Below are 461,373 nucleotides of genomic sequence, written 5' to 3' on the forward strand. Positions count from 1 at the left end.
ACGCATTAGCGCGCTCACCACCGTGTGAGTTGATTTCTAATAGCTTATCTCGACCTTGTTCCATTGATTTTTTCAGTTGTTGGTATTGCTGCTTAGTGTGATTCAGTAGCAGTGTAAGTGCCTCTTCGTCGTCATTGGCCAACACTTGAATTAACTCTTCAGCAAACTGATTAAATAATACATGTCCACTTGGGCAGGTGAGTTCAAATGAATTTAATCCATCGTGATACCAACGCATCAAGCGTTCCTGAGCTGTTCCCGCTAAGTAAGGCAAATGAATTTGAATGTCATTCTTCTGCCCAATACGATCTAAACGGCCAATGCGTTGCTCGAGTAAATCTGGGTTAAGCGGTAAATCAAATAACACTAAATGACTGGCAAATTGGAAGTTGCGTCCTTCAGATCCGATTTCAGAACAAATAAGCGCCTGAGCACCACCGTCTTCCTGGGCAAAGTAAGCACCGGCTTTATCGCGCTCAATAATAGACATACCTTCATGGAATACTGTTGCCTGAATGCCTTCACGGGTACGTAGGGCTTCTTCAAGGCTTAATGCCGTTTCAGCTAAGCTGGCAATAATCAGTACTTTTTTACTGCGGTGACTTTTGAGGAACTCAATTAACCAGTCAACACGTGGGTCAAACTTCCACCATGAACTGTCGTTTTCAAAGGCTTGGTAGAGCTTTTCAGGGCTTAACGCCTGTAATGCCTTGGCTTCAGGTGTTTTAGCGCCGCCCATCATGTCATTCACGCGCTGAGCAGTAACATATTGTTCCGGCATCGTTTGCGGATAAGGATTAAAATGACGCTGTGGGAAGCCTTTTACTGAGGCGCGGCTGTTACGGTACAGTACGCGGCCAGTGCCATGACGGTCTAATAATTCTTGTAACAACTCGTCGCGGGCTTCTTGTTGTTGTGTTTCATCAACATCAGTTGCTTGAATTAATCGAATGTTAGGCTCGATGTCTTTCTCTGACAATAACTCAGTTAAGCTGTTGATTGCATCTTGGCTTAAATTATCATTAGACGCCAAAGCTTGGGCTGCATCGGCAACATCTTTATAGCTGTTTTCTTCGCTTAAGAAAGCGTCGTAATCATAAAAACGATCGGGATCGAGCAGACGTAAACGAGCAAAGTGACTTTGGTGACCCAGTTGATCCGGTGTTGCTGTGAGTAATAAAACCCCAGGTACAACTTCACTGAGTGCTTCAACTATTTTATATGCACGGCTTGGTGCATCTTCTGACCATTCTAAATGGTGAGCTTCATCGACCACCAATAAATCCCAATCGGCATCTAATGCCTGATCAAGACGTTTCTTTTTACGCAATAACTCAAGCGAACAAATCACTAATTGCTCGGTATAAAAAGGGTTATCGTTATCGGCATAGGCTTCAACGCAGCGGTCTTCATCAAATACTGAAAACCTGAGGTTAAAGCGGCGCAACATTTCCACTAACCATTGGTGACGCAAGGTATCTGGTACTATCACCAAAATGCGTTCAGCACGACCGGTTAGTAATTGTTGGTGGATGATTAACCCTGCTTCAATGGTTTTACCTAAGCCGACTTCATCAGCAAGCAATACTCTTGGCGCATAACGGCGACCCACTTCATGGGCAATCCATTGTTGATGTGCAATTAAGCCTACACGTGGACCTTGTAAACCTAATAAATCAGAGGTGGCTAATTTGTGACGTAACAATTGACATTGGTATCGCACGCCAAAACGTTCTAAGCGATCAATTTGACCGGCAAACAAGCGGTCTTGTGGCTTATTAAAACGAATATTATGGCTCAGTAATGTTTCTCTTAAACTGACCTTCTCTTGGGTGTCGCTGTGGATCCCGTGATAAACAATAATTTGATCTTTTTGTTCAATTTCTTCAACGGTTAGTTTCCAGCCGTCACCGCTTTCAATGCAATCGCCAGGATTAAAAATGACCCTTGTTAATGGTGCTTCAGCACGGGAGAACATCCGGTTCTCTCCAGTGGCAGGAAATAATAATGTGACCATCCGGCCTTCAACTTGCACAACTGTGCCTAATCCTAGTTCTGACTCGGTATCACTGATCCAGCGTTGACCTAAAGCAAACGGCATCTTCAACTCTCATGTTTAAAGCGGGAAACAAAAAGGGGGCGTATATTATCTCAAACCCATCCAAATTTAAAATTTTAGCACTTAATTAGACAGATATTTTTAAATTATCCTAAGTTAGCGCTGAAACGAGCATTTTGAAGTGGCTTGGTTATATTGTGCTAGAGTGTAAAACACTGTAATTAAATACCTCATATAAAGGTCTATTCATTTAGATTCCAATGATAGGGTTAGGTTTTTGATGTTAAGCCACTATATTTCAACGCTAGATCAAAGTGTTTCATTTTTAACGCAATTGCAGCAAAGAGACTATTGTAAGTTGGCTGACGGTATGTCGAGCAGTATAGGTGTTCATGCTAGACATATTTTAGATCATTTTATGTCGTTACAGACTTGTCTTGAAACGGGTCTAGTTGATTATGAAAATCGTCGAAGAGGCTCACTGGTTGAAACCTCATTACCCGAGGCATTGAATCAATTTAATAATATAAAGCAGTGGATGCTAGCGCTGACTGAAGCGGATATTAGCCAAGTGGTGCTGGTTCATTCTGATGTTGGTATCAATTAAACTCATATCATTGAAGTAGAGAGTACTTTAGGCAGAGAACTTATGTTTGCCTGTAGTCATGCCATTCATCACTATTCAACCTTAAAACTGATATTCCAGTTAATCGGTGGTAAAACCCATGCTGAATTTGGATTGGCTCCTTCAACTACGAGTTTTAATCGAAAACAATGCGCACATTAAGCTGGTTTATCACTAAAAGCGGGTATGAAGTCTTTTTTAATCCTCAGTTTAAGAATTGGCTAGACGATGGCTGTTTGCTTAGGTGTTTACTTGGCTAAGTTCGAGGTCATTATGCCTGAGATGTATGAACATTATGTTGTAGATAAGCCTCAGCCCCTTGCCCAAGATACAGTTTTAGTAAGCGTTCTGGTGCGTGAGGCAAGTCTACACTAAGCAATAACCCCGGTGTTTCGGCAAAGTTGGGGTCGATGCCCACACAGTAAAACTTAGCACCCAATTGGTGATATAGCTTTACCAATACCGGCAACCCTTTACCGTCAGGTTCAATTTGCTTGACCAATAACTCTAAAATTTCGATATCGGCAGGGTAGCTGGCTAAATACTGCTTAATATCATTTGGCACATCAACATCGAACTGTTTTTTGGGCTTAACATCAGAAGATGAGGTCACCAGAAATTGTTCAATTAACCGCACACTGATAGGCGTATATTGCTTACTTAAAGACACTGTGCCGTATAAGGTGCGATATTGTGGGAACTTGCACACAAACGCGCCAATGCCCTTAAACAATAATAGTAAACCATGAAAGCTACGCTGATGACTGGCAACTACAAATGATCGACCCATTTCAAGACAGGGCTGTTGTTGATTGATAAATTCAGCGCTAAAGTCAAACATACGGTTTAAATACAGTTGAGATACACCGCCCTGTGCGAGTAAATTATCGGTTTGCCCCATGCGATATGCACCCGTAATTGCCTGATTTTGAGTGTCGTAGACAAATAAATGAGTATAAGTGTCATCGAATGCGTCACCGTCCTGGGGTAAGCCACTGCCTTCATCAAACTGTCTGAAGTTTTCCTCCCGTAAGCGACGAATGTCTTCAATGACAGCTGGGCATTGGGCGCGAGATGCGTAGTACACTTTAAAATACTTATACTGGAGTAAGCACTGATCTTGCGGAAGTTGGCTTATTTCGTTGTCTAGATTGTGCGGTAATTGCGAGGCTGCAAGAGGCAACATTTCAGGTGCCTTGCATACCGGCCATTGGTGTTGGTACTCAGGGGCATGCAAGTATGTCATTAAACGGGCAATATCAGTCGTCATTTGTGTTTTCTCTGGTAAAGATGGCAATAATGTGGCTTGGCCAAAAGTGACCTCAACGGTTCTCCCTTTGCTGTTTAGCATTTCTCTGATCAGTAATAACATTCTAAAACGAAAGTATATTTTTCCCATAAAATAGAAAAAGTCGCTGTTTTTTCCTGAAATAAAACAGGGTATTAAAGGTGCTTGGGTGAAAGAGGTCAGTGCGCCCACTATTCGATGCCATTGGTGATCTGTCACCTGACCATCACGACCGGGATAACTGACCCGTCCTGCAGGAAACAGCACTAATAAGCCGCCCTGGGCCAAGTGGTCTTTGCAGGCTCTTAGCGATTTAGCATTGCCTTTCGCACCAGGAACAAGTGGGTTGGTAAAAATAAAGAAGTCGGCTAATTCTGGAATGATTTTCAATGCTTGATTAGCGAGTATTTTGACATCACCCCGCACTGAAGATAATAAAAAAGCCAAAATAACGCCTTCAATTCCGCCATAGGGGTGATTCGCCACCACGATAGCAGCTCCCTTTGGTGGGATAAGCTGAGGTAAATTGGTTTGGCTTTTTACTGTCAACTCAAATACATCAACAAAGCGCGTTGCAAAGGCTTTTTTCTCTAGTCCTTTTAACCCCGAATCTTGATAGACACGATTTAATTGGCTAATGCCTAAAAGGTAATCGACTAGGGTTATCAATAATTTTGAAAAAAAACTACGAGGCTTTTTCGGTAACAGATTGTTAAGACTCAACTGCGGCATATTATTGTTAAACCCTGTAACAAGATTAATTGAGCATCAAGCAGTGTTTTATACTGCTGTAGTTGGCGGGTACCTCTTCCGCAACTAAGTCCGTATTTAAGCTGACGGAATGCAACACTGGGCTGATTTAAGTTATTTACTATAAAGATATGTTTGAATAACATCGAGTTATTGTTTAAAAAATTGAGCAATCGTTTGAAATAGAGACATTTCTTTGACAACCCTCTTTTCTGAGGGCTTCACTTTTAGGTGTAAACCAATATGCAGCTTTCTCATGTATTTACCTTCATCAACATGATTAACACCGCTGCAAACGTCTGTCTTTATTCTGGGCTCATACTGGCCATAAAACTGCACAATGGCAGCTTAAAGTAAATGGTGGTTGGCAATGTCCTTGGTGTAACACATTAGTTTATCTCTAATGTTATTAAGCAAATCACCAATAAGACCTGTGAAAGTAGCCAATAATTTCAATAACTATTCATAAAGGTGAATATCGGGCACGTTATTGACAGTCATCGGATGCCATACTTTATAGATTTACCCAGTTCACAGGCTTGAACGATATAAATATTATCAGCGAGTTAACTTAACAAGGCTAGAGGACCCACAGGGTCAGCTTTATTATGTAGCTATAAATCAATTACTTATGGTTTTTTATTCGTTTTTTGACTTCGCTTGGCACTGTGGGGTAATACCCTGATGAGCCAGTAATGAGTGCCGCTAACAGATGTCATAAAAAACCGATTTAGATTTATTCATGTGATTGAGATTATGTTCCTGATAATATGGCCTTTGTCTTATTTATTGCGCGTATTAACCTAATGTTATGATGCGCCGACACTTGTGCTACCGCAAAGGGTGCGCTGTCACCAAAGGTACGGAATGAAACCAACAGAGCCTGATTTACAGCTAAAATCTCCTATTCAACGTAATTATAATCGCGCGGTTTTTTACACTTATATTGGTGTGATTGTCATGTCACTTATTTCTGCGGCTATTTTTTATGAACGCCAAAAAGAGGTGCAAATTGAACAGCGTGAAGATCAAGTTGCACGGCATGTGTTGCAAATAGATTTATTATTAGAGTCCAGTATTCGTGCGGTAAAAAGCTTACGAGATGTGGCGGTTGATCATCTTCGCCTAGGCGAGCAAGTGCGCAAAGATCGTCTACCTCAATATGAAAAATTCAATGCCGATGGACAGTTTTTTAGTTTAGAACCTAACTATGTTAAAAGTGGTGAACCCTTTACCAATATGGGGCGCATTACCGGCATGGGCTCGCTTGATGGTCGCAGTGAGAAGTTTTATCAAGAACTAGAAATGCTGTTTGAGCTATCGCTATCATTTCCCGTCGCTAAAGAAGCCGCACCAAAAGCTTCGTCTATTTATTATGTATCTAAGCGAAAAATGATGTCGTACTTTCCTTGGAGCAATTCCGATCAACGCTTCAGGGAAGAGCAGCTCAATAAGCAGCAATTTCAATTAGCCACACCAGAATTAAATCCACAACGAAATGCTTTTTGGAGTCCGGCATATGTTGATGGTGTCCAAGAAGGCTTATTAACCACCTTAGGGTTACCGGTTTATCTTGAAGATGAGTTTATCGGCACGATTAACCTCGACATGACCTTAGCTTCATTGGCTAAACAAATACGTACTTATTTCAAAATGCCTGGTACGGTCATTTTATTAGATCAACAAAATAATATTTTGTCCCATAGCGATTTTGACTCCAATGAAATGAATCGTGTGTACCATATCAGCCAACGTATTCCGGCAGAATTACATTCGTTATCTGAATCTGAATTGTTTGACGCTCATGAAGGCATATTACGTAATAATCATTATATTCATTCTGTTGCATTGCATAATGCGCCGTGGCGATTATTGTATATTCAAGAGGAAGGCGCGCTTTTTCAAGATTCATGGGAAAAGTTACAACTGACTTTTATCCTGGTTGTGTTAGCGCTTTCGGTGCTAGTGACCATTGTGCATTGGCAAACCCGCCGTGCGTTCGTTAGCCCTGCATCAAAGTTACTGACCCATTTAGAGGCGTGTTCCCAGTCACCGATACAGCCTCCAGAAGTCATCAGTCCTGGGTGGGAGCCGTGGTTTTTACTGGTCAGTCGTATTTTTGAAGAAAACAAACAATACACGCGCCATCTTGCTGAGCAAAATAAACGTCTTGATAACTTAGTCGCCAGCCGTACTCAGCGTTTACGTGATACCACAGAGCGCCGTGAACGGGAATTTGCCTTATTAAGGTCGCTTATTGATTCATTACCAGAAGCCATTGTCTTTAAAGATAAAGAAGGTAAGTATCTTGGCTGTAACAAGTCAGCCGAGCGTATGTTAGGTGTGAATGAAAGTGATATTATTGGCTTAACTACCTGTGATTTTACTAGCCCTGAACAAGGTAAGCGCATTTTAGCCGAAGATAAAAAAATCTTAGACGACAAAAAACCACTGCAATATAAAGAGCGAATTGAAATAGCCGGAAAACCGGTACTATTGAATGCCTTTAAACTGCCATTTTATAATCGCCGCAATGAATTACTGGGTCTGATTTCTATTTGGCGAGATATTACCCGCGAGTATGAATCAGCAGAGCAATTACGCTTATCAGAAGAGCGTTATCACATGGCGATGGATGCGGTTGAAGATGGTTTGTGGGATTGGTATATCGACTCAGAACAAATTATTTGTAACCCAGCATTTTATTCTATGTTGGGCTATGAACCCAATGAGTTCCCTGCTTTATTATCATCCATTGACGGATTGACTCATCCAGATGACCGTGACCGAGTGCAGGAATATCGTAGCCAATACTTACTTGACCCTACAGATGCCTATGAAATTGAATTTAGGATGAAAGGTAAGCTGGGTGAATACCATTGGTTGTTATCACGTGGTCGTGCGGTAGAGTTTTTGGAGTCAGGCCAAACTAAACGTATGCTTGGTACTCATAAAGATATCACCCGTCAAAAAAGTAATGAAGTGGCCTTGCTGGAAGCTAAGCAAGACGCTGAATTAGCTAACATGTATAAAAGTGAATTTTTGGCTAACATGAGCCATGAAATTCGCACCCCAATGAACGCAATTATCGGTATGTTACAGCTAGCACAACGTACTAGCCTGACCATTCAGCAAGAAGATTATCTCAGTAAAGCGGGCTTCTCGGCCCAATCTTTGTTACGAATTATCAATGATATTCTCGATTTTTCTAAAATCGAAGCCGGTAAGTTAGAGCTAGAGCGAGTCGCGTTTCCGTTAGACAAGGTACTGGATCATGTGCTGGATATGAATGCCATTAAAGCACAAGAAAAAGGCGTTGAATTATTACTCTATGCACCTGTTACCGCTGGACTTATTCTAAATGGAGATCCACTGCGTCTGGGGCAGATATTAGTTAACTTATTATCAAATGCGGTTAAATTTACCCAAAATGGTGAAATTGAGCTGGGCTGTGAAGATGTTGGCGAGCGTGATCATCGCATTACCTTGAAGTTCTGGGTTCGAGATACTGGTATAGGCATTAGTAAAGAACAGCAATCAAAACTATTTGATGCATTTGCCCAGGCCGATGGTTCAACTACCCGAAAATACGGTGGCACCGGATTAGGGTTGTCGATCAGCAAACACCTGGTTTCTATGATGGGCGGTACTATGCAGGTATCGTCAGAAGTGGATCAAGGCAGTATTTTTAGCTTTACCATTAGTTTTGAAATTGCTGAAGAAAACATCGTCGAGCCGTTAATAGTACCTGAACAGTTGAATAATTTAACCACATTAGTGGTCGATGATAACCCAAGTGCATTGCAAATTTATTCAGCATTAATGAAAGACTTCAGCTTTGGTGTTCGCACGGCTTCAAGTGGACAGCAAGCATTAGATTGTTTGGCTAGACAACCTGTGGATCTGATTTTATTGGATTGGATGATGCCTGAAATGGGCGGGTTGGAAGTACTAACTAAAGTTGATGAAATGGTGGCAGATGGGCGCTTAGCAAAACGTCCGGTGATCATATTGATGACAGCGTACAGCGCAGAACCTCTAGCCAAGGATGTTGCCGATAGAAATGTACATGCCATTTTACAAAAGCCCTTTAAGGCATCAGTCTTGTTTGATGAAATTATTGGGGCGTTTGCCAAAGAGCCAAAACTCAATGTACAGTCTGTTCCCAAAGAAGATATTCAAGAACAACAATCAGGATTAGTGTTGTTAGTTGAGGATAACTTTATTAACCAGCAAGTGGCATCAGAATTATTAAAAAGTGCGGGTTATGAAGTGGTGATGGCGGACAATGGCCAAATTGCATTAGATTTAATTGATACCCGAGCATTTGACGCGGTATTAATGGATATTCAAATGCCCGTTATGGATGGTTTAACCGCTTCAAAAGAGCTGCGTAAACGTTATAGTCCGGAACAATTACCGATTATTGCAATGACGGCACATGCGATGTCGGGTGACCGTGAAAAAAGCTTAGCGGCTGGCATGAATGCCCATATTACCAAACCAATCGTATTGAATGAGCTATTCGATACCTTATCTCACTGGATTGAATATAAGAATAATAACAATAAGATGTGATCTGGCGTGTATTGAGTAGCAACGGATTGCATTTATTTTTTAAGGGACTTTTACAAGGAATTTGACATGAATCGACGCCATCTCTCATTGGCGATAATGCTTGCCATCAGCCCTGCAGCATTATCGCTAACAACTTTATCTAGCACAGCATTGGCTGCGACGGCCGAAAAAGTCATTAAGCAAAGCCAAGTGGCTGAAGGTTTTGTTAACTTTTATTACGATAGCACCGACGGTCAATTGTATTTACAAGCCAATAAGTTAAATCAGCCTTTTTTACTGTTAACCAGTTTGCCCCATGGGGTTGGTTCAAACGACATTGGTTTGGATAGAGGCCAGCTAGGGCGCACTCGTATGGTGCAATTTGAGCAGCATGGTCCCTATATTTTATTAAAACAATTGAATACTTACTTTCGAGCCAGTAGTGATAATGTCGCCGAGCAGCAGTCTGTCAAACAGGCCTTTGCTGAATCTATTTTGTGGCGTGGAAAATTACTGCCAGGCAAAAAAGCGTTAGTGTCGATTAATGATCTCGTCATTAACGACTTACACGGCGTATCGGATGTATTGGCCGACACAGAACAAGGTGCTTATACCCTTGATAGCCAGTTGTCGGTGATCATGCCTGATAATATAAAATCCTTTGCACAAAATGCCGATGTTGACGTTAACCTGACTTTTAAAGCTCAACAAGCTGGCGAGCAAGTTGCCGAGGTTACCCCTGATGGTAAGTTTATGTCGGTGCGGATGCGTTACTCATTTATTCAGCTGCCCGAAGCGGGTTACCAAGCCCGCGCATATCATCCTATGAGTGGTTATTTATCTGACGAGTATGCAGATTACTCCGTTAAGGTAGATGAGCCGTTGGTGCAGCGTTATTTATTACGTCACCGCCTTGAAAAAGTGACGCCAGGCGATGCCCCCAGTGAAGTCATTAAACCCATTACTTATTACCTTGACCCAGGTGTGCCTGAACCGATTAGAACTGCATTGTTAGAGGGTGCGCGCTGGTGGGAAGAAGCCTTTAATGAAGCTGGTTTTATTAATGGTTTTAAAGTGGCGATGCTACCAGAGGGCGCGGATCCTCAAGATGTGCGTTATAACATGATCCAATGGGTGCATCGCGCCACGCGTGGTTGGTCATATGGGGCAGCTGTCACCGATCCGCGTACTGGTGAAATTATTAAGGGTCATGTCACTTTAGGTAGTTTAAGGGTTAAGCAAGATCACCTTATTGCCAGAGGGTTAACCGCCGACTGGCCAGATAGACAAGCTGCTGCAGATGCTGCTATGGCACTTTCTTTAGCGCGAATTCGTCAATTGTCGGCCCATGAAATAGGCCACACATTAGGCTTTGATCATAACTTTGCCGCATCAACTAATGATAATGCGTCGGTAATGGATTATCCCCACCCATATGTGCGTTTAGAAAATAACGCCATCGCGATTGAGAACCCGTATTCAGAAGGCATAGGCGAGTGGGATAAATATACCGTCGCGTTTGGCTATGGTGCTGCGGATAATCAAGATAAACTGCTTAATCAAGCGTTAACTAAAGGCTATCGGTATATTGGCGAAGCAGACTCTCGTGGAAACGGTGCAAGCCATATTTATGCAAGTCTATGGGATAACGGCAATGATGCTATTGCTGAATTGTCTCGCTTAGAAGCCGTGCGTCGCCATGCTATTACCCAATTTAATGGCGAGGCGTTACTTAAAGATGAGCCTAAAGGTGAGTTGGCAGATGTTTTTGTGCCTATGTATTTATTAACCCGTTATCAGATAGAAGCGGCGGCTAAATGGATTGGCGGCACTGATTATAACTACCAGCAATTAGGCTCAGGGCTGCGCTGGTTTTTTGCGGCGCCAGCAAAGCAACATGCGGCACTGGATGCATTAGTAGCAGGCTTATCGCCCCAGAGTTTAGCGATACCTGATAATGTACTGCACGCTTTAGTACCCAAAGCTGGAAATTATCGTAAAACCCGTGAAAGCTTTAATGGCAATATGGGTGTTGTGAGCGATCCATTAGGGATGGCAGAAGTCATGAGTCGGCATATTGTGGCGCAGTTATTGTCACCAGAGCGCTTAAATCGTGTTAACCAAGCTTATATGCAAGATACTGAACAGCTCTCTGTGGTAGATCTATTAGATAAGCTGATAGGGGCGACCTTATATCAAGAATTATCAAGGGAAACACAGCTAGGCATTAATATGCGGGTCAATGCCGTTGTGGTTGAAGGCATGTTAGCTGCATATCATCACCAAGATACTGCCAGTGAAGTTAAAGCCCAGTTATTCGCTAAACTTGGCTTTACCGTGAAGCAATTAAAGCGCCGTAGTACGCGTGCAAGTGAGTATCAAGCAGCGCATTACGATTGGCTATATCAAGGTATTGAGAAAAGCCTGCAAACACCGGAATACAAATTAATTGCTAAGCCACTTATTATGCCACCTGGCTCACCTATTTAAGCTTCCTGTTAGCTAAGTTGCTTAACGTAAAAGCCCTGAAGATATCTTCAGGGCTTTTTTATGTGGTCAGTTCCTTGGGGTTTTTAGGGTAAAACAGGTCAGGTTTCTTATCTAAATGTGAAAACTGACGGGTATTCTTATAAGGTAATTTCATAAAACCACTGATCCCATGACCTTGAATCTTATCCGCATTTGCAATAATTCTATCAAGACTGGCTCTGAAGGCGGCCTGTTTGCGCGGATTAAGTAGTCGTAAATAGCTATGGATTTTTAAGTGAGTCGGAAGGGCTTCAAAAATAATACAGCCAGTGTGATGAATTTGGTTGAGCCAGCCTAATTCTGTCATTATTTCTGCGGGAAGTTCGAGGTTTTCTTCTGGATCTTTACCATCTTCAAAATAGGAATGCAGGCGAGATTTATCCTCCAGTAAGGGCACATCACCAACTTCAAAAGGTAATTGCATTTCACCTGTTATTTCAAAGGGCATATCAGGATTACTACGTTCGATATGCAGTGTGTCTTTGGCATTAAAAAAGCAGGCTTTAAATACCCCAATACGTTTAATGCCCCGCGCCATAGTGACCATGTTATTCACCGCAAGTGTTAACGCAGTTTTATGACTAGGGTCATAGGTTGCTAAGTTTGAATCAATGTAAACCCCCGTTGGCTGCCAGTGTATTGCCAGTCCACCGACGATTGAGTATTGAGCCAAACGCCCGACAGCCGCAATAAATCCTTTTTCAGTATCTGCCATGCCAACCATAAAATTTCGATAGTATTTATCGACCTGCACATCGTCAATATCTGCAATGTGTTCATGGCTATTATGTTCTTTTAAAAATGATTTACGCGAGCTATAGCTGACGGTTTCAATAACTCTTGGGCGTGGTTGAACCCAAACCGGAATTTCAGATTTAGTTGGCAGGTAGGGAATGTCAGGTAAGTGCATACGATGGTTGTGACGCATACTTTTTAAAAAATAATCGCCAGCAAGGGCTCTCATTACGGGATCGCTACTTAACATGCCGTCTAAGGTTTTCGCTAGCTCAATCGGCAGACCTATACTTGTGGCGGGGATAACTTTAGTACCAAAGCGACTGCTTTGCCCTGAAGCAAGTGCATATAAGGTGCCTGCCACACCTTGTTCATCAAATCGTGCTGAAGAAAGCGCGCCACTGAGCTGGTCTTCGCCGATAAAGTAGACATCACCCATGCGGGCATTTGTCTGGTGTTGATCGCTAGACATTAATGACATCACATTATCATCCACAGGACGATTGCGCTCGTCGCGCTGTGCAAATACAGCCGAGCCCCAATCAATTAGCGACAGGTTATCACTTTCAATGTCATACACTAAATTCGATGGTTTAATATCACCGTGGACAAAGGGTTTGCCTTTACGTAGATAATACAAAATATTGGCAAGCTGGCGGGCTATACTGACTATCATTGATGCAGGCAATGCCCCCATGCGCAGGCAGATTTTATCTAAATCTTCTCCTTTAGCGCGTTCCATCACTAAAATCCCTTGTTTGCCGACACGTTCAAATTTGATTGCGGCGGGCACATTCGGATGTTTCACTAGGCTAAGCATATAGGCTTCTTCTTCGAGCCTGTCTTGAATATTTTGCGGTAACGTCAGACGGGAAAATTTAAACACGTGTGAATCACCCACACTGTTTATTCCTGCAAATACAAAGCCATAAGCACCTTTACCAATAAATTCTATTGTTGAGTAGCCAAGCTTGATCAGCTGCTGCTTACATAATCTGACCCAGGCTTTATGTTTGCGGGCATCATTCGCCTTAAGCAAATAAATAGATTGCTCTTCATTAATATAAAAGTGTTGTAGTTGTGGCGTTTGCAAATGATATCCCCTTAAAACTGCTTAGGTTATTTAAGCCTTATCTCAGCCTGACTTCAAGCGCTTCCTAACTAATTTTATCGGTTAAGTAAACCTTGACCTGTATCAACTTACTTTTGCCCTTGAGTCGGTAAGATTAACAGAGATTTAGCAATCGCTTTTATAGGGAACACGTTATGCCAAATATAAAAAAAGCGGATTTAATTCAACTCTTTGACTTTCCTCGACTACGTATACTGCAATCTATGGAAGTAACACATTGTCCCCATGCGGTATTTTTCAATGCAGCGGACGAGCAATGTATTACCTGCCATCAAGGGGAAGAGTGTGTGTGGATTAATCATAATGATGAGATGGTTGCGATGGAGCAAAAATCTGTTGATGATTTAAAGCAACAATTACTGGTCGCAGTTGATTTTGTCGATTCAAGTTTGTCCCCACACCATTTATCTCGCCGTAACTGTCAATGTGAGAATTGTGTTTGGTTGCGTAAAGTTCAATTGGTTCTTAAGGGGGATTTATCTAACGAATAGTGGCTGGATTGCAGTTGCTTCTGTTGATTCAAGCTTATACAGTGGGCTGCAATTAAATTCGTTGGAGAGATTTAAAATGGAACCTCAATTTTGGCATGAAAAATGGCAGATGCAACAGATAGGTTTTCACCAACCACAAGTGAATCCATTATTGATTCGTTTTTGGTCTGAGTTGAATTTAGTGCCCATGAGTAAAATTTTTGTGCCGCTATGTGGTAAATCTTTAGACATGTGCTATTTAGCTGAATTGGGTCATCAAGTGCAGGGGTGTGAGTTAAGTCAAACGGCTATTGAACAATTTTTTAATGACAACCAACTCCCCTTTCAAGTTCAGCAGCATACCCAACATCAATTTTATGCAGCCGATCAAATTCAGTTAATTCAAGGTGATATTTTTGCTTTAGCCCCAAGTGTCACGGCAGATATTGGCGGCTTTTATGATCGAGCGGCGTTAATTGCTTGGCCTGAAGATATGCGTCAGCAGTATGCACAAACACTTGCTAAGCTGATTCCCGCAGATATATCCGGGTTATTAATTACACTCGACTATCCTCAAGACACGCTTAAAGGTCCGCCATTTGCAGTGAGTCCTGACTGGATTGAACAATATTTATCGCCGTATTTTGAGGTGACCTTACTTGCTTGTGAAGATGTGCTTGCTGATAATCCAAGGTTTGTAAATAAGCAGGTACCTTGGTTAAACGAAGCCGCGTATAAGCTGACTCGCAAAAAGTAACTGTAAGGTTTACAACTATCTTGAAAAACACCGACTAGCTCAAATAAAAAGGCGACCAGAAGGTCGCCTTAATGTTAACGCCTAATTAGATTAGAAGTCGTAACGTACGCCTACAGTGAATACGTTATCATCTTTTAGATCAGTTTTAACGTTAGTTTCAGTGTAGTCACCTTCATACATAGCATAATGTGCGAATAATAACGTCGATTTGGCTACACGATAATCAGCACCCACTGTGATATTTTGTACATTGATATCATCAGCACCTGCTTGACCTAAGGCTTTGTAGTACTTACCAAAACCAGCCTCATCTTGACCATATTCTACTTTTAAGTTAACACCATTTAAGTTGTAAACCGCGTTGACAAAATATGTGTTACCGTCAATATTGCTGTCAGTTACGCTTTCAGAGTTTTGGAATAAACCGCCCACTTTGAAATCGCCAAACTTAACTTGACCTACAGCACGGTAAGCATCAACGCCACCAATAGCTTTGTTATAAGCACCAGCGACATAGTAATTTTGCTTAGACAAGCCTTTATCACCTAAGGTGACACTTAATGCATACTGAGCGTCATCAGAAGCTTGGTTATCTTCCATTAAATAGGTTGCATTAAGGGTGATGAGGTCTGCAATAACTGGAGAGTAGTACCATATACCATCAGCGCTACGAGTTTGGCCGCTGACGATACGGTCAATATCAGCGTTGGAGTTGCCAAATAAATCAACACCACCTTCAGATTGTTTAAATACTGTGTCGTTACGACCCACTAAAACAGAACCCGCTGAAGTTTTGATACCTAAAAATGTATTACGGGCTTTGAACGTGTCGCCTGAATTGGAAGTATTTTCAACTTGAAATTCCATTTGGTATAGCACTTCTACGCCGTCAGAAATTTTCTCGTTACCTTTCACGCCAACATTAGAAAAGTTATTCTCTAAATAAGTGCCGCTTTCACCTAAAGTTACGCCATTAGTACCACTTTGTAAGGTTGAGCCTGCATCTGAGTTAGTAAGCGATAAATCTAAACGACCGTAAAAATCAGGGCCATCAGCAAGTGCACTAAATGATGTAATAGCTAAAATAGACGCAACTGATGCAGATAGTAAGGTTTTTTTCATCTTTCATACTCCCAGAACTTAACGTTCTATGATTCCATTTTAAGAATGGTTTTAATAGTAATTAATGCCAAAAAGTGGCATGTAACAATCTGATTTGAGATTTTACAGTTTTGCTAAGCTTAGTTTGTGGTAGAGATCAAACTTTTAGACCTTAAGTTATTTTTTTATATCTAAAATTGAACTGAAAAAGTGTTTTATTGTTGTTTTTATATTGTATTAAGTATTTTCATTGTCTCGCTGTTCTTTAAAAAAGATTATCAGCACATCTTCTGAGCGCTTAAGTTGCCTTTGTCGCGATCTATTACTGATAGCAAATTCAATGAGTAACAATGTAGTTTAGCAGTTGTTAAATTAAGTGATGTATTTTTTTAAAGGCAAAAAATGAGTTTGAACTCTTATTTAGCGATTCATGACCGACATTAATGGCATAGCTAAAACTAAAGCATTGAGCTGTAAATATGGACTCGTATCTTAATTTTTTAGGCTATTGTTATTTAAAGTTTTTTATATTTAATTTTTGACTTTTGCAACATCTATGAAGCGACGATATTTAAGCTTGTTCAAATAGTGATTATATAAACCTAGGTCATTTAGCTTTGACGGCGACTAGGCTAAAATAGGCAACTCATTAAGTCAGTCAGAATAAAGGCATGTGATGTTGTCAGAAGCATATATGAATCGATTTGCAGGTATAGGGCGTTTATATGGTCAAGCAGCATTAAATGCTTTTGCTCAAACTCACGTGGTAGTGGTTGGTATTGGCGGTGTGGGAACTTGGGTGGCAGAAGCCTTTGCCAGAAGCGGTATTGGTCAAATTAGCTTAATTGATTTAGATGATATATGCGTGACTAATACTAATCGTCAAATCCATGCTTTAGCTCAAACTGTGGGACAATCGAAAGTAGAAGTGATGGCAAAACGTATTCGAGACATTAATCCAGAATGCCAAGTTAATGAAATTGAAGACTTTATTACCTTAGACAACCTGAGCGAATATTTCCCCCGTGAAAATAATACCTCTAATAGTCAGCAAATTGATTATGTTGTCGATTGTATTGATGCGGTAAAACAAAAAGCGGGATTAATTGCCCACTGTAAACGCAATAAAATTCCAATTGTAACTATTGGTGGTGCGGGTGGACAGACCGATCCTAGTCAAATTCAAGTAACTGATTTAGCAAAAACAGTGCAAGATCCATTATTAGCTAAAGTGCGAGGGATTTTACGTAAAGAATATGGGTTTAGTAAAAATACTGAGCGACGCTTTGCTATTGATGCGGTATTTTCTACTCAGCACCTAGTTTATCCCCAAGCTGATGGCAGTGTATGCGTGACTAAAGCGACTGCCGATGGGAGTATGAGAATGGATTGCGCTTCAGGCTTTGGTGCCGTGACTATGGTTACAGGTACGTTCGGTTTTATGGCTGCCAGTCGTGTGTTAGCTAAAATCTCCGCTAAGGCTTGTGCGAAATAATAGCTGCCAGTCCGCTGATTTTTTATTTTATATCAATAGGTTATTCGCTATGGTGTTACTGGTTTGTGTGATTTTACAGTGACTCACTTACTCAATAATTAACGTATTGTCGGCGAACTTTGGCACATTTTCATAAGGGAAGCTGACAATAAACATTGGACCGCCTAATGGTGAAATTGGCTCATATTTGACGTTGCCATGCAGCAAGGTCGCGGCGTTAAATGCTGCGGCTAACCCCAAACCTATCCCTCCTCTGTTTCTGGCAGTAGTAAAGAATGGCTCAAACATGCGTTCGGCTACATCCGCAGGAATACTCAAGCCATTGTTTTGAATTTCAATATTCACTTTGTCATACTCTATTGCCACATTTATCGTAATTTGGCTGTGTTCGACGCCTTTAAATGCGTGTGTATAAGCGTTAGAAATAATATTACTAATAATTTGGTTGAGTAAGTTAATGTTACTAACGATTTCTAACCTTTCATCTATATTTATAGTTATATCAACATGTTGTGGTGAAAACATGATTTGAGTTGAGTCTATAATGTCTTCTAGCTGTTTTTTCAAATTAAACTGAGTATTTTTCTCATAACGTTGCTCTGCTGCTACCGTTTTGAATTTTTGGATTAATGTGCTGGCTCGAGTAATATTATTAACTATTAGTTCGCAACTTTGCTGGTACTCTTCAAGAATACGGTTTATCTCCTCTAAGGTGGCATGCTCGCTATGGATGAGCTTAATTAAATCTTCTACATGAGAGAGTTGAGAGCTTGCCGCAGTTAAACATATACCAATAGGGGTATTTATCTCATGTGCCAATCCGGAAACTAGCCCTCCTAATGCCGCCATTTTTTCCTGTTCGACAAGCACTTGCTGAGCACGTTTTAATATTAGTAATGACTGCTCTAGTTCTTTGGTTTGTTCTTTTACTTGACGAGCCAGTTCATCTTTATAGCTTCGCTCAAGTTTAAGTAATCGTTCTCGATCTTCTAGTGCACTTTGCAATGCGGCTTTCGATTCTTGTACATCGGCAAATGATGCCCGTACTTGCTGTTGCATACTATTAATCGCTTTTGCCACCATAGCAAATTCGTCGCGTTTACTTTTATGGTCAAAAACTAAAGGATTAAAAGGTTTATCCAGGCTTATTTGCTCGCAATATTGACTGAGTTTTAGTAGGTGTTGGGTAATGTTTAACCAAACTAAAAATAAAATAAACCCTGCAACTAAAAAGGTTTTTATCGCATTTGATAGTAATATAAGAATGGCTTTATCATAAAGTCTATCGTAAATAATGTTCAAGTCAGCTTGGACGAGTAAAGTGCCTACCTTTATCTGATTTGAATTGGTGTAAATAAGATCAAATTGTTTCTCAATCGTCGATTTCTGCTGATACTTACCCGCCTGCCACTCTTGACCGCTATCATCTTTTATTGAGATATAGGTAATGTCAGGTAATTGGCTTAAACCGTCTAGCTGAGTACTAATTAAGCGCTCATCTATTACCCAAATACTGGCAGCTAATACTTCTAAGTTTACTTTTTCGATACTAGAAAATGCTCTATCTATACGGTTTACATCACTGTTGTAATCGTTAAATAACTGATAGATAGTCGTAAGAAGGGTGATAAGCGAACTAAAAAGCACAATCGATAGCATAAGCTTTCGACCGATAGGGCTAGTGAATAATTGATTGGAAAATTTCAGCATGGTATTTATTTAATTATTTAATTAATCTAAGTGCTTATATAACAAGTTAGTTCAAAATTTACATTATAGCTATATTTAATTCAGTACTTTTCTATTGATTTTTCAAGTGCAACACTATCCCAATTATATTGATGTTTATTAATTTATTGGCTAAAGGTGGCATTAAACTTGCTTTTAAGCATTAGATGTTCAAATTTCTGACACTGAGGCTGTGATGAAAAAAGCGATGATTAAAGCAATTAGCTTGAGTAATGCAAAGCGTACTTTCATGAGTGCGATGTTATGGTTGGTAGTGTTATGCTTGGGGTTATTATTTGCCCCGAAAGAGCTGTTGTCTCAGTTAGCCCTTGCTGAAATTGTGGCACAGTATAATTATCTTATTGGTTTAGCTTTGATCGTGGGGGCGGCATACTTTCTAAGTCAATTGGTGAGCTTTGTTGCCGATGAGTCTATTCAACATTTACGCCAAAAGCGAACTGTTGAAACAATTGAAGCTAAAGTGAAATTACTGGATCCTGCCGAAAGGGCATTATTAAGAGAATTCTTTTTACAAGGTGCCACCATACTAGCATTGCCCCAAAATGAGTTGGCAGTTAAAAGTTTATTGCATACCAATATTCTGGAAGAGCTGGGTAACGAGCGCCATTATGCGATTCAAGGTCCTACAGCAGAGTATAAAATTTCAATGTCTGCTCGAATTTATTTAAACCGTGACGTTCTTCGTTTACCTGCGGGAGAGCCTACACAAGAAGAGTTGACTTATTTATTGAAGACCAGACCTCACTTTATCAGTGGCCTAGTTCAACCCCGTAAACATGCAGCTTAATAGCCTTCATATTTAGAGACAAGGGTATCAGAAACTCTGTTTTTATAGAAATTTGCGTAATAAGAAAGTGGGGCTGAATTAGCCCCTAAAATGGATCAGAATTTATAATTATCGTAAATGACTAAGAATAACGAACAGATATAATATTATAGCAATGATGTTATTCATCATTGCCTGGTGCAGACTTCACAATAAACATCCACATTAAGTAAGATACAATTCCCAAAGTACTAAAAATGACAATCATAGACATTAATCCAATTGGGTTTCCAAACATTAAATCTAACCAAAATGCCATGATAGCTATCCTTTTATTTGTGAAGTCCTAGTTATCATAATGCTGAAATAAGATTACAAAGCTGATCTTGATCAATGTTAGATCCTATTATTAGATATACCAGTGTGTAAATGTGATCTTTATTGTGTTTATTTGCTCTAGCCTGTACGAATTAGACTCTGCTCATGCAGCGAACTTCTTAAATTAGCGGTGTTTTCTACAGTTTATTTTGAGGATGCGCTGAGAATTTAGGCAATTGTTTAGTTTTGTTAGTAAAGTCTACCCAAAGGACTTGCCATTGTCATAAGCATGGGTATAATTCTGTTCACTTAATTGATACTCATTAAGTGAAGTGATTATCGATTTTTGTATTATTGCTTAGAAAAGTTTTGCTCTAATAAACTCTTGGTTGTTAAATTTTGCAAAGATATTTAGGTGTTTTAGATTTCTTTGCAAAGCTAAATGTAGCTTAAAGAGCACTGCCCGAGTGGTGAAATCGGTAGACACGTCGGATTCAAAATCCGATTTCGAAAGAAGTGACGGTTCAAGTCCGTCCTCGGGTACCATTATTTAAAGCCCTGTTCTTAATTGAACGGGGCTTTTTTTATGCTTATTTAGTGATACTTGATGCAAGTACGTACCTTCCTTTAATTTTATCTCTGCTATTACTGTACTCAAAGATTATTAATCTAATTTTTAGAAAAGGGTTGAGAGCCGTAAAAGTTGTTTAACTGAGATCTCTACTGTCCATATTTTACCTTCAATACTAACTTTAGAAGCTTTACTAAGCAGATCAAATAGCGGGCTATTAATTTCCTGAATCAAAACGCATTTTGTTGCTGTTACAACAAACTGCAGCACAGTGGCTGACTCGTCAGTTTAAAATGGTTGGGTCAAGTTTCTGGTTTAACAGGTTTGCTGAAATTGAACCGTTTGATGAGACATCTCATACAGGTGTTTCAGATTAAGATGAATAAATCGAGTTATGCTTAACTAATAAAAAAACCAGTTGCCGGAGCAACTGGTTTTTTGTTTTTACACGCTAACTTTGTTGATTAGTGCTTACGACGACGGAACGCCGCTAAAGGTAGTAATAACGTTGTTAACCAACCTAAAGAACCACCATCATCATCTCTTGGTAAAGATTGAACAGTTACTTCTCCAGTATTACTTTGTAATGCACCATCACTAGCAACAACACTGAATGAATATGTTCCCACTTCAGAAGGCGCAAAACTAATGTTCGCCTTAGTTGGGTCAAATGCAAGAGAAGGACCTCCTGTTTGAGTCCAGCTATATGTTAACTCTGAGCTATCTATATCAGCAGCATTTGAGTTAACTGTAACAGTTTGTCTTACAAGGCGGTCAACAGCAGATGGTGCAACTGTTGGCGCATCGTTAACATTACTAACGTTGAACATTACTTTAGTTGGAGTGATCTTATTACCCGCATTATCTTCAGCAGTATAAGTCAGTGTATCTGTTCCAAAGAAATCATTCTTAGGTGTATAAGTTATCTCACCCGTTGAGGTTACAACAGCTGTACCATTTGTAGGATTAACAGTAATAGCAGCATTAGATAAACCGCCTGATGCTGAGATATCCATTACACTTTGTGCTTTTGCTGTCATGCCATCGCCAGACACTTGAACGCGAGCGACTTTTTGATCTGCTTTAGTATCATTTATAAGCACATTCATTGATGCTGAACTATCTTCAACAACGTCAAGCATATCTGCTTGACCAAGATTAAACTCAGTAGTTTTTACCTTATAAGCTAACTCGACACTGCCAGCGGCAGCAGCAGAAATTTCTACATAATCATTTGCAGCAACAGTTCCACCAGTACCATTGAAGTGGTAAGTTGTGCCTATCGCGCCACCAATGTTTTCCGCGCCGATTGTTAATGCAGCAGGAATAGTAGGTACGTTGAAGTAATTAAATGTCACTTCTTCAGTATCACCTGCTTTAAACCATACGCTGAAGCTATATTGATCACCTGAAGTGTCACCATATAACTGTGCGTCGTTCCACTCAACAACAACCCATTGAGAAGTGCCACTAGTTACGACACCGATAGACATTGCTCCGCCGCCAGTATCACCTACAGATCCATCGCTTAAATCGAAATCAGACCAGAAAGGTGCAACGATGTTGTTAGGGTTACCAGAGTCTGGTAATTCTTTATTCGCATAAGTACCAGCAGTAGTGCTGCTACCAGGGATAACAATACCATTGTCTGACATAGTTATCTGAGTGTAAGTTTGACCATTGTACTTATAAGCTGGAACGGTAAATACAAAGTTAGCTTCATCACAGCCATCAGCACATACTGGGGTGAATGATAAACCTAAAGCGGTAATGTTAGGATAAGAACCAGTACCTTTAGCTGAAACCATCTTAGGTTGTTTCATAGTACCAACCCAGGTAATTACACCTGTTTCTTCATTAACACTCATACCATTCTGAGTCGCATCTGCTATGTTGACCATAACATCATCTTTGCTTGTTAGCTTGGTACCTTTAGGAGCTGTAGCGGTAACAGTAATAGCTGAAGTGCTTTTAAACATAGTGTTATTGACAACGGCCTTCACTTCAAATTCGTCAGCAGTGGTAATATCAGCATCAGTAGTAAAGGTGTTGATTAAAGATGAGTCACTTGTTGCTCTAGCCAATACAGCTAAAGGTAAGTGTGCATCTTGCTTGCCATCATTGCTAGTTAGCATGATGTTACCAAATATCCACTCACCATAAGTACTGTAAGAGGAATCAACGGTCACTGTGAAGGTTGCAGAAGCGCCTGCAGCCAATTCCAATGTCGTTGGTGAAATCATGATGCCAGCAGAATCAGCTTTGGCAGTTAAAGCCCATGATGTTGCTTCTGCACTTTTGTTGTTAACTGTACGTGTGAAGGTACATACACCAACACATGAGTCCGCAGCAATAGAAGGCTTGTCAAAGGTTAACACTGCTTTAGCCGCAGCGTCTAAATCCATTCGGCCAGCGCCCATAGCAAATGGAGATGCTGGCGTAACACCGTCATCATCTAAAATGCCAGCCATTGTAGCTGTAGAGGTCAATGCGGTTTTAATATCAACTGCAGACCAGTCAGGGTGTAATTGCGCCATTAAGGCTGCAGCACCAGCAACATGAGGACTAGCCATACTTGTACCAGTAATGGCATTAAAAGGTTCTCCGCCATCATCTGGAGAGAATGCAGATAAAATATTTGTTCCAGGAGCGGCTAAATCTGGTTTTAGTATATTTTCATTACCGTTCGGTCCGCGAGAGCTCGACTGGTTGATCATATCAGCAAGGCCCTGCGATACAATACGCTTAATCTCTGCAGAAATTGTACCAGAGGTAGCAGCGTCACCTAATGAGTCAACAATAGCAATACCGTCAGCTTTTGAAATCATAACAGATGGAAAAGTTTGACCTGGCATTGACATAGTAAATGGTGCGCCTGGAACGCTATTATATACTACAAGAGCTTTAGCTCCTGCATTTATAGCGTTTTGTGCTTTTATGCTAAAGCTACAGGTACCACGAGAAATCAGTGCTATGCCGTCTTTGAAAGAATCAGCGGCAAAAGGATCACAACCATTGACATTTTCTGCATTGATATTTTTAGCCGCAATAATTGGTGCGGTAATATCTAGTTCAAAAATAGTATCCGAACCCGGGATAGCTAATAAGTCTTCGCCACCAGCATTAAATGCGTTAGCAAAAAAACGACCAGTAGTGCTGTTTGCTACAGTAATACCTGATTCGATACAAGCAGGACAACCAATAGTTTTAGCGCCATTACCGTCATTACCAGCTGCACTAACAACAACAATGCCAGCAGCTTCGGCAGCTTCGAACATTACTTTGTATGGACTGTTAGCAGGATCACCACCAGCACCGCCGCCCCATGAGTTGTTAATTACATCAGCGCCATCATTTACAGCGTGTTCTAATGCTTCCATAAGCATAATGTTAGAACCACTACCGCCAGAACAATCCTCTTTGTTGTAAAGCGCTTTATAGGCCATTAAGTAAGCCGCTGGAGCAACACCTGAAAGTGTGACATCAACGCCTTCATAAGTTACATCAACTTTATTACCTACTGCAGTACCAGCAACGTGAGTACCATGACCACCATAACCTAGTGGGCTCATATATTCGTCAGCACAAACTGGGAATGTAGGAGCAGACCAGCGAGCTACAATAAGTTTGTTGTTACAAAAGCTGGTATCAACTGTTGAACAGTAATCATCTGTTGGAAGTGCACCTTGTGGCGCTTCAAAACCGTCATCTGCAAACATTGGGTTTTCTGGGCGAATACCACCATCAATAATAGCAACCTTAACGCCTTTACCAGCATTTTCCATGCCGTTAACTGCATTCCACATTGCTTGACTGTTGATTATTTCATGAGAAGCATCCATTTGTGCTTCATACATTGTTTCAGGGTAAACAGACTTAACACCAGGAATTGCCATTAATGCTTCAATGGTTAGGCCCTGTCCGGCAATAGATACACCGTTAAATAGTGTCTTAAACTTACGCTCTACTTTTGCATTACCGGCGACTTTAGTTAACGCGCTAGCAAAGTTGTTTTGCTCAGTAGCTAGATATGAGGCGTAGTCTTTGACTGGAGCTGATTGAATATCAATCTTACCGTCTTTAGACTTTATTGCTGTTGCTGCTAAGTTTTTAATACCACCTTGATAAAGGGCCACAGCAGGAGAAGACAGCTCAACAATAAAGCGTTGAGGAGCTGTTATACTATTTGCTTTAACAGTAGATTTTTTATAGTTGTCAGTGGAGTGTAATTCTGGAGAGTACTGTAAACCAGTGTAATCAGTGTTCGCATAAGTAACACTTGAAATTAATGCCGCTGAAATAGCGAGTGATAGTTTAGTCTTCACAACGTCTTCCTTGTTTCAAGTCACCCTCAATGTGTTCTTAAGAATTTCGTATCAATTCATTAGATAGGTTATGGGGTGTAATTGTAATATTTTTATAATGATTATGTTGCACTACCTAGTGCACCATAATCATTTTTATCACAACCGAGCAACAAATGTAATGCGGTTGGGGAAAAAACTATTGTTTTTATTATACGGAATAGTATGTTGCTTATATTAGCTTATAGCTAATTGTTCTAAGGCTTAACCGCCCTTACTATAGGGTTTTGAAGGCTAATTAAGGTTTCTGTGGACTGAATTTCGTCTATTGACTGTATACGATTAATCAATACATGTTGTAATCCATCTATAGATTGGCACATTACCTTTACAAAAATGGAGTAATTACCCGTAGTATAATATGCCTCAACCACTTCATCTAATGCATTTAATTTTGCTATCGCGGCGGGATAATCACCGGCACTTTTCAAATTAATGCCAATAAAGCAGCAAACATCGTAACCCAATGCTTTAGGGTTAACGGTAATTTGTGCCCCTGTGATGATGCCTGCTTGTTTCATTTTTTCAACGCGGACATGAATGGTGCCAGCGCTCACTGAAAATCGTTTAGCCAGTTCGGCAAATGGTGTGCGAGCATCTCCCATTAATGCGGATAAAATTTGGTTGTCAAGTTGGTCACGTTGAAATGAGCTATCCACAGTAAAATGCCTATTTTCTATTTGAATAGACATTAATTTACGTCTTTTGTTATGTAATTACTATCAAAATTACTGTTCGGTCATTGGCTCTATAAAATTGGGTAACAAGCTAAAGTGCATTGGCTGTGCCGAGTAAGGATGCTTTATAGATAATTCGGTGGCGTGCAGTAGTAAACGTGGTGCCAAACTTTTTGCTAATGGGTCTGCGTAGAAACCATCACCAAGAATAGGATGGCCTAATGCCATCATATGCACGCGGAGTTGGTGTGAACGGCCAGTAATAGGGGTCAATTTTACCAGGGTTGAACGCTTAGCGTAGCTGATAATGTCAATCAGTGTTTCAGAGGGTTTTCCCACCAAATGATTGACCTTTTGCTTGGGGCGATTAGGCCAGTCACAAATTAATGGCAGTGACACACGTGTTATCGACGTCTTCATATGACCTGCAACACGGGCAAAGTACACTTTGTGGGTTTCTCGATCTCTAAACTGACGTTTTAATTCTCGCTCCGCATTTTTTCGTAAGGCTAATACGATAATTCCTGATGTTGCCATATCTAAGCGGTGAACGATTTGTGCATTAGGATAGTCACGTAATACGCGATAATAAACGCTGTCATAGTATTGCGCTTCTCTGCCAGGAACCGATAGCAACCCAGAGGGTTTATTGATCACAATAATATCTTTATCTTGGTGAATAATATCCAGCCAAGGTTCAGTTGCTGGTTGGTAGATGAAGTCAGCCATGATAGATCTCTATAACAGAAGATAGAAAAGGATGGCAAAGATACTGATCCACCTTATAAGATGCAAGTGGATCATAAAAAAGCTAACTTAAGAAAAAGCTTCGCCATTGACCAGCATAATGGTAAATGTCCACACCACAAATGCCAATGGGATATGTACTAGCGCATAAAAACATTGATCTAATCGACTCATTCCCTTTGCTAGCCAAATTAAATAACCATGACATAAAATAACAAATGGAAACAATATTATTAGTGGGTAAAGTGCAAATGGACTCGCATCGGCAAAAACACTGTGACTCAGTAAAGCCCAAAACACCATAAAAGTGGTTGTCAGTGGGGGCGTCGCAGTGCGATATTGTTCTGGATAGGGGAACATCCTGTGTCCTTTGATGAGAGACTAACCTTTAATCTCTTTTTTACCATGGATAACCTTGCGATGCACTATCGAATAATGACGCAGACCTGCAGGACCATGTGACACTATTACCGAAAGTAATACTAAAAGAGTAATAATTTCCACCTGCCAATCAGTTAGTGGCACCAACAAAAATAATAATCCAACCTTGGTAAGCGTGAGTAGGCCTTTTAATTGAATCAGCCAGTGCCAATCTCTGATAATTTCCCATGTCATCAGTAAAATGCCTGTTGTCAGGGTGATAATCCAGTAAGGCAACCATAGACTTTTATCAACGTGCAGTAATATGCCCCCACCAGCCCCGACAACACCAATAATATGTAACGCCCTAAGGCCCGTTTTGGTTAATCTTTCAAACCAAAAGCGTGTTTCGGAAAGCCGTTGCTGTTTTGCATGTTTGCTCATTAAAGCTTCTTATCATCGGTTTATTCTAATCATATTAACAACCCCAAAGTTAATTAGCAGAAACCAGCTTAGTTTTTGAGAGGTAAATCAATATCTGACTATGTTAAATAATGCGCTGACACGCAAATATACCCATAAATTAAATAAGGTTAATGATGTGTGACCTTGCTACCAGCGTACCTCTTTAGAGGGTGATATGTTAGTTGTAAGATTAATGCCGCAAGGCAGGGGGATATAATGTTAACACACACAACAAAATCACTATTAGCGTTACTGGTTTCGGGTGCGTTAAGTTCAGCTACATATGCAGCACCAGAAAACTTAGCCGATTTTCATGGTGAAATGGGTAGTTGTGATACTTGTCACGTTAATAAAAAAGGGCCAACTGACGACAACTTAACCTATGAAAATGCCCAATGTACCAGTTGTCATGGCACCCTAAAGGAAGTTGCCGAAACAGAGCGAGAAGGTATTGTTTCACCACATCAATCTCATTTAATTGGCGATGTTAGCTGTACCAGCTGTCACTCAGGGCATGAAAAGTCAGTCACTTACTGTGATTCTTGCCATAGCTTTGAATATCAAATGCCATTTTCTGGGAAATGGCAGCGTGAGTTTGTGCCAGTTAATGCCGACAAAACGGCACAAGATCAAGCGATTGCTAAAGGCGCAAAAGAAACTACCGATGTGGTTATTATTGGTTCAGGCGGTGCAGGTTTAGCGGCAGCCGTTTCTGCACGTAATAATGGTGCTAAAGTCATTTTGTTAGAAAAAGAACCTGTACCTGGTGGCAATACAAAACTTGCCGCAGGGGGTATGAATGCCGCAGAAACTAAAGCCCAAGCAGCATTGAAAATCGAAGATAAAAAACAAATTATGATCGATGACACCATGGCGGGAGGCGGTAATCTGAATGATCCAGCATTGGTAAAAGTACTGGCAAATAATTCATCTAATTCCGTTGACTGGTTAACTGCACTAGGCGCCGATTTAACCGATGTTGGCCGCATGGGGGGCGCGAGTGTGAACCGCAGTCATCGTCCTACTGGCGGCGCAGGTGTTGGTGCACATGTAGCACAAGTACTTTGGGATGCTGCAATAAGTCGTGATGCTGATATCAGGCTTAATAGTCGTGTGGTGCGTATTATTGAAGATGCATCTGGAAAAGTCACTGGCGTGTTAGTCAAAGGAGCACACACAGGTTATTACGTGATAAATGCAGACTCGGTTGTTATTGCAACAGGTGGTTTTGCTAAAAATAATGAACGTGTAGCTAAATATGACCCTAGTTTAAAAGGTTTTAAAGCTACTAACCATGCGGGTGCTACTGGCGATGGATTAGATGTTGCTGAGTTAGCTGGCGCTGCAACCAAAGATCTTCAATACGTACAAGCGCATCCAACTTACTCACCTGTGGGTGGCGTTATGGTAACTGAAGCTGTTCGTGGTAATGGTGCTATTTTAGTTAACCGAGATGGTAAGCGTTTCGTTAATGAGCTAACCACACGCGATAAAGCATCGGCAGCGATTTTAAATCAAAAAGGCGAAAGTGCTTACTTAGTATTTGATGATTCAGTGCGTAAAAGTTTGAGTAAAATAGAAGGTTATATTCACTTACATATAGTTAATGAAGGCAAAGATTTAAACGAACTTGCTAAAAAGCTCAGCATGCCTGGCGCAGAGTTAACCAAAACATTAGCGGATTATAATGGAACAGTTAAAGCGGGCAAAGATACCCAATTTGAACGTCAAGACTTACCTCGAGAGTTAGCATCTGCTCCTTATTATGCTATTGAAGTGGCGCCAGCTGTACACCACACTATGGGTGGGGTGGTTATTGATACTCAAACCGAAGTAAAAGGCATCAGTGGTAAAAATATTCCTGGGATGTTTGCCGCGGGAGAAATTACTGGTGGGGTGCATGGTACCAACAGACTCGGCGGTAATGCGATTTCAGATATTGTGACTTTTGGTCGTATTGCCGGGGAGCAAGCAGCAAAATACGCTAAAGAGCATTAAGATAAGCCGTTCTTTATTTTGCAATTGGCGATTTACATTCTCAGCGAGCCCTTCATCAGGCTCGCTTTTTTGTTGTTATGACCCGCCATAAATAGGGCGAGCCTACTCACATTTTCGTTTTTTTGTAGCGACTTATTAACGACAAAAATGCGTCATTCACATACACTGGATGCAAAATTGAGTTTGCTGACAAACTGGCTGGTAGACGTAACGCGCTTTTAACTAAGAGTGAGTCTAGAAATATAGCGGTATTGTTAAGCCTTTAGTTGTAGGACATATTATGAGAATTGGTTTTTTTAGTGCTAAAACATATGATATTCATCACTTTAATCGCACAAATAAAGAGTTTGGTGCGCAAATCGAATATTTTGATTATCGACTTTGCATGCAAAACGCCAAACTGGCAGAAGGCTTTCAAGTTGTTTGTGCTTTCGTTAATGATTCATTGTGTGAAGAAGTATTAGTTGAGTTAGCCAAAGGCGGCACAAAAGTCATTGCGATGCGCTGTGCGGGCTTTAACAATGTTGATTTGGTTGCGGCAAAACGTTTGGGGATGCAAGTGGTCAACGTCCCTGCTTACTCGCCTGAATCTGTGGCTGAGCATAGCGTTGCGTTAATGCTAACCCTTAATCGTAAAATTCATAAAGCGTATCAACGCACACGTGATGCTAATTTTGCTCTAACAGGATTAGTCGGTTTTAACATGTTTGGTAAAACTGTTGGGATTATTGGTACCGGTAAAATTGGTCTAGCGACCATTAAAATACTCCAAGGCTTTGGCTGTAAAGTGCTGGCATATGACCCCTATCCTAACCCAGTGGTTACTGAGTTAGGGGTTGAATATGTCAGTTTGGATGAGATTTATCCGCTCTGTGACATCATAAGTCTACATTGCCCTTTAACTGCGGATAATCACCATTTATTGTGCCAAAGTAGTTTTCATAAAATGAAAAAAGGGGTGATGGTAATTAATACCAGCCGTGGCGGGTTACTCAATGCTATAGATGCCATGGAAGCCTTAAAAGAAGGTCAGCTTGGATCATTAGGGCTAGATGTTTATGAAAATGAGAAAGGATTATTTTTTGAAGATAAATCCAGTGAAATAATCCAAGACGATGTTTTTCGCCGCTTATCGGCGTGTCACAATGTTATTTTCACTGGGCATCAAGCCTTTTTAACCGAAGAAGCCTTAAATGCAATAGCCTTAACCACTTTGAATAATGTTAAAGCGCTGCTAGCAGGTGACAAATCTGGCAACGAGCTGTGTTAACTGGGACTTATTATTGATAAATTGGCGCCTTATGGCGCCAATTTCTTGCAAGAGGCATTATGATTATTTCAACTCAAGTACATGATATTGCTACGCCTACAGGCACAATGCGCACCACGGTATTTCGCCCAGATCAAGCAGGGCAGTTTGCTAGCGTGATTTTTTATTCTGAAATTTTTCAGTTAACAGCGCCAATAGCTCGTGCTGCAGCCATTATTGCGGGGCATGGCTTTGTAGTATTGGTGCCTGAAGTATTTCATGAACTTAATCCGATAGGCACAGTATTGGCTTATGATGATGCTGGCAAAGATAAAGGCAACCAAGATAAGTTTACAAAACCGCTTGAGCACCATGATAGTGATACCCAGTCATTAATTGATTTTGCACGTTCGCAAACCTATTGCAGTGATAAAGTTGGCGCAATGGGCGTATGTATTGGCGGTCACTTAGCGTTTCGTGCTGCCTTGAATCCTGATATTAGAGGTGCATTTTGTTTATATGCAACCGATATTCATTCTAATACGTTACCGTGCAAGCCTGATAATGATTCGCTTACCCGTGCGAGTGATATTAAAGGTGAGTTGGTGATGGTGTTTGGCAAGCAAGACCCGCACGTTTCAAGTGAAGGGCGCAAAGCAATTTATCATCAGTTAGAAAAAGTAAACGCTAATTTTAGTTGGTTAGAAGTGAATGCTCAACATGCCTTTATGCGCGATGAAGGCGAGCGTTACGATCCCGCTTTAGCCATTCAAATGTACTTACAAGCGGTGGCATTTTTTCAACGAACCTTGAATTAAATGTATGATTTTTGATGACGTTATTATCAAAAATCACTCGAAAGCGTGGAATTGACACTATGGTAGACAACAAAAAGGTACTCATGGCGCCTTTTTGTTTTGCTGTTGCTATTTAATCATTATAACCGTTTAGGGATAACTCGTTTAGGAATGACTTTTTTCTTGATAGGGGTGTCATTAGATAGTTTAATCACTCCTTTTTGGAGCATCAAACTATTTGGGTAAGTCATTACATCACCGGACTCGCGTTTAAGCAGGATATGGAATAAAGATATTTCGACGATTACTCCAGACATATCTTCATCTTTTTCAACAATTCTGATCCGATCGCCAATGCGGTACGGAAACACAAAAAAGATCAATACGCCTGCGGTAATGTTACTCAAAATAGACCATTGAGCAAACAGGGCTACACCTAGTACTGCGAATGCTGATGAGACGAATAATGACACTTCTTGATAGCCTAAACCCAATGAAATGGCAATAACGGACAAGGTAACAAAAAACATAAAATATGAAATCAGTCTCGTCACCAATCGGCTACGCACTTCACTAACCTGTTTTTTAATGGCTTGAATTTTAATCCACTTCTTTAGCTGATTTTGGGCAATGATAAACACCCCTAAATACAGCAACACCATCATAGTTTGATTCAACATAAAACGTCCTAAAGAATACAATCTCAATATGCAGTTATGATCGGTTATAATACGATTTTTTAAGTAACTTGGCTCGTTGATTAATCTAAAGTTAATTTATTTTAAATTTAAATATGGAATGATATGTCTGATTATAAAGTGTTACACACAAGTGCCGATGAGTTTGGTGACATATTTGTGCTTGATGATGGCCACTTTAGGGTTTTGTCATTTGGCGACAATGATGAACAAAGTAAAATGGATAAAACAGAGCCTTTTGTCCCTCAGCATACTTATGTGCAAGCAATGTTATGCGTGTTAATGGCAAAACAGCCTAAAAGTGTGGTGATTTTAGGATTAGGTGGCGGCGCATTAGTGCATGCTTTACGTCATTACGATGCGGCGATTAAAATTACCGCCGTAGAGTTAAGGGAACAGGTTATTCATGCCGCTAAACGATTTTTTCAATTACCAGTAGGTAAAAAACTGAATGTCGTTCATCAAAACGCTAATCATTTTCTAAAGGCTGGCGACTTTAAGAAATGCGATATGTTGTTTGTCGATATTTACAGCGAAAAGGGGGTTGACCCAACACTACTATCCGCTGAGTTTACCGAGCATTGTTACTTAGGGCTTAAAGCCGACGGAATATTGGTACTTAACTGCTGGAAAGAACATCGTAACAATACCGCATTACTCAGCCACTTACAGATGCACTTTAGTCATATTCATGCATGCTTAACGGGTGGTGGCAACTGGGTGGTTTTTGCTACAAATCAAAGCCAAGGGCTTGCTGCAATGAGTAATAAAGCCAACCAGCAAACTTTATCCCAAGCGTTAGATATTAATATACCTAGGGTGCTCACCCGTTTTGAGCCTTGGCAGTAATCGCTATTTTTAAACATTCTGCTATTCAATATAATAAATCGATAACGGATTACGGTTCGGTTGTAAAACCGATTAGGATGATAGATTTTATCCGTTATACATAATTAACCTGTCAGCGTATTCTAACTCCATCGAAACAGGGCGCAGTTTTAAAGCAAGATTAAATTAAAACTAAGTCCACATTAAAAAACCTTACTAAGTTAATTAATACAATGGAGTTAATCATGACACAATCAATTATCAACAGCACTATCAAGCCATTCAAAGCCACAGCATTTCACAACGGTGCATTCGTTGAAGTGACAGAGCAAGACTTATTAGGCAAGTGGTCTGTAGTGTTTTTCTACCCAGCTGATTTTACCTTCGTTTGTCCTACAGAGTTAGGCGACATGGCTGACCATTATGAAAAGCTTCAATCAATGGGCGTAGAAGTTTACTCAGTATCAACTGATACTCACTTTACTCACAAAGCATGGCACTCAAGTTCAGACACCATAGGTAAAATCACTTATCCAATGATTGGTGACCCAACGGGTACTATCACTCGCAACTTTGGTGTGATGATTGAAGAAGATGGTTTAGCACTGCGTGGTACTTTTGTTATTAACCCAGAAGGTGAAGTGAAGGTAGCTGAAATTCACGACCTAGGTATTGGCCGCAGCGCATCTGAATTACTGCGTAAAATTCAAGCTGCTCAGTATGTAGCAAGTCATGATGGTGAAGTATGTCCAGCTAAATGGCAACCAGGTGAAGAAACGTTAGCGCCATCAATCGACCTAGTCGGTAAGATCTAAGGCTAACTGCTAACGCGAAATAGATGACTCGTTAGATAGTATATCCAGCCAGTTAATGCCCCTGCATTAACTGGCAATCTCCAGCTTTATGATCTTTTTTCCAATCTTTGTTTCCCTTAGACAAATATCATTCTTAGGAGTTGTTATGTTAGATACCAACGTAAAAAATCAACTGAAAACGTACCTTCAGAACCTTAAACATCCAGTTGAGTTAGTGGTATCAACTGATGACTCAAAAAAATCAGCTGAGCTTAAAAGCTTAGTACAAGACATAGTTGACAGCTCTGCACTGGTTAGCAGTATTGAAGCTACAGGGCTACGCAGCCCAAGCATGACAGTGATTAACCCTGATTTAGCCACTAGTATTACCTTTGCAGGCTTGCCAATGGGTCATGAATTCACTTCTCTGGTATTAGCTTTATTACACAGCGGCGGTCACCCAATTAAGCTAGACGCTGACACTATTGAGCAAATTCGTTCTTTGCCAGGTGAATACCATTTTGAGACTTATGTGTCATTAAGCTGCCAGACATGTCCTGAAGTTATTCAAGCACTGAATATGATGGCGGCAATTAACCCAAATATTACCAATGTGATGATTGATGGCGCGTTATTTCAACAAGAAGTTGAGCAGCGCAATATCATGTCGGTGCCATCAGTTTACTTAAATGGTGAGTCATTTTCAGTAGGCGCTATCAGCGTTGTAGAAGTATTAAATAAGCTAGATAAAAATGCGGGTAGTCGCAAAGCTGAGCAATTAAACCAAAAGTCAGCATTTGATATGTTAGTTGTCGGCGGCGGTCCAGCAGGTGCTTCTGCAGCAATATATTCAGCCCGTAAAGGCTTGGTTACTGGAATAGTGGCTGAAAAATTTGGTGGTCAAGTTGCGGAAACTGTCGGTATTGAGAACTTTATTTCAGTTTCTAAAACAGAAGGACCAAAACTGGTCGCAAACCTTGAAAATCACGTTAAGGATTATGATGTCGATGTGATGGAAAACCAGAAGGTAGTTAAGTTGGCATCAAACGGTTTATTCGATGTTGAACTGGCTAATGGCGCTATATTGCAAAGCAAGACAGTGTTACTGGCAACTGGCGCAAGATGGCGCGAAATGAATGTACCAGGTGAGAAAGAGTATCGTGGTAAAGGTGTTGCTTATTGTCCACATTGTGACGGGCCATTATTTAAAGGCAAACGTGTAGCTGTAATTGGTGGTGGTAACTCAGGTATTGAAGCGGCCATTGACTTAGCGAACATTGTTGAGCATGTCACTGTGCTTGAGTTTGACAGTATTTTACGTGCAGATGAAGTGTTGCAACGTAAAGCCAAATCTATGGGTAATATTACTATTATTACCCAAGCACAAACTACCAAGGTGAATGGTGATGGCAGTCGTGTTACTGGACTAACCTATACAAACCGTCAAACAGGTGACAGCCATGAGGTGACTTTAGCGGGTATTTTTGTACAGATTGGTTTGGTGCCTAATACGGAGTGGTTAAAAGGCATTGTAGATTTAACACCACGCGGTGAAATTATCGTTGATGCACGTGGTCAAACATCGATACCGGGTGTGTTTGCAGCAGGTGATGTGACTAATATCCCCTATAAGCAAATTATTATTGCCATGGGCAGTGGTGCAACCGCCTCGTTAGGTGCATTTGATTATTTGATCCGTCACTCTGATACTGATACTGCTGCAGAGCAAGCTGCATAATTAACTCGACCTGATTATTGGATTAGACTTGAACAGAATGTTTTTGAGTTTTCTAATTTAGTATCTTATTCAAGCCAGCATTTTTGCTGGCTTTTTATTTTGAGGACTCACTTTGTTTATTTGAGTTTGAGCAATTACAATTACCTTAACCAAATAATAAGAGCATGCATCAAAATGACCTTTGAGCAGCAACTGCAAAACGAAACACAGCTTTATTTAAAGAAAAGCTTTATTGGCCTAAAACTACTTTCGCTCGGTTTATTGCTGTTAGTGTTAATAAATCGTCCCTGGTATCTTTATGGTGAAATACCGCTAACTAACATGCTGTTATCTATGCTGCCCTTAATGATGCTATTGTGAGTAAATTACTGCCTGAAAAAATTAACTCTTCATATTTTTCATTTATATTTTTGTTTTTCAGTTGGCTTATTTTTACCACTTCACTGTTAATTTATTCTGCCACCTTTATTGGCGCCGCTATCACGATTACTGATATGTTGGTGCTGGCATTTGGCATATCACTTTTTCCTAATCGAGCAATGTTCTTTAGCACAATTGCTATTTTATCAGTTTATCATCTCAGTATTAATGTGTTGTATTTGACCTCAGAACTGTGGTTTTCAGGTATCCGCTTATTGTGCTTTGTGGTGATTATTTTTGCCGGACATAGTGTCACAGAAACATGGTTTAAACGGGCGATACAAAAAGATATTGATAACCAAAGATTAATCAAAGAGCTAGAAGATTTGGCTATTAAGGATGGACTGACCCAAATCGCTAATCGACGTCATTTTGATGATGTCATTAACAAAGAAATTGCCAACAGTGAACGAACTAAGCAGCCACTGGCAATAATCTTAATTGACATCGATTATTTTAAAAAACTTAATGATAGTTTGGGGCATCAACAAGGTGACAAATGTTTAATTAGCTTTGCCAATATGCTTAAAAATATTGTTAATCGTCCACGGGATCTTTGTGCAAGATATGGTGGGGAAGAATTTATATTATTGCTTGCTGAAACTGATCTTGCTGGCGCGATTATCGTGGCGGAAAAAGTCAAACAGCAACTTGAGCAATTAGCTATTTTACACCCTGACTCCAGTGTGAGTGATAAGGTAACCGTGTCACAGGGTGTTGCTGTTTTACTGCCTGGTATGTCTGCAGATGAATTATGCCATTTAGCGGATGAAAAACTTTACCAAGTAAAACGCACTTCTCGAAATAATTTTGTCTATTAAATTAGCTCCTTTAAGATAATGAAAGCTTTCAATTATTTAGTTTAGTTTAGTTTATGCTTACACAGCCGATAAACCAAGATGATGATAATCAACAGGACTAAAGATCGATTTGTTATGATTTTTTACACCAATAAGGCGTCTGTTGACTATGATTACAGATATCGATCTTTTTTAGGTTAAGTAAAAAGAAAAATAAGCGTCACAGCCTCTCACGGACCGAGATATGTTAAAAATTTTAGCTCTGTGAAATCTTTAATAAGATTCACTATATGTTGATAATCGCTTGGGGGCGAAGTATGAATTGGTTTAATAACATGTCCATTTTCAAAAAAGTGGGAATAATATTCGTATTGTCTGTGGTTATATTTACCGTGAACTTAGCGATTAGTATTGTTGCGATAAATAAAAATCGTAGCACCATGGATTTTATGCAGAGCAAGGTCAGCGAACGAGTTGAGCTGGCTAATCAAAATGTGATTTATGTGCAGCGCTTAGATGAGTTATACACACAATCGGTTTCTTTTGCTGACGAAGATTTACTGGCTAATGCCACTAAGGTGTTCAAATCCTTAGATTCAAATCTAAACAAACTCAATGCAATAGATGGTAATCAGTCACAAGCGTTATCATCCTTATCTCGCTCACTTGAACAATATAATGAAATGACCTCTAAGCTGGCTCGTGGCATGCTCGATGGCACCATAGACATGAGTCAAGTGGGTCAAATTAGTCACAAAAAATCGGAGATTTTTGACACACTGACTCGGGGTATTAACCAATATAAAACCGATAAAGTAGACGAATTTTCATCAACGCTTGCTGAAGCTAGTAACCGTTCAGAACAAAGCTTATACCTCACATTAAGTATCGGTATTACTTTGTTAATTATTATGGCTATTGCCACGATATCGATTGCTCGTTCAATCAGCAGCTCTGCCAGTGACGTGGCAAGCTCGTTAGGTGAGTTAGCAGATGGTAAAGGCAACTTACGTCATCAATTAAAAGTGATTGGTACCGATGAGCTTGGTCAGGTATCCAGTAACTTTAACCGTTTCTTACGCTTGTTAGCTGACTCAATTCAAGGCGTTGTGAGTGTAACCAATCCATTATTGGACAGCGCTAAATCTTTGAAAGAAAGAATGTCCTTAGCGACCAAAGCGACTCAGCAGCAAAGCCAGGATGCGCGTAATGTACAAGTTTCGATGGAAGAGATGCGTCATTCTGTCAATAATATTTCACTTAGCGCGCAACAAGCTGCAGAAGCTGCGCAAGAAGCAGAGCGTGAAGCGACATCCGGGTTGGCTGTGGTTCAACGTACAATTAATATTTCACAAGAGTTAAATAAAGGTATAGAGCTAGCCTCTAACTCTATTAATGAATTAGCCAAGGATACTGAAAGTGTCGGTTCTATTTTAAACGTGATCACCTCGATTGCGGAGCAAACTAACTTGTTAGCACTGAATGCCGCAATTGAAGCAGCACGAGCGGGTGAACAGGGTAGAGGCTTTGCGGTTGTGGCTGATGAAGTGCGCGCGTTAGCGTCTAAAACTGCCGATGCTACCAAAGAAATTCGTGAAGTCTTAGACAGATTAAAAGGTGCTGCAGTATCGTCTGTGAACACTATGGATGCTGCGATTACTAAAGCGTCAGATAATGAGCGTTATGCTAAAGATACTGGTGATGTGCTTAAATCTATTCAATCAAAAATTGTTAGCATTAACAGTATGAATACCCATATTGCATCAGCAACTGAACAACAATCAGTTGTGGCTGAACAAGTGGGTGGAAATGTCATTGAAATGAATGAATCATTTGAGAACACCTTAAATATTTTAGCTGAAGTGCATAATATTTCTCAAGGGCTAGATGATTTTGCAGTACAACTTAAAAGTGCAACTTCACAATTTAAGTTATAAATATTGACCTTATTAAATGATAGCTGAGTTGATATAGTAAAAAATGGCGCCTACTTGAGCGCCATTTTTGTTTATTGTCGTTAGCTATCTCTACTCTTCAATTTTATTTTGTTGAGCTTCATCTAGTCGAGCTTCATTTTGTTTTCTTCAGCTTGTTCAACTTCAGCTTGTTTTTCTTCAGCTTGTTTTTCTTCAGCTTGTTTTTCTTCAGCTTGTTCAACTTCAGCTTGTTCAACTTCAGCTTGTTCAACTTCAGCTGGTTTCACTTCAGCTGGTTTTACTTCAGCTGGTTTTACTTCAGCTGGTTTTACTTCAGCTGGTTTTACTTCAGTTGGTTTTACTTCAGCTGGTTTTACTTCAGCTGGTTTTACTTCACTTTGTTCAACTTCAGCTTGTTTCACTTCAGCTTGTTTCACTTCAGCTTGTTTCACTTCAGCTTGTTTCACTTCAGCTTGTTTCACTTCAGCTTGTTTCACTTCAGCTTGTTCCACTTCAGCTTGTTTCACTTCAGCTTGTTCCACTTCAGCTTGTTCCACTTCAGCTTGTTTTACTTCAGCTGGTTTTACTTCAGCTTGTTTTACTTCAGCTTGTTTCACTTCAGCTGTTTTTACTTCAGTTTGTTCAACTTCAGCTGGTTTTACTTCACTTTGTTCAACTTCAGCTTGTTCCACTTCAGCTTGTTTCACTTCAGCTTGTTCCACTTCAGCTTGTTTCACTTCAGCTTGTTCAACTTCAGCTTGTTTGGCTTCTTCTAGTTGAGCTTCATCTAGTTGAGCTTCATCTAGTTTGGCTTCTTCTAGTTTGGCTTCTTCTAGTTTGGCTTCTTCTAGTTGAGCTTCATCTAGTTTGGCTTCTTCTAGTTGAGCTTCATCTAGTTGAGCTTCATCTAGTTGAGCTTCATCTAGTTGAGCTTCATCTAGTTTGGCTTCTTCTAGTTTGGCTTCTTCTAGTTGAGTTTCTTCTAGTTGAGTTTCTTCTAGTTGAGTTTCTTCTAGTTGAGTTTCTTCTAGTTGAGCTTCTTCTCGTTGAGCTTCTTCGAGTTGAGCTTTATCGAGTTGCGATTTACCGAGTTGAGCTTCTTCTAGTTTGGCTTCATCTAGTTTGGCTTCATCTAGTTTGGCTTCTTCTAGTTTGGCTTCTTCTAGTTGAGTTTCTTCTAGTTGAGCTTCTTCTCGTTGAGCTTCTTCGAGTTGAGCTTTATCGAGTTGCGATTTACCGAGTTGAGCTTCTTCTAGTTTGGCTTCATCTAGTTTGGCTTCTTCTAGTTGAGCTTCATCTAGTTGAGTTTCATCTAGTTGAGTTTCATCTAGTTGAGTTTCATCTAGTTGAGTTTCATCTAGTTGAGTTTCATCTAGTTGAGTTTCATCTGGTTGAGCTTCATCTAGTTGAACCTCTTCTAGTTGAATGAAAGGTTGAAACTCGGGGTTACGTACTAGGGTTAATTCTTTAATCAAATTATCCGCATGATCAATTTGATCCATCATCCACAATATATAGCGAATATCGACATGAACTGCGCGGGTGATCGTTGGGTTAAAGAACCAGTCTTTGGTAATAGCTTCGTAAGTAGAGTCGAAGTTTAACCCTACAAGTTCACCTCTACCATTGAATATCGGTGAGCCTGAGTTGCCGCCTGTGGTATCGACACTCGATAAAAAGTTAACCGGAACCGAGTTAAAATCATTTTTAGGTTCAATGCACGATATAAGTCTACACAGCCAAGAGCGTGGATCGTTATATATCGACTGAACAGTATGTTTACCATAATCGTTAGTCGCGATAGCGGCTAATAGCTTGGTCGGGACATTATATGGCTCAGCTCCTGTATGTTTAGCAGCAATACCTTGCAAACGGGTGAATGGCTGCTTGTATAAAGCATCTTTAGATTGATAACCATCAACCATGCCATACGTTATCCGTAAAGTACGGTTTGCATCAGGGTAAACCGGCCAGTTATTGGCTTTATAGTAAGCTATAATCGCGGCCATATATTCTGGACGAGCTTTAGATAATTTACCCTCAATGACCTTACTTTCTTGTTCCAGTGCCATATTAGTATCATGTAACTCCACCGCTAAGCGGATGAATGGATCAGTGCTGGTTTGAAATTCTTCAACCGTTTTATTCATCCAAGCCAAGCGGGTAGCCTGATTTGTTAGTTCAGTTGACGCATATATGCCATGAATTTTAGCGACAAACCCTTGGTGGCTAGAGCTATTTTTTAATGCGTTATCAAAGACTTCAACTTTTAAGGGTTGTGCAATATAGGCGTTTAAATCCTGTAACCATAAGGTTTTATCCACTTCAATATCAAAGCTGCTATCAATACGCTTCAAGCCTGCACGGAACATTTTTATGTCACGTTTTTGGTAGCCAGATTCGCGCATAGCATCAGGCTTTTGTTTTTCTTGGGCTAAACGATACAAACTTTTAGCTGCAAGCAGTAAGGCACTTGATTGCGCGTTTTCAAAATAATAGTTAATTTGATCATATTTTTGTTGCTCAGCAAGTAAGACTTCAAGCTCCTGAATTAATAGTGGGTTAGCAGATTCATCCTTCTTTAACCATGCTAAAAAGCCGTCTTCTCTACTTTGCTTTATGCCGACAATATCGGTCGCTTTAAAGCCGTCTAATAAACCATTAAGCTTCTTCATCCTATTTGACATCGAAGCCATCGTGCCGGCATATTTAATCGCGATGTTTTTATCTATATTTCCCATTTGGGTAATAGTGTCAATTTGCAACAGATAACGGGTAGCAAGGGTTGGATATAACCAATCACTGGCAAATTTAAGTTCACTAGTGAGGTTGTAACGACTAGTCGATCCCGGGTAACCGGCGGCAAATACACCATCGCCAGCCTTAACACCGTCACTATTCACTTTTAAATAGCTTTTAGGTTGAAAAGGGACATTGTCTGCCGAATAAGTTGCTGGTTTACCATTTTTGCCAACATAAGCGCGCAAAAAGGTGAAATCACCCGAGTGGCGAGGATATTCGTAATTATCAATATCACCGCCGTAGCCACCAATACTTTCAGGTGGTGCATAGACTAAGCGGACATCGCGAATGATCAGCTGTTTTATCAGGAAATATTCTAGACCGTTATGATAACTATTTACTGAACAATGGTAGTTATTATCGGCTTCACATATTTTAATTAAACTTTTGCTGTTAGTTTGAATTTGTTCATATCGCATTAACGGCTCATCACTTAAATCAGCAGTAACAAGCTGGGTAACATCTGATACATTTTCAGTAATGTATAAACGTTCATTAGGACCTGTAGAAGGCTCATCGGCCATTGTTTTAGCTAAGAAGCCATCAGCAAGGTAATTATGCTCTTTTTTACTGTTATATTGGATGCCGCGATAGGCGCAATGATGATTTGTGACAACTAGGCCTTGGGGAGACACGAAACTGGCGGTACAATAGCCCAAACTGACAACCGCATTCATTGGATATTGACCTAGGTCTGCAAGTTGTGTTGCGGGAATTTCAATACCGCGCTCAATCAGTTTATCGGCAATAGAAGGCATCTGATAGGGTTGCCATTGGCCTTCATCGGCATAGGCTAAACCCGATGACAACACTAAAGCGGCTATCAATGTAATACGCATGTCTTTTCCTTATGCTGTTTATTTTTCCGTATGTTTGCAATCGCCGCTGGGTTAACATCATTCAGCTAAATTCGACCACGGTGTTATACCATATTTTTTGAAAGTCGTTAGAATTTTGGAGTGTTAATGTCGCAACAATCAACCGCATTTAGAGCAAGAAACAGGCAGAAAGACGCCGAAGTTAATGCCTTAAAGTTACCCCCTCATTCAATAGAGGCTGAGCAGTCTGTGTTGGGCGGACTTATGCTTGATGCCGAAGCATGGGATCGCGTAGCCGAAGCGGTTGTAGCAGAAGACTTTTATTCTCGATCGCATCGAATGATTTTCAATGCAATGCAACGTTTAATGGAGCGAGCTCAACCTATAGATCTAATCACTGTATCTGAACAGTTAGAAATAGAAGATCAACTCGATGATGCTGGTGGTTTTTCTTATTTAGGTGAAATTGCTAAAAACACCCCTAGTGCTGGCAACATCTTATCCTATGCGCAGATTGTACGTGAGCGCGCAGTGGTGAGAGACATGATTAGTGTTGCCCACGAAATAGCCGACGCTGGCTATAATCCTGAAGGAAGAAATTCAAGTGATTTATTAGACTTGGCTGAAAGCAAAGTATTTAAGATTGCTGAGTCTCGGGCTAATTCAAGTGAAGGCCCTGAAGGAATAAAATCCATTCTTGAAAAAACCGTCGATAAAATTGAGCAGCTTTATAATAATCCCCATAACGGTGTAACCGGTGTTTCCAGTGGTTTTGCTGATCTTGACAAAATGACCGCAGGTTTTCAGTCTGGAGACCTGGTCATTGTTGCAGCGCGTCCATCTATGGGTAAAACCACGTTTGCGATGAATTTGTGTGAGCAAGCCGCTATGAACGAAGATAAGCCAGTGCTTATTTTTAGTCTAGAGATGCCCTCAGAACAAATTATGATGCGTATGTTGGCCTCATTAGGCCGCGTTGACCAAACCAAAATTCGTACCGGTCAGTTAGATGATGAAGATTGGGCTCGTGTGTCATCAACCATGGGTATTATGCTTGAGCAAGGCAAAATGTATATTGATGATAGCTCTGGCTTAACCCCAACAGATGTGCGCAGTCGTGCAAGACGTATTGCACGTGAGTACGGTGGTTTATCGATGATCATGATCGATTACTTGCAGCTAATGCAGGTGCCAGCGCTAAAAGATAATCGTACCTTAGAGATTTCTGAAATCTCTCGTTCATTAAAAGCCTTAGCTAAAGAGCTTGAAATTCCAGTGGTTGCCTTGTCTCAGCTCAACCGTTCTTTGGAGCAACGTGCCGATAAACGCCCTATTAACTCTGACTTACGTGAATCAGGGGCAATTGAGCAGGATGCTGATCTTATTATGTTTATCTATCGTGATGAAGTTTATAATGACGATACAGAAGACAGGGGCACAGCCGAAATTATTATTGGTAAGCAACGTAACGGTCCAATTGGGCGTGTTAGGTTAACTTTCCAAGGGCATTTCTCACGATTTGATAATTATTCAGGGCCGCAATTCGAAGAAGATTAATATCATCGATTACCTGTTTAATTTAACAACATAATTAACGATGGTTTAGCTTTGCGGCCATCATTTGTTTTATAAGGCCATTTTTTGAAACCTTTTCCCCGCGCTGAAATTAGTCGTCACGCATTGAAACATAATCTTGCCAGATTACGTGAGATAGCTCCCCACAGCCAAATTATGGCGGTAGTTAAAGCCAATGGTTATGGTCATGGGTTATTAAATGTCGCCCAATGTGTCAGCAATTATGACGGTGGAGCCGATGGGTTTGGATTAGCAAGATTAGAAGAGGCACTTGAGCTGCGTAATGGCGGAGTACAAGGGCGCTTATTATTACTTGAGGGCTTTTTTAGGGCTTCAGATTTGCCATTAATTGTTGAAAATGATATTGAAACCGCCGTTCATCATGAATCACAGCTGCTGATGTTAGAACAAACGAGTTTGTCCAAACCGGTTAAAGTGTGGCTTAAAATTGATTCTGGCATGCATAGGTTAGGATTCAGTCTGGAGCAATTTTCTTCTATTTATCAGCGCTTAATCGCTTGCGATTCGGTGGCTAAACCGATTAACTTAATGACCCACTTTGCCTGTGCCGATGAGCCTGATAACCCACTGACATTAAAGCAAATGAAAGCATTTGAAGACCTGATTGCTGGGCTTGATGGTGAACGAACGTTAGCGAACTCTGCCGCCACTATTTTTTGGCCACAAAGCCAAGCTGATTGGGTGCGCCCCGGTATCGCATTGTATGGTGTATCACCAGTAATGGGTGATAAAGGCATTAATCATCAATTAATCCCTGCTATGGAATTAGTGTCTAATTTAATTGCAGTACGAGAACATAAAGCCGGTGACTGTGTGGGTTACGGCGCAACTTGGCAAGCAAAAGAAGATACTTTACTCGGTGTTGTCGCCATAGGGTATGGAGATGGCTATCCCCGTAATGCACCTGAAGGAACGCCGGTGTTGGTTAATGGACGCAGAGTGCCGATAGTGGGCCGAGTCTCAATGGACATGCTGACAGTCGATTTAGGCTTACATGCAACTGACTGTGTCGGCGATAGCGTACAATTATGGGGAAAAGAGCTTGCGGTAGAAGAGGTTGCGGAACACATAGGTACAATAGCTTATGAACTTGTGACCAAATTGACTCCCAGAGTCGTGGTCGAATTGTTGCCATAAGGTAACTCGACCGCTTCAACTTTCGATTACAGATTATAGATTAGCGAGCGAGCCATTAAGTGATGGCATGCTCGCTTAAGTCTATCTAGCCTTCAAGTCTTGCACTAGGAGTCTTATTCTTCTTCAAAGCATATTTCAATAAAAGCCATACCGTATTCATGAGAGAATGGCATCATAATTTTTTTGCCTTTGGCTTGATGTGAAATAGTGTGATTCTTTCCTGATACTACCGCAGGGGTCGCCATATCAAAATCATAACCTTTACTGCTGAGTAAATTTTTAGCTCCGCCAGTAACCATATTGGTAATTTCACCCACTAAATCTGTAATATCTGCGTTAATGCCGCTCGGCTTTTCACCTAACATCTTATTCATAATCTCTAGAATAAGTGGCTCTTCGAAAGTAATCGACAGAGACCCTTTAGTTTTAGGCCCCACCATACCAATTAAGCCTGAGACATCTCCTTTAGCAAGATCATGATTCTTCAATTGTGGTTTGCCTGGCTTAAGATCCATCGTAGCCATTGTCGATATCACATTTACTAACGACACAAGAAAAGGGTTAATAAATTCAACGTTCATATTAAATTTGATCCTTATAGGTAAATGCAGTTAAGGGGAAAGGTAATTAGGCAATAAATTACTCTAGCATTAACCTACAGTCTAGAACAGCCTTCATTATTTGGGTACCTGAACCTGAGATATACATGATATAATTATCCCATATCGCCAGCTTATAGCAGGCTCGTCTCTATCTGAGTTATATCTTCTTTAATGATGCAGTGGTTATCACTATAGATTAACTCGGGTGACCGCTTCAGATACAAATATTGGTTTTTATGACTGCTAATGTAAAAATAGATCGCACTTTTTCAATTGCTCCAATGTTAGATTGGACGTACTTGTGTTTAATGCGTTGATTTTAAATGTCATTATATCTTTTGGATTCCTATTGGGTACCTCGCGTTATTTGTAATTGCATTTGGATACCTGAAAAGATAGACTGAATCCAACAGTAAATGAGGTGTTCTATGGATGGAAAATCAATAATTATCGCGGTAATGGTGATGTCTTTTTCTGCATCAGCTGAAGTGTATAGGTGTGATGATGGTAAATATCAGGCCGAACCTTGTGATAATGAAAGTGTACCTCTAGACCTTAGCAATATTGGTAGCGTTATAGCCTCACCAACTCATTCAAATAATATCCTTTCTTCGGGTTCTTCTATTTCTGATAAAAAATCAGAAGTCAGTTCTTACATCCGCAATCAACAAATTAAACGTGAAATTACTGATCTTGAACAAGACAGAAAAAAAGTGTTTAAAGCCCGAGATTCTAAAGTCAATGAACTGCGTGATCGTGGCCGCTATGCGAATAATAATTTAGCCGGTGCAACCTGGCAACAAAGCTTAGCCCAAGAGATGACAGCAGTTATGCAGCAGGCTGATACGGTTGTTGGTACTATTGACCGCCAGATTGAGTCGCTTCGTTCAGAGTTGAATCAGTAATGGTATTTCGCCCAGTGAGAGTGGCCATAGGGGTAGTTGTACTGTTTTCATTAGTCAGCTTTTTGAGACTGGCCTTTTTTGAACCCGCGATAACCTGTGAAGTTGATTTAACTGATCTTGATTTTACCCCGCTTGTTGATGAGGGTACGGTTCCTGTTAATGTTGATGTCTGGTTTGATAAAGAAAAAAACCAGTGGTGTATGTACGAGTAAAATATAGATGAAATTAATTTTGCAGATTGCTGCGGGTGTATTGTTAGCATTAGCTATTATTGTTGTGCGTTTATATTAAAGTTTGATAATTCTTAATAGTGTTTGATCATTTATAATATAGTTTGATATTTTTTGGCGCTTTTTGTGAGGAAGCGGATTAAGGGCTAACACATTTCTGCCCCAAAATCATCTTCGCGGATCCAAAGGTGGATAGGACAAGTAAAGCTTTGGCTATAGAAAAGCTAATATGAAAGGTTTCTATAGTCTATAAGTTATGCCTACCTTTTTCAGCTTTCAGCTCAAGTATTCAGATATTACTTTCCTAGAACGAACCAAAATAGCTGTTATCCGATACAGGTATAATGACCCTGACGAATCAGACAGATTTATCGATGCAAAAAAGTGAAATATTTGCACCGATAAATGTTTTGCTGGGTTGGTAAATTCAAATTTCGTTAACACTATCAATATTAACTGCTTTACATCAATGGGTTACGTTGTTAACTTTGACGCAAATTAATAAAGTGCAGGGATTTATCCGATACACTGGATAATAAGCTGATATATTTCTTAAGGATGCATCGGTGGCAAACTATATAAAGCAAAACAGAAATGATGTAGATGGTTGGTTTGATGCTGTAGTCAATAATGGTATTCTTTTTCTTAACTCTTCAGTTAGTAACCTGTCTACATCTCCCAAGAGTTCTCTTATTGATCTGTACACTGCAATAGAGCTGTTTTTTAAAGCTAGATTAATGAAAGAGCACTGGTCACTTATCATTTCAAAACCTGAATCGGCAGTTAAACAAAAGTTCGAAAGTGGTGACTTCCATTCAGTTTACCTAGAGCAAGCTCACACTCGTTTGAAAAATATCTGTGGTGATAAAATTAAAAAAGAAGCTATGGATAATTTTAAAGCCTTGGGTGAGCACCGAAATCAAATCGTTCACTTTGCTCATACTGGGTTTGCAGGTAAAGAAACCGAAGTGGTAATAGAACATTGGGTATCATGGTTTCATTTACACGAACTGCTGACTGATAATTGGTTAGAAATATTTGAAAGTTATCAAGACTCGATAGATAAAATACATGTAAAAGTTAAATTAAACCATAATTTCCTCAAGGCCAAGTTTGACTTGATTAAAGGTGAAATTGAGATAGAAAAGAAAAATGGTAATCGTATCGTCGATTGTACATCATGCGGATTAGAGTCAGCTAAAGTACTTAAATCACATAACTGGGGTGGAGAAGATATCGAGTGTCTAGTCTGTGATGTGAAAGATTTAAAGTTAAAGGCAATCGAAACTTCAATACCGTGCTCAAACTGCAATAAAGAAGTTAAGTACTTTATGGTTAAAGATCATAAGTGTACTGAGTGCCAGACAGAGTTAACTTCTGAATATGCTCTGGAGAAATATACTGAAATATATCGAGAGCAAGACCCTGAAGCTCGCTATGATGATGAAGCTGAACCATTAGCTTATTGCCATAACTGTCAGCTTGAAGATCCAACAGTATTAAATCTGGAAGGGATGTGGATTTGTGTTGAATGTGAGGACCGTGGCTGGACTGCACTAGACTGTGAAAATTGTGAGAGTTTCGTTACAGGAGATGTTCGGACTATTCAATATTTTGCTTGTCATCGCTGCGAAGACGATGTTAGAAAACTTCATGAAGAAGAAATGAAAAAATATAGAGCTGAAATAGAAGGCGAAATATAACAAATAAGGATAGGCCACTAACTGCGGTTCTAGCGTCTATCTTTCGGCCTAAGCAGCCGCATATGTTTTTTTTAATAATGCAAACAACAGCTACCAAATGGAATTTAAATGTATATTCGAAACGTGCTGATAGAAAATTACCGAGCCTTCAAAAAATTCGAAATTACGCTTTCACGCCTCAGCCTCATCATCGGTGAAAACGAGGCGGGAAAGACTAATCTATTTGATGCACTATCCCTGCCGCTGAATAGCAGTGACATTAACTTCAATAAGAAACGACTTTCGGTATCGGATATTAACCGTGAGGCGGTCGCTGACTTTTACCAAGCAGTTCTTGATAAAAAATCAGACGATGATATTAAAAAGTTAATACCTAAGGTTCGTGTAGAAATTGAATTCACTGACCCAAAGAATCCTTTTGAAGAGCATATAATAGCTAATTGGATTTCCGCTGAAGGAAAAGATGACAGCTACAAAATAAGATATGATTTCAGACCAAGAAATGAAGATGATTTTATAGAAGCCGTTCATGAGGCTCTGAAAGATACAAAAAGTATTGATGAAACGCATTGGTTTAATCTGCCAACCGAGTATTACGAATACGAGATAATTCAATCAAACAATGGAAAAAAACTAGGATTCTCAGATCTAAAGTATATATCGGTAAATTCCATTGATGCGGAGCGTGACGACTTTTCTGAAAATAGCACTCAGAAATCAAACGGAATTTTGACAAAGATGCTCGTGAGCTCATTGACTGCAAAAGACAAAGCTAAGATAAATAGCTCGTATACTACATTCTTTGATGCGATTGAAAGTACGGAAACATTTGGAAAAATCGTTCAGCCAGAGCCAGAGTTTAAAAACTTCTTTGATCGTTTGGATAAGCTTGAGTGTATTCCTAATCTACCTAATTTGAAGAGCATTCTATCCAATATCACGCTGAAGTCTGGAGAAAGTTATCTTTACCAACGTGGACTAGGCTATCGAAACCTTGTTTATATTTTTCTACTATTTGAATACTTTAAGTTGGACAAAAAAGTATTTAATCTTTGCTGCATAGAAGAGCCCGAAGCACACCTTAGCGTGAATAATTTACGATTTGCTACAGATTTCATCTATAAAAGCACAAAAAAAGATGACTCTGGCCTACAGACTATTGTCAGTTCTCACAACCCCCAAGTGATTAATAAATTGAAACTTTCAAATGTGATAGTTTTGTCGGGTGCTAAAGCTATCCATCTAAGTGATACGAAAAGTAAGCTAACAAACTACCTTCGAAAGCGGCCGAACTTCGATGTTTTAAAACTGCTTTTCAGTGGCCGGACTATATTGGTAGAGGGAACCACTGAAGAAATGCTTATTAATTCAATCCTTAATAGCGATGACCAAAACGTATATCAAGTAGAAGTTATTTCGATTGGACAGAAAGGCTTTAAAACATTTATGGATATATGGCTACAAGTCAATAAAAGCAATGAAGATAAGAAGCTTGGAGTGATCCGAGATCGTGATGACCTTATAAAGGATGCTAAGGCAAAAATCGATCATGAAAAGTACGATACTGACAACGCTAATATAATAGTTAGGACGACCGAAGAATACACGCTTGAAAATGACCTTGTAGATGCCGGTGACAACTTAAAAAGTCTAAGATCTATATTTGGTCGAGAAGGTGATGATGTAGAACAGATGGCCAACTATTTGATTAGTAATAAAGCCGAGTCAATGTTGAAAATATGCGATGCAATCTTTGAGAAAGACAAAGAAAAAAACATTATTCTCCCAGCTCATATTCAAGAAGTCGTGGATTTTATAACTCATGATTGAGATTCAAATAGCTGGAGCTGGCGGAGGAAAAACCCACGGAATGGCCGAGAAAATCATTAAGCACCATGATCCTGAATCTCACAAAACTATTTATGCAATTACTTACACAAACGCAGCAGCAAAAAACATATCTAACACAATAATAAAGCAGTTTGGGTTTCTTCCCGAGAACATTAAAGTTTGTACAGTCCATACATTCTTACTTAATGAGATCATCTACCCATACTCTCCATTTGTATTGGGAGAGGTGTACACAACTTCTTCACGCTGCCGTTTATATTCAAGTTTCCCCGCAGGAAAGAGTGCTGATAAAATTCGAAATGAGTCAAAAAGAACCATTAGCAGACTTAAAGGTATGGGTATAATTCATGTTGATGAGGTATATAACGCTGCATGGAGGGTTGTTGATGAGTCGTACTCAGCTCATAGCAGTCAGCGCAAAAAGCTTAAAGTTAGAAAAGTACTTAAGCTTCTAAGTAGCTCAATCGAAAAGATATTTCTAGATGAAGTACAAGATCTTGATACAAAAGCGCTCAGAGCTTTTAAAGAAATAGGGGATAAATCAGTAGATATCTACATGGTTGGTGACCCTAAACAAGCAATAAAGTATCCGAAAGTATTCAAAGATTGGATAAAAGATAACCATCACTTAACTCTACTTCCAAATATTAATACTTCACGCAGGGTTCCACAAAATATACTGAACCTGTCGAATAAGTTCTGCCCTAGAGGGCAAGAGCAAACAAGCCTATCAGGTATTGAAGGGCGTCTAAGCTATATCACATCTAATGATAAACACTATGACGTAGTAATTAATCACCACATTCAGCATGGTAATTTGGTGAGTATTTACCAAAAGACTGGAAAGTATTCAACCAATAGCGTCGATTCGAAGCCAGAATTCGATCCTGAAATTGAGAAAATACTCATTGACCAATATAAAGACTTTGATGAGAAACTAATTGTTGGGGCTGCCCAACGTTGGTTCGCAAAAGTGCTTGCAGACCACGACTCAAAAAAGGCAATCAGAATGTTTTTGAATAACTTTGACATTCAATATGACATAGAAATATTCAAAAAGCTTTGCCGTACAGTCGAGTCTTATGAGTCATATAAAGAAAACTCATCAAAATATTGCGTTAGCAGTATCACAAAGACAAAAGGGCTTGAGTCTGAAGTTTGTATATTGGTCTTAACACCGGGAATATATAAATGCTTAATACAGAAAAAAGGTGTTATTAAGTATAACAAAACATGGAATATGGTTTATGTAGCTTTAACAAGAGCTTTGTCAGAATTGGTTGTTGCTGTAGATATGGAACTGCTCGATAAAGAATTTAGCTTAGAAGAGGTTATGAATGACCTTGAGGCCTTAAATGTTGAACCTTATCAATGGGGTGCAGGTGTATTATGATAAGCATATTCTCTTGTGATAATTTGGTGTGGTTAGAGAGTTCAGCTGCACTTAGTATATGAATTAGGCGCATATTACAAGTTGCTGCACGCGAATAAATTACTCGCTACGTTCCCCATTTACAGGTGATCGCGGCGTTACCGTTTATCCGCTTGCCATACTTTCCCTAATAAGAGCCATCACTTTAAGAGCTTTAACTCTAACCAATTCCTGTCCAGAAATTAGCTAGAGCCTGTAACTAAGTGGCTAAATTAACTTGACCACTACAAGATGATTGCAACCAGTATTTAAATGATGATCATATGGTTGAGTGTGTCGAATATAGAGGGAAAAGCGCCGCAAGTTTGAAAGTCAGTATGCGGCGGGAAGTCATTAGAAACAGTTAAACTTTGTAATTTTTATGAATGATGTTTAATGCATTTTTGTAAGGTCGAGATTCATGGTTTTCCTGAATGTCGTAACGGCTCAGGGCGGTGTTTGCCGCTTTTTGTCTTAATGTATGCGCTGCTTTCGATGTAGCCTCTTTTCTGCTTCTCGCTAAGCCGTTTTCACGCAGATATTTTTTTACCTGGTATTGGCTTAAACCGAGTTTTGCTGCAACCTGAACACCACTCATGTGTTCATTTATGTAGTAGTCTTCAATTAGGTCGCTGAGTATTAATGCCATTGCTGCACTCATTACTTGCCTTCCTTAGCTAGATTTTCAGCTAGCGTTTTCATGAACTGTTGGCATGAACCGACTTGATCACGTGGCAGGGCATACCATTGTTTTAATGCTTCTTTGATAACGTCTGACTTTTTCATATAACCCCTTATGCGACTTTAGCTAATTGAGTGCATTGTTCTGGCAGGTTTGCTTTTACCAAAGCCTCTGAAAGTTGTGGTGGTACGCTATTACCCACCCGTGCGACTTGCTGTTTCTTGGTTGATTTACCGTTGTAATCGCTAATGATGTAATCTGAATTAAAGCCCTGACAGGCAAACAGCTCGTGTGGTTCCAGCATACGTAAGCCAATATCAACAATTTGGTAAGGCTCACCTTTGATGGTCACTAATCCAAAGCGGTCATTAGTGGTGATGGTGTGCAGCGGTTCGTCACACGCAACGCCGTCTTGCTCGTTACCGTAGTATTTGATAAAGAACGCTCGCACTTCGCCTAGGTGTAAACCGCCTGCGGTGATGGTGTGAGCAGGTTCAGTCATTTCAAAACCGATGTTAGTGCCGCGCATTTTGACCATGTGACTTGTTACCAGTGCAAAGTGACCGCCTTTAACTTCTGCGCAAATAGTTCTTAATGGTTCATCTGCAGGCATGTTGCGTTGGGCACTGGCGTTAGCGCATTCAGTGACGAATGGCGTAATCGTTACTTGTGCCGGTGCAGTAAACGGATTAGCTGAGTCAATAACAAACTTTTGAATACCTTTGGCTATTCGCTTCATTGTGTTTTCGGCTAATGGGCGTTTGCGGCCAAATATTGATTTACAGGGTATTGACCAATCAATGCATTCTGCTGCCGTTCGCCAAGGTTTTAATGTACCTAGTTTTACCGCTTCACTATTTGGTGCGCCGTGTGTTGGTTGTGGCCATACGATTGGTTGATTATCGCAACGTGCAATCATAAAGAAGCGTTTGCGAATGGTTGGCGAACCAAAATCACATGCACGCATTTCACGCCATTCAACTTTATAGCCAAGGCCTTTAATTAGTTTGGCGGAATTAACAAGCCCAAGGGTGTCAACGCATTCATTGAGTGCAGGGTGATCAGCATCAATACCCGTGCTTAACATGTTTACAAATGCTTCGAACGTTTCACCTTTAAGTTCAGGATTTGGTCGCATGTCACCAGTATTTTGGCATTCAATTAATGGTCCCCATGTTTTAAATTCTTCAACGTTTTCTAACATGATGACTTTTGGTCGCACTTTCATTGCCCAGCGAATAGTTACCCATGCAAGACCCCGTATTTCTTTATTAACCGGCTTGCTGCCTTTGGCTTTTGAAAAGTGCTTACAGTCTGGTGAGAACCACGCTAAATCAACCGGCTTACCTGCAGTGGCTTGCACTGGGTCAATATCAAATACAGACTCGCAATAATGCAATGTGTCTGGGTGGTTGACGGCATGCATGGCAATAGCATCTGGGTCATGATTGATTGCAATGTCAACACTGCGACCAATTGCCCATGCAATGCCTGTACTCGCTCCACCACCTCCAGCGAAGTTATCAACGATTAATCCACTCATGCTGCATACCCTTGTAGTCGTAGTTTTGAATCGGCGGTGCTGGCAAATAGCTCTGCATCGGCTTGGGTGAAATCACTAACTTCAATCACGTTGAACGTTTTACACATTCCCCAGCCGTTGTAGTTGTTTGGTTTGTATGTCACTTCAATCTGCTGATGGTCATGCATAAGAGTAAAAAACGGTGCTGATAGCGTCACCACGCCTTGTTTAGTGCTGAATGTTTTGGTTACTTTATTCATGCAGCACCGCCTAATAACACTGTTAAGTCCATTTTTGGGTAACCGTTAACTTGGTAGCCCGTGATAGGGTGACCAGGTAGTCTGATTTGGTGATACTTGTAAGAATGAATAATCGTGCGACCAATTCCTTTAGCTAAGTTTGTTAGCCCATTCCCAAGCGCTTGCCAATAAAGGCAATCAAGTGCGCCAAGTTTTATGGCGATTCCAATTTTGTCATCACTATGCATTTTTATTGGCAATCCCACTTTTTGGGCGCGGTAGTGACCTAAAAGATGATTAAAAGCTGCTTTCGATTTCATTTGTGCCACCTTGCTTGGTTTGAACTGATAGCCAAATTTTACCCAATCATGCTCTTTGAGCATTTCTGCGTTGCGCGCCACTTCTTCAAGGGTATTTATGGCTCGTGATAAGTTACTTTTCTTCACGTCGTTTTTGATTGCTGCAACAGTATCTTGATGGCCCACGACAAAATGGTCTGTTAATGCCGAAATAATGGCGGGTGATTCAATTTTGGTGAATCGAAGCAGCAGCTGCAGGCGTTCGGCACTTTCGCCGCCTTGGATTAGGTATTTCATACAAAATCCTCTACGTTAATACCCAGTTCATCAGCTAGCTTGATATCTTCGGCCTTGCGGCGTGCAGTTGTGTTTATTTTGCCTTGTGCACTAATGGCTTTGTTGATTGCTTTGCGGTTTCTATATTCGCTGTCTTCGTTGATGACGGAATTGAACCCATTGCGGACTTTGGCTTGGCCATCCCATTCAATATCTGCTTTGGTCACTGTTGGTTGTTGCGCTACTGGTTTTGAGCGAGTGACTTTTAATACAGCAGGCTTTTTGCGTTTTGACTCATGCTTGCTGCGTTTATCGGCTAGGATGCGTTCACGGTTTTCTTGATAGTAAGCACGGGCTTTGATTTGCTTTTGGGTGAGTTGGCTCATGCTGCGACTATCCCGCTAGGTACAGCATCCTCAAACTTCACTAACCATCGCTGATTTTCGAAAATCTCGTCATTTTGGCAGTAAGGTTTGATTAGGTAACATGCAGGGCTGTATTGGCATATTCCATCAATAACGCCTATGGTGGTCATGGTGCCGACTGGGTGAGGTGGTTTAATATCGAAATCTATTACCCACTGCTTTTCTGCTTCACGTAAAGCATATGAGGCATAAAGGCTCATTTGGTTTAGCACTTCTGTATCTTTAAAGTCTAATCTGCATTCCCAAACGTTCTCCAACAGCTTGGCGATTGCGAAGCCATCCATGTCTTCATAAAGACAAGCTGCTATTTCTTCGGTTGTAACATTACTGATTTGTTCGCCCAATCTTTTAGCTGCTGTCACTTTCATTGCATGGTTTAACGTCGGTCTTTTCATCATCGCTACTCTCTTCGATAGTATAATTAAGCCGCTTTTGGGCTGTGAATGTGGTCTTTTTTAGCTTGGTCACGTAGGTTGTCTAGGTGCTCTGCCAGGTCTGTTACGTTGACCATCCAAATGGCTTTGTTGCTACTTCCGGTTTTAAACGCGGGTACGGGCAACTTGCCTGCTTTTGCGTAGTTTTTGGCGGTTGCTGCTGACAGCCCAAAATACTCGTCACAGATGTCTGTGATGGGGATCACCGCTTTGTTGAACTGGGCCATGAGTAAAAATGCTGTGTTCATGCTTTGTCCTTTACATCTTGATTGTTGCGGCGTTGTAGCTGCACTTTGGTGCGTTGCCAGCCTTTGATTAAGCGCTTTAGGCATGGTGCTTCGTGAGGCCAAGTGCGGATCATGTCTTTGCACTTGGCTATTTCACGGTCGCAATATTCAGTTGCAGCGCTCATATGCTTGCTCTTAACTGAAATACTTTGCCGGTTTGGTGAAGTGGCGTGTTACGCCATAAGGTAATGCGACCTGTGTTGTAGTTGTATCGCAGGGCTAACTCGTTACCCAGTTCACCGGCTTGGTTTTCAAACTGCTTACTGAAAAGCTGGCTTGGGTTGCAGGTCATTAATTGACGTTCAAGTTTGGCGATGCGCTGTTGTACTCGTTCGCATTCCATTGGGTCTTGTTTGGTGGTGAGTAAACAGGCAAAACGAATGCTGACAAGGATGAAGTGTTCAACGCGTTCTTTGTCTGTGTTAGGTGTGTTAGTCAGTATCATTTTGCCGTCCTCGGTTAATTGGCTACGGCCCAATAATCACAAATCGTGTTTAAATTGTCAACACAATTTGTGTTTATTTGTTTTGGTTTATTGTTCTAATGATTTTGCATGGGTGAGGTGGTATAAATAGGTTTGAAGCTAAAGGATTATTTTTTGGAGACTTATATGGATGTTGTTTGCCCATCATGTCAGTACGTACGCAAAGAAAACTCACACCCTGAAACACCTGAATGGCGATGCCCTGCTTGTGAAATTGTTTATGAAAAGTATGAAAAAAACATAAGTAAGATGAATGAACTATCTGATGTCATTGCAGAGCGACAAGCAACAGAAGAAGCTGTATCACCAACTGAAAACCACACGACTAAACCTAGTCATGATACTAAGCCAAGTAAGCTCGCTATTTTAGTCAGTGATTACCTTGGTAAATTCAAGGTTATGTTTAGGGATTTTTTAACCGCAAAAGGTGGGTTGATTATTTTGGTGGTGTTTATTATCGGTTTTTTTTCAGGCCGAGAATATTTTAGATATGAGGTTAGAGCGGCAATCCAAGATACTTTTCAAAATGTAGGTCAAATCTTAGGTGGAGAGAGTAAAGGAAAGCCCTTGGCGCATGATCTGGAGCCTAGCAAAAAAAGTAAACTACAAGATAATTTACCTGTTGAAATTACGAATAAAGGATATGAGCTTAATAGTGATTCAGATTACGATGATAAAATCACATTTACTCTGTATATAAAAAATCCTTATAAAAAAGACATTCGCGCTTTCAACGGCTTAGTTGTTTTTACTGATATTCTTGATAACAAAGTTAAAAATTTAAATTTAGCTTTTAAAGATGGGATAATAGCTGGTGATACCATTTCGTGGAATGGTGAAATGGAGTACAACCCTTTTATTGATTCAGATAAAAGTTTACATAGAACTTTACTTAAAGATATAAAAGTGAAGATACTCCTTAAGAAGGTAGTATTTACTGATGGAAGTATTGAAGACTTTTGATTTTTCTAAATTTTTTATATTAAAAACCCAGATGCAAACACTAAAAATCAAATTATATAGATGAGGTTTAATGAAATACTTACAACAAAACTGAATACCAAAACACTTTACCGATGATCTTAATCTGTTTAAGGTCATCGCCTTCGTAGCGTTCGTCTGGCCATTCGTCGGTATTAAAACTGCGCAGACGCAATCCGCCACCTGGTAATTTGTATAGTGTTTTAATTCGCATCATACCGTCATGATTAATAGCGTACATTTTTCCATCTATTACGTTAGTTTGTGATGTATCTACCCCAACTGTTGATCCATTGGGTAATACCGGTTCCATACTGTTACCGTTTACTCTAACGCATGCTGCGCGAGTTGATTCAACACTTGATTTCCTAAGTGTTGACTTTGCAAAACGTAATTTAGGACCGCGATACTCTCTAACATCAGAAATTCCATGTCCTGCCGCTAATTCTACTTCCATATAAAACGGTATCTCTACTTCATCATCACTAAGAGGGGTGTCGCTATCCCAAAATTCAAAACCTGAAATGTTTAAAACTGCTTCATCTTCAGATATATCGCTGCGCTTATTACTTTGAGGGTAACCAAATATAATTTCAGCCGGATCAACTCCTAAAACTTTAGCTAAAATTTCTGCATCAGATGGACTCACAGTCCTACTTCCCGCTTCGTAATTGCCAACTCTTGATTGTGACTTCCAACCACAAAGCTCAGCAAGCATAGCTTGGCTTTTTATTCCAGCCTTCATTCTTAAGTGCTTAATGTGTTGCCCAACACGTTGGTTAAGACTCATTTTTTCAACCTATTACAATAAAGCCATAACTGATAATCAATTTTACCACAAATTGTGATTATTAATTTTTCAATTTGTGTTTACAATTAAACACGATTCGTGTTTAATTGGGTGGTTGTTTTTTCCGAGGAATATCATGAATCAAATAGCTAGATATAGAAAAGCGGCAAAGCTGACACAAAAAGCCCTTGGGGAATGCATTGGTGTATCGCAAGGCGCAGTTGGTAATTATGAGTTAGGGCAAAGAAACGTTGATTTAGAAACAGGTTGGAAAATAGTTAATGTTTTAAATTTTCACAAAGTTAAATGCAAATTTTGTGATGTTTTCCCTAACCCACAGTAGCCATTAATCAACAATATAAAATTTTTGGGAGAAAAGCATGAAACAGAAATCACGTTTAGAGTTGTTGATGAAAGCCATTAATACTTGGCTTGAGTTACCAAAAGTGAGCCGTTCGGTAATGGCTGCTGCTGTTGCACAGGCGGTTGATGATTTAAAGCTGGTAACGGTATTGGCTAAAGAGGGGATTACGTTTACCCACTCGGATGATATTTACAACGATGCCCGGGTGAATGCGCAAAAGATTTTCCGCTGGCTTGGGCAATACGCTGACCAAAACGCGGTACCTGAGCGGTTATTTTTTGTTGAACAGGCGTTATTGGCGGCTATGCCGGTTGATTTACGCATTAGTTATTTAAACGATGTTTATAACATGGTGGGTGTGACGGTAGTGGTTGATCACGTGAGTGATGGATTGTCGTTAAGCACTAATGATTTGGCTGCTACGTTAACAAAGGAAAATTGTGAGGCACAAATAGCGGTAATTCGTTTGGGTGTGGAGCCTACACGCTATGAGGTTGAGCAAGCTTACCGTGAATTACGTGAGTCGCGTGGTACTACGCAGGCGGCTATGGATGTTTTTGAGCGTAGTTACCCTTATTTGTCGAACAAATCACTTAAGTCGGTTGGTTAGTTATGGATAACGTTGATGATGCTAATGATATGGCTGCACTGCATTTAGCCGCTGAATTGGCTAAGCCTAAAGTAAGTTTGCCACCTTTAACGGGCAGTTGCTTTTATTGCCATGAGCCATCACCAGAGCGTTTTTGTGATGCTGATTGCCGTGATGATTATGAACGCGAACAACGCAAAATATTAATGCGTAAGCGGGGATGATATGACTCAGTTAAGTGATAACAGCATTGCATTACTTGGAAGGAATTTGAGTGATTTAAACTCGACTGTTCAAAGTGATATTCGGATAAAAATGTATAAAGCGGCCTGTTTAAAGTCACAGGCCGAGGCTACGGATTGTGAGTCTACGCGCGTGCTTCTTTTGGCAAAGTCCAACCTTGCATTTCTTGCGTCAGTAAGAATCGAAGATCTTGCTCGGCCATCGCTCGAACATCGCTTGGCTGCCAACAAAATTTTAAGCAGATATAAAGGTGTACGGCTTCTATGCCTTGAACTCCTTTATATTTTTCGCGTTCGGCCAGCTCGTCACCAAATACGTCTAGTGAATAGGCTTGTGCGCCAAGCTCTGTATAAAACCTTTTGGTTTGTTCGTAGTTTTCTTTGGGTCGGTGGGCGTTAGTCATGGCAACTCCTTTGCTATGTGTTTTTTGGAAATAAGAAACCCCGCTTAAGTTTGGCGACCTGAGCACGGGGTTAATACCTACGAAGAGAGGCAATTACATGTTACGCAAGCATTTGTGTTACGTCAATTTAGCAATAGCTGAGTTGGTTTTATGGGGATTGCGCCCATGAGTATGGAATTAATGGTTAAGGCCATGAAGGCGAAGGTGGGTAATCCGCTGCGCAAGTTGGTGTTATTGAAATTAGCTGATAATGCTAATGACCAAGGCGAGTGTTGGCCTAGTTATCAATACATTGCTGACCAGTGTGAGATTGGTCATAGCACTGTGAGAAAGCATATTGGCGAGCTCGTAAAAGCGGGTTTTGTTTCAGTTCAACATCGAAAAGGCCCTAAAGGTAGTTCAACGAATGTTTACACAATTTCGATATGCCACGATATAGCACCCTCAACGCTACCAGATAGCACCCATAAAATGCTACCAGATAGCAGAGGGGTGCCACCAGATAGCAGGCCCCCTATGTCACCAGATAGCACCGGAATCAGTCACTCTTTAGAACCAGTCAATGAATCTTTAAAAGATTTAGTCACCACATCAAAAAAATTAGCTTTGGATTTTTCAAAATGGCCAGCTTTGCCAAGTGATCAAGTTTTTAAAGACTGGTTAGCCGTTCGTCGGCAGAAAAAAGCCAAATTGACCCAAACTACGGTTAATCGCCTGGCACGGCATTTGGTGAAAGCGGTTGATGCGGGTTGTTCGGTTGATGCGGTTTTTGAGTTGTGTGTGTCACGTTGCTGGATTGGTTTTGAATTTGATTGGTTGGTTAACGCTGGCTTGGTTGCTAGGCAAGCGGTTAAGGCTGATTGGTCACACGCTGTTTTTAACCCTGAGGATCCTTTGATATGAAGTCTATTCAGTCAGTGATTAATTCAGTGCAAGTTGGTTTACCTGGCAATGGTCGTGTAAGTAATCAACCGTCGGCTATGGATATGGCGATTGTTGACAGTGTGTTTAATAAGCTTCGGGTGTTGTTTCCTGTTGGTGCGCCTAAGGTTGAGGATGAATCTGTGCATAAGGCCGAGTGGTTAAAAACGTTGGCTTTGCAGGGTGTTAGAAGCAAAGAACAAGTGCAAATGGGTTTGAATCGCGCACGTCGTGAGCAGGGTGATAGGCAGTTTTGGCCGACTCCGCGCCAGTTTGCGTTGTGGTGTATGCCTACGGCTTGTGATTTTGGTTTGCCTGATTTGGATTCGGCGTTTCGTGAGGCTAAAAAACATTATCACAGCCCGATGAAGCACAAGTGGAGCCACGATGTTGTTAGGTTGGCGGTGCGTGAATGTGGCTCTTGGTTGTTTGCGACGGGCATTGAGAAAGATGTGCTAACCATGTTCACACGCCAGTATGAAATTTTGTGTCGTAAGTTTGCCAAAGGTGAATTGGTTGATGTTGAGTTACCTAAGGCTTTACCGACTCGTGCTACCCGCCGCATTGAACCTGCTGAAGGTAAGGCTTTTGTTGCAACGTTTAGACGTCAACTTGGTTTAAGGAGTGCTAACGATGAATAACCCAGTTAAGAAACCATTTACCCAAAAAGAGCGTTTGTGTCGTGTGTTGAGTGCAGGGCGTTTTTTAACGCTGTATGAGATTCAGCAACAATGTTTTGACCAGTTTGGTGTGCATGATAGCGAGACTGCATTGAGTGCAAGATGGCGTGAGTTACCTGGTGCGGTTAAGCAAAAGCGCCGTCGTGATAAGTGTGCAGCTTGGGAATACAGGATGGTTGCCTAGATATGGTGAAGGCTGCGAAAGGTGTTGAGGTGGGTAAGTTAAACGATGCGGCGTTAAAACGTTGGTTACGTGATGGTGTGAGTCGTGATTTTCGTGATCCTCAGTTTCCGGCTATTCGTTTACGTGCTACAGGCCGAACGCGGGCGAGTGTTCATTTGGTGTTGAATGAAAATGGTAGGACGGTTTGGCAGAAGTTGGGCAATTGGCCAAGTATGTGTATTAAGACCTTGTGTGCTGATTTACCTGTGATGTTGGCTAAGCGAAATATTGGCGGCATGGTAACTGGCCAGTTTGATTCTATTGGGTGTTTGCTTGAGTGGTACCAGGAGCATATTGCTAATAACACGACTTTTAGCAAAAGTTGGCGCAGTAATGTTAAGTCGATGATCAAGTGTCAGTTGTTACCGAGGTTGGCTGATGTTCGGTTGGTTGAGGTGAGTTTTATTGCGGTTGATGGTTTTTTGGTTAAGCCGATGTTGGTTGAGGGGTTTTCGCCTAAGTATATTCGCGAGGCGGTGAATAAGCTTAAGTCGGTGTTTGCTGCGGCGTCAAAGCTGCGTTTGATTAACGTTAATCCGTTAGCCGGTTATCGAGTGACATATTCAATTAAGGTGGGTGATGTGGTTGATACTCGGTTGTTTGAGTCTGATTTAGCTAAGTTGTTTACTCGCTTAAGTGAGGTGGTTATGCCGGTGCAGATGTTGTTTGTGTTGATGATGATGTTTGGTACTCGCATTAACGAGACTCGATTAGCGCGATGGGAACATTTTGCGGGTGATTATTGGGTGATACCTGCGAGTAATGCCAAGAATAATCAGGAGCATCGTGTGCCTATGACTGAGTCGGCTAAGGCGTTAATTCAGCACTATCGCAAGTGGCAGTTGAAGCATGTTGGCAAAAGGGCGTATTTGTTCCCTGGCAGTGTTGGCGCTATTTCTATTCGTTCTGCTCATGATTGGCATACTCAGATTAGGTTTAAGCATTTCACTAGTCATGATTTACGCCGTTTGTTTAGGACCATTGTTGCTGACTTAGGTGTCGATACGATGATTGGTGAGCGTTTACTGAATCATACTTTGCCTGTGTTGTTGCGTAAGTACGTTAAGTCAACGCTGGATAAGGGCATGAGCCAAGCGTTAGACCAATATCATCAATATTTAATTTATCGTGGATTTTTTTCTGTTGCGCCCGAGATATTGCCTAGATCGTCTGTGGAAGTTGGGAGTGGTCAAACCCTGACTGCCAGTGGGTGGCTGTGATGATCACTGCATCATTGTTAGTAGAATATGCAGTTAAGGTATTTTGGGGGCGAAATGGCATTACGCGGGTTTGATTTTTTACGGACAGGCAGAGAATTACGCGGCCTAACCCAGACCGAGGTTGCTGAGATTTACGGGGTAAGTGAACGGACTTATCGACGTTGGGAACTGGGTGATGTGAGAGTGCCGTTTGATGATGTTTCGGCTATTTGCGACCAGGTGTTTCGACTAGGGATTGATGAGATTAGGGCGACGATTGAAGGTGAACAGTAATGGTGAAGGTTAATGTGCAGCAGCTGGAGCATCAACAAGTGACGTTAAACATGAAGGCATTACGTCATGGTTTGAAGCGTTGGGGTAATTATTGGGCCCATCAAGAACGTGGTAAGGGCTTTGCCAATCGTAGCCAGTGCGACAAGTTAGGTGAGGTGATTGTTTACGGTAGTACAGGTGTTGGTGAGGTTACGCCCCCGCGTGAGGTTAGGCAGTTTGACCAGATGATTGAGCGGTTAACACCGCAATGTATACGGGCCATTAGAGCGCACTACATCTGCAAAGGTCGGTGGGCATTGATGGGGTTTGATAGTCAGAAGTCTTATGTGTATTGGTTAAGACGCGCAGAAATTGAAATAGTGGAGTGAGATATGAGTGACGTATTAAAAACTGGCGTAAATATAGGCTCTATAGGTCACGTAGATAATGGCAAAACAACGATTTCAAAGGCAGTAGCCGAAGAGCTGACTAAACGGTCTCAAGCAAAAGATATGAGTGAATTAAAACCTTGTCCGTTTTGCGAAAGTACCGACATTGAGATTGTAACTGAATGCGGTGTTTTAAAGTGTCGTAGCTGCAATGCAAGTGCTCAGTCTTCTTTTTGGAACGCCTGCGCTAAAGAGCTAGTTAGTATTGAAATAGTGGAGTGAGATATGAGTAATACGTATTGGTTTGATAAACCGCAATTAGCTAAGCTTGAAGGCGTAATGCTAACTGGCGTTCGTGTTATTAGGAAGTCAGAGGCCGTTGATATTATGAATAAACAGCAAGAACAGATAAATCGATTTGCGGATAAAGTCATTAGTCAGCAAGAGAATATTGATGCATTAACTCAAGATAAACACACAATCATTACTAATCACCTTAATGTTCTTGCTGAGTGCATCATGGCGGTACCAGTACCTGAGTATGGTCGTGAGCATAATATTAAGATGCGTGATTCAATACTGAACGTCATGGCAAGTAGTGTAGCTGCTTACCAAGTTGATCTAACTCACTTTGATAGAATGCGTATCGAGTCTAAAGAGCTAGATAAAAAGGTTGAATCCCTTGATAAGTTCATCAAAGACAACCCTATATTTGGCACATTAGAATGGGCTGAGCAATCAAATATGAAGCGACAACTAGTCTCAATGATTAGTTATGCATCAATACTAAAAGACCGAATTAATCTTGTAGCAGCTAATCGCGAAGTTGAGCCAAGTGAATCAAAGAATATAGCTGTTGAATCATTACGACAGTCAATTCAAGACTGTGAAGAGTTTGGTCGAGTGTATGTTGAGTTGAATGGTCAGTGGGCTAAAGGGCATCAACAGGTTACTGGTGTAGTAGTTGATGACGTTGGCGATATTGTCATTTGTTAACGTTCGTATCTAAAACATAGCCGCAGGCCTGCGGCTTTTAATTGAATCGTTGAGGTGAGATATGAGTCCTTATTTTATATTTGGTGATATCGAAACAGGTGGCCTGAATGGCCGCTTAGATAATGGCGAGTTGGGTATGGAGTATTACCCAATCCTTGAGCTGGCATTTATCCTGACAGATAAAGACCTGAATCAAATAGGTGAGCCGTTACGTGTGGTTGTTCATCACAGTGATGAGGTGATCGCAACATGCAATGAATGGGCATTGGATACGCACACTGCAAGCGGCTTGATTGATGACGTTCGTGCATCAACCGTATCACTCGAGCAGGCAGAGCTAATGGTGATTGATTGGCTTAAAGGCTGTGGTGTGACTAAGTATGACTTTAAGAGCAAGCAAGGTGTTGTGTTTGCTGGTAATTCAATCATGTTCGACCGTTCATACATCATGTGTCAGATGCCAATACTTCACGAGTACATGCACTATCGTCAGTTAGATGTGTCTGCTATTGCATTAGCAGCTCGGGCGTTCAATCCAGAGTTAGAGCGCAAGGCTACATCAGCAAAGCTATACAAGCATGAGGCGTTGGCTGATATACGTGAATCAATCGAAGAGTTGCGAGTGTATAAGCAAGTGTTAGGTGGCGATAGTCAAAGCGCTTACGAACGGTTCAGTGATGCGTGTCGTGTGTTCGCTAAGTCATTGATTAAAGGTCTAATGCCTTGAGTGAAGTGGTGATGTATCAATACGTTGGCCTGAGCCTATCTAAATGCGAGCTATTATCATTTAGGGTTAAAAAATAAATGGGTCCTTCTGGCTCGGTGCACTGCGGGGGCAGAGAGGCGCAGTGCTTCACTACATATGACTTTTTTAGGGGGTTGTGTTGTTGTTTTATCAGCACTAACTAATCGAATCAATTCAACTGCAGTGTAATGTGTAGCTAAGTTAATGAATTTGTTTTTGTTTTATTTGTATTTACACCGTTGGTTTTCTGCAAGTATTTTGATCACCTTAAACCACAACTTTTGATCGTCTAGATCTTTTACATTTTATTCGAAGAATAATTTTTAGTTACCGTGATTCTTTTTATGGTTACTTCTGTGTTTTATAAATTCTTATTTTATAAACGCAACTCACTTAAGCGATAACTTTCTATTAAATTGTCTAGAGATTTAGCGCCACATATCACGAATACATAAAAACCTAAAGGCCACATATGGCCTGTTTGCGACCCTAAAAAAGGGGTATATTTAGATATGCTTGATACAGCTACGTAACAGGCTTTGCAAACTCTCTCGTTAGATCTCCGCCATTGGGCTTCTTTATTGAAGCCCATTTTTTTTGCTCGCTATTTGGTGAACACATGATCCGTACAAAGGTTTATATCGCAGGGCCAATGTCTGGTTTGCCTGATTGTAATCGGCACGCCTTTAACTTGGCCGCGCAAGTGCAAAAGTCGTTAACGCATATTGTGCTAAACCCTGCCACTTTGCCTGCGGGTTTAACTGAACCTGAATACATGCAGATTGGTTTAGCCATGTTGATGTGTGCTGACATGATTTATCTGTTGGATGGTTGGGAACAATCACACGGAGCACGGGCAGAGCATGCATTAGCGCAAAAGCTTGGCTTACATATTGTTTACCAGGATGGCATTGATCATGAAATAGCATTAATTGGTTTGGTGGGTGAAGAACACTTTTAACCGCCAGCGTGAATGCTCGCACGTTTAATCGCATTGAGCAGTTCGCCTTGCAACATAGTCAGCGAAAAGTAGCCGCGCTTTCATGTAAGTGATAACGGCATGACGTAGTTCGGGTTCGCGCCCCGTTAATGCATCAATAGCGATTAATAGAATTTTATTTAAGGGTAACTATGGCTAACAGAATGACAGTTGCAGGGCTTAGCTTGTCGGCCGCCGCCTTTATTGGTTTGGTTATTTCCGAAGGTTTTGTGCCTACTGCGACAATCCCAGTAAAAGGTGATCGGCCTACCGTGGGCTTTGGGTCCACTTACCATATTGATGAACGCCCCGTTAAGTTGGGTGATTCAGTTACCCCAGTTAATGCGCTGCAAATAGCCAAAGTGCATATATCTAAAGACGAAAACCGATTTCGACAAAGCTTAATAAGCGCTGAACTTAACCAAGCTGAATATGATTTATATATCGACTGGGTTTACCAGTACGGCATTGGCCGTTGGCTAAAGTCACCCATGCGGGTGCATGTGTTAAATGGCGAATACCGCAAGGCGTGTGATGCGTTATTACTTCCCCAATACAGAACAGTTGCGGGTTATGACTGCTCAACACCTGGTAACAAACGTTGTTATGGCGTTTGGGTTAGGGCGCAAAGCCGACACAGGCAATGCGTAAACTCACTTGAATCACCGCAATAGCCAAGGCGTTATTGTTTGAGGGACTTGTAATGTTTAACGATTTTAAAACCACAGTGCTGTTCATTGTTGTATTACTTTTATCGGCTTTACTGGGCATTAGCGCATTGGGTATGAACTCACTTAAAGCCACTAATAAAACCTTAAGCCATGACTTAATGTTATCGCAAGTCAGTGTTGAAGCGTTGATAAGCAGTAACGACAACCAAGCAGAACGCATCAAAACGCTTGAGCGTGATTACCGCGTGATGACCGAACTTAATGCTACGCATCGAAAACAAGTTATCGATTTACAAGCCACACATGAAAGCCGAATTACTCAAGCCAATCTCATTAAGGACTCACCAGATGAACCGACAAAAGATTGGGCTAATGCTTTGTTGCCTGCTGATGCTTTGCAGCTGCTCAAGCCAGCCGATTGTAAAAGTGGTGACCCAAACCAAAACGGTTTATGTGTTGCCGCCGCCCGATTGGATAGTGCTGTGCAGCAACCCTGATTTTGTCGGCAGTACCAATATTGATTTACTTAAACACTCACTTACTCAAACTAATGCGCTAGCAATGTGTAATGCAAATATGCTGCGCCTACAACAATGGCGGTTACAGCATGAGCATAACGACTGAGTTAAGTGCAAAAGTCACGTCGGTTGTCTCGTACCTTGCCTCACTTTTCACCGCACTTGGCAGCTATGTGAACAATATGGATATTGGCGTTTTAGTGGGTGTGGTCTGTGCCATTTTTACTGCATTTGTTAACTGGTTTTATCAAGCCGGAAAAAGAGAACGCGCAGCACGCAAAAGTGAACGTGATGAAAAGATAGCAAAAATACTAGAAGAAAATGCCAAGTTAAATCAGCAGTTGTTGCTTAAGCAGTTACAGAATATTGAAGAAGAGCGCTGTAGCCATGTGTTAGACGATATTCACAAGGACTAGCTAATGGCACGTATTCAAACACCCGAAGCCGAGCCAGTGCTGCTGAATAAAACCGACCTGTGCAAAAGTTTGGGTATTAGTACCCAAGCGTTCGACAAGTGGGACGTGCCTATACACAGCAAAAGTGGTCGAGAGTGTTTATACACCATGAGCGATGTGGTGGGTAATCGGGTAGCTAATGAGCGTAAAAAACACCTGCTCGGGAAATCGGGCAAACCGCAAGATGATGAAGACGAAAAACCTAATATTGATTATGAGCGTTGGCGCTTAACCAAAGGGCAAGCCGACGGCCAAGAGTTGAAGAACCAAAAAGACCGCAAAGAAGTGGTTGAAGTCGCTTTTTGCTCGTTTGTGCTTAGCCGTATAGCAGCGCAAATATCTCCGGTGTTGGACCAAATACACATACGCGTAAAACGTAAATTCCCCGACATGCCAGAACGCACCATTGACGCTATTCGCGCTGAAGTGATTAAAAGCCAAAACACCGCCGCTGAACTGGCCAACGTCATTGAGGATTTATTAGATGAGTATATCAGCAGCACAGATTAACAATCTGAAAGCCGCTGTATCTGCTGGTCTTAAATCGTTTTATCGTCCACCTGTTTTAACCTGTAGTGAATACGCCGACACGCATTTTTATATGTCGTCGGAATCGTCTTACACCGAAGGTAAATGGGAAAGCCTACCGTTTCAAATCGGCATATTGAATGCCATGGGTAACGACCAAATCACCACGCTGAACATCATGAAGTCAGCGCGTGTGGGTTACACCAAAATGTTAATGGCCAATGCTGGCTACAAGATAGAACACAAAAAACGTAACGTGCTGATATACCAGCCGCGTGACGGTGCCGCCAAAACGTTTATGAAAAAGCACGTTGAAACCGCAATACGCGACATGCCGATTTGGAAGGCGCTAGCACCTTGGATTGGCCGCAAACATAAAGACAGCACCTTAGAAGATAAGGTGTTCACCAACGGTAAAACCTTAATGGTGCGTGGTGGTACCGCTGCTGCTAATTACCGTGAAATTTCAACCGATGACGTAATTTACGATGAACTTGCAGGTTTTGACGAGTCAATCGAACACGAAGGTAATGCCACATCGTTAGGGGATACCCGTGTTGAACTGTCGATGTTTCCTAAATCGATTCGCGGATCTACACCCAAAATTCTCGGTACCTGCCAAATTGAAAAGGCCTGTAGTGAAAGTGGCTACCAATTTAGATTTAACTTGCCCTGCCCACACTGCGACGAACTGCAGCATTTAAAGTGGGGCGGAAAAACCGAACCCTTTGGTATTAAGTGGCAAGGCAATGACCCAAAAACAGCGTATTACGTGTGCGAACACTGCGGTTGCTGCATTGAAAACAATCAACTGCATGATATGGAAGAACACCCCCGCGCAGTATGGATATGCGACAAAACGGGCGTGACAACCCCCGACTTTATTTCGTTTTTTGATAAAGACGGCAACGACTTTTTAACGCCTGAAAATATCTCTATTTACATCTGGTCGGCGTACAACACCCTTAACAGCTGGGCCAAGTTAGTCACCGAGTTTTACAAAGCCAAAGGCGACAAAGAAAAGCTACAAACCTTTGTTAACACCAAACTTGGCCAACCGTGGGACAACGACAACGGCGAACGTATTGAATGGGAAGATTTAGGCCGCAGGCGTGAAATGTACCCCAACGGCAACATGCCAGATTGGGTAGTGTACTTAACCGCGGGTGTGGATACCCAAGACGACCGATACGAAGGCCGTGTTTGGGGCTGGGGCGCAGGTAAAGAATGTGCCCTAATCGATAGGTTTATTTTGTACGGTGATCCAGCAAACCAAGTGCTGCTTGATAAAGTTGCCCTGCGCTTAAACCAAAGTTACCCCCGTAACGACGGCATAGTGCTCAGCATTGGCACAACGTGTTGGGATTCTGGCGGTCACTACTCCGATACGGTTTACTCAATGAGTAAAAAGCTCGGTTTGTTCCGTGTGGTACCTATTAGGGGCGCCAACATGTACGGCAAGCCGATTGCTAATTTCCCCCGCAAGCGGAGCAACAAAGGCGTGTACCTAACAGAAGTGGGTACCGACAACGCCAAAGAGTTGATCATGGCCATGATGCGCACTCAACCCAGTGTTGATACCCGCACACCTGGTGCCATTCATTTGCCACTGAACGACAGCATTTGTGATGACACCGAACTGCAACAGTTAACCTCTGAACGAAAATTGCCGACACGCCGTGATGGTCGCATTGTGTATCGCTGGGAAGCAGGCGGCAGGCGTAACGAAGCGCTCGACTGTTTTGTGTATGCCATGGCTGCACTGTATATCGCCATTGATAGGTTTGGCATCAATCTCGAATCGCTCAGTAAAGTGATAACAAATAAACACGACAATCCATCATCAACCGATGAATCCCCACAACCCAAAAAACCGAAAAAAGCCCCAGCTAATAACTGGTTAAATGGTGGTTCGGCTAAATCAGGAGGCTGGCTGTAATGTCAAAGCAAACCGCGACAGAGATGGTCGCGCTGTATATCGACGCTGAAAAAGAGGTGTTGGCGGGTAAAACCGTTAGCGTTAACGGCAAGTTGATGACCAGTGAAGACCTAGAGCAAATTCGTAAGGGCCGCATTGAATGGCAACGCACCCTAAACATGTTTACCCGCCCACGGGGCACCACACTGGCTCGATTTAACTAGGAAACAATATGAGCATTATTAACGATGCACTATCGTATTTATCCCCTGGCTGGGCGCTAAAACGACAAGCGGCCGCAATGAGTTATCGCAACCTTAAAGGTTATGAAGCTGCCAGCCCAAGCCGAACCCACAAAGCCAACAAAGAAGGACGCGGTGCCAACCAAGCGGTGTTTGCCGCAGGTAAAAGCTTGCGTGAACAGGCAAGGTGGTTAGACGAAAACCACGACCTGAGTATTGGTATTTTAGACCGTATGGAAGAGCGGGTAATTGGTGCGCAAGGCATTGTGGTTGAGCCACAGCCGCGCAGTATGAGTGGTGAAATACTGGATGAGTTAGCCAATGATATTCAGCGCCGTTTTGCTGCATGGTCATTAAAACCTGACGTAACAGGGCGCTACACTCGCCCCGAACTTGAGCGTTTAGTGTTACGTACTGCATTACGTGACGGTGAAGCATTCGGCCAGCAAGTGCGTGGCAAAGTGCCAAAGTTTGGTCACCCAAACCCGCAAGGCACGCAATACAGCATTGAAGCGTTAGAGCCTGATTACATTCCGTTTGAACTAAACGATGTGTCGCAACGGGTGCGTCAAGGGTTTGAGGTTAACGGATGGGGGCAGGTGGTTAATTACCATGTGTTGCTTGATCACCCGTCTGACCAAATCGGTTTTCGTTATAAAACCAAAACGGTACCAGCAAGCAACATGCTGCACTTGGGCTTATTTAAACGCCTACACCAGCTGCGCGGTATCAGTATTTTTCACGGTATTTTAACCCGTCTTGGCGACATTAAAGACTATGAAGAATCTGAACGTGTTGCCGCCCGTATTGCTGCCGCCTTAGCGTTTTACATTAAGCGCGGTGACGCCAGCATGTTTACCCCAGACCAAGGCGCAAGCCTAAACCGTGAAATTAACATTGCACCAGGTATGACGTTTGACGACCTCGCGCCCGGTGAAGATGTGGGCATGATTGAGTCAAATCGCCCTAATGTGCATTTGGTGGATTTTCGTAATGGCCAGTTAAAGGCCTGTGCTGCGGGTACCCGTGGCAGCTATTCAAGCATTGCCCGTGATTATCAAGGCAGTTATTCAAGCCAGCGCCAAGAGCTGGTTGAGCAAGACGAATCAAACCGCATTATGCAGCAATGGTTTTGTGCAGGTTGGGCGCGACCCGCGTTTAGAAACTGGTTGCAAATGGAGTTAATGAACAAGCAAGACCCTTTAACCCTGCCGCCAGACTTAGACATGCGAACGTTGATGGATGCCGTTTATTACGGTCCCACCATGCCATGGATTGACCCCCGTAAAGAGTCCCAAGGTTGGGAAATGATGATAGCCGGTAATGCCGCTACCGAGGCTGACTGGGCAAGGGCCCGTGGCCGTAATCCAAGCGAAGTTAAACGCCAGCGTCAACGTGAGCTGAAGTTTAACCGCGACAACGACATGGTTACGGGTAACGACCCTGAGCCACAAAACGGAGAAACCCCAAGTGAAAAAGACCCAAATAAGTCTAGCCGTGGCCGCCATGATGCTAATGCCAAGCGCATCAGCGAGCTTGACCGAGAGTAAAGAAAAACGCGGTATCTACAGCATGAAAGGTGCTGCCAATGGCGTGGTCGAATTGATTTTATATGGCGATGTTGGCTGGGATTTTACCGCCAAACAAATCGCCACTGACCTACGCGCTATGGGCAAAGTGTCGCAGATTAACGCTTACATTCAATCGGGTGGCGGCGATGTGATGGATGGCATGGCTATTTATAACATCCTCGCGCGTTGGCCTTGCCAAAAGTCGATTTGTATTGAGTCGGTAGCCGCATCAATGGCCAGTGTGATTTGTATGGCATTCGATACCGTGATTATGCCGTCTAATGCCTTTTTGATGATCCACAGTAATTGGGGCGGTGCAGTTGGTACCGCTGATGATTTACGTGAATACGCAGACTTGCTTGATAAGTGGCGCTCAAGTATGGGCAAGGCTTATAAAGATAAAGCCGGTGGCAAGTTAAGTGATGAACAGCTAGGACAGTTTTTCAAAGAAGATACTTGGTTGTCAGCACAAGAGGCTGTTGCTCTTGGGTTAGCAGATGAAGTGATAGAACCGATGCAAATGGCTGCATCAATTAATTTTAAACGACTGAAGGACTTTAATAATATGCCTAAAGCATTACAAACCCTGCTAGCACAACAGGGCAATATCGGTGCTACCACCTTAAACACACCTGCGCCAGCAGCCACTATTACCCCAGCCCCAGCCGCTTTAGTACCAGCACCCGCAGCACCGTCACAAGCGGATATTCAAGCGGCGGCAATTACCTTTAACGCTGAACGTATTAGCGGTATTAACACCGCGTTTGCGACGTTTCCGCAATTGGCTGAACTTAAAAACAGCTGTATTGCTGATGCGAATATCAATGCTGACAAAGCCAAAGATATGATTTTGGCAAAGCTTGGCGAAGGTATTACGCCATGTGCCGTGCAGCCTAAAAGTGTCATTATTCATGCCAGCAACGGTAACATTGTGGGTGATTCAATTCGCGCGCAACTAATGGCACGCGCTGGCCATGAAGCGGCACAAAAAGACAATGGCTATGGCAGTTACAATTTACGTGAACTTGCCCGTGCATCATTAGCCGATCGCGGTATTGGTTGTGCGGGTATGAACGTGATGCAAATGGTGGGTTTAGCGTTTACTCATACCTCATCTGATTTCGGTAACATCATGTTAGATGTGGCCAATAAGTCAGTGTTAAAAGGGTGGGCTGAAGCGGCTGAAACCTTTGAACGTATCGCCAAAAAAGGCCAGTTAAGTGACTTTAAAGTGGCGCATCGTGTTGGCATGGGTGAGTTTAAAAGCTTACCAGAAGTGAAAGACGGTGCTGAATACAAGTACATCACTGTGGGCGACCACGCTGAAAAAATTGCCTTAGCAACTTACGGCGGTATTTTTACGTTAACACGCCAAACGGTTATTAACGATGACATGGATATGTTAATGGGCGTACCGATGAAAATGGGTAAAGCCGCTAAGCGCACTATTGGTGACTTGTTTTGGGCTGTGTTAACCAAAAACGCCAAAATGAATGACGGTAAAGCCTTATTCCATGCTGAGCATGGCAATTTATCATCGGGCGCGCCAAGCGTTGAAGCGTTCAGCATTGCCGCTGAGTTAATGGAATCGCAGATGATTGGCGAGTCACCGTTAAACATCATGCCTGCATTTGCGTTGGTACCACCAAATCTTAAGCGTGCGGTGTTGCAAATTATTCAGTCAACGTCGGTTAAAGGTACTGATGCAAACTCCGGTATTGCTAACCCAATTCGCGACTTTGTTGAGGTGTTGTCTGAACCTCGCCTTAAAGCGAAAAGTGACAAAGAGTGGTACTTAACCGCAGCGCAGGGTGAAGACACGATTGAAGTGGCTTACCTTGACGGTATCGACACGCCATACATTGAGCAGCAACAAGGTTTTACCGTTGATGGTGTTGCTACCAAAGTGCGTATTGATGCCGGTGTGTCACCACTTGATCACCGTGGTTTGGTTAAATCAACGGGTGTGTAACCTAGCTGAAAACCTCGTACATTCCACAATATAAAAGGCCGTGACTTAATAAGAGTAGCGGCCTTTTTAATGGCTAATTTTTAACGTAATTGGGACAAACCTTTATGAAAAATTGTGTAGCAGATGGTAATACCATCGAATTTATCGCCACGGCCTTAGTTGCCAGTGGTGGACCAGTGTTATTAGGTAAAGTGGTTGCCGTGTCACTTGGCAATGTTGCTATTGATGAAGTGGGTGTGGGTGCAACTGCAGGTGTGTTCGAGTTACCAAAAGTGACCGCTGATGACATTGGCCAAGGTGCGCAGGTGTATATCAAGGCTGATGGCATGATCACTAGTGTTGCATCTGGTAATACCTTAGCCGGTAAAGCGTGGGCTGCGGCAGGTAACCCAAGCGATACAGTTTGGGTAAAAATTAATGCTTAGCGTTAACGAACGCATAGCAAGCAAGCTTGCCCGTGCGTTCACTAAACTGGCACAACCGTGCCAGTTTATCCCTAGCGCTGGCCAAGCTGCTTATAGTCGTAGTGTAAATCTGCCGCCAACCGAAAAAGACCGCAGTAACGAATACGTGCTAGAGCCAGTGAACATAGCCGAGTTTCTACTCAGTGAAGGCAAGGTGCAATGTGATGATCTGTTTGAGCTGAACGGTAATCAATATCGACTCACTCAACACAATGGCTCAGACAATATCAGCGTTAGCTTTGTGTATGTGAGTTATTAGGAATAACAGCAATGGCATTAGTGACAACAGGGTTTGATGCGGTAACGGCTGAACTAAAACGCATGCGTGCAGCTCAAGCCCCAACTATTGCTAAAGCCATTGATGATGCTGCTAAGTTTGGTAGCCAGCTTGCTGTAGATGAAATATTCAATAAGTACGGCTTTAAGTCTAAGTCGTATGTTGATCAACATTTCAGTGTCAGCATTAATCCTAAAACCCTAACCGCATCGATAAGCGCAAGAATGCGCGCCAGTACATTAACCCGCTTTTCTAGCCCTCGCTATAAAGTGGGCAGGCGTTCTGCAAGGGTGGCAGCGGGGTTTAGCGTTAACGTTATTCGCCATCAGCCTGTGTGGTTTAGTGGTGCGTTTACGGTTATTGGCCGCAATGGCAATCAATTAATGTTCAGCCGTAAAACGGGTGATAACGCCTGGCGTGACCTTAAAGGACAAAAAGCGTTATACGGCCCTTCAGTGGCAGGCAGTTTTGGCTTTATGCGTGAGGCGTTAGAGCCTCCGATTATTGCCCATCTGCGTAAAAAATATGGCCAATACGCTAAGTAGTTCAATTCTGTTTTTGAGGTACCCATGATTCAAAACATTTTAAACCGCTTACAGCTGGTTGGCGGTGCAGAGGTGCGCGAAGGCTTTTATGCGCAAGGGATAGCTAAAGAGCAAAAGTTTATTTTTTTGCAACCCTACACCGAATTGTTCAGCGCCAAAAACGGCATAGATAAATACCGTGACGACCTGACATTGCAAGTGATAGCGGGTATCAATGTCACCAAAACCACTAGCCCCACCACCGATTTAATTAACCTGGTGCGAGACATTCGCAGCGCCTTTTTTAAAGATGAACGCAATTTGGAAAAACCATCATGGTTGCCAATGTGCATCAGCTTTAAAGAGGCCGAACCCTGTAAATACATTATGCCCGAAAGCCATGAAAAACATGCGCTAGCGGTCATTACCTTAACCCTAGTTCATACCGTTCAATTTGGAGAAAGATTATGAGCGAAACCGTAACCGAAAGTTACATCGGCTCAGGCATTGTGTATGTCAATGGCCGCGATGTGGGCAACGCCAGTGGCGTTAAAATCGACATCGAGCAAGAAAGTAAAGCCCAACCTAACTACCGTGGTGGTGGCGGTAACGCTGCTGAAATTACCAAGGTGAAATCGGTTAAATTGTCGATGACATTAAATGATTTTAGCAACGCCAATTTAGCGTTAGCCCTACGCGGTAAAGTGGAGGTATTAACCTCTGCGTCAGTCACTGATGAAGCTATTACTGCTGTGTTAGATGGCCTAGCCGACACCACTAAAATGATTGATACCACTGTTGCCCCAGTTGTTACCCATGACACTGGCACTCCCACTTATGATGTTGATGTTGACTACGTGGTCAGTGCTGGCGGTATTCGTGCATTAAGCACAGGTTCAATTACCGCAGGCCAAGCTTTAAAAGTCACATACACAAGTAAAGCCGGTAATGCCCTGCAAGCACTGGTTGAATCTGGCGAAGAAGTCAAAGTGGTCATTGACGGTGTTAACGATGCCACTGGTAAGGCGAACGTGCTTAAGTTTTATCGCTGGAAGCCAAGCCCAACATCAGGTTTAGACTTAATTGGTGATGACTTTGGTTCGTTCGACATTGAAGGCGGCGTACTGGCCGATAGCAGCATTGTTGCTACTGGTAAGTCTAAGTTCTTTGTGCGTAGCGCCGCGTAAACCGTATCAACATTTAAACAAGCCCACAGTTAACCGCTGTGGGTTTTTCTTTTGTTTTCTATTGCTAATTTGGTGATGTATGAGCTTTAAAGACCAAGTCATTAACCTGATCATTCAGGGCAAAGATTTATTTTCAAGTGAAGCTAAAAAGTCTGAAAAGGCTTTAGCTGAATTAGCATCAGAAAGCGAAATACTTAATGCCCGTTTAAAAGAGTTAGAAGATTTACAGGCCGCGGCTAATTCTATTGATGGCTTAACGTCTTCGATTATTAAAGGCGAAAAAGCCTATAAAGATAATTCAGTCGCGCTTGATAAGTTGGTTGTTCAACAAAAAGTGGCTGCAAAAGAGTTAAAGCAATTTGAAGCGGCGCAAAAGGCGGCAGAAGGTTCAACTAATCAACTTGAGCAAGAATACAACCAGGCACAAGCGGCATTAGTTAAATATGAAACCGAGTTACAGCAAGCCCGGGTTGAAGTTGAAAAACTCAGCAGCGAACAGCAACAAAGTGCCACTGCCAGCAAAGAGCAAGCCGCAGCATTAACCAAAGCCAAAACCGATTTACAACAATTAACGACTGAACAAACCAGTGCAAAAAATGCCGCCACTGAGCTGGCAACCGCATTAGATACACAGCGCCGCGAACTGCTTGAGGTGAGCACCGCAACAGATGAAGCCAGCCGAAATAAAGCCGAATATACCTTACAAGTAAAAACCGCTAGAACTGAGCTAAACCAGCTTGAACGTAGCCTTAATAAAAACAAATCAGAATTAGATCAAAACACCGCCAGCATAAACAAAGCTGGCATAAGCATGGATAAACTGGCCGATGCCAGTGCTGATTTAAAGCAGCAGCAAATAGCCGGTGAAGCAGCGTTAAAAGGGGTTAACACTAAGCTTGAACGCCACAATAAGTTATTAAACGAGTCACAAAAGCAAGCGGGTGACTTTGGTGGCAGCGTTAAAAGTGCGACTGCTTCGCTGGTTGCAATGGCGGGTGCTTATATTGGCGTTGATAGGCTTTGGGAAAGTTTAAAGTCAATACTGACTGCAGGGGATGAAGCCAAAGCCTTTGGGGTGCAAATGAGCGCCATGATGGGCAGTATTGCCGGTGGTGAGCAGGCCACTGCTTGGATAAAAGACTTTGCTAATAATACCGCTACCCGTTTAGATACCGCTAAAAAAGCCTTTGCCTCATTAAAAACCTTTGGCATTGATCCCATGAATGGATCACTGCAGTCAATGGTGGATTACAACGCGCGCTTAGGTGGTAGCCAAGAAAAATTAGAGGGAATTATTTTAGCGGTTGGCCAAGCGTGGGCTAAACAGAAATTACAAGGCGAGGAAATATTACAGTTAGTTGAGCGCGGTGTGCCCGTGTGGGATTTGCTTGAAAAAGTCACCGGTAAAAACGTGACTCAGTTGCAAAAAATGAGCGCGGCAGGTGAGTTGGGCCGCGATGTTATCAAGCAGCTGTTTGACGAAATGGGCAAGCAGGCTAATGGCCAAGCGTCTAAAAGCTTAGAGTTATTAGGCGGTCAGATTAATTTAATCTCTAATAAGTGGACTGAGTTTAAAGAGATTATTGCCGACTCTGGCGCGTACCAGGTGGCGGTTGATTTACTTAAAGACATTAACGCCACATTTAACGAGTTAAACCAAAGCGGCAAAATCAAGCAGGCTGCACAGGATATTAGCGACTTTTTTACTACCATTCTTAAGGATGGCGGTGAAAGTATCAAAACCACCCTTGCCAATATCACTGCATTTACAACCTCGTTAAACGTTATTGCAGGCAGCATTCGCCTAGTATTTAACGTGCTTACAGGGATTATTGCTACGTTTGGTGCTGCGGTTGCTGGTGCGTTTGCCATGTTTCCACTTGGCATGGCAAAAGCATTAAGCGTATTTGGTAGCAATGCGCTATCCAATGCGTTTCAAAAGCAAGCCGATTTGCTGCTGACAATATCTAAGGCATATGTTGATCAAGTTAAGCAAGATGCTACTGATGCTGCAGCGGCTTTGGGGCAGCTTGGCATTGATGTTCAGAGTGATTCTAATGAAACGACAAAAACACAGGTCGAGAACGCTGAAAAAGTTAAAGCAGCAATGCAATCGCAAGCTGAGGCGCGTTTAAACGCTTACCAAAAGGATGTTGCAACCAGCGAGAAGTTATCAAACTTAGCGCAAAAAGAAGTTGATGATTGGAAGGCTCGACAAAAGGCAGCAGAAGAACATTACACGAAATTAAAAAGTAGCGGTACAGCTACGTTAGAAGAAATCGAAGCCGCTGAAACAAGGTATGGCAACGCCACCTTAAAAGTGACTGATTTATTGGTTGCTCAATCTTCTGCCCAACGTGATTTAACCGATTCGCAATTAAAGCTAAATGACGCGACTGTCGTTTTTCTATCTGCTCAAAGCGAACTGGCTGACAGAGAGCTAAGCAAAGTTCGCGATGCTTACATTGATGGAAAAGCATCAATTGAGGATTATGAGAAAGCCCAAGTTAAAGCGAAAACTGCGACAGAGTCATTAGCTAAAGCCCAAGGTGAATTGGTTAACTCAACTGATGCGCAAACAAAGGCTGTTAATGCTTATGAAGCTGCGATGGAGCAGGCCAATGTCACAACATTAAAGTCACTACAGGAGTTAGCGACTAAAGCAAAAAAGGCTTATGAGCAGACCAATGAAGCCATTAAAAATGGCGTAGGCTCAACTTATGATGCCCAACAAGCATTTTTAAAATACGCTGAGGCAGCCATTAAAGCTGCTGCAGCTGGTGACCAACAAGTTGATGCCAGTATTCGTCAGCAAGCCGCAAATTTAGGGCTAGTTGATAATATTGACCAGCTTATTGGTCAGTACCAACGTTTAAAGGAGGTGCAAGGTAACGTCGGCAATGATGCTGAAGAAAATGAAGTGAGAGTGGCTAATGCTAACAAAGGCATTGGTACCACCATGGAAAACACCATGGGGGTTGTGGTTAAAAGTGCCGAGCAAGCAGGGACTTCATTGGCCGGTGTTGCTGAGTTTTTTACTGACTTTTTACGAGGTGTTACCGCCGAAGTAGCCGAGCTAAGTAAAGGTGCTGTTGCTTACTTTAAGTCGATTCTTTACGGTCAAACCCTGTTAATTGACTCAAGTAGTGAGTTAGATAAAACCATTGAAACTTACCGAAGCTTAACGGGTGAGATTAATGAGCTACAAAACCAGCTAGCCATTGCTATCGACTTCACTGGCATTAGCACTTTTGCCCGTAAAGCTGAAATAGCCGGTAAGCAAGCGCAAGCGGCCTATTATGGCCAGCGCATCGAACTGCTTAAAATGGTTGATGCACTTAATGCGGCCGAAGGCGGCAATATTGGCTTAATTAGAAGCGCAGAACGTGCGGCTAACTCAATGAACTTGATGAATGATCAAGACTTGGGTGCGCTGAAATCGGCCATTGATTCCGCTAAATCTAGCATGGATTCACTGCGTGATAGTGCTCAGTCAACTCTTGATACCTTGCAAGATGAGTTAGACGGTTACCTTGGCCGCCAAGACGAAATTGAAAAACGTCGTTATCAGCAAGAGCTAACAGAAATTAAGGCGCAACTTACTAAAGCTGAGCGAACGGGTGATCAAACATTAATTAATCAGCTGCGTGAAGCCGAAAAAACCTTAGGCAAGGTTTATGCGTTTCGTACCGCTGAAATTAAAGCTCAGCAAGAATCTGATAAACAACGCGCTATTACTGATACGCAAAACCTTAAACAACAAACCACACCCCAAAAAACGATACACACCCCAGCTCCCCAAACATCACCTAGCCAAACCACTGTTGCCGCAAGTAGCAGTGACAAGGTTGTGCTGCAGCTGCAAGTGGGTAACCGCACCTTTGATGCGCAAACTAAGCGCAGCATTGTGAATGAGTTGGTGGCTGAGATTAAGCGTTTGCAGTCGGTTGGCGGTTAGCCGCTAGGTTGCTGTATCACTTCAAAAAGAGGTCCTATGTTTAGCACCATTATTGACAGTATTGATTTGGAAGAGCCATTGCATTGGCTTAACCGCAATAACACCCAACGCGTGGCGGCAAATATGAAACGGGCACTTAACGGTGCGCCGCATATTCAGCAAACCGTTATACCTGCAGGTATTGCATTAGAGCTGGGTACCAAAAGTGGCTGGATGCATCGCCTAGATTTTAATGCGCTGCAAGCCCACGCTGCATCAACACTCACGGCTTTTACTATTAATCACGATGGCAACGTTATTTATGTGGTGTGGGATAACACCCAAGCTAACGTGATCACCGGTGATGATTTGGACGATGAGTTTGGCGAATACCCGTTACTCACCAATGTGGTTTTACGATTTTTAACGCTTTAGCATGATTAACACAGGTGGCACATGACCATTACCCGAGCAGATTTAAAAATATTCAAGCCTGAGTCACTGGGTTCTAGTGATGACGCGGGCGGCCAGCGTACTAAATTAGTGGTGAAGTCTGGTGAGCTTAATGAGCTATTTAGAGCGATTTCAGATATCGACCATTCGCAATCTGCGGTTGATATTGTCAAATGTTACCCCGCGCTGGATACCACAGGCACTGAGCTGTTGCTTAATGGTCATGTTTTTTTCAGTCAAAAACCAACAGACCCTTTGGTGAGCATGTTGTTAGCTGAGTCAAATGAGTTTGAAGATGCTGACCGCATGACAGACATGGTAGAGATTTTAGAGTCATCCGTTAAAGCTGGACAGCTGGTACGCAATCGCTTAATTGGTTTGTTGGCGGGGCAAGACTCGTTTCCTCGCTCGTATTTGCAGTCTATTTATCAGTTTAACGGTAGAGACTACTATGAAACGGTTCGGTTAAGCCAAGGCCAAGTGATTGTTATTTCTGTTGAGTATGAGGGTAATGAAAATGCGCTGTATCCACGCTTTGAACATTTTTGTGAAGTTCAAGAAACCGTAACGGGTGGCCAAGGTGGGCAAGTGTATTTTAAGCCGGCTATTCCGTTTAATACGCCAAACTTTGACGTCACTATCAATGGTGAATCTGGTTGTACTAAATTGCGTTATGTTAGTGCGAACGATGGCATTAAATACCATGGCGTGAGTGAGCTGACCGCTGCTGCAACGAGTGAAATACTTGATGTTGGCGCAACGGTAACAGAGATGTTACCCAAGGTGCGTACCATTTCATTAAGCGCAGGTAATGCATTAGCGGGAGTGTCGGATTCGCAAGGCGGTAGTGTTACTGTTGATAATGCTGGGGTGTATGCTCCAGCCCGCAAAACCTTAGTTTTACCCAGTGTGAAAAATCAAAACACCTATATTTTTGAGATACCTGATTTGGTTAATTCCCCTTGGTTTGCTGAAAACAACAAACAGGCGGTGAGTTACAGCGGCGCGTTTGGTCAGTATGCCAACATCTTCATTACTGGTACCACGGTTACTGTTATTTTTACGGGCATCAACATGACGGGAAATAACAGCATTGCGGTGTCGTATTATCAAGCCAGTAAGTACCAGATTTATGCCAGCAGCAATACGTTTCCTGTTAATAGCATTTTGACGAAGGATTTTTTTGCGGGTGAAGTGGATTTTATTAATTCGAGCTACAGCAACAGTAGTGTGAGCTTAGGTAATTTTAGTGCCGATGACATTAGTGCAATCCCTATCATTGAATTAAATCAGACCGTAATTGGTTGGATTAATGCCCGTACTGGTGTGGTGACGAAGGATGTGGATTTTCGGGGTGATTTCACCTTAACCTATGGCTGTTTGTTAGCTAAAACTGAACCCGCTAGCGGTGGCGATGTGCCACCTGGTGATTTAAGTGTGACGTTTGTTCTTACCAGTCCTGAGCCTGTACTGGATAGCTTTTATGTCACTGTTTCGACCACTTCTGAAACCTTGCTGAGTGCTAGCGCCGATTCCAACGGCATTATTACCGGCACGGGAGTGACTGGCAGCATTGTTAATGGCGCGGTATCGCTTGAGTTTTCGCAACGAGTGATATTAAGCACCCTACGTTATGACGTAACCGAAACGGTGACACTTTCACCCCCTCCTGAGCTTTATGGCCTAAACCCACTGCGGATTAAAAACGGTGGCGTAGTGGCGTGTTTTACAGCCTGGACCAACATCAATGTGCAACATAGCCAAACCCAAGTAATCGTTAGCCCTGCGGTTGACCAAACTTTATCTGTACGAGTAAATGCGCGATTTGTCGATATTACTGACGCCAATGGGGCCAGTTTATGGACACTAAATAACACGCATTACAGCGTGGTTAAAGAAACGGGTGTTGTGACACTGCACAGTAATTTTAGTGGTTTTGAAGCGCCATTTTTACTGACAGATAGCATCGGTGAATTAGCTTTGGTTGTAGAGGTGCAGCCCAATACTTTGGTATTAGCCGCGCCATTAAGTCAGTCGTATCCCATTGGTTCTGTAGTGTCTAGCGTTCAAGATTTAGGTGATTTACAAGCGCGAGTCGGTGCGGTTCGTGACATGACTGCATGGTCGAATAATTGGGACCAAGATGGCACCAATACCACAGCTAGCTTGAACGTGGTTGATTACCCGATTGAGGTGCGTAACGACACCGCGATTAACGAAGATTGGGTGTTGATTATGACTAGCCCAACATCATTTCGCTGTGTGGGTAAACGTTTAGGTCAAATTGCCACTGGCGATATCGTCAATGATTTCGCTCCAATAAACCCACTTACACTTGCCCCTTATTTTATTATTCGCCAGGGCGCATTTGGTGGCGGCTGGCAAGCTGGTGAGGCTATTCGTTTTAGAAGCTACGCCAGTTCAAAACCCGCCATGTTGTTGCGAACGGTACAAAGTGGTCATACACAAATTACAGAAGACCGTGCGGTGTTGTCATTCCGTGGTAATGAATCGTAACGCTCGATATTAATAAATTATAAGAAGGGGTATTAAAATGGGATTACCAGTAACGGTTTATCGCTGGGATGATGCGGGTGCACCGCAACTTGTTGAAAGACGACCATCTGAACTTATAACGATTTTAAAAAAATGCTTGGTTGAGGGTTATGGAACTAAATCACCATTAGGGTGGACTGCACCATTTGAAGATGTTCAGAATAGAAAGATTGTTTTTAGAAACTCACCCACTGACGGTAGTGGTGGTGTATTGCGATTTGCGGATTTCAATACGGATGATAGGGTGGGTGGTACGGTAATTTACACTCATGGTAAAATTGCAAATAGTGTAGATGAAGTGCTACCGCTTCACGTTTATAATTCCATCTTTGCACAAACTGTAAATAACACACAGTGGGTGATAATCGGTACGTCGAGATCGTTTTATTTAATAGTTAATAACACCTCTAAACCTATGGCGTCAGGTACGTCTGGGTCTGGTACTTGGTGGTTTGGTGATTTAGACCCATCGCTACCTTATGACCAATCAACAATGATGGCATTTTATGCATCAACAAATAATACAGGTGGTACTGGTTGGAATTTATCACTAGATTATTTGGGTAACGGTTCAGGGCAAGTCGTACTTGGTGACGCCAACAACGACATATATTCAGCGGAGTACCAATTGTATTTACCGATGGATGGTGCAAAACTTTATTCTCAAACGTCAGCTTCTAACTCGCAAGGTGTACCCGTTACAAACCTATTTCTTGCCCCTGTATTGGTGAAATTAAAAACGCTTAACTCAGGCGCCAAGGACGCTTTTGATACACTCATACGGTTCAGCGAGAGTAGACCTGTGATTCGTGGCGCTATAGCTGGGCTGTATGAATTTGCACAAGGTGGATATAGTGACCAACCGTGGCCGCAAATTCATACTCAACAGGGTCGTAGTTATTGGATTATCAGGCAAGGTCACGTTGGTTCATGTAACGTATGTATTGATTTGGACACTTGGTATGAATAGTTTAATACTCAAACTAACAAAGGGTGCTGACCATTTAAACGTTGGGTTACTGACCGTTGATATTGATGTTGCAGCGAGTCGTTTGATGATAATTGACCGAACTACTGGCTTGGTTATGAGATACATGGAAGTACCACCGTCAAAGACTTTTCAAACTGTGTTTAATTACGAGTACGCATTAACTAATAAAATTATTGTCGGCATTATTGATATGAATGGTGTTTATGCGCTTCAAACAATTGACGCAATTAAACTAGAACCTGCGGTACTCGGTGAGTTAGACATATGGTAATTATAAGGTTCAGCAGACCTTACGCGTCTAGATTGTCACCCATTGTAATTAGGTTTGGTGGTGATATTGAACCACCATTACCTATCGATAATAGCATTGGTATTGAATGCGGTATGGTGTGGCGCAAACCTATCGCTATTGAAAAACAAACGGTATTAACTGAGGTGGCAAGTCATTTAGGTATCGAGTTAGACGTATCTTGGACGTTAAACAATGGTACCGAACAAACGATTATGTCAGCTTGGGCATCTAAAGCATCAGAAGGTATAAGCTATGGTTTAAGCTGGAAAGTTTTACCACTAACCCGCAAAGACTTTGCGATTAGTTGGGCGCTACCAACGAGCCATCAAACCTCTATTGATATTTTATGGAAAACAACAATAATTCATCAAACTGATACCGTAATGCGTTGGTTAGATGTTGCAGCTGAACGCTTATCAGTAAGTTTGATATGGCATGATGGCGCAGCACAACATATTCAGCATACATTACGTTATAAAGGAATACGTAGCGGCACTGAACACCTTTTAAAATGGGGCCCGCATGCAGCACGCTGGATATGTTCGACTAAATATCGCCCACCAGTGGGTGTAGTGAGTATTCGTTTTAATGATCCATTTACCCCTTTAACCAGCGCGGCAGTCAATCCGATTATTATCCGGTTCACACCCTCACCAGAGTATTGTTACTTTGACGACGGTGGCGGGTTAATTGACTCAAACCCAGTGTTACCCAATCTTGATTTTAAAACCCCCATTGAACCCCAATTGCGCAGGTATTATTTAATGCAGCCAACCATTACGTGTATACGCTTGTCTGACAACGTGCCGATTGTGATCAGCAATATCAGTATTAGCCGCAGCCGTGGCCAGTGGGCCAGCTCGGTGAGTATCGATTTTTCAAGCCGTATCGATGCCTGCCGCGCTGAAAACCAACTGCTTAAAGTCGGCATTAACGGCTATGAGTTTTATGTTTTACTTGAGCAAACCAGCGTAAACAAAGTGTTTGGTAACGCGACTTATCGCGGAACAGGCCGCAGCCGCAGCGCCGAACTGACTACGCCATATGTATTGCCGATCAGTTATACCAATTCAACATCACGCAGTTATGCCGGTTTACTTTCTGACATGCTGCAGTTTACCGGTTGGACTATTGAGCTTAACGGCATTGTTGATTTTAACGTACCTGCAGGCGCATTTAGCGTTGGTAATAAATCGCCTATCGATGCAGTGCAAGAAGCGGTGACACAATTGGGTTGTATGCTGTTATCCGATGATGAAACCAAAGCATTAACCGTGGTACCACGTTGGCCAACAGTGCCGTGGTTAATGGATACTGCGACACCTGATTTAACCTTGCACGATGCGGTGATCACCAGTTACAGCGAGTCAAAAGAAATCGGTACCGAGTGTAATGTGGTTTGGCTTCGTGGTGAGCAGCAGGGCATAAGTGCAAAAGTAAAACGTGCTGGCACGGCAGGCAATATCGCAACTGATGACATTAGCGCTCAACTGATTGTTGATAATCAGGCCGCTAGAACAGCCGGTACTAACGCACTGGCCGACACAGGCAGTAAGCTTAATATCAATATGAGTTTACCGATTCTGGCCGACTTACCACCCGCAACACCTGGTATGTTGATTGGCGTTCGTGAAGGTGTGAATGTGTTCAAAGGCACTTGTGATTCCGTCACTATTAGCGCATCGGTTAGCGACACTGGCGACATTGATGTAGAGCAAACCATCACCGTCGTTCGTCACGTTGCCTAGGCTGTTGTATCAGAAATAGTATAAGGAATCGTAATGTTAAAGCAGTTACAACAAAGCCTAAGCTCCCCGCGTTTAATTATGACGATTAATGTGGCGAATACCGATGGAACGGTTACCGCCACCACTGCCAGCGGCCACACCCAACGGGTTATTGGCTCTGGCAGTATTGGTGATCATATCTATGTTCAAGACGGCAGGGTGCTAGGGACAGCACCTGATTTGGTGTTTGTAGAGATAGAGGTATAGGTACTAAATATCACAGTTTAAATCAGTTAATAGTCTGTTTAATTTTTTGCTTAAAATCACATCGTTTTTATGAGTAGAGTCTACAACCTTTCTTGTATTATCAATGAATTTCAAGTTATATGAATAATCTTTGAATTGCTCAATATCAAGCAAACATGTAATTTGCATTAAAAATAGCTCTGGAATTGTATGTTGTTAGTTTTTTTATGTTAACTCAGTAATTTTTCAAAAATTGGCTACATCAATGATGAAATGGTAGTAGGTATTTCAGTTATAAAAAAAGCCACCTGAGGTGGCTTTTTTTATTTGAGAAACTTAATTACTTCTAAGCATTTAAGTTTTCGTTTGCTATTGCTTGAAAATTTACGCTTGGTAGCATAATGGGTTCGAAGCCAGCATTCAGTAAAGTATTGCTAAGAAAACTGCGCATAAATGGATACGCAATTGCTGGAGCATTAACTTTAGGGAAAAGTCCGTTGCGGAACTCTTCTGTCATTTCTTCATCTAAATCGAATGTAGCAACATACTTTAATTCCAACGTATGGGTTGATTCGCTTGTTACAGAGCCTGCTGCGCATATATCAATGCTGAGCTCAAAAAACACCTGAAACGTATCATTGCTTTGCTCACTAAAAGCGCACCCAAAGTTCAGACCGAATCCATCTTTCGGCTCAAATGTACTTTCTACTTTTGAGATACTAAGCGAATCTACGAATGTTGTTTTAAGTTGTAAATTCATACGTTTATGCTGCCATAGCTAGGCTTTCAGTGTAAGCATCATTATGGAATTCGATATTAATCGAAATACCGTTACTAACCTTAATTTTTACAGGTTGGAGAACAATAACCAAAGGCTTGCATTTGATGTTGAATTCAAATTCTTCAAGGTACCGATAAGCGAGTGGGCCTTTAGCTTTATACGAATTAAGTTCTTGTAGTAAAGCTTCAGGTGCTGTAGTCGCAAGTTCTTTTTCAAGCAACTCTAGACGTTCTTCAAAACTAAGCATGTTTAGCCCCCTTAAATTAACTAGTGAATCGTACTTGAAACTCTGTTGGTTCTTCAAAACCGACGAGCTGTATACGATCTCTGGCTTTTTCAAAAACGCACATCTGTTGACGAGTTACTAGGTCTATTTTTTCGCTTCTTTGAAACTTTGAATCTATAAATCTCATAGTTTCAAGTTTTTTTCCATCTTCTGCTTTAATTGCAGAGTAAGGGAACATGTTCTCTCTTCGGCGAAAATAGCTAATTACTTGATGTACGGTAATTTTTTTTCTTTCAGCTAGCTCAATACTTTCTAACAATGTATTTTTTAATTTAACGAATTCTAGCTGGTGTTCTACGTTACCGACTAAGTCTAGAAGCTCTGTGCTTCTGCAGAGTTCTATCTTAAACTCTCCGATAACTCTTGGTTGTTTACTAAGCCATTCTTTAGCCCAGTATGGTGAATCCGTCCAGAAGTAGAAGCCTTCAGTTAACCATTGATTCTCTCCATGCCCACTTCTAAAAGGGATATTACTTACTACATGTTCGTAGCCACCTTTATTTTTACAAGTGTGAAATCCTTTATAAATTTGCTGAGTCATATGTGAGAATAGTTCGCTATTAATCTGAATTGTCTTCAGGAAGGCTGTAGTATTAAAATATACCCTATCTGAGGACCCGCACTATACATTATCTAGATTACTTAAACAATTCTCAAGGTGTCTATATTTTCTTCGTTTTAATCAATAAATACATAGATTTTCATGTTAGGTACACTTCAACTATAACATGTCAAAAATATTAAAATAGCCAAATTAATTATTAGTCGATGCAGTAAGTAGTAAAAAGATTTTTCATTAATTTATTTTTGATTACTGAAAACATCCCTTTTATATCCTATATGGCCTTATTTTTAAACATCCTTATCATGCAAACGCTTGGGGTATAGCTCGGTATAAACCTGCCAAAGAGTATTAATGTTCCTATGCCCAGTTACTTGCGCTACTTCATCGATGGTGTAACCTTTTTCAAATAGCCGGCTAGCCCCTTCACGCCGTAAGTCATGATAACGTAAATCCTCTATACCCAATTCATTTCTAACCCGCTGAAAACCTGCAGCAACAGACCTTTCGTTATACGGGAATACCCGCGCATCATTGCGTGGTTGCTTTTGTAGTATTTCCCACGCCCCACCTAATAACGGCACTAGCATGTGATTACCTGCTTTTTTACGCGGGTCTTTACGATTTCTAACGGTTACTGCTTTTTGCTGTTCATCAACATCATCCCACGTAATTCGACAAACCTCGCCAATCCGCATACAGCTTAAAATAGAGAAGTCCAGTAGGTCTACATATGGAATGTGCGCCATCCTCTGGTTTGAGCGTTCCTGCAAACCCACCTTTAGCTTATCTATTTCGTTTTCAGTTGGACGCCTAGAACGTCTTGCTGATTTGCCAATCAAGTTTTGGCTGTGCAGCAAATCATACGCTTCAATTATCGGTAACTCTGACAGCGCGTAACCATAACTCGCCTTAGCCATTTTTAAGCACCACTTCAAATAGCTAACATCGTGCGACACCGTAGACGGCCCAGTCCCTGAGTTGATTCTATTTTTACAGTGTTCAACAATATGATGCGACTTAATATCGAACGCGTTCATTTTACCAATGTCGCTATCGGCCAACATATTCAGCACATAAAGTTTGGTGCGTCCAATCTGCACGTTGGGGTCTTCAATATACTTACCAATCAGCTCATGCAACAAAACTGATTTTAAAGGATCAGGTATGCCATTCGACTCGAGATTAAAGGTTTCTTTTTTTCCCCAGGCTTCCGCTTGCGCTTGCTTTGTAAAAGTACGGTGATCACTGTAAACTATCTTGCCTTTTTTTTTCACTCTGACAGAGCACTTGTATCGAATAGTGCCATCAGCACGAGTTCTCGGGTCTATTACATAAAAAGCCATTTTGGGGTACCCAGTCCTATTTATTTGGATACCTCACAGGATACCCGACCACTTTAAAATGTGCAAAAATGTATTAAAATAACTCAAAATGTGAGAAGTATGAATTTACAGAATACTGATGCAAAGCCATATGCACCAAGGGTTACGCTAGATAGGACGTTCAGCATAGCGCCTATGTTAGATTGGACAGATCGCCACTATCGTTATTTTGCTCGCTTAATGTCTGCTAATACTTTGTTGTACACAGAGATGGTTACTACGGGTGCCATTATATACGGTAAAGGTGACTACTTAGCTTACAACGAAGAAGAGCATCCGCTGGCGTTGCAATTGGGTGGTTCAAACCCCAAAGACCTGGCTCATTGTGCCAAGCTTGCTGCTGAGCGCGGTTATGATGAGGTGAACATCAATGTAGGTTGCCCGTCTGATCGTGTTCAAAACGGCCGTTTTGGTGCCTGCTTAATGGGCGAACCTGAATTAGTCGCTGAATGTGTTGATGCTATGAAGCAAGTAGCGGATATTCCTGTTACCGTTAAAACCCGTATTGGCATTGATGATCAAGACAGTTATGAGTTTTTAACGCGATTTGTTGAAACTGTCAGTGCGAAAGGCTGTACCGATTTTACGATTCATGCACGAAAAGCTTGGCTACAAGGTTTAAGCCCAAAAGAGAATCGTGAGATCCCACCACTGGATTATGCTCGTGTGTATCAATTGAAGCGTGATTTCCCTGCACTTAATATCAGTATTAATGGCGGCATTACCAGTTTGGAACAAGCTAAAATACATCTTCAGCATGTTGATGGCGTGATGGTTGGCCGTGAGGCGTATCAAAACCCGTATATCTTAGCCCAAGTTGAACAACAGCTTTTTAACAGTAATGCGGCGCAATTAAGTCGTGAAGAAGTGGTTGAGTTAATGTTGCCGTATATTGAGCGTCATATTCAGCAAGGTGGACGATTAAATCATATTACTCGCCACATGATTGGTTTGTTCCAAGGGTTGCCTGGCTCAAGAAGCTGGCGCCGTTATTTAAGTGAAAATGCTCATATAGCGGGCGCTGGAATTGAAGTGGTGCGAGGGGCGATAGCCTTGATGGATGAAAATGCCCCTGAAGTTGAACAGTAAAAGTAATAAGTAGCCCCTTAATTAAGCGCTCATAAGAGCGCTTTTTTGTTGCTAAAAATTCTATTAACGTCAGCTCAAATAACGATATTACACCGAGTTGCAGTCACGCGCTGAAGCAACTTGCTAGCCAGAAATATCACAATCTTCATAGGTAATAAGCCAAATGTGTATCTTACATATTTCAGCTTATTCATCCTATTACGAAACCCAAATTGAAGTGACTTAGTAAAATTGACCAACCATGTGGTTAATTTTACTAATTGTTTGTTTTTTATTCTCAAGCATAGTTTGAAATAGACGGGATATTAACTTTTATATTTATTTACCCTTTATTTTTCAGTCGATTAGTATCTTTTTAAAAAGTTGGCACGGTGTTTGTAATACTAAGTCTGTCAGCAGCGAAAAACAGATTTCACTGTAAACTAAACAGAAAAGGAAGACATCATGTTTATTTCAAATTCAACAAGTCGTTTAAGTCGTATCGTTGGTGCAACAGCAGTCGCATTAGTTATATCAGTAAGTAGTTTTACTGCGCAAGCAGATGACCTTATGGTTCAAGATACCTTCACAATGCTAGAGCAAAATATTTCAAAAGCTAGCCAAGATTTAATTTTATCAGCCAAGCAAGAGTTTGTGTTGTCATTAAAAACTCAAATAGCTGAACAAATATTTAACAGCAGTTTTTATCCAGAAGATAAAGCCATCGCGAGTGAAGTAACGGAGCGCTCAGTCACTACTGTTGCGAATAAGAAGTAATGATGTTTGCTGAGCAACTAGGCTTGGTTATGCCCTTATTAGCCATAGTGTTACTGCCCTTTGTGAGTTTTATTTGTTGTGCAGTTATCGCTCACTTGCTGACCAAGTTGCAAAATCAAGCTTAGTTTAAGTGGCTGTTAGTTAATGCCGTTTGGCTAGAATCATTAAGATGTTAAGGAGTATTATGGATAGAATAATTGCAAAACTAGCTGATAAATCAAAGATTATTTGTGGAGTGTGTCATTACCTGGCAAAACAATTTGGTTGGTCGGTTATGTGGACAAGAGTCGTGAGTGTATTGGTATTGTTTGCTAATCCAATAGTGTGTCTATTAGCCTATATTGTGTTAGCTATAATGGTGGATAAAAAATCAACTCACTATTAAAGACTCTCTAGTTCAGTGCTTCTTTTAAAAAGCTCTGCCGAACAAGCAACAGAGCGACCGGTTATTGAGGCATCATAACCACTGAATTAGAGAGTGCATCTATAAAATGACGGTTTCAAATAAGCCATATTTTACAGCTTTATCCCTCTTGTTATGATTATCTATTTAGAAATGCTTGAAACATTTTCTTAGCTTCATCACTTTTTAATCGTTGTCCAAAGTGAGTTAATTCAAGCTGCATTTGTTGTTTCACCTGTTGCTGGTTATATCGCAACAATTGTCGTGATGCTTGTAAGGACTCAGGCGGCTGACTCGCCAACTTTTTAGCCTTAGTTAATGCAAAATCAATCACATCTGTTTCAATTACTTGATTGATAATATTTAATTCAGCAGCGGTTGTCGCATTAAATGCATCGCCAATTAAAATAAGTTCAGCAGCTTTTTGCTGACCGACGATTAATGGTAATAATAGGCTTGATGCAGCTTCTGGCACTAATGCTAGACTTACAAAAGGCATTTGAAATTTTGCGCTATTGTCGGCATACACTAAATCACAATGCAGTAATAATGTTGTGCCAATGCCAACCGCCGCGCCTGATACTGCCGCTACTAGCGGTTTTTTTAATTCCAGTAAGCACATTAAAAATTTTACGGTTGGGTGATCACTATTGAGGTCGCCACTTTGCAAAAAATCAGCAATATCATTGCCAGCGGTAAAGCAGTTTCCTTCGCCATGTAACAGAAAGGCACGAATCTCATTGTTGCTATCGCCCTCGATAAGGTATTCTGTGAGTTGTTGATACATTGCTAGATTAAATGCATTACGTTTTTCTGGGCGATTGAAGCTGATGATACGTACACCTTGTTCATCACGCATTTTTATAAGACTCATTCGTTGTTTCCTTTGTAAACACGAGCAGGGATTACATGGAGTTTAAGACATTGAAACCAATATTCAAACAGCTGTTTAATTTTTTAGCGCTAACGTCTTTATCATTTACTGCAGCAGCAAATGTGATTCTAGTAGATGGGCACGTGCGCGCAATGCCAGCATCTGTGCCAAATACAGCCGCATATTTAACATTAGAAAACCATGGTGATAAAGCGGTTAATTTAGTAGCAGTAAAAACAGCTATTGCCAAAGAAGCACAACTGCACACTATTATTGAAGAAAATGGCATGGTCAAAATGCGTCAAGTCGAGGGCTTAGCTATTGCTTCTCATGGGGCGCTCAGTTTAAAACCGTCTGGCGATCACATTATGATATTAGGCTTGAATAAGCCATTAGCGGAAAATGATAAGGTAGTATTAACATTGATATTTGATACTGAACAGCAATTGCAGGTTGAATTGCCTGTATTAAAACAAGCTGGTTCTGAACATCAAGATAATAGCGAACATCATCACCATCATTAAGGAGTCATATTGATGCTATTTACAAGGAATAAAGTTTTTGCCGCCGGCGCTTTAGTCGGTTTAATAGGCTATTTTGTTAGCGTTTGGTGGAGTATAGAGCCAGACCCTATTGAACCCGTTTCTATGCAAACAGATCAAGGAAAGTTGATTACAGGATATGCGACAACAAACTCCTTGATTGCCACAATGGAAACCTTACTGGATAAACCTGGTGGCTGGTTAGCCAACGATATGATGCCGCCGTCGATATTTATGGATAATATGCCGGCATTTGAGTTTGGTGCACTGGAACAGTCACGTGACTTAGCATTGGTTATGCGTAAAGAGTTTAGTCGCTCGCAATCCCAGTCTACCGCCGATACGGATTTATCATCAGCACATTCCAAACTAAATATTGAGCACACGAGTTGGTTGGTACCCAGTGCTGAAAGTGAATACCGTGATGCGATTAAATTACTTAAGCTATACCAAGCCAGAATAAGTGATTCAGGCAATACTAACGCGCAATTTTATGCCCGAGCAGATAACTTAAACGAATGGCTTAAAGAAGTACAAAAGCGTTTAGGCAGTATTTCTCAGCGCTTATCAGCGAGTGTTGGTCAAGATAGATTGAATACCGATTTAGCCGGTGATACCGCAGCTCGTCAATCGACTCCTTCAGCAATGAGTGCAGAGATTAAAACCAGCTGGTGGAAAATTGATGATGTGTTTTATGAAAGCCGCGGTTCGGCATGGGCATTATTAAACTTTATGCGCGCTATTGAAGTTGATTTTGCCGATGTATTAGAAAAGAAAAATGCCGAAGTCAGCTTACGTCAAATAATTCGCGAGTTGGAAGCCACTCAGCTAACTGTGTGGAGCCCGATGGTGTTAAATGGTAATGGCTTTGGTTTGGTCGCTAACCATTCATTAGTGATGGCAAACTATATATCGCGTGCCAATGCAGCGGTAATTGATTTAACTAATTTACTTTCTCAGGGATAACAATGAACAAGACTCTTGTAGCAACAGCCATTTTCGGTTTGTTAAGTGTTTTTTCTGCACAAGCAGCAACCGTAGTCGGCTTTAAAGTCGGTGGCGATTTATGGCAAACTGACGCAGCAGGTACGTTTAATGCCGACAGTAATGTTGGTAATGCAACAGGTCCAGCCCAAACCTACGACTATGATTCAGAAACCCAGGGCAGTGTGTGGTTAGCGATTGAACATCCAATTCCAATCGTGCCAAATCTTAAAATTCGTGAAAATCGTCTAGAAGGCTCAGCTTCAAAAAATAGCAGTGGTTTTTATTATAACGGAATAAACTTTGATGGTGCATCACAGGTTTATAACGATCTGAGTAACACTGATTTTGTCTTGTATTATGAGATTTTAGATAACGATATTGTGTCTCTAGACTTAGGGGCCGCTTATAAAAAAATGAACGGTTCACTTCGTGTTGACGGTTTCGCTGGTGAAGAGTTAACACCCATAGCCACACAACGCGATATCGACAGTGGCGTTGTTATGGGGTACGGCAATGCACACGTTGGTGTACCAGGGTTAGGGCTTTTTGCTTTTGCTGACATCATGATAGGTCTTAATGAAACAGGTGTACACGATTACAGTGCAGGTTTGGGGTGGCAGTTTGATAGCATTGCCTTAGATACGCTTTTGCGTGTTGGGTACCGTGATTTCAGTTTTGATGTAAATGGTTTTTCTGGTAGTAGCCAGGATATGCAATTTACCGGTGTATTTGCGGGTGTTGAGCTAGCATTTTAGTCCGCAGTGGCCACATTACTGCACGATAAGTATTGGTCACTTTTAAATAGGCTATTTGCATAACATATTGAGTAAGCCGGATGTCGTTTAACGATGTCCGGCTTTTTTTAGCATCAAATAAGGTTAACTATTTGTAATTGCAAAGTCAGCGTTCAAATTCCGCATCTATTAAGCAAAGCGGTTTTCAGGCACAATAGCGGCAAAATTTGGCTCGCATCTTTCACGCTCATTTAATTAGCCCGCTTTTATGGCTTGACGTAAATGGGGTGGCACAACCTAGGACTCATTATGACGCAAATTACTCTCACAACCCCTGATGACTGGCATTTACATTTTCGTGATGGCGACATTTTACAAGAAACCGTGCCAGCCACAGCACGCCTATTCCAACGTGCGATTGTCATGCCAAACCTTATGCCACCAGTCACTACAGCCCAGATGGCCGTTGATTACCGTGAGCGTATCCTTGCTGCACGTCCTCAGGGAAGCAGCTTTGAGCCCCTAATGACTTTATTTTTAACCAACAGCACTACAGCGCAAGACATCATTGATGCAAAAGCCGTTGGTGTTGTGGCCGCAAAATTATATCCAGCAGGTGCCACAACGAACTCTGATGCCGCGGTGAAAGCATTAGATGCATTGTTTCCAATTTTTGAAGTGATGGCTGAGCAAGGAATGTTGTTGCTTATTCATGGTGAAGTGACTGAATCACACATTGATATTTTTGATCGCGAGAAAGTCTTTATTGATCGCTACCTTGCTCGTATTGTCGAAACCTTGCCACAACTTAAAGTGGTGTTTGAACATATCACCACCAAAGAAGCCGCTGAGTTTGTTGCTGCTGCTTCATCTAATGTCGCAGCCACCATTACCCCACAGCATTTATTATTAAACCGTAACGATTTATTAGTCGGTGGTGTTCGTCCGCATAACTTTTGCTTACCGGTCTTAAAACGCAATATACATCAGCAAGCGTTGCAAGCTGCTGTGGCAACGGGCTCAAGTAAGTTTTTCTTAGGGACAGACTCCGCGCCGCATGAAAAGCACCGTAAAGAATCGGCTTGTGGTTGTGCTGGCTGTTACAGCGCCTGGAGCGCATTAGAGTTATATGCCCAAGTATTTGATAACTTAGGCGCATTAGATAAGTTAGAAGGCTTTGCTAGCTTACACGGTGCTGATTTTTATGGCTTACCGCGTAATACTGGCACCGTAACCTTGGTAAAAGAAACCTGGACCGTGCCAGAAGAAATTATTTTGCCTAACGGTAACCCTATTGTGCCGTTTTTTGCCGGCCAACAAGTGAATTGGAAAGTGAAATAATATGATGTACTAAAAATATTGCCACCTCATTTGTAGGCAGCTTTTAAAGCCGCCTGCAAATGAGTAAGTTGTTTTTTTTAAATATAAAAATCATTCTTCTGTCATAACTCGTTTACCATTACCATCTACTACGAGTAAGTAAGAACTGCTAATGTTACCCGTACATAAATCAATGGTATTACCTGCCACTTTCAAACTGTTAGCGCAGTTACTAACTGCTAGATAATCAGTCACAATACCTTTTTCCGTAGTCAATATGGCTGTGTCGTCAACAGAGACATCGTAATTACCATTTGCAAATAAACGTACGTTGAATACATCAGGAGTATTGTGTTGCTTTTTGTTTATCGCTGACAATGTGCTGCTACCTGACGATTCCCATGCGATGACCCAAAGATGATTACCATTACTTAAATTGGTCGTTATACGTTTTTCTTGATTAGCATTGATACTGTCTTTAACGCCTAAATTAACCATATTATTAATGGCATCGTAACTATAGTTGTAGACACTACTTATATCATTGGCTTTAACATCGCTTGAAGCGATATTCTTGCTATCAAATAGGCCAGTATATCCTGTGCTTATATTTCTTTTACTAACATGAAAATCAGCCATATAAGCCAGTGAATTTATGAAAGACATCTTTACAGTATGAGTTAATTTTTCATCCAACTCATCAGAGTTTCCACTGCAGCCACTCAGTACTGCGGAAACACTTACTATTAATGCAACAATAATCCCTTTATTACCTCTGTTCATAGAATCTCCATAGTGTCTCAATATTGTTGTGGTTAAAATTCAGTTAGTCATTGCTTTGCGTTTTAATACTTTTGACTATTTAGTCATTAAGCACGGCATTGCAGACGGGCTAAATTTATAAACAAAATGCTAACACACGCCGACAAGAACAACTCTCAGCGGTTGTCAGCTGCTGTCAGATATTGTCACGAATTGTCTTTAGGTTCAGAGGGGAGGGCAATTTTAATTTCAATTTATAAAGTCGTATTTGTTTTATATTAATAGTTTAGATTTTTTGAATGATGGTGTTTACTATGATGGCAGGCTTAATTTCACCAGCCGCTAGAAACAAACAAATAACCTTTTGTGCGAATCGTTTTAATTTTAAATGGATTACGGGCGTTATCCCCCAGTTTTTTTCTAAGTTGGCTGATATGATTATCGACGCCACGCTCAATACCATCGTAGTAATGACCTTTTACTTGTTCTACTAGGTCATTGCGGGACAATATATTGTCTGCATGTCTAGCTAAAGTGACTAACAGATCATATTCACCATCTGTGAGTGGGATAGGCTCATCACTTAAGATGACACTTCGCTTTTGGGTATCAATCGTTAGTTGCCCGAAATTCATACACACATTGGGCTGCTGATGCTCATTGGGTGCTTCAGTTGATAACTCCCGCCTTAGAAAGGCTTTTATTTTAGCCAATAATAAACGAGGCTTGACGGGTTTTAGTAAATAATCATCTGCGCCGATTTCAAGCCCTACAATTTGATCTATTTCTTCTTCTCTGGCAGTAAACATTAAAATATAGCCGTTATATTTTGGCCTAACCTCACGGCATACGGTCAAACCATCTTTTCCTGGTAGCATGATATCGAGCATAACTAGTGCAGGTTGCCATTCCAGTATGTGTGATACGGCTTGCACTCCGTTAGAGACGATCTCTACCTGATAACCTTCATATGTGAGGTATTCCTGAATAGATTCCGCTAAGGGTAAGTCATCTTCTACCACTAAAATTTTTGTCTTCATCACTTGTTCCATATTCAACTCGCAATGAGTCATGATGTTTTTTCTGGCCAATCGAGGACAAAGCGTGCACCTCCTAAAGCGGAAGTGCTAACGCTAGCGGTTCCTCCATGCCAATTTAAAATTTGCTTTACAATTGCCAGACCTAATCCTGTGCCACCCTTTTGTAGATTACGGCTTTCATCTTCGCGATAAAATGGCTCAAACACTTTATCTCTTGAAGCCAAGGGGATACCAGTGCCATCATCTTCGATGAATAGCATCCACCCAACACGCGACTTTTGGTAGCTTATTTGGATTTGATTTTGTCCGTATGCTATTGCATTCCTAATTAAATTGCAGATAGCGCGGCTCATATAATACCGGTCAATCATGGCATTACAGTTACCCTTTTCAAGTAAAATAATTGTCATGTTTGGATTAGCTTCTTGCCAGGTGATGAGCTCTTGTTTCAACCAGTGCTTAAGTTCAACAGACTCAAATGTCAGTACGGGCATTTCTCTATCAAATCGTGCATGTGCAAGCATTTCTGAAACCAATGAATTTAACTCATTTAATGAAAACTCAATACGGTCTAATTGCTTCAGTTGATAGTCATTTTTAGTGCTGTTTCTGAGTAGCTCGAGATTAAATTCAATCCGTGCAATAGGCGTACGCAGCTCATGGGAAACCGCATTAATAAGGTTTTTATGTGAAGAAATTAAACGCTGTATTTTCTCCGCCATATGATTAAATGTTTTTGATAAATGATTCAAATGACTAAAGCGGATCAGTTTGGCACGAGTGTCGAATTTACCTTGGCCGAGTAATATCGCAACTTTATCAAGACTGAGCATAGAGCGCCACGCAGGTATTAGCCACACAACAATAGGCACCAGCAGCGATAAGCTAAATATCAAATAAAAGATACTTAACATGTACTGTACTTTACTTTTTAGTTCGGGACTGAATGGTCCTAATACAATGACCTTGTCACTGTTAGCAATACGCTGAATAACAATATCCGCTGGATAGCCAATGAAATCAGAGTCGGCAGTGGATATAGCAATAATACGTCCTTCATTTAAGTCACTCATTTGTGCTTTGCTATAATTTAATTCACTCATGGTTTGCAGTGAAACGGGATGTTCAAAATTATCGCTAATAGAACCCATAAGGGATGGCCAGTTCTTTTCTGGCTGTCCTGCTAACCTTTTATGAATAAGATAGAATGAGCCCATACTCCAACGCTGTGCATCATTAATTAAATATTTAGGTACAGTATTCGGATTAATCACGACTAACATCTGTTCACTGTCTATTTTTCGGTATACCAGATCAGTTAAAGGATCCCCCAACACTTTATCCTGCTCAAGCCATTGTTGTTGTTCGATGGAAAAGTCATTTTTTTTGAATTCTTGTAAAGAAAGTTCAACGCCAAAATTAGCCTGTATGGTTTGTAAGTAGAGCGCTCTTTCTTGTTTGGGTAACGGCTGTAATTGCTGTGCAAGTATGTTGGTAAAACCTGAAGTTAAAAACTCTAAAGCCCATTTTTCTGTTGGATGTCTGATATGACTTTCAAACAGCGGAATGATGAAAAGTTGAATGCCCACCACTGAAAAAATAACAATCATGGCTAAAGATAATAATGATTTTTTCATGAGTAACCTGTGATCGAAAATAGATATCTATAACTGATTGTTTTGTATAGGTAATTTGATAAGGAAGGAGCGTTGCAGATATTTTCTGAATCGATTCATCTTCCTGATTGATATGCGCTTCATTTAACACGCAATAATGTGCGCGCCATCCTTTTAACGCTGCATAAATACATTGTTACCTTGGCTTTACTTTAGCTAAGATAGCTTGGGACTTTAAGCCTGTCTACTAATTTGACCTTGTTAAATCATATTTATTAGTAGGTTACAAATGTTGTATTTTTTTCTATTGAAAAATGTAGTTTATATTTTACTTTCAATTATTCTTTTTAATATTGATGGGAAGTTCGGCGAAGGCCCAATATATACGGAAAATATCTATAATCTACTGATGATTAAACGGGTTAACTAAACTGGTTTATATTGTTCGCAGACCTAAGTAATGCAGGATGTCTTTATTATATGGAGTAATTAAAAGCCATCTTCTTCAGTAGATGGCTTGATTTCTATTTATGATCTAGTTGATTAATAAGCTTGGAAAAGGTTATCACCATAATAACATGGCCACCCAAAATTATTGCTTGATATTACGTTTGGGGATAACGGTAATTTTAACGACGATATCTTTAAATTAGTCGTCGATGATAAAGTTATTACAGACGGTTCAAGTCCTCAAAGAAAAGTCGGCCCAATATCTGTGCCTCTCGCAGCAGGTACTCATACGTTCAAATTAGTTGGTATACGTGCTGAAGATGAAATTGGAACCTATTATATCGAATTTGCTGGGAATGTAGTGTCAGTAAATGGCGATGCATTAGAAGGTAGAGATTTACTCAAAGACAGTGTGAAGACCTTTACCGTTGTAATCGGTAACACCACTCAAAAAATCTTTCAAAACAGTGAACCACTGCTTTATTTACAACAAGAGTAGACCCTCGTATTATTAACAAACTAACCTAGGTGCATCACCGTCGATGCCCTTGGTTTTATTATATTAAAAAGGATGTCCCATGCTCTTAAGGAATAAGATTGTTTTTCTTCTCGCCATATTACTTGGCTCCCATAATGCTTTGGCAAACAGTGATAAAAGCCTTGATAATGAATTAGGCCAACGCTGCTTAGGCACGCTTGATTTTATTAAGAGCCAAAATTTGTCAGCTTTTATGGCAGAAATGCCACCAGAGTCAACAAAGGGCGAAGAAAAACGATTAGCAAAAATATTAGAACGTGCGCATAAGCGTAGGTTTGGTAAAGGTGAGCCTCACACAGTAAAGATTACAGGGGTTAGCTACGAAGATGCACCAAAAGCAAAGCAGGAAAGATTTGCTGCAATTGAGTTAGCAAAAATAAATCTCTACATTGAAAGTGACTCATTAACATCTTATGTTAGATGTAAATACATGAGAACCGCTGATGGCTGGTTTTTATCTTCACTGCCCTAATCAATAAATAATTGTTGTTAGCAATGAGTGACAGCTCCATTTACAACAAGAATAGATCCTCTTACCATAAACGAGCTTACCAAGGTGCATTATCATCAATGCCCTTGGTTTTATTATATCAAAAGAGTGCCCCATGCTCTTAAGGAATAAGATTGTTTTTCTTCAAGGGATATTACTTGACTTCAATAGTGCTTTGAAAAACAGTGATAATTAACAACAACTAAATGCGTAACCAATAAGCTAACCGTAATACAAGGACGTCGTACATGGAGTATTCGCAGCTACCCAAACAAGCGCAACGATTTATAAAGCCTGCGGGTTTGCCAGATAAGGTACGCTTGCCTACCAAATATCATTATATTTTTCGCGGCTTCGCAATATTAGGTTTATTGCCATTATCTGCTTCTGTATTAATGGCGCTAACACTGAGCGGAGCAGAACAAACTTTCTATCAGGTTGTCACGTGTTTACTGTGTCCTCCTCTATTGCTGCTTGTCTTTCTTAAGCATCATTTGATACTGGATAATCAGACCCAGCAACGCTTTGTACAATTAACCATCTTAGGCTACCACGGCAAAAAGTCACATCTGGCACCGCTGCAATCGACAGAGTTGCTATTACGCCATAATAGTCATAACAGAAGTCAGTTTGAGCTTAAATTGCATGATATTGTCTATCCCATCGGTGACTTAGCAGACACCAAGCTTTTAGCGATGTTTTTTGCAAATTTATTTAAGCTCACAGCCAAAGAGCAAATTAGCGATTTTCCTCATATACATCAACTCACTTTCGACTCGGCAACTGGCAGTGTTAGTCGTGAAAAAATACCAAATACTTCGAACAAACAAGCCCAAGTCGAAAGCAAACCTTGTGCTGAAGTAACACTGTCACAGGCACGACACTCGCTGGATAACAACCAAAAAAATCAATCAGCAGTTCCAATTAACAGTGCGCCATTTATCGAACCACTTTTGCAGCCTAAATTGGTAATACGGATTTTTTATCCTTTGCCATTTTTAATGGTATTTGGCTTTATCATGAAATATGTGGGGAGTTTATAAACATGCCTTTTAAACAACTTTCTGCAAGCAAAGCAGTCATAGCCAACACTCACACGCATATTATCACTCGACGGATTTTTGCAGGTCTATTGGCCTTTTTGGTTCTGTTTGCGACTGCAGGTTTTGAACGCTGGTCAAACGATGAAGTTTTTATTTGGTCACTTGTCGCTTTGCTCAGTTGGCACTTTCTCTTTTTCCGTAGTTATGTTGAGTTTGATCTAGATAAACAATTAATCACCAACCACGTCAGCTCTCTTTATCCTCTGAGTCAACAGCTGATCCCAATACAAAATATTAGTGCATTTCAAATCCGTCGACGCCTTGGTGATTCAAAAGGCTATGAGTTATGTATTGTATTGGATAGTCAAATTGAGCCGCTGAAGTTTGACTATGGCAACCTGTCACACATAAAGAAAACTGGCCAGCAACTCTCACAGTTTTGTATGGTTCCCTTACTATCGGACGTATCTTAATGGTATTTACAATATGAATGAACCTTGGATGATAATAACATGGCCACCCATGATTACTGGCTAAATATCAAGCAATAACTTACGCTTTATTTACCCTTCCTAAATGGTATTTGAAGATTGCCAGACCAAGACAAACTATCGTTAGCTTAGAAGATACACCTTACTATCACTGCTGTTCGCGTGTGGTGCGTAATAGAAATAACATGGCCACCCAAGATTGTTGTTCGTTTGATTGCTTAAGAACTTACTGCCCTAAAACAGCATGGCTATCCATAGTTTCTAAATAACATTTTCACCCTAAATTATTGCCATCATAGACTAAGTTTATGTTGCTATGGATGCTAGAATTCATATTAAACTGCTGATAGTAATGGAAAAGTAAGTGCCACTATTGTTTTTCTGACAATGCTATGGTGTGCTCACTTACATTGGAAGTGACACTTATTACTACCACACATATTCCCGAGGTCGTTAAGTCTGAACCAGTCGATATTTATTAATAATAGAGGGGGATTTTTAGTCTATATTATAGGTGTTATTGGGTTATTCATTGCACTCAGCTTCTCTGCGGTAAACGCTATCGATATTTAAATGAAAAAGCATTATGTTGTTTTATCAAGCCATGAGTTGCTTAATCATGATAATTAATCGTAGTAAAAATGCTGTTGGTTGAAATTAAATATGGATAAATGGGGTCAGTTACTGATGTATTGAAAATGTCTCACAATTAAGGGTTTAAAAATGGTTCTGAAGTTAACGAATGTCGTCAAACATGTTGTATTGAGCTGCACCTTAGCCGGTTTGTTTACGGTATCAGTATTTGCGCAAGAGATTAATGTGCTTGATCAAAACGGTAAAGGGCTCGAAAACATGGTGGTGTATTTATTACCCAAGCATTCTGTTAGCGCTGAAGGCGTTGATAACAAAAAAAAAGCTGAAGTCCATCAAGTTGATAAACAGTTCTCACCTTATATTACCGTGGTGCAAAAAGGTAAAGATGTTGTGTTTGTGAATGAAGATGATATCACTCACCACATATATTCTGCACTTGGGCCTAAACGATTTTCATTTAAACTACGCACGGAACAACAGCAACAAATTATCAATTTTGAACAAACCGGTCATGTGTCAATGGGGTGTAATGTTCATGATTGGATGTCTGGGCACTTGTTGGTGGTAGATACTCCTTTCTATGGGATAACTGATAAGCAAGGTCGAGTGAGTTTTGACCACATTGCAGATGATGAATATCAAGTTATTGTTTGGCACCCACAACTTAACATGCCGAATAATCAAATATCTGAAACCAGGCAGTTAGTCGCCTCTCAAGCGCAAGTTGTGCCGATAAATGTTGTTGCTGATTTTGATGATATTCCAGAACAACGTAGTCTAGATGAATTTGAATTTTTAGAAGGATACTAACATTGCGTTTTTTAAACCGCCTTCAAACCCGAATTTTCGCCTTTTTTGTACTGTTACTGCTTGCTGTGCAGTTAATGTCTTTTTGGTTAACTTATCAGTCAAACCAGCAGCTTGAAGATCAACATGTATCTAATCAATTAGCTGTTGCGGGGTTAGTATTTGAATCGCAGTTTAATAACCGAAATAACTATCTAGCGGCGTTTGCAGAAACGGCCGCGAAGGATTTTGGGCTTAAAGAAATCTTTATCGATGGAGACAACCGCAGTTTTCTGGTGGCATTAAATAATCATCGTAAACGTATCGACGCCTCGTTAGCCATTGCGGTGTCTGGCGAAGGTAAAGTGATTGGTCAGTTAGTGGCTAAAAAAAATGACCTAGGTAAAGAGCAAGTTGAATTAGGATCTGAGCAAGGTAAGGATTTTAGATATCAACTCGATTCAGAATTTCAGCAACTGAGCCCATTTTATCTACTAGATGGTAAGCTATATCAAATCAAGTTTTCTGTGCTGACTAGTGGTGGTAGTAGCGTTATTGGTTGGGTCGGTTTTGGCTTTATTATCGATGATGTATTGGCGAATTCATTACGCCAACTTACCGGATTAGACAGCGGCTTTATGCTGAATGCTGACAGTAAAATGAAAGACATTGGTCATTCTGGTTCGGCATTAACATTGACAGAACAATCGGTATTAGCGCAATTTATTGAAAAAGATCAACGTAACAGCGATTACATATTGTGGCAGCAGTCTTTAGGCGATGTGCAAGGTGCTTCATTGCACGCTTATATGTATAAATCGCGTTCCGATCTACTCGCGGCTTTGCAATCGCAATGGTTACAACAAATTGGCTTATTGCTACTCATGGTGCCATTTTCACTTTTATTGGCATTTGTTATTTCGGGCAGTATTACTCGCCCCATTAAGCAGCTGATTGAACAAGCCAAGTTTATTGCGAAAGGGAATTATGACTCACAGGTGACGGTAGATTCCAGTGTAGAACTGACTCAACTTGCTAGTGAGTTTACCGTGATGCAGCAAGCAATTTTAAAGCGTGAAGGGGAAATTGCCCATCAAGCGTTTCATGATCCACTGACTAATTTACCCAATTTAAATGAACTAAAACGGGTCAGTGCCACCTGGTTTATGAGCCACTCTACCATGGCAATTTGCTTAATTAATATTAGGCGTTTAACTGATGTGAATGTCACGTTAGGCCATGCAGTGGGTGATGATGTTATTAAAGAAGTGGCTAGGCGATTGTGTGTAATGAGTCCAAAAGCACTAGTGTGCAGGCTATCAGGCGATGAGTTTGTATTGGCTTTTGAGTCATGTGAGCAACATTCATTTGAGATGTTTTTAAATCAACTTCAACAACAAATTGGTCAACCGTATCAATTCCAAGATGTGATATTGAGCCTACAATTTACTGCGGGGGTGAGCTTTTATAAGCAAGATGCCAGCTTAGTCACATTATTACGTCATGCCGATACTGCACTGCAATATGCGAAAAAGAACAAGCTTGATTATCAAATTTATGATGCCAATATTGATAAGAACACCCTCGAACGATTTCAGCTTATTAATGAGTTAAAGTTAGCCATTGAGCAAAATGAACTGGTGCTTTTTTATCAACCAAAGTTACATTTAGCCAGTCAAAAAGTGACTCATGTAGAAGCGCTTGTGCGTTGGATGCATCCCCAAAAAGGACTTATCCCACCGGATACGTTTATTCCTATTGCTGAAAAAACCATGCAAATGAATTCACTCACTCGCTGGGTTATAAATGAAGCGATTGCGCAATATTTGCGTTGGCAGCAAATGGACATTGAAATATGTATAGCAGTGAATATTTCAGCTGAAAATTTAAAAGACGAGCAGTTTTGTCATTGGGTGATTAATGTATTGGCAAAAAATAATGTGCCCGTATCAGCTATGACGCTAGAAATAACCGAAGATGCGGTAGTGTCAGACCCTGAACAAGCGGTGAAACAGTTGAATATGCTGCGTGAAAATGGCTTAAAGTTATCTATTGATGATTATGGCACCGGTTACTCGTCTTTAGCGCAATTAAAGCAGTTGCCTGTGGATGAGCTTAAAATAGATAAATCATTTGTGTTAAAACTCATGCAAGATGAATCAGATCAAATTATTGTGCGCTCGACACTGCAATTGGCACATAGTTTAGGTTTAACTGTCGTTGCCGAAGGAATAGAAGACAAACTGACACTCGATTGGCTGACTGAGCTAAAATGTGAAATGGGCCAAGGTTTTTATCTTTCTCGGCCTTTACCAGCAGAACAATTTAATCAATGGCTTATGGCGTCACCGTATCAAAAGGAGACATCCGATCATTAACAGATTCTTAGCCACCATCATGCTTTGCCTTTTATTACCCATAGCCGGCAAGGCAAACGAGATAGAACATGACATATCTGGCATTGTTGATGTGCGCTTAAGCTATGGCGACACAATCCAGTCTTATGTTGATGGTGGCCTGGGTAAGTTTCGGTTTAGTCCAAATGAAACTCTATCATTAGGCCAGCTAGGCGGTAGCCTTAACAGCCAATGGAGTGAAAATTGGTCGAGTCATATTGTTGTAAATGCATATGCAGACGGGCTGGAAAATAATATTGGCTTTACCGAGTCTAGATTGCAGTATCGTGATATTCCGAATGAACATGGGATTAGATTGAGCGCCGCATTTGGCTTAATATATCCACAAATTTCAATGGAAAATATTGCCACAGCATGGTCATCACCCTATACCTTAAGTTATTCAACCATGAACAGTTGGATAGGCGAAGAAGTCAGGCATTTAGGTGCAAGCTTTACCGTTGAAACATTAGGGAAGTATCGACAATCAAAGCATGATTTTTCACTGACCAGTGAGTTAATTAGTTCAAATGACACAACAGGTGCCATGCTTGCGTGGCATGGTTGGACTCAAAGCTCTAGGCAATCACTTCATCAGCAACGTTTACCTATTACCGCTATTCCTGCTATGGCCGAAGGGGGCAAACTCGCGGCACAAGCACCAGAATCTAATCCCTTTATCGAACTGGATAACCAAGTCGGCGGCCATGTAGTCGCTAAATGGACATGGCTTGAACAGGGTCAAGCTCAGGTGGGGTATTACGATAATAATGCCAATACCCTTATTGTCAAAAAAGGTCAGTATGTTTGGCATACTCGTTTTAGTCACATAGGTACTAAATGGCGTTTACCCTATAATATTGATTTTATAAGTCAATTTATGACAGGTAGCACCTTGATGACATCAACACTTGGTGAGCCAGTTGTCGATAATGATTTTGCATCATTTTATAGTTTATTCAGTAAAAAGTGGCAAAGGCACCGATTAACTGCACGGTTTGAAGACTTCAGTGTTACCGACAAAGATAGCACCCCTTATGATGATAATAACGAACAAGGGCATAGCATTACGCTAGGGTATCAATATCAAATCGAGCGGCCCTGGTTTTTGCATCTTGAGTATAATTATCTGGATACAACCCGATCAGCACGTGTTTATTTAGGTGAGTCAGTAGACTTGCAGGAACAACAGGTTCAGCTGGCAACGCGGTATTTTTTTTGAGGTATTTAAAAATATACTTGATTGAGTTTTTATTAATTATTTAATTGAGAGTAAAGGTTTTTATATCGCATACTCGAGATACATAATTTTATACGTAGTAACTGACACAGTTGCTATCAGAATTTAGGAATTAAAGGATTAATATAAATGGAATTTGCAAGAAACACTCTCATGGTGGCTGCACTCGCCACAATCAGTTTTGCATCATCGGCAGGAAACCAAGCGGCTATTAAATCGTTTGATGCTAAAACGTTACCGATAACAGAACGCAGCCAAGTAATAACCAATAAACAGTTAGCACTAATGGAAGAGTTTAATGAACTGGCGCAAGCGCGCACTAGTGCTGTAGGTGTGTTTAAAAGCGGTAAAGTACAGCAGTTGCAGCAGCTCGGTGAGCAGACTCTGGTCGAGGCCAATAAGTTTGTTGAAGAGTATCAGGTTTTTTTAAGCCAACTGCCAGAAACATCTACCTGTTACGCGCCTGAAAATGTTAACGAATACCAACGTATGATTGCTGAGCTTACCGAGGCCAATTCAGCATTAAGTCAAACCGCTTTATCGGTAGGTGATGATGAGGTGGGCGCGACTATGGCGCTGCTAAACATACAAATGCATGCAGGAAGGGTTAGTGCATTAGTACAAATGTTTCAGTTAGTAAAAGTGTGCTACATGACAGATGCTATGGGGCTAACTAAAGCGGATGTAGAACGCCAAAGGGCTGAGCAAAATAATTAGTCTATTTCAATATCAAGTCATTAAGCGATGATAAAAGCCCAATAAATAAACATATATTTATGTCTATTTATTGGGACTGCTTAAGTCGGTTTAGTTTATGGATGTTAGATTTAGATGTTAGCCGTAAGAGTGTGAATTCAGCTTATTATCCCGCACTGAGGTTATTTGACATCTGAACGTAAGACGAGTTCAACTCGACGATTTTTATGTCTTCCGGCTTCATTTAGGTTATTTGCAACTGGGGCATATTCTCCAATACCTTTGGCTTCTAGCTGTGATACAGGGATAGAAAATTGTTGCTGCAAAATGCTTTTAACCGCCGCGGCGCGTTTTTCTGATAAAGTGTAATTGTATGCCTGGCTGCCTTGGTCATCTGTATGACCAATAACATAGAACTGTTGTTTTGGATGACTTTGTAGATATTGGGCAACCACTTTAATCACATCTATGGTTTCAGCTTCTAGTTCATCACTATCAAATTTGAAGATAAGTCCTTCTAGCGCCACATGACCGGTTTCTGCAAGCTTATTGGTTAACCCTTCCAAATCAATTGCGACCCTTTTGTCGTTAAGGTCTGTTTGTTCAATAATGCGGATTTCAGCTGATAAACCGTTGTTATATCCAATCACAAACGTCATGACCTGAACATTACCCTGGGGTCTTTGCAATTGATATAAACGGTAGAGCTGGCTGTCATCCATGCCATTTGATTTTAATAATTTCATATGGTGATAAAGCTGGCTTGTTTTACCACATACTTTAGATAAGCAACTAAATTGCTCTATAAAGCCGAGTTGTTTTAATGCATTTTGATAGTTTGCATCAACCTCAAATTCAGAATAACCACGTGGTAGGGTGTAACCAATGTCGGTGATTCTACCTTGGTAGGTTTTAACTTGATGTTGATTCTTTAGAATGCCTGTCACCAGCGATGTTTCACCAAATTCCACCTGTTGATATTCATCAATATATGCACCAGGAATACGGGTTAGCATAGGATGGTCTTTAGTATTTTTTTGGTCTTTATGGCTTAAGTCGGCAAACGTTTTCTGAATAATATCCGTGCCTAGGTAAGCTTGATTAATGTTAAGTAGGTCTAAAGGCTCTTCAATCACTTCAATAATGTCTAATTGAACGTGAGCCGCGCGCTTCCAGTTCATGGCATACACAGAAACATAAAGCTGTTTTTGAGCCAATTGTATCTTAGCGGTTATCAATGACGGTTCATCTTTTGGAGTGGTATCTAACGGCGAAATGAATCGTGCCAAATCATCCTGATCAAAACAGCTAGGTGTATGACATTCAAAAATAACTTGCCCATTGAGTGCGTTAATTTGTTGTTTATAGTTATTAATGAGGTTTTCTGGTGACAATGAAACGGGTAATTGATAATTAATTCTGCTCAGTTGCCCCTGTACCACTTTGCTATCAATGTTAGCCTTGCTAATTTGGGTGATAATGTCATAGGCGATGAAGTTTCTGGTTTCCGTTTTAGTTTTGCTCACTTCTTTGGGGGGACTAAATAAGGTGTCATTTTGTGTCGCTGCCGCGATTGATGGTGAAATAGCGATTAATGCAAATATGAATAGTAACTTTATAGACATTTTGTCCCCTGTAGACGATTAAAGTGAGAGATAATTGTCGGGTTAGATAAAAATATGTAGTTCAAGTTTTTATATCTTTATCCAGCCAATGCAAATAATTGACCACGACTTTTAATTTTGGTTTTTTTATATATATTCTGCACATGCATTTTGACCGTGTTTATCGAAATGCCTAGCCTGTGAGCGATTTCTTCATTTGAATGTCCATCCCAAATAAACCCTAGTATTTGTTGCTCTTTTTTGGTTGTCAGCGCCAAAATTTTGGTGCGATTAGTGAACGAAGGTAAGCGCTTTTTTTGTAATACATAACGTGAAATAGCTTTATGGCTAAAACTTATCTCTTTCGCTTGTACTTGTTTAATAGAATTTATTTTATCTACAACAGAATCATCAGCTTGCATGTTGCAATGAAATCCCGATGAGATAAAGGTGACTTCCAGTTCTGTCGTTAATTTAGGGCAGATTGCGATATGTAGGTGTGTATTGAGTAAGTCGCTGTCTATTTGTTGAAGTGATGTTAATGGGGACTCGAAATAATGCACGATTATATGCATATCTTTAGGGTTAGGCTCAAGGGTGTTTAATGTATTTTTAACATCATCTGAGTGAGACTGAATTAAATTTAATGCCAGTAAATTTGAAATATGAAAAAATTGATTGGTTTGCTGTAGCGGTAAATCAATTGTAATAATATTCTGTAAAGACATTGAACAATCCTTGTAAAAATATAATTTGCAGTCATTGCAAAAGAAATCTTTTGTAAGGGTAACATATTTTTAAGCGAGTTAAATAGTGTTTTAAACCCAAAAATTATTGAGTTTTTGCTTTGAATATTCAAGTCGATGTAAATAAAAATGACAGAGCCACCGCATGAGTACTCAATTTTAACCTTAACCTTAACCTTAACCTTAACCTTAACCTTAAAGCCAGCCTTTAACAATTCCTCAAGCATAGGTGTATTATCATGGCTTATTTTTGTTTTCCAATAATGCTTGCCCTGGCGGGCTCGGCTGGTATTTAGTTGGTCAGGAAGTGAATTATAAGGTGAAGTAAGACTATGCAGTTGGGCGTATAAAATAACCCCATTTTTTGCGGTTTATTGTTATGAATTGGGGTCAGTTTTTGCTAATCATTGAGCAGCGAATTGTTGTATATCTGGCACCTTCATGTTGCGGGGTGGTTGCGTTTTTGTTGGCGATCTTGGTTTGAATGAGTGAATTGGTTAAATATCCGCTCAAAAGTAGTCGAATTAAGCAACATGATATATTATCGCAAGGTTGTATCGGTGTTGTATACATACCTTCCTTTATCGGCATATATTTTTCATATGTTCGTCGTATAAAATCACCACCATAATATGATTTTATTAAACAATTATCATCCAAAAACCATTTAAGGATAAGAGTGGAACGATGAAAGAATGGTACTTCTCAAATAATGGCGAACTTAATGGACCATTAGGCTTAGCTGAATCAATCAAGTATGTAAAAACCAATCCAAACACTTATGCATGGCATCCTTCCTATGCTTATTGGATGCCAGTGAGCGATATTGCCGATTTTGAAATGACAATAACACCGCCACCATCTCCGATTGAAATTCCGCTTGATCTTATTGAGAGTTTTTTAGTAAAAGAGAAAGAACTTAATACAGCTTTGGGTCGGATTGAAACTACTTTGCAAGTTATTGGTGTTTCAATGAGTGATTTAGATCGCGACACGATTAGCTGTAAGAATAAGACCCAAAACTTAAATGAGCAGGTTAAGGCGACTATTAGAGCGGTTAATGAGCAGTATGAAGCCTTGCAGAAAGCCCTGGCTGGCGTCTCTAGTTCACATACTTAATAACTAATAAAAGAATAATAAATATGAATACGTGGTTTTTTTCAAAAAAAGGCGATGTTACAGGCCCTTTAACAACGACTGAAGCAATAGCATTTGTTAAAAATGATGCAAACTGTTACGGATGGAACCCACATTTTACTCAGTGGAAGCCAGTTGGTATGATTGCTGAGTTTGACGAATATGTCTCTGCTATTACACCTCCAGCACAAATACCTCAATCACTAGTTGATGATTTTGTTAGTAAAAAGAACAAACTCGAGTTAGACATTGTATCGATGGACGACAATATCAAGTTTACTAAAACTTATTTGTACGAACTTGAGCAAGAAATCAATATTTACAAACGCTTAACCAATAACTTAAGCGACGATATGAAGGGGAATATTACTCCTTATGCGCAAAACTATAATAATTTTAATCGGATATTTGATGAATTAGTGGCAGCTTTAGCTATTGCAAAAAGTGAAATTAATGAAGTTGTTTTAGAATTTGATCAACGTGTGGCACAAAGAAAAGCTGAAACGTTGGCAAGTCTTTCAATATCCGACAAAATCGTTGCAGATTCTCAAAGTGATGTTGTTGATGTGATTACACAACCACTTAATGCGACAACAAGTTTAGATCCGGTTGCTCAATCGCCTAAGAAATCTGGCGTAACTAATATGCTTAAATCAGTGTTCAAAGGTGATTCAAAAAAATTGAATCCCTTAGCTGAAATCAGCATCAAAACAACTGATACTCCACTCGTAAAAAGCGCTATCACCGACGATAATTCTGAAGCTAAAGATGAAGTCGTTAAAGATGAAAAGCAAGCTGCTCCCCATTATTGGAACATGCTGAACGCGCCCCGCACAATCTATTAACTTGAGCAATGCTGCCGTTATTATGAGTGTTAAGATTGCCGTAAAATAAATTATCGGCAATCTTAATTTTGCTTAACTCATATTAACTTTTACAAAAAGAATTGTAGCATTGAGTTACTGACACGGTTTGATACTATAACTTAGTCATTAACATAGCTCATTTGTTAATAACTAAGCTTTTAATTATTAAAGAATAAAATAAATATAACGATCAATTATATTGATGAGCTATTTTTTATGGTTTGATTCTTTAGTTAATTTGCCTTGGCTTTGTTCCACATTTGCTTATAGGTATTACGTGTTCTTGAGCTCAGTGGACGCCATAAATACTGCTCTGAAAAAAATGTTTCATCACCTACTCTGGCATCCTTAACCAACTGAGGGTCAAGTAACTTGGCCGTTTCACCGTTAACTATGATAGAACCGTACATTTCTAATATGCGCTTTTGCACTGGCTCGCTGATCATAAAGTCTAATAATAGATAGGCGGCATCTAGTTTTTCGCCATTGAGGTGTTTACCTATGGCTAAGGTATCTAACCACACAGTTTGGCCTTCTTTTGGGGTAGCCAATTTCCAATTCTGTCCGCTTTGATTGGCTGCAGCAACGCCAAACCAATAGGTTGTAACCAGCTCTAGATCTTTCATGCGTTCTACATCAGCCATCCCGCCCCAAAATGAGTCTGCATTTTGTACTAGGCTATCTAATTTTGCTTGTACTTTAGACTTGTCTAATGTTGTGGCGTCTATGTCATAAAAAGATTCAGGTGGATAACCTAATACCAATAGAGTGGTATAAATATTGGCTTCAAATTGATCACCTGTGATGGCGAATTTACCTTTGTTTTCTGGTTGCCATAGGACTTCCCAGGATTTAGGTTCATCCCGCTTCGCCGCATTGTAAGCCAGGCCATATGAGCCTCCTAACAAAGGTACTGAATATTTTTCGCCTTTAAATTCATCGTATTGGCTAGTCCTTAATGAACCAAGTACTTTAGAATAGTTGGTCAGTCTACTGAAATCTATCGGCTGAAGAACCTGAAGTAACCTGTCTTGATTCATCTTGTAGTAATTGTGGGTAGGGGTAGTAACATCAGCAGCACTGGCTCGCATCTTGTTAAAAATAAGCTCAGGGTCTGTGATGTAGGGGTCCATAATATTTAACTCCACCTCCATTCCTTTTGTTTTGGCATAGGCCTTAAAATCCTCTTTAAACGGACTTATGTAGCCCTCCCATTCTAGTACGTTCAGAGTTACAGCTAGGGTATTTGTCGACATCAACAGACCTACCATCAACAGGATGTGTACTTTTAAGTATTTACCTACTTGCATAATGTGTGTCCTTATCTAGCTTCGTGTTTTGAGAGTAGCGAATGTTAATAAGTGCTAGTACGTCTAAAGACGTACATCATGTGCTTTAAGGATTGCTCATAAAAGGGACTTTAGCCAGTTTGGGATTGGTTTTATATTCCATATATAGCCGTAATCGTTGCTAAGTGATTGTAGTGATAACGAGAAATTATTTTAGCCTTGTGGTATTTGTATACGGTACTTGTATGAGGTGGAGATTAGTAGGGTTATTGCGGGTTAGCTTGCAGACAATAATAGTTTCATTTCTGGTTTTAATGCGTCTTACTCTGTACTGCAATCGAGTTTTATTTAGAACAAAAAATCTAATTGGTCAGATTTGTTGTCACTGTGTTGGCGCAAATTTATTTCAGCGAGCTCATTTGGTTTAACGGCTTCTTTTAAGGTGTTGTAAAGTGCAACTGCGAGCTCAGGTGCTTGAAGATTATCAGGAGTATGAATAAATATATAAGGCTGCTTTCCTTCTCTTATCCATTGTGCAAGCTTAATTCGCCAGCGTTGAAAAAAGGCCAGGTTGATTTGTGAGTCACATTGACCAATAAAGCGCACCACAGGTTGATGAGCGGTCGCAATAGGATGAACAGGGACTTGAGGCTTTTTACGTTGGGCATCAATTAGCGCTGGATTATCTGCTTTTGCGGCAAATAGCGGCCGACTATCCATAATAATACGATTGCATTGATGCGCTATTAATAGTCGGTTTAAAGCTCTTTCATGCTCGCCTTTGTTGAAAAATGCCCCGTGACGAACTTCTACACCGTAGGTAAAACCCTTAGGTAATTGTTGTAAAAATCTCTCAAGAGCTGGCAACGAGCTAGGACCAAACTGCGCTGGTAGCTGAATTTTCCACATAGCGGTTTTGTCAGTTAACGGCTCCATCACATTAAAGAAGTGGGTTAACTCTGCTTGAGCATGTTGTAACTGTAAGTCATGGGTGATTGTTTTTGGCAGTTTAAAAGTAAACCTAAAATCCTCTGGTACAGCATCTCGCCAGTTCATTACTGTCGGGGATGTTGGTAGGGCATAAAAAGTGGTATTGCCTTCGACAGTATTAAATACTTGCGCATATTTTTCTAAACGAGCAGATGCAGGCACATCACCATAAATACTTTGTTTCCATTGGGGTTGAGACCACATGGCAAGGCCTATTCTCAGTATAGGTTGGTGGTTATTCATTGGTCCCCCTTTTTACATTTCTAGTAAAAATAGCGGCTTTTAAGGTTATTTTGTCGCTAGGCCAGAATTCAGCTAGCAAAAAGACACTTTTTAGTCTCAATCCATCTATCTCTATTTATACCAGATCTGATAATATGCAGCGGCTTTTGCTTTGCTATGTTGTATCCATTTAGCGCTATGTCTATTTAACACTTGGTTTATTAAGTGTTAGGCTTATTTAGCCGCAAAAAATTGCTGATATGTTTTTAGTTTCGATGGAGTGATTGTGTCAGATCCAACCCCAGATATGAAGTTTGATAATTATCGAGATCGATCTTTTCAAGAAAAACAGCAGCCAACGACTAACCGTCGATCAAAGTTGGTATTTTTTTTCATCCTCTTGCTGATAGTTATAGGTGTTTTTACTGCATTTGAAATTAAAACGTCTCACTACCAGGCGATGTTATTCAACCAATATGGAACCAAATTAACATATCAGGTCGTACCTTTTGCTACAGACAAGGTTATTTATCCCCAGTATGGCCCATTTGATATTCGCCATGGCTATACTAAGTTACCCCAATATATTGATAAGCTAGTTAAAAATGGCTTTACTATTGAGCAGCAAGCTAGCTTTTCGCCTATGTTAATGGACTATACCGAATATGGTTTTTTTCCGCCTTACCATGAAAAAGCCCAGTCGGGTTTAATTATTCAAGATTGTCGTAATCAAGATGTATTTGATGCGCTGTACCCAAGTCGTGCTTATCAAGACACCGACATGATCCCCAGTGAAGTGGTCAATACATTACTTTTTATTGAAAACCGTGAACTTTGGAACCCAGAGCCTAACCACAACCCTGTGATTGATTGGCCACGTTTCGTGGTTGCTGGTATTACCCAAATTGCCGACAAAGCTGGCTTGAATATGTCAAATGCTGGTGGCAGTACTTTAGCGACCCAAATTGAAAAGTTTCGCCACTCTGAGTTTGGTTTAACCTCTAGCATTGAGGATAAGTTGCTGCAAATTGGTTCGGCGATGATCCGCGTTTATCAGCAAGGTGAAAATACCCTTGCGGCCAGGCAGCGTATTGTTCAAGATTACTTAAATACTGTGCCCCTGTCATCTGCGCCAGGCTTTGGTGAGGTTCACGGCATTGGCGATGGTTTGTGGGCCTGGTTTAAAACCGATTTTAATCGAGCCAATCGTTTACTGCTGTCAGGACATGATCCTGCTACTGCAGCTGAGCGTGGACAAGTGTTTCGACAAATTGTCGCCTTAATGATTGCACAGCGTCGTCCATCATATTACTTACTACAAGGTCATGATGACTTAGAAGAGCTGGTAGACAGTCATTTGCGCTTGCTGGTTAGCTATGCATTGATTGACCCCAAGCTGATGAACTCGGCTATGCAACAACAGCTGCAGTTTGATAGACGCAGAGGCCATCCTGGCAATCCTAACAATAAGGGCGTTAATGCGGTTCGTATTAGAACCGCTAGCATGTTGTCGAGCAGTTTATTTGACTTAGACCGCTTAGACTTAACGGTTAACAGTACCTTTCATGGTGATTTACAGCAGCAAGTGGGTGATTACTTACGTAGCCTTGGTCAGCAAGAATACGCTCAAAAGGTGGGGTTGTTAGGTGAGCGATTACTGACCCCGGAACAGCTTCCTAATGTGCTTTATAGCTTTACCCTATTTGAAAAGCATCAAGGTGCTAATCGAGTTCGAGTACAAACAGACAGTACAGACCAACCTTTTGATATTAATGAGGGCAGTAAGCTAGAGTTAGGTTCTACTGCTAAATTAAGAGTATTAGCGACGTATCTGGAAATTATTGCAGAATTACAGCATCGCTTTGAAGATAAAACTGTCGCCGATTTATATCAAATCGATGTTGAGCCCAAAGATAAAATCACCCGTTGGGTGGTCGATTATTTAATTGAAACTCGTGACCGTAATTTAACGCGTATGTTAAATGCGGCGCTTGAAAGACGCTATTCAGCATCGGCTGATGAGCGTTTTTTTACCGGCGGCGGCTTACATGTTTTCAGTAACTTCCAAAAGAAAGAAAATAGCCGTAACCCGACTTTATATGAAGCCTTGCAAGACTCAGTTAACTTGCCGTTTGTGCGTTTGATGCAAGATATTGTGAATTACAGTAGTAGTTATAATAGCGAAGGTAGCATGGCACAATTGCTGCGCAATGATAAAGACCCTCGCCGTGAAGAATACTTAAAAGCTTTTGCAAAGCGAGAAGGCAGCACCTTTGTGCGACGCTTTTATCGCAAGTATCAATCGTTATCCCCTGAAGCTAGATTAGCGATATTTTTTAATGGTGTGCAGGCAAGCGAACATCGACTTAGCGCGACATATCGTTTCCTACAACCTTACAAAAGTGATCAGGACTTAAAGCTATTTTTGGCTGAAAAAATACCGGATAAAATTTTTAGTGATAAACAAATTAGCAGCTTATATAACAAGTATGGCTCAGATAAGTTTAATCTTGCTGATCAAGGTTATATTGCCCGGGTACATCCACTAGAGCTGTGGGTGCTGAGTTATCTGAATGATTACCCAGACGCCAATATGACGCAAGTGTTAGAAGACAGCCAAGCCACTTTGATTGAGGTCTATCGATGGTTATTCCGTACCCGTCATCAAAATGCTCGCGACAGTCGCATTAAAGTGATGTTGGAAGTTGAGGCTTTTTTAAGTATTCATCAACGCTGGCAGAGAATGGGATATCCATTTGATTTTATCGTGCCATCACTAGGCTCGGCCCTTGGCAGTTCTGGCGATCGTCCAGCTGCCTTAGCTGAACTAATGGGTATTATTCAAAATAACGGTGTGCGAGCGCCAACATTACGGATAGAAAAATTATTGTTTGCTAAAGATACGCCTTATGAAGTTAATTTAGCGAACAGCACTCAGCAGCCTATTCAAGTATTCAAGCCTGAAGTGGCAATAGCATTGAAAAATGCGCTCGCCAATGTGGTAGAAAAGGGCACGGCAAGGCGACTCAATGGTAGCATTATGAATGTTGATGGCACTTTGGTTCGCTTAGGTGGCAAAACGGGCACCGGGGATAACCGCATCGCGACTGAAATTCGTAATGGACGCAAGGTGTCTTCTACTGCAATGAACCGCACAGCAACTTTTGTATTTTACTTGGGTGACAGTTACTTTGGTACCTTAACCGCCTTTGTGCCTGGGGCTAAAGCAGATGACTTTAGTTTTACCTCAGCACTGCCGTTACAAGTATTGAAGGGTATGCTGCCAATACTGACGCCGCAATTGTTTAATCAGCAACCTTTATGTTTAGCTGAGTCGGCTGACGTTGAGTAGGGGAATCATTGACAGACTCGATATAACTTAAGTTTGTATTATCCCTTTACCAGACTATAAAAAAAGTCAGCGATAATCGCTGACTTTTTTTATAGGTTAACCATGTTATTACAACGGCATAGTTAACTGGCTAGTCTTAACAAAGCTTATGCCATACTAAACAAGGTTAGGCAAAAGCATCTTGTAATGACGGCACAACTTGTTTTTTACGGCTCAACACGCCGTCTAACCACACTTTGCCATCGACTGTTGGTTTGCCATAAGCACGTTCAGTTAAATCTTCACTGTCTGAAATCACTAACATTTCAGAGCCTTCTTTCATAATGTCTGTTAATAATAACAACACACTATGACGATTGCCTTCTTGCTTTAATAAGGCGATATCAGCCACTAGATCAGCTTTAATGGCATCAAAAACGGCTAAATCAATCACTTCTAGCTGACCAATGCCCACTAGGTTACCGTTCATGTTGAAATCTTTAAAGTCACGCATCACTAAGTCGCGTGCCGGAGTACCTTCAACCGCAGACTTAACCTTAAACATATCCATGCCTAGGTCTTTAAAGTCCTCAATACCGGCAATAACCGCTAATGCTTCAACACAGCGAATATCCGCTGTAGTACAGGTAGGTGATTTAAAGATTACCGTGTCGCTTAAAATAGCGCACATCATAATGCCAGCGATATTAGCTGGAATTTCTACCTGGTAGAAATCAAACATCATTTTAATAATAGTGTTGCTGCAACCTACTGGGCGGATCCAACACTCTAGTGGTGTTGAAGTGGTTAAGTCGCCGAGTTTATGGTGATCAACAATACCGACAATCGTCGCTTGAGCAATATCGTCCGGTGCTTGTGTCACTTCAGAATGGTCAACAATATACACATCTTCGCCAGCATAGCTGGTTTTATACTCAGGAGCGTCAAAGCCAAATTTGTCTAAAATAAAAGCCGTTTCAGGTGATAATTCACCTAAACGTGCTGCAATAGCAGGCTCACCAATTTGATTTTTTAAATAAGCTAACGCTATCGCACCACAAATTGAATCTGAATCAGGGATCTTGTGACCCACTACATACATTGACATTATAAAGGCTCCTGTAAATTTGCTGCTGATTTTAGCAAGATTTAAATGCTTGACCAATCGTTATCCGAAAAAAAGCTATCATGCGGCGTTAAAAAGCTTAAGCTGGCTGAGTCACAACCTAGCCCTTGGCCTAACTGTACTATAAAATCAGGGCTATTATATGTTGAAAGAGGATTTTACTATGTTACTTGGTATTCATCATGTGGCCATTATTTGTGGCGACTATGCACGCTCAAAGACCTTTTATCATCATATATTAGGCTTACGAATAATAGCTGAGAATTACCGCGCAGAACGTGACTCCTACAAGCTGGATTTAGCCTTACTCGATGGCAGCCAAATTGAACTCTTCTCTTTTAATAATGCACCACTTAGACCTAGTTATCCCGAGGCTCAAGGGTTACGCCATTTAGCCTTTCGGGTCGATGATATTGATCAAGTGGTTGCACATTTGGTTTCCCATAACATTGATGTTGAACCTATTCGTGTCGATGAATACACTCAAAAACGATTTACTTTTTTTAATGACCCCGACGGTTTACCGTTAGAGCTTTATGCTGATCATTTTTAATGCAAAATTAAGCCAAACTCTGTAGTCTCCTGCAACATTTTATCTGTTGTACGTATATTTTCAGGAGCGCTCATTTTTATGTCTATTACCGCCATACAAAATAAACTAAAAATCATTGATCGCAGTAAGACCTTCCAGGGGTTTGTGATTTTTGTCATTGTGGTGTCGGCATTATCGATTGGCGCTCACACCTATCATTTACCCCAATGGTTAGAAAGTAGCTTATGGGTGTTAGACATCGGCATTACGGTGTTTTTTCTTTTCGAATTAATTATTCGCTACCTTGCCAGTGATGGCGTTAAAAGCTTTTTTTCTAAAGGATGGAATATTTTCGACACCATTATTGTGATTGGCAGCTTAATTCCACTCGGCGGCTCAACCGTTTTACTGGCTCGATTATTAAGAATATTTCGCGTACTGCGTTTAGTGTCTATGGTGCCTGAGCTGCGCATGCTGATTAATGCTTTATTTAAAGCCATTCCTCGCATGGGCTACATAGTGTTATTGATGTTTGTCATTTTTTATATTTATGGCGCAGTAGGCAGCATGTTCTTTGCTCACATCAATGAGTTTTTATGGGGCGATGTGTCTATTGCCATGTTGACCCTGTTTCGTATTTCCACGTTCGAGTCGTGGACATCAATTATGTATGAAACCATGGCAGTTTATCCGTTAAGTTGGATGTTTTATTTAAGCTTTATCTTTTTAACCACCTTCACCTTTTTAAATATGATGGTGGGCACGGTATTAGATGTAATGAGTGAAGAAAGCCGTCTGATGAGTGAGGCAAAGGCGAAGCAAGCACTGGACGCACAGCTTGATGAAAAAACTACTGAAGTGACTGAAGTATCGACGGAGCCAACATCGACTACATCCCAAGTCGCGGCATACGCCAGCGTGGAAGATATGCAAAAGTTGCATGATAAAATTGATCAACTCACCGCCTTGGTTATTCAGCAGCAAGCATCTGTTTTAGCAAGTCAGGCAGCTGCTACAAAAGTGAAGTAAGTTCTGGTTGATGTACTCACCCTATACATTGGCAGCATCAAGCTGAATTGAACCTGTTGATATTAAAAACAAAGCCCTTAAAAATTTTCAAGGGCTTTTTTTATGGGTTCAGGTTAATCTAAATAGCTCATGTATAAGCACAAGGAATTCGAGTGTCGACGCCGAATGTATTATCTTCTAAAAGCGCATCACCTAGCCGGGCTAGATCGTATTGGTTAGGCGCTTTGGCGGTGATGCCATTAACCATAGCGGTTATTCCATGGGGCATATTAGCGGGATCATTTGCGCTTGAGGTCGGGTTAACCGGCTTACAAAGCCAAGCCATGTCTGCAATTATTTTTGCCGGTAGCGCCCAGCTAGTGGCGTTAGGGATGATAAAAGCCGGCGTTGGTTTAAGCGGTATTCTTATCACCACCTTGTTGATCACTTCACGTCACGTGTTATATGCAATGGCAATGCGTAATCGAATTAGTCCATTACCATTGAAGTGGCGACTGTCGTTAGGTTTTCTATTAACCGATGAATTATTTGCGATAGCCAATCATGGCCAGCAACATAAGTTTGACCCCTGGTATGCCCTTGGTGGCGGCTTTACCTTTTATCTTGGGTGGAACATCGCGACCTTCATTGGCATTATTGCAGGACAAAATATTGATAATCTTGGTGAACTCGGGTTAGATTTTGCCATTGCTGCCACCTTTATTGCCATTGTAGTGCCTACAGTGACTAAACCTTCGGTGTTAATTTGTGTGTTGGTGTCATTAGTATTAGCAGTAGTCTGTGCGGTATTAGGGTTACAATCTGGGCTATTAATTGCCTCATTGTCAGGCATGATAGCGGGTTACAGTTACGCTAAATTAACCGGCGAATTACAGTCGGAAAGTCAGCATTCAGAGCCTAATCATTCTCAGCCCGACGATGCCAGTAAGCAGGCTGCAAACAAGGATGTGCAATAATGATTTGGTTAACAATTATTTTAATGGCGATTATTGTTTTTGCCAGTCGCCATATTTTATTAGAACCTAAAGTGCCAATACGCTTAAACCAAAAAACACTGACTTTTTTAAGTTATTCCGCCCCTGCAGTGTTAACGGCTATTTTTGCTCCTATCGTGTTTGCGCCTGAAAGTCAGCTCGATATTTCATTGTCTAATCCTTACCTTATCTGCGCCGTCGTTGCGACATTGCTGGCATGGCTGACTAAAAATACCCTATTAACCACTATTGTGAGTATGGGACTATTTTTTATTATTTATTAAACCGAACAGTAACTTTGGACGTAATAACTGTCATCTATTTGTATTTAGAGTCGGTTAGAATAATCAATGCAACTTTATTCAATCGGATAAACTAAGCATGTAAACCTGCATTAAATAAACGTTAAATACTTAACGATATGAGACGTTAAATCTATTAGGCTTTTGATGATCCAAAATGCTGTGGTAGTTAATAAAGAGGATGTTATGAATAAAACGGTATTAATTACAGGCGTGGGTAAACGGATAGGTTATGCACTAGCAAAGCACTTTTTAGCCCGTGGAGATAATGTGATTGGCACTTATCGCAGCCACTATGACAGCATAGAGCAGTTACGTAAGTTAGGTGCAACCCTTATTCAATGCGATTTAACTGATGCTGCATCGATAGCGCACTTGATTGAGCAAGTTAACGCATCTACTCGTTTAGACTGCATCATTCATAATGCCTCCGATTGGTTACCCGATAACAGCGGCTTAAGCGCCAGTGCAACCATTAACCGTATGATGCAAGTGCATGTAAATGCCCCTTATGAAATCAACTTAGCGCTAGCTGACTTACTGATCTCAACAGCGCAGTTAAATCATCAGACTATTGGTGCCAGCAATATTATTCATATTACTGACTATGTCGCCGAAAAGGGCAGCAAAAAACACATTGCCTATGCTGCTAGTAAAGCCGCGCTGCACAACTTAACGTTATCGTTTGCCGCAAAATTAGCGCCACACGTTAAAGTAAATTCTATTGCACCGGCAATGATTTTATTTAACGAACACGACGATGAAGCTTACAAAGTCAAAGCGCTAGCTAAAGCGGTTTTACCTAAAGAAGCCGGTAATAGCGAAATTATTGCGCTAGTGGAATACCTACAATCAAGTCATTACGTTACCGGCCGCAGTTATGCGGTTGATGGTGGCAGGCATTTGGTGTAGTCAACACAGTTTTAAATGAAGACAAAAAATATTTAGACTTCTAGATGGCTATTTGTTAGTGTGGATATTAATCAAGTATCCACACTAACAATCAATCCAAAGGAAGGCGCTATGTCAGCAGATACTCAGTTCACGGCAAATTTAAAGCTTGAATCGCTTGCGTTACACCATGGCTATAAGTCAGAAGCGACCACCAAGGCTGCTGCGGTGCCGATATACCAAACCACGTCATACACCTTCGATGATACCCAGCATGGTGCCGATTTATTTGATTTAAAAGTGCCTGGCAATATCTATACTCGCATAATGAACCCAACAACGGATGTGCTTGAACAGCGCATGGCGGCTATCGAAGGCGGCATTGCAGCTTTGGCCGTTGCATCAGGTATGGCAGCAATTACGTATGCGATTCAGGCGTTAACCCAGGTCGGCGATAACATTGTCAGTACTAGCCAGTTATACGGTGGCACCTATAATTTATTTGCCCACACATTACCGCGCCAAGGCGTTGAAGTGCGCATGGCGGCATATGATGATTATGCGGGACTTGATGCGTTAATTGATGATAAAACCAAAGCACTATTTTGTGAGTCAATAGGTAACCCAGCCGGTAATGTGGTCGACTTACAGCGTTTAGCTGAGATTGCCCACAAACATGGTGTGCCGTTAATTGTTGATAATACCGTAGCAACACCAGTGTTATGTCGTGCATTCGACCACGGTGCTGACATTGTTATTCACTCACTGACCAAATACATAGGCGGTCACGGTACTACTATTGGTGGAGTGATTATTGATTCAGGTAAATTTGATTGGGTGGCGAATAAAGAACGTTTTGGATTACTAAATGAGCCAGATCCGTCTTATCACGGAGTGGTTTATACCCAGGCCTTTGGCCCAGCTGCATTTATTGGCCGTTGTCGCGTGGTGCCGCTGCGCAACACAGGTGCGGCATTATCACCACAAAGCGCATTTTTGTTACTGCAAGGCCTAGAAACATTAAGCTTACGCATGGAGCGCCATTGCAGTAACGCATTAACTTTAGCTCAGTTTTTAGATAATCATCCTAACGTCAGCTGGGTGAATTATGCCGCGCTACCGAATAGCCCGCAATTTGAACGTTGCCAGAAAATTACTGGCGGTAAAGCCTCAGGTATTGTTAGCTTTGGTATTAAAGCGGCAGATGCACAGGCTGGTAAAGTCGCGGGCGGTAAGTTTATTGATGCACTGCAAATGGTGTTACGTCTAGTGAATATTGGTGATGCCAAGTCACTTGCGTGTCACCCAGCCAGTACTACTCACAGACAACTGGATGCCGCTGAGCTTGCTAAGGCGGGTGTATCAGAGGACCTAGTCAGAATCTCTGTGGGTATTGAACATATCGACGATATTATTGCCGATGTGAGTCAGGCACTGGATAAAGCTTCAAGCTAATGCGCTGTTAACTGCAGTACAATTAAGCGCTAAAAGTAAACGTTAGCTTAAACAAAAAATCCCCATCACATATCAATGTAATGGGGATTTTTGTTATCAAGCATCTTATGAAAGCTAAGCTGGCTAAATGACTAGGGTCTGTTGATCTTTGCTGCAAAAACAATCTTGAAAGTTCAACAGACCCTAGACGCCTGCTTTGGCTAAACGTCGTGTCGGTGTGATCACTAATGGCAGTGGAATATCCCAGCGCTCAATTGGTAAATGGCTCACCTGTTGGCAGTCATGGGCAAATCCAACCGCCAGAGGCTTATTATTTACGCTGTTTTTTAAGGTTCTATCGTAGTATCCACCGCCCATACCCATGCGATTACAATTGCCATCAAATGCCACTAATGGGGTGATAATCATGTCTAGCTTGGGCGTGGGAATAATGTCTTGTACGTTAAGCTTGGGCTCTGAAATGCCAAACTTATTCTTAATCAATACCGAGTCGCGATGGTAGTGACAAAACAATAAATGACCTGGACTGAATGGATGTATTAAGGGTAAATAGGTTTTCACCCCAATATGCCATAGCGCTTCAATCAGCTTCTCTGTTGCTAACTCACCGTCATAACTAAAATACAATGCAACGTGCTGCGCGTTACGTTGCTGAATTTCAGCTAACATATGACGGCTAGCAATTAAGGCTAATTGGTGTTGTTCCGCAACGGTAAAGCTTTTACGCTCTTGGCGAATGTGGCGACGAATAAAGTCACGGCTCATGCCCTGACTATCAAACAGTGCATAACGCTCTTGGTTGCTTAATTCAAAACCTGAATCTTGATGGGTTAGATTATCAATATGTAAGTGTTGATTATTGGGATCAACAGCAGATAGGGCTTGATTAGCGCTGTCTAAATGCTTGTTTGCTGATGAAAAGTAAGTGGTGTTAGCGGGCTCTGACTCTGCAGGTAATTCAGCAGTGTTCATGTAGCGAGTAATAGCCATAAATTAGGATGCTCCCCAAGATACCGTAGTAGGTGTAAGCCCTTGAACCGTAGGTTCAAGGCGGGTAAATGTTCATATCCTAAGGCTTCTCGATACGAGCCGAGCATGCACAATGTCAATGAAAGCATTCACCCTGGGTTTGTAAATATCGGCACAGGGACATTACCCACACACGCGTATCCCAGGGAGCAAAACAGGTTGATAGTTGCTAAAGCAAGTATCTAAAACTTATTCTAGTCGTCCTTGCGGCTTCTTTCAATCAACGAATGTTCAAGTGTTGATTGTAACAAAGAAATACGCTCGTCCATTTGCGCCATATAGTGTCTATTTTTTTGCTTTTCTTCATACAGCTCGTTACCAATATTAAGCGCGGCCATAATGGCTAATTCTTCACGACTTAAATTATTGGTACGGGTTTTAAGGTTGGTCAGTTGTTTTTCGACCTCGCTAGCCACCGAGCGTAAGGTATCCTCGCGTCCTTTTGGACATGCGATAGAGTAGGTGCGCCCTAGAAGGGTTATTTCAACTGCGCTGGTACTCATAATGTCGCGGCAAGATCCTTTAATAAAAGCTTATTTTGTTAAAGCCGAACTATATAGGTGTGCCTATCAAAGCGCAAGGCAAGCGCACGCCTTTTTAACTATTTGCTGGATGTCTGAGCAAATCTGTCTTTTATCTCACATCATGGCTGCAAGTATTTGGCGCAAATAGCGAACTCTGCTAGCATTGGGAAAGTTATCGCCCATTAGGAAATCACCATGGCAACCCCACCTTCATTATGTATCGACAACCTTAAAAAAGCGCTCGACGACGCCGAAATTGGCCAGCATCCTGTTGAAGTACATGGCGCATTAGTCGGATTAATTTGTGGTGGTGTGGATCAAGAAAACCATGCATGGGTAGGGCCATTAATTGATTTAATGAATGACGGCCAGCCGCTAGAAACCAGTTTACTGCAGTTAATAAATGAGCTTTACCAGGACACAGTCGCCCGTTTGGTAGATTTTGATTTTGGTTTTACCTTACTACTGCCAGAAGAAGAAGTGTCGTTATCACATCGTGTTGAAGCCCTGTCGTTATGGACCCAAAGCTTTTTAACCGGTATTGCCATTATTCAGCCTAAATTGAACCAGGCATCGGCCGACGTCAAAGAAGTGATAAAAGATTTAGCCGAAATTGCCCAGGTTGAATTTGATGTTGGCGAAGATGAAGAATCAGAAACCGCTTACGTAGAGTTACAAGAGTTTGTGCGTATGGCCGCGATTTTATGTTACGCCGAGTTTGGTCCTGAGCCATCAATGGATAACGCAGATGACACTCAAAAAGTGCATTAATATTTGATCGCCCGTTTCGGTTTTGATCGTATGTTTAGCTAGTGTGCTTTGACCAATAGACGGTGTGCTTTAACCAGTAGGCAATGAGTTGATATATGAGTTCAGCATCCACAGCAGTATTACAACCCTTTGATATCGTCATTGTTGGCGGCGCCATGGCGGGTGCCTCATTAGCCTTAGGCTTAGCTAAGCTAAATCAAGGCCGAACACAGACGTTATCTATTGCCCTTATTGAAGCACATCAAGCCGACGACAGTCACCCAGGGTTTGATGCCCGCTCAATAGCCATTGCCCACGGCTCTATTTTTGAACTTGAACGTTTAGGTATCTGGCCCAAACTGAGCCATTTAGGTACCGCCATTGCCGACATTCATATCTCTGATCGTGGTCATTTTGGTATGACTGAACTCAATGCCAAACCATTAGGTTTACCGGCATTAGGTCAGGTGGTTGAACTAGCCCAAGTGGGTAAAGTGTTATTTGAACAACTGCAACAAGCCAATATCAGTTTGTTTTGTCCGGCTAAACTCAGCCAGTTAACCACCGACACCGACGGCCATTATTTAACTCTGGACGATGGCAGCAGGCTAAGTGCTAAATTGCTGGTGGCCGCAGACGGTGCCAACTCAGTGGTTCGTCAGCAACTTAATCAAGGTGCTGACAGTATCGACTTTAACCAAAGTGCCATAGTCGCCAATATTCAAACCGACCAACCGCATCAAAACTGTGCCTATGAACGCTTTACCGAAACAGGCCCGCTAGCTCTGCTGCCTATGGGCAATGTAAAGGGGATGCAAGCCAAAAATAGTGCTAGATTATCGCTTGTGTGGGCCGTATCGCCAGCGCAAGCACAGCAATTAGCACACACAGATGAAGCCGATTTTTTACAGCAATTGCAGCAAGCTTTTGGTCATAGAGTAGGGCGTTTTACTCAAGTGGGTAAACGAGTGACCTATCCGTTAACATTAACCACTATGGCGCGACCGATATTTCATCGCTGCGTGTTTATTGGTAATGCGGCGCAAACACTGCACCCAATTGCAGGGCAAGGGTTTAACTTAGGCTTACGTGACGTGGTGGGTTTGATCAAAGTGATTGAGTCTGAGCTTAATCGTCAACCTACCACTGATAAAAATTTAGATGCCGAGACTAAAACGGATGCAGCAATTGATGTTGGTACAAGCGCTATTTTGCATCAATATTTAGCCTCTCGCCAAAGTGATCGTGACAGCACGCTACGTAACATTGAGTTTTTAGTACGTGGTTTTTCTAATCAACACTGGCCACTTGTGGCAGGACGTTCAATAGGATTACGATTGCTGTCTTGGCTGCCGCCGTTAAAACGTCCCGTTGCCCAAATTGCGATGGGCTGGCGTTAGCGGCTTAGTGCTGATGATTATAGATTAAACGACTTAAATTTTGACTGACGCTTTAAAAGGACACTGCTATGTACACCACCCAAACTTTTGATGTCGCCATAGTGGGCGGCGGTATGGTCGGCCTAGCTACCGCAATTGGTTTAGCTGAAGCCAATTTAAATGTGGTGGTTATTGATGCTGGCAGTACACAAGCTCCCAGTGGTGAACCTAAGCTACGAGTCAGTGCGATTAATAAAGCCAGTCAACAATTGTTAACCAATTTAGGCGCATGGCAATACCTTGACCATAGCCGAGTCAGCCCTTATCAAAAAATGCAGGTGTGGGACAAAGACGGCATGGGCAAAATTGAATTCGACGCCCACTCAATCAGCGAAAATCATCTCGGCGCGATAATTGAAAACGATGCCATAAGCTTTGCCCTAGCCAAACGCGTCAGTGAACTCAGCAACATTACCTATATTGAACAACAAAAACTGCAACGCATTGCCTTTGGCGAACGTGAAGCCTGGTTAACCCTTGAAAACGGCGACAATATCTCAGCAGCACTGGTGATTGGTGCAGACGGCGCCAATTCCTGGGTGCGTCAGCAATGCCAAATACCGCTAACATTCTGGGACTACGGCCACCATGCTATTGTCGCCACCGTTCGCACCGAACTTAGTCACGATGCAACCGCTAGACAAGCTTTTTTACCCGACGGCCCATTAGCTATGTTGCCGTTATATGATGACAATTTATGCTCAATTGTGTGGTCTACATCACCGCAACACGCAGAGCAGTTACTCGCAGCTGATGATAAAACCTTTGGCAAAGCCCTTACCGCCGCATTAGACAGTCGTTTAGGCGTGTGTGAAGTGGTAAGCGAGCGCCATGCGTTTCCGTTAAGAATGCGCTATGCCCGTCATTTTGCCCGCCATCGTTTAGTATTAGCCGGAGATGCCGCCCACACGATTCATCCATTGGCGGGACAAGGGGTTAACCTAGGCTTTTTAGATGCTGCCAGTATTATTCAAACTGTGGCTGAACTGCATGAACAAGGTAAAGATATTGGTGATTATCGCCATTTACGTGCATTAGAACGCTGGCGCAAAGCGGACGCTATGGAGATGATAGCCACTATGGAAGGCTTTAAAAGACTCTTTGCTGGACGCAATCCGCTTAAAAAAGTCATTCGCGACATCGGATTATCGCTGGTGGATAATGTTGCTGGGCTAAAAACAGTGTTCATCAGACAAGCCATGGGTAACAAGATGACATTACCTAAACTGTGTCGTGAATCGATTTCTTCCTGATAATCCTTAAAATCGCTTATATATCAGGCCATCCAGCGCGATTGATGTTTTTAATCTAAACCAACTGTAAATTTATTACAGCTTTCGCATTAGCCAAACTAATGCGAAGTAAGTCGGATTAGAAAATTTTCTGGTATACAATTTCACTCTGCCGAGTATAATTTTGTCCAAATTTTAGCAAATACCTAGGTCGTGTTTCTAACATGGCACTACCCACAATAAGGGATAATAATGGCTAGCAAAACGGTACTCTTCAATAAGCATTTAGCATCAAAAGCCAAGATGGTCGATTTTTATGGCTGGGAAATGCCAATTAACTATGGTTCACAAATAGAAGAGCATCACGCTGTTCGTCAAGATGCGGGCATGTTCGACGTGTCACACATGACAGTTGTAGATGTAACAGGCACAGACGCTTGTGCATTTTTACGAAAACTATTAGCTAACGATGTTGCTAAACTTCAAGTCGCGGGCAAAGCCTTATACGGCGGTATGCTAGACGAAAACGCCGGTATCATTGATGATTTAATCACTTACTACCTGACCGATACCCATTACCGCGTGGTGGTTAACTCAGCCACACGTGTCAAAGATTTAGCCTGGATCAACAAGCAAGCCGCCGCATTTGATGTGACCATTACCGAGCGCCCAGAGCTAGCAATGATCGCTGTTCAAGGTCCTAACGCTAAAGCGAAAGCCGCTAAAGTATTCAATGCTGAGCAAAATGCCGCAGTTGAAGGCATGAAGCCATTCTTTGGCGTGCAGTCTGGCAGCTTATTCATTGCTACCACAGGTTATACCGGTGAAACAGGTTACGAGATTATTGTGCCTGAAGACGAAGCTGAAGCCCTATGGCAAGCCTTGTTAGACGTTGAAGTGCGTCCATGTGGTTTAGGCGCACGTGACACTTTGCGTTTAGAAGCCGGCATGAACCTATACGGTTTAGACATGGACGAAAGCATTAATCCATTAGCCGCTAACATGGGCTGGACTATCGCGTGGGAACCAACTGACCGTGACTTTATTGGCCGCGCCGCATTAACGGCATTAAAAGCCGCTGGTACTGACAAATTAGTCGGACTGGTTATGGAAGAAAAAGGCGTTTTACGCCATGATATGGCAGTGTTTTTTACCGACGAAAACGGTGTAGAGCATCAAGGTGCGATCACCAGCGGGACTTTCTCGCCAACTTTAGGCTATTCTATTGCCATGGCACGTGTACCTAATGGTATTGGTGCTACAGCTGAAGTTGAAATGCGTAAAAAACGCGTTGCGGTAAAAGTAATAGCACCAAACTTTGTACGTAATGGTAAACAAGCATTCTAAGTGTATAGTTTTGTACCAAGAAAAAATTATTGATTAAGCACTAAAATATCAGATAAAGGATAACGACAATGAGCAACATTCCAGCAGATTTGAAATACGCCTCTTCACACGAGTGGATCCGTCTTGAAACCGATGGTAACTACACAGTAGGTATTACTGAACATGCTCAAGAGCTTTTAGGTGACATGGTATTCGTTGAATTACCAGAAGTGGGCGACACAGTTACTGCAGGTGAAGATTGTGCAGTAGCAGAATCTGTTAAAGCCGCATCAGATATCTATGCACCTATTTCAGGTGAAGTGATTGCTGTGAATGAATCATTAGAAGATTCACCAGAAAACGTTAACAGCGATGCATACGGCGAAGGTTGGTTTTTCCGCGTAATGCCATCTGATGCGTCAGAAGTTGACGGTTTATTAGATGCTGACGGCTATCAAGAGGTTATCGACGAAGAGTAAATCTTGTCGACACTGAGAAGCTCCCTCGGGAGCTTCTTTGTTTTGTGTTACTTAATAGGCCTGGTAAATAATATCAGCAAAATGAGCCTTTTTTGATGATAACGGCGTATTAGACTGTTGTTACACATACCACTATTTTACACATACCCAGTTACTGTGCCCTACAGCTCACAACTGGCATTTTTGGAACAAGGTTAACCATGACCAAGCAAACTCTTACACAATTAGAACAGCACGAATTATTTCTAACTCGTCACATTGGTCCTAGTGCAGCTCAACAACAAGAAATGTTGAACTTTGTGGGCGCGGAGTCTTTAGAAGACTTAACCGCACAAACTGTGCCGGGAAAAATTCGTTTACCCCAAGATCTCACCATAGGTGATTCTTGTGGCGAAGCTGAAGGTATTAGCTACATCCGTGACATTGCCGATCAAAATAAAGTATTCAAAAGCTATATCGGTATGGGTTACTACGGCGTACAAGTGCCTAATGTTATTTTGCGTAACGTGTTTGAAAATCCAGGTTGGTACACAGCTTACACCCCTTACCAGCCAGAAATCGCCCAGGGTCGTTTAGAAGCTATTCTTAACTTCCAACAAGTGTCGATGGACTTAACCGGTCTTGATTTAGCCTCCGCATCATTATTAGATGAAGCCACCGCAGCGGCAGAGGCTATGGCATTAGCCAAGCGTGTGTCTAAAGCGAAAAAAGCTAACATATTCTTCGTTGCCGATGACGTATTCCCACAAACATTAGACGTAGTCAAAACCCGTGCTGAATGTTTTGGTTTTGAAGTGGTAGTTGGCCCAGCATCAGAGGCCGTTAATTACGAGCTATTTGGCGCCTTATTCCAATACACCAACCGTCATGGTCAAATTAGCGATTATTCTGAGTTATTTGCCACATTACGTGACAATAAAGTTATCGTTACCGTCGCGACTGACATCATGTCATTAGTGTTATTAAAGTCACCAGGTTCAATGGGTGCAGACGTCGTATTTGGTAGTGCACAACGTTTTGGCGTACCAATGGGATACGGCGGACCACACGCAGCCTTCTTCGTTGCCCGTGACGAGCACAAACGCTCAATGCCAGGTCGTATCATTGGTGTATCTAAAGACGCCCGTGGTAACCAGGCACTGCGCATGGCAATGCAAACGCGCGAGCAACATATTCGCCGTGAAAAAGCCAACTCAAACATTTGTACTGCGCAAATCTTGCTAGCCAACATGGCATCGTTTTATGCAGTATTCCATGGCCCACAAGGCTTAAAAACTATTGCGTCACGCATTCACCGTTTTGCTGACATTCTAGCCGCAGGCTTACAAGCTAAAGGTTTAAGCCTAGTCAATAACACCTGGTTTGACACCATCAGTGTTAAAGGCGCCGATGTTGCTGCCATTAATGCCCGTGCTATAGCAGCAGAAATCAACCTACGTATCGACGCTGATGGCGTGTTTGGTGTCAGCTTCGATGAAACCACCATACGTAAAGACGTTGCAGCACTGTTTGATGTGATTTTAGGCGCAGGCCATGGCTTAGATGTTGCGGCATTAGATGCGCAAATCGTCGCAAATGGTAGCCAATCAATTCCTGACGCATTAGTGCGTCAAGACGCTATTTTGACCCACCCAACGTTTAATCGCTACCAAAGCGAAACCGATATGATGCGTTATATCAAGCGTTTGGAAAACAAAGACTTAGCTCTAAATCACTCAATGATCTCGTTAGGTTCATGCACCATGAAGCTAAACGCGGCAGTAGAAATGCTACCGGTAAGCTGGCCAGAATTTGCTAACATGCACCCATTCTGCCCACTAGACCAAGCAAAGGGTTACACTAAGTTAATCAACGAATTATCTGAGTATTTAGTTAAAATCACCGGCTACGATGAAGTGTGTATTCAACCAAACTCAGGTGCACAGGGCGAATACGCTGGTCTGTTAGCGATTAAGAAATACCACGAATCTCGCGGCGACGCGCATCGTAACATTTGCTTAATTCCACAATCTGCTCACGGTACTAACCCAGCATCGGCGCAATTGGCTGGTATGCAAGTGGTGGTGACTGCTTGTGACAAACAAGGCAACATCGACTTAGAAGATTTACGTGCTAAAGCATCTGAGTTAGCAGGCAGCTTATCGTGCATCATGATCACTTACCCATCTACCCACGGTGTGTATGAAGAAGCCATCCGCGAAGTCTGTGACATAGTGCACGAGTTTGGTGGTCAGGTTTACTTAGATGGCGCTAACATGAACGCCCAGGTTGGTTTAACATCTCCAGGCTTTATCGGTGCTGACGTATCCCATTTAAACCTACACAAAACCTTTGCTATCCCGCACGGCGGCGGTGGTCCAGGTATGGGCCCAATTGGTGTTAAAGCCCATCTTGCGCCATTTGTAGCGGGTCACGTAGTCGTTAAGCCAGGTCGTGTAAGCGACCATAACGGTGCAGTATCAGCAGCGCCATACGGCAGTGCTAGCATTTTACCTATCAGCTGGATGTACATTAAGCTGTTAGGCACTAAGGGTATTAAGCAATCAACCCAAACAGCATTATTGAACGCTAACTACATCATGAAAAAGCTACTACCACATTACCCAGTATTATTTACTGGCCGTAATGACCGCGTAGCGCACGAATGTATTATTGATTTACGTCCGCTAAAAGAAACCTCAGGCGTAACTGAAATGGACATCGCTAAGCGACTAAATGACTACGGCTTCCACGCGCCAACTATGAGCTTCCCAGTAGCGGGAACCTTAATGATTGAGCCAACGGAATCTGAATCTAAAGTTGAATTAGATCGTTTCATCGAAGCTATGATCTCTATTCGTGGCGAGATTGCCAAGGTAGAAGCAGGCGAGTGGCCAGCAGACAACAACCCATTACATAACGCACCGCACACACTAGCTGACATTATGGACAGCGAGTTTGACTCACGTCCATACAGCCGTGAAGTAGCCGTGTTCCCAACAGCATCAGCTAAAGCCAACAAGTTCTGGCCAACGGTAAACCGTATTGATGATGTTTATGGTGATAGAAACTTGATGTGTTCTTGCGCACCAATGGAAGATTATCAGTAAATGATAATGGCTACTTGGCCTCGATAATACGGCTTCAGTTTAAGGTTTTTACTGCTCATTGACACCAGTCAACTCCGCGGCGAAAACCTCAAACTTCATTGTCTTATCATCGCCAGCGACGCAATTATGGTCGTAGTAGGCCAAACGTCATTCCGGTAATGCTTCTGAGCCGGAACCTAAAGCATTAAAAAAGCGACCTTCGGGTCGCTTTTTTGTTTGTGTCACACCAGAAAAGTTCTAAACACACCTCATGGCGGTAATGTTTATTTACGTCATTCCGGTAATGCTTTTGAGCCGGAATCCAGCTTTATTCATTTACATTGACACCAGTCAACTTGACGGTAAAAACCAGCGGCTTTTTTGTCTTGTTTGCGGCAGTTACGCAATTATGGTGGCAGTGGGCTTCGTTCAATGATCCGAATAAAAGCAATAAAAAAGCGAATAGTGCGGTTCGCTTTTTTATTGGATGAAATAAAGGTAGATGCAAAATGCTTTAATCTAACCTGCTAATATAAATAAGTTATTTAAATTTATATTGAACTTTGTTAATGTGATGCCGTTTTTTTAGATAATAATTCAAGGGTTAGGATGGAATCTACATTTAAAAGTTCAGAACATGATCATCAAGGGATCTCTGAAGCACTCGATATTGAAAATAATACAGCTACTGTCATTTCAGATGGCAGCTTACATCCTAAATCTGAATTATCGAATTTAGAATTGATGGAGTTATGGAGGCGTAATCTACACCACCTACTTCAACAATTGGGTTTAAAATCTAGTGATGACATGCTGGTTAGCGAACTTAAAGATATCAATTCCGAGATAATCGAAAAGCTACATTATCTTAAGAAAACAGATGAACAGCTCAAGCTTGACAGCGATTTTACTTTATCGAACTTGGGATTTGAAAAATATAAGTCCGCTCATTTATTAGTTGTAAATTTTTTTACAGAACTTTATAAACAAAAAAAAGCTGAAGAAGAGAGGGCTTCGGCAAAATTTTATTTCTTCTCTCGTGCTAAGCATGTCTCGCAACAAAAAAAAACGATCCCTTGGTTCTATGCGCTTTCCCACTCGATATTACTAATTGTTAGCTGTTTAATATTAGCTGTTGTAGCGTTAAGTTTATTTATATTAACTCAACAAAATTTAATCGTAATGTTTTTAGTTTTGGTTTCTGTTATTCATATTTTTTGTATCGCTATAAAAAAAATAAAAAAATATAAGATATCGGCTAGAACTCCATTGAGATTCTTGGTTAGTTTTCTCAGTATTTGCTCCCAAAATGTTGTTTTATACGCAATGTTTTTTATAGTGGTCCCTTCTGTAGTTATATTTGACGTTAAGCCTCATTGGCGCGATGATTTTATAATCATAGGATTGGCAATTTTTTCATTTGTCATTTGGGAGCACTCTCGTGAGACGAGTAAACCTAAAGTTGGTTCTGATAACAAAAAAGTAGTGCTGAATGATGCTGCAAATTGTGCAGATGCAAAGGTGAAAAAATAATGCACCGAATAATAATTTTACTATCACTTTTACTTTTTTGCCGTTCAGTTTCGGCATTAGATATCGATATAACTGAAGCATGTAAAGAAAACAAAGAGCAACAAAATGCTATGTTTGGCAAAATGTCGACATCTTACTCTGAAGCTTTTTTGTCAGGTCAATGTATTGGTTTTGAAAAAATCAACGTTCGCTATAGTCGCTACGAGATAATCTACCTTGATAGCTTTGAAGATTTACCTAATGCTTGCTCTGAGTTTGTGGAAAAAAAAGAAGCTTTAGTTCCCTTTTTGAGTACCTCATTATCTGAAGCCACACTAGCAGGAATGTGTGTTGGGGCCATCTATAAAGTCTCGACAATATGCAATAAGGCCCATGGAATCAGGTATCTAGATATTGCTAAAGGGATTATTGGCCTCAGTGCTGAGGATGCGGTAAATCGTATTGGTTACCATTTTGGTTGTAACGAGTATCAATATGGCCAGTAAAGGTAACAGTATCGCAGCGGTAGCATCACGTGCGCTTGGAGTTGAACGAAAACTTCTTCCTGAGCGTTTGCGTGATCGCCTTAATTATTATGTTAAAAATGAAAGTCTTAAAAATAGGCTATTAAGTGAGCCAGATGTTAACTCTGAGGCTAATAAATATACCCCACGTCCAATTCGTACTGGGAGTTGTAAATTTGTTAGAAATCTAGTCGTACTAGATACTTTGTTTAATGATTATGGAATTGTGACCAAGTGTCTCAATGATGATGTACCTAGTAAAGAAGCACTAGGGCAATTTTTTGCTGAGTGGCGGGCTAAGAAAATGCTCTATCAAGCATTAGAGTCAAACTTACCTGAGTTAGAGGCGTTTTTTGCCAGAGAGAATATCGACTGGGAAGCGGATGAAGTACCTTATCCATTTAGTGATGGTGATTACAGCTCGGTAGATTTAATTGTTAAAGTGATTATGGCTGACAATAATCCCTCTCCATATGATTGTGCAATTAAAGCGGTATTAACAAATCAGTTTGAACAACTAGGCCAGATTTTAGAACAGTCATCAGAGCATTTTGTTAGTGTTGAAGGGCAATGGTTAGTGCAACTTTATCAAGCTAAATGCAAAGAGTATGAGGATTTTTACGAATTACTAAATAAATATAATTAAATTCAATTTAGGTCTTTTTTGTGAAACTCACAGTTTGATACTTGTTTCTGAAGTCAGCACAGAGCGTGCTGGTTAACAGGAGAAGATTATGTATCAACTAATTTTGTTTTATCTGCTTAATACAAAAAATTTAAGTCCCACTGATAAGACCTTAAAGCACCAATTAACGTCTAAGTTCAACTCAGCTACTAAACCAGCGAGAGGAACGAATGATGCTTAAGTCTTTAAAAAAGAATCTTACAAATGTTCCCACTGCTTATGAAACTAATCCTAAATATTCGTTAAGTAACCTTTCTAGTTCATTACTTAAAAGACATGGAGCTCTCATCACACAACTAACTGTTGGCGAGCATCCACAAGCGCTTGGGGCAAAAAAAATTCGTTGTCTACCCAATCTATATCGTATGCGTATTGGAAGACGTTACCGCATGCTCATAGGTTTTAATGGGAAGGAATGGATTTCATTAGGGCTGTATCCCCGTCAGTATTTTACCACCTTAATCAATAGACGAAGGCGCTAATCATTCTGGTTGCGTAACTCAATTAAGTTAATGAAAAAGGAAATTGAAATGTCTAAAAAAATTAAGCCTAAAGATAATGCTACTAATCAAAAAAATGCTAACAAAGGTACTGATGGTACTAACCGTCAATACGATCAAGCACAAGGTAATCGTGGTAAGTAAAAGCAGCAGAATAACAAGTAAATCTAAATATTCGTAAATAGGAGAAGTGCTCATCTCAGCAGTGAGCACTTCAATGTTAAAGATGGAATTTTACAGAAATGAATAAAATTAAACGTGCATTATTAGTTACTTTTGACTTTACCCAGCGTGGAAAAAGTGGAACAGGCTTTGCCGCAGGTAGTTTACTATCAGCGTGTCGAAGTCATGCTGATTATAACAATAAGTTTACAATTGGTCATTTAGCTATACCTATGACAGATGTCGCTAAAGAGCAATTATCCATAATTGAAATAGTTGATTCGATTAATAAAGTAATCCCTTTAGTGCAACTAGATCGTTTAGCGTTAGCTTGCTATGTATGGAGTTCTGATCTTATTGAACCCATCATTAAACTTTGTAGAGAAAAAGGGTTTAAAGGAAAAATCATTCTTGGTGGTTATCAAATAAATAAGAAAACCTGCCGTCAATTATACCCAAGTGGTGACTTTTATATTCCAGGTTATGGTGAAGCTGCGTTGCCGGAATCTATATTGAATGATGTCGCAATAACAAGTCAGATCATTGAGAAAACCGTAAACTTTGAAACTTTAGCATCACCTTATTTAGATGGAACAATATCGCTTAAATTTGGGCAGAAAATGATCCATTGGGAAACTCGACGAGGCTGTGTTTATAAATGTAATTTCTGCGCTCATCGGGACTTAAAAGATAAAGGCGTTCACTTACTTGGAATAGAGAAAATAAAAGCTGAGTTAGATTTATTTAAAATAAAAGCGGTAAAAAAAATCAACATTCTTGATCCTATTTTTAATAATGAACCTAATCATATTGAAATTCTTAACTATGCAATAAAAATAAAATTAACGGCTTTATTGTCATTACAGGTTCGTTTTGAGCGGATAACTAATGAGTTTCTAGCACTTTGCGCTCAACTAAATGTTCATTTGGAGTTTGGCTTACAAACCACGGATAAAGAAGAATCCCAGATTATTGAAAGGGCAAACAATATGAATAGAGTTGATAAAAATATTAAGTTACTTCAGCAATGGAAGCAGTCTTTTGAGGTAAGTCTTATTTATGGGTTGCCCGGTCAAACTCTCGAAAGTTTTAAGCAAAGTATTGCATATTTACAGCAGAGAAATATCAGTAACATTAAGGCTTTTCCTTTGATGTTGCTCGAAGGTACAAAACTCGCTGAAAATAAGAACCGTCATAGTATTGTTGAAGAGATCATCGATGATAGCGGCATTCCTCATGTGGTTGAGTGCGATAGCTTTACCCGCGCAGAGTGGATGTTGATGCGTTCTTACGCCAACGACCTAATGATATCTAAGGTGGCATCATAATGTTTATTGTAATAGAGGGACTTGACGGTGTAGGTAAATCAACAATAGCTAAAGCATTGGCTGTAGAAATGGGTGCTGTGTTTCTTACTACGCCAGGCGATAAGTTTAGTAACATACGTAATGAGTTAGAGTTGATATATAAAGACAACGTTCAAGCTCGGCAGTTATTTTATATGTCCACGGTTGTCTCTGTTGCTAATAATATTCGTGAACTCATTTCAAAAGGGAAAACGGTTATCGTTGATAGGTATTGGTTATCTACACAGGTGTATCATCATTGGAAAAGCGAAGGTAACAACTTTAAGCTTTTAGATATTCAGGAGAGTTTATTAGCTCCAGATGTGACGATCTATCTTGAATTACCATTACCGCAAAGAGTAATTCGCCTAGCTAAGCGAGAAAGTTCAAATTCAGAAGATAATTTAACGCTTTCAAAAGCAGCAGATGACGAGTTGCGTTATCTATATTCAGAGTATTCTAAGGATGATATAACAGGCTGTTTTTTGGCTGTTAATGCAGATGATACAGTGGATCAGCTTGTGAAGCATATCTGTATACTTCTTACTAACAGATAGACCATATCGGTATAAATGAACTCGATGTCACGTTGAATATGTGCATTAATGGGAGTGACAATTTAGAGGGATTTAGATACAAATTATTTTGTATCCATGGCATTTACTCGTGCTAATTCTTCAGATTATGACCAATTTATTACGCCATTACTCTTAGCTGTAGGCTTCATTCAGTATTCTGTGTAAAAGCATTAAAAAAGCGAACCTATGGGTCGCTTTTTTGTGTACTCCATCTTATGCACAATGGCTTGCTGACACTGTCAAATATAGTGGCTGCTGGAATGGCTTCATCACATCAAGTCATTTAGTCACAGCGGCTAATTTGTGCTGCTCTTTTTTGATTAAGCCTAAAACATCAGCATCTTTGGCTAATTCCTGTTCATTTAAGGTCACACTAATGTTGTTGCGAATGGCATAACAGCCATTACGGCCGAAATTTTTAAATAACGTCGGTACATTCAAGCCCAGCATTTTATGAATTTTATTCAGATCGGCATGGTAAAAACTGTCTTCAACCGTGTTCATCATGCCACCATCAACTTGATTGTTGAGCTGTTTTCTGAGGGCAAACTGAATGAATAATAAATGCGGTACGCTGGTTAAACTGTGCATTACAGGCTCATTTTCTGTTGATGAGTGCTGCTGTACGCTCACCAACCAACGGCGCTGATTGTCTGGGTCGCGCCTGCCAGTAATATGAATGTTGATCAGATTTTCAGGCAATTTTGCCAAACTGTTTTCTTTAACTTGCGCGAGCCATTGTTCTTGTAACCAACTGATGGCAACCAACAGCAACACCATCAATAACAATATTTTGGAGGTTAAACTAATAATTAACCGCGTTTCGCTTGGCGGTTGCCATTGTGCATCGGTAAACAGATGGGTTACCTCTAACATTTGCGCAAACAACGCATACAGAATAATAGTGCCAGCAATAAGTGCGGCTTGTTTGCTGATTCGTTGGTAAAAAGTCACGCAAATGACCCAACCTAAAATACTTAACGTTAGGACAGATAAAATAACATCCGGGATGTATTTCCAATACCGATTATCAATGTTGGAGGTGACAGAAGCGACCACCAGGCCGCCACAAATCACCATCCACACCCAACGTTCATGCAGTTGAAATAAACGTAATCGTCTAGGGCCATATTCAAAAAAGGCCGCTGTTAGCAATAAAAACACGCTATTTAACGTTGAGGTATACAGTCGCATCACGTTCACATCGTCAAACATTAACGCCAGCGCAGGCCAAATAGCCCAGGTTAGGCTCGCTAGGGCAACAAACAATAGTCCTTTTTCCCGCCGCGGAGCGTCGTGTGGTTCTATGTCAGGGGTGGGGTATTTATAGGTTATCCAAAAAATTAAACTCGCCATGCCACAAACACAGAGTTGAGAGATTAAATACCAATGCGGATAGGCAAAGGTTATTGCGGGTAAATTTGGCATAGGGATCACTGAATTGAGTTACCTTGTTAATGACAATAAGCTTGTATTTTGTTTGATTACACCGTCTAGCGATAAAACACATTAACTTGAGCATAACGTCTATAAAGCGAAAAAACCACTGTAAATCAATCTGTAAAGCTTATTTAAAGTGACTTGTAAAACTTGCAAAACTATTTTTCCCACTCGTTAGCTTTAGCTCGATTGGTCATCACTGCACGCCCTCTTAACATAATTGTAACCAATCGATTTGTATTCGATTGGCATTCTATTCGCGCAGTTATCAGGAGAGCTTAATGTTTAAATCACACCCACGCGGGCTATCAACCTTATTTTTCATCGAAATGTGGGAACGATTTAGCTTCTACGGCATGCGAGGATTACTGCTGTTGTTTATGGTCGCCAGCGCTGAGCAAGGTGGCTTTGGCATGAGCACTGAAGATAGCGCTGCCATTTACGGTTTATATACTGCGTTGGTTTATCTATTAGCCTTGCCTGGCGGTTGGATTGCTGACCGACTAATCGGCCAGCAAAAAGCGGTATTTTACGGTGGCGTATTTATCGCCTTGGGTCATTTTTCGATGGCCATTGCAGGCAAAATTGGCTTTTTTACTGGGCTGGGTTTAATCATTATCGGCACTGGATTATTAAAACCCAATGTCAGCGCCATCGTTGGCCAGTTGTATCATAACGACACCTCAAAACGCGAGGCTGGCTTTTCAATTTTTTACATGGGCATAAACTTAGGGGCTTTTTTAGGTCCGCTAGTGTGCGGCATGTTGGGTGAGAATATCGATTGGCACCTAGGTTTTGGCGCTGCTGGCATTGGTATGGTATGCGGACTGATTCAATATAGATTAAAGATGACTGAACTTGGCGAAGCCGGAACGTTCCAGCTTATCAATCAACAACAATTAGACAAAGATAGAAGCCTGTTTGTTAAAATATCGGTCACCATCATAAGCTTGATTGTAGGTGTTACCGTCGCTGCCAGCACTGGAGTTATTAACCTCAGCTTAAGTGCCGTTGCCAGTGTAACGGGCGTGATTATTGTCACTTTGGCGATTTGCTTTTTTGTTTATGCGTTAGTGTTTGGCAAATTAACAACCGCACAGAAAAAAAACATCGGCCTTATCTTTTTATTATTTATTGGCTACGCCATTTTTAATTCTGGGTTTGAGCAAGCGGGCTCTTCAATGAACCTGTTTGCCAAGCAATATACCGACCTCTCAATATTAAGTTGGCAAATGCCAGCCAGCTGGCTGCAGTCGGTCAACGCCCTGTTTATTATTATCATGGCACCGATCATGGGTGGACTTTGGCTGTGGTTAGGCCATAGAAATCCGTCGGTATTAGTTAAGTTTAGTCTTGGTTTACTGTTACTCGGTTCGGGGTTTTTCGTACTCGCATGGGGCGCAAGCTTTAGTGATGCCAGCTCAACGGGAGTCAGCCCTATGTGGTTAGTGGTGACCTACTATCTGCATACTATTGGTGAACTTTGTTTAAGCCCTATTGGCTTGAGCGCGGTGTCGCAATTATCACCTAAACATTTAGTCAGCCAGATGATGGGGATTTGGTTTATGGGCGCATCGCTGGGTAACTTAATTGCAGGGCTAGCAGCAGGGCAAATTGGCACTTTACCGATGCAAGAATTGTTTACTATTGTGGCGAGCGTTTCAGTGATTACAGGAGTGATTTATTTGCTAATTTCGCCCTTGGAGAGGTATGTGAAAGTAAAGGTGAAAGCCAAAGAACTTGTGGGATAACTTGTGGGATAAGTGGGGTCATATACTCTGCCCCCCAGTTAGCCCACTTATTCTTAGAAAAAATTGACAACAGACACCGCTTTGCGCTGAGTGTCATTGGCCAGAAAATCTTTGATAACAGCAATATGGCCTTGTCCAGCAATCACCAAAACTCGCTTGCTCGGGCTGGCCGCTAGTTGAATGTTGGCATACATGCGAAAGTTTCTGTGCCACCAACTTGCCGAAGCATCTGCGCCAACAAAGTTATCCCCAGCACCCACTTCATTGCTGAGTAAGTAAATGGATTGATTCAGCCGATATTGTTGTTCTGAATTCATCGCACGCAACACGCCAGCCAGGCTCAATGTCTGATGCATTTCGTTACTTTGGGCAGTAACCTCTGCAATCAAGGTATCAAAATCCGCTTGAATGGCCGGTGCTTTTGCTGGCATTTGTTCAAACAGCTGCTCAGCATTCCAATGTATTTCCTGCTCGTCGAAGCAGCGCACGGCGCTACCGCCTGCGGCTTTAGCCACCCTGAATCCGAGTTGATAACTCTCATTCACTGGCAGTGTAAACTCGCCTTTTAAATACTGTTGATATTGCTCATTAAGCTTGCCCTGAAAGCCTACAGCACACTCCAGTAAAACATCTGTTGGGGTAAAATCCTTCGCCAGTTTTTGGCTTAAGGTTTGTAAATACTGCTGACTGTCAGCAGAGGTAACATCCAGCACTGATGTTTTTACCGTGTCTAAACCGGGGTTAGTAAAGTGGAAAGTACCTAGCAACATAATTTGCGCCGGCTCTTCAGCACGAACAGTTTGAGCCCCAATAAACAGTGCGGTTGCCAGACAGACTAAAGCAGATAATTTTTTCATCGAAATAACCTTATGAGTTTTTTGAAATTAAACATCAATAAGCGAAAACTATGCCAAATCTTAAGCGATTGTTTTATATATTATTACAAGATGGTGGTGCAAATTTCTGCTTTGTAGTTCGAAAGGTATTAGTAGAACTGACCATTTTTTAGTGTAAGTGAGGGTCAGAGTAAACTTTATTCTATTACCTTAAAAGGGCGTCCCATTTTCTTTGGATGCATACTTTTCCCAGTTAGTTTTTCTATTTGATCTTTGAATGTGTCGCTACCGATCACCATGCCTTTATTGGTTGCTTGACGAATGTCGCTAATCATTTCTGCGTCTAAATGATGTTGAAATAAGGCTCGATAAGATGCTTGCCTTGCTTGAGGGTTTTGGCTTATTGACAGGTAAATTTGATGTGGAGTACAAAGTTGGGAGGTTTTACCTAGGGCATTTATTTGGTAGCTCGACCATATATATTCGGCTGGGTCATTAACCATATTGGCTCTGACAGGGTTGAGTTCAATATAACGATATAGTTGGATTAAGTACTCTTCGGTTTGCACTAAGCAAGACTTGAAACGGCCTTCCCAAAGTGTACCTGTGCGTTTGTATGTGTAATTAAAATATCTCACATATTGTCTGCCAAGTGATTGCATCATAAGGCTAACAGCATTCGCTTTTTGAGGAGTGCAAAGCAAATGAACATGATTTGTCATAAATACCCACGCGTGAATTTCAACATGAAATTTACGTGAGTATTCTTTTAGCCAACCAGCATAGGCTTTGAAATCTTGTTCGGATGTGAAGCAAACTTGGCGATTATTTCCCCGTTGAATAACATGTTGAGGAATACCGATAGGGGATACTCTAGGTTTTCTAGGCATGTGCAAGATCCATTTGCAAAGTAACTTGAGTTAAAGAGTATAGCTAATAAATTTAAGTTTACTCTGACCCCATTTATTATGACGCCATTTATTACTGACCCCATTTATTCGACCTCATTTATTCTATTGTTAACCCTAGTTGAGGTTAATAAATATATCTTTCGATTATACGTAGTTGATCTTCACTTAAGTCATTTAGATTATCAATAAAAATAATACCCTGCTCATCAATGTGCTGAATATATAAGCTTATCCATTCAGTGTCTTCTGGATCAAATCCATATTTTAATAGCCAAATTTCAATTTCATTGTTTGTTCCATATCTTATAAAGTTCTTTAAAATTTTGGCTCTAAAATCTTCGGTTTCTTGATAATAAATGGTTAGGGCAGCACACAAAGGATCTGATAAAGATAAACTGATAACTTTATCTAAATAATCATACGTATCATATACTAATAGGTCATAATCAAATGTATTAACTGATGCGCCTCTTCCAAATAAGCTAATTGCTCTAGCGCCTTTATTTGGAAGGCTTTCAGCTCTTGCAGAGTATTCAATTTTTATATCATCAAGCGCTTCATTATATTCATTTTGCGAAACGACTTTTTCTTTTAATTTCTTAAGTAAGGCGCGCCTTTCATCTCTTCTAGTTAAGTATGAATGCCTTAAAGATAGTGTCTCGCTAAAAGCTTTCCCTTGAATTCTCCAAAGTAATAAAGGAATAGATGCACTTAAAATCGTTTGCTCTTGTTTTGTTAAAGAGTCTCTCTTTAAATGAGTGATGTATATTTTCTTTAATTTATCTTTTAATTTCCTTCTATCTGATGACTTTATTTCATAATATTGGTGACCACCTATTGCTTTATCACCATGAATCAATTTGTCTAAAACAAATCGAATGTCTGACTTAATATTTGAGTTCTTTAGGCGCTCTACTTGTGATTCTGTTAAATGAAGATCATCGTTAAATGTATTAGTCTTAATCGCGGTTATCAAGTCAGAGTAATCTTCAGGTATATCTTTTGAATCATCATCGAGCTTTGAAGTAGGCTCTAGTTCAATAGTTGATACAATTCGAATTTTAAAAGTATTTACATTTTCTTTATTTATTATCGTATAGCCGAAATCGAATTGATTAGGCGTTTGCGTTGTTCGTCCTGCCCTCCCAATCAAATTTTTTAAGGTTAACTTATTCATATTATGAAAGTTGTCAATCCAAACGCAATCAAATGGCATATTGATACCTTGATTTAGGGTAGCAGTTGCAAAACAAATCCTCGCATAACCATCTCTTACAAATTGTTCTATCAATAACCTTGCCTTTAAAGGCATTGAACCGTGATGAACGACTATACCTCTCTCCATTAAAGACAAAAAAGATGACTGTTTACCAAACTGTCTTTCAGAGGCTCCAATATATTGTGTCAATTCTTCTACTATTTTTATCGCAGATGGTTGTTTCAAAATAGGGCACAATGAAATATATTTACCAAAACCTTCAATATGTCCACCATTTAAAATTTTGCTTTTTGAAATGTAGATTAAAACTGCTCCATCATTTTAAGGGTACTTTCTACAATATCCATTTCACATTTCACATGGGCTGATTTATTAAATGGCGAGAAATATTCGAAAACACCGTTTTCATCTCTTGATAAGTAGACTTTACCAACGTTATTTTGTTTAAAACTATTTGAACTGGAGTTTTTGAAAAATCTATGTTTAGTTAACTGGGCCTCGGGATTAGATACAAATGGGTGAGCAAATACCTTCTTGGCATTTGGGAATGATTTTTCAGTTCTCCTAACAAATGCATCAAATGATATGCCTCTTATGGGTTCTTCTGATAATTGTGCCTCATCAAATAGGAAAAGCCCTATTTCAAATTCATCAGAATATTTAAAAAGTTCAACACCTCTCTCTGGTGTAATAATAAATACCCGTCGTGCAGTATGGTGTTGATTAATATTTTCAATGAATTGTAGAACCAATACCTCTTTGCCAACAAGTTCTACTACTAATGAATAAAATTCAGCAATCAATGCTCTTGAAGGTACAATGATAACAATGTCATGTAGTTCTTCTTTTATTAAATCTCTAAAAAGATGAGACTTACCAGTACTTGTTGGTGCTGAAAATGAATAGAATTTTTTTGTTGAAATAGATTTGTATGCACTGGCCTGCATAGGAGTAAAAGGCTTACCAAATTGATCTTCTATAGTATTTCCTAAATTTTTATACACTGATTCTATAAAGGATTTAGGTTTAGTGATTTTATAAAATAGTCCCATAACGCTAAGGATTTTAGCCTCATACTCGCTAAAAATATCAGGATAATGAATTTTTATTAAACTTAATTTTTCTAACGTAGCCATATTTATAGGCCCTGACTCATGAAACTCTCTAATTGCACTTTCAAGAACTTCTCGAATTCCTATTCCTTGGATTATATTTTTAAGCACTAACTTTTACTCCAATTAAATATACTGCTTCATAGGTCAGTAATGTCTTCATATGAACGGAAGTCAGAGCATTATCCATTATTACAGCAACATCTTCGGTAGTGATAGAAAATGCAGCACTATATGCTTTTTTCCCTGCTGCGGCATTTTGTATTGCAGCCTCAGTAACAAATCTCCTAATATCTGGGAGTTCCTGAATATCTTTTTTATCATGAATAAACTCATTTATTTGTTTAAGTGCGCGGCCATGAGCATTTTTTACACCACTGTATTTTGCTTCACCAAAGGCAACTAAAGCTTCTGGTGATTCTGTATGAAAATCAAAACCTGGATTTCCCGATATTTTTTCCTTAATAAGTTCTGCTAGAGGTAGGCGGATATGAGACAAATGTTTTTTGAGGGCTGTTTGTGCAACATCAGAAACCATATATTCACCAAAGTCTTCTGATATATCGGTTTCAACGTTGTTAAGTATTTCATTAGTTACTTTATCAACTGTCCGTTTGGATCGAGCTTCATAACCCATACGATCAATTACATCCAATGGTTGCAACCAACTAGTATCCAATGCCACGGTTAGCATTTCCTTAACTCGCAATTCTAGGTCAGTAATGTCAATGGCAATTGAAAATATTTTTCCTGTTGCAGCATGTGCATAATCAGACATGTTTGTTTCAGTATAAGAGATAAGATTCATAACCATACCTTTATAATATGCTTACAATTACCAATTAAATTACTTATGTAATTTGGATAAATATTTTTTTGATAATAAATCATTTCACCACCTCACTCTTACTCAAACACCGCTGTGCCACTTGATACACAATAGCGTCGACCTGCTGTTGGCTGAGTGATTGAGTCCTGACAGAGGGTAAGGTTTTCACCAGCTGTTTGTGGCTGATGATCGGAAACGGTGGCCGTGTTTGACTGGTTACATACCAGCCTGGGAAGACGAGTACTGGGCTGGAAAAGATTTGTTCTCCAGTAGCTTTAGTGAGCCATTGGCTGACCCATTTAGCCTGTCGAGTGGCTTGTTCTAGTGGTTTAGTTTCTGTCCACGATGGGAAGTGTAAGCGACCATCTTTATAGAAAAGCTCGTAACCCTTACTGCCATTCTGATTGGGTTGAGTATGGTCTTTATGTCGCTTGTGGCGGCCTTTGGTTTCGATGGCAAATACGCCATTTTTACCTATGGCTAAGTGATCGATGTTAAAGCCGTCGGCTTGTATGTCGTGAAAGATTTGATAACCCAAAGCTTGTAAGCCAATTAACTCATTAGCTGTGGCGATTTCTGCGGTATGGCCTAAACGTAGCTTGGTGAGTTTTGAGAAGTTCTTCCATGTTTTATAACCGCAATAAGTTAATCCGATAATTGCAATAAAAGCGAAAGTATACGGGAAGGTGTTTTGGTTAATGTGTGTTTGAATGCTTTCATATGCCAGTGGAAAACAGATCACCATTACTGCCATGGTCATGCATGAGATTAAATCCATCTGTAAGTCCTGTATTTGATTCTGTAAACCAAATGCAGGAATGCGTAACAGCTGTTCACGATCAACTGGTAGCTTTACTGTGTAATCTCGATATTTCAGCAATAAGTGCATCATTAGAGCCATCAGATATATACCTGAAAGCAATATGATGATTGAAAATACGCTGTTAACTGCGCTGGTTGAAAAAGCTGTCATTATCTTCCTTGAACGAGATGTAAACTAAACGATTAAGATATTCAGTTTGAAATGCATCAAAAAGATCAAAGGGGAGGGCGTTAAGCGGTGTGCTGTGGCTTTGTGTAAACAATAGCGCGGTGGCTATAGTTTCATCCCTGATTTTGATTGCTTCACTTTTGTCGCTTTTACTGCATTAGAGCCTGCATTCCTTGTGTATTCAGACAGTAACCGATTTTGTTTACTGCTATCAATCAATATTTACTGTTTATGTGATAATAAGTGCAAAAATGTCATTGTAGAATAATGACTTGTATTAATTTGTATCCTAATTGATGGTAGTAAATGAATGGCTGAATGTGTTGTGTTAATCGGTTAGCTTTATCTGCTGGGGAAAGTTGGCGTGTGTTGTGGCAGAATAAAACCCGTTAGTGCCTGTTATTTTACTGCCTGTTTTTTTAGTGCCTGTCTTTTAAATGCCTGCTTACTTAATGCTCGGGAACTCGTGGAGCCTATGAATAAAGAATACCAAATACGAATAGATCGGGTGCTTCAGTATATTGAGGCTAATTTGACCGACAGCATTTCGCTAACTGAAGTGGCGAAAGTGAGCTATTTTTCCCCTTATCATTTTCATCGTATTTTTTCTGCCATTATGGGCGAGACTGTAAATGATTACATTGGTCGGCGTAAGCTTGAAAGAGCTGCCAATATGTTGATTTTTAATACGGAATTGTCAATCACTCAGGTGGCGTTAGACTGTGGCTTTTCATCCAGTGCTAATTTTTCTAAGGCGGTAAAACTCTACTTTGGTTTTAGTCCGTCTGAAATTAGAAACCCAGACAAAGTAAAAGATAGCAAGATTGGAAAAATATACCGCAAGTATGGAAAAGTGTTTTGTCCCGCAGATTTGTATCCTAGTCGCATTACCAATGAGGTGATGAATAACGCCAATGTGAAGGATATAAATATGAAAGTGGAAGTAAAAGACTTTGTTAGCCAACGGATGTGTATGTTGAGTTCGGCGCGAGGTTATCAACCTGAGTCGATTTTTGCCACTTGGGACAAGCTTATAGAGTGGGCTGCTAACAATGGCATTAAACACGATGAGCAACAACGTTTTGCGTTTGCCTATGACAACCCAACGGTGACGCCAGTAGATAAGTGCCGTTACGATGCTGCGATAGTGATAGGTGATAACTTAGACGTTAATTCACCGTTTACGACAACTGAAATCCCCGAAGGCAAGTATGCGGTGGTGTATTTTAAAGGCGCACCTGAAGAGGCTATTCAAGCTCAGCTGAGTTTGTATTCTGATTGGTTGCCAAATAGCGGCTTTGAGCCTGATAATTTTCCGATGTTAGAGCATTATCTGAATGACGCCAGAGTGGATGGTTATGTTGAGATGGAAATTAGAGTTAAAGTTAAGGCTATGTTGTTTAAGCAGTAGTGGCAAAGTGGCGCTAAGGCTAACGTTGTCAAACACAATAGTATGGACATAGATGATTATTGCTGTTTGTATATTTGAAATACTGCTGCAAAGATCAAAGGGGAAAGGGCAAAGGGCAAAGATCAAAGGGGAAACGTGTTACCGCTACGATTTTACCTGAGCGTGACACATAAAAAGGCCTGCTTATTTAAGCAGGCCTTTTGGGTTTAGCTTTGGCTGTCGGCGACGTCCACTTCAAAAACTTCGCTTAAGCTAGTCACTATTGTTTTAATGCACTTTCTATAAAAGCTATTTACAAGATCAGTCTACAAAATCAGTTTATAAAAGCGGTGTTAGAACTGGTTCATTGTGTTGTCTTTACCTGACGCTTTAAGCGCTTGGTCACCAGAGAAGTACTCTTTATGTGCATCACCGATATCTGAACCAGCCATGTTTTGATGTTTAACACAGGCGATACCTTGACGGATTTCCTTACGTTGAACATTGGCAACATAACCCAACATGCCTTGGTCACCGAAGTATTCTTTAGCCAAGTTGTCGGTAGACAGTGCTGCTGTATGGTAAGTCGGTAGTGTAATAAGGTGGTGGAAAATACCTGCTTCACGGGCCGAGTCAGATTGGAAAGTACGAATTTTTTCATCAGCTTGGATAGCAAGCTCAGTGGTATCGTAATCGACACTCATTAATTGTGCGCGGTCGTAAGCTGATACGTCTTGTCCTGCTTTTTGCATCGCATCAAATACTTGCTGACGGAAGTTTAGCGTCCAGTTAAACGATGGCGAGTTGTTATACACAAGCTTAGCATTAGGAATAACTTTACGGATTTCGTTAACCATGCCACCGATTTGAGATACATGCGGCTTTTCAGTTTCAATCCACAATAAATCAGCGCCATTTTGCAGTGAAGTAATACAATCAAGTACACAACGTTCTTCACCCGTACCAGCACGGAACTTAAATAAGCCATTTGGTAGACGAGCCGGTTTCACCAGTTTGCCACCTTGCTGGAATACCACATCACCATTTTCAAGTTTTGCAGCATCAACCGCTTCAACTTCAAGGAAGCTATTGTATAAATCGCCTAAATCGCCAGCTTCTTTAGTGACAGCAATTTTTTGAGTTAAACCAGCACCTAATGAATCGGTACGCGCAACAATCACGCCGTCATCGATACCAAGCTCTAAAAATGCATAACGAACCGCATTAATTTTTGCTAAAAATTCAACATGTGGCACGGTGACTTTACCGTCTTGGTGGCCACACTGTTTTACGTCAGACACTTGGTTTTCTAATTGAATACAACAAGCACCCGCTTCAATCATCTGCTTTGCCATCAAGTAAGTGGCTTCTTCGTTACCAAAACCTGCATCAATGTCGGCAATAATAGGTACAACATGGGTTTCGAAGTTTTCAATTTTGTGTTGAATTGCGGCTTTATCTGACTCTTTGGCATTATCTAATTCGCGGAAAAGGCCACCTAGTTCACGCGCATCAGCTTGACGTAGGAAGGTGTATAGCTCTTTAATCAAGGCAGCAACAGAAGTCTTTTCATGCATAGATTGGTCAGGTAATGGACCAAACTCACTACGCAGTGCAGCTACCATCCAACCAGAAAGATATAAGTAACGGCGCTTGGTGGTTAAAAGATGCTTTTTAATCGAGATAATTTTCTGTTGGGCGATAAAACCATGCCAGCAACCTAAAGACTGAGTGTACTGCGATGAGTCCTTGTCGTAGTTGTCCATGTCTTCACGCATGATCTTAGCAGTGTACTTTGCGATGTCTAACCCAGTCTTAAAGCGATTTTGTAGACGCATACGAGCGACTGACTCTGGGTTGATGGCATTCCATGCACTACCTTCTGAATTAATCAAGGTAGCAGCTTCATCGATATTACTGTTGTAGTGAGTCATGTGTATATTCCTTTAACAAATAGATTAGCGGCAATTGATTACGTTGATAATAATAGTTAGATTTGGTTAAATAAGCCTAATTTATACTTACTATTTTCGGTATTCACCATATGAATGTATCTCGTATCGACTTGAACCTCCTTGTTTATTTAGATGTTTTACTACGTGAAAGAAATGTGACTAAAGCTGCAGACCAGCTTGGGATCAGTCAGCCTGCAATGAGTAACGGCCTAAAACGCTTACGAAACTTGTTTGATGATCCGTTACTTATTCGCACCAGTCAGGGCATGACACCCACCGAACGCGCAAATGAATTGCAACCCATCATCAGTGAGTTGATTATTGGGCTGGAAAAAGCTGTCCAACCGCGTGCCAAATTTGATCCACTAGAAAGTGATAAAGTCTTCCGTGTTATGGCAAGTGATTATGCTGAAGCGACGTTAATTCCGCCGCTAATTGCCAAGCTTCGTACTCAAGCGCCCAACATTATTTTAGATATCATGACCCCAAGTGATGTCAGTTTCCCTGATGTAGAACAAGGAAGAGTCGATATGGTGATAAACCGTTTTGACAGTATTCCGCAATCATTTCATCAAAAAGTATTATGGAGTGATGACTTTAGCTGTTTGATTAGTAAAAATAATCCTGTTTTAAAGAAGTTTTCTTTAGACAGTTATTTAAAGGCTAAGCATGTGTGGGTGAGTAAAACAGGGATGGGCGTTGGGGTAGGGATGAACCCAGATGATGTTCAGCGTTTAGGCTGGGTAGATGAAGCATTAACGCGAATAGGGGTGAAACGTCAGATCACCGTTTTTACTCGCCATTATCAAGCCGCTTGTTTGTTAGCTGAGCAACAAGATTTGATCGCAACCATACCAAGTAAGATGGCGCGTCATCACATCAATAATGATCGGGTGAGTATTGTTCCGCCGCCTTTTATTATCCAACCCATTGCATTGACTATGGCTTGGAGCCCTTTGCTTCAGCATAATCCAGCCCATCAGTGGATGCGTCAACTTATCACTAAAACCGCAGAAGAGATAAATAGAGGCGATGTTTAATCTTACCGTTATTGTGATTTTTAGTTACGTATATGTTGTAAATTAACCAAAAAACCCCATTTCGCCATATCTTTGGTGAATAGTGGTGATAATGAGTATAAATTGGATAAATAAGATAACTTTGATATACAGTAAAGAATTACTGCGTATGAACAGTAAGCTGTTAACAGTCGCATGATTTGGGCTAATAAGTTTGGGCTAATGATTTAGGGCTAATGATTTAGCGCCATGATTTAAGGCTAAGTTTACGGTCAACGCACAGGAATTAAGGTAGGGATATAAAATGACAGCACGTATTCAAGTAGGTGGATTACAAATAGCGCAAGCATTGTGGCAACTGGTCGACAGTGACATTTGCCCAGGTACTGGCATTGACTCAGCAACATTTTGGGCAAAATTTGAGGACATTATTAACGAGTTTTCGCCCGTTAATGTGAAGCTGTTAGAAAAAAGACAACAACTACAACAGCAAATTGACCAATGGCATATTGAAAACCCCACCAAAGATTTTGACCCTGCACAATATAAAGCTTTTCTGTCTGAAATAGGTTACCTGGTGCCTGAGGGTGAGGCTTTTCAAATTGGCACTGAAAATGTCGACCATGAAATAGCAGCGCAAGCTGGGCCACAGCTTGTAGTGCCAGTCAAAAATGCTCGCTTTGCGCTTAACGCTGCCAATGCTCGTTGGGGCAGCCTGTATGATGCGCTATATGGTACTGACGCGATATCTGAAGAGGGTGGCGCGGAGCTCACTAAACAATACAACCCGGTACGCGGCAGCAAAGTTATCGCTTTTGCTAAACAGCACTTAGATACCGCTTCGCCTTTAGCACAAGGCAGCCATGCCGATGTGACCCGTTATTACCTCGACGCGGGTGTGTTACGGGTGCAATTAACTGACGGCTCGACTACAACCTTAGCCCAGCCAGAAAAGTGTGTGGGTTACCAAGGTAGTGCTGATGCACCAAGTGCTATTTTGTTAGTTAACAATGGTTTGCATATCGAAATTCAAATTGACTCAAGCAGTGTTATTGGTGGCAGCGATCGCGCTGGCGTTAAAGACTTGCTGGTTGAAGCCGCTGTTACCACCATTATGGACTGTGAGGACTCTGTCGCCGCGGTTGATGCTGAAGACAAGGTTGAAATTTATCGCAATTGGTTAGGTTTGATGCAAGGTAATTTATCTGCTTCGCTGACTAAAAATGGCAAAGAGATCGTTAGAGAGCTCAATGATGATCGCGTCTATACCGCTGCTAATGCCAACCAGAATGCTGATGTAAAAACAGTCACTTTACCCGGCAGAAGTTTGCTATTTGTGCGTAATGTGGGTCACTTGATGACCATTGATGCTGTGCTGGATAAAAATGGTAACCAAGTGCCTGAAGGAATACTTGATGGCATGATCACTGTGCTTGCTGCTATGCACGACCTTAAAGGTAACAATAATGGTCGTAGTAATAGCCGCAAAGGTTCGGTGAATATTGTAAAACCTAAAATGCATGGCCCAGAAGAAGTGCAATTTACCTGTGACCTGTTTACTAAGATAGAAGATGCGCTCAAGCTTCCGCGCAATACTATTAAGGTCGGCATTATGGATGAAGAGCGCAGAACGACACTTAATTTGAAAGAGTGTATTAGGGCTGCGAAAGATCGCGTGGTGTTTATTAATACCGGCTTTCTAGACCGTACCGGTGATGAGTTGCATACCTCAATGCTAGCGGGCGCGTTTGTGCCTAAATCGGTAATGAAACAGCAAAAGTGGATCAGTGCTTACGAAGATTGGAATGTCGATATTGGGCTTGAATGTGGCTTACAAGGTCGCGCTCAAATCGGTAAAGGCATGTGGCCAATGCCAGATGAAATGGCAGCAATGCTTGAACAAAAATCGGCTCATCCTAAAGCCGGTGCAAACACCGCATGGGTGCCGTCGCCAAATGGTGCCGTGCTGCATTCTACTCATTATCATCAAATTAATGTGGCAGACGTTCAGCAACACATTAAGCAACGCCCACGTGCTAGCATTGACAGTTTGTTGACCATTCCTTTACTTGCTGAAGGGGTAACACTGACGCAGGAGCAAATTGCTTTTGAACTAGAAAATAATGCCCAGGGTATTTTAGGCTATGTTGTACGCTGGATTGATCAAGGGGTGGGTTGCTCAAAAGTGCCAGATATTAATAATGTCGGCTTGATGGAAGACAGAGCAACCTTGCGCATTTCATCGCAATATTTAACCAATTGGCTTGAGCATGGCATATGCAGTGAAGAGCAAGTGATGGCCGCGTTGAAAAAAATGGCTGCTGTGGTGGATACTCAAAATGCAGGTGATCCGCTGTACACTAATATGGCGCCTAACTTTGACGGTATCGCTTTTAAAGCGGCATGCGATCTGATTTTTAAAGGTAAATCACAGCCTTCTGGTTACACAGAGCCTTTGCTACATGCTTATCGAATCCAAGCTAAAGCAGGTTAATCTTTACTGTTAATACTGGCTCTGAGTTGATGTAGTCACGCAATAAATAAGCCCTGATCTTACAAAGATTAGGGCTTTTTTTGTGGTCGAATGTTTTTTAAGCTCCAAATTGGCAATAGTTATCAGTGATACCGTTTATCCTTTATGCATCATCACCCTGTCACTACATTCAATTGCCCTTACTGATTAGAGTTTAAAGCGTTTTACCAAACCATCTAAAGTATTTGCCATTGACTTTAGTGCCTCGCTAGAGCCTTCGATACTGGCTGAAGCTTGGGCGCTGCTGTCACTGCTGTCACTGCTGTCACTAATATTAATCACATGCTGATTGATCTCGTTGATCACCGCTGACTGCTCTTCAGTGGCGGCGGCAATCTGAATATTTAACTCTGAAATGTGTATAACATTGGCGGCGATTTCTTCAAGAGCTTGATGAGTTCTTTGCGACGCTTGAACGCCTAGTTTGGCCTGTTCGCGGCCCTGATGTACCGATGATACCGCTGCCTTAGCGCCATTTTGTAATTCAGAAATCATCTTATGAATTTCATCGGTAGAATCGCTGGTACGTTTAGCAAGATTGCGTACTTCATCAGCAACCACGGCAAAGCCTCGACCTTGCTCACCGGCGCGAGCAGCTTCAATAGCCGCGTTTAACGCCAGTAAATTAGTTTGTTCTGAAATCGCTCTAATCACATCTAACACGCTTGAAATCGCATCACTTTTTTCGGCTAAGATCACAATATTAGTCGACACACTTTCCATGTTTGTGGCCATGTCATTAATAGTTGAATTTGACTCTTCTACTACAATTTGCGCGCGCTGTGCTTTTTGAGTCGCTTCGGTGGTTGATTGTGCTGCAACAGAAGCATTGTTAGCGATTTCAGCAATGGTGCTGCCCATTTCGTTAATGGCTACCGACACTTGATGGGCACCATCACGTTGAACCTCAGTGAGTTTTGTCGAGTGCAGCGCATCCTTATAGACTTGCTGCGATGCGCTGTTAACATCAAAGGTAGTAGTAGCAAGCTCTTGAATGACATTGTGTAACTTATTGATAAAAGCATTGAAGCCTTGTGCTAAACGGCGCATTTCTTCGTTGCCATTTTCATTAAGTCGTTGCGTTAAATCCCCTTCGCCTTCACCTAGTTCTTTAAAGGTATCTGCCAGTTGATTTATCGGACGCACTAAGCTGTTACCCAAATAAATACTAATAAGTGTAAATAATGCGGCAATTATCACAAAGGTGATGATGATGTTATTACGCGATTCATCTAGTCCTGCATAAAGTTCTTCTAATGGAACTTGGGCAACTATGTACCAGTCTAAACTTGCTATGTAGCTTGATGCAATCAGCTCTTGACCAACCATAGCTGAGGCGAAGTCACTTTTATTTACCAGTTGATTGCTATTAATAGAAGGATATAAATCGGCAATGGTTTGTTTAGTCTTATAATCGATATTCGGGTGCACCTTGATAACACCATTACCATCGACAAGATAAACAAAGCCAGATTGTTCTATTTGAAAGCTGTTGAGGTAATCCACCATTTCATCAAATGACTTAGATACCCCAGCAATGCCGAAGCCATTGGGTTGTTGGTAGTTAATATAAATATCAGTGGATCCTTTGCTATCTTTATAGATGCTGGTTGATTCTGTTTTACCACTGTCTTTAAAGTTAAAAAACCACTTATCATGATCTGGCTTGAGCACCCTTAAGAAACCATTTGTATTCCAATGCCTTTGCTGGTCGTAATCAGTAAATGAGGCATTGCTAAAACCATTATCACTTGCTGTTTGCACCAAGTATTGGATGAGGTGTTTCTCACCTTCAACACTTGCGCCTTGCTCGAGCCACATTTTGATCATGCTATTTGAAGCAATTGATTGAGTCATTATCCTCATTTGGTTAATTTCACCATCAATAGCGTTACGAATACGCTGCAATAAGTTAGGCATGTCTGATTGTTCTAACCTTGTGGATAGTACGTTTTTGGCACTAGTTTGTCCGACATAAGCCACTATGCTGGTTGATACTATTACCGCCAGTAGCATGGCAGTGATTAATTTATTGCGAATGGATAATGTCGACAGAAAACTCATGAATATTGACTCCTACACACTGCAAACTGAAAGCGTGTTTGTGGTTTAGGTTGACCCAAATTTAATTGTTTATTATATCGGCTTTGTTGTTGCGATGATTAGTGATTATCGTATTGTTTTTTAAATAAACAGTTATTTTTATGTAACAAACACCTAGGCGGTTAAAATGCAGGCTATTGATCTTCTTTTGTTATTTAAATGCTTTTATTTGTTACTTGGTTGTTTTTAATGTGTTAATTTTTGCAAGCCGTTGGGTTCTGATTGAATCAGTTATGGAGAGAATTTCTAGTGCTAAGTTTAGTGGGTGCTATGCAGAGTGTTTCTATGACGAGTGATTAATGAAAAAGTGCTGCAACACATAGGTTGTCAGCACTTTTCAACAATGTGAAGCTTAACGGTCTAGGTTCATCACCTTAGTCCAGGCTGCCACAAAGTCATTCACAAACTTTTGCTTTGAGGTGTCAAATGCATACACTTCAGCAATTGAGCGAAGCTCTGAGTTAGACCCAAAGATTAAGTCTACTGAAGTTGCAGTCCAAATTTGCTCGCCTGTTTTACGATCAAAACCTTGGTATATACCCTCATCTGACGATGGTTTCCACACTGTTGACATGTCGAGTAAATTGACGAAAAAGTCATTGTTCAACAAACCCGGTGTGCGGGTCAGTACGCCATGCTTTTCGCCTTGATAGTTTGCATCTAATGCACGTAATCCACCGACCAATACGGTCATTTCTGGCACAGATAGTGCCAGTTGATCTGCTTTATCCACTAACATTTCAACCGGTGACTTGTAGCTTTGCTCACTGTCAAAGTAGTTTCTAAAGCCATCTGATGTTAGCTCAAGTAAATTAAATGAGTTTACGTCTGTCATGGCTTGTGTTGCATCACCACGACCTGGATTAAATGGCACTGTGACGGTATAACCTGCATCTTTAGCGGCTTTTTCAATCGCAGCTGAGCCACCCAGTACAATTAAATCTGCTAATGAAACACTGCGTTTACTAAAGAAGCTGTTGTTATAATCTTGTTGAATCGCAGTCAGTGTTTTAATCACTTTAGCGGTTTCAGCTGGGTTATTAACGGCCCAATCTTTTTGCGGTGCAAGTGCAATACGGGCACCATTTGCACCACCACGCATATCTGAATCACGGTAGCTTGCAGCAGAACCCCAGGCAACACGGACTAATTCTGCTACGGTTAAATCAGAGGCTAAAATTTTGCCTTTGAGCGTTTTGATACCCGACTCATTAAGATTAGATTGTGTTTTCTGATCAATTGGGTCTTGCCAGATCAGGCTTTCTTGTGGGACTTCTTTACCATAAAAATTACGTGCAGGTCCCATGTCGCGGTGAGTAAGTTTGTACCAGGCTTTAGCAAATGCTAAGCGATACTCTTCTGGATCTGCTAAGAAACGTTCAGCAATTTTACGGTATTCAGGATCATACTTCAGCGCTAAGTCTGCGGTTGTCATTACTGGAGCGTTAAATTTACCTGCCACATGCGCATCTGGCACTACTTTATGCAATGACTCATCAGTTGGTATCCACTGAATAGCACCTGCTGGGCTGCGAGTTTGCTGCCATTCAAAGTTAAGTAAGTTGCTTAAATACAATGATGTCCATTGCGTAGGGGCTTGAGTCCATGCACCTTCTAAACCACTGGTTACTGTGTCTTCTGAATGTCCCTTACCGCATTTGTTTTTCCAACCTAGGCCTTGCTCTTCAATGCCTGCTGCAGCCGGTTCTGGGTCTAAACAATCTTTTGGCTTGTGCGCGCCATGCATCTTGCCAAAGGTGTGTCCGCCAGCAATCAGTGCCAGTGTTTCTTCATCGTTCATGGCCATACGTTCAAAAGCAACACGAATATTTTTAGCTGAACCGAGTGGATCGGGGACGCCTTTTGGGCCTTCTGGGTTGACGTAAATTAATCCCATGTGAGTAGCACCAAGTGGGCGTTGTAATTTGCCGTCTCGATCCTCACGATCGCTGGCGAGCATTTCTACCTCTGGTCCCCAATAAACCATGTCTGGTTCCCAGTCATCACTGCGTCCACCAGCAAAACCGTAGGTTTTAAAACCCATGTTTTCAAGCGACACATTACCTGCCAGCACGATTAAGTCTGACCACGAAAGTGCTTCACCGTACTTCATTTTAATCGGCCAAAGTAATCGACGTGCTTTATCTAAATTACCGTTATCTGGCCAGCTGTTTAATGGCTCAAAACGTTGTTGTCCACCACCTGCGCCACCACGACCATCAAGGGTTCGGTAAGTACCTGCACTGTGCCACGTCATACGGATGAAGAAGGGGCCATAATTGCCAAAGTCAGCAGGCCACCAATCTTGAGATGTTGTCAGTAGCGCGTTAATGTCTAGTTTCAATTTATCAAGATCTAAACTGTTGAACGCTTTAGCATAGTCAAAGTCAGCCCCATAAGGGTTTGAGCGACTGTCATGGTCACGCAGTGCTGATAAATTAAGTTGTTTAGGCCACCAAAATTGATTGGTTTTTGCCTGGTTGGCAATAGAACTGCCTGTGCCTATTGCGCCTTGAGGCTTGGTCATTTCTGCTTTGCCGCCATCACTGGCTATAGCTGAGCCAGATATCAGCGCCATACTGACAAGCACTGTAATGACTTTTTTATTGAATATTTGTGGTTTCATGTTTATTCCCTTGAGTTGAATCATGTTCACTTTGTGTAAAATAATGAATCCCAAAGCAGTAAGCCTAAGTACTCAAGCGAATACGCTGTGTGCTTGTTGACCAAAATTAGGTTACTGCAATATGACTGAGAAATAACAGTATAGGTAAGTTCTTAAATTGTTGGGGCGAATAAAAACGATTGTTCTAATCTGAAAAAAAGATGATGTAGGTCAACATGAGTCATGGCATAGCGTTGGTAGTGCTTTGTAAAAAGTGGGGATAGGGTTTAATCAGTGGCAATAAAGTCGCTTTTTAAAAACTGACTCACATATCCAATATTTTATTTGAAATACACTCACAAAGATCAGCAGGGCTAGGGCTTTAAAGATGTGTGCTTGAGAGTAGTGTTAACGACAGTGAGGTAGCTAGGTTAGACCCTGATGGAGGTTACTTGGCTATTTTTCGTTTTGATAGCATTTTGCGCTTCCAGACAATAACCGGTTTTAGCTGTTTTGTGACAGTTATAAAAAATATTATTTTAGAACAATGGCTTGCGCCTGCATGAATATTAGTGGCACTCATTGCTAATGAGTGCTCGCTTAGTATGCTACTTTATTTCTACCCGTTGCTTTAGCTTTGTAAAGCGCTTCATCAGCACTTGCAAGCAAGCTGTTGAGTGAGTTAGGTAAGCTGTCATTACTGGCGGCTATTCCTACACTAATGGTGATGTTGAATTGATGTTTATCTAAGCTAATCTCCATTGTTTCAACTTTTTTGCGTAGATTTTCGCCAATTACAAGTGCTTGTTTAAGATTAGTTTTCGGTAACATTATGATGAATTCTTCGCCACCATAACGCCCGATAATGTTACTTTCATCAAGTATATTGGTACATAAAGCAGCAAATTTTTGCAAAACATGGTCGCCAGCAAGATGGCCTAAACTGTCATTGACGTTTTTAAATAAATCGAGATCTATGATTAACAATGAGAATGAATGATTTTCTTGTCGGCAACTGAGTAAAGCCTGCTTACCCAAAAGTATGCACTGACGTCGATTTAATAAGCCTGTTAACATATCTGTTGATGCTAACTCTAATAGTTCTTCTTCGTACATTTTTCGTTCTGTTAGGTCAAGTCCAATCCCTTGATAACCGAGTGGCTGGCCGTCATCTGAAAGAATTAATCTGTCGGTCCATTGAAACCATTTTCTGTTTCCAACACTGTCAGTACCACTGTGCTCATGCGCCAAAATTGGGTTTTCAGCTGTAATACTGGCTAGGTGATTTTTAGCCCTGTCGATATTTTCAGCATCCATAACATCATAGATACTCATACCTATAATTTCATCCGCTTTTGCGCCAAAATAACTACATACTGCTGCATTGGCTAGGGTGACTATACCTTCTGTTGTGTAGCGATATATCAAGGCAGGCATATCATCTACAACTGCACGGTAAAAGGCTTGCTCATTTTTTAGATCTTTTTCAATTTGCTGTTTTGATTTAGCAACAACAATAAATATCAGCATTTCAAGTAGGTTGCTGTGATGGTCAAATACAGGTGAATAACGCAAAGATAACGTCATATCAATTTGGTTATTGATTAATTTTAACAGTGATGTTTGATCAGACTGGGTTTGATTAGCTTGTAACCAAGGTGTGCCTTGTGGCGAGGTTTGAAGCGGGCCTATGATATCAAGCCATTGTTTTCCACATAGGTGACTTTCGCCAAGTAGTTGTTTGATTGGTTTTACTGGTAAGAATAAGAGCAATAACGCTTCAATTACATCATCAATGGCGACGATAGCAAAATTTCTATCAAGTCTTATTACACCCGTTTGTGGTGTTTCAATTAATTTATTGATGTGAATTTGTTTGTTTTGTGGTGGTGTTGCCATGATTAACCTTACAAGAGTTGCAATGCAATGAAGCAAGCATAAACTTTTTGTGTTAGATGAAATTGCAACTACTTTACAAATAGCGTGTGCAAATGTGACCTGCCATGATGAACATAATCATGCCGCTTTATATGGTTGAAATTGTATTGGTTCTATTTGTTAAACACAACCGACTAATTCCTTCGTGTTACTCTATTCTTTGAACATCTAAGATGCTTTTAATCAGTTCATTGTTGTCTGATTATTTAGATGGCTATGATGAGGTTAATTTTTAGCAGCTTTTTTATTTAATCGGTTATTTTTAAATACTATGACAGCGCTTTCTCTCGCTATTGAGTATTATTTTGACTAATCTTTAAGCATAAATCGGTAAAGGAGTAATACGATGAAAGTATGCGATATCATGACCCCAAATCCTGTTTGTATTTCGGATGAGGCTAGCCTTAAAGATGCCCATGAGCTGATGCAAAGTCGTAATGTTCGCCATCTGCCAGTGATTTCTGAAACGAATGGTCAATGTATAGGGGTGCTGACACACAGAAGGATGATTGCCAGTGTGTTAACCATGCTTAATAAATATGGCCAAGGGGCGTTAGATAGAAAAGAGCGCTATACCCCGATTGCTGATGTAATGGAAAATCATCCACAAAAGTTAGGCCTAGATGAACCGCTAACAGTGGTGGTGCAATATTTTATTGATAACAAGTTAGGCTGCTTACCTGTGGTTGATAATCAAAACAAGGTGCTAGGTATTGTTACCTCGTCGGATTTTGTTAAATTGTGCCAGCGGTTATTGTTGACGCAAAAGTAAGTTAACTATTTTTTATTTGTTTGATTTATTAAAGAAGCCCGAAGTTTTCACTTCGGGCTTCTTGTTTAATACTGAGCCGTTTGTTTAAAACTAAGCTACAGGTTTAATCTATTACAAGGTGTAACGAATACCTATGGCGATACCATCTTCTTCTGATAGCGACATTCTGGCTTCTTGTTCTTGATCGGCGCTAGTAAAGTCACTGAAATCTTTGCGACCTTCAACATATAACACTGTGTTGGTATCCCATACATAGTGTAAACCCATGACCACGAACTGGCGCTTAAACACGTCGTTTGGATCGGCGTTAAAGTTAGGTTGAATAACATAGTTACTGCCGGCATTTAAAATATTATACGATATGAATGGGCGTAAACCGTTTTCAAACTTGTATGATAACAATGATTCGACACCGTAGGCGTCTTTGATTAAACGACCTATGTTATCGGTGTCATGGTTTTCTTGTTTGTTATAGTTAGCAGCAGCATAAAGGCCATCCTTGTCAAAGTTGCCCCAGGTGACACCTGCACCGTAAATAAGATCGATAGCGGTTGTCTGTTCGCCATTGCCAAATTGAACATCAAACTCACCACGGTTAATACCTGCGGTAAATGTTAGCATGTCAGTTGCGCTATAGGTTACAGAGCCGCCATAGGTGTAGTTAAAGTCAACTTGCTGCGCTGCTTTGTCACCATTTTGAAATAGCGATTCACAATCAGCCTGGCTAATTTCTTCGCTTGTATCACAAGTATAGAAGCTGCTGTTTTTAAGCTGCGTTTGAACGGCAAAGCTGAAATCACCAAAGGCATTACGGTACTGAACAGTTTTGTCACCACGGCCAACACCGTTTACAGCGCCATCATCTTTGTTATAGGTATATACGCCAGCGGCATTACCGTCCCAAACGAAACCGTAGTTAGTGTTATAAACCACATCGTACCAAGCACCCCATTGCTTACCTATGGTTAGCGTACCGTAGTCGTCATGCTCAAGCCCGACATAACCTAAACGATTATAAAAGAACTCATCTTGGACAGATTCAAAGCGGTTGTTATAAACAATATCGCTGTTACCAACAGGGTTTACACCCCACTCTAATTTAGTAAAAGCATTCCAGCCATGGGTTAATTGACGATCAAAACCAAAGTTAATACGTGAGGCACCATTAACCACTTCAGTTTCACCTTGAGTATTAATTATACGTGCATCAACAAAGCCGCCAATTTCGACAGCATTTTTATCATCTTTGTAAATTTCTATAGCTGAAACTGTCGGGGCGATAAACAGTGCTGAAAGCGCGGTAGCTAAAAGTGTGGTTTTCATTGGGTGGTTAACCTTTTAATTTGAGGCTGCAAGCTGCATCTCGTTATTTTATGTCTTTGTTAATTGGATTTGAGATTAGCAAAGGATGAGCAATCCCTCCAAGACAAAAAATACTATAACAGGCGATAAACGTCACAATTTCTAACCCATTAACCGATGACAAACAGAATTGAATGCTATAAAAACACCATTGAAACACGGTGGGAACAATAGTTACATTGAAATAACATTGTTTTTGCAGTGTAGGGATAGAGAAATAAATAAGGTTAAATAATGATTCTATTTATTCTTTGAATCAATAGAGTGATTAACTTCATGCTAGCTTAGGATTATTCGTACCCAAATAAGTTGACCGTGCTGCTCAGTTTACCAGCCAAATAGCTGCGCTTATTGCGGTGATGTTTGCGCCAACATTGCGGCTTTCATTGTGGCTTTTTGGCTAACGGGATCAAGTGATAATATAAAGAGTTACCCATCCGTGCCCAAATTGAGCTTTTAAATATCAACAGGCCCAAGAAATACCTTATTATTTAGCCAATAAAAAAGACCCTAAAAAGGGTCTTTTTTGCACATAATGACTTTAACAATACCTATTTAAAGTCATGATGCTAAGTTTAGAAGCGTTGTTTGAATGAAGCATACAAGTAGCGACCAGGAATACGGTACGACGGATCGTAAGTATTAGCAAAGGCTGAGTATGCTAGTGGTGGCTCTTTATCGAATAGGTTACGAATACCTACAGATACAGTGCTCTCCCATGGCGTATTCCAACCCGCTTGAGTATCAAAATAAACTGTTGGAGATAGTTCATTTTCTGGTGCAGATACTTCAGTGGCAACCACTTCAGTAGTACCTGGTTTAAAGGCATAACTTGTTGCCATATTGTCAGGATTACTACATAAATCACGTAGTTCAGGTTGGTTTAAACCAGTTGCAACGGTAATAACGTTAGAACAGTTTTCGGTTTGCTTAGATAAGAACTGAGCCGTTACCGAAGCGAAGAAATCATCATTATTCCAACCTAATGTTAAGTTAGATTTAACTCTGAACTCACTGCCGCCGCCTGATGCGCCAGGTGTCAACTTACCAACATAATTACCGTCTGAGATATTACCATCAACGTTTACTTCACCACGATTTGGTTTACCTATGTCACCGGCATAATCAACATAAGTTGAGTCCCAGTTAACTTGCCATTCACCAATAGAAGTAGTGAACTGGTAAGTGACATTTAAGTCATAACCTTCGGTTTCAAGACCACCAACAAAGTTTTGAGATAATGCTAATAAGTTTGATATTTCACCTGGGTTACCATTTAACGTGCCAACCATATCGCGGTTAATTAAACCACAATATTGGCTGATACCTTGGATGTAACAACGGTCAGCAATAGATTGCGCCGTGTTAGTACCAATAGCGTTCTCAATTTGTACGTTATACCAATCTAACGTTAAGCCTAGGTTTTCAATTTGACTAGGGTTATACACAAAGCCAAGAATTTTTGAAGTCGATGTTTCTGGTTGTAACTCTGGGTTACCACCCACTTTCGCGCGGAATTGTGGATCTTTTTGTTTAAACGATGGGCTTACGCCAGCGGCTAAACAGTTTGCACGCGTTTGCGCAGAGTTAGTATAAGCTACAGAGTCGATATCACATGGATCGGTAGCTGATGGGCGAGAATCATTTTGACCACTGTATAAGTTAGTTAACGATGGCGCACGGAAACCGTCGCTAGTACTCGCGCGGAACATCAGGTCATCATTTGGTGAGTAAGTTAGTTTAAAGCTTGGGTTGGTTGTGTTACCAAAGTTTGAGTAATCCGATACACGTACCGCAGCATTAAGCTCTATTTTCTTAATAAACGGTAGGTCTGCTAGAAGTGGAATAGCGGTTTCAGCAAATGCTTCCGATACCGAGAAACCACCTTCAGTAGGTTGTGCCGCATTGTCACCTAATACTTGACCCGCAACGGTTAAAGGATCTGGTGAGTCATAACCTGCATGGCGTTGATATTCAACACCTGCAACCATAGCTAGCATACCCGCTGGTAGCTCAACTATATCACCCCCAAGGCTGGCTCCATAGTTATGCAATGATTGCGACGCTAAGTTGCGAGGCGATACTGAAATGTATTTAAGCATTTCAGGGGTAACACCGTCTGGACCACCAAAAATATTTAATGGCACACACGCTGCATCACCATTACAGGTTGCTACGCCATTTGTAATGCTTGACGCACCTAATGCCTTTTTAACCTTGTTAGTATCAAAGAAACCATTTTTCAAGAATACAGAGCTGGTTTCAGAGAATGCGGCAAATGCATCCCAGTAAAAAGAACGATCTGCCAGTTCAAAATCACCCTCAAGTCCACCACTTACACGCCATGTATCGACATCTGCAGAAAATGAGCGAGGTGCAACGATAGGACGGAATGAACCGCCAATAATGTCTTGATCAAATGGGTTGTAAGTCGAATCTTTAGAAATCGCTAAACCGCCCATAGGTTGTGCAGCTAATTGTGCTTCAGAACTTCTTTTTGAGTACATTACATCTGCTTTAGCGGTTATATCATCACTTAACAGGTGAGCTGCTTGTAAGTATAAGCTAGTTGTTTCAGAAGGCTGTTGCACATAGTTTACTGGCGCAAAGTTATAACCGTCGTTAAGACGATCATACAGCCTAAAATCACCTACGCTGGTACAGTCTTGATTAGCAACACAACCCTCTTTATTAGGGTCTAGCGTATACGAACCTTTAACGCCATCAACAGTAGCAGTATATTGTCCATAAGGTGTTGTTGGGCTTGCACGGCCACCAGAACCAGAAATGTTAGCTGGAAGGTTATAAATAGGCACAGAAGAAATATCGCGTTCGCCACCCAAAATTTCTTGCTGTTGAGTGTAAGCTACGTTCATTAAAATAGAGGTTTTTTCACCTTGACTACCTAAGGTAATAGAAGCCGTTTCTTGCTGGCCACCGCCTTGCTCGTAGCCGCCGATTGTGCCGGCAAATTCAGCGCCTTCAAAGTCATTACGAGTAATAACGTTAACCACACCACAGATTGCGTCCGTACCGTAGTTTGCTGCAGCGCCGTCTTTTAATATCTCAATACGCTCAACCGCAGCTAATGGAATTGTTGATACGTCAACGTTACCACCTAATTGCGGGATCCAACGACGGCCATTAATTAACACGAGTGTTCTTGCTGAACCGCAGTTACGTAAGCTAACCGTTGCCGCGCCACCTGTGTTGCCGTTGTTGGTTTGTAAACCTAGTGAAGCGCCGTTAGTCGACACTTCTTTTAGTAGGTTAGATAGACTACTTAAACCAGAACGGTCAATATCTTCACGACTGATATTTAACAATGGTTGTGCGGTTTCTAAATCGGTACGTTTGATACGAGAACCAGTCACAGCGATACGTTCTACTTTATTGTTTGCGCCTTCTGCAACCTCTGCGGCATACACTATGCCCGAAGAAGAAACAGTTACACCAAGTAGTGCCATTTTAATTGCTAGCACCATTTGTGTTTTTTTCATGTGGTAATACTCCCTGATAACCATTTTTATTTTTGTTGTTTGGGTCCAATGCACTTTCAATTGGCTTGCGCAGAGCATCTGTTAACGGAGTGTGACAAACAACAATCAAAAGGTGATTTTTTGGTGATTTTTGGTGATTAGATTGTGATATGTGGTGATTTTTGTTATTGATTTGCTATTATCGCCGCCATTGTTAATTATCTAAAAAAAAAGCGAGCACGTGGCTCGCTTGAAAATATCCAGGCACAACAATAAAGATGGAACAGGTCAATTATTTTGTTTATCCATTGTTGACATGCGAGAGTAACAAATACGTAAACGAATATAATGAGTGAAAAGTGATTTATTACTGATTTCATATGATTTAACAAAGGATTGTTATTGCACTAGGTGGCGACGGAATGGATATGCTTTTAGCAAATAAAAATTATAAAATAAATAGCTTAACGTTAGATTTTTCAACACAAACACTCGCTTTACATGCGGATAAATTTGTCCAACTTAAGCCTCAATCATTTCAGTTACTGTACTATTTTTGCCGTAGTCATCATAAAATTGTCAATAGAGAAGAATTGATAACTCATGTGTGGCAGAGCAGAATTGTCAGTGATAATGCCATTAATAGAGCGGTATCACAGTTGCGTGCAGTTATTGCGCAGTTAGATCCAAACATTGAATACATACAAACATTACCTCGTACAGGTTATCGCTTGTGTGTGAAGGTTGTTAAAGCAGAAAATCTAATGGCGTTCGAAAGTACACCACAACAGACATTAGAAAACACTGTGCTTTCTCCTTTGGTATCGATATCAAATCCAACAGCTATATCAAACCCCACATCTATATCAAATTCAATATCTGTAGCAAATTCAACATCGGTTAGTATAGACAGTGAGCAAGCTGATAACCCATCCAACACAAAAAAACGTTTTATAACAAGCTTAATGTCACTGCTACTCGTTATAGGATCAATAACGGTATTATCTGCATCATCAATTTCAACATGGTTAAATGGTAAAACTCAGCAATTAACCAGTGAGGCATATACTTACCTACCAGGTGCTGAATATGACACCAGTACATCGCGAGATTGGGTTGTCTATATTAATAGAGATGGGCCTGAGTATACTGTCATTGCCAATAATAAGCATAACGAAAAACAAGCTGTTTTACATAAAAGTGCTGACACTATTCGTTTTCCTAAATTGTCGCCTAATCTAGAATATATGAGTGTTTTTTTGCGTAAAAATGAACGTTTAAACTTGAGAGGGTGCCAACTTAATGTGTTTGGTTTTCATTCTTTAGCCCTGTTAAAACAGTATCCATGCGGTTTGGGTAATGTGGTTAATCAACGTTGGATCAATAGCTCCACAATCCAAATTGTGACAGCGACAGAAGACCAAGGCATCAGTACCATGACTGTTGATGTTAATTTACCTCAACAACCACCTAGTGTCAGTCGAGCATTTTCTGATGTGCACTTAAAATTTATTAGCATTCAATTTTCACCTAGCGGTGATGAAATAGCGCTGCTGAGTCGTAATTTAATCAACAACCAAACGCAGTTAAATGTGTTTTCTAATTCATCATTAATCGCTCAACGCAGTATCATACTTCCTGGTGTAAACATTAATGCCGTACTTTGGTTAGATAATGGTAACTTTATGTGGTTAGAGTCTGGGCAGTTATTCACCACTGATTCAACAGGTATGGCTCGAACAGAAGTCGTAACCGACATAAAGGACATTACATTACTCAATGCTGTAGATGGCGATAATATTTATGTTAGTCATGGTCAAACTCGCACTAATTTGATCAAGGTGGCAAGTGATGGTAAAGAGCAGCCGGTGGCAATATCATCGCGAGACGAATTTATGCCTGTTTTTTCTCATCATTCTGAACAGTTTATTTTTTTTAGTAATAGAACTGGAAGCAATGAAGTCTGGTTAAGTCGTAATGATAGTACCATTAGCAAAATACCATTGCCGGAACAAGAACTATTAATAAAGCCAATACAATGGTCACCTGATGATTCACATATTGTGATGACGACCAAGCGCGCTATTGTGATTTATTCATTTGATGATGCTAATTTAACCGAAATCGATATGCTTAACTCACAACAAATCGGGTGGATAAATAATACAGAATTAGCTATTTTAAACGGCCAAAATAATAATGAATTAACCTTTTATAATCTGAGTAACCATACTCAGAATGAGGTCGTCTTGCCCGCCTCTATTGCCCACTTTCAAATAGTGGATGAAAAATTATATTTCAGTCAGCATAACAGCAGCGACATCGGCGTATACAACTTAGCTACCCACAAAATTGACTATTTAGGCGTTGAGGCCAACAGCGGCCAAGGAATGTGGCAAATAGAGAATGAGTTTCTTTACTACATGCCTATCAGTCAGGATAAATTGCATATAGAGAAATTGAATCTTAAAACGGGGATTAAGCAGCCTGTATATTATTTTAATATTACAGATGCACCTATTTTCTCGATTTCATCGTCACTCAATATTTTAATACAGCGGCAGATACGCGATGAATCCGATGTCAGTAAAATCTTGATGCACTGAAAATAGTGCCGTCGACTTTAACTGAATTTTATATCTGAATGGTTTATTGATGAGTTTCATCTGCTTTCAAGAGATATTATAGAGGGCATATTTTTGATGAATAGCACCTCAAGTGGTAATTTTCTAAACCATTTTTTATAATTTTTCGTACTTAGATTGTATTGTTTATTATGCCAATAATGAAGTTAGAAAGGACTAAACATGATCATAGCTTGCCCCCATTGCGATACTTTAAATCGCGTGCCACAGGATCGCCTTGAACAACAACCTACTTGCGGTAAGTGTAAGCAAAGCCTATTTGTGGGCGAGCCGATGGAGCTTACTGCGGCTAACTTTAGATACCATGCGAACAAATCAGAATTGCCATTAGTGGTCGACTTTTGGGCCAGCTGGTGCGGTCCTTGTAAAAGCTTTGCCCCAGTATTTACTCAAGCAGCTAAAACATGGGAGCCCACATTTCGCTTTGGTAAACTTAACACAGAAGAGCAACAAGCATTAGCCGCTCAATTTAATATCCGATCTATCCCAACCTTAATGGTCTTCAAGCAAGGCAAAATAATTGCACAGCAATCAGGTGCCATGCCAGCATCATCATTCAACCAATGGCTAGAGTCAGTAAAATAGGCTTTTAGGTTTTTGATAGGCCAATATTGAGATAATCATAAACGCGACAATAAGATGTCGCGCTTTGTTATGGCTAATCTAGTTCAGGTTAGTCATTCTCGCTGTGGCCGTAACTTAATACTCGGGTAATTTGCCACTTATCGTCAACCTTGTGCCAAACCATCACAAACTTAGCTTTACCTTCACATTCATTCGTCTTACTTTGACAAAAAATGTGCACCCCTTCAGTGATGGCGCCAAAGTCCTTAATCGAATGTACCTTAAAAGTCCCCTCAACCAGTTTTCGGCTGTATTAACATTATCTTAAGCCACTATAGATTTCACATCGATAAACCGTCTTATTTGTTAGATATGCCATGTTCGGTCAAGTCGCTTGCTGAAAGTTAGGTTTATTCATGTCATAAATGCTTCTCTACCAGGATGTTAGTTAATGATTTTAATACAGAATAATATTAGAAGGTTCACGTTAAATAATCTTGACTATAGTCATAACGCTTGCAAGTCATTGTGAGCAATATGCAGGCTATGCATATGAAGAGGCTGGTTACTACCTAAGGGCAATCAGTGATAATTTACATAAAGGAATATAGTATGAATAGATTCTCTAAAAGGAATATAAGCTCATTAGTCAGTAGCTTAGTGTTGTGCGTATCGGGCACCAGTATTGCCCAAGCTAACCAAGCAGCATATGAAAAAACAGGGTCAGTGGCTATGGCGGATATAGCCAAGAGTAAATTAACTGCTCCAGCTGGATTTAATTGCAGTGCAGATGCCAGTTGGTTTACAACACCTAGCTTGCCTGCGGAAGTGAAACAAAGTAATGGTCCTGGGGACAGTTCTTTTTGCGACTTTTATCAGTTTTCCTGGCAAACCTTTAGTTACTTAATGGCAAAGTCAAAAACGAATCCAGATGTGCTCAACTTTCAAGATACCAGTCAATTTAATGAACTTGAAGTGAATACTGATGGTACCCCAGCCAATTCCTGTGATGATAAGCATGACTCACATGTGCTATTTATTCGCTCAACAAAACCACAAGAAAACGGCACCACTTTTACGATCCCTGAGCGTATAGGCCAAGCTGGTGGAGGCGCTACTATTTACGATCAAAATGAAAACGTTGTCTATTATGATGTTCGTTTTAGTAAAAACATGTGTGATGTAAAGGCTATACAGCAAAAGCAGAATTTTCCTGGTGGAACCACTGAGCTTAAAACCGCCTGGAAAGTGCTTGGCGCCAATGATGACCCAAGTAAATTCATCACTATGGATGCCAACATTACGCCGGTTAAAGCAGACCAAAAGGACAGCAAAACCACTCAGCTGGGGATGGTGGGCTTTCATGTAGCTGTCGCGACCCCTAATCACCCTGAGTTTATTTGGGCCACCTTTGAGCATAAACAAAACTCGCCAGACTGTACCTTGCCCGAGTCGACCACTGATTGGTCTTTTGCAAGTCAAGCCTGTACGGCTAGCTTAAAAGATAACAAGGCAAATTGTGATTTTAATAACCCAACTAAACAAACGGACATCACTGGCGCAGCAACAGAAATTTGTCGTATGTATCCTTATGGTTCGTCACTTGGGGATGCAAATTTTGATGAAAATACCGGTTCGATTAAAACCCTTAATGCTAACGTACAGCCGTATTTAACGGGTGATTTTAAAGTATTGGCAAACTACTTTAATGTGGGGGCTTTGTGGGTAAGTGACATTACTGAGGGCTCTTATATTACCCCCACAAACGGTCAGCCAGTGTCGCAGATTGGTAATCAAAGGGGGTCACTAAGACTCGCTAATACGGTGGCTGAAACTGAATATCAAGATGTAAATACCGCAGCTATAAATCTTAATCCAGATCAAAAAAATCTGGCTTCTGCATCATCGCCTTCAGCAGGTTTTGTGTCTAACTGTTTTGGTTGTCATAATTATACCGGTACGGCAAGCAGTGCGAGTAATACTACATCTAATAGTTTAAGTCATATTTTCGATGATATCGCAGTGGGCTCGAATCAGTGTCTGGATGTGCAAGCATCTAATACTATTAATAGTCAGGTACAGGCTAAGGCAGACTGCCCTAGTACCTGTACTAACTCTTCTTCGAAACTTAAGTGGAATGGTCAATGGACAAATCAAAGTGCCAGTACTGGTGCGCAATTACCGCAAACCGTTTGTGGCTGTTGTAATCAATAACCGCTAGCGTTATATGCGTTTTATTGGACATAGTGGGGGAGGGAAACGCTACCCCACTTTATAAATTATTTATGCTCAAATTTAATCGCTTGTTTAACACTGCTGTATAAACAGTGACAAATGAGTTGTTAGATGTTTGTGTTGGCTTAAAAATATACACTTAGCCCTAACCACTTAAATGAAAAATAGTTAAGTCAATGACAATATTTATTTCAATGACGCTACAATCTCACGAAAGAATTCAATCGTTTCATGTTTAGAGATTAAGCTGTCTTGAAAGCCTAAATCTGCGCTATTTTTGACTATGACAACATTGTGTTGTTGATTAACGTAAATATATTGGCCGTAGACCCCGACGCAAAAAAACTCACCCGCTTCAGCGCCTGGTGGTAACCATATTTGATAGCCATAACCAAGTTTGTCAGCTTGCGGTTGCAGGTAATCGGCTTGTGCTGTGGTGGCGGCTTTTATCCAAGCCTGTGAGACGATTTGTTGACCATTGTATGCGCCGTTGTTTAGCAATAAACGACCAAAGCGGGCATAGTCGCGGGTTGTTAAATTCAAGCCACCTAATGCGAAAGCAGAACCTTGGGAGTCTGTTAGCCAGTAGGCATCACTTTGCATGCCTATTTTGTCCCACATAGTGGTTTGTAAGAGCTCGACTAATGATTTACCGGATACCCGTCTTGTAATCATGCCAATGACATGGGTATCCATGCTGACATAACGAAACACTTTACCTGGTTGGGATTGATTAACCAGTTCACTGGTCATTTTATCTAACGAGCCGCCGATGGCCAGCACACGACCCATTTTATTAATGTCAGAATAGAAGTCCTGATAATCCTCATTCCACTTAACCCCGGATGACATTTGTAAAACGTGTTTTACTTTCACATTGGCATAACCAGAACTTGCTAGTTCCGGTAGATAAAAATCAACGCTTTTTTCAATATCAATTTTGCCTGCATCAACCTGCATACCGAATAGTATCGACACGAATGATTTCGCCATTGACCAGGAGATGCGTTTGTCATCACTTTGGGTGCCTAAAAAGTATTGCTCGTAGGTAATGTTGTCGTCTTTAAGCACCAGCAATGCCGTTGTTGCCCGCCGCGTGAGAAACTCGTTTGAGTGGGTTGTTTGGTTTCGATAGTTAAATGTCTCTGGTAAAGGCGTTAAGTTAACGCCAAAGGCAGAAGGCTCGCCATGTTGGTTAATTTTCTGGTTAAAAAAGATATCGTTCATGTGTGAAAAATTATCGACGATTAAGGCATCATCAAATAGGGTGATGACACTGTACAAGCGATTAACGCTTTGCCAATTAAAACCAACAATAATGATGATAACAACAAGAGTGCTTAACGCAGCGCCTTTAATGAACTTTAATACCGATGACATTGGCGATTCCAAATAGATGAAATTTATTTACTGACAATAACTTACCGTCATATGAAACATAAATCAAATGGTTAGCTGCGCAAATTTTTTACAGCTAATCATATTCAACGAGCTGTTTTTATCGAATGGGGTTTATTTTTCAAGAAAAGCCGTCGCGATCGATTTATTTTGCATTTTTTTCAATTGGTTATGCTGAATATTTAAGTGTATTTTTAATTCTGGTTGATGTGGTTATTCTATCGTTGCAGTCACTCAATACCTGTTTTGATGCTATTGATATTTATAGCTAATTTAAAAAAGTTTATGAAATCAGTTTTGATACGGTAAACTTTAGCGCGTCTCTAGTGAACAAAAGGAATTATGTTAGATGTACGATAGATGCTTATTTGCCATAGTGTTACTTTTTAGCAGTGTTACTTATTCAGCGCCCACTCTTGTGTCAGCTCAAGCTGAGCCCGCGATAAGCGATTTGACTCGCATTAATCCATGGGCCCAAATTGCTAAAACCGACTTAACTTATATCTACCAAACCGTTAAAGATAATCACCCTGGTGCGATAGATGATCAAAACCCTTATTTTTCACACTGGCTAGAGCAAGGTTACCGTGAAGGTCTAGCTAGGGCAGAAAAAGCGACGTCGTTGCAAGATGTGACTAATAGTTTGAGTTATTTTGTTGCAGGTTTTGCCGACGGGCACTTCAGTATTATGTTTAATCAGCATGCCAATAAACTGTCATGGACAGGCATAGGTATTGAAAAACAACTGCAGGACTATAAGGTTTATTATACTGCCAAGCAGTGGAAAGGGTCGCTTCCCGCTGTCGGCGCTAAGCTTATTTCATGTGACAATATATCTGTCGACACCATGATGGATGAACATATTCTTAAATACCGATTCAACAGCAGTCAGTTGAATTCGCGTAAAGTGTCCTATGCTAAAAAGTTACTTATAGACGATAAAGTAGGGGAATTTAACCGGCCCAGTCATTGTGTGTTTGAGTTTAATAGCGAGAAAAATACTTTTGCATTGAATTGGCAGCAAATTGATACCAGTGAGTTATATGATGCGCTTACCCCTGTGGTGTTAAGCTCTCAATTTAGTATTCACCAATTTAAACCTAATCACTATTGGGTAAGATTACCTAACTTTTATCCATCTGGTGATGACGAGATCAAGCTACAAACTATGATTGCAAAGCTTACAACTTTGCGTAATGCAAGTTTAGTGGTATTTGATGTACGTGGTAATGGCGGTGGCAGTTCTCAGTGGGGGCAAGATTTACTCAGTAGTCTTTATGGTGAAGATTATATTGCGCAAGTGATGCAAGAGCATCCTGATAACAGTTATGCTTTGTGGCGTGCCAGCGTTCAAAATCACGCTTATCTTGTGAGCTTAAAACCGATGTTAATTCGCCAGTTCGGTGCTGATAGCGATCTTACTACTTCGTTTTTACAAACCACAGTCGACATGCAGCAAGCGATAGAGAAACAACAGCCTCTAGTGAAGGAAGCCTCACCTGACAATAATTTAAAAAATCACTTAATCCCTCAAGCAACGAGTGTCGCCGGAATACAAAAAAGTCTATATCAAGGTAAAACGATACTGCTCACTGACAAGTCTTGTGGCAGTGCCTGTTTAGATTTTGCGGATGTCAGTTTGTCGGTACCTAAGCTTATTCATGCAGGCCAAGAAACCTCCGCTGACACTGTGTATATGGATGTTAGAGGACTTAATTTACCCAGTAACTTGGGCGCATTTTCTTTGGCCCAAAAAGTGTATCGAGATAGGGAAAGAGGCCATAACCAAAGTTATGTTCCACAGTATCAGTTTAATGGTTCAATGACAGATACTAAGGGATTACAAACTTGGGTGCTAAGCCTGCTGAAATAGCTTTTTATGATGCTGTTCTAGACCGATTTGGCGATTATTTTCTACAATAGTGGCAGCGTAATATCATCGGGCAAAGTTAAATGCGTCAGCCATTAAATCTCAAATGATTAACAACGAATCTCTGGTGTAGGTTCGTTGTTAATGGGGCAAGCATAATGGTATGTTTCTGGTCAGTTAGCGATCCATCACGGTTAACTACCCCCGTCAATAGACGTTATTACCTTAGTTATTTCTTTTGCTTCTTAAGCTCATCCATCATATCAACAACCATTTGGCCAATCAGTTCAGGATTTTGTTGGATCTCTTCTTCAAGGGCTTGCTGTTCTTCTTGGTTATTGACCGTTTTTAATGAACAGTAAACGGTAAAAATTAACCAGAACAATAAGTTGACCCCGAAGCTGGGCCAAAAGCCAACAAGAAACCAGCCCACAATGGTGAATATGATAAATCCGGAAACAGCGGTGAAAATAGTCAGTAATATGGTGTTACCTGACACTTCATCGGGATCGTAATTACCTGATACTCGTTCAAAAAATTCAGTGAGAACCTTTCCGTTTTCAGCGTCTAATAGAATACATTCAGCACATTGATCTTCACTGGGTAGAACAGAGAAATGCAGGTTAAAGTGTTCGCTAAAGAGGGCATTGGTAAAAGTAAAAAACTCAGCTTCAACCCAGTCAGATTTTTGTGGCCACGCGCCTGTTAAGACTTTGCCATCAACCGTGCATGAAATGGTGGCTTGATTGTCAATGTAACTAGACCGTATGTCGGATACTTTATCGCTTAGCTTGGCGTTCTCAACAAACATCGCCAGCAAACCTGCATAATCATCATCGTTTTCAATGCATTCACAGTCAAACATCACAATACGATCAGCAGCATGTGCTCTAATGTGCTCGGCCACTTCGTTTGGTTCAATGTCTTCATCGACATCTTTACTTACCCAATTGCTTTCTTTTAAAACAGGTAGGATTGTTTCCAATAGCTTTTCTGTTTTGCTGTCCATCATTCCTTCAACGACAGTACCGATAAAATGACTTATAAACATCATCATCCTTAATTAAAATACAGTTAAAACAAAGGTATAAAATAGTCTGTAGTTTACCTGCGGCCTTGCTTTAATCCAACCTCATGTTTGTCTGTTGGAGCGAACAATTTTTAATAAACTAAGTGTAGCGCTATTCGGATCTGGGACTATTTCGGGTCAAGTTAAATTTGGCTGAAGAGATTCATTGTAAATTTAGTGGATTTAACATCAGCTATTGTACTTCTGGCGACGGTGTTAAATTCGCTTAAAGTCTTTATCTAACATGTTACTCAGCAGTAGTTTTCCGGCAGGGTTAACCCTAAACTCACCATATTTTGCTTTGGCAAAATCTTCTGCTCGGCCCTCTTCAAAGAAAAAAGCATTACTGGCGAGTTTTACTCTGCCGCTTCGCACCCGATATTGAATTAACTGTTGATTTGGCTGTAAGGTTTGACCTTGGTAAAGGGCTTCAAATTGGGCAAGTTGATGCTGTGCTAGGGTAACGATAAACAAACCATCATGGTTTTCTCGGTCATTTGCTTGGTTAATTTGGTTGGTTATTTGGTAGTTGAGTGCCATATAGTCGCCCTGCATTAACGAGCGAGGGTCGACTGGCGCAAGTTCAAATACCACAATATCTCCGTTTGCAAGCTGCTGTTCTTGCTGATAAATGCTGAAGTTTACTAGTGCCAATATTGCTAAAGCACTGAGTGTCACCCCAATCGCGATTTTACTGAACGTCATGGCGTAGTTCCTTGTTTGCGATTGTTTTGCCAATCGATAAAGCCATCGCCAAGCGGATCAGCAATAACACCACACCACTGGCCATTAACCATAATGATTTGTCGAATAAGTTAATGTGCAGCGAGTAGTAATATAGGCCGATAAAGCTAACTAATGCGCCGATGGCAAGGGCAAGGAGTTTGAATTCATTGTAGAAGTAACCTAATAACAGCATCAATAACGCTGTACTGATCCCCGCCATGGGAATGGATAATAAACTGATTAATATTGCGCTTAATATGGCAATAAATTTAACTCGGCTAAGCTGTGCTGTGTTTGTTAGCTCAATAGGCTGGGTGCTTAACTGATTAAATACTTGGTGGATTAACCACAGTGCAGATAACAGTACCATAGCGACAGCAAGGTATTGACTAAAGCGGGCGTCAAATGCCATCAGTACTTCGGGAAGGTCCATCCATCGGCCCATATCTGACAAGGCAAAGTTAGCAAACAGTAAATTAAGGCTCAGGGCGTAACCTAATACCCGCAGACGTTGATAACACTGTGGCCATCGATAAAGTTGCGACCACACTATCATTAAACTGACAATTAACAGTGGCAGAATAAGTTGGCTGAGTTGGTATATTGCCAATATCGCTAGCACGCTGGGTACCATTGCTATGGCAGCGATAAATTGGTTGGCCTTGTGCGGAATAAGCCACCAGTGTAAGGCAAAAACCAGTGTATACATTAACGCTATGATGCCATCATCAGTATGTTTTAGCGCGTCGTAAATTCCCCAAAGTAGCATAAGTTGGCCAGATATACTGAAGGCGAATACCATTTGCAGCACAAACTCTTGATTACTTTTACCCATGCGATAATAGGTTAAACAGGCAAGTGTAATGAGTATACCCATCACCAGTATCGACTGTTCCTTGTCGTCGACAGAGGCAATACTCGCTAATATAAATGCCAATATAAACAAGGCTGCTATCCAACCACCAATAATTTGGGCACCTATAATATACCAGGGACTTGATAACGGAGTGTCAGGTGCTATGTCGTTGCTAACCAGTCCCTGGTTAAATAGTGATTGCCATAATTGTGCTTGCGACCCTTGGGCTGGGCTATTTGTTGGTTTACTCATCGCTGGCATCCTCATGGCTAAGTTGGGCTTTTGCGGTGAACTCTGTTTGTATTTGCTTTAGCCAATATAAGCTGCCGCTGGTGAGACCGACAATGATCATGGCAATCAATAAGAAGATCCCGATGGGATCATGACTTTCAAATAAGCCCCTTGATAATATCGACACAATGGTCGCGCAGAGGCTGGTTAATACTAAGGTGAGTGGGTAAAGCGCAGGCGATCGGTAACGATACCAGGCAAAAATAGTGGCCATGACCGTTAAATACAGTAACCAGTAGTAACCCAAGTTGACGGTGAAATCAAAATCAAACACCACCCAAATCATCAGCCAGGTTAAGCTGACAATACTTGCTAATAAGCTGGTGGCCTCAACTGCTGGGCACTGAAAACGTAACTGAGCTGGCCATGTTAGCTTGCGAGCAAGGGTAAATAGTAGATGAATAGATAAATTAACTAAGCCAAAAATGGCAATGATTTGAATATCTTCCAGTAATAGCCCAAACACATGTGAGAATGAATCAAAGTAAATGCCTAAGCTGACGTTCAACAACACTGCAACCATTAACCACAACAGATCAAACCCTGCGATAACAGCAAAGGGTAAAATGAACACCGCCCACAGGGCAAACAACTGCCAGGGATCAGCACCTGTTTGATAGGTTTGTCCAACTAATGCGAGTAGTGCGCCGACCATGATGCTGGCACCTAATAACATGGCGTTGGGTAAGTTCCAGCCTGCGTTTAGCGCACTAAACTTAGGTGGTTTTGAGGTATTTGCTACACCATTAGCGAGATAAAACCCGCCAATAAAGACGACAAATAAGCTTTCAATAATCGCAAATTTAGTCAGGTTGGCTAGCGCATCCCAATTAAATGCCATAAAAAATATTACCCCAGCCCCAAGTAATAAAATGCCAACAAACAGCACTAGATTAGCGATGAGTTGCAGCCAATTGTGTTCATTGGGATAAGGGTAGGCGACTAGCATGGCGGCGTTAAGATTGTTGGGGGCTATTTTACCCTCAGTAAACCATTGCCATATTTCTGAACGTTTTCTGATTATCATTCCATTTCCTTGGAATTATGCCGCGGATGATTAACACTGCTTGACGATTTTTGGGTGACGCATTGTGGTCCATTCATGGTAGATATCACCTAAATATTGCTTCGCGAAACTCCTTGGTGATCTATGGTCATAATGAAAAACAATGGCCAATATAGCAATCATAATCATCAAAAAACATGCCCATTTTTGAGGGGAGTCGTTAATTATTGATTCAATGGATAGATTTATGGCATAAAAAAGCCAGTTTCCTGGCTTTTTATATTGTTAAATGGCGCTTACTTTATGTCGTTTGCGCCATTAATTATGATGCTTAGAAAGTGATTGATTTGTCAGCACTACAGGTAGCAGTAGCTGCTTCACATACTTTGTAAGTGTAGTTAAGGGTTGATTTGGTGTTTAATGAATCGGTGTGAGCACCATCATTGGCGGTGGTGGTGACTTTAGTGCCGTTACGATAAACATCGACATTGTTACCTGACAATCCAGCAAAGCTTAAGTTGATAAACTTAGCGCCTCTACTCTTCACGCCATTCAAGCTTAAAGTAATATCGCCGCCAGTAGGTGGAGGTGTTACGCCGCCTGCACAACCATTAGCCGTTAAATACGCATGCGCTGCAGCAGCTTTAACAATACCGTATCCAAAGTAATCATCTTTACCTGACGTGCCAGCATCTTGAGCGGTTGCTTTAAGTGCTTTTCGAATTTCAGTACCGGTACATTCATTGTGCTGTGACCAAACTAATGCAGCAATACCTGAAACCGCAGGTGTCGCCATTGACGTTCCGCTCATAAAGCCAAAATCAGATGTACCAATATTAATATTAACACTTGATGCCGCAAGTAAAGTTGCTCGGTCTTCAAACGCTGCACCAACTGCAGGGATTGAAGTTGCGTTAGCATCACCTAATGTACCGTAAAGCATGCCCGGTGCATTATTAATAAGCACTGCGCCAACACCACCAGATGCTTCACAGTTTGCTACTTTATCGTAGAAAGAAATAACGCCACGATCGATAATACATACATTACCATTTGCGCCGCTATCTACCGCTTCTGCTGTACCCATATAATAAGTTGAGCCAGTGACATTGCCAGAATTTTCCATTGCAGAAGAAGCAACAAAAACGCCATCGACAGTCAAGCTTGATGCCGTAGCCATGCCTGCTGGATAAGTAGATAAGGTGTCTACGCCACCGGCAGTGACTTCAACACAAATGGTTTCATCTGTAGTTGCACGACGACCACTACCTGAGGTACAAGTTGGGAATTGAGAAAAATCGGCAATGTTATTATTGGCATCATTAGCACCAATCATCATCACTGATGGGTAACCTGCTGGGTAAGAACGCACATTGTTACCATCATTACCTGCTGCGGCAACGACTAAACCACCTGCGTCAGTAAACGCTTTAAATGCATTTGATTCAGTGGCGTTAGAACCGCCACCACCTAGGCTCATACTGATAATTTTAGCACCCGCTGCACTACATAAATTAGCCGCTTTTGCTAAGTCTGATGAATAGCCCCAGCCTGCTTCATTGAATACTTTAATGATGTGTAAATCGACACCTGGCGCCATACCGACAACACCAAAACCATTATCTGCTGCAATGGTTCCCGCTACGTGAGTACCATGTGGGCCACCGTTAACATCCCAGCTACCTGTGCCTGAATCATTATCACCGGAAATATTGTTCCACTCAAAATCAGTATTGCTACGGTCTAACCCTGAATCGATGATACACACTTTAATGCCTGCATTAGGGTTAAAGGTGACTTGGTTCGCTTGTGATTGATATACCGCATAAGGAGTGATTTGTTGCGTCATTGGGTTGCCGCTGTCATCAGCAAATACAGACATTAAATGACGTGGTTGATCTAATTCAACAAGTTTAACGTGGGGATTGTTTAATAGCCCTTTTACTTGTTCTAAGTCTTTACCACTAAATGTGGCAGCGATAAAGCCGTCGCCATCAACATGGATTTGCGCGCCTAACTGCTTTGCTAAGGCTTTAACAATGCCTTTTTTTTGTTGATCTACTTGAATGACATAACGATCATCTGCTGCCTGTGATGAGGCACAAACGCCTACAGTTAGAGCTAACATTGCACTTGAAAGTATAGATAATTTCATTGTTTTTCTCTTTTTAGTTATTGTTTTTACCACCACTACATCAGCCTGTCTTTGCAAGCTTTGATAGTACATATTATTTAAGGTCTTTCTATCTAACTCAGTAGAAAGTAGCATAAGGTATTATTTTAACAATTGTTTAACTTAATATTGCTTTAAATACTGTTATTTAAATTTTAAAATATCCACATGAGTTTATGAAGTGTTGTTTTATAAGGTTAATTTGTAAAGAGTTACTTCTTTTCAGAGCTTTATGTGTTTTTTGTGATTAATTGTGCGATTGTTTTTATAAATAAGTCATTAATTTTTTGAGAATTATTTTGTTACACCATTTAACATTTGCTTAACAAGGTGGCGTAGTTATACTCAGATCTGTCCACTCATCCAACGGAAAACATATATGCCAACCCATTTCAAACTTAACGCTATAGCAATAGCGAGCTTAATTCTATTAGGCGGTTGTAATGATGATAATAAGGATGACTCATCGGCTGCACAGATCAGCAAAGTGACTCAAGATGTAAGAAGTTTAGTCAGCAAATTAGCATTAACGGGCGACCCGAGTAGTGGTCGTGATTTACCTCAAGTCGGTACCCCTTTAGTCACATTAGGTATGCAATTGTTTTTTAGTAAAGCGTTGAGCGGCGAAATGGATGTTGCCTGTGTGAGTTGCCATCATCCTGCTTTGGGGGGCGGAGATGCATTAGCTTTATCAATAGGTGTTGAGGCGATAGATCCTGAACTACTTGGGGCTGAGCGTGAACACCGTTCAGATGGGACACATTTTGATGGTGGCCCAACAGTGCCACGTAATGCACCCACCACGTTTAACATAGGTTTGTGGGATAAAACCATATTTCATGATGGTCGAATTGAGAGTATTGAAGGCACAATTGGTACCAATGGCAGTGGTACGCAAACACTGACCCCAGACTCAGCAAACAGAGAAACGCCAGATCCTCAAGCGTTGAACTTGACCGCCGCTCAAGCGCGTTTCCCGGTGACTTCAAATGAAGAGATGAAAGGCCATCATAAAAGTGATTTAACCAATGAAGGTATAAGAGATTACTTAGTTGCTAGATTAAGAGGTGACAATGCAGATTTAACCACAAATCAATGGTTAGCTGCCTTTCAGTTAGGTTTTGAAGATGCTGTAGGAACGGCTGAGTCGTTAATAAACAAATCGAATGTTTTTCAGGCGATCGGTGAATATGAACGTTCGCAGGTGTTTATTGACAACCCATGGCGTGACTTTGTAGCAGGTGATGATGATGCTATCGATATTACTGCTAAAAATGGCGCTAAATTGTTTTTTGCCACTCAAGCTGAAGGTGGGGCAAATTGTGCAAGTTGCCACAGTGGTGATTTTTTCACTGATGAGTTGTACTACAATATTGCTATGCCACAAATTGGCCGAGGCAAAGGGGATGGTGTGACTGGCACAAATGATTTTGGACGCTTTAAAGTGACTAAGCAGGCAACTGATAAATTTGCCTTCAGAACACCTTCATTATTGAATGTGAGCGTGACGCTACCTTATGGGCATAATGGTGCGTATTCATCTTTAGAAGCGGTCGTGCGTCATCATTTGAATCCAGAAACTGCGGTAACTAACTATTCGGTATCGGATAACGTGACTCAGGTAGGTGTACAAACCAATAACATGGCTGAAAACACCCAAGAGGCTATTGATCAGCTAATCAGCGATAGAGTTGCAGGAGTAGATAATGTTATTGAAGATATTATGTTAAGTGATGAGCAAGTATCTCAATTGATGGCATTTTTAAATACCCTGACAGATAAGTGTATTGCTAATACAGCAACAGATGCCTGTTTAGATAAATGGGTACCTAATGATGCAATAGCCGATCCCGATGGTTTAAGGTTACAGGCTAAATTCAGCCAGTAATAATCACTAGCGCAATAAAAAACAGGGGTCTATATGGCCCTGTTTTTTATTGATATCGGGCTTATTCAGTGGATAAAAACTGCAATGTTTAACCTTGAGTTAACGCCATCTTAGTTAAAGTGAATATCGATGTGTCGTGTGAGTTTCAAGATAAATAACCGCCGCTCGGGTTAAAAAGGCGGGGTAAACAAGCGATTTTCAAAACATTTACCTGTTTGATATGGTTATTATCTTCACCTAAATGGCTTTAGCAATCACATTTATCGCTGCCGCTATTGAGCATCAGGCGTGTATTGCCTACAATGACGCACGCTTTATTCACAACAGACAACGACTATGAACGACACAACTTCACAACCTGCTTTACCAGATCGCTTAAGCGTTAACCCACGTAGTCCACACCATGTGGCAGCTATTTTTGAACATGAAATTGGCATTACCTTAAACGGTAAAGAACGTTTTGATGTTGAAGAGTATTGTATCAGTGAAGGTTGGGTAAAAGTCCCAGCTGGCAAAGCGTTAGATCGCCGTGGCCAACCATTGACGATGACGATAAAAGGTAAAGTTGAAGCATTTTATAAGTAATCTGAGTATTATTTTTGTCGCTAGTGAATGTGCTAGTGATGATTGCATCTAATTATTGAATGTATAAAAAAGCGAACCCATGGGTTCGCTTTTTTTTGGGGTGAAATTCACGCTGTTTTTGTGAGCCGTTTCCTGATTTAATCAAGTCCTAGCCTAGCAGTATCAAAGCCTAGCTAAATTAAAGCCTAGCTACATCAAGGTAGAGTTCAATTAAAGCCAGTAACATCAAGGGTTAGAAGTTTGCTCTTATGCCAGCATAAATACTGCGACTTTTTTGGATGTAATCGAGATCGGTTGCCACTTGATCGCGTTCTTCATCTAATAAGTTAGTCATCCCCATTTTTACAGTAAACATAGATGTTATTTGGTAGTGAGCACCTAAATCCAAGCTGCTATAGCCTTCTGATTTCACTTTGGTGCGCAGATATTGTTCACCGGTGTAATGATACCCAAGAAGGTTGATAACCCTTCCAATGCGAGCCATTTGACCTGCACGCTGTAACTGTCTTCTGGGGTTAAGGTAAATGGAGCACATCTTTGTTTATCTTCTGCGTTAGTTTGACTGTAATTCGCTTTTAGGCTTAAGTCTTGAGTCAGATCATACCAAGCATTGGCTTCCCAGCCGTTGATTTTAGCCTGGTTTACGTTGTGATAGGTGAGTACTGCGCCCGGAGTACGGTTCCATAACTCTGTGATGATTTTATTTTCAACATCATTACGAACAATAATATGAGTTTTATCAGGGACTCCACACACTACATGAATTTGGGGGCGTTTGTAGTGGCATAGTTATTTTGGCCACCTAAATAGAGGTGTTATTAACTGTTTTGTAAACTCAATGGCGATGATTTTTACAGAGGAATAAAATGTAATAATGAAAGTGAATCCAGTACTTGTCTGCAACTTGCGATAATACAAAAACATAAATAAATAGGCCTCAGCAACAACTCTGAGGCCTATTTATTTAAGCAAAGTGCTTAAATGAGTGGCATTAACTGCTTATTGCCTGCCGTTAATTTTACACTACTCATTTTTACAAAATATCATTTAATGCCACACCAATACCGATGCGCTGATTATGGTGGTTGTAATCAATTAAGCTTTCGCCATAACCATTAAAGTACTGGGTATAAATACGCAAGTTACCTATGATGGGATAACTCCAGGTTAATTCGACAGCGCCTTTATTATCACTTGCTAGATTATTACGCAGTAGCATAGTGAACCTGTGTTCATCTAAACCGTAAACCCCGGTGACTTCAACGTTACCCATGTAATCATCTATGTCAGGATTATCATCACCTCTAGAGTCGGTTATGAATTCTTTCTCATCTTCAGGAATACGCCACCAGGCTTTTATGCCTAAAGCAAAAGGACCGCGGTCAAATACCATGGTGCCATAAAGACGATTCCAACTTCTAGACAGTGGATTAGCTTGCCCATTTGATTGGTGCACTGCGCCAAATCCCCAAAAAGAATTTGTTAAGCCTGCCACTTTCCAGTCATTGTTAAATAACATGAACATTTCTGGTTCGTGGTTAGTTTCACGAAAGGGTGATGACACCTCTTTGTTGTATAGCTGCCAATAAGATTGGTTGGTATAGGCAAAAAATAAATGGCCATTATCACCAAACATATTGTACCAAAGGGGAAATTTGAAACTAATTTGAAACTTGGCTTCAAGATCATCAACTTGGACATCTTGGTCAGGATATTTTTCCTTAAAAGGTGTGTTGTTAGTCCGTGACTGGTATGTCACAGGTAAAATGTAGTTTGGCCTATGGGGAGTCAGTACAAAAGGTTTTTCAGATGTGGCTAACTCATCTTTTACTCGCTCATCAAGCAGTGAGTCTTCTGCAAGTAAAGAAAAAGAGAAAAAACCTGCGACTAAGGGCAGTACCATCAAAAGTTTTGGAGGTCTCATTGTCACTAGTCCGTTAAGAGTGTTCCTATCATGTGATGGTATTGTAAGCGCAATTCTTGAGTGAAATCATGTGAAATTTTATTTTTTGATTGATATCGAGTTAAAAGTCTCACTTCTCTTATAGCTAAATGGAATAAAAACTAACTATTTACTATTATATCTGGAATATATAAACCGTTATATTTGATGCCATCAAATAATACGGGGTAAGTGTAATGGAGTTAGTATCAATGCCAGGTCAGCAGGCTAAAGGCAAGGTGTGGCTAGTGGGTGCAGGCCCAGGCGACATAGAGCTATTAACCCTCAAAGCTTATCGTATTATTAAGCACGCAGATGTGGTTTTGTATGACGCACTTGTTAGCCAAGATATTCAAGATTTAATTCCCCATGGCGCAGAGAAAATCGCGGTGGGAAAACGTGCTGGTAAGCATAGTGCTAATCAGGATGAAATTAATCAGTTGCTCGTCACTAAAGCCTATACCCGTAAAAATGTTGTCCGCTTAAAAGGCGGCGACCCGTTTATTTTTGGACGTGGCGGTGAAGAGCTAGAAACCTTAGTGAAAGCTGGCGTTGAATTTGAAGTGGTTCCGGGTATTACGGCTGCCAGTGGCACGTCGGCATATGCTGGTATTCCGCTAACGCATCGAGATCACGCTCAAGGTGTGACCTTTATTACTGGCCATTGCCAATTAGCTAGCCGTCCCATGGACTGGCAAGGCTATGCAAACCCAAACAATACACTTGTGGTTTACATGGGCATCTTGAATGCCAGCATTATTAGTGATGGGTTGATTAACGCAGGACGCAGTGCCGATACGCCAGTGGCTATCGTGTCCAAAGCGACCACCTCCGCTCAACAGCGTTTTTTTGGCACCTTAGGTGAATTAGGCCAGCTAGCAGCTGACCCCGCTCTTGAAATGCCTGCGTTAATGATAATCGGCGAAGTCGTTCAGTTGGCAGATAGCTTAAATTGGTTTGTCCCTGCGACTGAACAGCAACAACATGAATATTCAAACATTACAGTTAAAAAACTGTAATTAAAATAGTTTAAATTTTGCTGCAGCAGCAGTAACTCAAAGTTAATGGAGAAGAATTATGGCAAGTCGCACATTAAGCCATTTACAACAACTGGAAGCAGAAAGCATTCAGATCATTCGTGAAGTGGCCGCTGAATTTGACAACCCTGTCATGATGTATTCGATTGGCAAAGACTCATCTGTGATGCTGCATTTGGCGCGTAAAGCCTTTTACCCCGGCAAAATTCCTTTCCCACTGATGCATATTGATACGGGTTGGAAATTTAAAGAAATGATTGAGTTTCGTGACAGTCAAGCCAAGACATTTGGCTTAGATCTGATCACTCATACCAATCAGGAAGGGGTAGAGCAAGGCGTTGGTCCTTACACTCATGGTAGTGCTAAGCACACTGACATAATGAAAACCCAAGCCCTGAAACAAGCCCTGAATAAATATGGCTTTGATGCGGCATTTGGTGGCGCCCGTCGCGATGAAGAAAAGTCACGTGCAAAAGAGCGTGTCTATTCATTCCGTGATAAGCATCACCGCTGGGACCCAAAAAGTCAGCGTCCTGAACTATGGCGCACTTATAACGGCGCGGTTAACAAGGGTGAAAGTATTCGTGTTTTCCCTTTATCAAACTGGACAGAGCTAGACATTTGGCAATATATCTACCAGGAAAATATTGAAATCGTCCCTTTGTATTTCGCTGCAGATCGTCCGGTAGTGAACAAAGGCGGCCAGCTAATCATGAAAGATGATGACCGCATGCCGTTAGATGCTGGTGAAGCCGTTACCACAGAGCGAGTCCGTTTTAGAACATTAGGGTGTTATCCATTAACCGCTGCAATGCCTTCTGATGCCGATACGTTAGAAAAAATTATTGAAGAAATGCTACTTACTCGCTCAAGTGAACGCCAGGGTAGACTGATTGACTCAGACCAAAGTGCATCAATGGAACACAAGAAGCGTCAAGGTTACTTCTAAGTCCAGTATTGGAAATGGTTTTAGACATCAGATTGATAAACTCAAATTGAGTGAGAAAGAATATGAATCAAGCAGAAAATAACACAACACGCATGGCCGCTGAAATTTTAGAGCACGGCGTAAAACAGTATTTAGCCCTTCAGCAAAACAAAGGTCTTTTACGCTTTTTAACCTGTGGCAGTGTTGATGATGGAAAAAGTACTCTTATTGGCCGTTTGTTGCACGACAGCGCGCAAATTTATGAAGATCAATTAGCGACTTTAAAAAATGACAGCGCCAAAATGGGCACCACAGGTGAGGCTATCGACTTAGCATTACTGGTTGACGGTTTACAGGCTGAGCGTGAGCAAGGTATTACCATTGATGTGGCTTACCGTTATTTCTCTAGTGAAAAACGTAAGTTCATTATTTCTGATACGCCAGGGCATGAGCAATATACCCGCAACATGGCAACAGGTGCTTCTACCTGTGACTTAGCGGTTATTTTAGTGGATGCGCGTTATGGCGTGCAAACTCAAACTAAACGCCACGCTTTTATCGCATCATTATTGGGTATTCGTCACTTTGTTGTGGCGGTCAATAAGATGGATTTAGTCGGTTTTGATCAAACGGTTTTCAATAATATTCAAGCTGACTTCGCTAAGTTTGTCAGTGATTTTGGTGATTTAGACATTCACTATGTGCCGTTATCAGCCTTAAATGGCGACAACGTTGTTAACCGTAGTACCCAATGTGATTGGTATCAAGGTGGCACATTGCTAGAGCTACTGGAAACCATTGACACCCAACGTGAGTTGAGTGAATTACCCGCACGTTTCCCTGTGCAATATGTACTGCGTCCTAACCTTGATTTCCGTGGTTTCTCAGGAACCTTATCATCAGGCATTCTAAAAGTTGGCGATGAAATTGTCGCACTGCCATCTAACAAGCGCAGCAAAATAGAACGTATTGTGACTTTTGATGGTGACTTGGTTGAAGCGGTTGCAGGGCAAGCTGTCACTATTACCCTAGAAGATGAGATTGATATTTCTCGTGGAGATTTACTCGCTAAACCAGATAGCGCGCCAAGCCTAGCGAACCATATTGTCGCAGACCTCGTGTGGATGGATGAAAAGCCATTACAGATAGGCCAACTTTACGATGTAAAAGTGGCAGGCAAGAAGACCCAAGCGGTTGTCAGTGAAATTGAATATGTCGTTGACGTTAATACCCTAGAGCGCAGCGCGGCAACGTCTTTAAGCTTAAACACTATTGCACGCGTGAAGTTAGATTTAACCGAAACCGTAGTATTAGATGCCTATAGTTTGGTGCGTGATACTGGCGGAATGATATTAATCGATCGCTTATCAAATGCCACAGTTGCAGCAGTGATGGTGGTTGACGGTTATCAAGGCGAGAAACAAGTGAATACTGAGTTTAGCGCGTTTGAACTTGAGTTTAATACCTTGGTACGCAAACATTTTCCACACTGGAATGCACGCGACATCAGTTTGCTTGGAAAATAATCTATGAATGAAATGTGGTTGTTAGCGATCATATTGTTAGCAATGGTAGGCGGCCTGATAGCAGGAGCCGCCAAACCTGCCACAATGTTTTTTATGGCGCTATTAAGCGCTTACTTGTTAGGTTTGGTTGAACTTAATCAAGCATTAATGAGCTTTACAAATAATGGCTTGATTGTATTAGTGTTGTTGGTGCTAGCCGCTACAGCATTAGAAAAAACCTGGCTGATCGGTAAGTTAAGTCAGGTGATTGGCAAAGGTAGCTTGTTTAGTACCTTAGCTAAAATGGGCATCTCTACAGCCTTGCTGTCTTCATTTACCAATAACACTGCCGTAGTGGCATCGTTAATCGGTGTGGTAAGACGTAATCAAGCCCATGCACCATCAAAGTTATTATTGCCATTAAACTATGCCGCCATTTTAGGCGGCACATTAACCTTAATTGGTACTTCAACCAATTTGATCGTTAACTCATTTGTAGAAAATGCCGGGCTTGAACCATTAGGTTTTTTTGAGTTCAGCCAAGTGGGTGTTTTTGTAGTGATAACCGGTTTAGCGGTATTGATGTTACTGGCTAATACCTTACCTGATCGTCGCGAAGAAAACCTTGATGAAGCATTGCCTTATTTACTTGAAGCGCATGTGGCTAAGCATTCTAAACTGGTAGGGCATAGCGTGGTCGATAATCGTCTGCGTGCACTAAAAAAGCTGTACCTAGTCGAACTTGAGCGCAGTGGTATTCGTATTTGTCCCGTGCCCCCTAATATGGTGATTCAAGCGGGAGATATGTTGCGCTTTAGTGGTGCAGTTGAGTCTGTTGAGCTATTGCATCAATTTGATGGGCTTGAATGGTTTGGTAAGCAACATGCCAAAGGGCAAAATCTTGTTGAAGCCGTATTAGGGCCGTCGTCTAAATTAGTTGGTACCACCCTTAAAGATGCGCGTTTTCGTGAAATTTATGACTCGGCTGTGATGGCAATTCGCCGAGGTCATGCTCCACTTAAAGGTGGCTTAGGCGATATCGTTCTTCAACCTGGGGATGTGTTATTAATTACTCCTGGAGACAGATTTTCCAATAGTCCAAATTTAAGTACCGACTTTGCAGCCATAAGTGGTTTAGATCTTAATGTGCGCCTTGATGATAAACGCAGTAATTGGGTCATTTTAGGCTTTGTACTGACCATTTTAGCCAGCGTGACCGAGTTAGTGCCTTTGGCGAAAGGCTTGGTGATTCTACTTCTGAGCTACTTTGCCATTGGTGCCGTGAGTCTATCGGAATTAAAGCGTCGCTTCCCGCTTGAATTAGTCATCATTGTTGGCAGTGCTTTAAGTTTAGCCACGCTAATGATTGATACCGGCTTAGCTAAAAATTTAGCTGATGGCGTTATCAGTGTCTTTGATGGTTATGGGGTGTTTGCGGCGTTTGTTGGGGTATTTTTTATTACTCTCATTGTGACTGAATTGATCACCAATAATGCTGCAGCAGCGCTGGCATTCCCAGTCGCCTATGCGGTAGCAACCAGTTACGGTGTCGACCCTCGTCCGTTCATTATGGCGGTCGTTTTTGGGGCCAGTGCTAGCTTTATTTCGCCTTACGGTTATCAAACCAATTTGATGGTCTATAACGCGGGTAATTATAAGTTATCTGACTTTGTACGAGTTGGATTACCTTTATCTGTAGTGTATTCACTGACCGTTATTTTTGCAGTGCCATATTTTTTCCCGTTCTAATGAATGAGTCATTTGTAGTATTGAATTTTAGTTTTTATATGCCGTTTTAACGTACGGCGTAAAAGGAGTTGTTATGACTGATATTGTTTGGCATCAGCATGAAATAGATCAAGCCGCTCGTGGGCGTCAAAAGAATCAAAATCCAGTGTTATTATGGTTTACTGGCTTATCGGGTTCAGGGAAGTCGACCCTAGCGGGTGCATTAGAACATGCACTATTTAACGCAGGTTTTCATACTTACTTGCTTGATGGTGATAATGTACGCCATGGTTTATGCAAAGACTTAGGCTTTAGCCTCGATGATCGCGATGAAAATTTACGCCGCGTCGGTGAAGTAGCTAAGTTAATGGTCGATGCCGGTTTGGTGGTGCTGTCGGCATTTATTTCACCTACCCGTGCCGAGCGTGAACGAGTAAGGAGTTTATTCCCTGAAGGCAAATTTATTGAGGTGCATGTTTCAACACCCTTAAGTGTGTGTGAATCGCGCGATCCTAAAGGTTTATATGCCAAAGCACGTAAAGGTGAAATAGCTAACTTTACAGGTATATCATCACCTTACGAAAATCCTGAGTCAGCAGAGCTCACCATAGACACTAGCAAAGGTGATCTGGCCACTCAAGTACAAGCCTTAGTTGATTACTTAAGCGCACTGCAAGTGGTAGATGGCGAAAAAATGATGGCAGGTTTAGGAATTTAATCGTAACAGATTGGATTTAATCACAGTCGGTGTGGTTTATTCACACCAACTGTGGTGCAGGTTACTGTGTTTTAAGTAAGCTGATTGCTGCGGGTAAAGAGGTTAAGCCGTATTCACTTAAGATGTTTTTAATGCGCTCAATAAACTTGGGTTTATGCTGGCGCACCACATGATAAACTTGAAAGCACTTGATAATATTTTCTTCTGTTAAGCCATTTTCTGCGTGATATACCGCGGTTAAATAACAACGGATCATAAAACAATCAATAATAAGCTGTTGTAAAACTTGTTCCGGGTCATGATCTTCATGCATCGGGAAATGATCGTGGAACATGGAATAGAGAATAAATTTGGTAAATAGTTCCGCGTGTTCTGTCAGCTTAGTTGTGACTTCGGTATTCCATATCTCATTAATCTTATCGATTGAATAATCATTTTGTTCATTACACAAAGCTGCAATCGCATTGTTAATCGACTCAAATCGAGCCCGTGTACTTCTAGAGTGGGTTTTACACAGCGCATCATGAATAGCAACAAAAGTGTGTTTTTGAGGCAAAGGAGTGTAAGGGATACTGTTAAATTGCTCTGTAATCATGCCCATTTGAGCCATATTCAGCAGCTGATTGTAACGCACGCTTAATTGTTCAATATTAGCCTTATCTAGGCGAACTTCATTACTGGTTTTGAGTAGTAATCCAATGGCTAAAAATGATTCTTGCCAGCTTAGGCCTGAATTTAACAATAAATCTAAACTGTATTCGTAAGATTTTTCTAACCAGGGCGGGCTAGGCATTAGCGCTGCTTTACTGCCGTTTTCATTGGCTGAAAATTGAAAAGCATTGTCGTCAAATAGCACGATACGAGTTACTTCTGGGCAAGATAAAAATAAGCTTTGATATTTGTCTGGGCCAATTAGTTGCTCGTTTTTAGGGTAGGTTTTACAGGTATAACTTAAGGCTTTCTCACCGGCTTTTGCATGAATGTTACATAGTTTTTGTGGGTCTAGAAAAGGACAAGCGCCATTATCATCTAATTTCACAACCGCCCATGAGCTGTCGCTTTCTTTGGTTTCGCGTAAAGCAAATTTAGCCAGATCTGCTAAATATTTATGCTTAATGGTTTTTTTATAGCTTTGTTTATCAAATATTATCTTCCAGTCATTGCAGCAACTGTCTGCACATTTAGGCCCTATACAACTAAATAAATCCACATAATTAGGTTTAATTGTCAGGTTTTCCATGTAAATCCTTTTGATAAGTTATCTCAAGATATAATGACTTATTTATGCGTAGATTGTGTATTAAATCAATACCTGCTTCAATACTCTTTGCCAGTTACCACCCATGATGCGATCGCGATCGGATGATTTAAAGCGCGCTTTTTTCAGCGCGTCATCAATCAGGCTCATACGATCGATATTGTTCAATTCGGGGATAACCACATGTTTCGGTTCTACATCAAAACCTAATACATTTTTAGCCCGTAGACTGTGCCACCAATCTAAGTACTCTTTTACCCCTTCAGCATTGTCATTATTGAGCTTTAATAAATTTTCCTGGCCCCTTAATGGATAGTCATTAGCAATCGCTACGCTGTCTACCCCGGCAATTCTGACCACATGATCAATTTGTTTAATGTAATCGCTAATGGTTGGAGTCGGTTTATTGGTTAACCAAAAGCTCATCATAAAAATACCAAATACGCCGCCGGTGTCGGCAATGGCGCGAATAACCTCATCGGGGGAGCAACGGGCATGATTAACTATATGTCTTACAGCGCCATGGCTTTGCACTATTGGGCTTTTACTGGCTTTGGCGGTATCAAGCGCGGTTTGTGCGCTGGAATGGCTAACATCAATTAACATATGGCGATGGTTAATGGCCTCAATCAGTTCGTGGCCTGCAGGAGTTAAGGGTAAATCTAACCCTGTTTTACCATTGTTATCCAATGCACCGCCAGCAAAGCGGTTACCGTAATGGTGAGTGAGCTGTAAAACTCGTAAGCCCTGTTGTTTAAATTCTTCTAGTTGCTGCCAATTGGTGCTGCTGCTGTCATCTTCGACACAATCAGCGCCTTGAATTTGGAAAAATACAGCGGTACGTTCAGCGTCATATGCTCTAGCAATATCAAGGCCTGTTTGCCCCTGTAGATATACGTCAGGGTTGGCATCGACCACAGCTTTCGCTGCTTTAATGCTTTTGATACACGCATTGTAACTGCGCTTGTAATTGGTGGTGCCGTCAGCCTGTTTGATGGCTTCAATGTCTGATATGTCGGCGATAAAGGCGCTCAACTTAGAAGCTTTAACATCGTTAATATCGTCGGGCAAAAATGATAAACCATCAATGTACAAAGGTTGTGAGCGTGCTGCCCACGCTTGTTGGCTTATAAATGGACTACATAACGCTGCTGCGCCAAGGCCTTTAAGTAATTTACGGCGGGAGAGCAAGTCATGTGACATTAACGATGTATCCTTTTAATTTTTCTCGTTTGCGTAGTGTTTAATGGCGTGTGCTAGTGCATGCAAACCATTGGTACGCGATGGGCTTAACTGTCCGTTTAGCCCTAAATTTTCGAAGTAAGCACTGACATCAAATTGCGCTATTTGGCTGCTAGTTTGCCCTTGTGTAGCCACCAGCAATAATCCAATAAGCCCTTTGACTATACGCGCATCACTGTCGGCTAGGTAAAAATGTTGGTCATTAATGTGTTGGTGGTATAGCCATGCCTGGCTTTCACAGCCTTTAACTTGTGCACTTTCAAGACGAAACTCATCCGCTAAGCTTGGCAGTTTTTTACCTAATAGCATAATTTGGCGGTATTTTTCTTGCCAATTACTGGCCTGTTCTATCAACTTAGCGCCGGTTAACAGGTCGTCAGACAAAGGCAAAAACAAAGTTGAAGCTGGTTTAGCTATGGTGTTAAGACTCATATTTGACCTTACAATAGAATCGATTTTACTTCAGTCAGTGCGCTAATAAAGCGATCAACATCTTGCTGATTGCTGTACACCCCAATTGAGGCTCGACAGCAACCTTTAATCTGCAAGCTTTGCATTAACGGCATAGCACAATGATGGCCGCCACGGATAGCCACGCCTTGCTGATCTAATAAAATGCCGACATCCTGATGGTGCTCATCAGCCAAATTAAACGCCACTGCGCCAATATTGTCATTGTCAGTCGTTACACCATATACGCTAATATCGCCCAACTGGCTTAACTGTTGCTGAAGATATTGAATTAAATGCAGTTCGTGTTGACGAATTTGTATTTTAGGTAAGTTAGATAGAAAGCTGATTGCTGCGCCTAAGCCGATCACTTCCGCTATTGCCGGAGTCCCCGCCTCTAATCTATTCGGTAACTCGCCATAGCTTGTTCCATTAAAACTGACCGTTTTGATCATTTCGCCGCCGGTTAGCATAGGTGTTAGTATTTCTAGCGCATTAAGCTTGCCATACAAAATGCCAACCCCAGTCGGACCATACATTTTATGGCCTGAAAACACATAGTAATCACAACCTATTGATTCTACATCAATGTCTAAATGGGCCACGGCTTGTGCGCCATCAATTAAGGTTAGTGCGCCGACTTTGTTAGCCTTAGCAACCATCTCGTTGACCGGATTTAGTGTGCCAAGTGCATTAGTGACATGGGATAAAGCGACTAATTTAGGCAGTTGAGTTAATAAATCATCGTAAGCGGTAAGATCGATTCGGCCATTGCTATCTAATGGAATAGGGATAACCTTTGCACCAGTTCGCTGGGCTAATGCTTGCCAAGGCACTATGTTGGCATGATGCGCAGCGCCATCAACTAAAATCACATCACCTTGTTGAAACTGTTCGGTGAGTCCGTGGGCGACCATGTTGATTGATTCTGTCGTGCCATGGGTAAAGATGATTTGTTGACTGGTGGCCGCATGAATAAAGTGCTGCACTTGCATGCGCACGTTTTCATATTTTTGGGTGGCTCTGGCCGCTAATTGATGCGCAGCGCGGTGCACGTTGGCATTATTTTGCACATAGTACTCATTCATCGCATCAAGCACACATTGCGGTTTTTGACTGGTTGCAGCGGTATCTAAATAGCAAAGCGGATTATCGCCTAGCTGCATATCTAGGATCGGAAACTGGCTACGTATGGCTTGATGATCAAATTGGCTGTCGGTCATTCACTTAACACTCATAAAAAAGGCATCAAGATCTTCAATGATATTGATGCCTATTGCAAGGTTAACCTGAATCTAAACCTAAACCTAAACCTAAATTATGGCTTAACACTTAGTCATAGTTTAAGGACAAGGAAAACGGTAAAGCGCAGTTAATTCATTTAATCGACTATGTAGTTCATCAGACAATATGACTTTATGGCTGTCGATATTCTCTTTGAGTTGATGCAAGCTAGTCGCGCCTATGATGTTGGAGGCGACAAACTGGCGAGAATTAACAAAAGCCAAAGCCATTTGAGCAGGACTTAAGCCAAACTCTCGGGCTAGATCAACATAAGCCTGGGTTGCCTGTAAAGCCATTGGTGTGCTGTTATAGCGCGCAAAACGTTTGTGTATCGTTAACCTGGCGCCTGCTGGCCATTGGTCATTTTCATACTTACCGGTTAACGCGCCAAAGGCTAACGGAGAGTAGGGCAATAACGGCACGTTTTCACGTAAGCTTATTTCTGACATGCCAACTTCAAAGCTGCGATTGAGCAAGTTATACGGGTTTTGAATGCTCACAATACGGGGTAAATCGTGCTTTTCGGCTAAGCGCAGATACTGCATAAAGCCCCAGGGGGTTTCATTTGAAATGCCGATATAGCGCACTTTTCCTTGTTTTACCACTTCGGCTAGGGCTTCAAGGGTTTCTAAAATTGGGGTGTAACGCTCATCCTCATCATGGGTATAAATCATTTCACCGAAGAAGTTGGTATTTCGGTCTGGCCAGTGGACTTGGTATAAATCTATGGTGTCGATTTGTAAACGTGACAAGGAGTCATCAACCGCTTGGTGAATGTTACGCCAATCTAGTGCCATTTTAGGCCGAATATAATCACCTTTTAGCCCAGGTGCAGCGACTTTTGTGGCAATTACTAATTCATCACGATTACCTTGGGCCTTTAAATAGCGGCCCAGTATTCGTTCGGTTTCACCTTGTGTTTCTGCCGTTGGCGGTACGGGATACATTTCCGCAGTATCAATAAAATTGATCCCTTGGCCAATGGCATAATCTAATTGTTCGAATGCTTCAGACTGATTATTCTGCTCACCCCATGTCATGGTACCTAAACAGATATTACTTACTTCTAGGCTTGAATGCCCAAGACGTCGATATTCCATATCATCCTCCTGATGGAAACCCTATACTTTAAGCTATCAAGCTTTGGGCAGATTGCAAAGGTTATTGAATCATCAGTAAATGTATTGCTTAAAAAACCAGCGCAATCTTTAATGTTTTCATTATTTGGGATTATTTAGGGGAATGAAAAGGTTAAAAATCGACATTAACACAATGATCAATAAAGGCTAATCAAGAGTCGCTAGCCATTTTTAAGCCAGCGACAGCTTGATTAACCATGGTATACGATGTTAAAGATTTCTCAGCATAGCAATTTCACAGGCATCGTGGCCGGTTTCACCAAGGTGCTTACAAGTCTCAAATCCGAGCTTTTGGTATAACGCTCAGGCTTCAACTAATACCGCAGTGGTTTCTAAATAGACCTTGTTAAAGCCTTGTTCTTTAGCAAATTCAAACGCTAAATGAGATATTTTTTTGGCTAATCCTTTACCGCGTACTTGCGGTAAAAAGTACATTTTTTGCAGTTCACAAATATCACTGTATCCCGCTAATGGGGCAATGCCAGCGCCACCAATGATGTGGCCATCTAACTCGATAACCCAATACTGGCTGCGTGCAGTACTGTAAACCAGACTTAGGGTGTCTAAGGTTTTGTCAGCAACACTGAAGCCTTTATCGGGTGTTAGCCCATATTCAGCAGACACTTGACGAATAACATCAGCAATAGCGGCATTATCATCTACGGTTAATGGGCGGATAATCGGAACGGTAATAGACATAATAAGTTACTCGGCAAAAAAATCAGGGTTAATAATAGGGGCCATGGCTAAAATAATCGCCTGGGTATAAATACTGCCTCGTGTGGCCAGCCCTTGGGTCAATAAGCCAATCGCACCGCCTTTTTGTTTCACATTGTGGGTATTAAACAGTCTGTCCATCACATGGCCTAACTCTTCACCCGCTTCTAAGGCGTTAAACACTTTTTGCGGCAAGGGTAATAAAGCGCTACGACCAATGCTGAGTTTATCCTGATGAATTATCGCCATATAAGCAAACGTAGCTGCGCCATGGTCAAATTTATCCACACCGCCTTCCATTGCAATATAAAAATCCGCAGGCTGATCTGCCTCAATAGCATGTTGCTGACAATATCTAGCACGATTAATAGCACCTAATTTGGTTTCGGCGTCTGTCATTGGCTGCTCAGCCACTAATGAGGGCGCATGCATGCCTTGGCAATTAATATCAGCCTGGGGGAAATACTGGCTTATCGCATCTTTAGCGGCAGCAATTTTAACCGGATTATTTGAACCGACTAGGATAGCAATCTGTTGTTGAGTCATATGATGCTTTTTTCTTATTGTATTTTTACTGACATAACCGCCATGATAGCAGAAGTCTATACTTGATCAGAAGTTAGTGAAAAGACATGTTTTTTAGTGCTTTTAACATATCGATGTTGATACTTAAACATAGTTAATAATATAAAACAAAGTCTTATGATTTTGGTGTGAGAATTGCTTACTATGAAGAATAATGACAAAAGCTAATAAGTGATGAGTTTTAGCACTTAATAACGTGATCATAATGATGGCTTCAATTAACAAGAAGCCAATGAATAAAAACAAGGAAGAATAAAATGGCCACAATGAAAACTAAAGTTGTTCTGGTGGGCGCAGCAGCGGCACTGTTAATAATGTATACCGACGTGTTTAATGTGTCTTACAGTATTGCCAGCGACTTTGATCAAAAACAGCAAGTGTTAATCCTAGACAGTACTGACATTCAAAAGCTCGTTGCAGAAACTGGTGCGGGTAAGTTAGTGATTAAAGGCGATGAGAATGCTAAAAATATTAAGTTAACCGCAGAAATTTTTGCCGATGATGATGCCGACGTGACCTTAGAGTTAGTTAAAGATGGCGACCAAGCAAGGCTAGTGGCTAAAGTTGAGCAAAGTTCAAACTGGATTAATGTCGACTCGCCTTATATCGATGTCACCTTAACGTTACCCCAGCATATGGTGATGGATATTACAGATGGTTCTGGTTCAATCGACATTCAAGGTATGAACGCTGATATTGCCTTAAAAGATGGCTCAGGTAGTATTACAGTAGATGGTGGCAAAGACATTATTATTGAAGATGGTTCAGGTTCACTTGATGCGAAAAATGTATTGGGTAACTTAACCATTAAAGACGGCTCTGGTTCAATCAATGTTAATAATGTCGCGGGTAACCTGACAATTAAAGACGGTTCAGGTGGCATAGATGTGACAGATATTAAAGGCAATCTTGATGTTAATGATGGATCTGGTGGCATGGTGATTAAGCATGTTGCAGGATTAGTGAGCATTAATGATGGTTCAGGTGGTATCGATGTTGAATATGCCAAAGGGTTAACTATTCACACCGCAGGTTCTGGTGATGTAAAGTATCAACATATTGATGGGCCAGTAAACTTATAGTTTTAGTGATAAGTTCGCTATCTGGTTAAGCCAGTAGCGAACAGTAAACGACACATGTGCAAGCTCAGCTAATCAAAGCTCAGTTAGCAAAGCTAAGCCATAAGCGATAGACGACATAAGCTTGACATGGCATGATCGATATATCATTTTTTTAAATATCAAGGCCACTCATGGCAAAGAAATTTTACGTCGTTTGGCAAGGTCATACTCCTGGCATTTATACCACCTGGGACGAAGCAAAGCGTCAGGTGGACAAGTTTCCTGGGGCTAAGTACAAATCTTTCCCTAGCGAATCAGAAGCGAAAACGGCTTTTGCCCAGTCAGCCAATAAAGCGATCTTTTCGGCTAAAAACAGCTCGGCTAAATCGTCTGCAACAAAAACTCAATCTGGCTCAACAGCCTCGCATCAACCCACAGCATTAAGTGAGTTTGACGTTGTGCTTTATACCGACGGAGGCTGCGATCCTAATCCAGGTAAAGCGGGTTCTGGCGTGGCTGTATATCGTAAAGGTGAGCTTGCTGACTTGTGGTATGGCTTATTTAACCCTAAAGGCACTAACAATACCGCTGAATTAAACGCACTGCATGAAGCGATCAAAATGGCGGCTAGCGCACTGGCTGACAACTTAACCGTGCGTATATACAGTGACTCACAATATTCAATTAACTGTATTAGTAATTGGGCCTACGGCTGGAAAGCCAAAGGCTGGACCCGCAAAGGCGGCGAGATTGCCAATTTAGATCTGATCAAACAAGCCCATGCACTTTATGATCAATATAAAGATCACATTGATATTGTCCATGTGGCTGCCCATGTTGGTATAGAAGGCAATGAACTGGCCGACAGAATGTCTATCTATGCCGTAGATCAGCAACAAAAGGATTTTGTTCAGTATCCCGAGCCAATCAACCTAACGTCGATAATGGCGATGCGAGCCGGGTAATTTTAGGTACAGCTTTAAGTATCTTTACTGTGGGTTCATTAACCCGCAGTAAAGATACTCAATATTAAATTTGATCAGTGCAGGCTTCACTTGTTGCGCATATAGATACAATGCTCACATTACCGCTAGGTACTATCATTTTGGTTGTATTGCTCACCGTCAAGTCATGAAGTGATAGCTTTTCCAATAAGACTCCCCAAGATTCGAGCGACATATTCGTAAAAGTATAATTGTCGCCAAATGGATTGGTTTTTGTTAAGTCCAAACTATTATTACCCTCTTTAATTGTTGTAAATTTAAAATGGTATTGCCCATCGATATCGACGAAATCCAGAGCCGCATAAGCTAAAGTGCCATCAGTATAGGTAAAGACTAATGATGGTGGCTTGACCGCTATTGAGGTGGTTATTTTGTTTGAAATGCCTGTAGACCATGAAGTGAGTTTTTCTTTGTAAAGCGCGGAGCTTGGTAGGTTATTATTGAAGTAATCAACTGAAAGTCCTTGGGGATAGCTATTGTCAATTAACTCAAAAGCTGAGGTCACCATGCTGCTAGGGATTTCGATAGCACTTTGGGTGAAAAACTTTTTAGTCTCATTATACGCTAAGGCGTAGTTGGTAAAGTCAGTTAAATCTTTTTTATCAATGCTTTGACTGGTCGTTTTGTAATGATAAACATTCTGGCAAACCGGTGATTTATCTGTTGGTATTTCTGACTTGTGGTTTTGTTCACATTCAAAAGATTTTGTTTTAGTGACTAGATATTTCTCATACAAAATATCATTTAAGTTAATGACATGCATGACAATAGTCGCATTTGATCTTGCGTTTTGTTTAGCAAAATTAACCAGTTCAGAGTGAGTTGTGCAAGTATTGCACTCAAGATATATTTCTTGTGAAGCAAGAGTTGAAACTGAGAACGTCATTACCCCTAGAAGTGGCAATAATTTTTTCATGTTTAACAAAGAGATCATCCTTAACAATACAATAGTAAACATGCTTGTTTACTTGACCTTCATGGTCAGTGTTTATGTGTTTTAACGTTCATTAAACAGCTTACTAGCCGAGGTTTTGTAAGCTGTTTTGTTGTGCTTGTACAATGGCTACTTAAGTTATTTGGCCTTTTCTTCGTACATTAAATAGTGGCTTTGCTCCATTCCTAAGGCCTCATAGGTTTTTTGCGCCGGTTTATTTTCTTGTTCGACATACAAGCGGAAACTTGCAGCGTCACCTTTTTCAGCGGCCATATCTTTTATTGCTTGATACAGTTTTGCATAAATCCCCTGACGACGGTTTTCTGGACGAATATACACACTTTGGATCCAGTAATACTGGCAAGCGCGCCAGTCGCTCCATTCAAATGTCACCATTAATGAGCCGACAATAACGTCATCAATTTCAGCCACTAAATAGAAACCTCGTTCAGGATTGGCGAGTAATCCGTTTACGCCACGGGTAAGGGTTGCATTATCTAATTGTAGGTTTTCAGTTTCCATTGCCATCGCCTGATTAAAATTAACCAGTGCGGTAAGGTCTGCTAATTGGCCTTTTCTTATTTTCATTTTTTTCTCTCAATTTGACGGTTGATTGCGGTCAATTTAATTTAGGGTTCATTGGCATCCTACTATAAATGACCTATCGACTTATAGTCATGGCGTTAATAACCCGTGGTGTTACCAATACAATATGCGTGTACAACATATATTGTATTTTGCAAGATAGCTCAGCCGTTAATCGGTATTTGTAACAACCTGTGACGGGTAAAGCGATGAAACTCGAATAATCTAATTCATATCAAGGCTTATTCGCCATTAATGTAAAACAAATAAGCCATCGAATTGACAGTAGAAAAGTGGCATTTAAACTTGCACTGCTCAGTCATATCTTATTGCACCATGATATAACCCTCACATTCAAACACGCAGTGCTTATTTACCTTGAATTGAGTAAACACTTATTTACGACACTCCACTAATGGATAATTGAAATTAGCCCGCCAATCCAGTAATGTGACGCCACGAAAGATAGTAGACCTATGTCACAAATTGTTTAAATAGATGGAGATGATTATGAAAGTTGCCGTACTTGGTGCTGCTGGTGGTATTGGCCAGGCCTTAGCTTTATTGTTAAAAACTCAACTGCCTGCTGGCTCAAAGTTGTCTCTATATGACATCGCCCCTGTTACTCCTGGTGTTGCGGTTGACTTAAGTCACATCCCAACAGATGTAGAAGTAAAAGGTTTTGCTGGTCAAGATCCAACGGATGCATTAGTTGATGCTGACGTCGTATTAATGTCTGCTGGTGTTGCGCGTAAGCCTGGTATGGATCGTTCAGATCTATTCAACATCAACGCAGGTATCGTGCGTAACCTAATGGAAAAAGTGGCAGTAACTTGTCCTAAAGCATTAGTGGGTATTATTACTAACCCAGTAAACACGACTGTAGCGATTGCTGCTGAAGTATTAAAAAATGCTGGCGTTTACGACAAGAACCGTTTATTCGGTATCACTACACTTGACGTTATCCGTAGCGAAACCTTTATTGCTGAGCTTAAAGGCTTAAACGTTGCTGATGTTAAAGTTAACGTTATCGGCGGCCACAGCGGTGTGACTATTCTTCCACTACTTTCTCAAATTGAAGGTGTGACTTTCACTGATGAAGAAGTTGCAGCAATGACTACTCGCATTCAAAACGCAGGTACTGAAGTTGTTGAAGCTAAAGCCGGTGGCGGTAGCGCAACATTATCAATGGGCCAAGCAGCATGTCGCTTTGGTTTATCATTAGTACGTGGTCTTCAAGGCGAAGCGAACATAGTTGAATGTGCCTATGTTGATGGTGGCAGCGAACACGCTGAGTTCTTCGCTCAACCTATCCTTTTAGGTAAAAACGGCGTAGAAAAAGTGCTTCCTTACGGTGACGTAAGTGCATTTGAAGCTAACGCACGTGATTCAATGTTAGATACATTAAAAGCTGACATTAAACTAGGTGTTGAATTCGTTAAGTAATTCAACTCGCTAATAAAAAACGCGAAGCTATGCTTCGCGTTTTTTTATGGCTGTAATTTATATCTCCATCTCTATAACCAACCCTGCATTACCATTGAATGTCATTGCCTGCCCAATCAATAAAACTGGCTTGGCCGTCTACGGCAATATTTGACTGTATGTTGTAAAGCTGCTGCGCCACAAACTCAGGAGTAAATAATTTACCTTCGGCCACATTGTGCTGAAAAGGTTTTGATAATGGTGTGTCTGTGGTGCCAGGATGAAAGGCTATCAATTTGACGTGCTTGAGCCGCCTCGCAAACTCAACCGCAGTGGTTTTTATCAACATGTTTAATGCCGCTTTACTGGTGCGATAGCTATACCAACCGCCAAGGCGGTTATCACTTATGCTGCCGACTCTGGCGCTTAAAATACTTATCACGACTCGACTTCGCTGCTTTGATAACAGCTTTACCAAACCTTGCAGCCAAAGCATAGGCGTGATGGTATTCATCTGTATTAAAGCGAGTAAATTGACTTCATTGATATCTTCTATCTTTTTTTCAGGTTGTATCGCACCCTGATGCAGTACCCCATTACAGATTAATATTCTGCTAACACTGCCGTTGCTTGCGGTAATTTGAGGAATGATCTGTTGATTCATAAGATGCTCAATATCCTGCTGTAAATTACTGCATTGGTAATGTTGCCATGATGACTGCTGTTGATCTTGTGTGATTAGACTGTGTATATCGGCACTGTGTTGATAGCTATCTCGGCTAATTGTGATCAAATTAATTGACTGCGGGTGACCATCGATTTGGCTTTGTTTAAGGCATTGAACAGCAAATGCATGGCCAATAGCCGAATTAGCACCAATAATAATCACAAATTCAGCAGTGCTATTAGCAACAGTACTTTCAGCAGCAGTACTTTCAGTAACAGTGCTAACAGCAGCAGTATTGTTAGCAACAGTATTAGAGGAGTTGTTTGGGTTAGCGTTATTATGCACTGATCATATCCACCGTTAAATTGAAGGTTTTTTAAGGCCTTTGAGGTTAATTATCAGCACTGATTGCTGTAAATCTGATGACTTCAAATCTGATTACTTTAAATTGTTCTTAGGTAAGCCACATTGACCATTATTACACCGCTGCTTACCGGTAAGCAGGTACGAGATTTTGTAGCGATTTTTAGCAAAAAATAGATAAGCTTTGTCCGCGACCGGTTTAATAAAAGGTTTTCTAAGCCACTGAACCCAAAAGTGCTTACCGGTAATTCCCCATGCCTTTGCCGTAACATCTAGCCCTAACAGCAGTTGTCCGTCTTTAGTTAAGCCGTGCAGTATAATGTTAGCTTTTTCGATATCAATTTGTGGAAAACGCTCATGTAAATCAGCACTGTATAAGTCCTCTAAATGAATTTCATCGTGCTTATCATGCCGTTTAAGTTGACGCATTTCATTGGCACACAGTGGACATGTGCTGTCGTAAAATATGGTCAATTCCATGGTGTTTTCCTTTGGTGATTGCAATTTGTCGCAACTGGATATCAAGGTTAATATTAGCCGTTATTTGATAAAGATAACCTTTATAGTTTGCCAACAAATGATGCGTGATTAAATTCGAACATAACTGAACAATTATACGGTTGAATAAACTAATTAGATCCTATTGTTTTTAAATTGACTTAATGTCTAACTTAGTTAAATGTTAATATTAGTTAACATTATTTAATACTTTGTTTTGAAGGACCAAGCACAATGAATGTTCGTCAGATGTTCTGTTCGTTCTCCTCCTCGGTCATGCTGATTAGCTTGATGGTTGCTCCGCCTAGCATTGCTAGCGATAGTAATGAGATTACAGTTGATGCTAATGCTCAACCGTTTGCCCGCCCCGTTAAAGTCATACAGCTTGATATTGGCAAAGGCTTTCGTGAGCGGTTATTACCCGGTGAGGTCCGCGCGGCAGATAAAGCCTCTTTGTCGTTTAGAGTCGCAGGACAAATAGCTGATATTTATGTGCGCCCGGGCGATCATGTTAAAGCTGGCGACTTATTGGCAAAGCTAGACAGTGATTTATACCAACAACAGTATGAAGTGGCTAAAGCACAGTACGAACTGGCCAAAGTGCTATTTGAACGTTCCAGTAGTTTAGTGGAACAAGGTGTGGTGTCCCGTAACGATTTTGACCAATCAAAAAGTGATTTCACCATTGCCAGAGCAGCGCTTGATAAAGCCGAAACCGATCTGGCCTATACCCAGTTAACAGCCCCTTACGATGGCATGATTTCAAAACGTGATCGCAAACAGTTTGAGTTTGTGCAAGCACAAGAATCGATAATGGGCATTCGCACCGAATCATTTATCGACATTAGCTTTCAATTGCCAGAGCAATTTATTGGCGCAATTCAAGCTAATCGACTCGAACAAGGCCAGGTAGACAATGTCGATGTTAAATTTGATAGCCGAGATGCCTGGTATAAAGCCACGCTGAAAGAACTCAGCACAGTAGCAGACCCTAGTACCGGCAGTTATACCATTATTTTAACCTTGAAAATGCCAACCGAATTAAATGTATTACCCGGAATGGCTGCATCAGTAAGGGTCAAGCTGCCTTACCGTGGGGCTAGCAGTAATCCTGTTATTGCCGCGGGCGCTAGAGTTGAAGAAAATGGTCAAACCTATGTTTTTCGTTGGTTACCTGAACAACGAAAAGTCGAAAAAGTGGCGGTGACATTAAATGATCATCAACTTGAATCAGGATTAGAGGACGGTGACTGGTTAGTGGTCGCGGGCGCTAGTGAGTTAACCGACGGTGAAAGTACGGTTCGCTGGGTCAAGGAAAGAGGGCTGTAATATGAAGATTAACAACACCACTAATATTTTCATCAGCGCTTTGGTCTCATTGGTCTTTATGGCCGGTTGTAGCAAACCGCTTGAGATGGCACATAAACCTACCCTAGTAGATGTATATACTTTACCCAGTATTGAAAATCAGGTGATGCGAGAGTTTAACGGCGTGTCACGGGCACAAGACCTGACTAAATTATCATTTCGAGTTGAAGGGCGCATAGCAAGATTACCGGTTTCCAAAGGCCAGACGATTAAGCAAGGTGATTTACTCGCCGTGCTTGAAAAGCGTGATTATGAAATTGTGCTCAATGATCGCCAGGCTCGTATGGAGTTGACCTTTAAACAAGCCCAGCGTGGTAAGCAGTTAGTCAATAAAAAACTGATGGCACAATCAGAATATGACCAAATGAACGCGCAATATTTAGTTGCCAAAGCACAGGCAAAACAGGCTGAACTTAGCCTGCAATATACTGAATTACGCGCGCCTTTTGATGGCATGGTCAGCGATGTTTTTTTACAGTCATTTGAAAACATTCAACCGGGTATATCGGTATTAAGTGTACAAAAAACCGAACAAATTGAAGTCGATGTGCAAATCCCCGATATGTTGATAGCCGTCTCTCGACGGGCAACAGATGAGAGTGCCTTCGAAGTCAGTTTTGAAGCATTTGAAGGGGTGGTATTTCAAGGTCGATTACTTGAAATTAATACTGAAAAAGATCCTACTACATCAACCTATATTGCCACTATTGCAGTAGATTTAGACGATCAATATAAAGTGTTGGAAGGAATGCCAGCCAAAGTTAAAGTCAATTTAAGTAATATGACTTACACCTACAGCCGCCAATTTTTATTACCCATAAAAGCGGTTGTAATGAAAGATGGCGACCAACTCGCTCATCAGGAAAGTGGTGTGTGGGTTTATCAGGCCAACACTAAAACCGTCCAGTATCAGCCAGTCAAACTGGGGGTTATTGTGGGTGATAACATTGAAGTGGTCAGTGGACTTAAAGATGGTCAAACTATTATTACCACAGGGGCTTCTCGTATGATTGAAGGCCAACAAGTTCAATTAATTCAAGGGTAATAACTAGATGAATATTGCAGGATATTTCGTAAAAAATACCGTGATCAGTTGGATGTTTATCCTTATTTTACTTATCGGTGGATTAATGGCCTTCACTGGATTAGGCCAGCTAGAAGATCCGCCATTTACCATTAAAGATGCCGTGGTAGTCACCTTATACCCAGGTGCAACGTCAACTGAAGTCGAAGAAGAAGTCACTTATTTGGTCGAAAAAGCCATTCAAGAACTGCCTTACATTGATAAAATTCGCTCACTCAGTACCTCAGGTATGTCGCAAATTACCGTCACCATGAGAAACAATTATGGCCCAGATGAATTGCCCCAAATTTGGGATGAGCTGCGTCGTAAAGTGAATGATATGGCATCAAGTTTACCGCCTGGGGCGCATGCGCCAATGGTTAACGATGACTTTGGTGATGTATACGGCATCATGCTGATGGTCAGCGGTGCAGATTACAGTTATCGAGATTTATTAGACTATGTTGATTATGTTAAGCGTGAATTAGAACTCATACCCGGCGTGGGTAAGGTGTCGCTAGCGGGCAAACAGCAAGAGCAAGTTTTTGTTGAAATGTCGCTAAACAAAGCGGCCAGTTCTAATATTGACCCACAGCTTATTTCAAACCTACTTAACTCACAAAATATGGTGTCTGATGCCGGTAACATTCGTGTTTCGGGTGATAACCTTAAAATCAGAACCAGTGGCGGCTTTAGTTCCGTTGAAGAGCTAGAAGAGCTGATTATTCCCGGTACTCAAGGTAATAAACTGATTTACCTTAAAGATGTGGCGACCGTGAGCCGTGGCTTTCAAAATATTCCGACAAACCTATTAAGCTTTAACCAAAATAGTGCCATCAACATTGGTATTTCATTTTCATCTGGGGTTAATGTTGTTGAAGTGGGTAAGCTAGTCGATGCTAAATTAGCCTCAATTGAAAGCGCCAGACCGGCAGGTATGCACATTGAAACCATGTATAACCAGCCTAACGAGGTGGATGTTTCGGTTAGCAGTTTTGTGTGGAACCTGATTGCCGCAGTCGTCATTGTTATTGGTGTGCTACTGGTCTTTATGGGGGTTAAAAGCGGTATTTTAATCGGTCTTATTCTATTTTTAACCTGCCTTGGCACCTTTATGTTAATGCTGCAGGCAGAAATTGAATTGCAGCGTATTTCACTTGGCGCATTGATCATTGCCTTAGGCATGCTGGTGGACAACGCCATTGTGGTGGTCGAAGGTATTTTAATTGGTCGCCAACGAGGCCAAACTACACTCGAAGCTGGTCAAGCTATTGTTAAACAAACTATGTGGCCATTATTGGGTGCTACCGTAATCGCGATTATCGCGTTTGCGCCAATTGGCTTATCCCCTGATGCTACCGGTGAATTTGCTGGGTCATTGTTTTGGGTATTGCTGTTTTCACTGTTTTTATCCTGGATTACCGCCATTACGATTACACCATTTTTTGCACAGATATTTTTTGGCAAAGAGGGTGAGAAAGTGCCTGACGGTGAGTTAGCCGACCCTTATGGCGGCGCATTTTTTGTGTTTTATAAAAAAATACTCAATATTTGTATGCGATTTCGCTGGTTCAGCACCTTTGCGGTACTGGTGATGTTCGTGATTTCTATTGCTGGTTTTGCCTATGTTAAGCAATCCTTCTTCCCGCCTTCAACAACGCCGATATTTTTAGTGGATGTGTGGATGCCAGAAGGCGCAGATATTCGCGAAACAGAAGCGGTTATTAAACAAATGGAAGCCAAAGTCGCCGTTATTGAAAATGTTGAGTATGTTGCTTCAACCATAGGTAAAGGTTTTCCGCGTTTCTTATTAACCTATTCGCCGGAAAAAAACTTTGCCTCATACGGTCAAATAGCGGTTCGTGCCAGTAGTTTTGATACTTTACAACCGGTAATGGTTGAGTTTAGACGTCAAGCAGAGCAATTTTTCCCACAAACCCAGCTTAAGTTCAAACGCTTAGAAATCGGCCCTTCGACAGATGCCAAAATTGAAGCCAGATTAAGCGGCCCAGACCCAGATGTACTGCGTCAACTTGCGGCACAGGTTATGACCATTTTTAACGACACCCCAGGTACGGTCAACGTACGCCATGATTGGCGTGACCGGGTCAAATACATTGAACCGCGCTTTAATGAAACCCAGGCCCGCCGCTTAGGTATTGTTAAAAGTGAAGTGGATAGATCGATTAAGTTCGCCTTTACTGGGGTAGATATAGGGGTTTACCGTGAAGGCACCACCTTATTACCTATTATTGGTCGTTTACCTAATGATGAACGTGTCGATATTGAGTCAATGGAAAGTATCCGTATCTGGAGTCCGGTGATTAACGGTTTTGTGCCACTTCAGCAGGTTGTAGATGGCTTTGACGTTAAATTTGAAGACCCAATTATTCAACGTCGCGACCGTAAACGAACTTTAACCGTGTTTGCCGATGCTGATTTTGAATACGATATTTTGCCAGCGGCACTGTTTAATCAAGTTAGGCCTAAAATTGAAGCGCTTGAGTTACCAGTAGGCTATGAATTGCAATGGGGCGGCGAGTTTGAATCATCAAGTGATGCGCAAGCTTCACTGTTTTCAACCTTGCCTATTGGATTCTTGTTGATGTTTTTAATCACGGTTTTCTTATTTAACTCAGTGCGTAAGCCACTGGTTATTTGGTGTTGTGTTCCGTTAGCGATTATAGGTATCACTTCAGGGTTATTGATTTTAGACAAGCCCTTCAGCTTTATGGCGCTACTTGGTATGTTGAGTTTATCGGGTATGTTACTGAAAAACGGCATTGTGTTGCTTGATCAAATCAACACCGAAATTAATGAAGGCAAAGAGATATTTCAAGCGGTATTTGAGTCTACGGTTAGCCGTGTGCGTCCTGTGTGTATGGCAGCGGTAACCACTATTCTTGGGGTGTTGCCGTTAATCACAGATGCATTTTTTGAATCATTAGCTGCGGTAGTCATGTTTGGGTTAGGTGTTGCCACCATCTTAACGTTAATTATTGTACCTGTGTTTTACATCATATTCTTTAATGTGAAATACCGAGATTATAAGACCTTCTAGTCAAGATTGTTAACCGCTAAAGCCCTGCTCATCGAGTAGGGCTTTTTTATTACCGCTATGTGAACCGTTCAACAAAACGTCCCGTATAAAGTTGCATCTGTATTTAATGTGAGCCATAACGATGTCTTCAAAAATAGGCGCTTATAGCCAAGCTGTTATTAATGTCACCAACCTTCGTTTACGCACTTTTATCGGCTTTAACCAGGATGAAAGAGAAAAGCAGCAAGATGTGGTGATCAATATTGAAATACATTACCCAGCAGACAAGTCATTTCAAACCGACAATGTGGCAGATGCGCTCAACTATAAAATTATCACTAAAAAAGTGATCCAGCATGTAGAGGAAGGACGATTCTTACTACTTGAAAAGCTGGTTGCCGATGTCGTGGACATATGTAGCGAACATCCATCAGTGACTTTAGCTAAAGTGACCATCGACAAGCCCCATGCATTGCGCTTTGCCGATTCTGTGTCGCTATCTTTAGAACACCGCCGTTAACCTTATTTAAGAGGCCAATTTTATGTCAGCAAATAGCATTATGTCAGTAAACAACGGCATTATTTCAGACGCCGCCAAAAAAGTGCAGTCAGCATTAGTTGCGCACGGATTAGAAACGCCATTATTACCTACAGAGCTCACCGCACAGCAAAAATATGAGCGCATTAAAGGGTTAATGACCGAAGTTGTGGCAACGCTAGGGTTAGACTTAACCGACGACAGTCTAGCTGAAACACCGCACCGTATTGCCAAAATGTACGTTAATGAGATTTTCTCTGGTTTAGACTATGCCAATTTTCCAAAAATCAGCCAAATTGAAAATAAAATGGGCGTGGAAGAGATGGTTAAAGTCAGCGATATCAGCGTGGTCAGCACCTGTGAGCATCACTTTATTACCATAGATGGTATAGCGAAAGTGGCTTATATCCCTAAAGGCAAAATTATTGGGTTATCAAAAATAAATCGTATTGTGCGATTTTTTGCCCAGCGCCCTCAAGTGCAAGAGCGCTTAACACAGCAGGTATTAGTGGCACTGCAAACATTACTAGAAACCGAAGATGTTGCGGTAACTATCAAAGCAACCCATTATTGTGTTAAGTCTCGCGGCATAATGGACACCACATCAAGCACGCAAACCACCGCCTTAGGTGGCAGCTTTAAGGCTAACGCCTCTACTCGCGCAGAGTTTTTAGCCGCTTAATCAAGTCTAGCCAGTCTCTGTCGTTCATCATGAAGTTAAATTAAGGCATTGTTAACTGACAATGCCTTTGCTACTGGGTAGAATAAGCGCAAATGGTTCTTTAATAGAGTTTTTGCATGCACGTACATATTCTTGGCATTTGTGGCACCTTTATGGGTGGTTTAGCGTTATTAGCACGTGCAATGGGCCATAAGGTCACAGGCAGCGATGCTAATGTTTATCCGCCAATGAGCACGCAACTTGAGCAACAGGGCATAGAGCTGATTCAAGGTTTTGACCCAAGCCAATTGGGCGAAGAAGGCATTAATCAGCCCGACATTGTGGTGATTGGTAATGCGATGAGTCGAGGCAATTCTTGCGTTGAAGCGGTATTAAACCGCGGGATAAAATATACCTCTGGGCCACAATTTTTGTCAGAACATATTTTGCCTAATCGTTGGGTATTGGCTGTGTCTGGCACTCACGGAAAAACGTCAACTGCCAGCATGTTGGCGTGGGTATTAGAGTATTGCGGCTACCAACCGGGCTTTTTAATTGGTGGCGTACCGCAAAACTTTGGTGTGTCAGCGCGGTTAGGTGATTCGGCTTTTTTTGTGGTCGAAGCAGACGAATACGACAGTGCTTTTTTCGATAAACGCTCTAAGTTTGTCCATTACAAACCCCGTACATTGGTGATCAATAATTTAGAATTTGATCATGCTGACATTTTCGCTGACTTAGCCGCTATTCAACGCCAATTTAATCATGTTATTCGCACCGTACCGGGTGAAGGTAAAGTGATTTGGCCTAAGGATGTGATTGCGGTTAAACAGGTTATGGACATGGGCTGCTGGAGCGAGCAAGAAACCTTTAGTGCAACTGACAGCGATGGTTGGCAAGGTCAGTGTATTGCCGCCGACGGCCACGAGTTTGAAGTGATGTTTAAAGGTGAGTCTCAAGGCGTTTTAAATTGGGGCTTAATCGGTCAGCACAATATTGAAAATGCAATAATGGCCATTGCCGCAGCGCGACACGTGGGCGTTACTCCCAAGCATGCTATTGACGCTTTAGCGCAATTTAGCCCACCAAAGCGTCGAATGGAATTATTAGCAGCACCCAATAATATTGCGGTTTATGATGATTTTGCCCATCACCCAACAGCGATTGAAACCACCCTAAAAGGACTTCGCGCCAAAGTGGGCACAGGTGATAACGCCAATGGCAAAATTATTGTCGTGCTTGAGCCTCGCTCTAACACCATGAAAAGTGGCGTGCATAAAGATACTCTCGCCAATTCGATGGCGCTGGCCGATGAAGCATGGTTGTATCAAGCCAGTAATGTCGGTTGGGACATTGCCGATAATATGCGCTCAGCTGCTATTCCGGTAACCGTCAGTGATGATATTAGCCAAATTGTGGCACAAGTCAGTCAAGCGGCTAATCCAGGTGACACGGTAGTGATAATGAGCAACGGTGGTTTTAATGGTATTCACCAACAAATCATTAATGCGCTACTGAAGAAATAGTCAGTTATTTAATTAATCATGCTGCTCGCTTCATAAAGGATTAAAGATGGCTTACGCCAAAAAAGATAAATCAATTAGCCTAGCGTGGACCGGGGCCTCGGGTGCACCTTATGGCATCAAATTACTACAATGTTTATTGGTTGCCGATTATCAGGTTTTTTTAATGATATCGAGCGCCGCCAGAGTGGTACTTGCCACCGAACACGGCTTGCAATTAAGTGCTAATCCCGACAAAGCCCGCGAGCAACTACTCAGCTATTTTGCTCAGCAGCAAGCACCTTTAGCCGGTGAGTTAATTGTACTTGGCAAAGAAGAATGGTTTTCGCCGCCAGCTTCCGGCAGTGCTGCACCTAAGCAAATGGTGATTTGCCCTTGTTCAACAGGCACATTAGCCGCAGTTGCTAGTGGCATGAGTAATAATTTATTAGAACGTGCAGCCGACGTGGTGATTAAAGAGCGCGGCCAGTTAATACTGGTGCCAAGAGAAACGCCCTTTAGTGCCATACACTTAGAGCATATGCTAAGCCTGACTCGCAATGGTGCCACCATAATGCCAGCCGCACCGGGTTTTTATCATAATCCCAAATCGGTGGAAGATCTGGTAGACTTCATGGTTTCCCGAATTCTAGATCATTTGGGTATTGCACACGAACTGACAAATCGCTGGGGTTATGGCGTCGACGCCCCCCAAGATATTGATAATTGAGAACTGTATGAAACACACCATAGAACCTATGATTTCAAGCGAAAAAATCAATAAAACTTTAGATCAACTTGCCGAGCGTATTAACGCCCACTATGCCAACAGCGAACGTTTACTCATGGTTGGCTTATTAAAAGGCTCAGTGGTTTTTATGGCAGACCTATGTCGCCGTATTAAAGGTCATGTTGAAATCGACTTTATGTCGGTATCAAGTTATGGCAACTCAACAACCAGTTCTCGCGATGTAAAAATATTAAAAGATGTTCAATCAGATATTGCTGGTCGTGACGTATTGATTGTTGAAGACTTAATTGACTCGGGCAACACCTTAAATAAGGTGCGTGAAATTTTATTGCTGCGTAATCCAAAAAGTCTGGCCTTATGCACCTTATTAGATAAGCCAGAACGCCGTGAAGTGGATGTGCCAGTTGATTTTATTGGCATGACAATTCCCGACGAGTTTATTGTTGGCTACGGCATTGATTATGCCGAGCAATATCGAAATCTGCCTTACATAGCTAAAGTCGTGCCTTTATAACGACAGCAGTATTACAAATTACTCCCACTATTGTGGGAGTTTTTTTCGATAAAATAAGGAATTTAGCATGACAGAACACACCGATGCCCTGGTGATAGAAAACCTACAAAAAACCTATAAAGGGGGAGTTGAAGCCGTTAAGTCACTCAGTTTAACGGTTAAACAAGGTGACTTTTTTGCATTGCTAGGCCCTAACGGGGCAGGTAAGTCGACCACTATTGGCATTATTAGCTCGTTAGTGCAAAAAACCGCTGGCAGCGTCAAAGTGTTTGGCTTTGATATCGACCAACAACTTGAACGCGCCAAATTGTGTATTGGCTTAGTGCCTCAGGAATTTAACTTTAATCAGTTTGAAACCGTACTGCAAATCGTAGTTAACCAGGCTGGTTACTACGGCGTGACACGCAACATTGCGTTGGTTCGTGCTGAAAAATACCTGTCACAACTGGATTTATGGCACAAGCGTAATGCGCAGGCCCGTGAACTGTCCGGTGGCATGAAACGTCGCCTAATGATTGCCCGCGCATTAATGCATGAACCCAAACTGCTTATTTTAGATGAGCCCACAGCCGGGGTAGATATTGAGCTGCGCCGTTCAATGTGGGATTTTTTAAAGCAGATTAATGCCCAGGGCGTAACCATTATTCTCACCACCCATTATCTTGAAGAAGCTGAAATGCTGTGTCGTAATATTGGTATTATCGACACCGGGCGTTTAGTAGAATGCACTAGCATGAAGTCGTTGCTTAGTAAGTTAAATGTTGAAACCTTTATCTTAGATTTGACTCAAAATCTCAGCGCCGCACCTGAGCTGGAAAACATGTCATGTCGCTTGATAGACCCACACACACTAGAAGTCGATGTGGCTAAAAGCCAAAGCATGAATAGCCTATTTACCCAGCTAACCACTGCCAACATAGAAGTGCTATCAATGCGCAATAAAGCTAACCGCCTAGAAGAGCTATTTGTCGAGCTCGTTGAAAAAGCCAAGGGGGCGAAATAATGAACGCACTGTATTTAGTCGCCTTTAGAAGTATTTTAAAGAAAGAAATTAATCGCTTCACCCGTATCTGGGTGCAAACCTTAGTGCCGCCAGCTATCACTATGACCTTATACTTTCTCATTTTTGGTAACTTAGTCGGTAGTCGTATTGGTGAAATGGGTGGCGTAAGCTACATGGAATTTATCGCCCCAGGGTTAATTATGATGTCAGTTATTACTAACTCATATTCTAATGTGGCCTCATCATTTTATAGTGCTAAGTTTCAAGGCAATATAGAAGAAATCATGGTGGCGCCCGTGCCGCATTATGTGATGATAGCCGGCTATGTCGGCGGCGGCGTTGCCCGTGGCTTATGTGTCGGCCTTATTGTGACTGTAGTGGCTATGCTGTTTGTTAACATCAGCTTACACCACGTTGGTCTGGTGATATTAACGGTGTTTTTAACCTCAGTGCTATTTTCACTCGGCGGGTTAATTAATGCGGTATTTGCCAAAAGCTTTGACGATATCAGTATCATTCCAACGTTTGTATTAACCCCATTAACTTACCTTGGTGGAGTATTTTACTCGTTGTCATTATTGCCCGAGTTTTGGCAAGGTGTGTCAGGGTTAAACCCTGTGGTGTATATGATTAACGTATTCCGTTACGGCTTTTTAGGCTTTGCCGATATCAGCGTGCCGTTATCGGTGGCTATCATGGTCGGCTTTTGTGTCGCCTTATGGACCTTGGCTTACTACCTTATATCGCGTGGTATTGGTTTGCGTAGCTAAGTCTTGTAATAGCCAGGTCTTGCAATAGCTAAACGCCCACAAACCGGTTGTCACAATCTCAGTGTAAAAGGACTCGCAAGAGTCCTTTTTTGTGGGCGTTATCTATCTATCTATTTATCTATCTATTGGGCTGGTGGTATGGCTAAAACGAGAACCTATAACATGAGTATACAGTTCAGTCGTTTTAAGATCTGAATGGCCTAATAGTTCTTGAACAGTACGAATGTCGGTCCCATTTTGCAGTAGTTGAGTCGCAAACGTATGCCTAAAGGTATGTGCTTTTACTTGCTTTGGAATTTGGCTGATTAATACAGCTTTGCGTAATTGTTTTCTAAATGTTGTTTCGTGAATATGATGACGACAAATATAGCCATCATATGGATGCGTGCAGCGAGTCGATGAGGGGAAAACATACTGCCAAGATAAATCTTTAGCGGCATTACCATATTTGCGTAATAGTGCAGGTGGCAAAGATGCTAACCCATAGCCTTCACTTAAATCTTGCTGGTGGCGAGCTTTTACGATACTAAATTGGTTATCCAAAGAATGACTTAAGGATTTTGGTAATAATGTATAACGGTCTTTTTTACCTTTGCCTCTAAAAATAAATAACGTATTATTCTGTGTGTTTACATCTTTAATTCTTAATTGTAATGCCTCATTTATTCGTAATCCTCCACCATATAGAAGTGATGCAATTAACCAATATTGGCCAGAAAGATTGCTAATAATATTTTTAGCCTCCTCGTGGGTTAGTACTGTAGGTATAGACTGCTCTCGCTTAGTAAACGAATAACGTAAATCCGATATCTCTCTTCGAATGATATGTTTATATACATAAATAATTGCGCATAAAGCTTGGTTTTGTGTTGCAGCACTAACCTGCCGATTGACTGCTAAGTGATTTAAGAAACGCTCAATTTCGGCATTACCCATGTCTTGAGGATGTTTTTTGTCATTAAAAAGGATAAATTGCTTTATCCAATATAAATATACTTTCTCAGTTTTGATACTGTAACGACGAGTGCGAAGTTCTGTACGAATTGACTCTAGAAATGGTGATGTTGGCATATCAACTCCTTTTGATTCAAACTGACATTATGGCTGTATGTATGTACAGTTATAATTCATTGTTGTAAAAATGCCAGTTTTGTTCTCGTTATGTAATCGCTAAAATTCTCGGTTTTACCTAAAGGATAATTCTATCTAATTGAATTAGCTGATTTTTGTTAACATATCTGCTCTGCATAACGAGTTTGTATTATTCTCGATTATCTAAATTCTCGCTTTTGCCTAGACTAAAAGGTGATTGATTTGGGTTATTTAAGCTGATAAGTTACTAAAATTATTAATAATTAAAGCGATTTGGATGTTGTGTTTTGGTGAGCTTCTCAGGATGTTTATCGGAATTCTCGCTAATACGCTGTTATCTTGATCAAGGATGAAGTATGTCAATTAATGAGTATATGAATTTAATAGTTACTGCATTCTATGCTGTAGCATTTTTAATTTTTTTAACAGTTTTACCATATATGTACTTGAGAAAAAGGCGAAATATCAAAGTCCTTGAAAGCCAAATAAAATCAAAAATAGAAAATGGTATAACTTTAGATCCCAAATTATTGAATGATTTTGGTAAAGCTCTGGGCTTAGGTCATTTTTCATCAAGAGAACCTGTATATAAATTATTATTGGAATGTAACGAAGTAGAGCGGTTTAACGAAATTAATGACTTACTGCAAAAAATTAAAAAAGAAGAGCCTTTCGATGATATGCCTGACGAAGTTAAACCTTCGTTAATACGCATTACTGATTTAGTGGAGAAAAGTGAAGATGCTAGCGATAAACATTTGTTATTACCAATCAATAAAATACTTGCTAAATACGTTGAGCTTGAAGCTAATAAAGAAAAATTAAAAAGCAGGTCAAGGTGGAGTTTTAGCATTTCTGTGATTAGTATTCTCGTCGGTGCATGGAGTTTATATCAATCCCCTTCATTAAATGATATTGAAAAAATAGTAAAAAGTGAGGCTGTGGTGGTAAATCAAGATAACAAGCCAATCAAGCAGGACTAAAAAAAGTTGGCTGCCGTTCGTGCCTCACTATTTTAGCCAACCATTTTTAGCCTCTTATTGGGGCGTTAGCTAACTATGGAAGCATTTTGAAAACTCCAACATATCTAGTACTACTGTTAGTTTCGCAGTTTACTGCTGCAGAAACGCTTGAGCATCCGATACAAGTTAGCAGTTCAAATATCTCGAAGGTTGTATTTGAAGACCACACAAGTGTAAGTTTCAATATTGAGCAAACCGTAGTGGATTTATTAATTTCGGCTGTAGCAAAAGACAAAGATGAATATCATGTTTTTTTTCATTGTCAGGCAACAGAGTCGGACTCTGACGGAAGTGTTACTGGAATGGCTGTTAATGAGTTAGACGCGATCACCTTGTCGGCAAGCGAACAAGCCTCTGTTGATTGTGGTTGCGGAAAGTTACTGCAGTTGTCGTTAGCTAACAAACCACTAAAGCGGGACTCGTAACAGTCGGCTCAGTTTCGCTTCGCTACACATTTTAGCCAACTGTTACTCGCTCCTTAGTGGGGCGTTAGCTGCTCAATTTATTCTGCTAATATATTTAATAATAACAAGGAAGTATGATGAAAAGTTTATTCATAAATACCATAATTGCAATAGTATGCTTTACATTTGGATATATGTTTTATCCCTCGATTAATGACGCTAAAGTAGAGACAACATTAACGAATAAAGTGAATATCGATAATAATGTTGAAAATGATTCGATAATTGAAAAAGTACAAAAAACTGTACCAAAATTTAAAAAGGATACCGTTGTTGCAAATAACGTAGAAATGTCGGCAAACACCAATGAAGAAAATTTAGAATTTGATAAAGTTAATGTAGGTGAGGAAGTTAACACCATAGTAAAAGAAAAAGTGTCAGATGATCCTGCTCTTGTTGTACAAAAAGAATTAAAAGAATGGTCTGCTGTACATAAAGAGCAAATTAATGAATTGGTCACTGCTCATCTATCTAATGAAACTGCTGAACATATGAAGTTACAGATATCAAAAGATAATGACTTTCTATCACAACCACCTATTAAGCAAGATCCAATTGAAGATGATAATTGGGCATATAATATGGAGCAACAATTAAAAGTGCTAATTTCTCAACATGAGTTAAGTGAAAGTTTTGAATTGTTGAACCTTTCGTGTAAGCAATTAATGTGCGATATATTTGGTGTAGAAAAAGAAGACCGAGCTTGGTTTAAGTTATATGTAAACTTGTTGCAAAACGTACCTAATATTGAAATGCCAGATGGTAATAACGATCCTAAATCCGTTGTGTATAGGGAAAATGATGTGGCAGTAGTTTATTCACAGATCAGGTTTAAAAGCAGCTAACAAGCTGTTAAATCAGGACAAATAACAGTTGGCTTTTGCTCCTGCGTCGCCTATTTTAGCCAACAATTATTTGCCCATTAACGAGGGCGCTAGGCTTACAGGATGTATTGCATGAATATGATTTCAATTTTATTCTTAGTTTTTCTTATGGTTCTTAGTCAATCATCAATGGCTAACGTAGACGAAACTGGTGGTTATAGAATTCTAATAACAAGTTCACTAGATGAAAATGGAATGCCAATCGATGAAATCGATTCTATTCAATTAGATCACAAATTATTTTACATTTTTTCGGAATGGAACTTACCCGCAGGTGACTATAGATATAGCTGCATTATATACGATGGTGATAGGCGAGTAGTTAATTCTCAATACAACACTTTTAAGTCAGATGGAAGTAACTTTAATTTTTGGTGCTCACACGACTTAGATAAAAGTACTGATAAACCAGGAGACTGGTACGCAGAAATGGGAATTGAAGATTTTGGTTCAGCAAATATATATTTCACGGTTACCGAAGATAATATCAGAAAATCATTGATAGGAAAGTGGGATTGGAGCAACCAAGAAGATAGTTGTAATACAGACCATGTTATCAATATCTCTTTCAATGACACAGGTACTAAAATGTATCACTCCTCTCAATCTGGAATGAGATTAACAACTAGCGATGAATCGTACGAAGAAATTGTTTATTCTATTTTATCTGAAGGTGACAAGTATTTGCGTACAATAGTGATCAATGAAACCCAAAAAACAGATAATGGAGAAATGTTTCTTTGGGATTTAGTCTTGAAAGATGATAAATCATTTTGTTGGAAACAATCTGAATGGCCAGAAGGGCACTGTACAGAAAAATTAATAAAGTGTGCCAAGTAAGCCTAAGCGTAACAAGGGCTTCAAACGGAAAAATACAGGTTGTTGTTCTCACACCGTTCAACACTTTAACCAGGTGTATTTTTCCGCTTCAGCAAGCGATGAATTAAGCCGCTGGGCGGAGCCAAATGCTGACTCAATCGAGTGTATTTACCTCATTGAATCAGTTAGACTTAAAAAAGATGTGATGGAATACCATAATGACAAGGGAATTTCAATGAAACACGTACAAACCCGGCCGTAGTACCAGTTCAAAACTGCTCTGCAGCCCAGAGCTAGCATCAAAAAAAGCAAATTCCTATAGCATGAAGCATGCCAATTAACCTGGACTCGGCAACGGCCAAGTCCAACAAGCGGTTTGTGCCATGCAAACAGCGCAATGCACAAATACTAAAACGTTAGCATATAGGAAAACTCGAGTGTATTTTAAATTTAGAAAGGAAGTTTTAGTGAAGAAAATTCAGTTTGTGGTCTTAATAATGTCAGTGTTTATTTTGAGTGCTTGTTCAAATCTTAAAATAAATGAAAAATTTCCAACAGGTACTTGGAACAAAATTTTAATAATACCAATTATAGGGGAAAGTGAATATATAGATTCATTTGAGTCTAAATTTGTATATGAGCTCGGCTCCGATAGCAACTTTAAAATTGTTGATCCTGAATTAGTTAAAAATATGTACAAGGAAATGTTTCCAAATAATGACTCTAGTTATATAACGTTATCCGAAGCTTTAAAATTAGCTGAAAAAAATAATGCCTCAGCTATTATCTATGGAAATGTTAAATTTAGTCAGAGCCAGTTCGCCGTAAATTTGTATTCAACTATCAAAGTGGTTGATGTGAAAACTAAACAAACCGTAGCAATTTCTAGGCAAGAAGATGATTCAATGTTTTTCTTAAACGAAAGAAATTTATTTTCTGCCATTGCAGAAGAGGCTGCAGCAGATATAAAAGAAGCGCTTATTAATTTTTCCGGTATATAACTATGCCAACAAGCCCTTTAAACGGAAAAAATAGAGTTGGCTGTTTTCACTTAGTTCAATATTTTAGCCAACTACATTTACGGCTTCAACGGGCGTTAGGCTTTTTATGCGTGTATCACCAATGAATATAAGGTTTCAGCCATTTATCGTATGTGCCATGCTGACATTGCTCGTCACTGGATGCAAAGATCACAAGTCAAGCTCAGCAACGGTTGCCTCAGTGAGTTCTCCCAATGCGAGTTCTGCTCATGCCGCGGATAAGTGGCTTGGCAAGTGGGCCGGACCGGAGGGCACATTTCTTCTGCTCGCCGGTGGATGCGGAAAATACGAGGTTACAATTCAAAACCTAGACGGTCCGCAAACCTTCAAAGGCCTTGCTGTGGGAGATCAAATCAGGTTTGAACGCAATGGCGTGAAAGAGCATCTGCGAGCAACAAGCGGTGTTGAAACAGGAATGAAGTGGCTTAGCGAGAAAGCTAACTGCCTGTCAGTTCGTGTCGGCGAAGGTTACTGTCGCGACTAGCGAAGGCTTCAATGCTATTAAGTATGTGCACACTCAATATTCAACGATAAATAAAATGCCCATATATGGCATTATTTTCTAAGTTATACGCTTCTAACTGGCAGCAACTGAGATAAGCTACTGTGTGTCTCCTTACTATCGTATATAGTGTTATATTGACGTTACTACAATAATTTACGTATTGTAAAATATATACTTAAAGATGTAATGACAGGGAGTTTTACATGACGATAGGTAAGTTTTTACTAAGGGGCTTGGGTCACAAGTTTATTCGCAATTGTAATAGTGTTTACCTAAGCTGTTTTGCAGCCTTTTTTTTCCTGATGATCACAGTGCTGTTCTTGCTCCGTTTGACCTATGCTGCCAATGCAAGTGAAGGGTTAGTAGCAGACACGTCAGTTGTATCTGATGCTGCTGTTTTGCAAGTACACATACCAATAGGCAAGGAGTTCGCTGAAAGTCATGTGTCATATTTTCCAAAGCTGTTGGCATTGGCGTTAGACAAAACAAGTATTACAGATGGGCCTTACAAGATATCCTATCTAAATGAGCAATATACCACTCATCGGCTTATTGCTGAACTATCGAAAGATACGCATTTACTCAGTGTCATGTGGACAGCGAACAGTGCTGAGCGTCAACAGCAGTTACGTCCAGTTAAAATCTCAATTCTGAAAGGACTTAACAGCTATCGTATCTTTTTGATTAGAAAGGATGATCAGGTAAAGTTTAATCTTATTAATAGCTTACAGGATTTGCGAGGTTTTGTTGCAGGGCAAGGTGCGCAGTGGCCTGATGCGAATGTATTGGCGGCTAATGACATGCCACTTGTCACCGTGACCCAATCCGATTCTTTGTTCCCGATGCTAGCCAGTAAACGCTTTGATTACTTTCCGCGAGGATTGTATGAAATATGGGCGGAGCAACCTGCCCATGCAAACAAAGGTTTGGTCATAGAGGAATCATTGCTCCTCAACTATCCATCGCCCATTTATTTTTTTGTAAATAAAAACGACAAAGCCTTAGCAGATCGTATTGAGCGCGGCTTAACTATTGCCATCAGTGATGGTAGTTTTGATGAACTTTTCTTTAGTGTTGAAGGGTTTAGAAAAGGGTGGGCTGAACTGCATAGCAACAATCGTAAGCTTTTGAAATTAAAAACTGATTTTCAAGATCAAGATTAGTGAGTTTATTCTAACGACTAAACATAAACTACTAACATGGCCGTATACGGACGCTCCCGGTGAGTCAAGATAGTACTCAGCTCACCCACAGCTTTTTGGCCTTAGTTTTCTATTCTATAGCTTCACAATTGTCATTAATAACATGGCTACTCAAAATTTTGTCAAGAATTGTTGTTCATCAAACACCGCCCTGTTCTTCAACATGAAATAGACAAATCGTTCAATCTTATGAGTAAGGCTGATAAGGCTTTTGCCTTACTCATTCGTTTTTGCAATCGATTAAGGTCGTTATGGGCTTTTTGATTGCCACGCTGTAAGACCTTAAAAATCGGTAAATTTTCTAATAGCGTTGAACTTTTATCATGCCAGTTTGCATATTGCTCCGGTCCAATAGGGTGGCTGTGCGGCTAGAGCGGCTGCTTAGTGGGGCGGATGATAATCTCGTTGACATCAACATCTGCCGGCTGCTCGATGGCATAAGCAATTGCTCGCGCAATCGCATCAGGGTCAATGGCCATCTCGTACATTTCATCAACACCCTTGGCAGTATCGGGGTCGCTGATTTTACTGGTCAGCTCGGTCGCCACGGCCCCAGGCGAAATATTGGTGGAGCGAATTTCCCCATTGCCTTCCTGACGAATGCCTTCGGATATCGCCTTCACGGCAAACTTGGTAGCGGAATAAACGGCGGACGCGGGAAAGACCTTATGCCCGGCTATCGACGAGAGATTGATAATGTGGCCAACATGCTGCTCGCGCATGGTCGGCAGCACCGCGGCAATGCCGTAGAGCACGCCTTTGATATTGACATCAATCATCGTCTCCCACTCGTCGACCTTGAGTTCATCTAGGGGCGACAGCGGCATCAGGCCAGCGTTGTTGACTAGTACGTCGATGCGGCCATACGCTTCCTTCGCTGCCTTGGCCAGCGACTCGACCTGAGCGCGGTCAGTGACGTCGGTAACCTGATAAATAGCGTCACCACCCAGCTCCTTGATAGTGTCACGCAGCTCCACAAGGCGTTCCTCGCGGCGGGCAGCAAGCACCAGTTTGGCGCCACCCTTTGCCAGGCGTAGTGCTGTGGCTTTGCCCAGACCGCTGCTGGCACCGGTAATGATAACGACTTTGCTATTGATCTCTGACATGAATTTTCTCCTGTTTAAATGAATGATTGAATATTACAAGTTAACGGTTCATAGCCTGGTGTTACGCCAGTGACGCGACGGTCAGGCTGACTGCATATTCTGCGCTGTACCGTCGTAACGGCCTGTAGTGGCAGCCTCTGCCAGTACATGGGCCACATCCGCTCGAGACGCCTTGGCCGATTTGTCGACGTCCTCACCCAGGATCACATCCGTGCCGCGGCTCTTGTTGGTCAATGCCACGGGGCGCAGGATCGAGTAGGTTACTCCGGAAGCCTTGAGGTATTCGTCCGCTTCGTGTTTGGCATTCAGGTAAGGGGCCATGTTCCCTGTGGGGTTGGATTGATCTGCGCCGATCGAGCTGAGCATCACGAAACGCTTCACGCCTGATTGCTTCGCCAGATCAATCAGTCGTTTAGCGCCGTCCCGATCCACTTTCCTGGTCATTTCAGGGCCTGTGTTTCCTCCCGAGCCAGCGGCAAAGATCACCGCGTCCATGCCGTCGCACAGACCGGTTTCTAGGTCTGTTAGGTCACCATGACGCATATCTACGCCCTGGGGCAGTGAACTGGTATCTGAACTTTCGCGAACCAGTGCTATCGGCTTGTGGCCCTGATCTATCAGGTACTGGACCAGATGCTGGCCCGTTTTGCCGGTGGCACCGGCGACAAGAATGTTCATGCTCATAGAGAAATCCTTAATGTTGAATGAAATGGGCGAAATTGTGGGTTTAAAGCCAGGTCAGGGCAGAAAAATCGACTTTACGTTGACGAACTCCTTCATACCAAAGCCACCGTGTTCACGTCCGTACCCGGAATTCTTGACCCCGCCAAATGGCATGTTCGGATCAGCAGCCCCAAACGAATTAATGCGGATCATGCCTGTGTCGAAGTAATCGCGGGCCAGTTTGAGGGCACGCTCCTCGTCCTTTGAAAAGATCCCACCGCCGAGTCCATAGCGGCTGTCATTAGCCAGCCGCATGGCGTCCTCATCATCACTGGCGCGGATAATCGACGCGACCGGCCCGAAGATTTCATCGTCGTAGGCCGGCATTCCTGACGTGAGGTCTGCTAGCACAGTAGCGGGATAATAAGCACCCGTGCGGTTTGGCACTTCGCCACCGCAGAGGATTTTTGCCCCCTTGGCGACGCTGGCGTCAACTTGCTCCTTGACTGTGTCAAACTGCTCCTGGCTGGAAAGCGGGCCAAGCTGGGTATTCTTATCCGTGGGGTCACCCATGTTGATCTTTTGCATTTGAGCGACGAAGGCCTCGACAAAGGCGTCATAGACCTTATCGGTCACGATGAACCGCTTGGCAGAAACGCAGGTCTCTCCGTTGTTGTAAAGTCGACCCATTACCGAAAATTTTACGGCGGTTTCGATATCGGCATCTTCAAGCACCAGGTAAGCGTCATTTGACCCCAGTTCGAGTACCGTCTTCTTTAATTCCTTGGCGGCCACAGGACCTATGTGTCGCCCAGCGCCATCGCTGCCGGTCATTGTGACACCACGGACCTTAGGGTGAGCTATCAGCTTGTCGCTGGTATCGTGGTCAATCACCAGAACCTGGAACAGGTCCTCGGGCAAGCCGGCCTCAATGCACAATTCACGCAAACGAAGACCGGAGCCGGTGCAGATGCTGGCGTGCTTCAGAACACAGCCATTACCAGCCATCAGATTGGATGCCAGTACACGAACCGGCTGGTAAAGGGGAAAGTTCCAAGGCTGGATCGAATAGATAACGCCGATGGGCTGATAACTGATGACGCCGCGTTTACCGTTGAGTCCTTGCACACGCTCTTCATCGGCTAGCGCGTCGGGTCCATTTTCAGCGGTGTAATTAAAGATCGCTGCACAGAGTTCGACCTCAACGTGTCCATCCTTGAGGAGCTTGCCGGTTTCGTTGGTCATTAAGGCGGCTAATTCATCGGCATTGTCGAGCAATTTTTGAGCGATCATCTTGAGGTAGGGGGCCCGCTCCTTATGGGTCAGTTCACGCCATTGCAGAAACGCCCCATGGCAGGACTCAAGCCGATCCGTCGCCTGCTTTTCGGTCATGATGTCGTAGGTATGGATTTCTTTTTCGGTCGCGGGATTAATGGTGGTGATTGTCGACATGGTTGCTCCTTTCGAATCTGATAGGGAAACGCCGTTGACGCTAGCTCCAGTGGATTATCAGTCAATTGACCGGATCTGTCTGTTCGCTTGCCAACACTAGCGCGTTGCAAACATCACTAAGCTATTGCTGGTAGTGGATAAACTGCCCCAATAAGTTCGCCGTTGCTGTGCAAAGCTTTTCTGTACGGTTTTAATAATTCAATGGGAGAGAACTTTGAACATCGACGCGAATGGCTAGATGCTCGAATTCTTGAATTGGCGATCATCTTTGCCATTGATATCGGCGCTTATGCCGTGATGAATAATCATTTACATGTAGTGATTAAAGTGGATGCAGATAAAGCGAAACACTGGTTAGATGAAGAAGTGTTAGTTCAATGGCACAAAGGCTTTAAAGGGACATTACTGACGCAAAAATTTGTTAACAGTGAAGACCTAAATGAATTTGAAATGAAACCCGTGAATGATTGCATAACCCAATATCGTCAATGCCAGATCGATATCTGTTGGTTGATGCGCTCCTTGAGTGAGCCTATTGTGCTAATGGCCAACAAAGAAGATAAGTGCACAGGCAGATTTTATTCGCTGCCATCTACGGCACTCACCCTTCGGGCCAGCTAAAGCTGTTCAAATTGATTCCCAATAAGTTTGTGTGAAGGGCGGTTTAAATCACAAGCCCTGTTAGATGAGGCTGCTGTACTGAGTTGTATGGCTTATGTTGACCTCTATTCATCAACAGAAAGGCCCATTCGCACGAAAATAGCAGTAATCCCCGAAAGCTCAGACTACACCAGCATTCAGCGTCGAATAAATTCAGCTATAAAAGGCGAGCAACCCAAAGAGTTATTGCCTTTTGTGGGTGGGTAATGAGCGCTTAAACATGCCTAACGGGTTAATGTTCAGTGTAAAAGACTACATGGTACTGGTTGAAGATACGGCAGGATAATTCGGCAAGACAAGCGCGGTGACATTCGCTCGAGTAGGTAGGATATTCTTAATAGATTAAATATTCCTGCAGAATACTGATCAACCATTAACAAACAATGTATTGTTACAGCGACTCTGGAATGGTAAAAAAGAAATACGCACCGTTACTCTGTTTATTTTCAATACTGATATTTCCGCCTAGTTTTCCTGTGACAAGGTTATAAACAATATTCATTCCTAAGCCACTTCCGCCCTGGTTGCGTTTGGTGGTGAAAAATGGATCGAAAACCTTTGCTCTGTCATGCAGTGGGATACCAATTCCATTGTCTTTATAGTGAAATTGAATCAAACCTTTGTTTTGGATTATTTTGATTTCAATTTCTCCATTGTCAATATCAACTAATCCGTGGGTCATTGAGTTACTGATGAGGTTAGTGATAATTTGCCCAATCGCACCAGGATAGGTTTCTATTGTCAGCGCTTTATCACAAATAATATTCCATGTGTGTGATGTATTTTCAAAATAGGGCTGCAGACTTAAAAGAAGTTCAGTGAGATATTTTTTTACATTTATAAAGCGTTTTTCATCATTTGATTGATCTACCGCTAACTGTTTAAAGCGTCCTATTTGACTGGCTGCACGGTTAAGGTTGGACTCGATAATTGTCGAAGATTTAGAGGCCGTCTCTAAAAATTTCTCTAAATCATTACGAGTCAATTTATCTTGATGATAAAGCGTTTGGTAAAAGCTAACTTGTTGAGTCAGATGAGATGATGCCGTTAAACAAACCCCGACTGGATTATTGATTTCGTGTGCTACGCCGGCAACCATTCCCCCCAAGGATGCTAAACGTTCAGAGCGAATAATTTGATCTTGAGCGCTCTTTAATTCGGCTAAAAAACGATTTAGTTCTTGGTTTTTATGTTGTAGTTCCGCTGTTCTTTCATTTATAGATTGCTCCAGGTTTTTATTGAGTAAAAGAATTTGTTGTTCAGTATAATGACGTTCTTTTATTTCATTTTTTAGTTGCTCAATTTTTAGATTAAGGGTTGCAAAAATCGCCGTGGATTGTTCTTTATTGTTACATTGCAACATGATCAAGGGCTGATGATTATTAGCACGGATCTAATCGCACTCCCATTACATCGGTATGTCGAACTAGACTCATTTTGTTCATGAAATACCAAGCTTGAGGGGAGGGGAGTTTGAGTGCGAGACCACATTTTTAACAGCCGCTCTATTTTATCAGGGCTTTCATTTAAGAGTTCACTGATGTGAATTATAGAGCTTGTTACTTTTAGTAACGGAAATATATATTTAGCGCGGCTGTTAAAGGACATGATAATGCCTTTATTGGTGAGTAATAAATGAGGCGATTGAAGCGCATTGGTGATTTTAACGAAGTTCTCTGGCAGCATATTGATTAACTTCCCTCGTAGTACTCTCTACCTTCGGCCTCTTCTGCCTCGTCAGTTAGTTGAAAATACACTGTGACATGGCAACATTTATCGCCTCGAGCAATTGTTTTATCTAGAGTGACTTTGGCATAGCCGTTATTTTCAGCCGCTATGGTGCCAAAAACGTTAGATGTCATCATACATAATGACGGGCGGCCATGAACTTTATCACCAAATGGACAAGCGTTATTACCAAAGATAACCTTATTTTCATCCACGCTAATAATATGAAAATTGCCTTTTATACGAGTTTTGAGGTCTTGTAATACCCCACAAATTTGGTCTCTACTTAGTTTGGAGACCTGTAATTCTTTTTTATAGCTATCATTGATTTCAGTGCCAATCTCTTGCCCGACGATACTGATAAATCCCGATGCTTCATCAAGGCCGATAAGGTCCTCTAATTGCCCTGAGATCCCTCGAATAACCGAGCGAAAAAAAGCATCACGTTCAAGCGGGATACTGAGATGATCTAATTGGATATTGTTTACCTTTATCTCATTCATGATTATTTTCCGTCGTCGTTGAAAGTAATTACCTGTTGCAATGTCTTAAATAGTTTTTCCAATTTTTGTATTGGTCTACTTTAATTTCAAATGCTTGCTCGGCAGGAAGAGGAGGGCTACAGAGATACCCTTGAATTGAATCGCAGCCTAATTCGTCCAGAAAACTCAATTGCTCAGTAGTTTCGACACCTTCGGCAATGACATTCAGCCCAATTGAGTGAGCTAAGGTTATAATTGCAGAGGCAATGGCTCTATCATCTTTATTGGTTGTAACATCTGTGATGAATGATCTATCAATTTTCAACAGATCAAAGGGCATTCTTCTTAGGTAATTCATCGAAGAGTATCCGGTTCCGAAATCATCTATCGATAGTGATACCCCCAAATTATGCAGCTCATGTAATTTTTCGGCGGTTTCAGTAATATTATCTATTAATATGCCTTCGGTGACTTCAAGCTCAAGGTATTTCGCCTCTAGTCCTGTTTTGATAAGTATTTCATGGACCATTTCAACAAAGTTTTTTTCTTTGAATTGGTGAATGGAAATATTAACAGCGACTTTTTTTGCCACTTTTCCTGCAGATTGATTGGCTTTTTCCTGCTGACAAGCGGTCTGCAACACCCAATGCCCAACCGGTATAATCATGCCAGTCTCTTCTAATAGAGGAATAAAACTGTCGGGAGAAATTAAGCCATGTTCAGGATGTTGCCAGCGAAGCAATGCTTCATATGCCTCAATTTTGCAGGAGGTTAAACTTAGCTGAGGTTGATAATATAATTTGAATTCGTCACGCTCTAATGCGCGGCGTAATCCAGATTCAAGCGTTAGGCGGTTTAATGTAATTTGTTCAATTTCAGAGGTATAAAATTGAAATGAATTCCTACTACTTCCTTTAGCAAGATACATAGCGGCATCTGCATTTTTAAGGAGTAATTGTGCATTAATTCCGTGATCAGGGTAAAGACTGATCCCAATGCTGGCTGTAATAAATAATTCAAAATCTTCATATAAGTAGACTTCAGAAAGTGAGCTCAGTATCTTTTGCGCTATAGCCGCAATATCGTCTACCGCTGCGATGTCATTTAACATAATGGCAAACTCATCGCCACCAAAACGGGCAACAGTATCATCAGCACGCATGCAGTCTGATAACCTTTGCGCCATTTCATTGAGCAATAAATCACCAACGTGGTGGCCAAGTGAGTCATTAATGATTTTGAATCTATCTACGTCTAAAAATAATACCGCCAGGATACGGTTTCTCCAATGTGCTGTTTTAATTGCTTGCTCGAGACGATCGAGGAACAAAACACGATTTGGTAAGCCTGTTAGTGAGTCATGATGAGCGAGGTGATAGAGGTTCTCTTGTGCCTCAATACGGTCCGTAATGTCTTTGCCGCTAGATATATAGCTAGTAATTTCACCTAGGCTATTGAGCTGTGGGGTTATTGTTTTCTCTTCATAGTAAAGGCGTCCGCTTTTATGCCTATTAATAATAATCTCATTAAAAATTGAGCCTCTTTGAATTGTTTTCCAAAGTCGATGATAAAAGCGATCATTCTGTTTATCTGATTTTAATATTCGAGGAGTACGGTTTATGAGTTCTTCTTTTGTGTATCCAGTCATCTGACACATAGCCGGATTTACATATTCAATAATACCTTCCTTGTTCGTTATCATAATGCCATCGGCTATTTGCTCAATAGCCGTTGCCAGTTTACGCATTTCAAGTTCAGCATTACGCCGCTCTGTAATATCTTGTAAGGTGCCAACTATGTGAATTATCTGACCATCTGGGCTAATCGAGACATCACCTTGGTGCCTTATAAAAAGGGCGGTTCCATCGTCAAGCAGAACATGATGCTCTATATCATAGGGTTTTTGTTCTCGGATTGTTTGCTTGAAAATATCCAAAACATAATGTTGATCTTCAATTGCTAATTTAGCGATAAAATCTTCTTGTAAAATAAACCTCTTGCCTTCGGGAAGTTGGAATATGCGATATATTTGTTCCGAGCAAGAAACACTATCATTTGTAATTGACCATTCAAAATGGCCTATTTTAGCAATTCTTTGAGCCTCAGCGAGTCGATCTTCGCTGCGCTGAAGAGCTTCGAGACTTTGGTTTTTGATCACCATTTGTTGTTGTAGTTGATCGTTTACTTCAATTAAGTCCTGAGTTCTTGCTTTTACCAATGATTCTAAATTGTCGTTGTTTGTCGATAGTTGGTTAATGGTGCAAATATCATCATAGGATCTCAGTGAAGTGATCATCGCTGTTTCTAGGTATTGCGAGGTAAGTTTGCTTTTTTCTAGGTAATCATTGATATCATATAAGCGTACAATTTTATGCTCAGGGGCTTGACCGGGCTGACCTGTTCGTAAAATAATTCTAACCGTTCTATTTTGCAGTTCTTCACGAATATATCTTACGGTATCAAGCCCTGCGGTATCATTTTCCATCACCACATCCAGCAATAAAACAGCTGCGTCGGGATGTAATGCCATCATTTCACGGGCTTCTTTACCTGAATATCCATGTATAAAATGGATCTTACGTTCTTTAAACGTAACATCATTAAGCACTAGCTGTGAAACGTCATGAATGTCCTGATCATCATCAATAATTAACACTTTCCATGTTGATGTTTTTGCAGGTAATTTTGAGTCATGGCCGTCAGTTCGTTTTGTTCTGGGAGTATTAGCGAATAATAATTCCTCACCACGCTCATTACTGAGACTGCCTCGTATGTTCATAGACTTCCTTTACTCTATAAATATTCATGATTAGTTTTATAATCTTTAATATTTATAGCTTAGTAAAATATTTTTGTACATTATGATTGCAATAAAATAAAAATCATCGTGGCCTCGATTTTTGATTAAGTATTAAACAGACAGCTAGACTTTGTTTGCTCTTTCAAAATGATAATTGAGATGACATCACCCTAAAAATAACGGTTAGCTTATTAGATGCTTGAGCTGATTTTTACTGTTTTTTGGGAGTGGGCATGAAGGCTTTTTTTGTGGTTTAATTATTGAATTTTAAAGGATTATTTGTGCTGGAAAATATTGCTATCTATTCAGGGGTAATTGCTACAGTTTGGATTGTCATTGGGGTTTATATCGCAAGCAAATTCTATGCAGGTTACAGTCACTCTAAACAATTTTGCAGTGAGTTAGGTGCAACAGGAAGCCCCACTGAAAAATTATCTCCGTTAATTAATAATTACCCTTTAGGCTTTTTATTCTGCTTTTTTGGCAGCTATTTAACCCAACTTTCAAATGTGTCTATGCTAGTCAATATAACTGGTTGGTTGATCATTTTTCATGGTGTTGGTACTTGGGTTGCAGGTTATTTTCCTATGGATGCAGACCCATTTACTAAAAATCCAACGTTTAATTGTAAGGTGCATTCGTGGGCTGGTTTTATAATGTTACTTTCGTTAATTGTAGCGCCAATATTAATCGCTATAAGTCCAACGACTGAAATTATCCCATTATATTTCCGTGTATTGTCACTGCTTTCAGTAATAGCAGCGGTTTATTATCTTTTTGCCATGGCTAAAGCCGTTAAAAATCAGAGTAATCCCGGTATACATCAACGCATTTCATATGGTTTTCAATTAATATGGTTAAGCGCTTTTTCAATCGTGTTGAGCTAGTTGAACCTGTTGCACTACAAGCTAGCACTGGTTACAGATTACTAGCTTGCTCAACCTAAGCGCTTCATACAATCAAGGTGTATCTGTCGTTATTGTTGATCTAATAGCTGGTATGAAGCGTTTGTTGTCTGCGCCAGCTAAGCTCCATTACGGGGATGGTAAAACCATAACAGCATACAACAATAAAAGGCTGAATTTGAAAGCTTAGCTCAGGCCAAAGTAAAAAGGCGGTTACACAGGCTGCTGTGCGTACAACAGCATGTACTATAGCCACTTTTTGTGCTGCTAAAACACCATGGACTAGCCACATCAGTCCTGTTTGTACCGCTAGGGCAAAAGGTAATGCGAGATAGTTCTCCATAAAAAACGGGATGCTAATCGCAAAGGTAAGTAAGCTCATGCCCATCGCGGCTAAAAATACACTTTCGAACCAGTTTCGTTGATGCTTTTTCTTAAATTGTATGTTCTCACCGGTTAAACGAGATACGCCCATTGCTAGGTAAACAATTGATCCCGTGCCGATAAATACTGCCATTATCATTTCTGATGCGGGTAATACAAAGCTTAATGCCAATAATAAACTCCAAACAATCATGCCAGATAAGGGCATTGCTAACGCGCGTAGTTGACGGTATTCAATTAACTGTTGGTCTAATGATTTGTATTGCATGATGTAGCCTCCTTGTTGGTATAGACACATTATCTGGGTAACGGCATGTTTACGTTAGTGTGAAGTGTCAACAATAGAGGATGACAAATGTCATGTCCTATAGGGTTGTTTTAACAGATTTTAAAACTGATGCTTATAGACCAATCTACCAAAATAATGTGTGGCATTTTTGTTTACTGCTGTATTTCCCTACGTAACCGCCTGCAAAAGTGTATTAAACTCACCAAAACCCGATGCTATGAATATTATAAATAAAAACAGTGGTTTAAATTGAATGACGACTGAAAGTCAGTTAATGTTTATTTCAATAATAAATTACAAGAAAACGAGTAATTCTACAGGCTCGTTAGCTTACTCAAGGAAGTCTAATGTATCGCATTATTGTTTTAACCTTATCCATTCTTTTTTCTGGCGCCGTAACAGCTGATACGAATATTGATAATCAAAATGTAAAAAGAGCTGTGCTCGACTATATAGAGTCACAACATAAAGTCGAACCGGACTTAATGAAAAGAGGCTTAGATAAAAAATTAGCTAAAAGAACTTACTGGGAATCTAAAGATGGCTCAGAGATTATAATGGAGACTGATTTTGAAACTATGGTATGGGTGGCTGAAAACTACAACAAAGATGGTAATAAATTCCCTTCATCTCCCAAAGTTGATATCAACATACTCGATATTGATAATCGAGTTGCATCGGTAAAATTAACAGTAGATGATTGGATTGATTACATGCACTTATATAAAAATGAAAATAACGAGTGGAAAATAATTAACGTTTTGTGGCAATACCATGATACGAAGAAGCATTCGAGTAAACCGTAAATTTCGAAATCATGAGTGGCATTTTTATTTAACACCTACAATTATTAGTCTTCGATAGCTTAGTGTCGATATTAGCTTCTTGTTCCAAGCCCTCATCATGCACAGGGCTGAACATTTAACAACATACATCCGCAATGACTATGACTCTATAGCCGTTAAAGAATAAGCCGCCCAGGCTGCTTACTCGTGTTTATTGATGCCAATCTACTAGCTCCAAAACATCAAATTGAATGTACCGAAGTGAATTAAATATGCGGCCATTCCCCACTGACTTAACAGTGCAATAGCCCGGTAGCACTGGCTACGTTTTAGGTTTAGGCTAGCTCTTTTTTGCCATACTGCCCAGCTAAAATACGCAATAGTGAATGGCCACAGGCAGCTGATTATCCATAAGCTGATGGACGATAGCGATAAGCTATTTAGCGCCCACAATTGCAATTGAGAGAAGCAAAAATAGAGGCCGATAAAAATCAATGGCAATAGCAGGCAGGCTAAATGCAGAGTAAATCGAGTCGGTAACGCCTTGCGTCTGATGGCTAAAATGACGGTGTAAACGGTCATCATTGCTGCGCTAAGGCTGGTGACTAACACCAATATACCTAAAGCCAGAAAGAGGTAATTTAACCAGGGTCCGTACCAACGCGTGTCGGCAAGGTACGTGTCCCAGGTTTCCTGTATTAAGGTCTGGCCTTGGCTGTCTAATGTTAGGGTTAGGCTAATTGCTTGCTTGTTTTTAGGGCGAAAACCTTGGTTTTCTAAGTAGCTATTTTCATTAAGCTGACTGCTAATCCTTTTAAGGCTGAAGCCATTGCGAGGGTGTGATCTTGGCTACTCATATATAAAGCGGGGAGCGGTGCAGCTTGCCAGGGTAGCTTATCTTGCTGTTGCAAATAACGACAAGCCAGTGTGGCAAAACGTGGGTCACAATTAACTCCAGTACCAACTGCGGGCCCCTAAAGGTAGGTTATGTAAGCTTAGCTCTGCTTGCTGCATCTTAGCCTTAGCAGCGTTGAGTTGTTGCTGCCAACATTATAGCTCTTGCTCCAAAGTAATTGGCATGGCGTCCATTAAATGAGTGCGCCCGGTTTTAACCAGATTTGAATGCTTGTTGGCTAAATATTTTAATCTGTCACTTAGATCTGTAATAGCCGGATACAATTGAGTCTTTAAATGCCGCACTGTACTAATATGAATACAGGCGGGCACCACATCGTTACTGCTTTGACCCATATTGACATGATCATTGGGATGCACTTTATCCTGCAAATATCGCTGGCCAGGCTGGCAATCACTTCATTAACATTCATATTAGAACTGGTGCCAGAGCCTGTTTGAAACAGGTCTAGCGGAAAGTGCGTTGAAAAATCAAGCTGCTTACTGGCTATAATCGCTTGTTGAATGGCTGTTGCAATAGGTTTGTCGAGCAAGCCAAGTTGCTATTAGCCTGTGCCGCCGCCGATTTTATATCGAGTAAGGCGACTAATGCAGCAGCAGGAAAACGTCGTTCAGAAAACTGGAAGTTATCTCGTGCTCGTTGGGTTTGTGCCTGATAACAAACATCATCTGGCACTTCACTTTACCCATGCTGTCATGTTCGATAGGCATTTCACTCATAAGATTTCCGACTCGGTTTTTGATTAGGATATGTTAGTGTGTTGAGTAAGCTTAGCAGTAAGTACCCATAAACGTTTATAGGGAGATCGGTAATGAACCATTCTATGCAATTATTGAAACAGCTTAAAAGTAAGGGAAAAACTTTTCGGTATTACAGCTTTGATCGATTAGCCGAACACTACGATTTATCTCGCTTACCCTTCGCCGCAAAAATCTTATTAGAAAATCTCCTGCGTTATGAGAACTCAGAATTTGTCCAGCCAGAGGATATTGATACCTTAGCACGCTGGGACTTAGATAACTGGTCCGAAACCGAAATCGCTTTTGTGCCTTCCAGAGTTATTTTACAAGATTTTACTGGCGTACCCTCTGTGGTCGATTTGGCCGCAATGCGAGATGCTATCGAGACATTAGGTGGCAATGCTGACGCGATTAATCCACTCAATCCAGTCGAACTGGTGATTGACCATTCGGTGATGGTTGATGTGTTTGCCGAATCCGGTGCGCTGCAAAAAAATACCGCCATCGAAATTCAACGAAACCGTGAACGCTACCAGTTTCTGCGTTGGGGTCAGCAAGCTTTTGATAACTTTAAAGTGGTCCCGCCAGGGCGCGGTATCGTGCATCAGATTAATTTAGAATATTTGGCTCGGGTAGTTTTTGTCAAAGAAGATGAAGACAACTTATTATATCCCGACACGTTAGTCGGTACAGATTCTCATACCACCATGATTAACGGTCTTGGTGTGCTGGGCTGGGGCGTAGGTGGTATTGAGGCCGAGGCTGCCATGCTGGGGCAACCTGTTACCATGCTGTTACCCGAAATTGTCGGCTTTGAATTTACCGGTACATTACCACCAGGGGTTACCGCTACCGATTTGGTGTTAACCGTCACCGAGCAATTACGCGCATTTGGCGTTGTCGGTAAATTTGTTGAGTTTTTTGGTGCCGGCGTCGATCAACTGACCCTAGCTGATAGGGCAACCATTGCTAATATGGCCCCTGAATACGGTGCGACTTGTGGCATTTTCCCGATTGATCAGCAAACCTTAGATTACTTAGCGCTTACTGGTCGCGAACCGGATCGTATCGAGCTGATAAAAGCGTATCTCAAAAAGATGGATATGTGGGCTAGCGCATCTGATAACAAAGCCTGTTATCACGCCACGTTACAGTTAGATTTGGGCAGTATTGTGCCATCTATCGCCGGCCCTAAAAGGCCACAGGATAGAATTGCACTAGAGCAGGCAGGTGTCAGTTTTCGTCAGTGGCTCGACAGCCAAATTCCGGTTAGCCAAGTTGAAACCCAAGCTAAAGATGAGCTCGAAAGCGAAGGTGGTCCTGTAGTGCAAGTGCCGATCGCCGATGGCAGTAAAGGTGTAGCTTGCCGCTATCGAGATAAAGACTTTGTCCTCGAAGCTGGCGCGGTGGTGATAGCCGCGATTACCAGCTGTACTAATACCTCCAACCCATCTGTGTTAATCGCCGCCGGATTATTGGCCAGAAATGCCCGCCGAAAAGGTTTACAGGTTAAACCTTGGGTAAAAACCAGCTTTGCACCTGGCTCGCAGGTGGTGACAGATTATTTAATAAAATCGGGTCTCAATGTCGATTTAGATGCTCTAGGGTTTCAGTTAGTAGGCTACGGTTGTACCACCTGTATTGGTAATTCTGGTCCTTTACCTCAGCCCGTTAGTGAAGCAATACAACAGGGCAGGTTAAAGGTGTGTTCGGTGTTGTCGGGTAACCGTAACTTCGATGGTCGTATTCATCCTGAAGTACAAGCTAACTACCTGGCATCGCCGCCGCTAGTGGTCGCGTATGCACTGGCCGGTAACATGAAAGCCGATATTGCCAGCGAGTCACTTGGCGAGGATGCTGATGGTAATGCGGTTTATTTAAAAGATATCTGGCCGGACAATCAAGAAATTCAACAGGTCATGGCCAGCGCAGTGCAAAGTGATATGTTTGTGTCGCGTTATGCCGATGTGTACAGTGGTGATGCCGATTGGCAAGGGTTAGAGGTCGTGCAGAGTCAGAAATATAACTGGCCAGATTCTACCTATGTAAAACAACCGCCATTTTTTGACGGCATCACTGCCGAAGTGCCTACAATAACAGGCATAGATAATGCCCGCTGTTTACTCAAATTGGGCGACTCGGTCACAACAGACCATATTTCACCGGCGGGATCTATTGCACCCAACAGCCCTGCCGGAGACTATTTACAACAAGCTGGTGTGGCTATTCAAGACTTTAACTCTTATGGCTCGCGCCGTGGTAACCATGAAGTGATGATGCGCGGCACCTTTGCCAATGTAAGATTGAGAAACTTGCTGGCACCGGGAACCGAAGGCTGTTGGACACGTTTAATGCCTAACGGTGAGTCAATGACTGTATTTGATGCCGCGATGCAGTATCAGCAACAAGGAACGCCTTGTATTGTGCTGGCAGGTAGAGAATATGGTACCGGTAGCTCAAGGGACTGGGCAGCCAAAGGGCCAGCATTGTTGGGCGTTAAAGCGGTAATAGCCCAAAGTTACGAGCGTATTCATCGCTCTAACCTAGTGGGAATGGGCATTTTACCCTTGCAGTTTATGCCAGACGACAGTGCTGAGTCACTGAACCTCACAGGTGAAGAGCAATTTAGTATTCCAGCGGTAAGTGCCGGGCAAAAAAACGTTAAAGTGACCGCAACTGACAAAACGGGTAAGCAACATTCGTTTGAAGCTAAAATCCGTATTGATACCCCTAATGAGTTCAGTTACTACCGACATGGCGGGATTTTACATTATGTATTACGTAATTTGGCACAATCATCTAGCTCAGTCGTCTAGTTAAGTTATTTAGCCCGGTAATCAGGCCAAGTGATCGAAGTTGTACCGCTTGTTTATCAGCGGCTTTAAATAGCCAGTAAATAGGCTCAAGTTTAATAACTTGGGCATATTTTTTTTGCTGCAGATATAAAAATATGTAGGCCAAGGTATTGTTTAGGCTTTAACTACAACTCAGTGTCTTACTCAAACAATCTGTAAATTAACCATTAACGACTTAATTAAGGCGACTTGCTGAACCCAACAAGACTTAGATAGGGTGTATTACGGATATTGAATCAGTTATAATTAACATACTCAATGGAACTGATACATAATTGAACCTATGTATAATGGGCTAGAACAATGAAAAAGGAATTTCAGTGAAAAACTTATCTGCTAGGCAATATCAATTCATCCCAAGCTACTCAGTCACTCAGAGTCAGCATCAAACTGTAAATGACTCGTTATATAAGCATAAAGCTTGCTCATAATTTTAACTCGTCATCGGCTAGAAAGACCTAGAGCTGACTTCATATTGTGATATTTGCTCATATTTTAATGGCCTAATCAAGGTGTTTAACTATGAACAATATTGCGGTTTAGTTTCAAATTAATCCCAAGGCATCATAAAATATTTTGTCTATTTACCACTGGGTAGTGGCAATAACCAATTCAATAATATAAGGAAATTTAAATGAATCTTGCTCGTAAAATTACTGCAATTGCTGTAGCGGGTGCACTTTCTGCTTGTGCAGCGACACAAGTTGACAATACACCAAAGCACCCGACAGCAGTGGTTACTGCAAAATTTACTATCAATGGTTTATATCTGCCGGACCATAAAGGTACGCAAACCGTGTATACACGTGAAAATATGCGTGCGATCGATCAAAAAGCGGAATTTGATAGTTTTTATATGGGTTGGGCAGACTACGATGAGACTAATATTTTCAGGATTTCTGAAAACCTACTATGGCATGTTGATCATGATAAAAAAAGCTATCGTGAATGTCCTCTCAGTGGTTGTAAAAATGTGTTTGAAGAATTTATGGCTAAAACCCAAAGCGCTTCAGATGAGGAAGAAGAATATGAAACTTATGAAGAAAAAGGCTGTAGTGTCACGTTAGATAAAAATGACTTCACAGTCGTTGCGACTAATAACACTCGTAAAATAGGTGGCTTAGCCTCGCAGGAATATACCGCGACTTGGACAACCGAATTTAAAGATGAAAACGGTAAAATAGACCTTAATTTACTGCAATTTGTATTTTGGACCACCACCCCAACGGCAGACATGAAAGGCGTTTGGAAAATTCATGAAAAAGCCACTGACAACTATCTTAATCAGGTAGGCGACAAAAATGGTTTAGTCCGTTTATTGGGTAAAGATGGCTATAAAGCCATTAGTGCTTTTAGTGGTGACGTAGAGAAAAATGATAAACAAAATTTTAATAGCATTACTGAAAAGCTAGCCACTATTCAAGGTTACCCATTATCGATAAAAATGGAATGGTTTCAAAAAAGTGAAGCTTGCCCTACTGTGAAGAAAAAGCGATCTGACGCTGGGCTCGATTTATCTCAAGGCCTTGAAAGTGCAGCGACAAATTTTTTTGGTAATCTGATTAAAGATGAAGCAGATAACGTTGTTGACAGTGTTGTTTCAGAGTGGAAAAAAGATGCAAGGGTACGTTATATATATGAAGTCACTTCAGTGTCTGAAAAACAAATAAATGATAGTCGATTTAATGTGCCCAATGGCTATACACTTGAAGATAGGCAATAAAAATACTTAGAGAAGGCCTCTTCATAAACGACTAAAGCAAGTGTGCTTAACGTTAATAAAACCCGATTAACATTGCGTGTTAATCGGGTTTTATTGATTTAGGGCCGAGTGATATCGGATAAAATCTAAGAGTTCATTTTACGTATGTCCACTCACATTACTGTCAACAACGACTTTAACAGTTTGGCCCCTTAGTCTTATCAGTGTCTTTTGTTATTATGATAACCATTCTAATAAATAGAATGCTTTAAGGCATTTTTTGCTATTTTTATTCAACTTAATAGTCGATAAGCTAGGGGCAATTCACTGGCAAAACTGTTTTGCTAGTCTGATATTTCGAGGTGATTATGCAAATTATCTATAAAACTCAAGCTCGCCCAGCAATGGATGGTGATGGGGTGAACATTAAACGTGTCGCTGATTTTGGTAAACAAAGCTATGACCCCTATTTGATGTTGGACGAATTGAAGTCGGATGATAAGCAAGATTTTATTGGCGGTTTTCCACCGCACCCTCATCGTGGCATTGAAACCTTTACCTATATAATGAAAGGCGGTTTTGAGCACCGTGATCATATGGGCAATGTGAAAGCTATTCGTGCTGGTGATGTACAGTGGATGAGCACAGGCAGTGGCGTTATTCATTCTGAAATGCCGTTAGCAGATGCTAATGAAGGGCTACACGGTTTTCAAATTTGGCTCAATATGCCAGCTAAAGACAAAATGCGTCCGGCTATTTATCGCGATACAACGGTTAATCCTAATCCAAGCTTGCTCAACAATAAGGGCGCCAAGCTGATTGCGTTAGCCGGCACTTGGCAGTTTGCTGATACACCAGACAGTATCACTAATACCCATATTGAAGGGCTTGCAGGCAGTGGGGCTATTGCTGATTTGATTATTGAGCCAAACAGCTCTGCTAATATTGCGTTAAACCAGCATGGCGCAGTCAATGTTTATATTTATCAAGGCCAGCTTAATGTGCTGGTTGACGGCGAAAATGTGGTGTTTGGCGAAGGCACTATGCTTAAACTTAATCCGCACATATTGGCACAGTTCAACGCAGGTGACTCAGGGCTAGGGTGTTTAATTCTGGCGGGTAACCCAATTAATGAGCAGATTGTGCATATGGGGCCGTTTGTAATGAATACTCAAGCTGAAATTAATCAAGCGGTTGAAGATTACCAGCAAGGGCGTTTTGGCCATTTAGCACATTAATCGTTTAGAGGGTTGCTGATTTATTAAACGGCTAAAATAATAGAGCTTAAACAATGATGGAGTAATTTTTAGGGTTTATTGCTATAATTAGCCCGTTCCGGCCAAAGCCATTTGCTTTGGCCTTATTATTTTTAGTTTGCTTTCAGCACAGGATATTCCTTTGAGTCAATCACCTTCGCAAGTTGCCAGTCAGGCATTTTCATCATTAAACTTAAAACCCGAGTTATTAGATAATCTTAGCACCATGGGCTATGAGTCTATGACACAAATCCAAGCAGAAAGTTTACCGCCGATTTTAGCGGGTGATGATGTGATTGGCCAAGGTAAAACCGGCTCAGGCAAAACTGCCGCCTTTGGTTTAGGCTTGTTAAACAAATTGGATGTGAAGCGTTTTCGCATTCAAACTATGGTGCTTTGTCCTACGCGTGAGCTAGCAGACCAAGTCGCTAAAGAAATTCGTACTTTAGCCCGCGGCATTCATAACGTGAAAGTACTCACCTTATGTGGTGGTGTGCCAATGGGACCACAAATTGGTTCACTTGAACATGGCGCGCACATTATTGTCGGTACCCCAGGGCGTATTATTGATCACCTAGATCGTAACCGTCTTGATTTAGGTGATGTCAACATGTTGGTGTTAGACGAAGCCGATCGCATGTTAGAAATGGGCTTTCAAGAGCACATTGATGCGATTATCGACCAAACTCCGCATGAGCGCCAAACCCTGCTGTTTAGTGCGACTTTTCCAGAGCAAATTCAATCTATTGCTGAACGCATTATGTATAAGCCGGTGATGGTGAAAGTGGAATCAACCCACGATAACTTAACCATTGAACAGCGCTTTTACCGTATTGAAGACAACCAAGGCCGCTTAGAAGCGCTGCGTTTGTTATTACTTGATAAGCAACCAGAAAGCGCAGTAGTATTTTGTAATACTAAGCGTGAAACCCAAGACGTGGCTGATGCACTGCTTGAGTTTGGTTTCAGTGTTTTAGCATTACACGGCGATTTAGAACAACGCGATCGCGATCAAATGTTACTGCAATTTGCTAACAAAAGTGCCCGTATTTTAGTGGCAACTGACGTGGCAGCCCGTGGTTTAGATATCGATGCGTTAGATGCGGTATTTAACTACCACTTAGCTTACGACAGCGAAGTGCATATTCACCGCATTGGCCGTACAGGTCGCGCGGGTAGCCAAGGTGCAGCATATAGCTTCTTTGGTGAAAATGATGGCTATAAAATGGCGATGATTGAAGAAGCATTGAATAAAGATATTGTGCCTTCTACACTGCCACCATTAAGTGCGTTAACTAAAGCACCGCTAGCACCTCTTATGCAAACCATACAAATAGAGGGCGGCAAGAAACAAAAAATTCGTCCAGGCGATATTGTTGGTGCATTGACTGGCGAAAACGGCATTGATTTCAACGATATCGGTAAAATTAAAGTGACTGATATTCGTGCTTACGTTGCGGTATCTCGCACTGTTGCGCAGCAGGCTATGTCTAAAATTACTAAGGGCAAGCTGAAGGGTAAAACCTACCGCGCCTGGTTTATGTAAAACAGACTTATCAACTAGCATTATTGGATAGTCGCTTATCGTGACTTAACCCTATAGCTAGTCGTTAGTTTCACCCCAAAAGGAGCATAATGCTCCTTTTTTTGTTTTCGTTTTTTAATAGCATCATCACGGTAAGCGGCAGTCTTATCTGATTATTACTTTGAGCTAGCGCCATGTTTGAGGTAAATTCACCGCAAGTAAAATGATCAATAACGTCAATAGACGGATACTGAACAGTCGATTTCAAAAGGTATGATTGCTATGACTCCCGCCATTGATTTAGTTAAAAAACATCGCTTACCTTTTACCGTGCATGAGTATCAGCATGACTCGAATGCGGTTTCTTATGGTTTAGAAGCGGCTGAAAAACTACAAGTAAAAGCTGAACTGGTGTTTAAAACCTTAGTGGTCGAAACCGACAGCCATAAATTAGCGGTAGCGATATTGCCTGTCTGCCAACAGCTAAACTTTAAGAAAATGGCCAAAGCGCTGAAGGTTAAAAAAGTACACATGGCAGACAGTGCTTTGGTGGAACGCACAACAGGTTATGTATTAGGTGGGGTGAGTCCTTTGGGGCAAAAAAAGCGTTTGGCCACTGTGATTGATCAAAGCGCAGAATTATTACCACAACTGTATTTTAGTGCCGGTAAAAGAGGGCTTGAATTACAGATGTCGCCAACGGATTTACAAGCGTTACTGTCCGCCAGCTTTGCTGATATTACCAATGACTGAGCGGTTTAGACGCTGTCGCTACTCAAATTGAGGCCTTAACGCTTCTGGCAGTGAAAACTGCACAGGTGTCGCTGTGACAGGGCAAACAAAAGCAAATTCACAACAGCATAATTTTAAATCTGGAGCATCCGCCGTGGCATTGCCATGCAAGCGGTCGCCAACAACAGGGTGACCAATACTGGCCATGTGAATGCGAATTTGATGCTTACGACCCGATTCAATTTTAACCTGCACTTTAGATTGATCTAATTCAGGGTTGTACTGCAATAAACTGGCGTGCGATAGCGCGGGTTTACCATCTACTTGGGTATCAATGGTTATCGTATTATCGGCAAAACGTCCTTGCACTATTACTTGGTAAAATTTATCTAACTGACGAGTCTCAAACAGTTTAGCAACTGCTGCGGTGGCTTTTTTGGTGTGGCCGATAATAATCAACCCAGATGCTGCGCGGTCAAGGCGGTGGATAATATACGCGCTACGTGGCGGCTCGGTATTTAATTCAATAAAGCGATTAATGGTAGTGTGATCGCTCCACTTAGAAGCCTGGCAGCGTAAGCCATAGGGTTTATACCACAGGCTATAATCACCCTGGTCAAACATCAACTGTGTATTGGCGGGGACTTCAGCGAGTATGTGACTGTTGTAATATAAATGCAGTTTATCACCCACTTTAAGGGCTTTTTTAGCCCGCCTAAGTCGAATAACCTGTTTGCCATGGGTGTGCCAAACGGCGCCTTTTTGCATGGCCTGTTTAATGACTTGCTTTGATAGACCAGAATGTTGCGACAATAACGTGCTTGCATCGACCTCACAGGAAGTAATGTCGAGATGGCATTCAATCAGATTATCTATTTGTGGTGTATCTGGCATAGTTTGCATCGGCTTTTACAGTTTGATAAACACTATTTTACGTGATTTGTTGCTGAAGAGGTGATCAATTTGGCGATAGGTGAATAATATTTCAGGCCACTTTAACCGTAAGTTTCTTTATTGGTAAGATAAAACAGCGTAGCATTAGCGGCATAAGTAAGCCTTTTTTGGAGCAACAATTGGACCATTTTGTTTGGAATGCAGACCCTGTTTTGGTGTCGTTTATGGGGTTGACCGTACATTGGTACGGGGTATTATTTGCTACCGCGATAGCGGCGGGTTTCCAGGTAATGAAAAAAATCTATCAGGCAGAAGGCTTGGACCTTGAGTCATTAGATAACTTTTTGGTTTACTGCGTTATCGGCATTATTGTCGGCGCAAGGCTAGCCCATTGTGTATTTTATGATCCGAGCTACTATTTTGCTCATCCGCTGAAAATACTCGCTATTTGGGAAGGCGGCCTAGCCAGTCATGGCGGCGGCTTAGGGGCTATTTTAGCGCTGTATTACTATAAACGAAAAATAGGCCTGCCATTTTTGTTTTTGTTAGACAGACTGGCGATTGCCACGGCAATTTTTGGCTTTTTTGTGCGTATGGCAAATTTTGCCAATTCAGAAATTCTAGGTGAGCCAACCACAAAACCCTGGGGTATTATCTTTGAACGTATCGATTTGCTACCGCGTCATCCGGCGCAATTGTATGAAGCGTTTGCTTATCTACTGATTTTTATTTTGCTGGTGGGTTTATACCGCAAAACAAAATTAAAGCTGCAACATGGTGGCCTATTCGGGGTGTTTTTAGTGTTAGTGTTCAGCGCCCGTTTTGCGATTGAATCGGTTAAGGTTAGCCAAACCGCTTACAGCGAAACCTTGATGACCGCAGGCCAGTGGTTAAGTGTGCCATTTTTAATTGTCGGTGTTGTATTACTTGGCCGCGCTATGATGGCAAAAAGTGAACCCGTGACAAAGAAGTGATTAGCTAACGCTATCAATATTTTTAACGCGATTAAATAAGCGAACAAAAAAGTGGTCAAGGCGATATGCGCCTGACCACTTTTTTATGCTAATGACAATTATGTCGATAACAATTATGTCGATAACAATCTAGTTTCGCGTGCTTGTGAGCCGCTATAACTATTTAAAATCACTTAACTTTAAAATCATTTCAATTTAAATATCACTTCAACGCGATCACTCACGGTGACTTGCCCTTGCTGATAACCCTGATTAGCGTCACTCGATTCTGCCGCCATACGGTACATTACCGGTTGCACTGGCTGTTGGTCAAAATAGCGAATTTGCCACACGCCATCGACCTTTTTATCAAATCCTTTGGCTAACGATGCGGCTTTTTGCTTGGCATCCGTAATGGCGCTTTGACGTGCCTGTTCAATATATTCCGCCTGCTTACTTGAGCTTAGTTTAATGTTGTTAACCCGATTGATACCTTGATCTAAAGCGGTGTCGAGTAAGTCATTTAACTGGCTTAAATCTCGTACGGTAATGGTCATGCTTCTGCTGGCCTGGTAAGCCACCAGTTTAGCGGGTTCATTATTTTGATAATGATATTGCGGGCGGATATTTAAATTGGCGCTGTCGATATCATTTTTGGCAATACCGGCTTTATCTAATCGGCTTAAAAACTGGCTAATGGCTTTATCTGACTCGGTTTTAGCTTCTTTTGCTGTGGGTGCATCAACCACTACTTCAATATCAATAGTGGCCATATCAGCCTCAATGCTAATTTCGCTGCTGCCGATGGTTTCTAAGTGGGGAAATGGTAAGTCTGCCGCAAAAGCCGGTAAAGCACTGAACGCCAGTACTGATGACATGATTGATGCCAGTGCTGATGTGCGTACTGTAGGAAAGGTTAAGGCTGAAAATGAGTTAGAAAAAGTAAGCAGGTTCATGTATTGCTCCAAATAAGGGCGATGTGCCTCAAGTGTAATTTGTTTTATTCGTTAATGTTGATAACGCTATAAACGAGAGTAAATCTAAAAAGGGTTAACAATATTATTTATTTTTTATTGCTGGCATCACACGCGCCGTAATGGCGGGTTTTTTCTAAAATCCTGTGGCGTGATCTGGTACCAACGTTTAAAGGCTCGTCTAAAGTTTGCGACGTCAACATAGCCTAATTCAAAGGCTATTTGCTGAATACTCATCTTTGATTCACGTAAATAATGCTGTGCTAAATGTTGTTGAACATTGGTGAGTAATTGCTGGTAACTGGTGTGATGTTTTAGCAGCTGACGGTGCATGGTGCGTGGGCTTACATGTAATAGCTGGGCGATATCCTGTTGAGATATTTTGCCTTGATGCTTCAAAATAAGTTGTTGAACCTGGCTGATAAAACCTATGGGTTGTTGTGCATCAAGTTGCTGTTGGCAAAATTGTTTGGCTTGAAATGCCGCCGCTGGGTCGCTGCTAGCCAGCCTTTGGTTTGCGGTAGTTTGCGATAGCACAATACTATTTTGCGGTTGTGAAAATAGCAGTTCACAGGGCATAAAGAGTGAATATTGCTCGTAATAATCAGGTTTGGTTACTTTTAAATGAACCGCTTTAATCACGGACTTGTCAGTCAGAAGGTGTAAAAACAGGGTTAAAAAGGTCACCGTAATGGCATCAATAAAGGCTTGATGGCCTTTAGGAAGAGGCTGAGACAAATCATAGTTGATGTGTAGTTTTTGATGATGCGCGCTGATATCAATTTCAATTAACGGATTTCGGGTATGAATAAACTGCTTTAACAGTAATAGCGCATCATTTAACGAGGCGCTATTGAGCATCGCCAACCCTAGCATGCCATGGGCAATAACAGATATTTTTTTACCGACATACAGGCCAATATCTGGCCGCTGTGACAGTGTTATCGCGCTGTCTATTAACTCACTATATTGGCTAAGGGTTAACTGGCTATTGGCTTGCTGTAAGTCAGCTAGTGTCAGTTTATTTTGTTGTAACCATTGCTGCGCCGGTAATTGCCAATCACACAATTGCTGATACAACTGGTGCAGATAAAATACCGGTATTAAAGGCTCGCTAACCGCAGACATATTTTTGATGACTTTGTCATGCTTTATAGGGGGAATTGCAGTCAAGGTCATATCCTAGTCAGACACCAATGCCCTAGTTGTAGCGGATTTAATCAAAGTTGTCTATAAATGACCCCTAGATGTCTTTTTTACCCGCTATTCTTTTTACTCACACTTGATAGATTAATTGTTAATAAAAGACATTAGCTAGGAGCTAACGGTGCACTATTTAAAATTTATGTCGTTCCATTTAATGGGCCTATTTACCCTGGCTGCGCTGACGTTAGGTCAATTTTACATCGTGCTGGGTTATGCCATCTGGTTGTTATTCTATATTGGTGGCGACATTGTGTTAGGTGATGATGATTCAACCCCAAGTTATGCTCATCACAGTATTATGACCTGGCAGCTTTGGCTGGCATTGCCCTTGTTAATGGCCATTCTATTTGTGTTTAGTTGGCATTTTGCTACTACAGATGTATGGGGTTATGGCCAATGGATCACCGAATTAACCGGCTATGATGCCCTGGCGGCCAAAGCCAATACCAGCTGGTATCAACAACTGGTATTAGTGGCTTTTACTGGGCTGGTTATCGGGGTGATAGGCACAGTGACGGGGCATGAACTGGTGCACCGTACCTGGCATAAAATGTCTTACACTATTGGGCGATGGTTATTAGCCTTTAGTTTTGACGCTAACTTTGCCATTGAACACGTATACGGTCATCATCGTTTTGTGTGTACCGCGCAAGACCCAGCTTCTGCCCCAAGAGGCCGCAATGTTTACCAGCACATTATTGTGTCCAGCTGGTATGGCAATATCAGTGCCTGGAATATTGAAAAGCGTCGTTTATCAGTTAAAAGTTTACCGATATTTTCACGGCATAATCGCGTGTTAAGAGGTATTGCCATGAGTCTGGTTATTCTTCTGGCGGTGTTTGCTTTGGGGTCTTGGCAGGCATTGGCATTTTTTATTCCCACCGCACTGTGGGCTAAGGCGACGTTAGAAATAGTCAATTATATGGAGCACTATGGTTTGGTTCGCGCTAATGGCACTAAGGTAGCACCACGGCATTCATGGAACACCAATAAGCGGGTCAGTTCCTGGTCATTGTTTAATTTAACTCGCCATTCGCATCATCATGCACAAGCTCAAGTACCGTATCACCGCTTAGCACCCTATGAGGGTGCACCTATGATGATCAGTGGTTACTTAGCTACCTTAGGGTTAACCCTTATTCCACCGTTATGGCATAGACTTATGCTGCCTAGGTTAGCCCATTGGGATGCTCATTTTGCCAATGATGATGAAAAAGTATTGGCCCAACAAGCCAATGACGCCAGCGGTATAGCGGCTTACCAACAAATGCATCAAGTTGAAACGGGTTCAATATCAGCCTAGGTCAGTATTAACCTAGGCTGATATGTAATGCTATGTAGAGGCTTAAGCTGATATTACAAATAGAGGCTTAAGCTGATATTACAAACTTAGGCTAATACGATTGCGGCCTTCTGCTTTTGCACGATAAAGCGCGGTGTCAGCGGCGCAAATAAGCGCGGTAGCGGTGCGGAACTGGCCTTGTTGTTCACAGGCAATGCCCTGGCTGACACTTATTTTCACTTCCTGGGTTAAGCCCATATCAGTAAATTTAATTTGGTTAATTTGGCGCTGAATTTTTTCAGCCACTCGTTGTGCCTGCGCCTGGCTGAAGTTAGGCAGAATAACGGTAAACTCTTCGCCGCCAAAACGGGCGGCTAAACAGTCGCGGTTAGGCATGGCTAAGTTAATTACCTGAGCCACTTTTTGTAAGCACTTATCGCCATTAATGTGGCCATAGTTGTCGTTAAAAATTTTAAAGAAGTCGATATCAATCAAGATCAAACTTAACGGATGTTGATGTTGTCTGCTATCGTCCCAGGCATTTTGCAATGCTTCATCAAAAGCATGACGATTAGCTAAACTGGTGAGTTTGTCGGTATTGGCTAAACGGGTTAACTCTTCAAACTTTTCTTTGTGGCTAGTGAGGTTGTGCATTACCCCGACAATTAACGGTTTGGCATTTTCACCTACGGGCAGGCACGACAGTGAAATGTCGGCATTGACTAAACTTGAGTCAGAGCGTTGCAGTACAATTTCTTTGGGGCCGTGATTAAATGGGGTGAAGGTTTCACGCCAATGGGCAAACAACTCTTGGTATTCTTCTTGGTAGGCTGAGTTAACAAAGTTAGTCCATTTTTGACCAATCAATAACTCTTTTGGCGAGCCGAAAAGTTTGGCTGCATGCTGGTTAATCATTTCAATGACGCCTTCATCATTGACCACAAAAATGGCTTCTGAAATGGCATTCATCAAAAAACCTAGGCTAGATAATTGGGTGGCCTGATCTAACGTGTGCTCAAAAATTTTCGGTGTTGATACTGTTTTTGGGGGACTGGTTAACGCCGTTTTAGTGGGGGTAACAGGCGCATTTTTTTGATCTGGCGTGGGGAAGTTTTTACCTGATAACGCCTTAGCAAGTTCAGTGGCACGGGTTAATGTGTCATGGAATTCTTGGTATTTGTCAGAGGTTATCATGGTCAGTCCCTTTTAAAATATAATGTGTGTCAAACAAACGTATTTCGATGACACACACTATATTGGAAAAAGTAAAAAACAGCCTTCCGTTAACCTTCTGGTTGTATCTTATTGTTTTTAAATTAATTACATAGGGGGTTTATTGATTACTTGTGGGTCAGGACTGACAATGCATTCGTGTGAATTGAGTGGCGTTAACACAATTCTGAATGAAATATCATCGTCATTTTTACAGTATGTGTCATGAATTTTTAACTCAGTGGCTTGGTTTTTTATGCTGACTTTTCCGATGTCTGGGTCATTTGGGTTGTCAAAAATAATCCCCGCAAATCGATAATTAGCCGCTGTCGCGGTGTCTAATTTAAATCTAATAGATGTGTCTTCTTGCACAACCAATTGGCAGGTTGGTGTACCATTATATAAAAAGGTGGATTGCTCATAAGTTACAGTGACATTAATTTTATTGGTAGATGACATTATTATTTCCTTATAGTGGGATGGACGTTTTAGAGGTTAAAAGTGGGTAATGCGTCGAGACATTAATGTCCATTTTATTGAGTGCACTTATCTGCTCTGCTATTGATACTTTCGATTGCAGACATAAATTTGCAACCACAACAATTTGGTTTATTTCAATTTCAAATGGATGATACTTTTCAGGTACGTTCGCTAGTGCCAGCTTACAACTTGTGATCATTAAATTAGGCTGTTGATTGTGTTTTGCTTGTGTGGCATTAAGCAAGGCAACTTCCGCCCAAAAAATGTTTGATGACGGAGTTTTGTGTTCTTTTTTCAAGTTAATATTTAGTTGTTCAAGAAGTTGTTCACTGTCTTGCCACTGCGCTAACGTTTGATAATATTTAATTGCTTCAAATATTACTTTATTGTTCAATTGTTCGTATTCGTTAGCTACCTTGTTAGTAAATGCATATTCCTTTGCTAATTGCTCAAGTAGTTTTTGAGGCGTGGTAAAATCCGATAGAGGTAAACCATTTTGCTTTGCAAGTTGGGCTGAAATCCCTAATTTTTGTGCTTGAAAATTAAATCTTCTTTCTCTCCAACTTCTATTTTCTGGATCTTGTTTAAAGAGGTTATCCAATAAACTATAGGCCGTTTCGCTTTTTTGATAAGCCTGTTGCCATTTAGCTTGTGCACTTAAAATATTCACCTGATGTATAAGACTATAAGACAATATTTCTAGCAAAGGGGCATTATTGGGCGTTTCTGCTAAAGGCGCAGCTAATACTGCTTGTGCTTGTTCATGCAAAGATAGAGCGAGTTCTAAATCCCCCTGTTTCATTGCGGTGCTCGCTATCCATGAATAGGTATCTGCAGTAGATGAGGCAAGTAAACTGTCTTGAGGCGACTGCACTAAAGCTTTTTTCTTTAATTCTAAAGAGAGTTCGAAATTGCGTTGAGCATTGCTGAAATTGTTCTGGTTGAAAAATAGACTGCCTAGTGAGTTGTAGGCATAAGATAACTCGATCCACGAATCGATATTGTCTGGTGCAATTTGATTCATCTTAATGCTGTAATCGCGGTAAAGTTCAAATTGCTTGAGTGTTTCAGCATCTTTTCTGTCATTTAATGCTATTTGACCTACCCAGAAAGCGTTTGCGCCCAATAGTTTGAGTAGTTCAATATCTGGGGCGTTTCTGGTTTCATCATAGAGCGCTTGAAGAATTTTTTGAGAATCGATAAATGCTGTTAATGCTTTGCTGTTATCGCCCCTTGAATAAGCAACCTCTGCTTTTGCTGCCAATGCCTGACCGTGTTGTAAGCGGCTTTGATAACTTAATTTTTTGTAGGCGGCTGATGCATTCGTTTGTTGATCATTACTAGCAAAATATTCCATCGACTTTTGGGTGATACCATCTAATAAATCCATGCGACCAACGCTACGTAATTTATCGGCGAACTCGCCGACCATAAAGCCTAATAAGCTTTCTGCCTGTTGTTGTTTTTGTTTAGCAAATTGTTCAGCCTGAATACTTCTTACACTCATAAAAACAGCCAGTAGGGTCAGCATGCACAGTACGGCTATGGTGGACATTTTCGCCAGGCGTTTTACGCCAACGCTTTTCTTAGAGGCATGAATAAAGGCGTGTTGCTCAGTATCTAAATTAAACAGCGGGTTGTCGGCCAGTGCTAGTGCTTCTTGCAGCGGTTTACCTTCGGCCAGTAAATAGGCTTTGTGCTGTTGCTCATCTTGCCAACGCTGGCTAAGTACGGTTAAACGTGCGTTAACCCGCAAGCTGTCACGATGTGCCTCAATCCATTGTAATACCCGTGGCCAGCGTCGTAATAGTGCCTCGTGGGCAACGCTGAAACAGCCCTGGCCATTTTGCAGGTGTGACACAAATAAGCGGTTATCAATCAGGGTGTGTACTAGAGCGGTTTCGTTGTCGTTGCTCAGTTGGCTTAAGCGTGCGGCGCGGCTGGTGATGTTGGTTTCATCGGCGGATAAGGTGACTAATAACGACAATACTTTACTTAAACTGTGTTGGTGCTTTGCGGCTAATGCGGCAAAAATACCTTCGGCTTTTTGACCAATAGCGCCTTCTATTCCGCCCAGTTTTTGATATACCGACACTAATAAGGTGTTGTGTTCATCGCGCTGTAAATACAGCTCTTGTAAGGTGTATTGCAGCATAGGCAGTGCGTCAGGGTTATTAGCTGCTTCGGCGCACAGTAGTTCATCTAATGGCGTGTGGGTTTGCGGGTCTGTGTCCCAATTAAGGCCCGCAGCTTTAGCGGGCAGACGGATCATTTGCAGTAACTCGGTGCGGTTTGGTGCGGTTAAGTCAAAGTGTGATCCGCTGGCTTTACCGGCCATTAAACTGGGCCGACTGACCACCTGCGGGTAAAAGTCATTTCTACAGGCACTGAACACCATAAAGTAGCCGCTGGTGGCGAGCGATTCAATCATATCTAATGCGGTTTGAATGTGTGGCTCGGTAAAAATAGGTGAAGAAAGTAGCACTTCTACACGGTCAATAAATATCGATAGTTTGGGCGTAATTGCGGTGTTAGTTTGCTCGATATTGGCTAAGGCCTGTTTGGCTTGTTCAATGACCTTGGGCATATCTTGCTGCAACATGACGGCGAGATTTTCAGCGGTCATGCCATCAAATACCGGTATATCGTTTATGTCTAAATCCAGCAGTGCAAGGGCGATGTCGGTAAATAAACGGTCCTGGCTAATATCGGCTAAATCTAAACTGGTGTGAGACACAATGCCAATGCCATCAAACCCCTGTGGGCGCATGAATTGCGGCACCACACCGGCATTTAATAATGATGATTTACCGCTGCCGCTAGGGCCGAGTAATAAACAAAATGCCCGACCAAATTGTACCTGGTTGCTCATGCGCTTGAGTAAGGTGCTGATTTGTTCGCTGCGGCCGTAAAAAACCTCGGCGTCTTTGGCGTCAAATGCGCGCAATCCGGGGAAGGGTGAGCCACCTTGCCAGGTGTTAGCTTGAATATGTTCGGCTTGCTCCACTAATGGATAGTGAACCTCGGCTAAGGTGCGATAGCCGCGTTTACGAATGGTTTCAATAAATGTGGGGTTAGATGCGCTGTCACCAAGGGTTTTGCGCAATTGGTTAATAATTTTATGCAGCGGGTTATCACCCACCACAGTATGGCCCCAACATTGCTCGACTATGGTATCTGGGCTGAGCACTTCACCTGGGTGTTGGCACAGCAGTTGTAGCACGTCCATTGCTTTGGGCTCAATTTGCTTGATGTCAGCGCCCTGTTGCAAGCTGTTACTTTCTGGATTGACCTGCCAGACCCCGAAGAAGAAATGTTGTTTATTCATATTATTATGTTTTCTTTTTAGGTGTAGTTAACAGCGAAATAACATCGTTAATGTTGATCTTTTCGCCTTGTTCCAGCTGTTTTATGGCTTGATATATTATCGCATTCACTGGTGTCGCTATATGACATTGCGCCCCCAGTTTGACTACCGCGCCATTTAGATAGTCAATTTCTGTTAAACGTTTGGCTTGAATGTCTTCCCACATTGACGAACGGGCATGTGGGTCAATGGCTAACATAGACTTTGCTGCAATATTAAACAAGCCATTGGGCAAACGCAGTATTAATGGCAGCCACTTTGGGGCGACTTTAGTAAATTGCATTAACGGGCGCTGTGTTTTATGACATATATCAAGCCATTCTTGCATAGCTTGAGCCAGTAATAGCCTTAAAGGCCGCTGTTTCAATTGAGCCTGTATCGGCAGATCGCAAATAACATTAAGGGCATTGTTAAGGTTAAGCAACAGTTTGCCGTTTATTACAGCGGCCATATTGTCATGCAATTGGCAGCTTAGGCCATGCTTGGTCATGTCCTGGCTAATCTGCTGTGTGTGTTTGCATAAAGGCCAGATAAATTGGCCTTCAGTGCCTTTGTGAAAACGGCCATTAGCTAACTGCAACACGTTAAACGGGGTGATGCCCTGATAAATTTGACGTTGGGGCAACTGCTGATGGGCGTTATCAAAACTGCCAAGACCATTTTGCATAAAGATAATGCTGCTGTTGGCATGGGTAATGTTGAGTAAATCTGGGTAGTTGCTGTCAAGCTGATGGCATTTTAAGGTGACAAACACTAAATCGAAACGTGGGGGCTGGTCAGTTAATGGGTCTAATAGGGTTAAGTCGGTGATGATATTGCTAGGCATGACGCAATGGTTTGAGCCGTGATAGTCGCTGATAGTTATGCCGCCATTATCGAGGATGACTTGTTTAATCCGTTCTCGACAGATTACCGTCACATTTTGCTTGGCGATTAATAGCTCCGCTGTCAAGTAACACCCAGTAGAGCCTGCACCATAAACCGCGATATTCATTGCCGTGTTTGTTGGCTTGATCATTTTATTTTACCCAATAAAGTGCATTTACAATGAAACTACATCCGCAGTAAGTGGCTCGCGCTGTCGATTCTACAGGATTGTTAGCGTTAAATTATGCCATTTTCTTTTTATTCAATGGCAATAACATCAACCAAAAATGTAACAAAAAGCATAATAACTTGTAACTTTTTGCCTTTTTTGTCAGCTTAGATAGCTATTATTATCACATATGACCAAACGAGCGATTTATAATGAAAAAAACAGTATTCGCAGTATCAAGATTAACCACTTTAATCGGCGGCGCATTATTAGCGCTAGCATCTCAAGCCGCTGAAATTCAAATTATTCATGCAGGACAATTACTGGCTGTACCCGGTGAAAAGCCACTAGAGCAGCAATCTATTATTGTGCGCGATGGCATTATTACAGAGGTAAAAGCCGGTTTTGTTAAAGAGGTTGCTGTAACGGCTGATGACACGTTAGCGATTATAGATTTAAGCCAGGCATTTGTTATGCCGGGCTTAATGGATATGCACGTGCATTTACAGGGTGAATTAGGCCCTAAAAATGACAGCCAAAAACTGCGTATGTCTGATGCTGATGTGGCGATGCACAGTGCGTATTTTGCTAAAAAAACCTTATTGGCAGGCTTTACCACAGTACGTGATTTAGGCGCTAAAGCTGAGCAAATTTATGCCCTGCGCGATGGCATTAATAAAGGCTGGGTTGATGGCCCAAGAATTATTGCCTCTGGCGGTGTGTCGGTTACCGGTGGCCATGGTGATGTAGATGGTATGAGCCCAGATTTATTGGATTTATACACAGAAAAAACCATTTGTGATGGCCCTTTTGATTGCCGCCGTGCCACACGCCGGGCGATTAAATTTGGCGCAGATGTGATTAAAATTACCTCTACAGGCGGGGTGTTGTCTGACACCAATACTGGTACGGGTCAGCAAATGGAAGATGATGAGCTAAAAGAAGTGATTGATGCAGCCCACGCTTTAGGGCGTAAAGTGGCCAGCCATGCCCATTCTGCCGCGGGCATTAACGCCGCATTACGCGCAGGCGTTGATAGTATTGAACATGGCAGTTATGCCGATAAAGACAGTATTAAATTATTCAAAAAGTCGGGTGCGTTTTTAGTGCCAACCTTGCTGGCCGGCGACACTGTGGTGCAAATGGCTAAAAGCACAGATGTGTTTTCTCCTGCGATTAAAGAAAAAGCCATTCGTGTTGGCGGCGATATGATGGACAACTTTAAGGCCTCTTATAAAGCAGGGGTTAAGATAGCTTACGGCACTGACAGTGGTGTGTCGCACCACGGTGACAATGCTAAAGAAGCGGTATTAATGCACGCTGCGGGCATGACCAACATGGATATTTTGAAAAGTGCGACGGTTAATGCGGCTGAATTGATTGATATGTCAGCTACGTTGGGTACGCTTGAAAAAGGCAAATATGCCGATATTATTGCGACCTCACAAAGTCCGCTTGATAACATTGAAACTTTATTAAATATTCCCTTCGTAATGAAGTCAGGTATTGTTTATAAACAAGATTTATAAGCAAACCTGTTTGTCTTGGTTTATTGCAACCAGCTGATTTTATGAGGTAAAGTCAGCTGGTTGCTTATCGTTTAACACTTATTTAATTCCAATATTAATATTTTTTAATTGCGCGCAATTGATTATCGCGATAACAATGTGTTTTAATAGCTTCACGCAATGATAATGTTGCTCGCTGTTAATGTTAGGGCTGCTTTTATGTTAGGGCTAAGGCAGATTAATTTGCTTTGGCAGCTTATTACGAAAAGCATCTAAGCGTTGTTTAAGGTCGGCCATTTCGGCCTCATCAATACCACTTTGTAACTTAACGTGTTGCGTGATTTGCATGGCTTTTGACTTTAGCGCGATACCTTTTTCAGTGAGAGTTAATGACAGTTGTCTGTCGTCCTCAGGGTGTCTAACGCGTTGGATATAATCTAAAGCTTCAAGCCGTTTGACTACCGGTGTGATAGCGCCCGATTTTTGGGCCAGTTTTTGGGCAACATCTTTAAGGCTTAAGCCTTCATTTTGCCAAATAATCAACATCACTAGGTATTGGGTGTAGGTTAGCCCTAGCGAATTTAATAAAGGTTTATAAAGCTGAGTAATCGCAAGTGATGTTGAATAAACAGCGAAACAAAGTTGATTATCAAGATGTAACTGGTGATCTTCTTTCATAACTCACTCTGTCTGGACTGTGATCAAAATGGCTCACAGTCACGTAAATAAGTAAAACGTGTGACGATGTTACCACTGTTGTTTTAGCTATTGTAGCCTTCATTGAGTCAACCTTTGTCAACGTTTTGGATTGCAATTAAAAAGGATTAATCATGTCATCACACAATCGTCGTATCGTTTTAGCCTCTCGTCCACAGGGCGAACCGACTGCCGAAAACTTCCGTTTAGAAACCGCCAGCAAGCCAACGCCACAATCTGGTGAAGTGTTATTGCGTGCGGTTTATTTATCACTTGACCCTTACATGCGTGGACGCATGAATGATGCTAAATCCTATGCTGATCCGGTTGGTATTGATGAAGTGATGGTCGGCGCGACTGTGTCACAGGTTGAAGCAAGTCAGCACCCTGATTACAAGGTAGGCGATTGGGTATTGGCCTTTGGTGGTTGGCAGGATTACTGCGTATCAAACGGTGAAGGCCTAATGAACTTAGGCGCTAACCCAAGTATGCCATCTTATGCGTTAGGCATTATGGGCATGCCAGGATTTACCGCATATATGGGGCTGCTTGAAATCGGCGCGCCTAAAGCGGGTGATACTTTAGTGGTTGCTGCGGCAACGGGGCCTGTTGGCGCAACTGTTGGCCAAATTGGTAAGCTTAAAGGCTGTAAAGTGGTTGGCATAGCGGGCGGGGCAGAGAAATGTCGCCATGCGGTTGAAGTACTTGGTTTTGATGCCTGTATCGACCATAAAGCAGCTGATTTTGCTGAACAGTTAGCTGCGCACTGTGACCAAGGCATTGATGTGTATTTTGAAAATGTCGGTGGCAAGGTATTTGATGCTGTTTTACCTTTACTTAACACAGGTGCACGAGTACCAGTATGTGGGATGATTTCGCAATATAACGCCACCTCATTGCCAGCTGGACCGGATCGTTTATCACTGCTAATGGGCACCTTGTTAGTGAAGCGCATTAAGATGCAAGGCTTTATCATTTTTGATGATTATGGCCATCGTTACCCTGAATTTGCTAAGGATATGAGCCAGTGGTTAGCCAATGGCAAGATCCAATATCGTGAGCATTTAGTCGACGGTATAGAGAACACGACTAAAGCGTTTATCGGCCTGTTAAAAGGCGAAAATTTTGGCAAATTAGTGATTAAACTGAATGAGCCACTGTCTATTTAATGAGATTTTTTACTTTATTAGGAATACATAAATGAAAGTACTAATGGTATTAACATCGCACGACAAATTAGGCGATACAGGGCATAAAACCGGTTTTTGGCTAGAAGAGTTAGCCGCGCCATATTATGTGTTTAAAGACAGTAATGTTGACGTGGTACTGGCGTCGCCGTTAGGTGGACAACCACCGTTAGACCCTAAAAGTGATGAAGTGGATTTTCAAACTGAGTCGACTAAGCGCTTTAAATTAGACACAGATGCCCAACAGCAACTGGCTACAACCTTATTGTTGTCGTCGGTAAATGTTGCTGATTATGATGCGGTATTTTACCCTGGTGGCCATGGTCCATTATGGGATTTAGTCGAAGACAGCACATCAATTGCTTTGATTGAAAATGCGGTAAAACAAGACAAGGTATTAGGGTTAGTTTGTCATGCACCAGGCGCACTTAAGCACGCTAAAAATGCTGATGGCACCTCTGTTGTTAAAGGCAGAAAAGTGACTGGTTTTACTAATGGCGAAGAGGATGCGGTGCAATTAACCGACATAGTGCCATTTTTAGTCGAAGACATGCTAATTGCCAATGGCGCAGATTATGCCAAGGCAGATGACTGGCATCCGTTTGCGCAGGTTGATGGTAAATTAGTGACAGGTCAAAACCCCGCGTCATCTGAGCTAGTGGCACATAAGATGTTGGCACTTTTAAGCTAATTGCTATTATTTATTGGCTTATGCAAAAGCAAACTTAGGTTTGCTTTTTTGTTTTTTACGGACAAAAAATAGATTTTAGTAGGTAAATAGTTGTACAAAACATTAATTTTTCTCAATATAACGGTTAAAGTTTATTCGAATGTCAAAATAATGATATATTGCGCTCAATATGAAATGTGAACCAAGAGGATATGGAAAGCGTGTCGAAATCGTTGAGTGATGAAGAGTTAGCCTGTTTTAGTGATATTTTTACATCAAAGATGACTTTAGGTAACCCTTTACAGTCTAGAACTGATGCGGACATTTTGGCTGATAACTCTTTAAGTGTTTCGACAGAAATTCCTCAGGTATTAGCCCATATTCTGGGTGAGGCTAAATTAACGCTGCTGGCTGAAATTAGCCACTATCGTTTGTGGTTTCCGCTAGTGTTAAAACGCGATGAACTAGGGCAGTTTATTCCTGTATTAGGCGTACCTGAAGTGGTCGATATGCAAGGTGTTGAACGCAGTTGGCGCGTAACCGATTTAAAAGATGTCACCGTTGTTGGTAATACTGAGCAAGAGGTTGAGGTGTTGTCGCTATCCAGCTCTGGCTTAACGATTAAAATGCGCGGTGACTTACACGCTGAAATGCCTACATCTGGCAAACTTATGCTGACCAATGGTTTGCAAGTGGATGTAGATTTTGAGCCCGTACGTGCTGAAAATGGCATTATGGCGGCTAAAATTAATGCCCATGGTGAAGCAAGGGAAGCGTTAAGGCAGTTTTTGTTCAGTGCCCACAAAACCAAGTATTCTCACCTTTATAATATTTAACTCATATCTAGCTAATATTAAAATCCTGCTGCAATACGCCTCTTAACATTTGGTTGAAACCTTTATCTTGTTTTGCTGCAATCAGCTGGCAAATTTCATCGCCAATGGTGGTTAATCGATAATAGGTAAATAGCAGGTGTTGGCTTTTGGGTTGAAGAGTAAAATTATCATGCACAAATTGCATGGGTAATTTTACTTTAGGGTCAAGCAGGCCTGTTTCAAACTCACTATTATGGATCACCCCCGCATCTATTAAGGTTAAAATATTTGAATAAGGCAACCCATATTGAGATAAGGGGATATTTACCTGATTATTTTTACGAAAATATTGCTTCACCCCGCCATTTATCCGATAACCACTGAGTAATTTATAACGGGTATCTGTGCCAATTTTAGCCGACATGCCTAAGGCTTTTTCAAGAATAAGCGCTTCACGAAAGGTGAATTGCTTCAGCACTAACAGCGAACGAAGGCTAAAATTCCCCGGCGAAACTATTTCACTGGCTAAAATACGCGCCCATAAATCCTGCATTTTGCGATTATGAATTTGCTCGGCCATTTGAAAAAACTGATGACTCCAATCAGCATCTAAATCGACACCCGTTACATCTGAAGGGGTGTAATTTAATGCTAATGCAAAAATATTTTCCAGATTGGCTTGATATGCACTTAGCTGTTTACGCTGGCGATGCTGCGCCCGCTCGGCAATAGATGCGCTTGATGGACGGTAATCTTCTTCACTGGCTAGCCCTAACATGCGCCCGAGTAATAAGGCTTTTTTGCGCGCAGACATATTGGCGGTATCTGCCGCTTGTATATCTACTTCAATGATATTGTTGTCTGGTTCAGCCATTATTTACTCATTTATTCGCGTGGTTTAGGCCAGTAAGTTTCAAATCCTGGTTTGGGTGATTTGGGGACATTGAATGCCAGTAATAAAGAGCATACCGCGAATCCTGTGCCGATAAAAAAGACATATTTAGGCGAACTTAACCACAGCATACCCAATAGTACAGGAATGATCACCGCGGCAATGTGGTTAATGGTGAAGCTAACCGACATGGTTGAGGCTATATCTTGTTTATCAGCAATTTTTTGAAAGTAGGTTTTCATTGCGATTGCCATGGCAAACAATAAATGATCAATCACATATAACCCCGCTGCTACATTGGCATTTTCTACATAGGCATAGCTGATAAAAATAATAATTAAGCCCACATATTCAAAGATAAGCGCATAACGCTCACCAATGCGACCAATCAGTTTTCCAATAGCGGGGGCAAAAAATAAATTCACCACATAGTTAATTAAGAACAGGGCGGTGATTTCTGATACCGAATAGCCAAACTTTTCGACCATCATAAAGCCGGCAAAAACCATAAATATTTGCCGACGTGCGCCGGAGAAAAAGGTCAGCAAGTAATATAACCAGTATCGTTTGCGCACTAATAAATGTTTGTGCTGCGTTTCGCTAATAGCAAAACGGGGGAAGTACAGGCTCATCATCAGCACCATTATCAGTCCTAATGCGCCAATGATTGAATACATCCAAATGTAGTCAAGTTTAAGCCATGTCATGACTAGCCAAATACTGCCATATCCGATTAACGCCGCGGCTGAACGCCATGCGAGTGCTTTGCCCATAAAACCTGGTGCTTCTGCTTTATCTACCCATTGCAATGTTAATGATTGATTGATGGTTTCAAAATAATGAAAGCCTATCGACATTAAAATTGTGGTCAGATATAGCCCGAGTACGTCGGGAAAAAATCCGGTTATACCCACACCAATACATAACAATGCCAGCGATATAAGGGCAAAGGCTTGTTCGCGAATAAGCAGTAAAACAAATACCGCAGTAAAGGCCAAAAAGCCGGGCACCTCTCGTAAGCTTTGCAGCATACCAATTTCAGCACCGGTAAACGCCGCCCTTTCAATCACAAAGTTGTTTAGTAAGGCTTGCCACACCGCAAATACCATCGACATAACAAAGGTCATCCATAGCAACAAATGCTGTGGATTGGTTTGATAACCCTCAGTGGCTGAGGTATTTGCAGTTGTGCTAGCAGATACATTAGCCGTGGTCAGTGATGATGAATCCATGAAGTTCCAAAGGGTGATTTTAAAAGCGTGTGACCATAGTGGCAAAAAAACATTTTTATGGGAAGTGTAATTTATTTGCAAATGCTGTTGCTAATAAAGATCTTAATTTTAATGCAAATGATTATCAATTGAGTTATTGTGTGGCGAATTATTAAAATAAGCTTAATTATTTAAGTGTACGTGGAGAGTTGATATGAATAGCAAAATCTCACTATTGGCGATGACTTTAGCGAGCGTTATGGGCTTAGGTGTTGTAGCGAATGCAAATGCTGCTAATGAAACCGATGCACTTGCCAAGGCTATTGCCAAGCAAGAAGCTGAAATTGCAGCATTAAAGCAGCAGTTAAATCTATTAACCGAGCAACAAAAGTCACAGTCTGCACAGCAACAGGTTGAGCGCGATGCCTTAATGTCAAAGGTTGAAACCGTTGCCAGTGAGGTCTCTACAGCGCAAGATCGTTATAGCCGCTTTAGCTTTAAATCTTACGGCACTTCTAATTACACCAGTGATGAATATTTCGATAACGTTCAAGATACCAGCCCTGAGCGACGTAATCGTTTTGACTTAGAGCGCATAGTGACTGAGTTTGGTTATCAGTTCACCGATGAGTGGAGCATGGAAGTCGAGATTGAATATGAACATGGCGGTACAGGCACATCGCTTGAGTATGATGGCTTTGATGAATTTGGCGAGTTTGAATCTGAAGTTGAAGCGGGCGGCGAAGTCATTGTTGAAAAAGCGGAGATCCGCTATCGCCCAAGTAAAGAATTTGGGGTTAAGTTCGGTAATATTCACCTTCCAATCGGCCTAACCAGCACACTGCACAAGCCTAATCAATATCTCACCGTGTTGCGCCACAAAAGTGAAGCGGCCATGTTACCGGCTGTGTGGAATGAAAACGGTATCGGCGTTTATGGTGAAATTAGTGATTTTCATTACCAGGCTCAGGTCGTCAGTGGATTAAATTCAGAATACTTCCGTACCTATGACTGGGCTGCTTCTGGGCATCAAAAACGTTTTGAGCATGTTAACGGCGATGATTTAGCTTTTGCCGGACGTTTAGATTACGGCAACTTTAAAACCGGTAGCGCTGTAGGTGTGGCTTATTACTATGGCAATACTTCAGGTAATCGCCATAAAAGTAATAAGTTAGATGTAGATGGTGCAATGAGTATTGTCTCGGTAGCAGGGGCATTTGTCGAAGGTCCATGGATTCTTCGTGGCCAGTATCTTTATGGCACTCTGGAAAACACTGATGCGATTACTCAGGCCAATAAAACCACCCCAGGTTTACGTCCAGGTAACTTTGCCCAGCTAGGTTCTGAGTCACAATCTTTCTTTGTTGAAGCGGGTGTCAAGCTGGACAGCTGGATCAATATACCAATAACCGCGTTTGCCAACATCGATTACTCAAATCCGCTGATGGCGGTTGAAACGGGTGCTGCTACTAAGCGTTTTGAAAACACCTGGAGCAGCGTAGGCATCAATTATTTCCCTATTCCTGAAATTGTGATTAAGGCGGAAGGCGGCATACATCAAGTTGCCGTGGCCAGTATTCCTGATACTAATTTCTTCGCATTAGGTGTTGGGTACCAATTTTCTTTATAAGTCACTGTCTTAAAAGACGTTTAATAGTGTTTTTTTTGACATTAATTTGTTTTACATGGAGTTTTTATGAAATTTAAATATTCAGCTATCACATTTTCATTAATCATGGGGTTATCTGCTTGTGGTGGTTCTGGCTCAGATGATACTGCGCCAATCGTGCCAGATGATAGTTTCTCATTTGTTGCGACTGAAATGATCACCAACTTAACCAATGAGGTTATTGTTGACGGTTATGCTGATTTAGCCAGTAAAGGTGAAGCGTTATTTAATGCTACCCAAAGTTTAATTAACTCAACCTCTCAAGCGGATTTAATCGCAGCACAAGCGGCCTGGAAAGCGGCTCGTCAGCCTTGGGAACAAGGTGAGTCGCATATTTTTGGCCCAGTTGACTCATTAAGTATTGACCCGCATTTAGACAGCTGGCCATTAAATACTACTGACCTGCAAACACAGTTAAACAGCGCGGTCGGGTTTGATGCTGAAACAATTAAAGGTTGGAACGATGATGTGCAAGGTTTCCATACTATGGAATACCTATTATTTGGTGATGGCGTTAACGACAACACTAAAAACATTGCCGAGTTAACCACCCGTGAACGTGAGTATCTAGTGGCCTTAGCTGAAGTGTTTCGTGATTACACTAAGCAACTTGATGATGCATGGCAAGTTAGCCATAACCCACAAGATACCAACGCACTGCCATATGCTGAGTTATTAAAGCAACCTGGTACCAGTACTAATACCATTTACTCTTCACAACTGGCGGTTGTTGAAGAATTGATCAATGGCATGATTGGTATTGTCGATGAAGTGGGTAACGGTAAAATTGCTGACCCATTTGGTGACTCGATTACCACTGCTGACACCTCAAAAGTAGAATCGCAATATTCTTGGAATTCATTAACTGACTTTTCAAATAACATCATTGGCGTACGTAATGTTTACCGGGGTGAATATACCGGTAGTGCAGACAAGCAAGGTTTAATTGATTTTGTTGCTGCTGCAGACACTGTTTTGGCGACTCGCATTGGCAGTGAAATTGATGATGCTATCTTAAAAATCCAAGCGATTAAGGGCAGTAATGATATGCCGTTTCGTCAGGCTATTTTAGATGTTGAGGGCCGTAAGCGTGTGCAAGTGGCTGTTGATGCATTAAGTAAGCTGCAAGCCTCGCTAGAATCAGACATGTTACCTTTATTGTCAGATTGGAAAACTAGCTAACGTTTAGTTGAAGTATGCCTGGCCTCAATTGAGGCTAGGTATTTTGATAAACTGTAAAAATGTGTGAACACAATGATGAAAATAACAACTAAGCTTTATGCGTTAATGTCAGTGATGATGACAACAACAATTTTAGTCGGCTGTGGTGGCAGTGGTGATGAAATTACCACTGAAATAGTACCAGAGCCGCCAGTAGTCACTTACCCTAGTTATACCGATATCAGTGCCTCAGGTGGTGATACTACTACCTTTGATACCAGTAATTCAGGCCATGGTTTTTCTACCCCAGCAACTAATTTAACCGCCAGTGAGTTGGCATTGCATCTGGAGGGCGACGTTAATTTTGAAACCTCTTTTACCACAGCGCCTAATAGTGAACATCCTGAGTTAGATGGACTAGGTCCGGTATTTAATAATGCCGATTGTAACTCTTGTCACCAACGTGATGGGCGTAACTCAACCCCATTTTTAGCCGCCAATGAAACTCGAGTTAAGCTAGGATCTGCCGCGGGAATATTTTTACGCATCAGTAAAGCACCTGATGAAGTGTGCACTGAAGGTACAGCGCAAAACAATTATTGTGCGCCAATAGCCGTGCCTGACTTTGGTGATCAGCTATTTCATCGCGGCGTGCTTAAAGCTCGCCCAGATTGGCAGCAAAATGCTTTTGTTGGTCAAGCCGATGTATATTTGTCTTATCAGCGCAGCGAAATAACCTACGCTGACGGCAGAACCCTTATTCTTAAAAAACCTTTATTTGATGTTGAAAACCCCTACGATGCACCGGGTGAAACCAAACAAAGCGCTAATGTTACCTCTAACCTAATGCAAGACGACGTTCTAATGGGCTGGCGAAATGGTATGCCAGTATTTGGTTTAGGTTTATTAGAAGCGATACCTGAAGCGGATATTTTAGCCAATGTTGATGTCAATGATGCTAATGGCGATGGTGTGTCAGGCCGAGCTAACTGGGTATTTGATGCCGTAAAAGCCCGCGATGGTGTCGCGCATCCAGTGTCATTAGGGCGTTTTGGCTGGAAAGCCAATACCCCAAGCGTACGAGTACAATCACTAGGCGCATTGCGGGGTGATATTGGTATTACTAACCCACTGTTTCCAGGTGAAAGTATCGCTGGTACTAGCTTGCATGATGCTTATTTAACCCGTACAGGTTTTGTCGATACCGGCAGTGATGAAAATGGTGAGCCAGAAGCCGATGCCGCGTTCAGTGACTCAGTGACCTTTTATGCTGAAACCCTAGCGGTTCCGGCTAGACGTAACGTCAGTAACAGTAATGTACGTGAGGGAGCACGTTTGTTTGAACAAGTTAATTGTACAGGTTGTCACACACCATCATTTACCACAAAAACCGCCGGTGATATTGGCGGAGAACCGATGAGCGATAGCTTAAAGGGCCAAACAATTTATCCGTTCAGTGACATGCTATTGCATGACATGGGTGAAGGGCTTGCTGATGGCCGCCCTGACTTTTTGGCGAACGGTAATGAATGGCGCACACGTCCTTTATGGGGCATAGGCTTAACTCAAACGGTGAATCCGCAAGCCGGATTTTTACATGATGGCCGTGCGGCAACATTGGAAGAAGCTATTTTATGGCATGGCGGCGAAGCTGAAAAAAGCCAACAAGCTTTTATGGCGTTAACCCAGAATGAGCGAGACCAGGTGGTAGCGTTTTTAATGTCACTATAACGACCGATGTAAACCCTATAAAAGAAGCAAGGCTGGTGCTTGCTTCTTTTGATCTATTTTGATGTTAAAGCCGTGATCTGTTTCAAGGTCAATACCTGCTATATAACGTAATATAAGCGAGTTAATTACTTGTTTAGGCGGCAATATGGCTCAGATCCTTCTTGTTTACTCCAGCGTACACGGACAAACCCGTAGAATATGCGAGTACATCCAACAACAAATACCTCAAGCTGATCATCATGTGACCTTAGCGACTTTAGATGATGTGAGTGACTTATCTGGCTTTGATAGAATTTATATTGGTGCAAGTATCCGTCATGGTAAACATCGACCCGCTTTATATGAATTTATTCAGCAGCATCAGGTAGAGTTAGAAACTAAACCCAGCGGCTTTTTTTCAGTCAGTTTAGTGGCGCGTAAACCGAATAAAAACACCCCAGAAACCAATGCCTATATGCAGGAATTTTTACAACAAACCGTATGGAAACCCGCTTTATTACAAACCTTTGCGGGGAATTTAGATTACCAGGGCTATGGCCCAATGGATCGCAATATCATTCGATTTATTATGTGGATGACCAAAGGCCCAACCGATCCCAATACTAAGGTTGAATACACTGACTGGCAAAGGGTGGATGACTTTATCGCTAAAATGATTGAGGCGTAAAGCTATGGCACTAAAGCTGATATGGCAAAAAATTGCAGTTAAGCTACATGCATTGGTACTCGTCATGTCGGTCATATTAGTGTGCACTAGCCCTTGGGTGTTAATAGCGCGACAATTAAACGCAAATGCCGGTTTTTGGAGTCACTTTCATGTATACGGCGGCCTAATTACAGCATGTTTAACATTATTGTTTGCCATAAAAGTGTGCCTTAAAGGTCAATGGCGACAGTTCTTCCCCTGGTTACTGTTGGACTTTAATCAAGTTAATACGGACCTGATTGGTATATTAACAGGCAAGATACCGGTTGCAGGAGGTAAGGGGTTGTTCAGTGTTATTGAAGGAATAGGTGTTATTTTACTTTTGCTGGTGGCTGTTAGCGGCGTGGTTTGGTACTTAGTTGACCCGAGCGATGCCTTAGTGTGGCGCAGCTATCATCAAGTGCTTGGCCAATGTTTTATCGGTTTTATGATTATTCACCTGCTATTAGCGTTACTGCATATTAAGGACTTTTTTGACTAAGCCATGTGTTTAGAGGCTAATAAGTTCTTTACCCTTAGTTATTATCATTATCATTATCTAAATTATTTAGCGTATTAACACTATTTAACATTTCAGCCGCTTGCTATTTCCTTCGCTCAACTGTTTAATTGCGGCAATTTATCTCTACTTCATTTTATTGAGAATTATATATGAAATCGACTCTATGTTGCTTACTGGTTTTAGGCGTTATTAGTATGAGTGGTTGTGCGGTGACTCAAAACAATTTTGCCTCTAAAGTTAAATCTGAAGGTGCGCAAAACCTTGATTTATCTCAACAATGGGAGCAGGGGGATAAGGATGTTAGAAATGGTAAGGAGCAATTACAAGATGGCCGTAAACTGGTGCAAGAAGGTAGTGCTGAGATCCGTGAAGGTGAGAAGCTCATCGCCGAGGCAAGAATTGAAGGCCAGAAACAGAAACAAGCTTTTTTGAGTTTTACTAGCACATTAAATGGTGCACCGACGGGCAAACGAGCGATTGTTTTATTGAATAAGCTGGAAGAAATTGCCGATCTTTGGGAAGACGCTGATGACAAGTTTGCAGATGGTAAAGAATTGGTTGAGGACGGCAATACTAAGTTAGCTGAAGGTGAAAGTGCCATAGAACAAGGTCAAAACCTAATCAATAGCGGTAGTAGCCGTATGAAACAGGCTGAAGGTAAATATCAGCAACGCAATGGTTCAGGATTAGTTGAACAAAGACGTGAAGATAAGGCATTAGTTGAACAAATGCATATCGAAGAAAGGTCGAATAACTTCTAATTGTGATTTTAAATTGCGTCGGTTTTCAATCGACTTATTTTTAACAATAAATGTTCAACAATAAAAAAACCGATATTAGCAGTGCTATATCGGTTTTTTAGTTTGTAAAATAAATTAGCAGCGCAGTTTAGTTATTTTTGTAGTGCTAAGTAGTTCATCACATTGATTAAGTCATCAAGGGTGCGCATTTCGTTCATATTAATGGCGTATTTATCATTGACGATAAAAGTCGGTACACTTTGTACCCGATATATCACTTGCTGTTGGCGCCATAGGCTCAATTTTTTGTCGGTATCAGTACTGTCGGCCAATTCATCATATTTAGCGGCATCAATACCAAATTTAGCAAAGACCTTTTTAATGTCATCGCGGCTATTAACCTGTGACTCATGTTTGTCACCATGGGCACTGTGATCATGACCGCCATCGTTTTCATCGCCTTGAATGGCACCGAACATTGCTACTTTTAACGCTTCTTGATTGTCCTGAGTGTGGATCACCGCTAGCGAGCGCATAACCTCAGTACCTAAATCGCTGTTCATAAAATCGACATGTTTAGTGTCAAATTTAACTTGTTTGTCCAAGCCTGCTTTAATCTCTGGTAAATACTTGGTTTCCATATTGAAACAGTTGTGACAATAAAAAGAGAAAAACTCAGTCACTTTAGGTTCGCTTGGCACCATGCTATTTGAAATTTGTGTGTAGTGCTTACCTTCAACAAAGGGGGCGGCAAAACTGTTAACAGGGGTAATGATTAAAGAAACAATGAGTGTGCTAATTACGCCAGTGGCTAATGCAAAATGTTTAAACATGAATACCTCAAAAGTATGTTATTAATGGAATTTTATCCGCTAATAATGACATATTTTGACAAACTAGACCGAAAGATTTATGTGATCCAGTGGTGATTTGTGACAAATATTGCACTTTTAGTGCTTCCGATAAGCCTACTAATGCCTCAGGCAACTAAGCTTTTGTCGCGTAATGTTTGCCATGCTTCACAGACTTCTTTAAAACGTTCTGCATTGCCTTGGTCACGATCAGGGTGCCATTTTAAGGCTAACTTTTTCCATTGCCTTCTGATGTCTTTGTTTGATGCGCTATCATCTAATTCAAATACTTTTAAAGCATGACCTTTATTCATTAATTGGATGTTTACGCCAATATATTCTTGATAGCTGCTCCAGAACGACTCCAACATTTCACGGACGACATTAATGCTGGTATCGTAATTTTTCCAGTCTAAATAGTAATCCCGCAGTGCAGCGTCTTGACGGTGTAATAGGTCTGCGTTGCCTGGCACAATTCTAAACAACTGAATTTCCATAGCCTTCACTTGTAACCATTGCTTGGGTAGCAAAATATCTTGTAACTCATACAAGGCATTCATCAATAGAAAGTTACGTTTAAACAGGTCCTTTTCTGGTACTGGGTCTAAATCATGCATTAGGCCTTTATTTTGCAATTCACTGGCTAAATGATGCACCTTCCAACTGTGATTCGAAGACTGCAATACACTTAATAGTGGCCAAATAAGCGGATTATCACCTTTTTCAGAAGTCATAGATGACGATGGTGCCTCTAAGCTAGGCTCTGCGGAACGTTTTTCAAATAACATAATGAGCGTCTTCATTCTGAAAATGGTGATAAAAAATACTATGCCATAGTGATGATGCAAGGAAAAGCAGATTTTTATCTACTTTACGGCGTGTTCATTGTCTAATAAACGTTAACAATGCAGGCAAAGTGGCTGGTTTTGGTATAAAATTCTCCGCAATAAAAATGGGGGTAAACACCAATGACCGATAAACACTTTATAAGCGCGCAACAATTACTTGAAGATTCATTTCGTTTAGCAGCACAGGTTTACCAATCTGGCTTTAGACCCCAATTTATTGTGGGCATATGGCGAGGCGGTGCACCCATAGGTATTGCGGTGCAAGAATATTTTGATTTTAAGGAAGTTGAAACAGATCACATAGCCGTTCGCACCTCATCTTATTATGGTATTGGCACCGACAAGCAAGATAAGAATATTAAAGTGCATGGTTTGCATTACATTATTGAAAATGCCAACGCCACAGATGGCTTACTAATTGTTGACGATGTATTTGATTCTGGTCGCAGCATCCATGCCTTAATCGGTAAGTTGCAGAAATTTATGCGATTAAATATTCCAACGGATATTCGTATAGCTTGTCCTTATTACAAGCCAAACAACACTAAAGTACCGTTAAAACCAGACTATTTTATCCATGAGTCTGACGAGTGGTTAGTGTTTCCGCATGAAGTGAAAGGCTTGACTCCAGACGAAATTGTCAACGGCAAAGCTGATTTGAAAAACATCCAAGATTTATTTATCTAATCTGGGCATTTTTACAACAAATTTGCTAGAATAAGAAAATATATGAGTGCGCCAACAATTTTGTTGGCGCACTTTTTTATCTAACCGATTTTGCTTAATTACAAGAATTGATATAACCATATGGCCTCTGTTGAACTTTTTACACCTACACCCGCCAAAAAGCGTCAGCTTGAACTGTTAGCACCTGCTAAAAATGCCGATTATGGTATTGAGGCAATTCGCCATGGTGCAGATGCGGTTTATATTGGTGGTCCTGCTTTTGGTGCCCGTCATAATGCGGGTAATAGTGTTGAAGATATTGCCCGTTTAGCTGAGTTTGCTCATCGCTATCATGCCCAAGTGTTTGTCGCCTTAAATACTATTTTAATGGACGATGAATTGCCTAAAGCTGAGCAAATGATTTGGGACTTATACGAAGCTGGTGTTGATGCGTTAATTATTCAAGATATGGGCGTGTTGCAATTAAACTTACCGCCAATAGCGTTACATGCTAGTACGCAAATGGATAACCGTACCCCTGAAAAATCCGTTTTTTTAGAGCAGGTTGGGTTTTCTCAAGTGGTACTCGCGCGTGAGTTAAATATCCCGCAAATTCGTGATATTGCTAACAGTACTAAAATGAAGTTAGAGTTTTTTATTCATGGCGCCTTATGTGTTAGTTACAGTGGTTTATGTAACTTAAGCCATGCTTATTCTAATCGCAGTGCTAACCGCGGCGAATGTTCACAAATGTGTCGCTTACCGTGTAACTTGACCACTCGAGAAGGTGAGGTGTTAGCGGAGAATCAACATTTATTGTCTTTAAAAGATAATAACCAAACCGATAACCTTGAAGCGTTAATTGAAGCTGGAGTGTCATCTTTTAAAATTGAAGGCCGTTTAAAAGACATTACTTATCTTAAAAACGTCACCGCCCATTATCGTCAACAATTAGATGCCATTATTGCCAAGCGCAGTGATGTTGAATCTATTTCTCACGGGCGTTGCGAGTTTAATTTTACTCCTGATCCAGATAAAAGCTTTAACCGCGGTAAAACCGACTATTTTGTTACCCAAAGAACCGAAGCGATTGAACACTTTAGTTCGCCGAAATTTATTGGTGAAAAAGTGGGCCGTATTACTCAGGTTGGTAAAGATTTTATCAAACTCGATACGACTGAAAGCGGCAAAGATATTGTGTTCAATAACGGTGATGGTTTGTGCTTTTTTGTTGAGCATTATGAAACTCAGCGTTTGTCGGATGATAAACTTGCTGGTACTCGAGTTAACCGCGCTGACGGCAATACCTTATATTTAACTGAGGTGCCAAAAGATTTAAAAGTTGGCGTGATGATGTTCAGAAACTTCGATCATAAATTTGAATCGACGTTAAATAAAGAATCCGCTACCCGTAAAATCAGTGTTGATATGCAATTGCATGATACTGAAGATGGCGTTGCGCTGACGATGACCGATATTCACGGCATTAGCGCTACGGCTCGTTTGCAATGTGAAAAGCAAGCGGCAAACGATCAAGCTAAATCAGCTGCTAACTTTAAAAAGCAGTTAGGTAAGTTAGGCAGTACTGATTTTATTGTTAATAAGATGAACTTATTAACCGAACAAGCCTGGTTTTTACCGGCCTCTACCGTAAACGAGCTTCGCCGTGATGCGGTTGATGCCCTAATGCTTGCGCGAGTGGCTGCATATAAACGACCAGAACGCTGGACACATGATAAAGAGGCGCGTTTCCCGCAGAAATCGTTAAGCTTTTTATCTAACGTTGCCAACGAACAAGCGCGTAATTTTTACGAGCAACATGGTGTTATTCAAATGGAAGACACCTATGAAAAAAATAAAGTGCTACATGACGCACCTTTAATGGTTACCAAGCATTGTTTACGTTACAGCTTTAATTTATGCCCTAAAGAAGTAGAAGGCATAAAAGCTGACCCAATGTTTTTAGATGTAGGTAAAGATAAATTGAAATTAGTGTTTGATTGCCAAAAATGCGAAATGATGATTGTTGGCTCAAATCAGATGGTAAAAAGTTAAACTGAACTTAATAAGCACTTATTAGTACAGTAATAAATTAGGCTAAATGCCTGTTAAAGCGTTAATTCACTAGGAAAAATAGATAAATGAGTAAAAAGTATGAGTCTCGCGTGTTTCAAGCTGACAATGGCTGGAAAACAGAAATCACTCGTCGTATGACCTCGACTAAAACGATAGTATCGAAAAGTCATGATGGTTTTGCAACAGAAGCAGAAGCTACAGCTTGGGGCGAAGAAGCTTTGAAGGGTTTTTTAAGCAAACAAGCTGATCGTAATAAGCGTAAAACGGCTAAACACCTAAAAGCAAAAACCTTGGCAGATGCCATTGCTGCAGAATCAAGCGAAACTGAAGCAGATACTCAAGATTATGATGAAGAGTTAGGTTAGTCATCATAGTATTTGTGTATACAACGAGTTGTTAAAGATAAGTTTCAAAAAAGTGGCTGTTGTGATATATAGTGAGTCCATAATTGCATAGTTATTTTGACTGATATCTAAAATAGCCTCATCAAAGGATGTTGGTGAATGTTTACAAAAGGATGTATGAAATGAAACAGTTTACTGCAATAAAGCTTTGGCTGGGGCTAGCTTGTCTAGTGCCTTGTGCTGTGCTTTTTGCAAAACCGTTCTCTTCAATAAACACGCTGTTTGGCGATGACAACCAAAGCCTTGGCAAAGTTGAAATGCCAAAGGATGTGCAGCAATTAACTGACTTTGCCTCAAAGTTCGGTTTTTTGCCTCCACTTAGCTGGAAATTGGCATTCAGTGAAATGCAAGGCGATATGTTTATGGCTGAATTTATTCCAGCCAATGAATCGCTAAATGATTGGAGCGGCCTTGTGTGTATGCAAGGCTTTAAAGGCTTAGCTAATGACATTGAACCGCAAAAGTTTCTAGATGGAATGGCCGAGACCTATAAAGAACATTGCGAAGGCAAGGTAGTTTATAACGTTTTAGGCACATCAGAAGTGGAAGGTTTAGATGCGGTGCATGGTATTTTGGGGTGCACAGTCATGCCCAATATTCATCATGCCTCCATTTTTGTTGAAAAAGATTTTTCCACTATCCCCAAAGGTGAAATTGGCTACTTTACTGTGGTTAGCGGCTCCCAAGATCTTTATCTTATCCATAAATCGATACGTGTAGCTGTGTTCAGAGAAAACCAACCACCGCTTGATGCCAATAATTACCGCGAGTTTATGGCTAATCCTTAAGTCTGTCATACCTTTGATTGCTACGACTGTGAATGCTGAATATTTTTAATGTTCAATTTCTGCCGTAGCTCTCCCTGCCTGTATCTAATTTAGCTGTTAATCCGTATAATCGGCGCGATTTTATGGTCATGATGACTAGTCAATCTTTTGTGGTGCCATAACGTTTAAATGAGCTTATGGATAATCGGGAAATCAGTGAAAAGCTGATACTGCCCCCGCAACGGTGAAAGGTTAAGATAATGTATAACCATTGCATTATTTGTTTGTTGAATAAATTGTTCATACAAAATACCTCAGTCCGGAGACCGGCCCTAAAGATGATTTTGAGATTTCGGTGGGCAGATCTTAAAATGTAATAAGCTATTTTTGATTCGATTTATTCATTCGATGTTGAAAGCGATTTATTGCGACGTAATTGCCCCATTTTCCCTTTCAGGAGTTAAAGGTAAATGGGTACTAATCCAACAAAACTAGCCTTATCATTAAGCGCTATTCTGGGACTTTCGAGTCTTTCTTTGTGTCTATCTGCAAATGAAATTCAATCTATCGCTCAAGCTGACTCTCAAACTAATGATATCGTGCAGCAAGAAGAGAGCATGGTGATTATTGGCCGCCGTGCAGAAACACCACTTAACATTGCAGCTAACGTTAATGTCATTGATGCCGCTGAAATTCAAATGAGCGGCGCCACCAATTTGGGTGATTTATTGCGTGGTCATAGTGGTATTCAGGTTTCCAATAACAATACTGGCCCGGTTTTTTCTATGCGTGGATTTACCGCCTCACAAGCGGCAAATAATACCCTTATTTTGGTCGATGGACGTCGTCTTAATAATATCGATATTGCCGCACCTAACGTCAGCGCCATTTCGCTTAATCAAATTGAGCGCGTAGAAATATTATCTGGCAGTTCAGGGGTGTTATACGGCGATCAAGCTGTGGGTGGCGTAATTAACATTATCACTAAAGCGCCAAATAGCACTGGTGGTAGCTTAGCCGTGTCGGCAGGTAGTTTTGATACTTTAGAAGCAAAGGGTGATGTTGCTGGGGCGATTAATGATGCTTGGCAATATTACTTAGCGGGTCAGTATAACGAGTCGGACAACTATCGTGATGATAATGCCAATGAAACCAGCTCAATATTAGGCCGTTTACAATATAAAACCCTTGAAGAAGATTTTTATATTGAAGCAAACTACTTTGATAATGATCGTCAAACCCCAGGATCGTTAACTAAAGAGCAACTTGAAGAAAATCCACGCCAATCTAACCCTTGGAATAAAGGCGATTATATTCATGGCATGACGACAGCACTGCGCACGGGTTATCACAATCAAGTTACTGATACCTGGACCTTAGGTGCCGATGTAAGTTATACCGACAGTAATAATACCAGCCTGCAATGGGGCAGTTCAGGCCGTAATGATCGTACTTTATTGTCTATTTCACCCAAAGCGGTTGCTAAGTATCAAGTCGAAAGTGGCGAACTAAATATCATTACCGGTATTGATTACAATTTAGGTGAGTCAATATTTAGCTTTGGCAGAAGTAATCAACAAACCCAAAGCAGTGCTTATATTCAAGCCTCTGTGCCACTGACAACCTCATTATCCTATGTGGTTGGCGGTCGTTATGCAGAAGCTGAGGATGACCTGGTTGATGGGAATATTTATCCTAATGGCATTGATTTAGACCAGGATGCACATGCATTTGAACTGGGCTTAAATTATCGCCCTAATACTGAACATCGTTTGTATGTGCGTGCTGATGATAACTTCCGTTTTGCTAAAGTGGACGAGCAGGCTTATACCTCACCAGGTACAGTGGGCTTAAAGCCGCAGCTAGGGCGATCATTTGAAGCGGGTTGGGACTATGCATACGATATTCATAATCTACAAATTAATCTGTTTCAACTTGATTTAGAAGATGAAATTGTCTGGGATCAAAGTGCTGAAAAACCAGTCGGTGGTGCTTTCAATGGCGCTAACATTAATGCCGATGCATCGCGTCGATATGGTGTCAGTACTGATTATGATATTCAGCTTAGTCCTGCATTAATGCTTGGTGTTGCATATGACTATATTGATGCCGAGTTTACTGAAGGCGAGAATGCAGGTAAGGCTTTATCCTGGGTGGCCAAACACAATGGCCGCGGTTATGTGAGTTATGATTTTGCTAATCATTGGCAAGTATTTGCTGAAGGTGTTTACACAGGCGAGCGCTTTATTGAAGGTGACAATGCTAACGTTGACCCTAAATTAGGCAGTTATGTTCTGACCAATATTGCAGTTAATTACACTTACCAGCAATGGTCTGCAAGCCTACGGGCTGACAATCTACTTGATGAAGAGTATGTCAGCGCAGGTTACTATTCGGCATGGGGAAGTGGCTTTTATCCAGGCGATGGCCGTAACTTACGTTTAACTGCAGGATATCGTTTTTAAATCTTGCTGATTTAAATCACACTGGCTTAAATGCTATTGGTTTAAATCACAAAGTAACTATACTTTATCAAGCCAACAAGTTTCTTGTTGGCTTTTTTATGCTATGGTTTTGCTAACAGCCTAAATACAAATTTCGATTTAATAATAAGGTGACAATGGGGTATGACGGATCTTGAGCAAAGAGTGTTAACTCAAGTTAGGGCAATTATTGGTAATGAAGATCAAGTCATTGGCCGTCGCGGTATTCTTATTCCGCTAAAAAAAGCGCTAATTAATGAAGCTGATATCAGAGTTGTGATTGATATTGTGTCAGATGATCCCGCATTAGCAGGGCACTTACTTATGCGCAGTAATACCGCGCAGACGGCAGGTATTATATCAACTAAGAATCGCAGCATTAAAGATGCACTAATTCGCCTTGGTCAGGTTAACATTTATCGTTATGCATTTTCGTTTTATCTAAAAGAACGTTTAGATGGTCTTGCAGAGCCTTATAAAAAGTTGATCCATGGCTACTGGAAATTGAACGAGTTAATTGCAGTTGATTCTATTGCGCTTTTACGTCAGGAAACCGAAAAGGCTAGCGGCCTAAAAATTGACGCCGATGAAATGCAAACCTTGGCACTGTTTAGTGTGTTTGGCCAGGTTATCGCCTTAACCGCTTTTGCTTACTTGAACAGCGAGCAAGAAACCCCCGTGTCACTGCGGGTTATTAAGTCGTTACTTGACGGCCATCAGCAAACACTTTCAATTGAAGCCTTTGAATCTTTAGGTCTAGATGATGATTTACGTGTTGAATTTATGATTGCACATAACTTACAACAAACTAAAAACCCTGACTCAGCAGGGCTGCTTTTACGGAGAGTCTTGTCGAAAAGAGGTTTGTTGATAAACCCACTATAGTGCAAGACCTGAGTAGCGCTAAACCTTTGAAGTGTTAGGTCTAAGTCAGGCTAGACCTTTGCAGCGCCAACCCTTCCTGTGCCACTAATTCTAACCATTTCTGGATTAAGTTAGCATTGGTGGCGTCACGCCTATAAGCACCAAACAATGGTCGCTTTAAGCCTTCAGCGCCTAATGTTAATGAGGTTAAGCTTAAGCCCTGGCTTTCTTTAATTGACCATGTAGGCAGCGCGGCAACCCCATCATTACAGGCTACTCTTTGTAATAGCATTGAGGTTAAATCACATTGTTTTTGTTCGCCAATTTCTATCCCGGCTGGCTCTAAAAAGTGCTTATAAATATCTAAACGGGTCAGCGGCACAGGGTATGTCAATAATGTCTGTTTGGCTAAATGTACAGGGCTAATAAAAGCTTGCTTAGCTAATGGATTATTATTGGCAACCACTAATTTAACCTCAAAATCAAACAAGTGCTGATACGCCAAAGTATGTCCAGGTACAGGATCAGAAGTGAGTACTATGTCTAATCCGCCAGTTTCAAGTGCATTAAGGGAGTCGAAAAGATGACGGCTTGAAATATCAATCTGTGCATCGGGTGCGTGTTGCTTAAATGCTTCAATAACAGGCATTAACCATCTAAAACAACTGTGACATTCAATGCCTAATTTGAGTTGTTGATTCTCACCTTCTAATCCACGCTTCAAATCAGATTCTGTCGCAATCACCTTTGGCAAAATTTCTTCAGCAAGGTTAAGTAAACGGGCACCTTCGTGAGTGAAGGTGAGCGGTTTACTTTTACGAACAAAAATAGATGAATTAATGCGGGTTTCTAATTCTTTAATTTGGTGAGAAAGAGCCGATTGGGTTACAAAACGTTTCTTAGCTGCACCCGCTAAACTGCCACTTTCCTTTAACGCCATTAAGGTGCGAAGGTGTCTAAGTTCTATCATTGCTCACTCCACATGAAACTTACTCAACTTACCGATGAAATCAATTCGATTACTTGGTAGCAGGTTAGCACAATAAACTTCTAGACGTCCAGACGCCTGTGTAATTTATTTACACAAAGGCAACAATAATCTGTTCGCCCACAAGAAAAGTAGTATGAAAATTACGAGTTTCGCTTTTATGCGCTTTGTTGGGTAAGGCGCATTTTAGTTGGCTTTATAGGGGAGCTAGTAAGATTGGGATGAGCAAGTTTGGAGTTAGCTGAGTTCGGAATTAGCCGAGTAATGCATGATTATTTCATTACTGCTTAAAACTATACTCACACACTCGCTGAAACTAGGCATCTCTTGGTAGCCCTTTTTGAACACTGCGAATAACCCGTTGGGTTTTGCGGCTTAGCGGTTCTATTATGGCGAGAGCTTGTTCCGCTAGCTTTGCTTGCTGCTGATTAATGGCCCATTCAATATGTTCAATGACTAATGCATCTACTTCATCTGTTTGAGCTTTTTGAGTTAGTGCGGCAATAATATCATCGCTTGCGGTGGCGTTACCGAGGGCGACGGCTATATTGCGTAGCCAGCGTTTGTGGCCGATGCGGCGGATAGCACTGCCTTCGGTGTTTGACAAAAATGCACTTTCTGACCAGGCAAATAAACTCAGTAAGTCAGGTTGTATTAGTTTTGCCCGGGTATGAAAGTCGGTTTCCTGGGTGAGTGGGGCTTTGGCATTAACTGGGCATACTAGCTGGCAGTCGTCGCAACCATAAATTCGATTGCCAATTAAGGGTCTAAACTCTTCCGGGATAGCAGTTTGTAACTCTATGGTGAGATAGGATATACAGCGCCTGGCGTCAACAACATAAGGGGCAACAATAGCATCTGTTGGGCAAGACTTGATGCAGGCCACACAGGTGTTACAGCCGTCTTTAATAGGGACATCAGTTGGCAGGGGCAAGTTAATTAATAATTCGCCGAGAAAAAACCAGCTGCCTGCATCTGGATGTAAAATTAGCGAGTGTTTGCCTGTCCAGCCTAAGCCTGCTTTTTCAGCTAGAGGTCTTTCTAAAATGGGCGCAGAGTCGACAAAAGGACGAAAGTCGGTGTCATTAAACTCAAGACTTTGACAGTGTGATGCTATTTTTTCGCCAAGCTGTTTTAGCCGTTGTCGCATGAGTTTATGGTAGTCACGGCCACCGGCATAACGTGAGATATAAGCTAAATTAGGGTCAGTTAAGTTACTGGCAAACCCGGCATCAGGTGGCAGGTAATCCATGCGTGCGCTAATCACTCTAATACAACCAGGGTGAAGTTCTGCTGGCCTTGCACGCATCATGCCGTGGTTAGCCATATAACCCATATCACCGTGGTAACCTTTATCTAACCATGCTTGCAAATCATCTTCGTGTGCTGATAGGTCAACATCTGCGATACCAATATGTGCAAATCCTAAATTTTTACCCCATTGCTTAATTTCTCGGGCAAGCTCGGCAAGTTGGTTTACACTTAGTACAGTATTGGGCATGTCAGTATTGAGTAGCGCAGTCGATTCGGCCATGGTAAATCATTAGGTGTGAGTTAATCTTGCCGTTGATTATACGCTATCTGTAATGGACTATAGATTTTTTCATTGGGAAAATTCGGTCTTATTATTATGTGTAAGATATTGTATAAAAGATTGGGGGTTAGCATTGAAGCAACTTTTTTATGTGTTATTAGCGGCTTTACTTTGCATTAAGTGTGAACAATCAATTGCCGCTGAGCCCTTGATGATCGTCGCTGAGGATTGGGCACCGATGAGTTATCGTGTTAATGATCAACCTACGGGTTACGTTATTGAGTTAATTCAAGTACTGCAGTTACAATTATCTAGAACAGATCCGATAGTCTTTTTACCTTGGGCACGGGCTAATTTGCTAGGTCAATCTCAAAAAAATGTTTTAGTAATTGCCATGGCAAAGAATCATCAACGAGAAAGTCGATTTTCATTTGTTGGGCCAATTGCTGAAGGAAGTATGGGGATTTTTGTACTTAAGGATGACCCTATCAAATTAGATAATTTGAATGACCTAACGAATCAAGGGGATATAGGGGTGTATCGTGAAGGTGATTGTCAGCAGACACTTAAAGACTCGCATGTAAGTCAATTAGCTGTGGCAAATTATCCTGATCAAAGCGTAAAGCAGCTAGTGTTGTCTAGGGTTCGTTTTTTGTGTCAGGCTGATTTTGGTGTGCCGTTTACACTTAATCAAATTGGTAAGCGTAAGTCTGATGTAAGAATGGCATATAAAATTAAAGATTTAGCGATATATTTAGCCTTTTCTGACGGTACTTCACCAGCGCTTATTCAACAATGGTATCAGGCATTAAGTCAATTTATGCAAACGCCAGAATATACTGCTTTGTATCAAAAGTGGTTTGAAACTGACTTGCACCCTAATGAGCCAAAGTTATTTACCGTGAATCATTAACCAAACCCTTAATACAGTTTTTGTAGCTGTTTGCTACTTTTTAAGCACTTTCTGTGCAGCATAACTAAAAGTAGCAAACTTTCCCCTTGGATTAAATCATTATCCAACTCAGTCAATTGATCTTAAAAATAATAAAATCAACAGGTTTTAAGCACTTCTAACGCAATTTCTACCATCAGCTTTGGCACTGTAAAGTGCATGATCCGCTTTAAGTAACAATGGAGACAGTTCGGCTTCATTGGTTAAACTAGTGACTCCCGCGCTAACCGTTTGATGTAATTCCGGTGATATTTGGCTCCACTCATAATTAGCAATACAGTCTATTAAACGTTGGGCAATTTCCAGCGCGATAGTGTGTGAGATGTTAGGCAATAAGACTAAAAACTCTTCACCGCCGACACGACCAACAACATCGTTTTCTCGCATCATGCCCGTCGTTAAGGCTGCTAACTTGACTAATACTTTGTCGCCAACTTCATGACCTAAGGTATCGTTCACTTGCTTAAAATGATCTGCATCAAACGAGATAACAGAAAAAGGTTTGCCACTTTGTTTTGCTTGCTTAATAAAAAGTTCACCTTGGTGATAGGTATCTCGGCGGTTAGATAGCCCGGTTAACTCATCGGTTAACGCAAGGGTTTGATAGGTCCGCTTACGTTTAACCTGCTTGTAAGCAAATACTGAAACGATAATTAAGATGATGGCCACTAAGATAATGATCACAATTTGCATTGACTCGTTACGCTGCATTATTTGCAGTTGCAATTCTTTGTCGCTAGCCGCTTTAAGTAATAACTCATTTTCATTCTGTACTTTGTCGGTATTAAACCTGGTTTGCATTTCAGCGTTTTTATCAGACATGATTTGTTTGTCTAAGATTAAGTGCATATCAACAAAATCACTTAATGCCTTGTGCGCATTTGCTATGTCACCTTTGGCGAGATAAATATCATTTAATAAGCGCAGATTTTGGGTTTCACCACGTTTATTTGCACCGCGGTTAAAATCAATGGAGGCTTTTTTGCTGTATTCAATAGCTTTATCTAACTCATTTTTTACTAAGTAAGCTTGAGCAAAATACAAACACATAAAACTATGGGGGCCCTCATATTCTAACGGAACATCAGGTTCTGCTTCTTTGAGTAAAGTGAGCGCTTTATCAATTTGACCTTGTAAAATAAGGTTGCCAGCAATGTTAACTTTGGTGCCTGCAACGGCGACCTTATTTTTTTGTGATTGCCAGTACTTTAACGATCGATAAAAGCGTTCAGTGGACTCATTAATTTTCCCCAGTGCTTCTAATGAAAATGCGATTTGCACATTAATGGTGTCAGCTTCCATAAGCAGGCCAGACTCTATGTACATTTTCTCTAACTTTATTTGATATTTAAGTGCTGTTTCTGAATCACCAAAACGGCGATAACTGGTGGCTATTTCATTTAAGGTTTCATTAGCCCAGTATGTTAGATTCAGCTTTTCATAAAGGTGTTGTGCGGTAATTAAATCTTCTAAGGCAGCGTTGTAGTTACCTTGGTATGACATCATTGATCCGCGAATACTGCGTCCATCAGCGATTAGTCTTGGGCTTTCTAGCTCATATGCACTACTAACGGCGGATGAAATATCAGCAAATGCAGCTTCAACTTGTCCTGCATAATTTTTGTAATAGCCCATGCATAGCAGTAAGTTAGTGTGAATTTCAGAAGGGTATGGCTCAGAATAGATCAGTAATTGCTGTTGAGCATACTCAATAGCTTTGGCTAGTTGCTCATTGGTTTCTGATGGTTGACCCCAGCAATTTTGGCGGATAAACAGTTTTTGGCGTACATCATCGTCAGCAGCGATAATTTGTTTATATTCTTTTAGCAGTGCATCGGCTTCTTTTTGATCTTTATAATCTACTTGCTCAAACTTTTGATAGATTTCATCTGCCCGAGCATTATCATAATACTCAGCCCATGCTGGAGATAATAAAAGTAGTGTTGTTAGCAAAATTGAAATGCTAAGTATGTTCTCGCGATATTTTTTCAAGATAACAGGCCACTTATTTTTGTTTTTTGTAACAATAAAACTTTCATATTTATTGTTCCTGTAATGTTTGAATTATAGCCGATTATAGATATAAATAACAAATATATAACAGATAAGCTACTTGTTATTTTCAACGGTAACAGTATTTGCATTATGAGGGCTTGCAGCGTATAACGTCGCGGTTATCGCTTTTGTAATTTATAAGGGAACAAAGATGAGGATAAGAATCATTAGATCTGTAATGCTATCGATATTGTTATTGGTTGTGTCTTTACCTAGCCAAGCTGAAGGTGATCTTGAAACCTCTGGTGATGTATTACATTTTGCTTTACCTGCAGTAGCATTAGCTTCGACATTAATGATAGAAGATGATTATCAAGGCGCTTGGCAATTAGCTAAATCAGGTATTTCAAGCCGCTTAGTGGTTGAAGCACTCAAGTTAGGCGTTGATAAGCAAAGACCTGACGGCAGTGGTGATGACTCATTTCCCTCTGGGCATTCGGCGGACACCTTTGCTGCTGCAACATTTATAAATCAACGTTATGGTTGGGAATATGGTGTACCGTCCTATGTGGTTGCGTCATACGTTGCTTATACTCGTGTTGCCAGCGACAAGCATCATGTTGAAGATGTGCTTGCTGGGGCGGCCATTGGCATTTTAGCGGGTTGGTATTTTACTGATCCTTATGAAAATATTAGCGTGGTGCCACTGGCTTATAATGGCACTTATGGTGTGTATATTAGTGGACGTTTTTAATCTAAATTCTAACGCTAACTCAAATTATAACTCTAATTTAAATTCTAATATTGATGAATATAAGGTGTAATCATGGTTGAACAAACCTATAGAGATACTGCGAAAAAGGTATCTTATAATGTAGCCAATAAAGTGCTACCAATGGATCAACTACCTGACAGCTTAATAGAAGCCTATGACGGCCTGTTTGAAGAGTTGTTTGCTGATAAAGCACAAGCGTTTAACAATGCCTGGGACAAATTGCCTGCCAGTGCTCAAAAGCTTATTTCGCAGGCTGAGTTTCATGGTTTTTATATTGCTAATGCTTGGATGCAGCTGAGTCGTGTTGCGCAAGAAATTGCCGACAGCAATGACACAGAAGAAGAGATGAACAATAACGAATACGATGGTATTTTTGGCCGTTTAGCTGAACAGTCGTTAAAAGAATGTTTACGCAAGCTGAAAAAAGCCCGTACCGATAGAGTGATGCTTAATAGCTTTAAAAAGGTTATGGCGGATTAAGCATTTTTTATCAGTTACTTGATTAAAATAAAAATCCCAGTAATTCATTACTGGGATTTTTTACATCATTATTCAAGCACAGATTAAAATGCAGTACGGCGATAACGACGATATTCTGGTTGCCAAAAGTTATTATCAATGGCTTGTTGCAGTAACTCATCAGTACAAGGTAGGGCTAAACCTTGGTCAATTGCGACTTTAGCCACTGCAAAAGCGATGTACTTACTCACTTTATGAATATCTTCAAGCTTAGGCAATAGTGAACCTTCACCCATTGTACCCAATGGCGAACATTCAGACAGTGCACGGCTAGAGGCCATTAGCATTTCATCAGATACACGGGTTGCGCCGCATGATAATACCCCAAGACCAATACCTGGGAAAATAAAGCTGTTATTACACTGGGCTATTTCAAAGGTTTCACCATTGACCACAACTGGTTCAAATGGGCTACCTGTTGCCACAAGCGCCTGGCCCGATGTCCAGTTTAAAATATCTTTTGGGGTCGCTTCGACTCGACTTGTTGGGTTAGATAAGGGAAATACTATTGGACGTGGGCAATGGCTGTGCATGGCTTTAATCACATCTTCAGTAAATAGTCCTGGTGCACCCGATACGCCAATTAACACTGTCGGTTTAGCGTTATTAACTACATTGAGCAACGAGACATTGTCGCTGTAGTTGTGCCATTGATCAACCAGAGCTGTTTTTTGTGCCAAGTTACTTTGAAAAGGTAATAGATTAGGCATGTTGTCGAGTAATAAGCCCCAGCGATCGACCATAAAGACTTGCGATCGAGCCTGCGCGTCACAGATACCCTCGGAGACCATTTGGGCAATAATAGCTTCAGCGATACCACAACCAGCACTGCCTGCACCTAAAAACACAATGCGTTGTTGGCTTAGTGTGGTGTTAGCGGCTTTACTGGCCGCCAACAATGAACCGACAGTAACCGCAGCCGTACCTTGAATATCATCATTAAAACAACAGTACTTGTCTTTATAGCGCTCAAGTAAAGGCATGGCATTTTTTTGGGCAAAGTCTTCAAACTGAATTAATGCATCTGGCCAGCGACGGTTAACCGCTTGCATAAAGGCTTCTACGAATTCTTTATAGTCATCACCGCCAACACGCTGATGGCGCCAACCCATGTACATAGGGTCATCGAGTAGTTGAGGGTTATCAGTACCTACATCTAATGTAACCGCCAGACAGTAAGCCGGGCTAATACCACCACAGCTGGTGTAAAGTGATAGCTTACCAATAGGAATACCCATGCCACCAATGCCCTGGTCGCCCAAACCTAAAATACGCTCACCATCGGTGACAACAATGACTTTGACTTTGTGACGAGTCGAATTATTCAAAATGTCGTCGATGCGATCTTTGTTCTCGTAAGAGATAAATAACCCACGGTTACGGCGATAGTTTTTTGAAAAGCGCTCGCAGGCTAATCCTACCGTTGGGGTGTAAATAATCGGCATCATTTCACTGATGTTGTTGCGCACCAATGAATAAAATAGCGTTTCGTTGGTGTCTTGAATATTACGCAGGTATATATGTTTATCTAAGTCGTTAGTGAAGTTAGTAAACTGCTGATATGCGCGTGCGACCTGTTCATCAATGGTTTCAATTACCCAAGGCAACAAGCCTTCAAGGTTAAATGAAATACGTTCATCTTCAGTAAAGGCAGTGCCTTTATTTAGCAGCGGAGATTCAAGAATGGCTGGACCTGCAAAAGGAAGATAGAGTGGGCGTTTAGTATCGTCCATGGGTAACCTTTTTTGTGTGTTGTTTGATAGGTTTGTTAAAGGATAGATTAACATGACTATTATGTATTGTGGTCTGTTAAGTGATGAATTTCACACTTTTTTTATGAAGCAGTTGTTTGAATTACTCGCCAGTAACAAAAATGCACAGCCGCTAGCTGTGCATTGATAGGGTATAACAGGCTCTATTGAGCCTAATCTTATTTACCGCGGTGTTTAATTGACAAACCTTTAACGAAGTTACGCAACACTTGATCGCCACAGGGTTTATAGTTTTTGTGTTCAGGGTTGCGAAACAATGCGCCTAATTCAGATTTAGACATCGCAAAATCAGCTAAGGCTAGTACGGCAATGATTTCGTCTTCGCGCATTTCTAATGCGACCCGTAGTTTCTTAAAAATAAGGTTGTTGGTTAGCTGCTTTAAGGGCGTAGGTACTTCAGCGTCAGGCTTTAAACCACGATTTTTGATGATCAAACCATCTAAAAACTGGCACATTAATTTATCGTTACAAGCTTGATAACCTTCTTCTTCCTCTTTTTTCAGTAGCGCGATTATCTCATCTGAAGTGATTTCGGCATTGGCTTGGCTGAAAATATTGATCATTTTGGCATTTGAGTAATCAAAAACAAAACGAATACGGCGAAGAATATCATTGTTAATCATAAGGTTCTCTGGCGCGGCTGCGCATAAATAGTTTAGGTCACGTGACTGAGGTATATTATAGCGATTAATCTTTAATTCGTCAGATTATTCGTGTGCTATAAGTTGCTCTGTTACCGTTTGGCGGATTTTATTTTTAACCGGCTTAATAGCTAAGGTAACTTTTTGTGTTATCGAAAATCATTTCTGTGAAGCGATCATTTGGTGACATACCAATAAATAAACACTATCGCAAAGCCTACTAAATACAGTAGCCCAAACCAAGATACGCCGACCAGTGCCTTACCATAACGGTGTTTCGACGCTAAGGTTTTACTGGTCATTAAACGAAAATTAAGCCATGCAAATATCACTGTGGTCATAAAAGCTAAAATCATCACAAACTCTAATAAAGGCAGCAGCGCACCTTTAAAAAATAAAATTAACCCTAAGCCTAAAGCGCTCATTAGCAACATAATCATATTAAGTCTTTTAGGCGAGTCTTGCGCTTTAGTGAGTAGCTGCCAACCCATATTGAGGGTACGGCTATAACCATCAATCACGGTCACAGTGGTACTGAAAATACATAAGAATGCCACAATGCCAATAAGGTAGCGGGAGTTGTCGCCCATGACTTGACTGTATAAAGTGATTAATTGATTGGCAAACTGAGCACCAGAGTCTGAAAACTGCTCGCCCGAGCCATGCATGACTAATGCACCTAATGCCAAAAAGACCAGCGCGAGGATTGCGGTGGTGATGTAGCCTAAATTGAAATCGAAAATGGCTTGTTTGGGGGTTACCGTTTGGCTCTTCTGCTTTTCTAATAACCACAGCGAGTTCCATGCACTGACTTCAATAGGGGCAGGCATCCAGCCCATCATAGCCACTAAAAAACCTACATTAGCCCATTGCCATGCATCAACAGAAGAGGTGATTACCGGTTTACCCCATTGATTGGAGAAAGCCAATGACACGGCAATTAATGTGCTGATAGTTAGTACAAACATGATGATTTTTGTGATGCTATCCAGCCACTTATAATGGCCGACGATTAACAATACTAATGAAGTGATTAATACTATTAAGGCTAATACATCAATAGAGAGTGGAATAAATTGAGTCAGCATTGCTGCGGTTAACATACATACCCCCGCAGTGCTTGCGACGGCGGCAATAGTATTGAGCCCAGTAAACAGCCACAAATAACCGCGTCCCTGGCGTAAATAACCCTCTAGCAAGCTTTCACCCGTTGCTGCGGTATAACGCGCTCCAGCAGCAAAAAATGGATATTTAACCAGGTTTACCGCCAATACTAACCAGGCTAACTGCCAACCATATTCAGCCCCCGCACGGGTTGATGCCACAAGATGTGATGCACCAATAGCTGCTGCTGCCATTAAAATACCAGGACCTGTTGCTTTAAACAAAATCTTGATTTTAGAGAGTGTGGAAATCTGAACAGATTGTTGATTTAGCATAAAAACCATTTAAGTATATTGTTCAACAGTTAACGTATTAACGGCAAAATATAACCATTATCTTTGATTAGACAAGGGCTAGGTCGGTAATTCTAGTTACTTATCTTATTTATGTATCAGCCTGTCATATTTATTTTTTTTGAATTTAAATTCATTTATTCTGTCTTTTTATTCTTGATTAAGTGTTTGGTTACATTTACATTACTGCATTGTATTGACTTTGTTAAATTTTAAATTAACTTGGACATGTAAATAATAATCCAAGCAAGTTGTAGGTAATTATATTGTTACCGCAATTTGCAGTAGTCATGGATATAAAATAAAAAATATTTTAAGGAAGATCATGAAAAGACCTAACGTTTTGCGCAGCGCGTGCGCTATTGCTGTATCACTGTCATTGGCCCCAATCGCCTTTGTTGCTCAAGCCGCCGATGCATCAGCTGAAGCTAAAGTTGAACGTATCGAAGTTACCGGTTCTCGTATCAAACGGACAGATATTGAAGGACCTTCGCCAGTACAATCACTTAACAAAGAAGATATTGCTAACATGGGTTTTGACAACCTACAGCAATTATTAGAGCGTATGCCTGCCAATGGTTCTGGCGCATTCTCAACTCGCGGCAACAGCCAGGATTCTACCGCAAACGGCGGTGCGTCAATCAGTTTGCGTGGCTTAGGTCCTGATGCGACACTAGTATTAATTAATGGCCGCCGTGTTGGTGCAAGTGCATTTGCCGAAGGAATTTCAAACTCGTTTGTTGATATTAATAACATTCCTGTATCTGCCATTGAGCGTATCGATATTTTAAAAGATGGCGCGTCAGCAATTTATGGCTCTGATGCTATTGCCGGTGTAGTCAATATTGTTTTAAGAAAAGACATTGAAGGGATTGAGCTTAACCTAGGTTATGGCGATGATAGCGGCACGGGATATGACGAAACCACAGCGAGTTTAGTGTGGGGCGTTAAAGCCGATAAAGGCAGTGCATCTATTATTTTAGATTACTTTACCAACGGCACATTATCTGCAGAAGACATGGGCCAATTTGGTACCGCAAATCAATCACCATATGGCGGCGAAGATTATCGTTCATCACGTGGCTACCCTGGCTATTTTTACGTTAACGGTGTTAAAACCATCGATCCAGATTGTCCTTCTGAAAATGCAACATCAAGTGGCAGTTGTTTATTCGATTACGGCCCGTACAACCTAACTATTCCTACCGCTGAGCGTGTTGGTGCTATTGGGCAATTTGATTACATGTTGGGCGAAGACTTAACCGCATTTTTAGAGTTATCTGTACAACATAATACTTCTGAAGCGGGCGGTGCACCAACACCATTAGATGAAGATGCTGGCTTAACCGTTCCGGGGTCACACCCAAATAATCCTTTTGGACAAGATATTGAAATTGGTCGTTATCGTACCGTTGATGCCGGTGCGCGTCGTTGGGATATCGAATCCGATACAATGCGTATTGTGGCAGGTCTTCGTGGCGTTGTGAACGAGTGGGATTGGGAAGTATCAACCCAACGTGGTCGCAGTGAATCCACACAAACAGGTGATCGCTCACAGGGCTGGGTAAGAACGGATTATTTACAAGCTGAAATTGATGCCGGTAACTACAATCCATTCGGCGCAGCGGTTAATTCACAAGATGTTATTGATCGTATTACCACTAGCCTTGTAAGACAAGGTAAGTCGAGTATTACTGCTTATGATGCCAGTATTTCAGGCCATGCATTTACCATTGCAGACCGCGATATCATGATGGCAGCTGGGGCTGAGTACCGTGAAGAAAGTGTTAGCGATATTCCCGATGAGCAATTCCAACGTGGTTTGATTTTTGGTACTGAAGCTATATCAGCATTTGGTTCACGCGATCAATATGCGGCTTATGTAGAGTTATCTGTTCCAGTGACTGATAGCTTTGAGTTGCAGTTAGCGGGTCGTTATGACAACTACAGTGATTTCGGTTCAACCACTAACCCTAAAATTGCTTTCCAGTGGGGCATTAATGATGAGTTAACCGCTCGTGGTTCTTGGTCTACCGGTTTCCGAGCACCATCACTTGCACAAATTGGTCTTGGTCCATCTGAAAAGAGTGACTTTTTAGTCGATAGCTACCGCTGTGCCGCCGATAATGTAGATTGTGAGTTACTTGACTACAACTTTATTTTTGCCGGTAACCCTAACCTTAAAGCGGAAGAGTCTGAGACTTGGAACGTCGGCATGATATGGGCGCCAAGCCAACAGTTTGATGTAGGTTTTGATATATTTAATATTCTACAAGACAACAAAATTGATTCACTGCAAAACCAAGATCTTTATGATGCAAATTGTAACGTTCAAAATAGTACTGTTTGTTTACGAAATACGCCGCAACCTGGCCAAACATTAGGTCCTCTTGATGTGATCAAATCAGGGTTCGTTAACATTGGTTCGCAAGAAGTACAGGGTGTAGATTTATCTTCTCACTATGGTATTGAGTTAAACAATTTTGGTGATGTGAAGTTTGGTTTAGAGTACAGCTACTTAATCAGCTTCGAAAAAGTAGGTGCCGAGGGAGATGTTACTGATTACACAGGAAAATACGAATACCCAGAACATCGCTGGTTAGCAACAACTAACTGGATGATGGATGATTTTGCCGCTAACGTTAACTTAAGCTATATCGGTGAGTTTGAAGACTACAATGAAACCCGCACTGTTGAGTCGCAGTTATTAGTGGATATGTCTGGCTCATACCGTTTCAATGACACGGTTAAGCTATCTGTAGGTGTAAATAATGTGTTTGATGAATCGCCATCATTTGCGATTGGCGATGGTGATGCTGACCTTTATGGTTATGCAATGGGTGTCCATAACCCGCTTGGTCGTTATCTCTACACTAAAGTGACAATGAAGTTTTAAGCATTAAATCTTCAGATAATAAAAGCCACATCCCTCTTTTGGGTGTGGCTTTTTCATTAATAGATTATGATTTTATCGGCATTAAAAAAGGAAGCATTAAGCTTCCTTGTTGTTTGTTATGTTATAGCCAATGACTATAGCTGAGTTGCAGCCCATTTAGCTCTGCTTTCACGGCTTTCACTCATGCCGCTATCTGCGCGATAGGTTTTGTATGCTTCTGCATCCAGCGCTATAAGGCTCACATCAACTTCAAGTACCAGCTTACATTCTTTTTTAATTCGCCAGGCCGCAGTGTTATACAACTCTGTTACCGGTAATGAGCTTAAAAATTCAGGGTTATATTGGGTATAAAGTGCTTGGGTTGGATATACCACAAACGCTAAACGGCGCTTAGGCTCTTTTTTAAATAACTCTTCAATGCCATCGGTGGTATTGAGCACTTGCATTTCAATGATGTCATCAATTTCTAATAGCTTCTTTTGAGCAGGTATTGGCGCCTCAGCTTCACCGGCTTCCCATGCGATAACCGCTTCTGAAGTCGTTTTAGTGATGAGTGCGACCTGCTCAACTGTTAAACCAAATGATTGGCGTAAACACTGCATTTCAATGGCGTTTAAGCCAGAAGGGTTTGACATAATATTTCCTAAATAAGCTGATGTTTGAATGTAAAAATGGGTGTTATAGTCCAAGCCAAATATCTTCAATCCAGTCCCACAATGATTCCCATCGTGCATCACTAAAGCGACCGTTTTTCCAAAATTGCACTTGACCGTTTTCTTCAATGCAGTAAAAGCTGTCACCTATTTGGCAAATGGGGATTTGCTCTCTTGGTAATCCAATAGACCATGCGTAACTGGCTACTTCTGGCAAATACGTGTGCGAGTAGGGATCTGTGGCAGTAACTGGCTCATAAGTGCCATAAATAACGTCACTGGCATACAGTAAATACTCTTTTAAATCCCCTGGAAGCCCAATTAATATTTGTTCTTCAACTTCGACTAGTTGCTCAAAAGTAGGTAATTCAAAAGGAACTGGAACGGTTTCACTGAGTTCTTGTAAATGGTCAATAATGTCTTGCATTGGATGTTCCTTTAGTCGCGATAGCGGTCAATGCGATATTGGGCGGGATTATAGCAGAGATAATGGCTGATTCAGATAAAAAAAATGCGCTCATATGAGCGCAAAAGGGTGGGTGGAATTAATGGCTGGTTAGGCTGCTTGTGGATAATCGGTAGTAATAGCTTGACGTTTATACACCAGCCAAGCTTTATGGTATTGCTTATGGGATTGTTGACGAATTCGGGTTATTTGCTGTATTTCAAATTCATTCAATGGGCGATGTTCTATGCTGGCGATGGCTTCTATTTGCTGAATTTGTTCGTAGTGTTTATGATCCTGACCACTTTTTATATTGGCAATGGTTTGTAGGTGTAACTGCACTTCAACAATCATTTGGCTTTGTGGCAGTTTCAGCAGAACATTTAAATCGCGATAACCAGATGCCTTTGGGTTGGCAAAGCGGTTTTTAATTTGTACCACTTCGCTGTTTTCAGCTAACATTTTGTAGCTTGCCATTAAGTCATCAACATTATTAGCCACTATGCTTCCTCGGGCTAAATCGGTAATTAAACGGGCATCGCCTTCAAACTTATGAGTTACTTTTTGTAACGCCCGCTGATAGCTTTTGGCCGCAGGTAACAACATGGTTGTTTTATTCTGTTGACTGATAACCGATAAAAGCTGGCCTAACTCAGTTTGTGCAAGATCTGCTTGTGTCATTAAATCAATCAAGTCTGCTGATTGTTGTATAGGCTGGTATGCTTGAAAGTCAGGGATTGAATATAAAATATCAAGCGCATTGTTAGTACCGAGATTTAACCCGAAAGGGACTTTATCATCTTGTTTATCAACAGGAGCAAGTGGCTGGGCGGTAACTTGACGAGTGCTCAATAGCACTAAAAAAATAAAAAGAGTACGAAAAAATTTATTCAATGTTAATTCTCCAAGCGATTAGCTTAAGGACACTTTAGCTTACCGAAGCTGAACCAATACTGAATAAAGACAGATATTTAGATTAAGAAAGGTTAACAAAAAGGGCGCCTAATGGCGCCCTTCAATATTAGATTATGCTTACCAGATTTTTACGCGCTTTTCTGGTGCAAGGTACATCTTGTCACCTTCTTTCACGTCATAAGTGGTATAAAACTCAGGCATGTTAGATAACGCGCCTAGTGCACGGAAATGGCCTGGAGAATGTGGATCAGTTGCTACGCGATTTCGCATGGCTTCTTCTTTCATTTTCACACGCCAGATTTGGCTAAAGCCCATAAAGAAACGTTGATCGCCAGTTAGACCATCAATTACTGGTGCTTCTTGACCATTTAGTGACATTTTGTAAGCTTTATAAGCAATGGTCACACCTGATAAATCACCAATGTTCTCGCCTAAGGTTAATTCACCATTCACGTTCAAATCGTCAAATACTTTATAACCGCTATATTGGGTAATAAGGGCATTACCTTTAGCTTCAAATGCTTTTAGATCAGCTTCAGTCCACCAGTCACGCATGTTACCTTCACCATCAAACTTAGCACCTTGGTCATCAAACCCATGGCCCATCTCGTGACCGATAACCGCGCCAATACCACCGTAGTTAACCGCATCATCAGCTTCTAAGTTGAAGAATGGTGGTTGTAAAATTGCAGCAGGGAACACAATTTCGTTCATGGTTGGGTTGTAGTAAGCATTAACTGTTTGCGGCGTCATGTGCCACTCGTCTTTATCTATTGGTTGGCCTAGCTTAGCTAAATTTTTGTTATGTTCAAAAATTGCAGCGCGTTTAGCATTACCTAATAAATCATCCGCTTTAATCGTCAGTTTAGTATAGTCATCCCACTTATTTGGATAACCAATCTTAGGGTTAAATTTAGCTAGCTTGTCTTTTGCCGCGACTTTAGTGTCAGCGCTCATCCAATCTAGCGAATCGATGCTCGAGCCATAAGCGCCACGAAGGTTTTCAACAAGCTGTTCCATCCGTGTTTTCGCTTCTGGAGCAAAATGGCGTTTAACATACACTTTACCGACGACTTCACCTAGGGTATCGCTTACTGTAGTGACACCACGCTTCCAACGCGGTTCTTGCTCTGCCTGACCATTTAAGGTTTTAGAGAAAAAAGCAAAATTTTCGTTGTCTACCGCTTCTGATAAGTTGCTTGCATTGTGGGTTAGGGTCATCCACGTGAGATAATTTTTCCATGCATCAAGGTCATTGTTCTTAATGACTTCATTTAACCCTTGGATATAGCTAGGTTGATTGATAATAATATCAGTTTGCTTATCCCCGCCTAATGCTGCCAAGTAACCTTGCCAGTTAATGTCCGGTGCTAGTTCATCTAAGTCTGCTACTTGATAAAGGTTGTAAGTTTTAGTGCTATCGCGAGTTTCAACAACATCCCAATGCTTTTCAGCAATTTTGGTTTCTAGTGCAAGAACAGCTTCTGCGTTTGCTTTAGCATTTGGTAAGCCTGCTAGGTCGTACATTCTTTCGATATGTTCTACATAGGCTTTACGAATATTAACAAAGCGCTCTTCCTGGTTAAAATAGTAATCTTTTTCTGGCAGGCTTAAGCCATATTGCCAAATATGAGTCGCATAACGGCTAGAGTTTTTTGCGTCTATTTCAACGTAGAAAGCTAATGGTGTTCCGCCGCCGTTAGCTTGATTTTCACCAAAAAATGCAGTTAATTCTTTCTTGTCTGTTAGTGCTGCAATTTTATCTAAATCAGCTTGAATTGGTGCGATACCTAACTTGTTTAAGGTCGCAACATCCATAAATGAGCGATATAAGTCCGCTACTTTTTGCTCATCGGTGCCATCTGCTAAATTCGGCGTAGCACTTAAATCTTCAATAATGACTTTAACGTCGTCACGGGCATTTTCACGTAAGTCGTAAAAAGCACCAATGTTAGTGCGATCGCCTGGGATCTCAGCTGTGTTCATCCAGCCGCCATTAACATATAAGTAAAAGTCATCCTGTGGACGAACATTTTTGTCCATATTATCAAAGCTAATACCTGACGTCAGTGCTTTTTCAACAGCTGCAGCGGTTGCTGTTTTAGCGACTTCAGTTTTTGCTGCTGCATCAGCGGTTGCTTGAGTATTATCACTACAAGCTGACAGGCCAGCGATAAGCGAGGCACAAAGTCCTCCAATAACCAATTTTTTCATGTTGTTTCCCTTGCGTTAAATATGCCCTTCAATGGAGGCTGGTAATTTTGTTTTTATCTTGTCAGGTATTTAGTGCCAAAGTATTTCTTTGCATTGACTGCTGACTTATTGTTGTGACAGCTATGTTAAGGGTTTGTCGGCTAATAATACAAGCGTTATACGGCGTTTTTAGCGTGGTTTTTTGTGACTAGGTGTAACGAAAAGTACGATTTACTCGGCTGTTATTTCTATTTTTAACTTAAGACCGCATAATATGAACAAATTAAAGCAGTGAGTATTGATTGTGCGTTTAGACAAATTTATTTGTGAGAGTACCGAACTGACCCGTACTATGGCGAAAAAAGCACTTCACCGAAGTGATGTTACCTGTGATGGTGTGGTAATTAAAGATTCGGGATTTCAAGTAACAGAAAAAACAGTGGTTTGTTTAGATGGCCAAGTGATTTCTGTGGTAGGTGAACGATATATTATGTTGCACAAGCCAGTAGACACTATTTGCTCGACTATTGATGAAGTTTATCCTTCGGTGTTGAGCCTAATGGATATCGAGAAAATCGATACCTTGCACATTGCAGGAAGGCTAGATGCTGACACCACTGGGTTAGTATTGATCACCAGTGATGGTCAGTGGTCTCATAAAATCACCTCACCTAAAAAAGATTGCGGCAAGCGTTATTTAGTTGAGTTAGCTGAGCCAATTAGTGAAGATTTAGTGGCTGTTTTTGCCAGTGGCATTGCACTGCGTAATGAGGATGGGTTAACTAAACCTGCTATTTTAGAGCTTATTACCCCACAACAGGTGCGTTTAACAATCAGTGAAGGCAAGTATCATCAAGTCAAACGTATGTTTGCAGCGGTAGGTAATAAAGTGGTTAATTTACACCGTGAGTGCGTTGGACAAATTGAGCTAGATTCAGAGTTAGTGCCTGGAGACTGGCGTTACTTGACACAAGAAGAAGTGGACTCCATCCATTAATTTACGATTTAGATATCCAAGTGGTAAATAGCTTGTTGGTAAATTTTTTTGGTTGAAAATTGTGCAGAAGCCTATAGCTTTGCTAAAGTTGATTCAGATTGTAAAAATAACGCTTAAAATTTGATGTTGTTAGCATTTTTGATAATCTTTTTTGAAATAGAAACTAAAATAGTGGTTAATACACTTATTAAACGCGTGCAGTTAATGTTGAGCTTTGGAACGCATAATACTGATCTGCGCCTAAATAACTTAGGAGTATATATGAAATATTCAATTTTATTTGCTGCACTATTTTTTGCTGGTTCAGCTGCTGCAGTCGACTGTGTTGAGTGTCATGAAAGTATCGACGTTGCTATGCACACTGAAAATGAAGCAACGTTAGCTGTTTGTGCTGATTGTCATGCTATTGGTGATGCGCATGAAATCGACATGGAAATGCACAGCCCTGAACTGACAATGAAAGAATGTACTGATTGCCACCAAATGGAAAAATAAACCTCGTATTTGTGCAAGCATTAGGCTTTTAGCATAATAGTGATTAATTAAGGTCTTCTTCGGAAGGCCTTTTTTTATGATTTTTTGGCTGTAAATGTCGATAAAAACATTTAGGTTTAATGTCATATGCCGATAATAATTTAATGGTAATTTTTTTGTAAAGAATATTTAGCTTAATTTTTGGCTTGATTTTTAGTTTCTTTATTAGCTTACTTACATAAAAACGACTATATATTATCTATTAAAATCAAAAAAGGATGCGCTATGTTAATCCGATCTAAGCTTCTGTTGAGTGCAGCCATATCGATCTCGGCACTTGTTGCTATGTTTGCCTTACAACAATATTCGACTAATGTACAACAGCAGCTGGCATTGGCAACAACCAGTGTAATTGAAATTGAAAAAGAAATTTATCAACTGAGAAAAGAAGAAAAAGATTTCTTAAACAGATTGGATGTTATCTACCTTGAAAATCATCAACAGAATTTCGCCGATCTAAATATATTGTTTGAGCGTGTCGGAGAAGTGTTAAATGATCGCAATATCCCCCTTACGGCTTTAAATGGTTTAAAAGACAGTGTCCAGACTTATAAATTGACATTTAACGATGTCGTGGTGCTGCAAAAAGAAATAGGCTTAACGCCTAAAACAGGTTTGTATGGTCGGTTAAGGGAAGCTGTTCATAATGTGGAATCTATCTTAAGCAGCAATAATGAAAATGGATTACTTGTTATTATGTTACAGCTTCGTCGTAACGAAAAAGATTTTATGTTACGCCGCGACCCCAAATATATTGATTCATTTAAATCTTATATAAGCGAATTTAAACAGTCAGTTAATAACTCTTTCTTAGCTTCAGGTGTTAAAGACGAATTACAGGCGAGTATTGACCAATATCAGGCTGATTTTCAGGCTTTAGTGAGTAAAGAGCAAGAGTTTGGCTTGACTGAAGTTGACGGTAAAATGAAGGCGTTACGTGATGCTATTTATAAAACCGATGACGATAGTAAAGCGTTGAAAGAGCAAACTTTAGCTGAAATTAATCAAGCAGAAGAAAATGGCATATATTTAGGTGGCGGTATTTTCTTATTGATTACCTTGGCTTTGTCGATATCCACTTATTATATTCTTCGTAGCATTATTACCCCAGTTGAAAATATTACCCGCGTAATTGCCAGTATTGAGCAAACTAAAGATTTAACCCTGCGTTGTGATGACTCCGGAGATGACGAGTTGTCACGAATTGCCACTCACTTTAATAGCATGGTGGGGTCATTTCAACATTTGATTGAACAAGTCAATGAAGCTGTTGATGCAATGAATACTTCCTGTCAGGAGCTGTCTAACAATGCTTCTATAGCATCAGAAGGCGTGTTAAGGCAGCTGAATGAAACTGACATGGTAGCAACCGCCATTACTGAAATGGGCGCCACAATTGATGAAATTGCTAATAACACTGAATTAGCCGCATTAAAAGCCAGCCAAACCCACGATAACGCAAAGAGTGGTCAAATTGGCGTCGAAGAAACGATAGCAAAAATTCAACTACTTGCCAGTCAGCTTAATGATTCAGCTAAAGTGGTTCGCGAGCTTGAACAGGACAGTAAGACTATTGGCAGCGTATTAGATGTTATCCGAGGGATTGCAGAGCAAACGAACTTACTGGCACTTAATGCCGCAATTGAAGCCGCTAGAGCAGGTGAACAAGGTCGCGGTTTTGCAGTTGTTGCCGATGAGGTTAGAAGTTTAGCGATGCGAACCCAAGAGTCTACTGAAGAGATTGCAGCTATTATCAGTACCTTGCAAACACGGACTCGTTCTATTGTACAGTTGATGGAAACTAGCCAGCGCCAAGGTGCAGAAAGTGCTGAGCAGGCGGCAAGTGCGGGTTCATTACTACGCTTAATTAACGAAGATGTGACTAATATTATGGACATGAGTACTCAAATTGCAGCGGCAATTGAGGAGCAAAGCATGGTGGCTGCTGAGGTTAATAAAAACGTGGTGGTTATTCGTGACATAGCTGATGAGTCATCACAAGCCTCTGCATCGAATGCGGCATCATCAGAAGACCTACGTATTCGCGCAGCTGGGCTGCATAAATCAGTGAGTATGTTTAAAGTATAAGATGCTTTGATGTGCAGGACATGGTTATTAGTATCTGTAGTTCAGTAATGAATTACCTTTTCTATACTTTTTCTCAGAGGCAACAACTATTACATCTTGTATGCGCATGTGCTAGATAAATAAAAAACCCTAATTTATCCAGTTAGGGTTTTTTATTGGGCGAGAATGTTGTTTTAGCCTTTGAAGTAGCTAAAAAATAGCTATATCAAAAGTAGCAGTATAAAAAGCTGTTACTTTGAGGTGACAGTGTTGACGCCTTCAGGTGTGCCCACTAGTAATACATCTGCGCCACGGTTAGCAAACAAGCCATTAGTCACAACGCCGACTATGGCATTAATTTTAGTTTCCATTACTTTGGGATCTAAAATTTTCATATTGTGAACATCTATTATCACATTACCATTATCGGTCACGACACCTTGACGATATTCAGGATCACCGCCTAATTTAACTAATTCACGTGCCACATATGAACGCGCCATCGGGATAACTTCTACAGGTAGCGGGAAGTCGCCTAATATCGATACTTGTTTAGTGTTATCAACAATACAAATGAATTTTTGGGCAACTGCGGCAACAATTTTTTCACGAGTTAAAGCTGCACCACCGCCTTTAATCATATCCATGCGGTCGTTAATTTCATCGGCGCCATCGACATACACGGCTATATCTGCAACATTGTTTAGATCAAATACCTCAATGCCTAATTGTTTCATTTTTGCTGTTGATGCTTCCGAGCTTGAAACCGCGCCTTTAATATCATCTTTCATTGTTGCTAGTGCATCAATAAAATGATTAACCGTTGAGCCAGTACCTACACCTACAATGGTATCTCTTTCGACATATTTTAATGCAGCCCAGCCGGCCGCTTTTTTCATTTCATCTTGAGTCATTAGGCAATTCCATTAGTTGTTTTTAACATTATCTCGATTATAACGTAACCTACGGCGAAATTATTTGCTTGTCGTCATAAAAATGCGCATCTTTAAAAGCATCTAACACTCTTACATTGATATCGCTGATGAACTTTCTTTCCAAGCGTACATCCATTACATAAGCTTTTATGGTAATGGTTTGCATGTGCTGCCCATAGGATAAATCTGTCCCTAATATGATCCTAATGGGTTTATTTAAAAAGGTGTAAGGTGAGCATTGTGTAGCTTCTTTGGCAAGGGCTATGGCTTGTTTATGATCGGCGTGCAAAGGTAAATTAAAACTGATTACAACCATTTCATCTAGGGCGCCGCTATTGGCATTTGATACGGCATTTTTTAATACCTCAGCATTAGGCACCATGATGGTGTTGTCATCAAAGGTTCGCAGCCAGGTTACGCTCCATTCAAGTTTTATTACTTCGCCATAATGGCCTGCGAGCGAGACCATATCACCCACTCGATAGGGGGGATTTAACATAATAATGAAGCCAGCAATCATATTTTTTGCCGGTTCTTGAGTCGCTAAACCGATAACTATACTGATTGAACCAATCATAGCTAACACTACATTTTGGTGAGGTGCGATAATTCCTGCAGTAGTATAAATTATTACGCAGCCCCAAATAAATAAGCGGATAAACGGGTAAAGTCGTCCCCAGAATAATCGATATTTTGGCAGCTTTATGGTGAGTTTATCTAAACTGATTTTTATTACATTCAATAGCGCCCAGGCAAAAAAGCATATCAATAAAATTAAGGCTATTTTCTCTAATGAGATGATGCTAATTAGCGACTGTAATGCGTCTGTTGTTGATTCCATACCTATTCTCTTTGGTAATGATTAGAAGCTAAAAAGTTTGTTGTGATTAAGCAGGTGCGTGGCGACTATTTTACTCAGTACTGGTGGTATTTGATAAAAGTGTCGCGCAAAATCACTTTCACAGTATTGTGTTATCAATAGACCTTGCCTGCTGAGAAACTCCAATTTTAACGAGCTTTCTTCGATAGACATGTTGAAAATAATGCTTAAATGTTCAACGGTTAATCCGCCATGAACATAAATTTCTGCGAGTGCAAAGAGAGATTCTTCATCTAAACTTTTTAGTGCGTGGGTGTCGATAGTGAAAATATCTTTTGAGTTGAGATCGCTAAGTTTAGATACCTTATGCTCATCAATAGATTGCTTTAAAATGAATAAAGCGAGTCTAGGCTGGCCTTGGCAGATTTTCATTAAGGTTTTGGTGTGGGACTCTAGGGTGTTTAACTCTATGGTGAGAGCTGAATCGCCTTCATTCTCTTGTGTGTTATTGCTTTCATGCGGTAAATTTATACCCATATCAGGTAAGTAAAGCGTAAGAAATGTGGTTAATTCAGTCTGAGTAAAATACTTAAGCTGAACGACGGTTTTAATAAAATGAGTAATTTGATATTGCGAAGAGAGTCTTTGCCATACATAGGTTTCACACCCCATAATCCAGCAATGCCTTTGCCTGGTTTCCATTAATATAGTCGCTAATGTTACCAAAGCTTGATAACTGCCCATTCGGCGCTGCATTAATCGATGAATGTCATCCAGGAAAATAATATGTTGAGGCTGTGCATTGATTAATCTAATGGCATCTGTAATTGATTGGGGCTCATTTTGGATATCAAAACAATCATATAAAGTGGCGATAGCTTCTTTTGAAGACAGCGGCGCTTTACAGAAGCTAAGCCATAATAGTGGCTCAGACTCCGGTTGCCCGCGAATAATATTCTGAATAAAAGTACTGACACCTGCTCCAAAAGGGGCAATGATCGCGCTCAATTCACCTTGGTTATCACGCCATAACTCAATGGCGTTGTTGATTTGATCTATAGCTTGTTCTCGCCCGATGACATGGTAAATATCCGTATTTACTGAATAAGAGATCTGTTGTTTGAGCGGGCTTCTAAGTCCATGGTGTCGATAGGTTTGCGCAATGGCTTTTAAGGATAATGTATTTGTCGGCTCTGACTCTTGCTCTGTAGCTGCACTATTAGGGTTGATGTAGGTTAGAAATTGTTGCCACTTACCAAGAAGTGCATCGATAGTCATTGCCATAATATTATCCATTTGATCAAGCCATTAGTAAGCAGCATCTGATCCAACCTCTAAAAAGTAAATCGAGTTAACAGGTATAACGTTTTTCATTACGTCAGAATAAGTACTATAACAGTAAATTAACGCTGGCATAGAGTGCTAGTTGTGATTGTTATTATTACCAATTTACTGTGATTATAGGTTATTACTGCTGGCAAGTATGGTTAATAAATGAGTATAGCTATCTTAATGCCCCATCGTTTACGGGATAGCAGATAACACGATGTAATGACCCCGTAGGCTATTTGTTCATGGAAAGTGAAGTTAAAGCGCTACTTTAGTATGAATTGACTCGCTGATTAATCATTGTTTAGCGTATACTTAATTTTTATTTTTTATTGAAAAATTAACCTTGATGATGCCATTCAAATCTGCTTTTTCGACACTGTTATTATTAGCTAGCTTAACCCATCAGGCTTATGCAGCAACAGCCGTTGCGTCCTCTCAACAACAAGAGTTAGCCGCAGGTAGTGCTATGCTTGTGGACCTTAACACTAATGAAGTTTTATATTCGAGTAATATTAATCATCAAGTACCGATAGCATCAGTGACTAAGCTGATGACTGCAATGGTTGTATTAGATGCTAAATTACCTTTAGATGAAATGATTACTGTAGATATTCATCAAGCCCCAATTATGCGTAATGTCTACTCCAGAGTGCGAGTTGGCAGTGAAGTTAGCCGTGAAACCATGATGCTGATGACATTAATGTCTTCAGAGAATCGTGCAGCCACAGCGCTTGCTCATCATTATCCTGGTGGCTACTTTGCTTTTATTGATGCAATGAATGCCAAAGCGACAGCATTGGGTATGGAGCAAACTCGTTATGCAGAGCCAACAGGTTTATCTGCTGATAACGTCTCCAGTGCAAAGGATTTGGTTATTTTGCTACAGGAAAGTCAAAAATATCCTTTATTGGGCAAGTTAAGTTCAACTGAGAAAAAACACATTATTTTCAATAAGCCAAGATACAATCTTGACTTCCAGAATACCAACAAGTTGGTATTTAAAGACGGTTGGAATATCGCGCTAACTAAGACTGGCTATACCAGCAAAGCCGGTCATTGCTTGATTATGTTGACCGAAATGAATAAGCGAAAAGTCGCATTTGTGGTGCTTGATACCTTTGGCAAATATACCCATATAGCAGATGCTAGCCGTCTTAAAAAATGGTTAGAAACGGGTAAAGTAACCCCAATTCCTGCATCGGCTAAGGCATATAAACAACAAAAGCAATTGGCAAAATCTAATAGCTAAACATCAGTAGCTAAAGTCTAAAAGTGGGTGGTTGAGCATTTTGTAATGGGCACATTTAGTTGACCTGTTAAGCATTGCAGCTACGACAGTTTATTAACTAGGCTTTTGTTGTAAGCCTTAACTTGTGGTGACCTTATAATATTGCATTATTGGGTGAAAGCATTTTAAGGCTCCCATTGTTTATCGGTCTGGTAAATTAAATTAATACTTATATTTCATTAAAATACACCTAAAAGTACCTAGGTGTCACAATTGTACCTGCTTGTTTTCCTGTTTAATCAATCTATGATAACCACATAGTGTGAATGAGGAACCGTAATGCAAAGTAGTAATTCTAACGATGTTGATATCCCAGAGATTAATCCTTTAACGTCGATAAAAAGTGACTCAATTAACATGGACTTTAACCAACGTGTGGTTATTGATACTAATCAATTGGGCTGGGATAAAAGCCCCGCGAAGGGCGTGTGGCGTAAGCGTCTTGCTAGAGAAGAAGCTGAGCAAGGCCATGCAACCAGTATCGTTAAATATGATGCGGGTGCCCGTTTTTCATCACATCCACACCCATTAGGCGAGGAAATTCTAGTTTTATCTGGCGTGTTTTCTGATGAGACTGGCGATTATCCAGCGGGCACATACATTCGCAATCCCGAAGGTTTTAGTCACGCCCCTTTTAGTTTACAGGGCTGTGAATTACTGGTTAAGTTGCACCAGTTTCAACCATCAGATTTAAAGCAAGTTCGTATCGACACTCAACACGCGCCTTGGTTACCGGGCCAAGGTCAGTTGCAAGTAATGCCGTTACATCAGCATCTAACTGAATCCAGTGCTTTAGTTTTTTGGCCTGCAGGATGTCAATTTCAACCACATCGTCATTTTGGTGGTGAAGAAATATATGTTATCAGTGGCGAGTTTATTGATGAGCACGGCCATTATCCTGCTGGGACCTGGCTACGCAGTCCACACTTAAGTCAGCACAATCCCTATGTTGAACAGGATACGGTTATTTGGGTCAAAACAGGGCATTTATAACGGATATAAAGCGTCATTTGTGATAAATATTAGTTTGTTGCTTTTAAAGTATTATTTTTAACGATATATTAACTTAACATGCATATTTAGGATGTAATTTAGCAATGGATGCTTTTACTCTTCACGTATCAACCGCAATAGTCAGTGCGATGATGGCTATCAGTTTACTCGCATTTTATGTTGTTGGTCATCGCCAGCGCAGCTTAATAGATTGGAGCATAGCTGGTGGATTATTTTTTGTCAGCAGTTGCATTGGCTTACTTTCTTACTCTTTCCCTATTCCCTATTGGCTTGGCCCCAGCTTAGCTAATGCATGTTATATATTAGCTCATCTTGGTTTACTTGCCGGTATCAGACGGCAGCTTCAGCTTACCCCTCAGTGGCCATCAATGATATTGATCGCTGTAATTGTGTTTTTAATGCATTACGTCCCAGGCTTTTTAGAGTCACTGACATCTAGGTTGCTTTATATATATCCTTTGTTAATGCTTATTAATATCTGTACTGTTTTGACCATTATATTGGCGGCTAAATCTAGAAAGCTTCACGCTATTTATTACCCTTTTCTGTTTGCCGAATTGATATTTTTTGGACAACAATTTGTTCGATTTATATTTGTAGCTTTTGATAAACAATTAACCTTAAGTGCTGCGGGGAATCGCGTTTTACAATCGTCAGGTACTTTGGCTGTGTTCACTTTTTTAATGTTGATAACATTATCGTGTTGTTTAATTGTATATCGTCAACAACAACTCAAATTGCAAGATGTTACTCAGGTTGATCCATTAACAGGGTTGTTAAATCGCCAAGCTTTACCCCATCGAGCCAAACAAGTTTTTGAGTTAGGTCTTTATCAAAATGCCCCCATGGCCATTATGATTGTTGAGATTGATTCACTACCTCATATAAGTGAAAAATATGGCTACGGTGGTAGTGATAGTGTTGTTAAGCATGTCGCCAGTGTTTTAGAGTTTACGGCTCATATTAATAGCGGAATTTTCAGACAGCATGATAATAAGTTTGTCTTGTTGTTTGAAGAGACTTCAACGGATCAATTGCAGCGGTTAACCGTTAGATTAAAAGAGAAAGTGGCTAATTTAGTCATTAAACCATTACACGATGACGTAAGAATTAATATCAACATTGGTTTTGCTATGCAGTCAGACAATGACCATAATTGGCAAATATTAATGCAACAAGCAGAACGTGTCTTGAAGCAACCGATCAAACAAGTTAATACTTCTCAGGCGGCTAGCGTACAAGAGTTGAATGTCGATAGATTTGGTTTTATCGCTCAACAGAATTAACTTAGCTTAATAATACCTGCCAGCCTATCCAGGTATTTTTATAACTTAGAGAGCTCGTTTGATAAACATTACCGTTACAGTTATTCGATGATAGATCAGTAGTGAAGTAATAGCAGGCCTGAGTGTATCGGCCTGCTATGAGTAACTTTTGGGAGTAAAGAGGGCTGTTTAAGGATATAAAGTAATAATTACTCTGTATCGTAGTCAAGTACAGGTGATAACCAACGCTCGGCTTCGGCTAAGCTCATGCCTTTACGTTTTGCGTAATCTTCTACTTGGTCTTTACCAATGTTAGTTACCCCAAAATAACGAGATTTCGGATGGGCAAAGTACCAACCGGATACTGCAGCTGTGGGGAACATCGCATAACTTTCGGTAATATTTAAACCAATGGTTTGGTCAGGTTTAAGTAAATCCCACAATAGGCCTTTTTCAGTATGATCAGGACATGCCGGATAACCTGGTGCTGGACGTATACCTTTGTATTTCTCACGAATGATGGATTCGTTATCAAGTACTTCATCAGCCGCATATCCCCAAAACTCTTTGCGTACCCGCTCATGCATGCGTTCAGCAAACGCTTCAGCTAAGCGGTCTGCAAGGCATTTAAGCATAATGGCATTGTAGTCATCGTGATTGGCTTCAAAGCGTGCCACATGCTCATCAATGCCATGGCCCGCAGTGACGGCAAAGCCACCCATGTAATCTGCGACACCAGAATCTTTTGGCGCAACAAAGTCCGATAAACAGAAGTTGTCGTTGCCAACTCGATCTAATTGCATACGCAAGTGATGAGTAGTCATTTCTACTGTGGTTCGGCTTTCATCGGTATACAGTTCAATATCGTCATGGTTGACTGTATTAGCAGGGAATAAACCTATTACCGCTTTAGCCGTTAGCCACTTTTCACTGATGATGGTTTCAAGCATGGCTTTACCATCAACAAATAATTTACGCGCTTCTTCACCGACGACTTTATCCTCTAAAATATCTGGATAGCGGCCGTGAAGTTCCCAGCTTCTAAAGAATGGTGTCCAATCGATACGCTCGACTAAATCTTCCAGTGGATAATCATCAAAAACTTGACGGCCTAACACATTGGGCGTGAATGGAGTGTAGTTTTGCCAATCATGTTTGCAACGATTTTCGCGAGCAACTTCAATTGGCACAATGGTTTTACGTTTAGTTTGCGATAAACGTTTTTCTCGCATGACATCATATTCTGCATATTCTGCATCAATAGTCGCCTGGCGTGTTTCATTGTTAATCAGCTTAGACACCATAGGCACTGCGCGCGAGGCATCGGCAATATAAATGGCGCCGTGTGGATAATGTGGCGCAATTTTTACAGCCGTGTGAATTTTAGAACAAGTCGCTCCGCCAATAATGGCTGGAATGGTCAGGCCTTCACGGTGGAAGGTTTTGACGTTATGCACCATTTCATCAAGACTCGGGGTAATTAAGCCTGACATGCCGATGATATCAATATTATGCTCTTTGACCGCGGCCATAATTTTATCGACCGACACCATAACGCCTAAGTCGACCACTTCATAACCGTTACAGGCTAGGACTACGCCCACAATATTCTTACCAATATCATGCACATCGCCTTTTACCGTGACCATTAAGATACGGCCGTTTGATTGGCCTTCAACTTTTTCTAGTTCAATATACGGGTTTAAAAAAGCAACCGCTTTTTTCATCACTCGAGCAGATTTAACCACTTGTGGCAAGAACATTTTACCGGCACCAAATAAGTCACCGACCACATTCATGCCGTCCATCAGCGGCCCTTCAATAACATCAAGTGGACGTGCTGCTTGAAGCCTTGCTGCTTCGGTGTCTTCATCAATAAATTCGGTGATACCTTTGACTAAGGCATGCGATAAACGTTTCTCTACTGGCCAACTGCGCCATGCTAGATCCTCTTTTTTAGCCACTTGAGTGCCGTCACCACGGTACTTTTCAGCCACATCTAATAATTGTTCCGTGTTGGTTGAATCAGCAACCGGGCAGGGCAGGTTCTGAACCACGTTTTCGACCTTTTCTTTTAAATCGGCATCAATGTCATCATAAATGGCTAGTTGCCCAGCGTTAACAATGCCCATGTCCATACCCGCTTGAATCGCATGGTATAAGAACACCGCATGAATGGCTTCACGCACAGGGTTGTTGCCACGGAATGAAAATGACACGTTTGACACGCCGCCAGAAATCATCGCATAGGGTAAGGTGGCTTTAATGTCTTTAATGGATTCGATAAAATCGACCGCATAATTGTCGTGCTCATCTATACCGGTAGCAATGGCAAAAATGTTCGGGTCAAAAATAATGTCTTCAGGCGGAAAGCCGACCACATCCACTAACAAACGATAGGCGCGGGTACAAATTTGGGTTTTACGCTCACGGGTATCGGCTTGGCCGTTTTCATCAAAGGCCATCACTATGGCTGCAGCGCCGTAGCGTTTGACTAGAGTGGCTTGTTTGATAAAGGCTTCTTCGCCTTCCTTCATCGAAATAGAGTTAACAATAGACTTGCCCTGAACACACTTAAGGCCGGCTTCAATCACTTCCCATTTTGATGAGTCGATCATAATAGGCACGCGGGATATATCGGGTTCAGAGGCGATTAAGTTTAAGAATTTTTTCATCGACTCAGCACCGTCTAGCATGCCTTCATCCATGTTGACGTCGATTATTTGTGCGCCATTTTCAACTTGTTCGCGCACAACATCTAAGGCTTCTTCAAATTTTTCTTCTTTAATTAAGCGTAAGAATTTAGCTGAGCCGGTCACGTTGGCACGTTCGCCGACGTTAACAAAGAGTGAGTTACCATCAATGGTTAATGGCTCTAATCCTGATAGGCGACAAGCCACCGGAATATCAGGTATTTGGCGCGGCTCATGATTGATCACTGATTCACGTATGGTATTGATATGAGCGGGTGTGCTGCCACAACATCCGCCTACAATATTCAGCATGCCTTCACGGGCCCAATCACTAATGACTTCGGCCATTTCCTCAGGGGTTTCATCGTAACCGCCAAACTCGTTCGGCAAACCGGCGTTAGGGTGAGCAGACACAAAACATTCAGCAATACGGGATAACTCTTCAACATAAGGGCGCAGTTCTTTTGGGCCTAATGCACAGTTAAGACCGATAGATAAAGGCTTGATATGACGCAGTGAATTGTAAAAACCTTCAGTGGTTTGGCCGGTCAATGTGCGACCAGATGCATCGGTAATTGTGCCTGAAATCATTACTGGCAAGCGATCGCCAAGTTGATCAAATACTTTCTCAATGGCAAATAAGGCGGCTTTGGCATTTAAGGTATCAAAGATGGTTTCAACCATAATGATGTCGGCGCCACCTTCAATTAAGGCGGTAGTTGATTCAACATAAGCATCAACTAACTCATCAAAACTGACGTTACGAAAGCTAGGGTCGTTTACATCTGGGCTAATTGAACAGGTGCGATTGGTTGGACCAAGCACACCCGCTACATAGCGGGCATAACCCGTTTGCGCGGCCACTTCATCGGCTGCTTCGCGGGCAACCCGGGCACCTTCTAAATTAATTTCAGCCGATAGCGACTGCATGTCGTAGTCAGCCATAGCAATGGTGGTAGCGTTAAAGGTGTTGGTTTCAATAATGTCAGCACCAGCGAGCAGGTACTTGGTATGAATATCTTTAATGATTTGACGTTGGCTAAGGACCAACATGTCATTGTTGCCTTTGACGTCGCAATGCCAGTCTTTAAATCTTTCACCACGGTAATCTTCTTCTGCCAATTTGTAGTCTTGGATCATGGTGCCCATAGCACCATCGAGAATGACAATTCGCTCTTTTAGCGTGTTTGTCAGTTGTTCAAGCACTTGACTGTAGGAAGTTGACTTGGTCATAACTGATTACCTTTTTAATGCAGTGGCACGTTAACTTAATCGTGACATATTTATCTAACTAATTATTTTATCAAGAGTTAATGGGTAAATAATGAATAGCTGGCTCTCAACAAACAGAATTTTGTTTGGACATTTATACGTATAGACGTCCATAATACGCGAGTTGTTATCTTCAGGGCAAGGCAGAAAACCATGAAACATCTTCAATTGGTATTCCTGCGCCATGGCCACTGCCTTGGCGGTGATATCGTGCGCGGTAAAACGGATGTTGCCTTGTCTGAGCAAGGTCTAATACAAATGCAACAAGCTTTTAATAGCTTAGCGCTATGCCCTACTATTGTGTATTCATCCCCGTTGAAGCGTTGCGCTGTGTTTAGTGACCTTATCGCAAAACAACACCAGTTGCCCATAACCCTATTAGACAGTTTACAAGAAATTGATTTTGGCCAATGGGATGGTCAAACCTGGCAGGCCTTATATAATCGACACCAAGCGCAATTAGATGCGTATTGGGCAAATCCCTGGCAGCATGACAACACTCCACAAGGAGGTGAGCACTTAGTTGATTTTAGTGCCCGAGTGAAGCAGGCATTAGTGCAAATTATTAGTCAGATGCTGAATTCGATTAACGGTGATGTTCAGGAAGAATCTTTTGCCACTGTAAAATTGACCAATGAAGCTCTTGCAAGTGAATTAACTAATCAAGCACTTGTTGTGACGCATGGCGGGGTGATGCGTTGTGTTATGGCGCAACTTTTAGGTGCTGAAGGTCAGGCTGGCGTGTTTACGCAATTACAATTACCCTATGCCGCGTTGATGACAGTAGATGTATTTATTGATGCAGATGACTTACAAATGGTCACACAAGGCAGCTTATGTTTTGAAAAGCTCAGTTTTAGATTGAACTGGCCATCATTAACCACCAAAATAGAGCCGTGTTATATATAGTGCTGAGTATTGGGAATCGGGTAAGCCCGAACTGTCCCCGCAACTGTGATTGTTTGTCCTGCATATTATATGTCTGTGGCCAGCAAAAGTCAGATACCAGCTTGTCACTATTCATTTTTACGCCTGAGCGGGATACTCAGCGGAGCGTGTATGTTTGATCTTGTTCTTGCTTCCCATATTGGCCATCTAGTTAACTTCGGCTTGTTTATGCTTGGCTTACTTAATCGTAAATCAAGCCATTGTCGAGGGCGTGATTTGTGAATTCCCAAAGTGTTGAAGCGCTAATGGCCGCGAATGCGCCAGCATCGATACCTGCCTTAGTCGTTAATCAGCTAAGTTGGCGATATGATGACACCCAAATTTTAGCTGATATTAGTTTTAGCCTCACAGCAAATAAAATGCTTGGAATTATTGGCCCCAATGGCGCGGGAAAATCGAGCTTATTGCGTTGTCTATATCGTTACATTGCCCCAAGTTGTGGAACAATATCCTTATTTGGTCAGGATATTAATCAATTTAACGGTAAAGCTTTTGCCACTCAAGTTGCCGTAGTCCAACAAGATACTCCGCAGTTTTTCGACATGAATACCAGCCAATTAATTGCAATGGGTTTAACGCCGCATAAAGGTATGTTTGATGGCTATACCGCCGATGATAACCAGCTGGTTAATGATGCAATTAATCTAGTGGGCCTAGCTGATAAAGCATTTTTGCAATATGGCCAATTATCGGGTGGTGAGAAGCAACGTGCTTTGATTGCTCGAGCGATAGTGCAGCGTCCTAAATTACTGATCTTAGATGAGCCAACTAATCATTTAGATATTCGTTATCAAATTCAAATTTTAGAATTAGTTAAAAGTTTAGGTATTACGGTCATTGCGTCTATTCATGATTTAAACCTTGCAAGTGCAATGTGTGACCACCTTTTATTACTCAATAAGGGCCTGCTTGTGGCGCAGGGCTGTCCAACTGAGGTACTAACAGAAGCGCAAATTGGCGACGTATTTGAAGTGTGCTGTGAAGTCAAAAAACATCCGCAACATGCTAAACCGCTGATTAATTATTTTTATGGTTATATGCCCCAGAAACAGGTAAAAGCCCTTGCTGATAATGGATTAACCTCAAGTGAGTGCGAGGTTCAATCATGAGCCCAGTTAAAGATCACCGTCGCTACCAATTTTTTCTGCTTATATTGGCTATATTGGCAGCAATGAGCCCGATTGCCGCGGCCAGCTTTGGTGCCGCCAGTGTCAACTTTACCGATGTGTTATCGTCGATAATTCAACGACTGCCTTGGCAAGATGACTTGGTCTTTCATCCAGCAAGCATTACTGAACGGATTGTATTTGAACTGCGTTTTCCGCGTATTATGCTGGCTTTTGTTGCTGGAGCTGGCTTGGCCTTAGCGGGCAGCGTATTGCAAACAGTTACCCGCAATCCATTAGCCGACCCGTATTTGTTTGGTATTAGTTCTGGGGCATCATTTGGCGCTGTGGTGGTCTTTAGCCTGCTATCAAGCGGCTTATTTGCGCAGGCTGATTTACTTGCGCTTTCTTCTGGGCAACTCGCTTGGTGGAGTTGGCAAAATTTACTCCTGCCCATAGGCGCATTTGCGGGCGCAAGTTTGTCAGTACTGCTGGTGTTGAGTTTGTCTGGTTTAGGACGCAGTAGCCAAATTGAGCGGATGTTGTTATCTGGTGTGGCTACATCATTTTTATTTGGCTCGCTAACGAGTCTAGTGCTTTATTTTTCAAGCCCGCAAGCCACTGCCTCAGTGCTGTTTTGGACATTAGGCAGCTTTGCTAAAGCTAGTTGGGCTGGCGTGGTATTACCCAGTGTTATTGTGATTAGTAGCTTAGTGATTATTCTTGTGTTTAAACGTCAAATAGTCGCGCTGCAAGCAGGTGATGAAACCGCACATACACTCGGGGTTAATGTCGCCAAACTGCGTTTAAATATGCTGTTATTGTGCTCGTTGATCACCGCCATTTTAGTGGCAAGTTGTGGTGGCATTGGATTTGTTGGTTTGATGATCCCCCATTGTGTGCGTTTACTATTTCCAGGACGCCAGCCTATGGTAGTAACGGCCATTATAGGCGGGCTGTTTATGGTTTGGATTGATGTTATAGCTCGTTGTATTTTAGGCAATCAAGAGTTACCAGTAGGCATAATTACCGCAGCCATTGGCAGTGTATTTTTCTTATTTATTTTACGGCACAGGCGCTAATAGCTGAGTTAAGTGAATAACAGCTTGCTGAGTGTTAATGACGTTTTTTGATTTGTCAGTGATTCCCCTGACGAGGAGTGGTTATGTTTACAGTGGTCCCTGTTACTCATCAGTTTGACGCTATGATCCAACATAAGATTGATCAAAAAACTAAACCTCAGGGATCACTAGGCTTACTGGAAGTATTAGTTAAGCAAATCGCTCAAATACAGTTTTCATGTGATCCTACAGCCACAAAATTACATATTAACCAGCCGGGTTTATTGGTGTTTGCAGGCGACCACGGTATAGCTAAGTACGGCGTGTCTATTGCCCCAAGCGAAGTCACTAGTCAAATGGTGGCTAATTTTGTTAACGGTGGCGCTGCAGTTAACGTTTTTTGCCGGCAAATGGGGTTTAATCTAGAAGTAATAGATGCTGGTGTACTTGCTCCTTTGGGGTTAGATGGGGTGACAGAACACAGATTAGGTAATGGTACTGCAGCGATTCATCTGGCACCAGCAATGAGTATTGATCAAGTCACACAAGGTTTTGAGGCTGCTAGTGAAGTGGTTGAACGCCATGTATTGTCGGGTTGTAATGTCATCGCCCTTGGTGAAATGGGCATAGGTAATACCTCATCCGCTGCGGCAATTATGGCGGTATTACTTGATATAGATGTTGAGCAATGCGTCGGGCGCGGTACAGGTATTGATGACAAAACCTATGCATTGAAAAAATTACTTATTAGCCAAGCATTGGCATTACATGGTTCAAAAATTAGCTCTCCTTTGCATATTTTGGCTTATTTAGGGGGCTTTGAAATCGTGCAAATGACCGGGGCTATCTTGGCTGCGGCTGAGCGAAAAATATTAGTGCTAATTGATGGGTTTATCTCTACCGCTGCGGCATTAGTCGCTGTAAGATTACACCCTGCGGCTCGAGATTATTTAGTGTTTGCTCATCAATCAGAAGAACAAGGGCATAAATTAATGCTGGCGCATTTAAATGCTAAACCTATTTTGTCCCTGGGATTACGTTTAGGGGAAGGAACGGGTGCAGCGCTGGCATTACCGATAGTACAAGCAGCAATCAATTTTTATAATGATATGGCCAGTTTTGAAGATGCTGGTGTTAATAATGTAGTTTAAGGAAAGTATGGCTAATCTATACCGTGGTTTAAGACAATTAAATCTATTTTTTGTAGCATTAAGTTTTTTTACTCGTCTTCCTATCCCATCATGGGTGGTAATTGATGCTGAAAAGCTCAATAAATCTAGCCGATTTTTTGGTGTAGTAGGCTTAGTGATTGGCTTAATCAGTGCCTTGGTATTTTGGCTAGTTCAACTTATTTTACCGGCCAGTATAGCGGTATTAGTGGCCATGGTCGTCGGTGTTATTGCCACCGGTGGCTTCCATGAAGATGGCTTAGCGGACACTGCCGATGGTTTTGGCGGTGGCTGGACGGTTGAAGAAAAACTGCTGATAATGAAAGACTCCCGCTTGGGAAGTTATGGCGCGTTAGCCATTGGTTTAGCGTTATTATTGAAATGGCAGTTATTAGTGGAGCTAGCATTATATAGCCCAATGGCGGCAATTAGTGGTTTTATTGTGGCACATACATTAAGCCGAGTGGTTGCAGCAAGCTTAATATTCAGTGAAAAATATGTCCGAGATGACAGTGGCAAATCTAAGCCTTTAGCAAAGCACCAATCGTTAAATGATTTATTCATTTTGTTAGCCAGTGGTATTTTTGTATTATTGTGGCTAAATGGTTTTGCTGCTTTTGCTTTGTTTATTATTCTCTGGGGAGTACGCTTTTTATTAGGCAGTTTATTTAGAAGCCAAATAGGCGGATACACGGGTGATACCTTAGGTGCCGCGCAACAAGTTAGCGAAATTATATGCTACTTGGTTATTTTGGCGGTTGGTTTAAGTTAGTGATCCATTTAGTACTCGGTGGAGCCAGAAGCGGTAAAAGTCGCTTTGCAGAGCAGCAAGTTGCCAATATTGTTAAGCCGCTACCGCAACATATGGACATCATTTACATTGCAACCGCAACCGCGGATGATGACGAGATGAGTATAAGAATTACTCGTCATCAACAGGATAGACAAGCCAGTCAGTTGTTGTGGCAAACCATTGAAACACCATTGGCACTGGCTGATTGTTTAGGTCAAATTGATAAAGCTGACCAGGTTATTTTAGTTGACTGCTTAACCCTCTATTTAACTAATCATCTATTATCCTTGGCACCAGAGCAATTACAAAACGGCACCCTGTCTAGCTGGCAAATGGAAAAGCAGCAGTTATTGTCGACTTTGCCGCAAATGCAATCTCATATTATATTAGTCAGTAATGAAGTGGGGTCGGGTATTGTGCCTATGGGGGAACTGAGCCGTGAATTTGTCGATCAAGCTGGCTGGCTAAATCAAGCCGTCGCCTCATTGGCTGATAAAGTCAGCTTAGTCGTTGCCGGATTACCTCTTTCATTAAAAGCACCTAAATCGTAATGACTATAGATAGCGCTCAATTCAATACAAGTCATACCCCATCTACTGGCGATATTAAAAATACATTAACAGGGGCTTTGATGGTGCAGGGCACCACATCCGATGCGGGTAAAAGTACTCTAGTTGCTGGTTTGTGCCGTGTTTTTGCCCGTAAACATATTGCTGTTGCCCCCTTCAAACCACAGAATATGGCGTTAAACAGTGCGGTAACCGAAGACGGTGGTGAAATTGGCCGAGCACAAGCGTTGCAAGCCACAGCCTGTTATCTAAAGCCGCATACTGATTTTAATCCCGTATTACTCAAACCTAGCTCTGATACCGGCGCTCAAGTTATTATTCATGGTAAAGCGTTAACCACACTTGAAGCTAAAGCATTTTTTGGACCTGAAAGCCAAGGTTATAAAACCCTAGCATTAACGGCAGTGATGCAATCTTATCGGCGCTTGCAGCAACAGTACTCACTGGTCGTTATTGAAGGCGCTGGCAGTCCCGCTGAAATTAATTTACGCCAGGGTGATATCGCTAATATGGGCTTTGCCGAAGTAGCGGATTGCCCGGTGATAATCATTGCTGATATCGATAAAGGCGGTGTGTTTGCTCACCTTGTGGGTACATTGGCACTGTTGAGCGAATCCGAACAAGCTAGAGTAAAAGGCTTTGTGATTAATCGATTTCGCGGTGATATAGGTTTGCTTCAACCCGGTATTGACTGGTTAGAAAGCTATACTAAAAAACCTGTTTTTGGTGTATTACCTTATTTGCACGACTTACATCTTGATGCTGAAGACGGTTTAGTTGAATCTTCAAACCTAAGCCCCTCACTTACCACGAACAAGCTAATCGTATTGGTGCTAGTTTTTCCGCGGATCAGTAATCATACCGACTTTGATCCATTACGCCTGCATCCTCAGGTTGAGTTTCGCTATATTAGTGTGGCTGATCAGCATAAGGTGTTTCCTGATGCTGATTTGATTATTTTACCTGGCAGTAAGAATGTCCGTGCCGACTTACTTTTTATGCGCCAGCAAGGCTGGGATAAGGCTATTTCTAAGCATTTACGTTACGGTGGAAAGGTTATTGGTATTTGCGGTGGTTATCAAATGCTAGGCCAGCTGATTGATGATCCCCACGGTGTAGAAGATATTGCAGGCAGCATCAAAGGTTTAGCTTTGTTGGATATTAATACTGAATTAACCACACATAAAACCCTTACTCAAGTAAGTGGTTACTTACAATTAGAGCAGCAACAGGTTAGCTTTACAGGCTATGAAATTCATTGTGGTGTATCGAACTTTACCCATAGTGATATTACACATCCTATTAAGATCGGTACTGAAGCGACTCAGTTTGATGGTCAAGTTAGTCAAGATAACTTGATTATGGGCACTTATATCCACGGCTTATTTGATAGTCCAGCAGCTTGCCAGCTACTTTTACAATGGGCCGGTCTTGCACAAGCTGAAGTTATCGACATTAATCACATTCGCGAACAGCAATTAAATCGTCTTGCTGCCATATTAGAAACACATCTTGATTTAGACAAATTAACCGGAGTGATCTCATGACCGAGAAGACAACAGACAACAATACAAACATCGACAGTACTGATGTTGACAGTACTAATCTTGACAATACAAGTCTTGAAAGTACTAAGCTTGATAATCAAAAGGCGGATCGCCATAAAGCACGTCAACAAAAAGTAAAGCTAGGTGTAGACGCTAAAATTGCCGCAGCACAGGAAGAAAAGGGCATTTTATTAGTACTTACCGGTAATGGTAAAGGTAAATCAACTTCTGGCTTTGGCTCTGTTGCACGTGCGGCCGGCCACGGTCACAAAGCCGCGGTAGTGCAATTTATTAAAGGCACTTGGGCATGTGGTGAACGTAATTTGTTAGAAGGTGCAGGGGTTGAGTTCCATGTTATGGGAACCGGCTTTACCTGGGAAACACAAGATAAAGAAAAAGATACTAAAGCGGCTGTAGAAGCCTGGGAATACGCAGAGAAACTACTGCAAGATGAGTCGGTTAATTTATTATTATTGGACGAGTTAACCTACATGGTTAGCTATCATTATATCGAGTTAGAGCGTGTACTCACAGCGTTGAGAAATAGACCTGCTATGCAACATGTGATTATTACTGGGCGTTCTTGTCACCGGGAGATTATCGAGCTTGCTGATACGGTGAGTGAAGTCCAGCCGATTAAGCATGCGTTTAATGCAGGGATTAAAGCTCAGTTAGGATTTGACTATTAATCAATAAAAATGTCGCTGAAAACATGCATTGGCTTCAGCTAAAAAAATGGCCAACTTACGTTAAGTTGGCCATTTTTATTGGTACTTAGTGTTAACGACGTCTTCTACTACGGCGGCGCATACGGCTTTCTTTATCTGCTGCAGTAGGTTCCCCGTCAGTTCCATTTCGTTCTTCATTATCAAGAAAATCGTCATCATGGTCATCATGGTCATCATGGTCATCATCTAGATCATCATTACTGTGGGCTAGAGATACTGGTGATTCCACTTTGACTTCTTGCTTTGGATCAACTTTTTTATCGCCCCTGAACACTGATTTTAAAATACTGGTCACGCCTTGCAATTTTGCAGAGGGCTCAGCTTTTGAACTAGACTTTTCATCAGGTATAGCAGGGCTTGCTTCAAAAACCTTTTCAAGCTTTTGTTCTATATTATTTTTTAGTTCTTCAGAAAATTGAATGTTATCAATTTTCTCTTGCGACTTTTTTGGCGTAATATCATCAATAGATTCCCCCGGCTTCAAGCGTACAGCAACATTGTCCATGCTGGCCGATGGTCGGATAGGCTGAGGGTCTAACGATGCTGTTCTGGGTCTAATTTCAGCAACGTTATCTAGGGTGATTGTTTTACTGATAATAGGATCTACAGGCACTGTTTTTGTTGCAACGGGATCTAATGATAATCCTGAGCTAGCAACAGGGTCTAATGATGCAGACTTGGTTGCTATAGGGTCAAGTGATAACGTTTTAGTAGCGACAGGATCAATAGATGCCGATTTAGTGGCAACTGGATCGATTGATGTTGATTTCGCTGCTACTGATTCAAATGATACGCTTGAGGCAATAATTGATGTGGCAGAAGCATCTGACGTGACTTGAGACGGCGTAGGCACTGAAGCTTGATCTTTTTCTCTTATTTGTAGACGTTTATCAAATTCTGCAGTGACTTCAGCTATTTCAGATTTAGCAATACTGACAGCGTTAACAAGTTCTTCAAAATGGGCTTGATAATCTTCATATCGACTTTCAATGCTGCTGATATTGTTCTTAACTTCATCGCTCAACTTACTTGTAAGACGCTTGTATATGTTTATTTCTTGTTCTAATTCATATAGATAGGTCTTAGAGTATTTAATAGACTCGTCTATTTCGACGAGGTTTTCAGTCAACTCATGTCGCTTAGAGGTAAACTCGTTAATAAGCTCTTTTGGAATTTGAGCTGGTGATTCTGGCTGCGACACTAAACCAGAGAATTCACTGATATGGCTAACCGGCAGCCATTGTGAAAATGCTGGATGCCAGCCATAACAGTTAGGCTGGTCTTGTAAAAACGCAATAGCCTCAACTTCGGTTAATGGCCCTGTTACGTCGCCATCATGTGAAAAAAACCATTTTTTCATAGTCATTATTCTTATTTAGTCGTTATCAACAGTGATTAGGAGTTTTCGCAAATATGATTTGGAATCATTACTTAGTTGCGACGCCAGCAAGAGTTCTTTGTAAAGCCTCATACTGTTCATTAACACTTCGGATTGTTGTTTTAACTTCTTGATTTAAATTCTGGGTTATCGTTTTCGTCTTATTAGTATCACGATCAAAATCAGCGAGTGAAGCGCTAAGAGACTTTATCGTAGTTTCAATTCGACTTAGTGCGGTATTAAGCTCTTGTTCTTTTTCTATAAAACGCTCAATCAACTTTTTTGGGATCGCTTGAGGCGGAGGTGGTGGTGTGATTACTATATCAAACTCATCGACATGACTGACTGGTATCCATTGGGCATAAGAAGGATGCCAAGCATAAGTGTCTGGGTTTTTTTCGATAAACTTGTTTGAGTCCGACAAGCCTAGAGGCCCGCTAACTTCACCATTATGTGAGAAATACCATTCTTTCATAGTTCCACTTTTATCCTTAACAGTGCTTGAGCTTATAGTAATTTTTATAATTAATCAGGGGTGTAGTCTACAACTATAGTCACGTTTCTGCGGCAACGTCACTTGGTTTGTCATGTTTTTTGGGCTAACAGCGTCAACGACAAGTAGAAGTCACAATTAGCACCTATATATTTTGTTACAATAACCTATATTTTTTAACATGACTACTGTTTATCAAGGATCGATCTTGTTAAATGTGTAATGTCTATTTGACGCAAACTTAACACTGCTGCAGTGTTAAGCCTTTTTTTAGTGCTGATAAAATAGTCTAATTATTTTTACCTAGCGGGTCTTTGATGTCGATCATTCAAAGTCAGCAAAAGTATTAAATTCGATCCACGCATTGCTGGTTGGGTGGTTAAAGCCGATAAATGCTGCGTGCAGATGCAACCTGTTTTGCTGTATACCATATAAGTCATCTCCCACAATGGGTAATCCTAAGCCTAAGTGGTGGGCGCAATGCATTCTAAGTTGATGAGTGCGTCCTGTTTTTGGATATAAGTGTAAAAGGGTGCGGGCACCTTTGTGCTTATATACCTCCCAATAGGTTTCGGCTTGCTTACCGTGTTCATAACATACTAATTGCTTGGGGCGATCATTTAAGTCGACTCTAAGCGGTAAGTTTATTGTGCCATTTTGACCCTTAGGTTTACCGTCAACTAATGCAATATAGCGTTTGATTACTGTGCGGTTAATAAACTGTTGTTGTAATGCTTTGTTAGCGTCTTTGGTTAGTGCTATTACCATTAGTCCTGAAGTCGACATATCAAGACGATGTACTATAAGTGGACCAGTGGCTTGGGGAAATAATTGTTTCATTCTGGTTTGTACTGAGTCGGTTACATTTTTTCCTGCCACAGAGAGCATCTCAGCGGGTTTATTGATAATAGCTAAGTCTTTATCTTGATAGACTATTTCAATGTGCTTATTGACTGCTGTATTCACAAGTAATGGATCAGGGTCGACGGTCATACCTTTAAGCATATGTGCCAATATAGGACGGCATTTACTGTGGCAGGCTGGGTAGAAGTTTTTATGCTGCTTTATTTCTGATTTAGGTGATGAACCCCACCAAAACTCAGCCATGGCGATAGGGGTTAACTGGTGCTGAAACGCATACTGTAATAATTTAGGTGCGGCACATTCACCGGCACCAGCAGGAGAAAGATGATTCGGGGCATCGTGAAATATTGTGTTTAAATCTTTGCTTTCTGCTAACACATTTAAAAATTGGTACTGATTAAACAGTTTCTTTTGCAGTTGATTAGAAAGCTGCTTGCGCTGCTTTTTTAATTGGTTTATTTGCTGTTGTCGTGTGTCAACCTGTTGCTGGGTTTGGTCAACCTTGATTGCCCAACGTTGTTTTAACTCAGCAAGCTTAGATTTTTGTTGCACACTCTGGCGACTAAGCTCAATTGACAATGATATGAATGCTTCAGCTGTCATGTTATTTTGCGCTAAGGCTAAATCAGCTTGCTCACGCTGATCTTTTCTATGCTTACGGCTTTCAATAATGACTGATCGCAGCTGTGCGAGATCATTTTCTGCTTGCTGCTGTTGTTCTGCTAAAAGGTCAACTAGCCTAGTTAATTGGGGATCAGCTTCATGCTGAATAATGAGTTGATTAATATCATTGATTTGTTTATTTTCAACACTAAAAAAGCTGTCTTTAGTTAACATGTCAAACACAGGCGGTACAAAGGGTGGCAAAATATTTTGATCTGCTAGCTTGCCTGAAAATGCCGCTAAAAACCCCAGTTTGTCCTGTTGATCTTTTACAACTAGTACCCCAAACATTTTGCCTATGACCATACCACGATCGTTTTCAGGATCTAAGCCAAAGTTATGTCGCCAAGGGTTTGTGTCTAACAAGTCTTGTTGTAACTGCTCTGCAGCCTGTATGCATAGGGTGTGGGGTTGATAATAAAACGGAAAAGTAAACGACTCCGGTAAGCTGTGTTCTGCAATACTGTCATTGAAAAGAATAAAACAGGGGTCGTTAACAGCCATTAGACACTCTTACAATACAAAAGGGTGGCTATTTTACCTTGTAGTGGATTGTGATGCATCCATAAGTGCTATTACTTTAAGCGGTGTTTTCAAGCATGAAGGCTCAATAGGTCTTAGCGTAATTCAGAGGTGTTGGATTAATAATTGTTTTTTTATGAAAAAATGGGCGCGGTATAAATACTTCGCCCATTCAGTGGTGATTGCATGCACCGATTATTTCTTAGCAACTCTGTGCAGTGCACACAGTTTATTACCATCTGGATCGCGTAAATAGGCTAGGTACAATTCAAAGCCAGGACCTTGGCGTAGACCTGGCGCTTCTTCACAAGCGGTACCACCACTTTTAACACCCATAGCTTCCCATGCATTAGCAGCGGCTGGGGTTTTAGCGGCAAAACCAATAGTCGTGCCGTTACCATGACAAGCAGGCTCGCCGTTAATCGGCTTAGTCAATGCAAAAATACCTGTAGGGGTGAAGTAAAAGCAGCGGCCTTTATCATCTATGACACCTGGTTCGTGGCCTAAAGTCGCTAAAATTGCGTCGTAAAACTTTTTCGACTTTTCAATATCATTAACGCCGATCATGATGTGACTAAACATGGTGACTCTCCTTGTATGAACTCATTGAGTTCGATTAATAGACGGTTTTTTGCTCAATTCAGTAAGGTTATTGTGTACGATTATACTGTTCTATTAGATCAATGGTATGTCTGAGCAATGAGGCATCGCCACTTGCACCATGGCCCGGAATAACGAGGTTAATGTTAGGGAACTGTTGGTTTACTTTATTAATCGTTGTCGGCCATGCCTGCATATCGGCTTCGCCAATATAGCCCATGGTTTTTGAGCCGAGTGATTTTATCAAACAACCGCCGAATAGCATTTGCTGTTTTGGCAACCACACCACGAGGTTATCTTTAGTATGCCCAGCACCTAAGTCATACACCTCAATAAGATCAGACTTTGCAGTGTAACTATTACCTTCAAAAGCCATGCTTGCTTGAGGTTTATTAGTTACAGCTAAAATATCTTGGGTACGGTCAGAGACAATAGTCTGAACGCCATGGTTATTTAAATACCCTATACCACCGGCGCGATCTTGATGTGAATGGGTCGAAATGCTGGAAACAGGCGTGAAACCTTGCTTTGTTATCCATTCAAGTAACAATGCCGTATCGCTGACTGTCCATGGTGTATCTATAATGTAAGCTTGTTTATCTTGCACCACGACAAGCCCATTGGCTTCGACTAAACCAAATTCAGTGACATTTAAATATGAATGATGCAGATAAACGCCATCGGCAATTTCTGAAATTGCAAACTCACCTGGTTGGCTGGTGCTGTTTGATCTAGTTTGGGTAACCGTTTCTGTATTAATCGAATGTGCCTGGCTTGATGCGGTAACGAATACACTGAGTAAGCACGCACAGAACAAGCCGATTTTAAAGCCGTTATCCATAGTTTTTCCAAGATAATATTTGATGTTGGTTGAGCATTAACAGCATGCTCTTAAAAAGTAGATAACGGCATGTTACACCGATTTTTCGATATCATTAGTTTGATGAACAGAAAATAATGCCTGCACGTTAACCTTGGCTTTAATCTTCGCCGCCAACAAATAAATGCCTGCCAATTTACGATGAATAAAAATAGCATCCATTGGTGGCGTGTGCCATTCATCTTGTTGTGTGCTCATTGCTCTAGCTGCATCGGTGACTCTTTTAGCTAATCGGCTTTGGGCAAAATCATATTCGCCATTGTGCCTTAAGGGTTCGCATGCCTGATGAAAAATATCGACAATGAGTGCTTTTTGTTCAGCAGAAATATTGTCTTGGAAGAAACCGATTTGTAATGCAGCCTCAGTGATTAATGCCATATCACTGGTCATTGCGCCCTGCATCAGTAATTTATAACCCTGTGATAAAGAATTTGATATTGGTCGCGTGGCCCCAAAGTCAAGCAGTATTATGCAACCTGTATCTGATTGGTACTGAAAATTACCAAAGTTAGGATCGGTTTGAACAAGCTTAAAAGTAAATAACTCATCAAGAAACAACTGTAATAACCTGGTGGCTACACTATCACGGGTTTGTTGATCTAATGACGCTATGGATTCGATTGACTGGCCTTCAACAAACTCCATACATAAAATACTGTTGTTACTCAGTGCAGGGTAAACTTTTGGCACAATAAAGTGGGCTTGGTGTTCAACCCATTGCTTATATTGAATCAGTAATGCCGCTTCGTGGAGATAATCAGCCTCATGGTGTAGTTGCTGTTTAGCCTGGGAAAGGAGCTCGTCAAGTTTGACGTTATTTGGCACTAATCCTGACATTTTTAATAGTGACGCGACATTATCAATGTCGCTATCAATACTGTCTTTAATACCCGGATATTGAACTTTTACCGCCAACTTCTCCCCTGTGGCTAAGTAAGCAAGATGCACTTGACCGATTGATGCTGCTGCAAATGGGCGTAACTCAAATTGACCCAAAGCATCTAACCAATTCTCTCCCCAGTGAGACTTCAATACGCCGATAAGTTGTTTATGGGGCATGTAGTTAGCGTTAGAACGCAACTTGGCCAGTACGTCAGTTAACTCTGGTGGCAATAGCTCGCCTGCATCCATCGATAGCATTTGGCCGACTTTCATCGCTGCACCACGTAATTGCGCCAGTTTGTCTGCTATATGGCCAATATTCGTTGGGGTCATAACCAGCTGTTTTAGCTGCGGTGATTGACCCTGGCTGTATTGTTTAACCCCTTCTTTAATTATGTTGCCAGCTAAACGAGTGGCTAACCCGCCAAATGCCGAAAAACGTGCAACTCGGCTACTGGGTACTTTAGCGGCTTTTTGAGTATCAGATGGCTTGTTCATAGAGGCTACAATCGACTACCAGTAATGAAAGATAATCAAATAATACGCCAATAAAGCGGTTAAGATCATTTAATCAATTTTAATAAGGCTTTAAATCTATCGCCTTCAGCCTGATGTTGTAGTTCAAAGAGTAATGACTCTACATTGGTCAGCTGCGCACCAAGATTAAGCATCATTTGAATACCTAATACTTTATTATCTGTGGTGCGCGATGACATAGCATCAGCCACTAGATGGACATCAAAGTCATGTTGAAGCAGGTCTTTGCATGTTTGATAAACACAAACATGGGTTTCAATACCGCACAAAATAACCTGCTTACGGCCTTTTTTGGCAAGTAAAATTTGCACTTGTTTTGACTGCCAGCCACTAAAGTGTTGTTTTGCAATAGGTTGGCATAAGGGTGATAACAATTCAGCTAATTCTGGTGAGGTTGTGCCGAGCTTATCGGGTAATTGTTCTAACCAAATAATTGGCATATCGAAAAGAGCTACCCCTTTAATTAACGTGGTTAAATGATGGTGCAGTTGAGCGGAGTGTTGCATCACTTGAGCAAGTTTTCCTTGTACATCAACGACCATGAGTACGCAATCTGCTGGATTTATCATAATTTAGTCCAATTAAGTGTAAGTGATAAGAATAACTTAGCGATAAGATAACGACCTAAGCATTATATTTTATTATGGTAGTAGATTGTTTTTTAGACAAGTTTCCAATAGAGCCTTAGTCTATAGCTTTGTCAAACCTTAAAAGGATGTTAGCCAATGAAAAAAAGGATCGTAGTGTGCGCCGACGGCACTTGGAACCGGCCTGAGCTCGATGTTGAACAAGATCATGCCACCAACGTGCTTAAATTTGCCCGCGCCATTGACCCGATAGCGAGTGATGGTAAGCCACAACAGGTATTTTATGATTGGGGCATTGGCGCTTACCATGACGTGTTAATTGGCGGGGCAACTGGTCGAGGGTTACATAAAAACATTGTCGATGGTTATCGCTATATTGTGCAAAATTACTCCCCAGGGGATGAAATCTGGTTATTTGGTTTTAGCCGTGGTGCATATACGGTTCGCTGTTTATCGGGATTAATCAATAATTGCGGCATCATCAAACGGCCCGATGCTAAGTATATTCAAAAAGCGTTTGATCATTATAAAACCCAAGATGATAAATATGCTCCAGACGGTATTAAGTCAGTCGAATTTAGAGATAAATATTCTCATTCAACACGTGATGTCGCTTTTGTGGGTGTTTGGGATACAGTCGGTGCTATGGGGATCCCTTTTTCATTTCTAGGCTTGTTTGAAGATAAAGATGAATTTTTTGATACCAAAATAGGTGGCAATGTTAAAGTAGCCCGACATGCATTGGCAATCGATGAACATCGACAAGATTTTACCCCAACGATTTGGTCATCAAAAGACAGTGTTGATATTGAACAGGTGTGGTTTGCGGGGTCGCACAGTAATGTGGGCGGCAGTTATCCTGCAGATGATGATGGCACTCGGCTATCTGATATTCCGTTACAATGGATGATGCAGCAAGCTCAGTTAAATGGGCTGAGTATTGAACATCATTTACTTGATGGTATCGTGCTCAATCCGCTGGCTAAATTGGTTAATTCTAGACGCAAATTTTATCGACTAAAGACAAAATCGCTGCGAACGATTAACGATGTAGGCGCAGCACAAGTTCACTCGTCAGTTAAAGCGCGCTGGCAACAAGATGACAGTTATCGCCCTGAAAACCTGCTTGAATATGCAAAGCTGCACGGTTGGTAATAAACTTAATATGACTATTATTCTTAGCTATTAACCATTTTAATAACGATTACTAATCAGTATCACTTAAGCCAAATTAATTTAAAAATGAACGCTACACTCGAAAGGACACTCGTTTGCCATACTTCATACTTACTCGCTTTTTATTATTTCCTATTATTACAGTCGCATTAGTGACAATGCCACTCACCGTTTTTGCACAAACGGTTGAAGCTGGTATTCCTGCGAATAGCCACGCAAATATTCACGCTACTGGCGCAAAACGTATTATTGCTTTATCTCCTCACGGCGTTGAAATGCTTTATGCCATAGGAGCGGGTGACAGAATTGTCGCGACCACAGATCATGCGGACTACCCAGAGTCAGCAAAGTTTATTCCCCGTATTGGTGGCTATTATGGCATTCAAATAGAGCGAATTATTGAGCTTAATCCTGATTTGGTTGTTGTGTGGGCAAGTGGTAATAAGCTGGAGGATATTAATCAAATTAAGCAACTGGGTTTTACTGTGTTTAATAGTGACCCTAAATCCTTAGATGATGTTGCGACAGAGATTGAACAGTTAGGGCGACTTACAGGTCAAGCGCAACAAGCACAACAAGTGGCAGCAGACTTCCGCCAGCAGTTAGCTGACATTCGTCAACAAAACAGACTTAAATCCAAGGTTAAAGTGTTTTATCAGTTGTGGTCGACACCATTAATGACAGTGTCTAAAGGAAGCTGGATTGAGCATATTATTGGTGCATGCAATGGGGCTAATGTATTTTATGAGGCCGCAAGCGAATATCCGCAAATTAGTATTGAAAATGTATTGTTAACTGATGCCGAAGTGATTTTGCAAAGTCAGGACGAAGGAAATGTCATGGGGGTTAATTGGTCACAGTGGCCTGAATTACCAGCGGTTAAAAACAAACATATTTATCAGTTAGATGCCGATGTATTACATAGGGCGTCACCGCGAGTTCTTCAAGGGATTAAGCTGGTTTGTGAAGCACTTGATAAAGCGAGATAGGATAATTTGAAGCTTCTTGGTTAAGGTAGCACTTAATTTAATTATTAAAGGGGGCAAGATAGCACTGTGTCCCTATTTACCTGAGCAATGAATCGCTAATTAGCGCTGCACTATAAAATCGGATTCAGCTAGCCAATCGGCAGCTTCTGTTTTACTAGTGAAAATGCACCTTTCAAAATCACCGTGTCTCTCAACGACCATTTGGTCTAAAAAATGTTTTTTAATCGCCGATTTACTGTAAATATGTGCAGCTTTTTGTAGGCCATTATCGATACACCATGTCACTAAAGGAATGATCACCTGGAACATTTCTGCTTCGCATAACTCCCATTCATCAAGATATACAATATGTCCCCAAGGATTGCCTATTAAGGGCTGAGCGACATGCATGAATTGATTTTTATAAGCAACGGCAGCCTCTTTATTCCAACTGCCATTAAGTGTTGCCACAATGACATTATTCTCTACCGTTAATGTAAAACTCCCATGTTGGGCAAAATCTATTTTCATTGTTTATTTGCCTTAATAATAAATTATTAAATTATGTTAGTGTTAAAAAATAAAAAAGTCAGCCTAATTTTTGTATTTAGGCTGACTTATGTGCTGTCAATTTATATCGGTGAGATTAGCAAATTTATAAATATTCTACTTCGAGTGAAATCAGCATGGCATCGTCATCTTCAGTGGTGAACTCGGCTCTAATCTCATAATCATTATTGGTGACTGTCATTTTTTCTAACCAGAATGTCGCGCTGCTTGCATACTTATCCATCATGGCTTGTTTAGTTTCAGGTATGTTCATTTGCTTTAAAAAACGCATAAAGTCTTCATCAGATTCAACAGGGTAATTGATACTTTCCGATAGCTTGATTTGCTTGATCGTATTGTCGACGTGTTTTACTTGTATGTGTTTAGACAATACCTCCCAGCTCCCATCATCAGAGTAATTGATAACGTTGGGTACGTAGTGAGTGACTAAATCTTGTATTTTTAAGGGTTTAGGTTTAGATACTGGTACAAGTAAGTTATTTAACAAGTTGCTATCGATATCAGAATACTGAATCTGACTTTCATCTCTATCATAGTCACGTGAGGAAAAAGTAAAGCCACTTAGCAACAAATCTGGTTCTTTACCGTTATATGAGGAAAACTCTGAGAAATCTAACCTCAATAGATTTTTTTGGTTTGAAACAGTGTATTCAGCTTTTGACTTCTGTTTGAGGTAATTTAATTTTGCGCGTACGTTAGGTACATCATCACGGAACCCAGCTTTATCATCGATAAGCCAATTATTGTCAAAGTCTTCATCATATAAAATAAAATTCTTACCGGTGTAATTCAGTAATGAATGCTCTTTATAAGTAATTTTTTGTACTTTGTCATTTTCGATAATAAGCCATAAGTCACGGCCATATAACCAAGCCGTGGTATCTGCACTCAGGGTAAACACTGCACTTGCTGGGCCAAGAATATTGAGAACGTATTCAGTCGAGTTATTAATGTTAATGCCATAAGCACCTGATAAGGTGATATTTGTTGACAGCTTGCCCGCTTCATTTGCTTTAGCGGAAAGTTTTGCCAGTTCTAATTGTGTCATCAGTGCTGGAGTAAAGTTTTTTGATGATGTGCCAGCTCTGGCGGTATTGACTGTTCGCGTTGGTGCTTGCACTGCTTGTTCCGGTTGGACAATGGCAATTGCTAGCTCAGGCTCAGGTTCAGGTATTGCAATTGATGCGGCCGGTTTTTTTTGTGACGGAGTGACGGAACGCTCAAAAATAATGGGCCTACGGCTCAGTTGGTTATATGCAGTGCTCATTGATGACAAACTTTCATCATCATCACAAAAATCGATTAAATCAGCGGTAATAATTAGCTTATTGGTTTGAATAAGATTAGTGATAATAATGGCATCGACGCGTTTTTCTTTTGCTTTTTCTCTGATCAATTGAAAACTACTGGCTATTAGCTTGTTATTCGCGCTGTCAGTGAGTTTTTTTTCAATATAAATACCATCAACAATAATAGGCGCACATGAAGGTAAAAAATTAAGAATAGGGGGAAGTGATTTGGCTGAAACGGGTAGACTTAAAATAAGCAGCATTAATACTAACAGTTTGTTCATTTTCTGGCGCATCCTTTTGGTTTTGCTTGAATTCATGCTAATTACTTTTTAATCATGTTCTGTTTAATTGGCATTGCTAGCGCTTACTCATCCGTACTTTAGTACTGTTTTATGACTAATAATTGAGTAGCGGCTCTAATTTAACAAGTATTTAACAACCATGTCAAAGGTGGAGTGCAGATTTTGTTACCAAAAAAGATAAAAATCTCGCTGATTCGCTATTCTTTAGGAAACTTAACAGGGTTTCAAATATCACTACGGTGTGGCTTGTCATAGTGGCGACTGCTTTATTTTTTCCTGCATTTTAAGCATTCGCTTCCCCTCATCTAAGCTAACCTGATATTCTTATTTTATTATTGATTGATAGACTGTGAATATGGACAAATCGGCTTTTCTAGATGCAATGAACATCACCCGTTGGCGTAGCGCTGACAAACCGGGTAAACCTTTCCTGGTATTACATGATGTGGATGCAGATTTATCTGAACAACAGTTTATTGAAAATGTGCTGGCCCAATTAGATATAACCCCAGACCAATGCGATTTTGATTGCGAAGTGATCAAAGGTCCGCAGGTTGTTTGGGATATGCGTAAAGTAAAAAGACGTCCACGGGTAGCATGGTTAGTCAGTGCACCACTGGAAGATGTGCTTCAAAGTGGGACTGAAAAGCGCCAGCTATGGCAGCAAATTTGTTCTGTGGTAGATAAACAACAAAGCTAATTTTATAGGGCTTATCTTTTACATCAGATTAAATGCCATTATTCATAATTTTTCATATTCATTTCTTATCAATTCATATCAAGCACAATAGCCATTCATAAGTTTTGCATATAGTCACCCTATCAATAATAAGTGGTAAACATAGGGTGATAATTATGAACAAAATACATCAACTGACTCAATCGGTTTTACTTGGCAGCTTGCTATTTTCAGCCGTGCCATTTGCATTTGCTGCAGATGATGCTGACGTGTTTGGCGGTAAAATTAGCGGCAACATGACTTTCGCATCTGATTATGTTTTTCGCGGTGAATCTGAAACGATGGACGGCGACGTTCCAGTGGTACAAGGCACGTTAGGTTGGGCTAACGATGATGGTTGGTACACTGGCGTTTTTGCTTCAAATATTAAGTTTGCTGATCCTAATTTAGAAATCGTTACCGCGCCATACATTGGTAAAGCTGGCGAGTTTGGTGATAGTGGCATTACCTATGACGTGATGGTCTTTTCTTACCTTTATCCGGGTGCGTCTTATTCAAACTACACCGAATTATGGATTAAAGTGGGTAAACAGTTTGGCCGTGCAAACGTACAACTAGAAGTGACCCCAACGGTTGATGACTGGTTTGGTGTAGAAGGCTGGCAAGGGGTGAACTACGCAGTACACCCAAGTTATCAATTCGACAGTGGCTGGAAAGTGTCTGGCAGCGTGGGTTATCAGGATTTAGATGGCGAGGGAGCAGAAGGTTGGGGACACTGGAATCTTGGTGTCAGTAAAGTCTATGCAGGGATTAATTTCGATGTGCGTTACCATGGCAGCACAGTTGACTCTGATCATAAAGTGTATGGTACCCAAACCGAAATTTTTGATGATCGCCTTGTTGTCGGTATTAACAAAAGTTTCTAGCCTGCAATAGCAGCTTCGCAGTAATTATTGGTATGGGATCTGAAACGTCACTCTCCCTTAGTGATATTCAGGTCCTTTTTTTAGACTTTTTTGCTACCCGCTACTCATTCCTTGGAGATCTTTATAGGCAAATGTGAAAAATTATGAATAATATCGGTCATTGGCTTAAATACTTTGGATTTAACGATGGCGCATACATTTGTATCACACACAGTGCTGGTGGTTGATGATGAGGCGGTAATACGTGCTCGCTTAAAAGGATATTTTGAGCGTGAAGGTTATCGGGTACTCGAAGCTGGCGACGGCGAGCAGATGTGGCAACAGTTTGCCAATAATCATATCGATTTAGTCATGTTAGATGTCAACTTGCCCGGTGTTGATGGTTTAAGTTTAGCCCGTGATTTACGCAGCCGTTCTGATGTCGGCATTATTTTGGTTACTGGGCGCTATGAAACTATCGACAAAATTGTTGGCCTTGAAATGGGCGCCGATGATTATGTGACTAAACCTTTTGAACTTAGAGAGCTGTTGGTTAGGGTTAAAAATTTGCTTTGGCGGATTTCGTTAGTTAAAAAAGCCCAGCAGGAAGTGGTCGAGCAATTTGAAAAGTGTGACGATTTAATTGTGTTCGACCGGTACGTTTTAGAATTAAATAGTCGTAAGTTATCCCGCGGTGATGAAGTGATTAAACTCACCAAAGCGGAATTTGAATTACTGACGGCTTTTGCTTTACACCCACAGCAGGTTTTATCTCGCGAACGTTTGATGCAGCAAACAAGTCATCGAAATGAAGATGTCAATGACAGAACCATAGACGTGATTATCCGCCGTCTACGCAATAAGCTTCAGGCAGATTTATTTGTTACCGTACACGGTGAAGGTTACTTATTTGCCACTAAGGTTGAAGACTAGGCGAAACTACACGGTAGACGGGATAAAAGTCAGCAGGGGCTAAGCTATTTTTAAGTGCATTAAAGGACACTTTACCTTGTGATAGCTTTAGTATTTGCGGGCCTATGTCACCAAAGGGCGCAGCACCTTCAAGCTCTTTTACTATTACATCAATGGCTAACTTACCTTGTAACACCACCTGATCATCTGTGCTAAAAGCCACTTTATGTCGATACAGTCCCCGCAACGTGGCGGGAGATAAATAGCTACCGACTAACTTTACCTGCCCAGTTAGCTGCTTATGTTGTAAAGAGCCAATCGCCGCCTCAATGGCCACGGCACTTCCTAAAATATAATCGGGAATATGATCATTGAGTAAGTGATGCAATTGGTCACGGTAAAGGTTGCGATTATTATCAGTATGGCGAATAGATGACACTTCTATCGAGCTGTTTGCTATGGCATCAAGAATACCAAGTTCAACCCAACTGCTACCGCCAACGCCTTCGGGGCCAGTTAATAGCGCTAGTTTTACTGGTTTATCTGCAGGGATCTTTGATTGCGACTGGCTAATATAATTGCCGGCAATCCAACCCATTTGATACCAATTCACGCCAACACGGGTATTGATGATAGGGCTATTGAGTTGATTGACCAGCGCAATAATCGGTTTATTGATAGATCCTTTATAATGCTTAAGTAAATCAGGGCTGACAGTACCAAGCAAAATCGCATCAAATGGCTCTGTTAAACAGTGTTCCAGTTGCTTTAGTTGTTGGTCTTTGCGGTAATAACTGCCCGCCTCAAATAACTCAAGGTTAACCCCTAATTGGCTGGCATGTGACACCAAACCATAATCGATGCCTATCCAATAAGCATCTTTAAGGTGGGGAACTAATGCACAAATGCGCCAGTTTTTTTTGGCAGACGTTAAGGCGTTATAATGGATTTTTTCAGTGGTTTGAATTTTTTCATTAAACGGCGTTCGTTGCTCTAATGACCAATGGTTGTCGGTTTTTGCTTCAACCAGTGATGAAATTGTCCCTAAACAAAAAATGAGTATATAAATGAGTTGTCGCATCTTATTGTCTCTATTAGGGTGTCTAAGCCGTTAAGTAAAACACTGTGGTTTTTGTCGAGTAGATTGTAACAGTTTAAGGAATGAATGTGAGTGCTTTATCACTATCAGGTAAGAGCTTAGTTGGTCGCCTCATGCTGGCATTTAGTCTATTGGGACTGCTATTACTATTATTAGTCAGTCTGGGCAGTTTATCCTTGTATTGGGTAAAATTAGCCGATCAGTATTTATACGAAGAAGCCTTACCAGCCTCGGAAGCCGCCAGACAACTTATGCAGTCGTCCAATGTATTACTCGACAATGCTCAAGGGCTTGAACGAGTGGAAGAAGAAGCCCAACGAGCATTTTTAGGACGTAAATTATCTTTAGAAAGCACCAATTTATTTGCTGCAATTGAACGGCTTAATGCGTTAAATGTGCAAGATAGTCATAACAGTAAAGATAATAATTTGGCCTTACTTGCGAGTGAAATTATTGATGACTTATCTGTCTTAGGGCGTCAGGTTGGCGCACGTTTAGCATTAACCGCACTATTAGATGATAAAGGCAGCGACCTTGCCGAAGCAGCCAGTCGTAGCGGTGTGTTGCTTGAAGCCGAGCAGGCGGTCGTCGACTCGGCTATTTTGGCCAAATTAAGCCTAGCTTACCCGCAAGTGGCAGGTGAAGCGCAAAGCGCTCACTTGCTCGACACTATCATAGAACAAGATTTAGATATCAGAGAGCGCTTAAACAGGGCGTTAGCGCTTATTCATCATATCGCATTAGTGGGCCAATTATTGCAGTCTCCCGAGCAACAACTTGGATTAAATAAAATATTAGACAGCATGACACGGGTGCTTTATCAATCGGGTATTCGCCCTAAAACAAGCGGCCAAAATGTGGCGGGAGAACACCCCAATCACGCCTCAGGCTTTGATGTTTCAAATAGCGCTGTGGGTAAGCAAATTGATTTAATGCCGCTTGAATTATTAAAAGGGCTTATTCGCGATCCGGTGAGGGCGACAGAGCTTGAGCAAGAATTAGTTTTGCTAAGAGAAGTGAATATTGGTTTACGTTTACAGCAGCAATATGCGCAAGTGTTAGCTAAGCAAAATGCTCAGTTGATGCAGTTAACTGACAAATTAAGCCTGTTGAATAAGTCAGTCGATGGGGCGATGAAAGCCCAGCAAATCCAAGCAGACAATGCCCGCCGCGATTTTTTACAGCAACTGTTTTGGGCAAAGTCCGGCCTGTGGGCAACGGGCGTGTTAATGTTCATTATCATGATGCTGGTGGTATATCGGGTGATTTATAAAGGCATTGCCCTGCGCTTAAATGAAGCGACTGCGGCGTTATCACAATTAAGCCTAGGTAATACCGAGGTTGTGCTTGATCCCCATGGCGATGATGAGCTAACCGCTATGGCTTCAGCTATCGAAGCATTCAAGCAAAAAACTACCCAAAATCAAGCGTTGCAAGCCGAGTTACAAACTACCGCATCTGAACTGATTGTGCATAAAGCCTCTTTAGAAAATACCGTTCAGGCGCGTACCATTGAATTAGCCGAAACCAACCGTCAGTTAGATGCTGAAGCAAAAGGGCACTCGGCCGCAAGGGAGATGGCTGAGCAGGCCAGCAATGCTAAATCATTATTCTTAGCGACCATGAGCCATGAAATTCGCACGCCATTAAATGGACTTTTAGGCACGTTAACCTTATTGAGCCATTCACCTTTACCGCCAGCCCAAAAGCAAATGCTGGCTTTGTCTCAATATAGCGGCACATTACTGCAAACCGTGTTGAACGATATTTTAGATTTTTCGCGTTTAGAACAAGGCAAGTTAACTAACGAGCCGCGACCCGTTGCGTTAAATGATCTGTTAGATGAAGTGATGGCGGTGATGATGTCGGGTGCGGGGCTAGCCGGATTATCTTTATCGTTAAACCGTCAAAATTTGCCGCAATGGATACATGTCGATGGGCCTAAACTGCGTCAGGTGTTGTTTAATTTGTTAGCTAATGCCATTAAGTTTACCGCCAAGGGCGGGGTTGAATTACACGTAGGTGTGGTTCAACAGCAGCTGACATTCGCGGTTATTGATACTGGCGTCGGTATTCGTGAAACCGCAATGGAGCAATTGTTTATCGCCTACAGTACTCAACCTAATCAAGGACGCACCCGTGGTACAGGATTGGGGCTGTCAATTTGTAAAGAGTTGGTCGCGCTGATGAACGATTTTGACAATAACAGCCAAAACAACCTCGACAATGCCAGCCAATGTATTCGGGTGGATAGCCAAGTGGGTAAGGGCTCAACATTTAGCTTTAGCTTACCACTCATTATTTGTAATCAAGCCGATGAATTAAGCCGTATTGAGCTGCCCAAAGTGGCTGCTAAAAATCTGTTGGTCATTGAAGATAATAAAGTTAACGCCATGGTTGCCCAGGGCTTTTTAGCTCACCTTGGTCATCAGTCTATATTGGTTGAAAGCTGCGCGCAGGCAAGAGCAGTTTATCGGCAGGATAATGCCGCACAGTTTGACGCGATTATGCTGGATATTCAGTTAGGTGATGGCTCGGGCATTGAGTTGTTAGCTGAGTTAACCCAGATTACACAATCGGCGCATTTAAGCACTAATATCGCCGCGTTTACCGCTCAAGTGCAAGATGATGATATGCAAATCTATAAAGCAGCAGGGTTTGATTCGGTACTCGAAAAGCCACTGAATATGCAGGCTTTAGCTGCATGGATTGGCGTTGCTTGTGAATCATTTCAAACCGACACTCACAGTGTGGGGGCGGCATTTCAAACCGACACTGCAACGCTTGAACAAGATGAATTGAATCCTAATACCATAGATGAAGATAGCCTAGTTGAAGATAAGCCAATTGCTGCCAGCACTCTTAAGATGGAGGCGAATTCTTCTCCAATAAACAAGTCAGCGGCGCATTTGCTCAATGAGCAGCAAATTACTGAGGACTTACAATACTTAGGCGCTGATGCGTTAACTGAAATGCTAAGCTTGTTTAAAACAAGCAGCAGCGCTCAGATGGCGGCATTAGCTCAGTTGCCAGCCAACAGCGGCGAATTATTACATGGACTCAAAGGCAGTAGCGCCAGCATGGGATTAGCCGCGTTAAGTCAGCGGTGTCAGCAATTGGAATCATGTACGTTAACTGATGAAGGGTATCAAGCACTGCAACGATTATGGCAGGACTCGATTGATGCTGTGTCGCTAAAACTGACGGGTATGACTTAAGCTAGCAGATTGCATGAATAAAAAAACACCGAGCAAGCTCGGTGTTTTGGTCCTTGGGGAGGAAGGGTGAAACTAATTTGCTCGTAGAGCATCACAATCACTGGCAACCCAGGCCTGGGTAAGTCTGGCAAGGGCGGCATAGAAATTACCGCTATCAACCGTCATTACCTTATCGGTAAACTGAGGTAACCAAGCATTCAAATATTGGGCGATAAAGGCCTGTTGTGTTTTATCGTCACTGCAACAGGCTTGGTGGGCTACGTAGGCTAAAATTACCGCGATATGATCCGCAGGTTCAGGAAACTCACTTTGCACAGCCAATTGACTTTGTTGTAAAAAAGTCTTCATTTGCTGATGCTGCTCACCAAATAATAATACTTCATCCCCAGCGTCATTATCGCCAAGATACAAGCTGGCATAGGGACTTGCGCTATGTTTAGTGCCGACTAAAAACAATCCGCAATAATCCGCCGCAAGTTCCAATAACGCCCTGTCAGTATGTAGAGTATTCAACACTGAATTTAAGCTAGCGATATCTTGTGCCAACAAGGGATCGCTGGCCAGTTGAGCAAAGAAGGCTTGAGCCTGACTGGATGTCAGTTCATGCAATAGTTGATGATCAAGCTCTTTAGCAAAAAGCGATGAGAGCAGTCTGTATACCATAGCGCGGCCCTGGTTCATTGGGGTGGCGTACACTTGAGTTTCATTCATCTATGTTGTCTCCTTTAAGCCTATTCAGCTCATTACTAATACTGTTTAAGGTTTACACGCCAAGGATAAACTTGGCGTGTAAAACCTTAAGTTGAGCTGATTTAGATTTTCGCTTCAATTGGGCCACTAAACGAGCTGACCTCTGGCACTTTGCCCTGATACTTTTCAAAGTTAACTAAACAAGTATAGGCTGCACAAGCTTGGGCTAGCTTGGAGGTGCCGATATCTTGAGTCAAGGTATTTGGATCACCATAGCTGCATAATGCACCAATTTCATTGCCCCCTTGTTTGCTGCCATCTTTGCCAACAGGGCCGTACCAGGCACCTTCGTGGATACGAATAACACCGCGTGGAAAATTGTCAGACACCACAGCGCCTGCAAGCAATTGACCACGGTCGTTAAATACCCGCACTATATCACCGTCTTTAATACCACGTTGTTTGGCATCAGTTGGGTTTAAGTAAACTGGCTCACGCCCTTTTACTGTGTAGGTTGCACGATATTGCTCAGACTCACACATTTGCGAATGTAAGCGTTTATCTGGGTGACAAGATTGCATCCACACAGGGTACTTGTCTGAACCGGGCCCACCATGACTGCGTTCTGACTTTTCCATCCAGGTTGGGTGGCCTGGGCAATCATCATAGTTAAACTGCGCAATCTTACGGCTGAATATCTCAATCAAACCTGATGGTGTGCCAAGTGGCGCCATTTCTGGATCGTTTCTGAAATCAGCGTGACGAGTCCAAGGTTGACCTTCACCAAAGTGAACATAACCGTCTTTCCAGAAGGTATCGAAATCTGGCATGTCAAACTTGCCCGCGTTATCGGCTTTGCACTCGTTATACAGCTTTTTAAGCCAATCAAACTCAGACATACCGCGGGTATACTCTTGCTCTTTACCCATAATTTTGGCAAATCGAGTAAAGATTTCAAAGTCAGATAAGCTTTCAAATAATGGCTCAACCATCTTTTGCATTGCTAATACACCACGGTTAGCGTAACTGCCATAGACATCAATATCATTGCGCTCAAACGTGGTACAGGCTGGTAACACAATATCAGAGAAGCGGCATGTCGCCGTCCAGTTCATATCAATGGTGACCACACATTCAAGCTTTTTAAATGCTTGCTTCATTTTGTTTCTATCTTGATGATGGTTCCATGGGTTGTTACCTGAAAACACCATCATTTTGACATCTGGATACGTCACTTTTGAACCATTAGCATCAATGGTTTTACCCGGTTCTAAAATGGCATCAATCCAGCGAGCAACAGGTATAGTGCTACTTGCGCCTTTGAAGTCATTATTATCAAACAGCGGCTTTTGGCCTTCATCTAAATTACGTGGGAATGCACCAGGCGCTGCGGCTCCTGATGAGGGGACGCCAATACTTGAGTAATGGTGACCGTAGCTTATCCCGCCGCCAGGTAAACCAATTTGGCCAATCATAGTGGCTAACACAGCTGCCATCCAATACGGTTGTTCACCGTGTTGTTGACGCTGAATACACCAGCCCATCATGATTTGGGTACGACCTTTAGTCATTACCTTGGCTAAATCACGAATGATTTCAGGAGTCACGCCAGTAATCTTACTGGCCCATTCAGGGGTTTTTACAATACCATCAGACTCGCCTAATAGGTAAGGTAGGAAGTGTTCAAATCCTAAGCTGTATCCTTCGATAAACTTTTTATCATGCAGGTTTTTGATCACCATTTCATGAGCAATGCCCAGCATTAATGCTACGTCAGTTTGTGGGTTGACATACAGTTGCTCGCAGCCCAAATACTGCTGCGTTTTAGTGACCACAGGGTCAATGCTGATCACGCGGATTTTACCTTGCTTAACCTTCTCTTTCAGCTGCGCAAGGTAGCCATATGACTCGTGGGTTTCAGCGTTCCAACCCACTTGCAGATTTTTATAGGGATCGTTAGACCACAAAATAATAGTGTCTGACTGTTCAAGGATTAACGGCCATGACGTGCCCTGGGCGTATACTTCAGTTGAGCCTAAAATATACGGTAAAATAGTTTGTCCTGCGCCGGTAGAGTAATCACCAATTTTTTTAACAAAATTACCGTGCATGCCAACAGCACGTTGCATATGGCTAGTGCTCGAGTGCAGTTGCCCCGTCGCGCGCCAGCCTGTTTGCCCTGCATGTAAGCCTGATGGCCCATACTTGGTTTGTACTTCGTCTAATGAGTCTTTGAACAAGTTCAGTGCCTTGTCCCAAGTGACGCGAACAAAACGAAAATCACCGCGCTGTGAAGTATCACTTTTATGACCTTTTAATAAAAAGTCTAAACGTACCATAGGGTAGCGAACGCGCGATGGGTTATACACTAACCCTTTTACGCCGTTAATCATATCGGTTGGATACTTGTCTAAGTCAAAAGGGATCACCTGATCAATGACACCATTTTTACGCTTCATCTTGAATGCACCAAAATGCGAGCCGGTTGTTAACCATTCATCATTAGCCATGGTTCCCGCTGCTGCCAAAGCCTTAAATGGCGCTAGCACTGATGCACTGCTTAGGCTAACAAATGAGGTTGCTGCTAAGCCTTTAAGAAAGTCTCTTCTGTTCATAATGATGTCCTATTAGTGCGCTGACTTGTCGAAAGTAGATGAATGTTCCTGTAGGTACTTTTGCACAAGTGCTTGGGTATCTTGGTCCATGTTGACGAACGCTATCATGCCTTGAAACATTCCAGGCCAGCTGTTGGCATCGAAGTGCGCTTCAGCAGGTTGGGTATGACACACACTACAACTGTTGGTATATGTGTCTCTTGCATAGTCCCAAAGTGGTTGTAGATCTTTGACTAGGTAATCTGAGTCGGTCCAAATTTTGGCTTCAACACGTTGCCAAATAAGTCCTGTCATCGGATCTTCTTTTTGCTCGAACACTTCCATTACACCGTCTTCAAGGGCGGCATCTTTTGACAATTGAGCCGATAAAATGTTTAGGCCAAAATCGTAGTAAATCACTCGGCCCGCGCCGACTTTTTTACGCCAGCCATCAATGCCAATTTTAACGCGATTACCTTTGGTTTCTAATACGGTCACTTTAGTGGCAATGTTTAGGGTACCGGCTTCAACGTCAGTTTTTTCGTTGAAGTAAAGTGGTTTAGTTAATGCGGTAAAGTAACTGCTGTTCGCTTCAAGGCTTGATTCACCAGCACCGACTTGGGCAATTAATTCAGGTGCACGTGAGGTGCCCATATCAGGTAGCTTGTGGGCAATTCCTTTGTGACAATCGATACAGCTTTGGTCTGTTTCCGCAGCACGTTTCATTTGTTTCTGCGCCAGTTTTGACATGTCTTCCCACTTCATTGAGTCGTAGTTATGACAGTTTTTACAGGCCAATGAATCATCACGATCAAAACGTTTCCACTCACGGCTTGCCATTTCAAGGCGTTTCGCTTCAAACTTTTCTTCGGTATTCACGGTTTGCATTAACCAGCCCCACATATCGTGTGATGCTTCAATTTTACGGCCAATTTTACGGCTCCAGTTATGCGGCACGTGACAATCAGGACACGTAGCACGCACACCAGAGTGATTAGACCAATGCACGGTTTGCTGTAACTCTTGGTAGGGTTTACTTTCCATACTGTGACAACTAATACAAAACTCTTCAGTGTTAGTCAGTTCTAAAGCAGTGTTAAAACCGCCCCAAAAAATAATGCCCATTAAAAAGGCTGAAAGGCTAATAGTGCCTAAAGTGAGGTATTTAGCTGGCTGGTTGAGTGTGCGCCAGGTATTGATAAACCATTTCATAACGACATCCTTAATAAGATTGACCCAGAGTGAGAAGGACTAGTGAGCGACCACACCACCAAAGGCTTGGATCATCCAAATAACAAAGCCATAGGCGCTAATGCTGGTGGCTGTGGCAATGGGGAAAAACAAAAAAATGATAAATCCCAGTGCTTTAAGTTCATTGAATTTCACTTTTTTAGGTGTTTCAGATAATTCTTTTGTGGTCATGATTTGCTCTCTTAATGATGACATCTACCGATGAAGCCCATATTAGATAAGAGTTGTTAACAACAGTCAGACCATGGATGAATGGATATAGACAACTTATGAAAGAATATGAATAAATCCCTAAGTGGCAATTGTTAATCTGGTAACAATTACTTTAACTAACTGATATGATTTAGGTATACCTGCTCGCTACCTTAGGCAGTATCACTTTGTAATTGCCCATTTTGTGGAAATATTTATGACTTATTCCTTGGCCGTGTTAACTGAAGATCATCTTGCTCAAATGTCAGCCATTGAACAGGCATGTCATCATTCGCCGATGTCGCAAGCCACCTTAGCCAGTTGTTTCGGGCATTTGTATCGCGTTGAAGGCGTGATGGCAGAGGGGCAATTATGGGGCTTTAGTATTGTTCAGCAGGTGATTGATGAAGTGACCTTGATGGATATCTGCATTGCCCCCTCAGCACAAGGTTTAGGCTTAGGTAAGCGCTTATTAACCTCATTAGTTGCACAGGCAAAGGCATTCGATGCAGTGGTGATTATGTTAGAGGTGCGCCAGTCTAACTTGAGTGCGATTAAGTTATATGAAAAAGCAGGCTTTGTTGAAACCAGTCGTCGTAAGGGGTATTACCCAACGGACGATGGCCATGAAGATGCGATTTTGATGGATTTAGTATTGAGTTAGTTATCCTAGCTATCGATAGTTAGATTCGGGGGCATATCTGATATTCAATCTCTTATATTTTTCGCATCTGATATTTTGTTTTTAATCTACAGTACCTTTTAACTACAGCTGTAGTTGACTATAACGAAGATAACTTAATACAAAAACGAGAAAACAAGCTTGCTTTAATAGCTGGTTTTCTAAAGGCGAGAAAAGTAAGTATTGCGTCTAAACGATGATACCTGCGTAAAATTATTTTTTGAATGGTATTTCAAATAAAAAAACGGCGCTATAAGCGCCGTTTCTGTTCAAACTTTAAAGCCAAAAAGTTACTTTACTTCTTTACCCTGAGCTTGCAAATCCGCATGGTAGCTTGAGCGAACAAGCGGGCCACATGCTGCGTGGGTAAAGCCAAGTTTGTCTGCTAATGCTTTAAGCTCGTCAAACTCTGCTGGTGGTACGTAACGTTCAACCGGCAAGTGGAACTTACTTGGTTGTAAATATTGACCTAATGTCAGCATTTCAACCTTGTGAGCACGTAGGTCATGCAGTACTTCTGCAATTTCTTCGTTAGTTTCACCTAAGCCCATCATTAAGCCAGACTTAGTGGGTACATCAGGATGACGTTCTTTAAACTTTCTCAATAAGTCTAGTGACCACTGATAGTTAGCACCAGGACGCGCTTTACGATAATGCTTAGGCGCGGTTTCTAAATTGTGATTGAACACATCAGGTGGCTCAGTGGCTAAAATTTCTAATGCCGCATCGATACGACCACGGAAGTCAGGCACTAAAATTTCAATTTTAATGTTAGGATTTAACAAGCGAATTTCACGAATACAATCGGCAAAATGTTGTGCGCCACCATCACGTAAGTCATCACGGTCAACCGAGGTGATCACCACATATTTAAGCTTCATATCCGCAATGGTTTGCGCCAGCTTTTTAGGCTCTTCGGCATCAGCGGCTAATGGACGACCATGGGCAACATCACAAAATGGGCAGCGACGAGTACAAATAGCGCCGAGGATCATAAAGGTCGCGGTACCGTGATTAAAACATTCAGCTAGGTTAGGGCAAGAGGCTTCTTCACAAACAGAATGTAAGCCATTTTTACGCAGAGCAGCTTTAATTTCTAAAATACGTGTATTAGATGAAGGCAGCTTTACCCGTAACCAATCTGGCTTGCGCAGCATGGTTTCGCGCTCTGAGGGTACAATTTTGATCGGAATACGTGCAACTTTATCGGCGTCACGTAATTTAACTCCCGGTTGTAATCTTTCAGGCCTATTCATTATTCTGCTAATCCTTGATGATGCACAAGTTGTTGGTAGCCCATAACTTGGCTAAATGTTTGAATGAGTTTATCGCCAGCTTCAAGTACGGTTTGTGGACCGCCGAGTGCTTTGCATTGCACCATTTCAAGACCGGCATAACCACAGGGGTTAATACGTTGGAATGGACCTAGGTCCATGTCTACGTTTAACGCTAAGCCGTGGAATGAACAGCCTTTTCGAATGCGTAAGCCTAACGAGGCTAGTTTGCGTTCTTGTACATATACGCCGGGGGCATCGGCTTTGGCATAGGCTTCTACATTATATAGCGCTAACATATTAACTATGCTTTGCTCTATGTTGTTAACCAGCTGCCTGACGCCCATTTTATTACGTTTTATGTCTATAAGTGGATAAACCACTAGTTGCCCAGGGCCGTGATAGGTGACTTGACCACCACGGTCTACTTGGATCACCGGGATATCGCCAGGATTTAAAATATGCTCACTTTTACCCGCTTGACCTTGGGTAAAAACAGGTTGATGTTCGACAACCCAAAGTTCATCTTGGCTATCACTGTCACGGGTGTCAGTAAATTCCTGCATAGCATGCCATACGGATTGATAGTCTTGCATACCAAGATGGCGAATGTGCAATGTTGATGCTGGCAAGGGCAACGTCTCCCCAAAGGTTGAACCGATCACGTGTATGTTCAACGTGTTTAAAATAATTCCTGACTATTATACTCAAGTTTTACACGTTTACAGAACTCTTTAACGATTAGAGTACGCGTTTTACGCCCTCAATAGCGGCAAGATCAATATACGCTTTTTCAATATGTTCTTTACTGGTGACGGTAATGCGGATCGTAATCGAATAATAACTGCCTTTGCTTGATGTTTTAACGGTTGGCACATAGTCGCCTGGGGCAAGTTGTTGCGCTACTGCGACAACGCGATCGGCCAAGGTGTCATCAGCATCGCCAATAACTTTAAATGGACATGCATTAGGAAACGTCATTACTTCATCAAAAGTGGTATTTAACATCGGATTACTCATTGGTGATTGTTACATTAAATATGGAGGTGATTATACCTGATTCAAGGCTTAGATAACTTGAAATAATAAAGCCGCTGTAAAAGCGGCTTTAATCAACTGATTTTCAGGCTAATTATTATTGCTTATTCAAACCAGCTAGCAAACATTTGTTTGAAATAGTCCATCAATTTGCTGAACCAGCTACCTTCTTCAACAGTATTTAATGTCACTAAAGGGTACTGAGCAATGTCTTTTCCATCTAATTGGAAGAACACACGGCCAACCGTTTCGCCTTTTGCAAGTGGGGCACTTAATGGTTTAGTTAACTCAAAGTTAGCTTGTAAGTCTTTGGCTTTACCACGGTTGATGGTAATAGGCGTATCGGTCAAGACGCCTAGGTCAACATTGTCAACATCGCCATACCAGATTTTTTGGCTAACAAAGGTGTCACCTGCTTTATAAGGCGTGATCGTTTCAAAAAAGCGGAAACCGTAGTTAAGTAACTTTTTGCTTTCAGCTTTACGCGCTGATTCGCTGCTAGTGCCCAGTACTACGGTAATTAAGCGCATGCCATCGTCACTGGTGGCGGATGAGACTAAGTTATATCCCGCACCTGAAGTATGACCTGTTTTAATGCCGTCTACTTTTAAGCTGTTATCCCACAGTAGTCCATTGCGGTTGTATTGTTTAATACCATTAAAGGTAAAAGATTTTTCTGAATAGACACGATATTCTTCTGGTACATCACGGATAAGTGCTGCACCTAAAATAGCCATATCGTAGGCGGTGGTTTTATGATTTTCTGAATCTAAACCGTGGGAGTTTTCAAAGTAGCTGTCATTCATACCTAGCTGCTTTGCCCACGAGTTCATTAAGTCAACAAATGCACCTTCTGTACCAGCAATGTGTTCTGCCATAGCCACACAAGCATCATTACCTGATTGAATAACAATGCCACGATTTAAATCGGATACTTTTACGGTTTTGCCGACTTCAATGAACATTTTTGATGAGTCAGGAAAGTTTTTTGACCAGGCATTTTTGGTGATAAGCACATCATCATCTAATGAAATATTACCCACTTTAACTTCATGGCCAATTACGTAACTGGTCAGCATTTTAGTTAAACTAGCAGGGTTTAAACTGTCATAAGCATTCTGTTCAGCGATGACGCGGCCTGAATAATAATCCATTAAGACGTAAGCTTTTGCTGCAACGCTAGGTGCATCAGGTGTAACCATTGGGGCGCGATTGGGAGTTGGACGTGCATCTGGCTGCGGTGTGTTGGCAGAAGAGGTAAACGACACAAAAGAAAGTAGCAGTGCAGTCGAAATTGGGGCTTTAGCAATATTTATCATGAAATTAGCTGGTCTCTATTAATTCGAAGAAAAGACAATAAAAAAGATTATAACATTAGTCGTGTCACTATTAGTCAACGAAATTGCATTAAGGTTCCTTAATCGAATAAATTTAAGGAACAATAAAGCTTTGTGGGTAACCTTGGCTATGTAAGTTATCTAATAATTTATTGGTTAAGTAAATTTTACCAATCGGGCCTAGTTGAACTCGATGCAAGCCATTACTTGACACAATCCGAGACGAAACACCGTATTTATTTTCGAGTTCTTTGGCTAAGGCATTCACACGTAGTTTGTCTTTGGATGCTGCGACTTGAATATAATGAACTTCGTTACTGGTCGCCTCTGATATGGTTCGCTGGTCATTTGATTCAATATGAATCACTTCAATTTTCACTTTAGCGGTGCCTTTTGCCAACATATCTAGGTGATAAGCGCCGGCATAGGATAAGTCAATTACGCGGCCATTATGGAAAGGTCCGCGATCATTTACCCTCACAATAATTTGTTTATTATTTTCAAGGTTAGTGACTTTAACGTAACTTGGCAGCGGTAAGTTTTTATGTGCTGCTGACATGGTATACATGTCATAGGTTTCACCATTTGAGGTCAAGTGGCCATGAAACTTAGCCCCATACCATGATGCGTGACCGGTTTCGGAAAAGCCTTTACCTGTAGGTAGTACTTTATAGCTTTTGCCTAAAACAGTGTAATTACGATTGCCTTGGCGGGTGTATGCTTCGTATTTTGGCACCGCATTTTTAACTTTGCTGACATCTGGCGCATTATCAGGATAGCGGTCATCTGCCATTTGGTAACGACCCGATTGGCTACTTGCCCCTACACTGCCTTTTTTGTTATCTGGTTTTGATGAACATGCTGCCATAAGCAATATGATCATCATGGCGATGGCACTTAAATAGAGTTTATTTTGCATTGTATTGGGCTTTTAATTGTTCGCTAAATTGGTAAACCGCCATTGCATAAAGCGGGCTACGATTATATCGGGTGATAACATAAAAGTTTTTAAGTCCCAACCAGTATTCGTCTGCTTTGGGTTGTTCTAATTTTACTAATAGCGCTTGCTGAGAAACATCAATGTCTTGTGCAGATGCCAAGCTTAATGTCGGAGCCAAAATATCTGAGGCTCGATAATGTAATCTCTCTTTAGTCCATACTTTGGCTTTTGGCGCTTTATTATCGGTATGATTTAGCGGTAGGGCCACCGGTGCGCCTCGTTGCCAACCATGCTGATGAAAATAATTTGCTACGCTGCCAATCGCATCGGCTTTACTCGTGAGTAAGTCTCTGCGGCCATCACCACTGAAGTCGACTGAGTAATGGCGATAACTAGATGGAATAAATTGACCAAACCCCATCGCGCCGGCATACGAGCCTTTTAAGCTGGCATTATCGAGCTGTTCTTCCTTAATGAGTGACATCAAGTTACCGTATTCACTTCTAAAAAAAGTGGCCCTTGGGGCATAGTAAAAGCCTAAAGTGTACAGGGCATCTTGCACGCGATAGTTACCCATGTAACCACCGTAAAATGTTTCAATACCTATAATGGCGACAATGATTTGCGGGTCAACATTAAATTTATCGGCAGCTTTGGCTATGGTATCGGCATTTTCATGCCAAAACTCTAGCCCTTTTGCCAAGCGTTTTTCGGTTAGGAAAATAGGAAAATACTGGTGCCAAGGCTTTGCTTCCCAGGGTTTTGTTATGGCATCAATCACTTCTTGGGTATAAGTCGACTCATTTAAAAATGCTTCAATTTCTTGTTGACTAAAACCTTGTTTAATTTGCTCAGCCATAAACTGTTTTTTTAAGGCGTCGACATCTGTCGCGGCTGAGGCGATACCAATATGACTCGATACCATTAGGGTGATCGCGCTAAACAAACGGGTAGATAATTTCATTACACCTTCCTATCGATCAATAAATCGTCTATGAGTTTGAATACTCATTAAAATGCCGAAGCCTGTCATTAGTGTCATCATTGATGTGCCGCCATAGCTGACTAGCGGTAAAGGCACGCCTACTACAGGTAGAATACCTGAAACCATGCCTATGTTAACAAAGATGTATACAAAGAATGTGAGTGTAATACTGCCAGCCAATAAACGTGCAAAACTAGTTTGTGCCCGTGAGGCTATGACTAAACCACGGCCAATAATGAACAGATAAATAGCCAATAGTAATAAACTGCCCATTAAACCAAATTCTTCACCAATAACACCAAAGATGAAGTCGGTGTGTCTTTCGGGTAAAAACTCCAACTGGGACTGTGACCCATTAAGCCAACCCTTGCCCCAAAATCCACCTGAGCCAATGGCTATTTTAGATTGAATAATATGATAACCCGCACCTAAGGGATCTTTCTCCGGGTCGAATAATGTCAGCACGCGAGTACGCTGATAGTCGTGCATTAAAAAGAACCATAAAATCGGCAAAAAAATCAGTCCGGCAATGATAATAGCACCCACTATTAACCAGCTCATGCCCGATAAAAACAACACAAACACCCCTGATGCGGCAACTAAAATTGAGGTGCCTAAGTCTGGTTGCTTGGCGATCAGTAGCGTTGGAATTAATAGGATGATTGCACCACCTGCAAGGTGGCGTTTTTTAGGCGGTAAGGGGAATTTACTGATATACCATGCCATGGTGATGGGGAAGGCAAGTTTAATAAGCTCTGAGGGTTGAAATTCCATAAAGCCAAGATTTATCCAGCGCTGCGCGCCCTTGTTAATGGTGCCAAAAAAATCTACCCCTAACAATAAAATAATACCCGCGACATAAATAGGTAGCGCCCAGCGCTTTAATGCTTCGGGATTAATTTGTGCCATAGCAAGCATAATGAGTAAAGATAACCCCATTCGCACTAACTGACGTTCCATCATAGCCATGCTTTCGCCACTGGCTGAATAAATGACGAATAATCCAAATGCCATTAATATCAATAGACCTGACAATAGCGGTAAGTCAATATGCAGCTTTTGCCAAATATTTTTTTTATGATGATGACCGTGACTATGGTGGCTATTCATTTGGTTGCTCATTTGCAGGCGCTGTAGCGGTATCTGTTAGTGTGTCGCTAGGTACAGTCCATTCATCCCTAAGGATATATTCGTCCAGTAAGGCGCGCGCTAATGGCCCTGCATTAGCACCACCCCAACCAGCATTTTCAAGCACAACGGCTAAGGCGATGCGTGGATTCTCATAGGGGGCGTAGGCAACAATGAGTGCATTGTCGCGTAAATGCTCTGCAATAGTATCAGCATTATACTTTTCATCTTGGCCTACCGAGAACACCTGCGCAGTACCTGTTTTCATTGCAGCTGTGTACGTCGCATCAGTAAATCTTGATTTATCAGCTGTTTGACGCATTGCTTCGTTAATAATGTCCCAGTTTCTAGGGTTTTTGAGCTCAATAGGTGGCAGCTCATCTATTGGCGCATCAATTTTGACCTTGTCATCTTTAAACGTTTTCAATAAATGCGGGGTAAAACGTCGACCTTTGTTTGCCAGAATTGCTGTAGAACTAGCGAGTTGTAATGGCGTACTGGTCCAGTATCCTTGACCAATACCAACAGAAATCGTGTCGCCAATATACCAGGCTTGGTTGTAACGTAAGCGTTTCCAGTCACGTGATGGCATAATGCCTGCGACTTCTTCATATATATCGATATTGGTTCTTTCACCAAAACCAAATTGCGCCATAAAACTGGCCATTTTATCGATACCGACTTTATAAACTAGGTCGTAGAAAAAGATATCGCATGAATCAACAATGGCATGATAAACATCAACCCATCCATGGCCCCATTTTTTCCAATCGCGCCATTTGCGTTCAACGCCAGGAATTTGCCAAAAGCCAGGATCCCAAACCCGTGTTTTCTCACTAATTGCGCGTTCTTCTAAACCAAGGAGTGCAACTAATGGCTTAATAGTGGATGCAGGGGAATATTGCCCCTGGGTGGCGCGGTTTATTAATGGCCGAGATTTATCATTCAGTAACTCACTATATCCTTTGCTGCTAATGCCATGGACAAATAAGTTTGCGTCATAGCTTGGACTAGACACCATAGCTAAAATACCACCGTCTCGAGGATCGATGGCAACCACTGACCCCCGTCTACCCGCTAACAACTCCATTGCTTTTTGTTGAAGTTTTAAATCAAGCGTGAGATATATATCCTGCCCAGGGGTCGGCGGAGTGACTCTCAAGGTGCGAATAACTCGGCCACGGTTATTCACTTCTTCTTCTAAATGTCCTGGTAGTCCATGGAGTAAAGTCTCATAGAATTTTTCGATACCTTGTTTGCCAATATCGTTAGTCGCTGCATAATTTTTCCAGCTATTACTTTTTTCTAACAGTGCTTTATCACTGGTGTTAATTCTACCAACATAACCCAGAACATGCGTCATGAGGCTATTGTATGGGTAGTTACGTTTTAACCCTGCTTCAACATAAATACCGGGAAACATGTGTTGATCAACTGAAAAAGCGGCTACTTGCTCTTCGGTCAATTTTCCCTTAATGGTTAGCGGTTTAAAGCGCCGATGAAACTTAAGGGTTTCTCTAATTTGCTCACGTTCTTCTTGAGATATCTCAACCACAGCATTGAGTTGATCAAAAGTGGCATCAAGATCTTCAATTCGCTCAGGGATCATTTCAAGAGAGTGATAAGGTTGGTTTTCTGCGAGTAGCTGACCGTGTCGGTCAAAAATAAGTCCGCGACTGGGGGCGGTGGGGACAACTCTAATACGGTTATCGTTGGAGCGGGTTTCATAATCTTTGTAAGAAACCACCTGTAATTGATACAGATTAAAAAATACTATACTGAGTAAAATGAACACGCAAAAAAAAGTGAACAATGCACGGCGTTTGAATAACGAAGCCTCGGCGGCGTGGTCATGCATTGTGATGCGCTTCTTTGGCGGCACTTAAGTCTCCAGCGTGTAAATAGCGAAAAGGTTAGCGTCGCTTTTATAGTGTTGTGGTATCAACAACCATAAATGTCTTTTAATGAACTCACACCCTATTACTCGCGATGATAAGGATGATTATTATTGATGCTCCAGGCGCGATAGAGGCTTTCACCAATTAAGATACGCACAAGTGGATGTGGTAATGTTAGGGCTGACAAACACCAGCTTTGATCTGCTGCGGCCTTGCAGGCTGGGGCAAGTCCTTCTGGCCCACCAATCAATAAACTTACATCTCGTCCATCTAATTGCCACTTTGTCATTTGTTCAGCTAAATCGGGTGTTGTCCAATTTTTACCGGGCAAATCTAAGCTCACAATATGATTGCCTTTTGCAACAGCGGCTAGCATTGCTTCGCCTTCTTTTTGCAAAATTCGAGCGATATCAGCATTCTTGCCCCGTTTACCCGCAGTGATTTCGACTAATTCTAGCGGCATATCCCGGGGGAAACGACGCTGATATTCTTCAAAACCTCGGGTAACCCAGTCGGGCATTTTTGTGCCTACGGCAATCAGTTGTAACTTCATTAGGCGTTATTGTTCGACCACAATTTTTCAAGCTCGTAATATTCACGAGTTTGTTCTTGCATCACATGAACAATCACTTCACCTAGGTCTACTAATACCCATTCGCTGCTGTCACGGCCTTCAACACCAAGTGGTTGCATGCCAGCTTTTTTGGCTTCAACAACAAGATGTTCACCAATAGAGCGAACGTGTGTTTTAGATGTACCAGTACAAATCACCATAGTATCAGTGATAGTTGATTGTTTTTTAACATCTAATACAACGATGTTTTTTGCTTTTAAGTCTTCGATTTTATCGACGACGAAATCTTTCAGTTCGGTGCTTTGCACGCGAATTACCTCACTAGTCAAAATTAACGGGGCATTATACTCAATTTCATCCCACGGAAGCAATTAAGCAAAGGTGTTTATGCTGATCCATATTGCAATGAGGGCGCGACAAACAGCTTTAATACTATTTAGATTTGTTTTGGTGATTGGTTATTTAACAAAGATATAACTTATGTTGCTGAATATAGCTAAGCGTAGAAGGCATAATAAGTTCATTGACTGGCTGATTGTTGTGTAGCTTGTGACGTATATCGGTTGAAGAAATATTCTGTAAAGCGATAGCGACTGGAATGACTGCACCGTGTGTTGGTGGTGTTTGGTGAGATGCTAATTGTTGTAAATAATCGACATGGTTAATTGATTTGCTATCAAGTACTTGCTGCATTGAATTACAGGTGTCAAGTTGCCAGCCTGGACGTTGGCATAGCACGATATGGCAATGATTAAATAATGTTTGCCATAGATGCCAGCTAGGTAAGTGTAAAAATGAATCCATTCCCATAATAAAATAAAACTGATGCTGCGGATAAGTGTGCTGTAAATTCTGTAGGCTCACGACAGTATATGAAGGGCTATCACGGTTAATTTCAATGTCACAGACCTCAAAATCACTGAATTGCTGGCAAACATCTTCTACCATGGCAAGTCGGTGTTTGCTGCTAACATTAGTGGATTGCTTATGGGGCGGAATATGATTTGGCATCAGCCACACTTTGTCCAAGTGTAATTGCTGTTTCACTTCTAGTGCAGGGCGAATATGGCCTAAATGGATAGGGTCGAAGGTGCCGCCTAAAATACCTATTCGCATGTTTAATCCTAGGTCTAGCTTAATTCTATATGGGCTAAACGATTGTGTGCCCGCGGATCAAAAAGAATACACAAATGGCTCATACCCACCCAATCTTCAATACCATGCTGTTTAAGGTTGAGCTCTAATATCGATGCCAAACCCAACATATGTTCAATATGGTGAAGCTCTAAACGCGTTAATGCAGCTTGATAAAGGGGTTTTCGTTTATCCCAAATTCGATATTTACCCCACAATTGACTGAGTTGCTCACCCTGTAATTGGGCTAGTTTCAAATTAAGTAATAGGGTTATTTCTTTAAAAATTGCCCACATTAAAATAGGCATGGCTGTACCTTCACCTTGCAGCTGTGCCAACATATGCTGAGCTTGCTTTTGATGATTACTCAAAATAGCGTCGGTAAGCTGGAACACACTGAAGCGTGATTGGTCTTCAAAATAGTCAGTCAGTTGCTCTGGGGTAATGTTGTCATTTGGGCTGACCAGTTGCAAAATTTGCATCGCTTGTTCGGCGGCGAGTAAATTACCTTCAAACAAATTAAACATCATTGCTTTGGCGTCATGATGTATGGTTAATTTATGCTGCTGGATGCGATTGTCTAACCAGCGCTCAAACTGTTTACCTTCAGGGGTGGCACAAGGAATATATAATCCCTGGCTATCAAGTGATTTAAACCACTTGCTGTTAGTTTGTTCAACGCCTGCTTTGGGACCTTGAATGATTAACAGGATATCTGGGTTTGGCTGCTGTAATAATATTTGAAAAGCATTGGCACCGTCAGTACCTGGCTTACCATTAGGTAAATTTAGTTCGATAATCCTTCTACTGGCAAACAAGCTCATCGATTGCCATTCTTGAATTAACTCACCCCAGTTAAAACCTGTTTCTTGACTAAGCTGTACGCGCTCATCAAAGCCTTGTTTTTTGGCGGCGGCAATAATTTGTCTTTTACTGTCTTCAATCAACCATAAATCATCACCAAATAATAAACACACTTGGGGAAGTTTCTGCAGATGAGTTTTTAGCTGGTCTGGATAAACCCGCATTTATTCACTACCGATAGATGCAAGTGTTTGAATAATGCTGTCGGCGGCTTGGGCACGCATCTCACGGGTTAATATTTCCATTTCGCGGCTTTTAGCTAAAGCTGTACGGGGATCGTCCTGGTAGTCTCGTCGTATTTCAGCTTGGAATTCTGTTGGTTCTTGCTCTGGTAACATCACAGTATAGTTGACCAAGTAAATTAACTCATACTCAGCGACATTGCCCGTAGGGTAAAGAGAGAGGGTTGCACGCTCTAATGAATCACTGACAAGTCTTAGCGTAGGCGTATCTTTTGCTGCAGATACCAGCGTGACACGGTTAATACGTAGCCTGTCGCCCACTAAGCGGGTTAGTTCACTGTATTGGTCACTACTGCTGAGGTGTAATTGTTGTAATTCAACCGGAATCGAGTAACTGCGCTGTAATTTAAAGCCACAACCTGCGGTGGTAATTAGCACAAAAAAGAGTAACGCTAAGCCAATACGTTTTACCAACATAAGTGTTATCGACATCCTTTAAATCCATGGCAACCATGGCGGTAATAATGAATGCCCACTCTATGCTGCTTAGCATAAAATGGGCAAGTTACTCATTAGTGTTCGGTAGACTTTACCCTACCAGTTATTTGCCAGGTTTGGACTGGCAAAAACATACTAGTTAGCAACAATATTAAGTAATTTACCCGGTACATAAATCACTTTACGGATAGTTAGTCCGTCAGAGTGTTTTTGTACATGCTCATCTTCCATTGCGAGTGCTTGAACTTGCTCTTGGCTAGCGTCAGCGGCAACGGTAATCTTTGCACGTAACTTACCGTTAATTTGAACAATAATTAACTTACTGTCCTCAACCAACGCGCTCTCATCAACTTCTGGCCAGCGGCTATCTTCGATATCGCTGTTATTGCCAAGCTCTTTCCATAGATTAAAACTGATGTGCGGCACGATTGGGTACAATAAACGTGTGACTGCGGATAAAGCTTCAGCCATTAATGCGCGATCTTGAGCGGACTCTTGTGGCGCTTTTAATAGATGATTCATCAATTCCATAACGGCTGCAACAGCGGTATTGAACATTTGACGACGACCAATATCATCACTGACTTTAGCAATGGTTTTATGCAATTCACGGCGCAGTGCTTTTTGGCTGCCGCTCAGTGCTTTAACCTCTAACGCTTCTGTTGTCCCGGCTGCGATATGATCGCTGGCCAGTTTCCAAAAACGCTTGATAAAGCGGTGTGCCCCTTCTACGCCAGATTCTTGCCATTCGAGAGTCAATTCTGGAGGTGAAGCGAACATCATGAATAAACGGACGGTATCAGCACCGTACTTTTCAACCATGACTTGCGGATCGATACCATTGTTTTTCGACTTCGACATTTTGCTCATGCCGGTGTAAACCAACTCGTTACCGTCTTTGTCGATAGCTTTGATGACGCGACCTTTGTCGTCTTTTTCAAGTTCAGCAACATCAAGCGGCGATACCCATACTCGGGCGCCTTTCTCGTTGTTGTAGTAGTAAGCGTCAGCTAATACCATACCTTGAGTCAGCAATTGCTTAGCTGGCTCATTCGAGTTAACCAAGCCCATATCGCGCAACAGCTTATGGAAAAAGCGGAAATACAATAGGTGCATACACGCATGCTCAATACCACCAATATATTGATCTACCGGCAGCCAGTAGTTGGCTTTGGCTGGGTCAAGCATTTGGTCTGCATGCGGGCTACAGTAGCGAGCATAATACCAAGATGACTCCATAAAAGTGTCAAAGGTATCGGTTTCACGCCAGGCAGTTTGACCATTAATGGTGGTTTCAGCCCAGGCTTTATCTGCTTTAATTGGACTTTGAATACCGTCCATCACCACATCTTCTGGCAGAATAACTGGCAGTTGATCTTCTGGTGTTGGCATAACTGTGCCATCTTCTAATGTCATCATTGGGATAGGAGCACCCCAATAACGTTGGCGAGAAACACCCCAGTCACGTAAGCGGAAGTTAACTTGGAGTTTGCCTTTGCCTTCAGCGCTTAGCTTGGCGTGGATAGCTTCAAAAGCAGCTTTAAAATCTAAGCCGTCAAGTGCTGAGAAAGACGCGCCAGAATTAAACACGACACCTTTTTCAGTGAAGGCTTCTTTACTGATATCAACGTCGCCATCAACAGGTTTAATAACCGCTTCAATAGCTAAACCAAACTTTTTAGCAAACTCATAATCACGCTGGTCATGTGCAGGAACTGACATGACTGCGCCAGTGCCGTAGTTCATTAACACAAAGTTAGCGACCCAAATAGGCACAAGTTTGCCACTGATTGGGTGCACAGCATTTAAGCCTGTAGCCACACCTTTTTTCTCCATTGAAGCCATGGCAGCTTCAGTGGTATCAGCATTTTTACATTCTTCAATAAACTCTGCTAAAGCAGGATTATTCTCAGCGGCTTGAATCGCTAGAGGATGACCCGCAGCAATAGCCACATAAGTCACACCCATTACAGTATCTGGGCGAGTGGTATAAATATCGAAACTTTGCTGGCTATTCTCCACCTGGAAGGTCATTTCAATACCTTCACTGCGGCCAATCCAGTTACGTTGCATAGCCTTAACTTGCTCTGGCCAACCATCAAGCGTATCGATATCGTTTAATAATTCTTCTGCGTAATCAGTGATTTTAATAAACCACTGTGGAATTTCTTTTTGCACTACTTCAGTGTCACAGCGCCAACAACAACCGTCTTGTACTTGCTCGTTTGCCAGTACGGTTTCGTCATTTGGACACCAGTTTACTGATGAGGTTTTTTTGTACACTAAACCTTTTTCATACAGCTTAGTGAAAAACCATTGCTCCCAGCGATAGTACTCAGGGGTACATGTGGCAATTTCACGACTCCAGTCATAACCAAAACCCAGTAATTTAAGTTGGTTCTTCATGTACTCAATATTTTCATAAGTCCATGGGGCTGGAGAGGTTTTGTTATTGATCGCTGCGTTTTCTGCAGGCAGGCCAAAAGAATCCCAACCAATAGGCTGCAGGACATTTTTTCCTTGTAAACGTTGATAACGAGCGACAACATCGCCTATGGTGTAGTTACGAACGTGTCCCATGTGAAGGCGGCCTGACGGATAAGGGAACATAGAGAGGCAGTAAAACTTCTCTTTTGTCTCATCTTCAGTCACTTCGAAGGTTTTTTGGTCTTGCCAGTGCTTTTGCACTAAGGCTTCAATTTCTAAGGGATTATATTGTTCTTGCATCAATCTATTTCCGGCCATGCCGCCCATTGTTGGATTTGCGCGTAATCTATGAACTAACGCGCATTCGCCTGATGAATAACTACATAGAATAAACTAGAAGTGATGCTTTAAAAAGGTTCGTCTTAAGGAGTATTTAATATGAGTGGAAGAAGTACAGCATTATTGGCCTTATATCAGGCATTAATTGACCAAGTGAAACAGCAGTTTGAGCAAGATAACTCATTGACTGCTAAAAGTTTGTTTACATCTATTACTAAAGGGAAAAACTATTTACAGCTCAAATCTACAGCCGATGAACAAGAGCTGGCTTTAGTAGAAGAATTTTTAAAGCGTGATATTGCCAGCTTTTTAAAAGGGGAAAATGCCGACGATATTAGTTATAGCCCAACAGCAATTGCATTTGAAAATACTTTATGGCAATGGTTAAGTAGCATAACTGACAGAAGCCAGGTGCAATGGCACGAATTACAGCAAGATTTTAAGCACCATGGTTGCTATAAATCTGGAGAAATTATTAATCAAGGCGTATTGACCTGTGACAACTGCAACCATCAAATGACAATCGACTTTCCTGGCGTGATACCAGATTGCCCTAACTGTGACCACGATACGTTCTCTCGAGAACCCTTGTCGCCTTAAGCGTTGATTGTTTAATGACAGTCGATTATCGACTGTCGTTTTAAAAATCAACCCTATATTGACAGTTACTGGAGCTACTATTGCCGATCATTTCATCATATGCGGTTTGGATTTCTATGATGGCGTAACGGATCCCTTGCAGTTTCAGCAGTTCTTCTGCTTCTTTAATTGAATTAAGGCTTAGCCATTTTCCATCTTTACTGCGTGCACTGCGAAAGTTGCCACTGCTATCTTTAACACCTAACAGATAATGGTTAGAGTCAGCATAGCTGATGATGGTTGGTTGTAATGGTTGTAGTTTGATAGCATTTTTTATTTCTGAAAGTTGCATTTTTTATACCCCATAATGTTTCATAATTGTTAATTATACGCAGGGGCGAGTTTTTAGGTTCATTATTGTGAATAAAAAAACACCACTATATGGATGGGGAAATCTATAGAGTGAGTTTTTGTAATGTTAACCTGCAATATTTTCTTAAATTTTTAATAGCAATGTCTAACAGCAATCTTCAACAGGAATATTCAATAGTCATATTGTGTAACGTTATAGCTTTTTAGCAGCCGCTTAATTGTACAGAATATAAAGGGGGAGTATCAGCATTGGCGGCCTGAGTATAGCGGAAGTAACAGTTATCATTAATGACTTGACCATTTTTATCTATGTCATAACCTATATAGGTGTTGGCTATGCCCTGGTATTGAATGCTAAAGTGACTATCAAGGCTGATCCATTTCTCAATGTCAGTATTATCCAAATAGCCCCATTTTAAGCGGGTTTCAAAAATACCGTCACCCTCTAAATCTATATCGATTAAATCAGCTCGACCGCTGACAGGCTGCACTTGTAGGCTAGGAAGTTTCGATTTAGCATACACAAGAGTGTTGGCGGTTTTCACCGCTGAGGATAAGCCCGATAAGGTACTGGCTCGGGCATCTGATCCTAAATTAATAAATTTTGGTAATGCGACAACGGCTAAAATAGCTAAAATTAAAATCACCACTACCAACTCAATTAAAGTAAAGCCCTGTTTAAGTGATGGGGGCGCTCCTGTCACGATTCTATTCAGTGACATCATTGCTGTCTTGATGTGTTAATCCTCGATATCTTAACCCCAGTGCGAATAATAAAAATAAGCAGCAAAGAGTCAGTAATGGTGTTTGTCCAATACGTTTGAACCAAGTTTCACCTTGATAAAGCGCAACGTCATTAATCAATACAGCTGTTTCAAATTGAGGCAGGATGTCGACTATTTTACCATAAGGGTCAACCACAGCAGTGACGCCATTATTGGTTGCCCTGAGTAAAGGTTTACCCATTTCAATTGCACGCATTTGCGCAATTTCCATATGCTGCAATGGACCATTTGAGGTACCAAACCAAGCATCATTTGACACAGTAAGTATAAAGTCAGTATCGGTTTGAGTATTGGCTCTGACCTGTTCTGGAAAAACAATTTCATAACAAATTGCCGGAGCCACTTTATATCCTGCCGCAGATAAGTTTGGTTGAATAAAATCACCCCGTTGAAAAGAGCTCATTGGCAGATTGAAAAAAGGGGCTAATGGTCTTAATAATTCTGCCAAAGGGACAAACTCCCCTATAGGCAATAAATGATGTTTTCTGAATTCATTATCACCGTTAATTTGATAGTCAGCACTAGGTTGTTGCTTGCTGTGATGATTGCCTAAGACGATTAAAGAGTTATAAAAATCGTGCTCTTCTCGACTAATAATGCCGGTAATAATGGCTGTGTTGTTTAAGTTAGCTACTTGGTTAGCATTAACTAAGAAGTCTTCAACCATGGCTTCTGGTGCGGGGATTGCGGCTTCAGGCCAAATCACAATATCAACACTCGATTTTTCGTCAAAATGATTGCGAGTTAAATCCATAAATTTGAGCATGGTTGGCCATAATGCATCCGGCTCCCACTTCATGCTTTGGGCGATATTACCCTGTACTAATGCTACCTTGACTGATTTTCCACTTGGGGTAATTGGGTTAATATGTGGCGTGATGATTGCGGCAATAATCACAACAGATAAGACTGTTAGAACAGGTAATACACGTTTTTGTGTTGCTAGCATGACAGCGCCAGCGATTATCGCCAGCACAAAACTGAGTCCAAGCGCCCCAATAATACTGGCTAATTCACTTAATGGCCCATTGGTTTGACTATAGCCAATCCATAGCCATGGAAAACCGGTTAATACCCAGCCGCGAAGCCACTCTGTGAGTACCCATAACGCTGGAAACAAGCCTAAATATTTAAATGCCAGCACACCATAATGGCTAGATGCCGACTGTGGGCGAATAATTTTATTGAGTAAGTAACCCGCTAATGCTGGATAAAGCCCAAGATAGAGCGACAAAATAGCCATTAATGCTAATGAAACTATTAAGGGCAGCCCACCAAACGTGGCCATGCTGACGTGCACCCAACTGATCCCGACGGCAAAGGTACCAAAACCGAAGCTAAGCCAATAGCGAAAGGCATGTTTGCCGATTAACTGCTGACTTTGCCATAATGCAAAAGCCAGTGCCAACGGCATAAGTGGCCAAACATTATAGGGTGCAAAAGATAAAGAGGTACTTGCACCAGCAGCAAACGCACTGATTAAGGAGATTAAACTTAATTGGCTTTGAGGTAATAATTTTTTAAACACAACTCGCCTTATTGATCGCTTTATTTTAACAATGCAGTTTGGGGTTAAGCGGCATCATGTAGATGCATATTATGCCATGAGCCATTAGGCTATAAAGCCATTAACTTGCTACGACAGCGGATTTTAAAATGGATAAAATAAAAAAGCAGCTTAATTAACATTAAAGCTGCTTTATTGATGTTAGATTTTTAATTAATAAAATTAGTTATCGTCGTTAACTCTGTCAGAGTCAGGCAGTTTTACCCTTAATTGGATCAAACGACGTGTGTCAGCATTAGTCACTTTAAATTCAATATTATCAATCATAATGGTTTCGTTTCGCTCTGGTAAGTGACCAAAAGCGTGCGAAACTAATCCGCCAACGGTGTCAAACTCTTCATCGCTGAAGTGGGTACCACAGGCTTCGTTAAAGTCATCAATTTCAGTTAATGCTTTAACAATGAATACCGTATTACTGATTTTTTTCACCTCAGTGTCTTCCACTGAACTGTGATCGAATTCATCTTCAATTTCGCCAACAATTTCTTCAAGAATATCTTCAATGGTCACAAGGCCTGATACGCCGCCATATTCATCGACAACGATTGCCATATGGTAGCGCTGTGAGCGGAACTCTTTAAGTAACACATCTACCCGCTTACTTTCAGGTACCACTACGGCAGGGCGGATAACTTGAGACAATGTGAAAGGCACATCTGAATTTTTGAAACCATACTTAAGCAAATCTTTGGCTAACAAGATACCTTCAATATGGTCTTTATCTTCATTTACAACAGGGAAACGAGAGTGAGCAGATGCAATAACGGTTTCAAGAAGCTCATCTACCGTAGAATCAATTTGCAGAGTAACAATTTGTGAGCGTGGGATCATAATGTCTCGCACGCGTAGGTCAGAGACCTCTAACACACCTTTAATCATTTCGCGGGTGTCTTCAGTGATCAAGTCGCGCAGCTCTGCGCCATCTATCACGTCTACTAAGTCTTCGCGATTTTGAGGCTCGCCCTGGAATAATTGGTTAAATTTATCGAACCAACTTTTCTTATAGGCGTTTGTACTCGGGGGGATATCGTCACTCATAATATTTAACTAAATAGACCATTGGGCATCGATGTTATCTTGTGCCTGAAAATCTATTTATTTATGCTTCCTTATAGGGGTCTGTAAAACCTAAATGTTCAAGGAGTTGGGTCTCTAAAGATTCCATTTCCTCAGCTTCTTCATCGATAATATGGTCATAACCTAGTAAATGCAAGCAGCCATGTATCACCATATGAGCCCAGTGGGCTTCTAGGGATTTATCTTGCTCCTGTGCTTCTTTTTGTACCACATCAACACAGATGATTAAATCACCCAATAGTGGCAGATCAATTTCAGCAGGTGCTTCAAATGGAAAAGACAATACGTTAGTTGGTTTGTCTTTGCCACGGTAAGTATGATTTAAATACTGACTTTCACTCACTTCCACAAGGCGAATAGTCAGTTCCACTACGGGCATTGTTTGACCCACAGCGATGCGCACCCATGATTCAAACTGCGCTTGAGTAGGCAAATTGTCTGCTTCAACCGCAATTTGCAGATCTAAGTCTAAATTGATCTTACTCATTTGGGTTCGCTCGCACTTTCTTGGGCTGCAAGTTGTCGTTTTTGTTCCCGCTCTTGATAAGCTTTTTCTTTAGCCGCTTTCTCAAGCTGCTCTTTTTGCTCGAATGCTTCATAGGCTTCAACTATGCTGGCAACAATCGGATGACGAACAACATCTTGAGCCATAAAAAAGTTAAAGCTGATTTCAGGCACTTCACTTAATACTTCTATAGCATGACGTAGGCCAGACTTTTGACCTCGGGGTAAATCTGATTGAGTGATATCGCCAGTGATCACCGCACGAGAATTAAAACCAATACGGGTTAAGAACATTTTCATTTGCTCTACCGTAGTATTTTGGCTTTCATCCAAAATAATAAAGGCATCATTTAATGTGCGACCACGCATGTAGGCTAGAGGTGCAACTTCAATTACGCTACGCTCAATTAGTTTTTCTACTTTCTCAAAGCCCATCATTTCAAATAATGCATCGTAAAGAGGGCGCAGATAAGGGTCGACTTTTTGACTTAAGTCACCGGGTAAAAAACCCAGTTTCTCGCCCGCTTCAACCGCGGGGCGGGTGAGTAAAATACGGCGTACTTCTTGACGCTCATAGGCATCAACAGCGGCGGCTACTGCTAAATATGTTTTACCTGTACCGGCTGGTCCAACCCCAAAGCTAATATCATGGCGAGTAATGTTATGCATATATACGCTTTGATTTGGGGTACGAGGCTTGATGACACCGCGTTTAGTTTTGATACTAATACCAGAATCATTCAGGCCATCATCGGCCTCTAGTGCGACCGCTTCTTGGATAGCCAAATGCACTCTGTCAGGCTCTAAGTCAGGGGTACTACCTTTTACGGTTTGAGTTTCAATATAAAGTTGCTTGAGAATATTATTAGCGTTAAAGGCATTGCGCGGTAGGCCTACAATAGTAAAGTGATTATTTTTATGAATAATCTCAACACCTAAACGGCGTTCTAACTGTTTAATATTATCGTCAAATGGGCCGCATAATGAAGTTAAACGGCGTGTATCTGAGGGTTCCAGATACAAGTTCATGGTAGTCACTTTAGTCGACAAATAAGGCTCCGTTAATTGCTGTGCTGATCATTTAAAAACAGTGTACGTAGGTACTGGAATTAATTCTAGCGTCCTGCATAAATAGAAACAAAAAATAAAAGGTGGACCAGCCACCTTTTATTTTATCTTTATACGCTTAAACCTAACTTAAGGTTTAAATTGGGTCACACCTATTTCGTCATCTAGCTTATGCTTAGCTAAAATTTCAGCTGGGCGTAGGTTTCTGCGTAAGTCCATTTCAGCTTCACCGCGAACAAATTTACCGCGTAAAGAGTTAGTGTAAACATCAACAATCTCGACATCGACAAAACCACCAATGCTTGAATGTGGCGCTTCAAAGTTAACCACGCGATTGTTTTCAGTACGACCACGTAATTCCATTGGATTTTTAACCGACGGGCCTTCGACTAATACCCGTTGCACTGTGCCTAACATTTGACGGCTATAGCGCATGGCTTGCTGGGTAATACGGTCTTGTAAAATAGCTAGGCGCTGTTTTTTCTCTTCATCTGATACGTTATCTGGCAAATCTGCTGCAGGTGTACCTGGACGAGCACTGTAAATAAAACTGAAGCTGTGATCGAAACTCACATCTTCAATTAACTTCATCGTGTCTTCAAAGTCTTGTTCTGTCTCACCTGGGAAGCCAATAATAAAGTCTGAGCTGATATGAATATCAGGGCGGGCTTTACGTAAGCGACGAATAATAGACTTATATTCGATTGCCATGTGACCGCGCTTCATTTGAGTTAAGATGCGATCAGATCCTGATTGCACCGGTAAATGAAGAAAGCTAACTAATTCAGGCGTATCTTGATAAACATCAATAATATCTTGGGTGAACTCAATAGGATGGCTGGTGGTAAAGCGGACACGGTCAATACCATCAATACTGGCGACTAAGCGCAGTAACTCAGCAAAAGTACAAATCTGGTCGTCATGGGTTGCACCACGAAACGCGTTAACGTTTTGGCCTAAAAGGTTAACTTCACGTACGCCTTGTTCGGCTAATTGTGCAATTTCTAGAATGACATCATCGACAGGACGACTGACTTCTTCGCCACGGGTGTATGGCACCACGCAGAATGAACAATACTTGCTACATCCTTCCATAATTGACACGAAAGCCGTTGGACCATCAGCGCGAGGCTCGGGTAAACGGTCAAATTTTTCAATTTCAGGAAAACTGATGTCGATAACCGCTTTCTCGCCACGTTGAATTTGATCAATCATGTCTGGAAGGCGATGTAAGGTTTGTGGGCCAAAAATAATATCCACGCATTGAGCGCGATCTTTAATGGCTTTACCTTCTTGGGAAGCTACGCAGCCGCCCACGCCGATAATTAAATTCGGGTTTTTATCTTTCAAGGTTTTCCATCTGCCTAATTGATGGAAAACCTTCTCCTGCGCTTTTTCGCGAATAGAACAAGTATTAAGCAGTAATATATCTGCTTCACTTGGATCTTCGGTCAAGGTATAGCCTTGATATTCGTCTAATAAATCGGCCATCTTAGATGAGTCATACTCATTCATTTGACAGCCCCAGGTTTTAATATGAAGTTTTTTACTCATCACTGCTCGCCGGTAACCTATAGTAAAAATAGCGCGATATTTTACCTGTTGTCGGGCCTTGTGGCTAGCCTTTGTGCAAGTTTCACTAATATAACTCTGGCTAAGGCAATACCCCTGAAAAAGTTAATGGATTAAATGTCTACTGACCTTGAGTATAATTTGCTAGTAATTGAGCTGGATACTCCTTGACGTTAGTTACTATTTATTACAGTCATATGTAGAGTTTTAGACACCGTTTCTGTGTTCAAGGTTATGATTTGGACTGACGAGGGTTTCCGTGGTTTATTGATCTAAGGCATAATTGAACCGATTTTGATAACCTAGCCTAATATCTGTTAATCATTAAGAGTGTGTAGGCTGTTTACACCTACTGCATGATGTCTATTTACCCAAGGAAGTCGCATGTCGCAGAATCAATCCACATCAGAGCCTATTAGTGCAGCTGAGCATTCTGACAATCAGTCACACACTCGCCATTTTGATGTTGTTATTAATGGCGGCGGCATGGTGGGAGCTGCGGTTGCTGTTGGGCTTGGGCAGCTTGGATTATCGGTTGCTGTGATTGAAGCTCGGGCTCCACAAGCCTTTGATGTTAGCCAGCCTTTAGATGTTCGCGTATCGGCTATAAGTGTTGCATCAGCGCAGTTGCTGTCGCGCCTAGGGGTTATGGAGAATTTACTGACTTTACGCCATGTACCTTATACTGGGCTTGAAACATGGGAAATGGAAGGCTGTATCACCCAGTTTAGCGCTGAGCAAGTGGCTGAGCCATTGTTAGGTTACTTCTTTGAAAATCGATTAATTCAACTGGGTTTGTGGCAACAGATTGAAACTTTAACCAATGTTGAGCTTTTTTGCCCCGCTAAAGTGGATAAATTTGAACGCATAAAGCCGTTGGGTAAGGGGGAGTCGTTAGATGTTGCCCAAGATGCGATAACGATAGAACTTGATAATGGCAGCATATTGTCGACTCATCTTTTAGTCGGTGCTGATGGGGCTAACTCGCAAGTAAGGCAATGGGCCGGTATAGGCCTTACCGGTTGGGATTACTCGCAATCGGCTATGCTAATCAATATTGAAACTCAAACCCCGCAGCAGTTTGTGACATGGCAACAGTTTACGCCCCAAGGTCCACGAAGTTTATTGCCTTTACCGGGCAATAATGCGTCATTAGTCTGGTATGACTCGCCAGCACGCATAAAACAATTAATGCAGCTTAATGACGCCCAGCTAGCTGAGCAGATCAGAGAAAATTTTCCGTCGCGTCTAGACCCTCACTTTACTGTAAAAGCTAAAGGTAGTTTTCCGTTAACACGTCGTCATGCACAACGGTATTTTGAGTCTAACTTAGTGATACTGGGCGATGCTGCTCATACCATTAATCCCTTAGCGGGGCAGGGTGTCAATATCGGATTTAAAGACGTCGACATATTAATCACACAGGTAGCCAGTGCGATTGGTAATGGTGACGTGTGGTGGCATGACTGCGTGTTAAAACGTTATCAACAAGCCCGATATGTCGATAACCAGTTGATGATGACCGCAATGGATGCCTTTTATGCAGGATTTAGTAATGATATTTTACCCCTGAAAATCCTGCGAAATGGCATGTTGAAACTGGCTAATATCGACGGGCCTATTAAACAAAAGGTGCTCAAATATGCACTTGGCTTATAGTTGAAAATCTTAAGCTAAAATGGCTTTCGTTAATCGGTGTTTGTTGGTAGCCAAATTGAGTGTTAAAATGCCGCGTTTTAAAGCTGCAGTGCACTATGTGCTGTGGGTAATTCAAACAATATTTAGGTTGTCATGAGCCACATTAAACTGATAGTAGGGTTAGCTAACCCTGGTGCTGAGTATGCGCAAACTCGCCACAACGCTGGTGCCTGGTATGTCGAAGAGCTTGCACGCATTTTTAATGTGCCACTGGTACCAGAGAGTAAATATTTTGGATTCTCAGCTAGAGTGACTATCAATCACCGTGATGTGCGTTTATTAATTCCAACGACTTTTATGAATCTAAGTGGTAAATCTGTTGCTGCTTTAGCGAATTTTTTTCGTATTTTGCCTGAAGAGATTTTAGTTGCCCACGATGAGCTAGACATGCCACCCGGTGTTGCTAAATTTAAATTAGGCGGCGGACACGGTGGTCATAATGGTTTAAAGGACATTATTTCAAGTCTGGCTAACGATAAGGGTTTTTATCGTTTACGGATTGGTATCGGCCATCCTGGTGATAAAAATAAAGTCAGCGGTTATGTATTAGGCAAAGCCCCTGCAACCGAACAAGAATTGATTGTTGCGGCTATTGATGAAGCCGTACGCGCGACAGATATTTTATACAAAGAAGATATGGTGAAAGCCATGAACAGACTACATTCGTTTAAAGCTGAATAGCTTGGCGATACTATTTCGAACGTCATTATCATTAAGATAATTCTACATATAAAGGTATGAATATGGGTTTTAAATGCGGCATAGTGGGTTTGCCAAACGTCGGTAAGTCAACGCTGTTTAATGCACTAACACAAGCGGGTATTGAAGCGGCAAATTTTCCGTTTTGTACTATTGAGCCAAACACGGGCGTGGTACCGGTACCAGACGAACGTCTTGACGCGTTAGCTGCTATTGTTAAACCTCAACGTATTTTGCCTACTTCTATGGAGTTCGTCGATATCGCTGGCCTAGTTGCTGGTGCATCCAAAGGTGAAGGTTTAGGTAACAAGTTTTTAGCTAACATTCGTGAAACTGATGCAATTGGTCACGTAGTTCGTTGTTTTGAAGATCCGAACATTGTCCACGTAGCGAACAAAATTGACCCAGCTGGCGATATTGAAGTGATTAATACTGAGTTAGCTTTAGCAGACTTAGACGCATGTGAACGTGCTATTTTTCGTCAAGCCAAACGTGCTAAAGGCGGCGACGGTGATGCAAAATTTGAAGTAGCAGTGCTTGAAAAAATGCGTCCAGTGTTAAACGAAGGCCAAATGTTGCGTTCGTTGGCATTAACTAAAGAAGAGTTAGCAGCCGTTGCTTACCTTAACTTCTTAACCATTAAACCAACAATGTATATCGCTAACGTTGCTGACGATGGTTTTGAAAATAACCCGCATTTAGATGTCGTCCGTGCTATTGCAGCAACAGAGAATGCTATTGTTGTACCAGTATGTGCCGCTATTGAATCTGAATTAGCCGAAATGGAAGCTGATGACCGCGCAGAGTTTATGGCTGACCTTGGTTTAGAAGAGTCAGGTTTGGATCGCGTAATTCGTGCTGGTTACGAATTATTGAATCTACAAACCTACTTTACTGCGGGTGTAAAAGAAGTTCGTGCCTGGACAGTGCCTGTTGGGGCTACTGCACCACAAGCTGCTGGTGTCATTCACACCGATTTTGAACGTGGCTTTATTCGCGCGCAAGTTATGGCATATGATGACTTTATCACTTACAAAGGTGAAGCGGGCGCTAAAGATGCGGGTAAATTACGCGTAGAAGGTAAAACATACGTGGTTAAAGACGGCGATGTAATGCATTTCTTATTTAACGTGTAATATTGACTGTTTTAGGGTTAACGGTTGCATTTTTTAACATGGAGTTGGTAGGATTAATTGTCATAAAAGGATAATTATTATCAATCTAGGTAAAAATATCCGTTTACCTAAAATAGTAAGCCTGTATTAGTTTAGGTTGAAATCTGGGCGTGTGATGTAAATGACAGCATTTTAGGTCGCTAATTCGTTGGAAGATCATTCAGTTTGGTGAAGTAATAGCCGAATAAACAAGAATGATGAAATAAGCGAAAAAAAGCAGTTGACCTCGATACCTTGAATAAGCATAATACGCCCCGTTCCTCAGTAAGAGGGCGATGAAAAATGTAGTGGCAATATAGCTCAGCTGGTTAGAGCACAGCATTCATAATGCTGGGGTCGCAGGTTCAAGTCCCGCTATTGCTACCATCTTCACTTAATGTGAGTTCAAGATGTAAAACAAGAACAGTTGTGCGGGAATGGTGAAATTGGTAGACACGCCAGATTTAGGTTCTGGTGCCGCAAGGTGTGAGAGTTCAAGTCTCTCTTCCCGTACCATTTATTAGAGAAGCTGGCTTGTGCGGGTTTTTCAAAAGCGTTTCAGTTGGGGTATCGCCAAGTGGTAAGGCACCGGGTTTTGATCTCGGCATCCCCAGGTTCGAATCCTGGTACCCCAGCCATTTTATTGTAAGTGTAATGTTTTTAGTTTGACCATAGTCTTAAACAGATTATTGGGGTATCGCCAAGTGGTAAGGCACCGGGTTTTGATCTCGGCATCCCCAGGTTCGAATCCTGGTACCCCAGCCATTTTTAGTAATAAAAATGTGGCAATGTAGCTCAGCTGGTTAGAGCACAGCATTCATAATGCTGGGGTCGCAGGTTCAAGTCCCGCCATTGCTACCATATTTTTATATGGAATGGTTAGCTAGAGCAGTAAGTTAATTTCAAAAGTATACTCTAATATGAATTAGGGTATACTCGTAAAAAGTTTGATGCGGGAATGGTGAAATTGGTAGACACGCCAGATTTAGGTTCTGGTGCCGCAAGGTGTGAGAGTTCAAGTCTCTCTTCCCGTACCATCAAATTGTCTAAAGTAATTCATTCGTTATAAAAATATTGGGGTATCGCCAAGTGGTAAGGCACCGGGTTTTGATCTCGGCATCCCCAGGTTCGAATCCTGGTACCCCAGCCATATAAAAACCTGTCTTTATGACAGGTTTTTGCGTTTTTGCATCATTATAATAATAGACCATGTTTGAAGTGCATATCAGCTAAACTGACATTGATATGAGACCCCTTACATTAGTGTTCATTACCTTCCTAGCAATTCAAATAGCATTAATATAACACTGTCTAGATAAGCTAAATTGTTATTGCTATCATGCACTATTACTTTTCGGGACATTCAGGATATTGATGAATATTGAAATAAAAGATATCACCATTCAAGAGGTCAGTTGCTCAAACTGCCAAGCTTGTTGTTGCCGATTAGAAGTGATGATCATTTCAGACACTGGAGTGCCAAAAAAACATATCGCTTTCGATAAGTGGGGTGGCGAAACCATGTTGCGCTTAAATGATGGCTGGTGCTCAGCATTAGATAGAGAAACCATGATGTGCACGATTTATGAAAATCGTCCCTGGATTTGCCGTGAATTTGAGATGGGTTCATATGAGTGTGTCACTCAAAGGGCCGAGGTAAGTTAATCTTCACTTATCTGCCAGTATCGAGATAAAAAAATGCCGCTAATAAATGTTAGCGGCATTGTCGTTTCTAATGGGGTTTAGTTTAAACCACGGCGCTTAAGTAACCCATCAGTAGTAGGAGCTTGTCCTCTGAAGGATTGGTATGCATCCATTGGCGGGACGCTATTACCTACCTCGATAATAGCCTTACGATACTTCATGCCTATTTCACGGTTAAGGCCGCCTTGAGTTTGTACATAAGCAAAGGCATCAGCGGCTAAGATTTCACTCCACATATAAGCATAGTAACTGGCAGAATAGCCACCAGGGAATGAATGTGCAAAGAAGCTTGATTTATAACGTGGTGGGACCGCAGCAATATCAACACCATGCTTTTTGAGTGCGGCGGCTTCAAAGGTGGCGACATCTTGCAGTGGCGCATCAGCAGGTAGTGAATGCCATTCTAAATCCACTAGTGCTGCGGCCATGTATTCCAATGTGTCGAATCCCTGGTTAAAGCTACGTGCGTTAAGTAACTTTTGCAGTAGGGCTTCTGGGATCACTTCGCCGGTTTGGTAATGTTTAGCATAATTGGCTAACACTTCAGGATGTGCAGCCCAGTCTTCTTCAAATGTTGATGGAAACTCAACAAAATCTCGTGATACTGAGGTGCCTGCTAAGCTCGGGTATTTCACCTTTGAGAACATGCCATGGGTGCCATGGCCCATTTCATGGAACATAGTCGTTACTTCATCGTAGCTAACAAACGTTGGCTCACCGTCTGGTGCTTTTCTAATGTTCATCACATTAACGACCACAGGCTTGGTCTCAAGTAAAGTTGATTGGCCGACGAATGAGCTCATCCATGCTCCACCACTTTTGCCTTCACGGGTAAAATAGTCTGCATAAAAGATAGCGATTGAACTACCATCGGCATCAAACATTTCATAGGCTTTGACATCTTCATGATATACAGGTAAATCTGGACGTGGCTTTAAGGTCACACCATAAAGTTTTTCAAGGGTGAAAAACACCCCATCTTGTAACACGCGTTCAAATTCGAAATACGGTTTAATAGCTGCTGAATCTAAATCAAATTTCTCCTGGCGAACCTTTTCTGCGTAAAACTCCCAGTCCCAGGGTGCTAGGATAAAGTCACCACCGGTTTTGTTGATCATAGCTTGAATATCGGCAGCTTCTTTTTCAGTATTAGCGATAACGGCAGGTACCATAGAGCCAAACATGCTGTATACCGCTTCAGGTGTTTCTGCCATTTGCGACGATAATTGATAATCTGCCCAACTTTTAAAACCTAATAACGCAGCTCGCTCGGCACGCAGCTGTGCTAAACGTGAAACTAACGATGCGGTTTCATTTTCTCCACTTAGCCCACGATTAGCTGATGCCAACCAGATACGCTGACGTAGTTCACGGTTTTCAAGTTTGGCTAGAACAGGTTGGCGTGTAGTGTTAGTGATGTTGACTAAGTATTTGCCCGCATGACCTTGAGCCTCTGCGTCCATTTGTGCTGCTCGAATACTGCTGTCCGATAACCCAGCTAACTCATCAACAGAATCAACCACTACCGCACTTTGTTTTGTTAGTGTCAGTAACCGTTGGCTAAACTCATTCGTTAAGTTTGATTGCTCTTCGTTTAATAAACGGATTTTTGCTTTTTGTTGGTCGGTTAACTTGGCACCAGCAAGCACAAAACGCTGATGATACACCTCAATTAAGCGCACCTCTTCGGCGGTTAAGTTGAGTGCATCACGTTGCTGGTAAAGGCTGTCAATACGTGAAAAAAGAGCACTATTCAGATGAATGTTATCTGAGTGTGCAGCCATAACAGGCGCCATTTCGCCTTTAATTTTAAGTAAGGTTGGATTGGTATTGGAGCCGGTTAAATTGTAGAAAATTTGCGAAGTACGAGTCAGTAATTCGCCACTGGTTTCTAATGCGACAATAGTATTGCTAAAGCTTGGTGCTTCACTATTGTTGGCAATATTAATAACCTGCTGATAATGCTCTTTAATGCCTTGCTCTAAAGCAGGCTGGAAATGGGCATCTTTGATAATACTAAAGTCAGGTGCTTGATATTGTAAAGCACTTGGGCTTAACAAGGGGTTTTGTATTTGTACATTTTTAGCGGTAGATACTTGAGTTGTTGATGAATCATGAGTGATTGAACAAGCTGTTGCCATTAAAGATGCTGCTATTGATACTGCCAGTAATGCCTTGCGCATATAAGTAAACCTTCAATAAATGATACCTATTATTTTTGTGCTGACAAGGTAACAAGCCTATCTTAAAAGCATCTTAATCTGACGGGATTAGCTATAATTGCATTTTTACCGCATAAAAAAATGCCGTCTGTAATAATACAAACGGCATTAATAATACGGTATCAGTAAATGTTTACTGAATGTCGTGCTTAGTGACGGAACATTGCTGAGATAGACTCTTCGTTGCTTACACGACGAATTGCTTCAGCGAGTACTGCTGACATTGTTAACTGAGTGACTTTAGCAACCTTAAGCATTTCAGCACTTAAAGGTACGGTGTCAGTTACAATTACTTCATCAATCACTGAGTTCGCAATGTTTTCTGCAGCATTACCAGAGAAGACAGGGTGAGTTGCATAAGCAAACACGCGATTAGCGCCGTGCTCTTTTAATGCTTCAGCTGCTTTACATAGGGTGCCACCAGTGTCAATCATGTCATCAACGATAATACAATCACGGCCTTGAACATCACCAATAATATGCATAACTTGTGCAACGTTGGCTTGTGGGCGGCGTTTATCAATAATGGCTAAATCTGAATCATCCAGTAATTTAGCAACTGCACGGGCGCGAACTACACCACCGATATCAGGAGAAACAACTACTGGATTATCTAATTTTTTCGCTAACATATCTTCAAGTAACACAGGGCTACCGAAGACGTTATCTACAGGCACGTCGAAGAAACCTTGTATTTGTTCAGCGTGTAAGTCGCAGGTTAATACGCGGTCTACACCAACACTTGATAAAAAGTCTGCAACTACCTTAGCGGTAATAGGGACACGAGCACTGCGAACACGACGGTCTTGACGCGCATAACCAAAGTAAGGAATTACAGCGGTAATACGGCCTGCAGAAGCACGACGTAGTGCATCAACCATCACGATTAATTCCATCAGGTTATCGTTGGTTGGCGCACAGGTAGATTGGATGATAAACACATCCGCACCACGTACGTTTTCGTTAATTTGAACACTGATTTCACCGTCGCTGAAACGGCCTACAACTGCGTCGCCAAGTTTACAAAATAAACGGTCTGCAATCTTGATGGCTAGATTTGGGGTAGCGTTACCAGCAAAGAGCTTAATGTCGGGCACTTTATGAACCTCAGGTGTTTGCATTAAAATTAGTGGCTAAATCAATTTTACGTGTTAGCACTCAAAATTGACTCAGAAGAATATTGTTCGAACTCATCTAAGCGCACTAGTAGCGGCGAAGTATTAAGCCCTTTTGCAACAAAACCTTTCATATTAGCAGGAAGTTGCGCTAAGACATCAAGAGCTTGTTGCGAACGCTCGAATTCCCCAAACACACATGCGCCTGTTCCGGTCATTCTCGACGGCGCATATTCTACCAGCCAGCTTAAGGCATTGGCAACTTCGGGGTGTTGTTTGATTACTAGATTTTGACAATCATTGCTCCACTCGTTGGACATTAATGTGTCCAGTTCTAGCTTGGGAGTGCTTCGGAGCAAGTCAGGGTGTTGAAATACACTGCGAGTACAAACGTGGACATCAGGAGTGATAACGAGATACCAATATTCTGTAGGGTATACCGGCTGAAGTTGCTCGCCTACACCCTCTGCAAATGCAGCTAAGCCATTAATAAACACCGGAACATCGGCGCCTAGCGCTAATCCAATCTCAGCTAGTTTACTCATTGAAAGGTTCGTTTTCCACAGGGCATTTAACGCCACCAAAGTTGTTGCTGCATCAGATGAACCTCCACCTAAACCGCCGCCCATAGGGAGTAATTTGTCTAACCAAATATGCGCGCCACCGTGATAATTAGTGTATTTTTTTAAAGATTTTGCTGCCTTAAGAATTAAGTTATCGCTGTCGGGGACAGAATCCGAGATATTTGAATGAAGATGGAGCTCAGGCGTTTCTGTGACATGAAAATCAAGGTAATCGCAATGATCTATAAATTGAAATAGGGTTTGCAGCTCATGGTAACCGTCTTCACGTTGGCCAGTAACATGTAAAAATAAATTTAACTTGGCAGGAGCTGGCCAGCTTTTAGAGGTCGAGTGATTAGGCTTCAATTTATTATCCTATTATTAAGTAGCGTTTATTTTGGCGTCAATGCCTGCCATAAATTGGTCTGAATTCTTATTTGTACATCCTTACGGACAATTTTTAACTGCTTAGGCACCAAAACACCGCTTTGTTGTTGCCAGTTAACAAAACTGACTTGCCAGTCTGCCTCATTATCTGGACTGGTAAATTGGTGCACCTGACCAGAAGAATTATAGCTGATAACTTTATCATTGCTGCCAATTTGCCCTGTAAGCCATAAAGGTATATCAGCAAATGGAATCGTTATCCCACTCACACCTTCTAGTAATGCTTGCGGGTTATTGTCGTGGTAGGCTTTTCCGTCGACTTCTAATGTTGCAAGACCCTGATCATTTTTCAGGGTGAGCACATTGGTGCCCAGCGGAGTGGTTAGGCGTAACTCATTTCCATTAAGGTGATGAAACCAATATAAATTAGTACTAAACTTATCTGTTGATGACTTAAAAGCAATTTTGCCCTGTAGCTCCCAATTATCGGCGTCTTTGACATGGGTGACTTCAATTGGCTGATACTCTTGTGTGGGCAATGAGGTACAAGCACTCAAAAATAGTATCGATGCGGTAATAACCAAAAAGTGAGCTTTAAAAAAACGTTGCAAAAGTAACTCGTGTACTAAGAAGTGATTCCTCTATAATACTGGGCATTGGCATTGTTGTAAAAATGCTTTTGTGATTAAGGTTTGTTAATCGGTCATTTGAAAGAAAAATTAGACATATATTCGGTTTTGTTAACCCTACAGTGTTTTTAATTAGCCTGATTCAGTAGAATAGCCTAATTAACGATACCGAGAAAAACTTAGAACGAGTCAGATGAGCCTAGTAGCAATCGGGATAAACCATAAAACCGCCACAGTAGATCTACGTGAAAAAGTCGCTTTTTCACCAGATAAAATACATGATGCGATGAAAAGTTTGGCAAGTCGCACCACCACAGGCGAAGCTGTGATTGTGTCTACCTGTAATCGAACAGAACTTTATTGTAATAATGGCAGTGAAGCGGACATTATAGAATGGCTGCAGGATTATCATGGTTTAAAGCATGAAGACTTAATGCCATGCATCTATGTATATCGCGATCAAGTCGCAGTGAAGCATTTAATGAGGGTGTCGTCAGGGCTTGATTCATTGGTATTGGGTGAGCCACAAATTCTTGGTCAGGTAAAACAAGCCTTTGTGAAGGCTAAAGAGGCTGGTACAACAGCGATAACCATCGACCGTTTATTTCAAAATACTTTCTCTGTTGCTAAAAAAGTGCGCACCGAAACCGAAATCGGCGCCGCAGCTGTGTCAGTCGCTTTTGCTGCTGTGAGTATGGCTAAACACATTTTCTCAAGTTTAAGTCGTACCAAAGTCTTGCTTATTGGCGCCGGTGAAACTATTGAACTGGTCGCCAAACATTTAAAAGATAATAATGTAGAATCAATTATTGTCGCCAATCGCACTATTGAACGTGCACAAGCCATGTGTGAAGAGTTCAACGCGACAGCAATTACCTTGCAGCAAATACCTGATTACCTTGCTAAGGCTGATATCGTGATATCATCCACAGCTAGCCCTTTGCCTATTTTGGGTAAAGGTATGGTCGAAAAAGCACTCAAACAACGTCGTCATCAACCTATGTTGCTCGTCGATATTGCAGTGCCCAGAGATATTGAAGCGGAAGTCGGTGAGTTAGACGACGCTTTCCTTTATACTGTGGACGATTTACATAGTATCATTGAACAGAACATGGCTTCCCGTATGGAAGCCGCCGAACAAGCTGAATTAATAACTGAAGAACAATCTCATATTTTTATGGAATGGGTACGTTCTTTAGAGTCTGTTGACAGTATTCGTGAGTATCGCAGCCAAAGTGTGGCAATTAAAGATGAATTAGTCGAACGTGCCTTGAACAAATTGGCTCAAGGTGGCGATGGCGAGCAAGTGTTATTGGAATTAGCAAATAGACTAACCAATCGCCTTATTCATGCCCCCACACAAGCATTAACGGTCGCAAGCCGTCAGGGCGATTTGAATACGTTGGGACAATTAAGAATAGCGCTCGGACTCGATAAAAATTAAGGTTAGCGAGCTAAATGAAACAATCCGTTATCCGCAAGCTTGAAGGCTTGCTTGAGCGAAATGAAGAAGTATTGGCATTATTATCAGATCCTGGTGTAATTTCCAATCAAGAGCGTTTTCGCGCATTGTCAAAAGAATATTCTCAACTTGAAGATGTCGTCAAAGGGTTTAAAGAGTTTCAACAAGCGCAAGACAATCTAGCGTCAGCGAAAGAAATGCTTGAAGAAGACGACGCAGAAATGCGTGAAATGGCCCAAGAAGAAATGAAAGCGGCTAAAAATGAATTAGCCCGTTTAGAAGATGAACTTCAAATTCTATTACTGCCTAAAGATCCCAATGACGATACCAACGCATTTATGGAAATTCGTGCCGGTGCGGGCGGTGATGAAGCGGCTATTTTTGCGGGTGATTTGTACCGTATGTACAGCCGTTTTGCGGAAGCAAACCGCTGGCAGATGGAAATCATGAACGTCAATGAAGGCGAACATGGTGGCTTTAAAGAAATTATTGTTAAAGTCAGTGGTGAAAGTGTTTACGGAAAATTGAAATATGAATCGGGTGGACACCGTGTACAACGTGTACCTGAAACTGAATCTCAAGGCCGAGTCCACACCTCAGCATGTACTGTGGTTGTGATGCATGAAGTGCCCGAAGCTGAAGCGATTTCAATTAACTCTGCTGATTTGAAAGTGGATACTTTCCGCGCATCTGGTGCAGGTGGTCAGCACGTTAACAAAACCGACTCAGCTATTCGAATTACCCATATTCCCAGCGGTATTATTGTCGAGTGTCAGGATCAACGTTCACAACACAAAAACCGTGCCCAAGCGATGAGTGTTCTGGCTGCACGTATTCAAGCTGTGGAAGATGAAAAACGTCGTAGCGAAGAAGAAACAACTCGCCGTAGTCTTGTGGCAAGTGGTGATCGCTCTGAACGTATTCGTACCTATAATTACCCACAAGGGCGAGTCAGTGATCATCGTATCAACCTGACACTTTATCGTTTAGGTGAAATAATGGAAGGTGATCTCAATGCACTACTTGATCCTATTATGCTAGAACACCAAGCGGATTTACTTGCGGCCTTATCAGGCGATTAAGGAGCAACCTTGCCCCAGTCATCGTATTCAACAATAGTTGAAGCCCAGCAATGGGCTTTTTCACAATTGGCATCAACCTCGGACTCTGCCCATGTAGATGCAGAGGCTCTGCTTATTCATTGTCTCAATAAAACACGTAGTTTTTTATATACCTGGCCTGAGCGCACACTGACCGTTGAGCAGTTTAAAAACTTTCAGCAGATGGTTAAAAAGCGTCAGCAAGGCATGCCAGTTGCGCATATTATTGGTGAGCGAGAATTTTGGTCATTACCTTTTATTGTTAATGATTCAACGCTTATTCCACGCCCAGATACTGAAATATTAGTTGAAACCGCCTTAAATTTAGACATTCGATTTAATGCTAGGGTGTTGGACTTAGGCACTGGGACTGGCGCGATAGCCTTATCGATTGCCCATGAAAGACCTAAATGGCGGATAACCGCAATTGATAAAGTGCCTGAAGCAGTCGCCTTAGCGAAAGCTAATCGCGCAAACTTACAGCTTGAACACGTTGAAATATTGCAGTCAGACTGGTTTAGCGCGGTTAAAGATCGTGATTTTGATTTAATTGTCTCTAATCCCCCGTACATTGCCGAGCAAGACGAACATTTAAGTATTGGCGATGTTCGATTTGAGCCACAAAGTGCATTGACTGCTGCTGATGAAGGTTACGCTGATATTTACCATATAGCAGACAAGGCTCGTGAGCATCTGCTGCCTGGTGGCTTTTTATTACTTGAACATGGCTATCAACAAGCTATCAGAGTAAGAGAGAAAATGATCGACTTAGGTTACAAAGATGTCGCCACGGTAAGAGATTTTGGCAGTAACGATCGCTGTACCATAGGGACCTGGACAGAGTAGTCATTACATTGATGCTATTGGAAAGCGGCTAGTTTATCGAGTAGACTAGCCGCTATTTTATTTATGCCCAACTGAGAACAACAATAATGGAAACATTTTACAGTTTATATCCAGCGGTAAAACATACTCATTTAATGTTTATTGCTTTAAGCGTCTCGTTTTTTGTGTTGCGTTTTGTATTGCACCTACGCCAATCACCGCTTATGGACAGAAAATTCCTTAAAGTGGCACCCCATGTCGTTGATACTTTTTTATTAGCGTCAGGGATCACCCTTTGTTTCATGATCAACCAATATCCATTCGTGGATCCGTGGATGACGGAAAAAATTATCTGTGTTGTGGCATATATTGCATTAGGGATCATGGCGCTTAAATCAAGCCGTAATAAACTGTTTAAGTTTTTCGCCTTCCTCGGCGCAATCGGTTGGTTAGTGTTAGCAGCCAAACTGGCTCATTTCAAACAAGTCGTATTAATGGGTTAATTGATTTTTAATGGCAAAACTTCAACTTGATGATGCAGTTTCTATCCCTGAAACTGCATTTGAATTATCGGAACATTTAGGTTTTTCTCGTGCCCAGCCAGCTTTATGGGCTTGGTATGAAATAGCAGGCGCAGTACTGAGCCATTATGTGGTTGATCAAGAAGCACGGCTGCAAAGGCTACTTAACTGGTTTTATAATGATTTAGGCTTTCAAGCACGTGAAGATTACTTCAGCGTAGAGGCGGCTGACCTTTGTTATTGTGTATTAAAACGCCAGGGTAATAGTACAACTCTTGCGACATTACTCGTGTTGTTAGCTAAGCAATTGGATTTACCGCTTGAGGCGGTATTATTACCCGGGCAAACGGTTTTACGTAGTTTATTGAATGATAAAATCAGTTACTTTGATCCATTAACGGGTAAAGAGTTAAGCCGACATCAATTACATTCATTAGTGCGAGGCGAGTTAGGTAATGCCGCTAAGTTAAAACCAAGCCATATTAAGCCTGCATCTTTAAAACGTTTAATCAGTCGAATGTTGCATGAGCTAAAAGCGGGTTGTATTGTGAGCCAGAAGTTTGAGCAGGCAATGGAATGTTGTAATTTACTGTTGCAATGGCATCCTGATGATGTGCACCTAAATCGTGAACGTGCTTTTATTGCGCAGCAATTAGGTTGCATTAAAGTGGCGATGTCTGACTTACAGCACTTTATTGATAATAGCCCACATGATCCTGTGATTGAGTTGGTTAAAATGCAGTTAAAAGAGCTAAGTCAACATTCACAAACTTATCATTAATATATCAGGCTCATCTGAGCCTGATTATTGATACAAAGAAAAAATAAGCGCCTAAGAAAATTTACCAAGTTCGTACAATAAACAATAAATAAAAACAATAAATAAAAACAAGAAAATAACCATAAGCGAATTTCGCTTTCTATACTGCATTTGCAAGGGAGAAAACTGCATGACGACGTCGGCACTGGTCACAAATGACGCCACCGCACTGGGTTTACTAGCCGCTATTCTCGGGTTTGTATTTTATACCAGTTCATCGCCACATCCATTTTGGCAAAAATTCTATAAGTTTATTCCTGCACTTTTATTATGTTACTTCTTACCCTCATTGCTGAATACGTTTGGGGTGGTCGACGGTCACACCTCTCAATTATATTATGTTGCATCACGTTATTTATTGCCGGCGTGTTTAGTTTTACTCATTTTAAGTGTCGATTTAAAAGCTATTTTAGGCTTGGGTCCTAAAGCGGTTATCATGTTTTTAACCGGCACTGTGGGTATTGTTATAGGAGGCCCTATTTCGTTATTGCTGGTTTCATTTATCGACCCAACACTTATCGGTAATAACGGCCCTGATGCGGTTTGGCGTGGTATGACAACCCTTGCTGGTAGCTGGATTGGCGGCGGTGCAAACCAGGCCGCGATGAAAGAGATTTATAGTGTAGGCGGGGAAATTTTCTCTGTAATGGTCACTGTCGACGTTATCGTCGCCAATATTTGGATGGCAGTGTTATTATTTATGGCCTCTAAAGCCAAAGAAATCGATGCCAGAACCGGTGCAGACACCCGTGCAATTGAAGTATTAAAAGCTAAAGTTGAAAAGTATCAAGCTGAAAACGCACGTATTCCGAACCAGCGTGATTTAATGATGATAGTTGCAGTCGGTTTTGGTGTTACCGGTTTTGCGCATTTGGCCGCAGATTTTCTCGGGCCATTTTTTGAAACCAATTATCCTTGGACAGCCGATTACAGTTTAACCTCTAAGTTTTTCTGGTTGGTTGTTATTGTTACCACAATTGGCCTAGCGATGTCATTTAGCCCAGTCAGGCATTTAGAAGCCGCGGGCGCATCGAAAGTAGCTACCGCTTTTTTATACATATTAGTGGCAACCATTGGCTTGCACATGGATGTCACCAAAATTATGGACACCCCGATTTACTTTTTAGTCGGGATTGTTTGGATGTTAGTTCATGCAGGCTTTATGCTGTTAGTGGCTAAATTAATTAAAGCGCCGTTGTTTTATATGGCGGTGGGCAGTCAAGCCAACGTTGGCGGTGCAGCTTCTGCTCCTGTGGTTGCAGCAGCATTTCATCCTTCACTGGCTCCTGTAGGTGTTTTACTGGCAGTATTAGGTTATGCATTAGGTACTTACATGGCGTGGCTATGTGGTCAGTTTTTACTAATTATTGGCGCGTAAGCGTTAAGAAGGTCAAATGAATCAAAAAATCATTGAATTAGCTAATGGCACTGAAGTGGCCAACGACAAACCATTTGTGTTATTTGGTGGTATGAATGTACTTGAATCGCGTGATTTAGCGATGTCGATAGCTGAACATTATGTCGAAGTAACCCAAAAGTTGGGTATTCCTTATGTGTTTAAAGCCTCTTTTGATAAAGCTAACCGTTCATCAGTGCATTCATATCGCGGTCCGGGTATGGAAGAGGGTTTGAAGATTTTTGAAGAAATCAAAAAAACCTTTAATGTGCCAATTATTACTGATGTTCATGAAATCTACCAATGTAAGCCTGTAGCTGAAGTGGTTGACGTGATCCAATTACCTGCGTTTTTGGCTCGTCAAACAGACTTAGTTGTCGCAATGGCTGAAACCGGCGCTATCATTAATGTGAAAAAACCGCAGTTTCTTGCGCCGCATGAAATGCGTCATATTGTGAAAAAGTTTAATGAAGCGGGCAATGACAACATTTTATTATGTGAGCGCGGCAGTTGTTTTGGCTATAACAACCTCGTTGTCGATATGCTGGGTATGGATGAAATGAAGCAATCTGGCTACCCAGTTATTTTTGATGCCACCCATGCTTTGCAACGTCCTGGTGGGCGCAGTGATTCTGCAGGTGGACGCCGTGCACAGGCAACTGAACTCGCAAGAAGTGGTATGGCATTAGGCATTGCGGGTTTATTTATTGAAGCGCATCCTGATCCAGATAATGCCATGTGTGATGGCCCGTGTGCTTTACCATTACATCAATTAGAAAATTATTTGAAACAAATCAAAGCGGTTGATGATCTCGTTAAATCGTTTGAATATATAGATACCAGTAAGTAGTACATTAAAAACAGCCCTGTTTATCAGGGCTTTTTTATGGCTGCTTAATCGACTTTCATACGACTTTTTATGGGGAAAGTAAGCATGTGGATTGCCTTTACTGTTCTTGCTGCATTTATGCAAGCGTGGCGCAATGCTTTTCAAAGTCAGTTAAGTCAAGACGTTAACATTGCCGGTGTCACGTTAGCGCGATTTATTTGGGCAGGGCCTATCGCGTTAGTGTATTTATTGAGTTTGTATCAATGGCAACCGACTCATATCCCAGATTTTAATGTTAATTTTATCCAATTTGTCGTCGGTGCATCCTTGATGCAAATCTTGGCCACAGGGTTAATGGTAAAGTTATTTAAAATGCAAAATTTTGCCGTTGGAGCTGGACTGGCAAAAAGTGAAGCTTTAGTTGCAGCTATTCTGGGGGTATTTTTTTTCGGTACTAAGTTAAGTTTATTGGGCTGGTTAGGTGTCATGATTGGCGGGGTTGCCATCATGCTATTAAGTGCCAAACAAGGCTTTAAACAGTTGTCGATAAAAACGGTTTTACTTGGGCTAGCTTGCGGCAGTGCGTTTGCATTAACTTCACTTTGGGTGAGAGAGGCGAGTTTACAGCTTGATGCGCCATTCCCCCACGGCGCAGCCTGGGTACTATTAGCCGTTATCAGTCTACAAACTTTTTTATTAGTGAGTTATTTACTTAGCTATGATAAAGCAACCTTAGCCGATTTATTTAAGCGACCTAAGCTCACGCTACTTATCAGTGTTACCAGCTGTATAGGCTCAATCGGTTGGTTTACGGCTATGTCTTTACAGGCAGTGCCCTATGTTAAAACATTAGGCCAAATAGAAGTGTTTTTTATGATGATCATTGCCAGTTTTTGGCTTAAACAAAAGGTCAAAATAAACGACATGTTAGGGCTACTACTCATTGCTATTGCAGCCGTGTTAGTGATGTGGAGTTAGCTTGATTATGTGGCGCTTGTTTTGGCTAAGTGGCATTTGACCGATTAGCAATTTCTAAGGCTTTAATGCTTTGCTGATTATTAACGTTAGCGGGCACGGCAATCTGATGTTGTGCTGCGCGCTCAACCACATAACCACTGATATAATCTATTTCAGTTTTTCGCTGCTGCAGAATATCTTGATACATAGATGAGATGTTATTGGCCGTTAGCGTAATGACTTTGTAGACCATCTCTATACTGGCGGGTAGCGATAACGATATACCATCAGCTTTAGCTACCTCGATACACTCTTTCACAATCATATTAATGTGCTTGGCAAAGCGATCTTCTGCCAACTGACCATTTTTGCATGCAAATATTGCCGTAAGTGGATTAATGGCGCAATTTATAATTAACTTTTGCCATAATGCGGTAATGATCTCGGTGTGCCATAACAGCTCAGGTATTGCCTGCGATAAGCAGTCTATAAGCGAGTTCGCTAATTTTTGCCCGGTGTAATGACCGATAGTTGTTTGGCCATTGCCTGTATGGGTAACCTGCCATTGAGCGTTTCTTAAAGCACCTTGCGATGTTGTGGCTAAACTTAGGCCCATTTTAGGGTAACCACAAAGATGCTTAGCGGCATTTAAGTGTGTACCCATTCCATTATGAAGCAGAATAATATGACAATGACAGGCAAGCTTAGGTAATAAGTCGCAAAGAAGATTATTGACCTGATAGGCTTTAACGCAAATGATAACAAGATCTAGTTCAGTTAATTCTGAGCTATTTTGTCCAAGTACAGTAACAGTGCGATTTAGGCGTGATTGGGAGAGATCGGTAAATTGAAGTGTGTTCGAATGAGAGCTTGGCTCTCGACCAATTAAATAAACGGCAGTACTAGTTTGCGAATTCGCTTGTGTGGCGATTAAATTGAACATTAATTGGCCGATAGCACCAGCACCTATCACACCAATTTTTTGTGTCGTCATCACAAGCACTCGTTAATTAAGGTTTAGCGCCTTTATGTTGCAGTTTTTTATACTGTAAAAAGCTGAAATGAAGCAAATAGAACAATGCAATACCGACAAAGTCTGCAATTACGTCGCCTATTGATGCGCTTCGGTAAGGAAGCCTTGATTGAACTAATTCAATTAATACCGCATAACTGGCTAATACACCAAACAAGTAATACCATTTGGGTTTAAAGGCATAATGGGCAAGAAAAGCGAGACCAAAAAAACTGCCTAAATGACCGACTTTATCCATATGCTGAAAGGACTGCGAATAGTTCGGTTTAGAAAATACTAAGTAGCTTGTTACTACAACAGCTATTAATAATGCCAGTTTAAAAGCATTTCGATAATTGATCACAAGTGTTACATCTGCCTTGAGGCTTATCTAAATTTGCCCCATGATAAGAAAACTACCGATTAAAGTCATCTATATTCCACTGTTATATCGCCAAAACTGCACATTTTGCGTTAAAATAGCCCAAATACCTCAAGCTTTATTAAAGGATCCCCATGCCATCAATGGATATCGTGTCAGAAGTTGACGAAGAAGAACTACGTAACGCGGTAGAAAACTCTCGCCGCGAAGTATCAGGACGTTTTGACTTACGTGGAAAAGAGATTGATATTGATTTGAAAGACAATGTCGTTACCTTAAAGTCAGAAGATGATTTTATCTGTAAGCAGCTAGTCGATATATTACGGATGCAGCTGAGTAAACGAAACGTTGATCCTTCATCAATGGAAGTTGACGATAAATCGGTTCATAGCGGTAAAACCTTCAGCTTAAAGGTCAATTTTAAACAAGGCATAGATTCATTAGTGGCTAAAAAATTAGTCAAAGCCATTAAAGATAGCAAGCTTAAAGTCCAAGCTGCGATTCAGGGTGACTCAGTGCGAATTACCGGTAAAAAGCGTGATGACCTGCAAGCTGTTATGCGCCTAGCCAGAGAGTCGGAACTTGGCCAACCATTCCAGTTCAATAACTTCAGAGATTAATTCTGGATGTTATTAAAAAAACCGACATTTATGTCGGTTTTTTATTGGCAATAAAGATTAATGCGGATCAGTTGGTGTTTGTTCATCTTCAATTGCTTGGCGAGCATTCGCCCTATTAAGCAATACGATTAACAACAACACCGGGAAACCAATCAGGCTTGCGGCAATAAAAAAGTTAACGTAGCCGAAAGCATTGACATATTCACCTGAAAACCCTGCGATAAATTTAGGGAATAAGATCATAATTGAAGACAGTAATGCATATTGGGTTGCACTATAACCGCTGCTAGTTAAGTTAGACAAATACGCGATAAAGGCCGCGGTAGCAATACCTGCGCTGAAGTTGTCGATAGAAATCGCGAAGGTTAAAAATGACACGTTATAACCAATATAGGCCTGCCAAGCAAACAGCAAGTTAGTCACCGCAACTAAGAGTGCGCCTAAAAATAGAATACGCATGGTGCCATATTTCATCACCAGAATACCGCCAGCACCTGCGCCGACTAAGGTCATAATTAAGCCGTAAACCTTGCTTAAAAACGCTATTTCTTCTTTGCTAAATCCCATGTCAACATAAAATACGTTGGCCATCACGCCCATCACAATGTCGGAAATTCGGTAACAGGAAATCAGCAATAAGATTAAAATTGCAGTTTTGCCATATCGTTTGAAAAAATCAGTAAAGGGCAGCACACTTGCGCTGTAGATCCATGCGAACGCTTTAGCTACGATATTTGGATAGCGTTTGGCAAAATGCTGCTGTAGCAGGCGCTCTTGTTCATCGGCCTCTTTAGTGTCTACCTGTGGTTCTTTGGCAAATAATGCAGTAATAAGCCCTACACTCATCATTAAGGCCATAATAAAGTAAGCTGTTTGCCAAGATTCAAGACTATAGCCTTGGCTGTCTGGTGACACCCAGGCGGCAATGGTTAATGCCCCCGCGGTAGAGACTATCATGGCACTGCGATAACCAATTTGATAAGCCGCGGCTAATGCGGCTTGCATTTTCTCTGAGGCGGATTCAATTCTAAATGCATCAATAACAATATCTTGGGTAGCAGAAGCAAAAGCTAAAAGCAGGGCGCAAATAGCTAAGCGTTCAAGATCTTCAATAGGATCACTTGTCGACATGCCAATAATAGCGCCAATTAAGCACAATTGAGCGAAGATCATCCAGCCTCTTCTGCGGCCAAAAAAAGCGGTAAATAGGGGCAAAGACAGTCGATCAACTAACGGAGACCAGGCCCATTTAAAGGCATATGTGAGTGCTATCCAACTAAAGTAACCAATGGCAGCACGATCAACCCCAGCTTCTCGTAACCAAAAACTTAAGGTTGAAAATACCAGCATTAAAGGCAAACCTGCGGAGAATCCGAGAAATAATAGGATCAGTACCCGTTTGTGATAATAAACGGAAAAAAGGTCTCGACAACGGCTTAATATATCTGACATGGATGCTGGATTAATGAGGCGATGGGGCTAGCTTACGGGCTGGACTGAAATGGTTCAAGCCATTGATTATTAAATTAGCTTAAATCAATGGCTCGACTGCTGGAATTAACCATAAATATTCAATTGCATGATTAAGGTCTAACACCGATGCAACTTTGAGGTAAGGTGCCACCAATATTAATATAGTCACAACATTCATTGACTTGGCTGCGCAAGAACTGATCGCCCCGCAGTGCCCAATCTGGCCATTTATCAAAGCAGTGTAATAGATGCCAAAACACTTTTTCAGTGTCCGTTTGTGGGCATTCCACTGCAGGTGTTATTTCTGTTAAATGTTGCCACTCCTCAAGTACATCCCACATATAGAGTTGAATTTCTTTGTATTCGAGTTGGTTACTTAAAAAAGCTTTTCCATAATATGCCAGTTGGGGAGCTTTGGTTTCAATAAAATCGTTAGCTGTCATAAAACGTCCTTGAAAATGAATGCATAAAGAAACAGCATTTGGAGTATGTTTTAGAGTATAGACGTAAAGCTCTAAAACGGTAGTTAGGTACAGCAGAATTAATGTTTGTTAAAAAAAGATTATTTATGATTTATTTTAATATGTTGCAGTAAATGGTGTTGGTTTAGTCTGTTTATTTCAACAAATAAAACTGAAGTGTGGCTTAATTTGGTCGATATCGCGCTTTATAAATCAAAACGCGTTATCACAAATACGCTGTAGCTTGTCGACAGTCTGGTATAAAGCCGTTAATCAGCAGTTGAAGGAGTAAACTAACGAGCTTGTAATGTCGCTTTTTTAAGAATGACTTTATTTACTGGCACATCTGGCCAACTTAGAGTGGTATTTTGCTCTGTTGGCACTAACGAAATGGCTTCTAACACATCCATCCCTTCAATAACTTCACCAAACACGGCATATCCCCAGCGACGTTTAGATGGGTCGAGTTTTTTGTTGTCGGCAACATTAAAGTAAAACTGACTATTAGCAGAGTGCGGATCGTTATCACGTGCCATAGCGATAGTGCCTAAGCCATTTGATAGACCATTGCCTGACTCGTTCACCACCGGAGCCATTGTTGGCAGTTCTTCTAATGCAGAGGTAACCCCACCGCCTTGCACAACAAATTCAGCAATGACACGATGAAATAAAGTGCCGTTATATTCACCTTTCACAACATAAGTTAAAAAATTATCGACTGTACGTGGGGCGCGAGTCCGGTCGAGCTCAACGACTATGTTACCCATAGAGGTTTCTAGGGTGACTTTGGGATAAAGCGTATCGGGTTGAATATCGACAGTAGCTTGGGCGCTAAAGGTCGTTAATAACAATATAGACACGGCAGTGGTAACTGAACGAAATTTCGCAAACATGAATAATCCTTCTTTTTTAAAAAATCTATCTATCAACTTTTGGTTATATTTAGTTATTCAAAAATTGATGTAATTCATCATCGTTTAGAATTTCAGTGGTTAACTTATCAATCAGTTTGTTCATTTCCAGCTCTAACGTGGCGAAATCAGGACTGAATGAGTCTTTAAAATAACCGTTACCACTGAAGCTTTTGGTAAATTCTTGACGTGAATTCGATGCTTTAACATTGATCACTAAACGTGTTTTCGCTTCGTAATTTAAGGTGTTATTGATGACATTAGTGAGCAAATATTCTAGTTGAAATTCGACCTGCTTACTGGCAGCAGGATCGACCACATAACCAGCTTTACGCATTCCTGCTCTAAAAATGGTATCAAGCTGTGCTCGAATCGGTTCACTTGAGCTAACTAACTTTGGTGCCTCAGGGGCCTGGTCAAGTTGAACAATAAAGCTTTTTGAGCGGGTATCAAGCATCTCGATGCTGATAGCAGTATCATTAGTTGTGTGTAAACCGACTGCTCCAAGAGCTGGGTTTAATGCAATATGAGTTGGCTCGTGGCTAGCACAAGCAGTTAATAACAAGATACTTAATAAAGCAGGGATCATTTTTTTCATGGTGATACTTAAAAATCATTGTGTTGATAGATTATAGCGAAAGGATAACAGAAAACGAGCGTTTTAACATGGCTGGTATCGTGTGGGGTAAATGATTTATCTTGGTTGACAATCTGATTTTATCAGGTCAATTTAGCAGTCATAATAATGTTAAATAATATGGACCCAGTATGCAGCTTGTTCAGCCGCAATTTGCCCCTGAAAGTTTAATTGGCCATGACGGGCAACCTGTTTTTGGTTTATTTGATGGAAGTGTTAAAAACTTAAATGTGAAAGCCTTTAAGTATTTTAATGAAATGGATAAGCCCGCCTCGTTTGTTGCAAAGTATTTTGATTTTAAACAATTTCAATTTGTCAGCATTGTCACTCAGCGCTATATATTAGGTTTGGCAATTGCTGATATTCGCTATGCAGCTTCCAGTTTTTGTTATTTATACGACATTCAAGCCAACCGTTTGGTTCAATCTGAATGGCTAAGGCCTTTTGGGGTTGGATGCCGATTAAGTGCATCTGCTAGTAAGGGCTCTGCAAAAGTGGGCAGTAAGCAACATCATTTTGAATTTGATATTAAAGATGGTCAGTGGCAGGTCAATATTCTATTAACTAATATTCAAGCCAATCTAGTTTTGTCGCCACCTGCATTAAGTTTACCGCTCAGCTTGGCTACACCGACCGGTTATAATGGCTGGACATATACCCAAAAACATAATGCCTTGGCGGTGTCTGGTGAGCTAACTGTTTTCAATGAGCCGCAACCTTTACTTAATGCTTTGGCCAGTTATGATTTTTCAGCAGGTTATATGCGGGCTAAAACAGCATGGCGCTGGGCTTCAATTAATGCGTTAACCTCCCAAGGGGCCATAGGATTAAATTTGGCTGCGGGTGTTAATGAAACAGGCAATACTGAAAATGTTATGTGGGTAAACGGTCAACGTCACTTTTTAGGTGCTGCGAACTTTATTTTCAACCGTCACGTTAGTGATGACTTTTGGCAGATATCGACTAATGATGGTCAAGTCGATTTGACTTTTAGGGCACTCAATTGCCGTAAAGAGAAGCTTAACCTTGGTTTTATAAAGAATAATTTTCGTCAATATATAGGTTATTACAGTGGTATATTGATTGATAATGATGGCACAAAATACCACTTACATAATCAATTAGGGTTAGCGGAAGACCACTTTGCAAAATGGTAGTGATCGTTCACTCAGTAAGTTATAACACGGACAAATAGATGAATTTTGAATGGTTAATATCTCATCCTGAAGTGCTGCTATTAGCACTTGCACCGCTATTTTTTGTATGTATTTTACTTGAATGGCTGGTTCGAAATCGTTTGCCTGCCAACGCTCAATATCATGGTGTTGAGGTGGCGTGTAACTTTGCCCTAGCGGCAATGCATCAGGCTACTGATTTATTGGCCGGGTTACTCATCGCAAAACTGTATTTATGGCTATTTGATTGGCGCATGTTCGATATTCAAATGACGGTGGTGAGTTTTATTGCGCTGATTATTGCCCAAGACTTTTGCTATTACTGGTTTCATCGTGCCAGTCATCGTATTCGCTGGATGTGGGCGGCGCATGTAGTGCACCATAGCTCGGAGAATATGAACTTTAGTACCGCTTTTAGACAAAGTTTAATGTACCCGCTGGCGGGTATGTGGTTATTTTGGTTGCCATTGGTCGTGGTCGGTTTTGATCCTAACTGGGTGGTATTTGTGGTGTTGTTAAACTTAGGTTTGCAGTTTTTTGTGCACACCCAAGCCGTTAAGTCCTTAGGGTTTATGGAGTATATATTTAATACTCCTTCACATCATCGCGTACACCATGGCCGTAACCCGCAGTATATTGACAAAAATTACGCCGGAGTATTAATTATTTGGGATAAGCTTTTTGGCACGTTTGAGCCCGAAGTCGATACGGTTGAATACGGTATCACTAAACCAGTAAACAGTTTTAATCCGTTAACGGTAACCTTTGCAGAGTGGCGTGATTTGCTAGCAGATGTGAGTCAGCCTCATTTAACTTGGCGGCAGAAAATTGCACTGCTATTGTCACCGCCGCAAGCGAGTAACTCCATAGAAAATAGTGGTTCAGATAACAACAACCTTGCAGATGAAAAGACTACTGTTTAATTGCATGCAAAATAACGAATTTATCATTTGAAGCAATGGTTGTGCAGTTTTTGAAAATGCGCTTTATTTTGACGTGATACTCTAAATGTCGATTACCCACTACGTGTAATACGCCGCCGGTTGCCAGTTTGCGATAGGCGTCTAAAAACATTTGCCAAGCAATATGGTCGGTAATCGCTTCACCTTGGTGAAATGGGGGATTACATAGGACTAAATCAGGCTCAACATCACCCAGATTGGTCAAACAGTCATCCCAATGAAACGTTGCTTTAGCGTTAAGTTTATTGCTATTAAAGTTAACGCGGCTAGATTCAACCGCCATTTCAGAATCATCAACAAAATGGATATTAGCATTAGGATAAAGCTGTGCAGCTCGTAGCCCTAAAATGCCATTGCCACAGCCTAAATCGACAATGGTATGATACTGACCTTGTGGCATGTTATCTAACATGAAGCGCGCGCCGATATCGAGTTTGTTGGCGGCAAAAACATTAGTCATATTATTAATGCTTAAGCCTAATTCAGTCACCTCCCAGCTCACATCTTGCGGCAAGGCTCTAGTTAAACCATCTGCTATACAGGAAATTACGCGGGTTTTCTTCCAGGTTAAACTGGCTGACGCAGGGCCTAAATTTTTGTTAATCACATCAATAATCGATTTATTAATCGACTTTGCTTTAGCGCTAATCAACACTTCAACACCCTGAGGTAGCACGTGCGATAACCGTTGTAATTGATGGGCAAAATAGCTGAGGTTTTTGGGCAACTTCATCAACACTAGTTGGATGTTACGTGGCAGTAACTCTCGGCTATTAAAGTACTCAATATAAGTTGCATTAAGGTGATTGTCCGACAGGTTTTGCTGTGCGCCCAAAAGACTTGTTTTTGCGTCTGTTTCAATCACTAATGGCCAGTGATCATTTATAGCGGTTAATGCACACTGTAACGCCCCAAAACTGTCATTGATGATGGCAGTATTAACAGGCTTTTGCTGGTTTTCAATAAGGTGCTTTATCAGGTGTTCATCGCTAGCATCCCAGGCCTGAAGATTAGATTCTTGCTTTTTAGGATAACGAAATAAGGTGAGTTCGATACCTTGGCAGGAAAATTGGCTGGTTGTCATTGATGTTACCCAAAAAGTGAATGCATTAAAGCTGTTAATTATCGCAGTTAAGGCGTGTGATTGAAATCACTGGTTTGTATATTATATCAAACTGACTCTTACTATAGCTGATTGTGCGTGTTACTGGTGCTCATGTTATGGTGTGCAGCACTGTAAAAAGTGAGTTTGTTACCTTAGTTCTCTATTAAGTGCTAGGCCTTAGTACAAATGGCTGGTGTCGATATGATTGTATTTAAGCCTTTGACTGAGTAACATCTGCTAAAACGTAATGCATATAAAGGATTGATATGAAAGGTGCTGGTGGAACATCAGGTGGAATAGGGTCATTTTTTATTGGCTTAATTATGATGAGTGGTGGCTTTTACATGCTACTCAAGGCGATTAAAGTCACCAGCTCATTTGGCCTTAGCCAAAGTTTATATAATGTAAGCGGTATGAACTTGACCAGTGGGATGATTATGATCCCCTTTATGTTTGGTGTGGGGTTAATGTTTTACAATGCTAAAAATATTTTTGGCTGGATATTGACCTTCGGATCTTTGGTAGGGTTAATTTTTGGGGTGATTAGTTCTATTAATTTCCGCTTCAGTCATATGAGCGCATTTGATTTAATTGTTATTCTGTTGCTGAGTGTCGGTGGTTTAGGTATTTTTCTTCGCTCGCTTAAAACGATTGAAAAACGCTATCCAGAAGCATGATATGTTAAATGAACGAGCGTTAACGTTTATAATAATAGGCTTATTTTACTGAGCTGCCAGCAAGCCAGTGTCAATAAGTCTACCAAGTACTCATTAACAACCTGTCGTCTCTACGTCAATAATTGGCCGGCCACTGACAGAAACAGCTTGCCTGTAACGCAAGTAGCAAGCCGCGACGCCCGCATCTTCTGCAATTTTACCGTGCCAGTAAATCCAAGCACCAGAAAAAATACTAGGGCGTTTTTTCCAATCTCCACTGGGGACATCCATCAGTAAGTCGATACCAGATGCTGTGCCATCTGGATAACCATAAGCTAGGCTCACAGCAACACCATCAATATCAAGAATATGTGTAGCCAGCTTTTCAACACCCGCAATAGCGACTTTTGAGTAAGTTAACGTCGCAGCTGACTGCATTGCACTTTCCATCCATGGTTGGCACTATTGCATCCCACCGGAAATTAATAAATTAACTTGAGGCAATAATGGCTAATATAGCCAAAATGAGGATAACTACCACTAATTCTATTAAGGTAACTGCGCGTGATAGTTTGAATGTATTGTTGACGCTATAGTTCATGTTACTTCTGGGGCGAATCAGATTCAATAATGATGAGCGTATATTTGGCCTACCAGTGTAACAGTCGTAATCATCCGATGGTCATTATGGCGGATGTGGATAATACATCTACAACTCTACGATTTATTGGTAGTATCGTATCATCTTAATTTGGTATGCAGGTTATTACAGTGACAAATTCCACGGCAGAAAAGGCCTCTGCCCCCCTTTCATCGAACGGCGCTCCTGTTTCATCAAATGCTACAGCCCCTGACACTTATCGCGTGCTACCTTGGATTATCGATTTTCTCAAACCTTATAAAATGAAAGTGTTTGCAGCGATTGTTTTTTTGTTTATCGGTTCGCTGGCTTGGTTGTCTTTAGGTCAAGGGGTGAAGTTAATGGTAGATGAAGGCTTTATTGCTGATAATGCCGACCGATTAAATCAGATTATCTTATTCATTGTTGGTATTACCATTATCAGTGCTAGCGCTGTTTTCTGTCGATTTTATTTAATGACATGGCTAGGAGAACGGGTGAGTGCAGATATTCGTTTAAGGGTTTATTCGCATTTATTGACCTTATCACCGGCTTTTTTTGCCTCGCAACGCACTGGTGAGGTTATTTCTCGTTTTACCGCTGACAGCACCTTAATACAAAGCGTTGTAGGTTCCAGTTTGTCGATGGCACTGCGGTCAGCGGTTACTGTTATTGGCGGTATCGTGATGATGGGTTTTACCTCGGTAAAACTGACCGGATTAGTATTGTTAGCTGTACCGTTAGTACTGGGTCCAGTAGCCTTTTTTGGTAACAAAGTCAGACGATTATCGCGTGAAAGCCAAGATAGAGTTGGGGATTTAGGTGCTCATATTGACGAAACTTTGCATGAAATACACACTGTGCAAGCTTATACCCATGAGTCACAGGATAAAGCGGCCTTTGCCGAACGTGTCGAGTCGGTGATGAGTGTGGCTAAAGGGCGGATTAAGTATCGCGCGTTATTGATTGCCACTGTGATGTTTTTAAGTATTTCAGCGATTGCTTTTGTGACCTGGGTCGGGGCACAAGATGTGATGTCTGGCAGTATATCTGCTGGTGAGTTATCGGCCTTTATGTTTTATGCCGTGATGGTAGCTGGAGCGGTTGCAACCATCAGTGAAGTGTTCAGTGAAATTCAGCGTGCTTCAGGAGCGACAGAACGTTTGATAGAGCTCAGCCAAGCGCCTGTCGATATTGTTCAGTTAGCGAGTCCAGAGCAATTAACCGGTAAAACACAGGGCGCGTTATCTGTGTCGGAGTTAGTGTTTGCTTACCCTGCCGATATTAACAGTCATGTAATTAATCACTTAAGTGTCGACATTCAACCCGGTGAACGGGTCGCTTTAGTTGGGCCCAGTGGTGCAGGTAAGAGTACTTTATTTGAATTACTGCTGCGCTTTTATCAGCCCAAGTCTGGTTCGATATCGTTAGATGGTATTGATATCGCTAACTTGTCTTTACATCATTTACGTCAACAATATGCTCTAGTGCCGCAAGAATCAGTGATTTTTGCCAGTAGCGTGTTTGAAAATGTTCGCTACGGGCGAATTGATGCGACAGAGGAAGAGGTTAAGCAGGCATGTATTGCCGCTAAGGCTGACGAGTTTATCGTTGATTTTCCTGAAGGTTATAATACCTATTTAGGTGAGCGCGGCGTACGTTTATCCGGAGGCCAAAAACAACGTATTGCTATTGCTAGGGCAATATTAGCCGATAGACCAGTGTTGTTATTAGATGAGGCAACTAGTGCGTTGGATGCAGTCAGTGAGGTGAAAGTAAAACAAGCTTTAGAGACATTAATGGCTGAACGCACCACACTGATAATTGCCCATAGGTTGGCAACGGTTATTAACGCCGATCGTATTTTAGTACTCGATAAAGGCCAGCTTGTGGCATCAGGAACGCATAATCAATTAATGCAATCAAACGAGTTATATCGAGAATTTGCCAGTTTGCAATTACTGACTGAGCAGCCAGAGTAATAAGATTTGAGTTAAATCGCTCCCCAATAAAAAAGATGTCTGGGCATGTTTTTTATTGGGGGATTAGTGTTGGTTACTTACGTAATTCTCTGCGCAAAATTTTACCAACAGTACTTTTAGGTAATTGGCCGGTGAACTCAATAATACGGGGTACTTTATAGGCGGTAAGCTGAGTTCGGCAATATTCTTTAATAGACTCTTTGGCCGCTTCTATATCTTGATCTGGATCTTTTAACACAATAACGGCTTTTACCGCTTCACCAGAACGCTCATCCTCGACACCAACAACCGCACATTCCATTACAAGTTCATGTCCTGAAAGGATATCTTCCACCTCATTAGGGTAGACGTTAAAACCGGATACAATAATCATGTCTTTTTTACGATCAACAATGGTGTGGTAACCATCCTCTGTTGCTATCGCTATATCACCTGTTTTGAAATAGCCATCTTTAGTCATTACGTTAGCGGTTTCTTGTGGCTTATTCCAATACCCAGACATAACCTGAGGGCCACTTACAGCGAGTTCACCAGCTGTGCCGATAACAACTTCGTTATCGTTTATGTCTAAGATTTTAATTTTGGTGTCTAAAACAGGTTTTCCGATAGTACCTAAGCGTTGATGTCCTGGCGCATTTAAACTGACAACTGGAGAGGTCTCTGACAAGCCGTAACCCTCAGATATCATGCAACCGGTAGTCTGTTGCCATAAATTGGCTGCAGCACTCGTTAGCGCTGTTCCGCCGGAAATGGTAATGGTCATATGACTAAAATCGAGCGCTTTAAACTCTGGCTGGTGGCATAAGCCAATAAATAAGGTGTTAAGGCCAGCAAATCCTGTAAAAGGATAAGCTTTCATGGTGTTGATTAATCCTGCTATGTCCCGAGGATTAGGGATTAACACTGAGCACCCACCTGATTCAAAATACAGCACTAGGTTAACCATAAAAGCGTAGATATGATAAATCGGCAACGGCGCAACAAAGATATCTTCGCCTTCGGTCATGGTGCTGGCAATTCTTGACTTAACTTGGCCTGAGTTAGCCAACAGATTGCGATGGGTTAGCATGGCACCTTTTGATAATCCAGTTGTGCCGCCTGTGTATTGTAAGGCAATTAAGTCTGTTTGGTTAGGCTTTACTGGGGTGAATGTGTGCTCGCGACCTTGAGCTAATAATGTATTAAATTCAATATTGTTGATGGCCGTTTGGGGTTGAACTTGTGGCGCGATCATATCCAGTGCGTGGGTGGAGATGACGTATTCAATGGTAGTAGATTTAACCACCTTTTCTAACGTGGGCAGTAAGTCTGATAATACCACTAAAGCTTTAGCGCCAGAGTCATTATATTGATGAATTAACTCTCGTTCAGTATACAGTGGGTTAGTGTTCACTATAACAAACCCCCCCCGAATAATACCGTAAGCTGCAATGACAAACTGAGTGATATTAGGTAACTGCACAGCGATACGATCACCTGGCTTCAAATTTGTGCAGTTTTGCAAGTATGCTGCAAAGTCACGCGAAAGCTGTTCAACCTCGGTAAAGGTGATGTTTTTGCCTAGGCAAGCATATGCTGTTTTATTACCAAATTTGGCGCAGCTTTGTTCAATCAAATCAACAATAGATTTGTAGCAGCTTAGGTCGAGAGTTGAGTCAGCATCATATGCCATGGTATTCACCTTTATTAGTTTTATATTTATGTCGGTTATATGTGAAGGTTAATAATCAAACGAGTGTTTAGATTAGTGCGCTTTTGGTTATCAGGTCAATGAAAACTTATTCGAGTCATAAAGTGGCAACTTATTATTTATACAATGTATTTATGAGTATTTGCTCTATTTTGTACTTGTTAGATCCGTTCACTAAATTGGGTAAACCTTGCTTTATTTACATACAAATACACAGTTTATTCAGTGAGTATAAATGGTTAAACATTAGCACTGACTTAATTGTAAATTTTAATTTCCAGTATATTTAATTGGTTTTTTTACAAAAAAATTGATTTATTTTTAATTTTAAAAAATCTCTTTAAAAACAGTTGTTTGAGTTTGATTTTTGAGTTTTTGCTCGAAAAATACTGCTTTTTAGTACATTGATTGCTAATAAATGTTGGCAATTGTGCTGCTGTTGTTATAAAAATGTAGCTGAGATGATGATAATTCATTTTGGGAGAGACGATTTCTTTATACAGGGAGTGTTAGGAAGTGGTGTTCAAACAATAAAATAATAATGACTGAGAATATAAAATGACTATTAACAATAAAAGAAAATTTGGCAAAAGCTCATTGAGTTTAGCTGTTTCTATCGCATTATCCGGTTCTTTATTAAGCGCTCAAGTGTATGCAGCAGATGAAGAAGTTGTTGAGCAAAAAGTTGAGAAAATGGCCGTAATTGGCTCCCGTTCAGCCCCTCGTTCAGTGGGTGAATCCCCAGTCCCTATTGATATTATTAGCAGTGATGATTTAAAGAAAAATGGTTCAACAGACATGATTGACATGTTGGTGACATCAGTGCCTTCTTTCAACTCACGTGCCCAGCCTATTAGCGACGCGGCAACTCTCGTTCGTCCAGTTAATTTACGTGGTTTACCTTCAGACAGTACTTTGGTTTTAGTTAATGGTAAACGTCGTCACCGCGCATCAGTTATTGCTTTCCAAGGCGGCGGAGTTAACGATGGCGCTCAGGGTCCTGATATTTCAGTTATTCCAAGTGCAGCATTAAAGCAAGTTGAAGTGTTACGTGATGGCGCTGCTGCGCAGTATGGATCTGATGCGATCGCTGGTGTAATGAATTTTGTGTTAAAGGACAGCTCTGAAGGTGGCTCAATTTCAGCTACTCAAGGCCAGTATTATGAAGGTGATGGCACGTCAACGACTATTGACGCTAACGTAGGCTTACCGTTAACAGACGATGGCTTTGTTAATTTAACCGCTCAGTATAAAACCGCTGATGCAACAAGTCGTAGTGTACAACGTTTTGATGCTGCCGCTATTTTGGCCGCTGGTAATACAGATATTCCAAACCCAGCACAAACTTGGGGTAACCCAGAAATTAAAGATGATTACACTATCTTCATTAATTCTGGATTTGATATAAATGATAAACACAGTCTTTATGCCTTTGGTAACGTTTCTTCACGTGATGCAGTAGGTGGCTTCTATTACCGTAACCCACACAACCGTGGTTCTGTTTATTCAAACGATGGCGGTGAAACTTTATTAGTAGGTGATGTCGGTTTAGCTGAAACCGGTATTGCATCATGTTCATGGGTAGGCAACGTTGCTGCAAATGTACCAAACGTATTAGACACTGCAGATTACCAGTCGATGGTTGCTGACCCAAACTGTTTTTCTATGAACCAAGTCCGTCCAGGCGGATACACACCACAGTTTGCCGGTACTATTGAAGATATGTCATTCTTCGCTGGTATTAAAGGTGAGCTTGCTGATTGGGACTATGATGCAAGTGCGGGTACTGGTTCTAACAAGTCAACTTTTAGTTTACGTAACTCATTAAACCCATCATTAGGTTTAGCGACGCCAACTGACTTTGAAACTGGTGCTTACGAGCAAGTTGAAACTACGGTTAACTTAGACTTTTCTCGTTTATTTGATGTTTTTGAAGGACTTAACTTTGCAACTGGCGTAGAGTGGCGTGAAGAGTCATTTGAAATTACTGCAGGTGAGCAAGCATCTTGGGAAGCGGGTCCTTATGCTTCACAGGGTTTCAACATTGGCTCACACGGGTTTAAAGGCTTTGGTCCTGAATCCGCTGGTAAAAATGATCGCAGTAATATCGGTGTTTACGTTGATGCAGAAGCCTATTTAGGTGAGAAATGGTTAGTTGGCGCAGCACTGCGTTACGAAGACTTTTCAACCTTTGGTGATACGTTAAATTACAAGCTAACCGCACAATATTCGGCTACCGATGATTTAGCCTTCCGTGCATCGCACAGTACAGGTTTCCGTGCACCGACAGTGGGTCAAGAAAACGTTGTTAACACACAAACTTCAATTGTTAACGGCGATTTGATTCAATCATTCATTGCGCCCCCAACGGATCCATTAGCCGCTTACTATGGTGGTGAAGTGTTAACTCCGGAAGAGTCTGTTAGTTATGCTTTAGGTGCTGTTTATCAAAGTGGTGATTTCTTCTTAACAGTTGATTATTACACTATTGAAGTAACAGGGCGTATTGCTCAATCAAGCCAAATTGATGTTGAAGCAAAAGACTATGATAACCTTCGAAATCTAGGTGTTGAGTTTCCAGAGTTAATTTCTGCAGTAACGTATTATACCAATGACTTTGATACAACAACTCAAGGTGTTGATATTGTTGGTTCATATGATACTGAGTTGTTAGCAGGTGACACTAAGTTTAGCTTAGCTTATGGCTGGACTGACACTAATGTTGATAAGTTTAATGAAAATACCACTGATGCGGGTAAGGTTCGCCGTTTAGAAGATGGTATTCCTGCACATCGTGCTACATTAACTTGGGGTCAAAACTGGGATGAGTTAAGCATGAATTTACGTGCTAACTACTTCGGTGAGTACTATGCAACGCATGCTGATGATACTTCTGATTGGGGTTCTGAGATGGCCAGTTCAGCAGTAACAATCGACTTAGAGGTGAGTTATACCGTTATGGATAGCCTGACCTTCTCAGTAGGTGCAAATAACATATTTGACCAAGAAGCGCAGAAGCTTAAAGATGGTACTTTAGGTGAGTTAGGTGGTGTTTACTATGAAAGTGGCCCATTTGATTATAATGGTGGTTACTACTACGGTAAAATTAACTACCGTTTCTAGAAACAACTTAAGAGCTTAATCAATTTAAGCCCCTAATTAATAGCCAATAAAAAGACTGCCTAGGCAGTCTTTTTTGTACCCATTATGTTTTAGCATTACTTCATGATGTCTAAAGCCTGATAGACATGCCTAATTTCTAACACCTTAGGCAGCTCTATACCGTCTGGGTAGGCTGGGCCATAGACTTTGTTGTATGGTGTACCAGCCGCTCCTTGGATGCCCATATACTGTTCAATGACAGTATCTTCCTTAGACCAATTCCCCTGCATTAAAATAATGTTATCGGTCATTAGGGCATTAACTACTTGTTCGCGATGAAGCACATTGGCTTTATTCGCTTGGCAAGGAACACACCAATCAGCTGTTATATCGACAAAAACAGTAAAGCCTTGCTCAACATAAGGCGCTATTTTTTCTGGCGCAAGTGGTTGCCAATGAAGGTTTTTATATGCTTGATAGTTTTCGCCTTTATTAATAAAGGCGATAATGCTGGCAAGACAAAGCGCTAGGCCGCCTAAAACGAAAATAACCGCCATAGGGATAGCTTTGCCTTTAAACTTTGCGAACAATAAACCCGCAATCGCTAACATTAACGATATAAGTAACAATGAAGCAATAATAGACATAGTGATGCTTAATAAAGTGAACTTATAAATAGCATATCAAGATTTACTTAATTTGGTGTTAATGTTCGCAGTAACAATGCAATAGTTTATATAAGAATAAGTAAGGGAAAGTATGAGTTTTACGACTTGGTTAGGGTTACTGGCCATTTGTTGCCTAGGGGCAATGTCACCAGGGCCGAGCTTGGCCATGGTGGTTAGGCATACATTAGGTGGCAGTCGCTTACACGGTATTGTGTGTGCTTGGGCGCATTCCATTGGTATTGGAATTTATGCTTTGGTGACCTTATTAGGGCTTGCTGTTGTGCTTAGGGCATCGCCATTATTATTTAATGCGATTGCGATTGTCGGAGCCTTGTATTTGGCTTGGATTGGTATTCAGGCTTTGCGCTCTAAAGGTGGTATGCAGCAAAAACTCGCCGCTGGAAACAAAACTAGTTTATTGGTTGCTGCACGTGACGGCTTGGCCATTTCATTATTTAACCCCAAAATTTTATTGTTCTTTTTGGCGTTATTTAGTCAGTTCGTATTAGCTGCAGAGACAATATCAGGGCAAACATTGATTGTACTAACCCCTTTAGTGATTGATGGCCTTTGGTACACCTTGATTGCGATTATATTATCGCATTCCGCAATATTGCCTAAGCTACGTGAAAAAGCAGTATGGATTGATAGGGTGTCTGGAGTGGTACTGATTGCGCTTGCTGGGCGGGTTATTTTTACATTGATATAAAGATTTTCAGTATAGGCCTCAGTGTCAAGATAACTGTGCGCGTTACATTTTTAACCTGTATGCACATATGGAAGAATGCTTACACTTTGAAATTATTAGTAATGCCATCTAGTTTAGAGATGGCATTATTTTTAATCCAATGATCTAGTTTTTGAAAACTTGCACACTGTCATCTTTTGCGGGTTCGTTTTCAGCTTTGGAGATTGGTGGGTGCTTAATGTGATCGTCTAAGTTTTCATTTAGCATGAGTTTATACTCATTGGCAAACCAAGCTAACGCATTGTCTTTTTCTGCTGCTAGATCAGATGACTTTATTGCTGCTTCAAATGCATTATAGCGAGATGCTGCGTAGCGCAATGCTGTACCCACTTTACCAATATCATTTTCTGTTTGACCTATTTGATTGGCTAAAGCGATAAATTGATCCGCTAGTTGATATATAGTCGTTGCGCTTTGTGTTTCAGAACTTGGTGTTTCAGAAGCGACGTTTTGAGGTGTAGATTGTTCAGTCATAATGCTCACTTAAGATGTTAGTAAAATAATGAGTGTACCGAGTTTAACAGCTAAATTCAGTTTAAATTTAGCTATTAGGATCCGAATCTGTGATGACTTTCCCATTACGGGAATCATAATAAATCGAAAGGGTATTTAATTTATTATAGAAGAAACGACATTGGTCGGGGTTGATGTATGTGACTCTGTATTCAGATGCTGTTGAGTTTACGATGGTTGATACACTGGGTGCGTCTTGCAAAATAGTGTTCCAAACAGAAATGCAGTCGTTAGTGTTATTGAGTCGAGGTGAACTTTCAAATGGTGGATAATTTTGAGCTGGGTATCCCCATAGATTCATATCAAGCTGTCCACCGACACCGGCATTTTCATATATTTGTAAATTGTCAGCAGGGCCAGAGTTTCCCATGGCAGCCCATTTGATATGTGCAAGGCCAATACCTGATGCTAATGCGCCACCAGTACCTTTGACATTTGATACGTGGGCATCTTGCTGTAGGTTGATAAACTTAGGCAAGACTATGACAGCAAGAATAGCTAACATGATAATAACAATGACTAATTCTATTAAGGTAAAACCTTGTTGCTGTTGAGTTGCTTTAAATTTCATAATACTTAATAAGCGATTTACAATATCAGTACTCTAAAGTAGCTGATATAAATTAGCAATTTACTCCTAAAAAATTGAGGATATTGAAAGTGAAAAGTTGGCCTGGATTTATCAAAAATGAACATCAACAGGATTACTTTATTCGGTTAAATAAATTTCTGTCTGAGCAGCAGTCAATGAACAAAGTCATCTTTCCTCCAAAGGCTGATATTTATCGTGCTTTTGAATTAACGCCGGTTGAAAAGGTGAAAGTGGTGGTGATAGGTCAAGACCCCTATCATGGCGAAGGGCAAGCCCATGGGTTAGCCTTTTCTGTTAAATCGGGTGTAAAAGTACCACCATCCTTAGTCAATATTTACAAAGAGCTAGCGCAAGATATACCGAGTTTTTCGATCCCATCTCACGGTAATTTAACCCATTGGGCAGAGCAAGGCTTGTTATTGTTAAATACGGTTTTAACGGTAGAACAATCTTTGGCGCATTCACATGCTAAAGCTGGGTGGGAAGTGTTTACAGATCATGTGTTAGATTATCTTAACAGCTTACCTCAGCCACTGATATTCGTACTGTGGGGCAGCCATGCTATTAAGAAGGGGCGTCTAATTACCCATGAACATCATACTATTTTAAGCGGCCCTCATCCGTCACCATTATCGGCATATCGTGGTTTTTTTGGATGTGGTCATTTCTCCAAAATAAATCAACAGCTTATTAAAAATGGCCTCGAACCGATTGATTGGCAGGTATAAAAAAAGCAGTAACAAGAGTTGTTACTGCTTTTTAAAACAACTTATTGTACGTTAGTTAAATATACCTTAGTGCTTACGGGTGACTGATAAGTGGGCAAGGGCAATAAGGGCTTGTTTATAGTCTGTATCAGGTAGTACGATTAACGCATCAATGGCTTTTTGTGCTTCTTGTTCAGCCCTTTTTTGCGTGTATTCAAGTGCACCTGATTTGTTTAAGGCGGCCACTATTTCATCAATTGCCTGGGTGCCGTCACCTTTTTCTATGGCCATTTTTATTAACGCTTTAGCGGTATCATCACCATGCACCATGGCATAGATTAAGGGTAATGTAGGTTTACCTTCCGCTAAGTCATCGCCAATATTTTTACCTAGTTCACCCGTTTCTGCAGTGTAGTCGAGTAAGTCATCGGTTAATTGGAATGCTGTGCCTAAATACTTACCGTAATCACCAAGTGCTTGTTGCCATTCTGAAGGAGCTTGTGCTAATACACCTGCCAGCAATGTTGCCGCTTCAAACAGTTTTGCTGTTTTACAGTAAATGACACGCATATAGTTAGCTTCAGTGGTTTCGGGGTCATTACAATTCATTAATTGCAGCACTTCCCCTTCAGCCAGCACATTGGTTGTGTCAGCCAGAACCTTTAGCACATGCATACTGTCGAGTTCTGTCATCATTTGAAAAGAGCGGGTATAGAGAAAGTCTCCAACCAATACACTCGCACTGTTTCCAAATAGTGCATTAGCTGTTTCGCGGCCGCGACGTAATGTTGACTCATCGACGACATCATCATGCAGTAGTGATGCCGTATGAATAAATTCAATAATAGCGGCTAATTTAACATGTAACTCACCTTGGTAATTTACAGATCTTGCTGCAAGAATTGACAGTAAAGGACGCAGACGTTTTCCGCCACCATTTATAATGTAGAAGCCTAGTTGATTAATTAGGGCTACATCAGATTCAAGTTGCTTATAAATAAGTTGGTCGACAGATTGCATATCTGAGTCTGCCAACAGACGAATGGCGGTTAAATCCATAATACTCTCTAATTTATTGTGGAAGACGTTAACTGTCTTTCTATTTGGTGCGCATCTGGGGTCATATCTTACAGGAGAAACGCGCTGATTTTCAAAGTTGTTGTTACTAATTTTGAAACTTGTTATGACTTATTATCAATTTCTAAAATCTATGTCCGTGCAAATTTTTTTAGTTACTTCATTAATGGAAAGGAAAATCCCTGATCTAATATGCTGTAAGAGCAAATGAGTCAGTGCTTTTCAAGATAAATTTAGGTAAAATCATTTCAAAATCCGGTGAAGATAACACAGGAAGATTTTAGCGCTACTTTTAAACTATTAGAATGAGTATTTTTGCGAGGTAGTTAAGGCAATTGTACTTAATGTTTATACAATATCCAGTTCGTAACAGTGAATATTGTGCAGTAGTAACGGCTTTTTAATTTGAACCTGAATTAACGCTTGCCAGTATGAAATTCTTCGCGTAGAATCCGCGCCCATTGTCATTAAAAGTTTTTTAGCACCTATTCTCGTAAGATCGAGTTAGTGTGTTAGTCATTTGGAGTGAAATAGCTATGTACGCTGTTTTTCAAAGTGGCGGAAAGCAACATCGTGTTGCTGAAGGTCATACAGTTCGTCTAGAAAAAATTGAAGTTGCTACTGGTGAAACGATTGAGTTTGATCAAGTTCTATTGGTTGCTGATGGTGAGAACGTTCACGTTGGTGCTCCATTAGTTGCTGGTGGTAAAGTTGTTGCTCAAGTGGTTAGCCACGGACGCGGTGAAAAGATTACTATTCAAAAGTTTAATCGCCGTAAGCATCACGAAAAGAAAACCGGCCACCGTCAGTGGTTCACTGAAGTTAAAATCACCGCGATTAGCGCATAATTTAGGAGTCTAACTCATGGCACATAAAAAAGCTGGCGGTTCTACTCGTAACGGCCGCGATTCAGAAAGTAAACGTCTTGGTGTTAAACGCTTTGGCGGTGAATCAGTTTTAGCAGGTAACATTATTGTTCGTCAACGTGGTACTAAATTCCACGCTGGTGTAAATGTAGGTATCGGTCGCGACCATACTTTATTTGCTCTAACTGACGGCAAAGTTAAATTTGAAGTTAAAGGTGCTAATAACCGTAAGTTTATTAGTATCGAAGCTTAATTTTTTAACTAAGCTAAAATCTAAAGCCCTGCCTCTGGTAGGGCTTTTGTGTTTTTGTTATTGATCTTGTTTATCAATACAAAATTATTTCTAAGCTCACGTTATCCTCTTGGTTTTAAAACAATAGTGAACTGAGTGATTAGAAAGATCTATTTTTTGCAGCAAGCGGAAGATGTATTATCCATACACCACGCTTTTCTGCCCCCTGATATTTATTGTATTTAGGGTTATAATTAGCGCCAAGGTTCTATAGCTCAAAGGTGTCTACACCTTATGCTATTAGATGATTGAAGTGTTAGGAGTCCGTATGAAGTTTGTTGATGAATCCAATATCCGTGTAGAAGCCGGTGACGGTGGTAGCGGCTGCGTTAGTTTTCGCCGTGAAAAATATGTACCGGATGGCGGTCCCGATGGCGGTGACGGTGGTGATGGTGGTAGTGTCTTTTTACAGGCAAATGAAAACCTGAACACCCTTATTGATTATCGCTTCACTCGTTTTCATATGGCTGAACGTGGCACCAATGGCCGTGGCCGTGATTGTACTGGTCATGCTGGTGCAGATTTAGTGTTACAAGTACCTGTAGGTACACGTGCAATCGATCAAGAAACCGAAGAAGCTTTAGGTGACTTAACTAGCCATGGCCAAAAGTTGCTGGTCGCTAAAGGCGGTTTTCATGGTTTAGGTAACACACGTTTTAAAAGTAGTACTAACCGTGCACCACGTCAGAAGACTCTGGGTACTCCCGGTGAAGTGCGTGAAATAAAGCTAGAGCTGCTTTTACTCGCGGATGTAGGATTGTTAGGCCTACCTAATGCTGGTAAGTCTACGTTTATACGCTCGGTATCACGTGCTACGCCAAAAGTGGCTGATTACCCATTCACAACTTTAATTCCAAACCTAGGCGTTGTTAACCCACGTCATGGGCAAAGTTTTGTTATTGCTGATATTCCTGGGTTAATTGAAGGCGCTGCTGAAGGTGCTGGTTTAGGTATTCGTTTTTTAAAGCATCTTGAACGTTGTCGCGCATTACTACACATTATTGATATTAATCCTATTGACGGTAGTGATCCGATTGATTCTGCCAGAGCTATTGTAGGTGAGTTAGAAAAGTATTCACCAAAGCTTGCCGCTAAGCCTCGTTGGATGGTATTTAATAAAATCGATCTATTGCTTGAAGATGAAGTAAAAGAAAAAGTCGCTCATATTATTAAAGAACTAGCTTGGGAAGGCGAAGTCTTCACTATGTCCGCTTATAACCGCCAAGGTACTGAAGAGTTAAGTATTAAGTTACTTGATTTCATTCAAACATTGCCCGTTGGTCAAGATGACCAAGATGACGAACAAGAAGTTGAATTTAAGTGGGATAATTATCATCAGGGTAAAGATGACAGCATCAACGAGAATTACGATGATACTGATGACTTAGATGATGATGACTTTGATGATGATGACTATGACGTTGAAGTTATTTATCAACGCTAAGTTTTAAAGGATTACCGTGTACGCAGACAACCAAAATGATATAACCCGTTTAGTTGTCCGCTGCGCCCAATTGCTGCTTGCCTATGGTGCAGAGTCTGACTTGGTTGAAGAACTAAGTCAGCGATTAGGTAAAGCATTGGGCCTCGCAAGTGTTGAACTCTCTATATCTTCGAATGCACTTGTGCTAACTAGCCTTGTACATGGGCGTTGTATTACTACGACCAGACGGATCCGGGCTCATGGGATCAATATGATGGTGGTATGTGAATTACAACGGCTATGTTTGTTGGCTGAAAAAGGCATTTATGGCCCTAATGAAGTCCGCCGCCGTCTCGCTCGTATTCAGCCTAAAACATATCCTGCTAAAGTAGTTATTCCTGTAATTGGACTTTCCTGTGCTAGCTTTTGTCATTTATTAGGTGGCGATGTGATGGCGTGTTTAGTGACTTTTATTGCATCCTCCATAGGGATGAGTGTGAGACTTTTTCTTGCTAAAAGACATTTTAATTTATTAGTTAACTTTTCTATTACTGCTTTTATTACTAATGTTGTTGCTCAATTAGGTTATATTTATCCCATCAGTGAAACTCCTCAAATTGCATTAGCCGCAAGCGTATTAATGCTAGTGCCAGGTTTTCCGCTAATTAACGCGATTTCAGATATGGTGAAAGGGCATATTAATGTAGGTATTTCACGTTGGGGTAATGCAAGCCTCCTTACCTTAGCTTCAGTAATTGGTATTACGATTGCAATGCAATTAGGCGGAATATTTTAATGCCGCCCCTGTTATTAGACTTATTACATAATGCTTTTTTTTCCGCAATACCAGCCTTTGGTTTTGCCATTTTATTTAATGTACCGCAACGTTATCTTGGCTATTGTGCCTTAGCTGGTGCGTTAGGTCATAGTGCTCGAACTGTGTTAATGCACGTTAATATGCCGATTGAGTGGGCTACATTTGCCGGAGCAGCTCTGGTGGGGGTTATCACAATTAGATTTGCTAAACGTCATTTAGCCCCACCGTCAATGTATGCCGTTGCAGCCATTATTCCGATGATACCCGGAACCTACGCCTTCAATACTGTTATAGCACTTATTCAATTAACGGCTCAAAACCAAGTCAGTCCAGAGTTAAGTGCGCAAGTCATTGTCAATGGACTTAAAACGGTCTTTATTTTGGGGGCATTAGCTGTCGGGCTAGCACTACCTAGTTTATTATATTATCGCAATCGCCCTATCATTTAATTAGAGGATTCATTATGCGTATCGCAATGATTGCTGCTATGGCTAACAATCGTGTTATTGGTAAAGATAATCAAATGCCATGGCATTTACCCGAAGACTTAAAGCATTTTAAAGCTATGACGTTATCAAAGCCGGTAGTAATGGGACGTAAGACTTATGAGTCAATAGGACGCCCATTACCTGGAAGACATAATATTGTCATTACTCGGCAATCAAACTATGTACCAGATGGTGTCACTTGTGTCGGTAATTTTGAGCAAGCTGTTGCCGCAGCGGGTGAGTGTGAAGAATTAATCATAATGGGTGGCGGTCAGCTATATGCTGAACTACTCTGTAAGGCAGATGTATTATATTTAACTCAAATTAACCTAGAAGTAAAAGGTGATACTTATTTTCCTGAATGGGATGATGGAAGTTGGCTTTTGGAACAAACTATTAGTGCAACGAATGAGCATGGATTGCAATATAGCTTTAACACTTTTGTTAAAAACTGTAAACTTGTTCACGAGTTACCCTGAAACTGAATACAATCACAAAGATGAGCGTATTAAGATACAATAATAAATTATAAAGGAGTGTCAGATGCGTTTAATGCCTGTGGCGATAGCCGTACTGATAGCAGCATCTTCTGTGTCAGTCCCTGCTGTAGCGAACACTGATCAGTTAGTTGCTAACATATGCGATTATGTAAAGTCAGACGATAAAAATCGTTTACGTAAAAAGCTTAAAGAAGCCCGTGTAAAATTACGTAATATTTATTCAGCTGTGAGCTGTGATGGCAGCAGTTTATTGCGTACTGCCTACAATTCTAACGCGAATGATGTTGGTGAGTTTATTGCTAAACGTCTTCCAGCATCAGACCTTTCTGCTGCTGAATCAGATGGTACTTCTATTGCTGATTGGGCAAGTGCCAACGGCCATAGTGGTAGCCCTATTACCGCAGCGATTAATGATCGTCTAGGTGGCGGTGCTGGTGAGGACTAATCGTTAAGATTAATCTGTGCTACAGTGTCAAATAAAAAATACCGACTAATCAGTCGGTATTTTTTATTTTAAAATCAGTTTTTAAGTAAAGCGACGACCTCTAATCGATAAGTTCTTCCATAAGTTAGCCATAACAAAAAAGGCCTATACGGCCTTTTCTCATTAGGAAGATAATTTAAAATCTAGATTAGACTTTAAACTCTTTAACAGACGATTGTAGTTCTTCTGCCAACATTGCGACTTGGTGGCTTGATTGTGCGGTTTGTTCCGCACCAGAAGAGGTTTCTTCTGATATAAGCGCAATATGTTCAAGTTTCTCTGACACCTGCTGACTGACCAGATTTTGCTCCTGGGCTGCGTGAGCAATGTGAGTTCCAGAGTCATAAGCTTTATGAACTGACTTGATAATTGTTTCAAGCGCTATATTGGCCTGTTCATTCTTATCAACACAGCTGTTAGCTTGTGATTTACCTAGTTCCATTACCGCAACGGCTTGTTGAGCACCTTGCTGTAACACCTCTATCATTAACTGAATTTCTCGGGTTGAATCTTGGGTGCGTGAGGCAAGACTGCGGACCTCATCAGCGACTACCGCAAAACCTCTTCCTTGCTCACCAGCTCTGGCAGCCTCAATTGCGGCATTTAATGCCAGTAGATTAGTTTGCTCGGCAATGCCTCGGATTACATCTAAAATAGAGCCAATAGATGCACTATCGGTATGAAGTTTGTTGATTACAGTGCCAGCTTTAGCCACTTCATCCGCTAGGGCTAAGATAGTTAGCTTGCTTTCATCAGCAAGAGAGCGCATGTGTTTGGTTTCTTCGTCGGCTTGTTTTATTTGTTCTAATGCTTGGTCTGCGCTCATTGAAACCTGTTGAGAGCTCGAACTTAACTCTGTGGTTGCCGTTGCGACCTGATCGACCTGACTTTTCTGTTCTTGAATGCTAATAGTGGTCTGTGCTGTAATAGCAGAAGTTTCTTCTGCGGCCGCCGCAAGTTGATTTGAACGATCTAAAATCCCCATAATTAAGCTACGAAGGCTGTCGACTAAACGGTTACAGTTTTTAGACAGTTCAGCAAATTCATCGTGGCCAGAGTCATCTAACTTATGTGTTAAATCACCAGAAGCTAATACATTAAGGGCTTGATTTACTTGTGCTAAAGATTGTTTTAATGGCTGGACAACCATATAGCTTACAAAAATTGCTACAAAGATAGCAAAAAGCACTACTGCCATGGTTTTAACTTCAGCAGAGTCAATCACTGCAATTGCTTCGCTACTTATTTCGTTAGTAAATCCATCAATGGCCGTAGCAAATTCAGTCATTTTCACATTAACTGTTTTGGTTTTAACTTGGATATCACTTAAGGCCGCAGCCGCAGCCGCTTCATGTTGTAATTGCTGCTTCTTTAGATCAATTATAGAGTTATTGCCCGATAATAACTTAAACACTTTATCTGTTTCTGCATTAAGGTCAGCTAATGTATCACTGTCAATGATATCTTGACCTTGTAAACTTATATGGCTTAACTTGCCTTTTGCTTCACTGACCATGAATTCCAATTCTTTTATAATCAGATCGTACTTGCTGCTGTCAGTGACGGCAACGAGATCGTATACCGTAGTGATTAAATTGATAAATGTGTTATCAACAATATTAGCAGAAGAAGCTAAGCTTCTTTCTACTGAGTCTTCACTGGTTTCTAAATCTGTAACGTCAAGTAAGATAGAAGATGCGTCGTCAGCAGCGTTTTCTATCTCGCTGCGCATTTTTAATGCGTCCTCTTGCTTAGATAGCGCTTGTAGTCTTTCGCTCAGCATTTTATCTGCTACATTTTCATAGGCTAAATAAGCTGCTTTTAGTTGATTTAGCGGCTGTGAAAGTTGCTCTTGCTCAGAAATTAAGTCTGTTAATTTACTGAATTCAGATTGGAATTTTTTATTTTCGCTAGCAAGGTATTGTTCTATAGAAGGGATTTTTGAAGAATGGTCACTGTAGTAACCCAAAATAGATTGAATTTGTTGGCCACTAATATTTTCGCTCAACAAATTAGTATGTGCCAAAGCGGGTAGACTAACTTGTTTTAAGGTTTGGGTACCTTTTTTGATGCTGCTATTGCCTAATAATGTGACAACGCCAAGTATAATTAGTAATAAAGTTAAGACAGAAAATCCGCCTATAACTCTAGTGGCCACTTTAATCTTCATATGTTACTCCAACCTATTATTATTTTATCCCAACAGCAAGGACTTTTGTATTCAGGTACTTTTTGAAATCCGATAGTAGGATATCGGCTTATTCGTCTTTTAGTTTAACGCTAAATGAGCTTTTTTTGGGTAATTTTTTCATTTGTTTCAAGGTGCCACAGTGTTAAATGTTCACCCCAACAGCATCCTGTATCTAAAGCATGTAAATGTGAAGCAGATGTTTGCCCCATCAATGCTGCCCAGTGACCGAAAACGATCTGGTAAGGCGCTTTTAGCTTAGACTCAAAATCAAACCACGGCCTTAACATTTTATCTTTCACTTGGTTTGGAGGCAGTTTACATTCAAAGTCTAAACTGGCATCGGAATGTAAAAAACGCATCCGTGTTAGAGCATTGATACAATATATCGTGCGCTCAATTCCATTTAGGTTATTGTTCCAAAAATTGGGTTTATTCTGATACATTTGGCCAATAATACTCGTCAAATAATCAGCCTGTTTAAGCTGTTCACTAACCATTAAACTTTCAGATATAAGTGTTGCCAAATTCCACTGTGGAGGTACACCTGCATGACTCATTATAAGATTATGTTCAGGTATGTATCGTGCTAATGGTTGTTGCCTTAGCCAATTTATCAGCTTAGGACAGTCGGGCGCTTCAAGCAATGCTTGTAAGCGATCATTTGGGTTTGCGCGCTTTATTTTGCCATGAATAGCCATTAAATGAAGATCATGATTACCTAATACTACCTTGCCGCTGTCTTGTAGTGATTCAAATAGTCTTAAGGTTTCTAATGAGTCTGGCCCGCGGGCAACTAAATCACCGACAGCCCAGAGTATGTCTTTTGAAGGATTAAAACTGACTTTTTGTAATAGTCTTTGCAGTTCTTCAAAGCATCCTTGAATATCACCGACAAAATAATTGGCCATAATTTTATTGCAGCAACCCTGGTACGGCTAACCTGAAGGTGGGAATGACAGCTGAAAATAGTCTGCCATCATTATAGACCATACCATATGAGCCTTCCATAAAACCGATAGGGGTTTCTAATACTGTTCCACTTGAATACTGGTAAGCTGTATTAGGTGCAATAGTAGGAGTTTCTCCTACAACGCCAGGGCCTTTAACTTCACTTTTATCGCCATTAGCATTAGTGATGATCCAGTGACGATCTTTTAACGTTACAGCTTGATCGCCCACATTGATTATGGTGATTGTGTAGGAAAATAAATATTTTTTATCTGCTACATCTGACTGGTGTTCAAGATACTCTGTGTCGACTTTAATTTTTATTGGTGATTCAGCTTGACTCATAGGTGATATATTTCGTCCTTAAGCAAAAGGGCATATTCATTGAACATGCCCCTTAAGATGAAGTGATTAATTTGATGTTTTTTTATCTATATATAAATTAGCCATCGCAACGTATTGTTGCACACTGATTTGCTCAGGTCGTAGGGTTGAATCTATATTGAGTAGGGCAAAGTCTTCATCATTGAGCATGCCCTTTAAATTGTTGCGCAAGGTTTTACGGCGCATATGAAATGCTGTGGTGCATAAATGACGCATTACAGTTACGTCTTTGCATGGCCAAGGTTTTTGCTCATAAGGCAATAAACGTACCACGGCAGAGTCTACTTTTGGCGCCGGAGTAAAGCAGTGCGGAGGCACCTCTAAAACAGGTACGACTTGACAAAAATATTGCGCCATAACGGTGAGACGTCCATAAGCTTTGCAACCTGGGCTGGCCGATAAACGTAATACTACTTCTTTTTGGAGCATAAAGTGCATGGTTTCAATATATTCTGCAAACTCAAATAAATGAAACATTAAAGGCGTTGAAATGTTGTAAGGTAGATTACCAAACACTTTCATTTTTTTGCCTTCTTGTCTAAGCAGATTAAAGTCAAACTGTAATGCATCACCCTGGTGAATAGTCAGTTTATCTTTTAATATCGGATGTGTTTTTAAACGCTCAACTAAATCGCGATCAAGCTCAACGACTGTGAGGTTATCTATGGTGTCGGCAACGGGTTCGGTCAGTGCACCTAAACCAGGTCCAATTTCGACCATAATGTGGTCATTGTCAGGGGAAATAGCACCAACAATGCTACTTATCACACCTTCATCAGTTAAGAAATTTTGTCCGAATCTTTTTCTGGCTGTATGGCCCAAATGTACTTTATTACTCATTAGATTAATTTCTTACTCTTATCAATCATTTCAATGGCTTTATTTAATGCGCAAAATAAACTGCCACTATCTGCTTGTCCTGTACCGGCAAGATCTAACGCTGTGCCGTGATCTACAGAGGTTCTAATATACGGTAAACCTAGTGTGATATTGACTGATTTGCCAAAACCTATAGATTTGAGCACGGGTAAACCTTGATCGTGGTACATAGCTAAAACAACATCAGCTTGTTCTAAATATTTAGGTTGGAATAGTGTGTCAGCTGGAAGCGGGCCGACTATGTCCATACCTTGCTCACGTAGCTCATTTAAGGCTGGTATGATGGTATCAATTTCTTCACGACCTAAATGACCATCTTCGCCAGCGTGTGGATTTAAGCCACACACAAATATCTTAGGTGAACCTAAGCCAAATTTACTCACAAGCTCACGGTGTAAAATACCGATAATGTGGTGCAACCTGTCACGAGTAATAGCTTTTGCAACATAAGCGAGTGGAATATGGGTTGTCATTAAAGCAACCTGTAACCCGGGGGTTGCTAACATCATTACTACATCTGGGCAATTTGCCTGTAATGCAAAGTATTCGGTGTGACCACTGAATGAAATGCCCGCTTGATTAATGATGCCTTTATGGACTGGCCCTGTGACAACAGCGTCAAATTCTTTTGACATGTTCTTTTCACCGGCAGATTTAAGCGTTTCAACAACGTAGCAGCTGTTAGCTTCATTCAATACGCCGCATTCAACGGGCTCTGCCAGCTTAAATGGCAGAATAGTTAATGTGCCAGCTTGCTGTGCTTTAGCCGGTAATCTTGAGTCATACGGTTTTAGCTGTAATGGCAAGTTAAGTAATTTGGCTCTATCTAATAATAATTGTGGATCAGCACAAACAACTAGCTCAGCAGGCCAATCCTGCTGAGCTAGTTTGATGACGATGTCAGGGCCGATACTCGCCGGCTCACCCGGCGTTATCGCGATACGTTTGATCATTGTGAGTTATTAGCCTCGTATATTTTCAGGCTCGAATACTTCGATGTATGCGTCACTTCGCATTTCATCTAACCAGTTTTGTAATTCCTCGTTAAATTTACGACGGAAAATTAATTGGTGTGCTCGATTACTATTAAACTTATCTGTTGCATCTGTTTTTCTACGATCCTCTAGCTGAACAATGTGCCAGCCGTGAGTGGTTCGAAAAGGTTCACTGATTTCACCAGGCTTTAAGCTTTTGAGCGTTTGGGAGAATTCAGGAACATATAAACTTGGTTCGGCCCAGCCTAATTCGCCACCTTTTGCGCCTGAACCTGGATCTTCAGAATATTGGCGAGCTAATTTATCAAAATCTGCATCGCCACTGCGTATGTCTTTTAAGAAGTTCACTAACATAGCTTGAGCACGGTCTTCAGACAAAATTGGTGACGGTTTCAATAAAATATGACGTGACTTAACTTCATCGATTTCTTGAGTTTGTAACCCACGAGTATCCATGACCTTAATGATATGAAAACCTGACCCTGATTTTATCGGCCCTAAAATATCGCCTTTTTTAGCGTCAACAACAACTTCTGCAAACAAGGTTGGCATTTCATTGATGTTCATGAACTCCCATATGCCGCCTTCAAGGGCTTTGGGGCCGGATGAAGAAGCTATCGCTGTACTACGGAAATCATCACCTTCATTAAGGCGTTTTAATACAATATCTGCTCTGCGACTTGATAATTCCAGTTGCTCGCTGGTCGGGTCGTTTGGGATCTCAATTAAGATATGACCAATTTGAAATTCAACATCTTTCAAACCCTGTTCTTCAATCAGTTTAACTAGGCTGTTAATTTCTTGAGGAGACACTTGAATACGACGCTGTACCTGAATACGTTGAATCTCACCTAAAGTGATCTCTTCGCGAAGTTGTTCACGGTATTGGCTAAAGCTCATACCTTCGGACTCAAGTTGTTGTTGCATTTGGTTTTCAGTGATTTTTTGTTCTTTAGCGATATTTTCAATTGTTTGATCTAATTGAAGATCGCCAATAGATAAACCAATACGTTCAGCTGTTTGCAGTTGTAAACGCGTTAAAATTAAGCGATCAATAATTTGAGTGCGTAAAGCTTCATCAGAAGGCAGCGTTTGATTAGATGCTTTTGCGTTTGCAGAAACAGTCGTAATCATGTTGCTAATTTCGCTTTCCAAAATAATACCGTCATTTAATTGAACGGCTACGCTGTCTAACGTTTGCGGAGCTGATAAAGCTGATTGGCTTATTGTCAGTGCAAATAACGCAAAAAAAAGTTTCTTACTGTGTTTCATCCAATAAATCCTTGGCACTTTTATTCTGGTATTTGGGGGGTTGGACCCAAATCTATTGTTATCATTTTTGTTAGTTAATCTTAATTAACTTAACATAGGACTACAGTTTTTAGTCTTGGTTCAGCAATTTATCATAAGCTATCATAAAAGCGGCTTAATTCCTTAAGTAAAGTGGCTTACGGTAGTTAAATAAACCTTCATTTAGCATATCTTCAACTCCAAGTGGGCCTGACCCGCCTAAGCCTTTAATGACAAAGTTGAGGTAAATACCTTTATCAAATTCTTCACGCCCGTCGATACTTTGTGATAAATCGTCATCATAGTTTGTTTTGATGCGGTAATGGTAACTTAAGCGTAAAGCCCAGCAACATGACTCATATTGTACTCCTGTGTAGGTTTCAACACTGCGAGATTCATTTAAGTCATAATACCAATTACCGACAAAATATAAGTCATCGCTAATCGGCCAAGATGTTCTGAGGCCAGCTTGAGAAATACTGACTCGGTCATTGGTGTTGGTATTAAGAAGATCTGGTACGTAACGATAGCTAAATTGCAGTAATTTGTCGTTACTAGGACGAAAATCTAAAGTGACTTCATTTTTTTTATTCTTACCATTCTCGGTATCATGTTGAACAGAACCGCTAATAAACCAATCTTTATATAACTGTGCATCGAGTTCTGCGGCCAGAATTGAGGTTGACTCAGTTTCTTGTAAGCGCTGGTTCTCACTTAATACTTTCGATTCGTCAAAATAGAGTGTTTGCCCCAGACTAAATTTAAACTTTTCGAAATTTAGCTCATCAAAGAAACGAGTAGTGAAACCTAAAGTCAGTTGATTCGCATCAGCAATGCGGTCTAAGCCTGAATAACGTCTATCCCGGAATAAACCAAAATAATCTTCCTGAAGTTGAGCCGTGTCGTAAATGCCAATGTTTGTTTGGTCTTCATAACCCACATACAGGTATTGAAACTGTGGCTCTAATGTTTGTTTTGATAGACTATCAAACATCGTTGTCGGACGCTCAAAATTTATTTGGCCCAACACTCGAACTTGAGGAATTGTACGGCTTACTGATTCGTCATAGTCAGTATCGAGATCGATAAGTTGCTGCCAATATTGGGTCTGCATAAGCTTAACTTCACTGGTTAAACTTCCAGCTGGCCCCTGAATGGGTAAGGTTAAACTGGGCACCATATGTAAGCGTGTCGCCGTTGAGTATCCATCTTGTTGATGACGAAAGTTAGTCAGTTCTGAGTTGAATTTAAAGTCAATACTATTGAAAAAATCGGTTTGACGATAATTGAAATTTAATTGGGGCATAACTTGGTAGGGTAACTCGTCCTCGCCCAGTACTTTGATGTCTTGTACTCGCATGTTGAAGTCCCAATTTTGCTCAAAATAGCTGGCTTCACCAATACGCGACAATTGATTATCTGTTGAGCGGTTAACATCGGAATTTAAGTCATTGAAATAGTTGTTATCAGATACATCGGTATAATTTGCTCTGACCCGCCAATTGTCGTTAAGGGCGCCTTGATGACTCCAATGATATAAATAGCGATCAGGGTTGTTAAATAGTTTGCGATCACTGCCTAAATATTCAACATTCATCTGACCATTTTGTTGTTCGCCAGCAAGATAACGGAACTCTGTTTTAGTAAAAATGCCGCGTGAAGACATGATATCTGGCGTAAAGGATAAGTCATACTCTGGTGCAATATTCCAATAATATGGCACGCTAAATTGTAGGCCATTAGTGGTACTTGTACTGAATGCTGGAAATAAAAATCCTGATTTTCGTTTATCTGATACCGGAATCGTCATGTAAGGGATATATAAAACAGGCACGTCAGCAATACGCAGTTTGGCATTCCATATTTCACCCCACTCCTCTTCGCTGTCAATTTTAATCATGTCAGCTTCAAGTAACCAAGACTCATCACCTGGTGGGCAAGTGGTAAAGTTAGTGCCAGATAAAATTAAGTTATTGTCAGAGGTTATCTGTAACCGTTTAGCGTCCCCATGAATTTGTTGACCATTAAGCCAATATTCAGCACCTTCTAAATTGGCGCTGCTGCTGCTCATTTGTGCTTGCAGTGAATCAGCAGTAATGGTGAATTGCTCATCTTTAAAAATGAGATTGCCATTAGCATTTAGTTGTTGTTTGCGCTGATCTAAAATAGCTTCGTCAGCTGCGATATGCCTTGTGCCCTGACTAAAACTAACATCTCCGCGAAAGTGGGCTTTGTTTTCAAAAGAGGCCGACGAGTCGTCTGAAATAATCACAATGTCGGTATCTTTAATGCCAGATAGCTTTTCACGATCGCTAAACGAGCGAGAGACAGGGGGCTCGACTATACAAAGTTGAGGGAGTTCCTCTTCTACATTGGGTGCCTGAGCAAACACGTATTGAGGTAATAGGCATAAGGCCAGAAGATATCGGATCTGCATTATAGTCAAATAATTATGAATTCTTGTTCTGGAAAGTTTGGATTAATAAAGAAGTTAGCAGCTAACAAAAACAATCCATTCTTTAGCTGTTTCCAAATGTTATGCTGGCTATAATAAAGCAATTTTTGTTGAAGAGCCATTGAGATGAGTCAAACAGATTTAAGATTTTCCTTATTATCCTCTTGGTTAAATCAGTATTTTGGTCAAGAAGTAAACGTTTCGCTAATTTGTGGTGATGCTAGCTTTAGACGTTACTTTAAGCTGACGGTCAAAAACAACCATTATATTGTCTCAGATTCGCCTGTGACTCTAGTGCCTATTGTGCCATTTATTGCGATAGCAAAGGCATATCATCAAGCCGGCGTATTAGTACCTGAAGTTGTACATTACTGTCTAGAACAAGGTTTTGTTTTGCAAATAAATGTCGGTGATGAGCAGTTACTATCCATTTTGAAAAACGATAATGTTGCTGGTTACTATCAACAGGCGCTGGACTTACTCGTGCCTATTACAGGTGTTACTCAATACCAGAATACAGAAGGTGAAAGCCAATCATTACCTTTTTACGATAGTGCCTTTGTTGAAAAAGAATTAACTATTTTCACCGAATGGTTGATTGGCGCTCATCTTCAGTATGATTTGTCACAAGTAGAATCTACCATGTTAAATGACTGTTTTCAGCAGTTGATAGTTAATGTAGAAGCTCAGCCTAAAATGGGTATGCATCGTGATTTTCACAGCCGTAATTTGCTTATGAATCATGATATACCCGGTCTAGAGCGCCTTGCTGTGATTGATTTTCAAGATGCTGTAATTGGGCCGATAACCTATGATGCCGTATCGCTGCTACGTGATTGTTATGTCAGATGGCCAGAGAATATAGTGAATTCATTGATGCGTTATCATTATCAATTGCTAATGAAACATGAATTAATTGATCACAATGCCGATTTTTCTGTTTATCAACAATGGTTCGATTTGATGGGGCTACAGCGTCATATTAAAGCTGCGGGTATTTTTGCGCGATTAAAATTAAGAGATGGAAAAGCAGGTTATATGGCAGATATTCCTTTAACCTTACAATATATAGTCGATATTGCGGTGCGTTATCCTTCGCTGAAGTTCTTAAGCCAATGGGTTGAAGAGGTGGTGTTACCAAAGGTGCTCGCAAAGAATGCCACTTTAGGAGGAGGTCTCTAAATGAAGGCGATGATATTAGCGGCAGGGCGTGGTGAAAGATTAAGACCACTAACAGATTTAATGCCTAAACCTTTGGTTAAAGTTAATGGTAAACCTTTAATAGAATATCACTTAGAGAAGCTTGCTGAGTTGGGTATTACTGACGTCATAATTAATCATGCCTGGCTTGGACACATGCTTGTTGAATCATTAGGTAATGGTGAACGTTGGGGGTTATCGATTCATTATAGCGCTGAAGCCGAGGCGTTAGAAACTGCAGGCGGGATAAAAAATGCTTTACCTTTGTTAGGTTCAGAACCTTTTTTATTACTGAATGGCGATATTTTTATAGATGCATTACCAGATATAGAAGCTGCATTATCTGTGGTTAACCATCGAAAGGCTGATGCTTATATTTGGTTGGTTGATAATCCAACACATCACTCTCAAGGGGATTTTTGCCTTATTTCTTCGTTAAGTTCTGTGGGTAAGAGCGATCTGGAGCATGCGCTAGTAGTTCTTGATGGTAATACGCGATTCACTTATAGCGGAATGGGCGTGTATCATCCTAAAATGTTTACTGAGCTAGCAAACGGATCACAACCACTCGGTCCGTTACTTAGGCAATCTATTGCACAAGCACAAATTTATGGTCACTGTTTGACACAATATTGGTGTGATGTTGGCACTATTGCTAGATTAGATGCGTTAAATGCACGAGTAATGTCATTATCTTAAGTTTGGATAACAAATTTTTATAAAATATAACGGAACAGTCAATGCGAATTTGGGGCAAGGTTTTTGGGTTTATCATTGGGTTTATGTTTGGCAGAATTGCTGGCGGCATAATGGGCCTTTTTTTAGGACACCTTTACGACAAGCGTAAACGTTTATCTGGCCTCATCCAGCAAGCGGGTGAGCGACAAGCGACTTTTTTTAATGCGACCTTTGCTGTTATGGGGCATGTTGCCAAAGCATCTGGCCATGTCACCGAAGCTGATATTCGCGTAGCGACATTATTAATGGATAAAATGCAGCTTACGGGCCAGCCGCGTGCTGATGCTCAGGCTGCATTTCGTTCGGGTCGCCAAGCCAATTTTGATTTATTTCAAACCTTAGCCGATTTTAAACGAGTCACACAAAGCCGGCATGAACTGCTACAAATGTTTTTAGAAATTCAAATTCAAACGGCTCTGTCAGATGGCGAACTACAAACTAAAGAACAGCAAGTGCTTGCTGTAATAGCGGAGCAGTTAGGATTGTCTGCAGTGCTAAAAGATTTGCTTGCTCGCTGGCAAGCAGAATTTCAACATCATCAATCAGGCCAAGGCAGTAAAATGCCACTTAGCGATGCTTATCTTGTACTAGGTATTGCCGAGTCTGAAACGGATCCGCAAATTAAACGCGCTTATCGGAAACTAATGAATGAACATCATCCTGATAAGTTGGTTGCCAAAGGGCTGCCGGAAGAGATGATGATGATAGCCAAAGCTAAAGCTCAAGATATTCAAGCCGCTTATGAAACGATAAAAACCTCTAGAGGTATGCGTTAATTGATTATTTAAGCGGTTATATTAATGGATAAAATGTAAACAGGAGTTGGGCAAAATATGAAGCTAGTAAGATTAGCACTTATGGCCGTTTTTACATTGACGATTCCAATTAGTCATGCTGAGATATTTGTAGCCCCTTTTGGTGGTTACAGTTTTGGCAGTAATGGGCTAGAAGTCTCAGTTAATGATGCCCAGACTAATCTACCAGAGTTAAACATCACTGAAAGTGGCAATATAGGTATTATGTTAGGTGTAACGACCAATGATCCCGGCAATATGTACTTGTTATATAGCCGTCAGGAGACGGATTTACGTCAAGGCTCATTATCATCAGATAAGTTAACTGAACTAGAGGTTAATTATTTCCATCTTGGCGGAACATTATATTTTCCAAATGGAAACTTGAAACCTTATGTAACAGCCAGTGCAGGTTTAACCCAACTGCGTCCAAGCAAAGAGTATTCAAGTGAAACTCATTTCTCTATGGGTATTGGTGGTGGTGTTGCCTATGAGGTTACTCAAAATGTTAGCCTGTTTGCTGATGTTCGCGGTTACGCCACTTTCTTGAATTCAGATGGTGGATTGTTTTGTAATCAAACTCGCTGTGTATGGCAGATAACGGGTGATTTAATGTGGCAAAGCCAAGTTAACCTTGGTCTTGAGATTGCTTTTTAATTTAAGGACTAAAGGCTAATAGATAATGAAAATAGTTGTGCTAGATGGATTTACATTAAATCCAGGTGATTTAAGTTGGCATGAATTGGCGCAACTAACACCCTGCAAAGTGTATGAGCATAGCTTAATTGATGATGTGGTTATTCGTTGTCAGGGTGCAGAAATCATTTTAACTAACAAAACCCCAATAACAGCGGATATTTTAAAACAGCTTCCTGATATTAAATATATTGGTGTATTAGCCACTGGTACCAATGTGATTGACCTTATCTACGCCAAGCAAAGGGGCATAATAGTCACCAATGTTCCGGCGTATGGCCCTGACGCGGTAGCGCAAATGGTGTTTGCCCATATTTTGCATCATACACAACAAGTCGCCTTGCATGATAAAGCGGTAAAGCAAGGCCTGTGGGCTGGACAGCGTGATTTTTGTTTCACTTTATCTCCATTAATGTCGCTAAAAGGCAAAGTGCTCGGGTTAATTGGTTTTGGTGACATTGCTCAGCATGTGGCACAAATTGCGTTGGCTTTCGGGATGAAGGTATTAATTCATACCCCTAGAGCTAAAGTTGCACTTGCCCAAGGTATAGAGTGGTGCGAGTTAGCTGATCTATTACCTAAAGTTCAATTTTTATCACTTCATTGCCCCCTAACTGATGCAACACAACATATGATCAATGCATTCTCTTTAACTAAATTATCTAGCAAAGTATTAATAATAAACACTGCTAGGGGGGATTTGGTCAATGAACAAGATTTAGCTGACTGGCTTAATCAAGATAAAGGCTTTGCGGCGGTAGATGTACTGTCGAGCGAGCCTCCCCAAATAGATAATCCATTACTCAGCGCTAAAAATATCACAATAACTCCTCATATAGCCTGGGCAACGAAAGAAGCTAGGCAAAACTTGATGGATATTGCGGTGAATAATTGCCGACAATTCATACTAGGCAAACCAACTAATGTGGTTTAGTCGCATATTTATGTCCCTTTAATTGCATGGCCAGAGTTGCTCTGACTTGATAAGAGGGGTTATAAGATGAGTATGAAGTATGACCTCGCATGAGCGGCATAAAAAAACGCCATATTAATATTTAATATGGCGAAGGTAGATGTCAGTTACATCGCTTAATTTAGATAATCACTAAAGTAACACTTTAATTTCTGCAGCGGCCTTTTTCGCCTTTTCGATGGCATTTTCAATACTGGTATCTTTGGCCAAGGCGACACCTAGACGACGACGTCCATCAATATCGGGTTTACCGAATAATCTAAGCTGAGTGTCGGGTAAGGCTAAAGCTTTCCCCATACCTTGATATCGAATGTTGTCCGATTTCCCTTCCGCTAGAATGACCGCTGAGGCAGCTGGACCAAACTGCTCAATTTTACCGATAGGTAAGCCTAAAATAGCCCTCACATGTAATGCAAATTCGGATAAATCTTGGCTGATTAATGTCACTAGGCCTGTATCATGTGGGCGAGGGGAAACCTCTGAGAAATAAACTTCGTCGCCTTTAATGAATAATTCAACCCCAAAGAGTCCATATCCGCCCAACGCTTTAACCGTTTTCATTGCCACAATTTGAGCTTGTTCTAGGACATGGTCTGGCATGGCTTGAGGCTGCCATGATTCACGGTAATCACCATCTTCTTGTCTATGTCCGATAGGTGCGCAAAAATGAATGCCATCAATTGCGCTAATAGTAAGTAAGGTAATCTCGTAATCAAAGGGAATAAAGCCTTCGATGATCACTCGTCCTTGACCTGCACGCCCACCTTGCTGAGCATAATCCCAAGCCGCCTGAATATCGTCAGTAGACTTAATTACACTTTGGCCTTTACCTGATGAGCTCATCACAGGTTTGATCACACACGGGAAGCCAATTTGTGCTATTGCCTGGTTCAGTTCAATTAACGTGTCGCAAAAGAAATATGCTGAAGTCGGCAAGCCTAATGTTTCGGCTGCTAATCGACGAATGCCCTCTCTGTCCATGGTTAACTTTGCCGCTTGCGCGCAAGGCACTACGTTTAATCCCTTGGCTTCTAAAGCCAATAACATATCTGTTGCAATCGCTTCAATTTCAGGGATAACAATATCTGGTTTTTCTAATTCAATGACAGCAGATAAAGCAGCCCCATCTAGCATGTTAATCACATGGCTACGATGGGCTATTTGCATAGCTGGAGCGTTAGGGTATCTATCGACACCTATCACTTCAATACCAAATCGCTGCAATTCAATGGCGACTTCTTTACCCAACTCACCGCAACCAAGCAACATGGCCTTTACGGCATCAGTACAACCTGGCGTGCCTAATATCTCTAATGACGAAGTACTCATATTTACCCTTGTTCAGTGTTTTGTTATTAGAACAGTTTACCTACTTTGGAGACCGTTTTGCTATTGTTTACCGTAAATTATGGGGTATTACGTTAGATTTACTTATTTAGCTTTATCTTAACATTAAACAAACATTGTAAATTGTAAGTAGGTGTGTAAGATTTATTGTTATCAGATTTAACATGGCCTGGAGGCTAAATGTTTTTAGATTACTTTGCATTAGGGATATTATTTTTTGTCGTTATTTTTATTTTTTACGGCATTATTGCTATCCATGATATTCCCTATGAGATTGCTAAAAAACGTAATCATCCGCAACAGGACGCCTTACATATTGCAGGTTGGGTTAGCTTGTTTACTTTGCATGCTATTTGGCCTTTTTTATGGATTTGGGCCACGTTATATCGTGAGGATAGAGGCTGGGGATTTTCAGATAGCCGCCAAAGAGAGTTAATTCTTGAAGGTGAGGTAAAAGAACTTATTCAGCAAGTGACTCAATTAACACTTAGGTTAGACCAGGTTGAGAGTAGTAAAGTGGCTAAAGCCATTGCCTCTAAAGGTGATTTAGCTGCGGTAAAAGTAACTGACGAGCTTCAAACCGAGTCAGTTGATAAGGAGATAAAATAATGGATTTACTGCTTATTCTGACCTATGGCGCCATTTGTATCGCAATTTTTAAAGTCTTCAAAATTCCATTAAATAAGTGGACTGTGCCGACAGCCTTACTTGGCGGCATAGTGTTAATAGGTTCATTGTTGTTATTAATGAACTATAACCATCCCTATACCAAGTTTACTAGAGAGTACTTCGTTTCTATTCCTATTACCCCTGCGGTGAAGGGGATTGTGACTGAGGTGAATGTTCAGCCCAACATGCCTGTCAAAGAGGGCGATGTTTTATTCAAAATAGATCCCACACCTTATGCTGCAACGGTTAAGCAAAAGCAAGCAGCACTTAAAGAAGCTGAACAACAGGTGCCTCAACTACAAGCTGCCTTTGAGTCTGCACATGCTAAATTAGAACAAGCTCAGGCAGATTCAACCCGGACGGAATCAGCATATAGACGTTATGAAGAAGGACGTAAAAAAGGCGGTCAAAACTCACCTTTTACTGAACTTGAATTAGATAATCGTCGTCAACTTTACTTAGCCTCATTAGCGCAGCGCGATGCTGCAAAAGCGGATGAGCTTCGCAGCCGTCTAGCATTTGAGTCAAATATTGACGGGGTTAATACTAAGGTTGCGGGATTACAAGCTGAGTTAGCTAAAGCGCAATTTGAATTAGAGCAAACCATTGTGCGCGCACCTGCTGATGGTGTGGTAACCCAATTAGCATTGCGCAAAGGGGTAATGGCCGTTCCTATTCCACTTCGTCCTGCATTAACTTTTATTCCAGATGAAGAACGATATTTTGCCGGTGCTTTTTGGCAAAACTCGTTAATGCGTTTAAAGGAAGGCGATGAAGCTGAAGTGATTATCGATGCTGTGCCTGGTGTGGTGTTTAAAGGCAAAGTGGCTAAAATTTTACCCGCGATGGCCGAAGGTGAAGTCCAGTTTAGTGGTAGCTTACAATCATCAAGTAGACTGTTTCAACGTGGTCGCGTAGTAGTATTAATTGACCTTGATAAGAATGCCACCCTTGATAGCTTGCCTGCAGGCGTTGCTGGACAGGCAGCTATTTACACTGAACACTTCAGTCATGTTGCTGTTATGCGTAAAGTACTACTGAGAATGCAGGGCTGGTTGAATTATCTATTTGGCGATCATTAACTCTTAGCTGATCTCAATTAACTTGGTTTAACTAAAAACGTCCGCATTAGCGGACGTTTTTTAATTAAAGGTGAAGTGATTATTTTGCCGGTTTGGGCGGAAACTGTTGAAGAATATGATAAACAGTTTCAGCCGTTTTCTGGGCCTTAAGCTCGCCACCTTGTTCAAAATCATATTTATCAGTACCGCGCCAAATCAATCGGTTTTCTTTTGGGTCAATGACATCAATCTGAATAGTTTGCATTTTCGCACTATCACTGCCGATCGGAACCCCAATACTGGTACCAATACTTGCTCCACCGCTACTTCCCCAGCTACCTGTCCCCAAACCAATTGAAAGACCTGAACTTTTAGGCTTGGTCTCAGTTTGAAAGGCAAAACTAACCAAGAAATCAGCATTATTATCAGTTTGGATAAAACCTTGGCTGACCAATGCTTGCACAATGTCCCGGTTAACTCTTTGTACAGTGAGTGGATCGTCGGTATTGGCAACATCTACAAGGTTAAAGCTTTGTAACTGACTAAAATCATAATTAATATCATAGTCATTTTTTGGCGTACTTTGGCAACCTAAAGCTGCCAAACCTACTATAAACAATATGGCTTTAGAGAAAAAGTGCAACAAGGTTTTATAATGCATGATTGGCGTTAACATAAGAGGCGTCTCCAAAAAATGTACATTTTTACTGCAATTGGTATAACCTTAACTATATCGTTAATTGGTTAACTTCGCTCTCACTATGGAACAATTAAGTTTTTTCGCTATTCCTAGCCCCTGTGTTGGTATCTGTCAGTCAGATACTAAAGGGTATTGTTCAGGCTGTTTTCGCAGTCGTGACGAGCGCTTTAATTGGCTGCATTTCTCTGAACTTCAAAAGCAAGATATCGTGCGGTTGTGTGCTGCACGGCGAAAAAGACGTCAATATGCTGTATTCAAAGCGCAAAAATTACAGCAACAACAGCAACAATCGAGCAGTAATAATCAGTTTGATTTTAACCAAGCTGATGATATGGATTTATTGGGTGATTTAAGTCAGTTTGAGCTAGATTAGCTTTTTGCCATTATTATAGGCCAGCTTAGAGTAAATTCAGTTTTTGCCTGGTTACTCGATATGGTTACATTCCCCTTATGGCGCATCATAATCCGTTTAACAATGGCGAGGCCCAAACCGTGGCCTTTATTGCCACTATGTTGGGATTGGCTACGATAAAAAGCATCAAAAATATAAGGATGATCTTCTACCGGAATACTAGGGCCGTCGTTGTTAACTGATAAGTAGACTTTAAGTTGATCCGTTCGTAAATTGATTTGAATACTTGATTTAGCATAGCGCTGTGCGTTGGTAACAAGATTTTGTATTGCCCGTTCGACCAAGGATCCTTCGCCTTTGATATAGATTTGCGTGCTGTTAGTAAGATTTAATTCAATATCATGATCACTTAAATCTTCAAGCCTGAGGATCAGTTGTTTACAGATGCTGACCAGTTCGCAGTTTTCTAAAATAGGCTCAATTTGCATCGTTTCTAGGCTGGCATAGGTCAGTAACTCCTGCAACAAGTCCTCCATCTCTTTTATATCAGTTTGCATGCCCTCCAAAAAATCAATGCGTTGGTTAATATCGCTTTGAGGCAGACAATATTGCGGTAGTAGAGCAAGTGCGAACTTAAGCCTTGCTAAAGGTGTCCTAATTTCATGTGAGACAGCATTAGTAAGATGTTTTTGGTTATCTATTAAACTGCTGATGTGCTGTGCCATATCATTGAAGGTGAGAGCAAGAGGTGATACTTGAGAACTAGTACTGAGGTCAATGCGAGTATCCCAGTTGGCTTCACCAAATTTTTTAGTAGCGATACGCAGTATTTTTAAATCTCGCGAAAGGGGCCATACCCATATTAAAGCTACCAGTGCCAGTGATGTATAAAAAACGATAGTAAATATTCCGCGTAATTGACTGCGGGGTTCAATGTCAAACGGTCCAGCCACAAGCACTTGTTCACCGACGGCAATAAATTGCAATTGTTGCTCATTTGATTCAGTGGTTAATATCTGATTATCTGCAAGTTGTATATCACCATTTAAGGCAACTTGATTACGTTGAAGCAGTTGTAATGAAAATGAGTGTTGATCACTTATCGCATCCAGAAGAGATTGCCTATCGGTCTCTGGCTGCTGAGATAAGAGCAATGCTAAAACAATAAGCGGAGTATCGACATCATCATTTTCGTCAACATGGTTTTGCCAAAGGCTATCTAATGTCCAGCCGATGCCTAAAAAGCTTAAGCTGAGTAGTAAATATAGGCTGATGAATAAACGTTTCATTTTAGTGTAATCACCTAGCCATTCCATGCTTCTGGCGCGAATAAATAACCTTGTCCCCATACTGTTTTAATACGAAACGGCGTTTCAATACTATCCCCCAGTTTTTTGCGTAGACGAGATGTGCGAACATCAATTTTGCGATCTTTGCCATCAAAATCGATGTTGAGTAGATATTGATAAATATATTGACGACTTAATACCTGACCAGCCTGCGAGGCTAACAGCCATAACAGTTCAAATTCATGGTTGGTAAGGTCAACTTTTGTATCGCCTAGTCGAATCGTTTGCGTATGCGGATCGATATTGAGCTTGCCAAAATTAAGACAATGAGACTCTGGCTTATTAGGCAAAGCTTGGCGACGAAGTAAATTATTAATTCTAGCCACTAATAATGCTGGTTCAACCGGTTTCACGACGTAATCATCAGCGCCTAATTCTAAGCCTTTAATTTGATCTTCATTGGTGCCCAAGGCACTCATTAATAAAATAGGGCCGGAAAAATAATCGGGTAACTTTTCGCAAAGACTGAATCCATCAAGTCCTGGTAGCATAATATCAAGCAAAATAATGTCAGGCTTGTAGCTGATTAAACGTGTCAATACTGTGTCGCCGCGACGTTCTACTTCAACATGCATATCATGTGTTTTTAAGTAATCAACAATCAGGTTGGCTAGTCGAATATCATCTTCAACTAATAAAACTCTGTGGGTAGATTGTGGTTGGGTCATTAAAATAAGCTCCAAGGATTCCGATAGCGTCTTCTGATTTGTCGAGATGATGCTTTATTGACCTTTAATTTCACGCCCGCAAGCGTGATGTTGTCGTGTTTGCTTACAAGTATAAATTGGATGTCTTTATCGGTTTTTATGGTTAAATTGACCGATTTTTCGTTTGGGTTGTCCGAACACCATCTCGGTATGCTTGGGTAGTCTGAAATAATACATACGAGTTCTTCATTGACCAAATTCCATGTGAGTAAAAGGTCTATCTCACAGTAATCAAATTGATCATCAGTGAGGCAAAAATTTGGCATAGCATTTAGCTGCACTTGATGTTTAAGAGGCTCTGCAGATGTTGAAAAAGCACTCATAAACAAAACTGATATACCAATAAGCTGATATAAAATGCTGATAGGATAATGTTTCAAAATTAAAACCTATAAGCTACGCCAACAAAATAACTTTGACTGTTATCTTGATTGACTAATGGACTATCAGTTATTTCATCAGACAAAGCTGTGTAACGATATGCCATTAAAATATTCCATTGCCCATTAAGAATGTAGCGGGTGGTGAGCTCCATCCCTTTATTCCAGCCTGAACTAGCTTGGTATTGCAGGCTCCAATAGCTATTCTCGCTTTGTCTAACCCCATAATAATATTGAATAACTTTAGCACTTTTCCAATCAGCTCTTAGGGCTAGGTCAAATACCCATTGCTTAACCGCTAAGCCGTAATTCCAACTAATATGTGCAGTGTCACCATTATGAACATTGAACATATCATGGGCGTAAGATACTTTAAAGAAGCCTAAACGAGCATAATAGAAGGCTTCAAGACCACCATAAAAGGTGAAATTTCGCCTTTCTAAACTATTAAAAACTTTAGGTTCACTGGCTCTGGATAATGACGATAATCCCATCGGCATAATATTTAAATTGTCATCAGTACTTCGGCTAAAAAAAAGGTTACTCGGATCCCAATTATAAAAGAAAGCTCTGTCATCACTGTAGTTGGTGACGAGGTTGAGCGAATACTTTTCGGCTTCTTGCAAACTATACCCAAAGTTGCCATTGTCAAAAAACCATTGTTCGCCGTAATAAGCTATCGATGGTAAGACATAGAGTGGAATATCGTCATAACCTTGTAGCGGGTTTGTTTTTTGGCCAAAACCAATAGCGACAGATATGTCCCATTGTCCTTCAGTGATACAGTCTCCTGACACTAAACAAGGGGGATCTGTTTCAGCTGTTGCGTTAAAGTGCGTTCCGATAATCAATATAAACGTAACTGCATAGATATATTTAAGCATAGGTGATGGCATAACCTTATATATGTTTAATATTAAGATATTGATATTTAAATTTATTGAAACTTAACCGTTAAACCTGGAGCACGTAATAACCAACATGTTATCACTATCTCTCTATTGCATTAATAACTAACCCATGCCTGATACAAAGTGTTACGAGTGAGAGGTGCTTTAAAAGGGTAAGGTTTAGCTTTTGATTGCTTTCCAGAACAATTGGAAACTAGCTTGCCTGTGTAAGTCATCACACCCTAGTTCAGGATGATCAGTAAAGAAGCGGATTGCGGCTAAGTATTGTCCATGACAGTTTTCAAGTAGCAAAGGGAGCGGGTAGTGGCTAATTAGATTTTGTTGTTGACCTTGTTCAATTAACTCGACAACAAACCCTAATATGCTATTCATTGCTTGTTGTCGCGTAATGGGATCTATTTCCGCTGACAGTGAAAATTGCAGGAAAAACTTTTGTTTTATGGGGTGAGTAATCGCCCAATCAATGGCATTTTGCCACAGACTATTTGCATCTTGCTCTACATCATTTATGTATAGCGTATTAAGGGTTATTGCATCAGCAAACTCTTGTTTAATATCTAGAAAGAGTTGATTGATAATACTATTTTTAGAAGGGAAGTGATGAAATAAGGTGCCGGTTGCCACGCCCGCAGCTTTGGCTATAGAAGCTGTTGAGGTGGCATGAAAACCTTGATTGACGAAAAGCGCTAACGCAGACGCTAAGATGGCTTGTTTCTTATCAGTTTGTTTGTTAGTCGCGCTTTTAGTCATCACAAGGATTATTCCTAACGTAAAAAGAACTTCATTAACATCTTTTGAATCACAGTACCGTAAGGCGGGTGAACTAAAATGCCCGAGTTAATTTTACCGCTATTTAATATCGTTTTGGCGTGGCTGAAAGTAAGGAAGCCCTCTTTACCGTGGTAATGCCCCATACCTGAAGGTCCAATGCCACCAAAGGGTGCGTCATCAGCAGCCACATGAAATACGGTATCGTTAATGCAAACGCCACCTGAGTGGGTATGATGTAAAATATTATTTTGAGTCTTACCGTCAAAACTTAAGATATACAGTGCAAGCGGGCGATCGCGTTGATTGACATAACCTATCGCTTCATCTACCGATTGATAGCCAATAATTGGCAAAATAGGACCAAAAATTTCATCTTGCATCACTAGCATGTCTGTATTGACCTTGGTCATTAACTGGGTTGCTAGTTTTCGCTTACCAGGTGTGACACTGCCAGTAGAAGCTGATATGACAGTCGCTCCCTTTGCCTTGGCATCATCAATTACTTTCGTTAAGCGTTCAAATTGGCGATCATTAATAATGTTGCCGTAATCTGGGTTGTTATCAAAATCAGGGTACATTTTATTAAATCTTACTTGGTAAGCTTTAATAAATTCGTCAATTTTGTCTTCAGGGCAAAGTACATAATCAGGGGCGACACAAATTTGGCCTGCATTTAAGCATTTACCAAAAATTAATCGCTCTACAGCTGTTTCAATAGGCATGTCAGGTGCAATAATAGCCGGTGATTTACCGCCAAGTTCTAAGGTCACAGGGGTGAGATTTTCTGCTGCAGCTCGCATAACATGACGGCCAACAACCGTTGAGCCAGTAAACAGAATGTGATCAAAAGGCAGCGCTGAAAATTGAGCTGCGACATCCGCTTCACCTTCCACTAATGCGACTTCATTTGGATCAAAAACCTGTGCTAACAAGTCCCGCAATACTTGATTAATGTGTGGCGTGAACTCAGACATTTTTAACATGGCTCGATTACCCGCAGCGATAGCGGTGATCAGCGGACCAATTGATAACATCACTGGAAAGTTCCACGGCACAATAATGCCTACTACACCTAAAGGTTGATATTGCACAGTGACTTTAGAAGGCGAAAGTAATAAACCAGCATGGCGCTTACTAGGCTTCATCCAAGCTCTAAGGTTTTTTAGGGTGTAATTAATGTTATTGATACAAGGCATAATATCGGAAATGACGGTATCGTTTTCTGAGCGGTGGCCATAGTCATTATTGAGTGCGGTGACTATTTTTTGCTGATTTTGCAATAGTGATAGTTTTAGTTGTTTCAGTTTAGCCACTCGCGACTCATAGCTTGGAGCAGGCATTGATAAATATTGGCTGCGTTGGGAATGAAGCAATTGCTGTAGTGGTGATAACGGTGAGTGTTCAACGGCCATATTCATAAGGTAACTCCTGCAAAAAGAATCGAAAATACGGTTAAATATAAACCGACTGATTAGTCGGTCTAATTCTAAGGGGGTTTTACTCGATATGCAATAACTGTTGAGTATTTGACCAAGATCACTTAGAAGTTGCGATAAAAGACTACACTTTAAAAATGTTTCAATTTTTTAAGGAGGATATTATGCGAAGTAAAACGATTCTATGGCCGACAGATTTTTCTGAGACGGCGTCCCATGCACTGCAATATGCCATTGAAATGGCCAATCTGTATAACGTCGGCATAAGAATTTTGCATGTGGTTGATCAACCTTTTGGTGATGAAAATTACATGATATTAGCGGTAACACCAGAAGAGTTAGCTAAAAGTATGGAGGAGACTGCTGCACAAAAAATGCACTCTTTACTCGCTAAGTTAACTATTACGACCCCAGTTGAAACCATTGTTCGTAGAGGTGATGCTGTCACTGAAATAGTCGCTGAAGCTAATTCAGGCGATATAGGTATGGTTGTGATAGCCAGTCATGGACGCACAGGTTTGGCCCATTTTTTACATGAAAATGTTGCTGAATCAGTCGCCAATCAAGCAAGTTGTCCGGTACTGGTGGTCAAATAGTGCAATTGTAGAATTGATTGATTTAGATGGTCTCAGTTACTTACCTATCTAATTTATTCTTTATTATTAATACTTAACCGTCATTCGCACCAAGACCTGCTATTTATTGGCAAAATTAGTGCTTATCGATAAAAAGATGACTTAGATAAAAAGATGACCCGGATAAAAAAATAACTGTGCCACAAGAGTGAGTGGCACTCGTTATCTTGTTGAGTGTTAAGTGATGCTTGGTAATTGCTAAATCCATTGCTTATATTGAGTTGAAACGGTATTGAGTGATCGGGCTATTAATGTGTTTGCCACTTCAATAGGTATATAAGGCAGTATAATAGCGCCACTTGCTAAACCTAATTCTAAATAGGCAAGTTGTTGCGTTTTCTGCATTGCTGTCTGCGTGACTTTCACGTGTTGTATTTTTTCAAATGGAATTCGTTTCCAGTCTCGTCCTAGTAAACCGCTGTGTTGCCAAACTGCATCTTGTTCTAGCACATATCCCCATCGCTTATAGCGAATATAAAGCAGTAGGCTCGCTAATATGGCTGCAACAAACGCGAACTCAACCAGTTTGATGTCTATATCCAAGGTGAAAAATAGGCCAAGTAAAATACTAAAGGGAATAAATGGCAGCCATATTCTTTTATATAACCAAGCAATATTTATCCCAGTGTAGTCGGTCGGTAATGTAATAACTGAAGGACTTAATGAAGGTAACATACTGAATATCGGTTCTATTTCAGTATTTTTAATAGAAGGGATAAGCATATGTTGCTTGGTTCTTTCCTCCACTTCATTACCTTTTACTTGCTTCAAAAACAGCGTCCAGCGGTTAACAAAGCGCGCTAATAGCGGTTGTTGAAAATGGATAACCTGAATACGCTTAATCGCTAATGCATCTTGTTGATGCGCAATAACCCCGCCACTACGTTGCAATGTCTGTTGATGTTTATCGAGTGAATATGGATGATATTTGAGTACTGAGGCTAGAATTGAAATAGCCGAAAAAAGTAGGTAACCCATGATAAATAAACTGCTAATCATGATTAATTGCAGCATGAAACTATCATGTGTGGCTTGGTTTACCCATTCTACTGATGCTTTAATTAAGGGAGATTGAGCCACTTTCTCCCACTCAATTTGTCCAGCTACAGGACCTGCAATAATGGCGAACCAAATAAAGTTATTTTGATAAAAACCAAATATGACAAGCTCCTTCAAGCTTCGTTTTATAATCGGTTGGTCCGAGGTCGTCGCTTTCATCGCTATTTTGCTAGTTTCATCATCCTTGCTTGTTGCTGTTTCACTGACATTATTTAGCTGCAATAAGTGCTGCTTTAAAATCTGCGCATGTTGAGCGTCAAGGGCAGTTAGCTTGGCTTCATCTTTACTTGAACCAGCGGTTTCTATGACCAAAACGGCAAGCTTGAGTGGCTTAAAATAAAAAGGTTGTTCAAAACGAATATTTTGAATTCGATTAAGAGGGATTTCATCTTTTTTAGTGAAAAACAGCCCTCGTTTTACATCGAGTTGCTCTGTACTTATTCTGTAGCGAAATTTTCGCCATTGAATGAAGGCAAATGAGGTCAATAAAATAAGTAAGACTATAAATCCATCAATAACCCATACAATCGATACATCGTTGCTCCAACCAGCATAAAAAATTGGGATTAAAGCATAACCGTTACTTAGAATGTTTTTCAGCGAACCGAACACAAAGCTTAATATCGACCAAGGTGATAATGCTCTCCAATCAGTTAAACTCGGGGTTGGCTTGATGTTGGCTTGTTCATGTGCGCTTGATGGTTGATCATCAGTCATGTTGAGGATCCAAATCAGTATTTAACTCTTGTTGTTCTATTTGTTGGTTCTGCGCCGCTTGATGCAATAAATGCTGGCGAAGGTGTTCAGCTACTTTCGCCGGCAATCCGGGCAAATTTATTTCGGCTTCACCTGATCCCGCACTGAAACATTTTAAGGTAATAAGTTGGTATTTTCGTTCAAGTGGCCCCTGAGATAGATTAACGTGTTGTAAACGTGTGTAGGGTAGTGCGGTTGTTGATACCCAAAATAAGCCTTGTCGCATAATAAATTCATCTTTAAATACGCCATAGCAAACCGTTAATGCTTTTAAATAAGTCAATCGAGTAGCAAAAGCCCCAATGGCTAGAATAATAGGCAAAATAATAATTTTACTGATCAAATCCAAGGGTGAGGCCAGTATCATAAACAGACAAGTTACTATGGCTATTACGCCAAATAATACACCACTGGTGTAGAGTTGCAGCTTAGGATAATTGTCGTCGACCTTATTTAGGACTAAATCCTGTAAAGGCGTCAGCTGAGTGGTGGGCAATAAGTCACCGTGATCATAGCCTGTTAATGTAGGTGGCACCTGGCTATGTATATCAGAATTAGTCATCATGTCTCATCAGTTATTAAAACTTGAAATATACTATATCGACATTTTATGTCACATGATAGGGGAGTGCTTGGTTGTAGTTTGTTTATTTGTAATCAGCTTCTACCGATGATGGTTAGCATTTTTAGATGATAATGATGTTCTATTTTAGGTGATAATTAGGTTTTATAAATGATGGAGCAGAGTGGCACACATGACGTTAGATTTATTTACTGATCACGATCCCAACATTAAGTTACCTCCAGTGGTGCACCAGCCAGATTTTCTGTCCGAGCGTCAGCAAAGGCTTTTATTACAAGAAGCGAGCGATTACCCTTTAACTAAAATAGAAATTGAGGTGTATGGAAAGAAGCACTTTATTCCGCGCACACAGGTTTGGTTTGGTGATGAAGGGTGTGATTGTCGATACTCTAAAACTTTGATTAATCCCTTACCTTGGCCACCAGTATTGTCAAAATTACGGCAAACATTATTACAAAAGTGCCACTTAGACTTTAATGCCGTGTTGGTTAATCGGTATGCTAACGGGACAGAATGTATGGGCTGGCACAGTGATGATGAGCCTGAAATTGTTGCTAATAGTGCTATTGCATCCATTACACTCGGAACGTGTCGCGACTTTGTTGTGCGTCATAAGGCGTCTCAACAAAAAATGTCATACCCTTTGCAATCGGGTGATTTATTGATTATGCAACCTGGAATGCAGCAAACTTGGCAACACTGTTTGCCTAAGCGTTTAACGGTCAATACTCCACGGATAAATTTTACTTTTAGGCAGATAACACCTTATTTTTACCCGGTATGAAGTACCCACAATGTGTTTTATAAAACAGCACATAAGGTTTAAAGGGTTATCAAGACGCGGCCTGTTTGGTGTCAAAGACATCAGCCGCTATTCTCGCGAATTAATAATTCTATCTTTGCTTCCTTGTTGAGTTAACATTTTATCGCCACAGTGTTTGACGTTTACGTTTTAACCCAGTACTCTTCGATTTTTAAGAGCCCAAGAGTAGGTCGCTATGTCAGTTGCACAGACTATTACTGATAAACTGAATCAGTCGTTTACACCATCACATCTTGAAGTGATTAATGAAAGTAATCGCCATCATGTTCCACCTAATTCAGAAACCCATTTTAAAGTGGTCATCGTCAGTGATCTATTTGATGGGCAGCGTCCATTAGCGCGACATCGCAGCGTGAATGCGATTCTAGCTGATGAATTAGCGAATGGCGTACATGCATTATCAATTAATACCTACACTGAAGCAGACTGGCAAAACCTTGCTGAAGTACCTCGAACCCCGAACTGTAAAGGGTAATAGAGTCATTTTAAACCTCACTGATTAGTGGGGTTTTTTATTGAATTAAACTTCACGTTAGCATAACTATTCTTCTGCAATCTAAGCTGTATTACCTTCACATTAACGCTATATTTATACGACTTGCTTGAACTGATTGCGCGACTCGCCAATAAGATAAAAGGGACACTGGTAATCAAGTGCCTATTTCTGTATCGAGAAACCAGTGAGGCGATGTTTTAATGGAATGCCGTTACAGCAAACGGCTGAAAAATTATCACAATTAGTCACTATAAGTCTTTAGTTGAGTTTAATTCATGCTGGTAGAGAGTTGTGCATTGTTGATGGTATGATGAATCTGTTATCGTCAAACGTGTTGACCATTTTGAGTTGTTTCGAGTTAGCGCGCCCTTATCTTTGGAGAACACAATGCCGTTATTAGATAGTTTTACTGTAGATCACACTCGTATGAATGCTCCCGCTGTTCGAGTTGCCAAACATATGAGCACTCCAAAGGGGGATGCTATCACTGTATTTGATTTACGTTTTTGTGCCCCTAACAAAGACATTTTAAGTGAACGCGGTATTCATACTCTAGAGCATTTGTTTGCAGGATTTATGCGTGATCATCTTAATGGTGACAATGTTGAAATTATTGATATTTCACCGATGGGTTGTCGTACCGGGTTTTATATGAGCCTTATTGGTGAACCAAACGAGCAACAAGTTGCAGATGCGTGGTTAGGCGCAATGGAAGACGTATTAAAAGTGACTGAGCAAAAAGATATTCCAGAATTAAACGAATATCAGTGCGGTACTTATGAGATGCATTCACTTGAACAAGCACAAGATATTGCTAAAAATATTATTGCTGCTGGTGTTAGCGTAAATAAGAATGATGATTTAGCATTAAGTGGTGAGATTTTAGGCACGCTTTAACGTCAGTTATTACACAAAAAAGCGGCTTAGGCCGTTTTTTTGTGTCTAAAATTAACTAATTTTTAACAGCTTGTGGTTGATGCTGTTTTTATGTGGATTAAACCGTTATTGTATATAGCATTAACAGTGCATTTTATAAGACAAGATAGAATACGGAGATTGATATGTCTGATCGCTCTTTTAGCGTTTCAATGGTGGCCTCAGCAGTATTATTATTGCTTGGCAGTTTTCCAAGTGTAGCAAGCACAGTAACGGAGTCTATTGAAGATAAAAACTCCCGTATTGATTTACAACAAGATGGAGTGTCAATATTTCATTATCGCCAATCGGCCAATGTATTAGCCAAAGCTGGTGTGACGGTCCTTCCCAATGTTGAAGATGCGCCGAATGCGATTTCAATTCGTGGCGCAACCAATGGCGTTGCAATATTACAAGATAATATTTTTTATTTGGCGGCGCCTTATTCTGGTCAAAACCTTGTTGCTCAACCGAACTTATTTTTCCAATCGGCAATCTCAACCAACAAGCACACCAATGTAAACTCAGGCGGGCAGGGTGCATTTGGGCAACTCAATTATCTGACGGCTAAAATCAGTGAGCGTGAAACTGATGCGATTATCAATATTGAAGCCGATCAAGACGGATCGCCTGCAGGGGGCTTAATTGTTAGTGGCAAAACCAAGCAATATGGCATGTTATTGGGCGTTGATTACCAAAAAGATGAAACAGATGTAGGGCTTAACAGCAGTATAGATAATAAACATCAAGCAACAGACATCCTGTTTAAAATTAATGCTGATAGCCTAGTCGGTGCTAGAAATCCACAAAAAACAGAGTTCAGTTATCATTTTACTGATACTACACTTGATAATAGTGATATTGGATTAACCCTCGCAGATTTTACTACATCGGCTGATAATCGCTATGCAGCGACAGCGTTGGATTTTGATCAAGGTAAGCGTCAACGATATGCCCTAGCACATCAAGTTAATATATCAGGTCAGTCGATTATGTCGACAGACTTTTATTATCAAAGCTTTGCTCAACGTGGCCATAATACGTTAACAATCAATGACGAAATAATTAACCGTCAGTTGTTACAGGTATTATCTGATTTTGAAACCAATCCTACTTCCCAAGGCTTACCCGCAAGTGCAGTGGTTGCTAATAACGATTTTGATGGTTTTGGTGTGCAGACGAAGGGGGTCAGCCTTTACGGCGCTCATGAAGTAACCTATCAAGCGCGTTATCATAGTGATAAGGCTGAAATGAAAGTGGCTAAAATAGATTACTTATTAAGTGAAAATTTAGGCCTCAATGCACTGGATGTGCAATATGGTATTGGTGATTATACGGATGATGCAGATGCATTTACTACGTCGGTTAATACCAAGCTGAACTATGATGCCTGGTCAGTAAATTTCGGCTTAGGTTATGAAAGTGTGAGCGTGACGCGTGAGTTAGGTGACAATGCAGATTTATTAACCGCGGCTGACTTTTCTGATGATGGCTGGTTACCTTCTGTTGAACTTGCTTATAAAAAGGATGCCTGGCTATTAGCATTAAGTGCTAAACAAGCCTGGACCGCTGCTGGTGCCGGTAATGCCGAGCAACTAGCACAAGAGGCATTACAATATCAACTGGCATTACAATATCAACAAGAAAATTTCAATGTCGGTTTATCGACTTATATGCATGATTTTGATAATCAGCATATGACCTGTAAATGGGGTGTTAATTGTGTTCCTTTGCAAGAGGCATTACAGGTTAATTTACAAGATGTCTCTGTGGCAGGTATAGATTTAACGATTGACTACAAAATGGACTTTAATAGTTTCTCTATTCCAATGGCGTTAGATTATAGCTATACCCAAGCTGAATTTGGTCAGTCTAGCTGTGATGCCGTTGTTGGTTGTTATGCTGATGGCCAACAATTGCCTTGGGTGCCAGAGCAACAAGTTAGCGCCAGTATTGGTCTGGTTATGGGCAAGTTTAGTATTTTTGCTAATGGCTTGTATCAATCAGAAACTGGCAGCGTGTTTACCTTAGGGAATTATGGTATTGACTCGCAACTTAAAATTGATTTAGCAGCGCATTATCAAATGACTCAAGCGCACAATGTCTATGTCCGCATAGAGAATGTGTTAGATGAAGAGTTAATCGCTAAAAATTATCAGATGGGAATGTTATCTCAAAGTGAAATGACAACCTACATTGGTTATCAAGGTAAATTCTAATTCAGATTGTAAATTTTACACCTGTCAACTAGCCTGCTTATTATAGGTTAGTTGGCTAATTATCCGCTGGGCAGTGTTCTGGTTGATAAATAATCATTTCATCTTTAAAGATAGTGTAAAGCTCATGCTGAAATAGCATGGGCTTTATTTGTAATCCTTCCTATTTTAAAAATATTAATCAAAAATATTACTTTTAAAATTAATGCTATATTTTAGTTTGCATGGAACAAAATATGCGCTTTAGGCCTAATAAATAATCGACAGTCGCTTTGCTCTATAATTAGAAGATTAAATTGGTGCATTGGTTTGAAAACACCTATTATTTTCGTGGCGATAGTCTTATATATGGGGTAAAATGCGCGCGACCAGCGTGATTATGATCGCATTTCCGTGTTAAACCTGCGCTAGCTCAAGAATGATGTGTATTTTAACACATTGTTTTTTAGCGGAACGTGGCGCATTGTCTTTCCTTCAAACGTAGTGCTTGTGGATATGATTACAATTAAGAAAGGATTGGAACTACCTATAACAGGTAGACCAGAGCAAGTTATCCATAATGGCCCAGCCATTAGACACGTAGCTACTTTGGGTGAAGAGTATATTGGCTTACGTCCAACGATGAAGATTAAAGTGGGCGATAAAGTACAAAAAGGCCAGGTTCTTTTTGAAGATAAGAAGAATTTAGGCGTTAAATATACGGCTTTAGCCAGTGGTACTATTTCCGAAATTAACCGAGGTGCTAAACGTGTACTTCAGTCTGTTGTCATTGAAGTTGAAGGTAACGATTGTGTTGCGTTCAATAAATATGATGCTGGCGCATTAGACACGTTAGACTCGCAAGTTGTTCGTGATAATCTGATTGAATCAGGTTTATGGACGGCATTGCGTGTGCGCCCATTTAGCAAAGTGCCTGCAGTTGATGCTGCTACACAAGGCATTTTTGTCACTGCTATCGATACACAACCTCTTGCTGCCAATCCTGTGGTAGTCATTGCCGAACATAAAGATGATTTTGCCAATGGCTTAAAAGTGCTTGCACGTTTAACTGAAGGTAAAGTGTATTTATGTAAAGCATCTGGTGCAGATATTCCTGCAGCAAATGCCCAAGTGGCTGAGTTTGCTGGAAAACACCCAGCAGGTCTTGTCGGTACACACATACATAACATTCTTCCAGCTTCTGCTACTCGTAGTGTTTGGCATGTTGGCTATCAAGATGTTATTGCTATTGGCCAGTTATTCACTCAGGGCACATTAAATACTGAGCGTGTTATTGCCATTGCCGGTCCTAAAGCAAAACAACCTCGTTTAATTCGTACTCAAGTAGGCGCAAGTATTACTGAGTTAACGACAAATGAGGTTAATGAAGGCAAAGTTCGTGTCATTTCAGGCTCAGTATTAAACGGCCGCTTAGCAATCGGGCCTCACGCATACTTAGGTCGTTACCACGCGCAAGTTAGCTTACTTGAAGAAGGTTATGAGAAAGAGTTATTCGGTTGGGCTATGCCTGGGTCGGATAAATTCTCAGTCACTCGTGCATTTTTAGGTCACTTAAGTCCTTCTCGCTTATTTCCAATGACAACTAGCACTGGTGGTTCAGACCGCGCTATGGTGCCGATTGGAAACTATGAGCGGGTAATGCCACTTGATATTCTTCCTACCATGTTATTACGTGACTTAGTGTCGGGTGATTATGATGGCGCCGTGAGACTGGGTGCTCTTGAGTTAGATGAAGAAGATTTGGCGTTATGTACTTTCGTATGTCCAGGTAAATATGACTATGCTTCATATCTACGTGACTGCTTAGATACGATCGAGAGGGAAGGCTAATGGGCTTGAAAGATTTTATCGAACGTATTGAACCGCAATTTGAAAAGGGCGGCAAATACGAGAAGTGGTATGCGCTTTATGAAGCGGCTGCCACAGTATTTTATACTCCAGGTAAAGTGAACAAGGGTAGAACCCATGTTCGTGATAACATCGATCTAAAGCGTATTATGATTACGGTTTGGGCGTGTACATTTCCAGCTATGTTTTTTGGTATGTACAACGTGGGTCTTCAAGCGCAAGTGGCATTAGTTGCTGGCTTTGGTACTCCAGATGTTTGGCAAGTTGGCTTGTTTGAGTTATTTGGTGCTCAGTTAACCGCTGACTCTGGGATCACATCATTGATGTGGTATGGCGCGTGCTTCTTCCTCCCTATCTACGCGGTGACTTTCGCTGTCGGTGGTTTCTGGGAAGTATTATTCGCTTCAGTCCGTGGCCATGAAGTAAACGAAGGTTTCTTCGTGACTTCAGTGCTATTCGCACTAACTTTACCTGCAACGATTCCTTTATGGATGGTGGCGTTGGGAATTACATTCGGTGTTGTGGTCGCCAAAGAAATCTTTGGCGGTACAGGCCGTAACTTCCTTAACCCTGCTTTAGCCGGTCGTGCATTTTTGTTCTTTGCTTACCCCTTAAGTATGTCTGGTGACACTACTTGGGTTGTTGCCGATGGCTATTCTGGCGCAACATCACTAAGCCTAGCTGCACAAGGCACATTTGATTATGCTAATAATGCAAAATGGATTGATTCCTTTATGGGCTTCATTCCTGGTTCAGTTGGTGAAGTTTCTACCTTTGCTATTTTGCTGGGCGGTTTAGTCATTATTTATGCTCGCATCGCTTCATGGAGAATTGTAGGTGGTGTTTTCATAGGCATGGCTGCTATTGCAACATTATTAAACGTAATTGGTAGCGATACTAACCCTATGTTCGCAATGCCTTGGTATTGGCACTTAGTGTTAGGTGGTTTTGCTTTCGGTATGATGTTTATGGCGACTGATCCAGTATCAGCTTCATTTACCAATTCTGCAAAGTGGGCCTATGGTCTGTTAATCGGTGCGATGGTAGTGTTTATCCGTGTGATTAACCCTGCATTCCCTGAAGGTATGATGTTAGCTATTTTGTTTGCTAACTTATTTGCCCCATTATTCGACCACTTCGTCGTGCAAGCAAATATCAAACGGAGGATCGCTCGTGGCTAGTAATAAAGATTCGTTCGGTAGAACGCTATTTGTTGTTGTCGGCTTATGTCTTATCTGCTCAGTGCTTGTTTCTACCGCGGCTGTGGTATTAAAACCTATTCAGCAAGAGAACAAGTTACTTGATAAGCAAAAGTATATTCTAGAAGCGGCAAGCCTTATTAATACTAAAGAAGGTAATGTCACTAAAGCAGATATTCTTAGCAAATATAATCAATATGTTGAAGCGCGTTTAGTCGACCTGAAAACCGGTGAGTTTGTCGAAGGTGACGCTAACACTTATGATCAACGTAAAGCATCACGTGATTTAAGTACTTCATCAATTCCTGAAAATGACATTGCATCAATCAAGCGCGTTGCTGATAACGCCGTAGTGTATTTAGTGCGTGATGATGACGGTAACTTAACAAGCGTAATTTTACCTATTCACGGTTACGGCTTATGGTCAACCATGTATGCATTTTTAGCATTGGAAGCTGACTTAAACACGATTCAAGGCTTAGTTTATTATGACCAAGCTGAAACACCGGGTTTAGGTGGTGAAGTTGAAAATCCAAAGTGGAAAGCACTCTGGAAAGGCAAGCAGTTATTTGATGAGCAAGGTGACTTGGCCATCAGCGTAACGAAAAACCCTGCAGTGGCAAGCACTGTTTACGGTGTTGATGCACTTTCTGGTGCAACATTAACCAGTAACGGTGTACAGCATTCATTGCAGTTTTGGTTAGGTAAAGAAGGCTTTGCAAGCTTTATCGCTAAAGCACGCAACGGAGGGTTAAGCTAATGGCTGACGTTAAAGAACTTAAACAGGTTCTCACCGGACCTATTATCAATAACAACCCAATAGCATTGCAAATATTGGGTGTATGTAGTGCCCTGGCTGTTACCACTAAGCTTGAAACTGCATTGGTAATGACGATTGCATTAACAGCGGTAACAGCGTTTTCTAACCTGTTTATTTCGCTTATTCGTAATCACATTCCAAGCAGTGTGCGTATTATTGTACAGATGACCATTATTGCCTCATTGGTAATTGTGGTTGACCAGGTCCTACAAGCTTATGCTTATGCTATTTCTAAACAGTTATCAGTATTTGTAGGTTTGATTATTACTAACTGTATTGTAATGGGTCGTGCTGAAGCTTATGCAATGAAAACACCTCCGATGATGAGTTTTATGGATGGTATCGGTAACGGATTAGGTTACGGTGTTATTTTATTGTCTGTTGGTTTTTTCCGTGAATTATTTGGTAATGGTTCATTATTCGGCGTAGAAATCCTCAGCAAAATCTCTGACGGTGGTTGGTATCAGCCTAACGGTTTATTACTGCTGCCACCAAGTGCGTTCTTCTTGATCGGCGGTTTTATCTGGTTGATCCGTACTTATAAGCCAGAGCAAGTTGAAGCAAAAGGGTAAACGCAATGGAACATTATATTAGTTTATTAATTCGCTCCGTTTTCATTGAAAATATGGCGCTAGCGTTCTTCTTAGGTATGTGTACTTTCTTAGCCGTGTCTAAGAAAGTGACTACTGCGATGGGCCTAGGTGTTGCAGTTATCGTGGTGTTAGCTATCTCGGTCCCTGCTAACCAAATTATTTATCAAGGTTTGCTTGCTCCTGGTGCTTTAGCTTGGGCTGGTATACCGGAAGCTGATTTAAGCTTCTTGAAGTTCATTACCTTCATCGGTGTGATTGCAGCGCTTGTACAAATTTTGGAAATGGCATTAGATAAATACTTTCCACCTTTATATAATGCATTGGGTATTTTCTTACCATTGATTACTGTTAACTGTGCAATTTTCGGTGCAGTATCATTTATGGTAGAGCGTGATTATAACCTAGGCGAAAGCGTAGTGTTTGGTATCGGCTCTGGTATCGGTTGGGCGTTAGCAATTGTATTGTTGGCGGGTATCCGTGAGAAAATGAAGTATTCTGATGTGCCAAATGGCTTACGTGGCTTAGGTATTACCTTTGTTACCGCAGGTCTTATGGCTTTGGGTTTCATGTCGTTCTCTGGTGTTTCTTTGTAAGAAATACTGAGACGAAGTATTAATTTGAACCTTTAAGGAATAAGTGAATGGGTATTCTTGAATCTACTCCAATAGATGTTTATCTAGGTGTGAGTATGTTTACTGTTATTGTACTAGTTTTGGTATTAGTGATTTTATTCGCTAAGTCGAAGCTGGTTGCTAGCGGTGATATCACCATTAGTATCAATGGTGATGCAGACAAGGCAATTAAAACAGGTGCCGGTGGTAAGCTACTGGGTGCCTTAGCCAACAATGGTATTTTCGTATCAAGTGCATGTGGTGGCGGTGGCTCATGTGGTCAATGTCGCGTGATGATTAAATCTGGTGGCGGTGATATTTTGCCAACAGAGCTTGATCACATTAGTAAAGGCGAAGCTCGCCAGGGTTGTCGTTTGTCATGTCAGGTCAACGTAAAAAGTGACATGGACATTGAATTAGACGAAGAAATCTTCGGCATTAAAAAATGGGAATGTGCAGTTATCTCTAACGATAACAAAGCCACTTTCATTAAAGAGCTTAAGCTTCAAATTCCTGATGGCGAAACAGTTCCATTCCGCGCCGGCGGTTATATTCAAATTGAAGCACCAGCTCATCATGTTAAATATGCTGAGTTTGAAGTGCCTGAAAAATATCGTGGTGACTGGGAGCATTTTGGCTTCTTCAAGCTAGAGTCAAAAGTCGACGAAGAAACCATTCGTGCATACTCAATGGCTAACTATCCAGAAGAGTTTGGTATTATTATGCTGAACGTGCGTATTGCTACTCCACCGCCACGTAATTTAACCTTGCCTTGTGGTAAAATGTCTTCGTATATTTGGAGCTTGAAAGAGGGTGATAAAGTCACTATTTCTGGTCCTTTTGGTGAGTTTTTCGCTAAAGATAGTGATGCAGAAATGGTATTTATTGGTGGTGGAGCAGGTATGGCGCCAATGCGTTCTCATATCTTCGACCAGCTTAAACGCTTAAACTCGAAACGTAAGATCAGTTTTTGGTACGGTGCGCGGTCTAAACGTGAAATGTTCTATGTAGAAGATTTTGACGGCCTTGCAGCTGAAAATGATAACTTCAAATGGCATGTTGCTTTGTCTGATCCTCAGGCAGAAGATAACTGGACTGGTTACACAGGTTTTATTCATAACGTACTGTATGAAAACTATCTGCGTGATCATGATGCGCCAGAAGATTGTGAGTTCTACATGTGTGGACCTCCAATGATGAACGCAGCAGTTATAGGCATGTTAAAAGATTTAGGTGTTGAAGATGAAAACATCTTATTAGATGACTTCGGCGGTTAATATCAATTAAGTTAAGGTGCTAAATTTAGCACCTTAATTTTTTATAGATTGCAGTATGCATTAGCTACTGCAATTTTTTGTTTTATGGGATAGTTCATTATGGCGACATCAATTAAATCATTCCTGCTCATCCTGATTGCTTGCACAATTACAGCCTGTACACAACCTGAGACAACCATTAAGTTGGAAGGGCGAACAATGGGCACTACATATCATATTACTTTGGTCACTAACGAGCATTTGCCACAAGCACAATTGTTACAAACAGAAATAGATATGGCCCTTGAGACCGTTAATAATCAAATGTCTACCTATCGTCCGAACTCAGAGTTATCTCGTTTTAATCAGTTACAAATTAGACAAGGTGTCGATGTCTCACCCGATACTCTTTTGGTTGTAAAAGAGGGGATCCGTTTGAACGAGATAACTGACGGTGCTTTAGATATTACTCTTGGACCGCTGGTTAACTTATGGGGATTTGGCCCAGACAAACGTCCTACATCTATTCCGACAGCTCAAGCCATAAGCGATGCTAAAGCAAAGACAGGGATCAATGAGTTAACTATTGAAGGCACCAAGCTAGTTAAACATAATGCCGATTTATATGTTGATCTATCCTCAATAGCTAAAGGCTTTGGTGTTGATAAAGTGGCATCTTTATTAGACAAGTATCAAATAGAAGGTTATTTAGTTGAAATTGGTGGCGAAATTAGTACCAAAGGGACTAAATATGACGGTACGCCTTGGCGTGTCGCAATTGAAAAGCCTGCAGAAGACGGGCAAGAAGTGCAGCAAGTAATAGAACTTGATACAATAGCGTTAGCAACATCAGGTGACTATCGCATTTATTATGAAGAGAACGGCGAACGTTTTACGCATTTAATTGATCCTCGCACAGGTTACCCGATTAAGCACAAATTAGCCTCAGCAACCGTACTACACAAAAGTTCAATGACAGCAGATGGTTATGCTACAGCAATGATGGTATTGGGTACTGAGGCATCATTAGCACTTGCCAAAGAGCAAAATTTAGCAATAATGCTGATTGAAAAGCAGGAACAAGGTTATCAGGTCTTTTATAGTGAGGCCTTTAAGCCTTATCTTGATTGATCCATCCATTAAACTGGAGTCCGAAATGAGCACATTTATTGCTGCGTTTGTGGTGTTATTAGTTTTTTTCTTATTGATGTCTATTGGCTATATCATTAAGAAAAAAGCAGTGGAAGGAAGTTGTGGTGGCTTAGGAGTGTTAGGCATCGAAAAAGCCTGTGACTGCGATGACCCCTGTGACAAACGTAAACGTCGAATGGCAGAAGAAGAACGCCTCGAGAAGTTAGCGCAAAACAGAATCATCTAACTTATTTGATTAGAGTTAATAAAGTTGTACATATAACAGCGCACAAAAAAGTGGGCTGTTTTTATATGATGACGCTGAAATTTATCGTCTTTAGCAGCATTTTTAGCTATCTGACTAGCAAGTCAGTAAAAGCTTAGGTAAGCTGTTGCCCATTATCTATGTAACATCCCTGTCGTATTACTTGTAGGTTTTAAAGTAAGTCATTCCAAACGATTATTATTGTGTCGATATTTTATCGGCACGGGATGCATTTGTTTTATGGAGATCACTTAACATGAATAAAGTTCCAATGACCGTTGTTGGTGCTGATCAATTACGCAAAGAATTAGACATCTTAAAGTTTGATCGACGCCCTAAAATTACAGAAGCAATTGCTTCGGCGCGTGAGCTTGGTGATTTAAAAGAAAATGCAGAATATCATGCAGCACGTGAAGATCAGGGTATATGTGAAGCCCGTATTCGTGATATTGAAGGCAAACTGTCTAATGTACAGATTATTGATGTCACTAAAATAGAGAATACTGGCAGAGTTATCTTTGGTACTACTGTCAGCATTCTCAATATCAATACCGATGCTGAAGTAACTTACCGCATAGTGGGTGATGATGAAGCAGATATCAAATTGAATTTGATATCTGTTAACTCCCCGATTGCTCGTGGACTTATTGGTAAAAACGAAGGTGACGAAGTCGGTATTGCCACTCCTGGTGGAATAACTGATTACGAAATTTTATCAGTTAAATATATTTAATTTTTACAAATAATAAAAAAACCACTGCCTTGGCAGTGGTTTTTTTATGTCAAATTGTTATAACTTAAATCAATGAATTGGTTGATTCATTGACAATAATTATTTTGCTTTTGGAATGGCAATTTTCATTTCTGCAGATTGACGGAAGATAACTAAAATATGACCGATAGTTTGCACTTTCGTTGACTGAGTTTCACGTACAATGGCGTCAACGATGGCATTTTTAAGTTCTCTATCAGAAGAGGCAACTTTTACTTTGATCAATTCATGATAACTAAGTGCGCTATCAATTTCAGCCAGAACACCTTCAGTCAAACCATTGGCACCAAGCATCACAACTGGCTTTAAATTGTGCGCCAAGCCTTTTAGATGCTGCTTTTGTTTGGTTGTTAAATTCATTTATACCAACTTTTACTGAGTTACTGTTGAAAAGCGGCTATTCTACCCTTATATAGTCTTTATGTAACTCTCAATCGTTGCGGAATTTCAATGTCAGCTAAAAAACGTACAGCCAGCTCAAATCGCTGGATGCTAGAACACTTTGATGATCATTATGTTAAATTGGCTCAAAAACGTGGAATGCGCTCGCGCGCAGCTTTTAAACTAGAAGAAATTCAGCAAAAAGATCACTTGATTAAGTCAGGTATGACTGTAGTAGACTTAGGTGCAGCTCCTGGAGGTTGGTCTCAAGTTGCGGTTAAGTTAGCTGGAGAAAGGGGTAAAGTAATCGCCTGTGATATTTTACCTATGGATCCCATTGTCGGAGTAGATTTCTTGCAAGGGGATTTCAGAGAAGAAAAAGTACTCGAAGCTTTGCTTGACCGTGTAGGTGAAGCTAAAGTGGATGTGGTATTATCAGATATGGCACCAAATATGAGCGGTGCAGATGTTGTTGATCAACCTAGAGCAATGTATTTAGTTGAATTGGCATTAGACATGTGTAGGCAAGTATTGGCTCCAAACGGCTGCTTTGCCGTCAAAGTCTTTCAGGGGGAGGGGTTTGACGATTATATGAAGTCGGTAAAACAAGTTTTCAAAGTAGTAAAAACCCGTAAACCAGACTCATCTAGGGCGCGCTCTAGAGAAGTCTATTTAGTGGCGACTGGTTACAAGTTGTAGTAGTCTAATATCCATTATCGCAAGACTGTAATAGAGGTCTAATAATTTGAGTGACATGGCAAAAAATTTAATACTCTGGGTCGTCATCGCTGTTGTGTTGATGTCAGTATTTCAGGGTTATTCCCCCACTTCTTCGAATTCGCAGAAGATGGACTATTCCGCTTTTCTTGATAATGTCCGAGATGGACAGATTAAAACTGTTGAGATTAAAAGCGATCAGCGAACTATTGAGGGAACAAAATCTTCAGGAGATAAGTTCACCACGATTATGCCTATGTATGACCAAGATTTAATAAATGATCTTGATCGCAGAGGTATTTCGATGAAAGGTCAAGAAGCTGAAGAGTCAGGCTTCTTAACTCAAATATTCATTTCATGGTTCCCAATGCTACTGCTTATCGGTGTGTGGATTTTCTTCATGCGTCAAATGCAAGGTGGTGGCGGTAAAGGTGCAATGTCGTTTGGTAAGAGTAAAGCCAAGCTGATGAGCGAAGACCAAATTAAGACCACTTTTGCTGATGTTGCAGGTTGTGATGAAGCAAAAGAAGAAGTTAAAGAGCTGGTTGATTATTTACGTGATCCAACCAAGTTTCAAAAGTTAGGCGGCCGTATTCCAACTGGTGTATTAATGGTTGGTCAACCTGGTACAGGTAAAACCCTGTTAGCTAAGGCTATTGCCGGTGAGTCTAAGGTGCCATTCTTTACTATATCAGGATCTGATTTTGTTGAGATGTTTGTTGGTGTTGGTGCCTCTCGTGTGCGTGACATGTTCGAACAAGCAAAAAAATCTTCTCCTTGTATCATTTTTATCGATGAAATCGATGCCGTAGGTCGCCAACGAGGTGCAGGTGTTGGTGGTGGTCATGATGAACGTGAACAAACCTTAAACCAAATGCTGGTTGAGATGGATGGTTTTGAAGGTAATGAAGGCGTCATTGTTATTGCTGCAACTAACCGCCCTGACGTTTTAGACTCTGCGTTACTTCGTCCAGGTCGTTTTGACAGACAAGTCGTGGTTGGATTACCTGATGTTCGTGGCCGTGAACAAATTTTAAAAGTACATATGCGCAAAGTGCCCTTGTCTGAAGATGTCAAAGCAAGCGTCATTGCCCGTGGTACACCTGGTTTTTCTGGAGCTGATCTCGCTAACTTAGTTAATGAAGCTGCTTTGTTTGCTGCGCGTGGTAATCGCCGCATGGTTAGCATGGAAGAGTTTGAACGGGCCAAAGATAAAATCATGATGGGCGCAGAACGCCGTTCTATGGTGATGTCAGAATCTGAAAAAGAAATGACAGCTTATCATGAAGCCGGTCACGCCATTGTGGGTTGTTTAGTGCCGGAGCATGATCCTGTGCATAAAGTCACTATTATCCCACGAGGTCGTGCATTAGGGGTGACCTTCTTCCTACCATTAGCAGATGCCGTTAGTCAAAGTCGTCTAAAACTAGAATCGCAAATTTCTGTCGCTTATGGTGGTCGATTAGCTGAAGAGTTAATTTATGGTAGTGATAAAGTGTCTACTGGAGCATCGCAAGATATTAAGTATGCAACTTCTATTGCACGTAATATGGTGACTCAGTGGGGATTTTCAGACAAATTAGGTCCTTTACTTTACGCTGAAGAAGACAATGAAGTGTTCTTAGGGCGTAGCATGGGCAAATCTAAAGCCATGTCTGCCGATACCGCTTCGCTTATTGATTCTGAAATCAAAGCATTTATTGATAAAAATTATCAACGAGCGCAAACAATGCTGACTGAAAATATGGATATTTTGCACTCCATGAAAGATGCATTGATGAAGTATGAAACCATTGATTCATTGCAAATTGATGACTTGATGAACCGTCGTGAAGTTCGTCAACCTGCTGACTGGCAAGTTGATGAATCTTCTGATGATAAAGGTGATGGCAAGCCTGAAGCAAAAGATGATGATAAAGTTGAAAATGCAATAACTGAGTCAGAAGACAATGCTAAAAAAGATGATTTAAAGCCTGATGAGTCACCCGTTAAGTAATTACGTGGTGTAAGTTAAACAAAGCCCCGTAAGGGGCTTTTTTGTTTCAGCTGATGGGTAATTATAGGTAACCGGTAATGTTTAAATTATCACATGGTAATAAGCTGTTAGATTTGGCTCAACCTGTTGTTATGGGCATTGTTAACGTAACACCAGATTCCTTTTCCGATGGCGGAGATTTCAATTTATTCGAAGATGCCTGCAAACATGTTGATTATATTATCGAGCAAGGCGCTAGCATTATCGATGTCGGTGGTGAATCGACCCGTCCAGGTGCCTCTGAGGTCACTGTTGAACAAGAACTTGCAAGAGTATTACCTCTAATCAAATATATTGCTGATAAACATGATGTTTGGATCTCAATTGATACCAGTAAGCCAGAGGTTATGCAGCAAGCTGTAGCAGCGGGTGCCAATTTAATAAATGATGTTAGAGCTTTACAGCTCCCTGGTGCAATTGAGATGGCAGCAGCTTTGAAAGTGCCAGTTTGTTTGATGCATATGCAAGGTCAGCCTCAAACAATGCAAGACTCACCAGAGTATCAAGATGTTATCTCTGAGGTAAGTGCTTTTTTTGAGCAACGGATTCTAGCTTGTGAGGCTGCAGGGATCACAAGAAGCAAGATAATATTAGATCCAGGCTTTGGCTTTGGTAAAACTTTAGCGCATAATTACCGCTTATTAGCGACATTGCCGCTGCTGCATCAATTTCACTTACCAATATTAATTGGTTTGTCTCGAAAAAGCATGATTGGTGATTTATTAGCAAGGCCAACGTCTGAGCGTTTGGCTGGCAGTCTTGCAGGCGCGTTAATTGCAGCACAGCAAGGAGCTCAAATTATACGTGTACATGACGTTCCCGAAACCGTCGATGTACTGAAAGTCATGGCGGCTACCATGGCGAATATTTAAGTTAGCCGTTCTCATGATAAATTAATTACAACAAACTGAGTGAATTCACTTAAGTGGGGATATGTGAAACAAAGACAATTTTTTGGAACTGATGGCATTCGTGGAAAGGTCGGTTCAGGCAAAATGACACCTGAGTTAGCATTAAAACTAGGCTGGGCAGCAGGACGAGTGCTTTCACGCAGTGGAACAAAAAAAGTAATTATTGGTAAAGACACCCGTATTTCAGGTTACTTATTTGAATCAGCACTCGAAGCGGGCTTATCTGCAGCAGGTTTGAATGTGTTACTGCTTGGGCCTATGCCGACGCCTGCGGTGGCATATTTAACCAGAACATTTAGAGCAGAAGCTGGTGTAGTGATCAGTGCATCGCATAATCCTTATTATGATAATGGAATTAAGTTTTTTTCAACTGATGGCAGTAAGCTAGATGATGCTATTGAGCTTGAAATTGAAGCTGAGCTTGAAAAGCCGTTAGTATGTGTTGAGTCACATTTGCTCGGTAAGGCACGTCGTATAGATGATGCTGCAGGTCGTTATATTGAATATTGTAAAGGGAATTTCCCTGCAGAGCACACCTTAACTGGACTGAAAATTGTAGTAGATTGTGCCCATGGTGCAACTTACCACATCGCACCGAGTGTATTTAGAGAGCTTGGTGCTGAAGTGGTTGCTATTGGTGATAAACCTGATGGGTTAAATATCAATGACAAAGTTGGCGCAACCGCGATGGCTAAAATTTGCGAAACCGTACTCGCTGAGAACGCAGATTTAGGTATCGCGTTAGATGGTGATGGCGATCGTATTATGATGGTTAATCGACATGGCGAAGTGATTGATGGTGACCAAATTTTATACATTTTAGCTGTCGATGCGCAAAAGCGTGGCGTATTAAAAGGTGGCGTTGTCGGTACTTTAATGTCAAATCTAGGACTTGACTTAGCGTTACAAGAGTTGAATATTCCTTTTGTTCGCTCTAATGTTGGCGACCGTTATGTTATGGAACTGTTGAAAAAGCATGAGTGGCGTATCGGCGGTGAAAATTCAGGTCATATTCTTAACTTAGATCATGGCACTACAGGCGACGGTATTATTGCAGGTATTTTAGTATTGGCCGCGATGCGTAGGCAGAATGCTTCCCTTGAGTCGCTTACCGAAGCGATGAAGATGCTACCGCAAGTTCTGGTTAATGTAAGATTTGAAGGCAGTAATAACCCACTTGATTCTGATGCAGTTAAATCGGCACAAGCCTATGTTGAGCAACAACTGGGTGCTCGAGGTCGAGTATTATTAAGAAAGTCTGGTACAGAACCGCTTATTCGCGTGATGGTTGAAGGCGATGAGCATGATCAAGTGCTAGCTTTTGCAAATAGAATTGCCGAAGCGGTAAAAATGTCCTGTTAGTCAGAAATAAATCATAAATATTTAATTATGCTGTTGCTGGTGTGAAAAGTAACCACTTCGACAGCTTATTGTAAATATTCATCTATTACCTATTGTAACTTGATAAGTGGTTCGCTATTATTCACGCCGCTTTCAAAGGAGACAGTGATGGCACTCAGACGTCCTATGGTAGCTGGCAACTGGAAAATGAATGGCAATTCGGCATTAGCCCAAGAGTTATTTAAAAAGTTTGCAGCAAAGCTCCAAAATGATTCAGCTGAAGTGGTTTTATGCCCGCCTTCAATTTATCTTGAAAGTGTTAGGCTACTGCTTGAGTCAAACAAGCAAACCCTAGATGGGGCACTTGTTAGAATGGGCGCGCAAAATCTTAGTCAACATGACTTCGGCGCGTATACCGGCGAAATATCCGGGCAGATGCTAAAAGATTCAGGATGTCGATACGTAATTATCGGTCACTCCGAACGTCGCCGTATGTACGGTGAAACGAGTAATATAGTGGCAGAAAAGTTTGCCGCAGCTCAAAAACATGGTTTGACACCTATATTATGTGTAGGGGAGTCAGGTCCAGCACGAGAAGCAAGACGTACTTTTGAAGTTATTGCCGAAGAGTTGGATATCGTCATTGAGAAAAATGGCACTATGGCTTTTGACAATGCGATTATCGCCTACGAACCTTTATGGGCTGTAGGTACAGGTAAGAGCGCAACTCCAGAGCAGGCACAAGAAGTTCATGCGTTTATTCGCAGTCGCCTCTCTGAAGTATCTCCATTTATTGGAGAAAATATCAGAATTTTATACGGTGGAAGTGTCACGCCAAGTAATGCGGCAGATATTTTTGCCCAACCTGATGTTGATGGTGGATTGATTGGCGGAGCTAGCTTAAATTCGTCCGAATTCCTAAGTTTATGTTCCATAGCAATGAGCGCATAATAATATGTACGAAGTACTTATAGTTGTTTACATGGTGGTAGCAATTGGCCTAGTAGGTTTAATTCTTATTCAGCAAGGTAAAGGCGCCGATATGGGCGCATCATTTGGAGCCGGAGCGTCTGGTACGTTATTTGGTTCTAGCGGTTCAGGTAACTTTCTGACTCGCAGCACAGCAGTTTTAGCTATCGCATTTTTTGCTTTAAGCTTAGTAATTGGTAATCTTAGTGCCAATCACAGTAAAGCTGAAGATAATTGGAGCGATATAGGTCCAGCCACTGAGCAAATCATTGATGAAGCGCCAGTAGTTGAACAACAATCAGAAGATAAAATCCCTGATTAAAGTACCAAATTAGCCGAGGTGGTGGAATTGGTAGACGCGCAGCCTTGAGGTGGCTGTGTCTTAACGGACGTGCGGGTTCAAGTCCCGCTCTCGGCACCAGTTAAAAATTGTTCAGTTAGCCTTGTATTACTGAATAGTTATTGCAAGATTAGACGTAAGTCAATATACTTGCATGCAGTTGACGCGGGATGGAGCAGTTTGGTAGCTCGTCGGGCTCATAACCCGAAGGTCGTCGGTTCAAATCCGGCTCCCGCAACCAGCTCCCTGTTATTGGATACTTCGATAACAGATACAGGTTCTATAGCAAAATAGCCTCGTATTTACGGGGTTTTTTGTTATATGGACTTTTGATTTTCCGTGATTTTAAGGCGGATTATACAGGGGCTTTTGCCCTTTTTTTGTTTTTTGGGGGTCATTTTTGGCAACATTAGAATCAAGACTGGTAGACATGTTAACAGTACCAGTTGAAGCACTTGGTTTTAAGCTTTGGGGCATTGAATATGTCCAAGCTGGTAAACACTCAATAGTACGCATATTTATAGATCATGAAAATGGCATCCATATTGAAAACTGTGCCGAAGTGAGCCGACAAGTGGGTGCGGTACTTGATGTTGAAGACCCTATCTCTACAGAATTTACCCTTGAAGTATCTTCTCCGGGTGTAGATAGACCTTTATTTACTGCTCAGCAATATGCAGCCTATGTAGGCGAAGATGCAAAAGTACAATTGACTATGCCGGTTGCGGGTAGTCGAAATTTAAAAGGCGCCATTGCTAAAGTTGACGGGCAAATGCTCACAATCACAGTAGATGGAAAAGACTTGGTTGTTGCTTTGGATAATATCCGCAAAGGCAACATCATCGCAAAATTTTAATAGTTTCAGGTTAAGAACGAGGCTAGACCAAATGAATAAAGAGATCCTGCTAGTAGCAGAAGCGGTTTCAAATGAGAAAGCGGTTCCGCGTGAGAAAATTTTTGAAGCGTTAGAAACTGCCCTTGCAACAGCAACCAAGAAAAAATACGAAGGTGATATTGAAGTTCGTGTTGCTATCGATCGCAAAACCGGACACTACGACACTTTCCGTCGTTGGATGGTTATCGATGATAAAGGTGAGCCGTTAGAAAACCCATATAGCGAAATTACCCTTGAAGCTGCACGCTATGAGAACCCTGAACTTCAACCTGGCGATTATGTCGAGGATGAAATTGATTCAGTGGTATTTGACCGTATTACTACACAAACCGCAAAACAGGTTATCGTACAAAAAGTACGTGAAGCTGAGCGTGCTCAAGTAGTTGAACAGTTTATTGAGCGTGAAGGCGAGATTGTTACTGGTGTTGTTAAGAAAAGCACCCGTGAAAACGTGGTTGTTGATTTAGGTAATAACGCCGATGGCGTGATATTTAAAGAAGACTTAATCAGCCGTGAATCTTTTCGTCCAGGTGACCGCGTTCGCGCATTGCTTTATGCGGTTCGTCCAGAAGCACGTGGAGCGCAGCTATTTTTAACCCGCAGCAAGCCAGAAATGCTCATTGAGCTTTTCCGTGTTGAAGTGCCTGAAATTTATGACGAGTTGATTGAAGTTATGGGTGCTGCCCGTGAGCCAGGTGCTCGCGCTAAGATAGCCGTAAAATCAAACGATAAACGCATAGATCCAATAGGTGCTTGTGTTGGTATGCGTGGTGCACGTGTTCAAGCTGTATCAAATGAGTTATGTGGTGAACGTGTAGATATCGTGTTGTGGGATGATAATCCTGCTCAATATGTTATCAATGCGATGGCACCTGCTGATGTTGCTTCAATTATTGTTGACGAGGATAACCATTCAATGGATATCGCCGTTGAAGCTGACAGTCTGGCACAAGCAATTGGTCGTAACGGCCAAAACGTACGTTTAGCGACTCAACTAACTGGTTGGGAATTAAACGTAATGACAGTAGAAGACATGAATAAGAAACACCAAGCGGAAAGCGCGAAAGTGGTTGAATTATTTATGGCTACTTTAGAAGTAGACGAAGATTTTGCAACAGTTCTAGCGGAAGAAGGTTTCACTTCATTAGAAGAGATCGCTTACGTACCAGAAGCAGAATTACTTAATATTAACGGATTTGACGAAGATATCGTGGCTTCTTTGCGTGAACGCGCCAAAGCAGCGATTTCTACGCGTGCATTAGCTTCAGAAGAAGCATTAGATGGTGCACATCCAAGTGAAGACTTATTAGCGCTTGACGGTTTAGAAAGACATCTTGCCTTTGTATTAGCAAGTAAAGGTGTTGTTACATTAGAAGACCTTGCTGAGCAAGGTATCGATGATTTAATCGAAATAGAAGAATTGACAGAAGAAAAAGCAGGTGAGCTCATCATGGCAGCCCGCAATATCTGTTGGTTTGGCGAAGAAGCATAAGTCGATCAACAGGGGGATTTATTTGATGGCAGATACAAGTTTAGAAAAATTAGCTCAAGAAGTGGGCAAAACGGTTGATCGTTTAGTTGAACAATTTAACGAAGCCGGCATTACAAAGACAAAAGCTGATACTGTTTCTGAAAATGAGAAACAACAGTTATTAGATTTTTTGAAGAAGCAACATGGTGGCGAATCTGCACCAACCAAAATGACATTGCAACGTAAAACCGTATCTACGTTAAGTGTGTCGGGTTCTGGTGGTCAGTCAAAGGACGTTAAAGTTGAAGTGCGTAAAAAACGTACTTTCGTTAAACGTGATGATGCCGATGTCGCTAAACTAGCTGCTGAAGAACAAGCTAAAGCTGAAGAAGCAAAGCTTAAAGCGGCCGCAGATGAAAAAGCCAAAGTTGAAGCAAAGGCTAAAGCTGACGCAGATGCCAAAGCTAAAGTGGCTAAAGAAGCAGAAGCGAAAGCGAAAGCTGCCAAAGCGCCAAAAGCTGAACCTAAAGCTGATAAGCCTTTAGATCCAGCTGCTCAAGCAGCAAAGGAAGAAGCTGAACGTATTAAAGCGACGCAAGAAAAAGTGTTAACCCAAAAGCAAATAGAAGAAGCTGACAAAGCTGCTGAAAAGGCGCGTAAATTGGCTGAAGAAAACTCTAAGCGTTGGGCTGACGAAGAGCGTTTACGCCTGGAAGCGGAAAAAAATGGCGATCACCATGTAACGACATCTAAAGTAGCTCGTGCTGCGGAAGATAGTTCTGACATGGATGATGAAAAACGTGGTCGTCGTGCTCGCAATAAGAACACCAGCAAGAAACGCGGTGGTAAAGATGCCCGTGACGGTCGTGAAAGACATATGCGTCGCAATACTGCTCCACAGTCTATGGCTCATGGCTTTAATAAGCCGGTTGCTGCAGTGACTCGTGATGTGCGTATTGGCGAAACAGTGACTGTTTCTGAATTAGCTCATTTGATGGCAGTTAAAGCAACTGAAATCATCAAGCAAATGATGAAAATGGGCACTATGGTTACTATTAATCAAGTGCTTGACCAAGAAACAGCACAAATGGTTGCTGAAGAAATGGGTCATAAAGTGGTTCTACTTCGCGAAAACGAGCTAGAGCACCAAGTACTTCAAGACCGTGATGATAACGTTAAGTTAGAAACACGTGCGCCAGTTGTGACCATCATGGGTCACGTTGACCACGGTAAAACATCGTTACTCGATTACATTCGTCGTGCAAAAGTTGCTGCTGGCGAAGCCGGTGGTATTACCCAGCATATTGGTGCTTACCATGTTGAAACTGAGAACGGTATGATTACCTTCTTAGATACTCCTGGCCATGCTGCGTTTACCTCTATGCGTGCCCGCGGTGCTAAAGCGACCGATATCGTTGTGTTAGTTGTTGCTGCTGATGATGGTGTAATGCCACAAACAATCGAAGCTATCCAACATGCTAAAGCCGGTAACGTGCCATTAATCGTTGCTATTAACAAGATGGATAAGCCAGATGCTGATCCTGAACGTGTTAAGAGTGAGCTGTCTCAACATGGCGTAATGTCAGATGATTGGGGTGGAGACAACATGTTCGTTAACCTTTCAGCTAAGACAGGTGATGGTGTTGATGAACTGTTAGAAGGCATTTTACTTCAATCTGAAGTGTTAGAGCTTAAAGCTGTTCGTGACACTATGGCTGCGGGTGTAGTCATTGAGTCCAAGCTTGATAAAGGCCGTGGACCTGTTGCAACAGTACTTGTTCAAGAAGGCACTTTACGCCAAGGTGATATCGTTCTTTGTGGTTTAGAGTACGGTAAAATCCGCGCGATGAAAGATGAAAACGGTAATCCTATTACTGAAGCAGGTCCTTCAATTCCAGTAGAGATTTTAGGTCTATCTGGTGTGCCATTGGCCGGTGATGAAGCCACTGTTGTTCGTGATGAACGTAAAGCTCGTGAAGTTGCACTTTACCGTCAAGGTAAGTTCCGCGATGTTAAGCTTGCTCGTCAGCAGAAGTCTAAACTTGAAAACATGTTTGCTAACATGGAAGAAGGTGAAGTTCAGGAATTGAATATCGTCCTTAAAGCAGACGTTCAAGGTTCTCTGGAAGCTATTTGTGACTCATTAATTGGTCTATCTACAGCTGAAGTGAAAGTTAACATCATCGCTCGTGGCGTAGGTGCATTAACTGAAACCGATGCAACATTGGCAGCGGCTTCTAACGCTATCATGGTTGGCTTTAACGTTCGTGCTGATGCACAGGCACGTAAGACAATTGAAGCTGAAAGTGTTGATTTACGTTATTACAGCATCATCTATAACTTAATTGATGAAGTACGTGCTGCAATGACTGGTATGTTAGCGCCTGAATTCAAGCAAGTGATCATTGGTCTTGCTGAAGTGCGTGATGTATTTAAGTCTCCTAAGTTAGGCGCTATTGCTGGCTGTATGGTTACTGAAGGTATTGTTAAGCGCAGCGCACCAATTCGTGTTCTACGTGACAACGTGGTGATCTACGAAGGTGAGCTAGAGTCTCTACGCCGCTTTAAAGATGATGCCGCTGAAGTTCGTAATGGAATGGAATGTGGTATCGGGGTTAAGAATTACAATGATGTTCGCGTAGGCGACCAAATCGAAGTATTCGAAATCGTCGAAGTAGCTAGAACGCTATAACATGTGAAAGGGCGGCATTAGCCGCCCTTTTTGATTTAATGGCTTAAGTGGGTTAATAGTCATGGCAAAAGAATTTAGTCGTACTCGTCGCATCGCTCAGCAGCTTCAACAAGAGCTGGCTATGGTGCTCCAACGTGATATGAAAGATCCTCGTATCGGTTTCGTCACAGTTAATGATGTTGAAGTTTCACGTGATTTAAGTTACGCCAGGGTATTTGTGACTTTCTTCGAAGAAGACATTAAGTTAGTTGAAGAAAAAATAGCGGCGTTAACCGCTGCTGCACCTTATATCCGTACATTAATCGCAGGGCGGATGAAACTTAGAGTTATGCCTGAGCTGCGTTTTATGTACGATAGTTCATTAGTCGAAGGTATGCGCATGTCTAACCTTGTTAGCCAAGTGATTACTAAAGACAAGCAAAAACAGCAAGACAGTGGTCGTGTTGATGAAATTGACCAAGACG

At 41.2% G+C, this 461,373-nt stretch carries 423 protein-coding genes, 10 tRNA genes, 1 other RNA gene, 4 pseudogenes and 2 riboswitches (2 of these 440 running past the window's edge); of the genes and pseudogenes, 252 read left to right on the plus strand and 186 right to left on the minus strand.

The features are described from left to right. A protein-coding gene (gene rapA, locus FJ709_RS02585; protein ID WP_226413169.1) for an RNA polymerase-associated protein RapA crosses the window boundary here: on the minus strand, positions 1-2,101 show its 5' portion. 803 nt of this gene lie to the left of the window's left edge; 2,101 of the gene's 2,904 nt are visible here — the first part of the coding sequence; its start codon is at positions 2,099-2,101; its stop codon lies off the left edge, out of view. Positions 2,102-2,339: 238 nt separating this feature from the next. Here rapA and FJ709_RS02590 point away from each other — a divergent pair, with 238 nt between their 5' ends. Then, positions 2,340-2,666 carry a hypothetical protein gene (locus tag FJ709_RS02590; protein ID WP_226413171.1) on the plus strand — a complete coding sequence of 109 codons (327 nt, stop codon included), beginning with the start codon at positions 2,340-2,342 and terminating at the stop codon, positions 2,664-2,666. 289 nt (positions 2,667-2,955) lie between these two features. Here FJ709_RS02590 and FJ709_RS02595 read toward each other — a convergent pair whose 3' ends face one another. Continuing rightward, on the minus strand, positions 2,956-4,704 hold the full coding sequence (locus tag FJ709_RS02595) for a lysophospholipid acyltransferase family protein (RefSeq protein WP_226413173.1): 1,749 nt from the start codon (positions 4,702-4,704) through the stop codon (positions 2,956-2,958). Between the two features lie 885 nt (positions 4,705-5,589). Here FJ709_RS02595 and FJ709_RS02600 point away from each other — a divergent pair. Together FJ709_RS02600 and FJ709_RS02605 are read left to right on the plus strand one after the other, a co-directional pair. Further along, positions 5,590-9,300, plus strand: a complete 3,711-nt coding sequence (locus tag FJ709_RS02600; RefSeq protein WP_226413175.1) for a response regulator — start codon at positions 5,590-5,592, stop codon at positions 9,298-9,300. A gap of 66 nt (positions 9,301-9,366) precedes the next feature. Next, positions 9,367-11,769 carry a zinc-dependent metalloprotease gene (locus FJ709_RS02605; protein WP_226413177.1) on the plus strand — a complete coding sequence of 801 codons (2,403 nt, stop codon included), beginning with the start codon at positions 9,367-9,369 and terminating at the stop codon, positions 11,767-11,769. 58 nt (positions 11,770-11,827) lie between these two features. Here the strand turns inward: FJ709_RS02605 and FJ709_RS02610 are convergent, their stop codons facing one another. Next, positions 11,828-13,636 carry a protein kinase domain-containing protein gene (locus FJ709_RS02610; RefSeq protein WP_226413179.1) on the minus strand — a complete coding sequence of 603 codons (1,809 nt, stop codon included), beginning with the start codon at positions 13,634-13,636 and terminating at the stop codon, positions 11,828-11,830. Between the two features lie 173 nt (positions 13,637-13,809). Between FJ709_RS02610 and FJ709_RS02615 the strand changes: the two genes are divergently transcribed. Beyond that, complete coding sequence (locus FJ709_RS02615) at positions 13,810-14,166, plus strand: hypothetical protein (RefSeq protein WP_226413181.1); 357 nt, start codon at positions 13,810-13,812, stop codon at positions 14,164-14,166. Between the two features lie 76 nt (positions 14,167-14,242). Then, entirely contained in the window at positions 14,243-14,902 is a 660-nt protein-coding gene (locus FJ709_RS02620; protein WP_226413183.1) for a thiopurine S-methyltransferase, read from the plus strand. Positions 14,903-14,992: 90 nt separating this feature from the next. On the opposite strand, the gene FJ709_RS02625 is transcribed toward FJ709_RS02620, so the two are convergent. Further along, the gene (locus tag FJ709_RS02625) at positions 14,993-16,024 is read right to left on the minus strand and encodes a porin (protein ID WP_226413185.1); all 1,032 of its coding nucleotides are present in this window, start codon (positions 16,022-16,024) and stop codon (positions 14,993-14,995) included. Between the two features lie 658 nt (positions 16,025-16,682). On the opposite strand from FJ709_RS02625, the gene tcdA reads away from it, so the two are divergent. After that, positions 16,683-17,498: a tRNA cyclic N6-threonylcarbamoyladenosine(37) synthase TcdA gene (tcdA, locus tag FJ709_RS02630; RefSeq protein ID WP_226415813.1), complete on the plus strand. Its 816-nt coding sequence runs from the start codon at positions 16,683-16,685 to the stop codon at positions 17,496-17,498. 87 nt (positions 17,499-17,585) lie between these two features. Here the strand turns inward: tcdA and FJ709_RS02635 are convergent, their stop codons facing one another. Continuing rightward, entirely contained in the window at positions 17,586-19,208 is a 1,623-nt protein-coding gene (locus tag FJ709_RS02635; RefSeq protein WP_226413187.1) for a sensor histidine kinase, read from the minus strand. Between the two features lie 214 nt (positions 19,209-19,422). On the opposite strand from FJ709_RS02635, the gene FJ709_RS02640 reads away from it, so the two are divergent. After that, on the plus strand, positions 19,423-20,034 hold the full coding sequence (locus tag FJ709_RS02640; RefSeq protein WP_404830001.1) for a superinfection exclusion B family protein: 612 nt from the start codon (positions 19,423-19,425) through the stop codon (positions 20,032-20,034). Between the two features lie 160 nt (positions 20,035-20,194). Here the strand turns inward: FJ709_RS02640 and FJ709_RS02645 are convergent, their stop codons facing one another. Then, positions 20,195-20,332, minus strand: coding sequence for a DUF3149 domain-containing protein (locus FJ709_RS02645; protein ID WP_226413189.1), 138 nt, complete (start codon positions 20,330-20,332; stop codon positions 20,195-20,197). Between the two features lie 460 nt (positions 20,333-20,792). Between FJ709_RS02645 and FJ709_RS02650 the strand changes: the two genes are divergently transcribed. Then, positions 20,793-20,877: transfer RNA gene (locus FJ709_RS02650), tRNA-Leu, on the plus strand. Positions 20,878-21,366: 489 nt separating this feature from the next. Here the strand turns inward: FJ709_RS02650 and FJ709_RS02655 are convergent. The 5 genes from FJ709_RS02655 to FJ709_RS02675 form a co-directional block, all read right to left on the minus strand. Then, positions 21,367-25,227, minus strand: coding sequence for a S8 family serine peptidase (locus FJ709_RS02655; RefSeq protein WP_226413191.1), 3,861 nt, complete (start codon positions 25,225-25,227; stop codon positions 21,367-21,369). 236 nt (positions 25,228-25,463) lie between these two features. Then, on the minus strand, positions 25,464-25,925 hold the full coding sequence (gene asnC, locus FJ709_RS02660; protein ID WP_226415817.1) for a transcriptional regulator AsnC: 462 nt from the start codon (positions 25,923-25,925) through the stop codon (positions 25,464-25,466). 69 nt (positions 25,926-25,994) lie between these two features. Next, positions 25,995-26,672 (minus strand): bifunctional tRNA pseudouridine(32) synthase/23S rRNA pseudouridine(746) synthase RluA, encoded by a 678-nt coding sequence (rluA, locus tag FJ709_RS02665; RefSeq protein WP_226413193.1) that lies wholly within the window; start codon positions 26,670-26,672, stop codon positions 25,995-25,997. An 87-nt stretch (positions 26,673-26,759) separates the two neighbouring features. Continuing rightward, entirely contained in the window at positions 26,760-27,050 is a 291-nt protein-coding gene (locus FJ709_RS02670; protein ID WP_226413195.1) for a hypothetical protein, read from the minus strand. Positions 27,051-27,071: 21 nt separating this feature from the next. Further along, complete coding sequence (locus tag FJ709_RS02675; protein WP_226413197.1) at positions 27,072-27,494, minus strand: hypothetical protein; 423 nt, start codon at positions 27,492-27,494, stop codon at positions 27,072-27,074. A 237-nt stretch (positions 27,495-27,731) separates the two neighbouring features. Here FJ709_RS02675 and FJ709_RS02680 point away from each other — a divergent pair, with 237 nt between their 5' ends. The 3 genes from FJ709_RS02680 (at position 27,732) to FJ709_RS02690 (ending at position 31,580) form a co-directional block, all read left to right on the plus strand. Then, positions 27,732-29,513 (plus strand): flavocytochrome c, encoded by a 1,782-nt coding sequence (locus tag FJ709_RS02680; RefSeq protein WP_226413199.1) that lies wholly within the window; start codon positions 27,732-27,734, stop codon positions 29,511-29,513. A gap of 280 nt (positions 29,514-29,793) precedes the next feature. Then, the gene (locus FJ709_RS02685) at positions 29,794-30,783 is read left to right on the plus strand and encodes a 2-hydroxyacid dehydrogenase (protein ID WP_226413201.1); all 990 of its coding nucleotides are present in this window, start codon (positions 29,794-29,796) and stop codon (positions 30,781-30,783) included. Positions 30,784-30,842: 59 nt separating this feature from the next. After that, the gene (locus FJ709_RS02690) at positions 30,843-31,580 is read left to right on the plus strand and encodes a dienelactone hydrolase family protein (RefSeq protein ID WP_226413203.1); all 738 of its coding nucleotides are present in this window, start codon (positions 30,843-30,845) and stop codon (positions 31,578-31,580) included. Positions 31,581-31,699: 119 nt separating this feature from the next. On the opposite strand, the gene FJ709_RS02695 is transcribed toward FJ709_RS02690, so the two are convergent. Then, positions 31,700-32,239: a mechanosensitive ion channel domain-containing protein gene (locus FJ709_RS02695; protein ID WP_226413205.1), complete on the minus strand. Its 540-nt coding sequence runs from the start codon at positions 32,237-32,239 to the stop codon at positions 31,700-31,702. Positions 32,240-32,362: 123 nt separating this feature from the next. On the opposite strand from FJ709_RS02695, the gene FJ709_RS02700 reads away from it, so the two are divergent. The 6 genes from FJ709_RS02700 to FJ709_RS02725 all read left to right on the plus strand — a co-directional run bounded on the left by FJ709_RS02700 (position 32,363) and on the right by FJ709_RS02725 (position 38,774). Continuing rightward, positions 32,363-33,106 carry a spermidine synthase gene (locus FJ709_RS02700; protein WP_226413207.1) on the plus strand — a complete coding sequence of 248 codons (744 nt, stop codon included), beginning with the start codon at positions 32,363-32,365 and terminating at the stop codon, positions 33,104-33,106. Positions 33,107-33,330: 224 nt separating this feature from the next. Beyond that, positions 33,331-33,900 carry an alkyl hydroperoxide reductase subunit C gene (gene ahpC / locus FJ709_RS02705; RefSeq protein WP_226413209.1) on the plus strand — a complete coding sequence of 190 codons (570 nt, stop codon included), beginning with the start codon at positions 33,331-33,333 and terminating at the stop codon, positions 33,898-33,900. 145 nt (positions 33,901-34,045) lie between these two features. Continuing rightward, a complete protein-coding gene (gene ahpF / locus FJ709_RS02710; protein ID WP_226413211.1) occupies positions 34,046-35,617 on the plus strand; it encodes an alkyl hydroperoxide reductase subunit F in 1,572 nt (523 codons plus the stop codon). A 174-nt stretch (positions 35,618-35,791) separates the two neighbouring features. Beyond that, entirely contained in the window at positions 35,792-35,977 is a 186-nt protein-coding gene (locus FJ709_RS02715) for a hypothetical protein (protein ID WP_226413213.1), read from the plus strand. Beyond that, positions 35,974-36,858 carry a GGDEF domain-containing protein gene (locus FJ709_RS02720; RefSeq protein ID WP_226413215.1) on the plus strand — a complete coding sequence of 295 codons (885 nt, stop codon included), beginning with the start codon at positions 35,974-35,976 and terminating at the stop codon, positions 36,856-36,858. Before FJ709_RS02715 ends, FJ709_RS02720 begins: the two co-directional genes overlap by 4 nt. Before the next feature lie 314 nt (positions 36,859-37,172). Then, positions 37,173-38,774, plus strand: a complete 1,602-nt coding sequence (locus FJ709_RS02725; RefSeq protein ID WP_226413216.1) for a methyl-accepting chemotaxis protein — start codon at positions 37,173-37,175, stop codon at positions 38,772-38,774. Between the two features lie 122 nt (positions 38,775-38,896). Here the strand turns inward: FJ709_RS02725 and FJ709_RS02730 are convergent, their stop codons facing one another. Beyond that, positions 38,897-40,225: a pentapeptide repeat-containing protein gene (locus tag FJ709_RS02730; RefSeq protein ID WP_226415819.1), complete on the minus strand. Its 1,329-nt coding sequence runs from the start codon at positions 40,223-40,225 to the stop codon at positions 38,897-38,899. Then, positions 40,199-42,394: pseudogene (locus FJ709_RS02735) on the minus strand (S46 family peptidase); the annotation flags it as partial. The pseudogene FJ709_RS02735 and the gene FJ709_RS02730, both read right to left, overlap by 27 nt. A 126-nt stretch (positions 42,395-42,520) precedes the next feature. Between FJ709_RS02735 and dnaB the strand changes: the two are divergent. Both dnaB and alr read left to right on the plus strand, forming a co-directional pair. Beyond that, positions 42,521-43,930, plus strand: coding sequence for a replicative DNA helicase (dnaB, locus tag FJ709_RS02740; protein WP_226413218.1), 1,410 nt, complete (start codon positions 42,521-42,523; stop codon positions 43,928-43,930). Between the two features lie 84 nt (positions 43,931-44,014). Further along, the gene (gene alr / locus FJ709_RS02745) at positions 44,015-45,106 is read left to right on the plus strand and encodes an alanine racemase (protein WP_226413220.1); all 1,092 of its coding nucleotides are present in this window, start codon (positions 44,015-44,017) and stop codon (positions 45,104-45,106) included. A 113-nt stretch (positions 45,107-45,219) separates the two neighbouring features. Here the strand turns inward: alr and FJ709_RS02750 are convergent, their stop codons facing one another. Next, a complete protein-coding gene (locus tag FJ709_RS02750; protein ID WP_226413222.1) occupies positions 45,220-45,687 on the minus strand; it encodes a chemotaxis protein CheX in 468 nt (155 codons plus the stop codon). Between the two features lie 449 nt (positions 45,688-46,136). Here FJ709_RS02750 and FJ709_RS02755 point away from each other — a divergent pair, with 449 nt between their 5' ends. From FJ709_RS02755 to FJ709_RS02775, 5 genes are all read left to right on the plus strand, one after another. After that, a complete protein-coding gene (locus FJ709_RS02755) occupies positions 46,137-46,613 on the plus strand; it encodes a hypothetical protein (RefSeq protein WP_226413224.1) in 477 nt (158 codons plus the stop codon). Then, positions 46,613-46,825 (plus strand): hypothetical protein, encoded by a 213-nt coding sequence (locus FJ709_RS02760; RefSeq protein WP_226413226.1) that lies wholly within the window; start codon positions 46,613-46,615, stop codon positions 46,823-46,825. The genes FJ709_RS02755 and FJ709_RS02760 overlap by 1 nt, the downstream gene beginning before the upstream one ends. Before the next feature lie 584 nt (positions 46,826-47,409). Further along, entirely contained in the window at positions 47,410-48,546 is a 1,137-nt protein-coding gene (locus tag FJ709_RS02765; RefSeq protein WP_226413228.1) for a hypothetical protein, read from the plus strand. Between the two features lie 108 nt (positions 48,547-48,654). Continuing rightward, positions 48,655-50,376 (plus strand): ATP-dependent nuclease, encoded by a 1,722-nt coding sequence (locus FJ709_RS02770; protein WP_226413230.1) that lies wholly within the window; start codon positions 48,655-48,657, stop codon positions 50,374-50,376. Next, positions 50,369-51,790 carry a UvrD-helicase domain-containing protein gene (locus tag FJ709_RS02775; protein ID WP_226413232.1) on the plus strand — a complete coding sequence of 474 codons (1,422 nt, stop codon included), beginning with the start codon at positions 50,369-50,371 and terminating at the stop codon, positions 51,788-51,790. Before FJ709_RS02770 ends, FJ709_RS02775 begins: the two co-directional genes overlap by 8 nt. A gap of 382 nt (positions 51,791-52,172) precedes the next feature. Here the strand turns inward: FJ709_RS02775 and FJ709_RS02780 are convergent, their stop codons facing one another. The 10 genes from FJ709_RS02780 to FJ709_RS02820 are packed head-to-tail and all read right to left on the minus strand — an operon-like array spanning position 52,173 to position 56,417. Next, positions 52,173-52,469, minus strand: a complete 297-nt coding sequence (locus tag FJ709_RS02780; protein WP_226413234.1) for a hypothetical protein — start codon at positions 52,467-52,469, stop codon at positions 52,173-52,175. Next, positions 52,469-52,594 carry a hypothetical protein gene (locus FJ709_RS19585; protein WP_264177954.1) on the minus strand — a complete coding sequence of 42 codons (126 nt, stop codon included), beginning with the start codon at positions 52,592-52,594 and terminating at the stop codon, positions 52,469-52,471. The genes FJ709_RS02780 and FJ709_RS19585 overlap by 1 nt, the downstream gene beginning before the upstream one ends. 8 nt (positions 52,595-52,602) lie before the next feature. After that, a complete protein-coding gene (locus tag FJ709_RS02785; protein WP_226413236.1) occupies positions 52,603-54,033 on the minus strand; it encodes a DNA cytosine methyltransferase in 1,431 nt (476 codons plus the stop codon). Next, complete coding sequence (locus FJ709_RS02790) at positions 54,030-54,272, minus strand: hypothetical protein (RefSeq protein WP_226413238.1); 243 nt, start codon at positions 54,270-54,272, stop codon at positions 54,030-54,032. The genes FJ709_RS02785 and FJ709_RS02790 overlap by 4 nt, the downstream gene beginning before the upstream one ends. Continuing rightward, positions 54,269-54,847 carry an adhesin biosynthesis transcription regulatory family protein gene (locus tag FJ709_RS02795; protein WP_226413240.1) on the minus strand — a complete coding sequence of 193 codons (579 nt, stop codon included), beginning with the start codon at positions 54,845-54,847 and terminating at the stop codon, positions 54,269-54,271. The genes FJ709_RS02790 and FJ709_RS02795 overlap by 4 nt, the downstream gene beginning before the upstream one ends. Then, positions 54,844-55,212 carry a hypothetical protein gene (locus FJ709_RS02800; RefSeq protein WP_226413242.1) on the minus strand — a complete coding sequence of 123 codons (369 nt, stop codon included), beginning with the start codon at positions 55,210-55,212 and terminating at the stop codon, positions 54,844-54,846. Before FJ709_RS02800 ends, FJ709_RS02795 begins: the two co-directional genes overlap by 4 nt. After that, positions 55,209-55,649, minus strand: coding sequence for a hypothetical protein (locus tag FJ709_RS02805; protein ID WP_226413244.1), 441 nt, complete (start codon positions 55,647-55,649; stop codon positions 55,209-55,211). Before FJ709_RS02805 ends, FJ709_RS02800 begins: the two co-directional genes overlap by 4 nt. Before the next feature lie 23 nt (positions 55,650-55,672). Further along, on the minus strand, positions 55,673-55,933 hold the full coding sequence (locus FJ709_RS02810; protein WP_226413246.1) for a pyocin activator PrtN family protein: 261 nt from the start codon (positions 55,931-55,933) through the stop codon (positions 55,673-55,675). Further along, on the minus strand, positions 55,930-56,097 hold the full coding sequence (locus FJ709_RS02815; RefSeq protein ID WP_226413248.1) for a hypothetical protein: 168 nt from the start codon (positions 56,095-56,097) through the stop codon (positions 55,930-55,932). The genes FJ709_RS02810 and FJ709_RS02815 overlap by 4 nt, the downstream gene beginning before the upstream one ends. After that, positions 56,094-56,417 carry a hypothetical protein gene (locus FJ709_RS02820; RefSeq protein ID WP_226413250.1) on the minus strand — a complete coding sequence of 108 codons (324 nt, stop codon included), beginning with the start codon at positions 56,415-56,417 and terminating at the stop codon, positions 56,094-56,096. The genes FJ709_RS02815 and FJ709_RS02820 overlap by 4 nt, the downstream gene beginning before the upstream one ends. A 165-nt stretch (positions 56,418-56,582) precedes the next feature. On the opposite strand from FJ709_RS02820, the gene FJ709_RS02825 reads away from it, so the two are divergent. Beyond that, entirely contained in the window at positions 56,583-57,419 is an 837-nt protein-coding gene (locus tag FJ709_RS02825) for a hypothetical protein (RefSeq protein ID WP_226413252.1), read from the plus strand. A 79-nt stretch (positions 57,420-57,498) separates the two neighbouring features. Here the strand turns inward: FJ709_RS02825 and FJ709_RS02830 are convergent, their stop codons facing one another. Further along, positions 57,499-58,227 (minus strand): XRE family transcriptional regulator, encoded by a 729-nt coding sequence (locus FJ709_RS02830; RefSeq protein WP_226413254.1) that lies wholly within the window; start codon positions 58,225-58,227, stop codon positions 57,499-57,501. 136 nt (positions 58,228-58,363) lie between these two features. Here FJ709_RS02830 and FJ709_RS02835 point away from each other — a divergent pair, with 136 nt between their 5' ends. From FJ709_RS02835 to FJ709_RS02845, 3 genes are read left to right on the plus strand one after another with little or no spacing between them, the layout of a single operon-like run. Next, positions 58,364-58,570 carry a helix-turn-helix transcriptional regulator gene (locus FJ709_RS02835; RefSeq protein WP_226413256.1) on the plus strand — a complete coding sequence of 69 codons (207 nt, stop codon included), beginning with the start codon at positions 58,364-58,366 and terminating at the stop codon, positions 58,568-58,570. Positions 58,571-58,607: 37 nt separating this feature from the next. Beyond that, entirely contained in the window at positions 58,608-59,201 is a 594-nt protein-coding gene (locus FJ709_RS02840; protein ID WP_226413258.1) for a hypothetical protein, read from the plus strand. A gap of 2 nt (positions 59,202-59,203) precedes the next feature. Then, complete coding sequence (locus tag FJ709_RS02845) at positions 59,204-59,404, plus strand: hypothetical protein (protein WP_226413260.1); 201 nt, start codon at positions 59,204-59,206, stop codon at positions 59,402-59,404. Positions 59,405-59,547: 143 nt separating this feature from the next. Here FJ709_RS02845 and FJ709_RS02850 read toward each other — a convergent pair whose 3' ends face one another. Continuing rightward, complete coding sequence (locus FJ709_RS02850; protein ID WP_226413262.1) at positions 59,548-59,826, minus strand: hypothetical protein; 279 nt, start codon at positions 59,824-59,826, stop codon at positions 59,548-59,550. Between the two features lie 165 nt (positions 59,827-59,991). Here FJ709_RS02850 and FJ709_RS02855 point away from each other — a divergent pair, with 165 nt between their 5' ends. From FJ709_RS02855 to FJ709_RS03005, 31 genes are all read left to right on the plus strand, one after another. Then, complete coding sequence (locus FJ709_RS02855; protein WP_226413264.1) at positions 59,992-60,729, plus strand: helix-turn-helix domain-containing protein; 738 nt, start codon at positions 59,992-59,994, stop codon at positions 60,727-60,729. Continuing rightward, on the plus strand, positions 60,726-61,388 hold the full coding sequence (locus tag FJ709_RS02860) for a replication protein P (protein WP_226413266.1): 663 nt from the start codon (positions 60,726-60,728) through the stop codon (positions 61,386-61,388). The genes FJ709_RS02855 and FJ709_RS02860 overlap by 4 nt, the downstream gene beginning before the upstream one ends. Further along, positions 61,381-61,611 (plus strand): hypothetical protein, encoded by a 231-nt coding sequence (locus FJ709_RS02865; RefSeq protein WP_226413268.1) that lies wholly within the window; start codon positions 61,381-61,383, stop codon positions 61,609-61,611. The genes FJ709_RS02860 and FJ709_RS02865 overlap by 8 nt, the downstream gene beginning before the upstream one ends. 2 nt (positions 61,612-61,613) lie before the next feature. Continuing rightward, a complete protein-coding gene (locus FJ709_RS02870) occupies positions 61,614-62,870 on the plus strand; it encodes a tyrosine-type recombinase/integrase (RefSeq protein ID WP_226413270.1) in 1,257 nt (418 codons plus the stop codon). Positions 62,871-62,924: 54 nt separating this feature from the next. Beyond that, on the plus strand, positions 62,925-63,143 hold the full coding sequence (locus FJ709_RS02875) for a helix-turn-helix domain-containing protein (RefSeq protein WP_226413272.1): 219 nt from the start codon (positions 62,925-62,927) through the stop codon (positions 63,141-63,143). Beyond that, positions 63,143-63,511 (plus strand): hypothetical protein, encoded by a 369-nt coding sequence (locus tag FJ709_RS02880; protein WP_226413274.1) that lies wholly within the window; start codon positions 63,143-63,145, stop codon positions 63,509-63,511. Before FJ709_RS02875 ends, FJ709_RS02880 begins: the two co-directional genes overlap by 1 nt. 3 nt (positions 63,512-63,514) lie before the next feature. Then, entirely contained in the window at positions 63,515-63,793 is a 279-nt protein-coding gene (locus FJ709_RS02885; RefSeq protein WP_226413276.1) for a hypothetical protein, read from the plus strand. A gap of 3 nt (positions 63,794-63,796) precedes the next feature. Continuing rightward, complete coding sequence (locus FJ709_RS02890) at positions 63,797-64,507, plus strand: crAss001_48 related protein (RefSeq protein WP_226413278.1); 711 nt, start codon at positions 63,797-63,799, stop codon at positions 64,505-64,507. A 61-nt stretch (positions 64,508-64,568) separates the two neighbouring features. Next, on the plus strand, positions 64,569-65,234 hold the full coding sequence (gene orn, locus FJ709_RS02895; protein WP_226413280.1) for an oligoribonuclease: 666 nt from the start codon (positions 64,569-64,571) through the stop codon (positions 65,232-65,234). 637 nt (positions 65,235-65,871) lie between these two features. Beyond that, complete coding sequence (locus tag FJ709_RS02900) at positions 65,872-66,213, plus strand: DUF4406 domain-containing protein (RefSeq protein ID WP_226413282.1); 342 nt, start codon at positions 65,872-65,874, stop codon at positions 66,211-66,213. Between the two features lie 170 nt (positions 66,214-66,383). Next, positions 66,384-66,905, plus strand: a complete 522-nt coding sequence (locus tag FJ709_RS02905) for a glycoside hydrolase family protein (RefSeq protein WP_226413284.1) — start codon at positions 66,384-66,386, stop codon at positions 66,903-66,905. Positions 66,906-66,934: 29 nt separating this feature from the next. After that, entirely contained in the window at positions 66,935-67,399 is a 465-nt protein-coding gene (locus FJ709_RS02910) for a hypothetical protein (RefSeq protein WP_226416072.1), read from the plus strand. Next, on the plus strand, positions 67,293-67,526 hold the full coding sequence (lysC, locus tag FJ709_RS19650; protein ID WP_404830002.1) for an Rz1-like lysis system protein LysC: 234 nt from the start codon (positions 67,293-67,295) through the stop codon (positions 67,524-67,526). Before FJ709_RS02910 ends, lysC begins: the two co-directional genes overlap by 107 nt. After that, positions 67,510-67,836 (plus strand): HP1 family phage holin, encoded by a 327-nt coding sequence (locus FJ709_RS02920; RefSeq protein WP_226413286.1) that lies wholly within the window; start codon positions 67,510-67,512, stop codon positions 67,834-67,836. Before lysC ends, FJ709_RS02920 begins: the two co-directional genes overlap by 17 nt. Before the next feature lie 3 nt (positions 67,837-67,839). Next, positions 67,840-68,385: a terminase small subunit gene (locus FJ709_RS02925; RefSeq protein WP_226413288.1), complete on the plus strand. Its 546-nt coding sequence runs from the start codon at positions 67,840-67,842 to the stop codon at positions 68,383-68,385. Continuing rightward, complete coding sequence (locus FJ709_RS02930) at positions 68,360-70,342, plus strand: phage terminase large subunit family protein (RefSeq protein WP_226413290.1); 1,983 nt, start codon at positions 68,360-68,362, stop codon at positions 70,340-70,342. The genes FJ709_RS02925 and FJ709_RS02930 overlap by 26 nt, the downstream gene beginning before the upstream one ends. After that, positions 70,342-70,545 (plus strand): hypothetical protein, encoded by a 204-nt coding sequence (locus tag FJ709_RS02935; RefSeq protein ID WP_226413292.1) that lies wholly within the window; start codon positions 70,342-70,344, stop codon positions 70,543-70,545. Before FJ709_RS02930 ends, FJ709_RS02935 begins: the two co-directional genes overlap by 1 nt. Positions 70,546-70,553: 8 nt before the next feature. After that, a complete protein-coding gene (locus tag FJ709_RS02940) occupies positions 70,554-72,113 on the plus strand; it encodes a phage portal protein (RefSeq protein ID WP_226413294.1) in 1,560 nt (519 codons plus the stop codon). After that, entirely contained in the window at positions 72,034-74,106 is a 2,073-nt protein-coding gene (locus tag FJ709_RS02945) for a ClpP-like prohead protease/major capsid protein fusion protein (RefSeq protein WP_226413296.1), read from the plus strand. The genes FJ709_RS02940 and FJ709_RS02945 overlap by 80 nt, the downstream gene beginning before the upstream one ends. Before the next feature lie 104 nt (positions 74,107-74,210). Continuing rightward, the gene (locus tag FJ709_RS02950; RefSeq protein ID WP_226413298.1) at positions 74,211-74,531 is read left to right on the plus strand and encodes a DUF2190 family protein; all 321 of its coding nucleotides are present in this window, start codon (positions 74,211-74,213) and stop codon (positions 74,529-74,531) included. Next, positions 74,524-74,829 (plus strand): hypothetical protein, encoded by a 306-nt coding sequence (locus FJ709_RS02955; protein ID WP_226413300.1) that lies wholly within the window; start codon positions 74,524-74,526, stop codon positions 74,827-74,829. The genes FJ709_RS02950 and FJ709_RS02955 overlap by 8 nt, the downstream gene beginning before the upstream one ends. Positions 74,830-74,840: 11 nt before the next feature. Further along, positions 74,841-75,392 (plus strand): hypothetical protein, encoded by a 552-nt coding sequence (locus FJ709_RS02960; protein WP_226413302.1) that lies wholly within the window; start codon positions 74,841-74,843, stop codon positions 75,390-75,392. A gap of 24 nt (positions 75,393-75,416) precedes the next feature. Beyond that, positions 75,417-75,842: a hypothetical protein gene (locus FJ709_RS02965; RefSeq protein WP_226413304.1), complete on the plus strand. Its 426-nt coding sequence runs from the start codon at positions 75,417-75,419 to the stop codon at positions 75,840-75,842. Further along, the gene (locus FJ709_RS02970) at positions 75,839-76,558 is read left to right on the plus strand and encodes a phage tail tube protein (protein WP_226413306.1); all 720 of its coding nucleotides are present in this window, start codon (positions 75,839-75,841) and stop codon (positions 76,556-76,558) included. Before FJ709_RS02965 ends, FJ709_RS02970 begins: the two co-directional genes overlap by 4 nt. A gap of 79 nt (positions 76,559-76,637) precedes the next feature. Continuing rightward, positions 76,638-80,516, plus strand: coding sequence for a tape measure protein (locus FJ709_RS02975; protein WP_226413308.1), 3,879 nt, complete (start codon positions 76,638-76,640; stop codon positions 80,514-80,516). A 36-nt stretch (positions 80,517-80,552) separates the two neighbouring features. Beyond that, positions 80,553-80,930 carry a hypothetical protein gene (locus FJ709_RS02980; protein ID WP_226413310.1) on the plus strand — a complete coding sequence of 126 codons (378 nt, stop codon included), beginning with the start codon at positions 80,553-80,555 and terminating at the stop codon, positions 80,928-80,930. 21 nt (positions 80,931-80,951) lie between these two features. Then, entirely contained in the window at positions 80,952-83,465 is a 2,514-nt protein-coding gene (locus tag FJ709_RS02985; protein ID WP_226413312.1) for a hypothetical protein, read from the plus strand. 37 nt (positions 83,466-83,502) lie between these two features. Then, positions 83,503-84,474 carry a hypothetical protein gene (locus FJ709_RS02990; protein WP_226413314.1) on the plus strand — a complete coding sequence of 324 codons (972 nt, stop codon included), beginning with the start codon at positions 83,503-83,505 and terminating at the stop codon, positions 84,472-84,474. Beyond that, entirely contained in the window at positions 84,467-84,766 is a 300-nt protein-coding gene (locus FJ709_RS02995) for a hypothetical protein (protein ID WP_226410561.1), read from the plus strand. Before FJ709_RS02990 ends, FJ709_RS02995 begins: the two co-directional genes overlap by 8 nt. Before the next feature lie 32 nt (positions 84,767-84,798). Further along, on the plus strand, positions 84,799-86,535 hold the full coding sequence (locus FJ709_RS03000) for a hypothetical protein (protein WP_226413316.1): 1,737 nt from the start codon (positions 84,799-84,801) through the stop codon (positions 86,533-86,535). A gap of 33 nt (positions 86,536-86,568) precedes the next feature. Beyond that, complete coding sequence (locus FJ709_RS03005; RefSeq protein WP_226413318.1) at positions 86,569-86,781, plus strand: hypothetical protein; 213 nt, start codon at positions 86,569-86,571, stop codon at positions 86,779-86,781. A gap of 325 nt (positions 86,782-87,106) precedes the next feature. Here the strand turns inward: FJ709_RS03005 and FJ709_RS03010 are convergent, their stop codons facing one another. From FJ709_RS03010 to FJ709_RS03025, 4 genes are all read right to left on the minus strand, one after another. Next, a complete protein-coding gene (locus tag FJ709_RS03010; protein ID WP_226413320.1) occupies positions 87,107-87,520 on the minus strand; it encodes a protein-export chaperone SecB in 414 nt (137 codons plus the stop codon). A 4-nt stretch (positions 87,521-87,524) separates the two neighbouring features. Next, positions 87,525-87,788 (minus strand): hypothetical protein, encoded by a 264-nt coding sequence (locus FJ709_RS03015; RefSeq protein ID WP_226413322.1) that lies wholly within the window; start codon positions 87,786-87,788, stop codon positions 87,525-87,527. Between the two features lie 16 nt (positions 87,789-87,804). Then, positions 87,805-88,368: a hypothetical protein gene (locus FJ709_RS03020; RefSeq protein WP_226413324.1), complete on the minus strand. Its 564-nt coding sequence runs from the start codon at positions 88,366-88,368 to the stop codon at positions 87,805-87,807. A 311-nt stretch (positions 88,369-88,679) separates the two neighbouring features. Beyond that, positions 88,680-89,735, minus strand: coding sequence for a site-specific integrase (locus FJ709_RS03025; protein WP_226413326.1), 1,056 nt, complete (start codon positions 89,733-89,735; stop codon positions 88,680-88,682). 99 nt (positions 89,736-89,834) lie between these two features. On the opposite strand from FJ709_RS03025, the gene dusA reads away from it, so the two are divergent. The 3 genes from dusA (at position 89,835) to FJ709_RS03040 (ending at position 92,004) form a co-directional block, all read left to right on the plus strand. Then, entirely contained in the window at positions 89,835-90,863 is a 1,029-nt protein-coding gene (dusA, locus tag FJ709_RS03030; protein WP_226413328.1) for a tRNA dihydrouridine(20/20a) synthase DusA, read from the plus strand. A 444-nt stretch (positions 90,864-91,307) separates the two neighbouring features. After that, positions 91,308-91,619, plus strand: a complete 312-nt coding sequence (locus FJ709_RS03035) for a hypothetical protein (protein ID WP_226413330.1) — start codon at positions 91,308-91,310, stop codon at positions 91,617-91,619. A gap of 184 nt (positions 91,620-91,803) precedes the next feature. Further along, on the plus strand, positions 91,804-92,004 hold the full coding sequence (locus FJ709_RS03040) for a PspC domain-containing protein (protein ID WP_226413332.1): 201 nt from the start codon (positions 91,804-91,806) through the stop codon (positions 92,002-92,004). A 157-nt stretch (positions 92,005-92,161) separates the two neighbouring features. Here FJ709_RS03040 and FJ709_RS03045 read toward each other — a convergent pair whose 3' ends face one another. Then, entirely contained in the window at positions 92,162-92,896 is a 735-nt protein-coding gene (locus tag FJ709_RS03045; RefSeq protein WP_226413334.1) for an enoyl-CoA hydratase-related protein, read from the minus strand. A 35-nt stretch (positions 92,897-92,931) separates the two neighbouring features. On the opposite strand from FJ709_RS03045, the gene FJ709_RS03050 reads away from it, so the two are divergent. The 4 genes from FJ709_RS03050 to pyrC all read left to right on the plus strand — a co-directional run bounded on the left by FJ709_RS03050 (position 92,932) and on the right by pyrC (position 96,500). Then, positions 92,932-93,420, plus strand: coding sequence for a copper chaperone PCu(A)C (locus FJ709_RS03050; RefSeq protein WP_226413336.1), 489 nt, complete (start codon positions 92,932-92,934; stop codon positions 93,418-93,420). Positions 93,421-93,432: 12 nt separating this feature from the next. After that, positions 93,433-94,404, plus strand: coding sequence for a DUF2333 family protein (locus FJ709_RS03055; protein ID WP_226413338.1), 972 nt, complete (start codon positions 93,433-93,435; stop codon positions 94,402-94,404). A 2-nt stretch (positions 94,405-94,406) separates the two neighbouring features. Then, positions 94,407-95,180, plus strand: coding sequence for a TIGR04219 family outer membrane beta-barrel protein (locus FJ709_RS03060; RefSeq protein WP_226413340.1), 774 nt, complete (start codon positions 94,407-94,409; stop codon positions 95,178-95,180). A gap of 288 nt (positions 95,181-95,468) precedes the next feature. Continuing rightward, on the plus strand, positions 95,469-96,500 hold the full coding sequence (gene pyrC, locus FJ709_RS03065) for a dihydroorotase (protein ID WP_226413342.1): 1,032 nt from the start codon (positions 95,469-95,471) through the stop codon (positions 96,498-96,500). A gap of 90 nt (positions 96,501-96,590) precedes the next feature. On the opposite strand, the gene FJ709_RS03070 is transcribed toward pyrC, so the two are convergent. The 3 genes from FJ709_RS03070 to FJ709_RS03080 form a co-directional block, all read right to left on the minus strand. After that, positions 96,591-97,262, minus strand: a complete 672-nt coding sequence (locus FJ709_RS03070) for a hypothetical protein (protein WP_226413344.1) — start codon at positions 97,260-97,262, stop codon at positions 96,591-96,593. A 311-nt stretch (positions 97,263-97,573) separates the two neighbouring features. Beyond that, positions 97,574-98,281: a response regulator gene (locus FJ709_RS03075; RefSeq protein ID WP_261300023.1), complete on the minus strand. Its 708-nt coding sequence runs from the start codon at positions 98,279-98,281 to the stop codon at positions 97,574-97,576. A gap of 29 nt (positions 98,282-98,310) precedes the next feature. Beyond that, entirely contained in the window at positions 98,311-99,918 is a 1,608-nt protein-coding gene (locus FJ709_RS03080) for an ATP-binding protein (RefSeq protein WP_226413348.1), read from the minus strand. Positions 99,919-100,492: 574 nt separating this feature from the next. Here FJ709_RS03080 and FJ709_RS03085 point away from each other — a divergent pair. The 9 genes and pseudogenes from FJ709_RS03085 to FJ709_RS03120 all read left to right on the plus strand — a co-directional run bounded on the left by FJ709_RS03085 (position 100,493) and on the right by FJ709_RS03120 (position 108,642). Continuing rightward, positions 100,493-100,846: a hypothetical protein gene (locus tag FJ709_RS03085; protein ID WP_226413349.1), complete on the plus strand. Its 354-nt coding sequence runs from the start codon at positions 100,493-100,495 to the stop codon at positions 100,844-100,846. Between the two features lie 139 nt (positions 100,847-100,985). Then, positions 100,986-101,357, plus strand: a complete 372-nt coding sequence (locus FJ709_RS03090) for a hypothetical protein (RefSeq protein WP_226413350.1) — start codon at positions 100,986-100,988, stop codon at positions 101,355-101,357. Between the two features lie 266 nt (positions 101,358-101,623). Further along, a complete protein-coding gene (locus FJ709_RS03095) occupies positions 101,624-102,418 on the plus strand; it encodes a hypothetical protein (RefSeq protein ID WP_226413351.1) in 795 nt (264 codons plus the stop codon). Positions 102,419-102,420: 2 nt separating this feature from the next. Then, entirely contained in the window at positions 102,421-102,891 is a 471-nt protein-coding gene (locus FJ709_RS03100) for a hypothetical protein (RefSeq protein WP_059746163.1), read from the plus strand. Positions 102,892-103,007: 116 nt separating this feature from the next. Next, a pseudogene (locus FJ709_RS19655) lies at positions 103,008-103,082 on the plus strand (transposase); the annotation flags it as partial. A 550-nt stretch (positions 103,083-103,632) separates the two neighbouring features. Further along, positions 103,633-104,313 carry a cupredoxin domain-containing protein gene (locus FJ709_RS03105; protein ID WP_226413352.1) on the plus strand — a complete coding sequence of 227 codons (681 nt, stop codon included), beginning with the start codon at positions 103,633-103,635 and terminating at the stop codon, positions 104,311-104,313. Positions 104,314-104,315: 2 nt separating this feature from the next. Beyond that, the gene (locus FJ709_RS03110) at positions 104,316-106,667 is read left to right on the plus strand and encodes a bifunctional diguanylate cyclase/phosphodiesterase (RefSeq protein WP_226413354.1); all 2,352 of its coding nucleotides are present in this window, start codon (positions 104,316-104,318) and stop codon (positions 106,665-106,667) included. Positions 106,668-106,686: 19 nt separating this feature from the next. Next, complete coding sequence (locus tag FJ709_RS03115) at positions 106,687-107,907, plus strand: hypothetical protein (RefSeq protein ID WP_226413356.1); 1,221 nt, start codon at positions 106,687-106,689, stop codon at positions 107,905-107,907. Between the two features lie 147 nt (positions 107,908-108,054). Then, complete coding sequence (locus tag FJ709_RS03120; RefSeq protein ID WP_226413358.1) at positions 108,055-108,642, plus strand: hypothetical protein; 588 nt, start codon at positions 108,055-108,057, stop codon at positions 108,640-108,642. Positions 108,643-108,803: 161 nt separating this feature from the next. Here FJ709_RS03120 and FJ709_RS03125 read toward each other — a convergent pair whose 3' ends face one another. Continuing rightward, positions 108,804-110,246, minus strand: coding sequence for an OmpA family protein (locus FJ709_RS03125; protein WP_226413360.1), 1,443 nt, complete (start codon positions 110,244-110,246; stop codon positions 108,804-108,806). Positions 110,247-110,323: 77 nt separating this feature from the next. Next, entirely contained in the window at positions 110,324-110,953 is a 630-nt protein-coding gene (locus tag FJ709_RS03130) for a helix-turn-helix domain-containing protein (RefSeq protein ID WP_226413362.1), read from the minus strand. A 705-nt stretch (positions 110,954-111,658) separates the two neighbouring features. Here FJ709_RS03130 and FJ709_RS03135 point away from each other — a divergent pair. Both FJ709_RS03135 and FJ709_RS03140 read left to right on the plus strand, forming a co-directional pair. Next, positions 111,659-112,090, plus strand: a complete 432-nt coding sequence (locus FJ709_RS03135) for a DUF4339 domain-containing protein (RefSeq protein ID WP_226413364.1) — start codon at positions 111,659-111,661, stop codon at positions 112,088-112,090. Between the two features lie 23 nt (positions 112,091-112,113). Continuing rightward, the gene (locus tag FJ709_RS03140; protein ID WP_226413366.1) at positions 112,114-112,953 is read left to right on the plus strand and encodes a DUF4339 domain-containing protein; all 840 of its coding nucleotides are present in this window, start codon (positions 112,114-112,116) and stop codon (positions 112,951-112,953) included. Positions 112,954-113,207: 254 nt separating this feature from the next. Here FJ709_RS03140 and FJ709_RS03145 read toward each other — a convergent pair whose 3' ends face one another. Further along, complete coding sequence (locus FJ709_RS03145) at positions 113,208-114,284, minus strand: ABC transporter substrate-binding protein (protein ID WP_226413368.1); 1,077 nt, start codon at positions 114,282-114,284, stop codon at positions 113,208-113,210. 327 nt (positions 114,285-114,611) lie between these two features. After that, positions 114,612-115,496: a DUF72 domain-containing protein gene (locus FJ709_RS03150; protein ID WP_226413370.1), complete on the minus strand. Its 885-nt coding sequence runs from the start codon at positions 115,494-115,496 to the stop codon at positions 114,612-114,614. A gap of 265 nt (positions 115,497-115,761) precedes the next feature. Here FJ709_RS03150 and FJ709_RS03155 point away from each other — a divergent pair, with 265 nt between their 5' ends. Next, positions 115,762-118,827 carry a transglycosylase domain-containing protein gene (locus tag FJ709_RS03155; protein WP_226413372.1) on the plus strand — a complete coding sequence of 1,022 codons (3,066 nt, stop codon included), beginning with the start codon at positions 115,762-115,764 and terminating at the stop codon, positions 118,825-118,827. A gap of 166 nt (positions 118,828-118,993) precedes the next feature. On the opposite strand, the gene FJ709_RS03160 is transcribed toward FJ709_RS03155, so the two are convergent. After that, complete coding sequence (locus tag FJ709_RS03160) at positions 118,994-119,914, minus strand: manganese-dependent inorganic pyrophosphatase (RefSeq protein WP_226413374.1); 921 nt, start codon at positions 119,912-119,914, stop codon at positions 118,994-118,996. 181 nt (positions 119,915-120,095) lie between these two features. On the opposite strand from FJ709_RS03160, the gene gloA2 reads away from it, so the two are divergent. From gloA2 to FJ709_RS03190, 6 genes are all read left to right on the plus strand, one after another. After that, entirely contained in the window at positions 120,096-120,485 is a 390-nt protein-coding gene (gloA2, locus tag FJ709_RS03165) for an SMU1112c/YaeR family gloxylase I-like metalloprotein (protein WP_226415822.1), read from the plus strand. A gap of 78 nt (positions 120,486-120,563) precedes the next feature. Further along, a complete protein-coding gene (locus FJ709_RS03170) occupies positions 120,564-121,493 on the plus strand; it encodes an ion transporter (RefSeq protein ID WP_226413376.1) in 930 nt (309 codons plus the stop codon). 224 nt (positions 121,494-121,717) lie between these two features. Next, on the plus strand, positions 121,718-122,449 hold the full coding sequence (locus tag FJ709_RS03175; RefSeq protein ID WP_404830040.1) for an AzlC family ABC transporter permease: 732 nt from the start codon (positions 121,718-121,720) through the stop codon (positions 122,447-122,449). Beyond that, positions 122,449-122,751, plus strand: a complete 303-nt coding sequence (locus tag FJ709_RS03180) for an AzlD domain-containing protein (RefSeq protein ID WP_226413380.1) — start codon at positions 122,449-122,451, stop codon at positions 122,749-122,751. The genes FJ709_RS03175 and FJ709_RS03180 overlap by 1 nt, the downstream gene beginning before the upstream one ends. 204 nt (positions 122,752-122,955) lie before the next feature. Continuing rightward, complete coding sequence (gene folM / locus FJ709_RS03185) at positions 122,956-123,681, plus strand: dihydromonapterin reductase (RefSeq protein WP_226413382.1); 726 nt, start codon at positions 122,956-122,958, stop codon at positions 123,679-123,681. A gap of 111 nt (positions 123,682-123,792) precedes the next feature. Then, positions 123,793-125,115: an O-acetylhomoserine aminocarboxypropyltransferase/cysteine synthase family protein gene (locus FJ709_RS03190; RefSeq protein ID WP_226413384.1), complete on the plus strand. Its 1,323-nt coding sequence runs from the start codon at positions 123,793-123,795 to the stop codon at positions 125,113-125,115. Positions 125,116-125,298: 183 nt separating this feature from the next. Here FJ709_RS03190 and FJ709_RS03195 read toward each other — a convergent pair whose 3' ends face one another. From FJ709_RS03195 to FJ709_RS03205, 3 genes are all read right to left on the minus strand, one after another. After that, the gene (locus tag FJ709_RS03195; RefSeq protein ID WP_226413386.1) at positions 125,299-126,105 is read right to left on the minus strand and encodes a 5-formyltetrahydrofolate cyclo-ligase; all 807 of its coding nucleotides are present in this window, start codon (positions 126,103-126,105) and stop codon (positions 125,299-125,301) included. Positions 126,106-126,113: 8 nt separating this feature from the next. Next, positions 126,114-126,296: non-coding RNA, 6S RNA (gene ssrS, locus FJ709_RS03200), on the minus strand. 42 nt (positions 126,297-126,338) lie between these two features. Further along, positions 126,339-126,647, minus strand: coding sequence for a cell division protein ZapA (locus FJ709_RS03205; protein ID WP_226413388.1), 309 nt, complete (start codon positions 126,645-126,647; stop codon positions 126,339-126,341). Positions 126,648-126,863: 216 nt separating this feature from the next. Between FJ709_RS03205 and FJ709_RS03210 the strand changes: the two genes are divergently transcribed. From FJ709_RS03210 to FJ709_RS03265, 12 genes are all read left to right on the plus strand, one after another. After that, complete coding sequence (locus FJ709_RS03210; protein WP_226413390.1) at positions 126,864-127,439, plus strand: UPF0149 family protein; 576 nt, start codon at positions 126,864-126,866, stop codon at positions 127,437-127,439. Positions 127,440-127,534: 95 nt separating this feature from the next. Next, the gene (ubiH, locus tag FJ709_RS03215; protein WP_226413392.1) at positions 127,535-128,818 is read left to right on the plus strand and encodes a 2-octaprenyl-6-methoxyphenyl hydroxylase; all 1,284 of its coding nucleotides are present in this window, start codon (positions 127,535-127,537) and stop codon (positions 128,816-128,818) included. Between the two features lie 68 nt (positions 128,819-128,886). Further along, positions 128,887-130,110, plus strand: coding sequence for an FAD-dependent oxidoreductase (locus FJ709_RS03220; RefSeq protein WP_226413394.1), 1,224 nt, complete (start codon positions 128,887-128,889; stop codon positions 130,108-130,110). A gap of 231 nt (positions 130,111-130,341) precedes the next feature. Further along, positions 130,342-131,436 carry a glycine cleavage system aminomethyltransferase GcvT gene (gene gcvT / locus FJ709_RS03225; protein WP_226413396.1) on the plus strand — a complete coding sequence of 365 codons (1,095 nt, stop codon included), beginning with the start codon at positions 130,342-130,344 and terminating at the stop codon, positions 131,434-131,436. A gap of 68 nt (positions 131,437-131,504) precedes the next feature. Beyond that, positions 131,505-131,894 carry a glycine cleavage system protein GcvH gene (gcvH, locus tag FJ709_RS03230; RefSeq protein WP_226413398.1) on the plus strand — a complete coding sequence of 130 codons (390 nt, stop codon included), beginning with the start codon at positions 131,505-131,507 and terminating at the stop codon, positions 131,892-131,894. Positions 131,895-132,094: 200 nt separating this feature from the next. Next, entirely contained in the window at positions 132,095-134,983 is a 2,889-nt protein-coding gene (gene gcvP, locus FJ709_RS03235) for an aminomethyl-transferring glycine dehydrogenase (protein WP_226413400.1), read from the plus strand. Positions 134,984-135,571: 588 nt separating this feature from the next. Beyond that, the gene (locus FJ709_RS03240; protein WP_226413402.1) at positions 135,572-136,495 is read left to right on the plus strand and encodes a hypothetical protein; all 924 of its coding nucleotides are present in this window, start codon (positions 135,572-135,574) and stop codon (positions 136,493-136,495) included. Further along, positions 136,495-136,980, plus strand: a complete 486-nt coding sequence (locus tag FJ709_RS03245) for a hypothetical protein (protein WP_226413404.1) — start codon at positions 136,495-136,497, stop codon at positions 136,978-136,980. Before FJ709_RS03240 ends, FJ709_RS03245 begins: the two co-directional genes overlap by 1 nt. Further along, positions 136,970-137,644, plus strand: coding sequence for a hypothetical protein (locus FJ709_RS03250; RefSeq protein WP_226413406.1), 675 nt, complete (start codon positions 136,970-136,972; stop codon positions 137,642-137,644). Before FJ709_RS03245 ends, FJ709_RS03250 begins: the two co-directional genes overlap by 11 nt. Before the next feature lie 209 nt (positions 137,645-137,853). Next, a complete protein-coding gene (locus FJ709_RS03255) occupies positions 137,854-138,165 on the plus strand; it encodes a ParE family toxin-like protein (protein ID WP_226413408.1) in 312 nt (103 codons plus the stop codon). A gap of 260 nt (positions 138,166-138,425) precedes the next feature. Continuing rightward, positions 138,426-139,673, plus strand: coding sequence for a B12-binding domain-containing radical SAM protein (locus FJ709_RS03260; RefSeq protein ID WP_226413410.1), 1,248 nt, complete (start codon positions 138,426-138,428; stop codon positions 139,671-139,673). Next, a complete protein-coding gene (locus tag FJ709_RS03265; protein WP_226413412.1) occupies positions 139,673-140,248 on the plus strand; it encodes a dTMP kinase in 576 nt (191 codons plus the stop codon). The genes FJ709_RS03260 and FJ709_RS03265 overlap by 1 nt, the downstream gene beginning before the upstream one ends. Positions 140,249-140,548: 300 nt before the next feature. Here FJ709_RS03265 and FJ709_RS03270 read toward each other — a convergent pair whose 3' ends face one another. Next, complete coding sequence (locus tag FJ709_RS03270) at positions 140,549-141,697, minus strand: hypothetical protein (protein WP_226413414.1); 1,149 nt, start codon at positions 141,695-141,697, stop codon at positions 140,549-140,551. Between the two features lie 293 nt (positions 141,698-141,990). Between FJ709_RS03270 and FJ709_RS03275 the strand changes: the two genes are divergently transcribed. Then, a complete protein-coding gene (locus tag FJ709_RS03275) occupies positions 141,991-143,460 on the plus strand; it encodes a peptide MFS transporter (RefSeq protein WP_226413416.1) in 1,470 nt (489 codons plus the stop codon). Positions 143,461-143,513: 53 nt separating this feature from the next. Here FJ709_RS03275 and FJ709_RS03280 read toward each other — a convergent pair whose 3' ends face one another. The 6 genes from FJ709_RS03280 to FJ709_RS03305 form a co-directional block, all read right to left on the minus strand. Next, positions 143,514-144,317 (minus strand): DUF5694 domain-containing protein, encoded by an 804-nt coding sequence (locus FJ709_RS03280; RefSeq protein WP_226413418.1) that lies wholly within the window; start codon positions 144,315-144,317, stop codon positions 143,514-143,516. A 176-nt stretch (positions 144,318-144,493) separates the two neighbouring features. Then, on the minus strand, positions 144,494-145,186 hold the full coding sequence (locus tag FJ709_RS03285) for a transposase (RefSeq protein WP_226413420.1): 693 nt from the start codon (positions 145,184-145,186) through the stop codon (positions 144,494-144,496). A gap of 145 nt (positions 145,187-145,331) precedes the next feature. Next, positions 145,332-146,651 (minus strand): helicase-related protein, encoded by a 1,320-nt coding sequence (locus FJ709_RS03290; RefSeq protein ID WP_226413422.1) that lies wholly within the window; start codon positions 146,649-146,651, stop codon positions 145,332-145,334. Between the two features lie 77 nt (positions 146,652-146,728). Next, positions 146,729-147,649 (minus strand): DEAD/DEAH box helicase, encoded by a 921-nt coding sequence (locus FJ709_RS03295; protein ID WP_226413424.1) that lies wholly within the window; start codon positions 147,647-147,649, stop codon positions 146,729-146,731. Then, the gene (locus tag FJ709_RS03300) at positions 147,642-148,346 is read right to left on the minus strand and encodes a hypothetical protein (RefSeq protein WP_226413426.1); all 705 of its coding nucleotides are present in this window, start codon (positions 148,344-148,346) and stop codon (positions 147,642-147,644) included. The genes FJ709_RS03295 and FJ709_RS03300 overlap by 8 nt, the downstream gene beginning before the upstream one ends. A gap of 79 nt (positions 148,347-148,425) precedes the next feature. Beyond that, a complete protein-coding gene (locus tag FJ709_RS03305; RefSeq protein ID WP_226413428.1) occupies positions 148,426-149,340 on the minus strand; it encodes a nuclease-related domain-containing protein in 915 nt (304 codons plus the stop codon). Between the two features lie 493 nt (positions 149,341-149,833). On the opposite strand from FJ709_RS03305, the gene FJ709_RS03310 reads away from it, so the two are divergent. After that, positions 149,834-150,769: an AraC family transcriptional regulator gene (locus tag FJ709_RS03310; protein WP_226413430.1), complete on the plus strand. Its 936-nt coding sequence runs from the start codon at positions 149,834-149,836 to the stop codon at positions 150,767-150,769. 332 nt (positions 150,770-151,101) lie between these two features. On the opposite strand, the gene FJ709_RS03315 is transcribed toward FJ709_RS03310, so the two are convergent. Then, positions 151,102-152,682: an isocitrate lyase gene (locus tag FJ709_RS03315; protein ID WP_226413432.1), complete on the minus strand. Its 1,581-nt coding sequence runs from the start codon at positions 152,680-152,682 to the stop codon at positions 151,102-151,104. Positions 152,683-152,792: 110 nt separating this feature from the next. Between FJ709_RS03315 and FJ709_RS03320 the strand changes: the two genes are divergently transcribed. Together FJ709_RS03320 and FJ709_RS03325 are read left to right on the plus strand one after the other, a co-directional pair. Continuing rightward, positions 152,793-153,743 carry a LysR family transcriptional regulator gene (locus FJ709_RS03320; RefSeq protein WP_226413434.1) on the plus strand — a complete coding sequence of 317 codons (951 nt, stop codon included), beginning with the start codon at positions 152,793-152,795 and terminating at the stop codon, positions 153,741-153,743. A 283-nt stretch (positions 153,744-154,026) separates the two neighbouring features. Beyond that, positions 154,027-156,216, plus strand: coding sequence for a malate synthase G (locus FJ709_RS03325; RefSeq protein ID WP_226413436.1), 2,190 nt, complete (start codon positions 154,027-154,029; stop codon positions 156,214-156,216). Between the two features lie 186 nt (positions 156,217-156,402). On the opposite strand, the gene FJ709_RS03330 is transcribed toward FJ709_RS03325, so the two are convergent. The 3 genes from FJ709_RS03330 to FJ709_RS03340 all read right to left on the minus strand — a co-directional run bounded on the left by FJ709_RS03330 (position 156,403) and on the right by FJ709_RS03340 (position 162,862). Beyond that, entirely contained in the window at positions 156,403-158,319 is a 1,917-nt protein-coding gene (locus FJ709_RS03330) for a methyl-accepting chemotaxis protein (RefSeq protein ID WP_226413438.1), read from the minus strand. A gap of 391 nt (positions 158,320-158,710) precedes the next feature. Further along, entirely contained in the window at positions 158,711-160,984 is a 2,274-nt protein-coding gene (katG, locus tag FJ709_RS03335; protein WP_226413440.1) for a catalase/peroxidase HPI, read from the minus strand. A gap of 579 nt (positions 160,985-161,563) precedes the next feature. Further along, positions 161,564-162,862 (minus strand): diguanylate cyclase, encoded by a 1,299-nt coding sequence (locus FJ709_RS03340; protein WP_226413442.1) that lies wholly within the window; start codon positions 162,860-162,862, stop codon positions 161,564-161,566. A 385-nt stretch (positions 162,863-163,247) separates the two neighbouring features. Between FJ709_RS03340 and FJ709_RS03345 the strand changes: the two genes are divergently transcribed. Further along, on the plus strand, positions 163,248-163,673 hold the full coding sequence (locus tag FJ709_RS03345) for a CBS domain-containing protein (RefSeq protein ID WP_226413444.1): 426 nt from the start codon (positions 163,248-163,250) through the stop codon (positions 163,671-163,673). A 111-nt stretch (positions 163,674-163,784) separates the two neighbouring features. Here the strand turns inward: FJ709_RS03345 and FJ709_RS03350 are convergent, their stop codons facing one another. Next, positions 163,785-164,996: a porin gene (locus FJ709_RS03350; protein WP_226413446.1), complete on the minus strand. Its 1,212-nt coding sequence runs from the start codon at positions 164,994-164,996 to the stop codon at positions 163,785-163,787. Positions 164,997-165,610: 614 nt separating this feature from the next. Beyond that, positions 165,611-168,535, minus strand: a complete 2,925-nt coding sequence (locus FJ709_RS03355; RefSeq protein ID WP_226413448.1) for a TonB-dependent receptor domain-containing protein — start codon at positions 168,533-168,535, stop codon at positions 165,611-165,613. A 401-nt stretch (positions 168,536-168,936) separates the two neighbouring features. Here FJ709_RS03355 and FJ709_RS03360 point away from each other — a divergent pair, with 401 nt between their 5' ends. The 3 genes from FJ709_RS03360 to FJ709_RS03370 all read left to right on the plus strand — a co-directional run bounded on the left by FJ709_RS03360 (position 168,937) and on the right by FJ709_RS03370 (position 173,937). Beyond that, the gene (locus FJ709_RS03360) at positions 168,937-171,120 is read left to right on the plus strand and encodes a winged helix family transcriptional regulator (RefSeq protein WP_226413450.1); all 2,184 of its coding nucleotides are present in this window, start codon (positions 168,937-168,939) and stop codon (positions 171,118-171,120) included. Positions 171,121-171,321: 201 nt separating this feature from the next. After that, the gene (gene trxC / locus FJ709_RS03365) at positions 171,322-171,744 is read left to right on the plus strand and encodes a thioredoxin TrxC (protein ID WP_226413452.1); all 423 of its coding nucleotides are present in this window, start codon (positions 171,322-171,324) and stop codon (positions 171,742-171,744) included. Between the two features lie 591 nt (positions 171,745-172,335). Beyond that, on the plus strand, positions 172,336-173,937 hold the full coding sequence (locus tag FJ709_RS03370; protein ID WP_226413454.1) for a mannan-binding lectin: 1,602 nt from the start codon (positions 172,336-172,338) through the stop codon (positions 173,935-173,937). 207 nt (positions 173,938-174,144) lie between these two features. Here FJ709_RS03370 and FJ709_RS03375 read toward each other — a convergent pair whose 3' ends face one another. Beyond that, positions 174,145-175,338, minus strand: coding sequence for a serine hydrolase domain-containing protein (locus tag FJ709_RS03375; protein WP_226413456.1), 1,194 nt, complete (start codon positions 175,336-175,338; stop codon positions 174,145-174,147). A 367-nt stretch (positions 175,339-175,705) separates the two neighbouring features. Here FJ709_RS03375 and FJ709_RS03380 point away from each other — a divergent pair, with 367 nt between their 5' ends. Continuing rightward, positions 175,706-177,229 (plus strand): S41 family peptidase, encoded by a 1,524-nt coding sequence (locus FJ709_RS03380; protein WP_226413458.1) that lies wholly within the window; start codon positions 175,706-175,708, stop codon positions 177,227-177,229. Positions 177,230-177,455: 226 nt separating this feature from the next. On the opposite strand, the gene FJ709_RS03385 is transcribed toward FJ709_RS03380, so the two are convergent. The 5 genes from FJ709_RS03385 to FJ709_RS03405 all read right to left on the minus strand — a co-directional run bounded on the left by FJ709_RS03385 (position 177,456) and on the right by FJ709_RS03405 (position 183,329). Beyond that, positions 177,456-178,277, minus strand: coding sequence for a hypothetical protein (locus tag FJ709_RS03385; RefSeq protein WP_226413460.1), 822 nt, complete (start codon positions 178,275-178,277; stop codon positions 177,456-177,458). Between the two features lie 234 nt (positions 178,278-178,511). Then, the gene (locus tag FJ709_RS03390; RefSeq protein ID WP_226413462.1) at positions 178,512-179,000 is read right to left on the minus strand and encodes a GDYXXLXY domain-containing protein; all 489 of its coding nucleotides are present in this window, start codon (positions 178,998-179,000) and stop codon (positions 178,512-178,514) included. Beyond that, the gene (locus FJ709_RS03395) at positions 178,987-180,129 is read right to left on the minus strand and encodes a DUF4401 domain-containing protein (RefSeq protein ID WP_226413464.1); all 1,143 of its coding nucleotides are present in this window, start codon (positions 180,127-180,129) and stop codon (positions 178,987-178,989) included. The genes FJ709_RS03390 and FJ709_RS03395 overlap by 14 nt, the downstream gene beginning before the upstream one ends. Beyond that, the gene (locus tag FJ709_RS03400; protein ID WP_226413466.1) at positions 180,122-181,195 is read right to left on the minus strand and encodes a DUF2157 domain-containing protein; all 1,074 of its coding nucleotides are present in this window, start codon (positions 181,193-181,195) and stop codon (positions 180,122-180,124) included. Before FJ709_RS03400 ends, FJ709_RS03395 begins: the two co-directional genes overlap by 8 nt. Positions 181,196-181,505: 310 nt before the next feature. Next, positions 181,506-183,329, minus strand: a complete 1,824-nt coding sequence (locus FJ709_RS03405) for a S8 family serine peptidase (RefSeq protein WP_226413468.1) — start codon at positions 183,327-183,329, stop codon at positions 181,506-181,508. Between the two features lie 397 nt (positions 183,330-183,726). Between FJ709_RS03405 and FJ709_RS03410 the strand changes: the two genes are divergently transcribed. Together FJ709_RS03410 and FJ709_RS03415 are read left to right on the plus strand one after the other, a co-directional pair. Next, complete coding sequence (locus FJ709_RS03410) at positions 183,727-185,235, plus strand: cytochrome-c peroxidase (protein ID WP_226413470.1); 1,509 nt, start codon at positions 183,727-183,729, stop codon at positions 185,233-185,235. Between the two features lie 336 nt (positions 185,236-185,571). Then, entirely contained in the window at positions 185,572-185,820 is a 249-nt protein-coding gene (locus tag FJ709_RS03415) for a DUF3297 family protein (protein WP_226413472.1), read from the plus strand. Positions 185,821-186,052: 232 nt separating this feature from the next. Here FJ709_RS03415 and FJ709_RS19620 read toward each other — a convergent pair. Together FJ709_RS19620 and FJ709_RS03425 are read right to left on the minus strand one after the other, a co-directional pair. Further along, positions 186,053-186,537, minus strand: a pseudogene (locus tag FJ709_RS19620) (TonB-dependent receptor domain-containing protein); the annotation flags it as partial. Positions 186,538-186,853: 316 nt separating this feature from the next. Next, complete coding sequence (locus tag FJ709_RS03425) at positions 186,854-187,723, minus strand: phospholipase A (RefSeq protein ID WP_226415824.1); 870 nt, start codon at positions 187,721-187,723, stop codon at positions 186,854-186,856. A gap of 236 nt (positions 187,724-187,959) precedes the next feature. Here FJ709_RS03425 and cobA point away from each other — a divergent pair, with 236 nt between their 5' ends. From cobA to cysC, 5 genes are all read left to right on the plus strand, one after another. Beyond that, positions 187,960-188,781, plus strand: coding sequence for a uroporphyrinogen-III C-methyltransferase (cobA, locus tag FJ709_RS03430; protein ID WP_226413474.1), 822 nt, complete (start codon positions 187,960-187,962; stop codon positions 188,779-188,781). Between the two features lie 58 nt (positions 188,782-188,839). Next, positions 188,840-189,748 (plus strand): sulfate adenylyltransferase subunit CysD, encoded by a 909-nt coding sequence (gene cysD, locus FJ709_RS03435; protein ID WP_226413476.1) that lies wholly within the window; start codon positions 188,840-188,842, stop codon positions 189,746-189,748. A gap of 62 nt (positions 189,749-189,810) precedes the next feature. Further along, entirely contained in the window at positions 189,811-191,253 is a 1,443-nt protein-coding gene (gene cysN / locus FJ709_RS03440) for a sulfate adenylyltransferase subunit CysN (protein WP_226413479.1), read from the plus strand. A 3-nt stretch (positions 191,254-191,256) separates the two neighbouring features. Continuing rightward, the gene (locus tag FJ709_RS03445) at positions 191,257-192,981 is read left to right on the plus strand and encodes an SLC13 family permease (protein ID WP_226413481.1); all 1,725 of its coding nucleotides are present in this window, start codon (positions 191,257-191,259) and stop codon (positions 192,979-192,981) included. A gap of 73 nt (positions 192,982-193,054) precedes the next feature. Then, positions 193,055-193,678 (plus strand): adenylyl-sulfate kinase, encoded by a 624-nt coding sequence (gene cysC / locus FJ709_RS03450; RefSeq protein WP_226413483.1) that lies wholly within the window; start codon positions 193,055-193,057, stop codon positions 193,676-193,678. Positions 193,679-193,739: 61 nt separating this feature from the next. On the opposite strand, the gene fliB is transcribed toward cysC, so the two are convergent. From fliB to yjjX, 7 genes are all read right to left on the minus strand, one after another. Continuing rightward, positions 193,740-194,918, minus strand: coding sequence for a flagellin lysine-N-methylase (fliB, locus tag FJ709_RS03455; RefSeq protein WP_226413485.1), 1,179 nt, complete (start codon positions 194,916-194,918; stop codon positions 193,740-193,742). Between the two features lie 60 nt (positions 194,919-194,978). After that, complete coding sequence (locus tag FJ709_RS03460; RefSeq protein WP_226413487.1) at positions 194,979-196,139, minus strand: membrane dipeptidase; 1,161 nt, start codon at positions 196,137-196,139, stop codon at positions 194,979-194,981. A 15-nt stretch (positions 196,140-196,154) separates the two neighbouring features. Beyond that, positions 196,155-196,610 carry a SufE family protein gene (locus FJ709_RS03465; RefSeq protein WP_226413489.1) on the minus strand — a complete coding sequence of 152 codons (456 nt, stop codon included), beginning with the start codon at positions 196,608-196,610 and terminating at the stop codon, positions 196,155-196,157. An 8-nt stretch (positions 196,611-196,618) separates the two neighbouring features. Next, complete coding sequence (locus tag FJ709_RS03470; RefSeq protein ID WP_226413491.1) at positions 196,619-197,851, minus strand: aminotransferase class V-fold PLP-dependent enzyme; 1,233 nt, start codon at positions 197,849-197,851, stop codon at positions 196,619-196,621. A 120-nt stretch (positions 197,852-197,971) separates the two neighbouring features. Continuing rightward, the gene (locus FJ709_RS03475; RefSeq protein ID WP_226413493.1) at positions 197,972-199,012 is read right to left on the minus strand and encodes an NADP(H)-dependent aldo-keto reductase; all 1,041 of its coding nucleotides are present in this window, start codon (positions 199,010-199,012) and stop codon (positions 197,972-197,974) included. A 342-nt stretch (positions 199,013-199,354) separates the two neighbouring features. Next, positions 199,355-199,750, minus strand: a complete 396-nt coding sequence (locus FJ709_RS03480; protein WP_319002890.1) for a GNAT family N-acetyltransferase — start codon at positions 199,748-199,750, stop codon at positions 199,355-199,357. Positions 199,751-199,756: 6 nt separating this feature from the next. After that, the gene (yjjX, locus tag FJ709_RS03485) at positions 199,757-200,314 is read right to left on the minus strand and encodes an inosine/xanthosine triphosphatase (protein WP_226413495.1); all 558 of its coding nucleotides are present in this window, start codon (positions 200,312-200,314) and stop codon (positions 199,757-199,759) included. Between the two features lie 296 nt (positions 200,315-200,610). On the opposite strand from yjjX, the gene FJ709_RS03490 reads away from it, so the two are divergent. Both FJ709_RS03490 and FJ709_RS03495 read left to right on the plus strand, forming a co-directional pair. After that, a complete protein-coding gene (locus FJ709_RS03490; protein ID WP_226413497.1) occupies positions 200,611-201,435 on the plus strand; it encodes a DUF4097 domain-containing protein in 825 nt (274 codons plus the stop codon). 170 nt (positions 201,436-201,605) lie between these two features. Beyond that, positions 201,606-202,379 (plus strand): ribonuclease H1 domain-containing protein, encoded by a 774-nt coding sequence (locus FJ709_RS03495; protein WP_226413499.1) that lies wholly within the window; start codon positions 201,606-201,608, stop codon positions 202,377-202,379. A 64-nt stretch (positions 202,380-202,443) separates the two neighbouring features. Here FJ709_RS03495 and FJ709_RS03500 read toward each other — a convergent pair whose 3' ends face one another. Next, on the minus strand, positions 202,444-203,343 hold the full coding sequence (locus FJ709_RS03500) for a hypothetical protein (RefSeq protein ID WP_226413501.1): 900 nt from the start codon (positions 203,341-203,343) through the stop codon (positions 202,444-202,446). Between the two features lie 147 nt (positions 203,344-203,490). Then, positions 203,491-203,940, minus strand: coding sequence for a GNAT family N-acetyltransferase (locus FJ709_RS03505; RefSeq protein WP_226413503.1), 450 nt, complete (start codon positions 203,938-203,940; stop codon positions 203,491-203,493). Positions 203,941-204,447: 507 nt separating this feature from the next. On the opposite strand from FJ709_RS03505, the gene mdh reads away from it, so the two are divergent. After that, positions 204,448-205,383, plus strand: a complete 936-nt coding sequence (gene mdh / locus FJ709_RS03510; RefSeq protein ID WP_226413505.1) for a malate dehydrogenase — start codon at positions 204,448-204,450, stop codon at positions 205,381-205,383. Between the two features lie 88 nt (positions 205,384-205,471). On the opposite strand, the gene FJ709_RS03515 is transcribed toward mdh, so the two are convergent. Both FJ709_RS03515 and FJ709_RS03520 read right to left on the minus strand, forming a co-directional pair. Then, positions 205,472-206,374, minus strand: a complete 903-nt coding sequence (locus FJ709_RS03515; protein ID WP_226413507.1) for an SDR family NAD(P)-dependent oxidoreductase — start codon at positions 206,372-206,374, stop codon at positions 205,472-205,474. A 93-nt stretch (positions 206,375-206,467) separates the two neighbouring features. Beyond that, positions 206,468-206,872 carry a thiol-disulfide oxidoreductase DCC family protein gene (locus FJ709_RS03520; protein WP_226413509.1) on the minus strand — a complete coding sequence of 135 codons (405 nt, stop codon included), beginning with the start codon at positions 206,870-206,872 and terminating at the stop codon, positions 206,468-206,470. Between the two features lie 252 nt (positions 206,873-207,124). Between FJ709_RS03520 and FJ709_RS03525 the strand changes: the two genes are divergently transcribed. From FJ709_RS03525 to FJ709_RS03570, 10 genes are all read left to right on the plus strand, one after another. Further along, positions 207,125-208,219, plus strand: a complete 1,095-nt coding sequence (locus tag FJ709_RS03525; protein ID WP_226413511.1) for an efflux RND transporter periplasmic adaptor subunit — start codon at positions 207,125-207,127, stop codon at positions 208,217-208,219. A 1-nt stretch (position 208,220) separates the two neighbouring features. Further along, the gene (locus tag FJ709_RS03530; RefSeq protein WP_226413513.1) at positions 208,221-209,303 is read left to right on the plus strand and encodes an efflux RND transporter periplasmic adaptor subunit; all 1,083 of its coding nucleotides are present in this window, start codon (positions 208,221-208,223) and stop codon (positions 209,301-209,303) included. A gap of 7 nt (positions 209,304-209,310) precedes the next feature. Continuing rightward, complete coding sequence (locus tag FJ709_RS03535) at positions 209,311-212,382, plus strand: efflux RND transporter permease subunit (protein ID WP_226413515.1); 3,072 nt, start codon at positions 209,311-209,313, stop codon at positions 212,380-212,382. A 121-nt stretch (positions 212,383-212,503) separates the two neighbouring features. Beyond that, positions 212,504-212,881, plus strand: a complete 378-nt coding sequence (gene folX / locus FJ709_RS03540; protein ID WP_226413517.1) for a dihydroneopterin triphosphate 2'-epimerase — start codon at positions 212,504-212,506, stop codon at positions 212,879-212,881. 40 nt (positions 212,882-212,921) lie between these two features. Then, positions 212,922-213,581, plus strand: coding sequence for a GTP cyclohydrolase I FolE (gene folE / locus FJ709_RS03545; protein ID WP_226415826.1), 660 nt, complete (start codon positions 212,922-212,924; stop codon positions 213,579-213,581). Positions 213,582-213,697: 116 nt separating this feature from the next. After that, positions 213,698-215,086 (plus strand): UDP-N-acetylmuramate:L-alanyl-gamma-D-glutamyl-meso-diaminopimelate ligase, encoded by a 1,389-nt coding sequence (gene mpl / locus FJ709_RS03550; protein WP_226413519.1) that lies wholly within the window; start codon positions 213,698-213,700, stop codon positions 215,084-215,086. A gap of 46 nt (positions 215,087-215,132) precedes the next feature. Beyond that, positions 215,133-215,792 carry a flavin prenyltransferase UbiX gene (locus FJ709_RS03555; RefSeq protein WP_226413521.1) on the plus strand — a complete coding sequence of 220 codons (660 nt, stop codon included), beginning with the start codon at positions 215,133-215,135 and terminating at the stop codon, positions 215,790-215,792. A 7-nt stretch (positions 215,793-215,799) separates the two neighbouring features. Next, a complete protein-coding gene (gene hpt, locus FJ709_RS03560; protein WP_226413523.1) occupies positions 215,800-216,327 on the plus strand; it encodes a hypoxanthine phosphoribosyltransferase in 528 nt (175 codons plus the stop codon). A gap of 67 nt (positions 216,328-216,394) precedes the next feature. Next, positions 216,395-217,330 carry an ABC transporter ATP-binding protein gene (locus FJ709_RS03565; protein ID WP_226413525.1) on the plus strand — a complete coding sequence of 312 codons (936 nt, stop codon included), beginning with the start codon at positions 216,395-216,397 and terminating at the stop codon, positions 217,328-217,330. After that, positions 217,330-218,100 carry an ABC transporter permease gene (locus tag FJ709_RS03570; RefSeq protein WP_226413527.1) on the plus strand — a complete coding sequence of 257 codons (771 nt, stop codon included), beginning with the start codon at positions 217,330-217,332 and terminating at the stop codon, positions 218,098-218,100. The genes FJ709_RS03565 and FJ709_RS03570 overlap by 1 nt, the downstream gene beginning before the upstream one ends. A gap of 114 nt (positions 218,101-218,214) precedes the next feature. Here FJ709_RS03570 and FJ709_RS03575 read toward each other — a convergent pair whose 3' ends face one another. Then, positions 218,215-219,171, minus strand: a complete 957-nt coding sequence (locus FJ709_RS03575; protein ID WP_226413529.1) for an integron integrase — start codon at positions 219,169-219,171, stop codon at positions 218,215-218,217. A 377-nt stretch (positions 219,172-219,548) separates the two neighbouring features. On the opposite strand from FJ709_RS03575, the gene FJ709_RS03580 reads away from it, so the two are divergent. From FJ709_RS03580 to FJ709_RS03610, 7 genes are all read left to right on the plus strand, one after another. Then, a complete protein-coding gene (locus FJ709_RS03580; protein WP_226413531.1) occupies positions 219,549-220,175 on the plus strand; it encodes a hypothetical protein in 627 nt (208 codons plus the stop codon). Between the two features lie 86 nt (positions 220,176-220,261). Continuing rightward, positions 220,262-220,639, plus strand: coding sequence for a hypothetical protein (locus tag FJ709_RS03585; protein ID WP_226413533.1), 378 nt, complete (start codon positions 220,262-220,264; stop codon positions 220,637-220,639). A 116-nt stretch (positions 220,640-220,755) separates the two neighbouring features. After that, positions 220,756-221,523, plus strand: a complete 768-nt coding sequence (locus FJ709_RS03590) for a hypothetical protein (RefSeq protein WP_226413535.1) — start codon at positions 220,756-220,758, stop codon at positions 221,521-221,523. Between the two features lie 111 nt (positions 221,524-221,634). Next, the gene (locus tag FJ709_RS03595; protein WP_226413537.1) at positions 221,635-222,402 is read left to right on the plus strand and encodes a hypothetical protein; all 768 of its coding nucleotides are present in this window, start codon (positions 221,635-221,637) and stop codon (positions 222,400-222,402) included. Positions 222,403-222,848: 446 nt separating this feature from the next. Continuing rightward, positions 222,849-223,382, plus strand: a complete 534-nt coding sequence (locus FJ709_RS03600; RefSeq protein WP_226413539.1) for a hypothetical protein — start codon at positions 222,849-222,851, stop codon at positions 223,380-223,382. A gap of 379 nt (positions 223,383-223,761) precedes the next feature. Then, positions 223,762-223,905: a hypothetical protein gene (locus FJ709_RS03605; RefSeq protein WP_226413541.1), complete on the plus strand. Its 144-nt coding sequence runs from the start codon at positions 223,762-223,764 to the stop codon at positions 223,903-223,905. A gap of 224 nt (positions 223,906-224,129) precedes the next feature. After that, positions 224,130-225,089, plus strand: a complete 960-nt coding sequence (locus FJ709_RS03610; protein ID WP_226413543.1) for a type 2 periplasmic-binding domain-containing protein — start codon at positions 224,130-224,132, stop codon at positions 225,087-225,089. Positions 225,090-225,239: 150 nt separating this feature from the next. On the opposite strand, the pseudogene FJ709_RS03615 reads toward FJ709_RS03610, so the two are convergent. From FJ709_RS03615 to FJ709_RS03630, 4 genes and pseudogenes are all read right to left on the minus strand, one after another. After that, positions 225,240-225,400 (minus strand): annotated as a pseudogene (locus FJ709_RS03615) (IS110 family transposase); the annotation flags it as partial. 96 nt (positions 225,401-225,496) lie between these two features. Further along, positions 225,497-226,234, minus strand: a complete 738-nt coding sequence (locus FJ709_RS03620; RefSeq protein ID WP_226413545.1) for an SDR family oxidoreductase — start codon at positions 226,232-226,234, stop codon at positions 225,497-225,499. Between the two features lie 81 nt (positions 226,235-226,315). Beyond that, entirely contained in the window at positions 226,316-226,918 is a 603-nt protein-coding gene (locus FJ709_RS03625) for an SDR family oxidoreductase (RefSeq protein WP_226413547.1), read from the minus strand. A 54-nt stretch (positions 226,919-226,972) separates the two neighbouring features. Next, positions 226,973-228,349, minus strand: a complete 1,377-nt coding sequence (locus tag FJ709_RS03630; RefSeq protein WP_226413549.1) for an NAD-dependent succinate-semialdehyde dehydrogenase — start codon at positions 228,347-228,349, stop codon at positions 226,973-226,975. A gap of 201 nt (positions 228,350-228,550) precedes the next feature. Between FJ709_RS03630 and FJ709_RS19625 the strand changes: the two genes are divergently transcribed. After that, positions 228,551-228,970: a hypothetical protein gene (locus tag FJ709_RS19625; RefSeq protein ID WP_319002891.1), complete on the plus strand. Its 420-nt coding sequence runs from the start codon at positions 228,551-228,553 to the stop codon at positions 228,968-228,970. 430 nt (positions 228,971-229,400) lie between these two features. Here FJ709_RS19625 and FJ709_RS03640 read toward each other — a convergent pair whose 3' ends face one another. From FJ709_RS03640 to FJ709_RS03650, 3 genes are all read right to left on the minus strand, one after another. Then, positions 229,401-230,372, minus strand: a complete 972-nt coding sequence (locus FJ709_RS03640; RefSeq protein ID WP_226413551.1) for a sensor histidine kinase — start codon at positions 230,370-230,372, stop codon at positions 229,401-229,403. 328 nt (positions 230,373-230,700) lie between these two features. Then, a complete protein-coding gene (locus FJ709_RS03645; protein WP_226413554.1) occupies positions 230,701-231,240 on the minus strand; it encodes a methanogen output domain 1-containing protein in 540 nt (179 codons plus the stop codon). Between the two features lie 28 nt (positions 231,241-231,268). Next, the gene (locus tag FJ709_RS03650; RefSeq protein WP_226413556.1) at positions 231,269-233,875 is read right to left on the minus strand and encodes a two-component system response regulator; all 2,607 of its coding nucleotides are present in this window, start codon (positions 233,873-233,875) and stop codon (positions 231,269-231,271) included. A gap of 425 nt (positions 233,876-234,300) precedes the next feature. On the opposite strand from FJ709_RS03650, the gene FJ709_RS03655 reads away from it, so the two are divergent. Further along, a complete protein-coding gene (locus FJ709_RS03655) occupies positions 234,301-234,906 on the plus strand; it encodes a DUF998 domain-containing protein (protein ID WP_226413558.1) in 606 nt (201 codons plus the stop codon). A gap of 100 nt (positions 234,907-235,006) precedes the next feature. Here FJ709_RS03655 and FJ709_RS03660 read toward each other — a convergent pair whose 3' ends face one another. Next, positions 235,007-235,576 carry a DUF7010 family protein gene (locus FJ709_RS03660; RefSeq protein ID WP_226413560.1) on the minus strand — a complete coding sequence of 190 codons (570 nt, stop codon included), beginning with the start codon at positions 235,574-235,576 and terminating at the stop codon, positions 235,007-235,009. Between the two features lie 368 nt (positions 235,577-235,944). On the opposite strand from FJ709_RS03660, the gene FJ709_RS03665 reads away from it, so the two are divergent. Further along, positions 235,945-236,403: a nuclear transport factor 2 family protein gene (locus tag FJ709_RS03665; RefSeq protein ID WP_226413562.1), complete on the plus strand. Its 459-nt coding sequence runs from the start codon at positions 235,945-235,947 to the stop codon at positions 236,401-236,403. A 207-nt stretch (positions 236,404-236,610) separates the two neighbouring features. Here FJ709_RS03665 and FJ709_RS03670 read toward each other — a convergent pair whose 3' ends face one another. The 5 genes from FJ709_RS03670 to FJ709_RS03680 form a co-directional block, all read right to left on the minus strand. Then, a complete protein-coding gene (locus FJ709_RS03670) occupies positions 236,611-236,994 on the minus strand; it encodes a hypothetical protein (RefSeq protein ID WP_226413564.1) in 384 nt (127 codons plus the stop codon). Positions 236,995-237,158: 164 nt separating this feature from the next. Beyond that, complete coding sequence (locus FJ709_RS19660) at positions 237,159-237,308, minus strand: hypothetical protein (protein ID WP_404830041.1); 150 nt, start codon at positions 237,306-237,308, stop codon at positions 237,159-237,161. A gap of 124 nt (positions 237,309-237,432) precedes the next feature. Beyond that, positions 237,433-237,633 carry a lyase family protein gene (locus FJ709_RS19595; protein ID WP_264177957.1) on the minus strand — a complete coding sequence of 67 codons (201 nt, stop codon included), beginning with the start codon at positions 237,631-237,633 and terminating at the stop codon, positions 237,433-237,435. Then, on the minus strand, positions 237,570-237,830 hold the full coding sequence (locus tag FJ709_RS19665) for a lyase family protein (RefSeq protein ID WP_404830007.1): 261 nt from the start codon (positions 237,828-237,830) through the stop codon (positions 237,570-237,572). The genes FJ709_RS19595 and FJ709_RS19665 overlap by 64 nt, the downstream gene beginning before the upstream one ends. Then, positions 237,785-237,973 (minus strand): hypothetical protein, encoded by a 189-nt coding sequence (locus tag FJ709_RS03680; protein WP_226413566.1) that lies wholly within the window; start codon positions 237,971-237,973, stop codon positions 237,785-237,787. Before FJ709_RS03680 ends, FJ709_RS19665 begins: the two co-directional genes overlap by 46 nt. A 136-nt stretch (positions 237,974-238,109) precedes the next feature. On the opposite strand from FJ709_RS03680, the gene acnA reads away from it, so the two are divergent. The 5 genes from acnA to ybaK all read left to right on the plus strand — a co-directional run bounded on the left by acnA (position 238,110) and on the right by ybaK (position 246,129). Next, positions 238,110-240,854, plus strand: coding sequence for an aconitate hydratase AcnA (gene acnA / locus FJ709_RS03685; RefSeq protein ID WP_226413568.1), 2,745 nt, complete (start codon positions 238,110-238,112; stop codon positions 240,852-240,854). A 673-nt stretch (positions 240,855-241,527) separates the two neighbouring features. After that, positions 241,528-242,616: a hypothetical protein gene (locus FJ709_RS03690; protein WP_226413570.1), complete on the plus strand. Its 1,089-nt coding sequence runs from the start codon at positions 241,528-241,530 to the stop codon at positions 242,614-242,616. A gap of 347 nt (positions 242,617-242,963) precedes the next feature. Continuing rightward, positions 242,964-243,833, plus strand: a complete 870-nt coding sequence (locus tag FJ709_RS03695) for a pirin family protein (RefSeq protein WP_226413572.1) — start codon at positions 242,964-242,966, stop codon at positions 243,831-243,833. 160 nt (positions 243,834-243,993) lie between these two features. Continuing rightward, on the plus strand, positions 243,994-245,397 hold the full coding sequence (dbpA, locus tag FJ709_RS03700) for an ATP-dependent RNA helicase DbpA (RefSeq protein WP_226413574.1): 1,404 nt from the start codon (positions 243,994-243,996) through the stop codon (positions 245,395-245,397). A gap of 261 nt (positions 245,398-245,658) precedes the next feature. Then, on the plus strand, positions 245,659-246,129 hold the full coding sequence (ybaK, locus tag FJ709_RS03705; protein ID WP_226413576.1) for a Cys-tRNA(Pro) deacylase: 471 nt from the start codon (positions 245,659-245,661) through the stop codon (positions 246,127-246,129). An 18-nt stretch (positions 246,130-246,147) separates the two neighbouring features. Here the strand turns inward: ybaK and FJ709_RS03710 are convergent, their stop codons facing one another. Then, positions 246,148-247,002, minus strand: a complete 855-nt coding sequence (locus FJ709_RS03710; RefSeq protein ID WP_226413578.1) for a pseudouridine synthase family protein — start codon at positions 247,000-247,002, stop codon at positions 246,148-246,150. Positions 247,003-247,181: 179 nt separating this feature from the next. On the opposite strand from FJ709_RS03710, the gene lgt reads away from it, so the two are divergent. Next, entirely contained in the window at positions 247,182-247,976 is a 795-nt protein-coding gene (gene lgt, locus FJ709_RS03715; RefSeq protein WP_226413580.1) for a prolipoprotein diacylglyceryl transferase, read from the plus strand. Between the two features lie 185 nt (positions 247,977-248,161). Here the strand turns inward: lgt and FJ709_RS03720 are convergent, their stop codons facing one another. Continuing rightward, positions 248,162-248,911: an oxidative stress defense protein gene (locus tag FJ709_RS03720; protein WP_226413582.1), complete on the minus strand. Its 750-nt coding sequence runs from the start codon at positions 248,909-248,911 to the stop codon at positions 248,162-248,164. Positions 248,912-249,037: 126 nt separating this feature from the next. After that, positions 249,038-250,102 (minus strand): AraC family transcriptional regulator, encoded by a 1,065-nt coding sequence (locus tag FJ709_RS03725; RefSeq protein WP_226413584.1) that lies wholly within the window; start codon positions 250,100-250,102, stop codon positions 249,038-249,040. A gap of 154 nt (positions 250,103-250,256) precedes the next feature. On the opposite strand from FJ709_RS03725, the gene FJ709_RS03730 reads away from it, so the two are divergent. Continuing rightward, entirely contained in the window at positions 250,257-251,438 is a 1,182-nt protein-coding gene (locus tag FJ709_RS03730) for an alkane 1-monooxygenase (protein ID WP_226413586.1), read from the plus strand. Between the two features lie 78 nt (positions 251,439-251,516). Here FJ709_RS03730 and FJ709_RS03735 read toward each other — a convergent pair whose 3' ends face one another. From FJ709_RS03735 to FJ709_RS03750, 4 genes are all read right to left on the minus strand, one after another. Next, positions 251,517-252,611 carry a sensor domain-containing diguanylate cyclase gene (locus tag FJ709_RS03735; protein ID WP_226413588.1) on the minus strand — a complete coding sequence of 365 codons (1,095 nt, stop codon included), beginning with the start codon at positions 252,609-252,611 and terminating at the stop codon, positions 251,517-251,519. Between the two features lie 126 nt (positions 252,612-252,737). Next, entirely contained in the window at positions 252,738-253,088 is a 351-nt protein-coding gene (locus FJ709_RS03740; protein WP_226413590.1) for a DP-EP family protein, read from the minus strand. A gap of 10 nt (positions 253,089-253,098) precedes the next feature. Next, positions 253,099-256,437: an nSTAND1 domain-containing NTPase gene (locus tag FJ709_RS03745; RefSeq protein WP_226413592.1), complete on the minus strand. Its 3,339-nt coding sequence runs from the start codon at positions 256,435-256,437 to the stop codon at positions 253,099-253,101. A 4-nt stretch (positions 256,438-256,441) separates the two neighbouring features. After that, positions 256,442-257,494 carry a 2-dehydropantoate 2-reductase gene (locus FJ709_RS03750; RefSeq protein WP_226413594.1) on the minus strand — a complete coding sequence of 351 codons (1,053 nt, stop codon included), beginning with the start codon at positions 257,492-257,494 and terminating at the stop codon, positions 256,442-256,444. A gap of 230 nt (positions 257,495-257,724) precedes the next feature. Between FJ709_RS03750 and FJ709_RS03755 the strand changes: the two genes are divergently transcribed. Beyond that, complete coding sequence (locus FJ709_RS03755) at positions 257,725-259,041, plus strand: metal-dependent hydrolase family protein (protein ID WP_226413596.1); 1,317 nt, start codon at positions 257,725-257,727, stop codon at positions 259,039-259,041. A gap of 207 nt (positions 259,042-259,248) precedes the next feature. On the opposite strand, the gene FJ709_RS03760 is transcribed toward FJ709_RS03755, so the two are convergent. Next, positions 259,249-259,698 (minus strand): MarR family winged helix-turn-helix transcriptional regulator, encoded by a 450-nt coding sequence (locus tag FJ709_RS03760; protein ID WP_226413598.1) that lies wholly within the window; start codon positions 259,696-259,698, stop codon positions 259,249-259,251. Positions 259,699-259,850: 152 nt separating this feature from the next. Between FJ709_RS03760 and FJ709_RS03765 the strand changes: the two genes are divergently transcribed. The 3 genes from FJ709_RS03765 (at position 259,851) to FJ709_RS03775 (ending at position 262,409) form a co-directional block, all read left to right on the plus strand. Further along, positions 259,851-260,885, plus strand: a complete 1,035-nt coding sequence (locus tag FJ709_RS03765) for an NADP-dependent oxidoreductase (RefSeq protein WP_226413600.1) — start codon at positions 259,851-259,853, stop codon at positions 260,883-260,885. Between the two features lie 31 nt (positions 260,886-260,916). Then, entirely contained in the window at positions 260,917-261,594 is a 678-nt protein-coding gene (locus FJ709_RS03770; protein WP_226413602.1) for a type 1 glutamine amidotransferase domain-containing protein, read from the plus strand. A gap of 200 nt (positions 261,595-261,794) precedes the next feature. Beyond that, positions 261,795-262,409 (plus strand): hypothetical protein, encoded by a 615-nt coding sequence (locus tag FJ709_RS03775; protein WP_226413604.1) that lies wholly within the window; start codon positions 261,795-261,797, stop codon positions 262,407-262,409. Positions 262,410-262,416: 7 nt separating this feature from the next. Here FJ709_RS03775 and FJ709_RS03780 read toward each other — a convergent pair whose 3' ends face one another. Both FJ709_RS03780 and FJ709_RS03785 read right to left on the minus strand, forming a co-directional pair. Continuing rightward, positions 262,417-263,262 carry a TIGR03899 family protein gene (locus tag FJ709_RS03780; protein WP_226413605.1) on the minus strand — a complete coding sequence of 282 codons (846 nt, stop codon included), beginning with the start codon at positions 263,260-263,262 and terminating at the stop codon, positions 262,417-262,419. 11 nt (positions 263,263-263,273) lie between these two features. Beyond that, on the minus strand, positions 263,274-264,407 hold the full coding sequence (locus FJ709_RS03785; protein WP_226415828.1) for an MFS transporter: 1,134 nt from the start codon (positions 264,405-264,407) through the stop codon (positions 263,274-263,276). 298 nt (positions 264,408-264,705) lie between these two features. Between FJ709_RS03785 and FJ709_RS03790 the strand changes: the two genes are divergently transcribed. The 6 genes from FJ709_RS03790 (at position 264,706) to FJ709_RS03815 (ending at position 271,021) form a co-directional block, all read left to right on the plus strand. Then, positions 264,706-266,121, plus strand: coding sequence for an OprO/OprP family phosphate-selective porin (locus FJ709_RS03790; protein WP_226413606.1), 1,416 nt, complete (start codon positions 264,706-264,708; stop codon positions 266,119-266,121). Between the two features lie 66 nt (positions 266,122-266,187). Next, entirely contained in the window at positions 266,188-267,342 is a 1,155-nt protein-coding gene (locus tag FJ709_RS03795; RefSeq protein WP_226413607.1) for an imelysin family protein, read from the plus strand. 72 nt (positions 267,343-267,414) lie between these two features. Further along, positions 267,415-269,052, plus strand: coding sequence for a di-heme oxidoredictase family protein (locus FJ709_RS03800; RefSeq protein WP_404830008.1), 1,638 nt, complete (start codon positions 267,415-267,417; stop codon positions 269,050-269,052). A gap of 145 nt (positions 269,053-269,197) precedes the next feature. Beyond that, positions 269,198-269,719, plus strand: coding sequence for a menaquinone-dependent protoporphyrinogen IX dehydrogenase (hemG, locus tag FJ709_RS03805; RefSeq protein ID WP_226413608.1), 522 nt, complete (start codon positions 269,198-269,200; stop codon positions 269,717-269,719). Positions 269,720-269,723: 4 nt separating this feature from the next. After that, complete coding sequence (locus FJ709_RS03810; protein ID WP_226413609.1) at positions 269,724-270,239, plus strand: cytochrome b/b6 domain-containing protein; 516 nt, start codon at positions 269,724-269,726, stop codon at positions 270,237-270,239. A gap of 170 nt (positions 270,240-270,409) precedes the next feature. Beyond that, on the plus strand, positions 270,410-271,021 hold the full coding sequence (locus FJ709_RS03815; RefSeq protein WP_226413610.1) for a hypothetical protein: 612 nt from the start codon (positions 270,410-270,412) through the stop codon (positions 271,019-271,021). A gap of 131 nt (positions 271,022-271,152) precedes the next feature. Here FJ709_RS03815 and FJ709_RS03820 read toward each other — a convergent pair whose 3' ends face one another. Both FJ709_RS03820 and FJ709_RS03825 read right to left on the minus strand, forming a co-directional pair. Then, positions 271,153-271,833, minus strand: coding sequence for a thiol:disulfide interchange protein DsbA/DsbL (locus FJ709_RS03820; protein WP_226413611.1), 681 nt, complete (start codon positions 271,831-271,833; stop codon positions 271,153-271,155). Positions 271,834-271,979: 146 nt separating this feature from the next. Next, positions 271,980-272,639, minus strand: coding sequence for a DNA-J related domain-containing protein (locus FJ709_RS03825; RefSeq protein WP_226413612.1), 660 nt, complete (start codon positions 272,637-272,639; stop codon positions 271,980-271,982). Positions 272,640-272,819: 180 nt separating this feature from the next. On the opposite strand from FJ709_RS03825, the gene FJ709_RS03830 reads away from it, so the two are divergent. The 6 genes from FJ709_RS03830 to FJ709_RS03855 all read left to right on the plus strand — a co-directional run bounded on the left by FJ709_RS03830 (position 272,820) and on the right by FJ709_RS03855 (position 279,980). After that, complete coding sequence (locus FJ709_RS03830; protein WP_226413613.1) at positions 272,820-273,386, plus strand: phosphoribosyltransferase; 567 nt, start codon at positions 272,820-272,822, stop codon at positions 273,384-273,386. Positions 273,387-273,506: 120 nt separating this feature from the next. Continuing rightward, entirely contained in the window at positions 273,507-275,420 is a 1,914-nt protein-coding gene (locus FJ709_RS03835) for a peptidase U32 family protein (RefSeq protein ID WP_226413614.1), read from the plus strand. Positions 275,421-275,506: 86 nt separating this feature from the next. Beyond that, positions 275,507-275,806 (plus strand): DUF3622 domain-containing protein, encoded by a 300-nt coding sequence (locus tag FJ709_RS03840; protein ID WP_226413615.1) that lies wholly within the window; start codon positions 275,507-275,509, stop codon positions 275,804-275,806. A 161-nt stretch (positions 275,807-275,967) separates the two neighbouring features. Further along, on the plus strand, positions 275,968-276,633 hold the full coding sequence (locus FJ709_RS03845; protein WP_226413616.1) for a hypothetical protein: 666 nt from the start codon (positions 275,968-275,970) through the stop codon (positions 276,631-276,633). 133 nt (positions 276,634-276,766) lie between these two features. Beyond that, a riboswitch (cobalamin riboswitch) is annotated at positions 276,767-276,961 on the plus strand. 121 nt (positions 276,962-277,082) lie between these two features. Further along, the gene (locus FJ709_RS03850) at positions 277,083-279,077 is read left to right on the plus strand and encodes a TonB-dependent receptor family protein (RefSeq protein ID WP_226413617.1); all 1,995 of its coding nucleotides are present in this window, start codon (positions 277,083-277,085) and stop codon (positions 279,075-279,077) included. Positions 279,078-279,239: 162 nt separating this feature from the next. Continuing rightward, positions 279,240-279,980, plus strand: a complete 741-nt coding sequence (locus tag FJ709_RS03855) for an HDOD domain-containing protein (RefSeq protein ID WP_226413618.1) — start codon at positions 279,240-279,242, stop codon at positions 279,978-279,980. 40 nt (positions 279,981-280,020) lie between these two features. On the opposite strand, the gene FJ709_RS03860 is transcribed toward FJ709_RS03855, so the two are convergent. Together FJ709_RS03860 and queG are read right to left on the minus strand one after the other, a co-directional pair. Next, complete coding sequence (locus tag FJ709_RS03860) at positions 280,021-280,929, minus strand: LysR family transcriptional regulator (protein WP_226413619.1); 909 nt, start codon at positions 280,927-280,929, stop codon at positions 280,021-280,023. 334 nt (positions 280,930-281,263) lie between these two features. Then, on the minus strand, positions 281,264-282,448 hold the full coding sequence (queG, locus tag FJ709_RS03865) for a tRNA epoxyqueuosine(34) reductase QueG (RefSeq protein ID WP_226415831.1): 1,185 nt from the start codon (positions 282,446-282,448) through the stop codon (positions 281,264-281,266). A 166-nt stretch (positions 282,449-282,614) separates the two neighbouring features. Here queG and FJ709_RS03870 point away from each other — a divergent pair, with 166 nt between their 5' ends. Then, positions 282,615-283,394 (plus strand): substrate-binding periplasmic protein, encoded by a 780-nt coding sequence (locus FJ709_RS03870; protein ID WP_226413620.1) that lies wholly within the window; start codon positions 282,615-282,617, stop codon positions 283,392-283,394. Between the two features lie 147 nt (positions 283,395-283,541). Here FJ709_RS03870 and FJ709_RS03875 read toward each other — a convergent pair whose 3' ends face one another. After that, a complete protein-coding gene (locus tag FJ709_RS03875) occupies positions 283,542-285,425 on the minus strand; it encodes a tetratricopeptide repeat-containing diguanylate cyclase (RefSeq protein WP_226413621.1) in 1,884 nt (627 codons plus the stop codon). 241 nt (positions 285,426-285,666) lie between these two features. On the opposite strand from FJ709_RS03875, the gene FJ709_RS03880 reads away from it, so the two are divergent. Both FJ709_RS03880 and FJ709_RS03885 read left to right on the plus strand, forming a co-directional pair. Then, positions 285,667-286,182, plus strand: coding sequence for a phosphatase PAP2 family protein (locus FJ709_RS03880; protein WP_226413622.1), 516 nt, complete (start codon positions 285,667-285,669; stop codon positions 286,180-286,182). 72 nt (positions 286,183-286,254) lie between these two features. Then, positions 286,255-286,683, plus strand: coding sequence for a DUF3069 domain-containing protein (locus FJ709_RS03885; protein WP_226413624.1), 429 nt, complete (start codon positions 286,255-286,257; stop codon positions 286,681-286,683). A gap of 83 nt (positions 286,684-286,766) precedes the next feature. Here FJ709_RS03885 and FJ709_RS03890 read toward each other — a convergent pair whose 3' ends face one another. From FJ709_RS03890 to FJ709_RS03900, 3 genes are all read right to left on the minus strand, one after another. Further along, positions 286,767-288,455, minus strand: coding sequence for an NAD-dependent malic enzyme (locus FJ709_RS03890; protein WP_226413626.1), 1,689 nt, complete (start codon positions 288,453-288,455; stop codon positions 286,767-286,769). A 197-nt stretch (positions 288,456-288,652) separates the two neighbouring features. Next, a complete protein-coding gene (locus FJ709_RS03895) occupies positions 288,653-289,117 on the minus strand; it encodes a YehS family protein (RefSeq protein ID WP_226413628.1) in 465 nt (154 codons plus the stop codon). 194 nt (positions 289,118-289,311) lie between these two features. After that, a complete protein-coding gene (locus tag FJ709_RS03900) occupies positions 289,312-290,574 on the minus strand; it encodes an Nramp family divalent metal transporter (protein WP_226413630.1) in 1,263 nt (420 codons plus the stop codon). 343 nt (positions 290,575-290,917) lie between these two features. On the opposite strand from FJ709_RS03900, the gene FJ709_RS03905 reads away from it, so the two are divergent. Next, on the plus strand, positions 290,918-293,488 hold the full coding sequence (locus FJ709_RS03905; RefSeq protein WP_226413632.1) for a TonB-dependent receptor: 2,571 nt from the start codon (positions 290,918-290,920) through the stop codon (positions 293,486-293,488). Positions 293,489-293,622: 134 nt separating this feature from the next. Here FJ709_RS03905 and FJ709_RS03910 read toward each other — a convergent pair whose 3' ends face one another. The 4 genes from FJ709_RS03910 to FJ709_RS03925 all read right to left on the minus strand — a co-directional run bounded on the left by FJ709_RS03910 (position 293,623) and on the right by FJ709_RS03925 (position 297,715). Further along, a complete protein-coding gene (locus FJ709_RS03910; protein ID WP_226413634.1) occupies positions 293,623-294,123 on the minus strand; it encodes a DUF4447 family protein in 501 nt (166 codons plus the stop codon). Positions 294,124-294,166: 43 nt separating this feature from the next. Continuing rightward, a complete protein-coding gene (locus tag FJ709_RS03915; RefSeq protein ID WP_226413636.1) occupies positions 294,167-294,568 on the minus strand; it encodes an SMI1/KNR4 family protein in 402 nt (133 codons plus the stop codon). Between the two features lie 129 nt (positions 294,569-294,697). Further along, on the minus strand, positions 294,698-295,480 hold the full coding sequence (locus FJ709_RS03920; protein WP_226413637.1) for a RelA/SpoT domain-containing protein: 783 nt from the start codon (positions 295,478-295,480) through the stop codon (positions 294,698-294,700). A 138-nt stretch (positions 295,481-295,618) separates the two neighbouring features. Further along, complete coding sequence (locus FJ709_RS03925; protein WP_226413638.1) at positions 295,619-297,715, minus strand: M13 family metallopeptidase; 2,097 nt, start codon at positions 297,713-297,715, stop codon at positions 295,619-295,621. A 283-nt stretch (positions 297,716-297,998) separates the two neighbouring features. Between FJ709_RS03925 and rsuA the strand changes: the two genes are divergently transcribed. The 3 genes from rsuA (at position 297,999) to FJ709_RS03940 (ending at position 301,313) form a co-directional block, all read left to right on the plus strand. After that, positions 297,999-298,691, plus strand: a complete 693-nt coding sequence (gene rsuA, locus FJ709_RS03930) for a 16S rRNA pseudouridine(516) synthase RsuA (protein WP_226413639.1) — start codon at positions 297,999-298,001, stop codon at positions 298,689-298,691. A gap of 261 nt (positions 298,692-298,952) precedes the next feature. Next, positions 298,953-299,186 (plus strand): cytochrome c3 family protein, encoded by a 234-nt coding sequence (locus tag FJ709_RS03935; protein WP_226413640.1) that lies wholly within the window; start codon positions 298,953-298,955, stop codon positions 299,184-299,186. A gap of 264 nt (positions 299,187-299,450) precedes the next feature. Continuing rightward, positions 299,451-301,313, plus strand: a complete 1,863-nt coding sequence (locus tag FJ709_RS03940) for a methyl-accepting chemotaxis protein (protein WP_226413642.1) — start codon at positions 299,451-299,453, stop codon at positions 301,311-301,313. A gap of 230 nt (positions 301,314-301,543) precedes the next feature. Here FJ709_RS03940 and rpiA read toward each other — a convergent pair whose 3' ends face one another. The 3 genes from rpiA to FJ709_RS03955 are packed head-to-tail and all read right to left on the minus strand — an operon-like array spanning position 301,544 to position 304,343. Beyond that, positions 301,544-302,206: a ribose-5-phosphate isomerase RpiA gene (gene rpiA, locus FJ709_RS03945; protein ID WP_226413644.1), complete on the minus strand. Its 663-nt coding sequence runs from the start codon at positions 302,204-302,206 to the stop codon at positions 301,544-301,546. Positions 302,207-302,255: 49 nt separating this feature from the next. Continuing rightward, the gene (locus tag FJ709_RS03950; protein WP_226413645.1) at positions 302,256-303,068 is read right to left on the minus strand and encodes a mechanosensitive ion channel family protein; all 813 of its coding nucleotides are present in this window, start codon (positions 303,066-303,068) and stop codon (positions 302,256-302,258) included. Between the two features lie 21 nt (positions 303,069-303,089). Beyond that, entirely contained in the window at positions 303,090-304,343 is a 1,254-nt protein-coding gene (locus tag FJ709_RS03955) for a hypothetical protein (protein ID WP_226413647.1), read from the minus strand. 385 nt (positions 304,344-304,728) lie between these two features. On the opposite strand from FJ709_RS03955, the gene pbpG reads away from it, so the two are divergent. The 3 genes from pbpG (at position 304,729) to FJ709_RS03970 (ending at position 307,967) form a co-directional block, all read left to right on the plus strand. Then, a complete protein-coding gene (gene pbpG, locus FJ709_RS03960; RefSeq protein WP_226415832.1) occupies positions 304,729-305,628 on the plus strand; it encodes a D-alanyl-D-alanine endopeptidase in 900 nt (299 codons plus the stop codon). 396 nt (positions 305,629-306,024) lie between these two features. Next, the gene (locus FJ709_RS03965) at positions 306,025-306,660 is read left to right on the plus strand and encodes a cupin domain-containing protein (RefSeq protein ID WP_226415834.1); all 636 of its coding nucleotides are present in this window, start codon (positions 306,025-306,027) and stop codon (positions 306,658-306,660) included. A 104-nt stretch (positions 306,661-306,764) separates the two neighbouring features. Next, positions 306,765-307,967, plus strand: a complete 1,203-nt coding sequence (locus FJ709_RS03970; protein WP_226413649.1) for a GGDEF domain-containing protein — start codon at positions 306,765-306,767, stop codon at positions 307,965-307,967. A gap of 188 nt (positions 307,968-308,155) precedes the next feature. Here the strand turns inward: FJ709_RS03970 and metH are convergent, their stop codons facing one another. Beyond that, on the minus strand, positions 308,156-311,872 hold the full coding sequence (gene metH / locus FJ709_RS03975; protein ID WP_226413651.1) for a methionine synthase: 3,717 nt from the start codon (positions 311,870-311,872) through the stop codon (positions 308,156-308,158). 192 nt (positions 311,873-312,064) lie between these two features. Between metH and FJ709_RS03980 the strand changes: the two genes are divergently transcribed. From FJ709_RS03980 to cobO, 8 genes are all read left to right on the plus strand, one after another. Next, the gene (locus tag FJ709_RS03980) at positions 312,065-312,820 is read left to right on the plus strand and encodes a histidine phosphatase family protein (RefSeq protein WP_226413653.1); all 756 of its coding nucleotides are present in this window, start codon (positions 312,065-312,067) and stop codon (positions 312,818-312,820) included. Continuing rightward, positions 312,791-312,939, plus strand: a riboswitch (cobalamin riboswitch). Its footprint overlaps the gene before it by 30 nt. Positions 312,940-313,104: 165 nt before the next feature. Continuing rightward, positions 313,105-313,968, plus strand: coding sequence for an ABC transporter ATP-binding protein (locus FJ709_RS03985; RefSeq protein WP_226415836.1), 864 nt, complete (start codon positions 313,105-313,107; stop codon positions 313,966-313,968). Beyond that, positions 313,965-315,047: a FecCD family ABC transporter permease gene (locus FJ709_RS03990; protein ID WP_226413655.1), complete on the plus strand. Its 1,083-nt coding sequence runs from the start codon at positions 313,965-313,967 to the stop codon at positions 315,045-315,047. Before FJ709_RS03985 ends, FJ709_RS03990 begins: the two co-directional genes overlap by 4 nt. 83 nt (positions 315,048-315,130) lie before the next feature. Continuing rightward, positions 315,131-316,177, plus strand: a complete 1,047-nt coding sequence (cobT, locus tag FJ709_RS03995) for a nicotinate-nucleotide--dimethylbenzimidazole phosphoribosyltransferase (RefSeq protein WP_226413657.1) — start codon at positions 315,131-315,133, stop codon at positions 316,175-316,177. Positions 316,178-316,184: 7 nt separating this feature from the next. Beyond that, entirely contained in the window at positions 316,185-316,967 is a 783-nt protein-coding gene (locus tag FJ709_RS04000; RefSeq protein ID WP_226413659.1) for an adenosylcobinamide-GDP ribazoletransferase, read from the plus strand. Beyond that, a complete protein-coding gene (gene cobU / locus FJ709_RS04005; protein WP_226415838.1) occupies positions 316,967-317,539 on the plus strand; it encodes a bifunctional adenosylcobinamide kinase/adenosylcobinamide-phosphate guanylyltransferase in 573 nt (190 codons plus the stop codon). Before FJ709_RS04000 ends, cobU begins: the two co-directional genes overlap by 1 nt. Beyond that, entirely contained in the window at positions 317,539-319,104 is a 1,566-nt protein-coding gene (locus FJ709_RS04010) for a cobyric acid synthase (protein WP_404830010.1), read from the plus strand. Before cobU ends, FJ709_RS04010 begins: the two co-directional genes overlap by 1 nt. Then, positions 319,101-319,793: a cob(I)yrinic acid a,c-diamide adenosyltransferase gene (gene cobO, locus FJ709_RS04015; protein ID WP_226413661.1), complete on the plus strand. Its 693-nt coding sequence runs from the start codon at positions 319,101-319,103 to the stop codon at positions 319,791-319,793. The genes FJ709_RS04010 and cobO overlap by 4 nt, the downstream gene beginning before the upstream one ends. 91 nt (positions 319,794-319,884) lie before the next feature. On the opposite strand, the gene FJ709_RS04020 is transcribed toward cobO, so the two are convergent. The 7 genes from FJ709_RS04020 to FJ709_RS04050 form a co-directional block, all read right to left on the minus strand. Then, positions 319,885-321,192, minus strand: a complete 1,308-nt coding sequence (locus tag FJ709_RS04020) for a DUF4339 domain-containing protein (protein WP_226413663.1) — start codon at positions 321,190-321,192, stop codon at positions 319,885-319,887. Between the two features lie 67 nt (positions 321,193-321,259). Then, on the minus strand, positions 321,260-321,685 hold the full coding sequence (locus FJ709_RS04025) for a DUF4339 domain-containing protein (protein ID WP_226413665.1): 426 nt from the start codon (positions 321,683-321,685) through the stop codon (positions 321,260-321,262). 342 nt (positions 321,686-322,027) lie between these two features. Continuing rightward, on the minus strand, positions 322,028-323,734 hold the full coding sequence (locus FJ709_RS04030) for an RluA family pseudouridine synthase (protein ID WP_226413667.1): 1,707 nt from the start codon (positions 323,732-323,734) through the stop codon (positions 322,028-322,030). A gap of 213 nt (positions 323,735-323,947) precedes the next feature. Continuing rightward, positions 323,948-324,334 carry a VOC family protein gene (locus FJ709_RS04035; protein WP_226413669.1) on the minus strand — a complete coding sequence of 129 codons (387 nt, stop codon included), beginning with the start codon at positions 324,332-324,334 and terminating at the stop codon, positions 323,948-323,950. Positions 324,335-324,401: 67 nt separating this feature from the next. Continuing rightward, positions 324,402-325,193 carry a subclass B1 metallo-beta-lactamase gene (bla, locus tag FJ709_RS04040; protein WP_226413671.1) on the minus strand — a complete coding sequence of 264 codons (792 nt, stop codon included), beginning with the start codon at positions 325,191-325,193 and terminating at the stop codon, positions 324,402-324,404. A gap of 72 nt (positions 325,194-325,265) precedes the next feature. Further along, positions 325,266-326,612, minus strand: coding sequence for an ABC1 kinase family protein (locus FJ709_RS04045; protein ID WP_226413673.1), 1,347 nt, complete (start codon positions 326,610-326,612; stop codon positions 325,266-325,268). Positions 326,613-326,677: 65 nt separating this feature from the next. After that, positions 326,678-327,220 carry a hydrolase gene (locus tag FJ709_RS04050; RefSeq protein ID WP_226413675.1) on the minus strand — a complete coding sequence of 181 codons (543 nt, stop codon included), beginning with the start codon at positions 327,218-327,220 and terminating at the stop codon, positions 326,678-326,680. Positions 327,221-327,376: 156 nt separating this feature from the next. On the opposite strand from FJ709_RS04050, the gene FJ709_RS04055 reads away from it, so the two are divergent. Together FJ709_RS04055 and FJ709_RS04060 are read left to right on the plus strand one after the other, a co-directional pair. Further along, positions 327,377-328,393 (plus strand): DUF2235 domain-containing protein, encoded by a 1,017-nt coding sequence (locus FJ709_RS04055; protein ID WP_226413677.1) that lies wholly within the window; start codon positions 327,377-327,379, stop codon positions 328,391-328,393. Positions 328,394-328,572: 179 nt separating this feature from the next. Then, positions 328,573-329,403, plus strand: a complete 831-nt coding sequence (locus FJ709_RS04060) for a cobalamin-binding protein (protein ID WP_404830042.1) — start codon at positions 328,573-328,575, stop codon at positions 329,401-329,403. 99 nt (positions 329,404-329,502) lie between these two features. On the opposite strand, the gene FJ709_RS04065 is transcribed toward FJ709_RS04060, so the two are convergent. Together FJ709_RS04065 and FJ709_RS04070 are read right to left on the minus strand one after the other, a co-directional pair. Continuing rightward, positions 329,503-329,913 carry a hypothetical protein gene (locus FJ709_RS04065; RefSeq protein WP_226413681.1) on the minus strand — a complete coding sequence of 137 codons (411 nt, stop codon included), beginning with the start codon at positions 329,911-329,913 and terminating at the stop codon, positions 329,503-329,505. A 124-nt stretch (positions 329,914-330,037) separates the two neighbouring features. After that, positions 330,038-331,525 (minus strand): hypothetical protein, encoded by a 1,488-nt coding sequence (locus FJ709_RS04070; protein ID WP_226413683.1) that lies wholly within the window; start codon positions 331,523-331,525, stop codon positions 330,038-330,040. Between the two features lie 376 nt (positions 331,526-331,901). Here FJ709_RS04070 and FJ709_RS04075 point away from each other — a divergent pair, with 376 nt between their 5' ends. The 3 genes from FJ709_RS04075 (at position 331,902) to torR (ending at position 334,063) form a co-directional block, all read left to right on the plus strand. Then, on the plus strand, positions 331,902-332,246 hold the full coding sequence (locus FJ709_RS04075; RefSeq protein ID WP_226413685.1) for a DNA polymerase III subunit psi: 345 nt from the start codon (positions 331,902-331,904) through the stop codon (positions 332,244-332,246). A 155-nt stretch (positions 332,247-332,401) separates the two neighbouring features. Then, the gene (locus FJ709_RS04080) at positions 332,402-333,151 is read left to right on the plus strand and encodes a TorF family putative porin (RefSeq protein WP_226413687.1); all 750 of its coding nucleotides are present in this window, start codon (positions 332,402-332,404) and stop codon (positions 333,149-333,151) included. A 186-nt stretch (positions 333,152-333,337) separates the two neighbouring features. Further along, positions 333,338-334,063 carry a two-component system response regulator TorR gene (gene torR / locus FJ709_RS04085; RefSeq protein ID WP_226413689.1) on the plus strand — a complete coding sequence of 242 codons (726 nt, stop codon included), beginning with the start codon at positions 333,338-333,340 and terminating at the stop codon, positions 334,061-334,063. Here the strand turns inward: torR and torT are convergent. Further along, entirely contained in the window at positions 334,047-335,123 is a 1,077-nt protein-coding gene (gene torT, locus FJ709_RS04090) for a TMAO reductase system periplasmic protein TorT (protein ID WP_226413691.1), read from the minus strand. The two genes, torR and torT, sit on opposite strands and share 17 nt — an antisense overlap. 86 nt (positions 335,124-335,209) lie before the next feature. Between torT and torS the strand changes: the two genes are divergently transcribed. Further along, complete coding sequence (torS, locus tag FJ709_RS04095; protein ID WP_226413693.1) at positions 335,210-338,359, plus strand: TMAO reductase system sensor histidine kinase/response regulator TorS; 3,150 nt, start codon at positions 335,210-335,212, stop codon at positions 338,357-338,359. 72 nt (positions 338,360-338,431) lie between these two features. On the opposite strand, the gene torD is transcribed toward torS, so the two are convergent. The 4 genes from torD to FJ709_RS04115 form a co-directional block, all read right to left on the minus strand. Continuing rightward, the gene (gene torD / locus FJ709_RS04100) at positions 338,432-339,070 is read right to left on the minus strand and encodes a molecular chaperone TorD (protein WP_226413695.1); all 639 of its coding nucleotides are present in this window, start codon (positions 339,068-339,070) and stop codon (positions 338,432-338,434) included. Between the two features lie 101 nt (positions 339,071-339,171). After that, complete coding sequence (torA, locus tag FJ709_RS04105; RefSeq protein WP_226413697.1) at positions 339,172-341,664, minus strand: trimethylamine-N-oxide reductase TorA; 2,493 nt, start codon at positions 341,662-341,664, stop codon at positions 339,172-339,174. A gap of 12 nt (positions 341,665-341,676) precedes the next feature. Continuing rightward, on the minus strand, positions 341,677-342,855 hold the full coding sequence (gene torC, locus FJ709_RS04110; protein WP_226413699.1) for a pentaheme c-type cytochrome TorC: 1,179 nt from the start codon (positions 342,853-342,855) through the stop codon (positions 341,677-341,679). Positions 342,856-342,894: 39 nt separating this feature from the next. After that, the gene (locus FJ709_RS04115; RefSeq protein WP_226413701.1) at positions 342,895-343,065 is read right to left on the minus strand and encodes a periplasmic nitrate reductase, NapE protein; all 171 of its coding nucleotides are present in this window, start codon (positions 343,063-343,065) and stop codon (positions 342,895-342,897) included. A gap of 238 nt (positions 343,066-343,303) precedes the next feature. Here FJ709_RS04115 and rimI point away from each other — a divergent pair, with 238 nt between their 5' ends. Then, on the plus strand, positions 343,304-343,750 hold the full coding sequence (gene rimI / locus FJ709_RS04120) for a ribosomal protein S18-alanine N-acetyltransferase (RefSeq protein ID WP_226413703.1): 447 nt from the start codon (positions 343,304-343,306) through the stop codon (positions 343,748-343,750). Between the two features lie 308 nt (positions 343,751-344,058). Here the strand turns inward: rimI and lipA are convergent, their stop codons facing one another. The 14 genes from lipA to leuS all read right to left on the minus strand — a co-directional run bounded on the left by lipA (position 344,059) and on the right by leuS (position 358,347). Continuing rightward, positions 344,059-345,024 (minus strand): lipoyl synthase, encoded by a 966-nt coding sequence (gene lipA, locus FJ709_RS04125; RefSeq protein WP_226413705.1) that lies wholly within the window; start codon positions 345,022-345,024, stop codon positions 344,059-344,061. Further along, entirely contained in the window at positions 345,024-345,674 is a 651-nt protein-coding gene (lipB, locus tag FJ709_RS04130; RefSeq protein WP_226413707.1) for a lipoyl(octanoyl) transferase LipB, read from the minus strand. Before lipB ends, lipA begins: the two co-directional genes overlap by 1 nt. A gap of 109 nt (positions 345,675-345,783) precedes the next feature. After that, a complete protein-coding gene (ybeD, locus tag FJ709_RS04135; protein ID WP_226413709.1) occupies positions 345,784-346,050 on the minus strand; it encodes a DUF493 family protein YbeD in 267 nt (88 codons plus the stop codon). Positions 346,051-346,184: 134 nt separating this feature from the next. After that, positions 346,185-347,399: a serine hydrolase gene (locus FJ709_RS04140; protein WP_226413711.1), complete on the minus strand. Its 1,215-nt coding sequence runs from the start codon at positions 347,397-347,399 to the stop codon at positions 346,185-346,187. A gap of 112 nt (positions 347,400-347,511) precedes the next feature. Then, positions 347,512-348,336: a septal ring lytic transglycosylase RlpA family protein gene (locus FJ709_RS04145; protein ID WP_226413713.1), complete on the minus strand. Its 825-nt coding sequence runs from the start codon at positions 348,334-348,336 to the stop codon at positions 347,512-347,514. Beyond that, positions 348,326-349,282: a lytic murein transglycosylase B gene (gene mltB / locus FJ709_RS04150; RefSeq protein ID WP_226415842.1), complete on the minus strand. Its 957-nt coding sequence runs from the start codon at positions 349,280-349,282 to the stop codon at positions 348,326-348,328. Before mltB ends, FJ709_RS04145 begins: the two co-directional genes overlap by 11 nt. Before the next feature lie 48 nt (positions 349,283-349,330). Next, on the minus strand, positions 349,331-350,452 hold the full coding sequence (rodA, locus tag FJ709_RS04155; protein WP_226413715.1) for a rod shape-determining protein RodA: 1,122 nt from the start codon (positions 350,450-350,452) through the stop codon (positions 349,331-349,333). Beyond that, positions 350,445-352,352, minus strand: coding sequence for a penicillin-binding protein 2 (mrdA, locus tag FJ709_RS04160; RefSeq protein ID WP_226413717.1), 1,908 nt, complete (start codon positions 352,350-352,352; stop codon positions 350,445-350,447). Before mrdA ends, rodA begins: the two co-directional genes overlap by 8 nt. A gap of 98 nt (positions 352,353-352,450) precedes the next feature. Continuing rightward, complete coding sequence (gene rlmH / locus FJ709_RS04165; protein WP_226413719.1) at positions 352,451-352,921, minus strand: 23S rRNA (pseudouridine(1915)-N(3))-methyltransferase RlmH; 471 nt, start codon at positions 352,919-352,921, stop codon at positions 352,451-352,453. Continuing rightward, a complete protein-coding gene (gene rsfS / locus FJ709_RS04170; RefSeq protein ID WP_226413721.1) occupies positions 352,921-353,250 on the minus strand; it encodes a ribosome silencing factor in 330 nt (109 codons plus the stop codon). Before rsfS ends, rlmH begins: the two co-directional genes overlap by 1 nt. Positions 353,251-353,404: 154 nt before the next feature. Continuing rightward, a complete protein-coding gene (gene nadD / locus FJ709_RS04175) occupies positions 353,405-354,058 on the minus strand; it encodes a nicotinate-nucleotide adenylyltransferase (protein WP_226413723.1) in 654 nt (217 codons plus the stop codon). Positions 354,059-354,072: 14 nt separating this feature from the next. Continuing rightward, positions 354,073-355,104, minus strand: coding sequence for a DNA polymerase III subunit delta (holA, locus tag FJ709_RS04180; RefSeq protein ID WP_226413725.1), 1,032 nt, complete (start codon positions 355,102-355,104; stop codon positions 354,073-354,075). Further along, positions 355,105-355,599: an LPS-assembly lipoprotein LptE gene (locus FJ709_RS04185; RefSeq protein WP_226415844.1), complete on the minus strand. Its 495-nt coding sequence runs from the start codon at positions 355,597-355,599 to the stop codon at positions 355,105-355,107. A 156-nt stretch (positions 355,600-355,755) separates the two neighbouring features. After that, entirely contained in the window at positions 355,756-358,347 is a 2,592-nt protein-coding gene (leuS, locus tag FJ709_RS04190) for a leucine--tRNA ligase (protein ID WP_226413727.1), read from the minus strand. A gap of 138 nt (positions 358,348-358,485) precedes the next feature. On the opposite strand from leuS, the gene FJ709_RS04195 reads away from it, so the two are divergent. Continuing rightward, on the plus strand, positions 358,486-358,986 hold the full coding sequence (locus FJ709_RS04195) for a zinc ribbon-containing protein (RefSeq protein WP_226413729.1): 501 nt from the start codon (positions 358,486-358,488) through the stop codon (positions 358,984-358,986). Positions 358,987-359,026: 40 nt separating this feature from the next. Here the strand turns inward: FJ709_RS04195 and FJ709_RS04200 are convergent, their stop codons facing one another. The 7 genes from FJ709_RS04200 to miaB form a co-directional block, all read right to left on the minus strand. Then, the gene (locus FJ709_RS04200) at positions 359,027-359,317 is read right to left on the minus strand and encodes a DUF6482 family protein (protein WP_226413731.1); all 291 of its coding nucleotides are present in this window, start codon (positions 359,315-359,317) and stop codon (positions 359,027-359,029) included. A gap of 223 nt (positions 359,318-359,540) precedes the next feature. Further along, positions 359,541-360,041 carry a type II secretion system protein gene (locus FJ709_RS04205; protein ID WP_226413733.1) on the minus strand — a complete coding sequence of 167 codons (501 nt, stop codon included), beginning with the start codon at positions 360,039-360,041 and terminating at the stop codon, positions 359,541-359,543. 4 nt (positions 360,042-360,045) lie between these two features. Beyond that, positions 360,046-361,650 (minus strand): apolipoprotein N-acyltransferase, encoded by a 1,605-nt coding sequence (lnt, locus tag FJ709_RS04210; protein ID WP_226413735.1) that lies wholly within the window; start codon positions 361,648-361,650, stop codon positions 360,046-360,048. Between the two features lie 201 nt (positions 361,651-361,851). Next, on the minus strand, positions 361,852-362,727 hold the full coding sequence (corC, locus tag FJ709_RS04215) for a CNNM family magnesium/cobalt transport protein CorC (protein WP_226413737.1): 876 nt from the start codon (positions 362,725-362,727) through the stop codon (positions 361,852-361,854). Positions 362,728-362,788: 61 nt separating this feature from the next. Continuing rightward, complete coding sequence (gene ybeY, locus FJ709_RS04220) at positions 362,789-363,253, minus strand: rRNA maturation RNase YbeY (protein WP_226413739.1); 465 nt, start codon at positions 363,251-363,253, stop codon at positions 362,789-362,791. Continuing rightward, the gene (locus tag FJ709_RS04225; protein ID WP_226413741.1) at positions 363,250-364,320 is read right to left on the minus strand and encodes a PhoH family protein; all 1,071 of its coding nucleotides are present in this window, start codon (positions 364,318-364,320) and stop codon (positions 363,250-363,252) included. Before FJ709_RS04225 ends, ybeY begins: the two co-directional genes overlap by 4 nt. A 147-nt stretch (positions 364,321-364,467) precedes the next feature. After that, positions 364,468-365,892, minus strand: a complete 1,425-nt coding sequence (gene miaB, locus FJ709_RS04230) for a tRNA (N6-isopentenyl adenosine(37)-C2)-methylthiotransferase MiaB (RefSeq protein ID WP_226413743.1) — start codon at positions 365,890-365,892, stop codon at positions 364,468-364,470. 402 nt (positions 365,893-366,294) lie between these two features. Here miaB and FJ709_RS04235 point away from each other — a divergent pair, with 402 nt between their 5' ends. From FJ709_RS04235 to FJ709_RS04285, 11 genes are all read left to right on the plus strand, one after another. Further along, positions 366,295-367,569, plus strand: a complete 1,275-nt coding sequence (locus FJ709_RS04235; protein WP_226413745.1) for an FAD-dependent monooxygenase — start codon at positions 366,295-366,297, stop codon at positions 367,567-367,569. Between the two features lie 132 nt (positions 367,570-367,701). Continuing rightward, a complete protein-coding gene (gene pth / locus FJ709_RS04240) occupies positions 367,702-368,289 on the plus strand; it encodes an aminoacyl-tRNA hydrolase (protein WP_226413747.1) in 588 nt (195 codons plus the stop codon). A gap of 62 nt (positions 368,290-368,351) precedes the next feature. Then, complete coding sequence (ychF, locus tag FJ709_RS04245) at positions 368,352-369,443, plus strand: redox-regulated ATPase YchF (protein WP_226413749.1); 1,092 nt, start codon at positions 368,352-368,354, stop codon at positions 369,441-369,443. Positions 369,444-369,771: 328 nt separating this feature from the next. Then, positions 369,772-369,848, plus strand: a tRNA-Met gene (locus FJ709_RS04250). 44 nt (positions 369,849-369,892) lie between these two features. Further along, a tRNA-Leu gene (locus FJ709_RS04255) sits at positions 369,893-369,977 on the plus strand. A 47-nt stretch (positions 369,978-370,024) separates the two neighbouring features. Continuing rightward, a tRNA-Gln gene (locus FJ709_RS04260) sits at positions 370,025-370,099 on the plus strand. A 52-nt stretch (positions 370,100-370,151) separates the two neighbouring features. Next, positions 370,152-370,226, plus strand: a tRNA-Gln gene (locus tag FJ709_RS04265). A 19-nt stretch (positions 370,227-370,245) separates the two neighbouring features. Next, a tRNA-Met gene (locus FJ709_RS04270) sits at positions 370,246-370,322 on the plus strand. Between the two features lie 91 nt (positions 370,323-370,413). Beyond that, a tRNA-Leu gene (locus tag FJ709_RS04275) sits at positions 370,414-370,498 on the plus strand. Positions 370,499-370,536: 38 nt separating this feature from the next. Next, positions 370,537-370,611 (plus strand) — tRNA-Gln (locus FJ709_RS04280). 224 nt (positions 370,612-370,835) lie between these two features. Then, positions 370,836-371,126, plus strand: coding sequence for a YkgJ family cysteine cluster protein (locus FJ709_RS04285; protein ID WP_226413751.1), 291 nt, complete (start codon positions 370,836-370,838; stop codon positions 371,124-371,126). A 77-nt stretch (positions 371,127-371,203) separates the two neighbouring features. Here FJ709_RS04285 and FJ709_RS04290 read toward each other — a convergent pair whose 3' ends face one another. The 4 genes from FJ709_RS04290 to lolB all read right to left on the minus strand — a co-directional run bounded on the left by FJ709_RS04290 (position 371,204) and on the right by lolB (position 376,063). Beyond that, on the minus strand, positions 371,204-373,348 hold the full coding sequence (locus FJ709_RS04290; protein ID WP_226413753.1) for a M3 family metallopeptidase: 2,145 nt from the start codon (positions 373,346-373,348) through the stop codon (positions 371,204-371,206). A gap of 188 nt (positions 373,349-373,536) precedes the next feature. Continuing rightward, positions 373,537-374,484 carry a ribose-phosphate pyrophosphokinase gene (locus FJ709_RS04295; RefSeq protein ID WP_226415846.1) on the minus strand — a complete coding sequence of 316 codons (948 nt, stop codon included), beginning with the start codon at positions 374,482-374,484 and terminating at the stop codon, positions 373,537-373,539. A gap of 47 nt (positions 374,485-374,531) precedes the next feature. Beyond that, positions 374,532-375,431: a 4-(cytidine 5'-diphospho)-2-C-methyl-D-erythritol kinase gene (ispE, locus tag FJ709_RS04300; RefSeq protein ID WP_226413755.1), complete on the minus strand. Its 900-nt coding sequence runs from the start codon at positions 375,429-375,431 to the stop codon at positions 374,532-374,534. A 26-nt stretch (positions 375,432-375,457) separates the two neighbouring features. Continuing rightward, positions 375,458-376,063 (minus strand): lipoprotein insertase outer membrane protein LolB, encoded by a 606-nt coding sequence (lolB, locus tag FJ709_RS04305; RefSeq protein WP_226413757.1) that lies wholly within the window; start codon positions 376,061-376,063, stop codon positions 375,458-375,460. A 211-nt stretch (positions 376,064-376,274) separates the two neighbouring features. Between lolB and hemA the strand changes: the two genes are divergently transcribed. The 8 genes from hemA to FJ709_RS04345 all read left to right on the plus strand — a co-directional run bounded on the left by hemA (position 376,275) and on the right by FJ709_RS04345 (position 384,012). After that, entirely contained in the window at positions 376,275-377,525 is a 1,251-nt protein-coding gene (gene hemA / locus FJ709_RS04310; RefSeq protein WP_226413759.1) for a glutamyl-tRNA reductase, read from the plus strand. 14 nt (positions 377,526-377,539) lie between these two features. Beyond that, entirely contained in the window at positions 377,540-378,625 is a 1,086-nt protein-coding gene (gene prfA / locus FJ709_RS04315; protein ID WP_226413761.1) for a peptide chain release factor 1, read from the plus strand. A gap of 9 nt (positions 378,626-378,634) precedes the next feature. Continuing rightward, positions 378,635-379,489, plus strand: coding sequence for a peptide chain release factor N(5)-glutamine methyltransferase (gene prmC, locus FJ709_RS04320; RefSeq protein WP_226413763.1), 855 nt, complete (start codon positions 378,635-378,637; stop codon positions 379,487-379,489). A gap of 86 nt (positions 379,490-379,575) precedes the next feature. After that, complete coding sequence (locus FJ709_RS04325; RefSeq protein ID WP_226413765.1) at positions 379,576-379,971, plus strand: SirB2 family protein; 396 nt, start codon at positions 379,576-379,578, stop codon at positions 379,969-379,971. Positions 379,972-379,981: 10 nt separating this feature from the next. Further along, the gene (locus FJ709_RS04330) at positions 379,982-380,770 is read left to right on the plus strand and encodes a transglutaminase family protein (RefSeq protein WP_226413767.1); all 789 of its coding nucleotides are present in this window, start codon (positions 379,982-379,984) and stop codon (positions 380,768-380,770) included. A gap of 169 nt (positions 380,771-380,939) precedes the next feature. Continuing rightward, entirely contained in the window at positions 380,940-382,187 is a 1,248-nt protein-coding gene (locus FJ709_RS04335; protein ID WP_226413769.1) for a DUF819 family protein, read from the plus strand. A 16-nt stretch (positions 382,188-382,203) separates the two neighbouring features. After that, the gene (gene kdsA, locus FJ709_RS04340; protein ID WP_226413771.1) at positions 382,204-383,055 is read left to right on the plus strand and encodes a 3-deoxy-8-phosphooctulonate synthase; all 852 of its coding nucleotides are present in this window, start codon (positions 382,204-382,206) and stop codon (positions 383,053-383,055) included. A gap of 84 nt (positions 383,056-383,139) precedes the next feature. Continuing rightward, positions 383,140-384,012: a DMT family transporter gene (locus FJ709_RS04345; RefSeq protein WP_226413773.1), complete on the plus strand. Its 873-nt coding sequence runs from the start codon at positions 383,140-383,142 to the stop codon at positions 384,010-384,012. Between the two features lie 25 nt (positions 384,013-384,037). On the opposite strand, the gene FJ709_RS04350 is transcribed toward FJ709_RS04345, so the two are convergent. Together FJ709_RS04350 and FJ709_RS04355 are read right to left on the minus strand one after the other, a co-directional pair. Beyond that, the gene (locus tag FJ709_RS04350; RefSeq protein ID WP_226413775.1) at positions 384,038-384,985 is read right to left on the minus strand and encodes a ketopantoate reductase family protein; all 948 of its coding nucleotides are present in this window, start codon (positions 384,983-384,985) and stop codon (positions 384,038-384,040) included. Between the two features lie 16 nt (positions 384,986-385,001). After that, positions 385,002-385,367: a VanZ family protein gene (locus FJ709_RS04355; RefSeq protein WP_226413777.1), complete on the minus strand. Its 366-nt coding sequence runs from the start codon at positions 385,365-385,367 to the stop codon at positions 385,002-385,004. A gap of 152 nt (positions 385,368-385,519) precedes the next feature. On the opposite strand from FJ709_RS04355, the gene FJ709_RS04360 reads away from it, so the two are divergent. After that, entirely contained in the window at positions 385,520-386,005 is a 486-nt protein-coding gene (locus tag FJ709_RS04360; RefSeq protein ID WP_226413779.1) for a YajQ family cyclic di-GMP-binding protein, read from the plus strand. 57 nt (positions 386,006-386,062) lie between these two features. Here the strand turns inward: FJ709_RS04360 and FJ709_RS04365 are convergent, their stop codons facing one another. From FJ709_RS04365 to FJ709_RS04380, 4 genes are all read right to left on the minus strand, one after another. Beyond that, positions 386,063-387,457 carry an AmpG family muropeptide MFS transporter gene (locus FJ709_RS04365; protein WP_226413781.1) on the minus strand — a complete coding sequence of 465 codons (1,395 nt, stop codon included), beginning with the start codon at positions 387,455-387,457 and terminating at the stop codon, positions 386,063-386,065. A 131-nt stretch (positions 387,458-387,588) separates the two neighbouring features. Then, positions 387,589-387,921: a hypothetical protein gene (locus FJ709_RS04370; RefSeq protein ID WP_226413784.1), complete on the minus strand. Its 333-nt coding sequence runs from the start codon at positions 387,919-387,921 to the stop codon at positions 387,589-387,591. A gap of 311 nt (positions 387,922-388,232) precedes the next feature. Beyond that, positions 388,233-388,832, minus strand: a complete 600-nt coding sequence (locus FJ709_RS04375; RefSeq protein ID WP_226413786.1) for a peptidylprolyl isomerase — start codon at positions 388,830-388,832, stop codon at positions 388,233-388,235. A 49-nt stretch (positions 388,833-388,881) separates the two neighbouring features. Further along, entirely contained in the window at positions 388,882-389,448 is a 567-nt protein-coding gene (locus FJ709_RS04380) for a YajG family lipoprotein (RefSeq protein WP_226413788.1), read from the minus strand. A gap of 170 nt (positions 389,449-389,618) precedes the next feature. Here FJ709_RS04380 and FJ709_RS04385 point away from each other — a divergent pair, with 170 nt between their 5' ends. Together FJ709_RS04385 and FJ709_RS04390 are read left to right on the plus strand one after the other, a co-directional pair. Beyond that, positions 389,619-390,644 (plus strand): DUF2804 domain-containing protein, encoded by a 1,026-nt coding sequence (locus FJ709_RS04385; protein ID WP_226413790.1) that lies wholly within the window; start codon positions 389,619-389,621, stop codon positions 390,642-390,644. Positions 390,645-390,682: 38 nt separating this feature from the next. Further along, complete coding sequence (locus tag FJ709_RS04390) at positions 390,683-391,585, plus strand: sterol desaturase family protein (protein ID WP_226413792.1); 903 nt, start codon at positions 390,683-390,685, stop codon at positions 391,583-391,585. Here FJ709_RS04390 and FJ709_RS04395 read toward each other — a convergent pair. Further along, positions 391,575-392,708, minus strand: coding sequence for a methyltransferase (locus FJ709_RS04395; RefSeq protein ID WP_226413794.1), 1,134 nt, complete (start codon positions 392,706-392,708; stop codon positions 391,575-391,577). The two genes, FJ709_RS04390 and FJ709_RS04395, sit on opposite strands and share 11 nt — an antisense overlap. A 287-nt stretch (positions 392,709-392,995) precedes the next feature. On the opposite strand from FJ709_RS04395, the gene FJ709_RS04400 reads away from it, so the two are divergent. Further along, positions 392,996-393,406 carry a hypothetical protein gene (locus tag FJ709_RS04400; RefSeq protein WP_226413796.1) on the plus strand — a complete coding sequence of 137 codons (411 nt, stop codon included), beginning with the start codon at positions 392,996-392,998 and terminating at the stop codon, positions 393,404-393,406. A 93-nt stretch (positions 393,407-393,499) separates the two neighbouring features. Here FJ709_RS04400 and FJ709_RS04405 read toward each other — a convergent pair whose 3' ends face one another. Beyond that, positions 393,500-393,823, minus strand: a complete 324-nt coding sequence (locus tag FJ709_RS04405; protein WP_226413798.1) for a hypothetical protein — start codon at positions 393,821-393,823, stop codon at positions 393,500-393,502. 52 nt (positions 393,824-393,875) lie between these two features. Then, positions 393,876-393,986, minus strand: a complete 111-nt coding sequence (locus FJ709_RS19670) for a prepilin-type N-terminal cleavage/methylation domain-containing protein (protein WP_226413800.1) — start codon at positions 393,984-393,986, stop codon at positions 393,876-393,878. 155 nt (positions 393,987-394,141) lie between these two features. On the opposite strand from FJ709_RS19670, the gene FJ709_RS04415 reads away from it, so the two are divergent. Continuing rightward, positions 394,142-395,986 (plus strand): ABC transporter transmembrane domain-containing protein, encoded by a 1,845-nt coding sequence (locus FJ709_RS04415; RefSeq protein ID WP_404830012.1) that lies wholly within the window; start codon positions 394,142-394,144, stop codon positions 395,984-395,986. A gap of 73 nt (positions 395,987-396,059) precedes the next feature. Here the strand turns inward: FJ709_RS04415 and FJ709_RS04420 are convergent, their stop codons facing one another. Further along, positions 396,060-397,658 carry an AMP-binding protein gene (locus tag FJ709_RS04420; RefSeq protein ID WP_226413802.1) on the minus strand — a complete coding sequence of 533 codons (1,599 nt, stop codon included), beginning with the start codon at positions 397,656-397,658 and terminating at the stop codon, positions 396,060-396,062. Between the two features lie 576 nt (positions 397,659-398,234). On the opposite strand from FJ709_RS04420, the gene FJ709_RS04425 reads away from it, so the two are divergent. Continuing rightward, positions 398,235-400,799, plus strand: coding sequence for a TonB-dependent receptor plug domain-containing protein (locus tag FJ709_RS04425; RefSeq protein ID WP_226413804.1), 2,565 nt, complete (start codon positions 398,235-398,237; stop codon positions 400,797-400,799). 95 nt (positions 400,800-400,894) lie between these two features. Here FJ709_RS04425 and FJ709_RS04430 read toward each other — a convergent pair whose 3' ends face one another. Further along, complete coding sequence (locus FJ709_RS04430) at positions 400,895-401,425, minus strand: thioredoxin family protein (RefSeq protein WP_226413806.1); 531 nt, start codon at positions 401,423-401,425, stop codon at positions 400,895-400,897. A gap of 112 nt (positions 401,426-401,537) precedes the next feature. Between FJ709_RS04430 and FJ709_RS04435 the strand changes: the two genes are divergently transcribed. Next, positions 401,538-402,155 (plus strand): LysE family translocator, encoded by a 618-nt coding sequence (locus FJ709_RS04435; RefSeq protein ID WP_226413808.1) that lies wholly within the window; start codon positions 401,538-401,540, stop codon positions 402,153-402,155. A gap of 144 nt (positions 402,156-402,299) precedes the next feature. Here the strand turns inward: FJ709_RS04435 and FJ709_RS04440 are convergent, their stop codons facing one another. After that, the gene (locus FJ709_RS04440) at positions 402,300-402,668 is read right to left on the minus strand and encodes a DUF3144 domain-containing protein (RefSeq protein ID WP_226413810.1); all 369 of its coding nucleotides are present in this window, start codon (positions 402,666-402,668) and stop codon (positions 402,300-402,302) included. Positions 402,669-402,735: 67 nt separating this feature from the next. Then, positions 402,736-403,278 (minus strand): type II secretion system protein, encoded by a 543-nt coding sequence (locus FJ709_RS04445; RefSeq protein WP_226413812.1) that lies wholly within the window; start codon positions 403,276-403,278, stop codon positions 402,736-402,738. An 83-nt stretch (positions 403,279-403,361) separates the two neighbouring features. On the opposite strand from FJ709_RS04445, the gene ung reads away from it, so the two are divergent. Next, positions 403,362-404,027, plus strand: coding sequence for a uracil-DNA glycosylase (gene ung, locus FJ709_RS04450; protein WP_404830013.1), 666 nt, complete (start codon positions 403,362-403,364; stop codon positions 404,025-404,027). A 66-nt stretch (positions 404,028-404,093) separates the two neighbouring features. On the opposite strand, the gene ispB is transcribed toward ung, so the two are convergent. Further along, positions 404,094-405,065 carry an octaprenyl diphosphate synthase gene (gene ispB, locus FJ709_RS04455; protein ID WP_226413816.1) on the minus strand — a complete coding sequence of 324 codons (972 nt, stop codon included), beginning with the start codon at positions 405,063-405,065 and terminating at the stop codon, positions 404,094-404,096. Between the two features lie 554 nt (positions 405,066-405,619). Here ispB and rplU point away from each other — a divergent pair. The 7 genes from rplU to FJ709_RS04490 all read left to right on the plus strand — a co-directional run bounded on the left by rplU (position 405,620) and on the right by FJ709_RS04490 (position 409,914). Beyond that, complete coding sequence (rplU, locus tag FJ709_RS04460) at positions 405,620-405,931, plus strand: 50S ribosomal protein L21 (RefSeq protein WP_226413818.1); 312 nt, start codon at positions 405,620-405,622, stop codon at positions 405,929-405,931. A 16-nt stretch (positions 405,932-405,947) separates the two neighbouring features. Then, positions 405,948-406,202, plus strand: coding sequence for a 50S ribosomal protein L27 (gene rpmA / locus FJ709_RS04465; RefSeq protein ID WP_006080527.1), 255 nt, complete (start codon positions 405,948-405,950; stop codon positions 406,200-406,202). A gap of 307 nt (positions 406,203-406,509) precedes the next feature. Continuing rightward, complete coding sequence (cgtA, locus tag FJ709_RS04470) at positions 406,510-407,685, plus strand: Obg family GTPase CgtA (RefSeq protein ID WP_226413820.1); 1,176 nt, start codon at positions 406,510-406,512, stop codon at positions 407,683-407,685. A gap of 16 nt (positions 407,686-407,701) precedes the next feature. Beyond that, positions 407,702-408,460 carry a threonine/serine exporter family protein gene (locus tag FJ709_RS04475; protein ID WP_226413822.1) on the plus strand — a complete coding sequence of 253 codons (759 nt, stop codon included), beginning with the start codon at positions 407,702-407,704 and terminating at the stop codon, positions 408,458-408,460. Then, a complete protein-coding gene (locus tag FJ709_RS04480) occupies positions 408,460-408,930 on the plus strand; it encodes a threonine/serine exporter family protein (protein ID WP_226413824.1) in 471 nt (156 codons plus the stop codon). Before FJ709_RS04475 ends, FJ709_RS04480 begins: the two co-directional genes overlap by 1 nt. 14 nt (positions 408,931-408,944) lie before the next feature. After that, positions 408,945-409,448, plus strand: coding sequence for a type 3 dihydrofolate reductase (folA, locus tag FJ709_RS04485; RefSeq protein ID WP_226413826.1), 504 nt, complete (start codon positions 408,945-408,947; stop codon positions 409,446-409,448). A gap of 64 nt (positions 409,449-409,512) precedes the next feature. Further along, positions 409,513-409,914, plus strand: coding sequence for a DUF3718 domain-containing protein (locus FJ709_RS04490; RefSeq protein WP_226413828.1), 402 nt, complete (start codon positions 409,513-409,515; stop codon positions 409,912-409,914). A gap of 187 nt (positions 409,915-410,101) precedes the next feature. Here FJ709_RS04490 and FJ709_RS04495 read toward each other — a convergent pair whose 3' ends face one another. The 7 genes from FJ709_RS04495 to lptD all read right to left on the minus strand — a co-directional run bounded on the left by FJ709_RS04495 (position 410,102) and on the right by lptD (position 419,077). Then, positions 410,102-412,123 (minus strand): HAMP domain-containing methyl-accepting chemotaxis protein, encoded by a 2,022-nt coding sequence (locus FJ709_RS04495; protein ID WP_226413830.1) that lies wholly within the window; start codon positions 412,121-412,123, stop codon positions 410,102-410,104. Between the two features lie 110 nt (positions 412,124-412,233). Next, positions 412,234-413,052: a symmetrical bis(5'-nucleosyl)-tetraphosphatase gene (locus FJ709_RS04500; RefSeq protein WP_226413832.1), complete on the minus strand. Its 819-nt coding sequence runs from the start codon at positions 413,050-413,052 to the stop codon at positions 412,234-412,236. A gap of 4 nt (positions 413,053-413,056) precedes the next feature. Continuing rightward, positions 413,057-413,437 carry a Co2+/Mg2+ efflux protein ApaG gene (apaG, locus tag FJ709_RS04505; RefSeq protein ID WP_226413834.1) on the minus strand — a complete coding sequence of 127 codons (381 nt, stop codon included), beginning with the start codon at positions 413,435-413,437 and terminating at the stop codon, positions 413,057-413,059. Positions 413,438-413,503: 66 nt separating this feature from the next. Then, positions 413,504-414,316 carry a 16S rRNA (adenine(1518)-N(6)/adenine(1519)-N(6))-dimethyltransferase RsmA gene (rsmA, locus tag FJ709_RS04510; RefSeq protein ID WP_226413836.1) on the minus strand — a complete coding sequence of 271 codons (813 nt, stop codon included), beginning with the start codon at positions 414,314-414,316 and terminating at the stop codon, positions 413,504-413,506. Beyond that, entirely contained in the window at positions 414,316-415,308 is a 993-nt protein-coding gene (gene pdxA, locus FJ709_RS04515) for a 4-hydroxythreonine-4-phosphate dehydrogenase PdxA (RefSeq protein WP_226413838.1), read from the minus strand. Before pdxA ends, rsmA begins: the two co-directional genes overlap by 1 nt. Before the next feature lie 9 nt (positions 415,309-415,317). Then, positions 415,318-416,622: a peptidylprolyl isomerase SurA gene (gene surA, locus FJ709_RS04520; RefSeq protein ID WP_226413840.1), complete on the minus strand. Its 1,305-nt coding sequence runs from the start codon at positions 416,620-416,622 to the stop codon at positions 415,318-415,320. A 154-nt stretch (positions 416,623-416,776) separates the two neighbouring features. Then, on the minus strand, positions 416,777-419,077 hold the full coding sequence (gene lptD / locus FJ709_RS04525; RefSeq protein ID WP_226413842.1) for an LPS assembly protein LptD: 2,301 nt from the start codon (positions 419,075-419,077) through the stop codon (positions 416,777-416,779). A gap of 144 nt (positions 419,078-419,221) precedes the next feature. On the opposite strand from lptD, the gene FJ709_RS04530 reads away from it, so the two are divergent. From FJ709_RS04530 to FJ709_RS04550, 5 genes are read left to right on the plus strand one after another with little or no spacing between them, the layout of a single operon-like run. Then, a complete protein-coding gene (locus FJ709_RS04530) occupies positions 419,222-420,277 on the plus strand; it encodes an aminoglycoside phosphotransferase family protein (RefSeq protein WP_226413844.1) in 1,056 nt (351 codons plus the stop codon). After that, positions 420,278-420,994: an N-acetylmuramate alpha-1-phosphate uridylyltransferase MurU gene (gene murU, locus FJ709_RS04535; RefSeq protein WP_226413846.1), complete on the plus strand. Its 717-nt coding sequence runs from the start codon at positions 420,278-420,280 to the stop codon at positions 420,992-420,994. 41 nt (positions 420,995-421,035) lie between these two features. Then, positions 421,036-421,809 carry a co-chaperone DjlA gene (gene djlA, locus FJ709_RS04540; protein WP_226413848.1) on the plus strand — a complete coding sequence of 258 codons (774 nt, stop codon included), beginning with the start codon at positions 421,036-421,038 and terminating at the stop codon, positions 421,807-421,809. Positions 421,810-421,866: 57 nt separating this feature from the next. Further along, positions 421,867-422,484, plus strand: a complete 618-nt coding sequence (locus FJ709_RS04545) for an outer membrane beta-barrel protein (protein WP_226413850.1) — start codon at positions 421,867-421,869, stop codon at positions 422,482-422,484. Positions 422,485-422,509: 25 nt separating this feature from the next. Next, complete coding sequence (locus tag FJ709_RS04550) at positions 422,510-423,457, plus strand: D-2-hydroxyacid dehydrogenase (RefSeq protein ID WP_226413852.1); 948 nt, start codon at positions 422,510-422,512, stop codon at positions 423,455-423,457. 171 nt (positions 423,458-423,628) lie between these two features. Here FJ709_RS04550 and purT read toward each other — a convergent pair whose 3' ends face one another. Beyond that, entirely contained in the window at positions 423,629-424,804 is a 1,176-nt protein-coding gene (gene purT, locus FJ709_RS04555) for a formate-dependent phosphoribosylglycinamide formyltransferase (protein WP_226415849.1), read from the minus strand. 219 nt (positions 424,805-425,023) lie between these two features. Between purT and FJ709_RS04560 the strand changes: the two genes are divergently transcribed. Further along, positions 425,024-425,452 carry a DUF3302 domain-containing protein gene (locus FJ709_RS04560; protein WP_226413854.1) on the plus strand — a complete coding sequence of 143 codons (429 nt, stop codon included), beginning with the start codon at positions 425,024-425,026 and terminating at the stop codon, positions 425,450-425,452. Further along, positions 425,452-426,594, plus strand: coding sequence for an HlyD family secretion protein (locus FJ709_RS04565; protein WP_226413856.1), 1,143 nt, complete (start codon positions 425,452-425,454; stop codon positions 426,592-426,594). Before FJ709_RS04560 ends, FJ709_RS04565 begins: the two co-directional genes overlap by 1 nt. A 79-nt stretch (positions 426,595-426,673) precedes the next feature. On the opposite strand, the gene FJ709_RS04570 is transcribed toward FJ709_RS04565, so the two are convergent. Next, on the minus strand, positions 426,674-427,249 hold the full coding sequence (locus FJ709_RS04570; protein WP_404830014.1) for a DUF4136 domain-containing protein: 576 nt from the start codon (positions 427,247-427,249) through the stop codon (positions 426,674-426,676). Positions 427,250-427,334: 85 nt separating this feature from the next. Between FJ709_RS04570 and FJ709_RS04575 the strand changes: the two genes are divergently transcribed. Beyond that, positions 427,335-427,646 carry a DUF1289 domain-containing protein gene (locus tag FJ709_RS04575; RefSeq protein WP_226413858.1) on the plus strand — a complete coding sequence of 104 codons (312 nt, stop codon included), beginning with the start codon at positions 427,335-427,337 and terminating at the stop codon, positions 427,644-427,646. Here the strand turns inward: FJ709_RS04575 and FJ709_RS04580 are convergent. The 6 genes from FJ709_RS04580 to FJ709_RS04605 form a co-directional block, all read right to left on the minus strand. Further along, positions 427,643-428,914, minus strand: a complete 1,272-nt coding sequence (locus FJ709_RS04580) for an ATP-binding protein (protein WP_226413860.1) — start codon at positions 428,912-428,914, stop codon at positions 427,643-427,645. The two genes, FJ709_RS04575 and FJ709_RS04580, sit on opposite strands and share 4 nt — an antisense overlap. Before the next feature lie 14 nt (positions 428,915-428,928). Next, positions 428,929-429,642, minus strand: coding sequence for a response regulator (locus FJ709_RS04585; protein WP_226413862.1), 714 nt, complete (start codon positions 429,640-429,642; stop codon positions 428,929-428,931). Then, positions 429,642-430,061: a DUF3019 domain-containing protein gene (locus FJ709_RS04590; protein ID WP_226413864.1), complete on the minus strand. Its 420-nt coding sequence runs from the start codon at positions 430,059-430,061 to the stop codon at positions 429,642-429,644. The genes FJ709_RS04585 and FJ709_RS04590 overlap by 1 nt, the downstream gene beginning before the upstream one ends. 2 nt (positions 430,062-430,063) lie before the next feature. Continuing rightward, the gene (locus FJ709_RS04595) at positions 430,064-430,945 is read right to left on the minus strand and encodes a MipA/OmpV family protein (protein WP_226413866.1); all 882 of its coding nucleotides are present in this window, start codon (positions 430,943-430,945) and stop codon (positions 430,064-430,066) included. Positions 430,946-431,131: 186 nt separating this feature from the next. Further along, a complete protein-coding gene (locus FJ709_RS04600; protein ID WP_226415853.1) occupies positions 431,132-431,722 on the minus strand; it encodes a TetR/AcrR family transcriptional regulator in 591 nt (196 codons plus the stop codon). Positions 431,723-431,736: 14 nt separating this feature from the next. Further along, positions 431,737-433,161, minus strand: coding sequence for a coniferyl aldehyde dehydrogenase (locus FJ709_RS04605; protein WP_226413868.1), 1,425 nt, complete (start codon positions 433,159-433,161; stop codon positions 431,737-431,739). A 182-nt stretch (positions 433,162-433,343) separates the two neighbouring features. Here FJ709_RS04605 and FJ709_RS04610 point away from each other — a divergent pair, with 182 nt between their 5' ends. Next, complete coding sequence (locus FJ709_RS04610) at positions 433,344-433,775, plus strand: universal stress protein (protein ID WP_226413870.1); 432 nt, start codon at positions 433,344-433,346, stop codon at positions 433,773-433,775. 237 nt (positions 433,776-434,012) lie between these two features. Here FJ709_RS04610 and FJ709_RS04615 read toward each other — a convergent pair whose 3' ends face one another. Beyond that, positions 434,013-435,590, minus strand: coding sequence for a PH domain-containing protein (locus FJ709_RS04615; RefSeq protein WP_226413872.1), 1,578 nt, complete (start codon positions 435,588-435,590; stop codon positions 434,013-434,015). Beyond that, entirely contained in the window at positions 435,583-436,194 is a 612-nt protein-coding gene (locus tag FJ709_RS04620; protein WP_226413874.1) for a PH domain-containing protein, read from the minus strand. Before FJ709_RS04620 ends, FJ709_RS04615 begins: the two co-directional genes overlap by 8 nt. A gap of 190 nt (positions 436,195-436,384) precedes the next feature. On the opposite strand from FJ709_RS04620, the gene FJ709_RS04625 reads away from it, so the two are divergent. The 13 genes from FJ709_RS04625 to greA all read left to right on the plus strand — a co-directional run bounded on the left by FJ709_RS04625 (position 436,385) and on the right by greA (position 449,118). Continuing rightward, a complete protein-coding gene (locus FJ709_RS04625; RefSeq protein WP_226413876.1) occupies positions 436,385-436,996 on the plus strand; it encodes an alpha-ketoglutarate-dependent dioxygenase AlkB family protein in 612 nt (203 codons plus the stop codon). Positions 436,997-437,210: 214 nt separating this feature from the next. Beyond that, the gene (locus FJ709_RS04630; RefSeq protein WP_226413878.1) at positions 437,211-437,510 is read left to right on the plus strand and encodes a BolA family protein; all 300 of its coding nucleotides are present in this window, start codon (positions 437,211-437,213) and stop codon (positions 437,508-437,510) included. Positions 437,511-437,918: 408 nt separating this feature from the next. Next, positions 437,919-438,428, plus strand: coding sequence for an S-ribosylhomocysteine lyase (gene luxS / locus FJ709_RS04635; protein ID WP_226413880.1), 510 nt, complete (start codon positions 437,919-437,921; stop codon positions 438,426-438,428). A gap of 164 nt (positions 438,429-438,592) precedes the next feature. Further along, positions 438,593-440,665: a TonB-dependent receptor gene (locus FJ709_RS04640; RefSeq protein WP_226413882.1), complete on the plus strand. Its 2,073-nt coding sequence runs from the start codon at positions 438,593-438,595 to the stop codon at positions 440,663-440,665. 492 nt (positions 440,666-441,157) lie between these two features. Further along, positions 441,158-442,492: a Na(+)-translocating NADH-quinone reductase subunit A gene (locus tag FJ709_RS04645; protein WP_226413884.1), complete on the plus strand. Its 1,335-nt coding sequence runs from the start codon at positions 441,158-441,160 to the stop codon at positions 442,490-442,492. Beyond that, entirely contained in the window at positions 442,492-443,691 is a 1,200-nt protein-coding gene (locus tag FJ709_RS04650) for an NADH:ubiquinone reductase (Na(+)-transporting) subunit B (protein ID WP_226413886.1), read from the plus strand. The genes FJ709_RS04645 and FJ709_RS04650 overlap by 1 nt, the downstream gene beginning before the upstream one ends. Then, the gene (locus FJ709_RS04655) at positions 443,684-444,469 is read left to right on the plus strand and encodes a Na(+)-translocating NADH-quinone reductase subunit C (RefSeq protein WP_226413888.1); all 786 of its coding nucleotides are present in this window, start codon (positions 443,684-443,686) and stop codon (positions 444,467-444,469) included. Before FJ709_RS04650 ends, FJ709_RS04655 begins: the two co-directional genes overlap by 8 nt. Then, positions 444,469-445,101, plus strand: a complete 633-nt coding sequence (locus FJ709_RS04660) for an NADH:ubiquinone reductase (Na(+)-transporting) subunit D (protein ID WP_226413890.1) — start codon at positions 444,469-444,471, stop codon at positions 445,099-445,101. Before FJ709_RS04655 ends, FJ709_RS04660 begins: the two co-directional genes overlap by 1 nt. A gap of 5 nt (positions 445,102-445,106) precedes the next feature. Continuing rightward, positions 445,107-445,715, plus strand: coding sequence for an NADH:ubiquinone reductase (Na(+)-transporting) subunit E (nqrE, locus tag FJ709_RS04665; protein WP_226413892.1), 609 nt, complete (start codon positions 445,107-445,109; stop codon positions 445,713-445,715). Positions 445,716-445,762: 47 nt separating this feature from the next. Further along, positions 445,763-447,010, plus strand: a complete 1,248-nt coding sequence (nqrF, locus tag FJ709_RS04670) for an NADH:ubiquinone reductase (Na(+)-transporting) subunit F (protein ID WP_226413894.1) — start codon at positions 445,763-445,765, stop codon at positions 447,008-447,010. Positions 447,011-447,106: 96 nt separating this feature from the next. Then, positions 447,107-448,120 carry an FAD:protein FMN transferase gene (locus FJ709_RS04675; RefSeq protein WP_404830043.1) on the plus strand — a complete coding sequence of 338 codons (1,014 nt, stop codon included), beginning with the start codon at positions 447,107-447,109 and terminating at the stop codon, positions 448,118-448,120. A 25-nt stretch (positions 448,121-448,145) separates the two neighbouring features. Continuing rightward, a complete protein-coding gene (nqrM, locus tag FJ709_RS04680; protein WP_226413896.1) occupies positions 448,146-448,367 on the plus strand; it encodes a (Na+)-NQR maturation NqrM in 222 nt (73 codons plus the stop codon). A gap of 274 nt (positions 448,368-448,641) precedes the next feature. Then, on the plus strand, positions 448,642-449,118 hold the full coding sequence (gene greA, locus FJ709_RS04685; RefSeq protein ID WP_226413898.1) for a transcription elongation factor GreA: 477 nt from the start codon (positions 448,642-448,644) through the stop codon (positions 449,116-449,118). Positions 449,119-449,217: 99 nt separating this feature from the next. Here greA and yhbY read toward each other — a convergent pair whose 3' ends face one another. Continuing rightward, complete coding sequence (gene yhbY, locus FJ709_RS04690) at positions 449,218-449,517, minus strand: ribosome assembly RNA-binding protein YhbY (protein WP_226413900.1); 300 nt, start codon at positions 449,515-449,517, stop codon at positions 449,218-449,220. A gap of 90 nt (positions 449,518-449,607) precedes the next feature. Here yhbY and rlmE point away from each other — a divergent pair, with 90 nt between their 5' ends. The 12 genes from rlmE to rbfA form a co-directional block, all read left to right on the plus strand. Next, positions 449,608-450,237: a 23S rRNA (uridine(2552)-2'-O)-methyltransferase RlmE gene (rlmE, locus tag FJ709_RS04695; RefSeq protein ID WP_226413902.1), complete on the plus strand. Its 630-nt coding sequence runs from the start codon at positions 449,608-449,610 to the stop codon at positions 450,235-450,237. 46 nt (positions 450,238-450,283) lie between these two features. Then, a complete protein-coding gene (ftsH, locus tag FJ709_RS04700; protein WP_226413904.1) occupies positions 450,284-452,251 on the plus strand; it encodes an ATP-dependent zinc metalloprotease FtsH in 1,968 nt (655 codons plus the stop codon). A 77-nt stretch (positions 452,252-452,328) separates the two neighbouring features. Further along, positions 452,329-453,162, plus strand: a complete 834-nt coding sequence (folP, locus tag FJ709_RS04705) for a dihydropteroate synthase (RefSeq protein ID WP_226413906.1) — start codon at positions 452,329-452,331, stop codon at positions 453,160-453,162. Positions 453,163-453,225: 63 nt separating this feature from the next. After that, positions 453,226-454,563 (plus strand): phosphoglucosamine mutase, encoded by a 1,338-nt coding sequence (gene glmM, locus FJ709_RS04710; RefSeq protein WP_226413908.1) that lies wholly within the window; start codon positions 453,226-453,228, stop codon positions 454,561-454,563. A 147-nt stretch (positions 454,564-454,710) separates the two neighbouring features. Continuing rightward, the gene (gene tpiA / locus FJ709_RS04715; protein ID WP_226413910.1) at positions 454,711-455,493 is read left to right on the plus strand and encodes a triose-phosphate isomerase; all 783 of its coding nucleotides are present in this window, start codon (positions 454,711-454,713) and stop codon (positions 455,491-455,493) included. A 4-nt stretch (positions 455,494-455,497) separates the two neighbouring features. Then, positions 455,498-455,833 (plus strand): preprotein translocase subunit SecG, encoded by a 336-nt coding sequence (gene secG, locus FJ709_RS04720; RefSeq protein WP_226413912.1) that lies wholly within the window; start codon positions 455,498-455,500, stop codon positions 455,831-455,833. A gap of 12 nt (positions 455,834-455,845) precedes the next feature. Beyond that, a tRNA-Leu gene (locus tag FJ709_RS04725) sits at positions 455,846-455,932 on the plus strand. Between the two features lie 83 nt (positions 455,933-456,015). Further along, positions 456,016-456,092: transfer RNA gene (locus tag FJ709_RS04730), tRNA-Met, on the plus strand. A 159-nt stretch (positions 456,093-456,251) separates the two neighbouring features. Further along, complete coding sequence (rimP, locus tag FJ709_RS04735) at positions 456,252-456,707, plus strand: ribosome maturation factor RimP (protein ID WP_226413914.1); 456 nt, start codon at positions 456,252-456,254, stop codon at positions 456,705-456,707. Between the two features lie 31 nt (positions 456,708-456,738). Next, positions 456,739-458,238: a transcription termination factor NusA gene (nusA, locus tag FJ709_RS04740; protein WP_226413916.1), complete on the plus strand. Its 1,500-nt coding sequence runs from the start codon at positions 456,739-456,741 to the stop codon at positions 458,236-458,238. Between the two features lie 25 nt (positions 458,239-458,263). Then, complete coding sequence (gene infB, locus FJ709_RS04745) at positions 458,264-460,909, plus strand: translation initiation factor IF-2 (protein WP_226413918.1); 2,646 nt, start codon at positions 458,264-458,266, stop codon at positions 460,907-460,909. Positions 460,910-460,970: 61 nt separating this feature from the next. Beyond that, positions 460,971-461,373, plus strand: partial view of a 30S ribosome-binding factor RbfA gene (gene rbfA / locus FJ709_RS04750; RefSeq protein ID WP_226413920.1) — the 5' portion only. It continues 20 nt past the right edge of the window; 403 of the gene's 423 nt are visible here — the first part of the coding sequence; its start codon is at positions 460,971-460,973; the stop codon falls past the right edge of the window.

The sequence above is a fragment of the Shewanella glacialimarina genome, assembly GCF_020511155.1.
In the GTDB taxonomy this organism is placed as follows: Bacteria; Pseudomonadota; Gammaproteobacteria; order Enterobacterales; family Shewanellaceae; genus Shewanella; species Shewanella glacialimarina.

Coding starts and splice junctions, on each gene's coding strand:
- FJ709_RS03890 (WP_226413626.1), bottom strand. CDS start 288,455: ATGGACGATACTAAACGCCCACTCTATCTTCCTTTTGCAGGTCCAGCC.
- FJ709_RS02835 (WP_226413256.1), top strand. CDS start 58,364: ATGAATCAAATAGCTAGATATAGAAAAGCGGCAAAGCTGACACAAAAA.
- FJ709_RS02885 (WP_226413276.1), top strand. CDS start 63,515: ATGAGTGACGTATTAAAAACTGGCGTAAATATAGGCTCTATAGGTCAC.
- FJ709_RS02825 (WP_226413252.1), top strand. CDS start 56,583: ATGGATGTTGTTTGCCCATCATGTCAGTACGTACGCAAAGAAAACTCA.
- FJ709_RS03755 (WP_226413596.1), top strand. CDS start 257,725: ATGAAAAAAACAGTATTCGCAGTATCAAGATTAACCACTTTAATCGGC.
- FJ709_RS03820 (WP_226413611.1), bottom strand. CDS start 271,833: ATGTTTAAACATTTTGCATTAGCCACTGGCGTAATTAGCACACTCATT.
- gcvH (WP_226413398.1), top strand. CDS start 131,505: ATGAGCAACATTCCAGCAGATTTGAAATACGCCTCTTCACACGAGTGG.
- FJ709_RS03620 (WP_226413545.1), bottom strand. CDS start 226,234: ATGTCAGAGATCAATAGCAAAGTCGTTATCATTACCGGTGCCAGCAGC.
- FJ709_RS03025 (WP_226413326.1), bottom strand. CDS start 89,735: ATGGCTTTTTATGTAATAGACCCGAGAACTCGTGCTGATGGCACTATT.
- FJ709_RS02625 (WP_226413185.1), bottom strand. CDS start 16,024: ATGAAAAAAACCTTACTATCTGCATCAGTTGCGTCTATTTTAGCTATT.
- FJ709_RS04560 (WP_226413854.1), top strand. CDS start 425,024: ATGTTTTTAGATTACTTTGCATTAGGGATATTATTTTTTGTCGTTATT.
- FJ709_RS03645 (WP_226413554.1), bottom strand. CDS start 231,240: ATGAATGAGATAAAGGTAAACAATATCCAATTAGATCATCTCAGTATC.
- FJ709_RS02815 (WP_226413248.1), bottom strand. CDS start 56,097: ATGAGCGCTGCAACTGAATATTGCGACCGTGAAATAGCCAAGTGCAAA.
- FJ709_RS04185 (WP_226415844.1), bottom strand. CDS start 355,599: ATGTTGGTAAAACGTATTGGCTTAGCGTTACTCTTTTTTGTGCTAATT.
- FJ709_RS02830 (WP_226413254.1), bottom strand. CDS start 58,227: ATGAGTCTTAACCAACGTGTTGGGCAACACATTAAGCACTTAAGAATG.
- FJ709_RS03015 (WP_226413322.1), bottom strand. CDS start 87,788: ATGCTTAGTTTTGAAGAACGTCTAGAGTTGCTTGAAAAAGAACTTGCG.
- FJ709_RS03530 (WP_226413513.1), top strand. CDS start 208,221: ATGAAGATTAACAACACCACTAATATTTTCATCAGCGCTTTGGTCTCA.
- FJ709_RS02790 (WP_226413238.1), bottom strand. CDS start 54,272: ATGAATAAAGTAACCAAAACATTCAGCACTAAACAAGGCGTGGTGACG.
- gloA2 (WP_226415822.1), top strand. CDS start 120,096: ATGTTACTTGGTATTCATCATGTGGCCATTATTTGTGGCGACTATGCA.
- FJ709_RS19595 (WP_264177957.1), bottom strand. CDS start 237,633: ATGGGTCAAAGCAGTAACGATGTGGTGCCCGCCTGTATTCATATTAGT.
- pyrC (WP_226413342.1), top strand. CDS start 95,469: ATGACGCAAATTACTCTCACAACCCCTGATGACTGGCATTTACATTTT.
- FJ709_RS04550 (WP_226413852.1), top strand. CDS start 422,510: ATGAAAATAGTTGTGCTAGATGGATTTACATTAAATCCAGGTGATTTA.
- FJ709_RS03990 (WP_226413655.1), top strand. CDS start 313,965: ATGAGCCCAGTTAAAGATCACCGTCGCTACCAATTTTTTCTGCTTATA.
- folA (WP_226413826.1), top strand. CDS start 408,945: ATGCGTATCGCAATGATTGCTGCTATGGCTAACAATCGTGTTATTGGT.
- FJ709_RS03220 (WP_226413394.1), top strand. CDS start 128,887: ATGTACACCACCCAAACTTTTGATGTCGCCATAGTGGGCGGCGGTATG.
- FJ709_RS03910 (WP_226413634.1), bottom strand. CDS start 294,123: ATGTCAAACCCTTCTGGCTTAAACGCCATTGAAATGCAGTGTTTACGC.
- FJ709_RS04200 (WP_226413731.1), bottom strand. CDS start 359,317: ATGCAACTTTCAGAAATAAAAAATGCTATCAAACTACAACCATTACAA.
- FJ709_RS04580 (WP_226413860.1), bottom strand. CDS start 428,914: ATGAAACGTTTATTCATCAGCCTATATTTACTACTCAGCTTAAGCTTT.
- FJ709_RS03825 (WP_226413612.1), bottom strand. CDS start 272,639: ATGTTATTTGAAAAACGTTCCGCAGAGCCTAGCTTAGAGGCACCATCG.
- FJ709_RS02905 (WP_226413284.1), top strand. CDS start 66,384: ATGGCTAACAGAATGACAGTTGCAGGGCTTAGCTTGTCGGCCGCCGCC.
- kdsA (WP_226413771.1), top strand. CDS start 382,204: ATGAATCAAAAAATCATTGAATTAGCTAATGGCACTGAAGTGGCCAAC.
- gcvT (WP_226413396.1), top strand. CDS start 130,342: ATGGCTAGCAAAACGGTACTCTTCAATAAGCATTTAGCATCAAAAGCC.
- FJ709_RS03075 (WP_261300023.1), bottom strand. CDS start 98,281: ATGAAGACAAAAATTTTAGTGGTAGAAGATGACTTACCCTTAGCGGAA.
- rimI (WP_226413703.1), top strand. CDS start 343,304: ATGACTTATTCCTTGGCCGTGTTAACTGAAGATCATCTTGCTCAAATG.
- rlmE (WP_226413902.1), top strand. CDS start 449,608: ATGTCAGCTAAAAAACGTACAGCCAGCTCAAATCGCTGGATGCTAGAA.
- dusA (WP_226413328.1), top strand. CDS start 89,835: ATGAATTTACAGAATACTGATGCAAAGCCATATGCACCAAGGGTTACG.
- hemA (WP_226413759.1), top strand. CDS start 376,275: ATGAGCCTAGTAGCAATCGGGATAAACCATAAAACCGCCACAGTAGAT.
- FJ709_RS02940 (WP_226413294.1), top strand. CDS start 70,554: ATGAGCATTATTAACGATGCACTATCGTATTTATCCCCTGGCTGGGCG.
- torC (WP_226413699.1), bottom strand. CDS start 342,855: ATGAAATGGTTTATCAATACCTGGCGCACACTCAACCAGCCAGCTAAA.
- lipA (WP_226413705.1), bottom strand. CDS start 345,024: ATGAATAGGCCTGAAAGATTACAACCGGGAGTTAAATTACGTGACGCC.
- FJ709_RS02780 (WP_226413234.1), bottom strand. CDS start 52,469: ATGAGTGCAGCAATGGCATTAATACTCAGCGACCTAATTGAAGACTAC.
- pth (WP_226413747.1), top strand. CDS start 367,702: ATGAGCCACATTAAACTGATAGTAGGGTTAGCTAACCCTGGTGCTGAG.
- FJ709_RS04500 (WP_226413832.1), bottom strand. CDS start 413,052: ATGGCCAATTATTTTGTCGGTGATATTCAAGGATGCTTTGAAGAACTG.
- bla (WP_226413671.1), bottom strand. CDS start 325,193: ATGGATAACGGCTTTAAAATCGGCTTGTTCTGTGCGTGCTTACTCAGT.
- FJ709_RS03580 (WP_226413531.1), top strand. CDS start 219,549: ATGTCAATTAATGAGTATATGAATTTAATAGTTACTGCATTCTATGCT.
- FJ709_RS03260 (WP_226413410.1), top strand. CDS start 138,426: ATGAATAAAATTAAACGTGCATTATTAGTTACTTTTGACTTTACCCAG.
- FJ709_RS02640 (WP_404830001.1), top strand. CDS start 19,423: ATGAAAAAAGCGATGATTAAAGCAATTAGCTTGAGTAATGCAAAGCGT.
- lptD (WP_226413842.1), bottom strand. CDS start 419,077: ATGCAGATCCGATATCTTCTGGCCTTATGCCTATTACCTCAATACGTG.
- cysC (WP_226413483.1), top strand. CDS start 193,055: ATGACTGATATTGTTTGGCATCAGCATGAAATAGATCAAGCCGCTCGT.
- FJ709_RS03095 (WP_226413351.1), top strand. CDS start 101,624: ATGGAGTATTCGCAGCTACCCAAACAAGCGCAACGATTTATAAAGCCT.
- FJ709_RS04350 (WP_226413775.1), bottom strand. CDS start 384,985: ATGACGACACAAAAAATTGGTGTGATAGGTGCTGGTGCTATCGGCCAA.
- FJ709_RS02935 (WP_226413292.1), top strand. CDS start 70,342: ATGTCAAAGCAAACCGCGACAGAGATGGTCGCGCTGTATATCGACGCT.
- FJ709_RS03275 (WP_226413416.1), top strand. CDS start 141,991: ATGTTTAAATCACACCCACGCGGGCTATCAACCTTATTTTTCATCGAA.
- FJ709_RS02900 (WP_226413282.1), top strand. CDS start 65,872: ATGATCCGTACAAAGGTTTATATCGCAGGGCCAATGTCTGGTTTGCCT.
- FJ709_RS03405 (WP_226413468.1), bottom strand. CDS start 183,329: ATGAAATTATCTATACTTTCAAGTGCAATGTTAGCTCTAACTGTAGGC.
- FJ709_RS03525 (WP_226413511.1), top strand. CDS start 207,125: ATGAATGTTCGTCAGATGTTCTGTTCGTTCTCCTCCTCGGTCATGCTG.
- ahpC (WP_226413209.1), top strand. CDS start 33,331: ATGACACAATCAATTATCAACAGCACTATCAAGCCATTCAAAGCCACA.
- FJ709_RS03375 (WP_226413456.1), bottom strand. CDS start 175,338: ATGTCATCGGTATTAAAGTTCATTAAAGGCGCTGCGTTAAGCACTCTT.
- ybeY (WP_226413739.1), bottom strand. CDS start 363,253: ATGAGTAAGATCAATTTAGACTTAGATCTGCAAATTGCGGTTGAAGCA.
- FJ709_RS02670 (WP_226413195.1), bottom strand. CDS start 27,050: ATGTTCCCCTATCCAGAACAATATCGCACTGCGACGCCCCCACTGACA.
- FJ709_RS03610 (WP_226413543.1), top strand. CDS start 224,130: ATGACGATAGGTAAGTTTTTACTAAGGGGCTTGGGTCACAAGTTTATT.
- FJ709_RS03590 (WP_226413535.1), top strand. CDS start 220,756: ATGAAAAGTTTATTCATAAATACCATAATTGCAATAGTATGCTTTACA.
- FJ709_RS02890 (WP_226413278.1), top strand. CDS start 63,797: ATGAGTAATACGTATTGGTTTGATAAACCGCAATTAGCTAAGCTTGAA.
- FJ709_RS04050 (WP_226413675.1), bottom strand. CDS start 327,220: ATGATAAATCCAGCAGATTGCGTACTCATGGTCGTTGATGTACAAGGA.
- FJ709_RS03240 (WP_226413402.1), top strand. CDS start 135,572: ATGGAATCTACATTTAAAAGTTCAGAACATGATCATCAAGGGATCTCT.
- FJ709_RS03020 (WP_226413324.1), bottom strand. CDS start 88,368: ATGACTCAGCAAATTTATAAAGGATTTCACACTTGTAAAAATAAAGGT.
- FJ709_RS03935 (WP_226413640.1), top strand. CDS start 298,953: ATGAAATATTCAATTTTATTTGCTGCACTATTTTTTGCTGGTTCAGCT.
- FJ709_RS02785 (WP_226413236.1), bottom strand. CDS start 54,033: ATGAGTGGATTAATCGTTGATAACTTCGCTGGAGGTGGTGGAGCGAGT.
- FJ709_RS03665 (WP_226413562.1), top strand. CDS start 235,945: ATGTATCGCATTATTGTTTTAACCTTATCCATTCTTTTTTCTGGCGCC.
- FJ709_RS04045 (WP_226413673.1), bottom strand. CDS start 326,612: ATGAACAAGCCATCTGATACTCAAAAAGCCGCTAAAGTACCCAGTAGC.
- FJ709_RS03265 (WP_226413412.1), top strand. CDS start 139,673: ATGTTTATTGTAATAGAGGGACTTGACGGTGTAGGTAAATCAACAATA.
- FJ709_RS02975 (WP_226413308.1), top strand. CDS start 76,638: ATGAGCTTTAAAGACCAAGTCATTAACCTGATCATTCAGGGCAAAGAT.
- FJ709_RS02680 (WP_226413199.1), top strand. CDS start 27,732: ATGTTAACACACACAACAAAATCACTATTAGCGTTACTGGTTTCGGGT.
- lysC (WP_404830002.1), top strand. CDS start 67,293: ATGCTTTGCAGCTGCTCAAGCCAGCCGATTGTAAAAGTGGTGACCCAA.
- FJ709_RS03950 (WP_226413645.1), bottom strand. CDS start 303,068: ATGGAATCAACAACAGACGCATTACAGTCGCTAATTAGCATCATCTCA.
- FJ709_RS03080 (WP_226413348.1), bottom strand. CDS start 99,918: ATGAAAAAATCATTATTATCTTTAGCCATGATTGTTATTTTTTCAGTG.
- FJ709_RS03810 (WP_226413609.1), top strand. CDS start 269,724: ATGGCACTAAAGCTGATATGGCAAAAAATTGCAGTTAAGCTACATGCA.
- FJ709_RS04495 (WP_226413830.1), bottom strand. CDS start 412,123: ATGAAGATTAAAGTGGCCACTAGAGTTATAGGCGGATTTTCTGTCTTA.
- FJ709_RS04415 (WP_404830012.1), top strand. CDS start 394,142: ATGCAGGTTATTACAGTGACAAATTCCACGGCAGAAAAGGCCTCTGCC.
- FJ709_RS02810 (WP_226413246.1), bottom strand. CDS start 55,933: ATGAACACAGCATTTTTACTCATGGCCCAGTTCAACAAAGCGGTGATC.
- FJ709_RS03055 (WP_226413338.1), top strand. CDS start 93,433: ATGCTATTTACAAGGAATAAAGTTTTTGCCGCCGGCGCTTTAGTCGGT.
- FJ709_RS03210 (WP_226413390.1), top strand. CDS start 126,864: ATGGCAACCCCACCTTCATTATGTATCGACAACCTTAAAAAAGCGCTC.
- FJ709_RS04480 (WP_226413824.1), top strand. CDS start 408,460: ATGCCGCCCCTGTTATTAGACTTATTACATAATGCTTTTTTTTCCGCA.
- FJ709_RS03350 (WP_226413446.1), bottom strand. CDS start 164,996: ATGAAAACCACACTTTTAGCTACCGCGCTTTCAGCACTGTTTATCGCC.
- FJ709_RS19670 (WP_226413800.1), bottom strand. CDS start 393,986: ATGAACTATAGCGTCAACAATACATTCAAACTATCACGCGCAGTTACC.
- luxS (WP_226413880.1), top strand. CDS start 437,919: ATGCCGTTATTAGATAGTTTTACTGTAGATCACACTCGTATGAATGCT.
- FJ709_RS03940 (WP_226413642.1), top strand. CDS start 299,451: ATGTTAATCCGATCTAAGCTTCTGTTGAGTGCAGCCATATCGATCTCG.
- FJ709_RS04445 (WP_226413812.1), bottom strand. CDS start 403,278: ATGAAATTTAAAGCAACTCAACAGCAACAAGGTTTTACCTTAATAGAA.
- FJ709_RS04625 (WP_226413876.1), top strand. CDS start 436,385: ATGACGTTAGATTTATTTACTGATCACGATCCCAACATTAAGTTACCT.
- FJ709_RS03360 (WP_226413450.1), top strand. CDS start 168,937: ATGGATATGCTTTTAGCAAATAAAAATTATAAAATAAATAGCTTAACG.
- FJ709_RS03120 (WP_226413358.1), top strand. CDS start 108,055: ATGGAATTTGCAAGAAACACTCTCATGGTGGCTGCACTCGCCACAATC.
- FJ709_RS04400 (WP_226413796.1), top strand. CDS start 392,996: ATGAAAGGTGCTGGTGGAACATCAGGTGGAATAGGGTCATTTTTTATT.
- torA (WP_226413697.1), bottom strand. CDS start 341,664: ATGAACAGAAGAGACTTTCTTAAAGGCTTAGCAGCAACCTCATTTGTT.
- corC (WP_226413737.1), bottom strand. CDS start 362,727: ATGAGTGACGATATCCCCCCGAGTACAAACGCCTATAAGAAAAGTTGG.
- FJ709_RS03795 (WP_226413607.1), top strand. CDS start 266,188: ATGAAATTTAAATATTCAGCTATCACATTTTCATTAATCATGGGGTTA.
- FJ709_RS03445 (WP_226413481.1), top strand. CDS start 191,257: ATGAATGAAATGTGGTTGTTAGCGATCATATTGTTAGCAATGGTAGGC.
- FJ709_RS04365 (WP_226413781.1), bottom strand. CDS start 387,457: ATGTCAGATATATTAAGCCGTTGTCGAGACCTTTTTTCCGTTTATTAT.
- FJ709_RS03970 (WP_226413649.1), top strand. CDS start 306,765: ATGGATGCTTTTACTCTTCACGTATCAACCGCAATAGTCAGTGCGATG.
- FJ709_RS02700 (WP_226413207.1), top strand. CDS start 32,363: ATGTCTGATTATAAAGTGTTACACACAAGTGCCGATGAGTTTGGTGAC.
- ychF (WP_226413749.1), top strand. CDS start 368,352: ATGGGTTTTAAATGCGGCATAGTGGGTTTGCCAAACGTCGGTAAGTCA.
- FJ709_RS03905 (WP_226413632.1), top strand. CDS start 290,918: ATGAAAAGACCTAACGTTTTGCGCAGCGCGTGCGCTATTGCTGTATCA.
- FJ709_RS03640 (WP_226413551.1), bottom strand. CDS start 230,372: ATGTTGCAATGTAACAATAAAGAACAATCCACGGCGATTTTTGCAACC.
- FJ709_RS03915 (WP_226413636.1), bottom strand. CDS start 294,568: ATGCAAGACATTATTGACCATTTACAAGAACTCAGTGAAACCGTTCCA.
- FJ709_RS04570 (WP_404830014.1), bottom strand. CDS start 427,249: ATGTTAACGCCAATCATGCATTATAAAACCTTGTTGCACTTTTTCTCT.
- yjjX (WP_226413495.1), bottom strand. CDS start 200,314: ATGACTCAACAACAGATTGCTATCCTAGTCGGTTCAAATAATCCGGTT.
- FJ709_RS02995 (WP_226410561.1), top strand. CDS start 84,467: ATGAATAGTTTAATACTCAAACTAACAAAGGGTGCTGACCATTTAAAC.
- FJ709_RS03050 (WP_226413336.1), top strand. CDS start 92,932: ATGGAGTTTAAGACATTGAAACCAATATTCAAACAGCTGTTTAATTTT.
- FJ709_RS02645 (WP_226413189.1), bottom strand. CDS start 20,332: ATGGCATTTTGGTTAGATTTAATGTTTGGAAACCCAATTGGATTAATG.
- FJ709_RS03830 (WP_226413613.1), top strand. CDS start 272,820: ATGACCGATAAACACTTTATAAGCGCGCAACAATTACTTGAAGATTCA.
- FJ709_RS02600 (WP_226413175.1), top strand. CDS start 5,590: ATGAAACCAACAGAGCCTGATTTACAGCTAAAATCTCCTATTCAACGT.
- FJ709_RS04330 (WP_226413767.1), top strand. CDS start 379,982: ATGGCAAAACTTCAACTTGATGATGCAGTTTCTATCCCTGAAACTGCA.
- FJ709_RS03355 (WP_226413448.1), bottom strand. CDS start 168,535: ATGAAAAAAACACAAATGGTGCTAGCAATTAAAATGGCACTACTTGGT.
- FJ709_RS02910 (WP_226416072.1), top strand. CDS start 66,935: ATGTTTAACGATTTTAAAACCACAGTGCTGTTCATTGTTGTATTACTT.
- FJ709_RS04075 (WP_226413685.1), top strand. CDS start 331,902: ATGGACAAATCGGCTTTTCTAGATGCAATGAACATCACCCGTTGGCGT.
- FJ709_RS03460 (WP_226413487.1), bottom strand. CDS start 196,139: ATGTCACATGACTTGCTCTCCCGCCGTAAATTACTTAAAGGCCTTGGC.
- FJ709_RS02990 (WP_226413314.1), top strand. CDS start 83,503: ATGGGATTACCAGTAACGGTTTATCGCTGGGATGATGCGGGTGCACCG.
- FJ709_RS02770 (WP_226413230.1), top strand. CDS start 48,655: ATGTATATTCGAAACGTGCTGATAGAAAATTACCGAGCCTTCAAAAAA.
- pdxA (WP_226413838.1), bottom strand. CDS start 415,308: ATGATCAAACGTATCGCGATAACGCCGGGTGAGCCGGCGAGTATCGGC.
- FJ709_RS04285 (WP_226413751.1), top strand. CDS start 370,836: ATGAATATTGAAATAAAAGATATCACCATTCAAGAGGTCAGTTGCTCA.
- FJ709_RS02855 (WP_226413264.1), top strand. CDS start 59,992: ATGAGTATGGAATTAATGGTTAAGGCCATGAAGGCGAAGGTGGGTAAT.
- FJ709_RS04645 (WP_226413884.1), top strand. CDS start 441,158: ATGATTACAATTAAGAAAGGATTGGAACTACCTATAACAGGTAGACCA.
- FJ709_RS04070 (WP_226413683.1), bottom strand. CDS start 331,525: ATGAACAAACTGTTAGTATTAATGCTGCTTATTTTAAGTCTACCCGTT.
- katG (WP_226413440.1), bottom strand. CDS start 160,984: ATGAAACCACAAATATTCAATAAAAAAGTCATTACAGTGCTTGTCAGT.
- acnA (WP_226413568.1), top strand. CDS start 238,110: ATGAACCATTCTATGCAATTATTGAAACAGCTTAAAAGTAAGGGAAAA.
- greA (WP_226413898.1), top strand. CDS start 448,642: ATGAATAAAGTTCCAATGACCGTTGTTGGTGCTGATCAATTACGCAAA.
- leuS (WP_226413727.1), bottom strand. CDS start 358,347: ATGCAAGAACAATATAATCCCTTAGAAATTGAAGCCTTAGTGCAAAAG.
- FJ709_RS04385 (WP_226413790.1), top strand. CDS start 389,619: ATGCAGCTTGTTCAGCCGCAATTTGCCCCTGAAAGTTTAATTGGCCAT.
- FJ709_RS02860 (WP_226413266.1), top strand. CDS start 60,726: ATGAAGTCTATTCAGTCAGTGATTAATTCAGTGCAAGTTGGTTTACCT.
- surA (WP_226413840.1), bottom strand. CDS start 416,622: ATGAAACACAGTAAGAAACTTTTTTTTGCGTTATTTGCACTGACAATA.
- FJ709_RS03270 (WP_226413414.1), bottom strand. CDS start 141,697: ATGCCAAATTTACCCGCAATAACCTTTGCCTATCCGCATTGGTATTTA.
- rlmH (WP_226413719.1), bottom strand. CDS start 352,921: ATGAAGTTACAACTGATTGCCGTAGGCACAAAAATGCCCGACTGGGTT.
- secG (WP_226413912.1), top strand. CDS start 455,498: ATGTACGAAGTACTTATAGTTGTTTACATGGTGGTAGCAATTGGCCTA.
- FJ709_RS03150 (WP_226413370.1), bottom strand. CDS start 115,496: ATGAATAACCACCAACCTATACTGAGAATAGGCCTTGCCATGTGGTCT.
- FJ709_RS03425 (WP_226415824.1), bottom strand. CDS start 187,723: ATGGTACTGCCCTTAGTCGCAGGTTTTTTCTCTTTTTCTTTACTTGCA.
- FJ709_RS03595 (WP_226413537.1), top strand. CDS start 221,635: ATGAATATGATTTCAATTTTATTCTTAGTTTTTCTTATGGTTCTTAGT.
- miaB (WP_226413743.1), bottom strand. CDS start 365,892: ATGAGTAAAAAACTTCATATTAAAACCTGGGGCTGTCAAATGAATGAG.
- FJ709_RS03255 (WP_226413408.1), top strand. CDS start 137,854: ATGATGCTTAAGTCTTTAAAAAAGAATCTTACAAATGTTCCCACTGCT.
- FJ709_RS03695 (WP_226413572.1), top strand. CDS start 242,964: ATGCAAATTATCTATAAAACTCAAGCTCGCCCAGCAATGGATGGTGAT.
- torD (WP_226413695.1), bottom strand. CDS start 339,070: ATGAATGAAACTCAAGTGTACGCCACCCCAATGAACCAGGGCCGCGCT.
- FJ709_RS03765 (WP_226413600.1), top strand. CDS start 259,851: ATGTCATCACACAATCGTCGTATCGTTTTAGCCTCTCGTCCACAGGGC.
- FJ709_RS03245 (WP_226413404.1), top strand. CDS start 136,495: ATGCACCGAATAATAATTTTACTATCACTTTTACTTTTTTGCCGTTCA.
- FJ709_RS03745 (WP_226413592.1), bottom strand. CDS start 256,437: ATGAATAAACAACATTTCTTCTTCGGGGTCTGGCAGGTCAATCCAGAA.
- folX (WP_226413517.1), top strand. CDS start 212,504: ATGTCTTCAAAAATAGGCGCTTATAGCCAAGCTGTTATTAATGTCACC.
- FJ709_RS03195 (WP_226413386.1), bottom strand. CDS start 126,105: ATGGCTATTACTCGCTACATGAACACTGCTGAATTACCTGCAGAGTCA.
- FJ709_RS04490 (WP_226413828.1), top strand. CDS start 409,513: ATGCGTTTAATGCCTGTGGCGATAGCCGTACTGATAGCAGCATCTTCT.
- FJ709_RS03300 (WP_226413426.1), bottom strand. CDS start 148,346: ATGAATCTTATCTCTTATACTGAAACAAACATGTCTGATTATGCACAT.
- FJ709_RS03925 (WP_226413638.1), bottom strand. CDS start 297,715: ATGAAAAAATTGGTTATTGGAGGACTTTGTGCCTCGCTTATCGCTGGC.
- FJ709_RS02870 (WP_226413270.1), top strand. CDS start 61,614: ATGGTGAAGGCTGCGAAAGGTGTTGAGGTGGGTAAGTTAAACGATGCG.
- FJ709_RS04585 (WP_226413862.1), bottom strand. CDS start 429,642: ATGACCCAACCACAATCTACCCACAGAGTTTTATTAGTTGAAGATGAT.
- murU (WP_226413846.1), top strand. CDS start 420,278: ATGAAGGCGATGATATTAGCGGCAGGGCGTGGTGAAAGATTAAGACCA.
- FJ709_RS03980 (WP_226413653.1), top strand. CDS start 312,065: ATGAAACATCTTCAATTGGTATTCCTGCGCCATGGCCACTGCCTTGGC.
- torT (WP_226413691.1), bottom strand. CDS start 335,123: ATGCGACAACTCATTTATATACTCATTTTTTGTTTAGGGACAATTTCA.
- FJ709_RS04060 (WP_404830042.1), top strand. CDS start 328,573: ATGCCACTCACCGTTTTTGCACAAACGGTTGAAGCTGGTATTCCTGCG.
- pbpG (WP_226415832.1), top strand. CDS start 304,729: ATGCCATTCAAATCTGCTTTTTCGACACTGTTATTATTAGCTAGCTTA.
- FJ709_RS03320 (WP_226413434.1), top strand. CDS start 152,793: ATGAATGTATCTCGTATCGACTTGAACCTCCTTGTTTATTTAGATGTT.
- gcvP (WP_226413400.1), top strand. CDS start 132,095: ATGACCAAGCAAACTCTTACACAATTAGAACAGCACGAATTATTTCTA.
- FJ709_RS02950 (WP_226413298.1), top strand. CDS start 74,211: ATGAAAAATTGTGTAGCAGATGGTAATACCATCGAATTTATCGCCACG.
- FJ709_RS02980 (WP_226413310.1), top strand. CDS start 80,553: ATGTTTAGCACCATTATTGACAGTATTGATTTGGAAGAGCCATTGCAT.
- cobO (WP_226413661.1), top strand. CDS start 319,101: ATGACCGAGAAGACAACAGACAACAATACAAACATCGACAGTACTGAT.
- FJ709_RS03520 (WP_226413509.1), bottom strand. CDS start 206,872: ATGGAATTGACCATATTTTACGACAGCACATGTCCACTGTGTGCCAAT.
- FJ709_RS04065 (WP_226413681.1), bottom strand. CDS start 329,913: ATGAAAATAGATTTTGCCCAACATGGGAGTTTTACATTAACGGTAGAG.
- FJ709_RS02850 (WP_226413262.1), bottom strand. CDS start 59,826: ATGACTAACGCCCACCGACCCAAAGAAAACTACGAACAAACCAAAAGG.
- folE (WP_226415826.1), top strand. CDS start 212,922: ATGTCAGTAAACAACGGCATTATTTCAGACGCCGCCAAAAAAGTGCAG.
- yhbY (WP_226413900.1), bottom strand. CDS start 449,517: ATGAATTTAACAACCAAACAAAAGCAGCATCTAAAAGGCTTGGCGCAC.
- FJ709_RS03690 (WP_226413570.1), top strand. CDS start 241,528: ATGAATCTTGCTCGTAAAATTACTGCAATTGCTGTAGCGGGTGCACTT.
- folM (WP_226413382.1), top strand. CDS start 122,956: ATGAATAAAACGGTATTAATTACAGGCGTGGGTAAACGGATAGGTTAT.
- FJ709_RS02590 (WP_226413171.1), top strand. CDS start 2,340: ATGTTAAGCCACTATATTTCAACGCTAGATCAAAGTGTTTCATTTTTA.
- FJ709_RS03785 (WP_226415828.1), bottom strand. CDS start 264,407: ATGACCTTTGTTATGTCGATGGTATTTGCGGTGTGGCAAGCCTTACTA.
- FJ709_RS03855 (WP_226413618.1), top strand. CDS start 279,240: ATGACGGATCTTGAGCAAAGAGTGTTAACTCAAGTTAGGGCAATTATT.
- FJ709_RS03190 (WP_226413384.1), top strand. CDS start 123,793: ATGTCAGCAGATACTCAGTTCACGGCAAATTTAAAGCTTGAATCGCTT.
- nadD (WP_226413723.1), bottom strand. CDS start 354,058: ATGCGAATAGGTATTTTAGGCGGCACCTTCGACCCTATCCATTTAGGC.
- FJ709_RS02875 (WP_226413272.1), top strand. CDS start 62,925: ATGGCATTACGCGGGTTTGATTTTTTACGGACAGGCAGAGAATTACGC.
- FJ709_RS02685 (WP_226413201.1), top strand. CDS start 29,794: ATGAGAATTGGTTTTTTTAGTGCTAAAACATATGATATTCATCACTTT.
- FJ709_RS03835 (WP_226413614.1), top strand. CDS start 273,507: ATGGCCTCTGTTGAACTTTTTACACCTACACCCGCCAAAAAGCGTCAG.
- rsmA (WP_226413836.1), bottom strand. CDS start 414,316: ATGAGTAATAAAGTACATTTGGGCCATACAGCCAGAAAAAGATTCGGA.
- FJ709_RS03305 (WP_226413428.1), bottom strand. CDS start 149,340: ATGACAGCTTTTTCAACCAGCGCAGTTAACAGCGTATTTTCAATCATC.
- FJ709_RS02960 (WP_226413302.1), top strand. CDS start 74,841: ATGGCATTAGTGACAACAGGGTTTGATGCGGTAACGGCTGAACTAAAA.
- ubiH (WP_226413392.1), top strand. CDS start 127,535: ATGAGTTCAGCATCCACAGCAGTATTACAACCCTTTGATATCGTCATT.
- FJ709_RS19625 (WP_319002891.1), top strand. CDS start 228,551: ATGGGAGAGAACTTTGAACATCGACGCGAATGGCTAGATGCTCGAATT.
- metH (WP_226413651.1), bottom strand. CDS start 311,872: ATGACCAAGTCAACTTCCTACAGTCAAGTGCTTGAACAACTGACAAAC.
- FJ709_RS03565 (WP_226413525.1), top strand. CDS start 216,395: ATGACAGAACACACCGATGCCCTGGTGATAGAAAACCTACAAAAAACC.
- FJ709_RS03800 (WP_404830008.1), top strand. CDS start 267,415: ATGATGAAAATAACAACTAAGCTTTATGCGTTAATGTCAGTGATGATG.
- FJ709_RS02775 (WP_226413232.1), top strand. CDS start 50,369: ATGATTGAGATTCAAATAGCTGGAGCTGGCGGAGGAAAAACCCACGGA.
- FJ709_RS03470 (WP_226413491.1), bottom strand. CDS start 197,851: ATGACCGACAGCCAATTTGATCATCAAGCCATACGTAGCCAGTTTCCG.
- FJ709_RS03625 (WP_226413547.1), bottom strand. CDS start 226,918: ATGAGCATGAACATTCTTGTCGCCGGTGCCACCGGCAAAACGGGCCAG.
- FJ709_RS03285 (WP_226413420.1), bottom strand. CDS start 145,186: ATGCCTAGAAAACCTAGAGTATCCCCTATCGGTATTCCTCAACATGTT.
- FJ709_RS03535 (WP_226413515.1), top strand. CDS start 209,311: ATGAATATTGCAGGATATTTCGTAAAAAATACCGTGATCAGTTGGATG.
- nusA (WP_226413916.1), top strand. CDS start 456,739: ATGAATAAAGAGATCCTGCTAGTAGCAGAAGCGGTTTCAAATGAGAAA.
- FJ709_RS03380 (WP_226413458.1), top strand. CDS start 175,706: ATGTACGATAGATGCTTATTTGCCATAGTGTTACTTTTTAGCAGTGTT.
- FJ709_RS03780 (WP_226413605.1), bottom strand. CDS start 263,262: ATGGCTGAACCAGACAACAATATCATTGAAGTAGATATACAAGCGGCA.
- FJ709_RS03815 (WP_226413610.1), top strand. CDS start 270,410: ATGAAATCGACTCTATGTTGCTTACTGGTTTTAGGCGTTATTAGTATG.
- tpiA (WP_226413910.1), top strand. CDS start 454,711: ATGGCACTCAGACGTCCTATGGTAGCTGGCAACTGGAAAATGAATGGC.
- FJ709_RS02955 (WP_226413300.1), top strand. CDS start 74,524: ATGCTTAGCGTTAACGAACGCATAGCAAGCAAGCTTGCCCGTGCGTTC.
- apaG (WP_226413834.1), bottom strand. CDS start 413,437: ATGAGTCAAGCTGAATCACCAATAAAAATTAAAGTCGACACAGAGTAT.
- FJ709_RS03860 (WP_226413619.1), bottom strand. CDS start 280,929: ATGATAGAACTTAGACACCTTCGCACCTTAATGGCGTTAAAGGAAAGT.
- FJ709_RS04025 (WP_226413665.1), bottom strand. CDS start 321,685: ATGAAAGAATGGTATTTCTCACATAATGGTGAAGTTAGCGGGCCTCTA.
- FJ709_RS03045 (WP_226413334.1), bottom strand. CDS start 92,896: ATGAGTCTTATAAAAATGCGTGATGAACAAGGTGTACGTATCATCAGC.
- FJ709_RS03790 (WP_226413606.1), top strand. CDS start 264,706: ATGAATAGCAAAATCTCACTATTGGCGATGACTTTAGCGAGCGTTATG.
- cobA (WP_226413474.1), top strand. CDS start 187,960: ATGGAGTTAGTATCAATGCCAGGTCAGCAGGCTAAAGGCAAGGTGTGG.
- rluA (WP_226413193.1), bottom strand. CDS start 26,672: ATGGCTGACTTCATCTACCAACCAGCAACTGAACCTTGGCTGGATATT.
- FJ709_RS04140 (WP_226413711.1), bottom strand. CDS start 347,399: ATGATAAATATTGCTAAAGCCCCAATTTCGACTGCACTGCTACTTTCT.
- FJ709_RS04325 (WP_226413765.1), top strand. CDS start 379,576: ATGGAAACATTTTACAGTTTATATCCAGCGGTAAAACATACTCATTTA.
- FJ709_RS03345 (WP_226413444.1), top strand. CDS start 163,248: ATGAAAGTATGCGATATCATGACCCCAAATCCTGTTTGTATTTCGGAT.
- mltB (WP_226415842.1), bottom strand. CDS start 349,282: ATGGTATCGAGTCATATTGGTATCGCCTCAGCCGCGACAGATGTCGAC.
- FJ709_RS03325 (WP_226413436.1), top strand. CDS start 154,027: ATGACAGCACGTATTCAAGTAGGTGGATTACAAATAGCGCAAGCATTG.
- FJ709_RS04235 (WP_226413745.1), top strand. CDS start 366,295: ATGTCGCAGAATCAATCCACATCAGAGCCTATTAGTGCAGCTGAGCAT.
- FJ709_RS03145 (WP_226413368.1), bottom strand. CDS start 114,284: ATGCAAGTAGGTAAATACTTAAAAGTACACATCCTGTTGATGGTAGGT.
- FJ709_RS04565 (WP_226413856.1), top strand. CDS start 425,452: ATGGATTTACTGCTTATTCTGACCTATGGCGCCATTTGTATCGCAATT.
- rpmA (WP_006080527.1), top strand. CDS start 405,948: ATGGCACATAAAAAAGCTGGCGGTTCTACTCGTAACGGCCGCGATTCA.
- nqrE (WP_226413892.1), top strand. CDS start 445,107: ATGGAACATTATATTAGTTTATTAATTCGCTCCGTTTTCATTGAAAAT.
- FJ709_RS03310 (WP_226413430.1), top strand. CDS start 149,834: ATGAATAAAGAATACCAAATACGAATAGATCGGGTGCTTCAGTATATT.
- FJ709_RS03105 (WP_226413352.1), top strand. CDS start 103,633: ATGGTTCTGAAGTTAACGAATGTCGTCAAACATGTTGTATTGAGCTGC.
- FJ709_RS04605 (WP_226413868.1), bottom strand. CDS start 433,161: ATGAATATGGCCGTTGAACACTCACCGTTATCACCACTACAGCAATTG.
- FJ709_RS04530 (WP_226413844.1), top strand. CDS start 419,222: ATGAGTCAAACAGATTTAAGATTTTCCTTATTATCCTCTTGGTTAAAT.
- FJ709_RS03010 (WP_226413320.1), bottom strand. CDS start 87,520: ATGAATTTACAACTTAAAACAACATTCGTAGATTCGCTTAGTATCTCA.
- FJ709_RS04395 (WP_226413794.1), bottom strand. CDS start 392,708: ATGACAACCAGCCAATTTTCCTGCCAAGGTATCGAACTCACCTTATTT.
- FJ709_RS03880 (WP_226413622.1), top strand. CDS start 285,667: ATGCTATCGATATTGTTATTGGTTGTGTCTTTACCTAGCCAAGCTGAA.
- FJ709_RS02805 (WP_226413244.1), bottom strand. CDS start 55,649: ATGATGAAAAGACCGACGTTAAACCATGCAATGAAAGTGACAGCAGCT.
- FJ709_RS03330 (WP_226413438.1), bottom strand. CDS start 158,319: ATGAGTTTTCTGTCGACATTATCCATTCGCAATAAATTAATCACTGCC.
- FJ709_RS03735 (WP_226413588.1), bottom strand. CDS start 252,611: ATGATAACCTCTGACAAATACCAAGAATTCCATGACACATTAACCCGT.
- cysD (WP_226413476.1), top strand. CDS start 188,840: ATGGCAAGTCGCACATTAAGCCATTTACAACAACTGGAAGCAGAAAGC.
- FJ709_RS04360 (WP_226413779.1), top strand. CDS start 385,520: ATGCCATCAATGGATATCGTGTCAGAAGTTGACGAAGAAGAACTACGT.
- FJ709_RS03750 (WP_226413594.1), bottom strand. CDS start 257,494: ATGATCAAGCCAACAAACACGGCAATGAATATCGCGGTTTATGGTGCA.
- FJ709_RS04010 (WP_404830010.1), top strand. CDS start 317,539: ATGACTATAGATAGCGCTCAATTCAATACAAGTCATACCCCATCTACT.
- FJ709_RS04575 (WP_226413858.1), top strand. CDS start 427,335: ATGGAACAATTAAGTTTTTTCGCTATTCCTAGCCCCTGTGTTGGTATC.
- FJ709_RS04425 (WP_226413804.1), top strand. CDS start 398,235: ATGACTATTAACAATAAAAGAAAATTTGGCAAAAGCTCATTGAGTTTA.
- FJ709_RS02675 (WP_226413197.1), bottom strand. CDS start 27,494: ATGAGCAAACATGCAAAACAGCAACGGCTTTCCGAAACACGCTTTTGG.
- FJ709_RS02760 (WP_226413226.1), top strand. CDS start 46,613: ATGGTATTTCGCCCAGTGAGAGTGGCCATAGGGGTAGTTGTACTGTTT.
- ybaK (WP_226413576.1), top strand. CDS start 245,659: ATGACTCCCGCCATTGATTTAGTTAAAAAACATCGCTTACCTTTTACC.
- prfA (WP_226413761.1), top strand. CDS start 377,540: ATGAAACAATCCGTTATCCGCAAGCTTGAAGGCTTGCTTGAGCGAAAT.
- nqrF (WP_226413894.1), top strand. CDS start 445,763: ATGGGTATTCTTGAATCTACTCCAATAGATGTTTATCTAGGTGTGAGT.
- FJ709_RS03840 (WP_226413615.1), top strand. CDS start 275,507: ATGAGTAAAAAGTATGAGTCTCGCGTGTTTCAAGCTGACAATGGCTGG.
- cobT (WP_226413657.1), top strand. CDS start 315,131: ATGTTTACAGTGGTCCCTGTTACTCATCAGTTTGACGCTATGATCCAA.
- hpt (WP_226413523.1), top strand. CDS start 215,800: ATGAAACACACCATAGAACCTATGATTTCAAGCGAAAAAATCAATAAA.
- FJ709_RS04595 (WP_226413866.1), bottom strand. CDS start 430,945: ATGCTTAAATATATCTATGCAGTTACGTTTATATTGATTATCGGAACG.
- FJ709_RS03395 (WP_226413464.1), bottom strand. CDS start 180,129: ATGAGTAAACCAACAAATAGCCCAGCCCAAGGGTCGCAAGCACAATTA.
- FJ709_RS03130 (WP_226413362.1), bottom strand. CDS start 110,953: ATGTCTTTACAGAATATTATTACAATTGATTTACCGCTACAGCAAACC.
- FJ709_RS04195 (WP_226413729.1), top strand. CDS start 358,486: ATGAGTGGAAGAAGTACAGCATTATTGGCCTTATATCAGGCATTAATT.
- FJ709_RS02750 (WP_226413222.1), bottom strand. CDS start 45,687: ATGAACGTTGAATTTATTAACCCTTTTCTTGTGTCGTTAGTAAATGTG.
- FJ709_RS03340 (WP_226413442.1), bottom strand. CDS start 162,862: ATGGCAACACCACCACAAAACAAACAAATTCACATCAATAAATTAATT.
- FJ709_RS04440 (WP_226413810.1), bottom strand. CDS start 402,668: ATGACTGAACAATCTACACCTCAAAACGTCGCTTCTGAAACACCAAGT.
- FJ709_RS04615 (WP_226413872.1), bottom strand. CDS start 435,590: ATGACTGATGATCAACCATCAAGCGCACATGAACAAGCCAACATCAAG.
- FJ709_RS02800 (WP_226413242.1), bottom strand. CDS start 55,212: ATGAGCCAACTCACCCAAAAGCAAATCAAAGCCCGTGCTTACTATCAA.
- FJ709_RS04115 (WP_226413701.1), bottom strand. CDS start 343,065: ATGACCACAAAAGAATTATCTGAAACACCTAAAAAAGTGAAATTCAAT.
- FJ709_RS04290 (WP_226413753.1), bottom strand. CDS start 373,348: ATGCGCAAGGCATTACTGGCAGTATCAATAGCAGCATCTTTAATGGCA.
- FJ709_RS03060 (WP_226413340.1), top strand. CDS start 94,407: ATGAACAAGACTCTTGTAGCAACAGCCATTTTCGGTTTGTTAAGTGTT.
- rplU (WP_226413818.1), top strand. CDS start 405,620: ATGTACGCTGTTTTTCAAAGTGGCGGAAAGCAACATCGTGTTGCTGAA.
- FJ709_RS02725 (WP_226413216.1), top strand. CDS start 37,173: ATGTCCATTTTCAAAAAAGTGGGAATAATATTCGTATTGTCTGTGGTT.
- FJ709_RS02865 (WP_226413268.1), top strand. CDS start 61,381: ATGAATAACCCAGTTAAGAAACCATTTACCCAAAAAGAGCGTTTGTGT.
- FJ709_RS02795 (WP_226413240.1), bottom strand. CDS start 54,847: ATGAAATACCTAATCCAAGGCGGCGAAAGTGCCGAACGCCTGCAGCTG.
- FJ709_RS03885 (WP_226413624.1), top strand. CDS start 286,255: ATGGTTGAACAAACCTATAGAGATACTGCGAAAAAGGTATCTTATAAT.
- FJ709_RS02595 (WP_226413173.1), bottom strand. CDS start 4,704: ATGCCGCAGTTGAGTCTTAACAATCTGTTACCGAAAAAGCCTCGTAGT.
- FJ709_RS03040 (WP_226413332.1), top strand. CDS start 91,804: ATGGATAGAATAATTGCAAAACTAGCTGATAAATCAAAGATTATTTGT.
- djlA (WP_226413848.1), top strand. CDS start 421,036: ATGCGAATTTGGGGCAAGGTTTTTGGGTTTATCATTGGGTTTATGTTT.
- FJ709_RS02615 (WP_226413181.1), top strand. CDS start 13,810: ATGCCAAATATAAAAAAAGCGGATTTAATTCAACTCTTTGACTTTCCT.
- FJ709_RS03845 (WP_226413616.1), top strand. CDS start 275,968: ATGAAACAGTTTACTGCAATAAAGCTTTGGCTGGGGCTAGCTTGTCTA.
- FJ709_RS04600 (WP_226415853.1), bottom strand. CDS start 431,722: ATGACTAAAAGCGCGACTAACAAACAAACTGATAAGAAACAAGCCATC.
- FJ709_RS02925 (WP_226413288.1), top strand. CDS start 67,840: ATGGCACGTATTCAAACACCCGAAGCCGAGCCAGTGCTGCTGAATAAA.
- ybeD (WP_226413709.1), bottom strand. CDS start 346,050: ATGTTAAATACCACTTTTGATGAAGTAATGACGTTTCCTAATGCATGT.
- FJ709_RS03965 (WP_226415834.1), top strand. CDS start 306,025: ATGGACTTTAACCAACGTGTGGTTATTGATACTAATCAATTGGGCTGG.
- FJ709_RS04650 (WP_226413886.1), top strand. CDS start 442,492: ATGGGCTTGAAAGATTTTATCGAACGTATTGAACCGCAATTTGAAAAG.
- FJ709_RS03850 (WP_226413617.1), top strand. CDS start 277,083: ATGGGTACTAATCCAACAAAACTAGCCTTATCATTAAGCGCTATTCTG.
- FJ709_RS03180 (WP_226413380.1), top strand. CDS start 122,449: ATGATTTGGTTAACAATTATTTTAATGGCGATTATTGTTTTTGCCAGT.
- FJ709_RS02965 (WP_226413304.1), top strand. CDS start 75,417: ATGATTCAAAACATTTTAAACCGCTTACAGCTGGTTGGCGGTGCAGAG.
- ahpF (WP_226413211.1), top strand. CDS start 34,046: ATGTTAGATACCAACGTAAAAAATCAACTGAAAACGTACCTTCAGAAC.
- FJ709_RS04035 (WP_226413669.1), bottom strand. CDS start 324,334: ATGTTTAGTCACATCATGATCGGCGTTAATGATATTGAAAAGTCGAAA.
- FJ709_RS02845 (WP_226413260.1), top strand. CDS start 59,204: ATGGATAACGTTGATGATGCTAATGATATGGCTGCACTGCATTTAGCC.
- nqrM (WP_226413896.1), top strand. CDS start 448,146: ATGAGCACATTTATTGCTGCGTTTGTGGTGTTATTAGTTTTTTTCTTA.
- FJ709_RS03135 (WP_226413364.1), top strand. CDS start 111,659: ATGAAAGAATGGTACTTCTCAAATAATGGCGAACTTAATGGACCATTA.
- FJ709_RS03475 (WP_226413493.1), bottom strand. CDS start 199,012: ATGGAATATCGACGTCTTGGGCATTCAAGCCTAGAAGTAAGTAATATC.
- FJ709_RS02840 (WP_226413258.1), top strand. CDS start 58,608: ATGAAACAGAAATCACGTTTAGAGTTGTTGATGAAAGCCATTAATACT.
- FJ709_RS02715 (WP_226413213.1), top strand. CDS start 35,792: ATGACCTTTGAGCAGCAACTGCAAAACGAAACACAGCTTTATTTAAAG.
- FJ709_RS04435 (WP_226413808.1), top strand. CDS start 401,538: ATGAGTTTTACGACTTGGTTAGGGTTACTGGCCATTTGTTGCCTAGGG.
- FJ709_RS04080 (WP_226413687.1), top strand. CDS start 332,402: ATGAACAAAATACATCAACTGACTCAATCGGTTTTACTTGGCAGCTTG.
- FJ709_RS04370 (WP_226413784.1), bottom strand. CDS start 387,921: ATGACAGCTAACGATTTTATTGAAACCAAAGCTCCCCAACTGGCATAT.
- FJ709_RS02920 (WP_226413286.1), top strand. CDS start 67,510: ATGAGCATAACGACTGAGTTAAGTGCAAAAGTCACGTCGGTTGTCTCG.
- FJ709_RS03125 (WP_226413360.1), bottom strand. CDS start 110,246: ATGTCTATAAAGTTACTATTCATATTTGCATTAATCGCTATTTCACCA.
- FJ709_RS03660 (WP_226413560.1), bottom strand. CDS start 235,576: ATGCAATACAAATCATTAGACCAACAGTTAATTGAATACCGTCAACTA.
- FJ709_RS02880 (WP_226413274.1), top strand. CDS start 63,143: ATGGTGAAGGTTAATGTGCAGCAGCTGGAGCATCAACAAGTGACGTTA.
- FJ709_RS04620 (WP_226413874.1), bottom strand. CDS start 436,194: ATGATGACTAATTCTGATATACATAGCCAGGTGCCACCTACATTAACA.
- FJ709_RS03140 (WP_226413366.1), top strand. CDS start 112,114: ATGAATACGTGGTTTTTTTCAAAAAAAGGCGATGTTACAGGCCCTTTA.
- cysN (WP_226413479.1), top strand. CDS start 189,811: ATGAATCAAGCAGAAAATAACACAACACGCATGGCCGCTGAAATTTTA.
- FJ709_RS03070 (WP_226413344.1), bottom strand. CDS start 97,262: ATGAACAGAGGTAATAAAGGGATTATTGTTGCATTAATAGTAAGTGTT.
- FJ709_RS04020 (WP_226413663.1), bottom strand. CDS start 321,192: ATGAAAAAATGGTTTTTTTCACATGATGGCGACGTAACAGGGCCATTA.
- FJ709_RS03370 (WP_226413454.1), top strand. CDS start 172,336: ATGAATAGATTCTCTAAAAGGAATATAAGCTCATTAGTCAGTAGCTTA.
- FJ709_RS03400 (WP_226413466.1), bottom strand. CDS start 181,195: ATGATAATCAGAAAACGTTCAGAAATATGGCAATGGTTTACTGAGGGT.
- FJ709_RS04145 (WP_226413713.1), bottom strand. CDS start 348,336: ATGCAAAATAAACTCTATTTAAGTGCCATCGCCATGATGATCATATTG.
- FJ709_RS03575 (WP_226413529.1), bottom strand. CDS start 219,171: ATGCCAACATCACCATTTCTAGAGTCAATTCGTACAGAACTTCGCACT.
- torR (WP_226413689.1), top strand. CDS start 333,338: ATGGCGCATACATTTGTATCACACACAGTGCTGGTGGTTGATGATGAG.
- FJ709_RS04430 (WP_226413806.1), bottom strand. CDS start 401,425: ATGTCTATTATTGCTTCATTGTTACTTATATCGTTAATGTTAGCGATT.
- FJ709_RS02930 (WP_226413290.1), top strand. CDS start 68,360: ATGAGTATATCAGCAGCACAGATTAACAATCTGAAAGCCGCTGTATCT.
- FJ709_RS04420 (WP_226413802.1), bottom strand. CDS start 397,658: ATGGCATATGATGCTGACTCAACTCTCGACCTAAGCTGCTACAAATCT.
- FJ709_RS04405 (WP_226413798.1), bottom strand. CDS start 393,823: ATGCAGTCAGCTGCGACGTTAACTTACTCAAAAGTCGCTATTGCGGGT.
- fliB (WP_226413485.1), bottom strand. CDS start 194,918: ATGGAAAACCTGACAATTAAACCTAATTATGTGGATTTATTTAGTTGT.
- FJ709_RS03570 (WP_226413527.1), top strand. CDS start 217,330: ATGAACGCACTGTATTTAGTCGCCTTTAGAAGTATTTTAAAGAAAGAA.
- FJ709_RS03760 (WP_226413598.1), bottom strand. CDS start 259,698: ATGAAAGAAGATCACCAGTTACATCTTGATAATCAACTTTGTTTCGCT.
- FJ709_RS03720 (WP_226413582.1), bottom strand. CDS start 248,911: ATGAACCTGCTTACTTTTTCTAACTCATTTTCAGCCTTAACCTTTCCT.
- cgtA (WP_226413820.1), top strand. CDS start 406,510: ATGAAGTTTGTTGATGAATCCAATATCCGTGTAGAAGCCGGTGACGGT.
- FJ709_RS03895 (WP_226413628.1), bottom strand. CDS start 289,117: ATGATTAACAATGATATTCTTCGCCGTATTCGTTTTGTTTTTGATTAC.
- rodA (WP_226413715.1), bottom strand. CDS start 350,452: ATGAATAGCCACCATAGTCACGGTCATCATCATAAAAAAAATATTTGG.
- FJ709_RS02690 (WP_226413203.1), top strand. CDS start 30,843: ATGATTATTTCAACTCAAGTACATGATATTGCTACGCCTACAGGCACA.
- FJ709_RS02635 (WP_226413187.1), bottom strand. CDS start 19,208: ATGCTGAAATTTTCCAATCAATTATTCACTAGCCCTATCGGTCGAAAG.
- FJ709_RS02605 (WP_226413177.1), top strand. CDS start 9,367: ATGAATCGACGCCATCTCTCATTGGCGATAATGCTTGCCATCAGCCCT.
- FJ709_RS03480 (WP_319002890.1), bottom strand. CDS start 199,750: ATGTCTATTACCGTTCCGATTATCCGCCCATTAACCGTAGATGATAAT.
- FJ709_RS03630 (WP_226413549.1), bottom strand. CDS start 228,349: ATGTCGACAATCACCACCATTAATCCCGCGACCGAAAAAGAAATCCAT.
- ispB (WP_226413816.1), bottom strand. CDS start 405,065: ATGGATTTAACCGCCATTCGTCTGTTGGCAGACTCAGATATGCAATCT.
- FJ709_RS03410 (WP_226413470.1), top strand. CDS start 183,727: ATGCCAACCCATTTCAAACTTAACGCTATAGCAATAGCGAGCTTAATT.
- FJ709_RS03505 (WP_226413503.1), bottom strand. CDS start 203,940: ATGAAAATAAGAAAAGGCCAATTAGCAGACCTTACCGCACTGGTTAAT.
- FJ709_RS04380 (WP_226413788.1), bottom strand. CDS start 389,448: ATGAAAAAAATGATCCCTGCTTTATTAAGTATCTTGTTATTAACTGCT.
- FJ709_RS03555 (WP_226413521.1), top strand. CDS start 215,133: ATGGCTTACGCCAAAAAAGATAAATCAATTAGCCTAGCGTGGACCGGG.
- FJ709_RS02985 (WP_226413312.1), top strand. CDS start 80,952: ATGACCATTACCCGAGCAGATTTAAAAATATTCAAGCCTGAGTCACTG.
- holA (WP_226413725.1), bottom strand. CDS start 355,104: ATGCGGGTTTATCCAGACCAGCTAAAAACTCATCTGCAGAAACTTCCC.
- FJ709_RS03035 (WP_226413330.1), top strand. CDS start 91,308: ATGTTTATTTCAAATTCAACAAGTCGTTTAAGTCGTATCGTTGGTGCA.
- rpiA (WP_226413644.1), bottom strand. CDS start 302,206: ATGACTCAAGATGAAATGAAAAAAGCGGCCGGCTGGGCTGCATTAAAA.
- FJ709_RS03490 (WP_226413497.1), top strand. CDS start 200,611: ATGGCCACAATGAAAACTAAAGTTGTTCTGGTGGGCGCAGCAGCGGCA.
- FJ709_RS02695 (WP_226413205.1), bottom strand. CDS start 32,239: ATGTTGAATCAAACTATGATGGTGTTGCTGTATTTAGGGGTGTTTATC.
- FJ709_RS04055 (WP_226413677.1), top strand. CDS start 327,377: ATGAAAAAAAGGATCGTAGTGTGCGCCGACGGCACTTGGAACCGGCCT.
- FJ709_RS19585 (WP_264177954.1), bottom strand. CDS start 52,594: ATGAAAAAGTCAGACGTTATCAAAGAAGCATTAAAACAATGGTATGCC.
- dnaB (WP_226413218.1), top strand. CDS start 42,521: ATGTCGCAACAATCAACCGCATTTAGAGCAAGAAACAGGCAGAAAGAC.
- FJ709_RS02970 (WP_226413306.1), top strand. CDS start 75,839: ATGAGCGAAACCGTAACCGAAAGTTACATCGGCTCAGGCATTGTGTAT.
- FJ709_RS03170 (WP_226413376.1), top strand. CDS start 120,564: ATGTCTATTACCGCCATACAAAATAAACTAAAAATCATTGATCGCAGT.
- FJ709_RS04345 (WP_226413773.1), top strand. CDS start 383,140: ATGTGGATTGCCTTTACTGTTCTTGCTGCATTTATGCAAGCGTGGCGC.
- FJ709_RS04030 (WP_226413667.1), bottom strand. CDS start 323,734: ATGGCTGTTAACGACCCCTGTTTTATTCTTTTCAATGACAGTATTGCA.
- FJ709_RS03770 (WP_226413602.1), top strand. CDS start 260,917: ATGAAAGTACTAATGGTATTAACATCGCACGACAAATTAGGCGATACA.
- FJ709_RS03385 (WP_226413460.1), bottom strand. CDS start 178,277: ATGTTTATAAGTCATTTTATCGGTACTGTCGTTGAAGGAATGATGGAC.
- FJ709_RS03955 (WP_226413647.1), bottom strand. CDS start 304,343: ATGGATAATATTATGGCAATGACTATCGATGCACTTCTTGGTAAGTGG.
- trxC (WP_226413452.1), top strand. CDS start 171,322: ATGATCATAGCTTGCCCCCATTGCGATACTTTAAATCGCGTGCCACAG.
- folP (WP_226413906.1), top strand. CDS start 452,329: ATGTTTAAATTATCACATGGTAATAAGCTGTTAGATTTGGCTCAACCT.
- FJ709_RS03985 (WP_226415836.1), top strand. CDS start 313,105: ATGGCCGCGAATGCGCCAGCATCGATACCTGCCTTAGTCGTTAATCAG.
- orn (WP_226413280.1), top strand. CDS start 64,569: ATGAGTCCTTATTTTATATTTGGTGATATCGAAACAGGTGGCCTGAAT.
- FJ709_RS04660 (WP_226413890.1), top strand. CDS start 444,469: ATGGCTGACGTTAAAGAACTTAAACAGGTTCTCACCGGACCTATTATC.
- FJ709_RS03415 (WP_226413472.1), top strand. CDS start 185,572: ATGAACGACACAACTTCACAACCTGCTTTACCAGATCGCTTAAGCGTT.
- FJ709_RS04335 (WP_226413769.1), top strand. CDS start 380,940: ATGACGACGTCGGCACTGGTCACAAATGACGCCACCGCACTGGGTTTA.
- FJ709_RS02820 (WP_226413250.1), bottom strand. CDS start 56,417: ATGATACTGACTAACACACCTAACACAGACAAAGAACGCGTTGAACAC.
- FJ709_RS03005 (WP_226413318.1), top strand. CDS start 86,569: ATGTTAAAGCAGTTACAACAAAGCCTAAGCTCCCCGCGTTTAATTATG.
- FJ709_RS04000 (WP_226413659.1), top strand. CDS start 316,185: ATGGCTAATCTATACCGTGGTTTAAGACAATTAAATCTATTTTTTGTA.
- mpl (WP_226413519.1), top strand. CDS start 213,698: ATGCACGTACATATTCTTGGCATTTGTGGCACCTTTATGGGTGGTTTA.
- queG (WP_226415831.1), bottom strand. CDS start 282,448: ATGCCCAATACTGTACTAAGTGTAAACCAACTTGCCGAGCTTGCCCGA.
- FJ709_RS03250 (WP_226413406.1), top strand. CDS start 136,970: ATGGCCAGTAAAGGTAACAGTATCGCAGCGGTAGCATCACGTGCGCTT.
- FJ709_RS02755 (WP_226413224.1), top strand. CDS start 46,137: ATGGATGGAAAATCAATAATTATCGCGGTAATGGTGATGTCTTTTTCT.
- hemG (WP_226413608.1), top strand. CDS start 269,198: ATGGCTCAGATCCTTCTTGTTTACTCCAGCGTACACGGACAAACCCGT.
- infB (WP_226413918.1), top strand. CDS start 458,264: ATGGCAGATACAAGTTTAGAAAAATTAGCTCAAGAAGTGGGCAAAACG.
- FJ709_RS03495 (WP_226413499.1), top strand. CDS start 201,606: ATGGCAAAGAAATTTTACGTCGTTTGGCAAGGTCATACTCCTGGCATT.
- FJ709_RS02620 (WP_226413183.1), top strand. CDS start 14,243: ATGGAACCTCAATTTTGGCATGAAAAATGGCAGATGCAACAGATAGGT.
- FJ709_RS03740 (WP_226413590.1), bottom strand. CDS start 253,088: ATGTCATCTACCAATAAAATTAATGTCACTGTAACTTATGAGCAATCC.
- FJ709_RS03465 (WP_226413489.1), bottom strand. CDS start 196,610: ATGAGTCTTAACACCATAGCTAAACCAGCTTCAACTTTGTTTTTGCCT.
- FJ709_RS03710 (WP_226413578.1), bottom strand. CDS start 247,002: ATGCCAGATACACCACAAATAGATAATCTGATTGAATGCCATCTCGAC.
- FJ709_RS04610 (WP_226413870.1), top strand. CDS start 433,344: ATGCGAAGTAAAACGATTCTATGGCCGACAGATTTTTCTGAGACGGCG.
- FJ709_RS03160 (WP_226413374.1), bottom strand. CDS start 119,914: ATGTCAATGTATGTAGTGGGTCACAAGATCCCTGATTCAGATTCAATT.
- FJ709_RS04640 (WP_226413882.1), top strand. CDS start 438,593: ATGTCTGATCGCTCTTTTAGCGTTTCAATGGTGGCCTCAGCAGTATTA.
- FJ709_RS04375 (WP_226413786.1), bottom strand. CDS start 388,832: ATGTTTGCGAAATTTCGTTCAGTTACCACTGCCGTGTCTATATTGTTA.
- FJ709_RS04390 (WP_226413792.1), top strand. CDS start 390,683: ATGAATTTTGAATGGTTAATATCTCATCCTGAAGTGCTGCTATTAGCA.
- FJ709_RS03100 (WP_059746163.1), top strand. CDS start 102,421: ATGCCTTTTAAACAACTTTCTGCAAGCAAAGCAGTCATAGCCAACACT.
- FJ709_RS03280 (WP_226413418.1), bottom strand. CDS start 144,317: ATGAAAAAATTATCTGCTTTAGTCTGTCTGGCAACCGCACTGTTTATT.
- FJ709_RS03115 (WP_226413356.1), top strand. CDS start 106,687: ATGCTTTGCCTTTTATTACCCATAGCCGGCAAGGCAAACGAGATAGAA.
- FJ709_RS03315 (WP_226413432.1), bottom strand. CDS start 152,682: ATGACTCACTACAACAGTAATATCGATGAAGCTGCTACCTTGATTAAT.
- FJ709_RS03900 (WP_226413630.1), bottom strand. CDS start 290,574: ATGCTAAATCAACAATCTGTTCAGATTTCCACACTCTCTAAAATCAAG.
- FJ709_RS04630 (WP_226413878.1), top strand. CDS start 437,211: ATGTCAGTTGCACAGACTATTACTGATAAACTGAATCAGTCGTTTACA.
- FJ709_RS03390 (WP_226413462.1), bottom strand. CDS start 179,000: ATGACGTTCAGTAAAATCGCGATTGGGGTGACACTCAGTGCTTTAGCA.
- mdh (WP_226413505.1), top strand. CDS start 204,448: ATGAAAGTTGCCGTACTTGGTGCTGCTGGTGGTATTGGCCAGGCCTTA.
- FJ709_RS03205 (WP_226413388.1), bottom strand. CDS start 126,647: ATGAGTACCAGCGCAGTTGAAATAACCCTTCTAGGGCGCACCTACTCT.
- FJ709_RS04545 (WP_226413850.1), top strand. CDS start 421,867: ATGAAGCTAGTAAGATTAGCACTTATGGCCGTTTTTACATTGACGATT.